Here is a 461,373-nt window from a genome sequence, read left to right on the forward strand (position 1 = left end):
GCGAGAAACCCGGGTACCGACCTGGCCGATTTTCACGTCGCCGATTTCGGTCCAGGCGTTGCCTACCAGTTCACCGGCCACGAAGCGTTTGAACCATGTGTCCTGGGCACTGCCGGCATGGGCGTTGAGACGATCCTCGACAAAGGCGAAATGACCGCGCAAAGCCTGGGGCAGGTTGGAATCGGCTTCGGCGAGCTCGATCAGCAGTTGCAACAACTGCGGCAACGAAGCACCGGCGCCGCCATGTTCGACGGGCACGCGCACGGCACCGAAGCCTGCTTCCTTCAGCCATTTGACTTGCTCATAGGGCAGGCTGCGGGACTGTTCACGCGCCAGCGCGCCGGCCTGGATACGCGCGAAGATCGGCCGGAAGCGCTCGGCCAAGGCCTCGTAGTCGGTGCCGGTGGAAAGGCGATGGGGCAGATGTTGTTGCTGTGCGGTCATGGCGAAGTTCCTTCTGATGACGAGAGGGGCGGGCAGGAAGAACCTGCCGCTGCAGCACCGGTATTGCACGCTCCATGCCCAACACCGAAAGCCCGTGGAGCCGGGGGATTGAGGCCGCTATTCGAGTGAAGGCGCTGTCGTCCTGCGGGCAATGTGTTGCCTGGCTGTGGGCCTGCCAACAGTTGCACTCGTAAGCCGTGACGCCCTTGGTGTTGGCCTGGCAACAGCGGATCAATAACCTGTCTGCCGGGTGACAGTGAAGGGGATGCGGTTTTTCTGATAATGCATTGATTATAAAAGAAAAAAGTCGTTGGCACGGTTGCTGCTCAATGCCTTGTGCAGATTCATTTCAACAAGCCGTGGAGTACATACAATGAGCCAGGACACGATCAAGTTTGCCTACTGGGTACCTAACGTCAGCGGCGGGCTGGTGGTCAGCAAGATCGCGCAGCGTACCGACTGGGGGATCGACTACAACCGCAAGCTGGCCCAGATCGCCGAGGCGGCCGGATTCGACTACGCCTTGACGCAGGTGCGTTTTACCGCCGGCTATGGCGCCGAGTACCAGCACGAGTCGGTGGCCTTCAGTCACGCTTTGCTAGCTTCCACCACGCGTCTGAAAGTCATCGCGGCGGTGTTGCCGGGGCCATGGACGCCTTCGGTGCTGGCCAAGCAGATCGCGACCATCGATCAACTGACCGGCGGCCGCGTCGCGATCAACGTGGTGTCCGGCTGGTTCAAGGGCGAGTTCACCGCCATTGGCGAGCCATGGCTCGAGCACGATGAGCGCTATCGTCGTTCCGAAGAGTTCATCACGACGCTCAAGGGCATCTGGACCACCGACAACTTCACGTTTCGCGGTGACTTCTACCGCTTCCATGACTACACCCTCAAGCCGAAACCCTTGCAGCAGCACCCGGAAATCTTCCAGGGCGGCAGCTCCCGTGCGGCGCGGGACATGGCGGCGCGGGTGTCCGACTGGTACTTCACCAATGGCAACACCGTGGAGGGCGTCAAAGCCCAGATCGATGACATTCAGGCCAAAGCGGCCGCCAACAACCACAAGGTCAAGGTCGGGATAAACGCCTTTGTCATTGCGCGCGACACCGAAGAAGAGGCGCATGCGGTGCTTGCGCAAATCATCGATCAGGCCGATCCGGAGGCGGTGAATGCCTTTGGTGACGCGGCGAAACAGGCCGGCAAATCCAGCCCGGAAGGTGAAGGTAACTGGGCCAAGTCCAGTTTCGAAGACTTGGTGCAGTACAACGATGGCTTCAAGACCAACCTGATCGGCACGCCGCGGCAGATCGCTGAGCGCATCGTCGCGCTCAAGGCCGTGGGTGTCGACCTGGTACTGGCGGGCTTCCTGCACTTTCAGGAAGAGGTCGAGTATTTCGGTCGTAGGGTCCTGCCGCTGGTGCGCGAGTTGGAACAGCGCAAGGTTGCGAGAACAGCGGCGGTTGCGTAGACGCGGCGACATGGCGCGCGAGGGCTCTATCCTCAAGGGCTGATGCAGGATCAGGTTGAAAGATTGACCACTTGGCCGTTCAGCGTGCTCAACATTGGACGGCGCTTGTTGACCACCAATTCGCCGATCCTGATCAGCGCCGTGCGTGTGACATTGCGACTCAGGCCGAGCAGGGCGGCGGTGTGGACCTGATTGCAATGCGCATATCGGTAGGCGGCGCGCAGCAGGGCCGTTTCGACCTTCTCATGTAAATTGCCGTGCTCTTGCTCAAGCAGCTTTTCAAAGGCTTTCTGCAAGAGCGTCTCGGCATTTTGAGGGGGGCTATCCGCGGGTGTGCTCTGGCGGTCGATGCGGAAGTTGGACAGGTGCAGGTCCTGGACGCCAATCAGCGATCTGCGGCAAATCAGCAGCGTGTGATGGATGACATTTTCCAGCTCGCGGATGTTGCCCGGCCAGGAGTAATCGAGCAGTTTACGTTGTGCCTGCGCATCCAGCGCGACCTCGCCGTAACCCAGCTTGCGACTGTATTCGGCGATGAAGTGGTGTATCAACGGCAGGATGTCACCGGGGCGCTCGCGCAGCGGTTTGAGAACAAGGCTGACCACATTGAGGCGGTAGTAGAGGTCCTCGCGAAAGTGGCCGGCGTTGATGGCTTTTTCCAGTTGCACGTTGGTGGCCGCCAGTACGCGCACATTGATCTTGATACTCTTGCGTGACCCCAGGCGGACCACTTCACGCTCCTGCAAGACCCTGAGCAGCTTGACCTGGATCGGCAGAGGCAGGTCACCGATTTCATCCAGGAACAAGGTGCCGCCGTCCGCTTCTTCGAACCAGCCGGCCTTTGCGGTCAACGCGCCGGTGAAGGCGCCTTTTTCGTGCCCGAACAGCTCGGCTTCCACCAGCGTCTCGGAGAACGCCCCACAGTTGACCGCAACGAACGCCTTGTCCCGGCGGGCGCTGAGATTATGGATGTGCCGGGCGACCAACTCCTTGCCCGTACCGGTCTGGCCGATGATCAGCACACTGGCATCGCTGGGGGCCACTTGTTGCAAATGAGCCAGCAGGGCCTGGGAGCTCGGGTCTTCAAAGACCTGGGCCGTGGCACGAATCGACGTGGCCAGGGCTGGGGAAGGTGGAAGCGTGAGAAGTTGCATGGACGGTGACTCGTTAATGAGATCGCAGATCGGAGTGCCGGGACTCACACACCATGTTGGTCAAAGACTTAGGGGGAATCTAAATGATCTAAAAAATGTTAAATAAATAATTTTTTGTTATTTGCTTAAGGCTTAGCCTTCATTGAACCCGATGCAGGCTGACCCGACGCCATCGCGAGCAGGCTCGCTCCCACAGTGGGTTTTCGGTGGATGCAGGATTTGTGTACCACCCCGGACCCAGTGGGAGCCTGGCTTGCCCGCGATAGCGGTGGCCCAATCAACATGGAAGCAGGCAGGTCCGACGTCTTCGCGAGACGTTTGCGTCCACCGCGGAGTTTCTCCAGCAACCGAAGGTGGATTGCGCCAGTTGCCTGGTCCTCGATGTGCGACTGCAGGGAGCAGTGGCCTGGACTTCCAGCGCTGGTTGGCGGAGTCGGATTCGAATATTCCCATCATCTTCATCACCGGCCATGGCGACATCGAAATGTCGGTCAAGGCCATGGAAGCCGGTGCCGTGGATTTCCTGGCCAAACCCTTCCGCGAACAGGATCTGCTGGATGCGGTGACCGCCGCACTCCAGGCAGACACCCAGCGTCGCGAAATCCGGCGGAAATCTGCCGACCTGCGTGCCCACTACCAGACCCTGACCGCCCGCGAAAAAGAGGTGATGGCTTTTGCGGTCAAGGGCTTGATGAACAAGCAGATCGCCGGGCAGATGAACCTGAGCGAAATCACCGTGAAAATCCACCGCGCTCATGCGATGAAGAAAATGCACGCCAAATCTTTCGCCGACCTGGTTCGAATGGCCGAGTCGCTGGGCGCCGGGCCGAGTCGCTGAACCCTCTCGAATACCCCCCAATCCCTGTGGGAGCGAGCCTGCTCGCGATAGCGGAGTGTCTGTCACGCAGATGTTGAACATGACGCCGCCATCGCGAGCAGGCTCGCTCCCACAGGGTTCGGTGTCCTCCCTGGGGAGGATCATGGAATGGCATGGAAGGTAAAATGAAGCGCCTATAAAAAGTTTTATTGACTAAAAAATATCATCGGGTAATTATTCCCCTGCATCTGCTGTCACGCAGAGTCATTTCCAGGGGCAACCCGATGAATCAGAACACCGTGCCTTCACTGGCCTGTCTTTATGTCGAGACGCATGAGTCGTCATCCGGCACACGCTTTACCTCTTCGCTCATGCAAGGCTTTCCGGCCGAACCCCATCGTCGCGTCACTTGGCACAACTGGATGCGTCCGCCCTTCAATCGATGGGGCTTCCGCAATCTGGCGCGCCTGCGGCCTTCTATCGATGTGCAGGCGGGGGCAGGGCCGGTCAGCGTCTTGAAGCAGGCGCCACTCGCACTGGATGAGCTGCACTTCAACAGCGAGTGCGGCTTGAGCATCAGTGTGTTCGAGCACCTGGTGGCCAGCCAGACCGACGCATTCCTGGTCATGCAGGGCGACACCGTGCTGTTCGAGCGCTACTTCAACGGTCAGGCGCCCCAGGACCGACACGTGATGTTTTCGGTGACCAAATCGCTGATCGGCACCCTCGGTGAACAGCTGGTCAGTGACGGTGTGCTGGATCCAGCGCTGCCCGCCGCCCACTACGTGCCGGAATTCGAAGGCAGTGCATACGCCGACGCGACCGTGCGCCAGTTGTTCGACATGGCCGTGGGCATCCACTACAGCGAAGTGTACGAAGACCCGGACTCGGAGAGTTCCCAGTACGGCTATGCCTGCGGTTTCCAACCGGCACCCGCGCAGTACGCCCAGTTCGAGTCGCTGTACCAATTCCTGCCGTCGCTCCGCAAGCAAGGCGAGCACGGCGGTTTCTTTCACTACGTCACGGCCACCACCGAGGCCTTGGCCTGGGTCATGGAGCGCGCCAGCGGCAAGGCCTGCCATCGCTTGCTGGAAGAGATCTGGAGCCAGTTGGGGTGCGAGCGCGACGGCTACTTCATGGCCGACCCCTGGGGGCGTAGCGTGGCCGGTGCCGGTTTCAACGCCACCTTGCGCGACATGGCGCGCTTTGGTCGCCTGTTGGCCAATGACGGTTGTCACGACGGGCGCCAGTTGCTGTCGCCCGAAACGGTCGCGCGCATCGTCGCCGGCGCCGACCCGGCGATCTACGCCACATCCCCCGACTTTGAGGCCTGGACCCCGGGCGCTTCCTACCGCAGCCAGTGGTACGTCTTCAACGACCACAGCCAGGCGCTCATGGCCGGTGGCATCCATGGCCAGTACCTGTTCGTCGACAAGCCATCCGGCGTGGTGATCGTCAAGCAATCGTCCCTGAACGAGGCCGTCAGCCCGTTCGATGGGGACAGCGTGCGCATGTTGCGCGCCATTGCGGCGCACCTCGGCGACTGACCACGCATCCCGATTACAAGAATCACGTTCCATTCACCTGGCCTCGCCAGGTGTTGGCGACGTTCTGCGCCGCCATTCACTGCCCTGTAACAACAATAAATCACACAGGAGCTTCACATGGTTTCCACGACGCGTTTCTCTCGAACGCTCTTAGCGCTCGGGTTACCCCTGAGCGCCCAGGTCGCACTGGCGGGCTACACCTTCGAGGATGGCAACCTCAAGGGTGAGGTCAACGTCACCGCCGGTGGTGCAGCCATTTTCACCCGCAACGTCAACTTCGGCGCTGGCCGTGTCGACATGCGCAGCCGCAAGAATGGCGGCAGTAAAATCGATTGGCAGGAGTTCTACGTCAAGCCGGGCGTCAAACTGGAGTACGCCTTGCAGCCGGACTTCAGCCTGCTGGCCGGTGGCTCGCTGGTCGGGGCGACGACCTTCGGCGATGGCGATGCCGGCGGCTTCACCCGCAGTTCCGATGGCGAGGTGGCCACCGAAGAACTCTACGGTGGGTTCCGGGCCGGGGAGTGGACGTTCACCGCCGGCCGCCAGAACTACATGATCGGCACCGGCTTCATCGTCATGGACGGTAACCTGGATCAGCTCAAGGACGGCGCCTACTGGCTCGCACCCAGGAGCGCTTTCAAGGATTCGGCGGTGCTGGCCTGGGATCACGGCGCCTTGAAAACCCAGGCGTTCACCTTGCGCACCGACGATGACCTGGGTGACTTCCGGATGACCGGGGCCAACCTCGATTACAACCTCGACGATCAAGTGACGCTCGGGCCATGGCCATGAAGCTCAACGCCCTCGGCCCCAAAGGCGCCACGCCGCTGCGCCGGGACGGCATGCAGGTGTATAACCTGCGGGCGCTCAATGCCAAGGTCCCGGGCTTGCCGGCCTTGACCCTCAACGCCGAGTACGCGTTGGAACGCGGCAACGGCGAAGGCGTCGAGTATGATGCCAAGGCCTGGTATGGCCAGGCGGACTATGCCTTCGATACCTTGCCGCTGACGCCGGTCGTGGGTTACCGCTACGCGAGTTTTTCCGGCGATGACAACCTGACGGACAACCGCCAGGAATCCTGGGATCCGCTCAGCAAGGGCTATGTCGATTGGGGCACCTGGCTGGTAGGAGATGTTGTCGGCAACTACCTGCTGTTCAACAGCAACGAAAAGGTTCAGCAGTTCTCGATCAAGACCCACCTCAACGAAACCCTCAACCTGGGGCCATCCACTACCAGTTCTGGCTGGACGAAAAGAACTACATGGGCACGGCCGTCAGTGACCGGCGTTTTGCCGACGAAAGTGTTGTCTTCCTGGATTGGGCGCCGTCGAAGGCGTTGGTTTCTTCGCTGTCCTATAACTGGGTCAAGCCGATGGCCGCGGCCAAGCAGGTGTTCGGCAACGACCGGAAATTCAGCGCGCTGGAATTATCGTTCACCTATCGCTATTGATGCCGCGAGCCTTCGCGGCCGCGCTGGAGTGTTTTGCCATGAACAAGTCTTTGCGTAACACGGTGTTGGGTGCTCTCGTTTCGTTACTGGCCAGCGGTGCATGCATGGCTGAGGAGCGGACGGTGCGAATCTATAACTGGATCGAGTACCTGCCGCCGGAAATCCTCAAGAGTTTTCAGGAAGAGACCGGAATCCGCCCGATCTATGACGTGTTCGACAGTGTCGAGACCCTGGAGTCCAAGCTGCTGACTGGCAACTCCGGGTATGACGTGGTGTACCCGGGCAGTTCCAACGTCAGTCACTTGATCGCCGCCGGCGCCGTCCAGCCCCTGGACCGCAGCCAACTGCCAAGCTGGCAGCAACTGGACCCGGAGTTCATGAAAGGCCTGGAAGCCGTGGGTGACCCGGGCAACCGCTATGCGGCGCCATACCTGTGGGGCACCACGCTGATTGGCTATAACGTCGACAAGGTTCGGCAGGCGCTGGGAGCCGATGTGCCGATAGACACCTGGGACATCATCTTCAAGGAAGAAAACCTGGCCAAACTGGCGAGTTGCGGGGTCGGTTTTCTCGATGCCGCCAACGAGATCGTGCCCATCGCCTTGCATTACAAGGGATTGGACCCCAACAGCCAGAAACGTGAGGACTACCCGCAGGCGCAGGCGGCGATGGTCAAGATCCGGCCGTTCATCTCCTACTTCAATTCGTCACGCTACGGCATGGACCTGGCCAATGGCGACGTCTGCATCGCCGTAGGCTGGTCGGGCGGCGTGGCGCTCGCCAAGCGTCTGGCCGATGCCGCTGGCAAGGGTGTCAAAGTGGCAATGGCGCTGCCCAAGGAAGGTGCACCGATGTGGTCGGACGTGATGATGATTCCCACCAACGCTCCCCATACCCAGGAGGCACATGCGTTCATCAACTACATCATGCGGGCCGACGTCATCGCCCGTATCAGCAATAAGATCGGTTACCCCAACCCGAACAAGGACGCCACCGCGCTGGTGAACCCCGAGATCCGTGACAACCCCGCGATGTACATCCCGGACGACGCACGCAAGACGCTGTTCGCCCTGGAGCCCGTGCCGGCGGCAATCGAGCGGATCCGCACACGGACCTGGACGGCGATCAAGACCAACCGCTGATCCGGGCTATACGAACTGTGGGAGCGAGCTTGCTCGCGAAGGCGGTTGATCAGTCGACTCTGCAGTGGCTGATCCACCGCCATCGCGAGCAGGCTCGCTGCCACATTGGTTTTTCAGTGAACACACATTCTGCGTCCGACGCCGATCCCCTGTGGGAGCGGGCTTGCTCGCGAAGGCGGTTGATCAGCCGACTCTGCAGTGGCTGATCCACCGCCATCGCGAGCAGGCTCGCTCCCACATTGGTTTTTCAGTGAACGCACATTCTGCGTCCGACGCCAATCCCCCTGTGGGAGCGAGCTTGCTCGCGAAGGCGGTTGATCAGTCGACTCTGCAGTGGCTGATCCACCGCCATCGCGAGCAGGCTCGCTGCCACATTGGTTTTTCAGTGAACACACATTCTGCGTCCGACGCCGATCCCCTGTGGGAGCGGGCTTGCTCGCGAAGGCGGTTGATCAGTCGACTCAGCAGTGACTGATCCACCGCCATCGCGAGCAGGCTCGCTCCCACATTGGTTTTTCAGTGAACACACATTCTGCGTCTGGCGCCGATCCCCTGTGGGAGCGAGCCTGCTCGCGATGGCGATCTGTCAGTGTCTTCCTTCAGGCACGCATGCCCTGGAACAGTAGCGCGGTAATCCGCTTGACCTGGGCGGAGTGCGCCTCGATATCCGGTTGTTTCTGGTTGACCAGCCTGAACAGCTGCAAGTGTGAATAGTCGTTCAGCAGAAAGGCGGCCAGCTCGACGTCGAGGTCGGCGCGCAGCTTGCCGGCCTGCTGCAGTTCCTTGATCAAGCCGCTGATTTCAGCCCTGAGCGCATCGTTCATGGCGCGATAACCATCCGGCAGCCCGCCGTCGCCGCCAAACAGAATCAAGGGCAGCAATTCACGCCAGAGGCTGGGGTGCATGACTTCCAGCGCGTAGCCCGTCAGCAGCCGTTCCAGGTAACACAGCGCCTCGACCGGATCCTCTATTTCAGGGACCTGCAACCGAGTGTCCTTGAGCGCGCGCTGGTCGGCCTCGTGGAGGATTTCCAGGATGATCTCCTGCTTGTTGCCGAAGTACTTGAACACGGTAGGGGCTGACACGCCGGCCTGGCCAGCGATCTGCTCGATGGTGGTGTTCTGGAAGCCCTGGCGCTCGAACAGTTCGATCGCTGCCTTGCTGATGGCTTGGCGTCGTTCGGCTTTTTGACGTTCACGCAGTCCGCTCACGGGAGGTCCTTTGTCACTGGAAAAGAGGGCATACAGTGCCCGGGATTCATGCAAAATACTTAACTCGATAAAATATTTAAAGCGTTTATTTAGATACTGGCTTTTTAGTGCGAACGCTCTGCAATGCCCCTTGGATGAAGAGTGCATGGCTAAATGCTACGTAATTTATGACGAGATCAGGCACAAAAGGAGCGCTTACAGATAATTCAGCGAGCAAGTGAGACGGGTAACGTGGCGCACCGTTTCTTCGTAGCGTCTGTTCCTCGGTACGTTCAATGTCGATTAAAAAGAGAACAAGAAAATGACCAGCCCCAGTTTCAAGGATTCGAACGGCCATCTGGCACAGGGCTTCAAGCCTCGTCACGTCACCATGCTATCCATTGCCGGAATCATCGGTGCAGGCTTGTTCGTGGGTTCGGGGCATGCCATTGCGGCAGCGGGCCCGGCGGTGCTGCTGGCTTATCTGTTCTCCGGCCTGTTGGTAGTACTGGTCATGCGCATGCTTGGTGAAATGGCGGTGGCCCGCCCGGACACCGGCTCGTTCTCCACCTATGCCGACCAGGCCATCGGGCGCTGGGCCGGCTTCACCATCGGTTGGCTGTACTGGTGGTTCTGGGTACTGGTGATTCCCATTGAGGCACTGGCCGCCGGGCATGTGTTGAACCAGTGGTTTCCGTCTGTTGATGCCTGGCTGTTTGCTTCGGTATCGATCGTTGCCCTGGCCGTGACGAACCTGTTCAGCGTCTCCAAGTACGGCGAGTTCGAGTTCTGGTTCGCGATGGCCAAGGTCGTCGCGATCATTGGTTTCATTTCCCTGGGATTCGCGGTCCTGATGGGCTGGATTCCCGAGCGGGAAGCCAGCGGCCTGAGCCGCCTGATGGACGAACATGGCGGTTTCGCCCCCAACGGTTTGTCGGCGGTGGTCGGGGCCTTCATCACCATCATGTTCAGCTTCATCGGGACGGAGGCGGTGACGATTGCGGCGGCTGAATCCGATAACCCCGCGCAGAACATTGCCAAGGCGACGCGTTCGGTGATCTGGCGCATTGGCGTGTTCTATCTGTTGTCGATCTTCGTGGTCATCTCCGTGGTGCCATGGAACGATCCGCAGTTGGCTTCGGTGGGCTCCTACCAACGAGCGCTGGAACTGATGAACATTCCCCATGCCAAGTTCCTGGTGGATGCCGTGGTACTGATCGCGGTGGCCAGTTGCATGAACTCCTCGATCTACATCGCCTCGCGCATGCTCTATTCGCTGGGGCGGCGCGGTGATGCGCCAAAGGCCCTGAAGGTGACGTCGGGGGACGGCGTCCCGCGCACAGCGGTGATTGCCAGTACCGTGTTGGGCGCGGGTATCACGCTGTTCAGCTACTTCATGCCCGCCGGGCTGTTCCAGTTCCTGCTCGCCAGTTCCGGCGCCATCGCGTTGCTGGTGTACCTGGCGATTGCCATTTCCCAACTGCGCATGCGCCGGTTGCTGCGTCAGCAGAACGTCGAGCTGACCTTTCGCATGTGGCTGTTTCCCTGGCTGACCTGGTTGGTCATCGTGTTCATCTGCGCGGCGCTGGCGGTGATGATGGTGACGCCGGAGCACCGTAGTGAAGTCAGTTCGACCCTTGGCCTGGCGCTGATCATTTCCTTTATCGGACTGGTCACGTCGCGGCAGCAGCCGCAGGGGGAGAGGGCGGCTTCCCTGGGATAGCCCCAGGGAAAGCTAGATGAAACACTTGTGGCGAGGGGAATCTGTGGCGAGGGGATTTATCCCCGCTGGGCTGCGCAGCAGCCCTCATGCAGAGCATTCATTTGCCGGCGATTTTAAATTGTCTGGTTTGGGGCTGCTTCGCAGCCCAGCGGGGATAAATCCCCTCGCCACAAGAGGCGTTCCATTCCTGATCTGTTTCACCCCTGAAACACCCTTCTGAAACCAGGCTCTCCGCCTGTCACCCTGCCTGCAAACCCTTTCTGCCGATCTGGCACTAACCCGTTCGAGCGTTGTCATTAATTGGCGCCTTGGCGGCGTCACGTCAGCTGTATCGATGGGCTTCTCGAAACGCCTTCGGGCAAAAAAACTCGCGATGGATTGCGTCCTGGACCGACTATATTTTTGCGGGTTGCCATTCTATGGGGCTGCTTCTCGATCCTCGTCACGACATCGATGCTGCGTTATTGAGCTATCGCCGGGTGTTCTGGTCCCTGGCGCTGTTCAGCGGCGTAATCAATCTATTGGTGCTGGTGCCGTCGCTCTACATGATGCAGGTATACGACCGGGTCCTGACCAGTCGCAACGAAACCACTCTGTTCATGCTGACGCTGATCGCCCTGGGGCTGTTCATGTTCAGCGCGTTGATCGAGTGGGTGCGCGGCGAGGTGATGATTCGCATGAGCGCCGGGCTGGACGAGGCCTTGGGCGAGCGGATTTTCGATGCCGCTTTTGCCCGCAGCCTGCGCGAGCACAACGCCAACCCGGCGCAGGTGCTCAGCGATCTGGCGACACTACGGCAGTTGATTACCGGGCAGGGGCTGATCGCTTTGCTCGATGCGCCGTGGCTGCCGATCTTCCTATTGGTGGCATTCATTTTTCATCACTGGTTCGGGGTGTTGACCCTGGTACTCGCCCTGGTGCTGGTCGGCCTGGCGCTGTGGGGCGAACTGGCGACCCGCACGCGCCTGGGCGAAGCCAACCGCCTGGGCGTGCAATCGGCAGCCTACGTCAACAGCACGCTGCACAACGCCGAAGTCATTCAGGCGCTGGGCATGCTCGGGCCGTTGCGCCAACGTTGGAGCCTGCTGCAGCAGCGCATCATTGCTGCCCAGGCCCATGCCAGTGATCGCGGTGCCCGTATCAGCTCGATGACACGGTTTGTACGCATTTCGGGCCAGTCGCTGTCGTTGGGGCTGGGGGCGTTGCTGGTACTGGAAGGCCAGTTATCGGCGGGCATGATGATCGCCATGTCGCTCCTGCTGGGGCGGGCGCTGGCACCCGTGGAGATCGCCATCGGTTCGTGGAAGCAATTCAATGCCGGGCGCCAGAGCTATCAGCGCCTGAGCCTGCTCCTTGCCCAGCATCCCCGTGATCGCCTGCGCATGCCTTTGCCGCCGCCCACCGGTGCGGTGCGCCTGGAGCAGCTGTACGTCGGCCCACCCGGCGCTTCACAGCCGATTCTGCGGGGGATCAATTTCCATCTGGACAAAGGGGAGGTGCTCGCGGTCGTGGGCCCCAGCGCCAGTGGCAAGTCTACCCTCGCCAGGGCGTTGGTCGGTGTATGGCCCCCCCTGGGCGGATCGGTGCGCCTGGACAACGCCGAGATCAGCCAGTGGTCCCATGATGCCCTGGGCCCCCACCTTGGGTATCTGCCCCAGGACATCGAGTTGTTCGACGGCAGCGTGGCCGACAACATCGCCCGCTTCGGCGAGCAGGATGCCGACAAGATCATCGCCGCCAGCCGTCACGCCGGCATCCACGAAATGATCCTGAGGTTTCCCAAGGGCTATGACACGCCGCTGGGTCCCGGAGGGCTCGGTTTGTCCGGCGGACAGAAGCAACGCCTCGGCCTGGCCCGCGCGCTCTATGGGCGCCCGGCGCTGATCGTGCTCGATGAACCCAATTCCAACCTCGATGAAGCCGGTGAGCTGGCCCTGGTGCAGGCCATCGCCGTGCTCAAGGCCGCCGGCAGCACGGTGGTGCTGATTACCCACCGGCCCAGTGTGCTGGCGATGGTCGATCACATCCTTGTGCTCAAGGACGGAACCCAACAGGCATTCGGTCCCCGCGACCGGGTACTCAAGGCGCTGATGCCGGGGCCGCGAGCGGCTGCGGTGAGGGAGGCTGGCGAAGATGCATGATCTGACTCCAAGTCCACACGCGTATAGCGAGCCGGGGAGGAGCCTGCGCAGCGTCAGCCCGTTGCCTGGCGCCAGTACCGATGCCGGCGGTGCGGCGCGCTATGGTGTGGGTTTCCTGGTGCTGGCGTTGGGCGGCGCATTGCTCTGGGCCTGCCTGGCGCCGCTGGACCAAGGTGTTGTCGGCAGCGGCACCGTGGTGGTGGCGGGGGAGCGCAAGGCGGTGCAGTCGCTGGTGGGAGGCGTGGTGGAAAAGCTGCTGGTCAGCGATGGCGATCGCGTCAGCCAGGGGCAGTTGCTGGTGCAGCTCAATACCGTGCAGGCGCAATCGCAGCTGGACGTGACCCTGGGCAAGTTGCTCAACGACCGCAGCATCGAGGCCCGCCTGATTGCCGAGCGTCTGGGCAGCACCGAGATCCAGTGGCCGGAGGACCTGCTGGCCCGTGCTGACGAGCCACGGGTCAAGGCTGCCATGGCATTGCAGAGCCAGTTGTTCCAGAGCCGTCGTGCCGAGTTGGGCAGCCGCTTGCAGATCATCGAGCACGAAGTGGCGGCGCTGGAGCAGCAACTGCTCGGCTACGAGGGAGTCAAGCGCAACTACGACGAGCAGATGCGCTTCCAGCGCCAGGAGTTGGAGGGATTGCGGGACCTGGCGCGTGAAGGTTATGTCCCGCGCAACAAACTTTTCGAGGCCGAGCGCAACGCCGCTCAACTGGCCGGTCAGATTGCTTCCGGGATCGGCGATGTCGGCAGAACCCGTCAGTCGATCAACGAAAGTCGGCTCAAGGCCTTGCAGGCGCAGCAGGAGTTCCGCCGCGATGCCGAGACCCAACTCAGCGAAGTGTCCGCCGAGGCAGCGGGTTACGTGGATCAGATCCGCGCCTTGCAATTCGAAGTCGATAACGGCGCCATCCGCGCGCCGACGTCCGGGCAGGTCATGGACGTGAACATTCACACCGTCGGTGGCGTCGTCCAGGCCAGTCAGACCCTGATGCAAGTGGTCCCGCTGGATGCGCCGATGGCGATCACGGCGCGGTTCGAGCCGCTGATGGCCAACAAGCTGCGGCCGGGGCTGCCGGTGCACGTGCATTTCACGGCGCTGCAGCGGGTGGATACACCGACGGTCACGGGCACGGTCAGTACGGTGTCGGCGGATCAGTTGATCAATGAGCAGACGCACCAGCCGTACTTCTCCGCCAAGGTCGAAATTCCCGCCGACACTGTTGCCTCGCTGCAGGCCGCCGGCTTGTGGGTACGTCCCGGCATGTTGGCGGATGTCACGGTGGTAACCGGCGAACGGACCTTGATGAATTACCTGATGAAACCTTTACGCGAACGCTTGCTGGCTGCCTTCAAGGAGGAATGAGCATGACTGACCGGCGCCTCTATCGCTCCCGCGTCCTGCTGAGTCTGTATACCGGTTGGGTGGCGATCAGCCCCGCATGGGCTGCCGAGGGTGGCCTGAGCCTGACCGCCGCGTACGATGCCTCACGCCTGAATGATCCGACCCTGCAATCGGCCACCCATGCCTTCGATGCTTCCCGGAACGAAGAGGCCATTGGTCGCGGTGGCTTGTATCCGCAGGTATCCCTGACGTCGCGCTACGGTTACGGCGGACGTACCGACGGCGGCGACGACAGGAACTACGTCAACAGCAACGACTACCAGGCGAACAGCGTCACCCTCGCGGCGCAGCAACCACTTTATGACAAGGCTCGCTGGGCGGCCTATCAGGAGGGCAAGGCTCGCGGGCAATTGGGCAGCCAGCAGTTCGATGTCGCCGGCCAGGCCTTGTTCGACCGGGTTGCCAAAGGGTATTTCGACGTGGCCCGGGCCGAGAACGAAATCAAGTTGATCGCCCAACAAAAGGCGGCCATCAATGGGTTGGTCATCCAGAGCAAGAAGCTTTACCAGGGCGGCCAGGGGGCGATCACCGACATCGACGAGGCCCAGGCGCGGCTCGATCTGGTCGAGGCCCAGGAAACGGAGGCCCAGGCCCGCCGGGTGGCAGCATTGCGAGCCCTGTCCGGCCGGGCCAGCGTGCCCATCGACGACATCCAGCCGATGCGCGAGGAACTGCCCCCCGGCAGTCCGATTCCGTCGGAACAGGACCTGGGTTACTGGACGGCCATCGCCCGTGACGCCAGCCCCGAGCTGGCGGCCCGTCTGGCGGCGGTGAAAGTGGCCGAGGCCCAGGCCGACAGCCAGCGTGCCGGGCACTATCCGAGCCTGTCGCTGACCACTCAGTTGACCCGCCGCGAAACCCGTCAATATCAGGAGCTCGATCCGCGCCAGGACACCTATTACGTGGGGGTGCAACTGGATATCCCGTTGTATCGCGGCGGTGCGGTGCGTGCTTCGGTGGCCAAGGCCGAAGCGCAACTGGCCGGTGCCCAGTCGGACTATGACGTGCAGCGTCAACAGTTGGCCGAGAACATCGAAACCGATTACCTCGGCGTGGTGGCCGGGTTCGCCAAGAGCAAGGCGATGCAGCGCGCGGTGGAGTCCAACCAGCGCGCGCTGACATCGACGGAGAAAGGCTTCCAGGGCGGCGTGCGCTCCACGGTGGACATCCTCGATGCCCAGCAGCGGGTGTTCCAGGCCCGTCGGGATCTGCTCAATACCAAGCTCGACATGCTGCAAAGCTATGTCAGCCTGCACACCCACACCGGCCAGATGAACCGCGCGGTGCTGGAGCAGGTGCAGCGGTTGTTCTGATGTTCCGGGTGGGCAGGTTTGTCGAAGGTGCCTGGGTTGCCGTCATCGCGAGCAGGCTCGCTCCCACAAGGGTTCCGGGGTGGCCGCGAGACTCATGCCCACCGCCAATCCCCTGTGGGAGCGAGCCTGCTCGCGATGACGATCTGCCGGTCAGCACCGCTTCCGGACTTGATAGCCCAAGGCCAACCCGGACATTGAGCTATGATGCACACTTTCCCAGCGACCGACCGATTCCCATGACTGCCGTAACCGACACCCTGCTGTACGCCCTCGACACCTGCGACATGCTGATCATCGACGGGCTGCACGCATTCGATTTTTCCCTCGACGAGCAGGACCAGTTGCACGTCGAGTGCATGAACGGCCGCACCCTCGCGCATTGGCGCTTTACGCCTGCGCAGATGCAGGCCGCGACATTCGACCCGGCGTCGAAACACTGGATCATTTCCAGCGATTCGGGCGACCACCACCTGGAGTGCGTGGAAGCGACCAGCGGCCACGACGATGAGGATGACGAACATGAAGATGCGTAGCCTCTGGCCATTGTTGATGGCCGGCAGCGTGGGCGCCATGGGCATGCAGGCCAACGCCGATGAGCACTACCAATTGCTGGTGGGTTCCTACACGGCGGGCCAGAGCCAGGGCGTCTACCGGCTGCAGTTCGACAGCCGTACCGGCCAGCTCGGTGCCAAGCCGTTGCAGGTGATCAAGACGGACAACCCTTCGTGGCTGACCCTTTCCCCCGACATGAGCCGCCTGTTCGTGGTCAACGAAAACGGGCCAGGGCAGAAGGATCCGGTGGGCAAGGTCAGCAGTTACGCCATCGACCCGGCTACCCACGCCCTGAGCCTGATCAATCAGGTGCAATCCCTGGGCAATGAGCCGACCCATTCCAGCCTCAGCGGCGATGGCCGGCATCTGCTGGTCAGCAACTATTCGGTGGTGGAAGATCCGGGCGGTACGCTTGCGGTATTGCCCGTGGGGACCGACGGCAAGTTGTCGCCTGTGGTGCAGTTGAGCAGTCACCAGCCGAGCCGGGTCAACCCCGAGCGGCAGATGTCGGCCCATGTGCATTCGGCGGTGTCATCGCCCGACGGCAAGTACGTGTTCGCCAACGACCTAGGGGCGGACAAGGTGTTCGTCTACCACTACGACCCCAAGGCCAATCCCGAGCTGCCGCTGACCGCCGCCGCCCCGGCATTCGTGCAACTGCCCCCCGGCAGCGGACCGCGTCACCTGCTGTTCAGCGCCGACGGCAAGCACGCCTGGCTGACCCTGGAAATGACCGCGCAAGTGGCGGTGTTCGATTACCAGGACGGTCGCCTGGTCCAGCGCCAACTGGTTGACCTGGCGGCGGGCAAGCCTCAGCCGGCGAGGGCGGCTGCGGCATTGCACGCCTCGAAGGACGGCAAGTTCCTGTACGTCAGCAACCGTGGCACCAGCAACGAAGTGCTGGTATTTGCCATCGATCCGGCGGCCGGCACGCTGAAAGAACTGCAACGCCGCTCCGTGGAAGGCGACCATCCGCGGGAATTCAGCCTCGATCCGAGCGGGAAGTTCCTGTTGGTTGCCAACCAGAAGAGCAATCAGATCGTGGTGTTCGAACGTGATCCAAAGACCGGCCTGCTGGGTAAATCGGTACAGAAACTGCCGATGGATGCGCCGAGCGATGTGAAGTTCATCCAGCGTCAATAGGTCGCAGGCCCCGTTTTTCGGGGCCTGCGCGTTTATATCAACGGGAGTGATATTCGCTAGCATTGCAAAGCATTTCTAGACGAGACGCCTCGGCGCGTAAGTTTGCTTCACGGCCCAACCGGGCAAGCCAGCCAACTGAATCCGAGGAATACCGCCATGAACTTGAACCTCTTCTCCATCATCGCCGCTTCCGCCATCTCTGCCACCGTGGCACTGCCGGCCAATGCCAGCATCGAGATCAGCGACAAGAAGAATCGTACCCAGAGCTACACCGAGAAATACCTGCAACAGAGCGCCAACTTCTACGCCGCCCTGGATCACAAGACCCAGCACTGAGCGCGCCGGAACGACTGAAGCCTGCGATCTTTTCGTCTCGACAGGGAGAGAAAAGATCGCAGGCTTCGTCATTTTCATCAGGCGCTTCAGCGTGTTCTGAAAATCCCACTGTAATATCACATAGCCATGTGTTTAAATTTGACGCTGAAAAATTGACTCCTTTCTTCCATAAGGATCGACACCATGGCGATGCGTCTGGCAATGATGCTGCTGTTTCTCTATTCCACCCCGATCGTCTCGGCTGCCCAGCCGGTCCCCGACGAGCCGGAAGCGGCGCGTGAGCGACTGCTGAGTTTGCTTCAAGACTGATCAGGTGAATCAGTCAAGCCACAGTTCCTGTGGGAGCGAGCCTGCTCGCGATAGCGGCGCTACAGTCAACATTGATGCAGGCTGACCCACCGCTATCGCGAGCAGGCTCGCTCCCACAAGGTCCACAGGTGTTCAACCGCCTTACTTGACCTCCACCGTACTCAACCCATTCCCCTGACGCTGGACCCGAATCTGCACGGGGATCCGTTCGTGCATTTCCTGCACATGGGAGATCACCGCGACCTTGCGGCCCTGAGCCTGCAAGCCGTCGAGGGCGTCCATCGCCAGTTGCAGGGACTCGGGGTCGAGGCTGCCAAAGCCCTCGTCGATGAACAGCGACTCGATCCTCAGGGTACTGGACGCCATCGAGGCCAGGCCCAGCGCCAGGGCGAGGGAGACCAGGAAGGTTTCACCACCAGACAATGAATGCACCGAACGCAGTTCATCGCCCATTTCCGTATCCAGCACCAGGAGCCCGAGCATGCTGCCGCCGCGCTTGAGCCGGTAGCGCCGCACCAGTTGTCGCAACTGGACGTTGGCGTGGTGCACCAGCAAATCGAGGTTGTAGGCCTGGGCCAGTTTGCGGAAGCGATCGCCGGTGGCCGAACCGATCAGTGCATCCAACCGGGCCCAGCGTTGGTACTCGGCATAGGCCTGCTCGATTTGCAGGGCCAGAGCCTGGTTGGCGCTTTGCCGGCGTTGGTCTTCTGCCTGTTCGGCACGCAGTTCGGCACAGTGTTGTTCGCTGGCGGAAAATTGCTGTTGCAGTTGGGTGAGGGCATCGGCCAGTTGTTCAGGCGACAGGTTGCCATTGTGCTGGGCCTGATGACTGTGCAGGCGCTTTTCCCGTTCGGTCAGCAGTACGCGGGCCTGTTCGATGGCTTTTTCGCTATTGAGCAATCGCTGGCGCAACTGGCCGACCTGTTGCTCATCGAGAGCGAGCAGGGCTTCAAGGGAGGCGTCGTCCAGTTCGGGATGGGAAGTGCGCCATTGGGCGATACCGGCGGCCAGTGCCTGATGTTCAGCTTCCAGGGACTGTGCCTGCTCTTGTCGGGCTTTGAGTTCGGCGGCCAGTTGCACCAGGCTGTTGCGTAACTCGTGCAATTGCTGATTGGCCGTTGCCTCGGCAGTGCGCGCCTGTTCCAGGGCCTGGTCGAGTTGTTGCTGCCACTGTTCGGCGCTGCGGTGTTCGCCGAGTAATTGCGTGAGGGTCTGCTGGCAAGCCTGTTGTTGTTCGGTCAGGCCCTTGAGTTGTTGTTGCGCCGACTCCAGTTGCTGGGCGCGAGTCTGTTGGCGGTCCTGCTCCTTTTCCAGGGTCTGCTGACGCTGGAGCTGTTCGCTGAGCTCGTCGCGCTGCTGTTCCAGTTGTTCCAGGCGCTGGGCAATCTGCTGGTCGAGCTGCATGAATGTCGCGGCCGGCTCGGTGCGCAGGGCTTGCAAGGTGTCGGCCGGCAACAGGCTGCTGAAGTGGCTCAGTTCGTCGTCCAGGCGTCGGCGATCCCGGTCCAGTTCTTGTTGCTGATTGCTCAAGTGCAGTGACGCCTGTTGGCTCGCCGTTTCAGCATTGCGCAGGTGCTGGGTCAGGCGGGCTGCGTCCTGCTGCAGGGTCATTAGGGCGGTTTGTCGCTGCTCGTCCTGGGTGATGCGCTGGTGCAGTTGGGTGTTTTGCTGGATCAGCCAGGCATCGCGCTTGACAGTGTCCTGCGCCAGCAGTTGCGCGGACAGTAGATGGGCTTCCAGGCTGGGGGCCAGGTCCTGTTGCTGGGCTGCCAGTTGTTCCTGTTGCTGTTTCAGCTCCTTGAGCTGGGCCATGACACCGCTGTACTGCGCACGTAGATCGATGACTTTTTCATTGAGCAGGTCGACGGTTTTGCGGGCGCTGGCCTCTTCGTGTTCATCGTGGCGGCCGAGGCTTTGCAGCAGTGCTTCAGGCTGATGATAGGGATGCTCGACGCTGCCGCACACCGGGCAAGGCTGGTCGTCCTGTAGCTGTGCACGCAATTGCTCGACGCTTTCGCTGCGGGCCAGCCGTTGGCGCGCCAGCAGTTCGCGGGTTACGGTCAGGGTCTGTTCGGCAACCGCCAGCTCGGCCTTGGCTTCGCCGCCTTCGCGCACCAGTCGGTCGCGCTCCTGCAACGCCTGCTGCTGGCGTTGTTCAAGCTCGGCGCCACGTTTGTCCAGCGCTTGCTGGCTGGACCACAACCGCGTGAGGTCCTCGAAGGCCCGTTGTTGCTTGCGATTATCTTGCAGCAGAGTGCCGAGCAGTTGGATCTGTTCGGCCACGGCTTCGGGTTCGGCGCCGGCTTCCTTGTAAAGCACCTCAAGCTCTTGCCGACGGGCCACCAGTTCCTCGGCGGCGCGGGTGGCATTGTGTTCCAGCACAGCGAGTTCGGCCTGGCCCTTGTTCAGGCGATTACCGATCAGCATCAACTGTTGGAGGCGATCACGGTAGGCGTTCCAGGCATCGCTCAGTGGCGCGAGGTGGGTGCTCTGCTCAAGCTCGCCGGCGATGCGTTGCAAGCGCGCGGCCACTTGGTTTTGCTGTTCGAGCAGGGTGTCGATCGTACGCTGGCCATCCGTGCAGGCCAGTTGTGCCTGCGTCTGGCGCTCGGCGGCCTGATTGGCCTCCTTGATCAGGCGGGCGAGGGTGTTCTGTTCCTCAAAGGCCTGGCGCAGCAACGGCGCGTTGTCCGTGCTTTGTTGACGGGCTGCGGCCAGCGCCTGTTGTGCTGCGGCCAGGCTTTTTTCCAGTTGCGCCTGCTGTTCATTCAGGTCGATCTGCTGCTGGTCGAGCTGTTGGATCTGGACCGTCAGCGGCGCCAGGAGCCGGATCAGTTCCGACTGGCGAATGAACTGATGACGCTGGGGAGCCAGTTGCTCCAGACGGGTCAGCTTCAGGCGCTCGTCCGCCAGTGCGTTCCAGTCGGCCTCGGCTTGCTGCAGTTGTTCGGCGGCGCTGGCGTGCTCTTCCTGCAACTGTCGCAGGTCCTTGAGCCAGGTGTGTTGCAACTCCAGTTGCTTGAGTTGTGCCTGTTGGGTCTTGAGCTGTTGCTGGGCTTCGTCGAAGCGCGCGTCCAACTCGGCCCGGGCCTCGGGGGACAGCGGCGTGACGCCGGTGGCCTGGTCCTGCAACTGCTTGTGGCTTTCCTTGGCCTGCTTGGCCTTGTCGAATGCGCGGCGGCCGAGGCGGGTATACAGGGCGGTGTCGGTGAGTTTTTCCAGCAGTTCGCTGCGGTCGTTGTCGTCGGCCTTGAGGAATGCGCTGAACTCACTCTGGGCCAATAACACGGCGCGGGTGAACTGTTCGAAGTTCAGGCCCAACGCAGCTTCGAGCTGAGCCTTGTACTCGCCTTTCTGACTCGCCAACAACTGGTCGTTGTCCAGGTCCCGCAGGCTCTGGCGACTGGCCTGTAACTTGCCACCGGCCTTTTCCCGGGCGCGATTGGCTTCCCAGCGGGCGCGATAACGGCGCCCGTCTATGCCGCGGAAATCCACTTCCGCGTAACCATCGCCGGTGCCGCGGCGCAGCAACGTGCGGGGGTCACCGGTGGCGATTTCACCGTCGGCGTCCGGCACCTTGGCATCGCGCCCGGTGTTGTTGAGGCGCGGCACGGCACCGAACAACGCCAGGCACAGGGCATCGAGCAAGGTGCTTTTGCCGGCGCCGGTAGGGCCGGTTATGGCGAACAGGCCGGCGCTGGCCAGGGGCTCGGCGGTGAAGTCGATGTCGAAAGGACCGGCCAGGGAGGCGAGGTTCTTGAGGCGGATCGCGAGGATCTTCATGGTTGCTCGCTCTCCATCTGGACGTCTTGCAGCAGCACGGCAAAATCCTTGAGGGTCTGCTCATCCACTTCGTCGCCATAGGTGTCCTGCCAGGCCCGGCTGAACAGTTCCTGTGGGCTCAGTTGATCCAGCTCGATCAAGGCCGCGTCGTCATCGGCACTCGCAGCACTGCCGTGGCCCGCGTATTCGGCGGCGATCCGCACCAGCCGCACCGCCTTGCCTTGCAGCGCGGTTTCCACCTGATTGCGCAGGTCCGGCTGGGGTTCGTCGAGGCGCACCCGGACTTCCAGCCAGGGTTGCCGCTGGACGTCGGCCAGCAGGTCGACGTCCGGCAGGTCCTTGAGTTGCCCGAGGATCTCGGCCAGTGGTGCCGGGCCCAGGCGTTGCAGGTTGACGGCCCGGGGAATCAGTCGCGGCTCGACCTTGACCAGGGTGTCGCCGTCCAGGGTGACGTCGAGGATCTGATGCGGGTAGCCGATTTCCGAGAACGACAGCGGAATCGGCGAGCCGCTGTAGCGGATGCGTTCCTCGCCGTTGACCTTCTGCGGTTTGTGCAGGTGGCCGAGGGCGACGTAGCTGATGCTCGGGCCGAAGAGACTGGCGGGCAGGGCTTCGGCATTACCGATGATCAGGCTGCGCTCCGAGTCCTCGGACACCGAACCGCCGGCCATGTGCGCATGGCTGACGGCGATCAGCGCCTGGCCCTTCTTGCGCTTGCCGTTGGCGGCGGCGATCAGCCATTCGTGGACCTGGCCGATGCCCCGCAGGTAGTCATCGCCCAGTTGCGCGCCAGTCACTTCGGCGGGGCGCAGAAACGGCAGGGCGAGGCACCACGCCTTGATCTTGCCCTTGGCATCGGGCAAGGGCAGCAGCAGGCGTTCGACGTCCAGTTGCCCGTCGTCCAGCCACAACACCCGGCCGAGGGCGTGGGTACGCAGCCGTCGCATCAGTGGCGCGGGCAGCTCGATCCTCGAGCCGGAATCGTGGTTGCCGGCGATCATCACGATGGTCAGGTCGGGGTGCTGTTCATGGGCGCTGACGATGAAGTCGTACAGCCGCTCCTGGGCTTTGACCGGCGGGTTGACCGTGTCGAAAATATCGCCGGCGATCAGCAGGACATCGGGTTTTTCGCTGGCCAACTGGCGCAGCAGCCATTCGAGGAAGCACGCGTGTTCGAAATCGCGCTCCTGGCCATGCAGGCTTTGCCCCAGGTGCCAGTCGGAGGTGTGGAACAGACGCAAGGCAAACTCCAGAAAACAGGTGATGGCCGCGGGTGAAGACGGCGGCTGGAAAGATGCAGAGTTTACTGGGAAGAACCGACCTTGTGGCGAGGGGATAAATCCCCTCGCCACAAGGGCCGGTGTTTATTTCGGGTAGAGCGGTGGCAACCCACTGTCACCCAACGGGTCCTGGGAGCGCTCGGCGGCGGGAATGGCCCGAATGGCGCGCCACAGGTCTTCGCCTTGCCAGTGCTGGCCGGTCTCGCTGTAGAGTGCGCCGTTGAGGCCATCCAGGGCGTCGGACAGCGGCACGAAGCGCGCGGCCATATCGGCCAGGGTTTCCGGCTGCTGGCGGGCCCAGGCGTCGAGTGCCTGGCGGGTGGCGTGGGGGTCGTTGGCCAGGCAGGTACGCTTGAGGTCGTCCAGCAGGGTGCGTGGGCTCGGTCCGGCCTGGGCCGCGCGCAGGATCGCCGGCTGCGAGCGCGCGCGCCACCAGAGACCAAAACCGAGCAGCGTCGTGCAGGCCAGGAGAAACGAGCTCAGTTGCCAGTACCACAAGGTTTCGTTGTCGACAGTGGTCACGATCTGCGGCGTGCCCGTTGGTGTATCCACCATCAGGCTCGGGTTGTTTGCCACTTGCAGGGTTCGCGCCGGGAGGCTGGTGCGGTCCAGGTGATTTTCCAGGGTGTTCCACCAGATCACTTCAACGGGCGGCAGCTCGATGGTGCCGCTGCGGTTCGGCACCAGTGCCTCGCGGTCTTCACGGCTGCCCACCAGCCCGCGTTCGCTGCTGCGGCTGCTCAGCACCGGCTGGTCGGGATAGCGCCGCAGGCCGTTGATTTCCGTGGCCGGCAGGGGGGGAGTTGGGCGCTGGCCAGGCCTTCGGCTTCAAGGGTCAGGCTGCGGGTCAGGGAATCACCGACCTGGCTGTGGGTCGGTTCCGGGCTCCAGCTCTCGCTCAAGGACAGGCTGCGCGCCGGCAGCCATGGCACATTGGCCGGGTAGCTGGCCGGCTTGGGGTCGACGGTCAGCCGCAGTTGTGTCGAGCTGACGCGCATCAACTGGCCGGGCTTCGGCCCCGACGGCGCCGAGTCCTGGGTCACGGGCTCGACCAGGGTGGCGCTGAACGTCTGGGCCGGGATCGTCAGTTCGCCGCTGCGTTGCGGATAGATGCCGTAACGCAGTTCGATCACGCCGTGGCGCACGTCGTTGATGACTTTTTCATAGGTGCGGGACTCGCCCAACTGTTCGGCGCGTGCATCGGGAATGTGCAAGGGCGTCAGGCTGCTGTCGTCGTACAGCGACACCGAATGGTAGATGCGCAGGGTCAGGATCGCCTGGGCCTGTACATACACGTGACTCTGGTCGAGGCTGGCCTCGATGAATATCGGTGCCAGGGTTCCGGCCGCGTTGCGGGTCTCGCTTTCGATCACTTGCAGGGTGATCGGCTGGCTGGACACTTCGCCCAGATGCACGGCGGGAATCACCACGGTTCCGCTCTGGCGTGGCAACAGGGTCACGATCCAGCGCGTGGTTGCGCGGTTTTCGCCGTCCAGGGTGGTCAACTGGTTGACCTGGCGGGTGCCGCGCACATCGAACAGCGACTGCAGCGGGCTCAGGTCAGGCTTGCCGAACAGCGTGGCATCGGTGGATTCCAGGGTCAGCTCTACCGTTTCCCCGGAGTTCAGGCGGCTGCGATCCACGCTGGCCGTCAACTGCGCTGCCTGGGCGGCGCCGATCCAGAACAGCAAGACAAGGAACTGGGCGGTGAAGCGGATCATTGGGTTTTTCCCTGGGCCTGATGGCTTTGCTGTTCATACCAGAATTTTCGCCTGAGCAGCTCGCCCGGATTATCCGGGATCTGGCGCAGCCATTGCTCCAGCGCTTGATGCTGTTCTTCTTCGTTGCGCTGGCCGGCGGCGGGACGCAACGGTGGGGTGGTGGTCTGCTCGTCGGGCAACTCGCTGCCCGGTACGTCCTGTTCGCCCACCGCAGGCTTGTGGGGCGCCTGGGTTTCATCCTGCGCCGTGGTTGTCTCGGCAGCGGGCGATTCGGTTTCCGAAGGTTGGGATGGCGTACCGGCGTTCGGCGATTGCTCGGCGGGGCCCGGCTCTTCGCTTTCGGCTGGCTTGGATTCATCCGGTGGCGGTGTCTGTTCCTTCAACAGGCTTTCCACCAGGGCTTTGTTGGTTTGCGCCGGGCGCAGGTCCGGTTGCAACTCCAGGGCCTGTTCATACGCATCCAGCGCGGCCTCCAATTCGCCACTCTTGGCCAACGCGTTACCCCGATTGTAATGCGCGCGGGCGTCGTTGCCTTCGGCAAAGCGTCGGGCGGCCTCGCCATAGGCGCCGGCTTCGTACAGGGCCACCCCTTGCCACTGGCTGTCTTCGAAGTGCTCGGCGGCCTCGGCCGGGCGCTTCTGTTTGAGCAGATGCTGGCCCTGCTGGTCGGGGCGTAACCACAGGTCCTGGAATTCGAAGGCATGGCCGGTCTGCGGCAAGGCGAACAGCAGCGGCAAGCAGAACAGCCAGCCTCGACGCCCGGCACAGGCGGCCAGCAGCAACAGTGGCAGGAGCAACCAATAACCCTGATCGGCCCAGGTGTCCAGGCGCAGGGTCTGGCCGTCGCTGCGCAGATGGCGCGGGCCGGCCAGCAGTCCAAGGCCTTTCAGGTCGCTATCGTCCAGGCGTGCCGGGCGGTAACGGCCGTCCAGTTCGTTGGCGAAGGATTTGAGGCTTGGGCTGTCCAGGCGCGGCAGCAGGATCGCACCTTGGTCATCCTTGAGGTAGCTGCCATCGCTCTGGGCTATCGGAGCGCCTTCCCGGGTACCGATGCCCAGCATCAACAAGCGCGTGGCGGAGCCGTCGAGCACCTGGTGAATGCCTTGGCGTTCCTGCTCGTTCAACGACGAACCGATCCACAGGATCCGACCATGGCCCAGCCCGCCCTGGTCCAGCAGAGCCATGGCCTTGTTGATCGCCAGGTCGGCGCGATGGCCGCTTTGCGGCATGATCGACGGCGCCAGGGCTTCGAGCAGGTTGGTGCTGGTGGACAGGTCGTCGGACAGCGGCACCAGGGTATGGGCGCTGCCGGCATAGACAATGATCGCCGTCTGCGCATCGCTGCGGTTATGCAGCAGGTCCAGCAGCTTGCGCCGAGACTGCTCCAGGCGGGTAGGTGGAACGTCGGTGGCGAGCATTTCCGGCGTCAGTTCCAGCACCACCACCAGCGGGTCGGCGGGTTTCTGGCTGGTCTGTTCGACCCGCGCCCAGCTTGGCCCCAGCAATGCCAGCACCATCAGCAACCAACCCAGGCCCAGAGCGATCCAGGGCAGTCGGCTTTCCCGGCCGCTGCCGCCACTGAGTAGCACGGCATGGAACGCCGGGGGCAGGATCATCTGCCAGCGGCCCACCCGTTTCTGCCGATGCCACAGTTGCCAGAGCAACCAGCCCAGCAGGGGCAGCAGCAACACGAAAGCGGGGCGCAGCCAGTGCGGCCAGAGCGCGATCATCGGCGCCTCCGCAAACGCAGGCGCTTGAGGCGTTGGCGCCATTCGGCGTGGTGGGCCGGTTGGAACAGCGGCTGGTTGAACAGGCGTTGCAACGGGTTGTCCGGCCAGCGTTCCCGGGCCACCAGCAACACGCTCAACAACAGCGCAACGGCCAGCGGCCACTGATAGAGCGCCTGGGCGGGACGGGCCTGGGTCGGTTGCTGGGTCACCGGTTCGAGTTGGTCGAGGGTGTTCTTGATCGCCAACAGTTGCTCTCCGTCCTGGGCGCGAAAGTAGCGGCCGCCGGTGGCGTGGGCGATGTCCTTGAGTGTCGGCTCGTCGAGGTCCAGGCTCGGATTGACGCCGAGAAAACCCGCGGTGCCGCTTTGCTCCGGATCGGCACCGATGCCGATGGGATAAATTTTCACGCCTTCATCGGCGGCCAGCCGGGCGGCGGTCAACGGGTCGATCTCGCCCCCGTTGTTGGCGCCATCGGTGACCAGGATCAGCACGCGGCTGTGAGCCGGGCGCTGGCGCAGGCGTTTGAGGGCCAGGCCGATGGCGTCGCCGATGGCGGTGTTCTTGCCGGCGATGCCGATGCGCGCTTCGTCGAGCCAGCGCCGTACCGTGTGGCGGTCGAACGTGAGCGGGGCCTGCAGATAGGCCTGGCTGCCGAACAGGATCAGGCCGACCCGGTCGCCTTCGCGGCTTTCGAGAAAATCCCCGAGCATGTGCTGGACCAGCGTCAGGCGGCTGACTTCTTCGTCCTTCCACTGCATGTCGGGGAAGTCCATGGAACCCGAGACATCCACCGCCACCAGCAGGTCACGGCCGCTGGCGGCAATCGGCAGCGGCTCTCCCAGCCATTGCGGGCGAGCGGCGGCAATCAGCAACAGCAGCCAGAGCAGGATGAAGGGCGCCTGCTGACGCCAGCTCGGCAAACTGGTCCGGGCCCGACGTCCGACGAGGCCTTCCAGGTCTTCGAGGAAGCTGACCTTGAGCATCGACTCGCCGCTGTCGGCCGCCGGCAGCACCAGGCGCATCAGCCAGGGCAGCGGCAACAGGGCAAAAATCCACGGCCAGGCGAACTCAAACATGCTTTCGAATCCAGATTTCAACGGCTTGGGTCAGGCCGGCGATAGCCTTGTCATCCAGCTTGCATTCGGGTTTGTAGGCGCCTTCGACCAACACCATCCAGCGGGTCAGGCCGGCCGCCGGGCAGCGGTTATCCAGGAAGGCCAACCACTTTCGTCCATTGAGGGTGTGGCTCTGGCTGTAGGGATAGTGGTTGCGGCACAGGCGCTTGAGCAGTCCGTTGAGTTGTTGCAGCCAGGCACCGGCCGGTGCGCCGTCATAGGGTTTGGGCAGCAGCGCCAGTTCGGCCAGGGCGGCCAGGCGCACCGGGTCCAGGGGCTGCTCGGTGCGGGCGGTGGTGCGCTTGACGGGAAGGAACCGGCGCAGGTGCCATAGGCCCAGGCCCAGCAGCGGCAGCAACAAAAGCAGTAGCCACCAGCCGGGCGCGGGGGGCCAGAACCCGACGGGAGGGGGCGCTATCAGCGGCTGCAACTGATCGAGGCTGCTCATCGGCTTTTCCCCGTTCGGCCGGGATTCAGGTATTCGCGCAGTTGTTCGACCATGTCGCCCTGGGTGCTGAGGGGCAGCATAAGGATTCGCAACTTCTGCGCCAGCCACTCCCAGCGCGCCTGGCGTGCCTCGGCCTGGGCCCGATAGGCCTGGCGCAGTTCGACGTTCAACGTGTCGAGTTCCAGCTGCGCGCCGCGCTGGGCGAAACGCAGCAACCCGGCAGCGGGGAGGGCGTGGTCCAGCGGGTCCGACAGCGGCAGCAGCAACAGGTCGCAGTGACGGGACAGCAGGCTCAGTTGCTGCTCGGCGCTGTCGGACAGCGCACGTTCGTCGCAGATCACGATGACCAGGCTGCCGGGGCGCAGTACCTCGCGGGCCCGGCGCAGGGCAACACCGAATGAATCGCGGTCCGGCTCGCTTTCGGTGTGCAGCGACTGATTGACCCGCACCAGGCGGTTGAGCAGTTGCAACAGGCTCTGCTTGCTGCGCCGTGGCTTGACCTCGTAATGGGTGTTGTTGCCGAACACCAGCCCGCCGACCCGGTCGTTATGCCCCAGCGCGGCCCAGCCGATGAGGCTGGCGGCCTGGGCGGCAAGCACGGATTTGAACACCTGCCCCGAACCGAAGAACAGGCGATGGCTCTGCTCGATCATGATGAAGATCGGCCGTTCCCGCTCTTCATGGAACAGTTTGGTGTGGGGCTCCTGGGTCCGGGCAGTGACGCGCCAGTCGATGGTGCGCACGTCGTCGCCGGCCTGGTAGACCCGCACCTGGTCGAAGTCCACCCCGCGCCCGCGCAGCTTGGAGTGGTGCAGGCCGATCAGCGGGCTGCGCTGGCCCGGCGTCGAGAACAATTGCACTTCGCGCACGCGATGGCGCATCTCGATCAGCTCCGAAAGGCTGACGCGGATGCCCGGTGCAGGCGCGAGTGGGTTATTCATGACTCATGCTCAAGCGACAGCGACGACGTCGAGAATCCGCTGCACGACCCGGTCCTGATCAATGCCCGCGGCTTCCGCTTCGAACGACAGGATGATGCGATGGCGCAGCACGTCGAACAGCACGGCCTGGATGTCCTCCGGGCTGACGAAGTCCCGTCCGGCCAGCCAGGCGTGGGCGCGGGCGCAGCGGTCCAGGGCAATCGAGCCCCGTGGACTGGCGCCGTAGGCGATCCATTCGGCCAACTCCGGGTCGAACTTGGCCGGGGTGCGGGTCGCCATGACCAGCTGTACCAGGTATTCCTCCACGGCGTCGGCCATGTAGAGGCCGAGGATTTCCTTGCGGGCAGAGAAGATCGCCTGTTGGCTCACCCGACGCTCCGGCGTGGTTTCGCCGTGCAACGCTTCGCCCCGGGCCTGTTGCAGGATGCGGCGTTCCACGGCGGCATCCGGGAAACCGATCTTGACGTGCATCAGGAACCGGTCGAGCTGGGCTTCGGGCAGCGGATAGGTGCCTTCCTGCTCAATCGGGTTCTGCGTGGCCATGACCAGGAACAGCGGTGACAGCTCATAGGTGCTGCGCCCGACACTGACCTGCCGTTCGGCCATCGCTTCGAGCAAGGCCGACTGGACCTTGGCCGGGGCACGGTTGATTTCGTCCGCCAGCACCAGGTTGTGGAAGATCGGTCCCTGCTGGAACACGAAGCTGCCGGTTTCCGGACGGTAGATTTCCGTGCCGGTGATGTCGGCGGGCAGCAGGTCGGGGGTGAACTGGATGCGGTGGAACTGCGCCTCGACGCCTTCGGCCAACTCCTTGATGGCCTTGGTCTTGGCCAGGCCCGGCGCGCCCTCTACCAACATGTGGCCGTCGGCGAGCAAGGCGATGAGCAGGCGCTCGATGAGTTTTTCCTGGCCGAGGATCTGCGTTGAAAGAAAGGTTCGCAGCGCAAGCAGCGCTTCACGATGTTCCATCGGTGACGGTTCCTGGAAAGGGTGGCCCAGGGCGTTCGGATAACGCCGGGGCTGGGGGCGTTACTTTAATGCATGGCGGGGGGTGGCGACTAACGGGATTTTGATCGGGTGTTCACAATTGTGATCGGCTCGTAGTCATCGCGCCAGCGAGCGTGCTTGAGATGACGACCGTTCATCCCGCGTCTTTGCCAGCGGGTCTTGCGTCTTGATGGGCTGGCTCGCGCCTAAGAAGGGGCGGGACGGGGTTAATGCCAGTCAGTTAAGCCACAGCCCTGTGGGAGCAAAGCTTGCTCGCGATTGCGGTAAGTCGGTCAGCAGCAATGTTGACTGATCTGTCATTATCGCGAGCAAGCTTTGCTCCCACAGGTTTTGCGCCGTTTGATCCTTAACTGGCTGGTATTAGGGATGGGGCCGGTTTTTTGGTGGTTCCCGAACCCTGTCGGCGCAAGTCTGTTGGCGATGATCGTGATGCCGGTGGCAAACGACTCAACCTTTCCAGGCTTCCCGGTTCACCAGGTTCATCGGTCGCTCTCCCGCCAGTGCCGCCAGCAGGTTGTCCACCGCGCAGCGCGCCATGGCCTCTCGGGTCTCGTGGGTAGCCGAACCCATATGCGGGGTGGCCACCACGTTGTCCATGTGCAGAAGCGGCGAGTCCGGGTCCAAGGGTTCGCGTTCGAACACGTCCAGACCCGCGCCACGGATCTGGCCGTTGCGCAGGGCGTCGATCAGCGCCGCTTCGTCCACCACCTTGCCCCGGGAGATATTGATGAACAGGGTCTCGGGGCGCATCTGCGCAAATGCTCGTGCATCGATCAGGCCTTGGGTCTCGGCCGTCAACGGCAGGGTCAGGCAAACGAAGTCGGCTTGGCGCAACAGCGTTTCCAACGAACAGTAGCGGGCATTGAATCGCTGCTCGACGGCAGGTTTGGGCGAGTGGCTGTGGTAGAGCACCGGCATGCCGAAGCCGAAGTGGCCGCGCTGTGCCAAGGCCTCACCGATACGGCCCATGCCGATGATGCCCAGGGTCTTGCCGTGGACATCGGTGCCGAAATGCCGGGGGCCGATGCTTTGTTGCCAGCCGCCTGCGCGAACCAGGTTGGCCAGTTCCACCACGCGGCGGGCCGTCGCCAGGATCAGCGCGAACCCGGTGTCGGCCGTGGTCTCGGTCAGCACGTCCGGGGTATTGCTCAGCAGGATCCGGCGTTCGGTCAGGTAGTCGATGTCATAGTTGTCGACCCCCACCGAGACGCTGGCGATGGCTTGCAGGTTCGGCGCCAGGTCCAGTAGTGATGCATCCAGCTTGAGGCTCGCGCCCAAGAGGCCATGGGCGCCGGGCAGGGCATCGCGCAGGTGCGCCAGGCCCTGGGCATCCAGGCGGTCGATGAGGGTGACGTCGGCCTGGGCTTGCAAACGGGCCATCAGTGACGCCGACAGCGCCTTGTACAACACCACGTGCTTTTTCATGAGCGGGTCTCGATTCAGGAATGGGCGGGCGCCGGGTGCGGCGTCGCGGAATGAGGGGTGGCGCGGTCGCTGGCGCCGGGTTTGAGGGCAAGGGTCAGCACCACTGACAGCAGCAGCGCGCCACTCATCAGCAGGAAGGACATGCCCGGGGAGCCGGTGGAGCCATTGAGGTAGCCCACCAGGTACGAACCACCGAAGGAGCCCAGCGCGCCCATGCTGTTGATCAGCGCCATGGCGCCGCCGGCGACGTTGGCCGGCAGGATTTCCGGAACGATGGCAAAAAATGGCCCGTAAGGCGCGTACATGCAGGCGCCGGCGATCACCAGCAGGCTGTAGGACCACCAGAAATGTTCAGGCCCCAGCAGGTACGAGGCGTAGAACGCGATGGAAGCCACCAGCAGCGGCGGCCAGACGAAGCGCTTGCGCTTCTGTGCCTTGTCCGAGGCCCAGGACACGCCGAGCATGGCGACGACGGCCGCCAGGTACGGCAACGACGACAGCCACCCGGCCTCGACCATGCTCATTTGCAGGCCGGCCTTGAGGATGGACGGCAACCACAGGACGAACCCGTAGACCCCGATGCTCCAGCAGAAGAACTGCAACGCCAGGATGATGACCTTGGGCGAGCGGAAGGCCTCGGCGTAGTTCTTCACTGCCTTGATGCCGACTTGTTCGGCTGCCAGCACGCTTTCCAGGTCCTGCTTTTCCTGAGCGCTGAGCCACTTGGCCTCGGACGGACGATCGTCCGCCAGGCGCCACCAGATGAAGGCCCAGAGAACCGCCGGCAGTCCTTCGATGATGAACATCCAGCGCCAGTCGAATTGCTGCACCAGGTAACCCGACACCACCGACATCCACAACATGGTCACCGGGTTGCCGAGGATCAGGAAGGTATTGGCGCGCGAGCGTTCGGCCCGGGTGAACCAGTGGCACAGGTACACCAGCATGGCCGGCATCACGGCGGCTTCGACCACGCCGAGCATGAAACGGATCACGATCAGCCAGTAGGCGTTGGACACCACGCCGGTCAACGTCGCCAGTGAGCCCCAGAGGATCAGGCTGACGAAGATCAGTTTCTTCACGCTGTGTTTCTGCGCGTAGATCGCTCCCGGCACCTGGAAGAAAAAGTAGCCGAGGAAAAACAGCGCGCCGAGCAGTGACGACAGCCCCGGGGTAATCATCAAGTCCTTGGCCATGCCGGAGGCTGCGGCGAATCCATAATTGGCTCGGTCCAGGTAGGCCAGGCTGTAGGTGATGAATACGATGGGCATGATGTACCACCAACGGCGGGTGGCGAGGTTGAGCGTTTGCATGTCGTTGACTCCTGAGCTTGTTGTTTTTGTTGCAGCAGGTGTATTTGCGGTGTACTTCAGGCCTTGATCGCGAGCAGGCTCGCTCCCACGGATTTAACGGCAACCCATGTGAGAGAGGGCCTGCTCGCGAATGGCGCCCTCAAACTCGGCCGATAACTCGGTTCGGGTCGGCAACCCCTCCATGTCTCCTCGGTTCTGCACCGCGCGACTGCCAATCCAGTTGGCGCGCTGTACGGCCTCGGTGATATCGCGGTGTTCCAGCAGCGCGCTGATCAGGCCGACGGCGAACCCGTCCCCGGCGCCTACCGTGTCCACCACCCGGGCCACCGGCACGCCAGTCACGAAGCCCTGGGCCTGCGGCGTGCGGTAATAGGCGCCTTGTGCGCCGAGCTTGATCACCACGGCGTTGGCGCCTTGGTCCAGGTAGAAGGCGGCGATGTCGGCCGGGTCGTCGAAACCGGTCAGCAACCGGCCTTCCCCGAGCCCGGGCAAGACCCAGTGGGCGAGGGCGGCGAGGCGATTGACTTCGCGGATCATCAACGACTCGCTGGACCACAGGCTGGGTCGCAGGTTGGGGTCGAAGGACAGGCTGCGGCCGGCCTCGCGCATGCGGGTCATCAACTCAAAGGACATCTCGCGGGCCGTCACCGACAGCGCCGGCACAATCCCGGTGGCATGCAGGTGTCGGGCGCCCAGCAGCGACGGAGCGATGGCGTCGATCGACAAGTGGCTGGCCGCCGAGCCGCGGCGGAAATATTCCACCTGCGGGTCGCCGCCATCGTCGTTACGGGATTTGAACTGGAACCCGGTAGGGTGCGTTGGATCGACCGCCACATGACGACAATCCAGGCCTTCCTGCTCCAGCGTCTGCACGACAAAGCGTCCCAGGGAGTCGGCGCCGACCCGGCTCAGCCACGCCACGTTGAAGCCCAGTCGCGCCAGGCCGATGGCTACGTTGCTGTCGGCCCCGGCGATACGTTTACTGAAATGGTTGACGTTGGCCAGGTCGCCGCAGCTGTCGGCCACCAGCATTGCCATGGTTTCGCCGAATGACAAGACATCGAACTCAGACATGGGCGGGCTCCCGGTGTGCTTGCCCGAGGCCAGCCAGGATGGTGACGTGTTCAGTGGTCAATTGCAGCAGGTCATCGCCTTGGAGCGGGTACTCGGCGGCGCGCATCACGCCGGCGGGCATCTGCTTGAACAGCTGTTCCCACAGATGCAGATCAGCCTGCGCCGGCGGCACCGCAATCAGTTTGCCGTCGTCGCGACGGGCCACAGCCTTGCAATGCACATACCTCACATGGCGTCCGAGCAGCCGGGCCGCTTGGGTCGCCGATTGGTCCTGCCACTGCCAGTTGCCAATGTCGAAGGTCATGCCAATGGGCAACTCTTGTCGCTCAGTGGCGGCGAAGAACCGTTGGAAAGGTTCGATCCGGCCGCCCTGCAACGTCTGGTCGTTCTCTACCAGCAACTGCACCGGGCTGACGGCGAGCATGTTCGCCAGGACGGCCAGGTCATGGGACGCGGTGAAATGCCCGAGCGAGACTTTCAGCCATTTCGAACCGAACGCCTCGGCACGCTGCAAGGCCAGCGACAGGGCGGGATTGGGCTGGACGCAGTCGGCAAGCCACAGTTCGAGGGGCGATGAAAAAATACTTTGCAGGCCTTGGGCCTGGGCGCTGGCCGCCAGCTCGGCGGGCTGCTCGTGGGTAAGCAGTTCTTCGCGCCATTCGATCCGCGAGGCACCGGCGGCAGCCAATAGCAGGGTGAAACGGCCTTGACCTTGCTGCCGCACCAAGTCGGCGCCGTAGCTGGACAGGCTGATGGAAACGGGTGGTTTATTCATTGTTCTACACCTCTGAAACCGGTTTCAGTTTTGTTCAAAAAAAGGGGAGCGCTTGGGGCAATGCCAGTCAGTTAAGGATCAAACGGTGCAGAATCTGTGGGAGCAAAGCTTGCTGGCGATAGTGGCAGGCCGGTCAACATTGTTGCTGACTGACTTACCGCTATCGCGAGCAAGCTTTGCTCCCACGGGCTTAACTGACTGGCATTAAAGGCTTGGGGGGCCCTTCGTGAGCAGGCCATCATTGATCCAACCCCCGGGTCGACCCACGCTCAATCAGCTGCGCCGCAAAATCCAGGGTCTGCACCGGCCCGTTGTCGCCGCGCAAGCGCTTGAGCAGGCACTCGAAAGCTCGGGCGCCGATCTCCGCGGTCGGTTGGGCCAGGGCGGTGATGCCGCTGCCCACCAACGGGTACCAGTCCAGATCATCGAGGGCGATCAGGCCCACGTCGTCGAACAGCTGGCAGCCCAGTTCGCGCAATACTTGGGTGGCGGCCAGGGCGGCAATGCCGTTGGCGCAGAACAGCGCCTTGGGGCCAGGGCCCGGCTGGGCGAGGAAGGTCTTGATCCGGGTCGTCAGTTGATCGCGGATTTCCACCACGGCGCCGGCCAGGGCCGGGCGTCGTTCGATCTCCGACTTGAAGCTGTCGACCCGCTCGATCCGTGAACTGGTGCCGTCGAACGGTTCAGTCACCAGCAGCAGGTCGCGGTAGCCGCGCTGTTCGAGATGATCGAGCGCCATCTTCACCGCTGCGGGGTTGTCCAGGCCGACCAAGTCGCTTTCGAGCCGATCGACCTTGCGATCCACCAGCACCAGGGGCATCTCGCTGCGCAGTTCAAGCAGTTCGTCCCGGTGATGACCCAGGGTGTTCACGATCAGCCCTTCGATGTTGTAGGCACGCAACAGGGCCAGATGCTGACGTTCCTGTTCATCGTCGCGGTCGGTGTTGCACACCACCAGGCTGTAGCCGTGGCGGCGGCAGGCGGTTTCCACACCGTGCATCACGGCAATCGAATAGGGGTTGCGGATATCGGCCACCAGCATGCCGATCAGGCGGGTACGGCCGCGCTTGAGGCCTCGGGCCATCTGGTTGGGGCGATAGCCCAGCTCGCTGATCGCCTGCTCGATGCGCCGGGCGATGGCCTCGGAGAGCAGGGCGCGGTCCTCGCCGATGAACCGCGAGACGCTGGCCTTGGAAACCCCGGCGCGTTCGGCGACATCGAGCATGGTCACGCGGCTGCGCTGGGCGGCGGAGAAAGAATTCACGGATTGAAACCTGCTTATTGGATTTATTAGCGGCTCTGAAACCGGTTTCAGGAAACCTCAGAACCCGGTGGGTCGTCAAGGGCGTTGTGCGGGAGGGGCGACCGACGGTGGATGTCGATCAGGGGGCAGGTGGCTGGACCGCCGCTATCGCGAGCAGGCTCGCTCCCACAGTGAGGACGAGGTGTTCTCGGGAATAGCGGCCGCCACAGGTCCCTGGTGAGAGCGGGCTTGCTCGCGATAGCGGTGGATCAGTGGCGATGAGGTTGGCTGACACACCGTCTTCGCGGGCAAGCCCGCTCCCACAGGGTTGTGAGGTGGCATCGGAATAGTGGCCGCCACAGGTCCCTTGTGGGAGCGAGCCTGCTCGCGATAGCGGCCGCGCTGACGCTGAAATCAATTCTGTCTGACGTAGGTCCCTACACCCCTGAGGATGTTCTGCAACGTCAGTTCGACCTCCGCCAAGTCGGCTTCATCGGTGTCATGGCTGATTTCCAGCACATCGTCGCCATTGAGCGCATCGGCATCGGCCGCAGCGATTTCGATTTTCAGCAATGTCGGGCTGAGGGTGACTTTCACGCCGTCCAGGGTCGACGGCTCGCCATCGAGGGCGATTTCCAGTTCGTCTTCGTCGGGGTAGCGGGTCATCAGGAACATTTCGCCCTGGGCGCTGTGGCAGCAAAGCATGGCCATGTTGTCTTCTTCGTCATCGCACGGGTTGGCGATCAGAAGGGCGGTGGTCATTTGCATCGGGACGGCTCCTGGCTCGATGAGCCTTGCGGGTGCGAAGAAGCGAAGTTTGCCAGCCTGGGGGATTTACTGCGACCACAGCCGTCATCTGTACACGATTTCACATCGCGGGGTGCCGATTGTTCCCCAGGCTGCTAGGGTTGTTCGATGCATACGCTAGCCGATGTCCGAATATGTCGCAGCGCTGCAAGCAGGGGCCTTATCGCACTCGTTAAGCTGCGCAACGGATGCGCACTTGCACGGGCATTTCCTGTAGATGCCCGTGACATGGAAATGGAATGTGACCTGCGGGTCTTGTCCAGCTTCACCCACCTGTCGTCCTGTTTCCTCTGCCCGAGAATCAGGAACAGGATGGCCGGCAGCCCGAAAGGGGCTGCATGACGCTTCCATCAATAACAAGCCCAAGCGGAGTACCACAGATGGCGTTCTTCACCGCAGCCAGCAAAGCCGACTTCCAGCATCAACTGCAAGCGGTACTGGCGCAGCACATCAGTGAACAGGCACTGCCACAAGTGGCGCTGTTTGCTGAACAATTCTTCGGCATCATTTCCCTCGATGAACTTACCCAGCGCCGGTTGTCCGACCTCGCCGGCTGCACCTTGTCCGCCTGGCGCCTGCTTGAGCGCTTCGACCACGCGCAATCGCAGGTTCGCGTCTACAACCCCGATTACGAACGCCACGGCTGGCAGTCGACCCATACGGCCGTGGAAGTGTTGCACCACGACCTGCCGTTCCTGGTGGACTCGGTACGCACCGAGCTGAACCGCCGCGGCTACAGCATCCATACCCTGCAAACCACCGTGCTGAGCGTGCGTCGTGGCAGCAAGGGCGAGTTGCTGGAAATCCTGCCGAAGGGCACTCAGGGCGAGGGCGTCCTGCAAGAGTCGCTGATGTACCTGGAAATCGACCGCTGCGCCAACGCCGCCGAACTCAACGTCCTGAGCAAGGAACTCGAGCAGGTGCTGGGCGAAGTGCGCGTGGCCGTGGCCGACTTCGAGCCGATGAAGGACAAGGTCCAGGAGATCCTCACCAGCCTGGACAACAGCGCCTACACCATCGATGCCGACGAAAAAAGCGAGATCAAGACCTTCCTGGAGTGGCTGGTGGGCAACCACTTCACCTTCCTGGGCTATGAAGAGTTCGTGGTCCGTGACGATGCCGATGGCGGCCATATCGAGTACGACCCCGAGTCGTTCCTCGGCCTGACCAAGCTGCTGCGCGCCGGCCTGACCGCCGATGACTTGCGCATCGAGGACTACGCCGTCAACTACCTGCGCGAACCGACGCCGCTGTCGTTCGCCAAGGCCGCGCACCCGAGCCGTGTACACCGTCCGGCTTACCCGGATTATGTGTCGATCCGTGAAATCGACGCTGACGGCAAGGTCATCAAGGAATGCCGCTTCATGGGCCTGTACACCTCCTCGGTGTATGGCGAGAGTGTGCGCGTTATTCCGTACATTCGCCGCAAGGTCGCCGAAATCGAACGTCGTTCGGGCTTCCAGGCCAAGGCGCACCTGGGCAAGGAACTGGCCCAGGTGGTCGAAGTGCTGCCCCGCGACGATCTGTTCCAGACCCCGGTGGATGAGCTGTTCAGCACCGTGATGTCCATCGTGCAGATCCAGGAACGCAACAAGATCCGCGTGTTCCTGCGCAAAGATCCGTACGGCCGTTTCTGCTACTGCCTGGCCTACGTGCCGCGCGATATCTATTCCACCGAAGTGCGCCAGAAGATCCAGCAAGTGCTGATGGATCGCCTGAAGGCCTCGGACTGCGAATTCTGGACGTTCTTCTCCGAGTCGGTACTGGCCCGCGTGCAGTTGATCCTGCGAGTGGACCCGAAGAACCGCATCGACATCGACCCGCTGCTGCTGGAAAAAGAAGTGGTGCAGGCCTGCCGCAGCTGGCAGGACGACTACGCCAGCCTGGTCATCGAGAGCTTCGGCGAAGCCCAGGGCACCAACGTGCTCGCCGACTACCCGAAAGGCTTCCCGGCCGGCTACCGCGAGCGCTTTGCTGCGCATTCGGCGGTGGTCGACATGCAGCACCTGCTGAGCCTGAACGAAAAAAATCCGCTGGTCATGAGCTTCTACCAGCCGCTGGGCCAGGTGTCCGGCCAGCGTGAGCTGCACTGCAAGCTGTATCACGCCGACACGCCGCTGGCGCTGTCCGATGTGCTGCCGATCCTGGAAAACCTCGGCCTGCGCGTACTGGGTGAGTTCCCGTATCGCCTGCGCCATACCAATGGCCGCGAGTTCTGGATCCACGACTTCGCCTTCACCGCCGCCGAAGGGGTGAACCTCGACATTCAGCAGCTCAACGACACCTTGCAGGACGCCTTCGTCCACATCGTGAGCGGTGACGCCGAGAACGATGCGTTCAACCGCCTGGTGCTGACCGCCGGCCTGCCGTGGCGCGACGTGGCACTGCTGCGTGCCTACGCCCGCTATCTCAAGCAGATCCGCCTGGGCTTCGACCTGGGCTATATCGCCAGCACCCTGAACAACCATACCGACATCGCTCGCGAGCTGACCCGGTTGTTCAAGACCCGCTTCTACCTGGCCCGCAAGCTCACCGGCGAGGACCTGGAAGACAAGCAACTGCGTCTGGAGCAGGCGATCCTCACGGCACTGGACGACGTCCAGGTGCTCAACGAAGACCGCATCCTGCGTCGCTACCTGGACCTGATCAAGGCCACCCTGCGGACCAACTTCTACCAGACCGACGCCCACGGCCAGAACAAGTCCTACTTCAGCTTCAAGTTCAACCCGCACCTGATCCCGGAACTGCCGAAGCCGGTGCCCAAGTTCGAGATCTTCGTCTACTCGCCACGGGTTGAAGGCGTGCACCTGCGCTTCGGCAACGTTGCCCGTGGCGGCTTGCGCTGGTCCGACCGTGAAGAAGACTACCGCACCGAAGTCCTGGGCCTGGTAAAAGCCCAGCAAGTGAAGAACTCGGTGATCGTGCCGGTCGGCGCCAAGGGTGGTTTCCTGCCGCGTCGCCTGCCACTGGGCGGCAGCCGGGACGAGATCGCGGCCGAGGGCATCGCCTGCTACCGCATCTTCATCTCCGGTCTGTTGGACATCACCGACAACCTCAAGGATGGCGCCCTGGTACCGCCGGCCAACGTCGTGCGGCATGACGACGATGACCCGTACCTGGTGGTGGCTGCCGACAAAGGCACGGCGACTTTCTCCGACATCGCCAACGGCATTGCCATCGACTACGGCTTCTGGCTGGGCGACGCCTTCGCCTCCGGCGGTTCGGCTGGCTATGACCACAAGAAAATGGGCATCACCGCCAAGGGCGCGTGGGTCGGCGTGCAGCGCCACTTCCGCGAGCGCGGCATCAACGTCCAGGAAGACAGCATTACTGTGGTCGGCGTGGGCGACATGGCCGGCGACGTGTTCGGTAACGGTTTGTTGATGTCCGACAAGCTGCAACTGGTCGCGGCGTTCAACCACCTGCACATCTTCATCGACCCGAACCCGGAACCTGCCAGCAGCTTCGCCGAGCGCAAGCGCTTGTTCGACCTGCCGCGTTCGGCCTGGACCGACTACGACACCAGCATCATGTCCGAAGGCGGCGGCATCTTCTCGCGTAGCGCGAAGAGCATCGCCATCACCCCGCAGATGCAGGCACGCTTCGACATCAAAGCCGACAAGCTGACCCCGACCGAACTGCTGAACGCCTTGCTCAAGGCACCGGTAGACCTGTTGTGGAACGGCGGTATCGGCACCTACGTCAAGGCCAGCACCGAAAGCCACGCCGATGTCGGCGACAAGGCCAACGATGCGCTGCGCGTGAACGGTAACGAACTGCGCTGCAAGGTGGTGGGCGAGGGCGGCAACCTGGGCATGACCCAGTTGGGCCGTGTCGAGTTCGGCCTGCATGGCGGCGCCACCAACACCGACTTCATCGACAACGCGGGCGGCGTGGACTGCTCCGACCATGAAGTGAACATCAAGATCCTGCTCAACGAAGTGGTGCAGGCCGGCGACATGACCGACAAGCAACGTAACCAGTTGCTGGCGAGCATGACCGACGAAGTCGGTGGCCTGGTGTTGGGCAACAACTACAAGCAGACCCAGGCCCTGTCCCTGGCGGCCCGTCGCGCATTCGTGCGGATCGCCGAATACAAGCGCCTGATGAACGATCTGGAAGTGCGTGGCAAGCTGGACCGTGCAATCGAGTTCCTGCCGACCGAAGAACAGCTGGCTGAACGTGTCGCGGCGGGCCATGGTCTGACCCGTGCCGAGCTGTCGGTGCTGATCTCCTACAGCAAGATCGACCTCAAGGAAGCGCTGCTCAACTCCCTGGTACCAGACGACGACTACCTGACCCGTGACATGGAGACCGCGTTCCCGGCGACGCTGGTGAACAAGTTCTCCGAGGCCATGCGTCGCCATCGCCTGAAGCGTGAAATCGTCAGCACCCAGATCGCCAACGACCTGGTCAACCACATGGGCATCACCTTCGTTCAACGGCTCAAGGAGTCCACGGGCATGAGCCCGGCGAACGTGGCGGGCGCATATGTGATCGTGCGGGACATCTTCCACCTCCCACACTGGTTCCGTCAGATCGAAGCCCTGGACCACCAGGTGTCGGCCGACGTGCAACTGGAGTTGATGGATGAGTTGATGCGCCTGGGCCGTCGTGCGACCCGCTGGTTCCTGCGCAGCCGCCGTAACGAGCAGAACGCTGCTCGCGATGTGGCTCACTTCGGTCCGCACCTGGCGGCGTTGGGCCTCAAGCTCGACGAACTGCTGGAAGGCCCGACCCGCGAGGGCTGGCAGACCCGCTACCAGGCCTACGTGGCCGCCGGTGTGCCGGAGCTGCTGGCGCGCATGGTTGCAGGCACTACGCACCTGTACACCTTGCTGCCGATCATCGAGGCGTCCGACGTCACCGGTCAGAACGCCGCCGATGTGGCCAAGGCCTACTTCGCCGTGGGCAGCGCCCTGGACATCACCTGGTACCTGCAGCAGATCAGTGCCTTGCCGGTGGAAAACAACTGGCAGGCCCTGGCCCGCGAAGCGTTCCGCGATGACGTCGACTGGCAGCAACGGGCGATCACCATCTCGGTCCTGCAACAGGGCGACGGTAGCCAGGACGTGGAAACCCGTCTTGCGCTGTGGCTGGAGCAGCAGCAGGACATGGTCGAGCGCTGGCGTGCCATGCTGGTGGACATTCGTGCCGCCAGCGCCACCGATTACGCCATGTACGCAGTCGCCAACCGCGAACTGCTGGACCTGGCGTTGGCAGGTCAGGCGGTCGTAACGGCCAACTGATCCGGCGTTGAATGAAAAGCCCCGCATCGAGAGATGCGGGGCTTTTTATTGGGCGCGGTTCATGCGCAGCACCGATTTTCCTTGTGGGAGCGAGCCTGCTCGCGATGGCGTCGGATCAGTCGACGGCGATGTTGGCTGTGCCTCCGCTATCGCGAGCAGGCTCGCTCCCACAGAGGGGAAGTGTGTGGTGAACCGTCAGTTCTTCAGCGGAATCAACACCGCCTCCTTCTCACCCATCACCATGAAGACCAGCAGTTTCGCCGGCGCGGTCGCGCTGGCGTTTTTCGAGACCAGGTGCTCGGAACCCGCCGCCTCGTACCAGAACTCCCCGGCCTTGTAGGTGGTCGTCGGCTCGCCTTTGACCTGGGAGGTAATGGCACCTTCGAGCACATAGGCCATGGCCGTGCCTTCATGTTTGTGGGCGATGGATGACTGGCCTGGGGCGTAGTCAACGGTCAGCATCATGGCTTTTTTGCCCGGTAGGTTCTTCAGCATTTTCTCCTGCAACACCTGGACCTTTTCCGAAGGTGCGGCTTCGTGGGCGTAGACCTGGGCGACAGGCAGCAGGCTGAGGGCGGCGATCAGGCAGAGGGTTTTCATGGCAGTGGCCTTCGTGGGTTTGGAGTGGGTCCGCGCTGTTGCGGCGATGGATCCACCCTATGCCCGCTGGTGGGGCAAGCAAACCTCCAATCTTTCGGAAGGCCGGTAGACCAATTGGCCTACTACGGATTTGCAACTGACTGGACCGTAACCCTGTGGCGAGGGGATTTATCCCCGCCGGGCTGCGCAGCGGCCCCAAGATATTCGTGACGGCGCCTATCTGGCGAGTGCTGCGCACTCGAGCGGGGCGGTGCGACGTTTCGCTAAATCCCCTCGCCACATGGGGCACGGCCCAGGAGTGCGGGCAGCTCAGACAATCGGGAAACTATTGAAGTCCACGCTCCGGGCCAGGCGACTGTCGATCAGGCCGATAAAACCCTGCACTTCGGGGCAGTTGAAGTGGGCTTGCATGGCTGCTTCCGATTGCCAGCGGGCGCTGACGGTCCAGCGGTCGCCGTCCACCGGACACCGGTCGACCATGTAGGCGTCGCAACCGGGCTGGGTGCGCAGGGTTTCGACGATTTGCTGCAACTGTCGGCCCAGCTCTTCCGAGCGACCGGGGGTGGCTTGCACCTGGACGGTATTGATCACTTGGCGAGACATCGTTCAGGCTCCTGAATCAAGTCGGACGGGATGTTCACAATCAACGGTACCCGTGCAGGATAGGCCTGCATGGGCGAGGCTTAAACAGCCAATGGGCGGATAAGCAGGCAGTCCAATCGTTCAGGCGACCTGCTGAAGGATGTCCCGCAAGCGATCCAGGGCGATGTCGATGTCCAGGACTTCGATGGCACCAAAACCGAAGAACAGCCCTTGTCGCGGTGGTGCTTCGTTGAAAAAACCATCAAGGCGGTACAGCCCGACCTCGACTTTTTTCGCCAACTCGACCACCAGCGGCAGATCGATCGGTACTTTGCACAATACCGCCAGGTGGAAGCCGGCGGTGGTGGGCACGGCTTCGAACCAGGGCGACAGGTCACCGGCCATGCGCGCCAGGATCCGCTCGCGACGTCCGGCGTACAAGGTGTGGCAGCGACGAATGTGCTTGAGCAGGCAACCTTCGGCGATGAACTTGGCCAGCGCCCATTGGGGCAGGGTGGACGTGTGTTGGTCGGTGAGGCGCTTGGCCAGGATCACCGCTTCGAGAATCGCTGGCGGCAGGATGGCGTAGCCAAGCCGCAACTCCGGCAACAGGGTCTTTGAGAACGTCCCGACGTACGCCACGATGCCTCGTTCGTCCATGCTCTGCAGCGAGTCGGCAGGCCGGCCTTCATAGCGGAATTCGCTGTCGTAATCGTCTTCGATGATGATCGCGCCGAGCTCATAGGCCCGCGCCAGCAGGGCCTCGCGCCGTGCTTGGCTCAGGGGCATGCCCAGGGGGAACTGATGGGAAGGCGTGACGTAGATCAGCCGCGTGCCGTCCGGAATCAGGTCGACCCGCATGCCTTGCTCATCCACCGGGACCCCGACCACCGTGGCGCCGTGGGAGCCGAACAGCAGTCGCGCCGGTGGATACCCCGGGTCTTCCATCGCCACCAGGCTGCCGGGCCGGGTCAATACCCGTGAGATCAGGTCCAGGGCTTGTTGCGCGCCGTTGCACACCACCACATCATCGTCCTGGCAATTGACCCCCGGGAAAATGCGATGTGCCGGGCGATGGCATTGCGCAGTGCGGGCAGACCCTCGGGTTGGCTGTAGAGGCCCTTGGCATTGGCGATCTGGCGCAGGGCGTGGGCAGTGCAACGACGCCAATCGTCCAGGGGAAACTGCCCCTTGCCGGTGGCACCGCCGATGAAGTCGTAGCGTAATGCGCTTTCCGGCGTCGGATGGCGCAACAGGTCCGGCATGTTGCGCCAGGCCTCGACCACGTCGGCCCCGGCCAGCTCCCGATGGCTTTGCTTGCGCACGATCTTGGCTGGCCGCGCATTGACGTAGGTGCCTTTGCCGATGATGCCGGTGAGAAAGTTTTCGTAGGTCAGCTGGGCGTAGGTGTCGGAAACGGTCTTGCGCGAAACGCCCAACTGTTCGGCGAGCAGGCGGCTGGGGGGCAGTTGTGTGCCGGCAGTCAGGCGACCGCTTTCGATGGCGCTGCGCAACTGCTGGTACAACTGACTTGTCAGGTCCTTGCGGCCATTGATGACGACATGAAGTTCCATACCCGCGGGCTCCCGGACAATCGCCTGGCGGCAGCGTCAAAGCTGCAAGATTACCTGCATTGTGCGTCTGGATAGAAGTTGCGTGGAGAAAATCCGGCAGATTGGTCTGGCGTTGGATGGCCCTGGTTTTTTCGGCCAATTGGATCTGTCGCCGATGGCCTTCAGGTTCTACCGTGAAGGGATCACTGCCACGGAGCCCGTCATGAACCAGCGTCTGGATTACTACAGTGCGTCCCCAGGGGCGATGAAAGCGATGATTGGCCTGGAAGCGCTGACCAGCCGCCTGAGTATCGAAGCGGCGCTTCTGCACCTGATCAAGATCCGCGCTTCGCAACTCAACGGGTGTGCTTTCTGCACCGACATGCATTCGGTGGATGCACGACGTCTGGGTGAAACCGAACGGCGTCTGTTCGCAGTGGCTGTATGGCGCGATAGTTGCTTTTTTACTGACCGTGAGCGCGCCGCCCTGGCCTGGACCGAAGCGGTGACGCTGTTGGCCCAGAGCCAGGTACCCGACGATGTCTATGCCCAGGCCCGTACCTGCTTCAGTGAGGAGGAGCTGGTGGACCTGACAATGGCGATCAGCACCATCAACAGCTGGAATAGGCTGGCGGTGAGTTTTCGCCAGAGCCCTGTTGATTGAGTCAGGAAGTGGGGGGGGCTGGTCGGCCGCTTTCGCGAGCAGGCTCGCCCACAGGGAATCGGTGGTGGACACAGAACCTGAAGTTGCCCAAAAACAACTGTGGGAGCGAGGCTTGCACGCGATGCAGGCGCCTCGATCTACAGTAATACCGGGGCGATGCTATCGCGGGCAAGCCTTGCTCCCACAGGCTTGCCCACACAGGAGTGAGCGCTACAGGGTGATATCGGGACCGCAGTGAATAACACGGTCCCGGCGGGCGTCGCAGCGCTGAGTTTCGAGACGATCTAGGCGACTGCCGCGGCGTTGCGCTCGCGCAGCTCCTGCAAACGATCAGCCCCGCCCTCAGCGACACGATTCTCAAGCAAACGATCAGCCCCGCCCTCAGCGACACGATTCTCAAGCAAACGATCAGCCCCGCCCTCAGCGACACGATTCTCAAGCAAACGATCAGCCCCGCCCTCAGCGACACGATTCTCAAGCAAACGATCAGCCCCGCCCTCAGCGACACGATTCTCAAGCAAACGATCAGCCCCGCCCTCAGCGACACGATTCTCAAGCAAACGATCAGCCCCGCCCTCAGCGACGCGATTCTCAAGCAAACGGTCGGAGCCGCCTTCGGCCACACGGTTCTGAATCAGGTGATCGGAGCCGCCTTCGGCCAACTGATGCGCCGCGGCGCTGCTGTCTGTTGCCGAAGCGACATTCGACAGGCCGAAGCCGCTAACCAGTGCCAGTGCGATTACCAGGGACGAAGCTTTTGGGAAATTGAACATGGTGGTTCTCCTTGCGGTTAATGGATCAATTGCGCAGCAGCGAAGGGGTGCTGCTGTCCGGTGATCACAGTTAAACGCACGGATGTATCTGGGCAGTGTGTCGGAAGAAGGGGAAGTCGACAGTTACGTATCAATCGGCGGTTCATACACAGACTGATACAAACCCTTGGGACGTGGCGGAGTGGAGGCTCCGGATTAGCCGATAATCGCACCCTTTGTTATGCGCATTCGCTTGGGTTATTGACCGTACTAACCGGTTGGTACATTTTAGGCGCAGTACGTCTTGTCGGTACGAGCAAGACCCATAATAAAAACAGAGGAATACCCATGCGTAACTGTCTGCGGGCACCCGACGCCATCCCTTCGCCCCTTCGCTTCAATCTCGAAGCCATTCTCTTGATCTCCGATCCGGCCCTGTAGCAGGCCTATACGGCTGCGGCTGCGGCTCCATCGCGCCATGTGCCGGTATTCGACAAAACCTGAGAGGTCTTCAAGATGACCAAAGTCGTCGATCTGTATTTCAAGCTGCTGAAGCTGCTGATTGTCTTGTGCATGGTTGCGATGACCGTGCTGGTGTTCGGCAATGTGGTGCTGCGTTATGCCTTCAATTCCGGAATCAGTGTGTCCGAGGAGCTTTCACGCTGGTTCTTCGTCTGGATGATTTTTCTCGGAGCCTTGGTGGCGCTCAAGGATCGTGCGCACCTGGGGATGGACAGCCTGGTCAAGCGCTTGCCGCCTTTGGTCAGGCGCGCCTGTCTGGTCATCGGGCATTTGCTGATGCTGTACATCTGCTGGTTGATCTTCATGGGCAGTTGGCAGCAGGTGGTGATCAACCTGCACGTGGTCGCACCGGCCTCCGGCTTGTCGATGGCGGTGTTTTACGCTGCCGGCCTGGTGTTTGGCGCCAGCGCAGCCTTGATCCTGCTCTATGAGCTCTACCTGGCTTTGTCTGGCAAGCTCGGCGACGACGAATGGGTCGTGATCCAGGACCATGACGCCGTCGAGGCGATGACGCATAACCCCATCAAGAGTGATCGCCCATGACGCTGGTTATTTTTCTCGGCTCTTTGATAGGCAGCATGGCGCTGGGCATTCCCATTGCGTTTGCGTTGCTGGTGGTCAGCGTGGCGCTGATGTTTTACCTGGATCTGTTCGATGCGCAAATCATCGCCCAGAACCTGCTCAACGGCGCGGACAGCTTCCCGCTGATGGCCGTGCCGTTCTTCATGCTGGCCGGCGAGGTCATGAATGCCGGCGGCTTGTCCAAACGCATTGTCAACATCGCCATGGCGCTGGTGGGACACAAGCGCGGCGGTCTCGGTTACGTGGCGATTATCGCGTCCTGCCTGCTGGCGTCGCTCTCCGGCTCCGCCGTGGCCGATGCCGCGGCACTGGCGGCGTTGCTGGTGCCAATGATGGTGCTGGCCGGGCATAACCGGGGACGGTCGGCCGGCCTGATCGCGGCCGGTGGCATCATTGCACCGGTCATCCCGCCGAGTATCGGTTTTATTGTGTTTGGCGTGGCATCCGGGGTGTCGATATCCAAGCTGTTCCTGGCCGGCATCGTGCCTGGACTGATGCTTGGGGCTTCGCTGGCCTTGGCCTGGTGGTACATCTCGCGCAGTGAGCATGTCGAGACGCCGCCGAAGCGTTCCCGTGCCGAAGTGCTGCGTACATTGCTCGACGGCAGTTGGGCGATGGGTCTGCCACTGATCATCGTCCTGGGTCTCAAATTCGGCATCTTCACCCCCACTGAAGCCGCGGTGGTCGCGGCGGTCTATTCGTTGTTCGTGTCCCTGGTGATCTACCGGGAGATGAAAGTCAGCCAGCTATATGAAGTGATCCTGTCCTCGGCCAAGACCACCTCGGTGGTGATGTTACTGGTGGCGGCGGCCATGGTTTCGTCCTGGCTGGTGACCATCGCCGATCTCCCGGGCCAGTTGGCGGAATTGCTGTCACCGTTCATGGACAACCCGACCCTGCTGCTGATGGTGATGATGGTGCTGATCATCCTGGTGGGGACGGTGATGGACATGACCCCGACCATCCTCATCCTCACTCCGGTATTGATGCCTGCTGTCGTCCAGGCGGGTATCGACCCGGTGTACTTCGGCGTGCTGTTTCTGATCAACACGGCCATCGGCCTGATCACGCCGCCCGTGGGGACGGTGCTCAATGTGGTTTGCGGGGTGGCAAAGCTGGACTTCGAAGAAGTTGTCCGCGGCGTATGGCCGTTTCTGCTCGCGCAGCTTGTGGTGCTGTTCCTGTTGGTGATGTTCCCGCAATTGGTCCTTGGGCCGTTGAAATTCTTCACCGGGTGACACCGGTGTAAGCCTTTGGTAGCTCGACCTTAAAACAATAATGATTGGAGAGTGAAATGCAAAAACTGATGAAAGCCCTGGTGGCCGGGGCGTGTGCAACGGGGTTGTTGTTGGGCAGCATGGCGAGCCACGCGGAGGAGATCCGCGAACGCACCCTGCGATTCGCGTTCCAGAACGTCAAGGAGCATCCACAGGGCCAGGGTGCGCAGAAATTCGCTGACCTGCTCAGCGAAAAAAGTGGCGGCAAGATCAAGGTCCGTCTGTTCCCTGGCGGGACATTGGGCGGCGACGTGCAGACGGTCTCGGCCCTGCAGGGCGGCACGCTGGACATCACCGTGCTCAACTCCGGCATTCTGGCGGCCCAGGCCCCCGATTTTGCCATGCTCGACTTTCCTTTCCTGTTCAACAACGCCGAAGAAGCCCATGCAGTGATCGATGGCCCGGTCGGCCAGAAGCTCGCGGCGCAGTTGGACAGCAAAGGGCTGGTGGGCCTGGGCTATTGGGATCTCGGGTTTCGTAACCTGACCAATAGCAAGCACCCGGTGACCCGGCTTGAAGACATGCAGGGCTTGAAGATTCGCGTCATTCAGTCGCCGATCTATCTGGAAACCTTCTCCGCACTGGGGGCCAACCCTGTGCCGATGGCGTTTCCCGAGGTCTACACCGGCCTTGAGCAACACACCATCGACGGCCAGGAGAACCCCTTCACGGTGATCGAAGGCAACAAGTTCTACGAGGTGCAGAAGTATCTTTCGGTAACGGGCCATATCTTCAACCCGCAGTCGTTGATCATCAGCCAGAAAACCTGGAGTCGCCTCAACGACGATGAGAAAGCGATGATTCGCGAGGCCGCTACCGAGGCGCAGAAATTCCAGCGAGATGCCACCGCAGCGAGCATGGACAAGGCAAAAGCGACGCTGGCCGGCGCGATGACGGTCAACGAAGTCAGCCCAGCCGAGAAGGATCGCTTTCGCGAGCGGGTGCAGCCGGTGATTGATAAGTTCGCCAAGTCCCTGGATGCCAACCTGGTGAAAATGATGTACGACGAGATCGCCAAGGTACGGGCTGCGCAGTGAGTTGACACGCCGCCGTCGCGAGCGGTGAACCCGGGGTAGACAACGTTCTTCGGTCATCCTCGATTATTGTGGGAGCGAGCCTGCTCGCGATGGCGTCGGCACAGTCAATCTTGCTGTAACCGACACCTCCATCACGAGCCTGCTCGCTCCCTCAACGTTCAGCACATCAAGCGGTCATTGAGCGTCCGGAACCGCCAGCCATTGCCCAATGACTTTCTGGTAGCTGCCGTTCGCCTTGCTCAGGTGCAACCACTGATCGACATACATCTTCCACGTGGTGTCGTCCCGTGGCAGCAGGTAGGCCTTCTCGCCATATTGCAGGTAACGGCTCGGGTTGACGGCGCACAGGCCAGGCTTGAGTTTCTGCTGGTAGAGCGCTTCCGAGGCATCGGTAATCATCACGTCGGCTTTCTTGTCCAGCAGTTCCTGGAAGATGGTCACATTGTCATGAAGACTGAGCTGGCCCTTGGGCACGAAGGCACGGACGAAGGCTTCGTTGGTGCCGCCGGCCGGTTCCACCAGGCGCACCGAAGGCTGGTTGATCTGTTCGAGGGTCTGGTAGCGCGACTGGTCTTCGCAACGGACCAGCGGGATCTTGCCATCCACGTCCAGCGTGTTGCTGAAGTAGGCTTTCTTCTGGCGCTCGAGGGTCACCGAGATCCCGCCCATGCCGATGTCGCATTTGCCCGCGATCATATCCGGCATCAGGGTTTTCCAGGTGGTCTGTACCCATTGCACTTTGACGCCCAGGCTTGCTGCCAGGGAGCGCGCCATGTCGGTGTCGATGCCTTCGTATTCTCCGGTTTCAGTCTTGTAGGTGTAGGGCTTGTAGTCGCCGGTGGTGCACACCGTCAATTCACCCCGTTGCAGGACCAGGTCCAGATGCGAAGGCGCCGGCTCGGCCTGGGCGCCGCAGGACAGTGCCAGCAGGCCGCAGAATGTCATTGTGCTTGTTATATTTTTCATCGGGGCACACGTCTCGCAAGGGAAGGGGACAAGACGGGGCAGTGTAGTAAAAGTCTTCGCGGGCTGTCACGGGGGCGGGGCGCTGGCGACTCATCGCGCGGCCGCGTCGGGCAGTCGCTGGGGGCTTTCGTCGGTGCAGCGGTGCGCTTCGCTGTCTAGTGGGCAATGATCCCATGGTCGATCGCGTACTTCGCCAGGGCCGCGGGTTTGTCGATGTTGAGCTTGCGGCGGATGCTCAGGCGGTGGGTTTCGACGGTGCGCACGCTGATGTCCAGCTCGCGGGCCATCTCCTTGTTGTTCAGGCCCTGGACCATTTTGAGTAGCACCTGGCGCTCGCGGGGTGTCAGCTCGTCATCGGTGTTGGGAGCGGTGGCGAGCCGCTGGGCGATCTCTGCGCTGTAGAAGGTGCCGCCGCTGATGATGGCCTCGATGGCGGCGATGATTTCCCGTGAAGGCGCATTCTTGAGGACGTAGCCGCTGGCGCCGGAACGCACCGACTCGCTCACGTACTCATGGTTATCGTACATGCTCAAAACCAGGATCTTGAGGTTGGGGTACTGTTTGCCCAGCAACCGGGTCAATTCGAGCCCGTTCATGTCCTTGAGGCCGATGTCCATCAGCAGCAGGTCTGGCTGGCAGCGCCCGACCATCTCGATCGCCTGCGCGCCGTTCTCGGCTTCGCCCACCACATCCAGTTGGGGCATGACGGACAGCAAGGCCCGGATGCCATCGCGGACCAGGGAGTGATCGTCAACCAGCGCGACGCGGATCGCAGGGGGCAGGTTCATCGGCAGGTGCTCTCGGTATAAAGGGCGCGCATCAGCTTTCGGTGGCCGACAGGGCCATGGGCAACAGGACGTCCAATTCACTTCGACCCGGCGTCGACGTCAGTTCCAGTCGTCCGCCGAAATGCTCGACCCGTTCACGGATGTTACGCAGGCCGATGCCGGCATGGCCACGTTCGACTTGCGGGACATTGAAGCCCATTCCGTCATCCACCACCGTCAGGCGCAAGGATTGAGCGGAGCCAAACAAGGTGATAGCGACACGTTTCGCCCCAGCGTGGCGTTCGATATTGGTCAGGGCTTCCTGGGCAATGCGGAATAGCGAGACCGGGGCGCCATTCTCCAGCCGGCAATCGAACTCATTGCTTCGGTAGGATACCTCCAGGCCGCTGCGCTGTTCGAATTCGGCCGCGAGCTGGCCGATGGCGGCGGGCAGGCCCAGGGTGTCGAGCAGGGAAGAGCGCAAGTCGTGGGAGATGTTGCGGATTTCACCGATGGCTTCTCCCAGTCGATCCGTTGCGTTCTTGAGGATGCCCAGGCCGTTTTCCTGGCCGTTTTCGAGCACATGACTGGCCAGCTCGAACTGGAATTTGATCGACACCAGCAGCTGGCTGATGCCGTCGTGGAGCTCGCGGGATACCCGCGAGCGTTCCTCCTCCTGCAGGCTGACAATGCGCTGGTTCAGCCGCTGCAGTTTTTTGTCGGCCAGGCGATGTTCGCTCACGTTGAGGGTCATGCCGCCAGCGAAGACCAGCAGGACCGCCACCAGTGCGATGGCGGCAATGGCCTGCATGGTGGTGTGGATGCCTTGGGCGACTTCATCCCGTGCCTGCTGGGTGGCGCGCTCGACATCTTCCAGGTAGATCCCGGTGCCAAGCATCCAGCCCCACCGATCCAGCATCACCACGTAGGCCAATTTTTCGGTCACCTGGCCGGAGGACGGTTTGTTCCAGGCGTAGCGCTGGAAACCTTCGCCGGTCTCGGCGCTTTTGATCAATGCCTGGATGACAGGCAGGCCGTGAGGATCCTTCATGTCCCAGAGGTATTTGCCCACCAGCTCCGACTGGCGCGCGTGCATCAGGCTGCGGCCCTGGCGGTCATACACGAAGAAATAGCCGTTGATGCCGAAGCTGAGCTTGCGCAGTTCTTCGAGCACCTGCTGCTGTGCGTGTTCGTCGCCAAGGCCACCGTTGTACAGCGGAGCGATCAGGCTCTGCGCCATCTCGACGTAGTTCTTCAGCTCGGCGCGCTTGCTGGCCAGGATGCTGTCTTCGATCAGTTGTGCCTGTTGGTCGCCCAACTGGCGGTTGAGCGAGATCACCAGCGCGCAGATGACAGCAATCGCCAGGACCAGGGGCAGGATCCCGAGGGCGACGATTTTGTGTTTGAGCAGCATCTGTACTCCTGCCAGGGCCTGACGGGGGGAGGTGGATGGTCGGCATCATATGCCAAACATAAAGTCTGTGGGAGCGAGCCTGCTCGCGATGACGGTGTGTCAGATGACATTGATGCTGAATGATCCAACGCCATCGCGAGCAGGCTCGCTCCCACAGGGAGAAGTAGGCGGGGGCATCTACGTAGTACTACGGATTTATTTATTGACGATGTACAGGGATATTGGGCCCGCTCCGAATAGCCGGGGCATACTATAAAAACAATCGCCGCAGTCCACTGGACCTCGGCAGGAGACACGCAATGACAACCCGTCTGGTTAAACACCTTGCCTGGTTTGCCGTGGCTGTTCTGGGAGCCTGTGCGTTGAGTGTCGTGGCCTTGCGCCGCGGCGAACCCATCAACGCCCTCTGGATCGTCGTCGCAGCCGTGGCCATCTACCTGGTCGCCTACCGCTACTACAGCCTCTTCATCGCCAACAACGTGATGCAACTCGATGCGCGCCGGGCCACCCCTGCCGTGCTCAACAACGATGGCCTGGACTTCGTCCCGACCAACAAGCACATCCTCTTCGGTCACCACTTCGCCGCCATTGCCGGCGCGGGGCCGCTGGTCGGGCCGGTTCTGGCGGCGCAGATGGGCTACCTGCCCGGCACGCTCTGGCTGATCGCCGGCGTGGTGCTGGCGGGGGCCGTGCAGGACTTCATGATCCTGTTCCTGTCCACCCGTCGTAACGGTCGTTCCCTGGGCGACATGGTCCGCGAGGAAATGGGCCGCATCCCCGGCACCATCGCGCTGTTCGGCTGCTTCCTGATCATGATCATCATCCTCGCGGTGCTGGCGCTGATCGTGGTCAAGGCCCTGGCCGAGAGCCCTTGGGGGATTTTCACGGTGATGGCGACCATCCCGATCGCGATGTTCATGGGCGTCTACATGCGTTACATCCGCCCGGGCCGCATCGGTGAAATCTCGCTGATCGGCGTGCTGTTGCTGCTGGGCTCGATCTGGCTGGGCGGGCAGATCGCCGCCGACCCGGTCTGGGCCAAGGCCTTCAGCTTCACCGGGATCCAGATCACCTGGATGCTGATCGGCTACGGTTTCGTCGCGGCGGTGCTGCCGGTGTGGCTGATCCTGGCCCCGCGGGACTACCTGTCGACCTTCCTCAAGATCGGCACCATCGTCGCCCTGGCGATCGGTATCCTGATCACCATGCCCGAGCTGAAAATGCCGGCGCTGACCCAGTTCACCAACGGCCTGGGCCCGGTGTGGAAGGGCGGGCTGTTCCCGTTCCTGTTCATCACCATCGCCTGCGGCGCGGTCTCGGGCTTCCATGCGCTGATCTCCTCGGGCACCACGCCCAAGCTGCTGGACAACGAAACCAACGCCCGCTACATCGGCTACGGCGGCATGCTGATGGAGTCCTTCGTGGCGATCATGGCGATGGTCGCCGCGTCGGTGATCGAGCCGGGCGTGTACTTCGCCATGAACAGCCCGGCGGCGGTGGTCGGCGGTGACGTCGTGGCCGTGGCCCAGACCATCAGTGGCTGGGGCTTTGCCATCACCCCGGACGCGCTGCAGGCGGTTGCCCGGGACATTGGCGAAACCACCGTCCTGGCCCGTGCCGGCGGTGCGCCGACCCTGGCGGTCGGTATCGCGCAGATCCTGCACTCGGTGCTGCCGGGTGAGAACACCATGGCGTTCTGGTACCACTTCGCGATCCTGTTCGAAGCGTTGTTCATCCTCACCGCGGTAGACGCCGGCACCCGTGCCGGGCGGTTCATGCTGCAGGACCTGCTGGGCTCGTTCGTGCCCTCGCTCAAGCGCACCGAATCCTGGACCGCCAACCTGATCGCCACCGCCGGTTGCGTGGCCCTGTGGGGCTACCTGCTGTACCAGGGCGTGATCGATCCGCTGGGTGGCATCAACACCTTGTGGCCACTGTTCGGTATCTCCAACCAGATGCTGGCCGGTATCGCCCTGATGCTCGGCACCGTGGTGCTGATCAAGATGAAGCGCCAGCGCTACATCTGGGTCACGCTGCTACCGGCGGCCTGGCTGCTGATCTGCACCACCACGGCGGGCCTGATCAAGCTGTTCGACGCCAACCCGGCGATCGGCTTCCTGGCCCTGGCGCGCAAATACAACGACGCCCTGGCGGCCGGCCAGATCCTGGCCCCGGCCAAGAGCGTCGAGCAGATGCAGCACGTGGTCTTCAATGCCTACACCAACGCCACGCTGACGGTGCTGTTCCTGTTCGTGGTGCTCAGCATCCTGTTCTACGCGCTCAAGGTCGGTGTTGCCGCCTGGGGCACGAAAGAACGCACGGATAAAGAAGCGCCATTCCAGGCCCTGCCGGACGCCTGACACGAGGGTTGCAACGATGTTCAATGACTTGAGTCGCCTCGGTAAATACCTCGGTCAGGCCGCCCGCCTGATGGTCGGCATGCCCGACTACGACAACTACGTCGAGCACATGCAAACCAAGCACCCGGACAAACCGGTGATGGACTACGAGGCGTTCTTCCGCGAACGCCAAGAGGCCCGTTACGGTGGCAAGGGTGGGCCGAAGTGCTGTTGACCCGACGGCCCTGAGGTCATCCCCCTGTGGAAGCGAGCCTGTGGGAGCAAGGCTTGCCCGCGATAGCATCGCCTCGGTATCACTGTAGACCGAGGCGCCTGCATCGCGGGCAAGCCTTGCTCCCACAGTATTATTTGGCGGGCTTGGGATGTGTGCCTGTCACCGAGTCCCTGTGGGAGCGAGCCTGCTCGCGATGGCGTACTATCAGTCGATATCGATATTGGTTGATCCACCGCTATCGCGACCAAGGTCTGTTGCTGGCTCACGCTCACTCCGCCAGCAACACCGCCGCGTCGAACCCCACCCGCAGATTGCCCCAATGGCGGCCGCCGAAGAAGAACGGTACGTCGATCTCGGTCATGATTTCCCCGGTGTCGCGCAGGTAGGTCTGGAGCAGGAAGCGCTGGACGTTGCCCGCTGCGCGCAGGCCGATCGGGTCGTTGAAGATCCGTTTGTTGCGACACACCGGCAGGTCGACGGCGTGGTCGCCGGTGGGTGGCTTCGAGACCCAGCTGTTGTTCACCGGGCAGTAGCCCTTGGTGTCGACGATGAACGAGACCTTGCCGCCCGGTGTGCTGCGGGTGAGGGTGTCGCAGGCTTCCTGGCAGACCTGGGCAAAACGTTCGGTGTAGCCGGTCATGTACTGCTTGGGATCGGTGCCGGGGACCAGTTGGTAATTCTGGTCGAACAGGTTGAGACCCTCGCGTTGCAACGCCTCCAGGCGCACCTGGAGCGTGTCGCGGCACTGGCTGGCTCGGGTGATGGCGGCATCCAGCTTGCCGTGGCCGAGCACGAACCGGCCCAGCAGCGCTTGCACCCGTTCGGCGACACCGGACAGGTCACGGGTGGCGGTCGCCGAATGCTGCATGCGCTGATCGATCGACTGGCTGTCGGCGTGGATCTGGGTGACCCGTTCATTGATGCCGGTGTTGGCATCGGCGAACTGCTGGATATGATCGGCGATGTCGGCCAGCTTGCCGTTGGTGGATTCGAAATCGACGATCATGCTCTCGAAATGGCCGGAGGCACGCTCCACGACTTTTTGGGTTTCCCGGGCGCTGTGGCTGATCTGGGTGGTCTGTTCATGGGTGGAACCGACTTCTTCGAGCATGGCATCGATGTTGCGCGAGATGTCGTCCGTGGCCCGGCTGACGTTCTGCGCCAGGGTTCGCACTTCATCGGCCACCACGGCGAAACCCCGGCCGCTCTCGCCGGCACGGGCGGCTTCGATGGCGGCGTTGAGGGCCAGCAGGTTGGTCTGGGCAGAGATCTGCTGGATCAGCCCGACGATGGACTTGATGCTCGAAGAACGTTGGTTCAAGGCCCCCACCAGGGTGGCGAATTCATTGAGGCTGCCGGCGATTTCGCCGATGTTGCCGGTCACTTCCAGCAACTCGGCATAGGAATCGCGGGCCATGCTCAGGTTCTGCGCGGTGGTGCTGGAGATGCCCTGGGTCTGGCGCGAGACTTCTTCGATACGGTCCACGGCGGAGTTGCTCTGCTCCATCACTTCCTTGGCGAAGCGTGCCTGGTGGGTGGCGCTGTCGCTGGAGTCGCTGATGTTCTTGAGCGAGCGCGCCGACTCGACGGCGATGTGCACGGTGAGCGCCTGGACGTTACTGATGATTTCCCGTTGCTTGGCCAGGAAACGGTTGCAGGTGCTGGCCAGTACGCGAATTTCGTCATGGGTCACCAGCGGCAGGTCCCTGGACAAGTCGCCTTCGCCATTGGCGATCTCCTCCAGTGCCCGGGTCATGGCGGTGACAGGGCGTACGATGAGATGGCGAAAGTACCAGACCATGAAGCTGATCATGCCCAGCGTCAGGAGCGCACCGAACAGCAGGGCCTGGGTCAGGCTGTCGAGCCGGCCCTCGATCTGCCCCAGCAGGGCGGCGTCGAGCTGCGCGTTGCGCAACTGCGTCACAATGTCGGTACGGGCGCTAAGGGCCACCCAGTACAACAACCCGCTGACGACGACAAGCAGGAAAAGGCTTGAGAGTTTCTTGGTGAGCGTATCGAAAAATTGCATTTCGATGGACTCGTACAAAGCCTTCAACGTCTGCATGCCATAGCTCCTGGGCAAAAAAACCTCTCAATGGAATACATTCGACCGCGAGGGCCAAAGCTTTAGCGATTTTGGGCGTTTTGATATTACTGCGCTCGTTTGGTGTACAGCGCTTGTGGGAGCGAGCCTGTTCGCGATTTCTGTTTCATCGCAAGCCCCCTGTGGACCCAGGATGTATTCGAACTGTCCACGACGGACATCCAGGGCAGTCGCGACGTTCTGACCGCGCTGCGCTGAAACGAAAAATGCCCGGACCTGCGTCCGCAATACTGTTCACTTAATGAAGTGACTGAATCTGTGGCGAGGGGATAAATCCCCTTGCCACAATGAACCCGCAAGTCTTGAGTGAATAGCGTCAGGACCTGAGTCCGGGCATTTTCATTTAGAACCAATGCTGCATAAGTCGTAGAGTCTTGAGCCACGTCATGACTGACGCAGGCCCTGCGCGATGACGGCATAAAGTGGCTCCGCCATCGGTCTGAAATATCTCTTACCTGTAAAGTCTTACAGTGGTTATCCCTCGCTCAGAGAGGGATAAATAACACGCCCTTTCATGCCCGTCTGCATGAGAGGTATCAAGCTTTATTGTCGGCAGGCTATTGAGCCAGAGCCTGACAATATGAAGCTTGGCGAAGAAACGCTGCCAACAAACGCGCAGCGGTCGTCAGATACGGCTGGGATTTACCAGCGAGTTCAACTGAAGTGTTTAATGGTAGGAGGATTCATCATGATGTATCCCCTTAGAGTATGGGTTTGCAAAGACGATTTCGGAAGCGAGGTGCTGGACGAATACAATCATGGCGTTCACGAAGGAGTTGTTACGTTAATCAACAAAATTCGCAGCAGACATCCCGAGATAGACCCAGATCATCGGTACCATCTATATCCTCAACTCAAGGATGGCAGACCAGGGACAAGGCCGGCCAGTAACGCGCTCTCCGAAGACGGTATTACCTTTCTAGAGGATTGCGGCGTCGATCAGACTGATCAACTCTTTTATCGACCTTAGGTTTAACAAAAAATACATCGCCTCGTTCGATACAGCCATCATCCTTTGAATGTTCAGAAAAGGGTGATGGCTGTTTTTCAGTTAATCATCTACTCCGCACACGGTGACTGCTCGCGGTATGGGTATAGACTTCCCCATTTCAGAGCACTCAGTGCTTATCGCCCATCTCCTTGCTACCACTTGGCTTGCACACAGGGGTTAGCCGTGGCAACAAGGTCTTGAAAAGGATTTACTGGGAATCATTCTCAAAGTATATTCGCTCGCATTAACGTTCCCCTGTGAGTGCCGCGTCTTGAATCGTTCCACCCCTCCCGCGAATCGCAACGTCTTCATCAAGTGTGTATTGCCGACTTTGTCCTGCTGTTTCATCGCAAGCCCCCTGTGGGCCCAGGACGTACTCGAACTGCCCACCACGGACATCCAGGGCAGCCGTATCACTCAAGATGAGGGCTACACGGCGTCGCAAGCCAGTACGGCGAGCAAGAGCGATGTACCGATCAAGGAAGAGGCGCAATCGATCAATGTGGTGACCCAGCAGACGCTGGACGATTATCAGGTGCGCTCCCTGGGAGACGCGATGAAGTTCGTCAGCGGCGTTAGCCAGGGCAATACCTTGGGCGGTTCGCGGGACTCGCTGATCAAGCGTGGTTTCGGCACCAACGACGATGGCTCGATCCTGCGCGACGGCGTGCGTTCGAACCTGGGGCACAACTTCAGTGCCACCACCGAGCGGGTCGAAGTGCTCAAGGGCCCGGCCTCGATGCTGTACGGCGCGCTGGAGCCTGGCGGTTTGATCAACGTCATCAGCAAAAAGCCCGAATACACCCAAAGCACCACGCTAAGCGGCTCGGCCTATAGCGAAGGCGGCGGCACCATGGCGGTGGACACCACCGGGCCGCTGGGCGATACCGGGCTGGCGTATCGGCTGATTGCCGAGCGTGGTCATGAAGATTACTGGCGCAACTACGGCGTGAATGAAAGTACGCTGGTTGCGCCGTCCCTGGCCTGGACCGGTGAGCGGGCTTCGTTGAACCTGAGCTATGAGTACAACGAATATTCCAACCCGTTTGACCGTGGCACGGTGTTCACCAATGGGCATCCGGCTGATATCGATTATGACAAGCGTCTCGACGAGCGCTGGGCCAAGAGCGTGGGGATTCGCGAGACGGCGACGGCGCGTTTCGAGTATGAGCTGAGCGAGGCGTGGAAGACTCGCGTGACTTATGGCTGGAACAATGATCGGTACAGTCTTTCGATTGCGCAGCCGAGCCTGTCAAATACCGGTAAGTTTCAGCGTGCAGCCAATGGTGCGCACTACGACGATGAAACGCGTTACGCCAGTTGGGATTTCATGGGTAAGCAGGAGTTGTTCGGTCAGCGCCATGATCTGCTGATCGGTGTCGATAATCAGGTGTCCGATCAATACCGTGGCAAGACCTACCGTGGCACTGCACAGGGAGGGTTCGATATCACCGCGCCGGTTTATGGTGGTCTGGCAGAGCCAAGCAAGATAAATGCTGCGCAAAGCAACCTGAGTAACAAACTGACTTCCAGCTCCGTTTACCTGAAGGACAACTGGCACCTGGATGATCGCTGGATTCTGGTGTTTGGCGGACGCTACCAGCATTACGACCAGTTCAGTGAAACGGGAATGATCAAGCGAGTGCCTGTTCGCGACGATAACGGCGATGCCTTTGTTCCGTTTCTGGGATTGGTCTATAAAGCCGACGAAACCTTGTCCCTGTACGGGAATTACAGCCGTTCGTTCAAGCCCAACGATACCGTCGATGACAACCTCAGCACTTTCAAGCCGGAGGAAGGGCGCAGTTATGAAATCGGTGCCAAATATGATCCTCTGCCTGGGCTGAATATCAATCTCGCCTTGTTCGATATCGAAAAAAAGAATGTGGTAACCAACACGGTGGTCGGTGGGAAAACCATTGCAGAAGCCGCCGGCAAAGTCGGCTCCCAAGGCCTGGAGTTGGACGTCACCGGACGTCTCGCCGAACGCTGGGACCTGATTGGTACCTACGCCTATACCCATACGGAAATACTGGATGATCCGAAGAACGAAGGCCATCGCCTATCGGATGCGCCCAAGCACACCGCCAGCCTCTACCTGTCGCACCACTTGAACGTCCCGGCCGAATTCGGCGCCTGGCACGCCGGTGGCGGCGCTCGCTACGTCGGCGAGCGCGCGGCCAACAATGCCAACGATTTCTGGTTGAGCAGCTACACCGTCGCCGATGCCTTCCTGCGCTGGGAGTCGCCGGTATTCGGGTACAAGACGTCGCTGCAACTGAACGTGGACAACCTGTTCGACAAGCAGTACTACCCGTCCTCCACCGGCAGCCAATTGCAGGTTGCCGTCGGGGAACCGCGTACCGCGCGCCTGAGTGCCAGCGTGACCTTCTGATCCTTGAAACAGAAAATGCCCGGACCTTCAAGTCCGGGCATTTTCATGGAGCATCTTTTCCTTCAGGCCGCCTTCGCGAGCAGGCTCGCTCCCACAGGGAAGTTAGGGTGAATACAGAATAAGTGCACACCTGCGCCCCATGTGGGAGCGAGCCTGCTCGCGATAGCGGTCTGACTAGCCGGCACAATTACCGAAACGCCGGCACCACGTGCTTGATGAACAGTTCCAGGGATTTCTTCTTCTCCGCATGGGGCAGGCTGTTATCGCACCAGAAGCTGAACTCGTCGACGCCCAGTGCCTGGTAGTACTTGATGCGGGGAATGATTTCTTCCGGAGTACCGATCATGGCGGTCTTGTGCAGGCTATCCAGTTCGAATTCCGGGCGGCCGGCGAATTTCTCTTCCGGGCTTGGCGCCAGGAAGCCATTGACCGGGGTTTCCTTGTTACCGAACCAGGCGTCGAAAGTGCGGTAGAACTTCGCGATGGCCTTGGCTCCGACTTTCCAGCCGTCGGGGTTGTCCTCCGAGTGCACATGGGTGTGACGCAGCACCATCAATTGCGGGCGCGGTACATCGGGGTTGTTGTCCAGGGCTGCCTGGAATTTGTTCTTCAGGTCGAGGACTTCTTCGTCACCCTTCATCAACGGCGTCACCATGACGTTACAGCCGTTGGCGACGGCGAAGTTGTGCGAGTCCGGGTCGCGGGCAGCGATCCACATGGGCGGGTTCGGCTTCTGGATCGGCTTGGGCACGCTGGTGGAGGTCGGGAATTTCCAGATGTCGCCGTCATGGGCGTAGTCGCCTTGCCACAGTGCCCGTATCGCCGGAACCATTTCCCGCAGTGCCTGGCCGCCGGAGGCCGCTGGCATGCCGCCGGCCATGCGGTCGAATTCCACTTGGTAAGCGCCACGGGCCAGGCCGACTTCCATGCGGCCGTTGCTGATCACGTCCAGCAATGCACATTCACCGGCTGCCCGCAGCGGGTGCCAGAACGGCGCGATGATGGTGCCGGCGCCCAGGTGAATGGTGGTGGTCTTGGCCGCCAGGTAGGCCAGCAGCGGCATCGGGCTTGGCGAAATGGTGTATTCCATGGCGTGGTGTTCGCCGATCCAGACAGTGCTGAAGCCACCGGCCTCGGCCATCAGGGTCAGTTCGGTGAGGTCTTCGAACAACTGGCGATGGCTGACGCTTTCGTCCCAGCGCTCCATGTGTACGAACAGGGAAAATTTCATGGCGCTATCTCTTGATGATTGACGATCGGTTCAGGCGAGGACAGGCAGGGCGCCCATCTTTCCGTGGCAATAAACCAGCGGGCCTTGGGTGTGTTGCGGCACGATCAGGTTCTTCACGGCGCCGACCATGATGGCGTGGTCGCCGCCTTCGTATTCGCGCCACAGTTCGCATTCGATGATGGCGGTGGCGTTGCTCAGCAAGGGGTTGCCCAGTTCACTCAGGGTCCATTCGATGCCCTGAGCCTTGTCCTTGCCTTTGCGGGCGAAGGCATAGGCTTCGTTCTGTTGCCCGCCGGAGAGCAAATGGATGGCGAAGCGCTTGTTGCGGATCAGCACCGGGTAGGAATCGGAGCTGTAGTTGGGACAGAACAGCACCAGGGCCGGGTCCATCGACAACGAGCTGAAGGCGCTGGCGGTGAGGCCGACGATCTGCCCGTCGTCATCAAGGGTGGTGATGACCGTCACGCCGGACGGGAACGAACCCATGACTTGTTTGTAAACGTTGGCATCAATCATTTAACAGTCCTCGTACGCAGGCGGTAATGACTTCGTGTTCATCAATGAGCACCGGCGGCTTTGTTCAGGTCGCTCTCGGCCCATTGGGTGTAGACACACGCATCGGCAGCGGCCCAGCGCACCCGCACCGGGTCGCCAGCCTTGAGTGGCATGCCGGCGGCGGAAAGGGCCTTGACGGTCATGGCGGTGCCGCCGGACGTCACCACGCTGCAAGTCTGGCTTTCGCCGAGGAACAGCACCTCGACGACCTTGGCCGAGACTTCATTCCAGCCGGCTGCCAATGGCGCTTGGGCGGCCTGCTCGGTGCTCAGGGCCAAGGCCTTTTCCGGGCGTACCATCAGCAACACGTCCTGATCGGTTTGCAGGCCGGCGGTCAGGCGGATCGACAGCGACTGGCCTTCGAAGGTCGCCACCGCATTGCCCTGGGCCTTGAGCTTGAGGAAGTTGGAGTTGCCCAGGAATGACGCGACAAAGGCATTCGGCGGGTTCTGGTAGAGGTCGTAACCGGTACCCAGGCCGACGATCTTGCCGTGGCTGAAAATGGCGATGCGCTGGGACAGGCGCATGGCTTCTTCCTGGTCGTGGGTCACGTAGACGATGGTGATGCCCAGACGCCGGTGCAACTGGCGCAGTTCATCCTGCAGGTCTTCACGGAGCTTTTTGTCCAGGGCACCAAGGGGTTCGTCCATCAGCAGGATGCGTGGTTCATAGACCAGCGCCCGGGCGATGGCGACCCGTTGCTGCTGGCCGCCGGAGAGTTGCGAAGGGCGGCGATGGGCAAACTGCTCCAATTGCACCAGCTTGAGCATCGCGTCGACCCGCCGGTCGCGCTCGGCCGGCGCCAGTTTGCGGATCGCCAGCGGGAAGGCGATGTTGTCGCGCACTGACAAATGCGGGAACAGCGAGTAGCGCTGGAACACCATGCCAATGTCGCGCTTGTGCGGCGGGACGTTGACCAGGGATTTGCCGTCCACCAGGATCTCGCCGCTGCTGGGGGTTTCAAAGCCGGCCAGCATCGACAGGGTGGTGCTCTTGCCCGAGCCGCTGGAGCCGAGGAAGGTCAGGAACTCACCGTCCTGGATCTCCAGGGCGATATCGTCGACGGCGGCAAAGTCGCCGTAGTGCTTGTTCAGGTTGCGCAGGCTGACCAGGGTCTTGTTGTTCTGTTGTGCAGGGTCTTTGACGGCACTCATTGTGTTCTCCTAGGCGCTCAGGCGCTGATTTCATTGCGCCGGCGCAGGGCGGCGGCGATCACCATCACCAACACCGAGAGGCCGATCAGCAGCGTCGAAGCGACGGCGATCACAGGCGTCAGGTCCTGGCGCAGGGTGGTCCACATCTTTACAGGCAGGGTTTGCAGGGTCGGGCTGGCCATCATCACGCTCAGCACCACCTCGTCCCACGACACCAGGAACGCGAACAGGGCGCCGGCGATCATGCCCGGGCGGATGGCCGGGAAGGTGACCTTGAACACCGCTTGCAGTCGCGAGGCGCCGCAGATCACGGCGGCGTCTTCGATGGACTGGTCGAACAGCTTCAACGAGTTGATGATCGAGATGATGGTGAACGGCAACGCGACAATCACATGGCTGACCACGAACGCGAACATCGTGCCGGTGTAGCCCAGCTTGAGGAACAGCGCGTACACCGCCACGGCGATGATCACCAGCGGCACGATCATCGGCAGGGTGAACAGGCCATAGAACATTTCCCGTCCCGGAAACCGACCACGCACCAGGGCAAACGCGGTAGGCAGGCCCAGGGCTACGGCGCAGATTGTGGTCAGCACCGCGACCTTGAGGCTGGCCAGCGCGGCGCTCATCCAGTCGGGGTTGGAGAAGAACTGGCCGTACCATTTGAATGTCCAGCCCGGTGGCGGGAAGACCAGCCACTGGGATGAGCCAAACGACAGCAGCACGATGAATACGATCGGCAACAGCAGGAACAACCCGATCAATCCGGTTGTGAAGTACAGACCGAAGCGCATGCGCCGGCTCATGGCATTGGGAGTCAGGAGCATGACGATTTACCTCGCGTTACTGGCGCCAACCGGGGATTCCGGCTGGAGCTTCAGGTAGAAGTAGAACAGCACCAGCGTGATGACGATCAGCAACGCGGCACCGGCGCTCGCCAGGCCCCAATTGAGGAACGATTGCACCTGCTGGATGATGAATTCCGGCAGCATCATGTTCTGCGCACCGCCGAGCAGCGCCGGGGTGACGTAGTAACCCAGGGACATCACGAATACCATCAGGCCGCCGGAAAACAGCCCCGGCCGGCACAGTGGCAGGAACACCCGGAAGAAGTTGGTCCAGGGACTGGCACCGCAGATGGAGCCGGCCTGCAGGATCATCGGGTCGATGGCCTGCATGGTGGCCTGCAACGGCAGGACGATGAACGGGATCATGATGTAGCTCATGCCGATCACCACGCCGGTGAGGTTGTGCACCATCTCCAGCGGCTGGTCGATGATCCCCAGGGCCATCAGCGCCTTGTTGATCACCCCGGAGGCTTGCAACAGCACGAGCCAGGAATAGGTGCGGGCCAGCAGGCTGGTCCACATCGACAGCAGCACGATGTTCAGGATCCAGCGACCCCAGCCACGGGGCACCAGAGTGATGGCCCAGGCCAGGGGAAAGCCCAGCAGCAGGCTGAACAACGTCACCAGGCCGGCCACCGAAAAGGTGTTGAGCAGCACTCGGGTATAGGCCGAGTTGGCGAACAGTTGCTCGTAATTGCCCAGCCCGGGCACCGGCTCCAGCACGCCACGCAACAGCAGGCCGATCAGCGGCGCCAGGAAGAACAGGCCAAGGAACAGCAGGGCGGGAACCAGGTTACCGGCCCCGCGCCAGCGTTGGGCCAGCGACGGACCCGTCGCTGCCTTGGCGGATGCCACGCCGGCAGCGCCAGGGGCGCTCCCGGTGTGCTGGGTTGTCGTTGCCGACATTTTCATTTGACCAGCCATTCGTTCCACCGTGTCGCGATGTCCTGACCGTTCTTGGCCCAGTACGCGAAATCGAGCGTGATCTGATCCTTGGCGTAGGCGGTCGGCAGGTTGGGAGCGAGCACCGAATCCAGGCGCGCGACGCTATCGACGTTGACCGGCGCATAAGCGGTCAGGTTGGAGAAGTCGGCCTGGCCCTTGGCACTGCTGGAGTTGGCCAGGAACTTCATGGCGGCGGCCTTGTTCTTCGAGCCCTTCGGCACGACCAGGATGTCGGCCATGACCAGGTTCTGCTTCCAGCTCACGCCCACCGGCGCGCCGTCCTGTTGCAGTGCATAAATCCGGCCGTTCCAGAACTGACCGAGGCTGGCTTCACCGGATGCAAGCAGTTGCTGGGACTGGGCACCGCCGCCCCACCAGACGATGTCTTTCTTGATGGTGTCGAGTTTCTTGAAGGCGCGATCCAGGTCCAGGGGATAGAGCTTGTCTTGGGGAACGCCGTCAGCCAGCAGGGCCAGTTCCAATACGCCAGGGCTCGGCCATTTGTACAGGGCGCGTTTGCCAGGGTAGGTCTTGGTGTCGAACAGCGCGGACCAGTCCTGCGGTTTGCCGGCACCGAGCTTGCCCTCGTTGTAGCCGAGGACGAAGGAGAAGTAGAAAGAACCTACGCCGTGGTCGGAAACGAAGCGTGGATCGATCTTGTCGCGTTGGATGACCGAGAAGTCCAGGGGTTCGAGCAGGCCTTCGGCGGCGGCGCGCAAGGCAAAGTCAGCCTCGACGTCAACCACGTCCCACTGCACGTTGCCGCTCTCTACCATGGCCTTGAGTTTGCCGTAGTCGGTCGGGCCATCCTGGACCACGGTGATGCCGGTGCTCTTGCTGAACGGGTCGGCCCAGGCCTGTTTCTGTGCATCCTGGGTAGTGCCACCCCAGCTGACGAAGTTGACGCTTTCGGCGGCCATCGTCGACTGGCTGGTGATACCTAGCAAGCCAGCAAAAAGAATGGCAACTGCGCTTTTCTTCAACACCATTTTCACGCCCTCATTGTTGTGTTTATTGAGCGGGCTTGTGTGTGCCCGCTTATCGGGAGCTGTAGGTCCATCTGGCTTTGTAGGACCGGGCCAAGGGCCGGATGGCTGTGCTTTCCCTTCCGGGCGCACTTGGCTGAAACGTTCGGTCTATGGAATATCATATTATGGTATTCCAAACTTTCTGCAAGCATTTTGCCGTACCGGCTATCTGTCCAAGGCAGATTTTTCTTGTGATTTTTTCCGAGGCAGCCACCGACCCTGTGGGAGCGAGCCTGCTCGCGATAGCTGCCTGACATTCGGCTTTGCAGTGACTGAACAACCGCTATCGCGAGCAGGCTCGCTCCCACAGGGTTTTGGTGTTACTTCGGAGTTATCCGGTAAACGGAATGCTCTCCACCACCTCCAGGTCGTACCCCGTCAAACCGGCATACTTGAGCGGCGGCCCCAGGTGGCGCAGTTTGCCGACGCCCAGGTCCTGGAGGATCTGCGCCCCGGTCCCGACCTCCGAATAGATGCGTGATTGGGAGCGGCTGAACTGGCGTGGTGGCTGGGTGAGTTGCGGCACGCGCTCGAGCAGTGCCTGGGAGGATTCGTGGTTGGCCAGCACGACCACTACGCCGCAACCTTCTTCGGCGACCCGTTGCAGGGCCGCCCAGAGCGTCCAGTTGGACGGGCCGTTGTATTCGGCGCCCACCAGGTCCCGTAGCGGGTCGATGACATGGACCCGCACCAGGGTCGGCGCTTCCCGGCGAATGTTGCCCATGACCATCGCCATGTGTACGCCGCCCTCGATGCGGTCCTCAAAGGTGAACAGCCGGAAGGTGCCGTGCACGGTGGGCAGTTCCCGTTCACCGATGCGTACCACGGTGTGTTCGGTGCTCAGGCGATAATGGATCAGGTCGGCGATGGTGCCGATCTTGATCCCGTGTTTGCGGGCGAACACTTCGAGGTCCGGGCGGCGGGCCATGGTTCCGTCATCGTTCATCACTTCGACGATCACCGACGCCGGTGTGAATCCGGCCAGGCGCGCCAGGTCGCAACCGGCTTCGGTATGCCCGGCACGGGTCAGGACGCCACCTTCCCGGGCGCGCAACGGAAAGATATGCCCCGGCTGCACGATGTCGCTGGGACCGGCATCGGCGGCGACGGCCGCGGCCACGGTGCGCGCCCGGTCGGCGGCAGAAATGCCGGTGGTCACGCCGGTGGCGGCCTCGATGGACACGGTGAACGCTGTGCTGAACACGCTGCCATTGCTCGGCACCATCTGTTCCAGTCCCAGGCGCTGGCAGTGTTCGTCGGTCAAGGTCAGGCAGATCAACCCGCGAGCTTCCCGGGCCATGAAACTGATGGCTTGGGCGCTGCAGCAATCGGCGGCCAGCAGCAGGTCGCCTTCGTTTTCCCGGTCTTCGTCGTCCACCAGCAACACCATCTTGCCCTGGCGGTAGTCTTCGATGATTTCTTGAATACTGTTAAAGGCCATGTAGGGCTCTCTTGTTCGATGGGATGCATGATGGAAACCGCTTGTGGTATACCATAATACAAATTAACGCGAGAGGTCACTATGAAGGCGTACTGGATTGCTCATGTGGATGTCACCGACGCTGATCAATATAGCCAATACACCCAACGGGCTCCGGCGGCATTTGCCTTGTACGGCGGTCGGATGCTGGCCCGGGGCGGGCGTAGCGAGGCGATGGAAGGCAGGGCCACGCCGCAGCGTAGCGTGGTGATCGAATTCGATTCCTACGAGCAGGCGCTGGCCTGTTATCACTCGCCGCAATACCAGGAGGCCAAGCACCACCGCAAGGATGTGGCCCGGGCCGAAGTGATCATCGTCGAGGGTGTACCGACCCCGTAAGCGCGGGTGTTGGGTCACTCACTTGTGGGAGCGAGCCTGCTCGCGACAGCGGTGCTCCAGTCGCTGCAATGTCGAATGATAGGCCGCCATCGCGAGCAGGCTCGCTCCCACAATGGATTTTTGGTGTGCGCAGGGTTTGTGTACGGCATCGAACCCTGTGGGAGCGAGCCTGCTCGCGATAGCGGTGGCACATTCAACGCGGATGCAGGCAGGCCTGGCGTCTTCGCGGGCAAGCCCGCTCCCACAGTGGATTTGTGGTGTGTGCAGGGTCTGTGTACGGCATCGAACCCTGTGGGAGCGAGCCTGCTCGCGATAGCGGTGGCACATTCAACGCGGATGCAGGCAGGCCTGGCGTCTTCGCGAGCAAGCCCGCTCCCACAATGGATTTTTGGTGTGCGCAGGGTTTGTGTACGGCATTGAATCCTGTGGGAGCGAGCCTGCTCGCGATAGCGGTGGCACATTCAACGCGGATGCAGGCAGGCCTGGCGTCTTCGCGGGCAAGCCCGCTCTCACAAAGGGGTCAGCGGATGAAGTGGATCTTGCCGCTGTCGTCGTTGCCGATGTAGATGCCATAGACCCCGGCCTGGCGCTCCTCGATGTAACGTTCGAGGATCTGGCGGATGGCCGGGTAGTAGATGCTGTCCCAGGGAATGTCCTCCGGGGCGAAGAACTGGCAGGCGAGGGTTTCCGGGCCGAACTGGCCGGTGATCTCCAGCGCGATGGCACGGAAGATGATGTACACCTCGCTGATCTTCGGCACGCTGAAGATCGAGTAGGGCGAGACGATCTCCGCGCGTACGCCGGTTTCTTCCCAGACTTCCCGCAGCGCCGCCTGCTCGGTGGTTTCGTTGCCTTCCATGAATCCGGCCGGCAGGGTCCAGGTGCCTGGACGTGGGGGGATGGCGCGCTGGCACAACAGGTATTTATCGTCCTGCTCGATGATGCAGCCGGCAATGATCTTCGGGTTGACGTAGTGGATGTAGCCGCAGCCGCCACACATCAGCCGCTCATGGGTATCGCCCGCCGGCAGGCGTTGACTCAGGTCGCTGCCGCCACACTTTGGACAAAAGCTCGGGCTGAACATGTCAGTGTCCTATACGGGGTTCTTTCAGGGCGATGGGGGCCGTGATTTCTGGAATGGCGCCGGTCTCTTCCTGCTTGCGCTTGAGGTACTCCAGCGCAACCTTGGCCGCGGCTCGTACGTGGTCCACCGAAGCCTGGTGGGCGGCCAGCGGATCGCCACTCTTGATGGCCTCGACGATGCGTTCCATTTCCTGGTTGCTGGCGCCGCGGCGGTTTTCCTGGGACACCGAAGTGGCCCGCAGGTAGCTGATGCGCGCCTGCAACTGGCGCAGTTGGGTCGCGGCCACATGGTTGCCGGAGCCTTCGAGCAGCACGTCGTAGAAACCCTGCACCGAATCCAGCACCTGTTGCAGCTCGCCGTCCTTGAGGGCCTCGCGGTTTTCCTTCAGGGCCTTTTCGAGGGCTTTGATGTCCTTGGCGCTGGCGCGCAGGGTGAACAGCTGGACGATCAGCCCTTCGAGCACGCAACGCAGCTCATAGATGTCACCGGCATCGCTCAGGGTGATGATCGCTACCCGTGGGCCCTTGGCATCGGCGAACTCCACCAGGCCTTCGGACTCCAGGTGACGCAAGGCTTCGCGCACTGACGTGCGGCTCACGCCCAGGCGATCGCACAGATCGCGCTCGACCAGACGATCTCCCGGCAGGAGCTGGAAGTTCATGATGGCGCTACGCAGCTTATCCAGCACGATCTCGCGCAGGGTGACGGGGTTTCGATTGACCTTGAAGCTGTCGTCGAGTGGCAGGCGTTTCATGGGCGTTGCTCTTTAGGTGGCTGTCCATGCAAAAAGAGCACGTCGATCACCATGACGTGCTCTTTGCGAAAACAGCCAAGGTTAACTGGAGGCCTCGGCATCGGCTTCAGCGAAGGCTTCGCGGGCGAGCCGGAAACTGTCGACGGCCGCGGGTACGCCGCAATAAATACCGACCTGAAGCAGGATTTCGCGTATTTGTTCACGACTCAAGCCGTTGCGCAAGGCACCGCGTACATGCAGCTTGAGTTCGTGAGGTCGATTGAGGGCTGAAATCATGGCCAAGTTTATCATGCTGCGTTCCTTGAGCGACAAACCCTCACGGCCCCAGACGTGACCCCAACAGTATTCGGTGACCATCTCCTGCAATGGCCGGGTGAAGTCGTCGGCGTTTTCGATGGAGCGCTTCACATAGGCTTCGCCCAGCACCTGGGTGCGGATCTGTAGGCCTTTTTCATATTTCTCGTTGCTCATTTCGATTGTCTCCCGTGGGGCTTAGAGCCCGCCCATCAGGGTGTATTTGAGTTCAAGGTAGTCCTCGATGCCATACTTGGAGCCTTCGCGTCCCAGGCCCGACGTCTTGACGCCGCCGAACGGCGCCACCTCGGTTGAAATCAGCCCTTCGTTGATGCCGACCATGCCGTATTCCAACGCCTCGCTCATGCGCCAGGCCCGGCCCAGATCGCGGGTGTAGCAATAGGCGGCGAGCCCGGAATCGGTGTCGTTGGCCATCTGCACGGCCTGGGCCTCGTCGTCGAAGCGAAAGACCGCCGCCAGTGGGCCGAACGTTTCTTCCCAGGCGACTTTCATCTGCGTCGTGACGCCGACCAGTACTGTCGGCTGGAAGAACCCGTGCCCCAAGGCATGGCGCTCGCCGCCACAGATCAACCGGGCACCGTGGGCGAGGGCGTCCTGCACGTGGTCCTCGACCTTGGCGACGGCCCGCTCATTGATCAGCGGGCCCTGGCTGACGCCGGCCTCGAAACCGCTGCCGACCTTCAATTGCAACACGCGCTCGGACAGGCGTGTGACAAACGCATCATGAATGCCGTCCTGCACCAGGAAGCGATTGACACAGACGCAGGTCTGTCCGGCATTGCGGAACTTGGCGATCAGTGCACCCTCCACCGCGCGCTCCAGGTCGGCATCGTCGAAGACGATGAAGGGAGCGTTGCCGCCCAGTTCCAGCGAGACCTTCTTCAAGGTTGGCGCGCACTGGGCCATCAGCAATTTGCCAATGGCCGTGGAGCCGGTGAACGACAGCTTGCGTACCAACGGGCTGCCTGTCAGTTCACCGCCGATGGCCACAGCGTCGCCGGTCACCACGTTGAAGATCCCCGCTGGAATCCCGGCCTGTTCCGCCAGGGCCGCCATGGCCAAGGCCGAGAAGGGCGTTTCCGGTGCGGGCTTGACGATGCAGGGACAGCCTGCGGCCAGGGCGGGGCCGGCCTTGCGAGTGATCATCGCCGCCGGGAAGTTCCACGGGGTGATGGCCGCGACGACACCGATGGGCTCCTTGCTCACCACGATCCGGGCATCGCCTTTGTGGCTGGGGATGGTGTCGCCGTAGATACGTTTCGCTTCTTCGGCGAACCATTCGATGAAGCTGGCGGCGTAGAGGATTTCGCCCTTGGCTTCGGTCAATGGCTTGCCTTGTTCGAGGGTGAGGATTTCTGCCAGTGCATCGGCGTTTTCAAGCATCAGCCCGTGCCAACGCTTGAGGATCTGGCTGCGCTCCTTGGCGATCAGCCCGCGCCAGGCCGGCCAGGCCTTGTTGGCGGCGGCGATGGCCTGGCGGGCCTGTTCGGCGCCCAGGTTTGGCACCCGGCCGATCAACTCGCCAGTGGCCGGATTGAAGATCTCCTGGCAGGCGCCATCGGGTGCTTCCAGCCATTGGCCGTCGATGTAGGCCTGCTGGCGGAACAGTTGCGAGGCTGCTGGACTCATGCCGGCTCCTGAAATAAAGATGGAAAATGACGCCTGGCGCTACCTTGTGGCGAGGGGATTCATCCCCGCTGGGCTGCGCAGCAGCCCTAAAACAGACAGCTCCGTGCGTCATGTCAGTGAAGTTGCCTATATTGGGGCCGCTGCGCGCCCCAGCGGGGCGGTGCGACGTTTCGCTAAATCCCCTCGCCACAACGGTGTTCAGCTCAGGTTCTCCTTGCGCCGTTCAGGCCAGGGTGGGCAAGGCGCCCAACTTGCCCTTGTGGTAGATCATCGGCGTGACCGGCTGCTCGGGCAGGACCAGGTGCTTGACCGCGCCGACGATGATCGCGTGGTCGCCACCGTCGTATTCGCGCCACAGTTCGCACTCGATGATCGCCGTGGCCTTGGCGAGGATCGGGTTGCCAAGGTCGCTCAGGTGCCAGTCGATGCCCTTGGCCTTGTCCTTGCCTTTACCGGCGAAGGCGTAGGCTTCGGCAGTCTGGTCGGCGGACAGCAGGTGAATCGCGAACTGCTTGCTGTCCCGCAGGATCGGGTAGGTGTCGGAAGCGTAGTTGGGGCAGAACAGGACCAGCGCCGGGTCGATCGACAGTGCGCTGAACGCACTGGCGGTGATGCCGACGATGTTCCCTTCAGGGTCCAGGGTGGTGACCACCGTGACGCCGGAGGGGAACGAGCCCATGACTTCTTTGTAAATGCCGGGTTCGATCATGGCGGCAGTCTCCTAGCGCATCACGAAGGGGTCAGGCATCGGTGCCTGAGAAAGGTTGATCCACACCGTTTTCAGTTCGGTATAGGCCAGCACCGAATCGATGCCGCTTTCACGTCCGTAGCCGCTGTTCTTGAAGCCCCCGATGGGCGCCATGGCCGAGACAGCACGGTAGGTGTTGACCCAGATGATGCCCGAACGCACGTCCCGGGCCAGGCGATGAGCGCGGCCGAGGTCGCGGGTCCAGATACCGGCGGCGAGGCCGAACTGCGAGTCGTTGGCGATGGCCAGGGCTTCGGCTTCGTCCTTGAAACGAATCACCGAGGCCACCGGGCCGAAGACTTCTTCCTGCATGATCTTCATCGAATTGCGGTCGCATTCGAACAGGGTCGGTTCATAGAACCAGCCTTCGCCCAGGTTCTGCGGACGCTTGCCACCGAGGCGCAGCCGCGCACCCTCGGCAATGGCATCGGCCACCAGGCCTTCGACCACCGCCAGTTGCTGGGCGGTGGCCATCGGGCCCATTTCGCTGCTGTCGTCTTGCGGGCTGCCGATGCGGATGCGCTTGGCGCGCTCTTCCAGGCGCGAAACGAATTCGTCGTAGATGTCGTCCTGCACCAACAACCGCGAGCCGGACACGCAGCTCTGGCCCGACGCCGCGTAGATCCCGGCAATCGCACCGTTGACGGCGCTGTCGAGGTCAGCGTCGGCGAAGATGATGTTGGGCGACTTGCCCCCAGTTCCAGGGACAGCTTGGCAAAGTTTTCCGCGCTGCTGCGCACCACATGGCGAGCCGTGGCGGCGCCGCCGGTGAAGGCGATCTTGCGCACCAGCGGATGGCGGGTGAGGGCGGCGCCGGTGCTGGGACCGTAACCGGTCACGACGTTGACCACGCCTGCTGGAAAGCCGGCCTCCAGCGCAAGGCGCGCCAGCTCCAGGATGGTCGCCGAGGCGTGCTCGGACGGCTTGATCACGATGGTGTTGCCGGCCGCCAGTGCAGGGGCAAGCTTGATCGCGGTCAGGTACAGGGGGCTGTTCCAGGGAATGATTGCCGCCACCACGCCCATGGCTTCATGCACGGTGTAGGCAAACATGTCCGGCTTGTCGAGGGGCAGGGTGCCGCCTTCGAGTTTGTCGGCCAGGCCCGCGGTGTAGTGGAAAAACTCTGGCAGATAGCCGACCTGGCCGCGGGTTTCGCGGATCAGCTTGCCATTGTCGCGGCTTTCCAACTGAGCCAGTTGTTCCTTGTTCTCGGCGATCAGGTCACCGAGACGGCGCAGCAACTTGCCACGGGCGGTCGCGGTCAGGCCACGCCAGGCAGGGCTTTCGAACGCCATTTGCGCAGCCTGGACGGCGCGTTCGACATCGGCTTCGCCAGCATCGGGCAGTTCGGCCCAGGCTTGGGCCAGGGCCGGGTTCAGGCTTTCGAAGGTCTTGCCCGACAGCGCATCGACCCATTCACCGCCGATGCACATCTGGAAACGTGCGAGCGTCATGCGACGATCCCCTTTATTGGATGTTGTTGGGAGTACGCCTTGTCCAGGAACTCCAGCAGCAACTGGTTGACCAGGCGTGGTGATTCTACCGGCATCATATGCCGCTGTTCGGCGAGTACGGCAACGGCCGCACCGGGAATGCGCGCGGCCAGTTGTTCGGCCATTTCGGGGGTTGAACCCGGGTCCAGTTCGCCAGTGGCGATCAGCGTCGGTGCCTGGATGCTGCCCAGGTCATCGGCGCGGTACATGTCCTGGGTGGCGAACAGTTCGTAAGTGGTCAGGTAACCCTGGGGATCGTTCTTCGCCAAGGTCTGGCGCAGCGCAGCGATCTGTGCCGGGTTGGCCGCTTGATATTCGCGGCTGAACCAGCGCGACAGTGCCGCTTCGGCGTTGGCATCCGGACCATGCTCGGCCGCCTGGGCGGTACGGGCGATGACCCCGGCACGTTGCTCGGGGCTGCGGTTGAACACACTGTTGAGTACCACTAGGCCGTGCAGGCGTTGCGGGTAATGGAGGGCGAAAGCGCGCGCCACCAACCCGCCCATGGAGAAACCGATCACCGTGGCCTGGGGCAGTTGCAGGTGGTCGAGCAGTTCCAGCAACTGGTCGGCGTAGCCGAGCAGACCGGTGCCACTGGCGGGACGCGGGCTGGCGCCATGGCCAAGCATGTCATAGGCAATCACGCGGTACTTCGAGGCCAGGCCAACGACCTGGCCACCCCACATTTCTTTGTTCAGGCCGACGCCGTGGATCAAGACCACGGGCTGGCCTTGGCCGGTCGCCAGGTAACTGGTGCCTGCCGGGGTGAGTTCAGCGGTGGGCCGAATCATGGAGCGCTCCTGCATACCTTTTCTTGTTGTGGGGGCCGGGCTGGATCACTGCGCCTTTTCGGCGGCCAGTTCTTCCAGATCGATGTAGCGGTTGCCGATGCGTGGATGCAGACGACCGCCATCGGCGCAACCCAGCACCACGACGATTTCGTCGGCGCGCGGTGCGTCTTCGATTTGCATTTCCAGGGTGATGTAGTGCGAGCGCAGGCCTTCGTCGTCCTTGTGCATCATTGGGATCTGGATCGAGGTGCCAGGGCCGCCGCGCTTGTTGGTGAAGCTCAGGTAGCTCTTGGCCTTGACCGCTTCGCGGTAGTGGTTGCCGAAGCGCAAGGTATGGATCACGGCGGAAGCATGCTCGATTTCACCGTCGGCGCCGACGACGGCGGCCTTGCCGTAGGCTTCGATTTTCTCGGCGCCGCCGATGATGCCCACCAGGCGCTCGACCATCAGTGCACCAAGGTCGGAACAGTTGGCGCGGATTTCCGGCTTCAGGTCTTCGACGAAACCACGGCCCAGCCAAGGGTTTTTCATGACCACCGCCAGCCCGACCATGGTCACCGGCTTATCAGTGACCTTGCCACCTTCGATAAAGGTTTCTTCGACATAGCTGACGATCTTGCGAATTTCGAAACTCATGAGCTGCTCCGTAGACGGGTAAAAGGTGTCTGTGCGTATGATGGTATACCATAATACTGCTGGCGCAAGTACCTCCGTTGAGTTTGTTCGCGAGGAGACGACAGAAGGCCAGCCTTTGGGGCTAATGCCAGTCAGTTAAGGATCAAACGGCGCAACGCCTGTGGGAACAAAGCTTGCTCCCACGGGTTTGTGGCTTCACTGACTGGCATGCGAGGCCAGGCTCCGGTATCGCAAGTGAGTACAAATTTCCCCATTTCAGGGCAGCTGATGACAGTTACGTGATTCGTTGCACCGATTCGACTCGTTCCGCTACGCGCTGCCGCAAGCCGAAATAATCGTTTCAGCCCTAGAGCGGCTTTTCAGTCGCCAGAACGAAAATAAATTTCGCTTTAGCGTACGTTTACGCCGGTTTTTCCAGTTGTATGCGTATATACCGTGCGTAGGCACAGCCTTTGCTATGGTTCCTGGGGGGAGGCCATCGCACCGACGGCTTTATCAAGCGGAGACATTCATGGCGCGGATCTAACCGGCGGCGCACGTCATCCAGACGCAAAGGCCACAGCAGAGACGGATGTCTATCGAGGTGCTCAGAGAAAACAGGGCTCATTAACGCAAGGCAAGGCCGGACCATTGGAATGACGAAGTAATAAGAAATGCCGTGTAGAACGCGGCTGGGAGTTGGCTATGCCCCGAGCTTTTTTTGATGAAATGTATGATGCCAAGGGTGACTGCCGCCCGCATTACCAAGCCTTCGCACGTTGGCTGGCGGACACGCCGGGCGAACTGCTCGATCAGCGCCGACGCGAAGCCGACCTGCTGTTCCATCGAGCGGGGATCACCTTCACCCTGTACGGGGACGAGCAGGGCACCGAGCGGTTGATACCCTTCGACATCATTCCCCGCAGCATCAAGGCCAGTGAATGGCAAAAGGTCGAGCAGGGCTGCATACAGCGGGTCCAGGCGCTGAACATGTTCCTGGACGACATCTATCACCAACAGCGCATCCTCAAGGAAGGCATCATTCCCGCCGAGCAGGTGCTGGCCAACGAGGGTTACCAGATTGCGATGCAGGGCTTGAACCTGCATCGGGGCATTTACGCCCATATTGCCGGCGTCGACCTGGTTCGTGACGGTGACGGCAGTTACTACGTGCTGGAGGACAATCTGCGCACGCCCAGCGGTGTCAGCTACATGCTCGAAGACCGCAAGATGATGATGCGCCTGTTCCCCGAACTCTTCGCTGCCCAGCGTGTGGCGCCCATCGATCATTACCCGAACCTGCTGCTCGACACCCTCAAGAGCTCGAGTCCGCTGGATAACCCCACCGCGGTGGTCCTGACCCCCGGTCGCTTCAACAGTGCCTACTTCGAACATGCGTTCCTGGCTCGGGAAATGGGTGTGGAACTGGTGGAGGGCGCCGATCTGTTCGTGCGCGACGACCATGTCTACATGCGCACGACCGCTGGTCCCCAGCAGGTGGATGTGATCTACCGGCGTCTCGACGATGCCTATCTCGATCCGCTGTCGTTCAATCCCGATTCGATGTTGGGTGTGCCAGGCCTGATCGCCGTCTACCGTGCGGGCAATGTGGTGCTGGCGAACGCGGTCGGTACCGGCGTCGCCGATGACAAGTCGATCTACCCCTACGTCGATGAGATGATTCGTTTCTACCTCACCGAAGAACCGATCCTGAAGAATGTCCCTACCTGGCAATGCCGCAAGCCTCAGGAACTGTCCCATGTGCTGGCGAACCTGCCCGATCTGGTGGTCAAGGAAACCCAGGGCTCCGGCGGCTACGGCATGCTGGTGGGGCCGGCGGCCACCGCGGCGGAAATCGAAGACTTCCGTGCACGACTCAAGGCCCGTCCCGAGGCCTACATCGCTCAACCGACCCTGAGCCTGTCCACTTGCCCGACCTTTGTCGAAAGTGGCATCGCGCCGCGTCATATCGACCTGCGGCCGTTTGTGCTCTCGGGCAAGGAGACCCGCCTCGTGCCGGGTGGCCTGACCCGCGTGGCGCTTCGCGAGGGCTCGCTGGTGGTGAATTCGTCCCAGGGCGGTGGTACCAAGGACACTTGGGTAGTGGAGGATTAAGACATGCTTTCAAGAACCGCTTCGGACCTCTACTGGATGTCCCGCTACCTGGAGCGCGCCGAGAACCTGGCGCGCATGCTCGAAGTCAGTTACTCGCTGTCGCTGATGCCCCAGGCCGGGCGCAGCGACGGCCATGCCGAGCTGGCGATGTCGCTGCTGGCGGCCGGTACGCTGGACGACTACAACACCCGTTATGGCGAGCTCAACAGCGAACACATGCTGCATTTCTTCGCCCTGGATGACACCAACCCCGGCAGCATCTACAGCTGCCTGCGGGCGGCGCGGACCAATGCCCATGCGGTGCGTGGGCGCATCACCGCCGACATGTGGGAAAACATCAACGCCACCTGGCTGGAGATGCGCAACATCGCCAGCAATGGCCTGGGCCGCTACGGCATCAGTCATTTCTGCGAATGGGTCAAGGAGCGTTCGCATCTGTTTCGCGGGGCGACGTCGGGCACCATCATGCGCAACGATGCCTACTGTTTCATTCGCCTGGGGACGTTCATCGAGCGGGCGGACAACACCTTGCGCCTGTTGGATGCACGCTACGAAATGTTTGGCGAAGAGTCGGAAGAGGTCAGCGACAATTCGGCGCGCGGCTACTACCAGTGGAGTGCCTTGCTACGGGCGCTGTCGTCGTTCGAGGCGTTCAACGAGATCTACCGTAATGCGCCGAATGCCGAGCAGGTTTCGGAGATGTTGCTGCTGCGTGCCGACGTCCCGCGTTCGTTGCATGCCTGCATCGAGGAGCTCGATCAGATCCTCGCCAGCCTGCCAGGCCACAACGGCCGTCCGGCCCAGCGCCTGGCCGCGGAGCTGAATGCGCGCCTGCGTTATTCCGGGATCGACGAGATCCTGGCATCGGGCCTGCACCTTTGGCTGACCGACCTCATCGACCAGATCCGTCATCTGGGCCAGACCGTTCACGAGTCCTATCTGGAGGTCGTATGAAACTGTCCATACGCCACGACACCACCTACCGCTATGCCGATGAAGTCTGCACCAGCATCCAGTTCCTGCGTTTGACTCCGAGGGACAGCCAGCGCCAGCGCGTCCTGCAATGGCATCTGGAGTTACCTCGTCTGGTGCGCAGCCAGCTCGACCCCTACGGTAACATCCTGCACGTGATGACCATGGACGAGCCCCATGGCGCCTTGGTACTGACCGCTTATGGCGAAGTGGAAATCCATCAGGCGGTGGAGATGGAGCCGGACTCGCAGTCGCCGCTGCCGTTCCTGCGCACGAGCCGTCTGACCCAGGCGGATGACGCGCTCAGCGCCTTTGCCATGGAGCAATGTGCGGGGCGGCGCGATCGGGCTGCACTGGTCGATCTGATGGAGGGCCTCGCGGCGCGCATGCCCTATAGCCCGGGCACGACCGCTGTCAGCAGCACAGCCGCCGAGGCGTTTGCCGGCGGTGCGGGCGTCTGCCAGGATCATACCCATGCCTTCCTGGCCTGCGCGCGCAGCCTCGGTATTCCGGCGCGCTATGTCTCCGGTTATTTGTACACCGAAGATGAAACGCATCTGGCGAGCCATGCCTGGGCCGAAGCCTGGCTGGACAACGGGTGGTACAGCTTCGACGTGACCAACCGCCTGACCCGCCCCGACCGACACCTGAAGCTGGCGGTCGGCCTGGACTACCTCGACGCCTGCCCGGTACGCGGCATGCGCCGGGGCGGCGGGGCAGAGCAGATGCAGGCGCGGGTGCAGGTGAACTCGATGGTGCAGGTGCAACATCAATAAGCGAGACATTCGCTGAAACTGAAGGCCTCATCGTCGGATCGCTGCCCGGGGCAGGCTCCCTCCCACAATGGAAATGGCGTCGGGCGCAAATCCCGCGACCACCCAAATCCCCCGTGGGAGCGAGCCTGCTCGCGATGGCGGCTGCATTCCAACATCCCCGTCATCTGACCCACCGCTATCGCGAGCAGGCTCGCTCCCACAATGGGACTGGCGTCGGACGCAAATCCAGCGACCACCCGAATCCCCCGTGGGAGCGAGCCTGCTCGCGATGACGGCTGCACATCCAACATCTTCGTCATCTGACCCACCGCTATCGTGAGCAGGCTCGCTCCCACAATGGGACTGGCGTCGGGCGCAAATCCCGCGACCACCCGAATCCCCCGTGGGAGCGAGCCTGCTCGCGATGACGGCTGCACATCCAACATCTTCGTCATCTGACCCACCGCTATCGTGAGCAGGCTCGCTCCCACAATGGGACTGGCGTCGGGCGCAAATCCCGCGACCACCCAAATCCCCTGTGGGAGCGAGCCTGCTCGCGATGACGGCTGCACATCCAACATCTTCGTCATCTGACCCACCGCTATCGTGAGCAGGCTCGCTCCCACAATGGGACTGGCGTCGGACGCAAATCCCGCGACCACCCGAATCCCCTGTGGGGGCGAGCCTGCTCGCGATGGCGGCTGCACATCCAACATCTTCGTCATCTGAGCCACCGCTATCGCGAGCAGGCTCGCTCCCACAATGGGACTGGCGTCGGACGCAAATCCCGCGACCACCCAAATCCCCTGTGGGAGCGAGCCTGCTCGCGATGACGGCTGCACATCCAACATCTTCGTAATCTGACCCACCGCTATCGCGAGCAGGCTCGCTCCCACAGTTGGGCACAAATCCAGCGACCACCCGAACCCCTGTGGGAGCCGGGCTTGCCCGCGAAGGCGTTCGTACATTCGCTACCGGATGAACGGCGGTTTATAGTCGACGGCCATCTCGCGTTTCCAGGAAGGAGCCGTATGTCAGAGCCCACGATTACCATCGCCCGATTCACTGAAGCCCATCTCGACGCGGTCACCGCGCTTTACAGCGACCCGGCGGTGACCCGTCAGGTGCTACAGATGCCGTTCCAGTCCACCGAAGTGTGGCGCAAGCGTCTGGCGATGGATGATGAGCGCCATGTGAAACTGGTCGCGCTGCATCAGGGCACAGTCATTGGCAATCTGGGGCTGGAGCAGTACTCGCGCGTCCGCCGTGCCCACTGCGGGAGCCTTGGCATGGGCGTCGCCGTCGCCTGGCAGGGCAAGGGGGTGGGCTCGATGCTGCTGGCCGCCGCGTTGGAGGTGGCGGACAACTGGATGAACCTGCGGCGGGTGGAACTGACGGTATACGCCGACAACGAGGCCGCCGTCGGGCTGTACCGTAAATTCGGCTTCGAGACGGAAGGCCTGATGCGTGACTATGCGGTGCGTGACGGGCGCTGGGTCGACACCCTGGCCATGGCGCGGCTGCGTTGAACAGGTAGCAGCTGCTGGCGCACCGAAGTCGGGTGCGTGAGTACCTGCCGGTCAATCCAAGGCAAACGCCACCGCCGCCCGCGCATGCAGGTGGGTGGTGTCGAGCAGGGGCAGGGCGCTGTGCTCGGGTTTGATCAGCAGGCCGATTTCCGTGCAGCCCAGGATGATCGCCTGGGCGCCACGTAGGGTCAGGGACTCGATGACCTGCTGGTAGACCTGGCGTGATGCCGGGCTGATCACACCCACGCAGAGTTCGTCATAGATGATGCGGTGCACCGCCTGGCGCTCTTCTGCGTCGGGGACCAGCACGGTCAATCCTTGGGCACTTAGCCGATCCTTGAGGAAGTCCTGCTCCATGGTGAACGCCGTGCCCAACAGGCCGACCGTCACGGTTCCTCCGTCGAGGGCGGCCTGGCCGGTGGGGTCGGCGATGTGCAGGAATGGAATCGAAATGGCCGACTGGATCTGCGCCGCCACCTTGTGCATGGTGTTGGTACACAGCACCACGCACTCGGCACCGCCGGCCTGAAGGCGTCGCGCGGCATCCACCAGGATGGCGGCGGCATCGTCCCAGCGCCCGGCGTGCTGAGCCTGCTCCACCGGGCCGAAATCGACGCTGTGCATCAGCAGTTGTGCCGAGCGCAACGGCCCGAGCCGGTCCCGTACCTGCTGATTGATCAAGCGATAGTATTCGGCGCTGGATTCCCAGCTCATGCCGCCGATAAGGCCGATGGTGCGCATTGGATGTCCTCGGGCAGTGGCCTGTGTCGACGGGACCGGCCTGGCAGGAGTCTCCAATTGTTCAGGAGCGGATGCCAGAGGAACATCAACTGTAACGCTCATCTTTGCGTCAGGTGTCATGGTGTAGTGACTTTTCTCCGCTAGTCCAAGGCAAATCTGGCATGGCGACACCTGTCATACCGAATCACTGAACCAAGGCCTGCTCCTCTGCGGAGTAGCTGAAGGAGGCCTTGCCGCCGAGGCTGGCGGCCGGTGTCAGGCGAATGATCGGCACCACGATCTTTGGACTGGTGGAGTTATAGAAGTCACGTTGATTGTATTGGGCATCGGCCAATCCCTTGCTGTTTCCTGCGATATAGAAAAAGGCCAGGATCGGAAAAGTGTTGGGCCGTCCCGGAGTCCAGGTCTTGATAATGATCTCGTTATGATCGTTGAAGACCTGGGTCGCGTAGGCTGGAGTCTTAGCCGCCAGCAGCGCCCTGGACCGCAACGACTCCCTGAACGCAGGTGCGGCAAACGTATTGCGGTCATCGCTGACATCAAACCCGCATTGCTGAATGGGGTGCTGGGCATTGGGGTCGGGATAGGTCCATACATACACCCATTGCTCGGCGATCGTAACGTTATGGTACTGACACAGATTGCTGTGATAAGGATAAAAGGGGTGGGGGCCGCAAGGTGGGCTGCGTTGCTGGGTCCATCCATCCATGGGGTATGAACACATGTAAAACAGCTGGGCCTTGCCTGCTGGAGCCTCGAGGAAGGGGTACAGGATATAGCCGTTCTGGTAGTCCCAACCGAATGCGTTGCCCCCAAAGTTGGTGTCCGCTCTCATATAAGAAAAGGACACGGCGCCGTTCTGTAAGGAAATCGGACTGGGGTCCCAGACTTTATAGACATTGAGTGGGTCTTTTATGGTGAGCCGGAGGGTCACGCCCGAACAAAGGAATGCCGGTTGGGATTCGGTCTTGTTGCAGTTGGGGAAGTTGCGATTATACAGCGTGTCCAGGTAAGCGGCGGTGCCTGGTCCGTCGAGTATTTGAACACCATCAGCCATAGTGATTTCGGGCGGTTTTGTTGCAATTGGTGCACAACTGACCATCAGCGTGATCAGCAGCATGGCCATTAATCCACTTGATCTACGCATGATGAGTTCCTGGCTCCTGCGGCCAAGAACTCGTCTGTCGTCTCGGCGGCTGGCTTTATCAAACCTCTCTCGGACGGTATTGACTACTGTCAGGTCTGACAGGTGATGGGCATAAAACCCGCTACTCATCACTTGCAGGACGTCCATTCACAACCGGCGAAGAGGCGGTTTCCCCTCTGTAGGGCAAGTTACTTTCATGCCTGAGCGGGCGAAAGAACCGCCCATTGGCTATACCTGTAGTCCCGCCCTCGTCTCGTGTGGCTTACAGGAGTGCCAGCATGAAACTCGCGTCAATGATGGGTAGCGTATGCATCGTCTCGCTCACCTTGATGGGTTGTTCCAGCAACGTCACTCAGCCGGACGAATACTCCGGGTTCCTGGGGGATTACAGCCGGCTCAAGGAAGAAAAATCACCTTCGGGGGTCGCGGTGATGCGTTGGGTCGATCCGAAGATCGAGCCGGGCAAATACACCCATCTCTATATCGAACCGACGCAGCTGTACCCCAAGCCGCAGCCGACCGTGAAAATTCCCCAGGCCACTTTGTCCGGCATCACCGCGTATTACGACCAGGCGCTCAGGCGAGAGGCCGGCAAGTCCTTGCCCCTGGCGACCGGTCCGGGGCCGGGCGTATTGGTGATGCGTGCGGCCATCACCGCCGTGGGCAGCAAGACCGAGGGCCTGAAACCTTACGAGGTGGTTCCGATTGCACTGGTGGCGGCCGCCGTCAGTACCGCCAGCGGTATTCGTGACCAGGAAACCACGCTAGGCACCGAGGCGGTGTTCCTCGACGGCGGGGACAATGCGGTGATCGCCCAGGTGGTGCGCAAGGGCACGGGCAGGCCATTGTCCAACGACTCCCAGGTGATGAAACCCGATGACGTCAAGGGCGTCATCGACGGCTGGGCGGCGGATCTGCACCAGTCGTTCCTGAAGCTCAAGGACAAGTAGCGGTATTCAAGCGATGACTTTTTGTGTCTAACCATAGGTCGCGGCGGTATTTCATGGTTAACTCCGGCCTCGACCTTTTTCAAACATGTCAGAAGGAATCCGTTCATGGCTCAAGTCACCCTCAAAGGCAACCCGGTTCAAGTCAATGGCCAGTTGCCGCAAGCCGGTTCCAAGGCGCCAGCCTTTTCCCTGGTTGCCGGCAATCTGTCGGACGTTTCCCTGAAGGATTTCGCCGGCAAGCGCAAGGTCCTGAATATTTTCCCAAGCGTCGACACCCCGACATGCGCCACGTCCGTGCGTAAGTTCAATGCCCAGGCCAACGAGCTGAACAACACCGTCGTGCTGTGCATCTCCGCTGACCTGCCGTTCGCTCAGGCGCGTTTCTGCGGCGCCGAAGGCCTGGAGAATGTCCAGAACCTGTCCACCCTGCGCGGTGCCGAGTTCATCCAGAACTACGGCGTAGCCATCGCTGACGGTCCGCTGAAGGGTCTGACCGCCCGTGCCGTGGTCGTGCTGGACGAGAATGACACCGTACTGCACAGCGAATTGGTCAAGGAAATCGCCGAAGAACCAAACTACGACGCTGCACTCGCTGTCCTGAAATAAGGGCTCTGATCAGAGTATTTATTACAATTGTTAACGGCCTGGCTCTGCCCAGGCCGTTTTCATTTGTACTTCAAGCGTTTAGCCTGCAACCCGATACGTAAGCCCAAGGTAAATTGCCGGTAAAGGCGCTTTGCTAAATACCTGCCAGTGCTTATCGTTCAGCCTTCCATAAAAGATGCCCACGCGCCCAATGGTTGATCACTCCATGCAATCCTCTGTTCCCCGCAATTCCCGTCGCTGGCTGTTCAGCCTGTTCGTCGTATTGGTCGTCGCGGTGCTGGCCTGGAAATTCTGGCCGGCCGGCGCGGATCACAAGTCCGCTGCAGGACAGAAAACCGCCGCTGGACACATGGGGCGTTCGGGCGGCATGCGGCCCGGGTTCGGCGGTGCGACGGGGCCGATACCGGTTCGGGTGGCACCCGCCGTCACCGGGGATTTCCCGTTGTATTACAAGGCGTTGGGCACGGTCACGGCGCTCAATACGATCAACGTGCGCAGCCGGGTGGGCGGTGAGCTGGTCAAGATCGCCTTCGAAGAAGGGCAGATGGTGAAGGCGGGGGACCTGCTGGCCGAGATCGATTCGCGTCCCTACCAGAACGCCTTGCTGCAGGCCGAAGGTACGTTGCTGCAGAACCAGGCCCAGTTGAAAAACGCCCAGGTCGATCTCGAGCGGTACCGCGGCCTGTATGCCGAGGACAGCATCGCCAAGCAGACCCTCGACACCGCGGCTGCGCTGGTGGGGCAGTATCAAGGCACGGTCAAGACCAACCAGGCGGCGGTCAACGACGCCAGGCTCAACCTGGAGTTCACCAAGATACGTGCACCGATCTCCGGGCGCGTAGGCCTGCGGCAACTGGACATTGGCAACCTGGTGGCGGCCAACGACACCACGGCCCTGGCCGTCATCACCCAGACCCAACCCATCAATGTCGTGTTCACCCTGCCGGAAAACAACCTCGACACGGTGCTTGCCCGTTACCGCAGCGGCGCGAAGCTGCCTGTCGAAGCCTGGGACCGTGGCGATGTGAAACTCCAGGCCAGCGGCGTGCTGCAAAGCCTGGACAACCAGATCGACATCACCACCGGCACCCTGAAATTCAAGGCCCGCTACGATAATCGTGAGCAGTCGCTGTTCCCCAATCAGTTCGTCAACGTGCGCCTGTTGGCCGACACGCTCAAGGGGGTGATCCTGGCGCCGACCGCAGCCATTCAGTTCGGCACCAATGGCACCTTCGTCTACGCCCTGGAGGGCGACAAGAAGGTCACCATCAAGCAGCTCAAGGTCGGCGCCAGTGACGGCGAAAATACCGTGATCACGGAAGGACTGGCCGCCGGCGACCGGGTGGTGCTCGAAGGCACCGACCGTTTGAAGGAAGGCAGCGAGGTGGAAGTGGTCAACGACAGCCAGGATGTGCCCACCACGCCAACCGAACACTTGCAGGGCAAGCCTGCGGCAGCCCCGGCTGAACCCGCCGTGGCCGACAAGGCGAAAAAGGGCGGCGCATGAATCTCTCGCGGCTGTTCATCCTGCGCCCGGTCGCGACTACGCTGAGTATGCTGGCCATTGTCCTGGCTGGCCTGATCGCCTATCGGTTGCTGCCGGTGTCGGCGTTGCCCCAGGTCGACTACCCGACCATCCGTGTCATGACCCTGTACCCGGGCGCCAGCCCCGACGTGATGACCAGTGCCGTGACCGCGCCCCTGGAGCGGCAGTTCGGACAGATGCCGGGCCTGACGCAGATGGCGTCCACCAGCTCCGGTGGCGCTTCGGTGATTACCCTGCGCTTCAACCTCGAAATCAACATGGATGTTGCCGAACAACAGGTGCAGGCAGCGATCAATGCGGCCACCAACCTGTTGCCGACCGACCTGCCGGCGCCGCCGGTATATAACAAGGTCAACCCGGCCGACACCCCGGTCCTGACCCTGGCGATCACCTCCAAGACCATGCTGCTGCCCAAGCTCAACGATTTGGTGGACACCCGCATGGCGCAGAAGATCGCCCAGATCAGTGGGGTCGGCATGGTCACCATCGCTGGCGGGCAACGCCAGGCGGTGCGGATCAAGGTCAACCCCGAAGCCCTGGCGGCCAACGGTCTCAACTTGGCGGACGTGCGCACCCTGATCGGTGCTTCCAACGTCAACCAGCCCAAGGGCAACTTCGACGGCGCGACCCGGGTGTCGATGCTCGATGCCAACGATCAGTTGACCTCGCCCAAGGACTACGCCGAGCTGATCCTGGCCTACGCCAACGGCGCGCCGTTGCGGCTCAAGGACGTGGCGCAGATCGTCGATGGCGCCGAGAATGAGCGCCTTGCTGCCTGGGCCAACGAAAACCAGGCCGTGTTGCTGAACATCCAGCGCCAACCGGGGGCCAACGTCATTGAAGTGGTGGACCGGATCAAGGCACTGTTGCCGAGCATCACCGACAACCTGCCGGCCGGCCTGGACGTTACCGTGCTCACCGACCGCACCCAGACCATCCGCGCTTCGGTCACCGACGTGCAGCATGAACTGCTGATCGCCATCGCCCTGGTGGTCATGGTGACGTTCCTGTTCCTGCGCCGTTTCAGCGCCACCATCATCCCGTCGGTGGCCGTGCCGTTGTCGCTGATCGGTACGTTCGGCGTGATGTACCTGGCGGGGTTCTCCATCAACAACCTGACACTGATGGCCCTGACCATTGCCACCGGTTTCGTGGTGGACGATGCCATCGTCATGCTGGAGAACATCGCCCGTTATATCGAGGAGGGCGACAGCCCGCTGCAGGCCGCGCTCAAGGGCGCGAAGCAGATCGGCTTCACGCTGATTTCCCTGACGCTGTCGCTGATTGCGGTGTTGATCCCGCTGTTGTTCATGGCTGACGTAGTGGGGCGCTTGTTCCGTGAGTTCGCCATCACCCTGGCCGTGGCAATCCTGATTTCCCTGGTGGTGTCCCTGACCTTGACCCCGATGATGTGCGCACGCTTGCTCAAGCGTGAGCCGAGGGAGGATGAGCAGGGGCGTTTCTACCGTGCCAGCGGGGCGTGGATCGACTGGCTGATCGCCGCCTATGGTCGCAAGTTGCAATGGGTGCTCAGGCATCAGCCGCTGACCCTGCTGGTGGCGGTGGGCAGTCTCGTGCTCACGGTGGTGTTGTACCTGGCCGTGCCCAAGGGGTTCTTCCCGGTGCAGGACACCGGGGTGATCCAGGGCATTTCCGAGGCGCCGCAGTCGATTTCCTTCGCCGCCATGAGCGAGCGCCAGCAAGAACTGGCCAAGGTGATCCTCGCCGACCCAGCGGTGGAAAGCCTGTCTTCGTACATCGGCGTGGATGGCGACAACGCCACCCTCAACAGCGGCCGGCTGCTGATCAATCTCAAGCCCCACAGCAAGCGAGACGACAGCGCCAGCGAGATCATTGCCCGCTTGCAGCCGCAACTGGATCGCCTGGTGGGCATCCGCCTGTTCATGCAGCCGGTGCAGGACCTGACCATCGAAGACCGGGTCAGTCGTACCCAGTACCAGTTCAGCCTGTCGTCACCGGACGCCGAATTGCTCACCCTGTGGAGCGGGCGATTGGTAGAGGCGCTGGCTCGCCAGCCGGAGCTGACCGACGTTGCCAGCGACCTGCAGGACAAGGGGCTCCAGGTCTACCTGGTGATCGACCGTGACGCCGCATCACGCCTGGGCGTGTCGGTGTCGAACATCACCGATGCGCTGTATGACGCGTTTGGCCAACGGCAGATTTCCACCATCTATACCCAGGCCAGCCAGTACCGGGTGGTGTTGCAGGCCCAGTCCGGGGAGAAGATCGGCCCGCAGGCTCTGAATCAGATCTACGTCAAGACCACCGATGGTGGGCAGGTGCGCCTGTCGAGCCTGGCCCGGGTCGAGGAGCGTCAGGCCCAATTGGCGATTGCCCACATCGGCCAGTTCCCGGCGGTGATGATGTCGTTCAACCTTGCGCCGGGTGTGGCCCTCGGGCATGGGGTGGAGTTGATCGAGAAGGTCCAGCACGATATCGGCATGCCGGTGGGCGTGCAGACTGAGTTCCAGGGCGCGGCCCAGGCGTTCCAGGCCTCGTTGTCGAGCACCTTGCTGCTGATCCTGGCGGCGGTGGTGACCATGTACATCGTGCTGGGCGTGCTGTACGAGAGCTATATCCACCCGATCACGATCCTCTCGACCTTGCCCTCGGCGGCCATCGGTGCCTTGCTGGCGTTGATTCTCAGTGGCAACGACCTGGGCATGATCGCGATCATCGGCATTATCCTGTTGATCGGCATCGTCAAGAAGAACGCGATCATGATGATCGACTTCGCCCTCGATGCCGAGCGCAACCAAGGGATCGATCCGCAGACGGCGATCTATCAAGCCGCATTGCTGCGCTTCCGGCCAATCCTGATGACCACCCTGGCGGCCCTGTTCGGCGCGGTACCGCTGATGCTCGCCACCGGCTCCGGCGCGGAACTGCGCCAGCCCCTGGGGCTGGTCATGGTAGGCGGGTTGCTGGTGAGCCAGGTGCTGACGCTGTTCACGACGCCTGTTATCTACCTGTATTTCGATCGCCTCGGGCGGCGCTTTGCCCGGGTTGATGGGAAAGAGGTGCAGGCATGACGGCTTGTAGAACGATGACCACCATGCGCCCAGGGCAGAGGAGCTTTTTGTGGCGAGGGGATTTATCCCCGTCAGGCTGCGCAGCAGCCTCTTTTGTGAGCGCTGCGCACTCAAGCGGGGATAAATCCCCTCGCCACAAAAGCGCTCGCCGCTTGAAGCTTGCGGCTTGGAGCTATTGCCCATGAACCTCTCCGGGCCCTTCATCAAGCGCCCCGTCGCCACCATGCTGCTGAGCTTCGCCATCATGCTGCTTGGCGGTGTGTGCTTCGGCCTGCTGCCGGTTTCGCCGCTGCCGCAGATGGATTTCCCGGTGATCGTGGTCCAGGCCAACCTGCCGGGGGCCAGCCCGGAGGTGATGGCTTCGACGGTGGCGACGCCCCTCGAACGCTCCTTCGGCGCCATCGCCGGGGTCAATACCATGAGCAGCCGTTCCAGCCAGGGCTCGACCCGGGTGATCCTGCAATTCGACCTGGACCGCGATATCAACGGGGCGGCGCGCGAAGTGCAGGCGGCCATCAATGCCTCGCGTAACCTGCTGCCCAGCGGTATGCGCAGTATGCCGACCTATAAAAAGGTCAACCCGTCCCAGGCGCCGGTCATGGTGCTGTCGCTGACCTCGGACGTATTGGAGAAAGGCCAACTCTACGACCTGGCGTCCACCATTCTGTCCCAGAGCCTGTCCCAGGTTTCAGGTGTCGGCGAAGTGCAGATCGGCGGCAGTTCGCTGCCGGCGGTTCGCATCGAGCTGGAACCGCAGTTGCTCAACCAGTACGGCGTGGCGCTGGATGACGTGCGCAAGACCATCGCTAACAGTAACGTGCGCCGGCCCAAGGGTTCGGTCGAGGATGACCGGCGCATGTGGCAGGTCCAGGCCAACGACCAGTTGGAGAAGGCCAAGGACTACGAAACCCTGATCATCCGTTACCAGGACGGCTCGGTGCTGCGGCTCAAGGACGTGGCGAAGGTCGCCGACAGCGTCGAGGATCGCTACAACAGCGGTTTCTTCAACAACGATGCCGCAGTACTGCTGGTGATCAACCGCCAGGCCGGCGCCAACATCATCGAGACGGTCAATGAAATCAAGGCGCAACTGCCGGCGTTGCAGGCGGTGCTGCCGGCCAGCGTCAAGCTGAACCTGGCCATGGACCGTTCGCCGGTGATCAAGGCCACCCTGCACGAAGCGGAAATGACCCTGCTGATCGCTGTTGCCCTGGTGGTGCTGGTGGTGTTCCTGTTCCTCGGCAATTTCCGCGCCTCGCTGATTCCGACCCTGGCGGTACCGGTGTCGCTGGTGGGCACGTTCGCGGTGATGTACCTCTACGGTTTTTCCCTGAACAACCTGTCGTTGATGGCGTTGATCCTCGCCACCGGGTTGGTGGTGGATGACGCCATCGTCGTGCTGGAAAACATTTCCCGGCACATCGACGAAGGTGTGCCGCCGATGAAAGCCGCTTACCTCGGTGCCAAGGAGGTGGGCTTCACCCTGTTGTCGATGAACGCCTCGCTGGTGGCGGTGTTCCTGTCGATCCTGTTCATGGGGGGCATCATCGAGAGCCTGTTCCGCGAGTTTTCCATCACCCTGGCGGCGGCCATCGTGGTCTCGCTGGTGGTGTCCCTGACGCTTACGCCGATGCTCTGCTCGCGCTGGCTCAAGCCCCATGTGCCCGGGCAGGAAAACCGTTTGCAGCGCGAGAGCCGGCGTCTCAACGACTGGATGGTTCGCGGTTATGCCACCAGCCTGGACTGGGTGCTGCGTCATCGACGCCTGACCTTGCTCAGTCTGCTGGTGACCATCGGTGTCAACGTCGCCCTGTATGTGGTGGTGCCAAAAACCTTCATGCCGCAGCAGGACACGGGTCAGTTGATCGGTTTCGTGCGCGGCGACGACGGCCTGTCGTTCAACGTGATGCAGCCGAAGATGGAAATCTTCCGCCGTGCGGTGCTCAAGGACGACGCGGTGCAGAGCGTGGCGGGCTTCATTGGCGGCAACAACGGCACCAACAACGCGTTCATGCTGGTGCGCCTCAAGCCGATCAAGGAACGGAGCATTTCCGCGCAGAAAGTCATCGAGCGCTTGCGCAAGGAAATGCCCAAGGTCCCCGGCGCCCAACTGATGCTGATGGCCGACCAGGACCTGCAATTCGGTGGCGGCCGCGAGCAGACCACCTCGCAATACTCCTACATCCTGCAAAGCGCTGACCTGGCGTCCCTGCGTGAGTGGTACCCCAAGCTCGTGGCCGCTTTCCGGACCTTGCCGGAGTTGACTGCCATTGACGCCCGGGACGGTGGTGGGGCTCAGCAGGTAACACTGGTGGTGGACCGCGACCAGGCCAAGCGCCTGGGCATCGACATGAACATGGTCACCGCCGTGCTGAACAACGCCTACAGCCAGCGCCAGATTTCGACCATCTACGACAGCCTGAACCAGTATCAGGTGGTGATGGAGGTCAATCCCAAGTACGCCCGGGACCCGAATACCCTGGAGCAGGTGCAGGTGATCACCGCCGACGGCGCGCGGGTGCCGTTGTCGACCATCGCCCATTATGAGAACAGCCTGGAGGACGACCGGGTCAGCCATGAAGGCCAGTTCGCTTCCGAGAGCATTTCCTTCGACATGGCCGAAGGCGTGACGGTGGAGCAGGGCACGGCCGCCATCGAGCGGACCATCGCCAGACTCGGCATGCCCGAGGACGTGATCGTGAAAATGGCCGGCACCGCCGACGCCTTCGCGGCCACCCAGAAGAGTCAGCCGTTCATGATCCTCGGGGCATTGCTGGCGGTGTACCTGGTGTTGGGCGTGCTGTATGAAAGCTACATTCATCCGCTGACCATCCTGTCCACCTTGCCGTCGGCCGGGGTCGGCGCGCTGCTGTCGATCTACATGCTAGGTGGGGAATTCAGCCTGATTTCCCTGCTGGGGCTGTTCCTGCTGATTGGCGTGGTGAAGAAAAACGCGATCCTGATGATCGACCTGGCCTTGCAACTGGAGCGGGGTGGGCAGGCACCGTTGGAGTCGATCCGCAGCGCCTGTCTGTTGCGCTTGCGGCCGATCCTGATGACCACGCTGGCGGCCATCCTCGGTGCCGTGCCCCTGTTGATTGGCGGCGCCGAAGGTTCGGAGATGCGCCAGCCGCTGGGCCTGACCATCATCGGCGGGCTGGTGTTCAGCCAGGTCCTGACGCTTTACACCACTCCGGTGGTTTACCTCTATCTCGACAAGCTGCGCCATCGCTTCAACCGCTGGCGCGGCGTGCGCACCGATGCTGCCCTGGAAACTCCGCTATGAACGACCGTTCGTTTTTCAATCTTGTCGCGCCGCTGGCGACTGCCCGTGGCTCGCGGGCACTGAGCCTGGCGCTGTGCGTGGCCATGCTCAGTGCCTGTGCGATTGGCCCGGATTACCAGCGCCCGCAGGCCGCCGCGCCAGCGCAATACAAGGAAGCCCAGGGTTGGCGCCAGGCCAATCCGAGCGATGCCCTGGGCCGTGGTGCCTGGTGGGAGTTGTATGGGGACGCGCAGCTCAATGGCCTGGTGGAAAAACTCAATACGTCCAACCAGACCGTGGCCCAGGCCGAAGCCCAGTACCGCCAGGCCCAGGCCCTGGCGCGCAGTGCCCGGGGGGCGTTTTTTCCCTCGGTGGACCTGACCGTCGGCAAGAACCGCTCCAGCCAGGGCACGGGCAGCAGCAGTTCGAGCCTGAGCAGCTCGTCCAGTGGCATCCGCGACACCTACAGCGCCCAGGTCGGGGTCAGTTGGGAGGCTGATGTCTGGGGCAAACTGCGGCGCACCCTGGAGGCCGATGAGGCCAGTGCCCAGGCCAGTTTCGCCGACCTGGCCGCCATGCGTCTGAGCCAGCAATCGGAACTGGTGCAGAATTACCTGCAATTGCGGGTGATTGACCAACAGAAACGTCTGCTGCAGGCCACCCTGGAGAACTATCAGCGTTCGCTGAAGATGACCGAAAACCAGTACCGAGCCGGGGTGTCCGGCAAGGACGCAGTGGCCCAGGCGCAGAACCAGCTCAAGACCACCCAGGGCGACTTGATCGACCTGATCTGGCAGCGTGCTCAGTTCGAAAATGCCATCGCCGTGTTGATGGGCTTGCCTCCGGCTGAGTTCAACCTGGCGGAAACCCAGGACATTCCGTCGTTGCCGCAAGTCCCGGTGGCACTACCATCGCAGTTGCTCGAACGGCGGCCGGACATCGCCTCGGCGGAACGCTCGGTGATGGCCGCCAATGCCAACATCGGCGTGGCCAAGGCGGCCTATTACCCGGACCTGACCCTGAGCCTGAGTGGCGGCTACAGCAGCAGTACCTATGACAACTGGATCAGCGTACCGAATCGCTTCTGGTCGGTGGGGCCACAACTGGCCATGACGTTGTTCGACGGCGGCCAGCGTTCGGCGGAAGTCGACCGCAGTGTCGCGGCCTACGACCAGACCGTCGCCACCTACCGCCAGACCGTGCTCGACGGGTTTCGCGAGGTGGAAAACTACATGATCCAACTCAAGGTGCTGGAAGACGAAGCCCGCGTGCGCCAGGAAGCCCTCGACGCCGCGCGCGAATCCTTGCGCCTGACCCAGAACCAGTACAAAGCCGGACTGATCGCCTACCTCGACGTGGTGACCGTCCAGGCCACCGCCCTGAGCAACGAGCGCAGCGTGCTCAGCCTGCAGCAGAGCCGGTTGATCGCCAGCGTGCAGTTGATCGCGGCGTTGGGCGGGGGTGGGATGGGCAGGTGGAGGCGGACGAGTGATCGGAGGTCGCAGCAGGAGACAGTTCTGGAGAACAACTGTGGGAGCAAAGCTTGCTCGCGATAGCTGTGGACCAGCCTCCCGGGATGTTGAGGCTGCCGACCCCATCGCGAGCAAGCTTTGCTCCCACAGATTCAAGTCCATGGTCCAGTGACTGCCATCGTCTTCAATCATGCAAGCAAGTCCTGCTTTTGGCCGATGCACTGCCTACGACCTGTCTCAATGGCTTGTTATAGTTCAAGCCTCTTTTCAGCCGGTAAAGGATCACTGCCATGTCGCAATACCAAGCGTTCAACGTTGAACTTGCAGACAACATCGCCCATGTGCAGATCAACCGCCCGGACAAGATCAATGCAATGAACGCCGCGTTCTGGAGCGAGATCATCGAGATATTCCAGTGGATCGATGACACCGACGAAGTGCGGGCAGTGGTGCTGAGCGGTGCCGGCAAACATTTTTCCTCAGGGATAGACCTGATGATGCTGGCCGGCGTGGCCAACGAGCTGGGCAAGGATGTCGGCCGCAATGCCCGCCTGCTGCGACGCAAGATCTTGCAGCTGCAAGCCTCGTTCAACGCCGTGGACAACTGCCGCAAACCGGTACTCGCGGCGATCCAGGGTTATTGCCTGGGCGGTGCCATCGACCTGATCAGTGCCTGCGACATGCGTTACGCCGCCGAGGACGCCCAGTTCTCCATCAAGGAAATCGATATCGGCATGGCCGCCGATGTTGGCACATTGCAACGCTTGCCCCGGATCATCGGGGACGGCATGCTGCGTGAACTCGCTTATACGGGGCGCACGTTCGGTGCCGATGAAGCGCGGAGCATCGGCCTGGTCAATCGTGTCTACAGTGATACCGCCAGCCTGCTCGACGGCGTGATGGGCATCGCCCGGGAAATCGCCGCCAAGTCGCCGATTGCCATCGCCGGCACCAAGGAAATGATCAGCTACATGCGCGACCACCGCATCGACGACGGGCTGGAGTACGTCGCCACCTGGAACGCCGCCATGTTGCAATCGGCCGACTTGCGCGTGGCCATGGCCGCCCATATGAGCAAACAGAAACCCGAATTTCTGGATTGACTGACCATGATTTCACGCTGGACCACCGCAGTACGCGATACCGATCTTCCCGGCGGCTGGGCCGTGGCCCGCAGCCCGGAAGGCTTCCTGTTCGATGACAACGGCGCGCTGTTTCCCCGCGAATGGCTCAAGCGCCAGGACCTGTCGGTCCTTGCCGAGCATGGCATCGGCCACCTGGATGGCGAGCCGGTCTACCTGTTGGAACTGCACGCTTCCCAGGATATTCCCGGTTGCAACTGGAAAGGCCTGCGGGCCTTCATGCTCGAAGACGACCACACGCTGTTCAAGGTGCTGGGCTATGCGGCACAGATCGGCACCTGGGCTCGAGAACACCGTTTTTGTGGCAGTTGCGGCAAGCGAATGGGCCAGATTCCGCTGGAGCGGGCGATGTATTGCGATGTGTGCGACCTGCGGCACTACCCGCGGATTTCGCCGAGCATGATCGTGCTGATTACCCGCGGCGATGAAGTCCTGCTGGCCCGTTCGCCTCGCTTTGTCACCGGGGTCTATAGCACCCTGGCCGGGTTTGCCGAACCGGGCGAGTCGGCCGAGGATTGCCTGGTTCGCGAAGTGCGCGAGGAAGTCAGCATCGAAGTGAAGAACATCCAGTACATGGGCAGCCAATGCTGGCCGTTTCCGCACTCGATGATGCTGGGCTTCCACGCTGAATACGCCAGTGGCGACATTGTGTGCCAGGAAGATGAAATCGAGGACGCCCAGTGGTTCAACGTCCACGACTTGCCACCGTTGCCGGCTTCGCGCTCCATCGCGCGCTACCTGATCGATCTCTATGTGGCGCGGCGCTTAGGCCACGTTGAACCAGTGCTGCCAGGCTAGGCGCACGGTCAGACCCAGCACCACGGTGATGAACACGGGCCGGATGAACTTTGCGCCGCCACTGATGGCGGTGCGGGCGCCGAAGAACGCGCCAATCATCACCGAGAGGCCCATGCTCAGGCCGATGATCCAGTCCACTTGCCCCGAGAGCATAAACACCACCAGCGCCGCGATGTTGCTGACGAAGTTCATGCTGCGGGCCACGCCACTGGCCTTGACCAGGTCGATGGGGTAGAGCAGCAGGCTGCTGACGGTCCAGAACGCGCCCGTGCCGGGCCCGGCCACGCCATCATAGAAGCCCAGGGCGAACCCCTGAGGTGATTGCCACTTCTTTTTGATCGGCGCATCGCTGTCCAGCGGCGCCTTTGGCGTACCGCCGAACAACAGGTACAGGCCACAGGCGAAGACGATCACCGGCAGCATCTTGTTCAGCCATTCGGCAGGCAGGTAATGCGCGACGACGGCACCGCTCAAGGCGCCAACCAGCGTGCCGACCAATGCATGGGTCCACTGCTTCGGATCGAACAGCTTGCGCTTGTAGAACGTGAAGCTGGCCGTCGCCGAGCCGAAGGTCGCGCTGAGCTTGTTGGTCCCCAGGACCAGATGTGGCGGCAGGCCGGCGGTCAGCAGCGCCGGGGTGGTCAGCAGGCCGCCGCCTCCGGCGATGGCATCGATGAAGCCGGCCAGGAATGCGACAACGGCAAGAATGGCGAGGGTGGTGAGGTCAACGCTGAGTTCAAAAGGCATGGAAAAGGCTTATTCGGCAGGTCGCAGAAGGGCTGCGGGGAAGGCCGGTATGTTACCCATAATGGCTCTGGCCTGCGACTCCGGTATGAAATCGCCGTGGAACCCGTGGCGAGGGAGCCTGCTCCCAGGCCGGGTGGCCGCCCCCTCGTCATGGCCCAATCACTCCGGCCGAAACACTGCGCGCAAACAGTTTTCACGCTTGTCCTTGAACATCGCATAGCCCTCCACCGACTGCTCCAGCCCCATGGGATGGGTGAGCAGGTAGGAGGGGTCCAACTGACCGTTCTGGATGTACTCGAACAGTCGCGTCACATAACGCTGCCCTGGTTGCTGGCCCGAACGCAAGGTCAGGGACTTGTTGACGATGGCCCCCATCGGAAACTTGTCCAGCAGACCGCCGTATACCCCGACCACCGACACCGTGCCGCCCTTGCGACAGGCGCGGATCGACTGGCGCAGCACCGTTGCACGCTCGGTGTGCAGGCGCATCATTTGCTTGGTCTTGTCGTAATAATAATCGACCTCGGTGCCGTGGGCCTCCATACCCACGCAGTCGATGCAGCGATCCGGACCGCGGCCACCGGTCAACTCCAGCAAGGCCGCATGCACGTCGATGGTTTCGTAGTTGAGGGCAATCGCGCCGGCTTTCTCTTTGGCGAGGCGCAAGCGGTCGGGGAAGCGGTCGATGGCAATCACCCGCTCGGCCCCCAGCAGGTAGGCGCTGGAGATCGCCATCAACCCGACCCCACCGCAGCCCCAGACCGCCACGGTGTCACCCGGTTGGATATTGGCGTTATCGGCGGCGAAAAACCGGTAGGCACTGCATCGGAGACGAATACGGCTTGTTCGTCGCTGACCCCTTCGGGGACGGTGAACAGATTGACATCGGCGAATGGCACGCGGATATAAGTGGCGTGGCTGCCCGCAAAGCCGCCGAAGGCGTGACTGTAGCCGATAATGCCGCACGCTGGTTGGCCATAGGCGATGTCTGTGGCGCTGGGGTTGGGGTTGGAGTTGTCGCAGCAGGAAAAGTCCGCGCGCTGGCAATGCTCGCACTCGCCACAACCGAGGATCGACACGGTGACGACCCGGTCGCCTTTCTTGAACTGTGTGATGGCCGAGCCGGTTTCCACCACCTCGCCCATGAACTCATGGCCGATAATGTCGCCGGCTTGCATGGTCGGCACGTAGCCGCCCAGCAGGTGCAGATCCGAACCGCATACCGACGACAACGTCACCCGGACGATGGCGTCGCGGGGACTGAGAATGGACGGATCCTCGACGGTTTCGACTTGCAGCTTGTTGGGGCCTTGCCAGGTCAATGCGCGCATCAGGCAGTTCCTCCATTGAGAGGTGTGGGTGACGAATCGTTCGATGCGGGGGGAGTGGAGCTCGCCGGATGGATGAACAGGAAATCCTTCTCACCGTGGGGCCAGATTCTGTTGGTAATCACTTCACCGGTTTCCAATTGCTGCTTGATACTGCGCAGCAGATGCAGCAAGGCTTTGTCCGAGAACCTGGAAATGGCGGCGGCCAAGGCATAGCCGGCGGCCCCGAAGGAGGGCTGGCAGGCCACGATGATCTTGATCTGCGTGCCCCGGCCCGGCGGCGCATCGCTGAAGTGCATCTGGATATCGTGTTTGAACCGGGTGCCCGGTGCGGCCAACCAGTGCAGCTTGCGGCCTTCCTTGGGCTCACTCTGTTCGAGATCGCAATGCAAGGTCTTGTCCCTCGGCCCATGGGCTACCCAGCGGTAGGTACGCTCACCGGTCTGTTCGATGGTATCGACCCAAGGCACCAGGGCACCCAGGTTGGCCGGGTTGCGGCAGAAGGCAAAGACTTCCTCCCTGGGTTTGCCAACGGTGATGCTGCGGGAGATCACCTTGCTTGAGTCCCAGCCTCGATCCTGCTCGAAAGCCTGCTCGAACGGGCTGTGGGTCAGCGCTTGCTTGACCCGGCACGAGCCTGAGTAACCGCGCCAGGCCGCGCAAGCCCCCAGCAGGATTTGCGGCCAACCCCTGAATCCGCCCTGGCGCAACCCGTTGGCGATCAGCAAGGTCCCGGCCAGCAGCGATACCGCACGCTCCGGTGTACCGAGATTGGGTCGCGACGGACTAGGCACCGCAGCCCGGCTCGCTACCAGTGGTGGACGTTCAGTCATGATGGTGTTCCTTATCAATCCGAAGGCGACATAAGGAATGAGCTGGCGGGGCTGTGGTTGTTCCATCGACATCGCGGGTTTCCGATGAGGCGGATTTTCACCGGGTGCGGTTGACGATCACGGCACGGCTGCGGGGCCTCGCGAACGAGAGGGGAAAGTCTGGCCCGCCGGACGATTTTTTTTTGAAATCAAGGGGTTGTCAGCTTTGGCAAATGAGTACATAATTGCGCCCATCGAACGCGTTGGGGCGTAAAAAATCTCAATGTTTTCAAGGAGATAGCGCTGAGTTAGCGATTTCTTCCGATCAGGTTGGTACACGGTTGATGTGGTTTCATTGCATCAGGCGTTCTGAGGCCGAATAGCAAAATGGTTATGCAGTGGATTGCAAATCCACCTACGCCGGTTCGATTCCGACTTCGGCCTCCACTATAAAAAAGCTCTGTAGATCTATGATTTACAGAGCTTTTTTCTTTATGGAGCAAAGAAGCTTTTTGTCTTGAAAAGGACATGGGCAACCTTGCTTCGTCGGGGAGGGATGTATATATTTCGTCCCTCTGCTGCACTGGCCTCGATACTGTCGGATCCCTGATCCGCCGCTTCCACGGGGCTTGACCGCGCTACCGCCCGAATGGCGAAACTGGTAGACGCATGGGACTTAAAATCCCCCGCTCGTAAGGGCGTGCCGGTTCGATTCCGGCTTCGGGCACCATATAAAACAAAGGGTTGCATGAGATATCTCAAGCAACCCTTTTTGTTTGCGCTCAGTTTACCGGGTGGCGTCGAAGGTCCTCATAACCGTCGCCTGAATGCCTCCAGTATCTGCCGCGTGCCTTTCTTCATCTGCAATTGTGCAATGGTATCCAATGGTTGCCAGAGACAATCACTGATTTCGTTCCGTGGGCTGGCCGCCCCGGTATCGCTGACCGACGCTTCGAATACGTGGTGCAGCGTGTCCCCATCATTGATGCGCATCAGGTACAACAGGCTCTCGGCGTCCAGTCCGGTTTCTTCTGCTAGCTCCCTGAGCGCGGCGTCGGCGTGGCTTTCGCCACGCTCGACGGTGCCGCCCGGCAAGGTCCAACGGCTGTTGGATTTGCGCACCAGCAGGATATGGCGATTTTCTTCGCAGATGACGGTCGCTCGAATTTTCATGGGCAGTGCTTGTTCAGTGACTGTCATTAAAGTGAAATATAACTGAAACATTCGAGCCGTGTGTCATCGGCGACGCTAAACAACGATTCTCGGCTCATACTGGTATGACCGCAGCGTTTCGGGAAAGACTGAACTTCATTTGCGCCTTGATTCCTTGCTTGCCAGCGACCCTGGCACTAGACGCGTCGATGACCGGCCATCGCCAAAAATGAATCAGATCGGAAAAAAGGTATCCATGTTGGGTGGATGGCCGACCCCGGGCAGTGGGGAGAGAGGAAAGATGACCACTGTTGAAGATTTCAAAGTCAAATCCCATGAGCTTTTGGTGGAGCTCGACACGGCGACATCGGACATGATGACGCTCATTTGTGCCCATCAGATGACAGGCGCGGCTTGGGAGGAGGTCGTACGGCGCCAGCATGAAGCCTACGAACGATGGGTCGCCTATCTGAACGAGCGTTCATAGACCTGCCGATAGCAGATTCTTTGAACGGACCCGGAGTGCCTGTGCCTAATCACTCGTGGCCTGCACCGCTCATTCGTGCAGGCCACGAGACCGTCAAGAGGATTGGGCCATGTCTGAATCAGCCAGTTATTTCGGGATCGCTGTCGCGGTGCTTCTGTTGCTCGTGGATTTGTGGGCGATCGTCAGTGTGTTTCGGAGTGACAAGTCGACCGGAACCAAGGCGGGTTGGGCCTTGCTGTTGGTCATTCTGCCGGTGTTGGGTTTGATCATCTGGGGCGTGGCCGGGCCACGGGGCATCAAGGAAGGCCCGTCATCGCCGGAGCACAGCAAGGGCTAGGTTGTTCCAACGGCCGCGGGTCCTTCCACGGTCTTTTGCTCTTGATGCAAGACCCGCCGCCGCTGCCTTTCAATAACGAGGCGCAAAAAGATTGCGCGTTCCATCGGCGTTGCGGCCGGTAGAACTCAGGAGAAGCCTGGCTGACGCAAAGCGTTAGCGGAATTTGGGCAAGGGCCGTTCAATGGGCTTGAGGGATGACAGCGCGTGCTTGATCGATGGAACGTCTTTATCGATATCGTTCAGGCGATCCCGGATACGCATGGCGGTTGGATGGCCGCCATTGTGGTCGACCCAGTCGGCAATTTCCTTGCAGGCCGCGGTCAGGCGACTCTGGCGTGATTCCAGCAGGGTGAGCAGGGTGGTGATGGACTCTTTTTCGGACATGTCACACCTCCATTCAGGATTGATGAGGCAGCACGAAACCCGCCTCAGACGGGTCGTACTTGTCGTTTAAAGCGTAGTTGAGTTATTGCCGGTTTGCCGGGGAATCCGGCGCCCGACGAGTAGTCGGCGCGCCGAACGAATGAAGGTCATGGAATCAGCCTGACTCCTTGATCCAACTGGGCGCAACGCTCGCTCGCCAGCGCACGTCGGTGATGCCGTATTTTTCCGCAAGGGGTTTGGTGACCCGCTTGACCTTCTCCCTTCCGAACTTGGGTATGCGCCCGACACCCGCGTCGCAACTGGCCCAATGCCAAGCTTCGGAGTTATTCATCACTTCGGCTCGAATGATGAATGACTTGGGCTCGCCATGGAGCATGTAGTCGATGATGTAAAGCGATGGCCCGCCCATAAATCCTCCCTAATTAGTTCTATACGGATGGATGCGGAGGCGTTCGGAAAATTCAATCGGATTTCCAGACGGTCGAAATAGACCGGTCAGGCGCCAGGTCTGGTCAATGACAAGCGAGACGAAGCAGTGCTCACCGCCAGGAACCAAACCCGGTTAACCTTCTCCAAGGTGGGCTTCAAACATCATGCGCCAGGGAGCGGAGGCGTAGCAGTGCGGTATTACCTAAAGGCAGAACATGAAAAACATCGCCAGGGCGCTGGTCATTGCGGTCATCGCCAGCGGTTTGTCGGGGTGCATCGGCTCACCCATCGAATTGACTGCGCAAACCGAGCAACGTTTGCGTGAACAACCCCCGATCCGTTTCCTGCTGACGTTCGATGATGGCCCCAGCGCATCGTCCTTCTGGAACCCGAGCGTTGACGTGCTTGATGCCCTTGCACACAACCCGATACAGCCGGGGATCAAGGCCGTGTTCTTTGTCCAGACCCGTGCCCCCCGTGCTGGAGACAGCGATATTGGTCGATCGGTGATGCGGCGTGAGCAAAGCGAAGGCCACATACTGGGTTTTCATACGGCCACCCATTGGCACACCAATCATCGCTCCCTGAGCCCCGAGGAGCTGGAGCAGTCGCTCATCGACGGTGGGGCCGACATAGCCGCCATTACCGGTACGGCGCCAACCCTTGTCAGGCCGCCGTTCTGGAGTTATGACCGGCGCACATTCGCGGCCTACCAGCGACACGATATGCAGGTGCTGCTCACTGACCTGAGCGCCAACGACGGCAAGGTCTGGGGGATTACCTACAGTCCGCGACGGCGGATCAACCTGACCCGCCAGCTCTCCGAAGTGCGCGAGCGCATTGCTGCCGGCCAATTACCGGCAGTCGATGGCGTGATTCCGGTGGTGGTGACGTTTCACGATCTCAATCGCTATACCGCTCGACATGCCCGGGAATACCTGCAGATCCTGCTCGACAGCGCCAGGGCCACGGGCGTGAGGACCGACGCCAAGCCGTTCTATGACGATCGCCAGGCACTGGAGCGGGCGGCCATGGCGCGTACGGTCAAGGAAAGCGGCCAGCCGGTGCGCCTGCCCGGTCTGTGGGATTGGCTCTGGGACTCGGACTCGCACTGAAGGATGTGGCGACGTTCGGTCGGCACCCTGGCGAAACTGAGTGTAAGGTAGGCGATGCAACCCTTGTTTATACCGGAGGAGGTGACGATGAGTACCGCAATGCTGACGAAAATGCACATCAACGGTTATGACGTCCTCAGCGTAAACAGCGGCCCGTGGCGGGTCTGTACCCAGGCTGACCGGTTGGGTTCCTTCGCTTCGCGTGAAGAAGCGCTGGCCTACGCCGCGGCGTTGCCGGCCAGAAGAAACCGCGAGGAGCGGGCAACGAACGCCAAATAACCGCTAACCCTGTGGGAGCGGGCTTGCCCGCGAAGGCGGTGGCAGATCCAGCCTCGATGCAAACTGAGCCAACGCCATCGCGAGCAGGCTCGCTCCCACAAGTATTCCGAGTGATCACAGCAGCTGTAGTTGCCAGCAAGACCTGTGGGAGCGAGCCTGCTGGCGATGGCGTCGGCACGTCCGCCAACGATGTCGCCTTGCTCAGGGCTGTGCTAGTTCCAGCGGAATCTCCAGCGTGAAGAGGGCGCCTTGACCAGGTCCATCGCTGTGGACATGGAGGCGACCATTCATCTCGACCGCTGCCAAGGCGCAGCTGTGCAAACCGAACCCATGGCCATCCTTGCGCGTCGTGAACCCGTGGTTGAAGATGCGGGCCAGATTATCGGGGGCGATGCCTTCACCTCGATCCTTGACGCTGAGGCATAACGTTGTGCGGTCGACAATCCGTATGCCCAAGGTCATTTCCCGTGGTTCGGAAACATGGGACATCGCGAATTTTGCATTACTGATCAGATTGATCAGAACCAGCAGCAGCCTGTGTTTATCGCCCAGGATCGTGGGCGCGTCCTGATAGTCCTTGATGACCGTGACGTGGTGCCGGCTCAGTGCCCCCGAGTTCATGCGCAACGCATCTTCGAACAAGTCACTGACGTTGAGCGGCTCGATCAGTCGCGCCGCCCCGGCATAGGATTGTTGGGTGGTGACAATTTCCTTGATGTGGTCGACGCTCTTGGTCAATTGCGCCAGTTCATCGATCAGCAGTGCTTGCTCGGTGGCGATGGAATCGACCAGTTCGTTGAAATAGCGAGGAAGTAATTTGCCCTTTTCATCGAAGGTCATGAACTGGCCCAGGTCCTCGGCGTGTTCATTCATCATCTTGACCGCTTTTCCGAGCCCCAGTGTCTTGCTGTTTCTCAATTTACGAGTGACCAGCTCCGCGGAGATGTTCACGCTGTTAAGCACGTTTCCGACGTTGTGCAATACGTTCGTGGCAATCTCGGCCATGCCCGCCATCCGTGCCGCATCCACGAGTTCGCGCTCGGCTTCTCTCAATTCGCGGGTGCGCTCCTCGACCCGTTCCTCCAGTCGGTCGTTGGACGACTGCAACGCGTGGTTGATCAGGTTGATGACGGCATAGCTGCGCACCAGTCGTACGGCCAGGTAGATCATCAACAACGCCATGAGGGTGGCACATACGGCCAGGTAGATATGATATTGACGGTCTGTTGCGGCGGTCCGGCGCTGTGTCTCATTCAACAGTTCAGTGATGCTGTCCAGTTCTTGGGCCACCGGAATGACGTTGATGCGCTCAAGCAGATCATTGACGATCGGCTGTTCCTCGATAATCGACCGGACATGCTGCGTCAGTGTGATAAAGGGCGGCTGAGAGGAGGCCGGCAACTGACGGATATAATCTTCCAGCTCGCTTAACTGGCTCTCTACTTCCTTGGCTTTGTCTGCCGTGACATACGTGGCGTACTCCAGTGTCGTCAATGTCAGCTCAAGAACATTGGAGGCTGCTGTCAGACGCTCCGTCGCATTACCCGTCATCAACGCCTTGAGCTGTGCCTGAATGTCGTCTTCGGCCGCGGGCAGCGCATCCAGGGCGGTACGCAAGTTCGCGTTGTGCTGTTCGAACGCTTCTACCAGCAGGGTCTTGTTCTTGATCGCATCCACATAGCCCTGGCGCCTGGAGTTCCAAAGGGCGGCCAAGGGGCCGGCGTTGTTGAGCCGTTCCAGTTGCTCCCATCGGCTGCCTGCTTCCGCCGGTGGGGCCAGTGACAGATTGTTATTGACGCCGATCTTTTTCCTCAGAATCTTGACGTTCCAGTTGGCGTCGGATTGCTTGAGTTGCCGGATGAAGTCGCGGGACTCGAAATAGGTCGTGGTGTCGTAGGTATAGGACTTGATCAGAAAGAATATCAAGGCCGAGAAAACGGCCAGTGCGACGGCCAACAAGGCAGGCCACTTATATTTTTTGATAATCGTGGTCACGCTGTTCTCCTGTCCAGGGCGTTGCTCGACGGAGTCGCCGGGCTTCCGAGTCGGGCACGGTTTTCAGGGAATGGAACAATGAGCTGAGGCTGTATGGGTCGGATTGGCTGGCGCGCCGGTCTGGTTTTGCCTGGGTACACGTTGAGCTCCCTGCTAACGGTGAACTGCGGGTTCGTCACTCGGGCCAGTGTAGCGCTAACGGGAATGGGGCGAAGTTCCCTGCTGAGGGAACAGGCGCGGCCAGGGCAGGCCGCGCCGCAGAATTACTTGGTGTCGATGAAGGGCAGGGCGCCATTGGGCAGCACGGTAGTCGGCAAGACCCCGTTCCAGCGCTCGGCCTTGGTCAATTCCACCAGGTTCTGGTTGCTGGCCAGGGCCTGGGCCCGAGCCTTGATCGCTTCGGCTTCGGCTTTGCCACGCAATTCGGTGGCCAGTGCATCCGCCTTCGCCTGGGCGATCTGCGAGTCGGCTTCCGCCTGGGCCTGGGTCACGCGAATCTGTGCCTGGACCTGCTCGGTGGCGAGCTGCTGCTCGCGGGTCTTGACCTGGACTTCCGCCGCCATGCGCGCTTCGATCGCTTTCTCGTAGGCGTCACTGAAGTCGATATTTTCGACCTGGACGCTGTCGATGATCACGGGGCCGGTGATGGTGGATTTGATCGCGCTCGAAATATCGTTGACCAGTTGGACGCGGTTCTGCACAGCGGCCACCGCGTTGAACCTGCCGAACACGTTTTCCACCTGGGTCGGCACCTGCCGGCTGATCATCCGGTCGCGGATACCTTCGATGTCCTTGAACTGGCTGTAGACCTTCGCCACGTCCGCTGGCGCAATATGCCAGGACACCGATACCTTGAGTTGGGCGGACTGTTGATCTTTGCTGTAGGCCTGGAGGTCTTCATAGGAAGTGACCTGGCTTTGCACACTGATCAGCCGCACGGACTCGATGAAGGGGGTCTTGAACGACAATCCCGGCTCCACGACCCCGACCAGCGCGCCGTTGCGCAGCAGCACGCCGCGTTCGGTTTCGTCGACCGTGTACCAACTGCCAAAGAATACGCAGAGCAAGACGATGCCCATGATTGCCGCAACGAGGGAGCCAATGGTTTTTCTGGTCACTGTTCTTTCCTTTGAGTGAGGGCTGGGGGTTGCGATGTGCCGTATCCAGCACCGAAGTCGACAGCTGTTTTCTGAACGCCAGACACGAAAAAGCCCTGAATGATCAGGGCTTTAACGTACAAATATGGCGGAGGCGATGGGATTCGAACTCATGGACCTGTTACAGTCGACGGTTTTCAAGACCGTTGCCTTAAACCACTCGGCCACACCTCCGTATTGCGTTGCGGGCGCCATAATACCCGAATGAAACACACTGTCAAACTCTCTGCGTAGCTTGTTACAGGGCGTCTGTTATGATCCTTGCCACTGAATGTTTCAAACCGGAGGAGTGTCGCCATGCGCGAACAGGATTACGCAGTGAACAACAGCGTGCAGGCCGAGCAGCTAGAGGTTAGCCGTGTCCTGCGCAACACTTATGGCCTGCTGGCACTCACGCTGGCTTTCAGCGGTGTGATGGCCTACGTCGCCCAGCAGATGCATGTCGGCTACCCGAACGTGTTCGTGGTGCTGATCGGCTTCTATGGGCTTTTCTTCCTGACCAACAAACTTCGTGATTCGGGCTGGGGCCTGGTCTCGGCGTTCGCCCTGACCGGCTTCATGGGCTTCATACTCGGCCCGATCCTCAACCTTTACCTCAAGATGCAGGGCGGCGCTGAACTGGTCAGCTCGGCCTTTGCCATGACCGCACTGGTGTTCGGTGGGCTGTCGGCGTATGTGCTGATCACCCGCAAGGACATGAGCTTCCTGGGCGGTTTCCTCACTGCCGGGTTCTTTGTACTGGTGGGGGCGATGCTGGTCAGTTTCTTCTTCCAGATCAGCGGCCTGCAATTGGCGATCAGCGCCGGTGTCGTGCTGTTTTCCGCGCTGATGATCCTGTACCAGACGAGCGCCATCATTCATGGCGGCGAGCGTAACTACATCATGGCCACCATCAGCCTGTATGTATCCATCTACAACCTGTTCATCAGCCTGCTGCAGCTGTTTGGCCTGATGGGCCGTGACGATTGATTGCAATGTGCTACCCAGAAGCCCGCTTCGGCGGGCTTTTTTTCGCCCGCGATTTGTATTGTGGCCATTTGCCCCAAAAGTGCCGCTATGTGATGGCGACTTTGAATAAATGATCTACACCTATGGCAAGGAAGCGGTATTGCCAGGAAGGTCTGAAATGAATCGCTTGCCCTGCGAACTCTCGCATCAACCCCTGAAGCACCTTGTGTTCGGCGACCGGGCCAGGACCGACCGTGTCCGGCTTTGAGCCAAAGGAGGTCATTCACACCTTAGAAAGTGGACCGTGACAGGCTTGGCACCGTGCCGCCTGAAAACAGAAGGAGGTCCTGCGCATCGGTCAGGAAGCCGATGAGAGGGCACCTCCCTATAAGGAGATATTGTATGAACCATCCCCAAGGAAAAGTCGTTGCGTTTCTGATCCTGGCAGGCGCGATGTCCGTGACCTGCGTCCATGCCGGAACCTTCCCTGATTTTGGCTATGCCCCTCCCAAAAGTGATTATTCCGGAGAGCTTTTCCAGCTCAGCCAGAACTATCCCACCGTGGCGCCGGGCGCATCTTCGATGCCTGCGTTCTTCAAGCAGCTCCCCAAAACATTCTCCAACGACTTTGAAACCTGGCGCCCCTATATGAACGAGGCGAAGAAATACTGCCTGGAGGGCAATACCGGGATTGGCTGGAATGTGCAAAAAAACAAGGTTCGCCAGTGGTATCACATGCCTTGGCAGCATTACGGTCTCAATGGTCGTGAGGGTATCCACGGGCTTACCAAGGAGGCGCCGATCCAGCCCCAACAGTTGGCGAGTACGCAAACCGGCAGTGGGCAGACTTACGCGGTGGGCATCTACAACGACATCGGGGCGTACACCATTGGCCAGGTCTGGAAAGACCCGCAGAACCCCGATCCGAGCTACACCTCCAAACCCAAGGGCTTCGGCAACGGCACGGTCGTGTGCAAGGCGCTGTTTGCCGATATCGACGTCAGTACGGTGCCGTTCCTGGTCAATCCATTGCTCTGGAAGGCTTACACCGCCAAGACGTTCACTTCGACAAGCCGTGCGGTAACCAATGTTGCGCTGATACAGATGGACATCGCTGTGCGCGACACCCGGGTGAGCGAGACCGGCTGGCTCTTCGGCACTTTCCAATACAACGGTACCATTACCGGTAAAGCGAATTGGGACAACCTGGTGCCGGTGGGGATCATGTGGGGGAACGATCCCCAGGAGAACGGCCATGCGTTCACCAACCCGACGCCCACCGAAACCAAAATCAACCCGGCGTTGAAGCAGACCGCAATCAATGCCAATACCAAGGAACTGCCGCCGACTCATCTGGGCTGGAACGGGCGCCTCAATGGTCCGGTGGACAATCCCCAGGCGTCCTGCACGAGCTGCCACATGACCGCGGAATACCAGCAACGGGCGCCGATGAACCCAACGTTCCAGGCCAATCCGCCGCCAGTCGGCGGTGATGTCTGGATGCAATGGTTCCAGAATATTCCGGCCGGGCAGCCTTTCTCACCGGCTACACAAAGCACGGACTACAGCTTGCAATTGTCCGGAGCCCTGGCCAACTTCTATAACTGGAAGTGCAACCTCAGTGGGGTTTATGCGGACAAAAAGAATGCGTGCGACAAGGCACAGCCCCTCACGTTGATGAAAGAGAGCAATGTGCCCGAGGAGGAGGTGTACAAGGTACAACGCAGCCCGGAAGCGGAATAACGTAAGCCCGGCCTCGGTCCATCGCCGAGGCCGGATCCGGCTCAGGCCATCGGTGGCAGGCGCCGTTTGACCGGGGTCTTCTTGACGATGGCGGTATTGGTTTCGGCAAGGACATTGAGCTTGTCCAGTAAGCTATCCAGCTGTTCCATCGAGCGCACGTGCAGCCGGGCGATGAAGCAATCGTCGCCAGTCACCTTGTCACATTCGGTAAATTCGGCGATGGCCTGGATCTGCCGTTCCACTTCCTGCAACTGCCCCGGTAATGGGCGGATGCGGACAATGGCCTGAAGCTGGTAGCCGAAGCACTTCGGGTCAACCTCAACGGTATAGGCCCTCAGCACGCCGCGTTCCTCAAGCCGCCTCAGGCGCTCGGCCACGCTGGGCGAGGAGAGGCCGCTCAGGTTCGCCAGGGCTTTGAGCGAGCGCCGTGAATCTTCCATCAGCGCACTGATGAGAATCTGATCAATATCGTCCGTCATGTCGACTCCGTTAGGCGAATGCCTGAAGTTGCCTTGATAAAAAAGGTCGAACGGCAGTTTAGCCTTTTTCAGCCCATGGAGAAGCCGTTCACTGGCTTGGCATACTGTGCCCCACTTGCTGAAGGAGCCTGATGATGGACAAGACCTTACGTCGCGGTTCGCTGGAAATGACCGCCGCCATGCTGATTTCCGGAACCATAGGCTGGTTCGTGCTGGTTTCCGGCTTGCCGGTGCTGGATGTGGTGTTCTGGCGTTGCGTATTCGGCGCGGCCACCTTGTTGCTGATTTGCGCCGGTTTCGGTTTTTTACGCCGGGACATCCTGACCCGCACCACATTTCTGTTGGCGGTGCTCAGTGGGGTGGCAATCGTTGGCAACTGGGTGTTGCTGTTCGCCTCCTACTCACGGGCCTCGATCGCCATCGGCACTGCGGTGTACAACGTCCAACCGTTCATGCTGGTGGGGTTGGCTGCGCTGTTCCTGGGGGAGAAAATCACCGCACAAAAGCTGTTCTGGCTGATGGTGTCGTTTCTCGGAATGCTCGCAATTGTCAGCGCCCACGGTGAACAAGGGCAGGGCAGCGGTGAGTACCTGGTGGGCATCGCCCTGGCCCTGGGGGCGGCGTTGCTGTATGCCATTGCCGCGTTGATCATCAAGCGCTTGACCGGTACTCCACCGCACTTGATTGCGCTGGTGCAGGTCAGCACTGGTGTATTGCTGTTGGCTCCTTGGGCAAATTTCTCGGCGTTGCCGCAACAGCCCGAGGGCTGGGCCAGCCTCGTCACCCTCGGCATGGTCCATACCGGGGTCATGTATGTGTTGCTGTACAGCGCGATCCAACGCTTGCCGACCGCGATCACCGGCGCGCTGTCATTCATCTATCCAATCGCGGCGATCTTCGTCGACTGGTTCGCCTTCGGCCATCGCCTCGAACCGCTGCAATGGCTGGGTGTGGCGGCGATCCTGCTGGCGGCTGCCGGCATGCAGCAGGGCTGGGGCATCAAGGCGCGGCATCCAGCCCTGCAGTAACGCGGGTCAGAAGATGTAGTCGGTGGTCAGGAAGTTCGAGTCCCGCTCGCGGATGATGTCGCTGATCAGCGCCTTGTTGCTCTCCTGGAATTTGGTCGCCACCAGGGTGCGGATCGAAAAGGTCCGCAACGCATCGTGCACGGACAAGGTGCCCTCCGCCGAATTCTTCCGGCCGTTGAACGGGAAAGTATCCGGTCCGCGTTGGCACTGGGCATTGATGTTGATGCGCCCTACCTGGTTGGCGAACGTGTCCACCAGCTTGCCGACTTCAGCCGGATGAGTACCGAAGATGCTCAGTTGCTGGCCGAAGTCGGACTCCAATACGTAGTCGATTACGGTATTGAGATCGCGATACGGCACGATGGGCACGACCGGGCCGAACTGCTCTTCGTGATAGACCCGCATCGCGGTGTTTACCGGATAGAGCACGGCGGGGTAGAAGAATGAGCTGCGGGATTCGCCGCCGTGTGCATTGGTCACCGTCGCACCTTTGGCCACCGCATCGTCCACCAGGGAGCGTAGGTAATCGATCTTGCCGGCCTCGGGCAGTGGCGTCAGCGCCACGCCGTCCTCCCACGGCATGCCCGGCTTGAGCGTGGCGAGCTTGGCGTTGAATTTCTCGATGAATGCGGGTGCCACGTCCTCATGGACGAAGAGGATTTTCAACGCCGTGCAGCGCTGGCCGTTGAAGGACAGCGAGCCCGTCAGCGCTTCGCTGACGGCATTGTCGAGGTCGACGTCCGGCAGCACCAGTCCCGGGTTTTTCGCATCCAGCCCCAGGGCGGCGCGCAGGCGGTGCGGGCGCGGATGGAGCTTCTTCAGGTCACTCGCGGCCTTGTTGGTGCCGATGAAGGCAAAGATGTCGATCTTGCCGCTGGCCATCAACGCGCTGACGGTTTCCCGGCCGCTGCCGTAGATCACGTTGATCACACCCGCCGGGAAACTGTCGCGGAAGGCTTCCAGCAGCGGACGCACCAGCAGGACGCCGAGCTTGGCCGGCTTGAATACCACAGTGTTGCCCATGATCAAGGCGGGGATCAGGGTGGTGAAGGTCTCGTTCAGCGGATAGTTGTAGGGCCCCATGCACAGGGCCACGCCCAGGGGCACGCGCCGGATCTGCCCGAGGGTGTCCTGTTCCAGCTCGAAACGGCTGGAGCGCCGGTCGAGTTCCTTGAGGGCATTGATGGTGTCGACGATGTAGTCGCAGGTACGGTCGAACTCCTTCTGGGAATCCTTGAGGTTCTTGCCGATTTCCCACATCAGCAGCTTGACGACGGCCTCGCGCTGCTCACGCATGCGCGCCAGGAAGGTTTCCACGTGGCGGATGCGCTCGGCCACTCGCATCGTCGGCCACAGACCCTGGCCGCGGTCGTAAGCCCGGACGGCGGCGTCCAGGGCGGTGAGGGCGGTTTCGGCGTCCAGCAACGGCGTACTGCCGAGCACCACCTGTTCGTCGCCTTGTTCTGCGGCCAGGTACACCGGGCTGCGCACGACGGCCAGCGGTCCCGGCCAGGTCTCGAGGACACCATCGACCAGGTATTCACGCTGCTCGATCCGCTCTTCGAGGCGATAGGCCTGGGGGATATCGGCGGCACAGGGAAACAGATTGGCGATGAGGTTGGCTGTGGTCATGTCGTTACTCCATCAAAGAAATGAACCCTGGACGACTCACCGTCGTCTTCGCTTCCAGGGTTATACGCCTTAATGGGGGGAGTTTTTAAGTGGCAAGGGCCGGCAGCTGCGTTTTTGCCGACCCGGATGCGCAATGCTGCTCACTTGAGACTTGCGCAGTTCGGTGTCTCACCAACGCATCCGTACGCCCAGGCTGGCAATCACGCCATTGAGGTCGTTGTCGTCGACGTCGCTGCTGTAATCGGCGCTGACGTACAGGCTCACCACGGGCGTGACCCGGGCGACCAGGCCCAGGCCCAGCTCGACGGTGGAGGATTTTCGGCTGCTGCTGATCTTGTCGACCTTGTCCAGGGAAAGGGTGTCGGCGCTCTGGACGGTGTGCCACAGGTTGGTCCGCACGTAGGGTTCCACGCCGAGGCCGTTGACCTCGTAAGTGCCTTTGAGCCGTGCCCCCACACGTCCGCTCCAGGTACTCAGTGCACTGCTGTTGCCGTCCTCGGCGTTACCGGTGTAGAGGGTCACACGCTGGTTGATCAATTGCGCCTGGGGTTCGACCACCCAGTTGTCACTGATACCGATGGGAAAGCCGCCCTCGACCGACAACGTGACGGCGTTGCCTTCGGCCGCCTGGCGCTGGCCTTGTTCGGTTCGGCTGTAACCGTTGACCCGGCCGCCACTGGCGCTCAGGTCCACATGCCAGCCAGCGGGGCTGGTGAGGCTCCAGTAGGCGCCCAGGTTCGTTCCGTGCAGGTTCAGCGCATCTGTGCCCGGCTCGGCCATGGCCGGGCTGACCAGCACGCCGTCGACATTGGCGATGATCTGGCTTTGGCCACCGATCAGGCCCATGCGCTGGGTATGACCGTTGTCGTTGTGCAGCGTGAACAGTGCGGGACCCTTGTCGGATGCAGAGTCGGGATTGATGAGGGTGGCGTTCGGGTTGTCGGCGGGTGTTTGGCCATACCAGGGTTGCGAGGATTGCTCGACGGGCCAGGCCATGACCTCCATGGATGAGCACAGCAGTAACGAAGTCGACACGGTGTAAAAGGTGGTCGTGATTTCTTGTGGACGGAGGGAAGTTCTCATGGGGGTCTGCCTTGCAATCGCATGCGTCTCTCGCTTAGGGCGTCTCTCCTACCCCGAATGAGGGGCGACCGAATGGATTGAGGCAAGTCTCGGGCGGCCCGCCGCAACGGGTTCCCGAGACCTGCCCCTGACTGTATTTCCGGGGGTAGTACGGTGTAGTCAAGAAGACCGATGTCATCGCGTCAAGAAACTGTGCGATGAATGGCGATATGAAATCAGGTCAAATAAATGACTGATTCTTTTCGGTTATCCGTGCTTCTGATTGACGTCAAATCATCGTCGGATGAGGCGACTTAGCGTCACCAACTGACCCGCACACCGAGATTGCCCGCCACGCTGCGTTGCTGGTTACTGTCCAGGTTGTTGCTGTAGTCCGCGCTGGCATAAACGCTGACGGCCGGGGCCAGACTTACGATCACGCCGACGCCCAGATCGCCGGTGGAGGCGCGTTGTTGGGTCTTGACTCGCTCGGTGTTGTCGAACGTCACCGTGTCGGTGCCGGAAAAGGTGTGCCACAGATTCGCCCGCAGATACGGCTCGACGGGCATGCCACTGACTTGATAGCGACCCTTGAGTCGGGCGCCGAGACGGCCAGTCCAGGCACTGTCGGAATCGAATTCGACCCTGGAGATCCCGTCGTCCTGGGTGTCCAGGGAGATTTTCTGGTGGATGACCTGGACTTGGGGTTCCAAGACCCAGTCGGTGGCGACAGCGAATGGGTAGCCGGCCTCCGCGGAGAGGGTCAGCGCGTGTCCGCGATTGTCGATCTTGAGTCCGCGGTCGGAGCGGTTGTCGCCGTCCAGCCGGGTGCCCATCACGACCGCGTCGACGTAACCGCCGGTGGGATCGATGAGCGTCCAGTAGAGTCCGTAGCTGTCGCCGTCGAGTTCTATCTTGCCGGCGCGTCGGCCCTGGAAGCCCAGGTTGAAACCGTCGACGTGACCGTTCAGTTCGGTGTGGCCGACGAAGAAGCCGATGCGCTGGGTCTGGCCGCCGGACATCGACGAGCTGTACAGATCGTTGCCCACCTGGAAGCCTTTGATGGAACCGTCGAATCGAGGCGAAACCGTACCGGCCCAGCTCTGGTCCAGATCCTTGCCATAGACCCGTCCCCAACCCGCGCTGAACGCGCCGGTTTCGGTGAGCAGGCGCTGGTCGCCCTGGCGATCATGGAAGGTGCCCAAGGCCATCAGGGTCAGTTGCGCCGCGGCAGGAGGCAGCACCGACCAGGTGGGCACTTCCGGGCGATACAAGGGGATGGGCGCGGCGCCTGGCACTGCAGCCGGTAGCGCGGGCAAGTCCGGGCTGGGCGCCGCCACCGGTCCGGCGACCACGGTCGAGCGCAGGTACCAGTTGTTTTCATTGCCGTTCACGCCGCCCTTGAACAAGCGGTAATCGAAGGCGCCGGCCGACACCGCATTGGCCAACGAAAACGCGCCGCTGTTGCTGACCGCGCCGCCCTGGGCCTGGACCAGCTCGATGCCGTTTTGCGTGGTCAGCGCGCCCGCACCCCCCAGATTCGTGACGGTGATGGCGGTGGTCCCCGTGAGCGTTCCACCATTGACCACCAGCTTGTCGCTGGGAGAGTCATCGGCTCCCAGGACCGATTGCAGGCGTAGCTGGCCATTGTTACCGACGTAGTTACCCTGCACGGTGAGGGTGTCGTTGGTGCGGGTATTGTCCCGGGTGAGGTCCACCGTTCCGCCGTTGTTGAGCGTTGCCAACTGGCCGGCGGTGAAGGGTGTAACGCTGCCCCGGGTCGAGGTCAACACGCTGTTGCTGTCCAGGGTGAGGGTGCCCGTGGCGGAGGTGCTGTCGCCCAGCACCAGGGCGTCGTTCAGGTCCAGCCGCGAGCCTTGGGTAAGGTTGACGCTCTCCCAGTTGACGTAACGGGCTCCCGTGCTGGAAGTGCTGCCTTCAAGGGTCAGCGCGTCCTGGCCCAAACCGCCATTCAGGCTGGGGGTGATGGCGAGCGTTGTTTCATCGAGACCGCGCAGCAGTGCCGTGTCATTGCCGTCGCCCATCAGAATGGCAGAGTGGATCAGTCCGCCGCTCCACTGCAGTTGGTCATTGCCGGTGCTGGCTCGGACCTCGCCGATGATTTCGCCACCGCTGACAGTAATGCTGTCATTGCCGCCACTGACGCTGACGTTGCCGCCGATGCGTCCCGCAGAGAGGATGATGGTGTCCTGGCCGAAACCGGTCACCAGATTACCGATGATCTGGCCGCCTGACATGTCGAAGAGGTTGTCGTCGAGCTTCATATCGACCCGCCCGATCGTGCCACCGCTCATGTGGGCGATATCGCCGTCTTCGAACGCGTCGACAATGGTACCCCCGGACATCGTGAACGTGTCGAGGCCATCGCCCTGGGACAGGGACAGGATGCGGCCGCCGGTCATGAGAAAGTCGTCGGCCTCTGAACCTTGGCTCACGTCACCGTCAATTACGCCATTGGCGTGGATTTCGACGCGATCGACGCCTTCGTCAAACGTGACGTCGCCTTGAATGACGCCGCTGCCGTTGGCAGGCATCGTGAGGCTGTTGTTGCCCGAAAGGTCCGTCAGCCCGGGGCTGGTGCCGCTTTCGCAGACATAGGCGTCATTGCCTGCCGTTGGCGTCAGGGTACAAGCCGCCATGGTAGTGGGAACGGGGAACAGGAAGGGGGTCGATACCCAGAAGACATTGAACAACCGCTTGAAGCCATGATCGTGCGAGCTCATGTGCTATCCCTCTGCATCGGCATTCGGGGAACGCCGGTTTCAGCATCGGCTGCACAACAGCTGGCACACAGGGCCTGGCAACGCTCGCTGTATGGGATGGCACCGTAACAATGAAAGATCGGTGTCGCTACTGTCAGAACTTACAGGTGGCACGTTGTCATCAGCGATCCGTCGCGGGGTTCACAGATGCACTTCCACGGACAGCGGCAGGTGATCGCTCAAGTGCGTCCAGGGTTTGCTACCGAGGATTTTCGGGGCATGGCTGGTGGCATTGCGCAAGTAGATGCGGTCCAGGCGCAGCAGGGGGAAACGGGCCGGGTAGGTCCTGGCCGGACGGCCGTGGTGGTGTTCGAAGGCTTCGTGCAGATATCGACGTTGGGCGAGGGTGATGTTGCCGCGTAACTGCCAGTCGTTGAAGTCGCCAGCGATGATCACCGGGGCGTCCTCGGGCAGGGATTCGAGCAATTGGCAGAGCAGCTTGAGCTGCAATTGGCGGTGGCTTTCCAACAGGCTCAGATGCACACAAATGCCATGGACTTCGGCGTGCCCCGGCACGTCCAGCACGCAATGCAACAAGCCACGCCGCTCCGGGCCGGTGATGGAAACGTCGAGGTTGCGGAACTGGCGGATCGGGTACTTGGACAGCAGCGCATTGCCGTGATGGCCGTCGGGGTACACCGCGTTGCGGCCATAGGCGAAGTCGCTCCACATGCTGTCGGCAAGGAACTCGTATTGGGACGTCTGGGGCCAGTTGTCGTAGCGCGAGGCATGGCGGTCATGCTCGCCCAGGACTTCCTGCAGGAAAACCAGGTCCGCGCCGGTACTGCGCACCGCTTCACGGAGTTCCGGCAGGATGAAGCGGCGGTTGAGGGCGGTGAAACCCTTATGGGTATTGACCGTCAGAACCCGCAGCCGATGGACCGCCGCAGGCGTGTCCAATGGCACCGATTCGACAGCCCGCCAGTCGGGATCGCGAGTCACATTCACTCCTGAATCAGACGTACCTGTTCATGCGACTGATGAGGAGCATCGGCAGTTCCGGATATTTACTGTTTCAGCCAGCTTTCATGTTGATCCCATCACCGATTTCACGAGCAGGCTCGCTCCCACAGGGGATTTGTAGCGACACTGTATTGTGTGACCATCCGAAACCTATGTGGGAGCGAGCCTGCTCGCGAAGAGGCCCTACCTGACCCAACGCTTTCGTGGTGCTTCAGATGAACACGATCTCATACGGCAACCCCATGCGATCCAGGATAACCCGCGGCACCAGCGGGGCGATGCCGCTGGCGGGCTCGCCGTTTAGCTGGCTGGCGTAGGCGTGCATCGCGTGCCGTTTGCGGGCGGTGGTCCAGACGTCCAGGCGCAGTTTTCGCGCGCGGTGCCAGGGGATCTTGTTCTGCTCACGAACCGGCCAATGCCAGGCCCACACCGGCAGTTCGTTGAAGGTCGCCCCGACACTTTCGGCTGCCAGTGCTCCTGCACGGCCGACGGTCTCGTGATCGCTGTCGCCATCCTTGCGCCAGGTGCCGAACACCACGTCGCCAGGCCGCAGGTAATGTCCGATGAAGGCGGTCAGCTGTGCCTCATGTTCGGTCAGGGCCTTTTCCGGGAAGCCGCCGCGCACCCACTGCAAACCATGGGTCGGTATGCCCAGGCGATGCAGCGCGTCCACGCTTTCCTGGGGATGGGGGCGATAGATGCGCAGGCGTTCATCGGTCCACAACGGCGAAGAGGGATGGTTGAGGTCACCGTCGGTGACCGAAATCAGCAACATGGGATAGTCCAGGTTGCTGAGCAACTGGAGCAGTCCGCCACACGCACCGATCTCATCGCCAGGGTGCGGGGAGAGGATGACGGCACGGGCACCGGCGGGGATGAGCGTCTGGGTGCTGATGATGGGAATGTCGGCCAACTGCGGCGAGCTGTTCCAGATTTGCGGATGCTGCCGGCCTTGCAAGCGAGAGGCAAGTTTCATGAGGTACGTCCTTGTTGTATTCAATCTTTCAGCCACGCGTCGGGCCGACTGCCCGGGTGCGCCCCGAAGGGGCTGGCTGCGATCCGCAGTGCTCCGAATCCTGGAATACCGCCTGCGAAGTATTGACCATGACGCTCGATTCGTCGCGTCACTTGTGTATCTGAACTGCAATTTTTTATTCGAACTGGACTGTGCAAGCCCGGTGATGCGCCACCAGAGCCGCGTCCTTGCGGCTCCTGATGGTTTGTAACCTTTTATCACCTGTCCCGCTTTTCTTCTTCGCGCTGCAACTCGAACAACAGCAAGGAACGGCCCGTGACCGAGTATTCGGAGTCGAAATCAAACCGCTCCTGACCCCGCACCATGGGCTGGTTGGTGTCTACCATGCACGTCCAGAAGCTGCCTTCCGGCACTTCCGGCAGACGGAAATTGACGATGTCATGGTGCGCGTTGACCACCAGCAACAACGTCGCGTCACCGCCCTTGCGGCGGATGCCGGTCTCCTGGGCGCGACCGTCCATCAGCATTCCCAGGCAGCGACCGTGGCTGTCCTGCCACTGTTCGATGGTCATCTCACTACCGTCCGGTGCCAGCCAGGTCACGTCCTTGACGCCGATATCCTCGTTGTAGTTACCCACCAGGAACCGTCCACGGCGCAGGATCGGGTAGGCCAGGCGCAACTTGATCAGGCGCTTGACGAACTGCAGCAGTGCCGCGCCATCTTCGCTCAGGCCCCAGTTGACCCAGCCGATCTCGCTGTCCTGGCAATAGGCATTGTTGTTGCCATGCTGGGTGCGGGCGAACTCGTCCCCGGCGACGATCATCGGTGTGCCTTGGGCCAACAGCAGGGTCGCGAAGAAGTTGCGCATCTGCCGATGGCGCAGAGCATTGATCTGCGGATCGTCCGTCGGGCCTTCGACGCCGTGGTTCCAGGACAGGTTGTTGTTGCTGCCGTCCTGGTTGTTCTCATCGTTGGCTTCGTTGTGCTTGTCGTTGTAAGACACCAGGTCATTCAAGGTGAAGCCGTCATGGGCGGTGACGAAGTTCACCGAGGCATAGGGGCGGCGCCCACGCTGATTGAACATCTCGCCCGAGGCGGTCATGCGACTGGCGAAATCGGCAAGCTGGCCGTCGTCGCCTTTCCAGAACGCGCGCACGGTATCGCGAAACTTGTCGTTCCACTCGACCCAGCCCGGTGGGAAGCGTCCCACCTGATAACCACCGGGGCCACAGTCCCAGGGTTCGGCGATCATTTTCACCTGGCGCAGCACCGGGTCCTGGCGGCAGGCAACGAGAAAACTGTGGCGCTCGTCGAAACCGTCGTGATACCGGCCGAGGATGGTTGCAAGGTCGAAGCGGAACCCGTCGACGTGCATCTCCGAGGCCCAGTAGCGCAGGGAGTCGGTGACCATCTGCAGCACGCAAGGGTGGCTCAGGTCCAGGGTGTTGCCGGTGCCCGAGTCGTTGATGTAGTAGCGTTTGTCATCGGGCATCAGCCGGTAGTAGGAGGCGTTGTCAATGCCACGCATGGACAGGGTCGGGCCTTGCTCGTTGCCTTCGGCGGTGTGGTTGTAGACCACGTCGAGAATCACCTCCAGGTTGGCATCGTGCAGGTGCGCGACCATTTCCTTGAACTCGGCGATCTTGCCACTGGCCAGGTAGCGCGGGTCCGGGGCGAAGAACGCAATGCTGTTGTAGCCCCAGTAGTTGGTCATGCCCTTGTGCAACAGGTGCTGGTCGTTGACGAACGCATGGATGGGCAAGAGCTCGACCGACGACACGCCCAGCTTGCGAATGTGCTCAAGCACGTCATCGACCATCAGCCCGGCGAAGGTCCCGCGCAGATTTTCCGGTACGGCGGGGTGACGCATGCTGATACCGCGTACGTGGGTTTCGTAGAGGATGGTCTTGTCCCAGGGCACGCTGACGCGATGGTCGTGGCCCCAGGTGTGGGCAGGATCGATGACCTTGCACTTGGGCACGAATGGAGCGCTGTCGCGTTCATCGAAACTGAGGTCGCCATCGGGATGGCCGATGGTGTAGCCGAACAGCGCCTCGGACCATTTCAATTGGCCCACCAGTTGTTTGGCGTAAGGGTCGATCAGCAGTTTGTTGGGATTGAAGCGATGACCGTTTTCCGGATCGTAGGGACCGTAGACCCGGTAGCCGTAGATCAAGCCCGGGTGGGCATCGGGCAGATAGCCGTGGTAGATCTCGTCGGTGTACTCCGGCAACTCGATGCGTTCGAGTTCGACCTCGCCGGTGTCATCGAAAATACACAGTTCGACCTTGGTGGCGTTGGCTGAGAACAACGCGAAATTGACCCCCAGGCCATCCCAGGTCGCACCGAGCGGGAACGGCAGCCCTTCGCGAATCCGCGAGGCCTCGATAACAGGCGGCGGGGTGGTTTTCTTTGGACGGGTCATGGGTTGCTCCTGCAAAAGACAGACAGATACGGCAAAGCGAGTGGTTCAAGAAATTCATGGATTTCAGAGTGACTGGAACGGGTACAGCTCTTTCTGGTAAAGGACTTTGTGGCGAGGGGATTTATCCCCGCTGGGCTGCGCATCAGCCCCAAAAGCTTAGGGCCGCTTCGCGCCCCAGCGGGGCGGTACGACGTCTCGCTGAGTCCCCTCGCCACAGGGGTTGTGCCAGCCTGAGCCCGAGGGTCAAACCGCCGGTGGCTTGCGCGCCGCGCGTGGCTTCTTCTCAGCTGGCTTGCCAGCTGCTGGTGCCGCCGCAGCGGGTTTAGCCGCTGGTTTGGCCTTGGGCGTGGTGCTTTTTGGGGCAGCCTTGGCCGTGGTGCTCTTGGCTGCCACAGGCTTGATGCCGTTGGCCTTGCTGGCGGCGGGTTTGCCGGCGGCCTTGGCAGGCTTGCTCGGTGCCAGGGCCTCGGCTTCGGCCAATTTGCGCGCCATCTCCCAATGACGATCCTCCTGCCCGGCAGGTTTACCTTCGGACTCCCAGATCTGATAGGCGAATTCACGAATGCGTTTATCGTCGGTACTCATCGCAATGCTCCTGACATGACTCAAGATGGGATAAAGACGTTGACTGGGAAATCCCCCAGCGCGTTGCTGACCATCAACTCCCCTTGGGGTGTGACTGCTGCATGTTTAAAAAGTCCCTTCAGTTTTTCACCCTCTACGGCGAACGGTAACGAAACGCGCGTATCGCCCCAATTCGAAGCCGACACCCAGGGTTCGGTACCGTTTTCCAGCAGGCGGGCGGCATGGATCGGTACCACCACGATCGCCCGCTGTTGCTCGTGCTCACGCATGAAAGCCAGGACCCGGTTCGCGTGCTCGCCGGTCACGGGTAATGGCCGGTAGCTGCCCTGGCGGAACAGCTGCGGGTACTCGGCCCGCAAGGCCAGGGTCCTGGCGATCAGGGCCTGCTTCACCCGGCCATCGCGCCAGTCGCGTAGCAGTTCGGCAGGGGAGCTGCCGGCCTGCATGGCCTGACGGCGCGCGTCGAAGTCCACCGGGCGCCGGTTGTCCGGGTCCACCAGGCTGAAATCCCAGAACTCGGCGCCCTGGTACAAATCCGGAACGCCGGGTACGGTCATGCGCAGCAACGTCTGTGCCAGGCTGTTGAGGGCGCCCGCCGGAGCGATGGATTGGACCGCCTCGGCGATGGCACTGCGCAGTGGCAGCCCTTCATCGCACAGCAACAGCCGTTCGAGGAACATCTGGGTTGCCTGTTCATAGGCATCGTTGACCGCCGCCCAACTGCTTTGCAGCTTGGCTTCCCGCAACGCCTTGCGCTGCCACTGCCACAGGCGTTCGTTGTAGGTCGAGAGTGCCTGGTGATCGTTCAGATCGAGGTCCAGTGGCCAGCTCCCAAGCAACGCCTGGTACATGATCAGCTCATCGCCGGCCGAGGGTGCGGCGGGATCGCTGTGCAGCGACGGCGAGAGAATTCGCCATTGTTCGACGCACGCGGTGTACCACTCTGCGCGCTCGCTGAGCACCGCCAGCCGCGCCCGGGTGTCTTCGCCGCGCTTGTGGTCGTGGGTGGCGGTGGTGATCAGGTTGTCGGGAAAGTGTTCCAGGCGTTCAAGGCCAGCGTCATGAAACTCCTGCGGCGGGGCGCTGAAACGCTCGGTGTTGTAGCCCACGTCGTTGCGCGACAGCAGTACCGCCGAGCGATACAGGGCGGTGTCCTCCACGGCCTTGGCGGCAGCGGGTGAGGTCAGTTGCTGGAAGCGAACACAGGCATGGCGCAGCCGTTTGCGCTGGCTCCCTCGTGGGCGTTGCCGCCAGGACATCCCGCCGAGCCAGTCGGCCAGGCAATCGAGCACTGGCCAGTCGGCTTCGCTGAGAGTTTGCCTCGCGCCTTCCAGAGCCTTGCGGAAAAACACCTCGTCTTCGACGCTGCGGCCCAAAGGACTGATGTAGGTGCGGTACACCGGGAAGTGCACGATGAGCTCCTGCAACGCCCTGCGAATCGCGCCGAGGGTCAGGTCGCGGGTCATCACGTCGTCCCGGGCGACCTGTAGCAGGGCCTGGGCGACGCTTTCGAAGTCGCCGGCCAGGGAACCGTTGAGAACCTGCTGGCGAGCCAGGCGGGCTTCTTCGATGAAGTGCGCCGGCCGCTCGCTGTGGCGGCTCCAGAACTCGGCGAGGGGGCGGCGCCGCTCGGATCATGCTGCAGCAGTGAAACCTGGTTCATGAATTCGTAGCCGGTGCTGCCATCGATGTTCCAGTCCCGGCGCAGCGTCTCTCCATCGCCGAGGATTTTCTCGACGAAGATCGGCAAGTGTCGCGACGGTGACAGCGCATCGACACGCCTGCGCAATTTCCGACAGTAACCGCGAGGGTCGGCCAATCCGTCGATGTGGTCGATCCTCAGGCCATCCACCAACCCATTGCCGATCAATTCGAAAATCTTTGCGTGAGTCGCTTCGAACACCGCCGGGCGTTCGACCCGCAGGCCACCCAGCTCGTTGACATCGAAGAAACGTCGCCAGTTGATGTCATCCGCCGCCGTGCGCCAACTGGCGAGGCGATAGCTCTGGCGCTCCAGCAGTTGATGCAGGCGTTCGAAACCTTCGGATTCCTCGGAGTCGTAACCGCGCAGGTTGTCTTCGATGGCGGCCAGGATGCCGGCTTGCTTGGCCAGTTCGCTCAGTTCCTGCTGGAGCGGGCGGGCGAGGGTATGGGCGTCGGTCTGGTAGTTCAGTGTGGTGAACCGCTCCGCCAGAGCCTTGAGGGACTCGGCCTGTTCGGGTGGAAGGGTGTCGGCGGGTCTGAGCAGTTCGCCGTACTGCATCGGGCAGATGGGGAAGTGGTGCTCGTAATGTTCGACGTAGAAACGGCCCATGGCAGCGTCGAAACGCAGCTTCAGCGTACCTTCCTGCAACGCCACGCCGTAGTCGCTGCCCAGGAATGGCAACAGCAACTGGCCTTCCATCAGTGGATCGGGAGAGTGCCACTGGATATCGAAGAACTGGCCGTAGGGGCTCAGGCGTCCCCATTCCAGCAGATCCAGCCACCAGGGGTTGTCGTTACCGCCGACCGCCATGTGATTGGAGACGATGTCGAGGATCAGGCCCATCCGATGCTCGCGCAAGGCCGCTACCAGGCGCTTGAGCGCGGCTTCGCCACCCAGCTCGGGATTGACCAGGGTCGGATCGACTACGTCATAGCCATGCATCGAGCCGGCCCGAGCCTTGAGCAGGGGCGAGGCATACACGTGGCTGATGCCCAGCGAAGCAAAGTACGGCACCTGCGGGACCGCATCGTCCAAGGTGAAGCCTTTATGGAACTGCAGGCGCAAGGTTGCCCGCAGGGGTTGGGTCGACGTCTGGTTCATTGGTCACGCTCGTTCGCCTGAAGTCTCGCACAGGCGAGTATTTCCAGACGCCGTGCGGCGTCCGGGCCATCCAACAGCGCCTGACTCTCGCCAGGCAGGCGCCTGCGCCAATTGGGGTGAGTGTCGGTGGTGCCAGGCAAGTTGGCCTGCTCGTCGATGCCGAGGGCGTCTTCGAGCGGCAGCAGCACCAATGGCGCACGGGTATGGCCGAGGAAGCGCACGCTGGCGTCCAGCACTTGATCGGTTTCGCGATGTTCCTCGCGAAAGTTCTGCGGGTCTTGGTTCAACACGTCGCGCAGCCCCTCGCGTTCACGCTCGCGATGCCGACGCCAGTCCATTTCGGTATGGGAGTCGATCAGGTCCAGGCGGGCGTTCCAGTCGATGTCATGACCGTGCCACCAGCCATTGAGGGTCGGCAGGTCATGGGTGCTGGTGGTCGCCAGGGCATTGTCCGGCCAATCGAGAATGGGCTTGAAGCGGGTGTTGTCCTGTTCGAACAACAGCACCCGCATGCCGAGGATGGAGCGGGCGCTGAGCTTCTCCCGCAAGCCATCGGGCACGGTGCCGAGGTCTTCGCCGAGCACGATGGCCTGATGACGATGGGATTCGAGGGCCAACAGGCGCAGCAAGTCGTCCACCGGATAATAAAGGTAGGCGCCATCGCAGGGTGGCGCATCGTTGGGGATCACCCACAGCCGTTGCAGGCCCATGACATGATCGATTCGCAAGCCGCCGGCATGGGCAAAGTTGGCCCGCAGCATTTCAATGAAGGCGCGAAAGCCATTACGGACCAGGCCTTCCGGCGAAAACGCCGAGATGCCCCAGCCCTGACCGGAACGATTGAGGATGTCCGGTGGCGCCCCCACGGTCAGCGAGGCCAGCAGTTCATCCTGGCGGCTCCAGGCCTGGCTCCCGGCGCCGTCGGCACCCACCGCCAGGTCGGCGATCAGGCCGATGCCCATGCCGCTGGACCTGGCGGCGCTCTGGGCCCGTTCCAGGCACCGCGCAATCAACCATTGGCAAAAGGCGTAGTAGCCGATTTCGTCGGCGTTTTCCTCGGCGAAACGTGCCAGCGCCGAACTGCGCGGGTTGCGCCACTCTTCGGGCCATTGACGCCAATCGAGGCTTTCACCGCGGGCGGCGCGTTCCGCTTGCAGGGCTTCGAAGCGGCAGTGATTTTCCAGGGCCTCGCCGCTGGTGTGGCGGAAACTGCTGAAGTCTTCATGCAGTGGGTGTTCGCCCTGGCTGAAGCCGTCGTACAGGGCGCGCAGGATCTTCTGCTTGGCCTCGGCCGCCACCGGCCAGTCGACCAGGGGCTGTTCTTCCAGGTGGCGCAGTTGATTGACCAGGCCCGTCGCGTCGATGGCCGTGCGCAGGGCCCGTTCCCCCAGGATTGTGCCCGGCGCGGCATAGAGGCTGTTGAGGAACAGGCGGCTCGAGGGCGAGTACGGGCTATAGCGCCCGGTGTCGCTGCTGAACATCGCGTGTATCGGGCTGATCGCCAAGGCGTCGGCACCGCGTTCGCCGGCTACCCGTGCCAGTTCCTCCAGCGCCTGGGTGTCGCCGAAGCCACCGTCGCCAGGACGGCGCAGCGCGTACAGCTGTGCACTCAGGCCCCAGGCCCTGGGCGTCGGATCGTCGACGGCCTCGGCCACGCTGTAGCAGCGGGCGGGCGCCACGGCCAGGGTGAAATGCTGGTCCTGGATGCGGACCTGCTGATAGCCCACCGGGATCATCCCCGGTAGCTTCGCGTCGGCGTCGAGCTTCAGGTTCAGCGTCGCGCCGTCCTCGAGCTGGATTTCGCAGGGCATCGAGCCTTGGAAATAGCGGCTCAGGTCGACGTTGGCCCCGACATCGGCGGTGATCAACGGGGGTAGACGATGGTTCTGCTGATCTTCCTGCAATTGCAAAAGACTGGCGTCGATTTCCTGAGCACTGCCGGCCGGATGGCCCAGGCCCGTCAGGACCGAGCGCAATACCGCCGGCGAGACTTTCTGGGCTCGGCCATTGGCGTCGATCCAGTCCACCGCCAGGCCCGCGCGGCCGGCGAGGATTTCCAGTTGCGCATCGCTCATGGGCGCTCTCCAGTAATGTTGGGCAACGTTGCCGCTTGTGTCAGAGTGACCAGCGCGCTGTAGGGCGCAAGAGCACCCTGTTCCAACAGACCCATGGCTTGCTGTGGATGTTCGAAAAGAATGCGCGCCTCCTCTGGAGCGCTATGTTCAACCGGCTGCCCGCTGAGGTTCAGGTCGATGCGCAGCACGCTGCCGTCCTCCATCCGCCAGCGCGCACTGATCGCGCCGTGGCCCAGTACGTCGGCGCCCAACGCCTGGATGGCGGGCAGGCGCGGAACGATCTCTTCCCGGCGGATCTTCAGCAGATGGCGGTATAGCGCCTCGTTGGCTTGCTGCTCCGGTCGGCGGGACTCCAGGTTCGGTCGTGAGGCATCGAATGTGGCGGCTGCGTTGGGATCGGGAATGCGCTTGCGTTTCTCGGGGTCGGCGAAGGCACTGAAGGCCTTGAACTCGTTGCGCCGACCCTCTCGCACCAGTTCTGCAAGCTCACCATGGTGGCTGGTGAAGAACAGGAACGGCTGTTCGGCGAGTACTTCATCCCCCATGAACAGCAGCGGGATCATAGGACATAACAGCAACAGCACCGTCGCTGCCTGCAGGGCCTGGGGCGGGGCCAATTGGTGCAGGCGCTCGCCCAGGGCCCGGTTGCCGACCTGGTCATGATTCTGCAGGAACAACACGAAAGCGTTGGGGGGCAGATGACTGCTGGGTTCGCCCCGGGGCTCGCCATGGCGATTGATATGACCCTGGAACACGAAACCCTGGCTGAGGCAGCGCGCCAGTTTTTCCGTCGGCTGTTCGGCATAGTCGGCGTAATAGGCGTCGGTTTCCCCGGTGAGCAACACATGCAGGGCGTTATGGCCGTCGTCGTTCCACTGGGCGTCGTAACCCTGTTCGAGCAGGCTGGCCTGGTTGTGTTCGTTTTCCACGGTCAGCCAGACATGCCGCGCCGGGTCGACCTGCTGGCGCACCCTGGTGGCCAGTTCCTGGAGAAAATCCGGGTCTTCGATCGCGTGCACGGCGTCCAGGCGCAGGCCGTCGAAGCGGTATTCCAGCAGCCACATGAGCGCATTGTCGATGAAGAAATCCCGCACCTCGCGGCGCCGGAAATCGATCGCCGCGCCCCAGGGCGTGTGCTTGTCTTCGCGAAAGAAACCCTTGGCGTAGCGATGCAGGTAATTGCCATCGGGGCCGAAGTGGTTGTAGACCACGTCCAGAATCACCGCCAGCCCATGACCGTGGGCGCTGTCGATCAGGTGCTTGAGCTGTTCCGGCGTGCCATAAGAGGCCTGGGGGGCGTAGGGCAATACACCGTCGTAACCCCAATTGCGGTCACCGGGAAACTGGGCCAGTGGCATCAGTTCGATAGCGGTGACACCCAGTCCGGCCAAGCGGGCCAGTTGTTGCTCGACTCCCTCGAACCCACCAAGGGTGCCGACATGCAGTTCGTAGATCACTGCTTCGTACCAGGGGCGGCCGGACCATTGGCTGTGTCGCCATTGGTAAGCGTGGGGATCGACCACCACGCTGGGTTGGTCGATATCTCCGGCCTGGGCGCGCGACGCCGGGTCGGGTACCTCCAGTTCACCGTCGATGTTGTAGCGATAGCGGGTGCCAGCGGGGCAGCGGGTCTGGATCATGAACCAGCCGTTGGCTTGGGGCAGCAGCGGTATTGAATCGCCAGTGTCGAGTTCGACACTGACGTAAAACGCATCCGGGGCCCACAGGGCGAAACGAGTGTGCTCGGCATCAAGCATGATCGCGCCGTGGGTCCAGGTGTCAGGCGTCCTTGACGGCATCGATCACCTCATTGTCTGGCCGATTTACCCAGGGATTTAGCCACCAGTTGTTCGTAGAGCTCGGCGTAGGGTTCGACCGCCTTGCTCCAGTTGAAGGGTGCCGACATCGCCCGGCAGCGCATGGCATTGAGTAATTCGGGGAAGGCGAAGACCTTGAAGGCGCGGCTTAGTGCCTGCTTGTAGCTGTCCACGGTGGACTCGGCGAACAGGAAGCCGGTGACGCCGTCTTCAATGGTGTCGGCCAGGCCGCCGGTATTGCGCGCCACCGGCAGGGAGCCGAAACGCTGAGCATACATCTGGCTCAAGCCGCAGGGTTCATAGCGCGATGGCATCAGCAGGAAGTCGCTGCCGGCGAACATCCGTCGTGCGTCGGTTTCGTTGAAGCCGATGCGCACGCCTATCCGACCGGGGAAGCGTAGCGCCAGCTCACGCATGGCCTGTTCCTCTTCCGGTTCGCCACGGCCGATGATCGCGATCTGGCCGCCGGATTCGACGATGAATTCGGCTACGGCTTCGGTCAGGTCCAGGCCTTTCTGATACACCAGGCGGGACACTACGGCAAACAATGGGCCCTTGGACTCGTCGAGGCCGAACAGTTCGCGCACGTGGTCGGCGTTCACTGCCTTGCCCTCCCAGTCGCCGATGGCAAATTGGCGGAACAGATGCGTATCGGTGGCCGAGTCCCAGCTCTCGTCGATGCCGTTGGGGATCCCGCTGAGCAGGCCTTGTTGGGTCTTGGCCGCGAGAAAACCGTCGAGCCCGCAGCCGAACGCCGGGGTGGTGATTTCCTGGGCATAGGTGGCGCTGACCGTGGTGATGTGGCTGGAATAGGCCATGCCCGCCTTGAGAAACGACAGCTTGCCGTAGAACTCCATGCCTTCCTGCTGCAACGCGTGCTCGGGAATCCCCAGCTCAGGGCAGGAGGCCAGGCTCACCACGCCCTGGTACGCCAGGTTATGGATGGTGAACAGGGTCGGGGTGCGCTGCCCGCGCCAGTGCATGTAGGCGGGTGCCAGCCCAGCCGGCCAGTCATGGGCATGGACCAGGTCGGGGCACCAGTGGATCTGCGCCAGGTTGGCGGCGATGTCTGCCGCGGCCAGGCCCAGGCGTGCGAAGCGGATGTGATTGTCCGGCCAGTCGCGACCATTGTTGGCCCCGTAGGGCGAGCCTTCGCGGGCAAAGAGTTCGGGGCAGATCAGCACGTAGATCACCAGGCCGTCAGCCATGTCCATGCGCCCGATCTTGCAGGGTGGCAGCGCTGCATGGCCGCCCAGTTCGCCGATGATGTGGATCGGGTTGCCGCTGTTCATCACTTGCGGATAACCGGGGATCAGTACCCGGACATCATGCAGACCGGCCATCGCCCGGGGCAGTGCGGACGAGACGTCGCCCAGGCCACCGGTCTTCACCAGGTCGGCGATTTCCGAGGTGACGAACAAAACTTTCTTGCGGTTAGGGTTCTGGCGGACGACGGGGAGCAGTGCCTTGCCTCCGGTGGACAGCACCGGTGCCGTCGGCGATTCAGCCGCCGGCGGTAATTGTGAACGGACTTGTTGGGGTTCCAAGGCAGCACTGATCATAAGTATCTCCTGTATCTCGATCTGTTTCCGGCAAGCGCCAGAGCTGTTGTTTCAATGGCCGAATCCTGCGGCCAGGCGCACAAGCGCTACGCAAGGAGAGCAAAGCGCTGCCCAATGCGGCAAAGCGAATCAGGTAATGGGGCTGTGCAAGGACTGCACCAGCCGCTGTTGCCCTTCCTCTAACCTGACCCGTCGCCGTTGCGAAAAGTTTCGACTTTTTTTCCACTGGATGACCGGTCGGTTTTCCCCCCGGATTGGCAGTCTAGGTCAGAACCTAGAGCGGTGCGGTGCGCTTCGTCGATTTGTCGGACAATCACGTTTTTTGTCGGCAATGTCTTACATGACGAAGGGAGATACGCGCCGACGAAGTGCACTTACCTGAAACAAAAATGCGGTAGGGGGCAGGGGTGGTTTCATCTGCGTGCGCGATCGGGTGACGCGTTGCACCATTGAAGTGCGTGAGCGATAGAGGCGTTTTGATGGCTATATTGATCGAAGGCAGGTGCTGTTTCTGTGGGAGGGAATTAGCGGGGAATGGCGGTCTGCCATCTAGGTGTCGACTGCTGAACCGCTATCGCGAGCAGGCTCGCTCCCACAGTGGTTCTCCAGTGTTGGCAAGATCGGGGTCGCCCCAAATCTCCCGTGGGAGCGAGCCTGCTCGCGATAGCGATCTGTCGACTATGCGGGCGGGGTCAGCAAGCGGATCGGTGCTCCGGCGGCCCAGGCTTGCAGGTCCTCGATCATCTGCGAATAGAATTGCTGGTAGTTCTGTCGGCTGACGTAACCCACATGCGGCGTGGCCAGTACGTTACCCAGCGTCCGGAACGGGTGATCGGCGGGCAAGGGTTCTTGTGCGAATACATCCAGGGCGGCGCCGGCCAGGCGTTTGTGCCGGAGGGCATCGATCAGCGCGTGTTCATCGACAATCGGCCCTCGTGCGGTGTTGACCAGCAGCGCCTCGGGCTTCATCCAGCCCAGCGCCTGGGCGTCCACCAGGCCTCGGGTGCGTTCGCCGAGTACCAAGTGGATCGAGAGAATGTCCGCCTGCTCGAACAACTGTTGTTTGCTCACGTAGGTCACGCCCACCTCGGCGGCCTGTTCGGCGGTGAGGTTCTGGCTCCAGGCGATCACTCGCATGCCGAACACCTGGCCGAACTGTGCCACTCGCTTGCCGATACTGCCCAGGCCGAGGATGGCCAGGGTCTTGCCATACAGGTCGCCACCCAGGCCCTGTTGCCACAGGCCCGCGCGCAGGGCATTGGCTTCCTGGACGAGGTTTCGGCTCAAAGCCATCACCAATGCCCAGGTCAGTTCGGGAGCCGCGTGCTTGTAGCTTTCGGTGCCGCACACCTGGATGCCCAGCTCGGCAGCGGTCTTGAGGTCGAGGGCGGCATTGCGCATGCCGCCGGTGAGCAGCAGCTTGAGATTCGGCAGGCGACGCAGCAAGCCTTCGTCGAATGACGTGCGCTCGCGCATCACGCAAATCACGTCGAAGGGCGCCAGGCGTTCGGCGAGGGTATCGCGGTCGGCAGGGTAGTCATGGAGAAAAGTCACCTGGCCGATGCTGTCCAGGACCGACCAGTCCACTACGTCCCGCGCCACATCTTGCCAATCGTCGATGACCGCTATTTGCACCGCCATGGGGCACCTCGTCAGGGAATGGGTTTGTTCAGCCAGCTCAGCAACGCTTCATGGAAGCGGTCCGGCTCCTCCATCTGCGGAGCGTGCCCCAGAAGAGGGAACTCCACCAGGGTCGACCGAGGGATGAGTTGGGCGGCCTGCTTGCCCAATACCTCATAGCGACCCAGTTTGGCTTTCACCGCTGGTGGAGCGATGTCGCTGCCGATGGCCGTGGTATCGGCGGTGCCGATCAGCAGAAGGGTCGGCATCTTCAGGTCCTTGAATTCGTAGTAGACCGGCTGGGTGAAGATCATGTCGTAGATCAGCGCCGAGTTCCAGGCGACCTGGGTGTGTCCCGGTCCCTTGTTCAAGCCGGCGAGCATGTCTACCCAGCGTTCGAACTCCGGTTTCCAGCGGCCGCCGTAGTAAGTCGTGCGCTCGTAACTGCGAATACTGTCGGCGTTGAGCTTCAGCTCCCGTGCGTACCATTGATCGACGGTGCGGTAGGGCACGCCAAGAGCCTTCCAATCTTCCAGGCCGATGGGGTTGACCATGGCCAGGCGCTCCACCTGATCGGGAAACTGCAAGGCATAACGGGTGGCGAGCATGCCGCCGGTGGAGTGCCCCAGGACGATGGCTTTCTGTATGCCGAGAGCCTTGAGCAGGGCCTGGGTATTGGTGGCCAGTTGTTGGAAGCTGTACTGGTAGTGATCCGGTTTGCTGGACGTGCAAAAACCGATCTGGTCCGCTGCGATCACCCGGTAACCGGCCTCGCTGAGGGTCTTGATCGAGTCGCCCCAGGTGGCGGCGCAGAAGTTCTTGCCGTGCATCAGCACGATGCTGCGGCCATTGACCTTGCCCTGGGCCGGTACGTCCATGTAGCCCATCTGCAGGGATTTGCCCTGGGACTGGAAGGCGAAATGCTTGAGGGTATAGGGGTATTCGAAACCTTGGAGTTCCGGCCCATAGGCCGGCCCTTGCTGGTCGCTTTCGGCATGGGCGAGCAGCGGCAGGGCGGCGGTCAGGAACAGGCTGGGTAACCAGCGAAGAGTGGCGCGCGGCATGGTCGATCTCCTTGTGGCAGCCGGACGATCCTGGGGCGGCCCGGTTATGGCGACATTAACCACAGGCAATCGACAGGCCGGAATGTTCAACCTGGCCGGGGGAAATGCGCCATGACGCCGCCCAGCGATCCCCGTCAGTGAGCCGGATAGTCCGCCACCACGGTTTGCGTCCCGTCTTTTTTCAGGCCGATCACCTGGTAGGCATCGCTCATGCCGTCCATTTCCATGCCGGGTGAGCCCATGGGCATGCCGGGCGCGGCTACGCCGAGCAAGTCGTCCCGCTGGCTCAGCGCCCGTACCTGATCGGCAGGCACGTGGCCCTCGACGAATTTGCCATCGATCTCGGCGGTATGGCAGGAGCGCAGGTTCGGTGCCACGCCCAGGCGTTGCTTCACTGAACTCATGTCGGTTTCGACATGGTCGTTGACCTTGAAGCCGTTCTCTTGCAGATGAGCGATCCATTTCTTGCAGCAGCCGCAGTTGGCGTCGCGGTGCACATCGATGGTGGCAGGCGCGGCGGCCTGGGCCAGGGTGGTCACGAACAGGGCGCTCAGGGCGAGCAGGTGCAGGGGATTGGCCATGAAAGCGGTCTCGTGTGGAGCGGGTTGGCGGGAGGATACCAGAGTAGCGGCTACGAGCTGACAGGCCGCTGAGAGACAGATGACAGAATTGTCAGGTGGGGGGCATCAAGCTGAATGAAAAGGCCGCGGGACCTTATGGGCACTGGGTTTGCTCGCGATGGGGCAGGGACAGTCAAAATTGATGCAAGCTGTTTCGCCGCTATCGCGAGCAGGCTCGCTCCCACATTGGGTTCGGGGTGTACGCAGCACCTGCATACGCCGCCCACCCTGATTGCGGGTTGGTCACAACATCCGGTCACTACGTCAGCCCGTTGTGGGAGCGAGCCTGCTCGCGATGACGGTGGCACAGCCGACATCTCCGCAATCTGACCCACCGCTTTCGCGAGCAGGCTTGCTCCCACAAGGAGACCACGCTGGCCGGGGTTCGCCCGCGAGCAGCGTGGCCACAGTTCTCAGCGAAGTTTGAAGCGCCCCATGATGGCATTCACTCGGCTGTTGGCTTCCAGCAGTTGCCGGGTGTTGTTTTCGCTGGCCAATCCGCCTGCCACCAGTTCCTCCACCATATGGCGGATTTGCACCATGCTACGGTTGATCTCTTCGGTCACGGCGCTCTGTTGTTCGGCGGCGGTGGCGATCTGGGTACTCAGGCTGTTGATCTGACCGACGGAACCGGCCATTTCATCCAGGCCGGTGTTGACCCGGGAGGTCGCGTCGGCAGCCGACTGGCAACTGGCCTGGGTATTTTCCATTGCCGAAACCGACGAACTCACGCCTTGGGTCAGGCGGGTGAGCATTTCGTTGATTTCCGAGGTGCTGGCCTGGGTGCGCGCGGCGAGGGCTCGTACCTCGTCGGCCACCACTGCAAAACCACGGCCCTGTTCGCCGGCCCGGGCAGCTTCGATGGCGGCGTTGAGTGCCAGCAGGTTGGTCTGTCCGGCGATGGCACCAATCACGCCGAGAATCTCGGTGATACGCTGCGCATCCTGCTGCATGCTCTCGACCTTGCGGGTGGCGCTGGCGACTTCATCGATCAATGCCACCACGCTGTTGGAGGCCTCGCCCACCACGACGCGAGAGCGATCGGCATGTTCGTTGGCGCGCTGGGTGAATGCAGCCGTTTCGGCGGCGTTCTGGGCGACGCTTTCGGCCGTGGAGCTCATTTGATTAATGGCCGTCACGGTCTGATCGGTTTCAGAGGCGTGGCGCATCAGGATTTCGCTGGTATGGGCGGAAGTCCGTTGCAGGTTGTCCAGGCTCGATGCCATGGCGCCAGTGGCTTGGGTGACTTCGCCGATCATATCTTGCAGATAAACGATGAAGCGGTTGACCGAATGACCAATTGCTCCCAGCTCGTCCTCGGCACGGATGGTGATGCGTCGGGTCAGGTCGGCATCGCCGGTGGACAGCGCGTCGATGTTGCCCTTGAGTATCTTCATGCGGCCGGTCAGTTGGCGGATGGCGTACAACTGCATCAGCACCAACAGGATGACCATCGGGATTTGCAGCAGACTGAGGGTATTCAGTACGTCATCGCGCTGGGCGGTGATCAGGCGGGTTGGCAAGGCGGTGGCGAGGAACCAGGGCGTGCCTTCGATGGGGCGCATGAAGAACGTGCTGGCTTCGCCCTTGTTGTCGAACTCGACCCGCTGCAACGGTTGATCACGGTGAGCCAGGCCTGCCTTGACCTGAGCGGCAAAGGGCGAGGCGGCGGCCAGTTCGCTGACATTCTTGAGCACGATCGGACCGCTGATGCGCGAGCTGTTGCTGATGATCTTGCCGTCGCCTTCGACAATCAGCATCTCGGCGTTCAGGTCGGCTTCCTTGCGCGCCACCAGGTCATTGAAGAACCCCAGGGTCACGTCAATGGTGGAGACGCCATAAGGAACGCCGTTTTTCTGGATGGCCATGGCGCAGTTGGTGCGCGGTTCGGCGCTGGCGTCATCTTTATAGGCGGCGGCCCAGGCGCATTTGCCGGGCGGGGTGGCCATGCCGCCCTTGTGCCAGGGCTGCTCGTAATAGTTTGGTGCGGCGTCGCTGTTCCAGAACGTATTGACCACCAGCTTGCCAGAGCTATCGCGGTGCCAGAACGTGCTGAACTTGTTGCGTCCTTCGGCGCGCTGGTTGGGCAGCGGCCAGATCCCGCCACCGAAGACTTTCGGTTCGCCGTATTGGTCCACCAGACCTGGAAGTACCTTGTCGATGGCATCGCTGTCGAGCAACGGAATGGTCTGGGTGATGCTGCGTTGCTGGGCCTGTACTTTGTTCAGCTCGCCCTGGATCTGCTCCGCGACTTCGCCGATGCGGTTGAGCGCCACTTGCTCCTCGGTCTGGCGCAGCTTGGGCGCCACCAGATAACTGATGCCCACGACCGTCAGGATGGACAACACCAGGATGAATAGGACCAGGAACAGCGTGTAGCGAGCCTGAATAGTGCGGAATGAGGGCATTGGACAGTTCCTTGCTCGAAGGCGTCTTTCGGGGCGGTAGACTTATCTGTATCGGCCCCTCGCCATAGCGCTTGAATGTCGGACGCTTGGCGCGGGGTACCGTTCGTCGCCCGCCTCCCGTCACGCCGCCGAGCTGGACCGCGTGCCTCTCCAGGTCTGTGTATGGGCCTGCAGCTCATCGTGCAGTCGTTGCATCGGCCTGGCATGCAGGTCGAGCTGGCGAGCCAGCGCGCCACGGTGAAACAGCGCCTGCCAGTGCAGCTCGCCTTCGACGGGCACCATGCCGGTAAAAATGAAGCCGGCAGCCATCAACCGTCGATAATCCTCGGGGAACTGTCGACGCAGTCCGAGTCGTACCGAGATCGACCAGTGGGCCGGCAAGCGTTGCAGTTGCCTGGCCAGATGCCGGCTCATGTGACCAGCGACCACGTCGATACGCCCGGGTAGTGAGCTGATCTGCAGTGGCTGCATCGAGGCCGGTGCATCGTCGACGGTGGTGCCAAATTGCGCTGCCAAGGGAGTCATCAACCATTGGCACGAGGCAGGCCAGTGCACCTGCGGCAAAGGCCGCTGATGCTCGCCCATCATCTGGCAGCCGATCACAATCGTCTCGGCCTGGGCCGCGGCGAACGGCGAGGGCACGTAGTCGGGCATCAGCCCGACATCATGGAAACCGAGTCGTTGCGCCAATCGTTGGCTGTAGAGGTGGCTGGTGACCTGTTTGATGGACAGCCTGACGAGACCGAGGTCGTTACAGCGCTCCAGGAGTAGCCGGCCCAGGCGGGTAGCGATCTGGCTGCCTTGCCGTGCCGGGTCCACTGCCACCAGTGCCAGTTCCGCATCCTCCCGGTTCGCGACCGGTCGGCACAACGCCGCGTGGCCCACCACCCGGTCCTCCATCACGGCAACCATGGAAAACCAATGTCGATGCTGATTGTGCTGGCAGATCATGTGGGGCACGTAGACGTCTGGCGAAACGTAGTGATCGCCGTATACCCGGCGGAACAGTTCGCTGGTTCCGATGGCATCCGTGGGCCTGAATGTCCTGATGACCAAGGTACTCATCTGGCGTGCCTCGCTGCCATCGGGCCATAGAGCCGACGGTCGATGACCGGCAGGTGTTTACCGGAGCGCGGGTGGCGTTCCAGGTCCTGTGCCTGGCAGGCATGAACCTGCAGGTTGAGTTGATCAACGCCCGGATGTTGTTCGATCAAAGCGAGTTTCAGCGCCTGGGACAGTGACTCGCAGCGGTTAGATGGGTTGTCGGCCACCCATTTGAGCACCACACCATCATTGTTTTCGACGGACTCGATGATCAGTTGCCATTGAAGTTCGCCGCCAATGCTCTGGATGATTTCGCCAATGTGTTGCGGGAACAGCGACGCCACGCCGACCCGCACCCGCTGGCTCTGCGCGCTACGCCCCGCCAGTTCGAACTTGCGCCGTGGGGTGCCGACAGGCTCGCGCCAGCAGGCCCGATCACCCACTGGATAGCGCACCATCGGCATCAGGGACCGGGTGAAGTTGGTCACCACCAGGTTGCCGGGACGGCCACAGGCCTCGATGACCTCGCCGCTCACTTCATCGATGATTTCCACCCGAGTCTGCTCGTCGAAGACGCGGTGTTCGCCGAGCCCGCAATCAGGAGCACTGGCGCCGACCAATCCGGCGTCCACGCTGGCATAACCGATGGAGGCGAAGCGTGCCTGGGGAAAGGCTTGTCTCAACATCACAAGTTGGCGCTCGAACAGGTGCTCGCCGCCGAACAGCACGGTAGTGATACCGGACAGCGTTCGCCCCTGCCGGCTCAGATGACTGGCAATGGCCAGCAGGTGGGCCGGTACGCCCGCCAGCACATTGATGCGGTGTGCGGCGACGGCATCGGCCAGCACGTCGGGATCGATCGACCCGGTGAAGGGGAACTCGCTGATCGGGAGGTCAACCTGGCAGAGAGCACCGTGAATGAACAGGAAACTCGCATACAGGTCCCCCGAAAAGAACAGATTGGCGATTCGATCACCTGTTCCAAGCTGGGCGGCAAGGCTGCCTGCGAAACCCTCGAGCATTCGCTGCCATTCCCCATGGGTGTACACCGACAGCTTCCCCTGGCTGGTGGTGCCACCGGTTTTATAGATCAGTGCGTCCGTGACGGGCCCGGTCAATACCTCCCAGGTGTCCAGGTCATGACTGCCGCGCCAGTAATCGCTGGCGTCGACAATCGGCAGGTCCTCAAAAGCGCAGCCTTGCGCAGGTAAATGCGTCCAGTGTTTCTGGTAATACTTTGAATGCAGGCGAATATGGCCAAGCCATTGTTCAAATGGAAAGGAAGGGCTCATCAGGGGGGCTCTCGGGCTATGAAGTTCGCTGGATAAGGCGCGGGCGAAGGGCTATCAGCCGGGGCTTCTGTTATCAATCACTAGCGGGACTTTGCCGCTGTGTCTGTTCTGTTCGAAACATTCGGGCGTACAGCGTTGGACTTCCAGTACCAGCAATGCGGCATCGACGGATGCGCACAGTGGCGGCAGTGCCAGGACCTTGCGCCGTACCGTTTCGGCTTCGCCGTCGGCGCGGATCAGCATGCGCTCACAGCCGCTGCTGTCGTGATCGAGGATGACCTGAATGGCCACCTGGGCCAGTTCGGCAAGCGCCCGGGTATTGATGGATTCCGTGGCGACACGCAGCACGCGGCCGTGGCGCTGGCGTAACTCGAACCTGGGGGAGGCCAGGCCACAAGGGCAGGGGCCTGGCAACCAGCGTCCGCAATCGCCGACGTCGTAGCGCTGGAGAGGTTGCACCTGGCGCTGCCTGGAAGTGAACAGCAAGCGCCCGGTTTCCCCCGGCGTGACCGGAGCATCCCGCTCCAGGTCGATGATTTCCAGGTGCTGAATCTCGTCCATCAGGTGGAACACGCCATCATCGCTGGCGGCGCAGGCGTGGCCGAGAGGACCCGCATCCACGCTGCCGTACAGGGCCGAGCGAATGCTGCTGACGCCGCTGTCCAGGAACAATTGCCGGCTTGCTGGCCCCAGGTGCTCGCCGCCCAACAGGACCTTGCGCACAGCGCCGTAGCCTTGGAGGATTCGCCTTTGGCTGGAGAACAGACGGTGCAGTGTGCTCGGCATGCCGATCAGCGTGTTGATGCCATGGGCGACGATCATCCGGGCGATTTCGTCGAACGCCTTGTCTGTCGGCGCGCCCATGGGGTAATGCACGACACTCATCTGTTCGAGTATTTTCGAGAAACTGAAAAAGCCGCCGTAGAGGTTGCCTCCGTAGAACAGGTTCATCACGCGGTCGTGTGCGGGGTCCAGGCCGGCCGCACGCAGGCCGTCGGCGGCGGCACGCATGTGGCGATCGAAGTCGCGATAGCTGTAGCACGACAGCACGGGCTCGCTCGCCGCTGCTGCCGCCGGAACGGAAGAACAATTGCGCCTTGGGGTCAATGGGGAGGGCCATGAAGCCAGCCTTGTCCATGATCGGCGTTGAAGGATTCATTGATATCGGAGCTGGAGAGGTGTCCAGCGTGACACGATGACTCGCGACGTGGGGTTCAAGGCCGACCGATACCCGCCTGCTCAAGCGTTGCAGTGCGTAGACGCCGTCATGGGGCTCGCCATCATAGCCCTGCTGAATCTCACGGGTTGCCGAGATGCGCGATACGCCAGCGGCTATCAGGCGACGTGCCAGCCCCGGCGCCTGTTCCGGCTCGCAAATGAGGGCGCAGCTCTGCAAGACGTTCCGCCAAGGTAGCAGCGTCTCGGTCACCCGCACTTGGGGGACGGGCCGCAGCAGCAGCGTGCGAAACAGCGGCGACGGCGACAGGTCGCGATGATGTTCCCAGAGAACGCGCCAACCCTCACCGGCCCAGACCTGGCCTGCATGGCCGGCGAAGCTTTGGTCCAGTCGGGCGAGTGCCGTCCGGGTGGTGATCTCACAGGCTTCGGCCGTGGTGAGCGCCAGGGCCGGCCAGCGTCCGGCCCTTCGCTCGAATGCGGCGGCCAGGGCGTTACCCACTTGCTCCATGACGACGGGGTCGTCAGTGTCGACCAGCAGCCATTGTGGGCTGGAGCAGGCTTGCTGGTCGAGGCGGCAGATTTCATCTACCAGGCTATCCAATGCCTGGAGGCTGGCGGCGTGAGGCGTGAGATAGGCGAAGCTGATGCGATGCCCCCAGTCGATCCAGCGACAGCCGCTTGGGACCTGCTCGCGCAATGCCTTGAGTGCCGTCTCGCCGCCCCAGGCGCTGACACCTTGTGCCAGGGCGAAAAGACGCTGGCTGTCGTGGTGGGGAACCGGCAATACCGCCAGGTAATCGCAGAGCCGGCCACTGCTGTCGTACGCTAGAAAAGCCGCCAACAGGCGCGCCGTCAATTCCCCATCCCGTGTGCTCGGGCGTATCCAGTTGATATTGCCCGCCAGCAGACTTTCCAGGGCCGCGCAGAACGCCAGCAATGGTGCATTGCTCGGCGTGACATGCACCACCAGGCCCAAGGGCTGCCAGCTTTCAAAGGGCCCGTCGCTATAGTCGATACGCCGCAGTGAGCGAGGATCCGGTCCCAGCTCTCGCGCAAGTTTCAAGCTCAGGTGCTCGCGGCCGCAGAATGCGATCAGTGCCTGGCGTTGGTCCTCGTCGAGGAAGGCTTCCCGTCCAACGCGCAGTCCCTGAGCGAACGCCTCGGCGCAGTCGAGCACGCTGGCGCTCGTGGGCGCCCAGGCCAGTAGGGCGGGCAGTTGCGCTTGCAGGCGGTCGAGGGCCTGGTCGAGTGTCAGGCTCCCATTCAGTTGACCGTTGATGAGGTACATATCAATGCTCCTTGATCAGTTCAGCGGCAGCCATGGCGCAGCTTCGGCTGGCGCTGGTGCCGGCACGTCCATGCAGTTCGAACCACTGGGTGCTCGAACCGCATTCACAGTTGGCGGGGTGCAGGGTCGCCAGATCGCTCATCACCACGGCATGGGCGGGACTGGAGGAGATATAGGGCGAAACGAACGACAGCAATCCGGCCTCGCCGAACGGCTGCACGTCGAAGTTCGAGGGGTGACGGACAAAGACTTTCGAATAGACCGGCACATGAAACCGATGCTGGGCACATTCGATGTAGGGCACGGCGTGTTCGACGGCACCATAGCCGTCGCGGCAGCGATGGGCCTTGATGCCCAGTTGCCGGGTGATGCGTTCATAGACCTGATGGCGGGGCATTTCCCGGGCAGCCTGTTTCTTCCAGCCGCCGCCGAGGAACACCAGGGAATCAGGCGCGAGCGTCAGGTTTGGGACGCCGCTCTCGCGCATGCGTTCGAGTACGTGCCAAAGCAGCGCCGGAAAGCCGAAGATTCTCACCGGCAGGCCTTGCTCGGCGAATGCCTGCAGGGCACGGATGACGCCGAAAACGTCGAACTCATGGCCGTTGCCGGTACGTCGCAAGGCATAGGCAACGCTATTTGCCGGGGCGAAGCGACACAGGAACTGGTCGGTATAGGCTGTACCGAGGCGATTGTCCGGTTCGGGTTCATGGCTGAGCAACAGGTAGTTGCAGGGCGCGTCCGGTGTCGACCAACCGTAATGATCGAAGATGCGTGCCACCATCCCCTGGGCGGCCGCCATGCTGCGTTCGTCATAGCGCATGCGGCTTTTCTGGCCGCCGGTGCCGGAGGAGGTGAGCTCCAGGGCCTCCTCGCCCGTAGGGCTGACCAGCAAGCGTTGCTTGAAGTAGTTGGCGTAGATGGGCGGCAGGCGCGACCAGTCCGTCAGATGTTCCAGGTCCTCGACGGCGAGCCCGTTGGCGTTGAGCCAGTCTTCGTAGCCTGGGGTATGGTGGCTATGAAACAGGCTGATCTCGGCCATGGCCCGATCGAACAGCCCGGCGGGCATCGAGTCGGGGCTGTAGGGTTGGGACAATGCACACAGTGCATCGGCGTGGGGGAAATGAATCATCGGATAACTTTCCTAAGAGGCGGAGCAATTCAAACGTGTGCGACCGGTCGCGACTTGAACAGGCACAACGCAACAGGACAACTGAGCCCGGCGATACCGGCCATCAAGGCAAAGGATTCCAGGCTGTTGCCGGCGCCCAATAACGCCAGCAATGAACCGGCAACGCTCATCACGGCGATGGAGATCATCCCGACCATGGCCGAGACCAACCCTTTGCTGTCGTCGCTGGCAAACAACGCCAGTCGATACAGCGCCGCATTGCCCATGCCGAGGCCGAGGGCGTACAACGAAAGTCCGCTGACCAGCACAGGCAGGGAAAGGGCGAACCGACTGGCAATAACCAAGGCAACCAGGCCGGCGCACAGGGGCCAGAGGCTGCGACGAAGCACGCCGTCTACGCCGGCCCGTTCAACCCACGCGTTGAGCAGGAGATTGCCGAGGATCACGGCGGCGAACACCGGGATCTGCCACAGCCCATACACCAGTGGTGAAACCCCCTGTCCCTCTATCAGCAGCAGGGGCGACAGGCCGATCCAGGCGATCAGGGGCAGGCTCATGAGCCCCAGCGCAACGCTGGCCGCCATGAATCGGGGATGGCTCAGCAAGGCGCCATAGCGTTTGATCAGTGCAGCCAGTTCGAAAGGAACAGGTGGCGGCTGTTGGCTGCCTGGAGGAGCCGGCCTGGCGTGGTGCGGCATGAAGCCCCAGAGCGCCAGCCAACTCACTGTGCCGAGGCCGGCCAGCAGCAGAAACAGTTCGCGCCAGGACAACCATTGCAGCAGCAACCCACCCAGCAAGGGGCCCAGCAAGGGCGACAGGAGGGCCAGGTTGCCCAGCAGCGCCATGATTTTCACGGCATCCGACTCGTTGAACATGTCCTGTATGGCGGGGTAGCTGACGGCGATCACGAAGCCCAGGCCCATGCCCTGGATCAGGCGAAGGCCATTGAACCCCTGCATCTGGGTGACCTGGGTGGTCGCCGCACAAGCCAGCACGAACCCGGCGCAACCGGCCAGCATGAACGGCCGACGTCCATGGTGATCCGACAACGGCCCGATCAACCAAGGCAGCAGGACGCCACCCAGCAGGTAGAGGTTGAACGCGTAGGGAATCTGATCCGAAGCCGCTCCGAGTTCTTCGGTGACGGCGAGCATGGCGGGCATGATCAGGTCGCTGGCCATGTACGTTAATAATTCAAAGAGTGCGATAGCCAGGCAGAAACCTGTCAATCGTTTAGGCGAGAAAGTTGTCAGCAAGTTTTGCATTCCCAGCGTTTATTTTGAGTAAAGAGGTGTGCGCCTCTTATTCGAGAATACGTGGGGGGCGATAAGGCTTGAAAGACAGAGTTCCCCGGTGTTAACGAAGGAAATGCGCTTTACGGACGTAAGAAAATGTCCGCAGAAGCGGACATTTATTTCCTAATTAAGGCAGTAACTGACAGCTTGATTGGTAGGAGGGGTCGTAGCATGGGGAGGCTCGCTACAGACGCTTCACCAAGGACACGCCGCAAAGGCCCTAGCGGTGCTGGTCGAAACCCGGACCACCCGGATGTCCCGGTCCTTGCCCATGACCGTGGCCTGGGGGGAAAAAGAGGCAGCCGCTCAGCGTCAGGATCGATAACAGCGGCAGCAGCAGTGACATGCGACGAAACATAAATAATATCCTCATGATTGAACACCGTGCTTGCGCGTCAGCGCTCCTTCGGCGGTACCATGTGACCCCGTCGGCTGCCGCTTGTCCCTGAAATCGGGTAAGCACTTGGCAAGCGAGCGGATACAGAACGGATACATTCAGGAACTGGCAATGACTCATTCGCAACGTTTGAAATACTCGATTCTGATTATCCTCGTGGTCCTGGCGATCATGCTGGGACTGTCGTGGATGCAGAACAAAGGCATGATCAGCGAGCAGCTGTTTCAATACATCGCCATTGCCGTGGCGGTGATCGTGGTGGTGATCAACGGGGTGATGCGGCGCAAGGTCAAGCCCTGAGCGTCATTCCGTGGCCGCGAGCACGGCCATGGCCCTGACGTGCAGGCTGTAGCTCTTATCGGGGTTGAGCGTCACCACGCCTTCGCTGCACAGGCGCTTCAACACCTCGCGAACGCTGAGGAAGGACAAGGGAATGTCCAGCCCCAACAACTGGGTGTGCACGCCCCGCACGCCCAGGCAGCGGTTCTCCACCGTAGCGGTGAGCAATACGTCGATGATCTTGAGGCGAATGAGGCTGGTCCTGAGCCCGAAGCTCTTGAGCAGACGCCTGATGTGCTCATTACTGCCTCGTTCCGTCGATCTGACGGGTACGGTATTCGTGGTCGTCATCGGGACGCCGTTCGACCCCGGCTTATTCCCCGTAGGCAGTTGCGCGTTTTGCATGCAAAAGGTCCTTACCAGCCTGATCAGAAATAGTCACACGTGCTCCCTCAAGAGGAACGGCCAATCATGCGGGCCGTGATGTGAAAAATTCGCCGGGATGTCGTTAAACCCTTGTGATTGGTCGAGTACAGGCGATGTTTTTTTGCATCCGGTCGGGGGGCGAACCCGTTCATGAGGGCGGGTCGAGCTGGCGCCCCAACTCACAGATGAGCAGGGTCAGCGAGTCGGCGTTTCGAAGGATGACGTCGACGCGCTTGTCCGCCGAGCCAGGGTTCAGAAAGATATCTCGCGCCTCGTTCATGGTCCTGGCGCCGGTGACTTTGAGGACTTCCTTGGCGGTGGCCTTGAACTCGGGAAGCAACTCCAGGCTCTTGAGCGTACTGGCTGCGCTATCCCACCCCATGAACAACCTTGAACGTGGCGTGGTCAGCGAGAGCCCGTTGCGTTGCAGGTCGTTCTGGCTGTCATACCGGGCTCGTCCGTCATGCGTGACTTGCGAAATCAGGTCGAGGAATGGCAACAGAGCGTCCAGATAAACAATGTCATGTGTATCGATCAACTGATGGCTCAGTTCGTGGATGAGGGTGGCTCCCTGGGCATGAGCGTCGACATTGAAGGACTCGGGGACGATGATCTTGTACGGGTCCAGCCCTACGTCGAAGAAAAATTGGGTGAGGTAGATTTTCCCGCCTGCATTGGGTTCGAGCACGAATGCCGTCGCCGTGTCGTTGGCGTTCTTGAGATTGCCGATCACGATGCGTTTCTGGTTTTGCGCTTCCCAGGATGGATCGACCAATACCTGACATATCGGTGCAACAGCGGCATGTATCTTTGCGATCAAACGGGCATCGACCTGGTCTACGCCAAAAAAGGTCTTGAGGTAAGTCTCCCGCCGGGAGCCCTTTGAAACCTGCTGCCGGGCTTGATCGAGATTATGAAGCGCATTGAGGGAGTAATACCTGGCTGTCTCCAGCGCCTGCACAATGACGTTTGCATGGTGAGGGTATTTCCTGCGTATCTCAGCCATGCCTCGGGCTTCGATATTCAGTGTGTCTGAAGCCTTGTAGTCGCTGTACGCATTCGCGAGGGTCGACATCACCTTGCCGTAGCGAATGGTCTGTCGTTGCGGGTCAATGGCCCACTCCTGGCTTTCAGGCAATCTTTTGAGTATCGGCCCCTCTCCCTTGTCATGGACAACGCGCCAGACCTGATTGGCCTTCGCCACCTGAAAGACTTTGCCAACAACGCTGACATAGAGCTTGCCGGAGCCTGTGTCCTTGTAGGTCCCATCCGCGGGGTTCTTTTGCAGATCCTGGAGGCTTATGCCCGTGGTCTCGAAGGCCTGCAGGTTGGTACGGATCGGGGCGGTGGACGCGATATCCTTCCAACTGACCGGGGTCGCAGGGGCGTTTTGCGAGGCCGGGCCGAGGGGGGCGAGGAGCCCGAACGTATCCTCCCGATTCATGAAGCCGAGTGACACCATTTCCGCGGCACCGGCAATGAAATCATGCAGGCCGTTTTTCCAGTCATGCTGCTGCAACGCTTCGGAGGAAGACTTGAAGTCCTGATAGCTTTCCCACAATGTCTCGAAAAAAGTCAGTTTGCCCGGTAGCTGTCTGCCTACGAACCTGGCGCCGACGCTGAGCAGATGCCGCACGGTTTCCCAGTCGAACTGACGTTTCCTATCCGTTTGGGTGGTCAGAAAGTCCGATAACAGACGGGTATTGTCGTTGAACAATGTATCAATGAGGTTCGTCTGGACTGGATTCGAGGCCAGGGTAATTTCCGATAGCTGCCCGATGGTGGCGGTAAATAGGTTTTTGAATATGCTTTGCTGGTTGGCGGGCAGGCGACTGATCAACAGGTCCTGTAGTGGTCCTGGCCGGTTGAAGGCGGCCACGACACTCGCTTCGTCCTTGAACTCGGTGAAGCCCGGGCCCGTATGGTAGGGGGCGTACAGGACGTGGGGCGCTTTCGCATCGGTACCCGACCCGATCAGGTAAAGCCCCAGTGCCTTGATCGCGGCGGCGCCTTCGGTTTTGATCAGTTCCAATGGACGAATCAGCGCGCTGACACCTCTCACCGCTTGGCGAGCAAGGGCGTCCGGCATGTCCAGCACTTGGTGAATCAAATCGAAGGCTGAAGGGGAGAGGTACTGTTGCAGGCACCGTGCGTGAGCGTATTGCAGCAGCTGCCAGGGTAGTTGTTGGCGGAAGCGCTGCTTTCTCTGTTGAACGTCCGCCGTCGTGCCGGACAGCTTGTCCAGCACATGTTGTTTATACGAGGTGGCGACATCCAGTGACAGCAGCAGTTGCTTGACCGCCGTCTCGTTTAAGCTGTCAGGCAGCTTGCGTCTGGACGTCGAAGACACTTTGAATCCAGTTTTTTGAGTGACATCGATATGATTCAGGGCGAATTCGGTCAGGGAACTGGGCGGCCCCGCCAGTGCGAGGTTTGGTGTGATCTGGATGATCGCAGGGTCCAGGTCTTTTTCGGTGAAGCGCGCATCCAACAGCGCTTTCAGTTTTTTATGCATGTAGGCCTGCAAGGGTTCAATACCGTCCAGGTAGTCCTTGCCGTCGATCACGCTGTTTCGATATTGCTCAAGCAGATTGATATGCAGGCGCTGATCTTCAAGAGAAGCCATGCCGAGCCAGGCAGGCAGTTTCTGTTGCCACCTGTCCGCCTGGGCGATGCGTTTGGCACGGGTCAGATTGGTGGGGGCTCCCTTGTTCAGTAACGTTTCAAGGCTTTTAGCCAAGCCCGTTCCGGTCAATTGCCAGTTTCGGGTTTTCAAGGTCTTCAGATAGCCGTGTTCGATCTCGAACAACCTGATGAACGAATTCATCCGATTCAGCAATACGTTGTCTTCGATCAACTCAAAGGCCTCGAGCTGATAACGCCCGTGAGGCTTGCGTTGGGCGGGGGGCAGGTTGGCGAGCAAGCCAAAGCGCTTGCGGGAGTCGAGCAGGTGTCGGTTCAATTGTGTCGTGGCGACGTCGACGGAGGGGAAAACCTGCAAGCCGTCGGTCGGCGTCCAGAGGATTGCCAAGCCTGAATAGGGCGTGTCCAGCCCTCCGCGCTCGGTCAGGAAAAAACAATTGGCCAGGGGCAATGAGGCGGTGTTGCCCTGCGCGGTGTACGCAAGCCTCAGTGAATAGGCATCGGGCCGAAAGCCTTTGAGCCCTAAGCGCTGCTCGCGATTGGGATAATCGGCGTCGTAGGCAAAAACACAGTTAATGAGGTCATCAGCGGCAGGCGGCAATGTCCCGTCGAGCTTTCTAAGCTCGGCTTCGGCACGTATGCCGAGGGAAAAAACATTGCTGAGTTCAGGCAGCAGGCCCTTCAGTTGACTGTGCAGTGAGATTTCATTGGCAAGCGGCAGTTGGGCGAACAACGTGTTGAACGCTTCCTCGACGGTGGTATAGCTCTTGATCTTTCTCGTCAGTTGGTCGGCCATGAAATTGGACGGCCGCGAGTCGCCATAAAAAGCCGGCAGAGTGCCCCAATGTCCGTCGGTCCCATGCTCCAGCAGGTTCTTGTTGATCAAGGAACGAATATCCAGTGCCTTGTCGACCAGGGCGTGGATGTTCACGGTGCCCTGGCGGGACATCTCCAGTGCGTAGTGAAGGTTGCTGATCTGCTTGCCGATGATTGCATCCGCCAGGGATTCGAATACCGGCAACGTCACTGAGCGTCCTGAGACCTGTGGTTCGTCAAGGCGTAGAAAGCGGTTGCGCTCTTCCAGGCTCAACAGGCTATAGAGTGCCTCCTTGCGGGCAAGGCTTGTCGGTGTAGCCAGCAGCGCGTCCTTGAACCCCAGGTAATTGTCGACTTTCTGCAGGTCATGACTGGGCCTGTAGAGGTAATGATCCTTGCCACTGATCATCAGCGAGCCGGCAAGCTCCACATAGAGCGGCTCATACTCCCAGAGACGAATCGTTTCGATGAACAGCGGCGTCTCGTCCTGGCGTGATGGCCCGAACAATCGGAGCAGCTCCTGGCTTTGTGCGTCGCTCAGTTGCCGTTGCTCCCGTTTGCTCAGGACGGTGGCGCGCAGGGCGTCGCTGAGGACCCGCGACAGCAGCTCCCGGCGCGAGATATGGAATGGGCCGGTGGCGTCCCAATAGGCATTGATGCAATCGGTGAGCTTGGGAATCAGGTTTTTAGCCGTGACCCGTAGCAGGCTTTCCCACTGCTGCGCATTATGGGGCGATACCGCGATTTCCGGATGGATGAAATCGACGTCATGCCGGGCTGGCCGGCCCTGATGGTGGAAGTACACCAGGACCGCTTCGGACAGTGACACGTTGTTGGTCACCTTGCCCATGGTCGGATCACCCAGCCCCGCATCGGCGGTGATTGCGACACGGGTCTGTTGATGATCAAGGTTCGCCAGTACTTCATTCAATACCTGGTCGAGCATCGCGGTCAGCGAAGGCAGTTTGATCAGCTCATCCACCATGGTCAGCGCATTGAGGTTTTGAGCGTGCTCGATGGCGTCGACCTGGGCTTTGAAAACATCTCCATCCATGGTCTGCCGGGCCTGTTCGATAACGGTGCTGGCGTTCAGTTCGGCGCGTTGGGAAATGGACAGGAGTTGGAACAGATCGTCACGCTCCACAGGGGCGGCGAGCATTTGGTCGATCCGTGTTTCAAGTGCCTTCGGGGTGTCGAATTTCTCGATTCCCCCCTCGGCGTGTAGAGGAATGCAGGCTTGGGGGACGAGGTGCCGATCTCAGGCGGGGTTGTCAGCGTAAAGCAGCCGGCAAGCGGAATCGGAGCCTGCCCCTCGGTCTGGAGCAGTATGGTGTCGGCAGACATCGATGGCGTCTGCGCGGCACGCAGCGCGTGGCTGGGCAGGGCTGCGTGCCGAAGCCAGTCAAGGTCGGTTTGCGTCACCCCATGGGTTGCGCTCAATTCGTCCAGGCGGTTGGTGTCCAGGACGTCAGGGAATAGCAGTGGCGTGGTCTCACGGGGCATCGTTGCTTCTCGATCAAGGCGCCATGAGGCAGCCCATGCGTGGATGAAGCGGCAAGGCTAGAGAACGATGAACGGGGAAAGGTGGTACATAGTTACCGCACGCGAGGCTTCAAACCTGTCAGGCTGTGGCGTGCGCGGCATGCCTGCGGTGAAAAGATTGACAGTACGCGCCTGAAGCAGTGTTAATCCGAATTTGTTCCTCCCTCACTGTGGCTACCTCCAACAATCATTCTGGAGCTTCAGATGTCCGCGCTATCCGATCACGCCGGTTCCGCCCCCCTGTCCCTTGACGCCCTGGTGGGGTTGCTGGAGAAGATATTCCTGCGACATGGCACCTCGGCCGAGGTCGCTCGCACCCTGGCCGAAAACTGCGCCCGTGCGGAGCGCGACGGTGCCCATAGTCACGGTGTGTTCCGTATCCCTGGCTATGTCTCGACGCTGAACAGCGGTTGGGTCAACGGCCAGGCTGTGCCGGTGGTCGAGGACGTCGCATCGGGCTTCGTCCGGGTGGACGCCGGAAACGGTTTCGCCCAGCCGGCCCTCGCCGCTGCACGACCGTTATTGGTGGAGAAGGCGCGCAGCGCCGGTATCGCGGTGTTGGCTATCCGCAATTCCCATCACTTCGCCGCCCTCTGGCCGGATGTCGAGCCGTTTGCCTATGAAGGGTTGGTGGCGTTGAGCGTGGTCAACAGCATGACGTGCGTGGTGCCCCATGGCGCGGATCGCCCATTGTTCGGGACCAATCCCATTGCCTTCGCCGCGCCACGAGCTGGCGGCGAGCCGATTGTATTTGACTTGGCCACCAGCGCCATCGCCCATGGTGACGTACAGATTGCCGCGCGCAAGGGCGAGTCGTTACCGCCAGGCATGGGAGTGGATAGCCTCGGCCAACCGACCTGCGACCCAAAGGCGATTCTCCAAGGCGGCGCGCTCCTGCCGTTTGGCGGACACAAGGGGTCGGCATTGTCGATGATGGTCGAGCTGTTGGCGGCGGCCCTGACCGGCGGCAACTTCTCGTTCGAATTCGACTGGAACGACCATCCGGGGGCCAAGACGCCGTGGACCGGGCAGTTGCTGATCGTGATTGACCCAAGCAAGGCCGCCGGACAGAGCTTTGCCGAGCGCAGCCAGGAGCTGGTCCGGCAGATGCAGGGTGTGGGGTTGCGGCGGTTACCAGGAGATCGCCGGCATCGGGAGCGCAGTCATTCCGACCAGCATGGGATTGCGCTGGATGAGCAGACATTGCAACAGCTGCGGGAATTGGCGGGGATGTAATCCGAAGGCGAAGCAATTGTTGCCTGATAACAGTCGGTTTTAAGCCACAAGCCTTGGGGGGCAGCGCTTGCTCGCGATGGTGCCAGTCAGTCGAACTGTATTGGCTGGTCCGCCGCTATCGCGAGCAAGCTTTGCTCCCACGGGTTTGTTGCTTAACGCCTTCCGAGCAGCAAGCCCACCACCAGCCCGAAACCGGCGGAAATTGCCACGGTTTGCCACGGATGGCCGCCGATGTAGAGTTCGGTGGCGTCGACCATGGGGCGGGTACGTTCCCGTGCGCTGGCGACCGAATCCAAGGCCTGCTGCAGTTTCTGGGAGATCTGGCCCCGCAGGTTTTCGGCATCTTCACCGACCAGCGACTCGCTGCTCTTGAGCAGCTTCTCCGACTCTTCGATCAAGGCCTTCAGTTCACTGAACACTTGATCCTTGATTTGCTCTCCGTTCGCTTGCGCGGTGGGTCTACGAGCCATCGAGTTACTCCTTGTTGATGATTACCGTGAACAGTGGAGTGCTGCGCTTGTGCAAAAGTTGCAGTGACTGGCAGCGTCAGCACGATCAAATCCAAATGATGGTTAAGGCGTTTCCCTGCAAGGTGTAAGATGTCGCCTATTTACGCAACAGGTAATGTCCATGAGTTTCAATCTGGCTGACAAGCCGCTGGCCGAGCGCGCAGCGCTGGAAGATGAAAAATCCCGACTGTTCGAACTGTGGCAGAACAACCTGGGCAAGGCCAAGGGCGACGCCGCCCGGTTGTTTGGCGAGCGCTCCAAGCGCAAAGGCAAATGGGCCGAGTGGGTCCGTGCCGAGCTGGACGGCATGTCGCCCCCGGAATACGCCAACATGGTGCGCAGCGAGGTCAATCGCTTGATGGCCGCCAACAAGTAAACCTCACGCAAAGGTCGTGACGATGGCCTCGCGAACCTTGGCCACTGCCGGATCCATCTGAGTATGGGTTCGCCATCCCAGTTCGATGGGATAACGTGGCAAGGCGAGGGGGCAGGGCAATAACGCCAGGCCACCGAACGCTGCGATGGCCCGCGCCGCGTGCCCGGGAATGGTCGCCACGGCCCGGCTGCCCTTGAGCAAAAACGGCAATGCGGCGAAATGCGTGGTCGAGGCACACACCTTCCGGCTCATGCCGAGCCCGGCCAGTCCTTCGTCGGTGATGCCGATGAATCCACCCGATGACACCAGCAAATGTTCGCGGCCCACGAACGCCTCCAGGCTGAAGGTTTGCTGGTGCTCCTCCAGGCTGGCCGGATCGACCAGGCAGGCATAGTCGCCTTCGCCCAATACCAGGCGGCTGAGTAGCCGTTCCGTGAAGCCACCCGCCGTGATCGCCAAGTCGAAATTTCGCTCCATCAGGTTACGACCGACGATCTGGCTATGGGTCTGGCGAAAAATCAAGCGTAACCCCGGCGCTCGCCGCGCCACTTCCTCGATCAGGCGACGCCCATAGGCCAGCTCGAAGTCGTCGGACAGACCGACGATGACCGAGCGGCCGTCGTAATGACTGATATCCGGATCGATCATCGCCAGGCTCTGGCGGCACTTGTCCAGGGCCTCGCTGATCACGGGCTTCAGTTGATTGGCCCGCAGCGTCGGCGCCAGGCCACGACCGGTGCGCACGAACAGTTGATCGTCATACACATTTCGCAATCTGCGCAGCGCTGCACTGATGGCCGACTGGGTCACGCCCAGGCGCAGGGCGGCGCGGCTGGCACTGGATTCGTCGTGCAGGGCTTCGAAGGTCTTGAGCAGGTTGAGATCGAGGTTCTCGATATTCATAGCGTTCATATCGTTTAGCAATGTATGGGGCTTTATTCATGATCGGCCGGCGGCTGAGAATCAGCAACACCTGATGACCAAGGAGTTGAACACCCATGCCCAAATCCATCGTGGCTGCCCTGCAGATTGGTTCCTTGCCGAGTGGCAAGGACGAGACACTGGCGCAGATCCTTTCCTACGAAGACGCCATACGCCAGGCTGGTGCGAACCTGGTGGTCATGCCCGAAGCCCTGTTGGGGGCTATCCCAAGGGCGAAGGCTTTGGCACCCGGTTGGGCTACCGGCTGCCGGAGGGGCGTGAGGCATTCGCCCGCTACTTTGCCAATGCCATCGACGTACCGGGTGTCGAAACCGAGGCGTTGGCCGGGCTTTCTGCGCGCACGGGCGCCAGCCTGGTGCTGGGCGTCATCGAGCGCGCCGGCAGCACCCTGTATTGCACGGCGCTGTACTTCGAGCCTGATGCGGGGCTGGTGGCCAAGCATCGCAAGCTGATGCCCACCGGCACCGAGCGGCTGATCTGGGGTAAGGGCGATGGTTCGACGTTGCCGGTGATCGACAGCCAGGTCGGGCGGGTTGGCGCGGCGGTGTGCTGGGAAAACATGATGCCGCTGCTGCGCACCGCGATGTATGCCAAGGGGGTGGAGGTCTGGTGTGCGCCGACAGTGGATGAGCGGGAGATGTGGCAGGTGACCATGCGTCACATTGCCCATGAGGGACGATGCTTCGTGGTCAGTGCCTGCCAGGTCCAGGCCTCGCCTCAGGCGCTGGGCATCGATGTCGAGCACTGGCCGGCGGAACGTCCGTTGATCGCCGGCGGCAGTGTGATCATCGGGCCTATGGGGGATGTATTGGCCGGGCCGCTGAAAGACACGGCGGGATTATTGACCGCCGAAATCGACACCGATGACCTGGTGCGGGCGCGTTATGACTATGACGTGGTCGGTCATTACGCCAGGCCGGACGTGTTCGAACTGGTGGTGGATGAGCGGGCCCGCCCCGGGGTTCGGTTCACGGCGTGAATTACCAGGTCGTCGCGGACCTCGGCAAGTCGAGGGTTCCGCGGTCGACAAAACGCATGGTGCCGAACACTCCCCCGGAGAGTTTGCCCTTGAGCACATAGGGCAGGTTATCCAGACCCTGGGCCTGGCTCAGGCCCAGGGTCTGGCGCAGCACCGAAAAGGCCGAAATGCTCATGGGAACGCTCAATATCGCTTCGGAATACCGTGGAATGGAACCGCTCTGGTCGCTGACCCCGGTTGCCAGCGTGCGGTCGTTGACTTCCAGATCCAGCGCCACGCCGTTGTAGTCGATGGCGGTTTCGTTGGGGTTCTGCAGGCGCAGCTTCACAGCAAAACGCATCTCCAGGTCCTGGCTGGGCAAGGGGTCGATGCCAACCACGTTGATGTTCAGCGGGTCGCGGTGCGGGAAGAGGGCGCAGGCGCTGAGACTGAGCAGTGTCAGTAAAAGGAACAGGCCGGGGACTCTGCGCATGGGCGTACTCTCACGGTGAATTTCTGGTCACGATAACCCACAACCCCGAGGACAAGCGAAGAACCTTGTGGCGAGGGGATTTATCCCCTCGCCACAAAGTCCATCCAGTTCTCCATCCTGATGGGCGCTGGGCTCCTGACAGTTTCTGACAACAGCCTCTGCTAATCTGCAGCAACTTTTTCCTCCGGATCGTCCATCGTGTCCCGTACTTCTCGGCTGCTCACCTTGTTGCAAGTCTTGCGGGGCAAGCGCTGCCCGGCCACCGCCGCGACATTGGCGGCCGAGTTGAAGGTGTCCGAACGCACGCTGTACCGCGACATTGCCGAGCTGACCGCCCTTGGGGCGCCGATCCAGGGCGAGGCGGGCATCGGCTATGTTTTGCGCAGTGGCCTGTTCCTGCCGCCACTGATGTTCACCGCCGATGAGATCGAGGCCATTGTGCTGGGCCTGCGCTACGTGGATCAGCGCGGCGACGAGGTGCTGGGCAAAGCGGCCGCCGACGCCTTGGCGAAGGTCGCCGCGGTGCTGGCTCCCGATGTCCGGGACGCCTTGCGCAACCCCACGGTGTTGCCTGGTCCGCCCGGTTATGGGTATCCGCAGAATACGGTGGAACTGAACGTGTATCGCCAGGCCATCCGCACCCAGGCGAAGCTGCACATCGATTACGCCGACGTGAACAATACGCCGAGCCAGCGGCTGATCTGGCCCCTGGCCCTGGGTTTTTTCAACGAGGCGCGGGTGGTGGTGGCCTGGTGCGAGTTACGTGGCGCCTACCGGACCTTTCGCACCGACCGGATTGCGTCGGCCAGCGAGCGGGGTGAACGCTATCCCGGCAGGCGCAGCGACTTGCTGCGGGCCTGGATGAAGTCGATGAAACTGGACGACACCGGGCGCTTCACTCCTGACAAGAACTGACATGAGGCTGTTTTAGCATGATGCCAGATCGATAAAACAAGGAGCCTTACCATGTCCAATCCCGTCTCTTCCCTGGCCCCGGCCATCGCCGGCTACATCGCGGCCGCCAATGCCCGTGACAGCTCGGCGGTGACGCGTTTTTTTGCCGAGGATGCCAACGTGTTCGATGAGGGCCAGCACCGGGCCGGCACCCAGGCCATCGTCCAATGGATGGAAGACACTTCCCGCCGCTTCCAGCCACGGGTCGAAGTGCTCAACGTGCAGCAACGCACGGGCAAGGTGCTGGTTCACAACCTGATCTCGGGAACCTTCCCCGGCAGCCCACTGGAGTTGCGGTATACCTTCCGGCTCGATGAGCAGGGGAAGATCAGCCGACTGGATATCTCGATTTAAAAGGCGCGAGCTCCTGTGGCGAGGGGATAAATCCCCTCGCCACAGGAGCTCATGCTCGGTTCGTGTGATCGTTGATCGTTCGGCATGGCATACTCAGCCCCTTCCTCTTCCGGACCCTGGCCGCATGACTTTCGACTCCCCCTTGAGTGCCTGGCAGCACGCCATCGAACATCACGGTTTTGTCCAGGATGAGGCCCAGGAGTTGGCAATCATGACCTTGGAGCAATGCCACAAGGCATTGCACGAGGGACGCAAGTCGATCAAGGGGGTGTATCTCTGGGGCCCGGTGGGACGTGGCAAGACCTGGCTGATGGATCGCTTCCATGAAAGTCTTCAGGTTCCCGCCCGTCGCCAGCATTTCCATCACTTCATGGCCTGGGTGCACCAGCGTTCCTTCCAGCTCACGGGCACACCGGACCCATTGCAGGCCCTGGCCAGGGAACTGAGCCGGGAAGTGCGGGTACTGTGTTTCGATGAACTGTTCGTCACCGACATTGGTGATGCCATCATCCTCGGACGCCTGTTCCAGGTCATGTTCGAGCTGGGCATGGTGATGGTGAGCACTTCGAACCTGCCGCCCGAAGAACTCTATGCCAACGGCCACAACCGTGAGCGGTTCCTGCCGACCATCGCTGCGATCAAGCAGCATATGCAAGTCGTGCCGGTGAACGGCTGGCAGGATCATCGCCAGCACCCGGGTGCGCTGCAGCAGCGTTATTGGTTATGGGAAGCCGGGCGACCCGAGCCGTTGGGCGAGGTCTTCGAGCGCTTGAGTGCGGGGCAACAGTCCAGTGCTGATCCGGTGCCAGTCGGCCATCGTCTGCTGGAGCCGGTCAAGGCCAGCGGCACGGTGCTCTGGAGCCGCTACCGGGATCTGTGCGAGCAACCGTTCTCGGCCCTGGATTTCATGGGCCTGTGCGATCGCTACAAGGCCATCCTGCTCAGCGACGTGCCTTGCCTGAGTGCGGAGCAGCGGGAAGGGCGCATTGCCCGTGGTACGGAAGACGGCGTCGAGCGGGTCGAGGCGGGGGATCGCGAGCTGCCGCAATTGTCGGTCCACGATGACGGTGTGCGACGCTTCATCGCTCTGATCGACGAATGCTACGATCGCAAGGTGCCGCTCTACCTGTCGGCCCAGGTGCCCATGGATCAGTTGTATACCGAGGGCTATCTGCAATTCCCGTTTCGCCGTACTCTCAGTCGCCTCCAGGAAATGCAGATGCAACGTTTCGGTCAGCCCGCCTGACCTGTATCCGCCGACGGTTCCGATCCGTCGGTACTACCCGCCGTACCAGCGAAGAGAGATGTAAGGTCATGGAAGAAGCCAAGGGCGTTCTCGTACTGCAAGCCAGCTATACCAATCCTGTACACGCCGAAGCGATCTGTCACGTGCTCAATGGCTATGCAGAAGACCCCATGGGCGGCGGCCAGTCACTGTCGGCCGAAGTCCTGCTGCATCTGCCGGAGGAACTGGCCAAGCGTCCGCATGCGTTCAGCGTGCTGGCCTTCGTCAACGGCGAGCCGGCGGGGCTGGTCAATTGTTTCGAAGGTTTTTCGACCTTTGCCTGCCGGCCGCTGGTGAATATCCATGATGTCGCCGTCATGAAGGCGTTTCGCGGGATGGGCCTGAGCCAGAAGATGCTGCAGAAAGTCGAGGACATCGCTCGTCAGCGCGGTTGCTGCAAGATCACCCTGGAAGTGCTTGAAGGCAATGCCGTGGCCCAGGCCAGCTATTCGAAGTTCGGCTTTGCCGCCGGCATGTTCGACCCGGCCCACGGCCGCATGCTGTTCTGGACCAAGCCCCTGTAAAAATACTGACTGTATCGCACCCCCTGTGGGAGCGGGCTTGTTCGCGAAGGCGGTAGGTCAGCCAATGATTAGGTTGACTGACACGGCCCCTTCGCGAGCAAGCCCGCTCCCACACAAGTTGCGCGGTGCCTTGCGGTTACTGCTGAACCACCTTGGCCACCGGCGTCTTGGGCTGCATCAGGCTGAAGTCGATCAGCGCCTTGTGCTGGCGTTGATAGGGGTTGCCAATCAGCAGCGGTCGAGCCTGGAAGTCGGTGCTGACCAGGCTCTTGCTGCGGTCCAGTTCATCGAAGCTCAAGCCCGCCAGGTCTGCCCAGGTATGGATCAGCTGAGAGCTGCTGTACGGCCGTGACAGGTCGCCAGCAAAGCTCCAGTCATGGGTTTCGCGCCACTTGGGCGAAGCCCAGGCCATGAACGGAATGGTGTACATCGGCGCAGTGGGCTTGCCTTCGTTGCGGCCAAGGGTGCCATGACCCACTGAGTCGAATACGTCCTCACCATGGTCCGAGAGGTACAACAGAAAGCCGTTGGGGTCGCTCTTGGCGTAGTCCTTGATCAGGCTGGAAACCACGAAGTCGTTGTACAGCACCGCGTTGTCGTAACTGTTGTAGGTCGGTACCTGATCGTCGCGCAGGCCCGCCGGTACGCCCTGGCGGTCGGTGAACTTGTTGAAGGTCGGCGGATACCGGTACTGGTAGCTCATGTGGGTACCGAGCAGGTGCACCACGATCAGCTTGCGCGGCGCGGTATCGGCCAGGGCCTTGTTGAAAGGTGCAATCACGTCGCCATCATACTGCGCGGCGTTCTGGTTGCGGTTGTTGTTTAGATACACCTGCTCGTCGGCCTGTTGGGAGAACGTCGTGAGCATGGTGTTGCGCTTGGTCATGGTCTGCTGGTTGGTGATCCAGAAGGTCTTGTAGCCCGCCTGTTTCATCATGCTGACCAGCGAAGGGGTCGTCAGGTACAGGTCCGGATTCTGCTCGTCGGCGAATGTCAGTACCTGTTGCAGTGCTTCGATGGTGTACGGACGTGGCGTGATCACATTGTCGAAGACCGCCAGTTGATCCTTGAGTTTGTCCAGCTCCGGGGTGGTTTCCCTCGGGTAGCCATACAGGCTCATGCGTTGGCGGTTGGTGGACTCGCCGATGACCAACACCAGGGTCGCCGGTTGGTTGGCCATGGTGTCCTTGAGGTTACGCAGTGGCTCGATCTTGCTGGCGCTGTGCAACATGCCCTGCATGCTTGCCAACTGCTCGCCGTAACGACGGTATGCCACCAGCATTTGCCAAGGGACGGCCGGCTCGATGCGGTCTTCGAATTTTTCCAGGCCGCCGGCCAGGCTGCCAGCGCGCTGGGTTTGCTTGACCAGCGGGTAACCGACCACGGCGCCCAGAATCACAACCGCCGCGACCAGGGCCTGTCCGCGGGGCAGGTACACCGGACGCAGACGCGTCCAGAGGAAATAAGCCACTGCGGTATGCGCGAGGAACGCCGGCACCATCCACCAGGCAAAATACTGCGTCATGTACTCGCCGGCTTCAGCCACGTTCGACTCGAACATGATGAAGATGACGCTTTGGGAGAATTCCTGCTGATAGATGAAGAAGTAACCCAGGCTGGCCATGGAGCAGGCCCACAGCACTACACCGATCAGCGCGGCGAGCAGGCGGGTCCGAGCGGGGAAAAGCAGCATGGGTGCCAGCCACAGCGCACTCATGGTGAATGCCTGGCGGAACCCGGAGAAGCCGGAGGTATCGCTCAACAGGATAAGCAGTTGAGTAATACCGGAGAAATACCAGAAGAACAGGAACAGCCAGCCGAACCCGGCCCAATCGAAACCTTTCGCAGTCGTTTTGCTGCGTTTGAACAGACTCATCAAGCGCTCCAGCCTTTTTTATCTACACCGGCGAAGCTGTTGGCACCGGATGGTAGCCGCAGGCATGCGCCGAGCACCCTAAAGGCTGGGAGTATCCTGGGAACGTTGTGAAAACTTTGTGAGTTTTCGGTTATAGAACGGTAGCTTGGGTGCGAATGTACGTGTGGTGGGGGGGACTTAATCCCGCTGGTACAAGGATATTGTCGTAGGAGCTGCCGAGCGGAGCGAGGCTGCGATCTTTCCATCAATACTTGAATCTCAGCGAGATCAAGATCGAAAGATCGCAGGCTTCGCCAGTCCTACAGGGTGATTATCGAGCCAGGGCCTGGCCTTGATGGGACAATTGGGCATGCTGCAACTGCATGCGCAACTGGGTCACTTCATCGAGCAGCAGATCGCGTTCTTCCTTGAGAAGGCGCAATTCGTCGCGACGAATGGTCACGTAAAGGGTTTGGGGAGGACGTGCGGTAACGACTGGGTCCATTGCTCACCTCGCAAATGGCTACATCAACTATAGAGATGTCGCCAGCTTTTTTGGTCGACACTCTACTATCGGCGCCGATTCTGATTTCTTTTGCTCGTGAATGGAACTTTTTTATTTTTCATGGTCGTCGTGCCTTCGACCGGGTTTGAAGCGTTACCCCCTTGTGATCGCACGAATTAACCGGAAACTATGCAGCAAGGCTCTGGACTAACCTCCATTTGTCGCAGCCAAATCATATTGAAGCTAAACCTTTGACTTACCTTTATTTGTAGTAGGGAGCATCAGCACATGCAACTCGGGATTATTGGACTGGGCCGCATGGGCGGCAATATTGCGCGGCGCCTGATGCTCGATGGGCACACCACGGTGGTCTATGACCGCAACACCGCGTTCGTCGAAAATCTGGTCCAGGAAGGCGCCACGGGCGTGGCGGACCTGCCGGCACTGGTAGCCGGGCTGGAAAAACCGCGAGCGGTCTGGGTCATGCTGCCGGCCGGCGCGCCCACTGAAGACACCATCAACGCGCTCAGCGCGCTGCTGGAGCCAGGTGATGTGATCATCGATGGCGGTAATACGTACTACAAGGATGACATCCGTCGCGCCCAGACGCTGTCGGAAAAGGGCTTGAACTACATGGATGTGGGCACTTCCGGCGGCGTCTGGGGCCTGGAGCGCGGTTATTGCATGATGATCGGCGGCGATGCCGACGTGGTGACGCGCCTGGATCCGCTGTTCGCCAGCCTGGCACCGGGAATGGGCGATATTCCCCGCACCCGTGACCGCAAGTCCGACGACGATCGCGCCGAGCGCGGCTATATTCACGCCGGCCCGGCGGGCTCCGGGCATTTCGTGAAAATGATCCATAACGGCATCGAGTACGGCATGATGCAGGCCTTCGCCGAGGGCTTCGATATCCTCAAGACCAAGTCCAGCGAAAGCCTGCCGCCGGAGCAACGTTTCGACCTCAATCTGGCCGATATCGCCGAAGTCTGGCGGCGCGGAAGCGTGGTGTCGTCCTGGTTGCTCGACCTGACTGCGGATGCCCTGGCCAGCGATCCGAAGCTGGACGGCTTTTCCGGTGAAGTGGCCGACAGCGGCGAAGGGCGTTGGACCATCGAGGCGGCCATCGAGCAAGCGGTGCCGGTGCCGGTGCTCTCCAGTTCGCTGTTCGCCCGTTTCCGTTCCCGCCAGCAGAGCACTTATGGCGACAAAATGCTGTCGGCCATGCGCTTCGGCTTCGGCGGCCATGTGGAGACGCCGAAAAAATGACCTCGATCGGCAGGAAATCCAAGGCAGAACCCGCACCGCCGACCACGTTGTTCCTGTTCGGTGCCCATGGTGACCTGGTCAAGCGTCTGCTGATGCCGGCGTTGTACCACCTCAGCCGTGACGGGTTGCTAGGGGATGGACTGCAGATCATTGGCGTTGATCACAACGCCATCAGTGACCTGGACTTTGCCAGGAAACTCGAGGACTTCATCCGTCACGAAGCCGCGAGCAAGGGCGGCGATGCCGGCCGTGCGCTCGATCCGGTACTGTGGGCCCGCTTGGCCAAAGGCATCAGCTACGTCCAGGGCGACTTCCTCGACGACGGCACCTATGCAGCGCTGGCGGCGAAGATCGCTGCCAGCGGTACCGGCAATGCGGTGTTCTACCTGGCGACCGCGCCGCGCTTTTTCAGTGAGGTGGTCCGCCGCCTCGGTGCGGCCGGGTTGCTTGAGGAACAGGCTGACGCCTTTCGGCGGGTGGTGATCGAAAAGCCGTTCGGCTCGGATCTGCACACCGCCGAAGCGCTCAATGCCTGCTTGCTCAAGGTCATGAGCGAGAAGCAGATCTATCGGATCGACCATTATCTGGGCAAGGAAACGGTACAGAACATCCTGGTCAGCCGTTTCTCCAACAGTTTGTTCGAAGCGTTCTGGAACAATCATTACATCGACCACGTGCAAATCACCGCCGCCGAAACGGTCGGCGTGGAAACCCGTGGCAGTTTTTACGAGCATACCGGCGCCCTGCGGGACATGGTGCCCAACCATCTGTTCCAACTGCTGGCGATGGTGGCCATGGAGCCGCCGGCCGCCTTCGGTGCCGACGCGGTTCGAGGGGAGAAGGCCAAGGTGGTCGGCGCCATCCGACCCTGGTCGGTGGAACAGGCTCGCGCCAATTCGGTACGCGGCCAGTACATCGCCGGTGCAATCGATGGCACGCCGGTGAACGGCTATCGCCAGGAAGCCAACGTGGCGGCCGACAGCGGCACCGAAACATACGTCGCCCTGAAGGTCATGATCGACAACTGGCGGTGGGTGGGCGTGCCGTTTTATCTGCGTACCGGCAAGCGCATGAGTGTACGGGACACGGAAATCATCATTTGTTTCAAGCCGGCGCCGTACGCGCAGTTTCGCGATACGGAAGTCGAGGAATTGCAACCTACTTACCTGAAGATACAGATCCAGCCCAATGAAGGCATGTGGTTCGATCTGCTGGCCAAGCGGCCGGGACCGACGCTCGACATGGCGAATATAGAATTAGGCTTCGCCTACAAGGATTTCTTCGAAATGCAGCCATCCACGGGTTACGAAACCCTGATCTACGATTGCCTGACCGGCGATCAGACGTTGTTCCAGCGCGCCGACAACATCGAGAATGGCTGGCGTGCCGTCCAGCCGTTTCTCGATGCCTGGCAGCAGGACGCGACCGTCCAGCCCTACAAGGCCGGAGAGGATGGCCCGGCCGCCGCCGATGATTTGCTGACACGCGATGGTCGTGCCTGGCATGACCTCGGATGAGTGAGCCAGTGAAACATCCCATCCGATTACTGCTCAGCGACATGGACGGCACGTTGCTCCTGCCCGACCACAGTCTCAACCAGCGCACCATCGAAGCCGTTCGTGCCCTGCGCGAGGCCGGCGTGTTGTTCAGCCTGGCCACCGGACGGCCACCGCGGGCGATGTTGCAGCAGATCGAAGCCCTGGGTGTCGACTTGCCCACGGCGGCCTTCAACGGCGGTACGCTGGTTCATCCGGACGGCAGTTTCCTTGCCGTGCACTACCTGCCACCGGAGGCGGCGTTGACGACCCTGGCGCTGTACGCCGATCAGCCCGGCATCGAGGTCTGGGTGTTTGCCGATGGCCACTGGCTGGTGCGTGATGCCAACGGGCCGATGGTGCCGGTGGAAACCCGTGGCCTGGGCTACCCGCCAGTTGAGGTGGAGAGTTTCGAACCCTACCTGGAGCGCATCGACAAGATCGTCGCCACCAGCGCCAATACGGGTCTGCTGGTCGAGCTGGAGGCCCGCTTGCATCCGCTGCTCAAGGGGCAGGCTCAAGTGTCGCGTTCGCAACCGATCTACCTGGACGTTACGGCGATGCAGGCCAACAAGGGGGAGGCGTTGTCGACCCTGGCAGCATTCCTGGGCGTGCCGTTGGAGCAGACGGCGGCGATGGGGGACGGCGGCAATGATCCGGCGATGTTCCACCGTGCGGGCCTGTCGATTGCCATGGGGCAGGCAGAGGAGTCGATCAGGCGCCAGGCCGATGTGATTACCGCATCCGTTACCGAGGATGGCGCGGCGCTGGCGATCGAGCGCTACATCCTGCCTCGATAACTCACATGGAACCCTGTGGGAGCGAGCCTGCTCGCGAAAGCGGTGGGTCAGTCAGCATAGAGTCGACTGACGTGCCGCCTTCGCGAGCAGGCTCGCTCCCACACGCGTTTCGCACTGGGCTGTGAGATGTATGTCTACAACCAGTACGTCACCGCAAACCACCCCAAGCCACCCATGACCACAGTGTAGGGCAAGGCCATCCACACCATCCGGCCATAGGACAGGCGAATCAGCGGGGCGATGGCCGAGGTCAGCAGGAACAGGAAGGCGGCCTGGCCGTTAGGCGTGGCAACGCTGGGCAGGTTGGTGCCGGTATTGATGGCCACCGCCAGGGTTTCGAACTGTTCGCGGCTCATGTGACCGGAGACGAAGGCCTGCTTCACCTCGGTGATATAGATGGTTGCCACGAACACGTTGTCGCTGATCGCTGACAGCAGGCCATTGGCGATAAAGAGCATGCCTGGCTGCTGATCGGCGGGCAGGGCCAGGACCCATTGGATCAGCGGTGTGAACAACTGTTGATCGTGAATCACCGCCACCACTGCGAAAAACACCACCAGCAGCGAGGTGAACGGCATCGCGTCCTTGAACGCATTGCCCAGCCGGTGCTCATCGGTGATGCCGGTGAACGCTGTAATCAGCACGATGACCCCCAGGCCGATCAGGCCGACTTCTGCGACATGCAGGGCCAGGGCCACGATCAGGATCAGTGCGGCGATACCCTGGACAACCAGGGCCGCGCGTTGGCGTGAGTTGCGCTCGCGGTTGTCCTGCTCCGCGTAGTCGGCCAGTACGGCACGAACGTTATCCGGCAGCAGTGTGCCGTAACCGAACCAGCGCAGTTTTTCCAGTGCCATGCAAGTCACCAGCCCGGCCATCAGGACCGGCAGCGATACCGGCGCGACTTCCAGGAAGAACTCCACGAAATGCCAGTCCATTTCATGACCGATCAGCAGGTTCTGCGGCTCGCCCACCAGGGTGCATACCCCGCCCAGCGCGGTGCCGACGACGCCATGCATCAACAGGCTGCGCAAAAATGCCCGGAACTGATTCAGATCCTGATGGTGCAATGAAGCCAGGGCGTGGTCTTCATCGACGCTGGCGTCCTGGCGGGGATCATTTCCCGAGGCCACGCGGTGATAAACCGAGTAGAAACCCACCGCGGCGCTGATGATCACTGCCGTGACGGTCAGCGCATCGAGAAAGGCCGACAGAAACGCAGAGAGAAAGCAGAACATCAGGGCCAGCAGCGTCTTGGAGCGCACGCCCAGCAGTAGGCGGGAGAACAGGAAGAGCAGCAGGTCCTTCATGAAGTAGATCCCGGCCACCATGAACATCAGCAGCAGGATCACCGGGAAGTTGTGCAGCAACTCGTCGTACAGCGCCTTGGGAGTCGTCATGCCCAATGCCAGGGCTTCGATCAGCAACAGGCCACCGGGCATCAGTGGATAGCATTTGAGGGCCATGGCGAGGGTGAAGATGAACTCCACGACCAGCATCCAGCCTGCCACGACCGGACCGAGGGTCCACAGCACCAGGGCATTGACGATCAGGAAGGTGACGATGCACGCCTTGTACCAGCGTGGTGAGTGCCCAAGGAAGTTGTGGGCGAAAGCCTGAGTCATGGAACCGGACATCGGCTGCTCCTTTTATTTAGAAGCGCGCAACTTGCCGTAAGCAATGCGGAATATCAAGCGTAGGAATTCATACCGCTTCATTTACGGTCAAGGTTCTCCGGGTCAGGACCAATACCGGGTCACCACGGCTCGGTAGGTACCGTGGAGGGAGTGGCCTCCCACCAGGACTTTTCCGTTGGCCTGTATCGCGAGCGAGGTGGCGGTGTCCAGGCTGTAGCCGAGCCGGGTGCGAACCCAGCCTTTGCCATGGCCGAACTCCGTGTCAAGGTTGGCGTCCGGCAAATGCCGGGCCAGAACGAAGTCGGCGTCGATACCGCCGATGGTGGCTCCCGCGGTCACCAGTTTTCCATCGGGTTGAACCTGGGCGGCGGTCCACTGGCTGGCGTTGCGTCCGATCTCCAGGAGCTGGCACTGTCCCTGGTTCCAGTCATGATCCGGCCTGCCGTCCTTGTGCACTTTCAGGGACAGGCAATGCATGGGGTCGCGACTGCTGCCGAATGCCTGCAGGTCACCGTTCTGATGTTGAACGATCTGGTTGATCATCACGCTGCGTTCCTTGGCGGCGATGGACAGGAAGCCGTTCTCGCCGAAGCTGTCATCGAGTTTGCCGCTGGGGTCGTAACGGACCATCAAGCCCTGCTGGGGCAGATCGATGGCGCCGCCTACTACTATGTTGCCATCGGCCTGGAGCGAGAGGCAGCTCAACCAGGTGTTTTTCAACAGGCGCCGGACCATGACAAACCCGCCTCTATTGAATGAGGTGTCCGGCGCGCCGTCCGGCAGCAGCCGGATGAGGACGCCGACATGGTCGGAGGCTTGATAATGATGGTTGGCCAGTAACAGAATCCGGCCATCAGCCTGTACGCGCATGTCGCAGGCTTCGAGGCCCGGTATGCCCGGCGGTAGCCAGGGATCGCGCAGACCTTGGGAGAGATTGCCTTCGATCCGGATCACTCGTTGTCCGGTGTTGCCGAAACCGGGAACGGCGCGGCCTTGTTGGTCGAACAGTGCCAGGGCGGGGAGGGTGCGGTCAGCGCTTTCGTAATGCAGGCCGGATAACAGAATCTTTCCGTCGGGCAATTCGGTCACTTTGCCTGCCGTTGCTTCGAAGCCGGGCTCAAAAGAACCAATGACACAGCCATCGGTTCCAAAACCTGGGTCGGTTGAACCGTCGTGGTTAAGCCTTGTGAGCCCGAACCGGCTGCCGTGGGGTGTCTCGATTTTGGCCGCCATCAGAATTCTTCCGGTGTGGTCGAGGGCCAATCCGGTGGTCAGGCTGGAGGTGCTACCGGAAAAATGGACCCATGCCTTGCCGTTATTGGCAAAACCCGCATCCAGTTGACCGGCGTTGGCCGCCGCCATTGAACGCTCAGGCGCGAATTGATTGAGCATGCATGCCTCTCCTCGCACGTCGACCGGCCCGGAGGGGCGATGACTGCATGAGGGCAACATTCAATCCCTGAATGTGACAGTGCACAACTGTCAGACCTTGCACAAATAGCTGCGATTCGTGCCAGAGCAATGACTTTTCGACTCAGTACCAAGCCTGCTATCAATACAGGCTCGGACTGTATACGTAAAAGAGCGTGTTTATTCCGGCATGGACCAGGATTGCAACTTGTAACCTTCCTGGCTCAATTCGGCGCGGGCTTGTTTCAACAGGCTGGCCAGTTGGGCTGGGTCGGTATAGGCGCTGCTTGGAATCTGGGTGCGGCCAATATGGGTATTGGTGCGGTCAACGACGGTCAGGCTCAATTCGCCGTTACCATCCTGTGGGGCCCAGGCCACGCACTGGAAAGGTTTAAATGCGCGGTCGGCAATCAAAAGAGCTTCGTTGATACGGAGCGGGGCGTTCATGGCGTTCTCTCATAAAAGTGCCCAATCAGATGATGTGCCGTCGGTTGGGCGGACCGTGCGGCGGGTTACTTGTACTGATGTTCCGAACCGTGGGTCAGGTCACACAATCCCTGAATAAATTTCGATTTTCTTTCAGACCCGGCAAATAGGCTTTTGTTTGAAAGCGCCCTGAAAGATTTGCCATGCGGCAACTAACGAAACGCGCTCGCTTATAACCACTTTCAGGCGTTTTCAATAATCAATTGATACAAGGGTGTGTCAACTTCTTGCTACTGTTACATGCAGGTTCGCCAAACGACTGTTTCTAATCATATTTCTTATTTTTGGCGCCAAGGATCAGTCATGGTCGAAGCCAGTACGTCACGTCGTCTGCTCGTGGTTGATCCCTGCGATGATTGTCATCGCCTGCTTCCGGGTTTACGCAGCATTGGTTGGGAGGTGGAGAGCTGCTCTCTCGAACATGCCGGCGTCCGAACCTGCGACGTGGGCCTTTTGAGGTTGCAGCCTTTCCATCTGGAGCGCCCGGAAGCGGTCAAGGAGTTGATCAGCCGCAGCGGTACCGAGTGGATCGCCGTGCTCAATCAGGAAGTGCTGCGGCTCAAGAATGTGGGCGATTTTGTCTGCGAATGGTTTTTTGATTTCCATACATTGCCCTTCGATGTATCACGGGTCCAGGTGACACTGGGTCGGGCGTTTGGCATGGCGCGTCTGCGCGGGCAAGGTTCGGTTCACGTCCAACTTCCCGAGCATGAACTGCTGGGCGACAGCAGACCGATTCGAGAATTGCGCAAGTTGTTGAGCAAACTGGCGCCCACCGAGTCGCCGGTATTGATTCGCGGCGAGAGCGGTACCGGCAAGGAACTGGTCGCGCGCACCCTGCATTCGCAGTCCCTGCGTCGCAACAAGCCGTTCATTGCCATCAACTGTGGCGCCATCCCCGAACACCTGATCCAGTCCGAATTGTTTGGCCACGAAAAAGGCGCATTCACCGGTGCTCATCAGCGCAAGATCGGCCGCATCGAGGCGGCCCACGGCGGGACGCTGTTTCTGGATGAGATTGGTGACCTGCCGCTGGAGCTGCAAGCCAACCTGCTGCGATTCCTGCAGGAAAAACACATCGAACGGGTCGGTGGCAGCCAGCCGATTGCAGTCGATGTGCGGGTACTGGCGGCCACCCACGTGGATCTGGAAGCGGCCATCGAGCACCGGCTGTTTCGCGAAGACCTGTACTATCGCCTGAACGTGTTGCAAGTGGTGATGGCGCCGCTGCGTGAACGCCACGGCGACTTGTCGATGCTTGCCAGTCACTTTTCCCATCTCTATAGCCAGGAAACCGGTCGCCGGCCACGCAGCTTCAGCGAGGATGCGCTGGTGGCAATGGGCATGCATGACTGGCCGGGCAATGTCCGGGAACTGGCCAATCGTGTTCGTCGCGGCCTGGTACTGGCCGAGGGGCGGCAGATCGAAGCCCGGGATCTTGGCCTGTCCAGCCCCCATGGAATCGTGGCACCGATGGGCACCCTTGAAGATTACAAGACCCGTGCCGAGCGCCAGGCTCTAAGCGATGTGCTCAACCGTCACAGTGACAACCTGAGCGTTGCGGCCCGGGTGCTGGGCGTGTCCCGCCCAACGTTCTATCGCCTGCTGCACAAGCATCAGATCCGCTGAATCATCCTGAAGCAAGGTTGCAACCTGTGGGAGCGAGCCTGCTCGCGATGGCGGTAGCGCAGGCACCTCTTTCGTGACAAATCCACCGCTATCGCGAGCAGGCTCGCTCCCACAAGGTGCCCGTCCTGGGCTAGAAGTAATACGGAAACTTCAGGCTGAAGCTGAAATCCGGCGCATCGTCGGTCAGCCCGATGGACAGGTTGGGCACGATGGTCAGGTTGTCGGAGGCGGCGATGGTCATGCCGATGTTGAAGTAGCCGGCATTGGCATCACTGGAGACCACCGACTCCCAATCCCCACCGTCCTGCTTGAGCTTGCTTTTCTTCTGGATCAGGTCCGATACCGAGAACGACATGCTCATTTTCTCGTTCAACGCAAAGGCCAGCCCTGCGCCGATCTGGAAGCTGTCGCCGATCTGCACCTTGCCCGGTACTTTCTGGTTGACGGTAGAGCTGATGTCGTCGAACGACTCCTCGAAGTTGTGGGTGTAGGCCAGGGTGCCGAACAGCACGGCCGGGTCGAACGTCTTGACCAGGGAAAGCCCGGGGGTGATCGACCAGACGCCGTTGCCGGTGGGTAGATCTTCCGGTACGAACAGGTTGGTGTTGCTCGGGGACTGGCGCAGCTTGATGCCGAATGGATCCTTGCCGGTCGGGGCCTTGACGCGCAAGGTCACCACCGCGTCGGGGGTATTGATCGATTCGTCCATGAACTTGTAGGCGATGCCGAAATTGACATCGCCGATGGTGGGATCGCGGGTGACGGTTTCTTCGCTGGTGACACCCGCCGCCCCGTTATTGGCGCCGCCGGACTGATAGGTGGACTCCCGGTAGACCACCGGCACATTGAGGTCGAACTGCCAGCGATTGTCGAAGTTGTAGCGGCCGGTGAGATCCAGCGTCCAGGTGTCGGCCTTGATCCGGTCCAGGTTGATGTTGCCCAGGAAAATCGAATCCAGGGCCAGGAAGCCATTGAGAATCAGCTGTCGGGTGTCGTAGCGCGAATAGGTCACACCGGTCTCGAAGCTGAATTTGCCGCCACCAAAGAAGCCGCTGGCCTCGTCATAGAGGTTGGAGACGCTCTGGGCCGGTTGCGAGTCGTCGGCCAGGGATTGCCCGTAGCCGCTGCCGCCAGCCGTTGTCGCGCCGCTGCCTGCGACGTTCTGGTTGCCTTTCATGTCGGCAGGGGATTTGACCAGGCGCTTGGGCGGCGGGGCCGCGGGCTGGTCTTCCACCTGGCGCACCCGCTGTTCGAGGACCGCCAGGGCTTTCTGCTGGACCTCGTATCGTTGCTTGAGCTCGAGCAACTCCTGTTTCAATGCTTCGATGTCCGCATCCGGTGCCGCTTGCAGCAGGGTCGCCGGGAACAATGTGCTCAGACACATTACAGCGCGCAACGATACGGATCGATACATGAGAATGCCGTCCCTATTTGCCCAGTGGTCGAAAAGCAGCGTAGTTCAATACCCAAGGTTGCGTAGGCCGCGCAGCTGCGTCAGGTTGCAGTCCAGCGCCCCGGCACTGGGGCCATTGTTGTTCAGCACCACATTGAGCTGGGTCATGTTATTGACCAGGTTGCTGTTGCCCAGCAGGCGGGTATTTTGCAAAAGACCGCCCTGGGCCACTTGCTGCAGGGTGCTGCCCTGGTTGTGGTTGGCCTGGATTGCCATCTGTACACCGCTGCCGGTGGCTGTTACCGAGACACTGCCGGCGGCGTTACTACCGCTGATGGTCTGGCCACTGGTCAGCAACTGGCCTTGGGAGGGTGCGAGGGCAGGGGGTTGGTTGCTTTCTTTCACGTTGATGCTGACGTTGTTGTAGGCGGTATTGCCGTCGCCGGCAGCGCGTACGCTCTGGGTCACACCTTGGCTCGTCCCAAGACCTGCGCCACCGGTAATGTTGCCGCTGCCCTGTTCCGGAGCGCTGCCGTTGCCGGTCTGCTTGATGGTGGAGACGTAGAACTCGGGTTTGACGGTGGAGGCCTGGATCTGCATGGAGCTGGTGGCGCCGATCAGGTCGCCGCTGGCGTTGCGCCAGGTACTGCTCATGACGACGCCGAAGCTGATGACCCGTCCGGGCATGACATAACGCCCGCGCAGCTCGGCGAGCTCCTGATCCTTGATTTCGATAGGTTTGAATCCGGCATGGGCATAGCCCGACGCGGTCGCGGCCAGGCAGGCCAGCGACAGCCAGTGTGAAGTTCTCATGTACAGCTCCCGGAGCATCCTGCTCCTTTTGTATTCATCGTTGGCAGTTGGTCGGCGATTAAAAAAAGTCGCTCTGGATGAAACCGAAATCCATCAATTCCGCATCCTTGACCGGGTTGAACCCGTCCAGCTTGTTACGTGCCGTCAACGGCTGCGGAGGACTGCGTAGTGCGTTGGTCTTGTCGTAGCCTGGACCGACGATGGCGAAGACGATGCCGTTCCAACCTTTGACGAAATCGTCGTGGGCGTAGCGCTTGTGCCCCAGCACCGGGTCGCCGATGTAGACCCATTGCTTGTCGGCCCGCTGCAACACCACGAAGTGCTTGTAGCCACGTATTTCCATCAGGACCACCACCGGAATCGTCACGGCTTCGAGCTTCTCTGCCGGTATCCGATAGCCCCGGGCGCGCATACCGATGCTTTCCACATAGCGTTTCATGTCCAGCATGGAAAAACCCTGGGTACGCACGAGCTGCTGGTCGGCATTGACCAACATGCCCTTGATGACATGCTCTTCATCGACATCCAGCCAATAGGCCTGGCGCAGCACCGTGGCCAGTGCGGCGGCACCGCAGCTGAAATCGGTTTTCTGCTCGACGATGTCGCTGAATTTGCGCTCGCGCACGCTTTGTACCGGTTTGTAGACCAGCATGCCGCCGGGTAGGGCGGCGACCGGCATTTGCGCGGCTTCGGTGACACACGCCATGCAAAGCAGCAGGGAAAGGGCAGTCGCACGCATGATCGATACGCCTTGTGGGTACCTTGGAAAAGAAGCCCCGTTGCCGGGGCTTCATATCACACGTGGTTACATGCAGGCTTTGCAGCCTGCCGCGATGGACAGCGAGTTGCTCTGCTGGTTACCCACGCCCGCCGACACGTTGGCGCCGCCGTTACCGGAGAAGCCATTCATGGAGTTGTTCATGGTGGCGTTGTTGATCACAGGGTTTTTCCAGCCATCACGGGTCAACACTTGCTGGGTATTGCTGCCGGCCAGTTCGAAAGTGCCCACGGCGGAGAACTTGAACTTGTCGTCATCATGACCGCCGCCATAGCCGCCTTTGTTGTCCCAGCCGCCATGATTGTTGTCTTCGGCGGTACCGGTGCCTTTGGCTTTGAACGTGCCGGAGGCTTCATAGGTGCTGGTGAGGGTGTCGGTCTTGTAGGTCCGCACGCCTTTGTTGTCCACCACCAGGCCGGTGGAGGTCTGGTCGGCGGCGGCCGAGGCTTGCGCAACACGGCCACCCGATACGGCGATAGCGAGGTTGTTTTTCTGTTGGTTGAAGTTGCCGGCGGTCACGTTGATGCCGATGTTGCCGGAGCCGTTGTTGCCCGCGTTGGTGAGCGAGGCGTTGTTTTGAGTCGAGTTGTTTTTGACGTAGTTATTGTTATTGACTTGGGTGGCACTGGACATGGAGACCGCCGAACCGAAGATAAAGCTTTCGTCCGCAGTGGCCAGGGCGGCGGCGTTGTCTTGCTGGTTACCGTCACCGGCCGCGACGTTGGCGCCCATGTTACCGTTGCTGCCATTGAGCGAGTCCTTGGCTTCAGCGGTGTTTTTGGTGGCCTGGTTGGTCACCACGTTGCCGTCGCTGTTCTGCTCATCCAGCACCGTAGCCCCAGCACCGGCGCTGATGGAGAGCAGTTGATCCAGCGTCGGACCTTGATGGCCATGGTTGCCATGGTCGTGCCCGTTGCCGTGGTTGTTATCGTTTCCACCGGCCTGTGCGGCCATTGCCATGACAGCGGCGAGAGCGAAAACCAATGGTTTGAGTGCCATTGTTGGTTTCATGGTGTTTCTCCTTGCGTGTCGTTGGTTAAGTGTGTCGGTACTTTCTTATGGTTTTACTGCTCGGGTCAGTCAGCGACCCGGATGCTCAGGGTGTTGGCCATTCGGTTCCCCACCCCGGCACTCTGGTTCACCTGGATGACCCCTCGGCTGCCGGTGAAGGCCTGGTCGCTGGTAACGACCTGGCGACTGCCGGTTGGGGCGCCAGTTGCTCCTGAGTTCGGTAACAGCGCCACGTTCTGTTGAGAAAGCGCGCTGTCGTCAATGCTCTGCGGCTGGGCGCTGATGCCCACCCGCATGGCATTGGCCATCTGGTTGTTGGCTCCGGCGGACTGGTTGACGCCCAGCACACCGTTGCCATTGCTGAAAGAGCTGCCGCCAATGCGGGCGGTCGCGTTCATGGAAGAGTCGGCGGGGGTGTCCAGCCGTTGGCGGACATAGGTGGTGGCCTGTGCCTCGGTGCCGATGGCAATGGCCCGGGTGTTGGTTTGCTGGGTCCGATCGCCTGCCGCCTGGTTGACGTTGAAGTTGCCGGTATAACGACTGCCGGAGTCCTGCAAGTTGGCGCTGCTGACCACCGCCACGCCAGGGTCGGCCAATCCGGTGGATGAGCCGAGGAGGGCGAGCAGGAACAGGATCGGCCTCATGTCATTGACCCCCTGCCAGGCGACCCAGCGGGGCCAGGCCGGAGCTCAGCGAGCGGTTGATGGTGCCGGAGATCGCACCGCCGCTGCCGCCACCATGACCGGCGCCCATGCCAGGCATGCCGTTGGGGTTGGTCACGACATTCAGGCCTTGCACACCCGTGTTTGTATTGAGGGTTTTGCGGATCGACGAACCGCTGGCGACGCTGGCAAATTCGCCGTCGCTCAGTTCGGTGCTGGTGGTCGCTTGGCTGATTCGATCGGAAGGGTTGGCATTGACGGTGGTCGGGTAGGGATCCTTGCCACCGTTGCGACCGATATGGACGGGCTGTACGTCACGGTTGAGGACGATGACGCCGTTGCCCTCGGCCTGTACCGATAGGCTGAACATCGCGCCGGCGGCGCAGCCGATCAACAACAGGACGGTCAAACTTCTATCGAAAGTCCCCACGGTATCGATTCCTTCTTCGGTGGGCTGGCCCTGGTCCAGCGTTGCGAGGGGGAAGAGCAGATGTCGTGCCGGGTTCTTAAAAGTCTTTGGATTCAATGGGTTGGTCGTGATGGCACCACGGCTGGGGCGGGACCTGTTTCATAGTTGAGACAAGACACATGACGGTCAACAGGCCATCAGCTGTCCAGTGGCTCTGGATCCAGGCTTTTGAGGGGGTGTTTCAGCGCGTTGACAGTTGGGATGACAAACCGGTGAAACAGCTTTGGATCCGGGTTTGACGCGAGGGGGATGTTTCAAGAGTGGAACGGAGTGGCACTATGCCGGCACCTCATTCCGTGGGGATCTGCTCAGGCCTGGAGCAGATGGGTCACGGCTGCGAACACTTGGCTTTGGCGTTGCGCCCAGTCCCCTTCGATCATCTGAAAAGGTTGCTGGTGTCGGATCAACCAACCTTCGATGGCCGCGAAAAACTGCAAGCGTTGCGCCAGTTCTGGTTGGCAACGCAGGCCATCACCCGTCCATTCGACTTGCTCGGGGCTCAACAGCAGATGCAGGTCGTAGTGGCGCTCCAGCAAGGCTGGCTCCAGCCAGTCCGGGCAGTCGCCGAACAGGGTCTGGCTCCAGAGGATATTGCTCAACAGATGGGTATCGAGGATCAGCAGCGTCGGTTTTCGGGCCCTGGCTGTGTCTTCCCAGGCCAGTTGTCCGAGAGCGATATCGGTGATGTCATCCAGGCAAGTGTCGCGGGGGTGCTGCTCCATGAAGTGGCGGACGTATTCGTCCACCCGCAGGCCACCGAAGTGTTCCTGCAATCGCTCCGCCAGCCAGCTCTTGCCGGCAGACTCGGGCCCCGTCAGCACTACCACCTTCATGCGCGCAGGGCCGGGTCGGCGCGCCATTCCCGCCAGCCCTGCACGGCCAGCAAGGTGAACAGGGCGTAGAGCGCCGCGGTCAGGTACAGGCCCTTGTAGATGAACAGGCCAACGAAGATCACGTCCAGGGCAATCCACAAAGGCCAGCATTGCACGCGCTTCTGGGCCATCCACCACTGGGCCACGAGGCTGAAGCCGGTGAGCGCCGCGTCGAGCCAGGGCTGGGCGGCGTCGGTCCAGTGCGCCATGGCAGCGCCCAGCACCAGGCTGCCTGCCGCCCCAGCCGCCAGGCCAATCAGAACCGACGGGCCACCCAGGCGGGTGACCTGGCGTCCGTCATGCTGTTGGCCGGCGCGGGTCCATTGCCACCAGCCGTACAGTTGCAGCGCGGCGTAGACCACTTGCAACAGCATGTCCGAGTACAACTTCACGTCGTAGAAAATCCAGCTGTACAGCAACACCATGATCAGGCCGATCGGCCAGCACCAGGGGTTCTGCTTGACGGTCAACCAGACAGCGATCACGCCGAGGGCTGCGGCAAACAGTTCAAGCCCGGACATGGCGGTTCCTTGGGGAATGGAGAAGGGGGGCGATTGTAAACGTTATGGCGGGCGCAGCTCCAACATCAATGTTGGATGTGCCGACGCTATCGCGAGCAGGCTCGCTCCCACAGGGGGGAGCCGGGTTGATTGCAGGATCTGTGGCCGCCAGAAAGATCTGTGGGAGCGAGCTTGCTAGCGAAGGCGGTGTGCCTGTCACAGGGGTGTTGGATATGCTGCCGTCTTCGCAGGCAAGCCCGGCTCCCACAGGAGGCCGGGTTGATCGCGAGATCTATGGTCGCCAGCAGCCTCTGTGGGAGCGAGCCTGCTCGCGATGGCGGTGTGCCTGTCACAGGTGCGTTGCATGTGCTGCCGTCTTCGCAGGCAAGCCCGGCTCCCACAGGAGGCCGGGTTGATCGCGAGATCTATGGTCGCCAGCAGCCTCTGTGGGAGCGAGCCTGCTCGCGATGGCGGTGGGTCAGCTTTAGACCCGGAACTGCTTGAGCAGGCCGTTCAGCTGTTCGCTCAGTGCCTTGAGGCGCGTGCTTGCCAGGCTCGATTGTTCCGCCGCCAGGGCGGTGCTGTGGGACAGGCCGGCGGCCTGGGTGACGTTCTGGTTGATGTCCTCTACCACGTGGGCCTGTTGCAGGGTGGCACTGGCGATGGAGGCGTTCAGGCTGTTGAGATTGCGCAGGGCCTGACCGATGGCGTTGAGGCTGGCACCCGCCAGGCCGGCCTGTTCGATGGTCAGCTGCGAGGCGCGGCTGCTGTCGCTGATGACTTTCACCGCGGCTTCGGAGTGAGTTTGCAAGCGCTCGATCATCCCCTGGATCTCGGCGGTGGACTTCTGCGTGCGCTGGGCCAGCAACCTCACCTCATCAGCCACCACCGCAAACCCCCGGCCTTGCTCCCCGGCGCGAGCGGCTTCGATCGCGGCGTTGAGGGCCAGCAGGTTGGTCTGTTCGGCGATGGAACGGATGACCTCCAGCACGCTGCCGATCTGGGTGCTTTCGCTGGCCAGGGTACGAATCACTTCAACCGCTTGGTCGATGGTCTGGGAAAGACGGTCGATCTGCTGCAAGCTACCATCGATGTTGACTTGGCCCTGCTGGGCCTGGGACTCGGCGTCGCGCATTTCACTGGCGGCATGTTCGGCGTTCTTGGCCACATCCTGGACGCCATAGGTCACTTCGTTGATCGCCGTGGCCACCAACTCCATCTGCTGCGATTGCTGTTGGCTGCGCTCCTGGGCCTGGGCGGCGTCGCTGCCCAATTCGCTGGACGATTGCCCCAGGGCGCTGGCAGAAACCTGCAGCTGGCTCACCACCTCGCGCAGCTTGGTCGTGAACGCGTTGAAGTGGCGCGCCAGTTGGGTGACTTCATCCTGGCCATGGGTGTCGAGGGTGCGGGTCAGGTCGCTTTCACCGCTGGCAATGTTGGCCATCGCGTTCACCGTCTCTTGCAGGGGCCGCACGATGCTGCGCACGATCAGGGTCAACAGCAGGCTCATGATCAGTGCGATCGTCAGGCCCACCAGCGAGGCCTTGATCAGTTGGGCCAGGAACTCGGCCTGTACGTCATCCACGTATACGCCCGAACCGATGATCCAGCCCCAGGGTTCGAACAGTTTGACGTAGGACGTCTTGCCGACCGGTGCCTCGGCGCCCGGTTTCGGCCATAGATAGTTCACCATCCCGGCACCCTTGGCCTTGGCGATGATGACCATCTCGTTGAACAGTGCGAAACCGTTCGGGTCGCGGATCGCCGAGAGGTTCTGGCCCTCTAGCTTCGGGTTGGTCGGGTGCATGATCATGACCGGGGTCAGGTCATTGATCCAGAAATAGTCGGTTTCGTTATAGCGCAGGCCACGCACGGCACTGAGGGCCTGTTTCTGGGCGGCTTCGCGGGTCAGGGTGCCGGCGGTTTCCAGGCCATGGTAGTAGCTCAGCACGCCGCTGGCGGTCTGGACCACATGCTGGGTTTTCTGCACCTTGGCCTGATAGAGATCGCTGTGGATCTGTTTCAGCATCAGGGCACCCAGCGTGAATACCATCAAGATGGCCACGACGAGGATGAGCCACAAGCGTCGGCTGATCGACACATTGCGCAAGCTATTCATACGCTGTCACTCCAGTTTCTTGTTCTTGTCATCCACGGCCGGTGGATTGCCCCCTGGGCCATAACGCGTCGGCGTTATGAGGGCTTGTCTGATAGGATTTCGGCCTCGCGGCGCAAAACCTGAGCCTGCCTTTGATTTTTCATTGGTTTTTTGGGCTATGGCGCAGTTATCGTGCACCCGCTGCTCGTAAGGGCATGACTCTTGATTATCGATGAGGTCCTGCTGACAGGGCCTTTCTTGGGGGATGAATGGATTTGTGGACTGCCTTTCAGGCACTGATTCTTGGCATTGTAGAAGGTCTGACGGAATTCCTGCCGATTTCCAGCACGGGGCACCAGATCGTTGTCGCCGACTTGCTCGGGTTCGGTGGGGAACGGGCCATGGCGTTCAACATCATCATCCAGTTGGGGGCGATCCTGGCAGTGGTCTGGGAATTCCGGCGCAAGATCTTCGATGTTGTGTTGGGTTTGCCCACCCAACCCAGTGCCCGGCGGTTTACCGCCAACCTGTTGATCGCCTTCCTGCCAGCCGTGGTGCTGGGCGTGCTGTTTGCGGATCTGATCCACGAATACCTGTTCAACCCGATCACCGTGGCCGCCGCGCTGGTGGTGGGTGGTTTCATCATGCTGTGGGCCGAACAGCGCCAGCATGAAGTACACGCCGAAACGGTGGACGACATCACCTGGAAAGATGCAATCAAGGTCGGTCTGGCCCAGTGCCTGGCGATGATTCCCGGCACCTCCCGTTCCGGCTCGACCATCATCGGCGGGTTGCTGTTCGGCCTGTCGCGCAAGACCGCGACCGAGTTCTCCTTCTTCCTGGCCATGCCGACCATGGTCGGTGCGGCTGTCTACTCGGGCTACAAATACCGCGCGCTTTTCGTACCGGCGGACTTCCCGGTGTTTGCCATCGGTTTCGTCACCGCGTTCATCTTCGCCATGATCGCCGTCAAGGGGTTGCTGCGGTTCATCGCCAACCACAGCTATGCGGTGTTCGCCTGGTATCGGATCGTGTTCGGCTTGTTGATCCTGGCGACCTGGCAATTCGGTTGGGTCGACTGGACAAGCGCCCGGCCATGAACGATTCCGGCACGCGCAGGCACGCGGCCCGCAATAATGGGGGCCGCGTGCAGAACCTTCGGCTCAAGTTGATCGTATTGGCGCTGCTGTGCGCGCTGCCGCTGACGGGCTCGCTGTTGCTCGGGTTGCAGGAGGCATCATGGGTGCCTCTGACGGCCTATGGCGTTGTCAGCGTCGTGGCGTTCCTGCTGTACTGGAGCGACAAACGCAAGGCCCGTTCCGACGTCTGGCGTACCCCCGAGAACGTACTGCACGCCGTGGAGCTGGCTGGGGGTTGGCCTGGCGCGTTGCTGGCCCAGCAGGTCTTTCGGCACAAGACCCGAAAGGTGTCGTTTCAAGTGGTGTTCTGGTTCATCGTGCTGCTGCACCAGGTGTTCTGGGTCGACCAGTTGTTCCTGGGCGGCCATTTGCTGGCCTGGGGGTAATGTCACGGCAATAGCAAACCGACCTGCGTGCGCTTGGGCAACTTGCTGACCACGAGTTGGTGGGAGCGTCGTAGCAGGCCATGCAGTTCCTCGGCACCCAAGGGGTAGGGGGTGTGCATGATGATCCATTGCGCCCGCGCCAGATACGGGGCGGGATGGATGCCCGGTCGGTCGCAATGTCCCAGGAACAGGTCCTTGTCGACCTTGAACGCCAATGAATCGCTGCGCAGCCCCTGCAAGGCGAACATCTTGTTTCCGGCGATGGAAAACACCCGCACGCCGCCCCATTTGTAATCTTCCCTGGCGCCAGGCAAACCCAGGCAAAACCGCGCGACATCCTCTTCGCTCAAACTCATAACGTCCTTTCTCCACAAAGATTGAAGGCTTCCACCAGGTGGTCGAGCCATGCGCGTACCGCCGGCAACATGCCGCGTCGATGGGGATAGACCGCCTGCAGCCAGCCATCGGGCAGCGACCATCCCGGTAGCAATTCCACCAGTGTGCCGTCCTTCAACTCCTGCTCGCAATACATGCTCGGTAATAAGGTAAATCCCAGGCCGGCAAGGACGCAGGCGCGGCGGACAATGAAATCGTCGATGCCCAGGCGTGCTTCCAGGGCCAGTTCAGCGACCTGTCCGTCGGCACTGTGCAGGCGCAGATGTACCAGGCGATCGCTCTCGAGCGCCCCGAGCACCGGGACCTGTTTGAGGTCATCGGGTGTTTCGATCCGCCGCCCTTCGACGAACGTCGGGCTGGCGACCATGATCAACCGCGCCTGACGCAAGCGGCGGGTCATCAGCAACGGGTCTTCGTCACCCAGGTCACGCACCCGCAACGCTACGTCGATGCCCTCGCTCACCAGGTCAACGCGGCGATTGAGCAGGATCATCTCCAACTGGACCTGAGGATATTTTTCCAGGAAGTCGGCCACCACCCCGGCCAGTATTTCGTGGGCCAGCCCCACCGGGCTCGAAACCCGCAGCCGACCACGGGGCGCACTGGACATGCTCGCCACCGCTTCGTCGGCCATTTCCGCCTCCAACAACATGGCCTGGCAATGGCGCAGGTAGCGTTCGCCCACCGCTGTCAGTTTCAACTGGCGAGTGGTGCGTTGCAGCAGGCGGGCGCCGAGGCGGTCTTCCAGTTCGGCAATACGCCTGGACAGTCGCGACTTGGGGATGCCAAGGGTCCGTCCGGCTGCGGCGAAGCCACCGGCTTCGACGACTTTGGCGAAATAGTAGAGATCGTTGAGGTCTTGCATGTCGGGCTCGATTGTCCTGTCAGTAGAACGAACTATCGCATCATAGCGGGCTAATCGGCTATTGGTTTCATCGGTAGGATGGTCCCCATTCGATCGCCCGGTAGCGATCCTCATTGGAGAGCACTCATATGAAACTTCTGCACATTGATTCGAGCATCCTCGGCGACAACTCCGCTTCCCGCCAATTGAGCCGTGAGGTGGTCGAGGCCTGGAAAGCCGCCGAGCCGGACGTGGTGGTGACCTACCGCGACCTGGCCGCCGATGCAATCAGTCACTTTTCCGCCCAGACGCTGGTTGCGGCCGGCACCAGCGCCGAATTGCGTGACGCCGCGCAGCAGCACGAAGCCGACCTCAGCGCTGCCACGCTGGCTGAGTTCCTCGCGGCGGATGCAGTCGTGATCGCTGCGCCGATGTACAACTTCACCGTCCCAACCCAGCTCAAGGCCTGGATCGACCGCATTGCCGTGGCCGGGCAGACGTTCAGCTACACCGAAGCCGGCCCGCAAGGCCTGTGTGGCGGCAAGAAGCTGGTGATCGTTTCCACTTCCGGCGGCCTGCATGCCGGTCAGCCGAGCGGTGTGGGTCATGAAGACTACTTGAAGCTTCTGTTCGGTTTCCTCGGTATCACCGACATCGAAATCGTCCGTGCCGAGGGCCTGGCCTACGGTGATGACATGCGCAACAAGGCCATGAGCGAAGCCAAGGCGCAGATCGGCGAACAGTTCGCCGCCGCGTAAGGCTTGCACAGCGTCATCAAGCCCTGAAATCCCGGTGGGAGCGAGCCTGCTCGCGATAGCGATGTACCAGTCACCTCCATGCTGACTGACCCATCGCTTCGCGAGCAGGCTCGCTCCCACACTGGTTTTGGGTCGCTGTGAGATTTGCATTCAGCACGACTTTACTGTGGGAGCGAGCCTGCTCGCGATAACGGTGTACCAGTCACCTCCATGCCGACTGACCCACCGCTTTCGCGAGCAGGCTCGCTCCCACATTGGTTTTTCGGTGGCCGTGAGGTTTGCATCACCCCCTTTGCACATTGATGAATATCGAAACCTTCGTAAAACGCTGTATTCTGTTCATCGGGCTTTTGGCGCAGGTCGTGCAAGTCCAGGCAGCGAGCGACGGGGCCTTCCTGTCCGCTGGTGAAGGTGGATGATTCGATGACACGTCTTGGTGCAGGGATATTGCTTTGTCTGCTCGGCAGCCTGGTTACGGTGCAGGCTGCACCGGCGCTGCACCCCAATTGGAGTGCCGGTTTTCACGAGCTGAGCTTTCTCGATCCGCTGGATCACCAGCCGATGCACGCCATCGCCTTCTATCCGTCTAACGCCCGAGCGCAAACCAGCCAGCTGGGTGGCTATCAGATCGACGCTGCACCGGACGCCCAGATTGCCATCGGCCGCTTCCCGATGTTGATGCTGTCCCACGGCAACACGGGGACACCGCTGGCCCTGCATGACCTGGCCACTTCGCTGGCACGCAAGGGATTTGTCGTGGTCGCGGTGATCCACCCTGGCGACAATGCCCAGGACCATAGCCGCTTGGGTACTCTGAGCAACCTCTACGGACGGCCGATCCAGATTTCCGAGGCCATCACCGCGACGCTGAACGATCCGATGCTGTCGCCGTTCGTCAATGCCGGGCAGGTGGGGGTGATCGGCTATTCCGCCGGAGGGGAAACCGCCCTGATCCTGTCTGGCGCCACGCCCGATCTCAATCGCCTGCGCCGTTATTGCCAAGAGCGGCCGGACGACCGTGACGCCTGCAACACCCAGGGCGAGCTGATCGCCGACCGCGACGATCTGCAACCGATGGCCGACCCCAGGGTGCGGGCATTGCTGTTGATGGCACCGTTGAGCCTGAAGTTCGGTCGCCATACCTTGGCCGACGTCCATGTGCCGGTGCTGCTGTACAGCGGCGATGGCGACAAACTGGTGGCCTTCGACAAGAATGCCGCGGCACTGGCCCGTAAACTGCCCACCGCGCCGGATTTCAAGACCTTGGCCGGGGCAGGGCACTTTGTTTTCCTGGCACCCTGCACCGAGGAGCAGATTGCCACGATGCCGGCGCTGTGCACCGATGCCGATGGCGTCGACCGCAAGGACATCCACCGCACCATGATTTCCGAAGCCGGGCGCTTCTTCAGCCAGGCCCTGGGCAAGCCGAGCCGGGCCGGTATGCGCACCGCCGATCAGTAAGCGGTTTTTTCGGCGCGTCGACGCAGCAGCAGGGTCAAGCCCAGCCCGGTGATCGACAGCAAGGCGGCGCAGAAAAAGATCGACGAGTAGCCCAGGTTCAACGCCACCGCCCCCATCAATGGCCCGGCAATCGCCAAGGCCAGGTCGAAGAACACGGCATAGGCACTCAACCCCGCGCCACGGCTGGTGTTTGGCACTTGCTTGATGGCTTCCACCCCGAGTGCCGGATACACCAGCGACAGCCCGAAACCGGCCAGTCCCGCCCCCACCAAGGCGAACGCGGGGGAAGGCGCCAGCCAGAGCAGCACCAGCCCCAGGGTTTCGATGCTCATGCAGGCGATGGCCGAGTTGAAGCCACCGAAACGGGCAATGCTGGAAATGAACAGCAATCGCGAAAGAATGAAGCAGATGCCGAACACCGTCAGGCACCACGCTGCGCCGATCCAGCCACGGCTGACATAAAACAGGGTGATGAACGTGGTGAGCGTGCCGTAGCCGATCGAGGCGAGGCTAAGGCTGGCCCCGTATGGCGCAATGCGTCCGAACACGGCCCGGAAGGGCAGGCGTTCGCCACGGACCACCGGCACCGAAGGCTTGTTGCGGATCAACAACAGCGCCGCGCCGGCCAACAGTGACAGCGCGATGCCCAGGCTGCTGAAACCCAGGTTACCTACCATCACCACCCCCAGCGGGGCGCCGATGGCGATGGCGCCGTAGGAGGCAATGCCGTTCCAGGAGATCGCACGGGCCGTGTGCTCCACGCCGACCTGGCCCATGCACCAACTGATGGTGCCAACGCCAATCAAACCTTGGGCCACGCCGAGCAACAAGCGGCCGGCAATCAGGATCACCAGGCTCGGCAGCGGCAGACTTTGCAACAAGGTGGAAATCAACGTCAGCACACCGCTGAGCATAATGCCCGACAACCCGTAGACGATCGCCCGTTTGGTCCCGACGCTGTCCGACACCCGCCCGGCCATGGGGCGGCTGAGCAGGGTCGCCAGGTATTGCGAACCGATGGTCAGGCCAGCCACCACGGCACTGAAGCCCAATTGTTCATGGACATACCCTGGCAACACGGCAATCGGCAGGCCGATGCAAAGGAAGGCAATGAAGGTGTAGAAAACGATGGAAACGATCTGCAGGGTGATCGACAGGGAGCTGGGGGTGGCTTGCGGCGTAGACATGGGCTCGTTCGCGGGCGGCGGCAGAAGAGCTTCATCATGGCGCGGGGAGAGAAGAAAAGAAAGCTGGCTAACTAAATACGCGGATTGAAGATCACCGCAGATCCCCTTGTGGGAGCGAGCCTGCTCGCGATGGCGGTGCGTCAGTTGATCAAAATCCCGGCTGACACACCGCCATCGCGAGCAGGCTCGCTCCCACAGGTCTTGTGCCCTTGAAATGAAAAAAGCCCTGTCACATTGGACAGGGCTTTTCACTTGCGGCTTGCGGCTCAGAGCTGCTCTTAGAACATCACACCCTGGCTGCGCAGGTAGTCGTCATAAGTGCCGCTGAAGTCGACCACGCCATCAGCGCTCAGCTCGATGATACGGGTGGCCAGGGACGAGACGAACTCACGGTCGTGGCTGACGAAGATCAGCGTGCCCGGGTAGTTTTCCAGCGCCAGGTTCAGCGCTTCGATGGATTCCATGTCCAGGTGGTTGGTCGGTTCGTCCATCACCAGCACGTTCGGTTTCTGCAGGATCAGCTTGCCGAAGAGCATGCGGCCCTGTTCACCACCGGAGATGACCTTGACCGACTTGAGGATCTCGTCGTTGGAAAACAGCATGCGGCCCAAAGTGCCACGGATCATCTGTTCGCCCTGGGTCCACTGGCCCATCCAGTCGAACAGGCTGACATCGTCGGCGAAGTCGTGGGCATGGTCCTGGGCGTAGTAGCCCAGTTCCGCGCTCTCGGTCCACTTCACCGAGCCGGCGTCCGGCGCCAGCTCGCCCATCAGGGTACGCAGCAGGGTGGTCTTGCCGATACCGTTGGGGCCGATAATCGCCACGCGCTCGCCGGCTTCGACGGTGAAGCTGAAGTTCTTGAACAGGGTCTTGCCGTCGAAGCCCTTGGACATGCGCTCGATGGTCACTGCCTGGCGGTGCAGCTTCTTGTTCTGCTCGAAGCGGATGAACGGGCTCACGCGGCTCGATGGCTTGACCTCGGCGAGCTGGATCTTGTCGATCTGCTTGGCGCGGGAGGTCGCCTGCTTGGCTTTCGAGGCGTTGGCCGAGAAGCGGCTGACGAAGGTCTGCAGTTCGGCGATCTGGGCTTTTTTCTTGGCGTTGTCCGACAGCAACTGCTCGCGGGACTGGGTCGCTGCGATCATGTACTCGTCATAGTTGCCCGGGAACAGGCGCAGCTCGCCGTAGTCCAGGTCGGCCATGTGGGTGCAGACGCTGTTCAGGAAGTGCCGGTCGTGGGAAATGATGATCATGGTGCTGTTACGCGCCGTGAGAATGTTTTCCAGCCAGCGGATGGTGTTGATGTCCAGGTGGTTGGTCGGTTCGTCGAGCAACAGCACTTCCGGATCGGAGAACAGCGCCTGGGCGAGCAGTACCCGCAGTTTCCAGCCTGGCGCGACTTCGGTCATCGGGCCGAAATGCTGCTCCAGCGGAATGCCCAGGCCCAGCAACAGCTCACCAGCTCGGGATTCGGCGGTGTAACCGTCCATTTCGGCGAACTCGGTTTCCAGCTCGGCCACGGCCATGCCGTCTTCTTCGGTCATTTCCGGCAGCGAATAGATGCGATCGCGCTCAGCCTTGACCTTCCACAGCTCTTCGTGACCCATGATCACGGTGTCGATGACAGTGAATTGCTCGTAGGCGAACTGGTCCTGGCGCAGTTTACCCAGGCGCACGTTCGGCTCGAGCATGACCTGGCCGCCAGACGGTTCGAGGTCGCCGCCGAGGATCTTCATGAAGGTCGACTTGCCGCAACCGTTGGCGCCGATCAGGCCGTAGCGGTTGCCCGCGCCGAATTTGACAGAGACGTTTTCGAACAGCGGCTTGGCGCCGAACTGCATCGTGATGTTAGCTGTAGAGATCAAAGGTTTATCCTGCGGAACATTCAGAGTAGCTAAGGGTGCGGCAGTACCTGTTCAGTACCTGTCTGCGCCGATCCACAACCGTGCAAAGGCGGCGCGGTCACAGGCGCAAGGGTCCATCCGGCATAAGAGGACAGCAGCATACGAAGCGCCGAGCCCGAATGGATGTGCGCGAAACCGGTTCACGGTGTCGGCCAAAAGGGGGGCGCATAATATTTGGCGGCGATTGTACTGATCTGGCCGCGTTAACGATAGGGTATTGCCCGGGCAAGACAGTTTTTCACAAATGAGGATAACTTTCAGTTACAACATGTGACTAAAATGCCATCTCTCTTGATGCGTCTCTTTTGCCGCTTGGTTGGCCAGGGGACGCAACCCGTTCACTCCAGTGCGTGACGATTCCGTGAAACTCATCATTGCTGCGATCTACATCCTGTCCATCGGCTATGTACACCTGCGCGGACGCGTGCGGCACAAGCTCGGACGCCAGCTAAGCGACCATTCGTCTTTCCTGGCGCCTGTCAATTGCCTGCTTTACCTGTGTTCGAAGTTGCCCAACAAGCCGTACCTGAACCCGGCGGACTTCCCTGACCTGAGCCCCCTGCAGGCCCATTGGGAGGAAATCCGCGCCGAGGGCCAGAGCCTGTTGCAGGCGGGGGCGATCAAGCGCTCAAATCAATACGACGACGTGGGTTTCAATTCGTTCTTCAAGACCGGCTGGAAGCGCTTTTACCTGAAATGGTACGGCGACAGCCACCCCTCGGCCATGAAGTTGTGTCCACGCACCACTGAACTGGTGCAGAGCATCGGTTCGATCAAGGCGGCGATGTTTGCCGAGCTGCCGCCCGGTTCCAAACTGGTTCGGCACCGCGATCCGTACGCCGGGTCCTATCGGTATCACCTGGGCCTGGAAACCCCCAACGATGCCGGTTGCTATATCAATGTCGATGGCGAGCCTTACCATTGGCGCGATGGCGAGGCGGTGGTCTTCGACGAAACCTTCATTCATTACGCCGAAAACACCACTTCTCAGAACCGCATCATTTTGTTTTGCGACGTCGAGCGGCCAATGCGGTTCCGCTGGACAACGGCCTTCAATCGCTGGTTCAGCCGCACCGTGATGGCCGCTGCGGGTGCGCCTAACGATGCCGGCGACAAGACGGGTGGATTGAACCGGGCGTTCTCCAGGCTCTACAAGATTCGCTTGCAGGGCAAGGCCCTCAAGAAGCGCAACCGAAAGTTGTATTACCTCCAGAAGTGGGCGTTTTTTGGCGGCCTGCTGGCGGTGTTCATCTGGATCTGAAGTCTTGCCAGCTCCTACCAAGAGCATTTGTTCACTCCCCGGGTTTTTCTGCGTCCAGTTGTTCCCACATCCTGGCGGTGATCCGTTGGCGATGGCTGTAGCCTTCCCATGGATCGGCGCCCAGACCTCTGGCCCGTTCGAGGGCCGTCTGGATATCCCATTGCTGGGCATTGCGCAGGCCGTCGAGTTCAGCCCTGGCGATTGGCATCGATACCGGTAGGCCCGGCCGGGCGCGTACCGAGTAGGCAGCCACCGTGCTGGCGCCTCGGGCGTTGCGCAGGTAATCGACGAAAACCTTCCCGATCCGGTTCTTGGGTCCCATGGTTGCGGTGATCCGCTTCGGCATCTGCCGGGTCATGAATTGCGAGATGGCTTTCGCGAAGGCCTTGGTGACATCCCAGCTTTCGCTTCGCGCCAACGGAACGATGATGTGCATGCCTTTGCCGCCGCTGGTCTTGAGGAACGCCTGCAGGCCCAGCTCATCGAGCAAGGACAAGGTCATGCGAGTGGCCTCGAGCATGGCACTCCAGGGCAGCGACGGGTCAGGGTCCAGGTCCAGGACGAACAGGTCCGGCGTTTCGATCCGGTCGTGAGTGGCGGTCCAGGTGTGCAGTTCCACCGCGCCCATCTGCGCCGCACTGATGAGGGCCTGGAGACTGTCGATTTCCATCAGGGCGGCATGACCTGGGTCCAGTCCCGGATCCAGCTGCCGGATATGAGGAATTTCCAGGCGATCGGCGTGCTTCTGGAAGAACTGTTCTTCGCCGATTCCGTCGGGTGCCCGCAACAACGCGACGGGCCGCAGTTTCAGATGGGGCAGGAGCCACGGTGCGATGTCCGCGTAATACTGCGCCAGTTCGACTTTCTGCACGCCACTGAGGCTGTCGATGACGCGCTCTGGATGGGTGATCTTCACGCCGGCGACTTCCACGTCGTGCTCCTTGCCGCCGCGCTTGGGTTTCGACGTCCTGGTTTTTTTCGGCAGAGGGTGCTCGCGGACAATCTTTTCCGCCGGCATATCGTCGAGCATGTCCACGAAAGCGGCCTGGCGCACAAGGCCGCCGGCGGTCCATTCGGTGAACTCGATCTCACAGACCAGAGCAGGCTCTACCCACTGCACGCCACGCCCCTGTGTCGGCTTGACAGGTTTGGCCAGGGGCGAAGCATCACGCTCCTGGGCGGCAAGTTGCTCATGCAATCGTTTGATTTCATCCTGGCTGAACCCGCTGCTGACCCGCCCGGCATACACCCACCCCGCGGGGTCCTTGACTGCGAGCAACAAGGCTCCGAAGCCGTTGCGCCTGCCTTGAGGATGGGTGAACCCGACGATCACGAAAGTCTGGCGCAGCCGGCACTTCAGGTTGACCCAGTCGCTGCTGCGCCGTGACACGTAAGGGCTACCCTGGCGCTTACCGACTACACGGTCCAGGGAGAGGGCGCTGGCGCTTTCCAGAATCTCATCCTCGTTGGCGAAAAAGGCTTCGGAGAAGCGCAGTCGCTTGCCACCGTGATGCTTGAGCGCTTTTCTCAACGCCGCGCGCCGCTCTTCCACAGGCGTCTGTCGCAGGTCCTCGCCGTTGAGAAACGGTGCGTCGAACAACACGTAGACCATGTCTACGGTGCGGCCGATCTCGAAAGCATCTCGCAGGGCCGCCATGTCGGACTGGCCGGTTTCGTCGAGCAGCACCAGGTCACCGTCCAGCCAGCTGTCTCCCAGGTTCAGCTCGGCCAGGGCCTCGGCGTGCAACTTGAGGCGTTCGGTCCAGTCTTGATGATCGCGGCTGAACAGGCGGATTTCGCCTCCCTCGATGCGGGTCAGCAACCGATAGCCATCAAATTTGACTTCATAGCGCCATTCGCCCGACGGCGGTTGCTCCACAGGTGTTGCCAGTTGCGGCAACAGCCGTTCTGGCAGGCGCGTGTTCTGATGCGCCCGGATTCGTTGGGTGCGGCTGGTAGCGGTTTTCTTGGATGTACGGGCAGATTCACTCTCGGCCTTGGCCATGACAGGTTCCCTTGTATCGCTGGCGTCCGTGGTTTAGCCCCGGGAGGCTTTGGTGGCTTTTTTTGCGGGAGCGGATTTGGCCTTAGCAGGTTTTGCGGCGGCCTTTGTGGCAGGCTTGTCGGCGGTCTTGCCTTTGCCGCCCAGGCTGCGCTTGAGCAGTTCGGTGAGGTCGATGACGTCCGCGGTCTTGCGCTGTTCTTCGCCGGGGTCGGTCTCCACCGCTTCGAGCCGGCCTTCGTTGGCCTTCTTCTCCACCAGCTCCATGATCTTGTCCTGGAAACTGTCCCGATAGTTCTGGGGTTCCCAGTCGGCGCTCATGTCTTGCACCAGGCGCTTGGCCATTTCCAGCTCGCCTTTGACCAGGTTCGGCTTGGTAACCTCGTCGCCCAGTTCGAGGATGTCCAGCTCACGCACTTCCGCCGGCCAGCGCAACATCACCAGCACCAGGGCCGACTCCAGGGGCATCAGTGCCGCCAGGTGCTGGCGGGTATGCAATACGACGTGGGCCAGGGCCACCTTGTTGGTCTTGACCAGGGTTTCGCGAAGCAAGGCGTAGACTTTGCCGCCACGCTTGTCAGGGGCGAGGAAGTAGGGCGTGTCGATGTTCTGCAGTGGAATCTTTTCGCTGTCGACGAAGGAGAAAATATCGATGGTCTGGGTGGACTTGGGATGGGCGGAGCGGATTTCTTCTTCGCTGAGTAGCACGTACTGGCCTTTCTGGTACTCGACGCCCTTGACGATGTCTTCCTTGGTCACCTCTTTGCCTGTGACCTTGTTGACCCGCTTGTAGCCCACCGGGTCCATGCTGCGCTTGTCCAGCCAGTCGAAATCCACACCTTGGGACGACGTCGCCGAGACCAGTGCCACGGGAATGTGGACCAGCCCGAAACTGATTGCGCCTTTCCAGATTGCCCGTGCCATGGTGCGGTTTCCTTGCCGTGAAGGGTTCTCTCTGGTGACCTTCCGGCCTTTGAAAAAGTTTCCATGGCGCGCCGGCTGGCGGTGTGGCAGGGCGGCGCCTCTTCGATGAATACCCACCCGGAAGGTGCCCTGTGGGAGCAAGCCTGCTCGCGATGGCGGTGTGTCAGTCAACATAGCCATCGCGAGCAGGCTCGCTCCCACAGGATTGCTCTCAGAGAAGCCTCGTTACATCTTCAACCAGACATTTCGCTTAACAACCGTGAACCTGCGCGGTAGCGTGTTTTCGATATGCCTGAGCGATTTCCGCGAAGCAGGGAGGTACCGATGAACAGGCTAGTACTTGCGATCACCACGCTATTACTGAGCACCATCGTTCAGGCTGCTGCACCCGGCCAGGGCCCCATGGTCGTGGCTCAGAATCTGCCGGGCAACAACAACCCCTATAACAACCCCATACGTCGGGCCAATCCCAACAGCATGCAGGGCACCCAGCCCAACGTACCGACGATCCACAACAACCCGACGGTACCGGTACCCCGTCGACCGACCCTGGAAAATGGCGGTATCGGCAACGGCTACCCGCGTTCGGGGCCGCCGCCGGGTTCGCCCAGGCCCACCATCGAATCCGGTACGCCACCCAGAAACTCGAACGACAGCAATCGCTAGGTTCTGTACGAAAAGTCTTGAGACGAAGGTCAGGCAAGGCGAAAACAGCCGAGGAACGCCCGGGGTCGCGTCCGACTGTACTGGAGTACATGAGCATTCCGAGGCTGTTTTCAACGCAGCATGAACGAGTATCAAGGCTTTTCGTACAGAGCCTAGTCGTCTTGTTTCCATCACAGAAGGAAGTGTGCATGTTGCGTAAGACATTGCAGGCCGCGCTTTGCGCCAGTGCCGTCCTGATCCTTTCCGCGCCGGCCTGGGCCGCGCAAACCCAGGTACTGAAGAGCGAGGAGGGCAGCGTGGAGGTGACCACCGTGGTCAGAGGCTTGAAGCACCCCTGGTCCGTGGCGTTCCTGCCGGGGCAGCGGGGCATGCTGGTCACGGAGCGACCGGGCAATCTGCGCCTGCTGAGCCCCGAGGGGCGGCTCTCGGCGCCATTGAGCGGTGTACCTGAGGTGTGGGCCAACGGCCAGGGCGGCTTGCTGGACGTGGTGTTGTCACCTGACTTCAAGCAGGATCGCACCGTATACCTGTCCTACTCCGAGGCTGGCAAGGACGGCAAGGCCGGTACCGCCGTGGGACGCGGGCAGCTCTCCGAAGATTCGAAGCGCCTGGAGAACTTCGATGTGATTTTCCGTCAGCAGCCCAAGCTTTCCACGGGTAATCACTTCGGCTCGCGGCTGGTTTTCGATCGGGAGGGTTACCTGTTCATCACCTTGGGGAGAACAACGACCGCCCGACGGCCCAGGACCTGGACAAGCTGCAAGGCAAGGTCGTGCGCATCTACCCGGACGGCAAGGTGCCGGATGACAACCCCTTTGTCGGCCAGAAGAATGTCCGTCCCGAGATCTGGTCCTATGGCCTGCGCAATCCCCAAGGGGCTGCACTCAATCCCTGGAGCGGCACATTGTGGGAAAACGAGCATGGACCCAAGGGCGGCGATGAGCTGAATATCATCGAACGCGGCAAGAATTACGGCTGGCCGCTGGCGACCCATGGCATCAACTACTCCGGTGCGCCAATTCCCGAAGCCAAGGGCAAGGATGTAGAGGGTGCGCTTGGCCCGCACCATGTCTGGCAAGTTTCGCCGGGCCTCAGCGGCATGGCGTTCTATGACAACGAGCGTTTCAAGCCTTGGCAGCACAATGTCTTCATCGGTGCGTTGGTGTCCCGGAATCTGATTCGCTTGCAGATGGAAGGCGACCAGGTCGTGCACGAGGAGCGTCTGCTGGGCGAACTCCAGGAGCGGATCCGCGACGTGCGCCAGGGGCCGGATGGTTATCTGTATGTCCTAACTGATGAAGACGACGGTGCACTGTATAAAATCGGGCTTAAATGACCCGGGTCGAATCCTGTAGGCGCCCGGAAAAATGGAGGGAGCGAGCCTGCTCGCGATGGCAATGTATCAGTCGATAGAAATGTTGACTGACACACCCTCATCGCGAGCAGGCTCGCTCCCACAAGGTCCGGTTTCTCTGGTTCTTACGAAATCGGCCGCAGATAGACGCCGTTGCTCAGGTTCTGCTTGAGATGGTGGCTCGTGTCGTCAGCCAGCACTTCCGGCTGATCATTGATCAGCCCCTCAAGCACGCGTTGGACCACATCGTGCGGGGATGCCTTTGGAACGCCTTCGATGCCTCGTGTCATGTCGGTGTCCACGAATGCGACGTGCACGCCCACCACCAATGTGCCCTGGGCGGCCAGGTGCAGGCGCAGGCCGTTGGTCAGCGACCAGGCGGCCGCTTTACTGGCCGAATAGGTAACGGTGCCGGGGAGATTGACCCAGCTCAGGGCCGAGTGCATGTTGACGATGGCGCCGCCGCCGTTCGCTGCCAGGATCGGCGCAAAGGCCTGGCTGGTGGCCAGCGGGGCAATGGCATTGATCTCGAATTCATGGCGCAGGGTTTCCAGGCTGATGTTGCCTCGTTCCTGGCCTTCCATTCCGCTCACGCCTGCGTTGTTGATCAATAGCGTCAGGTCCGGCGCTTGAGCGACGGCCGCGGCGATGTCTTCGGGACGAGTGACGTCGAGTTTGATGGGAATCACGTTGGGTTGGGCGTCGATTGTCCCGGGGTCACGTGCTGCGGCGTAGACCTTGGCGGCACCGGCCGTCAGGAGTGCTTGCACGAAAGCCTTGCCCAAACCACGGTTGGCGCCGGTTACCAGCGCCACGCTGCCTTTGATTTGCATGTTGAATCTCCAGTTGTTGACGAAAAGGAACAAAGCGGCGCACGGGCGCCTTGGCGGTTTATCTGGCGAGACTGCCTCGCAGAATGAACAGGACCAGCGCAATCATGCAGGCCATGGCCTGGATGCCGCCCAGGGCCGTGACCGGCGCAAAGGGCAAGACCGAGGCCAGCCAGGTGCTCAGCGCGGCAGCGCCCATGGAGATGAAGCCGAACAGTGCGGAGGCCATTCCGGCCTCTTTGCCGAAAGGCCCCATGGTGATGGCGGTACCCAGCGGATTGGCGAGTCCCATGCCCCAGAGGAATGTCACCATCGAGAGGGCGTAGCGCCCAAGGCCTGGATCGGCAGGCCCCGCGAGAAGCAAGCCGCCGCCGGCCATGGCGCAGGCAATGCCCAGGAGGGTGACGATGCGGGGACCGTGGCGATGGGCGAGGCGGGGGGCCGCCATGCCGGCGCCGAACACGACGAATACCGTGGCAGCGAAATACAAGCCAGTCTGCAATGACGTCAGGCCGATCCCTTTCATCAAGATGGCAGGTGCCGCGGCGAACGAGGCAAACAGCCCGCTCATCAGGAGGCTCATTGAGACGGCTGGCAGGATGAACCGCTTATCCAGCGCCAACCGTCCATAGGCACGAATCACGCGCATGGCTGAGAGCGGCGCCCTGCGATCGGCTGGATGGGTTTCTCCCAGGCCACGAATGTAAAAGAGCGCGAGGACAACGGCGGCCAGTCCCACAAGGATGAAGATGGCGCGCCATCCGAGTACGGCCGATAGCACGCTGCCCGCCAGGGGGGAAAAACCAGGCGCAGCGGCGGTGGCGATCATGGTCAGGGACAAGGCACGGGCAAGAGCTTCTCCCTCGAACAGATCCCGCGCAATAGCCCGCGACAACACCGAGGCTGCGCAGACGCCCAGCGCCTGGACGACGCGTCCGGCGATCAGCACGTCAAGATCGGTGGCAAGCCCCCCGATAACGGTGCCGACCACGAATACCAGCAGTCCGCCTAGCACCAGTTTCTGGCGTCCATAGCGATCGGCCAATGGCCCGACGATGAGCTGGCCCAAGGCGAACGTGATGAAGAAGCTCGACAGCGTCAGGCCCAGTTCCCGCGCACTCACACCGAGGTCTTCACCAATGATCGGAAATGCCGGGAGAATGATGTTCGTGGAAAGTATGCCGATGGCCGCCAGGCCTGCCAGCAGGGCCACAATTCGTCCGGTCAGCGGCCTCAGGGTCTGTGTAGCCTCATTCGCGAGAGCGGTCGTCATGGCGTAGCACTCTTTCAGGTGGGTTGTGGCAGATCGGTCGTGGATGAAAAGCTGATCGATATTTTTGTCGTAATATATGATGCTTGTCATATTTATCGCCGAGCATGATGATCATCATGCAATTCGTCAAGCCAAACATTCAGGATTTGCCATGAGATATCCCCCAGGCCTGACCGCAGAGCGCTACCAGACAATCCTGGAAGAGGCCTCCCGACTCTTTCGCGCCAAGGGGATCGCCGGGGCAAGCATTGCTGAGGTGATGAAGGCTTCAGGCCTCACCCATGGTGCCTTCTATGCGCATTTCGATTCCAAGGATGCGCTGGCTTGCGCCAGTCTCGAACGTGCGATGGACCAGTTGGCGCTCAAGATCGAGGAAACCATCGCCGGCAGTGTTGCTCCGAAGGAGGCGGTCCTGGCCTTGTACCTCAGTGAGCGGCACCGTGATCATCCGGAAGCAGGCTGTGCAATGCCTGCGCTGGCTGTCGAGGTGGCGCGCGAGCCGGGGATGCGGCGCGCCTTCACCCGTCGGGTTGCCGGGATGATTGCCTCTTTCAGGTCCCGTCTGCCCTGGCAGCGTGGCCGCTCTCGTGAAGATCAGGCCATCAGCTTCCTCGCTACGATGGTGGGAGCAATGGTGCTGGCCCGGGCAGTCGACGATCAGTCATTGTCCGACCGGATCCTGCGTGCGGCACGGGAGCAGTTACTCGACGCCGACAGGGAGTACGGGAGCGCAGGGCGGGAGGAGGCGGCAATGTCCGTATCACCGGACGCGGCTGGAGCGCTTCGACCGCAGTCGCTATTGTCTAGCGTGCTAGATAATAACGCGCTACAGGACGCGGTGCCTGAGAATCAGTTGTCCTTTGCCTTGTACAGTGCTTCCAATCGCATGATTCGCCTGCACAAGCCCTTGCTGGATCCGCTGGGGCTGACGTTCCCGCAGTACCTGGTCATGCTGGAACTGTTCCATGATGCGCCCAGGAGTGTCGGTGAGCTGGGGGCCAGGCTCGCGATGGATACCGGGACGATCACGCCCTTGCTCAAGCGTCTGGAGGCGTCGGGCAAGGTGACTCGGACCCGCGACCGGGAGGATGAGCGTCGGGTACTGGTTGCCCTGACCGATGCCGGAGAAGCGCTGCGCGAGGCGCTCTGGGCGGTCACCGACAAGATTGGAACGACCTGCCAGGTCCCTGGCGAACGCCAGGAAGCACTTCGCGATACGTTGGGTGCGTTCGCGCGGCCCATTTGCGGTGACGGTGTCTCTGGCGATCAGGATGTTGGCTGACACACCGCTTTCGCGAGCAGGCTCGCTTCCACAGGCGATTTCAGACGGATGAACGATTCACCATTGACTTGCCAGCAGCGCCCGGCTAATTTCCAGCCATGACTTCTACCGTACTGCGCAGCCAGCCAAGCATTATTACCGCCATTCCTTATTTGGCGGGCTAGCTGACGGCAGCACCCAACCCGCCCTTGAGGCGGGTTTTTTCTTTCTGTCTCCTGGGCCCGATTCAAACCAGGAGACCGCCATGACCGCTTCCCGCCCCGAGCAAACGTTGCTGGAGCAATACGTTAAGAAGATCCTCGCCGCGCCGGTGTACGAACTGGCCGTGCGCACGCCGCTGCAAGCGGCGCCTGCGTTGTCCGAAACCCTGGGAAATCGGATCCTGCTCAAGCGTGAAGACCTGCAACCGACGTTTTCTTTCAAGATCCGGGGCGCCTACAACAAACTCGTGCAATTGACACCGGAGCAGAGGGCCCGTGGCGTCATCACCGCTTCGGCTGGTAACCATGCCCAGGGCGTTGCATTGGCGGCACGGGAGCTGGGGATCTCGGCCTGTATTGTCATGCCCGTGACCACGCCGCAGTTGAAAGTGCTTGGCGTCCGTCACCGGGGCGCCGAGGCGCTGCTGCATGGCGAGAGTTTTCCGTTTGCCCTGGAACATGCGCTGGATCTGGCCCGGCAGACCGGTAGAGAGTTCGTTTCACCGTTCGATGACCCGGATGTCATTGCCGGACAAGGCACGGTTGCCATGGAAATACTGCGCCAGCACGCCGGTGCGCTGGACGCCATCTTCGTCCCGGTTGGCGGTGGGGGATTGATTGCCGGGGTTGCGGCCTACGTTAAATACCTGCGTCCGGACGTTCGCATCATCGGTGTGGAGTCCCAGCATTCCGCTTGCCTGCAGGCGGCTCTGGCCGCCGGAGAGCGCGTCATCCTGCCGACCGTGGGCACCTTCGCCGACGGTGTCGCCGTGGCGCAGATCGGTGCCCACGGCTTCGATATCTGCCGCTTTTGCGTCGACGAGGTGGTGACCGTCAGTGACGACCAACTGTGCGCGGCGATCAAGGACATCTATGACGATACCCGTTCCATCACCGAGCCCTCCGGTGCCCTGGCCGTGGCGGGCATCAAACAGTACGTCGCTCGCACCGGTGCCCGTGGCCAGACGTTGATCGCCATCGACTCGGGGGCCAACATCAACTTTGACAGTTTGCGCCATGTGGCGGAGCGCGCCGGCGTCGAAGCGGTGTGACCCACGACCTGTCATCGCTTTTTTCAACTACCCGACGGATGCCCGGCTCCGCTTTAGCAAATTGGGTCTACTCTAGCTTTCGACAGCAATAAAGTGATTGCACTCTGTATGCAGTTTGCAAGAAGGAAATCGCTGTTTACTTGCATTTTGCACGAGCCTGCCGGCGCACCGGTACGCTAAATGGTTGATTTATATCAAACCAAAATGTGGCAAATGCAGGCATATTTTTTGCGGGATGGTTCAAGAGTTCGCTTCCCGAACTCATTGATCAGAACGCCAAGAAATGAACATACGGCACGGTATTCGTAGTTCAGTCCGCAGGGAAGAAACGGACGAAATACTGTCGTTGTAAACATAAATTGGCCGCCTCAACAGGAGAGAGTTGCCATGTTTTTATCTGCCCTCGAAATGCGCAATATCATTGAAAGCAGTTTGCTGCCCAAGCGTTCGCAATGCACTTTGTCACCCGACTTGACGATGACGATCAAGATTTTCGACGATCATGAAACCGATCGCGTAGCCTTGATCAAGTCCAACATCGATGCCAACAAACTCACGGGCTGTCGGGCGATCAACGACCTGATTGCCGAGTTGCGCACCGAACTCGACCACAACCACGGCAGCGGGAACTACTTTCATCAACAACACCACCGTATGACCGGGCGCTGATCGCGACCTTGTCTTGGTCATCTGACGCCTGGGTCCGGCCAATAACCGAACCCGGCGTCCAGTTGCAGTGTGAAGATGCCACTCAGTCTCCCTTCGTACAGGCATCCGCCAGTTTGCGATAGGAAACATCCCGGGTTTCTCCCATCTTGTCGATATACACCATTTGTGCGGTGATCACTTCGCAATAAGGTGTGGACGGTTCCGTCAGTGACAGCACCTTCTTGATCTCCAATGGCATGCCATAGCGATAAGGCATGGGCTGTGAGGTATTGTCGGCCTGAGCCAGACCGGTGATGCCGGCCAAGCCCAACAAGGACGCGGCGGCGAGTAACGCAGAAGTGTTCATGATCGGAATTCCGCAGCAGAGGGCCTCGACCTGATGCCCTGGCATCGAGGTCTGCCGCGCGGGGCCTTTGCGGGGAGGGCGCGGTCCGGGCCAGTGTCGGAGCGCAGGATTAAAAGGGGGTTAAGCCAGGTGCCTGGCTTTTGATGCTCCCAGGCTGCCGCAATGTTTGAACGAAGCGGCAGTCGCTGGGGCGAGTTGTCAGTTCAACTGCTGGCGATAGGGCAGGTCTGGCCCGGTCTTGCCGCAGGTCAGTGCGGCTGCACGCATGGCAAAGTCGAGCATGGCGCTGATCTGATCCCGGGTCAGCGTCAGTAGACCCTCGACTGAATCCAGTTGCTGTTCGATCAACCAGGTAATCAATGCGGCCTGGAAGGTATCCCCTGCGCCTACGGTGTCGGCGATTGTCACCGAGCAGGCCGGCACCGACCATGTTCCATGGCGACGGCTGAACACGGTTGCGCCCTGGCCGCCACGGGTCAGGAATACCAATTGGCAACGATGTTCCAGCCAGCCCTCGATCACCACCTGAGGATCCCGTTCGGGATAGAGCAGGCTCAAGTCTTCGTCGCTGACCTTGATCAGGTCGGCGTACTCCACCAGCGTCGCAATCCGTGAGCGCCACAGCTCGATGTCCGGCTGCGGGTTGAGTCGCACGTTCGGGTCCAGGCTGATCAGGCGCTTGCCGCTCTCCCGCTGCGCCAGCGCCAACAGGGTATCGCCAATCGGTTGCACCACCAGGCAAAACGAGCCGAAATGCAGGCCACTCACTTCAGGCCCCAGTTCGGGCAAGTGTTGCAGGCCCAGCTGTCGATCCGCGCAGCCTTCACCGCGAAAACTGTAGTGGGGCGAGCCGTTTGCCCCCACGGCGACCATCGCCAGGGTGGTCGGTGCGTCGAAGTCCCGCAGGTATTTTGCGCTGACACCTTCGTTGAGCAGGACCTGCTGCAAGCGCCGACCCAGGAAGTCGGTGGACAGCCCGGCAAACAGCGCCGATTCCACCCCCAGGCGACGCAGCCCTACCGCCACGTTGAACGGCGAACCGCCGGCGATGGCCTTGAAATTAACCTGCGAGGCCGGGCCGCCGCTTTCTTGATCACTGAAGAAATCAAACAGTGCTTCACCACACACCAGATACATGGATGTCTGCTCTCAAAGGGTTGCGACGTGTTGTCGATAAGTTTCATAGGCTTGTTGGGCGGCCGCGACATGTTCGGCGACCGGCCGAGTTTCGCTGGCCGGGTCGAGCTTGACGCAACGCTCGCAGAGTTCGGCCAGGCTGTGTTGCGATCCGGAATGGCACCACGCCGCCTGAATCGCCGCGCCCAAGGCTGCCGCTTCGCTCTGTTCGGTGCAGATGACCGTGGTGTTCATGATGTCGGCGACGATCTGCCGCCATACCGGGCTCTTCGAGCCGCCGCCGATCAGGCGGATGCTCCGTGCCTCGAGCCCTGTGGCGCGCAGCAGGTCCAGGCCATAGCGCAAGCCGAAGGTGGTGCCTTCGACCACGGCCCGGCACAGGTTGGCCCGATTCAGGTTGGTGGTGGTCAGGCCCAGCAGGCTGGCGGTGGCGTGGGGCAGGGCGGGAACGCGTTCACCGTTGAGGAACGGCAACATGCAGACTCCCTCGGCGCCGATCGGGGCCTGGGCCACCAGGGCGTTGAAGGTCTCGATGTCCAGCTCGAACAGTTCGCGCAGGGCGCTGGTGGCGTTGGTCAGGTTCATGGTGCAGATCAGCGGCAGCCAGCCACCACTGGATGAGCAGAAAGTCGCGACCGAGGCCTCGGGGCTGACCGCGGGCTCGCTGGCATAGGCATAGACCGTGCCGGATGAACCGAGGCTCATGGTGATCACGCCGGGCTGGATATTGCCGGTGCCGATGGCGCCCATCATGTTGTCGCCGCCGCCGCTCGCCACGATGGCCTCAGGGTTGATGCCCAGGCGCGCGGCAATGCCCGGCAGGATCCGCCCGACCGGCTGATGGGCCTCGATCAGTTCCGGCAACGCCGATTGCAACCGGCCGCTGGGGTCAATGTGTTGCAGCAGCTGCAGATCCCATTGACGGGTGCGTACGTTGAAATAGCCCGTGCCCGAGGCATCGCCGTATTCGCTGCAGTAACGGCCGGTGAGCCAGTGGTTCAGGAAGTCGTGGGGCAACAGGATGTGCGCGATGCGAGCAAAAATCTGCGGATGGTGTTCCCGGGTCCACAACAGCTTGGAAACCGTGTAGCCGGGAGCGATGACTACGCCGAGACGCTCCAGGGCACCGCTTTCACCGCCCAGGTACACTAGCAGATCATCGTTTTGCGGGGCGCTTTCGGTGTCGCACCAGAGCTTGGCCGGGCGCAGCACCTGATCCTGCTCGTCGAGCAACACCAGGCCATGTTGCTGGCCGGAGACGCCAATGCCAAGTATGGCCTCGCCGTCGACACCAGCGTCTGCCAAGGCCTGGTGAGTGGCTTGGATGAACGCATCGATCCATTGCCCGGTGTCTTGTTCACGCCGGCCATTCGCGCCACTGATCAGGGTGTGGGCCGCAGCGCCCTGGCCCAGGACCTGGCCGCTGTTCGCATCCAGGATCAAGGCCTTGGTGCCTTGGGTGCCGCAGTCGATGCCCAGGAACAACTGTTGACTTGCCATAGAAACCCTCATGTGCGTGACACTGAACCGTGACAGATCGTTCCCACGCTCTGCGTGGGAATGCCTCAACGGACGCTCCGCGTTCGGCTTGTGGGGCGCAGAGCGTCCCTGGCTACATTCCCACGCAGAGCGTGGGAACGATCAACCGCGTGCAGTTTAGTCTGCGTCGACCAGCACCCGCTCAAGTGTCCGGGTCACCCCATGCTCGCGCAAGCTGTTGCAGCACCATTCGAAGGCCGCGACGAACTCCGCCGAGCGCGGGATCGCTGTGCCGAAAATCTCCTCGACCTCCAGCATCCGTTGGGTCACCAGCGCATCGTCGGCCACCAGTGCCTGGCAGAATCCCGCCCGAGGGTCGGGAATCGTGTAGTTCACGCCGTTCTCGTCCACCCCTTTGAGGTACACGGCCCAGGCCGCGACCACCAGCGCCGCGCGCCGGGTTTCGCCGCCGTCGGCTATCAGGCGGTTGATGGTCGGCACGGTGAACTTCGGAAACTTCGACGAGCCGTCCGAGCATACCCGTTCCAACTGGTCGGCGATGGCCTGATTGGAAAAACGCTCCACCAGGGTGTTCTTGTAGTCGCCCAGGTCGATGCCCGGTACGGGGGCCAGTTGCGGCGTCACGTCGAGGTCCATGTAGGCACGGATATACCGCACGAACAACGGGTCGTTCATGGTTTCATGGACGAAGCGATAGCCCTTGAGGAACCCCAGGTAGGTCAGGGCCAGATGGCTGCCGTTGAGCAGTTTGATCTTCATTTCTTCGTAGGGAGAAACGTCATCGGTGAACTGCACGCCGACCTTTTCCCAGGCCGGGCGCCCGTTGACGAATTTGTCTTCCAGTACCCATTGCACGAACGGCTCGCAGACCACCGGCCAGGCATCGTCGATCCCGTGTTCGTCGTGCAACTGCAGGCGATGGGCGACACTGGTCATGGGGGTGATGCGGTCGACCATGGCGTTGGGAAAGCTCACGTTGTGGTCGATCCACTGCGCCAGTTCGGCGTCGTGCCGCGTGGCGAAGGCCAGCAGGGCCTTGCGGGTCACCGCGCCGTTGTGGGGCAGGTTATCGCAGGACATCAGGGTGAACGCCGATGTCCCGGCGGCACGGCGTTTGGCCAGCGCGGCGCAGAGGAAACCGAACACGGTGGTCGGCGCGTCCGGGTGGGCCAGGTCGTGCTGGATCTGCGGCAGATGGGCCATGAATTCGCCGTTGCTGTCGTCGATGCAATAGCCGCCCTCGGTAATCGTCAGCGAAACGATGCGGATCTGCGGATCCGCCAGTTTGTCGATCAGCACCTGGGCGCCGTCCTCGGCCAGCAACATGTCGTTGATGGCGCCAATCACGCGCACTTCGGTGTCGTCGTTGTCGCCCAGTTCGTACAGGGTGAACAGATAGTCCTGGCTGGCCAGGTCATCCCGGGCGCGGCGGTCTTCGGCCCGCAACCCGACGCCGCAGATGGCCCAGTCCAGATCGGCGCCGGTGTTCATCAGCGCATCGGTGTAGTACGCCTGGTGAGCCCGATGGAAGCCCCCGACGCCGATGTGGGCGATGCCCTGGCGGATATCGCCCAGGGGATAGGCGGGCAGGGCAACTTCCGGCTTGAGGTTATGCAGGTTTTGGCGGTTGAGTTTCATCGCGAGTCTCGGTAATCAGGCGGCGGCGCGCAGCGCACGGGTGACCGCTACGCCATCGGCATCGAATAAATGGCAGTGTTGAGCGTCCAGGTGCAGGTTCAACTGCTCGCCGAAACGGCTCGCCAGATCGCCGCGCACTCGCATGGTCAAGGCTTCACCGGACGTGGTGTTGACGTGGCAGAAGGTATCGCTGCCCAGTCGCTCACTCACGTCGGCGGTCACTTGCAGCGTGCATTCATCGGGTTGTGCCAGGTTCAGGTGTTCCGGACGGATGCCCAGGGTGACCGGGCTGCCGACGTTGAGGCTCGCGCCGTTCACCGGCAACTGGATGCGTGTGCCCGCATCCAGCTGAATTTCGCAACCCTGGCCGTTGAGCGCGCTGACCTTGCCCTTGAGAAAGCCCATTTTCGGCGTGCCGAGAAACCCGGCGACAAACAGATTGGCCGGCTGGTGGTACAGCTCCAGGGGCGAGCCGACCTGCTCGATGCGCCCGCTATTGAGCACCACCACCTTGTCGGCCAGGGTCATGGCTTCGACCTGATCGTGGGTCACGTAGATCATGGTTGCCTGCAGTTCCTTGTGCAGCCGGGCCAGTTCCAGGCGCATCTGCACCCGCAAGGCGGCGTCGAGGTTGGACAGCGGTTCGTCGAACAGGAAGATCTTCGGATTACGCACGATGGCCCGGCCGATTGCCACCCGCTGGCGCTGGCCGCCGGACAGCTGTTTGGGTTTGCGTTCGAGCATCGGTCCCAGTTCGAGGATACGCGCCGCTTCGTTGACCTTCTTCTCGACGTCGGCCTTGGGCACGCCCGCCAGATCCAGGGCGAAGGACATGTTCTTGCGCACGCTCATGTGGGGGTACAAGGCGTAGGTCTGGAACACCATCGCCAGGTCGCGCTTGGCCGGGCTGACTTCGGTGATGTCACGCCCGTCCAGCTCGATGGTGCCGTCGCTGACCTCTTCCAGGCCGGCGATCAGCCGCAGCAGGGTGGATTTGCCGCAGCCCGACGGGCCGACAAAGACCACGAACTCGCGGTCGTTCACTTCCAGGTCGATACCCTTGATGATGGAAAAGCCTTCGAAGCCTTTTTGCAGATTCTTGATTTTCAGGTTGGCCATGATGATGGGCCTCCACGTCTGATTAGGTGTAGGGCGCGTTACTTCACGGCGCCAAAGGACAAACCGCGGACCAATTGCTTCTGGCTGATCCAGCCGAAGATCAGGATCGGCGCGCAGGCCAGGGTCGAGACGGCGGACAATTTGGCCCAGAACAAACCTTCGGGGCTGGAGTAGGAAGCGATCAGAGCTGTCAGTGGTGCGGCTTTGGACGAGGTCAGGTTCAGCGACCAGAAGGCCTCGTTCCAGCACAGAATCAGTGACAGCAACACGGTAGAGGCCAGACCGCCCTTGGCAATCGGCAGCAGCACTCGAACCATCTCCTGCCACAGGGTGGCTCCGTCCAGGCGCGCGGCTTCGAGGATGTCGCGGGGAATGTCCTTGAAGTAGGTGTAAATCATCCAGACCACGATCGGCAGGTTGATCAGTGTGTAGATGATGATCAGCGCAGTGCGGGTGTCCAGCAGGCCAAAGCTCTTGGCCAGCAGGTAGATCGGCATCAGCACGCCCACCGGCGGCAGCATCTTGGTAGAGAGCATCCACAGCAAGGTGCGCTTGGTGCGTTGGGTTTCGTAGAACGCCATGGAGTAGGCCGCCGGTACCGCGATCAGCAGGCACAAAGCCGTGGCACTGAAGGACACCACCACGGAGTTCCAGGCGAAAGTGAAATAGTCGCTGCGTTCGTTGATGTGCAGGTAGTTCTCCAGCGTCGGCGTGAAAATGAACTGCGGCGGCGTGGCGAATGCATCGATTTCGGTCTTGAAGCTGGTCAGCACCATCCAGAAGATCGGGAAGAAGATCAGGATCGCAATGGCCCAGGCCAGCGTGCCCAGCAGCAGGCTTTGCAGCCGACGGGATTGTTGAAGTGTCATGGCGGCGGCCTCAGTTCTTGTCAGTGAGGTTTTTGCCGATCATCCGCACCAGGATGATGGCGGCGATATTGGCAATGACCACGGCTATCAGGCCACCGGCCGAAGCCATGCCGACGTCGAACTGCACCAGCGCCTGGTTGTAGATCAGGTAGGCGAGGTTGGTCGAGGCGTAGCCGGGGCCGCCGTTGGTGGTGGTGAAGATCTCGGCGAACACCGACAACAGGAAAATGGTCTCGATCATCACCACGACGGCAATCGGCCGCGCCAGATGCGGCAGGGTCAAGTGCCAGAAAATCGCGATCGGACCGGCGCCGTCCAGGCGGGCGGCTTCTTTCTGTTCCTGGTCGAGGGACTGCATGGCCGTCATCAGGATCAGGATCGCGAAGGGCAGCCACTGCCAACTGACAATGATGATGATCGACAGCAGCGGGTAGTGGGCCAGCCAGTCCACCGGCTGCGCGCCAAACAGTTTCCACACTGAAGCGAGGATCCCCGAGACCGGGTGGAAAATCAGGTTCTTCCAGATCAGTGCGCCCACGGTGGGCATGATGAAGAACGGCGAGATCAGCAGGACCCGGACGATGCCGCGGCCAAAGAACTCGCTGGCCTCCAGCAATGCACTGATCAGAACCCCGAACACGATACTGATGAGCAGCACACTGCCCACCAGCAACAAAGTATTGGTGGCACCGGGTATGAAGCCCGAATCAGTGAGGAAGTACGTGAAGTTCTCCAGCCCGACGAACTCGTTTTCACCGGGGTAGAGCAGGTTGTAGCGGATCATCGAGAAGTAGACGGTCATGCCCAGGGGCACGATCATCCACAACAGCAACAAGGCTACCGATGGACTGACCAGGAACCAGCCGGGGTTCGCCAGGCGGAGCTTGCGCGTCGGTGCGGCAATTTCGAGAGGCGCTTTGGCAGTTGTCGTTGAAGTATTCATGGCATTGAACCGTTTTGTGCGGGCGTATGAAGAACCCAAATGTGGGAGCAATTCCTTGTGGGAGCGAGCCTGCTCGCGATAGCGTCCGACCTTCGCCATCGAGGTGGCTGTCACACCGTCATCGCGAGCAGGCTCGCTCCCACACTGGATCTCCTACAGAAATGGATGCGGCGCAGTTACTTGGGATACCCGGCACGCTTCATCTCGCGCTCGGTGGTGGACTGCGCGGCGGTCAACGCCTGGTCCACGCTCTGCTGACCGGTCAGTGCGCCGGAGAAGAACTTGCCCACCTGGGTGCCGATGGCCTGGAACTCGGGAATGGTCACCAACTGGATACCGATATAAGGCACCGGCTTGAGGGTCGGCGCTTTCGGGTCGGCGACTTTCAGCGACTCCAGCGTGACCTTGGCGAACGGCGCGGCTTTCATGTAGTCGTCGCTGTAGGTCGAGGTGCGGGTGCCTGGCGGTACGTTGGCGATGCCATCGGTCTTGGCGACCAGTTGGCTGTATTCCTTGGAGGTCGCCCAACTGGTAAAGACCTTGGCGGCATCCTTGGCCTTGGAGCTGGTCGGGATTGCCAGTGACCAGGAGTACAACCAGGAGGTGCCTTTATCGGTTTTTTCGTGGGGTGCGAAGGTGAAGCCGACATGATCGGACACCTTGCTCTGGGTCTTGTCGGTCACGAACGAGCCGGCGACGCTGGCATCGACCCAGATCGCGCATTTGCCGCTGTTGAACAGGGCCAGGTTCTCGTTGAAGCCGTTGCTCGACGCACCTGGAGGGCCGGACTTCTTCATGTTGTCGACGTAGAAGGTCAGCGCGCCTTTCCACTCGGGACCATTGAATTGCGGTTGCCACTTCTCATCGAACCAGCGCGCCCCGTAGCCGTTGGCCAGGGTGGTGATCAGCGCCATGTTCTCGCCCCAACCGGCCTTGCCCCGCAGGCACAGGCCATATTGTTCCTTGCTCTTGTCGGTGAGTTTCTCGGCAAACTCACCGATCTGGGTCCAGGTCGGGTGTTCGGGCATGGTCAGCCCGGCGTCCTTGAACAAGTCGGTGCGGTAATAAGTGATCGAACTTTCGGCGTAGAACGGCAGGGCATACAGCGAACCCTTGACGGACAGGCCGTCACGCACGGAAGGGAAGACGTCGTCCAGGTCGTAGGAGGCTGGCAGATCTTTCATCGGTTCCAGCCAACCCTTGGCGCCCCAGAGTGCAGCTTCGTACATGCCAATGGTCAGCACATCGAACTGTCCACCCTGGGTGGCGATGTCGGTGGTCAGGCGTTGGCGCAGGACGTTTTCTTCGAGCACCACCCAGTTCAGCTTGATGTCCGGATGCTCCGACTCGAAGGTTTTCGAGAGCTTCTGCATGCGGATCATGTCGCTGTTGTTGACGGTGGCAATGGTGAGGGTCTGCGCGCCGAAACTGACGCTGCTGAGGGTCATGCAGGTGGAGACAAGCAGAGCTTTTACCGAAGGTTTCATCGCGCACTCCTTTTCCGTGCCGAAAGGCGGCGGAAGGACAGTTATTGTTTTTTGTCTTCCGGATGAAGGGAAGAATGTGCGCTGATTACAGCCTTCAATGGCCGGCGTGACAAATCATCCGTCGCACTGGTGCTGATACTTTTTTGCACTAGGCTTAGGTCGGCAGTGAAGGATGACCTGTGGCGAGGGGATTTATCCCCGCTGGGTCGCGAAGCGGCCCCTTGCGTTCTAATTGATACACCGCGGTGGCAGAGATATTTGGGGCCGCTTCGCAGCCCAGCGGGGATAAATCCCCTCGCCACAGGGGAGCAAAGTGTCAGCCCTGGTTCTGCTCGGTCAACCGCTGCACCGCCAGCCGCCGGTAATGGGAAGGGGTCATGCCCTTGAGCTGCTGGAAGCGCCGGTTGAAGTTCGAGATGTTATTGAAGCCCGACTCGAAACAGACATCCGTGACCGGTTTGTCACCGTCGGCCAGCAGTTCGCAGGATTTGCTGATGCGCAGGCGGTTGACGAATTCGATGAAGCAACGACCGGTGGCCTGTTTGAACACCCGGCTGAAGTAGGTGGGTTTCATGCCCAGGTGCTCGGCGACTTCCTCCAGGGGCAGTTCCCGGGCGTAATGGGCAAAAATGTAGTCCACGGCCCGGTTGGTACGGTCGATGCTGTGCTCATCGGTCATCTGCGAAGATGCGCCACCGGAGAGCACTTGATAGTCATCCGTGGTGGCCAGCAACTCCATCAGGATGAAGAAATACCCCAGGCGGCTCATGCCCTGGGAGTCGGCAATGCGCTGCATCAGGATCATTGCCTGGCGGATGGTGCGCTTGCAGCGGAACTCGATGCCGTAGCGGGCCCGTTCGAGCAACGGCGCGATGGTCTTGAGTTCGGCAAATACCTGGTGTCCGCTTTCGAACAACTCGTCGGTGAAATTCACCAGCATGTCGCGCTTGGGCACCACTTCGTCCTCGGCCACCTGGCTGATCCAGTTGTGGGGCAGGTTGGGGCCGGTGAGAAACAGGGTCTGCGGGTAGAAGTTGCCGATGTAATCGCCAATGAACACCTTGCCGGAACTGGCGACGATCAGGTGCAGCTCGTATTCCTTATGGAAATGCCAGCGCACCAATGGGCAAGGAAAGCCATGCTGGCGATAGATGATGGACAGTCCGTCATGGTCATCCATCAACTCGTAGGAAGGGTCGGTGACTCTTGCTGTTCGGGTCATGGGCCTGCACTTTTATTGTTATAGCCGTTGGATAATGCCCCCTTCGCCGAGCGGGTGCCACCCCGAATCATCTTCCGATGGTCGCCCGGCGCCATGCCATGACTGATGCTGGCACCTACGCCGGCGCGTTGTTGCGGTGCTTTTCTTCAATCCACTGGGACATGTATTGGGTGCTCTTGTGCTGGTGGTGGCGCAACATGCTGCCGGTGAAATTGTCACGACGTCGTTGCGCCAGGTTGGCACGGCACGCCTGGATACTTTCAATCAGCGCCGGGCCATGAATCTCTTTGCGATAACGCTCCGCCAGCAGCGTCAGCCCAGCATCCCGGGCCTGGTTCCAGCGAGCGGGGTCGCTGTACAACTGCACGGCGGCGCGGGCGATGTCTTCGGCGCTCTGTCTGATATCCCCAGGCCATGGCATCTCCCCCGACATGGCTTCGGCGCCGATGGGGGTCGTGACGCTTGGTGTGCCGCAGAGCATGGCCTCGATCAGCTTGCCCTTGATGCCGGCACCGAAACGTAGCGGCGCCAGGCAGATGCGGGCCGCCGACATCACCTGCAGGGCGTCCTCGGCCCAGTTCATGATATGGAATCCCTGGGCCGGATTGTGCAGCGCGGCAGCTTTCGGCGGTGTGTACGCGCCGTACAGGTGCAGTTGCGCGCCCGGCAGTTGCTGGCGGATCAGCGGCCAGATGGCGTTCTTCATCCAGAGCACGGCATCCCAGTTCGGCGCATGACGGAAGTTGCCGATACTCAAGAAATGCGCCCGTTCCTCGAATGGCGCCGGTGGCGTGGCCGGCAGATCAATCATCAATGGGCACCAGAGCAGGAGGTTGCGGGGCACCTTGAATTGTTCCACCAGCAGTTCGATCTCGACTTCGGACACCATCAGGTTCAGATCGCAGCGGTACAAGGCGGCGATCTCGCGCTTGGCCATATCGGTGTCGGCCATCAATTGGAAGGTTTCGGGCAGGTCGGGCGCGAAAAGATCGCTGAAATCCTGGGAGGTCTCATCAGCTTTCAAACGGTCCTTGAGGCGCTGGTGCCGGGCGTGGCGCAGGCTTTGCAAATCCGACGTTTCCAGCACACGCAAGGCGCCGGGGCAGTGTTTCTCGACCCGCCAGCCGAATTGCTCTTCCATCATGAACTGGTCGAACAGGACGATGTCCGGTGCCAGCTCGCTGACGAACACATCGAAACTGCTGTTATTGAGTTCGATGGGCGCTTCTCGGATGCCCAGTTCGATCAGGTCCGCGCGGTTCTCCCCGGGCCTCGCCGGGCTGCTGAACGTGATGTCCCAGCCTTGCCCGAGGAATGCCTCCAGTATCTGCATGATGTGCCCACCGGCGGCCGATGAACGCGGCTCGGGCCAGACATAACCGATGACCAGAACCTTGAGGGCGGTGGGATGAGGCATGAGCAGGCATTTCCTTGGGAGGGATCAGGCGCGGTCGGCGCGCGGGGCGCCGATAGTGACCAAGAATCCGCTTGGGCTCAAGAAAGAATGCTTCTGACCTTGTCGCGTAGCTGATCAATGGAAAAAGGCTTGCCGATCACCGCCATGCTTTCCGGCACGTCGACGCTTTCGGCATAGCCGCTGGCGAACAGGACCGGCAGCCCAGGCCGTACCAGGCGGGCCTGCTTGGCCAGCTCGCGGCCGTCCATCACCGGCAGGCCTATGTCCGTCATCATCAGCTCGATCGGCTGATCCAGGTTGCGCAGGTAGTCCAGCGCCTGCTCACAACCGTCCGCCTCGAGCACCCTGTATTCCAGTTCTTCCAGGACATCAACGATCAACATCCGGACGATGTCGTCGTCTTCGACTACCAGAACGGTGGTGGCGGTGACAGGGGCGGGGGTGGACATAGTCATTATTCTCAGAAGAAAAAATCGGGAAGGGCGAAAAGGGCCTCATGCATGAGTAAGTAGCGAGGCGACACAAGTTCCCGAGCCTGTACAAGAAAGGATCTATAGTACAAGAGCTGACAAGGATAGTCGCTTCCTTGCTACGGGATTGGCCGTTGTGGGAATTGTGCCTTTGACTTTGTCAGAAATGTGGATCCAGTCCGTGTCTTTCGGGCAAACTCCATGGTTTTCAACTGTTCGCCAAGGCCTTTTCCATGACTCCTTCGTCTTCGGTTGACGAGCAAAGCTTTCGCAAACTCCTGAGCCGTAATATCAGCCTGCCGCTGGGCATAGGCGCCCTCAGCGCGGTGTTTTTCATTGTGCTGATCACTTATCTGCTGTCGGTGATCCAGTGGGTCGGGCACAGCGATCGGGTGATCAGTAATGCCAATGAAGCCATCAAGCTGAGCGTGGACCTGGAGACCGGCATGCGCGGTTATCTCCTGAGTGGGGACGAGCACTTCCTCGACCCCTATGAGATCGCCAGGCCGCGTATTGCCGTCGCGCTTGAGACATTGCTGGAATTGACAGCCGACAACCCCATCCAGACCGAACGCTTGCGCAAGGTGCAAGCGCTCCAGACGGAGTGGGCCAATTACGCCCAGAGCATGATCGACCTGCAACGCAGCAGCGGCGATTATCGGGGAGCGGTGAAGGCCGGGCGCGGCAAGCGCCTGACGGATGAAATCCGCAAGACCTTTGAAGACATCGTCGACACCGAGCAGCAATTGCGTACGACGCGCAACGAAGAGGTGCGCTCCACCACGGTCTGGAGCATTACCCTCTATTTGCTGTTCGTTGCCGCCGTCAGCGGATTGCTGGCCTATGTCGGACGACGAGATCTGTTGAGCCTGTCCAACAGTTACGGCGCCAGCCTGCGGATACAGCAAGAGAGTGCCTTGCACCTGGAGAAACAGGCCTGGCTGCGCAATGGCCAGACCCAATTGGCCGAGCAGGTGCTGGGGCAACTGACCCTGAACCTGTTGGGGCGCAATATCCTGCAGTTCTGCGCCAAGTACCTCGACACCGTCGTTGCCGCGCTGTACGCGCGGGAGGAAAACGGTGTGCTCAAGCGGGTGGCCACCTACGGTCTTTCCCGGAGGACGACGAACAGCACCAAATGATTGTTGCCGGTGAAGGCATCGTCGGCCAGGCCGTGCAGCAGGGGCGTCTTATTCGTCTGGACCCTGTACCCGACGATTACCTGAAAGTCAGTTCGGGGCTGGGGCAGGGCTTGCCCAACAGCGTGGTGGTGGTGCCGACCAGCGATGACGACCGGATCAACGGCGTCATCGAACTGGGCTTCCTGCGGCCGTTGACCGAGCGTGACATCGAGTTGCTGGAACTGATTGCAGGTAATGTCGGCACCTCCATCGAAGCCGCCCGCTACCGGCAGCGCTTGCAGGAGGTACTGGCGGAAACCCAGCAATTGAACGAAGAACTGCAGGTCCAGCAGGAAGAGCTCAAGACCGCCAACGAAGAGCTAGAGGAGCAGTCGCGCATTCTCAAGGAGTCCCAGGTCCACCTGGAGGCCCAGCAGCAGGAACTGGAGCAGACCAACGAGCAACTGGCCGAGCAACGCGACGCCATGGACCAGAAGAACAACGAGCTGAACCTGGCCCAGCTCCAGCTGCAGGAACGCGCTGAAGAGTTGCAGCGTTCGAGCAAGTACAAGTCCGAGTTCCTCGCCAACATGTCCCACGAACTGCGCACGCCGCTCAACAGTTCGCTGATCCTGTCCAAGTTGTTGGCGGAGAATCCGCAGAATAATCTGAGCGAGGAGCAGGTCAAGTTTGCCGAATCGATCTACTCCGCCGGCAATGACCTGCTCAACCTGATCAACGACATCCTCGACATTTCCAAGGTCGAGGCCGGCAAGCTGGAGGTGCGTCCGGAAAACACGGGCGTGTCGCGCCTGGTGGAAGGTCTGCGCGACATGTTCAAGCCGCTGGCGGCCGACAAGGGCCTGGGCTTCGACGTCCAGGTGCTGCCCGACGCGCCAGCGATGCTGTACACCGACCGCCAGCGTCTGGAACAGGTACTCAAGAACCTGTTGTCCAACGCAGTGAAGTTCACCGAGCAAGGCACCGTGAGCCTGTCCGTGGCCGGCCAGCCGGGTTCAGGCATCGCCTTCATGGTGCGGGATTCGGGCATCGGTATTTCCCCCGATCAGCAGCAGAGCATCTTCGAGGCATTCCGCCAGGCTGATGGCACCACCAATCGCCGTTACGGCGGTACTGGCCTGGGGCTGTCGATCTCCCGGGACCTGGCGGCGTTGCTGGGCGGCTCGATCTCCGTGTCCAGCGCGCCGGGGCAGGGCAGTGTGTTCACCCTGGTGTTGCCTGAGCGTTATGTCGAGCCTGGGGATACACCGGTGGAGCCGCGGACCTTCACGCCAACGGCCACTGTGCCGGCCTCCATCACCGATGTGCCGGCCGCTACACCGGCACCCTTGGTTGCCCAGGTGGACCTTCCCATTGCCCGCTTCGCCGATGACCGGGACAAGGCGCCGTTCGACGGCCGTTGCATCCTGGTGATCGAAGACGAGCCCAAGTTCGCCCGGATCCTTTTCGACCTCGCCCATGAACTGGGTTACCAATGCCTGGTAGCCCACGGCGCCGACGAAGGCTTTGACCTGGCCTCGCAGCTGGGCCCCGACGCCATCCTGCTGGACATGCGCCTGCCTGATCATTCCGGGCTGACGGTGTTGCAACGGCTCAAGGAACGGGCCGAGACCCGGCATATCCCGGTGCACGTGATTTCTGTCGAAGACCGCGTCGAAGCCGCGATGCACATGGGCGCCATCGGCTATGCGGTCAAACCGACCACCCGCGAAGAGCTCAAGGATGTATTCGCCCGCCTGGAAGCGAAGCTGACCCAGAAGGTCAAGCGAGTGTTGCTGGTGGAGGACGACGACCTGCAGCGCGACAGCATTACCCGCCTGATCGGCGACGAGGACATCGAGATCACCGCCGTCGGCCTGGCCCAGCAGGCTTTGGATCTGCTGCGGACCAACGTCTACGATTGCATGGTCATCGATCTGAAACTGCCGGATATGCTGGGCAATGATCTGCTCAAGCGCATGTCCACCGAAGAGATCTGCTCATTCCCGCCAGTGATTGTCTACACCGGACGCAACCTGACCCGCGACGAAGAGGCCGAGCTGCGCAAGTATTCGCGCTCGATCATCATCAAGGGCGCCCGCTCGCCAGAACGTCTGCTGGACGAGGTGACACTCTTTTTGCACAAAGTCGAATCCCGGTTGTCCCATGAACGGCAGCGGATGCTCCAGACAGCCCGCAGCCGGGACAAAGTGTTCGAAGGCCGCAAGGTGCTGCTGGTGGACGACGATGTGCGCAACATCTTTGCACTGACCAGCGCCCTGGAGGCAAAAGGGGCGGTCGTGGTCATCGGCCGTAATGGCTACGAAGCGATCGAACGCCTCAATGAGGTGGAAGACATCGACCTGGTGCTGATGGACGTGATGATGCCGGAAATGGACGGTTTCGAAGCCACTGCGCGAATCCGCAAGGACCCGCGCTGGCGCAAGTTGCCTATCATCGCCGTGACGGCCAAGGCCATGAAGGATGATCAGGAGCGGTGCATCGCCGCCGGCTCCAACGACTACCTGGCCAAACCGATTGACCTCGATCGCCTGTTTTCGCTGATTCGCGTGTGGTTGCCGAATATGGAAAGAATTTAGTGGAAAGAGACACCGACATTGAACTGCGTTTGTTGATCGAGGCGATCTACCTCAAATACAGCTACGACTTCAGGGATTACTCCGGCGCCTCCATCAAGCGCCGGGTCCTCCATGCGCTGAGCCAGTTCGAGTGCCGAACCATCTCGGCACTCCAGGAGCGTGTGCTGCACGATCCGGGCATGTTCATGCAGTTGCTGCAGTTGCTGACGATTCCCGTCAGCGAGATGTTCCGCGACCCCTCGCACTTCCTGGCAATTCGCCAGGAAGTGGTGCCGCTGCTCAAGACCTACCCGTCGCTCAAAATCTGGATTGCGGGCTGCAGCACAGGGGAGGAGGTCTATTCCATGGCGATTCTGCTGCGTGAAGAGGGGCTGTTGGACCGCACGCTCATCTATGCGACCGACATCAACCCCAGATCGTTGGAGAAGGCCAAGCAGGGCATTTTTTCCCTGGAGAACGTGAGGGCCTATACCCAGAACTATCAGCAGGCCGGAGGACGGCGCTCGTTTGCTGATTACTACACCGCCGCCTACGATTATGCGATGTTCGACAAGACCCTGCGTGAGAATGTGACCTTTGCCGATCACAGCCTGGCGACGGACAGCGTCTTTTCAGAGACTCAATTAATTTCTTGTCGTAATGTATTGATATATTTCAATAAAAAACTGCAAGATCGCGCGTTCGGACTGTTTCATGAGTCCCTGTGTCACCGTGGTTTTCTTGTGCTGGGCAGCAAGGAGACGCTGGACTTCTCGGTGTTCGGCAAGCAATTCGAGCCGTTGGTCAAACAGGAACGGATCTATCGCAAGCTATGAGCCAGACAACGGACAGACCCGGACCCGCAATAGAAGCTATTGCCGTTGGTGTATCCGCCGGTGGTGTGGAGGCGCTGCTCAGGCTGTTCGGGCAACTGCGCAAGGGCTTCCGCTTGCCTGTCCTGGTAGTGCTGCATCTGCCCAACGAGCGCCACAGCCAGTTGGCACAAGTCCTTGGTCATCGCCTGGCGATACCGGTGGAAGAGGCTCGGGACAAACAGGATATTCAAGCCGGCACCCTGTATGTCGCCGCACCTGGCTACCATTTGTCGGTCGAGGCCGATCGCAGCCTGTCGTTGAGCCTGGAGGAGCCGGTGCACCATTCCCGGCCGTCCATCGACGTCCTGTTCGAATCGGCCGCCGACGTCTACGGCTCGAACCTGCTGGCGATCGTGCTGACCGGGGCCAACGACGATGGCGCCCGGGGCCTGGCCAGGGTCAAGGAACTGGGCGGAATCACCGTCGTCCAAGACCCCGCCGAAGCTCAGGTTTCGACCATGCCGGAAGCCGCGCTGGCCCTGCACGAGCCCGACCATATCCTCACTTTACAAGGCATCGGCCAATTGTTGGCCGGGCTGGAATGAACCACATGCCAAGAGATATTCAAGCCAAACTGCTGATCGTCGATGATCTGCCGGAGAATCTGTTGGCGCTGGAAGCCCTGATCAAGGGGACGACCGCAAGGTCTACAAGGCTCAGTCGGCCGACCAGGCGTTGTCCCTGCTGCTGCAACATGACTTTGCCCTGGCCATCATCGACGTACAGATGCCGGACATGAACGGCTTCGAGCTGGCCGAGCTGATGCGGGGCACGGAGAAGACCCGTAGCATTCCGATCATTTTTGTCAGCGCCGCCGGCCGGGAACGCAACTATGCCTTTACCGGTTATGAAAACGGTGCTGTGGACTTTCTGCACAAGCCACTGGACACCCATGCGGTCAAGAGCAAGGTCAATGTGTTCGTGGAACTCCATCGCCAGAAGAGGGCGGTGAAGGAACAGGTCGTCGCCCTGGAGCAGAGTCGCCGGGAACAGGAAGTGCTGCTTCAGCAGTTGCAGGCCACCCGCAGCGAACTGGAGCAGGCGGTGCGTATGCGTGACGACTTCATGTCGATCGTCGCCCATGAGGTGCGCACGCCCCTCAACGGCCTGATTCTCGAGACACAACTGCGCAAGATGCATCTGGCTCGGGACAACGCCGCCGCGTTCAGCCTGGACAAGGTCAAGGCTATGGTCGAGCGCGACGAGCGGCAGATCAAGAGCCTGATCCGACTGATCGAGGACATGCTGGATGTATCACGCATTCGTACCGGCAAGTTGTCCATCCGACCGACCCGTTTCAACCTCTCGGCCTTGGTGGAAAACCTCTTGCGCAATTTCCAACCGCAGATCGTGGCTGCCGAATGCGCGTTGAATTACACCGCCGAGCCTTCGGTTGAAGGGCTCTGGGATGAGTTTCGGATCGAGCAAGTGGTGTCGAACCTGCTGACCAACGCGTTGCGCTATGGGGGCAAGAGCCCGATCGATGTGCGCGTCTACAAGACGCCCGAGCACGCCTGTATCGAGGTCCAGGACCGCGGCATCGGTATCAGCGAGGAGAACCAGAAACGCATCTTCCAGCAGTTCGAGCGGGTGACCTCCAAGGCGGTCGCCTCCGGCTTGGGGTTGGGCTTGTTCATTTCCGAGCAGATCGTCACCGCCCATGGAGGGACCATCACGGTCAATAGCCGCATCAACGAAGGCGCGTTATTCCGTGTTTGCTTGCCCTTGCAGCTCTCCGTCCTTCCAAAAAACGTCGCATTGACGCAACCTCTGAATGACCCTACGGTCGTATCAGCAGCTATTGATCGAACGAAGGCTTCCCATGAGTGAAGATGCGCAAGATGTTGTACTGGTCGTCGAGGATGATCCGTCGATCATGATGGTATTGTCCACCTACCTGTCAGGGGTGGGGTACAGGGTGCTGCAGGCCGAAAATGGTGATAAGGCCTTCGAAATCCTGGCAAGCAAGCCCCACCTGGACATGATGATCACCGACTTCCGACTGCCGGGCGGTATTTCCGGGGTGCAGATCGCCGAACCCGCGGTCAAGCTGCGTCCTGAGCTGAAGGTGATCTTCATCAGCGGTTACGCCCAGGAAGTGCGCGACACCGACAGCCCCATCACCCGCCAGGCGCCGATCCTGGACAAGCCGTTCGACCTGGACGAATTGCAGGGCATCATGCGCTCGATGTTGTCCTGACGCTGTTGAGTTCACCCCGACCCTTGTGGGAGCGAGCCTGCTCGCGATGACGGCGGCACATTCAACATTTCTGCGGTAGTCATACCGCTATCGCGATCCGGCTCTCTCCCACACCGGGTCCTGCGGCGTATGCAGCTTCGTGTACGCCACAAAACCCTGTGGGAGCGAGCCTGCTCGCGATGACGATGGCGCATTCAACGTCTCTGAGGCAGACATACCGCATTCGCGAGCAGGCTGGCTCCCACATGGGATTCGATTCAAGCCCCGATCATTTCCCGGACCTTGGCCGTCAACAGGTCAAAGGTGAACGGTTTCGTGATCATCTGCATGCCCTGGTCAAGGAAGCCCCCGCGTACCGCCGCATGCTCGGCGTAGCCGGTGATGAACAGCACCCGCAAGTCCGGGCGGATCTGCCGGCCGACTTCCGCCAGTTGCCGGCCGTTCATGCCTGGTAATCCCACGTCGCTGATCAACAGATCGATGCGCTGGCCTGATTCGAGAATCGGCAACGCACCGTTGGCATCGCCGGCTTCGAGGAAGGCATAGCCCAGTTCGCCCAGTACCGAGCTGACCAGCACCCGGACTGCCGGATCGTCTTCGACGATCAGCACGGTCTCGCCGGCTTGCGCAGGAGCCGCGTGCTGGGGGTCGGCCAATGATTCGGGGATTGCCTCGCCCAGGAAGCGTGGCAGATAAAGATTGACGGTGGTGCCTTTGCCGACATCACTGTCGATTGCCACGTGGCCACGGGATTGCTTGCTGAATCCATAGATCATCGACAGGCCCAGCCCAGTGCCCTGGCCGATGGGCTTGGTGGTGAAAAATGGATCGAACGCGCGATTGACGACTGATTCGGGCATGCCACACCCACTGTCCTGCACACTCAGCACCACATAGTCGCCGGGCTCCAGGTTGGTGTACGCGTCGGTGAAACCGGCATCCAGATGTGTGTTGAACGTGCGCACCACCAGCATTCCGCCTTCCGGCATGGCATCCCGCGCGTTAAGTACCAGGTTGAGCAGGGCACTTTCCAGTTGGTTGGGATCGGCTTCGGCGATCCAGAGCTGCTCTTCCAGTTGCATGTCCAGCCGGATGCTCTCATTGAGGCTACGCTGCAACAGCTCCCCCATGGACAGCACCAGGGTGTTCATCTGCACGGCCTTGGAGTCCAGGGACTGGCGCCGGGAGAAAGCCAGCAAGCGATGGGTCAGGCCGGCTGCACGGTTGGCCGAGGTCACGCCCAGGTCGATCAGGCTGTCCAGGTCTTCGGTGCGGCCCCGTGCCAGGCGTCTGCGCAACAGTTCGAGGCTGCCGATGATCCCGGTCAGCATGTTGTTGAAGTCGTGGGCGATACCGCCAGTCAGCTGGCCCACCGCTTCCATTTTCTGCGATTGGCGCAGGGCTTCTTCATTGTGGCGCAACTGAGCGGTGCGCTCTTCTACCTGTTGTTCAAGGGTTTCAAGGGTATTCTGCAGGCGCAGCTCGCTCTTGCTGAGATCGATCAGGCGTTCCCGGGCCTCGTATTGCCTTCGTCGACCGCGCAAGGCGGTGGTGACCAGGCTGACCAGGGTCACCGGATGGAAAGGGCGCTCCAGGAACGTCACGTTGCCCAGTTGCATGCCGATACGCGCCGCCGGGTTCTGTTCCGGACCACCATGATGGGTCAGCAGGACGATGGGTAGGTCCGACCATGCCGGCTGTTGTTCAATCTGCTGGAACAATGTTTCCAGGTCGGGGCCCACCAAGGCTTCCGACGAGATCACCAAAAGGCCGGCGCCATGCTCGAGCTCGTTGCACAATTGCCCCAGATGGCGACAAATGAGGCCGGTGAACCCGGCTTCATTGAGGATCATCAGGGCGATCTGGCTGTCCCGTCCCAGCGGCGCGAGGATCAATGCCCGCTCCGACAGGGGCTCCACCAAAATCACTGGAGCTCATCCTTGAGCAGCGGGTGGTCCGCTCCCATATAGGTCGGTACCCCACGCAAGACACCCTGGAAGGCTTCGAGTGGTTCACCGATGGTCATGCCTTGCCCGCTGATGCGGTATTCGCGGATCGTCGATTCGTGGCTGCCGGTGCGTTTCTTGATGATGGAAATGGCTCGGCGGACCTTGCCCAGCGCCTCGAAATACCGCAATAGAATCACGGTATCGGCCAGATAAGTAATGTCCACCGGCGCCTGCATATCGCCTACCAGGCCATGTTGCGCGACGGTCATGAAGGTGGCCGCTCCCTTGCGATTGAGGTAGAGCAACAGCTCATGCATGTGCAGCACCAGAGCGTTTTCTTCCGGCATGGCGGCCTGGTAGCCGTTGATGCTGTCGATGACGACGGTCTTGATGTCACCTTCATCGACGCAGCGGCGTACCCGGTGGGAGAACTCACCGGGAGACAATTCGGCGGCGTCTACCTGTTCGATCAACAGGTTGCCGGTTTCTTGCAGCGCCTTCAGGTCGATGCCGATATTGTTCATGCGTTCGAACAGCAGGCCCAGCTCTTCGTCAAAAATGAACAGGGCAGCCTTTTCGCCCCGTTGCACGGCCGCTGCAGCGAAAATCATCGAAATCAGCGACTTCCCGGTACCTGCCGGCCCCAGGATCAAGGTGCTTGAACCGGTCTCGATACCGCCACCCAGCAGGGCATCCATTTCCGCGATGCCGCTGGACAGCTGTTGACGCAGGTATTGCCCGCGATGCTCGGCCGCCACCAGGCGCGGGAAGACGTGAAGACCGTCCCCCATGATGGTGAAGTCGTGGAAGCCGCCACGGTATTTTTGCCCGCGATACTTGACCACCCGGATCCGTCGCCGTTCGGCGCCATAATTGGGCGTCAACTCTTCGAGGCGAATCACCCCGTGGGCGACGCTGTGCACGGTCTTGTCCAGGGATTCGGTGGTCAGGTCATCGAGCAGCAGGACGGTGGCGTCGTAGCGCACGAAGTAGTGCTTGATCGCCAGGATCTGCCGGCGATAGCGCAGGGAGCTCTGCGCCAGCAGACGGATCTCCGACAGGCTGTCGAGTACGACCCGGGTCGGCTTGACCTGTTCGACCACCTCGAAGATCTGCCGGGTCGCTTCCCCCAGCTCCAGGTCCGAAGAATACAGCAGGCTTTGCTGATGCTCGGCATTGAGCAGGCTTTCAGGCGGCGTCAGTTCGAAAATGTGGATGTTGTCGTCCAGGGTCCACCCGTGGGAGGTCGCGCCTTGGCGCAATTCACGCTCGGTTTCCGACAGCGTGATGTACAACGAGCGTTCGCCGGCTTGAGCGCCGGCCAACAGGAAATGCAACGCGACTGTGGTCTTGCCGGTGCCGGGTTCCCCTTCCAAAAGGAACACGTGGCCGCGGGACAAGCCACCGGAGAGGATATTGTCCAGTCCTTCGATACCGGTGGCGGCTTTGGCGTCGATCAACTCGTTCAATGTAGACAAAAATAGCCCCCTCATGGCTAAGGAAGTAAAGCAGGTTGAAGTGTCTGAATACTTGACCTTTGGCGATGATGGCGGTTCCACTTCCTGTTACATAACCGGTGAAGTTGTATAACTTGCGATGTGGTCGAGGTCTTCTACAAGCCTTGCTGCAGCACCGGATCGTCAGGGTTCAGCTGTTCCAGTTTCGCCAGCAGGATCTGCACATTCTGCAACTGCCCGGTTTCCTTCCAGTAGTTGATCAGCAACACCCGGGCCTTGCGGTCGGCAGGGTAGCGCTGGACAATTTCCTGCAACTGTTTCTGCGCGGCTTCCAGCTCCTGCTCGGCATGCAGGGTGGTGGCCAGGTCATAACGGTAATAGCGATTGTCGGGCTCCAGTTCCACGGCTTTTGCCAAGCCGAGCACCGCGTATTCGCCCTGGCCATGTTGCAGCAACCACATGCCCAGCGCATGTTGCAGGTAAGCTGACTGCGGCTGGGTTTGCAACTGTCTTGCGAGTAATTGTCGTGCGGCTTCGCCCTGGCCCTGTTTGTCGAGTACTTCGATCTGCAAGACCACTGCTGGCAGGTTGTCCGGCTTCAGGCGCAGGGCTTGTTCCAGGGCTTGCTGGGCCTTTTTCAACTCGGCGTTGTGCAGGTGCAGGCGGGCGAGTTGATAGAAGGCGTCGGTGGTTTGCGGGCCGTCTTGAAGTTGCTGTTCCCAGGTGTCGATGGCCAGTTGCATGGCGCCGAAGTACAAGCCCAGGTCATCCGGCGACAGGCCCAGCAGGGCGTTCACGGCGGCAAATCGCACGCTGGAGTCGTCATCATCGAGCAGCGGCCCCAGCAGCAGGCTGCGTTGCGCCGTCGGCACCAGTCCGACAATGCTGCCGATGGCCGCCCGACGTACATCCGCCGATGCGTTGTGCAGGTCCGCATCCGCCAGTTTCAAGGCCTGGGGACTTGGGTAGTTGGGCAGTTCGGCGTGCAGCCACACACGCCGCTTGGGCGAGAGGTCCGGACGCCCCATTTGCTGGTAAAGCATGCGCGCGGCTCCCGGCTGTCCGTTACGGGCACTTTCCAGGGCTTCACTGTAACCACGCTTGATCGCTTCGGGGATTTGCGGCGTGGTGCTGCGTAGCCACGCCGCGACAACACCGATCAACAACAGGACACAGAGGCTGAGGAGCAGATAGCGACGGCGAGGCGTGGGCATGCAGGGAGTCCATTACCAAAAGCGTGAAATGTCGCAAGCTTCGGTCAGGTGGGGGCCTGAGTCAAACCCTGAGCCATGGATTGAACCTTGTGGAGCGGGTTTGCCCGCGATGGCGTCGGATCTATGAGGTTGATTCGTTCGTTGGCCTGTGAAAATGGTATGCCAGTCAGTGCGGGTTATGTCGAATTAATATGAACCGCTGTCAGACTTGACAGTGTTTGGTTACGCCGTCGTGTGCTCGAATGAATTTGCAAGACTAATGGTCTGTTATCGAGGGTCGTTGAGCCTCAGTTTCGTCAGCTGTTGCTGGCAAGTCTGGTCGGGACGACTTTAATAATTGGATTGGCAGGAGCTGACATGAAGAGCACAGCGAAAACCGATAAAAGTGTCGAGCATGCTTCAAAAAAGGGCGCGGGGTTTGCAGTCGCTACTTTAGAAAATCTGAGGTTCACTGATATCAGAGGGGAGTTTGAGCACGGAAACGTATATATGATATTTGCTCTGAATGATGGCGAGTTTGGCATAACTCAATTCATTGAGGTGTCTGTCATGCGCGACGGCCTTCAGAAAAAAGAGATTATTTTGCCATCGCCTTACGTTCGAAGCTGGATACGGTTTGGTGCTTCGCAGGGGGCAGCGACAGGAGGGAGAGTCGTATGCAAATGGGACGAGGCCAATTTGCACGCCGTCGGTGAGTTTGAATTGATTGCTCCATTCAACGGGACGAAGATCTTGAAGGGTACTTTCGACGTTACCGTCCCTGGTAACTCGTAGATCGATCTATAAGGTAGTGTTGCAAACCGAGCCAACACTCTTGGGACTTGCAAGGTGAGCCAATAATCTTCGGGCGCCATCAGCCAGACAAAAAAAGCCCCGCGTCCAAATGAACGCGGGGTAATGAATTGGTTGATTGCGGTCAACCAAAGGGGCTCGGTGTGAACGCTCGGTCAGTTGCTGGCGACGGTTTCCGGCTGCCAGCCACCGCCCAGGGCCTTGTAGATCGCGACGATGCCGCGGTACAGGTCAACTTCGGCCTGGGCCTGGGTGTCTTCGGCGGCGAGGCGTTCGCGCTGGGCGTCGAGCAGCACGAGGAAGTCCACGGTGCCTTCGCGGTAGCGGATTTCGGCCAGATCGGCAGCGGCACGGCTGGATTCGCTCTGGCGGATCAGCGAGATCAGCCGTTGCTGGCGTTTGCCGTAATCGCTGAAGGCGTTCTCCGACTCTTCCAGTGCCAGCAACACCTGCTGTTCGTAAGTTGCCAGGGCGCCATCGGCCTCGGCGTTGGCGCCGCGCAGGCGAGCCCGCACGCTGCCCAGGTCAAAGGCTGCCCAGGTAATGCTCGGGCCCAGCGCCCAGGCGTTGGCCGCCGACGAGCCGATCTGCGAACCACGCCCTGCGGTGAAACCAAGGAAGCCGCTGAGGCTGACCCGTGGAAACAGGTCGGCCTTGGCTACGCCAATGCGTGCGGTGGCCGCAGCCAACTGACGTTCGGCGCTGAGAATATCCGGCCGACGTTGCAGCAACTGCCCCGGGTCGCCGATCGGCAAGGCCTTGGCAATGGCCGGCAGGTCCTTGGGACTCAGGTCCACGCTCAGTTTGTCCGGACGTTCACCCAGCAGGGTGGCGATGCGGTTGCGCTGACGCACCTGCTCGGCCTGCAACTGCGGCACGCTGGCTTCTACGGAGGCCAGGCGGGCGTCGGCACGGACCACATCCAACTGATCGCCTACGCCGGCATCGCGCAGGCTTTCGGTGATCTTGCGCGACGCCTGTTGGTTCTGGAGGTTCGCCAGGGCGATTTTTTCCCGCAGTTGGGCGCCGCGCAGTTGACCGTAGGCATCCACCAGCTCGGCGATCATGGTCACCTGCAGTTGGTAGAGATCGGCCTCGGCCGCCTGCTGGTCGGCGTCGGTGGCTTCCAGGTTGCGCTGGATGCGCCCGAACAGATCCACTTCCCAGGCCATGTCCAGGCCCAGGTCGTAGCGCTCGGTATTGACCCGGTCGGTGGTCTGTCCCGGAATCTGGCCTTTGCCCAGGTTGCTGCTGGCGCGACTGGTGATGGTCGGCATGGCGTCATTGCTGGCGTCGTCGCGAATGGCTCGCGCCGCCCGCAGACGGGCGAAGGCGACGCGTAACTCGCGGTTGCCTTCCAGGGAACGGGTTACCAACGCATTGAGGGTCGGGTCATCGAACTGCTGCCACCAGACGCCTTCGAAACGGGCCCGGTCGAAGTTCTTCTGGCCGGCGGCGCCGTCGGTGGCGGTGGTGATATTCGCCGCCTCGGTTTGCGGTGCCTTGTAGTCCGGCCCCACGGCGCAGGCGCCCAGGGCCAGGACCAGCAAGCTCGGCACGAACACTTTCAAGCTCATTGTTGCCAAGCTCATTGTTGCGTCTCCAGTTTCAAAGCCCGGGCCGACTTGCGGGCCTCGCTGCGCTCGACGAAGTTACGGATCAGTACATAGAACACAGGGGTGAGCAGCAGACCGAAGAAGGTCACGCCCAGCATCCCCGAGAACACCGCGACACCCATGGCGTGGCGCATTTCCGCACCGGCACCGCTGGAGAACACCAGGGGCACCACGCCCATGATGAAGGCCACGGAGGTCATCAGGATTGGCCGCAGACGCAGGCGGCAGGCTTCCAGGACCGCTGCCAATGGGTTCATGCCCTCGAGCTGTTTATCCTTGGCGAACTCGACGATCAGAATCGCGTTCTTGCAGGCAAGCCCCACCAGTACGATCAGGCCGATCTGAGTAAAGATGTTGTTGTCGCCACCGGACAGGATTACCCCGGTAATGGCGGACAGCAGGGTCATCGGTACGATCAGGATCACTGCCAGCGGCAGGCTCCAGCTTTCGTACTGTGCCGCGAGTACCAGGAACGCCAGCAGTACGCAGAGCGGGAACACGAACAGCGCGGTGTTGCCCGACAGGATCTGCTGGTACGTCAGGTCGGTCCACTCGTAGGTCATGCCGTTGGGCAATTCGTCCTTGAGCAGTTTCTCGATGGCTTTCTCGGCCTGGCCGGAGCTGTAGCCCGGTGCGGCGGCACCGTTGATTTCAGCGGTAATGAAACCGTTGTAGTGCATCACGCGGTCTGGTCCCGAGGAGTCGCTGACCTTGATGAAGGTCGCCAGCGGGATCATCTCGCCACGGTTGTTGCGCACCTTGAGCTGGCCGATCTGGTCCGATTCGAGGCGGAATTGCTGCTCGGCCTGGACGTTGACCTGGTAGGTACGGCCGAAGCGGTTGAAGTCGTTGGCATACAGCGAACCCAGGTAGATCTGCAGGGTGTCGAAGATGTCGCTGACGGCCACGCCGTGGGTCTTGGCTTTTTCCCGGTCGATGGCGGCATCGACCTGGGGCACGTTCACGGTGTAGCTGGTGAACAGCCCGGCCAGTTCCGGCACGCTGCGGCTCTTGGTGATGATGTTCATGGTTTCCTTGTACAGCTCGTCGTAGCCCAGGTTGCCCCGGTCTTCGATCTGCAGGCGGAAACCACCGATTGTGCCCAGGCCCTGTACGGGCGGCGGCGGGAAGATCGCCATGTAGGCTTCCTGGATGCCCGCGAACTGGCCGTTCAAGGCGCCGGCGATGGCGCCGGCCGACTGGCTCGGGTCCTTGCGTTCATCAAACGGCTTGAGGGTCACGAACACGATGCCGGCGTTCGGACTGTTGGTGAAGCCGTTGATCGACAGTCCAGGGAACGCCACCGCGCTCTGGACGCCCGGTTGCTTGAGCGCCAGGTCGGACATGCGCTTGATCACGTCTTCGGTACGGTCCAGGCTCGCGGCATCCGGCAGTTGGGCGAAGGCCACCAGGTATTGCTTGTCCTGGCCGGGCACGAAGCCGGTCGGGGTGTTGGAGAAGCCGAAGAACGTCAACACCATCAGGCCTGCATAGACGAAGAGGGCGATGCCGCTGCTGCGGATCACGCGGCCTACGGCGCCCACGTAGCTGTGGCTGGCGCGGTCGAAGAAGCGGTTGAACGGACGGAACAGCCAGCTGCCCAGCAATGCATCGAGGAACTTGGAGAAACGGTCCTTGGGTGCGTCATGGCTCTTGAGCAGTACCGCGGCCAGGGCCGGCGACAGTGTCAGGGAGTTGAACGCCGAGATCACGGTGGAAATGGCAATGGTCAGGGCGAACTGCTTATAGAACTGCCCGGTCAAGCCGCTGATGAATGCTGCCGGAATGAAGACCGCGCAGAGCACCAGTGCAGTGGCGATGATCGGGCCGGTCACTTCGCCCATGGCACGCTTGGTCGCTTCCACCGGGGTGAGGCCCAGGCCGATGTTCCGCTCGACGTTTTCCACCACGACGATGGCGTCGTCCACCACGATACCGATGGCCAATACCAACCCGAAGAGCGAAAGCGCGTTCAACGAGAAGCCGAACAGGTGCATCACGGCGAACGTACCGATCAACGATACCGGCACGGCCACCAGCGGGATGATCGAGGCACGCCAGGTCTGCAGGAACAGGATCACCACCAGCACCACGAGGATCAGCGCTTCGAACAGGGTGTGGACCACCGCCTCGATGGAGCCGCGCACGAAGATCGTCGGGTCATAGACGATGCTGTAGTCCATTCCCGCCGGGAAGTTCTTCTTCAGTTCGTCCATCTTGGCATGGACGTCGTTGGAGATCTGGATGGCGTTGGAACCTGGACGCTGGAAGATCGGGATCGCCACCGCCGGCTGGTTGTCGAGCAACGAGCGCAGGGCGTACTGGCTGGAGCCCAGCTCCACGCGGGCAATGTCTTTCAGACGGGTGATTTCACCGTTGGCGCCGGAACGGATGATGATGTTCTCGAACTCTTCCTCATTCACCAGGCGACCCTGGGTATTGATCGAGAGCTGGAACGCCTGGGCATTCGGCGCCGGTGGCGCACCCAGGGCACCAGCCGCGACCTGACGGTTCTGCTCGCGAATGGCGGTGACCACGTCGGTGGCGGTCAGGTTGCGCGAAGCGGTCTTGTTCGGATCCAGCCAGACCCGCAGGGAGTAATCGCCCATACCGAACAGTTGCACATCACCCACGCCACCCAGGCGCGCCAGCTCATCCTTGATGTTGAGCAGGGCGTAGTTGGACAGGTAGAGCATGTCGTAGCGTTTGTCCGGCGAGGTCAAGTGCACGACCATGGTCAGGTCGGGCGACGCCTTGTCCACCGTGATGCCGATCCGGGTCACTTCTTCCGGGAGCTTGGGCTCGGTCCGGGTGACGCGGTTCTGCACCTGTACCTGGGCGTTGTCCAGGTCGGTGCCCAGGGCAAAGGTGATGGTCAGGGTGATCTTGCCGTCAGCGGTGGATTGCGAGGACATGTACAGCATGTTCTCGATGCCGGTGATGGCCTGTTCCAGGGGCGCGGCCACGGTTTCACCGATGACCTTGGGGTTGGCGCCCGGGAAGTTGGCCCGCACGACCACCGTAGGCGGAACGACTTCGGGGTATTCGCTGATCGGCAACTGGAACAGCGAGATGGCGCCGGCGATCAGGATCAGCAGCGAAAGTACCGCTGCGAAGATCGGCCGCGAAATGAAGAACTGGGAAAATTTCATCTTGAGTTCAGTTCCTTAACCGCGTGGGGTCGCAGCGGCCAGTTTTCCCGCCGCTGTGGACGTCGCCTTGGACGGCGCGACCTGGGGCAGGTTGCTGGCTTCGAGCGCTTTGCGTTGTTGAGCCAGGGCGGCGAGGGTTTGTTCGCTGGCCATCGGTACGACTTCAGGCGTGACCGGTGCCCCTGGGCGAGCCCGTTGCAGCCCCTTGACGATGATGGTGTCGTCCTTGCTCAGGCCGCTACGCACGATGCGCAGGCCTTCGATCTTCGGTCCAAGCTCAACGGGGCGATATGCAGGCTTGTTGTCGGCGTCCATCACCAGCACGAATTTTTTGCCCAGGTCGGTGCCCACGGCTTCATCGTTGATCAGCACGGCGGAGTAGGTGCCGCTGCCCACCAGCTTCAGCCGGGCGTACAGGCCGGGGGTGTAGGCCCCGTCCTTGTTGTCGAATACGGCGCGGCCGCGGATGGTGCCGGTCTGCGGGTTGACCTGGTTGTCGATGAAGTTCATCTGGCCCTGGTGCGGGTTGCCGTCCTCGTTGGACAGGCCCATGTAGACCGGCGTGGCCTGGCCGCGCTGGCCCTGGCGGGCGAGTTGGGTGTATTTGAGGAAGACACGCTCGTCGGCGTCGAAGTAGGCGTAGACCTTGTCGGTGGAAACCACACTGGTGAGCGCGGTGACGTCGGCGGTCACCAGGTTGCCGGCGGTGATTTCCGCGCGGCTGACGCGACCATTGATGGGCGACGTGACGCGGGTGAAGCTCAGGTTCAGTTTGGCCAGGTCCAGTTGTGCCTGGATCGCCGCGGCGGCGGCACGGGCTTCCTGGGCGGCGCTGGTACGCGAATCCGCCAGTTCGGCGGAAATGGCATTGCTCTGGCGCAGGCGTTCGCCACGCTGGGCTTCGTTCTCGCTGCGGGTGGCCGTGGCGCGGGCCTGGGCCAGTTGGGCTTCGAGACGGCGCACTTCAGCCTGGAAGGGGCGAGGGTCGATCTGGAACAGCAGGTCGCCTTTCTTGACCAGCGCACCTTCGGTGAAGGCGACTTCGTCGATCTGCCCGGAAACCCGTGGACGAATTTCGACGGTTTCCGGTGCTTCGAGGCGTCCGGTGAACTCATCCCATTCGTTGACTGGCTGTTCCAGTACCTTGGCCACACTGACTTTGGCGGCCGGCATGGACGCTGCCGTGTCAGGTGTCTTGCCACAGGCGCTTATCACCAGCACCGCCAACAGTGCGAGGGGAAAACGTAGTTTTGAAAGTGAATGGTCCATGGATAGCATCCGCCAAGTGTATTGAGATGGGCGGATAATGCGTGGCGGGATGCGAGGGAACGAATCGAATGAAGCAAAGGTAACTATCATTCGGAATGATATAAGCGCAGCCCACCCTCATCGTCGGTCATTGCGACAGATAACGGTCATGCACGCGGTCGATGGTACCGTCCTTGCGCAGCATTTCAACGGCCTCGCGCAAATCCTCCACCATCTTGGGAGAACACAGCTTCGAACAGGCCAGGTAGAGGTCGGCATGGCTGTTGACCGGGCTCATGAGCAGTTTGCGCTTGGACACCTTCGGCCAGATGTAACGGCTTTCCGGAACGCCGTTGAACCAGGCATCGATGCGCCCCATCAGGAGCATCTGGGCGGGGTTGTCGCCAATGGTCAGCGGATAGATCTGATCATCCCTGAATCCCTGGGCGCGCAGGATCTCTTCCTGGGCACTGCCCAGGCCGACGCCGATCTTCTGAAAGGTATCCTTGGCTTCGGCAAAATTGCGCACTTGTTGGTCGAGGCTGAAGAAAGCCCGCTCCATAGGCATGATGGGGGCGATCCAGGTGAAGTGGTCTTCACGGCTGGGGATGCGTGACAGCGGCGTGATCAAGTGATCTCGCTCCTCGCTGACATGTTTTTGCGCCCTGGCCCAGGGCAATACATGGATTTTCATCGCGTATCCCGCCTTGGCCATGGCTTGCACGGCGATATCCCCGACGATGCCATAACCCCTGGGGTCGTTGACGAATGTCAGCGGGGGAGCGTCCAGGATGTGCAGTTCAATCGGCCTGGGCTCTCCGTGGGCGGTGTGAACGAGCAGCAGCGACAGCAACAGGCAAAGCCGGGAAAGCGCTTCGGGGCGAACATTCAACACGCGTGTGATCCGGCTCATGATCGATACTTCAGGCATTGAAAAAAGGGGGCGGCATTCTACGTGTGACTGGCCTCGTGAAACAGCGTCCTGCAGGTTCTCCGATCGTTCGATGCGGCGTTTGCGAAGGTGAATCCGTCATGATCGTTTCGTTCGGACATTCTGCTGCTGTTGCCTTGATCTTATTGGTTGTCCTGAAGGTATAGATCATCTGGCCAGCGAAGGCCTTGCGTTCTTGGCGGATTATCTGCGCGGATTACAGTCGCCCTCCCTTCAGAACCAGGCGCCGCTGTCGATACAACGCAGGCAGCTCAAACCGCGCGGGCGCTTCAGAGGTATCTGCCAACACTCCTCAGGGCGCTCATGCGCCAGCGTTTATCCGATTTTTGCGGGTCGGCCCAACGACCTCAGGTAATGAACCATGTCAGCCCACCCCAGGACCGAGCTGGAAAGTGCCCTTGCCCTCTGCAAGGGCAGTTTTCTTTCCGTTGGTTTTTTCAGTTTCTTCGTCAATTTGCTGATGCTGGTTCCATCGTTCTACATGCTGCAGGTGTATGACCGCGCGGTAGGCAGCGCCAGCCTGTCCACACTGTTGATGCTGACCCTGATCATGTTGCTGTTGATGACTACGATGGGCGGCCTGGAGTGGGTGCGCTCGCGGATCATGGTGCGAGTCAGTACGCGCCTGGAGTCGTTGCTGGGCCGGCGTCTGTTCGACGCCAGTTTTAGACAGGCGCTCAATACCTGTGGCATGAGCGCGTCGGCCCAGCCGTTGAGCGATCTGAGCGCCTTGCGTCAGTTCCTGACCGGTAACGGCCTGTTTGCTTTTTTCGACGCGCCCTGGATTCCGATCTACCTGGGCGTCATGTTCATGTTCCATCCCTGGTACGGTTGGATGGGGGTATTGAGCGCGTTGTTGCTGGGGGCGTTGGCCTTCGTCAACGAAAAACTCACGCGCTCACCGTTGCAGGCCGCCAACCGCGAGCAGATGGCGGCTACCGCCTTCATAAACAAGAGCTTGCGCAATGCCGAAGTGGTCGAATCCATGGGCATGCTGGCAAGCCTGCGTGAGCATTGGAGCCGACGGGTTCATGAGGTCCTGGTCCTGCAAAGCCTGGCCAGTGATCGCGGTGCGACCGTTGCGGCGGTATCCAGGACGTTCCGCCAGATCGTCCAGTCCCTGGTGCTGGGCCTGGGGGCTTATTTGACCATCACCCACCAGATTTCGCCGGGGCTGATGATTGCCGGCTCCATTTTGCTGGGACGCGCCTTGGCCCCCATCGACCAACTGATTGGCGTGTGGAAAGGCTTTCTCGGCGCGCGCTCGCAATATGCCCGGCTCCACGAATTGCTGGTCAAGGTAGCCGCAGAGCCCGAACGCATGCCGTTGCCAGCGCCGGCGGGGGCGATTCGTGTCGAGGGGTTGTCGGTCGTAGCCCCCGACGCGCGCAAGCCGATCATTCGCGGCCTGGATTTCCAGGTGGCCGCGGGGGAAGTGGTCGGGATCATTGGCCCCAGCGGGGCCGGGAAGTCAACGCTGGCACGGGCGCTGCTGGGGATCTGGCCAAGCCAGGCCGGCACCGTGCGCCTGGACGATGCGGACATCAGCCAATGGCGTCGCGATGAACTGGGTCAGTACATCGGTTATCTGCCCCAGGACATCGAACTGTTCGAGGGCACCATCAGCCAGAATATCTCGCGCTTCGGCCCGACCAACGCGTCTGCGGTGGTCGCCGCCGCACGCATGGCCGGCGTTCATGAACTGGTGCTGCAATTGCCCGAGGGCTACGACACCGTGATCGGTGCCAATGGTGGCGGGTTGTCCGGCGGCCAGCGTCAACGTGTCGGCCTGGCCCGTGCCTTGTACGGCGAACCGCGCCTGGTGGTACTCGACGAACCCAACTCCAACCTGGATGACGCCGGCGAAAAAATGCTCGCCGAGGCCCTGCGCAAACTCAGGCAGAGTCGGGCCACGGTATTTGTCATTACCCATCGCTCCGGGGTGCTGGCCCAGGTGGACAAACTGCTGGTGCTCAATCAGGGCGAACTGAGTCTGTTCGGCCCACGGGACAAGGTCCTGGCCCGATTGCAGGGCGTTGCGTCCGCAGTTCCCCGGCCACCGTGATTCAATCGTAAGCAGCGGATAAAACCTTTCATGCAGAACAATCAGCTTTCATCCGCCCACGTGCCCGCGCTGCCGATCGATGATGTACCGGCACGGCGCATCGGCTACCTCATGTTGTTGGTGACTTTCGGCCTGTTCGGCGGCTGGGCCAGCCTGGCGCCGCTTGACAGTGCCGCACTGGCGCCGGGTGTGGTCACGGTCAAAAGCTACCGCAAGACCGTACAGCATCTTGAAGGCGGCATCGTGCGCGAACTGCGCGTTCATGACGGCGACCGGGTGAACGCCGGCGATGTGTTGCTGGTGCTTGACAACACCCAGGCACGCTCGGAAATGGAAGCCATGCGCAGCCAGTTGATCGCCGCGCTCGAGTTGCAGGCCCGACTGGAGGCTGAGCGGGACGCACTGCCCGAACCGGTAGCGGTGCCGACCCTGGACCCGGCTGATCCGCGAGTGCGTGAGGCTCGCGACAGCGAAGCACGGATCTTCCAGGCTCGACGCAATTCGTTGCAGGGTGAAGTCGGCCTGCAGGAAAAGACCATCGGACAAATCGAAGAACAGATTCGCGGGTTCAAGACCATCATCGCCAGCAAGCAGATGCTGGCGGCCTCCTACCAGGACGAGATTGTCGATTTGCGAGCGCTGCTTGCCGAAGGCTACGTGGACAAGCAGCGCCTGCGCGAGCAGGAGCGCAGTCTCTCTCGCCTGCAGACTGAAATAGCCGAGAGTCAGTCCCAGATCGCCCAGGCGCGGGTCAATATCGACGAGGCGACACTGAAGATTCTCCAACTGAAAAAGACCTTCGCCAGCGAAGTCGCCGGTCTGTTGGGGGATGCCCGAACCAAAGTGTACGAACTGCGCGAACGGCTGGCGACACTGCAGGATCGTGACCAGCGCACCGACATCCTCGCCCCCGAGTCGGGAATGGTGATGGGCATGACTGTCCACACCTTGGGGGCAGTGGTCAGTCCAGGTACGGCGCTGCTCGATATCGTTCCGGCCAACGAAGAGCTGATCGTCGAAGCCCAGGTTTCGCCAATGGATATCGATCGCATCGCAGTGGGCAAGTTGGCGAACATTCGTTTCAGTGCGTTCAAGAACAGGGCTACGCCGGTCGTCGAAGGACAACTGGTGCAAGTATCTGCTGATCGCCTGGTCAACAAGGATACCGGCACGCCGTATTACCTGGCCCGGGTGGCCATGACTGGCAAGGGACGTCAGGCGTTGGGCGGCCTGACTCTGGTGCCGGGCATGCCGGTCGAAGTGCTGATCAACACCGGTGAGCGGACGCTGTTGCAGTATCTGATGCAACCAGCGAGCAATGCCTTTGCCCGTTCGTTGATCGAGGACTGACATGAAGTCTCTGATCGCGATATGCCTGCTCGTCATGCCGCTTGGCGCGGTTGCCGACGATTCTTACATAGACCTGTGGCAGCTCCATCAGGAGGCGCAGGGGGCCGATCCGCGTATTCTGCGGGCGCAAGCCCGGATCCACAGCGGGGAGGGCAACGAGCGTGCGGCCCTTGGCCAACTGCTGCCACAGCTCAACGCCAGCGGCAGCGTCAATCGCGGTCGGCGTGACGATGACCTGAGCCGTATCCAGTACAATGGCAAGCGCATGGCCGTGGCGCTCAGCCAGGTGATCTACGACCCGCAGGTCTGGCGCAGTTACCAGAAGTACGTAGAACTGGCCCGACAGAGCGAATACGAATCCGACGACACCCAGGTACAGTCCAGCATCGACCTGTCCGAGCGCTACTTCGCCGTACTCGCGGCGGAGGATGAGCTGTCCCTGGTGCGCAGCGAGCTGGATGCGACCGAGCGCAACCTCAAGCGCGTCAACGCGCTGTATGCGCGGCAGATGGCGATGGTGACCGATACGCTTGACCTCGAGGCGCGAGTGGATGCGCTCAAGGCGGATGAGATCGAAGCCGGCAACAAGGTCCAGGTCAGTCGGGAAGCCATTTCCGAATTGGTGGGGCGCGATGTCCAGGAGCCTTTCAAGCGCATCGGCGACAATCCGGCTTTCAGTCTGCCGGCGCAGACCCCGGACTATTGGGTGCAGACAGCACTCGATAGCAACCCGGCACTGCACGCCCGCGAGCACAGTATCCGTGCCGCCGAGGCGGCTATCGGTGAGGCCAGGGCCGGCCATCTGCCCCGTCTGGGCCTGAACCTGACGGCGCAACGCAGCGATATCGGTTATGAGGGGGCAGTGACGCCGCGCTCGGACAACCTCGTCGCATCCCTTGATTTGCAGGTGCCGCTCTACAGCGGTGGATCCACCAGTGCTCGGGTATCGACGTCCGAAAGCGATAAGGAAGCCGCCCAGCAAGAGCTGGAGGCCTTGCGGCGCCAGGTGATCAAGGAGACACGCACCGCCTATCTCGGGATGTCGGCCGAACTCAGCCGCATCAAGGCCACGCGCCATGCGCTGGAGTCCGCTGAAAAGTCACGGATGGCCACGGAGAAGGCCTTCGGATATGGCGTCAAGAATGCCGTGGACGTACTGGACAGCATCAAGGAAGAGTTTCGCGCACGGCGTGACTTCTATCAGTCCCAGTATCGGTTCGTAACCAGCTTGCTGGTCCTGCAGCGCTGGAGCGGAAGGTTGGGGGATGGGGATATTCGCAAGGCCAATGACTGGCTTGTTGCGCCAAAAAAATAGCGTCAGAATTGATAGGGTGGTGGCAATGTGATATTAATGCCGCCATTTTCCAACACTATGATCACTTGTAGCGGCCGCATCCTAGGAAGGTCCGCAGATCTGCACACAGGAAGTTCGTATGCCAAGTCCCGCTGGTTTTACATTTGCTCTGCCGGCAAGTTTGACCGGAAATGCCCAAGTCGACAGCCTGATCTACGGCACTTACTGGATGGATACCAACGGCACGTTCTCCACGGCCTTGACATACAGTTTCATGACCACCGATTCATATTTCGCCAGCTCCTATAGCAACGTAAATGAATACACGTCTGGCTACGTCCTGTCTTCAGCGCAACAAAGCGCCATTGTCAGCGCCCTGGGCAAATGGAGTTCAGTGGCCGATATCAAGTTCACCCAGGTGAGCGAGTCTTCCACCAACGTCGGCGACTTGCGATTCGGTGGTTATGGGGACATGGACGACGGCACCGCCGCCTGGGGTTATTTCCCCGGCCTGAGCGCCAGCGCCGGTGACGTCTGGATCGGGCCGGCGACGAGCGACCCAAGCCCCGTTCAGGGCAGTTACGATTATCTGACTTTCGTGCATGAAATTGGCCACGCGCTGGGTCTCAAGCATCCGTTCACCCCAGGTCCTAGCAACCCCACGGTGCTTGCTGCCCAGTACGATGATGTCCGTTATACGGTCATGAGTTACCACAACTCGTACTCTTATGAGCCGACCACCCCCATGCTGCTGGATATTGCCGCCATCCAGAGTCTTTATGGTGCCAATACCCTTTGGCAGACCGGTAACAACACCTATAGCTGGGCGGTTGACCAGTCGGTATTCGAGACCATCTGGGACGCCGGTGGCAATGACACGATCGATGCCAGTAATCAGCTGTCGGCAGTGCGCATCAATCTGAATGAGGGGCAGTTCAGCAAGATCGGCCAGGCATTCCTGAACACAGACACCAATACCGCCTTTAATGAAGGGCTGGCGATAGCCTATGGCGCCAAGATCGAAAACGCTGTGGGCTCGGCCAATGACGATACCCTGATAGGTAATGCACTGGGTAACGTTCTGAATGGTCTTGCCGGTAAAGACACCCTGATCGGCGGCGCCGGCAACGACACCTATGTGGTCGACAACGTCGGTGACGTGATCAGCGAAGACAGCACCCTGGCCGGCGAGATTGACAGCGTGCGCTCTTCGGTGAGCTGGGGGCTGGGTGCCAACCTGGAAAACCTCACGCTGATCGGAAATGACAACATCAACGGCCTCGGTAACGCCCTTGCCAACGTACTGACCGGCAACGCGGGCAACAACGTGCTGGTCGGTGGCGCCGGAGCGGACACGCTGATCGGCGGCGCCGGCAACGACACCTATGTGGTCGACAACGTCGGTGACGTGATCAGCGAAGACAGCACCCTGGCCGGCGAGATCGACATCGTGCGCTCTTCGGTGAGCTGGGGGCTGGGTGCCAACCTGGAAAACCTCACGCTGATCGGAAATGACAACATCAACGGCCTCGGTAACGCCCTTGACAACGTACTGACCGGCAACGCGGGCAACAACGTGCTGGTTGGTGGCGCCGGGCAGGACACGCTGATTGGCGGTGCGGGGGATGACCTTTATGTCCTCGACAATATCAGCGACACGGTCACCGAGCTCGCCGACGAAGGCCATGACCTGGTACGCACGTCGGTCAGCTATACCCTGTCGGCCAATGTCGAGGATGGTCAACTGGTCGGCCTCTCGGCCATCAATATCACTGGCAACGCCTTGGACAACCGCCTCACCGGTAACGTGGAGGCCAACCTGCTGGATGGCGGTCTCGGAGCCGACATCCTGATCGGAGGCACCGGCAACGACACCTATGTAGTCGACAACGTCGGTGACGTGATCAGCGAAGACAGCACCCTGGCCGGCGAGATCGACACCGTGCGCTCTTCGGTGAGTTGGGGGCTGGGCGCCAATCTGGAAAACCTCACGCTGACCGGAAATGACAACCTCAACGGCCTCGGTAACGCCCTTGCCAACGTACTGACCGGCAATGCGGGCAACAACGTGCTGGTCGGTGGCGCCGGGGCGGACACGCTGATCGGCGGCACCGGCAACGACACCTATGTAGTCGACAACATCGGTGACGTGATCAGCGAAGACAGCACGCTGGCCGGCGAGATCGACATTGTGCGCTCTTCGGTGAGCTGGGGGCTGGGTGCCAACCTGGAAAACCTCACGCTGATCGGAAACGACAACATCAACGGCCTCGGTAATGCCCTTGCCAACGTACTGACCGGCAACGCGGGCAACAACGTGCTGGTCGGTGGCGCCGGAGCGGACACGCTGATCGGCGGCGCAGGCAACGACACCTATGTGGTCGACAACGTCGGTGACGTGATCAGCGAAGACAGCACCCTGGCCGACGAGATCGACACCGTGCGCTCTTCGGTGAGCTGGGGGCTGGGCGCCAACCTGGAAAACCTCACGCTGATCGGAAACGACAACATCAACGGCCTCGGTAACGCCCTTGCCAACGTACTGACCGGCAACGCGGGCAACAACGTGCTGGTCGGTGGCGCCGGAGCGGACACGCTGATCGGCGGCGCCGGCAACGACACCTATGTGGTCGACAACGTCGGTGACGTGATCAGCGAAGACAGCACCCTGGCCGGCGAGATTGACAGCGTGCGCTCTTCGGTGAGCTGGGGGCTGGGTGCCAACCTGGAAAACCTCACGCTGATCGGAAATGACAACATCAACGGCCTCGGTAACGCCCTTGCCAACGTACTGACCGGCAACGCGGGCAACAACGTGCTGGTCGGTGGCGCCGGGCAGGACACGCTGATTGGCGGTGCGGGGGATGACCTTTATGTCCTCGACAATATCAGCGACACGGTCACCGAGCTCGCCGACGAAGGCCATGACCTGGTACGCACGTCGGTCAGCTATACCCTGTCGGCCAATGTCGAGGATGGTCAACTGGTCGGCCTCTCGGCCATCAATATCACTGGCAACGCCTTGGACAACCGCCTCACCGGTAACGTGGAGGCCAACCTGCTGGATGGCGGTCTCGGAGCCGACACCCTGATCGGAGGCACCGGCAACGACACCTATGTGGTCGACAACGTCGGTGATGTGATCAGTGAAGACAGCACGCTGGCCGGCGAGATTGACAGCGTGCGCTCTTCGGTGAGCTGGGGGCTGGGTGCCAACCTGGAAAACCTCACGCTGATCGGAAATGACAACATCAACGGCCTCGGTAACGCCCTTGCCAACGTACTGACCGGCAACGCGGGCAACAACGTGCTGGTCGGTGGCGCCGGAGCGGACACGCTGATCGGCGGCGCCGGCAACGACACCTATGTGGTCGACAACGTCGGTGACGTGATCAGCGAAGACAGCACCCTGGCCGGCGAGATCGACATCGTGCGCTCTTCGGTGAGCTGGGGGCTGGGTGCCAACCTGGAAAACCTCACACTGATCGGAAATGACAACATCAACGGCCTCGGTAACGCCCTTGACAACGTACTGACCGGCAACGCGGGCAACAACGTGCTGGTCGGTGGCGCCGGGCAGGACACGCTGATTGGCGGTGCGGGGGATGACCTTTATGTCCTCGACAATATCGGCGACACGGTCACCGAGCTCGCCGACGAAGGCCATGACCTGGTACGCACGTCGGTCAGCTATACCCTGTCGGCCAATGTCGAGGATGGTCAACTGGTCGGCCTCTCCGCCATCAATCTCACTGGCAACGCGCTGGACAACAGCCTGATCGGCAACGGCGCCGCGAACGTGCTCAACGGCCTGGACGGCGCGGACATTCTGGATGGCGGCGCAGACAATGATCAGCTTGACGGCGGCGCGGGCAATGACGTGCTGATCGGTGGCATTGGCACTGACACCCTGACGGGGGGGACCGGAGCCGATAGCTTCATGTTCGGCGCGTTAAATGAGTTGGGTATCGGCAATGCTCGCGACATCATTCTGGATTTCAGTCAACTCCAAGGCGATAAGCTTGACCTGTCGAAGCTGGATGCCAATATCCTCGCTGCAGGAATCAACCAGTTCAGCTTCATCGATTCGGCTGACTTCAGCGGTGCAGGGCAATTGCGCTTCGTCGACCATGTGCTTTCCGGCAATATCGACGGCAATCTGGGAGCGGATTTCGAAATCCAACTGGTGGGTGTCAACACCTTCAGTGCCAGCGATCTGGTTGCTTGATCGGCCTCTGAGAACACCGATTCGTGGAAAGGGAGCTTGCTCCCGCTGGGGCCGCATAGCGGCCCTTTCTTTTGTGGGCGCTTTGCACTCAGGCGGCAGCAAGCTCCCTCGCGACTGTTTCCGAGCAAGTGAACAGTGCCGCGCTTATCAGGCGGCGTTTTCATATAGGTTCGAAAAATAATTCAGCCAGCCTGTCGATTTCTCCCACTGTCATTCGATTATCCATGGAACCGCTGCAACGGCGGCTTACTCAGCATCAGGAGATAAGACCATGCGATTTTTGGTGATCGTCAAAGCCAGCCCGGAATCGGAAGCCGGGGAAATGCCCAGTGAAGCGTTGCTGACCGCCATGGGTGCCTACAATGAAGAATTGGTCAAGGCCGGGGTAATGCTCGCGGGTGAAGGCCTGCACCCCAGTTCCAAGGGCGTGCGCGTACAGTTTTCCGGCAAGAACCGGACCGTTGTCGACGGCCCCTTTGCTGAAACCAAGGAGCTGATCGCCGGCTTCTGGATCTTCCAGGTCCAGTCGCTGCAGGAGGCCATTGACTGGGTCAAGCGTTGTCCAAACCCGATGGTCAGCGACAGCGAAATCGAAATCCGCCAGATCTTCGAAATGGAGGATTTCGGCGAGACCTTTACTCCCGACCTGCGCGAGCAGGAAGCACGCCTGCGGGCGCAGATGTCTGATCAATCGTAGAACCTGACACCAGGAGATCCGACCATGAGAATCATTCCTTACCTGACCTTCAACGGTAACTGCAAGGAAGCCTTCGCGCTGTACAAGGACGTGCTGGGCGGTGAGCAGTTTTCCATGACCTTTGCCGAAGCGCCTGAAGAAACGGGCATGCCCAAGGACAACAACTTGATCCTGCATACCTGCCTGACCGTCGGCGACTTCAGCCTGATGGCCTCCGATTGTCCGCCGGGCCAGCCTTACCGCAAGCCGCAGGGCGTTTCGGTGTCCCTCAATGTCGACAGCGTGGCCGAGGCCGAGCGACTGTTCAATGGCTTGAGTGCGGGGGGCAGCGTGCACATGCCGTTGGCAAAGACTTTCTGGGCGGAACGTTTCGCCATGTTCGAAGACCGTTTCGGGATTGCCTGGATGGTCAACTGCGAAGGTGCGAAGTAGGGGGGGCGAACGGGGCGTCGGTCTAGAGCGACGCCCTGATCACCAACGGGCAATCCACTGGCTGGGTGCCCGTGACCTCAAGCGTTTCGATCAGGTGCCGGGCGGCCTGACGGCCGATCTCGTAGTACGGCAGTTGCACCGTGGTCAGGGGCGGGATGAACAGTTCGGCGATGCCGATCATGTTGTCATAGCCGAGCACGGCCACGTCACCGGGAATCTTCAGGCCACGGCCCAACAGCAACTGATAGGCACAAAAAGCAATGCGGTCGTTGCCGCAGATCAGGATGTCGAACTCGGGGCGGCCGTCGACGATGTGCCGGTCAAGAATGGTGGCGGTTTCACCATAGGCATCGTGATCGGAAAGGTCGTATTGCAGCAGTGCTTCGGGAGGCAGCCCGAATGCCTGGCAGGCACGCTGCAGGCCGACCTGTCGCAGACCCCAGGCAAGGCTGCGTTTTGGCAGATTGATGCACAGCGGGCGCCGATAGCCCTGGCTCAAGGCGTGATGCACGGCGCGATGCTGGCCGGTCTCGTCATCGGGCACATAACTGACCAGACGACCGTCATCCTCCAGGCAGTTGGCGAGCACCAGCGGTTTGCTCTTCAGGCGCTCGGGAATGCTCACCTGGCGCAACCCCATGGCACTGAAGATCAACCCGTCGGGACGGTGCGAGAGCATCAGGTCGATGTCCTGGTCGGTGGGCGGGTTGTTCAACAGGTTGAGGATGAAGACGTTCCAGCCTGCCTGCTGCGCGGTCTGTTCGATGGACAGCAGCAGCTCGACCGCGAACGGCGTGGTCGCAGTGTCCAGGGCGAACACACCGATGGTCCGTGCCTGGAGGTTATCGCCACGCATTCTGCGTGCCGACAGGCTCGGTACGAACTGCAACTCATCAATGGCGCTCCGTACCCGCTGAAGGGTTTCGGCGCTCAGTTTTTCCGGATTGTTGAGCGCTCTGGAAACCGTCATCAGGGACACGCCGGCCAGCTGTGCAACGTCTTTCACTGAAGTCATGCGAAGTGGGGCCCGTCAGGTTGACGGGCAATCATGACACAGGGTCCGGGCTTCTCGCGACCGTTCATAGCCAGCCTGATCCCAGCGGCCATGCCCTGGGAATGGAGACGTGTCCGCCGTTCCCGCTGGCCAGCAACTTCACTCCCAGGCTGTCGGAGCGGGGATAGAGGCGGCTGCTGAGGCTGAAGCGTCCGCTCTGGTCAAACACCTCTATGGATGAACGATCAAGAAACACCCGCAACTCCAACTGCTCAAGTGACGGGTCTATCGGCACGCTGCGCTGACCGTCGACTTGCGCCCCCGAGCGACTGCGATCCAGTACCAGGCGTTGCAACGCCCCATCGTAGTAGAGCAGGGTTTGTTCAGCGCTTTCGTCATCAGTGCTGCAGCGCAAGGCGACGCCCAGGTGACCGTCGGTGCAGCCCAGCAGGTCCAGGTGCACCAGGAGCTCGAGCCGGTCGCCGCTGATGTGCGATAACCATTGAGTGCCCGGACCGGCCCACGGCGACGTGCCGAGAAGCAGCGCCTGGCGCAAGGCCGTCAGCTCCCGCGCCGGAAACACGCGCAAGCGATCGGCCTGCAACTCAAGCTCGCGAGGCAGGCCGAGCATGCCGCACCAGTGATGCGCCTGGCTCGGCATCGGGCTCTCCCACATGTCGAGCCACGCCCACACCAGGCGTCGCCCATCGGCGGCCTCCAGCGTTTGCGCGGCGTAGAAATCATGGCCATTATCCAGTTCGATAAAGGGCCCGCCGGTGAAGTGCCAATCGCTGTCGAGCCGGCCTACCCGGTAACCGGTCTGGTACTTGTTGAGACGTTCGTAACCCTGGGGATGCATGCCCTGGGGGGAATACAGCAGCACATCGCGTCCGCCCAGTCGAAACAGATCCGGGCATTCCCACATATAACCATCGCCTTCCTCGCCCTGGTCGACATAATCAAGGAACTCCCAGGCGTGCAGATCCGTCGAGCGGTACAGCGGCAGCAGTGGCGTGTCGCCCAGGCGGGCGCCGGCAATCAGGTACCAATGGTCATCCTGCTTCCAGACCTTGGGATCACGAAAGTGCATGATCGTATTCTCGGGTGGGCGCTCGATCACCGCGCCGTGCTTGACGAAGTGGATGCCGTCGGTACTGGTGGCCAGGCACTGGACTTGTCGGATCAGGCGTTCATCCCCCACATCCCCCAGCCACGCATGCCCGGTGTAGATCAGCGCCAGGGTGTCCCCGCACACCACCGCACTGCCGGAAAAGCAGCCGTCACGGTCGAAGTCGTCGCCTGGCGCTAGAGCGATGGGCAGATGCTGCCAATGAACCAGGTCGGCGCTCTTGGCGTGGCCCCAATACATTGGCCCCCATTTCGCTTCGAAGGGGTGGTGTTGATAGAACACATGGTATTCGCCGCGAAAGTACACCACTCCGTTAGGGTCGTTCATCCAGCCCGCCACAGGGGCAAGATGATAGTCGGGTCGGTAATCCTGGATGACGCGGGACAGGCCATCGCTCAGCGCCTGCTGTGCATGTTCAAGGGCCGGGGACAGGGTTGCAGGGGGCATAGGTGCGTTCATGGTATTCAAAGACAAGGTCATAGGGCGCCTGCGGGGGCCGGGCGCAGTGGCACGCCATCGGGCAGGGTTTCAAGGGCGTGACGCTTCAAGGCCACCCCGTCGGTATCGAACAGGTGCAGATTGTCGGTTTCCAGGCGCAGTTTGACCCGGTCGCCGACCTGCCAGCCTGCGTTCACCTCGCAACGACAGATCAGCGGCTCGTCCTGGCCGGTATCGACGTGCACATAGGTTTCGCTACCGAGGTATTCGACCCCGGTCACGACCACGCCAGCGGATCCTGGCGCGACTTCCAGCGTCACGTGTTCCGGGCGGATCCCCAGGCTCAGTTGGGTGTCCGCCGCGAGGCCGGAGCTGTCGAAGGGCAGGGATGCCTTGCCCAACACAAAGCTTTCCACCAGGCTGGTTTCCCCTGGCGCATGCAGAAACGCCGCAAGAAAATTCATCCTGGGCGAGCCCAGGAAACCGGCGACAAAGCGGCTGGCCGGGCGCTCGTAAAGTTCGCGCGGCGAGCCGACCTGCTCGATGCGACCACCGTTGAGCACGACAATTTTGTCGGCCAGGGTCATCGCCTCGACCTGATCGTGGGTGACGTAGATCACGGTCGAACCCAGCCGGGCGTGCAACCGGGCGATTTCGTTGCGCATCTGCACGCGCAGGGAGGCATCCAGGTTGGACAGCGGTTCGTCGAACAACAGGATGTCCGGTTCCCTCGCCATGGCCCTGCCCATGGCCACCCGCTGACGCTGTCCGCCCGACAACTCCTTTGGCTTGCGTTGCAGGAGCTTGTCCAGTTGCAGGATCTGCGCGGTTTTCAGCACGCGCTCGCGCAGGCTGGTCTTTTCGGTCTTGGCCAGTTTGAGCCCGAAACTGATGTTGTCGTAGACGGTCATGTGCGGGTACAGCGCATACGACTGGAAGACCATGCCAACGCCACGCTCACGGGGTTCCAGGTCGTTGACCCGGCGTCCGTCGATCAGCAGGTCACCGTCACAGATCGAGTCCAGTCCGGCGATCAGGCGTAGCAAGGTCGATTTTCCGCAACCGGACGGGCCGACGAACACCACGAACTCACCCGCCGCGATGTCCAGGCTGACGTCGCGCAGAATGCGCGCGCCGCCCAATTGTTTGTTCACGTTGTGCAGTTTCAATTTGCTCACGATAGGGTTCCTTGTCTTTATGGGGCCTCAGCCCTTCAACGCGCCAGCGGTGAGTCCGGAAACGATCCGGCGTTGGAAGATCAGCACCAGGATGACCAGTGGGACTGTGACCAGCACCGACGCCGCCATCAGCAACCCCCAAGGCAGTTCATGGGAGCTGCCGCCGGAAATCAGGGCGATGGCGACCGGGACCGTGCGTTGGGTGTCGGTCAGGGTGAACGTCAGGGCGAACAGGAATTCGTTCCAGGCTGCAATGAAGGCCAGCAGGCCGGTGGTGACCAGTGCCGGCCAGAGCAGCGGCAGCAGCACCCGGGTCAGCGTGACCCAGGGCGACGCACCGTCCATGATTGCCGCCTCTTCCAGCTCGTGGGGCAGTTGTCCCATGAAGGTCGTCAGCACCCAGACGGTGAAGGGCAAGGTGAAAATCGTGTAGCTCAGGATCAGCGCCCAGGACGTGTTGTAAAGGCCCAAGGCCCGGATCACCTCGAACAGCCCGGACAGCACGGCGACCTGAGGAAACATCGACACGCCCAGGACCAGCATCAACACTGTGCCTCGGCCACGAAACTTGACCCTGCCCAGCGCATAGGCAGCCGTCAGGCTGAGGAACAGCGCCAGCGCGACCACGCATAGCGAAACCACCAGCGAATTGCCGATGGCCCGCAGGAACGAGGCTTGCTGGAGTACTGCGGCATAGTTGGAAAAGTCGGGGTTGTCGATCCAGTAGCTCACCTGGAACAAGGCCGTGGATGACTTCAGCGACGTGACGATGGCGTAGTAGAAAGGGAAGACCGCATACAGCAGCAGGATCCCGATCAGGCACCAGAACCCGAGGCGCAACAGCGCTTTTTTCAGCAGTCGCCGATTCATGAGCGGACCTCCATCTGGCGGCGTCCGAGGTACAGATAGACGATGGCGATCACTGCCACGACCAGGAACAGCAGGCTCGAGGCGGCGCTGCCGTAACCGACGTCCTGGAATTCCACCAGGTGCTGGCGGGCGTAGACCGACATGCTCATGGTGCTCGATGAATTCGAGGTCAGCACATAGATGACATCGAACACCCGCAAGGCATCGAGAATGCGGAAGATCGCTGCCACCAGCAGCGCCGGCAGCAGCAATGGCAGGGTGACCCGCCAGAACACTTTTAACGGATGGATGCCATCGACCCGTGCGGCTTCGTAGCAATCGCCCGGCAACATCTGCAAGGCAGCCAGCATCAACAGCGTGACAAAAGGGACGGTCTTCCAGACGTCGACGATAATCACCGCCCACATCGACAGCTGCGCGTCTGCCGTCCAGGCCAGGGGCGCGTCAATCAGACCAAGGCCCAGCATCAGGTGATTGATGATGCCGAACTGGTCGTTGAGCATCCATGACCAGATCTTCGCCGAGACAATGGTCGGAATCGCCCAGGGAATCAGGATCAACGCCCGCACCAGGGCGCGCCCGGTGAACTTGATGTTGAGCAACAGTGCCACCAGCAGCCCCAGGACCATTTCCAGTCCCACCGACACCACGGTGAAATGCAGGGTGTTGCGCACCGCGTTCCACCACTGGGGATCCACCAGCACGCCGGACCAGCCGGAGCCGCTGTAGTACAGGTAATTGCTCAGGCCCACAAAGGTGCCGCCCGTGGTATCCGCGAGGCTGGCGTCGGTCAGGCTGAACCAGAACGTACGCAGCAGCGGCCAGGCCGCTACCAAGGTCAGGCACAGCAGCATCGGCGCCAGGAACAGCCAGGCGGCGCGTACTCGGCGGCGTTGTACCGGCGTTTCCCGGGCGGGCAGATGCTCGGCGCAGGGCGCGTGGACAGAAGAGACAGACATGGTGATTTCCTTCCTTGTGGCTTACCAGTTCCGGCGTTTGATGCGCGTGAGTTCGCTTTCCAGGTCGACCAGCGCCTGATCGACCGGCAACTCTCCAGCCAGGACTCCGTGGACTTGATCGAAGAACGCATTGGAGACCCGGGGATAGCGGGCGGCAGTGATGGCGGCGGGGCGCATGACCCCATCGTTCAGGATGTTGTGCAACTGGCTGTAATACGGCATGGCCGCGAGCAGCTCAGGGTCTTGGTAGAGCGACTCGATAACCGGGTTGTAGGCACCCACCAGCGCACGATGTCTCTGTTGTTGGGCGCTGGTCAGGTAACTCACCAGTTCCGCGGCGAGCTTGGGCCTGGCGCTGTAGCGCGATACCGCCAGGCCCCAGCCACCGAGGGTGGAAGCATGGCTGCCGGACGCGCCACCACGGGGCAGGGGTGCGATGCCGACCTTGTCCTTCACCGCACTGTCCGGACTTTGCACCAGGGCCCAGGCATACGGCCAGTTGCGCATGAACAGGGCATTGCCCGACTGGAATACCCCACGTCCTTCCTCTTCGGTGTAATTGAGCACGCCACGGGGAGAGATATCGCCTACCCAGCTTTTCGCCAGCGTCAGCGCAGCCCTTGAGGCCTGGTTATTGACCACGATGTCGCCTTGCGGATTGACCAGGCCGCCGTCCGGTTGACTGCTGATCCACTCCAGCGCGTTGCACGTCAGGCCCTCATAGGCACGCCCCTGGAAGACATAACCCCATGCATTGGCATTTCCGGCGTTGCGCTCTGCCTGTTGCACAGCCCTGGCGGTAGCGGTCATTTCCTCCCAGGTCTGGGGGACCTGCTTGTCGTACTTATCGAGCAAGTCCTTGCGGTAATACAACAGCCCCGAGTCGGTGAACCACGGCATCGTGACCAGCCGCCCGTTCACCGTGGCGTTATCCACCTGGGCCTGGAAGTAGCCTTGGGTCGCGTTGGCGGGGAGCACCTCGCGCAAATCCATCAAGTGGTTGGCCAGCATCCCCGGCCACACCATGTCGATCTGGATGATGTCGATGTCGCTGGACTGCGCACTGAGGATCTGCTGGTAGAACGACAACCGCTCGGTTGCCGAGTTTGGCGTGGAAACCACGTCGACGCTGTGGCCGGTCTGTTTCGACCAGGCCTCGACAGCCCCTTTGCACAGTTGCAACTCCGCACCCACCGCGCCGCAGGAGATCGTCAGATCGGCTGCGCTGGAAAGGCAGGGAAGCCCGGCAAAAGCGCTGAACAGCGCTGCTGGAAGGAGCGATTTGAGTCGTTTCATAAAGCCCTCTTTATTTTTGTTTTTATAAAAGTTAACGTTAACATCGCCAAATGTAGCAGCGTATTTGCGATGAGGCATCCTTTTTTTCGTGGAACGTGACAATTGGTCCTCCATGGAAAAAAGGTCGGTCGCAAGACAGAACAATAAAAACAAAACAGGGAAATCCACATGCAGAAAGCATCAAGCTGGCTCATTGCAGGCGTGCTCGGAACCTCGGCGGCGACTGTCCAGGCCGCGACGCTGGAAGAGCGCATGGCTGCCTTCGAAGCCCGCACCAGCGCAGCGGAAAAGCGTGCCGCCGCAGCCGAACAGCAGGCCCAGGCTCTCGCCAGGGAACTGCAGCAACTCAAGCTCACTCATCCTGGCTTGCAACCGACAGCCTCCGTTGCGAGCACTCCCGTGGCGCCCACCTTGGACGCGCGGTTGGCAAAACTTGAAGCCAATCAGCAGAACCTGGAAAAGGCGGGCAGCGGCGGGCACCTCTCCGACGGGTTCAGCTTCAAGGGCTACGCCCGCTCGGGATTGCTGATCAACGATGGGCTGGGGGAGGGCGCGGCGGTCCCTATACGACGCCGGCCGGTTCCGTGGGTGGCGCGGTCGGACGACTGGGCAACGAGGACGACACCTACATGCGCATCGACCTTTCGAAAGAGCTGTATGCGCAGAATGGCACCCGTTCCAAATTCACCGTTTCCATTGCCGATGGCGTGGAAAGTTCCAATGACTGGACCGCCGAAGAAAGCAACCTGAACGTGCGCCAGGTGTTTACCGAACTCGACCATCTCGCCGCGTTCAAGGGCAACCCGATGTTCGAGAAGGCCACCCTGTGGGCAGGCAAGCGATTCGACCGGGACAACTTCGATATCCATTGGCTGGATTCGGACGTCGTTTACCTGGCCGGTACCGGCGGTGGCATCTACGACGTGCAGATGAACAAGGACTGGCGCTCGAACTACTCGCTGATCGGGCGCAATTACGGGGACTTCAGTGAGGGAGGGGTCAATGCTGACGTGGAGAGCTATGTCCTGACCTCCAACCAGTTTTTCGCCAACGGAGAGTGGCAGTGGATGTTCAACGGCATCGGCTCGAAGAAAAATGACTTCAGCACCCGCACCAATGAAGCGGGCCTGGCCCCGGCGGATTCCGGCCTGCACAGCATGATCGCGAATCATCAGCGCACTTTTTTTGGCCGCGAAGGCTTCTTCAAGACGGCGCTGCTCTATGGGCAAGGCCTGGGCGCGGAGGTCAAGAACATCGGTGCGGACGGTGAGCTGATCGACGAAGCCCGGGCCCTGCGCCTGGCGCTTTACGGTGAAACCCCGATTGCGCCCGGCTGGCGCATTGGCCCTAGCTTGCTGGCCGAGCAGAGCAAGGACCGCTACGTCAAGGGAGATGACTACCGCTGGATGACCCTGAACGTGCGACTGGCCAACGAGATCAACAGCAATTTCGAGATGGCCTACGAGATGAGCTGGCAGACCATGGACCTCGATCCCAAGGGCTACAAGCAGCGTAACGCGGTGGACGGCAATTTTTGGAAATTCACCGTTGCACCAACATTCAAGCCGGACTTGGGCGACCTGCTCACCCGTCCTGAATTGCGGGTGTTCGCGAGCGTCATGAACTGGTCTTCGGATCTGGACCGCTACAGTGCTTCGGATTCGTTCGGCAAGACGGATTTCAACGCAGGTGGTGTCTGGCAGTACGGGATTCAGATGGAGACGTGGTTCTAGGACGTCATCGGGGCTGACCATGGGGCGTCGTTCTTGTGGCGAGGGAGCTTGCTCCCTGGTCACAAGAAATGGAGGCCTGCCAGTAGAGGCAGAGTCATCCCTATACCATGGCCTCGGCGACCCCCTGATCCTCACCCAGAAACCCACCGCTCTGATGCTGCCACAACCGCGCATAGGTGCCATTTTTCGCCAGCAGTTCGGCGTGGGTGCCTTGTTCGATGATGCGTCCCTCATCCATGACAATCAGCCGATCCATCGCCGCGATCGTGGACAGCCGGTGGGCAATGGCGATGACCGTCTTGCCCTGCATCATTTCATCGAGGCTTTCCTGGATGGCGACTTCGACTTCCGAGTCCAGGGCGCTGGTGGCCTCGTCAAGCAAGAGAATTGGCGCGTTCTTGAGCATCACCCGGGCGATGGCAATGCGTTGACGCTGGCCGCCGGATAGCTTGATGCCGCGCTCACCCACCAAGGTGTCATAGCCGGTGTGGCCTTGCCGATCGCTCAGTTGGCTGATGAACCCGTCGGCCTGGGCATTGGCCGCGGCGCTGCGGATCTGTGCTTCGGTCGCTTCCGGGCGGCCATAGGCGATGTTGTCGCGAATGGAGCGGTGGAGCAGGGAGGTGTCCTGGGTGACCATGCCGATGGCGCTGCGCAGGCTGTCCTGGGTGACGTGGGCGATGTTTTGCCCGTCGATGCGAATCTCGCCGCTGTCCACGTCGTAGAAACGCAGCAGCAGGTTGATCAGCGTGGATTTGCCGGCACCGGAACGTCCCACCAGGCCGATTTTTTCACCTGGGCGGATCGTCAGGCTAAGCCCATCGAGCACCTGGCGTTCACCGTTGTAGTTGAAGCTGACATTGTCGAACGTTACCGCGCCGCCGGAGGGCACCAGCACGCCCGCGTCCGGCGCATCCTGTACCTTGGGGCCACGGGTCAAGGTGTCCATGCCATCCTGCACGGTGCCAATGCTTTCGAACAGCGAAGTCATCTGCCACATGATCCAATGGGACATGCCATTGATACGCAACGCCATGGCCGTGATTGCGGCCACCGCACCCGTGCCGACCTCGCCCTGGTGCCAGAGCCACAAGGCGTAGCCGCCTGCACCAAGGATCAGGGCCACCACCAGCGTCTGATTGACGATCTCGAATTGGCTGACCAGGCGCATCTGGCGAAAGCCGGTTTGCTTGAAATCCTCCATCGCTGCGCGTGCGAAGTGCGCTTCTCGCTTGGAGTGCGAGAACAGCTTTACGGTGGTGATGTTGGTGTAGGCGTCCGAAATGCGCCCGGTCATCGACGATCGCGCATGGGCCTGTTCCTGGCCGACTTGCCCCAGGCGCGGCACGAAATACAGCATGGCCAGCCCGAATAGCACGATCCAGGCAATAAAAGGCAGCATCAGTTTCAAGGCGAAGCCACCGGCCAGCGCGATGATCGCGATGAAGTAGACGCCGATGCCGGGTGCGATTTCGATCACGGTGAACAAGACTTCGCGCACCGCCAAGGCCGTTTGCATGACCTTGGTCGTGACCCGGCCGGAGAACTCATCGGAAAAGAACGAAAGGCTTTGCCGTAGCATCAGGCGATGGAAATCCCAGCGCAGCCGCAACGGCAAATTGATCGCCAGAACCTGGTGCTGGACCATGGTCCGCAGCGCCACCAGCCCGATGCTGGTGATCAGGACGATGCCGATCCCCCACAGCACCCGGCTTTCCTGCCCTTGTGCTTCTCCGCCGGTCTGCCAGGTGGAGAGCAGGTCCACGACCTGCCCAAGAAAAGAAAACAACCAGGCCTCGTAGATCGACACACTGGCACTGAGTAGCGCAAACGCCAGGATATAGCCACGGGCGCCCCGGGTGCAGGCCCACAGGAACCGCGTCAGGCCAACCGGCGGAGGTGGTGCCTCGTCGGGCGGGAAGGGGTCGAGTCTTCGTTCAAACACACGAAGCATTGTGGTCTCCGAAAGGGCCGAGTCGAGAAGATATTCCCAGTTTACGTGTGCTTGGAGGGTTTTGCAGGGCAGGGGTTCGGTGCGATTGACGTGTTTGTTGCAAGTAACAGAGCACGGGGCGCATGAACCTGGCTGCGAGGGAGTGACGCTCCTGAAGCGTCAGCGAGTGGCGGTAGGCTTTCAGCAGGAAGCAATCTGAATCGAGACTATGCTCACCACTGCTGCAGGAAAATCTACGGGTTTCAAGTGTTGGCCGTCGAGGAAAGGAGTCCCTATGCATACAGTTTTTAATGCCCGATTCCATGATTGGCGCTTCGCCGCCTGCCTGACCGGACTGGTGCTGGTTGCCGCTCATTCAGCCCAAGCGGCCGACGACGGCATCGCCCGGGGCCCTACCGCAAGCCATAGCATTGCGTTCAGCAACTCCTACGCAGGCAGTGATTTTCGCAAGGTGATGGTGCGCAACTGGCAAGAGATGGCCGTCCAGGCGCAAAAGGATGGCTTGATCCGGGAGGCTCCGGTGGTCAGCGCCAATAACTCCGCGTCGGAACAGGCGGCCCATATCCAGGAGATGATCGTTAAGGGCGTCAACGCTATCGTCATCCTGGCTGCGTCCGACACGGCCCTCAACGGCGTGATCCGGGACGCCTGCAATGCCGGCATCGTGGTGGTCGTCATGGCCAGCCTGGTTACCGAGCGCTGCGTCTATACCGTGGACTACAACTGGTCCGCCATGGGGCGCGTGGAAATGGACTATATCGCCGGGCGCCTCAAGGGGAACGGAACGCTGCTGGAGATCCGCGGCATTGCCGGCGATGCCACCGATCAGAATATCAGTGACGGTATTCACAAGGCCGCCAGCGACTATCCAGGCCTGAAGTTTGCCAAGACGGTGTACGGGAACTGGACGGCTTCCGTCGCACGCAAGGAGGTGGCGCTGGCGCTGCCGTCGCTGCCCAGCATCGATGCCGTCGCGACCCAGGGTGGCGACGGCTATGGTGCTGCCATGGCGTTCAAGGCAGCAGGGCGCCCGTTACCGATCATCGTCATGGGCAACCGCCAGGACGAACTCGCCCTGTGGAAGCAGGAGCGCGACGCCAACGGCTACGAAACCATCTCGGTCTCTGCCTCTCCGAGTGTCTCTCAGGTGGGTTTCTGGGTGGCCCAGCAAATTCTGGCCGGCAAGCAGGTGCCGAAGTTCGTCGAGGTGCCGCTGGTACGCATCGAGGCGAAAGACCTGGACACCTGGCTCGCCACCATGCCAGTAGGCGGTGCCGCGAATCCTTCCTATAGCCAGGCGTCCGTTGCGGCAATGATCGACGCGGCCAGCAACAGTACAGCGTCACCGGCGCCTCAGCCGGACGTTACGAAGCCGTAGCGGCCCGCGAGGAGGCGAGACGTCATGCCGATATTCAAACCCGCCAGGGACAGACCCATTGCCGTCAGGATTGGCCTGGCGGTCGCCGCACTGGTGTTCCTGATGCTGGTGGTGTCGGTCGTGAACTTCTACGGCCTGCGAGGCATGGTACGTGCGGTGGACTCCGCCAGCCATTCCGCGGAAATTCTGGCCTCGGTCAACGGCGCCACCGGACGGGTGGAAAACTTCATCGCCACCCGGGACCAGGAAAGCCTGCTCCAGGCCGAAGGGATGGTGGCGACGGCGATTGCCGGACTCACCGCCATTCCGGTGGCAGAAGCGCAATCGCTCAAGGGCAGCCTGGAGCGGCTCGCCACTGCGATTACGGCCTTACGGGCGGCGACCCTGACCATGGATGGCGAAACGGAGAACATGACCGCCCACTATGGCCGGATGCGAGAGGCCACGACTCTCATCGAGCAGGGCGTCGCCGATGGATTGAAGGAGCTTGATGCCCGCGCCGATGACCACGGGGCGCGGGTGAGCAACATCGAAAGCGCCCACCGTATCCTGGATATCCTGCGCAACAGTGAAGGGATCATCATCGCCAGTGTGGCCAAGAGCCTGGTGTCCGGTGATAGCACGGCCGTTACCGCAGCGCGCAATGCCTGTGCGGCACTGCCGCCGGTGATCGAGCAATTGCGCGAGGTGATGGGGGCGCTGCAGGAGGGCGAGACGCTGGACCAGTTGGCGAAGGCGGTCGCGGCCGCCAGCCTGGCGGTCGAGCACCTTGACGAGGCACCCAAGCTTCGGGGAGCCGAGGCTTTGCGGCATCTCTCCACCGCCGGCGATCTGATCGAGGGCCTCGACGACATCTTGAGTGAAATGGACGAGCACCTTGGTCATGACGCAAACGACATTCAGGCGGCAACCGGTTTGCTGCACAATGCCGCCGCATTGTCCAAGCGCTTCGCCGAGCGTGTGGCCACCCTGGAGGCGCAGACATTGTCGTTTCGCCTGGCGCCGTCGGCCGAGGTCGCCGGCGCTGTCGGCGACATCCTGGACGAGCTTTCGCGTCTTGCTCGTGTGCTCCCTTCGTCTGTAGGGCTGCAAGCCGCGGCCAAGCCCCTGACAGTCAGTGATCAGATTGCCGGCTACCGGGCGGCATTCGCCAGGTTCCATCAGGCGAGCGTCGCCTTGAGCGACGCGCGCGACCAGGTGCGCAACGAGGCACGGAGCGCCGGCCTGTTGGTTGCGCGCTTCGCTGGCGAAGCGCGCTCCGACGCCCTGGTGCACAAGGATCGCGGCATGCTGGCGACAGTGGTGGCGGGTGCCGTCGCCATCTTGCTAGCCGGCGCCATCGCCTGGAGCACGTCGCGGTTTGTCGCGCAGCCCATCGTGGCCCTGGCCACCGTCATGCGCCGGCTTGCGGCCGGCGACCTGAACGCCGAGATCGCCAGCGCCGGACGCGGCGACGAGATCGGGATCATGACCCGCGCCGTACGGGTGTTCCAGGAGAATGCCCTGCGCATCCGCGTGCTGGAGGCCGAGGCAGAGGCCGAACGACAGCAAGTCCAGGCCTCTTTGGAAAGAATGGTCGCTGAACGGACCGACGCGCTGCACCAGCAGACCTCGATGCTCGAGGCGCAGGCCGTCGAACTCATTCAGGCGCGCAACCAGGCCGAGGCGGCGAATCAGGCAAAGAGCGATTTCGTTGCCACGGTCAGCCACGAACTGCGCACCCCCCTGACCCTCATTCTCGCCCCGCTGGAGCAGCTTTCGGCGGCGACCAGCCCGCCGGCGGACTGGCGCGTGCAAATCGACCGCGCCCAACGCAACGCGTTGCGCCTGATGAACCGGGTGAACGACATCCTCGATTTCTCCAAGGCTGAAGCGGGCAAGTTCGAGTTATGTCCGGCGCCCGTCGATTTGAACAAGGCGGTGGGTGTGATTGCCGAGGATGCCGCCATGGTCGCCAAGAGCAAAGGTTGCACCTTGACCTGCAGCATCGACCCTGCGCTCGGTACGGTGTTCGTGGACCCCCGGCACTTCGAAAAAATCCTGCTCAACCTGGTGAGCAATGCCATCAAGTTCACACCCTCTGGCGGCACCGTGCACCTGGCAGCAACTGCGCTTGATGGCGAGCGATTTGAACTCGCCGTGCACGACTCGGGTATTGGTATTGCGCCGGACAAACTGCCGTTGCTGTTCCAGCGTTTCTCCCAGATCGACAATTCCGCCACGCGCCAATACAGCGGCACAGGCATCGGCCTTGCTCTGGTCAAGGACCTGGCCGAACTGATGGGGGGTGAAGTCGGCGTCAACAGCGAGCTCGGACGGGGATCGTGCTTCTTTGTCCGGCTGCCACTGGGGACTGAGCAAAACGCCGTACTGACTGAAGCCAGCGATGGGCGCGAGCGATCGTCACCAGGCGCAGCAATCACCACCGAACAGCGTCACCTGCGGTTCGATGATGGCCGCCACGGCAGTCACGACGACTTAGCCACGGCACAAGGCGCAAACGACGAGCAGCACCCGGAACACGCCTCGCAATCCAGGGTGCTGGTGGTAGACGACAGCCCGGAAATGCTGAGTTACCTCAGCGAGCTTTTGCACGACGACTACATGGTCGCCACCGCAACTAATGGAGAGCAGGCGTGGGCACTCCTGCAGCAACGGCCAATCGATGTCATCCTCTCGGATGTGATGATGCCGGAGCTCGATGGCTTTGGCCTGACAGCCAGAATCAAGGCCAGTGCCGGTTTCGCCCATTTGCCCGTCATCCTGCTGACCGCCCGCGGCGGCAGCGAGGCGTGTGTCTCCGGGCTGGAGAGTGGCGCTGATGACTATATCGCCAAACCCTTCTCGCCGCTGGAACTCAAGGCTCGCGTTCGTGCGGCCTTGCGCATGAGTCACGTGCAAGCCGAACTGCAGGCAAAGTCCCGTCAGGCGGGTATGGCCGAAATCGCCACTGCCGTGCTGCACAACGTCGGCAACGTCCTCAACAGCGTGAACGTCTCGGCAGAGACGGTCAGCCGTCAGATGCGTGCCTCCAAAGCCCAGGGCCTGGGCAAGGTGGCTCAGCTGATAAACGAGCACGTCGATGACCTGAGCGATTTTCTCACCGGAGACCAAAAAGGAAAGATGCTCCCCGGCTACCTGCTCAAGCTGGCGGAGGTGGTGACGGCAGAGCAGCAGGGCATCATCGAAGAACTCGGACAACTCACCAAGGGGATTGACCACATCAAAACCGTTGTCGCTGCCCAGCAGTCCCATGCCATTGCCGTCAGTGTCGTGGAGGCGGTGCCAGTCCCAGAGTTGATTGACGATGCCTTGCGCATGAGTACCGGTTCACGGGCTCGCCAGGAGGTGACGGTGGTCAAGGACGTCAGCGACTTGCCCCTGCTGTTACTGGACCGGCACCGGGTGCTGCTGATTCTGGTGAACCTGATTCGCAATGCCAGGCAAGCACTGGAAGGCGTGAGCGATCGCAGCCCGTGCATCACGTTTGGCGCCTTTCTCGCTGATGGGCCGGTCCTGCGGATTACGGTGACCGACAACGGCAATGGGATTGGGCCAGAGCACCTGAAGCGTATCTTTACCCATGGGTTCACCACTCGCAAAGACGGTCACGGATTCGGCCTGCACAGCTGCGCGCTGGCGGCGCAGGAAATGGGCGGCAGCTTGACCGTGCACAGCGACGGCGCCGGACAGGGTGCAACCTTCATCCTCGATATCCCGCTTGAGGGCACTAACGCCAGTGAAGTATCCGAACCAAAGCGGGCGAACGAGTAGGGCGAAAAGGGTCTATCCATTCAGAACCAGCGACATGTCCGGGTATCTATCGCACATGAAATCGACAAAGGCGCGCACCTTGGGCGCAGCCAGGCGCCGGGAGGTATGCAGGATCCACAACGCTGGCTCCACACCTGATACGGTGCCCCATTGAACCAGCTCGCCACGCGCTAGCGGGCCCCATGCTATGGACTGTGGGATGAGTGCCGCGCCGCCACCGGCGATGGCTGCATCGCGGACCATCAGGAACGACGAAAAGCGCAGTTTCGGGATCGGCTCCAGAATCAGTTGTCCTCCGTCGAGATTCCACTGGGTGGGCTGAAAAGTCGTCGTGACGATGCCGGGCACGGATCTGATTGCGCCGGGCGCCGGCTTGGGGATTTCAGGTGCAGCCACGACCACCAGCCGGTCCTTGGCGAAACACCGTCCGACCAGATTGCTGTCCGGGCTCGGGTTGATCCGGATGGCGACGTCGAACTGTTCTTCCACAAGGTCCACTGCGCGGTCTTCCGCCGTGACTTCAATCTCGATTTCTGGGTAGGCCGCGCAGAACTCGGCGCCGATGCGCCCCATCGCAAGCTGGGAGAACAGGACCGGAGCGGCCACCCGCAGGTGCCCTCGGGGTGTCGAAACGCCTTCGCGTGCCGCCGTCATGGCTTCGCAGACTTCACTCAGCAGGCTCTCCGTTCGCGACATCAGACTCTCGCCGGCTTCGGTCAGCTTCAGACCACGGGCACTGCGCTCGATCAGCCTCACACCCAGTTGTTCTTCAAGATCGCTGATGCGTCGCGACAAGGTGGCTTTGGACATACCGCTCGCGCGGCTTGCCTTCCCCAGTCCCCCATTGGTTGCGACGAGGATGAAGTCGGTCAGTGAGTTCAGGTTCATGGTGTTCCATATATGAAACGAGGTGTCTGGATTTTGAGGTCTTCGTTTCTTGAGTGCAACGGAATACTTTCTCTTCGTCGTCATCTCAATGACCCGTCCAGATACTCACTGCAGGAGATTCAAAATGAGCATTCTCGTTGTTGGTGCCACTGGCACCGTTGGTTCACTCGTTGCCCAAGGCCTTGCCAGCGCGGGCGCCGAAGTCAAGGCGCTGGTGCGCCAAGCGGGCAAGCGCGATTTCCCCGCGGGTGTCACTGAAGTCGTCGCCGACCTCACCGACGTCGCTTCGATGCGCGCCGCGCTGGCGTCGGTGCGTACGCTGTTTCTGCTCAACGCCGTGACGCCCGATGAGGTGACCCAAGCGCTCATCACGCTGAACCTCGCTCGGGAGGCGGGCATCGAGCGCATCGTTTACCTGTCGGTGATTCATGCCGACACGTTCACCCAGGTTCCGCACTTCACCGGCAAGCATACGGTTGAACGCATGATCGAAAGCCTCGACATCCCCGCGACCATCCTGCGTCCGGCTTACTTCATGCAAAACGAAGGCATGGTCCTGCAGACGATTCAGAACTACTCGGTATACCCGATGCCGATCGGCTCGGCGGGCGTTTCGATGATCGATGCGCGTGACATCGCCGATGTGGCCGTTGCAGAGCTGCTGCGACGCGACAGAGCACCTTCTGCCCTGGATCGGGTGACGCTGGAGTTGGTCGGGCCCCAGGTCCTTACCGGAGCCTCCGTGGCGAGGATCTGGAGTTCGGCCCTGGGACGAGACATCGCCTACGGCGGTGATGATGTAGCGGCCTTTGAAGGGCAACTGGCTGCGTACGGCCCCAGCTGGTTGGCGTATGACATGCGCCTGATGATGGAGGGTATCCAGACGTTTGGCATGCAGGCGGCTGAAGGCACCGTGGAGCGGCTGCAAGCCCTCATTGGACATCCGCTGCGTACTTATGAAGCCTTCGTGCGCGAGGCGGTTGCCGGGGCATAGGTCGTTACAAAAAGAGGAGTGGTTTGCGTGGTTGAGTCGACGAGTAATGCGAGGGCAGCCTCACCAGAGAAGTAGCCGAGCGTCCAGGTAAACTGATGCCATCGCTGTAGGCGGATGGCATCAGTTGCTGCCTGCGGCTAACGTCATTCCGCCGGTGGTTTGTACCCTGCAAGCATTTTCAACACCTCATCATGTGAACCGCTCGCTTCAGCAAACCGTAATGGCTTGGCGCGCTCGACAATAAGTTCCCGTGGGGTCGGAGATATCTCGAGCAGTTCGAAGATCTCATCCAAAAACGCCTCCAGAGGCATTGCGTGCTCGTCGTTTTCCTGTCCCAGCAAAGTGGTACGTACCCCCGGCGGCGCAAGCTCGATCACCTCGACTGACGAATCTTCCAGTTGAACTCGAAGACTTTGGGTGAACGAATGAACTGCCGCTTTGGTCGCGCTGTAGGTCGGCGTGGCGGGTAGCGGTACAAAGGCCAATGCTGAGCTGACATTCACTATCGTGGCACTGGGTTGCTTGATCAGCTGGGGAGTCAATGCATACACCATGCGAATCGTGCCAAGCAGGTTCGTTGTCACGATATCTTCGGCAGTGGTCAGGCTTTCGCGATCAGTCAGATCCTCCCAGTGCATGATCCCAGCGTTGTTGATAAGGACGTTCAGGTTCGGATGGCTGATCGCAAGCGCTTCACTGTTGCGCTGGATGGATTGTGGATCGGAGACGTCCAGCAATACTGATTCAATGCCGGGATGTTCCGATACGATCTTGTCGAGCAGAGCCTTGCGACGCCCCGCGATAATGACTTTATTGTCCGCCTTGTGAAGCCTGAGCGCCAGACCGAGGCCGATGCCTGAGGTACTGCCGGTAACCAGAATCGTGTTGCCTGTGCTGTTCATAGTAAACTCCAGAAACGCCATTAAGCGGACAAGCGTCCACTTCAAAGACATTACCGGACACCTGTCCGCTTAGCAATGAAATAAAGTGAAGGAAATATCTGCTCATGACTGACGAGTTGGTAATGCGTTCTGATGCCAAGAGAAACCGTGAACGGATATTGGAGGTCGCTGTGCTGGAGCTGACTCGCGATCCTGCGGTTCCGTTGAGCACCATTGCAAAGAAGGCCGGGGTGGGACAGGGCACGTTCTACAGACACTTCGCTACCAGAGAGAAGCTGGTATTCGAGGTTTATCAATTCGAGATGCAACAGGTGGCATCGTTGGCAGAGCAACTCCTGGCGACAAAGACTCCCAAGGAGGCGCTCCGGGAGTGGATGGACTGCCTGGCTGAATATGCAATGACAAAAGCAGGGCTCGCTACTGCGATACAACAAGCTTCGTCTATTTACGAGTTCCCAGGGAAGTCGGGATACGCTCCAGTCCAAGAGGCTGCCGAGACGCTTTTGAGGGCAAATGAAAAGGCCGGCACGATTCGTAGCGGGATTACTAACGACGATTTTTTTCTAGCCATTGCCGGAATCTGGCAAATGGATTCCCAAAGCGAATGGCGCCCACGGCTCGCCAGATTGATGAACCTGGTGATGGATGGTCTGTGCGCGGGCAGCCCCGAGAGCCTGGAGAAAAACCCGTAGCCTAGGGCAGCCATAATGCCAGCGACGTTGTTGAGCACTCATGTCCCCGATTTTGTGACACCACGAGACTTGGGAAACACCACCGGTCATCGCCATTTTGAAGCGGAATGACCGGGGCGTTTCGCGGACTATTTTTCCGCCAGCAATGCCTTCCTCCCGGCCTTTTCGTGCTTCATCGCGGCGATTTCATGCTCGCAGGCTTCGACATCGAATGAGTTGTCCCACTTGGCAATGGCGATGGTGCCGATGCCATTGCCAATCAGGTTGGTCACGGCCCGCGCTTCGTTGAGGAACCGGTCGATGCCCAGGAGCAATACCAGGCCCACCAGGGGAATGGAGTGGATGGTCGTGAGCGTTGCGGCCAGCGTCACAAACCCCGCACCCGCCACGCCAGCCGAGCCTTTCGAGGTCAGTAGGAATACACCCAGCAGAATCATCTGATCCACGAAGGTCAATGGCGTGTTGGTTGCCTGGGCGATGAAGATGGCGGCCATGGTGAGATAGATGCAGGTGCCGTCAGCATTGAAGGTGTAGCCGGTAGGCAACACCATGCCCACCACCGATTTTTTGCAGCCAAGCTTTTCCAGCTTCACCATCATTCGTGGCAACACGGCTTCGGTTGAGCAGGTGCCAAGCGTGATGAGAATTTCATCCTTGAAATAGCGCAGGAACTGCATCAGAGGCATCCCCGACCATCGGGCCACTGCACCCAGGACGACCACGATGAAAATCAGGGTGGTGATGTAGAGCGCCAGCAACAACTGGCCCAGTGAAAGCAGGGTACCGATTCCATATTTGCCGATGGTGAACGCCATGCCGGCACCGGCACCGATCGGGGCCAGGCGCATGACCATTGCGACGACCTTGAACAGGCCCTGCAGGAACAGATCGATGGTGTTGATCAGCGGCTTGCTGGTTTCGCCCATTTGAACCAGGGCTACACCCATCAATACTGAAAGCAGGATGACCTGAAGCATGACGCCATTGGAGAATGCGCCCATGAAGGTCTGGGGGATGATATTGAGAAAAAACTCGATGATGCCGCCTTGCTCACTGGCGGCCTGGCTGTACTTGTTGATGGCACTGGCATCAAGCGCGTTGGCATTGATGTTCATCCCTACACCAGGCTTGACGATGTTGACCACGATCAGGCCGATGACTAGAGCGATGGTTGAAAGAATCTCGAAATAGATCAGCGCTTTTACGCCAATACGCCCGACCTCTTTGATACTGCCCATCTTCGCGATGCCTACGACGACCGTACCGAAAATAATCGGCGCCAAGAGCATCTTGATCAGTTTGATGAAGCCATCGGCAAAGGGCTGGAGCTTGGCACCGATATCAGGCACGAAGTAGCCGATTGCTGCACCGATTACGATGCCGATCAGCACTTGCACATACAGCTGGCCGTACCAGCGGGACTTGGAAGTTTCCACGGAAGCACCTCATTTTATTGTTGTGATGGGCATGTGGCGTGGCGTCGGTGGGTACGCCAGAGTGTCGCGGCCTCGTTCAACAAGGCCGCAGATCAGGGGGATCAGCCTTCGCCCAACTTGCGCATGACGGCATACAGGGCAGACTTGGCTTCGAAGCCAACCCCTGGAATGTCCGGCAGGCCTACGTAGCCATTCTCGACACGGATGCCGTCAGCGAAGCCGCCGAAAGGCTGAAATACATCAGGGTACGATTCGTTGCCGCCCAGGTGCAGGCCGGCGGCGATGTTCAGGGACATCTGATGACCGCCGTGAGGAACCACGCGGCGCGAAGACCAGCCCATTTCCTCCATCACCTTCAGGGTGCGCATGTACTCCACAAGCCCGTAGGACAGCGCGCAATCGAACTGCAGGTAGTCGCGATCAGGGCGCATGCCGCCATGGCGCAGAAGATTGCGGGCATCCTGGTGGGAGAACAGGTTCTCCCCGGTCGCCATTGGCAGTTCATAGTGATTGGCAAGCTCGGCCTGGAGCGCATAGTCCAGCGGATCGCCAACCTCTTCGTACCAGAAGAGGTTGTACTTCTTGATGGCTTCAGCGTACGCAATACCGGTCTGAAGATCGAAACGACCGTTGGCATCGACCGCCAGGCGACGACCATCGCCGACCACTTCAAGTACTGCTTCGATACGACGAATATCTTCGTCCAGCGGCACCGCGCCAATCTTCATCTTGACGACGTCGTAGCCACGGTCCAGATAGCTCTGCATTTCTGCCTTGAGTTTGGTTTGATCCTTGCCAGGGTAGTAGTAGCCGCCCGCTGCGTAGACCCAGACTTTGTCATCTGCCACGCCGCCACGGTAACGGTCGGCCAGCAGGCGATACAGCGGTTTGCCTTCAATCTTGGCGACGGCGTCCCATACCGCCATGTCGAGGGTGCCGACGGCGACCGAGCGCTCACCGTGTCCCCCTGGTTTTTCGTTGGTCATCAGGGTTTTCCAGATGGCAAACGGGTCCAGGTTGTTGTTTTCATGGTCGACGAGCGTATCGGGATCCGCTTCGGTGACACGTGCCAGGAAGCGATCACGCATCAGTGCGCCTTGACCATAGCGGCCGTTGGAGTTGAAGCCGTAGCCAATGACGGGCTTGCCGTCGCGAATCACATCCGTGATGACAGCGACGACCGAGCAGGTCATTTTGGAGAAGTCGATGTAGGCGTTGGCAATCGGAGAGGCAATGGAAACTGTTTGTTCACGGATGTCGACGATACGCATGACGGGTCCCTCTTGTTGTGTGTGAGGCCACGTTATGCTTTGCGACGTTACCCGCCCAATGCTATTAATGCCGCACCCTATGCACAGGAGGCATGGCCCCTTGGAACTCGTCTGGCTCGAAGATCTTTCAGCACTGGCGGAGTACGGCAGCTTTGTCCGCGCGGCTGAAGCACGCCATGTGACTCAGCCGGCCTTTAGTCGCAGAGTCCGTTCGCTGGAGAATTGGATGGGGGTGGAGTTGTTCGTGCGCACGCCACAAGGCGCCACCTTGACCGAGGCAGGCCGGCAGATTTTGCCCAGCGCTCAGGAAGCGGCCAGGCAGCTGTATCGAATGCGCAACGAGGCGCAAGAGGTCGCTGGCATGGCAGCCAGGTCGCTGCAATTCGCGGCCACTCACTCGCTGTCATTTACCTTTTTCCCCAAGTGGCTTCGAAGCTCAGAAAATGGCGCCCCAATTGAGGCCGTGAAGCTGCACTCAGACAGCATGGCTGCCTGTGAGCAGATGCTGATACATGGTCAGGTTCAGTTTCTGCTCTGCCATCGCCATCCGGACGTTCCGCCTTTACTGGCGCCTGACCAGTTCATCAGCAAGAAGGTCGGTGAGGACGTTCTCGTGCCTCTCGCGAGTGCTTCCACTCACTTCGGTACCTCGCCTGCGACGTTGCCATACCTCGCTTACACCCATGAGTCCGGACTGGGGCGCATCGTCGCCCACAGACTGCGTGGCAAGGAAGACTACCTTCACCTCAAGCCACTTTTCAGCAGTCATCTTGCAGCGGTACTCATGTCCATGGCCCTGGAAAGCAAAGGTGTGGCGTGGTTGCCCAAGAGCCTCACCGAGCAGGAAGTCCTGGATGGGCGCTTGGTCAGAGCGCTCGACGAAAGCTGGGATATCCCCCTGGAAATTCATCTGACCCGCCCAAAAGCAATGCTCAGCCAGGCTGCCGAAGAGTTCTGGGGAAAAGGCGGGTAGGGACCCCATGCGACATTCATAGAGCTTTATGACTTCAAGCGGTTGGAGCAGGTCGTGGGTGTCCTGTGCCCAAGCAGGTCGCGCAGGCGCTTGGATGCAGCTAGCTGTCCATCATCTCGGCCGCCTGCTGGGTCGCCTGGCTGGTTCGAGTGGCCAGCTTGCGCACTTCATCGGCGACCACCGCAAACCCGCGACCGGCTTCGCCTGCTCGCGCCGCCTCGATGGCGGCATTCAACGCCAATAGGTTGGTCTGGCTGGCAATGCCCTGGATGGTTGCAACAATCTGCGTCAACTTGGTGAGGGTTTCTTGCATCACCCGATGTTGTTGCGTCTGCGCTTCGCGCAGGGTGCTTTCTTCATGGTGGGCATGGATGTCAGTGATGGCGCCCACCACCCTTTGTGGGGAGCCGTCCCGTGCGCGGCGCGTTTGCCCACGGCCGCGAAACCAGCGGTAAGTGCCATTTTTGTGTCTGAGTCGATAGTCCACATCGAAGGGGGTCTTGCCGCTGCGGTCATCAACATGGGCAACGAATGCGCCGATGGCTCGTGCGCTATCGTCGGGATGCAAGCGTGAAGTCCAGCTTTCCAGCGTGTTGGGGAACTCCTCAACCGTGTTGTACCCCAGTAGTCGGCGCATTTGCGAGGACCACCAAATAGTATTTTTCGGATTCGCCGGGTCACCGGCCACCACCTCGATATCCCAAAGCCCGTCGTGCAGCATTTCCCGGGCAATGTCGAAGCGTGTGGCCGCCAGTTCGAGCGCTTCGTTATGCAGGTACTGTTCATGAATATCACGAACGACCCCTCCGATGGCGAGCGCTGCGCCTTGCGCATCGCGCCGCGAGGCACCGCTGATCCTGTACCAGCGATAGTCGCCAGATACCGACTTCATTCGCGCGTCCAGCGCAAAGGCCGTCTGCCCGCTACGATCGGCAAGGTGCCTGGCGAGCGCTGTCAGATGCGTTTGCCGGTCATCCGGATGCAACCGTTCGCTCCAATCGCCGAGCTGATCGATAGTTTGGGCGAAGTTCGACGCGGACCCCATCCACGTCATCGCAGATTCCGGCGCAGGTGCACCGGTTCCATCCAGTGTCAGCTCCCAGAACAGTTCACCTGCGCCCTGTGTGATGACTGCCCAGCGCGCCTCCCGTTCCCGCGACAGCCTGTCATGGCAGGCCAGGCGCTCTTCCAATTGATTGACGTCCAACGTCAGTGCGTGTGCCTGCTCCTTGAGGGTTCTCCGCTCTTGCAACAGTTGCTCGACGCTTGCCAGGATACGACGCAATAACGGGTTGTTGGACGACAGCGGCGTGCTCGCCTGGTCAGGCTGTTCCAGCCTGTCGGCGAGCGGCACCAATACCCAGCGAGTGGTTCGGCTGAAAAAAAGCATGGGATACCTCTACCTCGGTCAAATGGGATCAGCCTGAAAAGGATTGTGTTGGCGCCGATAAAGCCTGGGAGTCAAAAGCCGTCGCCCCCGGCAGGGTCTGCCAGACCAACGGGCCGGCGGCTATTTCCTGAACACTCAGCAGGCAGTCGTCGAGCTCGCGCTGCAAAAGATGGGTATCCAGATCCTGGCCGATAAAGACCAACTCCTGCCGGCAATCGCCGACAATCCTGTCCCACTTGGCGGTGATGCTCTGCAACCGATACTCATCCTGCGGCCATTGCGACTGCTCGATGAAGTTCCACCAGCGCCCGACATAGTCCCACTGGAATTGTCTGCCGCTTTGCACCAGCAGGCCGATTTCGAGGTGTCGGCTGGCGAGCCAGAAATAACCCTTGCTGCGCAACAGGCGTCCGTTACGCCAGGGGCGCTGTAGAAAATCGAGCAATCGCTGTGGGTGGAACGGGGCGCGCTCGCGGTACACCCAAGACGTTACGCCATAGGTGTCCGACTCGGAGGCCGGTGCGTCGCTGCCCTCCATTTGTTTCATCCAGCCAGGCGATAACGCCAGGCTGGGTAAGTCAAACAGATGGGTGCCGAGAATGTGTGATAACTCAACGCTACCGTGAACCATCGGCATGATCCGCGCGGTCGGATTGAGGCCGGCGAGGATGGCCTGCACGGCCTGGTAACCAGGCTTGTCGAACAGGTCCAGTTTATTGACGAGAATGACGTTGGCGTATTCCACCTGCTCGATCAGCAGATCCGCCAGATGGCGTGCAGGCATGCCCGCCTGTGCATCGTCGCGGGCCACGAGGTCCGGCGACTCGAGCAACGCCTGGAAGCGACTGCCATCGACCACCGTCACCAAGGTATCGAGCCGCGCCAGTTCGCTGAGGCTGAAGCCTTCTGCGTCAAGAAACGCGAACGTCTCGGCAACCGGCATCGGCTCAGAAATTCCCGTGGACTCAATGAGCAGGTAGTCGAAACGCTGCTGGCGTGCCAGGGCACTGATCTGCTCGAGCAAATCGGCGCGCAGCGTGCAGCAGATACAGCCATTGCTCATCTCGATCAACTCATCGCGGCCACGGTGCAGCGCCACGTCGCGCTGCACCTCTTCGGCATCGATGTTGACGTCGCTCATATCATTGACGATGACTGCCACCCTCAGGCCTTCGCGATTGCGCAGGATATGGTTGAGCAGGGTGGTTTTGCCGGCGCCGAGGAAGCCGGAAAGCACGGTCACCGGCAGTCGGCCCGCCTGGGCGCCGTCAATCATACGTTCACCGCTCGCGAGCTGGCGGCCTTGTCCAGGTAGCTTTCGAACAGGTCGACCACCACGAAACCGTCATCGGCTGCCTCTCCCCACAGGTCTTTCACGCGGAACTCGACGTGATAGGTTGGCTGATGCGCTGCGCTCAAGTCGCCATGACCAATCGCATCCGGGAACGGCCATTTTTCTGTTGTCCGGTGCAGAACCACGCCTTCCTTGCCGCGCACGTAGCCCGGCATGCGGATATGTCCGGCCACATGCTCGTCGCGCACGACGACCCGGTCGCCCACCTCAAAGGGTGGTCGACCGGTGATCGCCGGGCGACCTTGCGCATGCGCGGGATTCGCCAGCTTGAAGTGAGAGCCCAGCGCCTGGTCGAGCTCCGCCTGGGTGATGACGCCCGTTTCGACCAGCAGTGTGGCGGTAGCGATCACATAGCGTTCGTAGTACTGGGTGCCGACATGTTGGCGGACATCCAGGCGTTCGACGGCGTGGCGCACTTCGTCCACGCTGAACTTCTTCAAATGATCGACACCGATAAACATCAAACTGTAGGCCAGGTGCTCCCAGTCCTGCTTGAACACGGGTTGGTAGCTCAGGCTGTTGATGGTATGAGGGACTTTGCCAAAGCCTTGAAACCCGCCGAGATCGTGAAAGCCATCCATTGTGAATACCTCTGAAAAGTGAAAGAAACAAAGTGTCCGGGCTACGCTACTTGCGGTAGCGCCACGCCGATGAGGACATCCTTGGTGATCAATTTTCGAAGCGCTTCTTCATCCATGGACTCGCTCCCCTCCGGCCTCACAGGGAGCACCAGGTAGCGACTTTCGGCGCTGGTATCCCACACCTTGACGGTGACCTCGGCGGGTAGCTCCGTGCCCAGTTCCCGTAGGACGGTGCGCCCTTCGCGAACCAGTCGGGCACGGAATTCGAAGCCCTTGTACCACTCCGGCGGCAAGCCCAGGACGGGCCAATTGGTGCAGGAGCACAGACTGCACACAATCACGTTTTTCACACTGGGCGTGTCTTCCAGCGCAACAATGTACTCACCCTGCGGGCCGGTATAGCCAAATTGGGCGCACGCGGCGGTACCGTCCTTGAGCAGCAGTTCGCGGAACTGCGGGTCCACCCAGGCCTTGGCCACCACCCTGGCACCGTTCTCCGGACTCCATTCGTGTGCCATCAGTTGTGTCATGTGCTCGATGTAACCGTCGGGGATCAGGTCCTTCTGTTTGAGCACTTGCAGTAGCGCCTGTGCGCGCTCGCCCGGCGTGGATGTGTTTTTTTCATGTGTAGTCATCAGTGACTCCTCATCGTTGGACTTCAAGGCAGCTTGGCGGCTTATTCTTTTTGCGCTGCGTGGGACGTACCGGCTAATTGTTTTTCCAGTCAACCGCCGCCTCGAATGCCGCGGCAGCCTGGTAAATCGTGCCTTCGGCGTAGTGCTTTCCAACCAGCATCAGCCCGACAGGTAAACCTTCCACAAGACCGCAGGGAATCGACATGGCCGGATGGCCGGTGATGTCCTGGGCGGAGGCGTTGCCGATCATTTCCAGCGCTCGGGCCACGTACTCGGTGATCGAACAACCCGCCTTCGGGTGGGGCTGGGCAATGATCGGGACGGTAGGCATCACCAGCAGGTCATAGCGCGCCAATGCCGCGTCATAGGCGGAGCGTGCATGGCGCCTGAGGTTTTGCGCCTTGGCGTAAAAGCGACCGTTGTAACGCTCCAGACCGTATTGCCCGACAAACATGCACAGTTTGAGAGAGGCGGACAGGTCATTCGCCTGATCGCGCCATCCGGCTTGCTTGTCTAGCAACCCGAGGTCATACAGCCCTTGCCAGTTAAAGCCGGCCCCGTTGCCGTGCATCATCTGCATCGTCAGGCCCTCACAGCCGATGGGGTGCCACAACGAGCCGGCGATCTTGTGTTCAGGCACCGATACCTCTTCGACATGCGCGCCCAGCCGCGAAAACACCGCGATAGCATTGCGTACAGACGAGGCCACGCGCGGGTCCTGGTTGGGCAGTTCAAAACCTTCACGCAGGATGCCGATCTTCAGCCCGCTCACACCGCGTCCCAGGTAATCGCTGTAAGCGTCGATCTGGGGCGCGGCTTGTCGCGGATCGAGCCCGTCCGCTCCCGCCATGACCTCCAGCATCAGAGCGTTGTCCCGCACGTTTGCGGTGATAGGGCCGGCATGATCGATGGTCGCTTCGATGGCCATGATCCCGGTGTAAGGCACCAGTCCGTGGGTCGGCTTCATCCCGTAAGTGCCGCAGAATGCCGAAGGTATCCGGATTGACCCCCCCTGGTCGCCGCCGACTGCCAGGTCGACTTCGCCCGTGGCAACCAGCGCTGCGCTGCCGGAAGACGAGCCACCCGAGGCAAACCCATGGCGATAGGGGTTGTGTACCGGCGCAGGATCGGAGGTATGGCTACCACCGGAGAGGCAGTAATGTTCACAGGTGGCTTTGCCGAGGATCGTTGCTCCGGCGTCGAGCAAACGCGTCACCACGGTGGCATCGAATGACGGGACGAAATCCTCCAGCGGTGCGGCGCCGTTCATCATCGGGACACCGGCCAGAGAAATGTTGTCCTTGAGCGCGACGGTCTTGCCGGCAAGCTTGCCCGAACCGGCGCCCATCACCTCAGTCCTGTAGTACCAGGCGTTTAGCGGATTATCCGTGCTCGAAGGGCGATAACCAGCACTGCGCTCGTAACGCACTGAAGGGATGAAGTCTGGCAACTCATCGACGAGATCGTAGGCATCGAAACTGGATTGCATCAGCGCCAGGTATTCGCTGGCTTGCTCGGGTGTCAGCTGCATGTGCAAGCGGCTGGCGAGATCCTGCACGTGTTCGAGAGTCGGGCGGATGATGGCCATGGGGTGTCCTGTGTCCTGAGCCAACCCGTAGGGCTGGCAATGTCTGTTCAAACGTCATCTCGGGGATGCCCGGGCGCGGTGTGCACGATTGGCGAGCCGTGGCCGGGATTGGTATCAAGCTATCTCCACAGATTGAGCAGTGCTTGGCTGAGGAGGACAGTCGCTTGGTTGAGCGGGACTCGCTTGCCCCTGTTTTGTATAGCCAAACCACGGTAGCCGTCGGCGGCCAGAGCGAGCCCTGGCTGCCGTAGGCCTATGCCGAGCGCATTAGTCTTCGGATTCTGGCGTGGCCTGTTTCTGAGAGGATTTCCCAGGTTTTGGCCAGACAACCCCAACGCTTCTCATCCCTTTGGCGGGGTCCATTTCCGGGTGCGCGAGTACGACGTCTCGATAGGAGGGGCTCCCGATCACCGCCGGTTTGAACTTGATGAGGAAGTCATTGACCTCTTTACGAAGATCCGGGGCCAGGCCGTAGTCGTCGTAGCACGCCTCCAGACAATCGAGCACGGCCTGCCAGTGCACGTCGGTCAGCCCCATTCCGCGATGCGCGGTGACCATGTCTCTACCCCTGTATTTGGCGCTTCCACCCCAGTGCTCGGAAAGAAAGTCGACAAAATTGATGTGTTCCTTCTGGAACGTCGATTCCGACATATGAGCCCAGATGTGCCCAATGGCGGGGTGTCCCATGGTTTTTCTCAACACTGCGCCTGCGAACTGATAAATAGCGTCATAGCCGCCAAGACGGGTATAGAGGGAGGGTTGTTGTTCCGTGGTGGGTTGCTGGTCGGTCATTGTCTGGTTACTCCGTTTCGGGTGAGAGGCATCTCATTAGCTAACTTCGTGTTGGCACGATTGATACGGGATGCGAAGTCTTGCGACGGATCCGAGTTGAATTCGTCGTTGGGCACACGCTTGGTTGATAAGGACAATGGGGTAGTAGAGACGGGCGGGTCTAAAAGACCCTGACGTAGCGCAGGTTCATGCGAAAGTTTTCTTTGGGCCCGTTCTCCACCGCAAGGTCGCGTCCAAGTTGCACTTGGAACTGGTCCTTGGCGGTGAAAAACTTTCTGGCAGTGACGCGGAAGTTGGTGGTTTCCATCCTGTCGTCCTGGTTGACACCATCGATCTGGTTTTCCCCGCCCCAACTGTGGCCGAAGCCGATAGCCAGCGCAGAGGTCTCGTCGGGCATGTAGCGCCCCATCAACTGAGCGCCATAGGAAACGTCCTGCTCCCGGCGGGCGGAGCTGGCGCCGAAGTCGTTGTTGTCTGCGTACCAGATGGCGTCACCGACGAGGTCGATGGCCCACTTCTCAGTGAAGTGCTTGACGTAAGCGGCCTGGAGATCAACCTTCCAACGGTTCTCGCCAAGATTGAGCGCGTCGTCTTTGTCATAGTCGCCAGTTGGCACGTACAAGTAAGCAGTCGCACCGAGGGTGTCGTTGGCGTCGTTGAGACGGTACTTGAGCGGCGCAGTGAGAATGAGGTCGCCGATGCCGCTGGCGTCGCCTAAACCAGAGGCGTCACCACCGCCTGAGACATGACCGAAGGGCAACAGGAATTGAGGCTCGATGGTGAGTCGCTCGCTCAACTGATAGACGTGCAGTAGGCGCAAAATGCCGACATCGGAAGTCAGGTTGAAATCGGAACTGGTCTTGTGCCCCTGGGCATAGGCACTATCCGTGGTGGCGTGCTGGTAGTAAACCACGCCGATGGTCGCTCCCACGGGGAGCGGCTCGTAATCACCAGGATCCACCTCGAGCGCGTGGGAGGAAAGGCTGGGGAGGAGGGCTGCAAGCGACAGGTAGCGGAACTGTTTCATGATCGAAGATCCTTTTTTCGGGCAAAAAGAGCCCCGCTAGCGCCAATCAGGCGACGCGCAGGGCTAAAAGTGGAGTCAGCGATGGAGTCAGGTGGGCGACACTTGCGCGTCGCGTATCATCCCGGTCTGCGGGTGGCAGTTGATGTACTCGAACAGTTGCTGGCTACCGTCCGCTACCGAGACCTCGTGATACAGCCGCAGCTTCGAAAGGCCTCCGATTACTCGGAAAAACGTGGTGAAAATACGTAAATGAGTAGGGTGGGATTCTGCCCAGCGTTCCAGTTTGTCGAGCGATCGCCAGTGACCGATGTCATAGGCGATGTCGAGGAGATTGCCATCAAGGTCGACATTGCGTACGAAGCGGTTGCTATAGCAGCCCAGCGCCTGCCCCTCGTCACGCAGGAAGTTCATGCCGTCTTGCAGTGGCGGTAACATCTCGTTGAAATAGAGCGCGCGTTCCTCCTCGCCGGCTTCGACCCAGTCTTGTCCGGAGCGGATCAGCGTCAGGTTGTCGTGGCCTCGTACCACGACCCTGCCGCCCTTGGTGGGGTCGCCTGAAATGACGTGCAGTTCGCTGGTCGGCTGCATCCAGTCGGTCTGTGAGATAGCAAAGCGGTCGCGCGCCGAGCCCCAGTAGCCATGCTCCTCAATCTCGCCGCTGATGCCGTCCATGATCGCACCGACACCTGGCAAATCGTCCTTGAATGCATACAGCGTTTCGAACTGCTCGGCGCGCGGTGCGATGACTTCGCGGAAATAACCCAACCCCTCGCTCAGGCGCGCATCGTCGCCCCACCAATCGGCCACAGGCGCTGAAAGTAGCCATCGGTGATAGGCAGCGGGATCACGCCAGTAGCCCACGGCGATGAAGTTTCCGTAACCCTGATTGTCGAGGTGGTAGGTCAGGTCGTGATTCCCTGGGCCATCGGCGAGGGCAAAGCTTGCGTCAATGTAGCGCATGGCTTGCAGGGCGGCGGCGCGTTGCTCGTCACGAAATTGCACCCCGAGGTAAGCCATTACAACTTGCTTCACGTTTTCGTCAGCTCGCCCCACAAACATCGGGAAGGGTGGCTTGTAATCGTCATCAACACGACGGGACAAAGTCCGGGGACATTTGAGATGTTTATCGATTGCAGATTCCATGGGGGCTCCTTTATTTCCGTCTCAAACGGACGGTTCGCTGTTCTACATCCCAGTGGATGTTGTTGTTTTGCGGTGGGTACCACTCCATCGGCGTTGCAGCACCAAGATCCCGAGCTGCACCAGGTAAGTGGCAAACTCTTCGGGTGCCATGTCCCATCTCTGTAAAAACCAGGATGAGTCGGACAGTCGCTGCTGTTCTCGTGGTTGCATGAGACACCTCATCATTCGTGCTTGTAGGGACACGGCGTGGAGTAAAAATTATCGAGGGGGGATGAAACGTGCTTGGCTCGAATGGACAACCGTTTGGTTAAAAAGGACAGGTAAAAAAGGCCGGCATATCACCGCGCAGCAATGGTGCGGGGGGCTGAAATAAGGGGGCGAGGCGCCCTGAGAAGAGGCATGGGGAGTGATGGAAGGATCGGCCTATGTAAGCGCAGGCGGCTATCTTCCAAGGTGTCTGGCAGCGGGAATCAGGCGATGGAAATGGCCTGCTAATTGCTTTGCTCGCAAAAACGTTACCCCCGCTTTTGTTGTTGAATCGCCGCCGCGAGGTGAATGCAATGAACCAGACATGTCAGTATTCGACGCTTGCAGTTACGGCACCACAGCGGTTTGATTACTGGAAGGAGGTGGTTTGTCATCACTGCCTGGACGCCGACAGCAAACGGCTGGCGCAGAGCGATTTTGACGGGGCGCTGGAGGTGCATAGCATGGGCGCACTGGACATCTGCACGTTGTCCGCACCCTTGCACTATTGGGAGCGGTCCGCCCAACACCTGCGCAGCGATCCTAATGACGATTTGTGGCTGGGTTTTACCAGGAGCGGCTACGGTGAACTGGAACAGGCTGACCGACGGACGAAGCTGGCGGCGGAAAATCTGTTTCTTTATGACGCATCCCAACCATTCAGATTCAGCTTCGGTGGTACTGATAACCACCTTGTCCGCATTCCGCGACAACTGCTCAGTCAGCGCTTGCCTTCCATAGCAGATTGCACCGCTGTGGTTCTGGATGATCGCCGCCCAGGGGTGATTCCGTTACGCGAGATGTTACGTCAAGCCGCAAGTATGCCTTCAGGCTTCCATAACACAGGAATATCCAGTCGTTACTCCAGCACGTTGCTCGACCTTCTGGTGGTCAGCCTGGAGCTCCAAGATTTAAAGCAGACTCATGACGAGCTGGACCTGTACGGCCGGATCATGAATTACATCCACCAGTATCTGACCGAGGCGGACCTCTCGCTCGAACGTATTGCTCAAGCTCACCATGTCTCCACGCGCACGGTAACGCGTGCTTTCGCCCGTCATCAGAAGTCGCCGGTCGCGGAAATCTGGAAGGCACGATTGTTTGCCAGTCGCGACGCTATTGAGCGTGGTCAAGTCCGCAGCATTTCCCAGGCTGCGCTGGATTTCGGATTTTCCGACTTCTCTCATTTCAGCCACGCTTTTCGCAAGGCCTTTGGCGTTGCTCCCCATACTCTCCTGCGGCGAGAGTGAAATGGGTGGTTTTTAGTAGTATTGAAGTGGTACTCAAAGTTGAAATCATGTTTCTGGTCTTGGGTCTCGATAGGCTGGTTGGACCCAGAACCTACCTCTTCAATTGGCCGCCGGGGCCACTACAGCTTCTGCTCAGCGATTCAAATGGAGGGCTGTCTCTTTGTGACAGCCCTCCAGCGCAGGCCCCGTTAGAGCGGCTCAACCGAATTGACTTGCCGATTCAACTGCGCTTTCAGGCTTCCTCCTACGTGTTAGCTGATAAGCAATTGCCAGCCATATGAACCACCCCGGCATGACCAACAGGGCAACGCGGGTGTCAGGTCTTAATGCCAGCAGGCAGAGAACGAAGCCCAGAAAAGCCATTGAGAACCATGCCATTGGGACGCCGCCTGGCATCTTGTAAGCAGATTTGGCATGAAGCTCAGGACGCTTTTTGCGGTAGGCAATGTAAGACGCGAGAATGGTCGACCAAGTGAAGATCACCAGAATCGCAGACACGGTGGAAACGATGGTGAATGCCGTCATGACCTCCGGAACGATGAACAGCACGAGCACACCCAGCAGCATCAATAGTGTAGTGAAGGCCAGGCTCAGCAGAGGCACGCTGTTGCCCGATAGACGCCGAAAAATACCCGGAGCGTTGTCTTGACTCGCCAACCCGAACAGCATGCGGCTCGATGAAAATACGCCGCTGTTGGCCGATGAGGCCGCCGAGGTCAGGACCACGAAGTTGACGATACCGGCCGCTGCGGGGAACCCGGCGACGAGGAACAGTTCGACAAAAGGGCTTTTGACGGGGGAAACCTGTTGCCACGATGTCACGGCAATAATGCAGCTCAGCGCGAGGACGTAGAACAGGATGATCCGCAGCAGAATCGAGTTGATGGCTTTGGGCAGGGTCTTCTCCGGCGAGCGGGTTTCAGCGGCGGCGGTGCCGATCAACTCGGTGCCGGCGAAGGAGAAGATCGCCATTTGAAATCCGGCGAAGAAGCCAAGCAAGCCGTTAGGGAAAGCCGCCTGTTTGTCCACCAGGTGACTCAGGGATGCGGTGACGCCACTGGGGGAGACGAAGGAGCTGGCAATCAGCACGGTGCTGACGCCGATCAGGGTCACGACGGCAATGATCTTGATGATCGCGAACCAGAACTCCACCTCACCGAACAGCCTGACCGTGAGCACATTCAACGCGAACAGTGTCCCCAGCATGCCGACGGCGGGTATCCACGCCGGCACATCGGGGAACCAGTACTGGAAGAATCCGCCGACCACGACGGCGTCGCCGATCACCGCTACGCTCCAGCTCAGCCAGTACGACCAGCCGAGAAAGAACGCCGCGCGCGGGCCGAGGTAGGCGCCGGCGAAGTCGGCAAAGGTTTTGAAGTTGAGGTTGGACAGGAGCATTTCGCCCATGGCACGCATGACGAAAAACACGAACAGACCGATGATCATGTAGATGAGGATGATCGACGTCCCGGAGAGGGCGATGATCTTTCCGGAGCCCATGAACAGGCCGGTCCCGATGGCACCGCCCATGGCCATTAACTGGATGTGACGATTGCTGAGCGTGCGCTGCAGCGCGGGCTGTTCAAGCAGCCCGGAAGGGTTCGATTTCATTACAAAACCTCTTGATTTTATGTTTTTGAGTTTTGGCAGAAAGTAGGTGTCGAGCGTTCTTGTTAGAGAGGCAACGGCTAATCAAGACGATGCCTGGAGGTTGAATGCCCCCTCGCCAAGTGGCGAGGGCGGCTATTACCGATCAACTGACGGTGCGTAGACGCGAGGCTTTGGCCAGCGGCGGATCGAGGAGTTGGAAGAGATTTTTGATGTTGGCCGGCGTCGGGACCAGGTGGACGCGCTGGCCGATGTGCTGTGCCTGAGCCAGGTCGTTGAGATAGCGCAATGACGAAAAGTCTTCCAAGGCAAAGCCCACCGAATCAAACACCGTCACCTGCACATCGTTTTCGCGTCCGGCCACTTCGCCTTGCACAATCCGGAAAAATTCGATTACCGGGGAATCGGCTTCCAGTTGCTGAATGTCGCCTTCAATGCGGGTTTGCGGCTCGAACTCGACGATGACCCGGGCGTTGCGCAGGATGTCGGCGTGCAGTTCGGTTTTACCCGGGCAGTCACCACCGACCGCATTGATGTGCATGCCGGGCTCGATCATCTCGGGCGTCAGAATGGTTGCATAGGCTTTGTCGGCGGTGACTGTGGTGACGATGTCCGCGCCCTTGACCGCGTCCTTCACCGAACTGGCCAGAATCACTTCGATGTCCGGGAACGCCGCGAGGTTGTGCTTCAGTTTGAGGGACGCTTCTTGATCAATATCGAAAATACGGATTTCGTTGACGCCCAACATTTCATGAAAGGCCAGCGCCTGAAATTCACTTTGGGCACCGTTGCCGATCAGGGCCATCGAGGTCGCACCGGGGCGAGCCAGCGATTGCGCGACCAACGCGGAGGTGGCTGCGGTGCGTACGGCGGTGGTCAGGGTGAGTTCGCTGAGCAGGGTGGGATAGCCACTCTGCACATCCGCCAGAAGCCCGAAGGCCATGACCGTCAGTAAGTTCTGCTGGCCGTTGTTGGGGTGGCCGTTGACGTATTTGAACGAGTACTGCTGGCCATCGTCGGTCGGCATCAACTCGATCACGCCGTCTGTTGAGTGGTTGGCCGTGCGCGGTGATTTATCAAACTGCGCCCAGCGTGCGTAGTCGGCTTCGATGTAGCCCGCCATTTCGCGGATGGCGCGGCGGATACCGACTTGGGTGAACAGGCGTGCAGCATCATCGACATCTATGAAAAGTGTCATGTTCTTATTCTCCGATCCAGACATTGAAAGGCTGTAGAGCGCGGGTGGCTCAGCTGCGTTTGCTCTCGAAACCGTGCAGTACGTTGACGGCATTGATGCCGATTTCATCGACCATGTAACCGCCCTCCATCACGAACAGCGTCGGGCAGCCGACGCTCGCGATCAGTTCACCGATGCCAATGAAGTCATCACTTTCCAGCAGGAAGTGACTGATGGGATCGTCCTTGAACGTGTCGACTCCCAAGGAAATCACCAGCACTTCCGGCGAGAACTGCTGGAGTTTTTTGCAGGCGTGGAGCAGGGCGTTGCGGTAGCTCTCCCAGGTAGTGTTTTTTGGCAGGGGATAGTTGAGGTTGTAACCCTCGCCGACACCCGCGCCGACTTCGTGGCTGTAACCCGAGAAATACGGGTAGGACACCGCCGGTTCGCCGTGCAGCGACACGAACATGACGTCGCTGCGCTGATAAAAAATATTCTGCGTGCCGTTGCCGTGATGGAAGTCGACGTCCAGCACCGCGACACGTTTGGCGCCTTGGGTGATGGCCTGTTGCGCGGCAATGGCGGCGTTGTTGAGGTAACAATAACCGCCCATGTATTCGCGCGCGGCGTGATGGCCAGGCGGGCGGCACAGGGCGAAGGTACTGTCGTGGCCTTCATCGAGCAGGGCCAGGCCGGTGAGGGCGATATCGGCGCTGGTTTTCACGGCTTGCCAGGTCGTCGCGGTAATGGGTGAGCCGGCATCCATGGCATAGAAGCCGAGCTTGCCGTCGATGAACGTTGGCACCTCTTCGCCGGCCAGATCGCGCACCGGCCATACCAGTGGCAAGGCGTCGTGAGTGCGACCGGTTGCGCACCATTCGCTCCAGGCATTTTCCAGAAAACTGACGTAGCGCTCGCTGTGTGCGTTGACGTAACACGAGCGGTCAAAAGCGCGCGGTTCGATGATCTGACCAAGACCAACCTGTTTGACGCGGTTGTGCACCGTGTCGGCCCGACTCGGCTGTTCGAAAGACGGTTTGAGCACACCGTCTTTCAATTCGGTGCCGTGGTGCAACCGGTGGGAATCACTGAAAACTGTAAACATTCTGCGCATCCGTTAATGTAAGCCAGTGCAAATATTCTGTTCCGGCCGGGCTGCACTTTCTTTGCTTTGTTTTCGTGGTTCGGTGGATTATTCGGGCGTTTTTACTCAGGAGTGGCGTCATGCAGAAAAAAATATCCAAGCGCATCAGTCTCGATGAAACCGATCTGGCTATTCTTGAGTTGTTGCAGGAGGACGCGAACATTTCCAATGCCGAACTCAGTGAACGGCTGTCGTTGAGCCTTACTCCGTGCTGGCGGCGGCGCAAGCGAATGGAGGAGGCGGGTGTCATCAAGGGCTATCAAGCCAACCTTGATCGGCGAATGCTCGGGCTGGATATCATGGCATTCGTGCACATTCGCTTTTCCACCCATGCCGATCACGCTCCGGACGCCTTCGAGGCAGTGATTGCGCAATTGCCAGAGGTATTGGCCTGCCACAAGATCACCGGAGATGCCGACTACGTACTTCAAGTGTTGGCCGAGGATCTTGATAGCTATAGCGACTTTATCGAGCAAGTGCTGAGGCGCCAGGTCGGTATCGCATCTATTCAGTCGAGTCTGGCTTTGCGCGAAATCAAAGCGGGTAGCCGTATGGCCATACCCAAATTGAGCAAGGATTGAATATCGGATGTTCTGGGCTGAACAAGGCGCTAAAACCTTCCCGCCACGTCCGTCGTCATAAGCATCTGCTGGAAGCGCTCCAGAAAGACCGACTCGGCGCGGGTCATCTTTTGTTCGCGATTCCAGAGCAAATAGACGTTCACATCGCTGACGCCCTCCCAGGGCGGCAGGCGCCAGATTTCATCGGCTTGCACATCAGCGGCGACAATGTGTTCGGGCAGGCAGCCAATGCCATATCCGGCAGCGACCAAACGCAAGATTTCATCCAGGCTGGGCGAGGACGCAACAATGCGCCCGGTGAAACCTTGCTGATCCCTGAACACTGTGAGCGGCGATAAATTGCCGCCGATTTGGTCACTGGTGAAACTCACGAAATTTTCGCCTTGCAGGTCTGACAAGGTCAGGTTCTTGCGACCAAACAGCCGATGGCGCTTCCCACAGAAAAACGCATATCGCTGTTCCAGCATCACCCGCTGTTCGAGGCGGGGCTGTGGTGTTCGGCACAGGCTCAAACCGAAAGACGCGGTCTTTTGAAGCAGCGCGCTGATCACATCCGAGCTGCGCAGCACATCAACTTCCAGTTCCACTTGAGGAAACTCATTGTGGAATTGCGCCAGGAATTCATCGTAGGTGCGAGACTGGATACGGCTGATGGTCAGCAGCCTGATTTTACCCGTGACCAACTCGGCAGGCGCATCCAGCGCCGGGCCTAAACGGGAGATCGTGCCGTAAATCTCCGCAGCGATCTGCATGACTTCCTCGCCGGCCTTGGACAGCGTAATGCGAGGCCCGCGACGCACTACCAGCTCACTGGCAAGTTGCTCCTCCAGTCTTTTGAGCGCCTGACTGATTGCCGGTTGACTCAAGTGCAGACGGGCAGCGGCCCGGCTGATGCTGCCCTCCTGACCGATAACCAGGAAGGTGCGCAACAGGTTCCAGTCCAGACGATCATTGAGAAAACGCTTTGCTTCGGGGTCCCGCTGAAGACCAGACGATGAGAGAGTCATTATTGCTCAGGCTTATACTCAAGTATTTAGATTAGAAGCTTTTCCTAGCATAGGGCTTGGCGCACCATCCAGCAATGCACCGTGAGAGTGCGATTTTCATGCTCAAGCATGACTTATCTCCTGCCTATAACAATGATTCCCGGGAGCCTCAGATGACCAGCAAAACCTCCACGCCACGGCGTGCCGCAGCCGCCGCATTTATCGGCACCACCATCGAATTCTATGACTACTACATCTATGCCTTCGCTGCGGCATTGGTGTTGGGGCAACTGTTCTTTCCCAGTGAAAACCCGATGCTCAGCACCATGGCCGCGTTCGGCAGCTTCGCTGTGGGCTTCATCGCTCGGCCGTTCGCCGGGATGGTATTCGGCCATCTGGGTGACCGCCTGGGCCGCAAGAAAATGCTGCTGGTGACCATCGTGCTGATGGGCGTTGCGACGACCGGTATAGGCTTGCTGCCCACTTACGCCCAGGTAGGCATCTGGGCGCCCGTCGGCCTGGTGTTGCTACGGCTTCTGCAAGGTATTTCAGTCGGCGGCGAGTGGGGCGGCGCGGTACTCATGGCCAGCGAGCATGCGCCCAAGGGACGCAAAGTGTTTTTTGCTTCGTTCGCCCAATGGGGCAGCCCTGCTGGCCTGTTGCTGGCGCTGATTGCATTTCGCTTGATCAGTGAAATGGAACAGGAAGCCCTGATGAGTTGGGGCTGGCGCATTCCATTTCTGATGAGCGGCGTGCTGATGATAGTCGGTCTGGCGATTCGCTTCGGTGTGCCTGAATCGCCAGAGTTCGCCGAGGTCAAGGAGAGCGCCCAGACCTCTGACAGCCCGGTAATGGAAGTGCTGCGCACTGGCTGGAAGAACATTCTGTTCGCTGCACTGGCCGTCACCATCGGTTCGGGCGGTTTCTTCTTCACCAACACCTTCATGATCACCTACGTCACCCAGTATCAGGGCATCGCCAAAACCACGATCCTGGATTGCCTGTTTGTTGTCACCATCCTGCAGTTCCTTTCGCAACCCTGTTCGGCACTGCTGGCCGAGCGGCTGGGTGAAGGACGGTTCCTCAGGTGGGTGGCGTCGCTGTGTATCGTGGTGCCGTATCCGATGTTTTTGTTGGTACAGACCGGCAACCTCTTCTACATGACGACCGGCATTGCCCTGGCTGTGATCCTGCTGGCGGCGCTGTATGCAGTGATTGCCGGCTACATGGCTGAAGCGTTCCCGGCGCGGGTGCGGTATTCGGGTATTTCCATAGCCTATCAACTCGGGAGTGGCTTGACCGGAGGCCTGACACCGATGATAGGCACCTTCATCGCCGCTCAGTTCACGGGGCAATGGGTGCCTTTGGCGCTGTTCTTCAGCGTATTGGCCCTGATGTCGCTGACTGGGGTGTTGGGGCTGGCGCATCTGCGCAGCGTCAACACCAACCCGGTCAGCCTGTCCACCAGCCAAGGAGTTGCATGATGAGCAAACCCCTCGCCATGTCAGAGATCGAATGGCAATCGCGCTGCGAGTTGGCAGCGCTGTATCGCGTGATCGCTTACTACCGTATGACCGACCTGATCGACACTCACATCACCCTGCGTGTACCGGGGGCGGAGCGTTATTTTCTGATCAACCGTTACGGCGTGGCGTTTGAAAAAATGCGCGCCAGCGATCTGGTGTTGATCGATCTGGAAGGCAACTTGGTCGAAAGCAGCTACAACGGTGGCAAGGTCAACGCCGCCGGATTCGTCATCCACTCTGCCATCCATGAAGCGCGCCCGGACCTGCACTGCATCATCCACACCCACACCGCGAGCGGTATGGCAGTGGCGGCCCAGCGCGACGGCCTGCTGCCGCTGACCCAGCATGCCTTGAAGTTCTACGGCAACTTGGCTTATCACACGTACGAAGGCATCGCGTTATCGCTGGAGGAACGCGAGCGGCTGATCGCCGATCTGGGCTCACACAAAGCGATGATCCTGCGTAACCACGGCCTGCTCGCGGCCGGTGGCAGCGTGGCTGCGGCGTTCCACGAGATCTACTTCCTGGAGCGCGCCTGCCAGGCGCAGATCCAGGCGATGTCCGCCGGGGTGGCGCTGAACGTCCCGGACGAAGCCGTATGCCTCCACACTGCTGCGCAGTTCAGCCGTGACGGGATCGACGGGATCATTGATCTGGCCTGGCAGGCCGCGCTCAGTCTGATCGACGAGCAGCGCGCCGATTGGTGCAGTTGACCATGGCCAGTCTCGTGTTGTTGTGCCAGAACCCGGCGTTGACCGATTGGCTGGCCGGACTGTTCGCCAGCCATGCGCCGCACTTGCAGGTGCTGCGCCCTGAAGACCCAGGCGCACAGCAGGCCCAGATCGCGGTGTGCTGGTTCCCGCCAGCGGGCAGCCTCGGTGCCTTACCGAACTTGCGCCTGGTGTATTCGATTGGCTCGGGTGTCGATCATTTGGCCCAGGACCCTTCGCGTGACCCCGCGCTGCCGGTATGTCGGGTCGTCGACCCCGATCACACCCAGGGTATGAGCGAGTACGTGCACTGGGGTGTGCTGCACTTTCACCGCGGCTTCGACCAGGTCATAACCGGCAACGCCACGCAACGCTGGCAACGTCCGCTGCAGCGCCGTGCGCAAGGCTTCAAGGTCGGGGTGATGGGCCTCGGAGCGATCGGGGCACCGGTGGCCACGCGGCTGGCCGAGGCCGGCTACGACGTGCGCGGTTGGGCTCGCACGCCTCGGGTAATCGACGGTGTGAACACCTTCAGTGGAGCGTCCGCGCTGCAGGAGTTTCTTGCGGAGCTGGATGTGCTCGTCAACTTGCTGCCGCTGACCGCCGCCACACAAGGTGTACTGGGCTGCGAGGTGTTCCAGTACATGGCGCGAGGCAGCGCCTTGATCAATTGCGGACGCGGCCAGCACCTCAATCAGTTGGACCTGCAACAGGCCCTGGCCAGCGGGCAACTGCGTGGCGCCTTGCTTGATGTGTTTGAACAGGAACCGCTGCCTGCGGATTCGCCGCTATGGCACACCCCTGGGGTATGGGTGACACCGCACATGGCGTCTGCCGCCTCGGATCAATGCATCGCCCAGCAGGTCGCCGACAACGTCTCGCGGCTGACGGCGGGACTGGCACTGAAGAATCTGGTCGATCCCATACAGGGTTATTGAGCGGACAGAGAACTAATCACTGCGTTGCGTGCTGCGTTGTCGGCGCGAGGCGTGTGCATTCTGAATTGTCTTGGCATGAGGTCATCCATGAAAACATTTTTCCATCCGGCACAGCGTCTGCACCATCCACGCTCCTACCTGTCCCGTGGGCAAATGCGCGAGCCGCTAGAGATCCCCGCGCGTATCGACCCGCTGCTGACGGTGGTCAAGAAGCTCGGCTACCCGCTGCTGGAACCTGCCGACTCCGGTCTGGCGCCACTGGCCGCGGTGCACAGCCCGGCATATCTGGAATACCTGAGCAGCGCTTACCAGCAATGGCACGAGGTGCCTGAGGACTGGGGCGATGAGGTGATGTCGAACATTTTCATCCGCGAGGGCAATCCGCTGCGCGGAATCCTGGGCAAGACCGCCCGCTACCTGGCCGACGGCAGTTGCCCGATTGGCCAATACACCTGGCAGGCCGCTTACTGGTCAGCGCAAAGTGCGGTAGCCGCCGCCCAGGCGATTATCGAAGGCGATGACGCCGCATACGCACTGTGCCGTCCACCGGGACACCATGCCCGTGCCGAAGGCGCTGGCGGCTTCTGTTTTCTGAATAATGCGGCGATTGCTGCCCAGGTGTTGCGAGGCAACTTCGCCAAAGTCGCGGTGCTGGATACTGACATGCACCACGGTCAGGGTATCCAGGAGATTTTCTACGACCGCGATGACGTGCTCTACGTGTCGATCCATGGCGACCCCACCAACTTTTACCCGGTAGTGGCCGGCTTCGACGACGAAACCGGCGCTGGCCGAGGTAAGGGTTTCAACTTGAACTTGCCGATGGCCCACGGCTCCAGCGAGGCGGATTTCTTCGCCTGCATGGACCAGGCAGAGGCTGCCTTACGCGCCTTCGCCCCGGACGTACTGGTGCTGTCGCTAGGCTTTGATATCTACGAAAACGACCCGCAGTCCAAGGTCGCCGTTAGCGATGAAGGTTTCCGGATGCTGGGGCAGCGAATCAAGGCGCTGGGCCTGCCGTGCGTAGTGGTGCAGGAAGGCGGTTACGACATCGCCACTCTCGATGAAAACGCCGCGCGGTTCTTCAACGGCTTGACCGCTTCGCGCTGATAGTCATTCGCCCGGGCTGATTGACCCGCACGGTTTCCAGCTCGGGCTTGCCGAGCAATACCTAAAACAACAAGGGTTACTGCGACCCTGAATGCCGGGCGTTTCTTCTCCAGTAGTGATCGGGCGCAACCCTATCATTTAGCTTGCCCCCATTTTTGCCCCAACGCGCCCTGGGCTTGGGTAGAAGGCAAGCCTTCACCCAGAGTACGGTTCTGAACGGCTCTCAATAATTATCCCTGCCTGTTGGCGCTATGATAGATAAATCCATTAAGTTGTATTCAAAGCTAGAAATTGGGCGATAAGGCACAGGATTAGGGAATTAAGTTGCTTGATAGGGGGCGAGCGTTAATTCTATAATTTTGTGGATTAACCGGCAAAGAATGGGTTAGGTACATGCTATGTTGGATTTAAGCTTCAGCAAGCCGGGTGAGGTCGTCAAGCGCCTCTGCGATCGCTTGCGCACAGAGCGCTTGGCGCGGGACATGACACAAGCCGACTTGGCCGGACGTGCCGGCATCGGCACAAACACAGTCTCCAACCTTGAAGCCGGGCGCAATGTCGGATTCGAGAACGTCGTTCGGGTGGCAATGGCTCTTGGCCGAACCAAGGAACTTGAAGGCCTGTTCCTGCCAAAGCTGGACAGCATTGAAGATATTCGGCGTTACGAAAACAGCGCCAATCGTCTTCGTACAAAGAGGAAGCCCGGCAATGCTTGAGCAGGTGAACGTCTTCTACGAGGGCTGGGGCGAGAGATGGCAATGGGGCACGCTGGTCTCCACGACTGCCCTGACCGGGCGCCCGCTGATCGTGTTCGAGTACAGCAATGAAGCCAGGCAAAGGGGCTTGGAACTGTCCTCCTACACGCTCCCGTTGGAGGGGGCTCAATTGCGCCGAGATTTTCCAGATCACCAACTGTACTTGCCAGGGCCTGTTTACGACTCCTTGCCGGACGGGTGGGGTATGTTGCTGATGGACCGTATGTTCAGGCGCCGCGGGCTCACCACGGCGCGTATCGGCTCACTGGAACGGCTGGCCTACATCGGTTGCAATGCAATGGGGGCCATGACGTTTGAACCCGTGGTACCAGAAGGGCAGGCGTCTGAAGTCCATATCCCGCTGGAGCAGCTTGCCGCCGAAGTGCAGGAAGTACTCCATGGAGACGGTGGCGAGTTCCTGCAGACGTTGCTGCTGGTGGGCGGCTCGCCTCAAGGTGCGAGGCCTAAGGCCCTCGTCTATCGCGATCCCGAAACTGGCCGTTTTACCACTGCCGTGACGGCGGGTTTTGAAGCATGGCTGGTCAAGTTCCCGGCCAAAGAAGAGCATGCAGAGGTGTGCGCTGTCGAAATGGTCTACGCCGAATGCTTGCGCATGTGCGGTATCGAGACCCCTGACACGCAGTACTTCAGTCTGCCTGATGGGTTGGCGGCGTTTGCCAGCAAGCGATTTGACCGTCGCGATGGTCTGCGCGTACCCATGCAAAGCCTCGCGGCCTTCACGGGGGCAAATTACCGGTCTCCAGGGGTGTTGGACTACGTCAACTTCTTGCGGGCAACACAGATGTGTACCAACGATGTGCGAGAGATGGCGGTGGCCTTCGAACGTGCGGTCTTCAATGTAGCGTTCAACAACAGAGACGATCATCCCAAGAACTTTGCCTACATCATGTCGCAAGACGGTCAATGGAGATTGTCGCCAGCTTACGACGTGACCTTCTGCGAGGGGCCAAGTGGATATCACCAGATGGATGTGATGGGGGAAGCCCTGTCCATTTCTCGCACGCAAATGCTTCGGCTTGCCGAGGAAGCCGAGGTGCCACCGGACGTTGCCGGCAGAATGATTGACGGCATTTGCGATGTGGCGAGCCGGTTTGCAAGCATCGCCGAAAACCTATACCCACAGGTTATTACTCAAGACACCTTGCGCACGATCCAAGGCCGCATCGATCAGAACGTAGCTCGGTTACACCGTGGCCATGCGGGCAGCGGTTGCCATTGAAGATCGGGAGGAGCAGGCGCTCGCGCCGGGTGTGTGGGCTGCTGTTCTGCGAACGAATATGCCAAAGGCTTGAGGCACAAGGCTGGATAACCAGCGTCTTGGTGTCCGTTGTCACGGGACAGGCCCATTCTAAGGGTCTTGTTTGTACCTATCCCTGGGTCCTTTCATGATTGGACGGAGAACCTGAACAGGTGCTTTACGCGGGATCGGGCATGCCCAACGATTTCTTCAGCCACTGCGTGACTACCTTGAAAGCCGCATCGGAATTGCGTTCATAGATCAATCCGTGGCCGTTGCCGTGAATACCCAGTGCCGGTAGATCCAGGTGGTGAATGTTGGCACCGGCATTTCGCAGGAAAGGGACGATGCTGGATGCGTAAGAAGCAAACGCTGATGTCTCGCCGGTCACCAGCGCTACCGGAATGCCCTGCAATCCGGGAATTTTCAGGGTTGATGGTTCTGCTGTGCGGACTTGCTCTGCCGTCTTGCGAGGCGGATCAAAGGTCAAAGGGGCGGCGGTCAGTCCCCATTCGAGGCTGCCTATACCCGGCGTGTGGCCAAAGACCGGCCCCATAGGCTCTACCGCCACAATCCCTGCGATCAGGTCGGGTCGACGATCGGCGACCAACCAGCCACTGGGCCCGGAAGCAGAATGCGTAACGATGATGGCCTTACCGATTCTGTCGAGCAATTCGGCCAGTCGATCCGCGTCTAGAGCCTGCGAAGCTGCGAGGTCAGCCGGCATAGGACCATAGGCTGCAATGAAGGCGTCAAATGCTGCTTCGTCATCCGGCTCAAACGGCCACTGCGTTTCTCCGCCTCCCTCTGGAAAGTAGACTTCGCGGGCGCGCTCATAGGAAAATGCGGGCCCCATCGGCCCCATGATGTCGGGATGATAGGGCGATCGCCCGTGACCCGGTCGGTCGACGCGGAAGACTACAAAGCCCGCTTCGAGGAACCGCTGCGCCCAACCCGGGCGACCGTCGGGGGTATCCAGCCACTCGGTGCCCTGAAGCGTGCCACCGTGTACCAGCACCACGGGATAGGTTTGAGTGATGTGCTCGGGGGCTTCCCAGGCTACATACATTGGTCCCTTCTGGAAGCTTTTACCGTTCTGGGTAATGCGGGTTCCGGTCACCCAGAAGTTGCCACGCCGCGAGCGTTTTACCGGTGCGGTTCGCCAGGGTTGCGCGGCATGATCGGTTGACCTGCTAGCGGTCTGCATAGCGAAAGCCGACCAGTCCTTGTCGCCGTCCCCCCGGGCCACCGCCGAGGTCATTTTCGATCGCACAGCTTCCGCAGCAGCTAGTTCCAGGTCCTTGAGACGGCCCGCATCAATAGCCAGATTGATATCCTTGAGACCAAGAGACAGTTTGAAACCCGGTTCAAAACTGCGGTTGACGATGTTTTGCCCATAGCGTTGGTAACTAGGGCAGGCGAACAGGGTCTGGGTCATGAGGTTGATGAAAATCGAGGGGCTGAGTCCGTGGCGCTGAACGAGTTCGCTTGCTTCGCCCAGCGACTGGATGGCTTGCGTGATCATCATGTTGCCAGCGATTTTCGCGATACACGCGTGCTCAGGCTGATCGCCCAGGTACCAGGTCTTTTTCCCGAGCAGGTCAAACAGCGGTTGAGCCGTCAAGACAGCCGCCTGCGATCCGGCCGCCAGGATATTCAATTCGCCGTTGGCCGCCACGGCGGGCACACCGAAAACCGGTGCCGCGATCAACGCCATGCCGATCGCATCATGCACGTCCTGCAACTCCAACATGAGCGAAGGCGACAAGGTCGACATCACGACGTGCACGCAGGCCCTGTCCGCATTTTCCAGAGCTGCGCTGGACAGCAGCACTTCCCTGACGGCGGTGTCATCGGCCAGCAGGCTGATGACGACCTCTTGCTTGAATGCCAAGGCCGGCGATTCGAGAACGCTGATGCCTTCAAGTTCCATGATCGAAGCGTGACTGCGGTTCCATGCCGAGACGTGATGGCCAGCCCGGACGAGCCGTGGAATGATCGCTCTGCCCATGCTTCCCACACCGATAAAACCAATGTTCATTTACAGTCCCCGGTTGGTATTCGACGAAGGTGAATGCAGACAAGTATGTCGGGCGCGGGATTGCTACGGCACTGCCATTGCTGCACTCTCACTGTTCATTTTTGTACGGGGGCAGGGCATGGACTGGAGTGATGTGCGGGTCTTTCTCGCGATTGCCCGCGGTGGGTCATTGGGCGCTGCCGCCAAGCTGCTGGGTGTTAGCCATCCGACCGTGGGGCGGCGCTTGCAGGTGCTTGAGCAGTCCAGTGGCCAGCCCATTTTCCTGCGCACCACGCAGGGTCTGGTACTCACCGACAGCGGCGAGAAACTGCTCAGCCTGGCGCAGGAAATGGAGCAAAGTGCGTTGGCCATCGAAAGGCGACTGGCGGGCGACAGCGCACAGCCAGAAGGTGTGCTGCGCATTTCTTGCGCTGACTGGTTTGCCTGCTATGTGCTGGCCCCCGTCCTGAGTGAACTGGGGCGACGTTACCCTCTGATCGTGCCTGAGGTTATCGCTGGGCATCGATTGTTTGACCTGGCTCGTCGCGACGCCGATATCGCGTTTCGAATCGTCCCTTTCACCGAACCCGATATAGTTCACCGCAAGCTGATCTCCCTGAGCTACGGGTTATACACGGCCGTCGGAACTGCTGACCCCGAGCCACAGGGCGAAGGGGTTGGTTTGATCACCATGAGTGTTGCCCAGTCTCATTATCCCGATGTGCAGTGGCTGCAGCAGCGTTACCCTCTGGCGCGTACCGTGTTCACCAGTAGCAGCCGCACAGTCCAGGCGCAAATGTGCGCGCAGGGGCAGGGCGTTGCCGTATTGCCCCGCGCCCTGGGCGACCAATTGACGGCGCTGAGGCTGATTGATTCGCACGAGCCGCCACCGGGCCGCGACATATGGATGGGCTACCACCAGGACATGCGCCAGATGGACAGCCTTCGTGCGCTTGCCGACCTTGCCTCCATCATGATCGGCAATCAGGCAGACGGTTGACTCACTCTGCTGGGCGCATGGCCGCCGTTTGCAGCTCTGCAGCAGGTTGGCGCGCCAGGGTCAGGCTTAGTCCCGCGCCTACCGCCAGGCATGCTGCGATGCAGAGGATGGAGACGGTGAAGGCGTGGGTGATGGCAGACGCGTTGGTATCCGTGCCCAGAAGGGTGTAAAAAATGCCACCTATTATTGCCACGCTCAGTGATGTGCTGATTTGCAGGGTGGAGCTGGTAACGCCCGCAATCATGCCGGAATACATCGGTGCCACACGTCCTGTGATCATGCGCATGAGTGTCGGGAGTGCCAGCCCCTGTCCAAAGCCGATCAGAAAGAGGACGACGGCAAGGGGCCGCGCAGCGGGGCTGACGGACATCGGCGTGTGCGCCACGAGCCAGGCCAGGAGAATGAATCCCAACACTTCAAGCCCCATGCCGAGCGGATTGACGTACGCCCCCAGAAAACGCCTGAACTGAGGGGTGGAAAGCGGTCCCAGCAAAAATCCAGCGCCGAAAGGAAGGAAGATGAGGCCTGCATTGAGTGGGCTCGTGTGCAGCGCTCCCTGTAAATAAATGGAAAACAGCAGGAAGAACACGCCGATCGCGTAAAAGGTCAGCGCGACGAGCAAAGCCCGGCCCAGCCCGGGCGCGCGCAGTGCGGCAGGATCAAGCAACGGTACGCCTTGCGCTTGATGCAAACGGGCTTCGTAGCGCCAGAACAGCCAGGCCAGCAGCGGCACCGCTGCAAGCGACAGCCAGGCCCACAAAGGCCAGCCCGCTTCGCGCCCTTCGATCAGTGGAATGATCAGAGCCGCAAGCGTCACCATGGACAGTAGCGTTCCGCCCAGATCCAGCTTGCTGGCCTGTTGCGCGCGTGTTTCCTTGACCACAGGAATGGCGATCAGGATGACCAGCAACGCAATCGGTAAATTCACCAGAAATATCGCCCGCCAGCCCAAATCCATCAGGTTGAGCGATATCAATATTCCGCCAAGTGCCTGGCCGACTACCGATGCCAGACCAAAGACCGCGCCATACAGGCTCAGTGCCAAGGGCTTTTCGGAGTCGGGAAATATCGCCTGCACCGATGCGAGTGCCTGAGGCGCCATGATGGCTGCCGTCACGCCTTGCAGCGAGCGTCCGGCGATCAACACCCAGGGGGACTCGGCGACACCGCAGATCAGTGAGGCAATGGCAAAGCCAATCAGGCCAACGAAGAACATTCTCATGCGGCCAAAGATGTCTCCCAGTCGTCCGCCGGTAATCAGCGTCACGGCATAAAGCGCCGCATACGAGGAGATGATCAACTGTTCTGCGGAGGAAGCCGTGCCCAGGGATTGCTGAATTGAAGGCAGCGCTACATTGACGATGAAAAAATCCAGCGGCGGTAAAAATGCACCGACTAGCAAGATGGCAAACATCAACCAGCGCCGCGGTTCCGGGAGGGCGATTTCTTTCTGAGGCATAAGGTCTCCTTCCTGGAACCCTTCGGTTCCAGAATATTCTCGATTGCGGGTCATGCTCTGAATCAGCTGACTCCAATCTAAACGATCAAACCGTCCCTTACGCCTCACATAAATGAACGTCCAATGTTCATTTATGGCAGTGCCGCCCAGCCCCTGACTCCTCGCAAAATGGCAGCACTGTGGCTCCAATCGAGCCACACAACCGAGATTGAGGAGTCAGATATGTCAGGTAAATTCGCTGATCAGGTTGCCGTCGTCACCGGGGCGTCCACCGGGATCGGGTTTGCAATTGCACAGGGTTTGATTGCTGAGGGCGCCAAGCGCGTTTACCTCACCGGGCGCTCGGCAGCTACGCTGGAGGCGGCGGTGGCCAAGCTTGGCGATAGGGCGGTCGCGGTCATTTCCGATGTCGCCCGCCAGGCTGATCTAGACAAGCTCAAGGCGACGATTGAGGCGCGCAACGATCAACTGGACTCAGTGTTTGCCAACGCAGGTATTTGCGAAAAGAACCCGCTGGGCGAGACCACCGAGGCCGCCTATTTCAACATGTTCGACATCAACGTGAAGGGGGTCTTTTTTACCGTGCAGACATTGATGCCGTTGTTGAAAAATGGCGCTTCGATCGTGCTGACGGCCTCGATCTGTTCCAGCAATGGCATGGAAGGACTGAGCCTCTACAACGCATCCAAGGCTGCAGTGCGGTCCTTCGCCAGGACTTGGGCCAACGAACTCAAGGGGCGCAAAATTCGAGCGAATGTTCTGAGCCCTGGCTTCACCCGCACGCCTCTGATGGATAACGGCTTGAAGATGAGCGAAAGCGACATTGCCGCGCTGCGCCAACACGTCGAGCAGATCACTCCGCTGGGGTATATGGCCCAACCTGAAGAAATCGCCTCGTCAGCGCTGTTCCTTGCGTCTGCCGATGCGAAATATGTGAACGGTGTGGAGCTGATGGTCGATGGCGGCCTGTCGCAGATCTGAACACTTGTTGTACCGTAGCGCAGCCCTGACAAGGGCTGCCTTTGTCGCTTTTGCAAAGCCTCGGCAGGAAACCTCATCATGAACATTGAAGAACTGACTCTCCGACTGGATGCACTGGAAAGCCGCGTCGCTCTGGAGTCGCTGATCAGCGCTTACGCCAATGCCTTCGACCGCATCGACGTGTCGCTCCTGAGCGGTATCTGGCATGAAGAATCGACACTGGATCTTCCGGGTTTCGGCCAAGCCGGGAACCGTGAAGAAATCCTCGCGATGGCGCAAAACAGCTGGCGACAGATGCCACACATGCATCACTGGATGGCTAACCCGCTGATTGAAATCGAAGGTGACAGCGCGGCGGGTACGGTAGCTGCGGATTGCCTGTTTCATGACATTGAAAAAGGCCCGGTTCAAGTCAGCGGGCTGTACCACGACAGGTTTGAACGGCGGGACGGAAGATGGGCGTTCTTGTCACGTCGTTTTGAACTGCACTTCCTGACACCGTTGAAAGATTGGGTACCCGTAGCGGGCGATGAAAAGTACGCAGTGAGCCAACATCAGCGCCTGAGTACGCTTTCAAAGCGATGACATGATGTTCAGTAAGAGCCGCGAACGACAAGCGATGTCCGCTGATGTCGTTCAAGCTGCAGGGAATGACAGCGTAAAGCGGATAATCCCGGGCTTTGGCTGTTCGACACGCACGTGACCTCCATGCAGTTGCATGATTGCCACGACGATGGCGAGGCCAAGGCCGTAGGAGTCAGAGTTCTGGTGGCGAGACGCATCGCCGCGGTAAAAGCGGTCGAAGAGTTTGCCCAAGGTTTCGTCACTCAGCACAGGCCCCAGGTTCTCCACTTCAATGCGGGCTCCACCGGGAGTTTCCATCACCCGCATCTGGATCTCGGTGCCCTCGTAGGCATAGCGAACGGCGTTTGCCACCAGGTTGCTCAAGGCTCTGCGCAGCAGCAAAGGGTCTGCGAGCACGTTGCCATCGCCTGTTATCTGTACGGTCATTCGCCGCTCTTCAGCCAAGCCTTCAAAATATTCGGCAATGCGCTGTGATTCGTCATGGAGCGATAGTTGCTGGCGCTCCACCACCGCGTGCGACTCATCGGCGCGTGCAAGGAACAGAATGCTTTCGACGATGCGCGAGATCCGTTCGAGCTCTTCAAGGTTCGACGCGATCAGTGCCTGATAGTCGTCCTCGCTGCGGCGCTGGCGTAGCGCGACTTGGCAATGCCCCATGAGCGACCCCACCGGCGTGCGGATTTCATGGGCCAGGTCCGCGGAAAATTGCGTCAATCGCTGATAACCCTGAGCAAGGCGATCGAGCATCGCATTATAGGCGTCACTCAGTTGTTGCAGTTCAACCGGCGTATCGGCGCTGTCCATGCGGCTGTGGAGACGTTCGGGTGTTATGGCTGCCGCATGGGCGGCCATTTTTCGCAACGGGCGCAGCCCTCGACGCAGCACCAGGTAACCCAGCAACGCTGTCGCTAGAAAGGCAAGGGCAACGGCCAGGTAGATACGTTCGCGATACGCCGCGAGCATAGCCATTTCCTTGCCCATGAGGTGCGCTGCCGTCAGTCGGACTTCGCGCCCACCTGACGTGGTGACGATGGTGGCGGCGCGCAGCATTGTTCCCGAGTTGGTCACGCCGCTGCGCAGGTCACTGACGCTCAGCTTTGTATCCTGGCCGATCACGGGCAGTTCAGGCAACGTGACGTTGAGTGGATTTACCTGGATGACCGGTTGCTGTCCGGGTTCTTCAATGATGAATATGTCGTCTTCACTGTCGAGCATGTTCTTGAAAATCTGCGGGCTGTCGCGCAGTTTCTCGATGGCGAGTTCGTAGTGCAGCAGCTTACGAAAGTGCTCCAAACGGCCCATGACCGCATGATCGCTGTATATCAATACCGAGGCTTTCATCGTCTGATACAGATAGACGCCCGCACCGGCCACGGCCAGCATCGCTACCATGGAAAACGCCACGGTCGATCGCAGGGTCAGAGAGGGTGGACGTCGGGACCGCATGGCCTCACCTCGCAGACATAGCCGATACCGCGAATGGTATGGATCAGCTTGATCGGATAGGGCTGGTCGACCTTGTTGCGCAGACGCTTGACCGCTACGTCCACCACGTTGGTATCGCTGTCGAAATTCATGTCCCAGACTTCCGAAGCGATCTGTGTCCTTGACAGCACATCGCCTGCCCGGCGCAGAAACAGATGCAGCAGGGCGAACTCCTTGTTGGTCAGCACGATCACCTGCTGTTGGCGTGTAACGCGGCGCCGCACCAGATCCAGCTCCAAGTCTGCGAGGTGGAAATGGTCGGCTTCGCGCGCTACTCCGCGACGCAAAATGGTGCGGATGCGTAACAGCAGTTCGGTAAACGAAAAAGGTTTGACTAGGTAATCATCGGCGCCCAGTTCCAGGCCGCGAATGCGGTCATGCAATTGGTCGCGCGCGGTGAGGAACAGCACGGGTACGTCTTGTCTGGCGCGCAAGAGCTCAATGATCTGGAACCCGTCGATCCCGGGCAACATGACGTCCAGCACGATCAGGTCGTAGGTGGTATGCAAGGCCATGTGCAGGCCGTCGGCACCATGCTGGGTCCAGTCGACGTTGTAACCGGACTCGCCGAGCCCCTTTTTGAGGTACTCACCTGTTTTGGTGTCATCTTCGATCAGCAGGATATGCATCGTGAGGCGCGCTCGGGTCTCTTCATGACGGGATTCAGCCCGCGACATCGGTATATCGGCTGCGCAGTGTAACGAGATGAGCCGGCGCAGTTGGTTACATTTCTGTCATTCATTGGAAGGGGCTGGCGAATGACAAAAATGTCATTCGGCGGTCATCGTGACGTCCCGGTCTGCGGACGAGGATGGCGGCACATCAACCAATGAGGAATCGTCGCCATGCAACGCAAACACGCCCTATCTACCACGTTCGGTCTGTTGATGCTCAGTGCTGCCGTCATCGCCACCGCGGCCGACATGCCGGTAATCAAACCTCTGCGTGGCACGGTGGAAAGCGTCAGCAACAATACTCTGACATTCACTGTCCGCTCTGGCGCTCAGCAGACTATCGGACTGACAGACAAGACCGGTATCAACCGGGTATCGAAGGCCAATATCGACTCGATCAAATCCGACAGTTTCATTGGTTCTGCGGCCATCCCTCAGGCCAACGGAACATTGAAGGCGCTGGAGGTCACGGTATTCGACGCCAGCCTCAAGGGCAGCGGCGAAGGTCATTACGGTTGGCAGAACGCGGATGGCAGCACAGGCACCATGACCAACGGTACCGTGGGGAAACTGTCCAAGGCGGACGGCCGTACATTGACCGTCAACTACAAGGGCGGCGAGAAACAAATCGTCGTACCGGATGATGTGCCAATCGCCTACGTCGAGCCAGGCAAAGCCGATGAACTGGTCAAAGGTACGAAAATTGTCGTGTTCCCGGCAGCAGATGGAACCACCGCGCGCGGCATTGCGGTTGGCAAGGATGGCTTCCAACCGCCGATGTAATCACTTGAAAGGCTGCGCGCTGCCGTTTGGCAACGCTCCGCTACATGGATGGCTTCCAAGGGGAAACACGTGAGACAGAAAAAGCTTCATCCCTGGCCGGTTCGCCTCACCCACTGGCTCAACGCTGCCTGCATGGCCTGCATGTTCATGAGCGGTTGGGCCATTTACAACGCCTCGCCACTGTTCGGCTTCAGGTTTCCGTTGGCAGTGACCGTGGGCGGTTGGCTGGGTGGAGCGCTGGCATGGCATTTCGCATTCATGTGGCTGCTGCTGATCAACGGCGCCATTTATATGCTGTATGGGTTCGCCAGTGGGCATTTCAAACGTGAGTTGCTGCCCATAGGGCTTGCTGCGTTGAAGCATGACTTGACGGACGCTTTGCGCTTACGGCTGGTGCATGAAAAAGGCGTCTATAACGCAGTGCAGCGTCTGATGTACTGGATGGTGCTGGTGGCAGGCGCACTCGTCGTTATCTCGGGCGTGGCGATCTGGAAGCCCATTCAACTTCAAGCGTTGGTCGCGCTGCTGGGCGGCTATGACATTGCACGTTATGTACATTTCGGGGCGATGGCGGTGATTGCTGCATTCGTCGTGATTCATCTTGCGTTGGTAATGCTGGTGCCCAGGACCCTGCTGCCAATGATTACAGGTGGTGTGCGGTCTTTGGAAAACCGGGGAAAAAAGCCATGATTGAACGCAAAGAAAGAACTGTTCAGCGCATCAGGCTTGAACCTGCGCAACAGCTTGAGCTGGAAAATATCCAGCGCCGCCATTTCCTTCGTGCTGGTTTGACCGTGGGCGCGATGTCGATGCTGACCGGTTGCAACTTGCAGGACGGTGATCAGGTCGACAAGGTCCTTTGGGCCATGTCGCGCTGGAACGATCAGGTCCAGGCCTGGCTGTTCAGTGGACGGAAACTGGCCCCGACCTTCACAAGGGCGCAGATCACCACGCCATTCCCGTTCAACGCATTCTATGGTCAGGACGACATTCCAGAGGTGGACTCGGCAAGTTACTCGCTCGCCGTCTCCGGCCGGGTCAGGGACAAGGCACCCTGGACACTCGAAAGCTTACGCACGCTGCCGCAACGTAGCGATATCACCCGTTTGATCTGTGTTGAAGGCTGGAGCGCGATCGGGCAATGGGGAGGTGTACCGCTCAAAACCTTTCTGGAATACATCGGGGCCGACACCACAGCGAAATTTGTCGGTTTCAAATGTGCTGATCGTTACTACTCCAGTCTGGACATGCCAACAGCCTTACACCCACAAACACTGCTGGCACTGGATTACGCTGACATTGCATTGCCGCCCGAGTATGGCTATCCCCTCAGGGTTCGAGTACCCACCAAATTAGGCTTTAAAAACCCCAAGCATGTTGTCGAGATTGTCGTGAGCAACGACAACCCGGGCGGGTACTGGGAAGACCAGGGATATAACTGGTTCAGCGGGATCTGATAAGGCAGGTCGAAGTAGCGCAGTTCCGTCCTGCTAGTGCATGGCAACGCAGGAGCATCGGAGTGAGTAATGCCATCCGTTATTGTATGAGGTGCTCTTATGACCGCTATTTCTGCGGTACCGCCAGCTCCAACAGTGTTGCCGCCTTCAGAAAACAAAATACGAACTCCTACCAATGGCGCTGATTTCCGCTCGCTCATGCAGGCTCAGTCCAGGTCACATTCGCAGCAGCCGGATACACCAAGCGCACAGGTGTTATCAGACTCGCCCACGAACTTGTCACGCCGACAGGAGATGGAAGCAATGCTTCAAGTGTTGGCATGGCGCAGGCGTGCGGACAGCGCTCCGAGCAGACCAAGTCGATCAGTACCAGGTACGCGAGCCAGTGGCCTGGATAGGGGGGACTTCAACTTCCCCGTTCGAGGCGTTTTGGCTAGCAGTGAGGTTACCCAACAGCGTTGCCTGAATGAAGAGGATAGGCCGCTCTACTTGAAGTCCTTTGATGACCGGGCCACGTGTGCTTCTGGTGGCGAAGAAAGCGAAATATCCTCTGACGTTATCTGCGGAGGAGGGCTGAATGCATTCGCCATTGCAGTGGCTCTGTCCGCGATAACCCTCACTTGGATGCCGATTGAGATTGTGCGAGCGCCACTGCGATCCCCCAATATTCGGATTTCGCACCGTCGCAAACCCTCTCCAGCCTTGAGCCATCTTTTCGACCAGTCAGATTCAGAGGAAGGAGGGAAACAGACGGCTCTCGATAGCTCTTTCGCCGCTGGCTAGAATTTCTACGGGGATTGCAGCTTCGGCGATTACTGTGGACTTCTGATTATCCTATCCATTGAAGGAAGCAGGCGGCGGGTCAATTGTTCAGATTCCGCGTGTGACCCGGGTGGACGCCGCTCTGGCATATGGGTCAGCTTTCGTATCCGTTTATATATTGGATTCCACAATCATGACTGATCGTCAGATCATCGTTCCAGATAGCATGAGATTGCTCTGCGAGCATGCTGGTTATGCACCAGCTGTAAAGGTAGGAAAAACGCTCTATTGCGCTGGCCAGGTAGGCCGGACGCCCGAATTATCAGTTATCGAAGACCCTGAGCAGCAGTTTCTGGCAGCATGGGACAATCTCCGGCTTGTCTTGGAAGCCGGTGGCTGCACATTTGAAGATGTCGTCGAAATGACAACTTATCACGTCGATATGCACCTCCACATGCCAATTTTCAGACGCGTGAAAGATGAAGTCTTTCCTCGGAGTACTTGTGCATGGACATGCATAGGTGTCGCCGAGCTGGCTCGCCCCGGCCTTCTCGTGGAGATCAAATGCGTCGCCGTAGGGCGATAATTTTTCTCATAGACATGTGAATGTACAACGCTTGGAGAGGGGGCCCTCTAAGCGGCAGTAGATCTGAAATTTTCCTCGCCCGCTGCGCCGGCAGATGTGAGAACGTCCTTGCGTGGCGTTTGTGAACAGCAGCGGGAAAGGCAGAAATGATCAGCCGAACAGCCTGTCCGACGAAACCTAAAGACTCTCAGGGTCGCCAAAGAACATCTGAATCCGCGACCGCAGCCAGCGTTCCCCCGGGTCATTGTCCTGGGAACCACGCCAAGCCATGTGCAATTCAAAGCTGCGCACCGGGATCGGAGGGTCTTCTGCACGCACGCCGCCGGCGGCGGTCAGTGCATCGGCGGTGTAGTCGGGGACGGTGGCGATGATGTCCGTGCCTGCCAGCAGGGTGCTCAGCCCATTGAACTGCGGCACTGCCAGTACCACATGGCGCTTGCGGCCGAGTTTTTCCAACTCTTCATCGATGAAACCGCTCAGGTCGCCCGCGAAGGACACCAGGGCGTGGGGGCGTGCGCAGAATTCGTCCAGGGTCAGTTGCCCCGGTGCGGTGTCGGCCCGCAACACCTTGGGCGAGCTGCGGCGCAGCACCTTGCGCTTGGCGTTGGCCGGCAGGTCGTCGGTGTAGCTGACGCCGATGGAGATCTCCCCGGACGCCAGCAGGCTCGGCATCAGAATGTAGTTGACCCGGCGCACCACCAGCACGATGCCAGGGGCTTCGGCGCGCAGGCGCTTGAGCAGCATGGGCAGCAGGGCGAATTCGGCATCGTCCGACAGGCCGATGCGAAACACCGAGGTGCTGGTGGCCGGGTCGAATTCCGCCGCGCGGCTGACCGCCGTGGAAATCGAATCCAGGGCCGGGGAGAGCAGGGCGAAGATTTCGATCGCCCGGGCCGAGGGTTCCATGCTGCGCCCGGTACGCACGAACAGCGGGTCATCGAACAGGCTGCGCAGGCGCGACAGCGCGGCGCTGATGGCCGGCTGGCCGAGGAACAGTTTCTCGGCGGCGCGGGTCACGCTGCGTTCATGCATCAGTGTTTCGAATACGATCAACAGGTTCAGGTCGACACGACGCAGGTCATTGCGATTCATCTGGGGTCCTGGCAGATTCGGCGAGCTTGACGTGAGCGGCCATATGCGAACAATGACCGGCATGAATCTTACGGGGAAAGACTGGTACTCTGCACTGGCTAAATGAATTTTTGTAGGATTTGCCCCGCGGGGCTGATTGGTTTTCTTGCTGCGGAATCAATGACAGGCATGTCGACTATTAATAGCCACTGATGGTCTTGGGTACAAAGCCCGGATAGAGTTCATGGCATTAGAGGTTACTTTGACGAGGTTTGCGATGTCCCGCACGATCCGTTTTCACAAGTTTGGTGGTGCCGAGGTGCTCAAATGCGAAGAGCAGCCGGCGGCTCTCCCTGCGCCAGGAGAAGTGCAGGTCCGTGTCGAAGCGATCGGCATCAGTTGGCATGACACCCTGTGGCGCCAGAACCTGGCGCCGTCCCAGGCCCGCCTGCCTTCCGGCCTGGGCCATGAAATGGCCGGCGTGGTGACGGCCGTCGGCGACGGTGTCGACGATCTGGCCGTGGGCGACAAGGTCGCCAGCTTCCCCGCACAAAGCGCGAACGATTATCCGGTGTACGGTGAGATCATCGTGTTGCCGCGCACCGCGCTGACCCGATACCCGGACGTCTTGAGCCCGATCGAAGCCGCGGTGCACTACACGCCGCTGCTGGTCGCCTATTTTGCCTATGTTGACCTGGCGCGAGTCAAACCCGGGCAGTTCGCCCTGGTCACCGATGCCAGCCATTGCGCCGGCCCTTCCTTCGTACAGCTCGGCAAGGCGCTGGGTGTACGGGTGATCGCGGCCACCAAGACCGCTGACGAGCGAGAGTACCTGTTGTCCCTGGGTGCCGAGAAAGTCATCGTCACGGAAGAGCAGGACTTGCTGATGCAAATCAACAAGCTCACCGACAATCGTGGCGTCGACGTGGTGTTCGACGGCCTGGGCGGGCCGCAAATGTCGCTGCTCGGCGATGTCCTGGCCCCACGAGGCAGCCTGGTGTTGTATGGCCTGCAAGGGGGGAACCAGACACCGTTCCCGGCCTGCGCGGCGTTTCAGAAGAACATTCAGTTCTTCGTGCATTGCATCGGCAATTTCACCGGCAAGCCGGAACTGGGCATTATCCAGGACCAGGTGGCGGTGCAGCGGGCACTGCGCGATATCAATCAACTGACTGCCGACCGTGTCCTGCTGCCACTCAAGACCCGGGTCTTTCCGTTCGCCGAGTTTGTCGAGGCTCACCGTTACATGGACGAATGTCCTTGCCGTGAGCGCGTTGCCCTTCAGGTTGTTGATCCCGCCTGATTCCTGTCTTGCGCAAGAGTCATTGTCCCTGGCTCTTGCGCTGCCTCCGGCCTGATCGGGCCTCTTCTCTCCTTTTCTGCTTCAGCCCCTCGCACGACTTGCGAGGGTGTCCGGCTGCCTGTCCACAACGACTCCGTTTACCTTGCCGGCAACTGAACTGGTTTTTGCCCTCAATCTGTATCTTCTAATCATTATTGAAGTCCTGATAATTGAATGCTGGTTTTCAGCTCAAGGAAGAAGTCATGGCTCAATACATGTTTCCAGAAAGGCTTGATCCATCAATGTCTGTTCAAGATGCTTCAGGCGTTAATGGGGGCGGGGTCCTCTATCGATTATCGGGAAAACAGTATGAGGTAAGCGGTCAGTTAAAGTTCGGTAAGTTCTTTATTTCTCGTACTCATTGTCTGTGGGACGCTGTCGGAATTCTCCTAGGACGCGTCGAGACGGACGTCAGGCCCAATGAATTGGCGGCTTTCAGGCTTTGGCGACACGGACGGCGGTCGACGCCCCTTGTATGTATCAAATAGTTACGACGAGCAAAGCTCGGGCGTATTGCTAATACTCTTCGCAGTAGTGAAATAAGTCTTCCATCCGAACACGTCGCGCGATCACGTGGGTGGGGCGACACTGATATTTGAACTTCCAGGTAAATGGTTATGAGCGCAATTCATGAGCAGGCAATGATTCACGTGTATCAACAGATACTGCAGCGGCTGTTGGGTTTTTATTCTCGTGCGGAGCGTACGGCGTTGCAGCTCTTGATCCAGCGTTTGATCGTCGCCGCTGGTGGCATTGAGCGGATCGGTGAATACCGCGTACTGACGGTCCTGAACGGGAGCCGGGACAGCTTTTACGTGCTGACGGCGCTGAGAGCCGCGCAACTGAGCATCGCCGGCAGGAATCCCGTGACCTTCGACCTGCGTGTTGCCACGCCGCGGTTGAGCGAGACCACCCAGGCGACCCTGGAAAACATCCATCGTTGCTACAGCGCGCTGTTCGTCTATGACGATCCCCGTGTAGAGCTGCTGATGGCGGATAACCGCGAAGTGGTGCCGTTCAACCACAGGCAGCCATTGTCGGTGGCCGGGCACGAGTCCAACCGCATGGACATGCTGGTCCTGGGTCACCTTCGCTCGGTCGACAGCCCTTTGGAGATTGGTGATGACGGCTACCTGGCCATGGCGGAGTTCTACCGCCACATGGCGCGCTGGGAATCGGGAGTGGACTCCCTGGTCAGCAGCGATACGCCGCGCCAGCAGAGACAGTTCATGGCGGGCCTGCGACGAGCGACCCGCAAGATCGGCCTGGGTATCGAAACGACCACCACCTTTGACAACCTCTTTGCGCAGCTCGATACCCTGGGAGACGATCTCTATCGGCATTTCTATGGATCGCACCGCCTCGGCATGTGGAAACCCGAGGGCCATTTCGAGGCATGCCGGCGAGTAGGGCACATCGGCATCGATGACCTGATCGTCGATCGCTGCGAAGAAATGAACTGGCTGCTGTTCAGTGAGTTCCTGCGGGTGCGGACCGACGACCTTATCGCCTCGGCACCGGAAAACGAATACCTCAGTCCGCTGCTGTCGGCCCATTTGCATGGCCTGCAAGCGGCTTGCCTGCAGGGACGCAGTTACGAAGCGGGCTACGGAGACTATGTGCAGCGGGCAATCATGATCATGCACCGCAAGCAACTGCCGGAACACGTCTGCGAACAGGCTCGGGAGCTGTTCGGCCCGCCTTCGGCCATTGCGGAGCGCCGTGCCCAGGCCGCCGCCGAAGCGCAAACGACCCTGGGGCTCAACGAGGCGCAATTGGTGTGCATGCTGTTCGCACCCTTTGTCGAGAAGGGCGCGGGGCTGGAGCATTTCCTGCGTTGTTGTCACCCCGGCATGCTGGTGGCGATGCCGGACCTGCACAAGGCCATGCAGGGCGCGACAGTCGCCGATCAGGTGGCGCAATGGATGGTGGATGTCAGCGGCCTGTCGATCGACATGCTCGGCAAGCTCTATGGGGCGAGCATAGCGTTGCCGGAACACGAAACCACCCTGGGAATAGACCCCCAGCAGGCCATCGACAACGCCGATGCCGAAGCGCCCGGGCTGGGTGGCGATGGCCTGCGCGAAGGTTCGGGCAGATATTGAGGGGGGCGGTTTGACGGCTTCACCCACCCTGTATCCGGCCACCGCTTCTGGTGTTTCGCCGTGGTCGGTCGCGAGCCATCCAACGGGTCTGAAGCCATGAAGGGCTCACGGGAAACAGATTTCGCCTACCAGGCTGTCTATCGCTACCTGACGGCCCTGATCAGCGAGCTGGGAAGCGATTCCCGGGTTCGACTGCCGTCGCTACGGCAGCTGGCCGATCGTTTGAACGTGTCGATTTCCACTATCCAGTACGCCTATTCGCTGCTGGAAAAGGAAGGGCGGGTCTACTCGATTGCCAAGTCCGGTTATTACGCGCTGCCAGTGCCCAGCGTGGTCGCCTTGGGCGGCGGCGACGACCTGCTCGAGACGCTCTACGTCAATGCTCGGCGACCAGGCATGCTGGTGCTCAGCTCGGACGAACCGGCGTCGATGCAACCCCTGGACAGCCCGCTGTTGCTGCTCGAGCGCGAGCTGCTGCGCCAGTATCCGCGCGCCTCCCAGATGCCTTCGCAGCCCTGGGGCGAGCTGGAACTGCGCGCGGCCTTGGCGGCCCGTTACACCTCCTCGCCGGCGCGCTGTTGGAAGGCCGACGACGTGTACATTGGTGCCGATCTGCGGGGTGTGCTGGAGATCCTGATCGCCGTGCTGGGGCTCAGGGGCGCCACCGTACTGATCGAATCGCCTTGCGACTGGACGATTCTGCGCTTGCTGCAAGCCGCCGACGTCAAGGTGATCGAGCTGCCGTTGTTGGCGGACGGCGGCATCAGTCTCGAGCAACTGGAGCAGCTTCTACAGAACGAAACCGTGCGCCTGGTGGTGCTGTCTTCGGTGTTGAACATGCCCAGAGGGACGCGCATTCCCGAGGACAACCGCCAGGCTGTGGCGAGTTTGCTGGATCTGCACGGTACCTGGGTGCTGGAGAACGACAGCTACACGGACCTGGTCTTCGAAGCCGGGGTGGTGCCTTTTCGCGACCTGCTCGACCCTGACCGGCTGATCGTCTACTCCACTTTCGAGAAAACCATCGGTCCTGAAGCCCCCTATGGTTATGTGCTATCGCGTCAGTTGACCCTGCAACTGCAGCGGCATTTCCTGCTGCGCGCGTTTCGCCTGTCGCCCATCCGGCAGAAGGCCATCGCGCGTTTGTACAGTAACGGTCGGATCGACCAGCATCTGCTGGTGTTGCGGCGGCTGCTGCGTGAAAGCGCGACCTCGACAACACAACTGCTGCGAGAACGGCTGGGGGATAGCCTGCAATGGGTTGAAGCCCAGGGCGGCGCGACGATCTGGATTCGATCGTCGCGCCGGGTGGACCTGCGACAGGTTTTCCAGCGTTTGCTGGCCCAGCGCATCGTCATCGCCCCTGGTGAACTGTTCAGTATCCAAGGGCTTTATACCCAGCACTTGCGCGTGACGCATGCCTTGAGTGGTGCAACCGACCTGGACACTGCGCTCTGCGTGTTGGCCAACGCGTTGAGGCTTGAGCAATCGTAAGAGGGCCATGGATCGAACCCATCGCGCCACGGTCGAACTGTCAGTAAACTGCATCCCATTCCCCAAGCCACTCCATCCAGAGGTTTTGCATGACAGTCAGTCCATTTGCGGGCAAGCCGGCACCGGCAGAGTTGTTGACCGATATCCCGCGACTGGTGACGGCCTACTACACCGGCCGGCCCGATGCCTCGGTTGCAACCCAGCGTGTGGCTTTCGGCACCTCCGGTCACCGTGGCAGTTCCTTCGACCTGGGGTTCAACGAATGGCATGTACTGGCTATCAGTCAGGCCATTTGCATGTACCGTGAAGCCCAGGGCATTGATGGGCCCTTGTTCGTCGGTATCGATACCCATGCGCTCTCCACCCCTGCCGGTGCCAGTGCACTGGAGGTGCTCGCCGCCAACGGCGTGACCGTGATGATCGCCGAAGGCGATGAATACACTCCGACACCGGCGGTTTCCCACGCGATCATCTGCTACAACCGCGGACGCACCACGGGTCTGGCGGACGGCATCGTCATCACGCCGTCCCATAACCCGCCGCAGAGTGGCGGCTACAAGTACAACCCTACCAACGGTGGCCCGGCCGATACCCATATCACCAAGTGGATCGAAGCCAAGGCCAACGAGCTGCTGGCCAACCAACTGGCCGGCGTCAAGCGCATCAGCTACGAGCAGGCCCTGAAGGCCGAGACCACTCACCGTCACGACTACCTCAATACCTACGTAGCGGACCTGGTCAATGTCATCGATTTCGACGTCATCCGCGCCGCTGGGTTGCGTTTGGGCGTCGATCCGCTGGGCGGAGCAGGGGTACGCTACTGGCCGGCCATTGCCGAGCATTACCGCCTTGACCTGGACGTGGTGAACACCCAGGTGGATTCGACGTTCCGCTTCATGACAGTCGACTGGGACGGGCAGATCCGCATGGATCCTTCTTCCAGCCATGCCATGCAGGGGTTGATCGGCCTGAAGGAGCGCTTCGACGTGGCCTTCGCCTGTGACCCGGATCACGACCGCCATGGCATCGTGACACCCTCCGGAGGTCTGTTGGCGCCGAACAACTACCTGGCGGTGTCCATCGATTACCTGTTCCAGAACCGTCCGCATTGGCGCGCCGATGCCGGCGTCGGCAAGACGGTGGTCAGCAGCGGGCTGATCGATCGCGTGGCCAAGCGTCTGGGCCGTCGTCTCTATGAAGTGCCGGTAGGCTTCAAATGGTTCGCCGATGGACTGTTCGACGGCTCCCTGGGCTTCGGCGGCGAGGAAAGTGCCGGTGCTTCGTTCCTGCGCAAGGACGGTGGTGTGTGGAGTACCGACAAGGACGGCCTGATCCCGGCGTTGCTGGCGGCTGAAATGACCGCTCGCACCGGCCGCGACCCAAGCCAGGCCTACCGCGCCCTGACAGACGAACTGGGGGAGCCGTTCTCCGTACGCGTCGATGCGAAGGCGACTCCGCAGCAGAAGGCCCTGTTGAGCAAGCTCTCACCGGATCAGGTCGCGTCTACCCAGCTGGCCGGTGAGGCAATTCAGAGCATTCTCAGTCACGCGCCGGGGAACGATCAGGCCATCGGCGGCCTGAAGGTGATGACCGAAAACGGCTGGTTCGCAGCGCGTCCGTCCGGCACCGAGGATATCTACAAGATCTACGCCGAAAGCTTCCTTGGCGACGAGCACCTCAAGCAGTTGGTGAGTGAGGCGCAGACGCTGGTGGATGGCGCTATCAGCGGCAAGTGATGCATGTGTGGGAGCGAGCTTGCTCGCGATAGCGGTGGGTCAGTTACGTCGATGTTGAATGTGCCGACGTCATCGCGAGCAAGCTTGGCTCCCACAGGTTTTGCTGCGTACGTATAAAGGTCGTCTGCCACAGATACCCTGTGGGAGCGAGCCTGCTCGCGATAGCGGTGGTTCAGACCACAATCATGTCGATGCGACACCACTTTCACTTCATCGCCTAACCCCATGACTTCAAAGCTTTTGGGTGGCACTCCGTGGTAAATACAGACACCATAGGCCATGGTTCTGAACACCGGAGTCTCAAAGCGTGCCGCAACACTCTCCCGATCTGCCTCCCGAATTGCTTCCCTTGGCGCAAATGCCGCTGCTCAAACGTCTGGCTGCCCGCTTTTTCGGTCACGGCCTGACACGCCTGCGCGCCCAGCACAGGACTTCCTGGCTGCACGGCCAGGCCGATGGTTTTCGCAGCGGACATACCGCCGGTTTCGATTACGGCTTCAAAGAGGGCAAGGCCGAGGGCTTAGAAGAAGGGCGTCAGGTCCTGTTGATCCGCGACTTCCGCAATACGGAACACCCGGCTCCCAAGGTCGATGACCTGCTGTTTGACGACTGGCGCCTGCCCTTGACCCCCGAACTCAAGAAACGCGTAAAGGCAGATGTTGCCCGATTGCTGCCGGCCCATGCACAGCCCAGTGCAGCTCAATGGAAGATGATCTTCAGCGATACGCCTTCCACCTCGGTGGTTGCCGGCGCGGGTGCGGGCAAGTCCACGACCCTGGTGCTGCGCATCGTACTGCTATCCCAGTACCTGGGTTTCGAGCTGGATTCGATGACCGTGGTGACGTTCACCCGAGAGTCGCGCAAGGACTTCATCCAGAAGCTGGTCGAGGTGTTTGCCCTGTGGGGGCGAACGGTCAGCGCCAAGGACGCTCGCGACCTGGTACGGACCTTTCATTCGCGCATCTTGCCCATGGTGCGCAGTTTGCCGGGATTCGAGCGGCTCCAGGCCTTTGAAACCCTGAGCCATCGCACGGGGCCGGGCGATGACGACGCCGACGGCAACCCGTTCGACTTGCGCATCAACGAGGCTCAGCGCCAGCAGCTCAATGCCTGTTACCACCGCCTTTATCAACGCGACGAGCGCTTTCGGGAGCTGATCAAACCGCTGTCCCGGCACGCTTTTCAGCTCAAGGCGCTGGAGCGTGATCACCCCGACGTGCAGAAGCGCATAGCCGTGACCGAGCTGGCTGCCCAGCGCGACGAAGAACTGTGCGATGCCATCGAGGATTTGTGGTTTCGTGCCGGGGCGTGGCCCATCAAGGGCGTCGAGCCCAAGCGTCAGACGTTCGAGATCAACGGTTCGACATTCCATTGTCATGGTTACATTCCATCCCTCGACGCCTGGGTCATGCTGGGATTCGATTCGCGGGAGGATGCCCGACTCAGTCGTCCAGGCGCGCGGCTGAGTCTCCGTGCGGAATGGGCGGTAAAGCGTACCCTGTTTCAAGCTTTTTGCCGTAAGCCATTGATTTGGATTGAAAGCTACGAATCCTCCAAGCGTTTGCTAGCCTCATTGGCGGGAGATGCCAGCGCCGGGCCGGGCTTCGATTACAAGGTCAAGGGAGAGCTGAGTTCGGCGCCGCTGCTGGATTGTTTCGTCGCCGCTGCCGGTTTTATCGAGAACCTCGGCCTGGATGTCCCGGATGCCGTAGGGCGGATGTGTTTCGCCCAGGATGACCCTGATCGGTATTTTTTCGAGGCGTTGAGCCGCTATTGGCGGGCATTCGAAGACCATCTGCTCGACCAGTCGCCTCCCGTCATGACCTACAACCGCATGTTTGCGCTGTTCAGCGAGCACTCCCCGGAAAACTTCAAGTTATTGGGCGATGCGCTTCTCAGGCCTATGTCGCACCTGATGATCGATGAATTTCAGGACGTTTCCCCGCAGATCGTTTCCTGGCTTCGCGCAAGCCTGCGAGAAGTGCGCCGCCGAGGGCCTGCCATGCACGTGGGACGTGGCGCCCAACATTCTTCATTGCTGTGTGTCGGCGACGATTGGCAGTCGATCTATGGCTGGCGCGGCAGCTCACCGAGCTATTTCATGGGGTTCACCCAACAATTTCCGTCGCCGGCCAATACCCGAGTGATGCTCACCGACAACTACCGCAGTCATCAGCACATCATTGACGCGGCTGAGCATATTGTCCGTGCGGCGGCTGCGATTCCTGGCAAAAAGGCCAAGGCCGGCGGTAAATCCACATTACTGAGCCCGGTCAACGTGCTGGATCGGGACGATGAAGGTTTGGCCCAGCGGTTGGATGAGCACTATCGCAAGGGTGATTCGATATTAATGTTGTATCGAAAAAGCAGCGATAAGTTATTGATAGAAAAGTATATTCAGCCAACAGTTAATGTGGATTCTAGCTTGCCTTATGATGCGAGGCGCCTGAGGCAGATGACCTATCACAGCGCCAAGGGGCTCCAAGCCGATGCCGTGTTCCTGTTGGGCGACTGCCAGCATCTGACCCGTTCACCCTACAAGAATCAGGTCTATCGAATGGCTGGGCTGGGTCAGGACGGTGACGCCGAGCCGTACGACACGGCGCAAAGGGACGAGATCCTGCGCCTGGCCTACGTGGGCATCACCCGTGCGGTGCAGCATTGCTACTGGTACGTCGATGAGCCGGACAGCCAGGCCGCAAACGCGCCCAAGGCTTCGGACCGTATCGATAAAGGCAAACCGTTCTTCGCAGACCATCGCCGCGCCCGGGGTTGAGTGGGCTGGACCGGACTGGTGGTTGCCTGGAAGATCGCCATCGCGAGCAGGCTCGCTCCCACAAGGTCCCGGGGATGGCTTCAGTCAGTGTGTTCACCCAACCCCCTGTGGGAGCGAGCCTGCTCGCGATAGCGGCGGGACGGCTAGCCACATATTTAGAAACAGCGCCCACAAAAAAGCCCACGTAATGTGGGCTTTTTTGCTCAGGAGGCGAACCGCCTCAAACCAACCGGTGGTACGAAGGCTTCCAGCTCGGCTTCCACCGCTTCGATTATTCGTTCCACGTCAGGGGCGTTCATCACGGTCGCGCAGGGGATGCCCGCAATCGCGATCATGGTTTCACCGCTGGCGCGATCGAACAGCCGGGCGACCATGCTGCCCGGTGCATCCATACTGGCCTCGAAGCCCATTGGATGGAAATGCCAGCGCATCAGCTGGCAAGCGTTGGGAAACGTAACCTTGCTGAACGATCCTTTATTCATCTGTTGCCCACCTTCTTCATCAAGCGCTTCCGTTTGCTCTTGTCAGGAAGGAAGAGCCATCATGGCTCTACCAGTGAGAACTAAAAATAGCATTGGATAATGAAAGTCATGTGGCTTTTTTCAGTCCGTTTTGCGATTGGTTCACTTTTTTTGATCTGCATCATGAATTAAAGGTCAGGGCTCAGAATGCCATCACCCTTTGTCCGGCGCCGCCTGGGGATCCGTCAGCGGCTCTGGTGCGCGGTATTGCAGGGCGATGAGCAATGCCAAAATCACCATCGATAGGGCGACGACAAAGGTGAAATGCAGGCCATTTGCGACCTCCTCGGGGCTGGCGGCGGAAACGCCACTCGCCGGTAACGCTGAGGCGAATATCGCACCGAGCACCGCCGCGCCGGTAAAGAAGCCCAGGTTGCGCGACAGGTTGAGCAACCCGGCAATGACGCCGCGCTTCTGCGCAGGTATATCCGCCATCACGGCGGTGTTGTTGGCGGTCTGAAACAGCGCGTAGCCCAAGGTGGTGACCACGATGGCCATGATGTAGCCAGCCATGCCCAGCGCAGGTGGCACCAGTGTCAGCATCAAGCAGCCGAGTCCCATGGTCGCCAACCCGACGAGCCGCATGGGCCGCACGCCGAACCGATCCGTGAGGCGCCCGGCAGGCACGCCGGTCAACGCAGCAACGCAGGGACCCACGGCCAACACCAATCCTACCAATGCGGTCGGCAGTCCAAGGCTGATGGACAAGTAGAAAGGCCCTACCAGCAGCGTCGCCATCATGACCGTCGCGACCAACGCACTCGTTGCCAGGCCTGACACCAGCAGCCGGTCACGGAACAATGCCAGGGGGATCAACGGCGACGTTACCCGGCGCTGGGCCAGGACAAACAACCCGCCGCCAAGGATCGCCACCAGCAGCAAGGCGAGATTGAGGCCACCAAAATGACCGCGTCCCAGGGTCATGGCCAGTGCATAAGCGCCCAGCGCCGTCGCCAGCAGCACTGTGCCCGGGATATCGAAACCGGGTCTTGCGGCACTCGTCTGTGGGCGATGGGTGGGCAAGGAACGCCAGGCCAACAGCCACGTCAGGAGCCCGAGGGGTACGTTGATCAGGAAGATGGCGTGCCAGCCAAAGGCGCTGACCAGCGTACCGCCGAGCGAAGGACCAAGGGCGGTGCCCACCGCTGACAGCGTGGCCAGCAAGCCCATGGCGCGACCGGTTCGGTCCTTGTCGACCGTTTCACCGACCAGGGCCAGGGTCAGGGTCATCATGACCGCCGCTCCCAGGCCTTGCAGCGTCCGGCCTGCGATCAATAGCCCAAGGGAAGGGGCGAGTCCGCAGAGGACGGACGCCAGGGTGAACAGCAGAATCCCGGCCAATAGCAGTTGCCGGCGTCCCAGCAGATCACCCAGGCGCCCGACGCTGACAATCAGCGTGGAGATCGCCAGCAGATAAGCCAGCACCACCCATTGGACTGCCTGGAAAGAGGCGCCGAACGCTTCGGCCAAGGCGGGCAGGCCGACTGTGGCGACGCTGGTGCCCAGCGAGGCGAGCAAGGTTGCCAGGGCAAGGCTGGTCAACGCCCAGCGCGATGAGGAGGCTTGGGGAGCGCCGGGAATGTCCGGCGGTGTATGGACTGGTTTCATGCTGTTCTCCGGAGCGGTTCACAAAAACTGGACTGTCAGAACAATATGCCCGGGCATAACATGGCGGAAGACGCAGCATTTGCACTTTATAGCTGCATACGACGCCATCTATGAGCCCGAGGCCTGACCATGTCCATTCCCGACCTCAACCTGTTGATCACCCTTGACGTGCTGTTGGCGGAAGGCAGCGTTGCCCGAGCGGCCCAACGGCTGCGGCTCAGTCCTTCGGCGATGAGCCGGGCGTTGGCGCGATTGCGCGATACCACCGGTGACCCGCTGTTAGTGCGGGCCGGGCGAGGGCTGGTGGCCACGCCCCGTGCCTTGGAACTGCGCGAGCAGGTCAGTCAACTGGTGCAGGATGCCCAGACAGTACTGCGCCCGGTCGAGGCCCCGGACCTGCGGCGGTTGAATCGGACCTTTACGCTGCGCACCCGGGAAGGGTTCGTGGAAAACTTCGGGATCGACCTGATTACCCGCATCGGCGAGGAGGCACCCGGTGTCCGAATGCGCTTCGTGGACAAGGCTGACAAGAGCAGTACGGCACTGCGCGAGGGGACCGTGGACCTGGAAACCGCCGTCGTGGACAAGGACACCCGACCGGAGCTACGCACCCAGGCATTGTTTGTCGACCGACTTATCGGCGTGGTACGCCTGGGGCATCCGCTGAGCCAGGCCGAGGTTACCGCCGCTGCTTATGCCGAGGGCGGGCATATCGCTGTCGCCTTGCGCGACCTCGACCACGGCCCCATCGATCGGGCATTGGAGCCCTTGAACCTGACGCGAGAGATCATCACCACCGTCCCCGGCTTTTCCACGGCGTTGGGGCTCGCGCGGTCCAGTGACCTGATCGCCAGTGTGCCCGAACGCTATACCACCCGCCTGCGCGCCGGCCTGCACAGCTTTGCGCTGCCGTTCCCGGTGCCGATATTCACGATTGCCATGCTCTGGCATCCACGAATGGATGCCGATCCGGTACACCGCTGGCTGCGAGGTTGTTTGCGTGAGGTTTGCGCGCGCAACACTGGGGAGCAAATAGGCCACTAATTCATATTAATTAATAGCACTTCACTGGCACTTAGTTGCTGAAAGTGTGCTGCTCGACATAGGGCGATATTTAATATTTAAATAGGGTTTTGTCCGACAATTCTTGATCCTGAGGCTGTGCTGCCTGTATTAACGGGACGGGCGCCTAGTGCCCCGCGTGTCGTCAGAGTTGTTGTTCATATGCGTCGAAAAAATTGCTAGACGTTTGATTTCGAATTGTGTCAGTTTTCTTGCGTCCTCAATTGGGCGAGTGATAGGACGATCTCGCCAGAGATTGTCTGTCTGACAAAAACTGTTCCATTGCAAACAAGGAAGTGTGTTTATGTCGAAAGTCAAAACCAGCACTATTGATTCTGCCGAACAACTCCTCTGGGCACCGCAATCATTGGCCGCGCCCAGTAATGCATTCAACCAGATCAATAGTTTCAGCCATCATTACGACCGTGGCGGCAATCTCACCGTCAATGGCAAACCGTCGTACTCAGTGGACGAGGCGGCTACTCAATTGCTGCGCGACGGCGCGGCCTATCAGGACAAGGACGGCAGCGGCAAGATCGAGCTGACCTATACCTTTCTCACCTCCGCGTCCTCCAGCACCATGAACAAGCACGGAATCAGTGGTTTCAGCCAGTTCAGTGCCCAGCAGAAGGGCCAGGCTGCGTTGGCTATGCAATCCTGGGCGGACGTGGCCAACGTCACCTTTACCGAGAAGAGCAGCGGTGGCGACGGGCACATGACCTTCGGCAACTACAGCGGCGGCCAGGACGGCGCAGCGGCGTTCGCCTACCTGCCGGGCACCGGCGCCGGGTATGACGGGACATCCTGGTACCTGATCAATAGCAGCTATACCCAGAACAAGAACCCGGACCTGAACAACTATGGCCGGCAGACGCTGACCCACGAAATCGGCCACACCCTGGGCCTGGCGCACCCTGGCGACTACAACGCCGGCGAAGGCAGCCCGACCTACGATGACGCCACGTACGGCCAGGACACCCGTGGCTACAGCGTCATGAGCTACTGGAGCGAAAGCAATACCGACCAGAACTTCAGCAAGGGCGGAGTGGAAGCCTACTCTTCGGGCCCGTTGATGGACGACATCGCGGCGATCCAGAAGCTCTACGGTGCCAACATGAGCACCCGTACCGGTGACACCACCTACGGCTTCAATTCCAACGCCGGCCGCGACTTCCTCAGTGCGTCCTCCTCGTCGGACAAGGTGGTGTTCTCGGTATGGGATGCGGGCGGTCGCGATACCCTGGACTTCTCCGGTTTCACCCAGAACCAGAAAATAAACCTCAATGATGCCTCGTTCTCCGACGTTGGCGGCATGGTGGGCAACGTGTCCATCGCCCAGGGCGCCACCATCGAAAATGCCATCGGCGGCTCGGGCAGCGATCTGCTGATCGGCAACGAAGTGGCCAACGAGCTCAAGGGGGGAGCCGGCAATGACATCCTCTGGGGCGGCGGCGGTGCGGACAAGCTGTCGGGCGGTTCGGGTGCCGACACGTTCGTGTTCGCCGCGAGCTCCGACTCTCGGCCGGGTGCCACGGACCAGATCCTCGATTTCGTCAGCGGCCTGGACAAGATCGACCTGACCGGTATCACCAACGGTGCGGGCCTGCACTTCGTGAACGCGTTCACCGGCGCGGCGGGTGATGCGGTGCTGTCGACATCGGGTGGCAACAGCCTGCTGTCGGTGGACTTCTCCGGGCATGGCGTGGCCGATTTCCTGGTCAGTACCGTCGGCCAGGCAGCGATTTCGGACATCGTGGCCTGAACCACCCCGCAGGGGCTGGAGAAGCCTGCGATCTTCATTCGAGGCTCAAATGAGCAAAAAGATCGCAGGCTTCGCCAGCTCCTACGGGAGCTCCGTTGGAATGGACAAGATGGAAAAAAATTTTACGCCCTGTAGCTTCTCGGCAATCGCCTGGTTACTCGCTACGTTGATGCTGTTTTCTGGAGAAGTCGCCATGGCGCGCAGCCTGTTGTTAGCAGAACCCTCTCAATTGGCCGGTCAGTGGCGGGCCGTTTTGGCAGGCCCCCAGGACAATGCGCAAACCCAGGCATTGCAGGACAAGCCGTCGAATATCTGCATCATCGAACTCAAAGCGGACCAGACCGTGGGTGGGCAAACCGATTGCCTGGGCCATTGGCTCGGGGATGAGCCGGTTCATTGGTTTCCGGAACCCGATGGTCTTTCGCTGCTTGGCAAACAAGAGGCCAGAGTTCATCTGGGACTACGCCAAGGCCATTCTTATCAAGTCAATTTGAAGTCAGGACTGAGCGTTACGCTCGAGCGCAATATCCAAGAGAACGCTCGCTAACGTATGTGTACGGCCTGAGCCTGTTTACCAATAATCCGCGCGCTTGTTCTATCAGGCGTGCACTTTGGTGTGCTCAGGTTCAATTATTGAAAGATTGGCAAGTTCAAGTGTTTGCCAACTCTGTGGCGAAGCCAATAGCAGGGAAGAATGATGAAGAGGGCAAAGACCGCCACCGCGGTGCCGCTGTTCAAGGCACTGGGCGATTATAAAAACATCCTGCTCAGTGTCGGTTGTTTTACCGCGCTGATTAACGTCCTGATGCTTGCGCCTTCCATTTACATGCTTCAAGTGTATGACCGCGGATTGTCCTCGCAAAACGAAACCACTCTGGTGATGTTGTCGTTGATGGTGGTGGGGTTCTTTGTCTTCATCGGGCTGCTGGAGATGGTGCGCAGCTTCATCGTCATCCGCATCGGCAGCCAATTGGAAAGGCGTTTCAACCTCCAGGTCTACAAAGCGGCGTTCGAGCGCAACCTGCTGCAGGGCGAAGGCAACGCCGGGCAATCCCTGGGCGACTTGACCCATCTGCGCCAGTTCGTCACCGGGCCGGCGCTGTTCGCCTTCTTCGACGCCCCCTGGTTCCCGGTCTATCTGCTGGTGATCTATCTGTTCAACGTCTGGCTAGGCGTGTTCGCCAGCATCGGTACGCTGCTGCTCATCGGGCTGGCATGCCTGAACGAGGTCATGACCCGCAAGCCGTTGGGGCAGGCCAGCGGTTACTCGCAGCAGTCCAGTCAACTGGCCACCAGCCACTTGCACAACGCCGAATCGATCCAGGCCATGGGCATGCTCGACGCGCTGCGCAACCGCTGGTTTGCCGTGCACTCGCGCTTTCTCGGCTTGCAGAACCAGGCCAGCGACACCGGCGCGGTCATCAGCGCCTTCAGCAAGACCTTGCGCCTGTGCCTGCAATCGCTCGTGCTGGGTCTGGGGGCGCTGCTGGTGATCAAGGGCGACATGACCGCCGGGATGATGATTGCCGGCTCGATCCTGATGGGCCGGGTATTGAGCCCCATCGATCAATTGATTGCCGTGTGGAAGCAGTGGAGCGGCGCGAAGCTGGCCTATCGTCGTCTCGACGCACTGTTGCAGGCCTATCCGCCCGAGGACGATGGGATGCCGCTGCCGCCGCCCAAGGGCCAGGTGAGTTTCGAACAGGTCAGCGCCGGACCGCCGGGGCAACGCCAGGCGACCTTACATCAAGTCAGTTTCAGTCTCGGTGCCGGCGAGGTGCTGGGGGTCTTGGGCGCGTCGGGCTCCGGCAAATCCACCCTGGCCCGTGTGCTGGTGGGCGTGTGGCCGATCCTCGGTGGCGCGGTGCGCCTGGACGGCGCCGATATCCATCGCTGGAACCGTGACCAACTCGGCCCCTACATCGGCTATCTGCCCCAGGACATCGAGCTGTTCAGCGGCAGCATCGCCGAGAACATCGCCCGCTTTCGCGAGGCCGACCCACAGAAAGTCGTCGCTGCCGCGCAGCAGGCCGGTGTGCATGAGCTGATCCTGCGCATGCCCCAAGGCTACGACACGGTGTTGGGGGAGGACGGATGCGGATTGTCCGGCGGGCAGAAACAACGGGTTGCCCTGGCCCGGGCCCTGTACGACCGGCCGAGCCTGGTGGTGCTCGACGAGCCCAACTCCAACCTGGACACCGTCGGCGAGGCGGCGCTGGCCAGCGCCATCGCGCAGCTGAAAGCCCAGGGCAGCAGCGTCGTGCTGGTGACCCATCGCTCCTCGGCATTGGCTCAGGCCGACAAGTTGCTGGTGCTCAACGAAGGTCGGTTGCAAGCCTTCGGACCGAGCCAGGAAGTGCTGCGGGCGCTGTCCGGCCAATCGGACACTCCGCGAGACAAACCCCAGGCGACGCCCAACGGATTGAGCATGAGTCGTCAATACCAGGCCGCCAGCAAACCCGGCAACGCATGAGCAAGGATCGCGACATGAACCTCGAACACAGTCGACTCCACGAGCACCCCGAACGTGACGCCCGCTTCTTCATGCGCATGGGCTGGGCCCTGGCGATCCTTGGCGCGGGCAGCTTCTTTACCTGGGCGAGCCTGGCCCCGTTGGATCAGGGCATTCCCGTGCAGGGCACGGTGGTGGTTTCCGGCAAGCGCAAGGCCGTGCAATCGATGAGCAGCGGCATGGTCAGCCGGATCCTGGTGCGTGAAGGCGAAGCGGTCAAGCAAGGGCAACCGCTGTTTCGCCTCGACCAGACCCAGGCCTCGGCGGATGTGCAATCGCTGCAAGCCCAGTACCGGATGGCCTGGGCCAGCCTGGCGCGCTGGCAAAGCGAGCGGGACAACCTGGCACAAGTGAGTTTTCCGAGCGCGTTGAGCCAGGACCCGGACCCACGCCTGGCATTGGTGCTCGAAGGGCAGCGACAACTGTTCAGCAGTCGTCGCGAAGCCTTCGCTCGGGAGCAGGCCGCGTTGCGCGCCAGCATCGAAGGTGCCACCGCGCAGTTAGCGGGGATGCGCCGGGCCCGTGGCGACCTGACGGCCCAGGCCGAGTCCCTGCGCCAGCAACTGGGCAACCTGCAACCCCTGGCGGATAACGGCTATATCCCGCGCAACCGTCTGCTGGACTATCAACGGCAATTGTCCCAGGTGCAGCAGGAACTGGCGCAGAACAGCGGCGAAAGCGGTCGGGTGGAGCAGGGGATCATCGAGTCTCGGCTGAAGCTGCAGCAACACAGCGAGGAGTACCAGAAGGAAGTCCGCAGCCAATTGGCCGAGGCCCAGCTCAAGAGCGAAACCCTGCAACAGCAGCTCGCGTCGGCCGGGTTCGAGCTGCAACACAGCGAGATCCTCGCCACCGCCGATGGCATCGCCGTTAACCTGGGGGTGCACACCGAAGGCGCCGTGGTGCGCCAGGGCGACACCTTGCTGGAGATCGTGCCCCAGGGCACCCGGCTGGAGGTGGAAGGGCACCTGCCGGTGAACCTGATCGACAAGGTCGGTATCCATCTGCCAGTGGACATTCTGTTTACCGCCTTCAACCAGAGTCGCACACCAAGGGTTTCGGGGGAGGTCAGCCTGGTGTCCGCCGACCAGATGATCGATGAAAAAACCGGTACGCCGTACTACGTGCTGCGCAGCAGCGTTGGCGATGCGGCGCTGGAAAAACTCAATGGCCTGGTGATCAAGCCCGGGATGCCGGCGGAAATGTTCGTGCGCACCGGCGAGCGCTCGCTGCTCAACTACCTGTTCAAACCGCTGCTCGACCGGGCCGGCTCTGCGTTGACCGAGGAATAAGGATGTCCGCTGTATGAAGTGTTTCTACGGGTTGGCACTGCTGGCCGTTTCTACCTGCAACCCTGCCTGGGCCATGGGGCCGTTCGAATTCTACGAACAGGCCCTGCGCAACGACCCGGTCTACCTCGGGGCGATCAAGGAGCGCGACGCGGGCCTGGAGAATCGTGCCATTGGCCGCGCCGGGCTGTTGCCGCACCTGGGCTACAGCTACAACAAGGGCCGCAACCAGTCCAAGGTCACCTACCTCAATGACCGCGGTGCCAGCCAGCATGACGATCGCAACTACAGCAGTTACGGCTCCAGCCTGACCCTGCAACAGCCGCTGCTGGACTACGAGGCTTACGCGGCCTATCGCAAAGGGGTGGCGCAGGCGCTGTTCGCCGATGAGAATTTCCGCGGCAAGAGCCAGGAGTTGTTGGTGCGGGTGCTGAGCCATTACACCCAGGCACTGTTCGCCCAGGACCAGATCGACATTGCCCAGGCCAAGAAGAAGGCTTTCGAACAGCAGTTCCGCCAGAACGAGCATCTGTTCCGCCAGGGCGAAGGCACCCGTACCGATATCCTCGAGGCCGAGTCGCGCTACGAGCTGGCCACCGCCGAAGAAATCGAAGCGCACAACGAACAGGATGCCTCCCTGCGTGAGCTGGGTTCGCTGATCGGCGTGCCCACCCTGGCCATCGGCGACCTGGCGCCGTTGAACGAAAGCTTCCAGACCTTCGCCTTGCAGCCCGCCGGTTTCGATACCTGGCACGAACTGGCTGTGAGCAACAACCCCAACCTGGCCTCCCAGCGCCAGGCCGTGGACGTGGCGCGCTACGAGGTAGAGCGCAACCGCGCCGGGCATCTGCCCAAGGTCAGCGCCTACGCGACGATGCGCCAGAACGAGTCGGAAAGCGGCAACACCTACAACCAGCGCTACGACACCAACACCATTGGCCTGGAAGTCAGCGTGCCCTTGTATGCCGGTGGCGGGGTGTCAGCTTCGACCCGCCAGGCCAGCCGCACCATGGAACAGGCCGAATACGAGCTGGACGCCAAGACCCGGGAAACCCTGATCGAACTGCGCCGGCAGTTCAGCGCCTGCGTGTCGGGGGTGAACAAACTGCGGGCCTACCAGAAAGCCCTGGTCTCCGCCGAAGCGCTGGTGGTGTCGACTCGGCAAAGCATTCTTGGCGGCGAGCGGGTCAACCTTGACGCGCTCAACGCCGAGCAACAGCTCTACACCACCCGCCGCGACCTCGCCCAGGCCCGTTATGACTACCTCATGGCCTGGGTCAAATTGCATTACTACGCCGGCACGTTGGGGGAGCAGGACCTGGCGAAGGTGGATGAGGCGTTTGTCACCCGCTAAATCCCCTCGCCACAGGAGCCAGTGCCAGCCAGCTGAGCCACAGGGGCCTAAGCGACAAAGAGCGGCAAAAACCACAGGACTTTGCAACAACTAAGGATGGTTCATGAAAATCGATAACAAAAAGTACCCCGGAAAAACACGTAGCCTGTTCCTGCTCAAAACCTTGAATCAGGCCATGCTCTGCGCGGTGGCGACCCTGGGCACGGCCCAGGCGGCGCCTTATGTCGAGGGTGGCAGGTCCGGGGACCCGGACAGTTGGCGCAGCGCCGAATTCAACGCCGAGTGGGGGCTGGGTGCGATCAATGCGCAGCAGGCCTATGCCGCTGGCTATACCGGCAAGGGCGTCAAGCTGGGGATCTTCGACCAGCCGGTCTATGCCGCACATCCGGAATTTTCCGGCACCGACAAAGTCGTGACCCTGGTCACCAGCGGCATCCGCGAATACACCGACCCATACATTCCGGTGAAGGCCGGTGACCCATTCCGCTACGACGGCTCTCCCACGGTGGGCTCCGATGGCAAGCTGGGCTCCCATGGCACCCATGTCGGCGGGATCGCCGCCGGCAGCCGTGACGGCAGCCCGATGCACGGCGTGGCGTTCGATGCGCAGATCATCAGCGCCGACAACGGTGACCCCGGCCCCGAGGACGGCATCATCCTGGGCAACGACGGTGCTGTGTACAAGGCCGGTTGGGATGCGCTGATCGCCAGCGGCGCGCGGATCATCAACAACAGTTGGGGCATCGGCATCACCGACCGCTTCGACCAGGGCGGCCGGGACCCAGCCTTCCCGCACTTCACCGTGCAGGACGCGCAACTGCAGTTCGACCAGATCCAGCCGCTGCTGGGCACCCGGCCGGGCGGCGCCTACGAAGGCGCCATCGCCGCCGCTCGCAGTGGAATCGTGACCATTTTCGCCGCCGGCAACGACTACAACCTCAACAACCCCGACGCCATCGCGGGCCTGGCGTACTTCGTGCCGGACATCGCGCCGAACTGGCTCACGGTCGCTGCCCTTCAGATCAACCCCGATACCAGCAGCCCTGATCCATACACCATCAGCACCTTCTCGTCGCGCTGTGGCTATACCGCCAGTTTCTGCGTATCGGCGCCAGGCACCCGGGTCTATAGCGCCGTGATCGGCGGCACCAACGCCGATGACCTGACGGTCGGCTACGGCAACAAGAGCGGCACCTCCATGGCGGCGCCCCATGTCGCCGGCAGTGTGGCCGTGTTGATGGAGCGCTTCCCCTACATGACCGGCGCCCAGGTCGCCAGCGTGCTGCGTACCACGGCCACCGACATGGGCGCCCCTGGCGTCGATTCGCTGTACGGCTGGGGCATGATCAACCTGGGCAAGGCCATCGACGGTCCATCGATGCTGGTGACCGAGCAGGACATTCCGGTGGAGTTCCGCGTGGACGGCGCCTACGGCAGCGGGCAATTCGTGGCGGACCTGCCGGGCGTCGGCGCGATCGTCGATGCCGGCAAACCCACGGAACGGGTGTGCAGCGGAATCCAGTGCGGGCTGGATGTATGGCGCAACGACATAACCGGTCACGGTGGCCTGACCAAGGAAGGCATCGGCACCTTGGTACTCACCGGTGACAACACCTACAGCGGGCCGACCTTGGTCAACGAGGGACGCCTGGCAATCAACGGTTCATTGGCGTCGGCCGTGACCGTCAATGACGGCGGTGTGCTGGGCGGGAACGGACGCATTGCCAGCCTGACGGCCAACCAGGGCGGCAGCGTGGCGCCGGGCAATTCCATTGGCACGTTGCAGGTGGCCGGGGATGTGACCTTCCAACCAGGCTCGACCTACGCGGTGGAAGTATCGCCGACCTCCAGCGACCTGATCATTTCCGGCGGCAAGGCCACGGTCGACGGCGCGACAGTGTCGCTGTCCCTGGAAAACAGCCCGACGCTGCTGGCCGCCAGCGGAGTGACCAGTTTGTTGGGGCGCCAGCTCGACATCCTGCAGGCGGCCGACGGTATCGAAGGGCGTTTTGGCCAGGTACTGCCCAACTATGCGTTCCTGGGAGGAAACCTGGCGTACTCCGCCAGCGGTGTTCAACTGACGGTGGCGCGCAACGCGACGTCCTTCAGCAGCCTTGGCCTGACCCCCAACCAGCGTTCCGTAGCGTCTGCGGCGGAGCAGTTGGGCGCCGGCAACGCCCTCTACGAAACCTTGTTGCTGTCGTCCAGCACCGCCGTGGCGCAACAGGCGTTCCAGCAATTGTCCGGCGAGATCCATCCGGCCATCGGCACACTGTTGATCAACCACAGCCGTTACCTGCGAGACGCCGTGGGTGATCGCCTGCGCCAGGACGCACTGTACGACGCCAGTACGCCAACCGATGCCGACAGCAACCTCTGGGTCAAGGCACTCGGCGCCTGGGGCAAAAGCGATGGGGGGCATGACAACGCCAGCTCCAACAGCTCCATCGGCGGGCTGCTGATCGGTGGCGACGGCTTGATCGGCGAACGGACACGCCTGGGCTTCGTCACCGGATACAGCGACAGTTCATTGAGCATGGGGGATGGCACGCATTCGTCGGCCGATGCCGAGAGCTATCACCTGGGGGCTTACCTGGGGCATGAGGTCGACGCGCTGCGCCTGACCGTCGGTGGCGCCTACAGCTGGCATCGCATCGACGTCAAACGTGAGTTGCAGTGGGCCGAGGTCAGTGGCCGGGAGAAAACCAAGCGCGATGCCCGCACCGGCCAGCTCTTCACCGAAGCGGCGTATCGCCTCGACCTGCGACCCGTGGCCCTGGAACCGTTCGCCAACCTGGCCTACGTGCACCTGGACAGCGACAGTTTCCATGAGAAAGGCGACAGCGCAGCCCTGCACGGTGGCGACGACCGTCGCGATGCACTGCTGTCGACGCTGGGCATGCGGGCCAGCCATACCCTGGCGCTGTCGCAGACGCAGCAATTGCAACTCTCCGGGTCCCTTGGTTGGCAGCACAACTTGAGCAACACCCGTTCCGAACAGGACCTGGCGTTTGCCGGTAGCGCGGACACTTTCGCGGTGCAGAGCGTGTCCATGGACCGCAACGCGGCGGTGATCGGCGCTCGGGCCGGGCTCGCGGTGGCCAAGGATGTGCGCGTCAACCTGGACTACAACGGCCTGCTCGGTGCCCGGGATAAAAGCCATGGCGTGGGCCTGACGTTGGATTGGCAGTTTTGAGCCCGGGAGAAATGACCGGAAGACCGCTTCACTTTGCACCTATTCCAACAACAAAAAGAGAGGCAGCAACACTTGGGTATCTACGATTACAAGAACCTCGGCACCACCGAGTCCAAGGCATTGGTCAGCGATGCAATGGCGATCATGCTGTATTCCTACCATAACCTCGACAACGGCTTTGCCTCCGGGTACCAGCACAATGGTTTCGGCGCCGGTTTGCCGGCAACCCTGGTCACGGCGCTGCTGGGCGGCACCGACTCCCAAGGAGTGATTCCCGGCGTGCCGTGGAACCCCGACTCGGAAAAGCTTGCCCTCGAAGCGGTGCAAAAGGCCGGATGGACCCCCATCAGCGCCTCGCAACTGGGTTATACCGGCAAGGTGGATGGTCGCGGAACGTTTTTTGGCGAGAAAACCGGTTACACCACCGCGCAGGTGGAGATCCTTGGCAAGTACGACGCTGATGGACACCTGCAGGAAATCGGCGTGTCGTTTCGTGGCACCAGCGGCCCCCGGGAAAACCTGATCACCGACTCCATAGGTGATGTGATCAACGACCTGATGGCCGCCCTGGGTCCCAAGGACTATGCGAAAAACTACGCCGGTGAAGCCTTCGGCAACCTGCTCGGGGATGTCGCCAAGTTTGCCCAGGCCCACGGTTTGACGGGCAAGGACGTACTGGTCAGCGGTCACAGCCTGGGCGGCTTGGCGGTCAACAGCATGGCGGACTTGAGCGCGGGCAAGTGGTCGGGGTTCTACAACAGCGCCAACTACGTCGCCTATGCCTCACCGACCCAGAGTGGCACCGACAAAGTGCTGAACATCGGCTATGAAAACGACCCGGTCTTCCGGGCGCTGGACGGCTCGGCGTTCAATCTGTCGTCGGTGGGTGTGCACGATGCGCAGCGGGAATCGACCACTGACAACATTGTCAGCTTCAATGATCACTACGCTTCGACGGCCTGGAACGTGTTGCCATTTTCCATCCTCAACATCCCCACCTGGATTTCCCACCTGCCCACCGGCTACGGCGATGGCATGGGCCGGATCATGGGCTCGGCGTTCTACGACCTGACCGAAAAGGACTCCACCGTCATCGTCGCCAACCTGTCGGACCCGGCACGGGGCAATACCTGGGTGCAGGACCTCAATCGCAATGCCGAAGCCCACACCGGCAGCACCTTCATCATTGGCAGCGACCAGGCCGATCTGATCCAGGGCGGCCAGGGCAACGATTACCTGGAAGGCCGCGCCGGCAACGATACGTTCCGCGATGGCGGCGGCTATAACGTGATCCTGGGCGGGCAGGGCAACAACAGTTTGCACCTGCAGCAATCGGTGAAGGCTTTCAGTTTTGCCCATGATGGGGCCGGTACGTTGTACGTGCGTGATGCTCATGGCGGGATCAGCATCACCCGTGACATCGGTACGCTGGTCAGCCAGGAGCCCGGATCGCTCTGGGGAATGCTCAAGGATGAGGTCAGCCACAGCGTGACCGCCAACGGCCTGGTGGCCGGGGGCAACCTGACGGCGTATGCCTCATCGGTCAACGGCAGCGCGATTGACGACACCCTGGTGGCACGGGCGACCGGTGACTGGCTGTTCGGCCTGGGCGGTAACGACAGACTGGTGGGCGGTGCGGGGAACGACACCTTCGTCGGCGGTTCAGGCAATGATGTGATGCAATCGGGTGGCGGCAACGACACCTTCATCTTCAGCGGCGTGTTCGGCCAGGACCGGATCAGCGGCTACGACGGGGGAGACAAGTTGGTGTTCATTGGCGTACAGGGGGCCGGGGCGGGTTATGACTACAGCCAGCACCTGTCGCAGGTGGGTGCCGATACGTTGCTCACGGTGGGCGACAGTTCCGTGACCTTGGTGGGGGTAGGGGTGGGGCAGGTTGGAGACAACATCGTGGTTGCCTGATTCCCGTATCGAACCCTGACCTCTGTGGGAACTGAGCTTGCTCACGATAGCGGTGGATCTGCCTGCATTGATATCGAATGTGCCACCATCGCGAGCAGGCTCGCTCCCACATGGACCGGGGCTGACTTTGATTCCATGACCACCGCAGATCCCCTGTGGGAGCACAGCTTGCTCGCGATGGCGGCAGTACAGTCATCTTTAAGCGACTGGTTCACCGCTTTCGCGAGCAAGCCCGCTCCTACATTGTCCGGCGGTGACTGTGATTCCGTGATTACCGCAGATCCCCTGTGGGAGCGAGCCTGCTCGCGATGGCGGTAGTGCAGTCGCAAGTGATGCCAGCTATGCCATCGTCATCCCGGGTAAGTCCAAAGAGATTCAATCTTCCTTGCGAATCGTCGCCACGTCGTCGGCGCGCACCCGGACTTTCTTGCCGGCAATGTCTTCGAACTCGTAGAACCCGTCGGAAGTGCGGGTGTTAGGGGTGTCCTTGGTCAAATACTGGGTACCGTTCTGCAAGGTCACGACGGTCGGCGTCGAGCAACCGGCCAGCGCCAGGAGCGCTGCGGCAGCCAAGGGCAGGCCCAGGAATCTGATGTTCATATCCATACCTCTCGATCAAAAGGACGCAGCTGATCCGGCCGCGCCATCACTGTAATCAACCGCCATTGGTCCCGCTTACTGTAGGAAAGTTCATCGTCGACCACAGGATTTCACCTTTTAATCGAGGGGACCACTCATCCTTTGCAGTTGCCCGTGCTGTCCGTAACTGGTATCTGTACGCATAACCAGTACTCCAGCACCCGTGGCGCTTCTTTCCGTGACAGCCAACCCTCTCGACGATCCCTTTTACTACCTGAACAATTTCCAGCAGGTGCTTGCCTGGCTGACGCAACGCTATGCCGACGTGCTCAGCATCGAGGAGCAGCGGTTCATCGACGATTTCGCGTCCTTGCCACGCCCGTCCCAGGGGTTGCTGGTGCGCATGGTGATGCGCAAGGGGGTACGCTTTCGGCGCAGCAAATTGCAGTACCTGGAAATCGGCGACATTAGCGCGGCGGTCGAGCCGCTGCTGACCCTGGGCTGGGTGCAGGACCAACGGCCCCTGAACCTTGCCGAGTTGTTCGAGGTGTTGCTCAAACCGGAAATCATCCTGTGCCTGGGCCACCTGATCGAACGCCCCAAGGCGAAAAAGACCGAGTGGCTCCAGGCCTTGGATGACCGCCTGGACGAAACACGGCCATTCAATCAATGGTGCCCGCCACTGCAAGACCGGCTGTACAGCCTGACGATCATGGAAACCTGCGACCGGCTGCGGTTGATGTTCTTTGGCAACCTCTATCAGGACTGGTCAGAGTTCGTGCTGGCGGACCTGGGCATTTTCACCTACGAAACCGTGGCGTTCAGCGCCGAATCCCGCGGCTTGCGCAGTCGCGGGGACGTCGATGCCTGCCTGTTCCTGCACGAGTGCCAGCAGCGCTTCGAAACGGGCGAGCCGCCGGAGGACATCGTCGTTCAGGTCAACGCGCTGACCCTGGACAACCCATGGCTGGAGCGGCGCCGGGGCAAGTTGCTGTTCCAGATCGGCCAGCACGCCGAACGCATCGCCGATTTTGCCCTGGCCCTGTGCATCTATCGCGACTGCACCTACCCCGGCACACGGTTGCGGATGATCCGCGTGCTGGAGCGCATCGGCGAGTACGCCTTGGCCCTGGAGCTGGGGGAGGCGGCTGCGCTAGCGCCGGAAAATGCCGCTGAGACCCAGGCATTGCTCAGGGTCGTACCGCGTTTGCAGCGCAAATTGGGCGGACCGCCGGTGCCCCGTGCCGTGGCCCGGGAGGTGGAACGGCTGGACCTGCATCTGCCCCGAATCGATCCGGCCGTGTCGGTGGAGTATCACGTCCAGGCCCATTTGCACGACGAAACCGCCCCGGTGCATTACGTCGAGAACAGCCTGATCAATTCACTGTTCGGCCTGTTGTGCTGGCCGGCGATTTTCGCGCCTTTACCGGGGGCGTTTTTCCATCCGTTCCAGCGCGGCCCGGTGGACCTGCTCAACGAGGATTTCCCTGTGCGCCGTGCCGAGCTGTTCGCGACCTGCCTCGCGGAACTCGACGACGGACGCTATCGAGACACCATCGTCCGTCGCTATGCAGAGAAATGGGGCATCCAGTCGCCCTTCGTGTTCTGGGGCGCGATGTCTGAAGAACTGTTGCATCAGGCACTCGATTGCCTGCCCGCCGAACACCTCAAGCATTGGTTCAATCGCCTGCTGCTGGACATCAAGGCCAACCGTGCCGGCATGCCGGACCTGATCCAGTTCTGGCCGCAGCACAAGACGTATCGCATGATCGAAGTCAAAGGCCCCGGCGACCGCTTGCAGGACAATCAGTTGCGCTGGCTGGCGTTCTGTCACGAGCACCGGATGCCCGTCGCGGTCTGCCATGTGCAGTGGATGGAGCAGGGCGCATGACCCCGGAACCGGCCTACAGCATCGCCGTGCGGGCGTTATGTGAGTTCACTGCCAAGACCGGTGACCTGGATCTGCGCTTTACCCCGTCGCCCACGGCACTGGAAGGCATCGTTGGCCACCGCACCGTGGCGTCCCGGCGCAACGAGACGTATCAGGCCGAGATCAGCCTTGAAGGCCGTTACCGGAGCATGCGGGTCAAGGGGCGGGCCGACGGCTACGACCCGGTCCGCAATTGCGTCGAGGAGGTGAAGACCTATCGCGGCGACCTGTCCAGGCAACCGGCCAATCATCGCCAGCTGCACTGGGCCCAGGCGAAGATCTACGGCTGGCTGATGTGCCAGAAGCTGCAGTTGTCGCGCATCGACGTGGCGCTGGTGTATTTCGACATCGTCAGTGAGAAGGAAACCTGCCTGACGCAGGGCTTCGAGGCGACGCAGCTCGAGGCTTTCTTTGAACAGCAGTGTGCGTTGTTCCTGGCCTGGGCCGAACAGGAAATGGCTCACCGCCAGGCGCGCAATGCCGGCGCACAGGCGCTGGCCTTTCCCCATGCCGGCTTCAGGCCGGGGCAGCGGCACCTGGCCGAGTCGGTGTTCAAGGCTGTCAGCACCGGACGCTGCCTGATGGCCCAGGCGCCCACCGGCATCGGCAAGACCGTCGGTACGCTGTTTCCGATGCTAAAGGCCCTGACGCCGCAGCGACTGGACAAGGTGTTCTTTCTCACGGCCAAGACGCCGGGACGCAAGCTGGCGCTGGATGCCGCGCGGGTGATCACCCAAAGCGCACCGTCGATGCCGTTGCGGGTCCTGGAGATGATCGCCCGGGACAAAGCCTGTGAGCATCCGGACAAGGCGTGCCATGGCGAATCCTGTCCACTGGCCCGTGGCTTCTATGAACGCCTGCCCGGCGCCCGCGAGGCCGCCAGCAGGCTCACCTTGCTCGATCAGGCCGCGTTGCGCGAGATTGCGCTGGCCCATGAAGTGTGCCCGTACTACCTCAGCCAGGAAATGGCCCGTTGGGCCGACGTGGTCGTCGCCGACTACAACTATTATTTCGACTTCAGCGCCTTGCTGTTCGTCCTGGCCCAGGCCGATGGCCTGTCCGTCGCGACCCTGGTGGACGAGGCACATAACCTGGTGGAACGGGGGCGACAGATGTACAGCGCGACCCTCGACCAGTCCACGCTGGCCGCCGTGCGCAAAACCGCTCCCGAAGCCCTGAAGAAAGCCTTGCAGCGGGTCAATCGACAATGGAACGCCTTGCATGCGCCCCAGGTGGCGGCCTATCAGGCCTATGAAAAACCTCCGGAGAAACTGCTCCAGGCGCTGTCCCAGTGCACCACGGCCATCGGCGATTACCTCAATGACCATCCCCAGGGCCTGGACAGCGACTTGCAGGCGTTCTACTTCGAGGCCTTGCAGTTCGGTCGGGTGGCGGAATCGTTCAACGAGCATTTCCTGTTCGACATCCATAAGCGTGAACTCGGCCGTCAACGCAGCCTGTCCACCTTGTGCTTGCGCAACGTGGTGCCAGCCGGTTTCTTGCGGCCAAGACTCACGGCGGCCCGCAGCAGCGTGCTGTTCTCAGCCACCCTGAGCCCGCGGCACTACTACGCCGATCTGTTGGGCACGCCGGCGGACACGGTGTGGATCGATGTGGAGTCACCCTTCCATGCCGGGCAACTGGACGTTCAGGTGGTCAGTCGGATCTCTACCCGTTTTGCCCACCGCCAGGCTTCGCTGGAACCGATTGTCGGGTTGATGGCGCGCCAGTTCGGCGAGCGCCCCGGCAACTACCTGGCTTTTTTCAGCAGCTTCGATTACTTGCAGCAGGTGGCCGGGCTGTTCGCCGAGCGGCACCCGGACATTGCCACCTGGACCCAATCCCGGGGCATGGGCGAAGCGTCCCGACAGGCCTTTCTCGAACGGTTCATGGAACACAGCCAGGGCATCGGCTTCGCTGTGCTGGGCGGTGCGTTCGGCGAGGGCATCGACTTGCCGGGCTCGCGACTGATCGGCGCGTTCATTGCCACCCTGGGGCTGGCACAGTTGAATCCGGTCAACGAACAGATCAAACAGCGCATGGCCGCGATTTTCGGCGACGGCTACGACTACACCTACCTGTATCCCGGCTTGCAGAAAGTCGTCCAGGCCGCGGGCCGCGTCATCCGCACCCAACAGGACCGTGGGGTGGTGATGCTGATCGATGACCGGTTCGGCGAAGCCCGGGTGCAGCACTTATTGCCGGGTTGGTGGTCTGTCACTCAAGAACACAACAGCCCCCCTGTGGGAGCGGGCTTGCTCGCGAAAGCGTCGGTACAGCCAACACCAACATAGACTGACCCACCGCTTTCGCGAGCAAGCCCGCTCCCACAAGGGGATTTGCGTCGATTTCCATTTTTGTCCCTGCCGGTTAATAATTTCCGAGGCAGGACCTGCACCAAACTTCGCAAAGAATCTACACGGACGCCCCGGCCAAAAATGCTTGAGAACAATCAGAAGCCAGCCCGCATTAACGAGGAACAGCGTTTTCGGTTGCTGATCGACGCCGTGGTCGACTATGCCATCTACATGACCGACCCTGCGGGCATCATCACCAGTTGGAACTCCGGTGCGCGGCGCTTCAAGGGCTATGAGGAGTCCGAGATCCTCGGCCAGCATTTCTCCCGTTTCTACACCGACCAGGACCGCGCCGCCGGCCTGCCGCAACGGGCACTGGACACTGCGCTGCGCGAAGGCCGTTTCGAGGGCGAGGGCTGGCGGGTGCGCAAGGACGGGACGCTGTTCTGGTCCCACGTGGTCATCGACCCGATCATCGACAGCCAGACCGGCGCCTTGCTCGGTTTCGCCAAGATCACCCGCGACCTGACCGATCGCAAGATGGCCGAGGAGACCCTCAAGCAAAGCGAGCAGCAGTTTCGCCTGTTGGTACAGAGCGTCACCGACTACGCCATCTACATGCTCGACCTTGACGGTCAGGTGACCAACTGGAACCAGGGGGCGCAGCGGATCAAGGGCTATCTGCCGGCGGAGGCCATCGGCCAACATTTTTCGATGTTCTACACCCCCGAAGACCGTGAAAACGGCGAGCCACAACGGGCACTGAGTGTCGCCGCCAGCGTTGGACGCTTCGAGAAGAGGGGCTGGCGGGTGCGCAAGGACGGTACGCGGTTCATGGCCCACGTGGTCATCGATGCGATCCGCAGCGACACCGGCGCGCTGCTGGGGTTTGCCAAGATCACCCGCGACATCACCGACGCCACCCAGGCGCAGCAGGCCCTTGAGCAGGCCCGCGAAGCGCTGTTCCAGTCCCAGAAGCTGCAGGCCATCGGTCAGCTCACCGGCGGCATCGCCCATGACTTCAATAATCTGCTCACGGTGATCCTCGGCAACCTGGAGATCGTGCGCAAGCGCATGCCCAGCGACCCGAAACTCGCCCAATTGCTGGACAACGCGACCCAGGGCGCGCTGCGCGGTGTGTCGCTGACCCAGCGGATGCTGGCCTTTGCCCGCCGGCAGAAACTGACGTCCGAATCGGTCGAATTGGCGGCGTTGGTGCAGGGCATCAGCGGCCTGCTGCAAAGCTCCATGGGCCCGTCGATCCACATCCAGACCGGTTTCACCCCTGCGTTGTCGCCGGTCCTGGCGGACGTCAACCAGCTGGAACTGGCCATTCTCAATCTGGCAACCAACGCCCGGGATGCCATGCCCCATGGAGGGCGCATCCTGATTGCGGCCGATGAGCGACAGACCACTGGGGCACCGGACACGCCCTTGAAGCCCGGGCGGTACGTCTGCCTGTCGATCACCGATGAAGGCGAGGGGATGGATGAAGCGACGCTGGCCTCCGCCGTGGACCCGTTCTTCACCACCAAGGGGGTCGGCAAGGGCACCGGGTTGGGCTTGTCCATGGTGCATGGCCTGGCCGAACAGTTGGGCGGGCGATTGATCCTCAAGAGTCAGAAAGGAGTCGGCACCACCGCTGAGCTGTGGTTGCCGGTGGCTGACCACTCGGCCCCCGAGACGGTACCGGTCCAGGCGTCGACGCCGTTGTCGACCCAGGAGTTGCTGGTGCTGGTGGTCGATGACGACTCACTGGTGCTGACCAGCACCCGCCTGTTGATCGAAGACCTGGGGCACCGGGTGCTCTGCGCCCCGTCGGGGGCTCAGGCGCTGGAACTGTACGAGCGCAATCCTGACATCGACCTGGTCATCACCGACATGGCCATGCCGCAGATGGACGGGGCGCAACTGGCGAAATTGTTGCGAGACAGACAACCCACCTTGCCCGTCATTCTTGCCACCGGTTACGCCGAGCGGCTGGAGGGCTTCGCCACGCAGTTGCCGCGGCTGACCAAGCCGTTCAAGCAGATTGATTTGGTGCAGGCGATCGGGCAGACGATGAAATGAGTATGGCCTGTTGGTGATCCCCTTTAGTAGGAGAACCTGTGGGAGCAAGGCTTGCCCGCGATACATACACTGCGGTTTCTGAGAAGACCGCATCAGCTTCATCGCGGGCAAGCCTTGCTCCCACAGATACCCTTGTCACAGAAGCTTGCGTTCCCTGGCTATCCGGCATTTTTCCTGAATCCCCGCAGGTTCATCGCACACAAGCAGAACTGCAACACAATCAACGCATACGCGTCCGAATGCAGACCCCAGACGACCCACAGAATGTTGCTTGCCATGAAGCAACTGAAACCCCATACCCGTCGCCGGGGCTGGCGTGATCCGATCAGCCAGGCAGCGAGCACCGTCACCACCATCGCCGGCCACTGCACCCATCCAAGATAATCCACACAACTGCCCTCATATGCCGTCGATGATCTACAGACCCTGGCGGCGGGACGGCGTTTCGTTGGACCAGCGGTCCATTGGCTTGAACTTGCCTGGCGGCGCAGCCTTCTAACAGGTTCGAATCATCACCGAGGAATAGTCCGCGCAATGCCCCGAATCCTGACCAGCCAGACCCCGGAAGAAGAACTGACGGAACACCAGGCCAAGTTGTTCGGCTCTCCCAAGGAACGCTTGGATTTCTATCGTCGGGAGATCCAGTACGAAACCACCATCCTGGCGAATCGAACCGATGCATACCTGGCCGCGCAGTCGTTCCTGGTGATCGCCTTCGCCTCCTGCATGGCCAACCTGAACCCGGAATGGGGCAAGTTGTTCACCTTGATCGTGCCGCCATTCCTGGCGTTGCTGGGTTTCCTGAGTTCCCTGAATGCCTGGCCGGGTATTCGTGCGGCCTACGAGATCATCGATCATTGGCACTTCAAACAGAGTGAGTTGCTGCGCTCCGAACCGATGATGGGCCTGGTCTATGACGAGTCACCGCTGTTCAGCGAGCGGGAGTCGACCCACAAGGGTTATCGCAAGTCGCTGTTGTTCTCGGTGCGAACGCCTTGGATCTTCGCGGCGTTCTGGGTGCTGCTGGGGGTGTACTCGGTTTACATCCAGGTGAGCAACCCCGGGGCTTGAGGCCATCCGGGCCTAGTCGGATCGCTTGTGGCGCTCATACCAGGCCAGGGTTGGTTGGGTGCTCAAGCCATGGACCAGAATACTCAGGGCCACCACTGACAAGGTAAGGTTGATACACAGGTTCGCCACCTCGGGTGGCAAGTGATGGTTCAAGGCAAAGAACAAGTAGAACAGACTGCCTATGCCGCGTATGCCGAACCAGCCGATCAGCAACCGTTGCGAGCGGTCCAGCAAACGCCCCCAGGGCATCGCCAGCACGCACAATGGACGAATGACAGCGAACAGCAGAGCACCGATGGCCACGGCCCGCCAGTCCCAATGATTGGCCAGTACCACCCCGAGCAGGGTCACCAGGAACACTTCCATGGCGCGCTCCACCAGGCTGCCAAAAGCGAGCATGTCGCCCATCATCACACCAGCGGCTACCTGGCCGTCATCCAGGGACTCGGTGTCGCCCAGCACGGCTTGCCGAGGGGCGACGGTTTCGTGGCCCACCACCGGTTGCACCAGATGTTCGGCTGGCGGTGAGTCCTTGTCGGTGGAGGCCACCTCGGCCTGGCGCAACCCCAAGCCGGCGGCGAACACCGAGAGAAAACCGTAGCCCTGGACCGATTCGGCGGCGACATAGGCCAGGGCGATCAATGCCAGGGCCAGGTAGTCGTTGGGCGACAGCGTGCTGTCGGCATTTTTGATGCGCATCGACAAGGTCAGGCGGCCGATGCCGCGTCCCATCGCATAGCCAATCAGCAAGCCTGCCGGCACGGCCCACAGCACGTTGCGCAAGGTCCATTCGGTGAGGAAACCGCCATCGTCGTCGCCCAGCATCAGCAGGCCCAGGATCACGAACGGAAACGCCGTGCCATCGTTCAATCCGGCCTCGCCGGACAGCCCGAACCGCACCCGATCATCGTCCCGGGCATCGTTGACCTGCACCAGCGCCGCCAGCACCGGGTCGGTCGGGGCCAGCATCGCGCCGATCAGCAGCGACACCCCCCAACCGAGGCCGAACAGATAATGCAGCGCCAGGCACAGGCCGGCGATACTCAGGATCATCACTGGCCCGGCCAACCCATAGGCCACGCGCCACGTGCGGTCCTTGAAGGGTAGGCGCAACTTGAGGCCGCTGACGAATAGCGAGAACACCACGGCAATCTCAGTGAGGTGTTCCATCCAGGTCGTGGAGTCGCGAATGTCCAGCTTCAACAACCCCAGCCCCGTCGGACCGATAGCGACGCCCAGCGCCAGGCACATCGCCGACGTGGTGACCGGCATCCAGCGCAGGTAGGAAGAAGTCAGGGCCAGGGTCAGCAATACGGCACCGAGCACCGCAACCCACGCTGTGAAAATCATTGGTGCTCCTTGGATAACCGCAACGCTCAACTGTTGGCAGAGCCCTTGTGGCGAGGGGATTTAGCGAAACGTCGCACCGCCCCGCTGGGGCGCGGAGCGACCCTAAACCAGTCAACTCAAATCTGATTGGTGCACCGCAGTGGCAGGTTTTAGGACTGCTTCGCAGCCCAGCGGGGATAAATCCCCTCGCCACAAGGGTTAGCACTTACCCCACGTTCTTCCATTCGAGAGCTTGCATGAGGCCAGGGTTCCCATTACTGGCGCCCCCTCCCGTTTATCCGGCTGCGTTTCAATCCGAGGGAATTTTTCGCTCCGCTCAAGGCTCTGCACTGGAAGAGACGTGCTGATTCAGCGTCCTGCCAAGCACCCATGAGGCCCTTATGACTGCGCTGACAACCCTTCACCGACCCGCCACCGAGCGACCGTTTACAGATCCGTTTACTGCCGCCGGAAACATGCGCCAATGCTACGAGCGGTTGCTCCAGGGCCCGGACGATGCCGACCGGCAAGCCGTGGCCCGAGGCTTTCTCCAGTCATGCCTGGAAAAGGCCGCGGCGCTGCCCCAGGCAATGCCCGACGATCCCATGGCCCTGCAGGCCTGGGTCGAGCAGCACAGTGCCGGCGTGGCCCGGCAATACGGTGATTATCTGGAGCGGCGCAAGAATGGAGGGGCGCGGGAGTTTTTTACCAGCAAGGCCCACGCCTTGTACTTTCTACAGGCGGTCGCACCGACCAAGCTGGTGGACGGCGCCTGGTTGTATGGCGTGCTCAAACACTGGCACGACCACCGCTTTGAAGGACTACTGTGTACCTACCTGGAAGAGTTGGGCGACGGCGTCCCGGCGCAGAACCATGTGGTGATCTACCGCAAGCTGCTCGCCGAACACGGCCTGGCAGACGCCCCGGACATCGACGATGAGCGCTACCTGCAAGGTGCGGTGCAACTGGCGCTGGGGTACGCGGGCGATGAATACCTGCCGGAAGTCATCGGTTACAACCTGGGCTACGAGCAACTGCCCTTGCATCTGTTGATCAGCGCCTACGAGCTGAGCGAACTGGACATTGACCCGTATTACTTCACCCTCCACGTGACCATCGATAACGCCAGCACCGGTCACGCCTACAAAGCTGTGCAATCGCTGTTGCAACTGATGCCGATGGAAGCCGACCGCGACGCCTTCTGGCGGCGGGTGACCCTGGGGTATCGCCTCAATGACCTGGGGCAGGGCAGCCGGGCGATCATCGAGTTCTTCGACCTGTATCGCGAAGTCCTGGACATGCTCGAACGCAAACGCCCGTTCGGCCAGCACATGCATTCCGATTACTGCAAGTTCGAGGGCAAGACGGTCAACCAGTGGCTGGCGGTGCCGGGCCAATTGGAAGGTTTTCTCGACGCGCTGCAAGGCAAAGGCTGGATCCGGCGGCATGAAAACCCACAGAACAGTCGGTTCTGGACCCTGATCGAAGGGGCCGGCGCGGCGATGTTCGGGTGTTCAGCCCCTACGAAAAACAGCTGTTGCACGATTGGATCGCCGGCGACTGGCTGGACGAGGGCTCCCGTGCGGCGCCCCGGCGCAACCACGGTGCCGCCAGCGAGCCGCCAACGCCAGCGGAAGATCCCGATGTTCAAAGTCTGCAGCAGGCCCTGCGTGGCCAATCGCCCGACCAGCAGATGCAGACGTTGATGCCCTGGCTTTCGCCCCGTTGCCACAGCCATCCGGCCGGGTTACTGGCGACCCGTCGGTTCATCGAACTCAAATCCGTACTGCGCTAGGAGCCCTGCATGAATCAGGAAGACCGCCTGTCCGAACCCGACCTGGCGCTGCTGCAGCTGGGCCGTCGCCTGCAAGCCGACGGGTATCGCTTCATCACGCCAACGCCGTTGACCCACGAACGGGTCAACCAGCGGCCCGGCAACGAGCGTTCCAGGACGTTGCGCGACGTCTTCGGCTGGTCGCGACCATTTGCGCCGGGGCTGATTTCCGCCGATGAGCAGCGTCAGCTGCAAGAAGCCGAGGTGCTGGAGGAACGCCAGGGGCTGCTCCACAGCCGGGTGCGTTGGTCGAGCCTGGACGGGTTGCTGTTTGCCCATTCGGCATTTCCTACCCAGTCCAGTGATGCGGTGTTTTTCGGCCCGGACAGCTACCGCTTCGCGCAGCTGATCCACACCCATCTACAACAGAACTTCACGGCGGTGCATCGGGCCGTGGACATTGGCTGCGGCGCCGGTGTTGGAGCGATTGTGATTGCCCGGGCCCGTCGCGAGGCTCAGGTGCTGGCGCTGGACATCAACCCGCTGGCCCTGCGCCTGAGTGCGGTCAACGCCGCGTTGGCCGAAGTCGGCAACCTCGAGATCGCTCACAGCGACCTGCTGCAAGACGTGGACGGCCAGTTCGACCTGATCGTCGCCAACCCGCCGTACATGGCCGATCCTGCAGAGCGTGCCTATCGTGATGGTGGTGGCGTCCTCGGCGCCGGGCTGTCGTTGCGCATTGTCGAGCAGGCGTTGCCCCGCCTTACGCCGGGCGGCTCTCTGGTGCTCTACACCGGCGTGGCGATGGTCGATGGCCGTGACCCGTTCCTGGAGGCGTTGGGTGCGTGGCGCGACTCGCCGGAATTTGGCTGGACCTACAAGGAATTGGACCCGGACGTCTTTGGTGAAGAACTGCTGACACCGGGTTATCGGGACGTGGAAAGGATCGCCGTGGTGGCGTTGGTGGTAACCCGCATTGGCGCGGGATTCGGAGGGATTATCGATGAACAGGCGTCTGAAGTTCGGCATTGAAGAGGAGTATTTCATCACCGATCTGCAAACCCGCTGCATGCCCGAACAACCGTCTGAGGCCGCGGTGGCCGAATGCCGGATCGAGCTGGGCAAGCATTTCGCCCATGAAATGTTCCAGAGCCAGGTCGAGGTGGCGTCGCCCATCTTTCGCAGCCTGCCCGAAGCCGCCGATTACCTGACCGAGGTGCGCGCCGGACTGACCCGACGCTTGGCACCCCATGGCCTGGGGCTGATCAGCGCCGGCTCTCACCCGATGGCCACTCAGCGATTGCAGCCCACCGATGAACTGCACTTCCAGCAACTGTTCGATGATTACCAGCGGGTGGCCCGGCGCAGCGTGCTGTCGGGCCTGCATGTGCACGTCGAGGTCCCGGCCGACCGGGATCGGGTGCGGGTGATGAACGAGGTCTTGCCCTGGCTGCCGATGTTTCTCGCGTTGAGCGCTTCGTCACCGTTCTGGAACGGTGCGTATAGCGGCTTCAACAGCTACCGCCAGGTCGCCTGCGATGAGTGGCCGCGCATGGGCGTCCCGGAGTTTTTCGACGACGAGTCGGCGTTTGCCGAGTACGTCGATTTGCTCATGCGCACCGGCTCGATTCGCCAGGCCAGCGATTGTTGGTGGGTGATTCGACCTTCCTCGCATTTCCCCACTCTGGAAATGCGTATCTGCGATGCCTGTCCGCGGATCGACGACGTCCTGTGCCTGGTCTCGCTGTTTCGCCTGATGGTGGCCCATGCCATTGCCCAACCCAAGCCCGGGGCACGCTACAGCCAGACGTCCCAATGGATCCTCAAGGAAAATCGCTGGCGGGCCAAGCGCCACGGGATCCTCGCGGAGTTCATCATCGAGGGACAGGAGCAGCCGATGCTCATCGGTGAATGGCTGACCCTGGCCGAGCAGACCTTTGGTGAAACGGCCGCGACCCTCGGGGTGAGCGACGTGTTCAAGCAGGCGCGGCGGATCGTGCAAGAAGGCACCAGTGCCGACCGGCAAGTGGTGCTCTACGAGCAAGGGCTGCTGCTGGGGGATACGCCTGTGCAGGCCCTTGGCCGGGTCGTCGATCAACTGGTGTCGGAAACCGCCGGGCTGCCCGTGGCCGGTCCCACGCTACAGCAAGTCGCAGGTGGCCGATGACCAGCAAGAGCCTCGATGACTACAACCGCATGCGTGATTTCGCCGCCACCCCGGAGCCGGCGGCGAAGCGCTCACGCAAGTCGAAGAAAAGCGCCCACGCCTTGCAGTTCTGCATCCAGAAACACGACGCCTCGCGGCTACATTATGACTTTCGCCTGGAGCTGGACGGCGCGCTGAAGAGCTGGGCGGTACCCAAGGGACCGAGCCTGGACCCCAAGTCCAAGCGCCTTGCGGTGCATGTCGAAGACCATCCACTGGATTACGCGACGTTCGAAGGCAGCATTCCCGAAGGCCATTACGGCGCGGGCGATGTCATTGTCTGGGACCGGGGCGTGTGGATCCCCCAGGGCGATCCACATGAGGCCTACGAGAAAGGGCGGCTCAAGTTCGAGCTGCAAGGCGAGAAGCTGGCCGGCCTGTGGAACCTGGTGCGCACTCACATGCCGGGCAAGCAGGAACAGTGGTTCCTGATCAAGCACCAGGACGACGCAGCCCGGCCCGAAAGTGAATACGACGTGGTGCAGGCCGAGCCGGACAGCGTGCTCAGCGACCGCACCATCGTGCCCAAGCGCCGTGGCAAAGCCGCCGCTGCCAAAGCGGTGAAACAGCCGGATAAAGCCGCCAGGCCCAAACCCAAGTCATCGAAGAAAACCTCGACAACCACTCTCAGCGGCGCAGTAGCCGGACCGCTGCCCGAGACGCTCAAACCGGAGCTGGCAACCCTTGTGGAAAGCGCCCCCGACGGCGAATGGCTCTACGAAATCAAATTCGACGGCTATCGGGTCATGGCTCGCATCGAAAACGGTGATGTGCGCCTGATCACCCGCAACGGCCACGACTGGACCCACAAGTTGCCCAGCCAAGCCAAGGCGCTGGCCGGACTCGGGCTCGAGTCGGCCTGGCTCGATGGGGAAATGGTGGTGGCCAACGAACAGGGCGTGCCGGATTTCCAGGCCCTGCAAAATGCCTTCGACGCCGGCAGCAGTGGCAAGATCGCTTATTACCTGTTCGACCTGCCTTACCTCAACGGCATGGACTTGCGCAAAGTGCCGGTGGAGCAGCGCCGGGCTGCGCTGGCGGCGGTGCTGGAGCGTAACGAGGACCCGTTGCTGCGTTTCTCCGATGCTTTCGAGGAAACCCCGGAGGCGTTGCTCAACAGCGCCTGCCAGATGCAGATGGAAGGGCTGATCGGCAAGCGCGCGGGCAGTGCCTATGTGTCCCGGCGCAGCAGCGATTGGATCAAGCTCAAATGCAAGAACCGCCAGGAGTTCGTGGTGGTCGGCTTCAGCGAGCCCAAGAGCGCTCGCAGTGCTTTCGGCGCGTTGCTGCTGGGGTTGCATGACGCCGACAGCGGCGAACTGCGTTATGCCGGCAAGGTCGGCACCGGGTTCAACGAAACCACCCTCAAAAGCATTCACCAGCAATTGCTGCCCCTGGAGGCGAAAAAAGCGGCCGTGGCGAATCCGCCCACCGGCTACGAGGCCAAGGGCGTTCACTGGCTCAAGCCGACGTTACTGGCCGAAGTGGCGTATGCCGAGATGACCAAGGAGGGGTCCGTGCGCCACGCGGTATTCCATGGCTTGCGCAGCGACAAGCCGGCCAAGGAGATTACCCAGGAACGCCCGAAAGCCGTGGACGAGCCAGCAGAGGCCGCAAAAAAACTGGCCAAATCCGCTACCAAGACCAAGACCGCTCAGGCCCCGGCGATGGACGGCAAGGTTCGGATCACCCACCCCGACCGGATTATCGACGCCACCACCGGTACCACCAAGCTGCAACTGGCTGAGTACTACGCCAGCGTCTCTGAATTCATTCTGCCGGAACTGGCCGATCGCCCGGTGGCGTTGGTGCGGGCGCCGGACGGGATCGCCGGCGAGCTGTTCTTCCAGAAGAACCCCGAGCGCCTGGCGATTCCCGGCATTACCAGCCTGGACAAGGCACTGACCGGGCAGCCGGTGATGATCATCAACAATGCCGAGGCCCTGATCGGCGCGGTGCAGATGAGTACGGTGGAACTGCACACCTGGAATGCCACCGCCGTGGATCTGGACAAGCCGGATCGTTTCGTCCTCGACCTCGACCCGGACCCGGCACTGCCCTGGAAAAGCATGGTGGAAGCCACCCAGCTGACCTTGTCGGTGCTCGACGAACTCGGCCTCAAGGCGTTTCTCAAGACCAGTGGTGGCAAGGGCATTCATGTGGTGGTGCCGTTGACCCGCAAACTCGGCTGGGACGAGGTCAAGGGGTTCAGCCACGCCATTGTCAGCCATATGGCGAAGCTGCTGCCGGACCGCTTCTCTGCGGTATCCGGGCCGAAGAACCGGGTAGGGCGGATCTTCATCGACTACCTGCGCAACGGTCTGGGCGCCACCACCATCTGCGCCTACGCCGTCCGGACCCGTGAAGGGCTGCCAGTGTCGGTGCCGATCTTTCGGGAGGAAGTGGCGGAGCTCAAGGGGGCGAACCTGTGGAATGTGCACAACGTTCATGAGCGTCTGGCGGAAGTGGGGCACGAACCCTGGGCCGACCTGAGGAAAACCCGCCAGAGCATCACGGCCGACATGCGTCGGCGGATTGGGATGAAGAAAACGGATAAGTAATAGGGATTTTCAGTGGACTTCTGTGACGAGGGGATTTAGCGAAGCGTCGCACCGCCCCGCTGGGGCGCGAAGCGGCCCTAAGATTTTGGGGCCGCTGCGCAGCCCAGCGGGGATAAATCCCCTCGCCACAGAAGCATCCGCCGAAGGACCCCATCGGCTGATCAACCCACCGGAAACCGCAAGTATTCCGGCTGCAACACGTTGAACCACAGCAGGATCATCTCCACCAACATGGTCACCAGGACCAGCAACCCAACCCCCCAGACACTCGCCGAATACAACAGCCCCTGTTCCTTCTTGAGGCTCATGAACTTGGGCAGGCCGATAAACAGCAGGTAGCTCGAATAGGCCGAGGCCACCAGCAGCACGGCCACCGCCAGCCAACGGCTGGGGTAAAGCCCGGAAAGCCCGGCCAGGAAATACGGGGTGGCGGTATAAGCGGCAAAGCCGATGCACTGGTTGACGGTCGGGCGTACCTCGAAGGTGCGTGACATCCAGCGAATGAACAGGCCCATGAGCGCCACGCCGGCGACGATGGTCAGGTACAGCAGCACGCACAGTTGCAGTGCGCTGTGGGCCGTGAGGCGTACCGTTTCGTTTTCGGCCAGGCTCCAACCGGTCCAGGTGGTGCCGATGAACAGGCACGCCGCCGGGATCAGGGCCAGCAACAACAAGTGGCCGAGATAATGGCGCGGGTGGGCCTGTTCTTCTTCGCGGATGTCCTGCCAGGCGAACTCGGGATGCGTGAACAGTTTGACGAAAGGTGCGGACATGACGACCTCCTGATCGAGACAGCCTCAGCGTGAGGCCCTTATGGATTTTGAGGTGTGGGAATGAGTGGGGGTTTCATTTATTTGGCGGGGCCTGCCCCGGAGGCGATCAGAGGGAATGAATCCAAGCGGCAGGGGTCAACCCATCAGCATCCCAGAAGGACTCTGTACCATGACTGTCGCCCATTCCCTGGTTGATTACTTGCGAGCCCATGACTTGCGCCTGACCACGGCCGAATCCTGTACCGCTGGCCAGATCATCACGCTGCTGGCGGAGGTGCCGGGCAGCGGTTCGCTGATCGAAAGCGGTTACGTGGTGTATTCCCCCGAGGCGAAACAACGGCTGTTGGGCGTGAGCCCGCGCACCATCGATACCTTCAACCTCACCAGTCGCGAAGTGGCGCAGGAAATGGCCCTCGGCGCGTTGCACGATGCCAACGCCAATGTGGCGGTGGCCACCACCGGCATCCTCGGACCGGACGACATGGATGGCATTCCCGCCGGCACCGTGTGCTTCGCCTGGGCCTTCCAGATCAATGGCAAGCGGGCGCTGTTCAGCCGCCAGGAGCGTTTTTTCGGCACGCGTGGGCAGGTGCAGTTGTGGGCCGCCGAGCACGCGCTGCTGCAACTGCGGCACTTTCACCAGCGGGCACTGGCGGGTGAGTACCGATAGGGCATCTCTGTGGCGAGGGCGCTTGCTTCCTCGCCACAAGAAAATTCGCCACAAGGGAAGGGGAGGCTGCATGGGTTACAGGATCGGCTTGCCCCCGGTTATCCCATACCGTGACCCGGAGATGTAGCTGGACTCATCCGACGCCAGCAGCACATAGATCGGCGCCACTTCCACCGGTTGGCCCGGGCGCCCCAGGGGCGTCTGGGAACCGAAGTTCTGAACCTCTTCCTCAGGCATAGTCGCGACAATCAGCGGTGTCCAGATCGGCCCCGGCGCCACGCTGTTGACCCGGATGCCCTTGGGCCCGAGCATCTGCGCCAGACCGCCGGTGAAGTTGGCGATGGCACCCTTGGTGGTGGCATAGGCCAGCAGGGTCGGTTTGGGCATGTCGGAGTTGACCGAACTGGTGTTGATGATCGAACCACCGGCTTTCATGTGCGGCACAGCGGCCTGGCAGATCCTGAACATCGACGTGATGTTGATATCGAACGTGCGTACCCATTCCTCATCCGGAATGTCCTCCAGATGCTCGTGGGTCATCTGGAATGCGGCATTGTTGACCAGGACGTCGATGCGTCCGAAGCGCGCGACGGTCTCATCGACGACTTTGCGGCACTGGGCCTTGTCCGCCAGGTCGCCCGGCAACAACAGGCACTGGCGGCCAGCCTGCTCGACCCAGCGGGCGGTTTCCCGGGCGTCTTCGTGCTCATCCAGATAAGAAATGGCCACGTCCGCGCCTTCACGGGCAAACGCGATTGCCACGGCGCGACCAATGCCGCTGTCGGCACCGGTGATCAAGGCGATTTTGCTCGCCAGACGCCCGGAACCGGTGTAACTCTGTTCGCCACAATCGGGATACGGGTCCATTCTTCGCTGGGAGCCAGGCACCGGTTGGCTTTGTTTCGGGAAAGGCGGGGTAGGGTAGTCGACCATGTCGTTCTCCAGGCAAGGTGTGGATGCGATGGAGGGTGGACCGCGGTTTTTTCGGCAGAGTTCGGTTGGATCGTTCAGCCGGTCGATGAGCGTTGCGCAGGGCGTTTCGTCGACCAATAGTGACCCACAGCGAATGTTGGAGAACAGGAATTCTCCAATGGCCATAGGTCATGCAACAAGGAGATGGGATTGTTCAGTCATATACAGATCGGCGCGCGCGACTTGCCAAAGATGATCGCTTTCTATGATGCAGTCCTTGGTTGCCTGGGACTGGTGCGCATGGACAGCGAAAACGATTCTGGCCCGCCCGGAGAAGGCTGGCACCATCCGGGCAAGCGCTGGCCCCAGGTATTCGTGCAACAGCCCTTCAACGGCTTGCCCGCCACGTGGGGCAACGGCATGCAAGTCAGCTTCGCCGCCGACTCACCGCAAACCGTGCGCGCCGCCTGGGAACTGGCCATTGCCATGGGGGGCTTCGACGAAGGCCCGCCTGGCCCGAGGCCGCAGTACTCGGAAGGCTACTTTGGCGCCTATTGCCGGGATCCTGAGGGGAACAAGCTGTGTTTTGTATATGCGCCGGATCTGCATGAATAACCACTGATCCGACTGTGGCAAGAGGGATCTGTGCTTTGGGATGATTGTGGCTAACGGACTTTGTGGCGAGGGGATTTATCCCCGCTCGAGTGCGAAGCGCTCGCCCAGGGATTCTCTGTGCTGGAAAAGCGGGGGTTGCTACGCAACCCAACGGGGATAAATCCCCTCGCCACAGATAAATCCTTCTGCCACAGGTACATCCTTCTGCCACAGATAAATCTCATGCCACCTTATTCCAACAATCAGCGCCGAGCCTTGAGGCTCTTCTCCATTCGCGCAATCCCTTCTTCCAGCAGTGCCCGCGGACAGCCGAAGTTCAAGCGCACGAACTGCTGGGCATCGTCGCCAAAATCCAGCCCGGCGCTCAGCCCTACCTTGGCTTCATGGAGGAAGAAGGCCTGTGGATCGTCCAAGCCCAACCCCGAGCAATCCAGCCACGCCAGGTAGGTGCCCTGGGGCACGGTCATGGTGATGCCGGGCAGGCGGGTCTGCACCGCATTGACCAGGTAATCACGGTTGGCTTGCAGATACACTTTCAACGCTTCGAGCCACGGACCGGCCTCGCTGTAGGCCGCCCGGGTCGCTTCCAGCCCCAGGGCGTTGACGCTGTCCACCATACCGGCACGGGCGTTGTTGACCCGTTCGCGCACCTTGGCGTTCTGGATGATGGCGAACGAGGTTTTCAGCCCGGCGATGTTGTAGGCCTTGCTGGCGGACATCAGAGTGATGGTGCGCTCGGCGATTTCCGGGCTCAGGGTGGCGGTGGGAATGTGCACCCGGCCGTCGAAGCACAGCTCGGCATGGATCTCGTCGGAGATGATCCAGGCATCCTGCTCCAGGCAGGTGTCCGCCACGGCCTTGAGTTCTTCGCGACCGAACACCTTGCCCAGCGGATTGTGGGGATTGCTCAACAGCAGCGCGCCACCACCGTGCAAGGCCTCGCGCAATGCCGCCAGGGGCGTGTGGAATTCGCCGTTGACCGGATTGAAAGGCAACTCCACCTTGTTCAACTGCCAATGGCCCGGCGCATTGCGCAGCGGCGGGTAGTTGGGCACCTGCACCACGACATTCTGCTGTGGTTCTACCAGCCCATGCAGGGCCATGTTGAAACCCGGCTCCACACCCGGCAGGAACACGATCTGCTGGGGCTCGACCCGCCAGGCGTACTTGTTCCAGAGGTCAGTCACGATGGCCGCACGCAGGTTGTCCTGGGCCACGCTGTAGCCAAGCATCGGATGCTCTAAACGCTTGCGCAGCGCATCGATGACCACGGGCGGGGCGGCGAAGTCCATATCGGCCACCCACATCGGCAACACATCGGCCGGGTAGCGACTCCATTTGGTGCTGCCGGTACCGTGGCGCTCGAACACGGGGTCGAAATCGAAAGTCATGGCGGTTCCATCAGGTCAGGGAATTGGGATGACGGCCATGATAAAGCAAACATCCTGCAGGAAAAGATCGATGGCTTACTATCATTCCGTAGTGGCAATTGGCTACAGTTGCATTCCGACATGCCGATAGCGGTTGCGCGCGGCATCGCTCACGGAACCCATCAGGTACATGAAAAGGACATTCCCATGACATCGCCGGCGCGTTTCAACGACCACCACCGCAAAGCTGATCGCATCATGCTGGGGTTGCTCTGGCTCACGCTGCTGTACTCTCTGGGCCTGGCCTTCATGTATTCGACCTTCCTCCAGGCGCTGCTGGTGGGGGCGACGACCTGCCTGTTGACCACCGCGCTGTACCGTGGCCTGGGCGGTACGCGGCTCATGCGATGTGTCATCGCCGTGGCACTGATGGTCATGGCCGCCTTGCACATCAATCAGACGCATGGCGTCGTCGAATTCCATTTCGGGATTTTCGTCCTGCTGGCCGTGTTGACGTTCTACCGTGACTGGCTGCCCATTGTCGTGGCCGCCGCGACGATCGCTGTTCACCATCTTGGCTTCCACTGGCTGCAGCATCAGGGATTCCCGGTATTTGTCATGGCCGACCACGGCAGCTGGGGCATGGTCTTCGTCCATGCCTTCTATGTCGTGGTGGAGAGCGTGATCCTGATCTACCTGGCGAACCAGAGCCTGATGGACGCTACGGAAAACCAGGATGTACTGGACAAGGTACTTGCGGCCGCCGCGCAGCTCAGCAGCGACGCCGACAACCGGCGCAGCCAGGGCATCAAGGTGTCTTCGGGGAACGCTTCGATCATTTCCTGCGGCAGGTCACCCAACTGGTGGATGGCGTGGTACGCGATACCCGTAATCTTTCCGACCTTGGCCAGGATTTGTCCCAGGTCGGGCAGACCTTGGAAAGCGGCGCCCGGCACCAGTTGGATGAAGTAGCACAGATGAGCGGGGCGATCGGTCATCTGGTCCAGGCCATGGAGAACATTGCCGGCCACGTCGACCAGACCCTACAGCGCGCCGGGCAGGCCAACGAGCAGGTTACCCGGGGACGCAGCACAGTGGACCAGACCCGCGAGGAAATCGTCGAACTGGCCGCACGCATCAATCTGACCAACGAAACCGTGCGAGTCCTGGCCGATCAGGCGCAACAGATCGGCCAGGTGCTCGATGTGATCAACGGCATTGCCGAGCAAACCAACCTGCTGGCCCTGAACGCGGCCATCGAGGCCGCCCGGGCCGGTGAGCAGGGGCGAGGGTTTGCGGTGGTGGCCGATGAAGTGCGTAGCCTTTCACAGAAGACTTCGACATCCACCACGGAAATCCAGCAGATCATCGCTAAGCTGCAGCAAGGCAGCCGTCAGGCCGCTGTCGCCATGCAGGACAGCCGGGACGGCGTGGAGCGCTGTGTGTCCGCCAGCCAATTGGCTTCGCAACTCTTGCACGCCGTGGTGGAGGACATCGCGGTGATCAACCATTTCAACGACTTGATCGCCAGCACCACCCAAGAACAGTCCAAGGCGTCGTTGGGTCTCAACGAGCGCCTGCAAACCGTGCAGGCCGTGGCTGAGCGGAACGCCGACAACATCGGCATCCTGACGCGCAGCAGCCAATGCCTGCCACCGTTGGCGGAACGCTTGGCGGTGTTGGGGCAGGCGTTCCATGGGAAAGCCGGAGCCGCTTGATCGAGCTACTCAGTCACGTCAGTTGGAACGGCAACTGACGCAGCGGCTTGCCCGTCAGGCTCGCCAGCGCATTCGCAAAGGCTGGTGCCAACGCCGGCAGGCCGGGTTCACCCATGCCGGTGGGTGGATCGGCGCTGGGCACGATGTGAATCGAGAATTCCGGTGTATCGGTGATGCGTGGCACGCTGAAATCGGCGAAGTTGCTTTGCTGCACGAGGCCGTCTTTCAAAGTGACGGCACCGCCCGGCAGGCACATGGACAAGCCCATGAGAGCCGCACCCTGGACCTGCGCCTCGACGCTGCGCGGGTTGACGGCGAGGTTGCAGTGCACGCCCGCGGTCACCTGATGCAGCACCGGACGGCCGTTCTGTACCGAGGCCTGGACCACGTAGGCCACCACTGAGCTGAACGACTCGTGCACCGCCACCCCCCAGGCCCGGCTTTCGGGCAGTTGATCCTTGCCGTAACCACTTTTGTCCACTGCCAGTTGCAGCGCGGCGCGATGGCGTGGGCTTTGATCGGCAAACAACTTCATCCGATAGGCCACTGGATCCTGCCGGGTTGTCCGGGCAATCTCATCGATCAATGTTTCCATCACGAAGGCCGTATGCGTGGAGCCCACGCTGCGCCACCACAACACGGGAACGTTGAGCTTGGGATGATGCACCGTCAGGCGCATCGGCAGCGGATAAGGGTTGCGCAAACCTTCCGTGGCCGTAGGGTCGATGCCGTTCTGCACCCGGGCGCCGAACATCGTGTCGGCGAGGATCGATTGCCCGACCAGCACGTGATCCCAGGCCAGGACGTTGCCGTTGTCATCGAAACCGATCCGCGCGCGGTGCAAATGCATGGGGCGGTAGTAACCGCCCTTGATGTCGTCTTCACGACTCCACAGGGTGCGAATAGGCGCATCGAGCCCGGCGGTGCGGGCGGCCTTGGCGACTTCGCAGGCGAGCACGACGAAGTCGCCGGAAGGTACACCACGCCGGCCAAAGCCACCGCCTGCCGTCTGCACATTGACCTGGACTTGTTCGGGCTTGAGATTCAATACCCGTGCCGCCGCGACACCGTCGCCACCGGGGAACTGCGTACCGACCCATAGCTGGGCGCGGTCGCCGGAAACCTGGACGGTGCAGTTCAACGGTTCCATCGGCGCGTGAGCGAGGTAGGGGAACAGGAACTCGGCTTCCAACTGATGCGGGGCCTTGGCAAGCGGCGTCATGTCAGCATCGAAATGGAGGGGGCCGGGCCGGTTGGCCAGGTCCCGGTACTGCGCCAGTTGCTTTTCGCTGTCCACCTTCTCGACCGTGGAGGTATCCCATTGCAGCTTGAGTGCGTCGCGGCCGGTTTTCGCCTGCCAGTAGCCGTCCGCGACCACCGCCACACCTTCGGCCCCTCCGTCCAGCGGCACTCGCAGGACGGCTTTTACCCCTTGGGTGGCACGCGCCGCGCTGTCATCCAGCGAAGCGATACGGGCCCCGAATACAGGAGGGCGCGCCACTACGGCGGTGAGCTGCCCAGGCAGGTGCATGTCGATGCCGAAATCCTGCCGGCCGCTGCTCTTGGCCTTGGCATCGATGCGTGTGGTTGCCTGGCCAATGATGCGGAAGTCCTTGGGATCCTTGAGGGTGATTGTTTCAGGCACGGGCAACGCCATCGCCGCCTCGGCGAGTTCTCCATAGCTCGCTTTTCGGCCTCCAGGGCCGAACACCATGCCCGCCTGTGTACTCAGGCTCGCCGCATCCACATTCCAGCGCGCAGCCGCCGCCGCGAGCAACATGGCGCGAGCGCGAGCGCCCAATTCACGGTATTGGGTGTAGCTGTTCTTGATCGAGTTGGAGCCACCGGTGATGTGCATGCCGAAACTCGGGTCCTGATAAGCCGAGTCGTTGCTGCCGTTGCGGGTACGCACCAGGTTCCAGTCGGCATCGAGTTCTTCGGCCAGAATCATGGGCAGTCCGGTCTGCACCCCCTGGCCGAACTCCAGGCGATTGATGGTAACCGTTACTTCGCCGTTGGGCGCGATCTGCACGAACGCCGACGGTTGCTGGGTCGGCTTGAGCGCCTGCGCACCGTCGCCGGCTTGTTGTGCCAGGGCCAGGTGCGGGAATGCCCCCAAGGCCAGCCCGCCAATGCCGACGATTTTGAGAAAACTGCGCCGGGGGAGTGTGGTGAGACTGCCCATGTCGTCGTCGGTGAAGATCGATTGCAGGGTGCGGGGGAGTTCGTCAGGAAAAATGTCGTTCAGCATGGCGCACTCCGGTCAGGCGAGGGCTTTGGCGGCATCGGCCACGGCAGCACGGATACGGACATAGGTACCGCAGCGGCAGATGTTGCCGGCCATGGCCGAGTCGATTTCGGCGGCGGTGGGTTGCTTGCCCTTGGGTTGGGCCTTGAGGAAAGCGGTCGCACTCATGATCTGGCCGCTCTGGCAGTAGCCACACTGCGCGACGTCATGCTTGACCCAGGCCTCATGCACCGCCGTGCCGACCGGGTCGCTGCCGTCGGTAGCGGCTTCGATGGTGGTGATTTTCCTGCCTTCGGCGGCTGCGATCGGCGTCACGCAGGAGCGGATGGCCTGGCCGTCCAGGTGAACCGTGCATGCACCGCACAGGGCTGCGCCGCAGCCGAACTTTGTGCCGGTCATGCCCAACGTATCACGCAGTGTCCAAAGGATCGGGGTGCCAGGATCGACGTCGACCGTGTACTCACGGCCATTGATGTTGAGGGCGCTCATGGTGGGACTTGCTCCGCAAGGTTTGGCTCCGATCAACTATAGGAAGGAATCCCTCAGGCACATTGCACAATTCAGGCTGATGATTGCCCAATCCTGCGAATTGGCCTGTGGGCCTGTCCTCCTATCTTTCTGTTTGGATCGATCACTCTAAGGTACGTTGGCTCAACCCAACGTCGCTCGGCGCGGATACCTGCAGTCAGGAATGGACGGGCAGCACCAGGCCAAACGCCACGAAAAAACCGCCGCAGACCTTGTTGAACCGACGCCCGGCCAGAGCCAGCCATGGCCTGACCCGATACGCCGCCGTGGCCACGATGTACTCGACGATGAACTCCACGACGGCATAGGTCAGCGCGATAGCGGCGGTCTGGACGAGCAGGTTCCTGTGTGGATCAAGAAAGGGCGGGATAAACGCGGTGAACAGCAACAGCGCCTTGGGATTCGAGACCGCCGACAACAGGCCCTGTCGGAACAGTGACCACGGGCCGGATCCCGTCACGGCATCCACGTCCAGGGAAACAGGTGCCGACCGCCACAATCCCAGGCCCAGCCAGATGAGATAAAGCCCGCCGGCTATCTTCAGCACCATGAACCCGGTCACGGAGGCCTGGATCAGTGCGCCTAGCCCCAGGGCACACAACGAGAGCATCACGACGAAGCCCAACACACCGCCACTGATGGTGAAAAGCGTCTTGCGGTTGCCATGGATCGCGCCGTGGGTCAGGACCAGCAACGCGTTGGGCCCAGGCACCACCGCGATGCCGCAGCAGGTCACCAGGTAAAGCAGCCAGGTCTCGAAAGGCATGATGTTCTCCAGTCAAACGCAACGTCCGCCCCCCACATCCTGGGGATGAAAGCCGGTCAACGGAAGCGCATAATTCATGGCTTAGACATTCGATTATCGAATAGGGGTCGTGGACATGCCTTCCGGCGATTTGCAGATGGACTGGCTCAAGTGCTTTGTCGCGGTGGTGGACGCCGGTTCGCTTTCGGGCGCGGCCCTTGAGGTGCATCGGTCACAGTCCGCCGTGAGCATGCAGATGAAGAAACTGGAAGCGGCGCTTGGGCGGCAGTTGTTGAGTCGCGGCCCGCGGCATCTGCAGCTGACCCTCGATGGTCAGACCCTCCTGGGCTATGCGCGGCGCATGGTGGCGCTGCATGCCGAGACGCAGGCGGCTTTTCATGGCGAAGAGCTGACCGGGCGTATACGGCTGGGCGTTGCCGAGGATTACGCGGCCAAGTACCTGACGCCTGTGCTCAAGCGTTTCGCTCCCCGCTATGGGGGTGTTGAAATAGAATTGGATTGCGAACAGTCGACGACCTTGATTCCACGGGTGGTGAATGGGGACCTGGACCTGGCGCTGGTCTCCAGGGACTCCCCCCAGCGGGGTACATTTCTCTTCAAGGAACCCATGGTGTGGGTGGGGTCGCCTCAGTTCGAACTTTGGCGGCGCGACCCCATACCGATCGCGGTCTACGAAAGTGCCAGCCTGGCCCGGCGCAATGCAGTCAATTCGTTAACGCTGCAGGGCCGTCGGTATAAGGTGGTCTACAACAGTTCCAGCCTCGCTGGTCAAGTCGCGGCGGTGGAAGGTGGGATTGCCATCGCCGCCATCACTCAGTGCAGTGTCCCGGCCTCATTGCAAGTGCTCGGCAACGAACATGATCTGGGCGGCATAGAACCGATGGAGGTGTCGGTTTTTCGCAGTCGGGCCTCTCGCGGTTCGAAGGCTGTGAACAGCCTTCACGCCTTCATCATCGGTGCGTTGAGGAGCCAGCAGGCTACATAGCGCTACTCGTGCACCGTCACCCGATTGCGCCCGGTTTTCTTGGAGGTGTACAACGCCTCGTCCGCCCAGGCGATCAGGTCTGCATGGCTGTTCGATGGCTGGGTCAGGTCGGCCACCCCCAGGCTGATGGTGAAACGGATGACCTTGTCGCCGTACTGCACGTCCATTTCTTCGACGGCCTTGCGCAGACGCTCGGCAAACATCCGAGCACCGGCCTTGTCAGTGTCTGAGAGCACTACGCCGAACTCTTCGCCGCCATAGCGTCCGGCCACGTCGGAGTCACGCACGTGCTCGCGGACCAGGCTAGCGACCTGCTCGATGACCTTGTCGCCAGCCTGGTGGCCATAGGTGTCATTGACCCGCTTGAAGTGGTCGATGTCGAACATGACCAGGCTGGAGTTATTGCCATAGCGTTGATGCCGGGCATAGGTGGCCTTGAGGTTCTCTTCCCAATACCCACGGTTGTACAGGCCGGTCAGCCGATCGGTGCTGGACAACAGCTGTAGCTGTGCATTGGCGGCCTGGAGTTGATGCCGGTTGGTGGCGACATCGGTGACGTCATAGATCACCAGGCAAATATGGTTGATCTTGCTGTCGGGGGAGCGCAGGGGCAGCAGGGTGGTGTTCTGGAACATGAACGCTTCGTGGCCGGTGATCGGCTGATAGTTCTTGAACCGCACCAGGTAGGGACGCTGTTCCCAGACGGTGAAGGCAGGCGTGCCCAGGGCGGCGACGCTTTCCACCTTGCGGCTGAACCATTGCTGGTCGACTTCGGGAAACAGACTGAAGAAATGCTGGTTATGGGCATCCTTCGGCTGGACCCCGGAACGGTTCTCCATGAACGTGTTCCAGACCTGCACCCGATAGTCGCGGTCAAGCACCACCACGCCGACATCGATGCTCTGGACAATCGCCAGCAACCAGTGGAATTCGTTCAGATCAACAGGATTGTTCATGGCTCAGCTCATCAAGTAGGCGAGTTTGTGGGTCAACCGCTCGATTGAGTCTTCCGTGAACAGCAATAACAGGTCGAAGCGAATGTCGTGGCCTTCCAGGCTGTAGCTGATTTCCACGGCGAGGGTCTTTTTCCAGCGGGTCTGGTTGACCCGGATCAGCTCGTCGATCGCCGCATGCTGGCCGAGCACCTGCGGATGGCCTTGAGAGAACACCACATCGATCTGCTCGGCAATACTGCTCAGGCACGCGCCGATCAGTACGCTGGAAAGATCGAGCACCATTTCCAGGTCCGAATAATCGGCGCTCTGGCGCTGCATCAATTGCGCGATATCGGCGACTTCCGAGTCATGGAACATCAGCAGGGCTTCACCGGCGATGCCGCTACCGATAAAACCCTGGCAGATGGCTGTGAGCTGCTGGGAGCTGCCGGCGTCGGCGAGCGCCATGTGCAACTCGCCGACTTCGAGGACGTTCACGTTCGGGACCGGCAACTGCACGAAGACGCCCAGGACCTTGGCGATCAGGGCGGCGGCCCGGCCAATGGCAACGTTGACCGTCTCGCGGAATGCGTCGTGAAAATGGATGGCGGTGTTGCTTGTCGGACGATGCTGCAGCGGCGCCTGCGTGGCTTTCGTCAGCAGGCCCAGACGGCTGAGGGTCTGGCGCAATTCGTTTTCGTCGAAAGGCTTTTTCAGGAACGCCAGGGCGCCCAGTTCGCTGACGCGGCGCACCGCTTCTTCCTGGATGTCACCGGAAATCACGATGACTTGCGCTTTCAACCCTTCAGTGCGCAAGGCGCTCAACACCTGGTAGCCATCCATCTCCGGCATGGTCAGGTCGAGCAGTACCACTTGGCCCAGCCCCTTGCGTATGGCCTCCATGGCCTGGCGGCCGTTACTGGCCTCGGTAATGGATACCGACCAGTCCGCCGGCAATGCCCGTAACACTTGCTTACGGGCCATGTTGGAGTCATCACACACCACTAGGGGAATCTCTGACACAACCAGCCTCTCATCAGGGAAAGTACTAGGGCATCATGCCATAGGCTTACAAAGACCACCTAGTCATCAGGGTTATGAGCCTCGAAGAGCAAGAACGATGAGCTCGCCGGATTCTCAACGGTCTTTCCTTTGGAACAGGCGGTCTTTCTGGAAGTTCGATTCATCCGCAACGCTTTGGCCCGCAAACAAAAAGCCCGCACACTCATGACGAGGTGCGGGCTCTTGAGCGGCCGGAAGCTGCGATCAGAAACGCATGCCTTCGAACGGGTTCCAGCTTTGCTCGCCTTTGACTTCTTTCAGGTAGTACGCGTAATTGGTCATGATCGCGTACATCACCGAAAAGGCCGCGCTCATGCCCGAATCCAGCGCCCTTGGAGATTCTGTGCCCATGAGCGCAAAAATCACGCTCACTGCGATGCTGATCCCGATCATGATGCCGATCATGGCCAGGTTCTTCTTCCAGAGTCCCAGGACGAACAGGTAGATCGGGCCGAAGAAGAAGGCAATCACGTTGGCATTGATCAGCATCTTCTTCTTGAAGCCTGGTAGCGCCTTGAAGGCTTCCTTGTGTCGCGGATCGTTCGGTGCGCCATAGGTATCAAAGAAATTAAAGCGTTCCTGCCATTTGGCGCTGTATTTGCCAGTGCCTTGTACGTGTTCGGTGGTGCTCATGTTTACGGCTCCTTGATGGTCCATGCAGTGGTAAAACGTTCTTCCGCGAATTCCTGAGCGCTTTATAAGCGTTTATGCGGAAAAAAGCCCCTTCGGCGGAACAGGCGCCCGTTTGATCTGTGACGCGCATCACTCTCACTGTGCGTAGGACTACGAGGGCGTCATGACTCGCAGGAAATTCCGCTGTCCCATTGTCTGCCAGGCGATTTACGTCTAGTTTGCTGGCCGATCACAAATACAAAAAATCAGGAGTCCTAGATGCAACCGATTCGTCTCGGTCTGGTGGGCTACGGCAAGATTGCCCAGGATCAACATGTACCCGCCATCCACGCCAATCCGGCGTTTCAATTGGTGGCGGTCGCCACGCAGGGGCAGCCCTGTGCCGGGGTAGAGAATTTCAAGTCCCTGGGCGAGCTGCTCGCAAATGGCCCCCAGGTTGATGCGATTGCCTTTTGCACGCCGCCGCAGGGCCGATTCGCTCTGGTGGAGCAGGCGCTGGCCGCCGGCAAGCATGTCCTGGTGGAAAAGCCGCCATGCGCCACCCTCGGCGAAGCGATGGCATTGGTCAGCCAAGCTGGGGAGCTGGGCGTCAGCGCACTGTTTGCCTGGCATTCGCGCTACGCACCCGGGATCGAGGCGGCCCGGGACTGGCTGGCCACCCGCACCTTGCAAAGCGTGCAGATCGATTGGAAGGAAGACGTGCGCAAATGGCATCCCGGCCAGGCGTGGATCTGGCAACCGGGCGGCCTGGGCGTGTTCGACCCCGGCATCAATGCCTTGTCGATCGCGACCCATCTGTTGCCGCGGCCGCTGTTTGTCAAATCGGCACAGCTGCGGGTTCCCGATAACTGCCAATCGCCTATCGCCGCAAGCATCCAGATGTCGGATGCCCGCCACCTCGATATCCGCGCGGAGTTCGATTTCGACCACGGTCATGATGAACTCTGGAGCATCGAGATCCGCTGCACCGAGGGTACCTTGCGCCTGGATAACGGTGGTGCCCTGTTGAGCATCGATGGCGTGCGCCAGGCGGTTTCGGAGGAGGGTGAGTACGCGGCGGTGTATCGACATTTCCAACAGCTGATCGCCGACAAAGCCAGCGACCTGGACCTGCAACCGCTGCGGCTGGTGGCGGACAGCTTTTTTGTTGGCAGCCGGACGTTGGTTGAACCGTTCTACGATTGATCGCGCTGTAACAGGTAGACCGCTATCGCGAGCAGGCTCGCTGCCACAGGGTCCGTGGTGTACGCAAATATTGCGTACTCCATAGTTCCAATGTGGGAGCGAGCCTGCTCGCGATGCTTTTACACCAGGTAGTTCTTCAATTCCCGGGCGATGACCATCCGCTGGATCTCGCTCGACCCTTCATAGATCTGGGTAATCCGTGCATCGCGGTAGTAGCGCTCCACCGGATAGTCCTCCAGATAGCCGTAGCCGCCATGAATCTGCATCGCCGAAGAGCAGACCTTTTCGGCCATTTCCGAGGCAAACAGCTTCGCCTGGGAGGCTTCTGAGAGGCAGGGCTTGCCGGCGCTGCGCAAGCGGGCAGCATGGAGGATGAGCAGGCGGGCGGCATTCAGGCGGGTGTGCATGTCGGCCAACAGGTTGGCAATGCTCTGGTGCTCGATGATCGGTTTGTCGAACTGCACCCGATCCCGCGAGTAGGCCAGGGCCGCCTCGAATGCCGCCCGGGCGATGCCCAGGGCCTGGGCTGCTATGCCGATCCGGCCGCCTTCCAGGTTGGAGAGGGCGATCGCCAGGCCTTTGCCACGGGCACCCAGCAGGTTGGCCTCGGGAACGCTGCAGTTGTTCAAGGTGACGGCGCAGGTGTCCGAAGCGCGGATGCCCATCTTGTGCTCGGTACGATCGACGATGAAGCCCGGCGTATCGGTCGGCACCAGGAAGGCCGAGATGCCTTTCTTGCCCAGGTCCGGGTCCGTCACCGCGAACACAATCGCCAGTTTCGCCCGCTTGCCGTTACTGACGAACTGCTTGGCGCCATTGATTACCCACTGGCCGTCCCGCAGTTCGGCGCGGGTGCGCAGGTTGTGGGCCTCGGAACCCGCCTGGGGTTCGGTCAGGCAGAAGCAGCCAATGGCCTGTCCACTCGCCAGGTCGGCCAGCCAGGTCTGTTTCTGTTCATCGGTGCCGAAGTTGAGGACCGGCCCACAGCCCACCGAGTTGTGGATGCTCATCAGGGCGCCGGTGGCGCCATCACCCGCGGAGATTTCCTCCACTGCCAGGGCGTAGGCGACGTAATCGACGTAGGTACCCCCCCATTCCTCGGGTACCACCATGCCCAGCAGGCCCAGTTCACCCATCTTCGCCACCAGGCCATCGTCGATCCACCCGGCCTTTTCCCACGCCTGGGCATGGGGCGCGATTTCGCCACGGGCAAAGTCCCGGGCCATGTCGCGGATCATCACTTGTTCTTCAGTCAGTTCGAGGTCGTGCATGGACTCAGTTCCCGAGGTGATCAAGGCCGTCGAAGAAACTCGCCACCCGGTTCGCGTCCAGCGCGTCCAGGGTTGGCGGGTTCCAGCGTGGCTTCTTGTCTTTGTCGATCAGTAGGGCGCGCACGCCTTCGATCAGGTCGCCGCGCTCGAACCATTGCCGGTCCAGGTGCAGCTCCAGGGCAAAACAGTCTTCCAGGCTCAGGTGGCGACCACGTCGCAGCATCTCCAGCGTGACTGCCATGGCCAGGGGCGAACGGGTTTCCAGCAGCTCAGCGGTTTGCAGCGCCCACTCATGGCTGTTGGCGACGGTGACCTGGCGCAATTGCTCGACCATGCTCGGCACATCGGGCAGGGCGAAGAAGTGATCGATGGCCGGACGCAGGCTGTCCAGGGGCGGGGCCGCCAGTTGCTGCACGGCGATTTTCGCCAACAGGCTTTGCAGATCCTTGAGCGGCATGTCGCTCCATTCCAGGCGGTCGAGACGCTCGTCGAGTTGAGCGAGCTTGCGGCTTTCCAGGTACCAATCGGCCAGGCCGCAGTACAATGCGTCGGCCGCCTTTATCTGGACACCGCTGACCCCCAGGTAGATACCCAGTTCGCCAGGGATGCGCGGCAGGAAATAACTGCCGCCCACGTCCGGGAAGTAACCGATGCCGACCTCGGGCATGCCCAGGCGACTGCGCTCGGTCACCACTCGCAGGTCCGCGCCCTGTGCCAGGCCCATGCCGCCGCCCAGGACGAAACCGTCCATCAGGGCGAGAATCGGTTTGCGGTAATGGTGGATCGTCAGGTCGAGGGCGTACTCCTCGACGAAAAAGTCTTCGTGCAGCGTGTCGCCTTGCTTGTGGCTGTCGTAGAGCGAACGGATATCACCACCGGCACAGAACGCCTTGTCTCCGGCGCCGCGCAACACCACCGCATGGATCTGAGGATCGGCAAGCCAGGCATCGAGTTGCTGCTGCAAGCTGCGCACCATGGCCAGGGTAAGGGCATTGAGGCCGGCGGGGCGGTTCAGGGTCAGATGGCCGATGTGGTTGCGAACCTCGACCAACACCTCACAGGCCACGACTTCGACACTCCCTGTGGCTTGGGATGAAACCTGAGCAGTCATCGCTAACTCCCTGCTTTTATTGTCTTTATGAATTGTGTCGCGCGTATCCGGTCGGGATCGTAACAGTGCAAAATTGCCTCGCACAACCGGTATACGTGCAGGTCCTGTCTGCATATTTATAGCAGCCACAGGCTCACTCGCGACCCGACAGCACCTCCGTGATGCTGCGGCGCTTGGCATTTCGCTCGCTGGCGTGGATCAATTGTTCGAGATCTTCAGGGGTTACGTCGAAGAATGCTTCCATTTCCGCAAGAGCCAGCTTCAAGTCCTCGGCGGTGATGGCCTGGCGGTCCACGGGGGGATGGTCGGCGGGAATGACGGCCACCGGCTCGCTGGCCCGCTTCGGATAGCGCACCCGCGTCAGGTTGTTGTACGCCAGCGCACTGACGAGCAGGGTGGAACCTGCCAGCATGGCCGCGCCGAGGGCCTGCCAGTCGAGGGCGGCGACGGACGAGTCCGCCAGCACCAAGGTCGCCGCCAGGGCGCCGGCCGGTGGATGAATGCAGCGCAGCCAACACATCAATACCAGGGCCATGCCGGCTGCCAGGCAGGCGCTGCCCAATGTTCGCCCCAACACGTGGGCCACCAGCAGCCCCACGACCGAGGCACACAGGTAACCGCCGAAAATCGACCAGGGCTGGGCAAGGGCGCCCGAAGACACGGCGAACAGCAGCACGGCCGAAGCCCCAAGAGGGCCGATCAGGTGTTGCGCCACGTCGAGGCCATACACCTGGCCGCAGAGCCAGACACTGAACATGACCCCCAGGGCCATGCCGATGGCGGCGCGGCTCCATTCGGTGGGACGGGTATTGATAGCAGCGGGGAACCAGCGAGAAAGCATTGAGCACAAATCCAAAAAGCGAACAAAAAAAGGGGCTTACGGGAGAATCCCTGAAAGCCCTTTAAGTGCTCCAACAATTGGGGAAGGAACGCCGCACAGTGTGACGCCCAGCATCCTCGCTTACAAATTCATATTAATGCTGTTTGAGATCATTTATTTTGAAGTAACGGTGTGCTCCCAACGTGGGAGTGGGTTGGCTCGCGAAAGCGGTCTGTCTGTCACTTCAGATGTTGAATGTGTCGACGCCTTCGCGGGCAAGCCCGGCTTTCACAGGGTTAAGCGCTTCGGGGGATCGGGTACGGCGTGTGCGGTGCGATGGGCAAATCACATGACTGCCCGCGCCCCATCGGAAAATAGGTGAAGCCCCTGTCGGCCATGCGCTCCGGGTCATACAAATTGCGGCCATCGAACACCACTGGCGCCTTGAGCCGTTGCTGGATCAGCGCAAAGTCCGGTGCCTTGAAAGGCTGCCACTCGGTGCAGATGATCAGCGCGTCGGCGCCCGGCAAGACCGATTCCGGGGTGCCCATCAGCAGGAGTTTCGACTCGTTGGGGTAGAGCTGCTGGGTCTGCTGCATCGCCTCCGGATCGAACGCCCGGACCGTTGCGCCGGAGGCCCACAGCGATTCGAGGAGCACGCGGCTCGGCGCATCGCGCATGTCATCGGTGTTGGGCTTGAAAGCCAGCCCCCACAGGGCAAAGGTTTTTCCGCGCAGATCGCCGTTGTAGAACGCCTTGATCCGCTCGAACAGCTTGTGTTTCTGGCGCCCGTTGATGGCTTCCACCGCTTGCAGCAGGTCGCTGGCGCAATGGGCCTGCTCGGCGCTGTGGATCAGGGCGCGCATGTCCTTGGGAAAGCACGAGCCGCCGTAGCCGCAGCCCGGGTAGATAAAGTGATAGCCGATGCGTGAATCGGCACCGATGCCCAGGCGCACCGATTCGATGTCGGCCCCCAGGTGCTCCGCCAGTTCCGCGATCTGATTGATGAAGCTGATCTTGGTCGCGAGCATGGCATTGGCGGCGTATTTGGTCAGCTCGGCGCTGCGCAGGTCCATGAACAGGACCCGGTCGTGATTGCGATTGAACGGCGCATACAGGTCGCGCATGATTTCCCGGACCTCATCGCGCTCGCAGCCGACCACGATGCGATCCGGGCGGCGGCAATCGGCAACCGCCGAGCCTTCCTTGAGAAACTCCGGATTGGACGCGATATCGAATTGCAGCAGGCGACCGGCCTTGATCAGGCATTTGTCGATGTGTGCCCGCAGGGCGTCGCCGGTGCCCACCGGTACGGTGGACTTTTCCACCAACAGGACCGGTTGCTCGCGATAACGGGCGACAGCCTCACCGACCGCCATCACCTGGCACAGATCGGCCGCCCCATCCTCCCTGGACGGCGTACCGACCGCGATGAACAGCACCTGGCCGTGCTGTACGGCGAGCCGCTCATCGCTGGTGAAATGCAGCCTTCCAGCTTCAATCCCTTCACGCACCAATGGCGCCAGGCCCGGCTCGTAGATGCTGACCTGACCCTGACGCAGGCTTTCGACCTTCTGCTCGTCGATGTCCATGCAGATCACGTCGTGGCCCACTTCGGCCAGCACGGCGGCTTGCACCAACCCTACATAACCACTACCGAATACCGTTATTTTCATTTGGTGGGCCCCCTGGGCAATTCCCGGCATGCATGACCCGCGATCCGTAATGAACCGTGGCGTATGGGGCCAGAATAAGTCGGGAATATTGCAGTTCACTGACAGTTCGCAGTCACGCGGACGCTCAATGGCAGGCAGTAGCCGATCCATCCGGCGGCCAACAAGACCAGGTTCATGCCGTCACGCAACAACAGGCGACCCGCTGCTCGTCGCACCTGTGCGGCGCTGACCCTTCCACGTCGGATATCGAGGCGGGCGAAACCGTGGACATGGCGCAGGACATCGAATGCCAGGAGCGCCGATGCCACCAGGAACCAGAGCATGCGCTGCCAGTAAGGAACGCCCAACGCCCGCAACAGATCCGTGGTGACATGCTGGTGGGCCACTTCTTCGCGGCAATGCCAGCGCCACAGGCGCGTCTGCGAAGATTCGGTGGCCGAGAGCAGGCCGCCCTTGCGCAAGGCAATCCTGGATATCACCGCCGTCACATGCTCGAACGCGGCAGCCAGGGCCAGTTGCGCCTTGGGCGACACCTTCGACTGCACGTTCTCGAGGTCTTTTTCGATGTCGACTTCATACTTCCTGACCTCGAACCCTTGCTTTTCCAATTGCTGGTTGTAGAGCCGGTGCGCTCGTTGGTGGGCGCGCTCCTCAGCGACGAAACGGCGCGACTCGGCGGCCAGTGTCGAGGTCTGTTGCAGCTGTGAGGCGGCTGACTCCACCACCGAAATCACAAACTGTTCACCCGCGGGCAACAGCACTGAAAAAGCATCGAACAGATAGGTCTTGATCGGCGTGTCGTTCCAGAAGGGCTGGAAGGGCAAAGGCTCGTTCTGCTTTTGATTTTCCAAGGTTTACTTCCAGAGTCGCGGACCGAAACGCATCCAGGTGGCAAGAAAAGCACACAGCCCCACCGCGCTGCCTGGCCGGGTTTCAGCCAGCACCCTCGAGCGGGCGTGGGCATGGAACCAGCGGGTCGCCGGCGCCTCATGGTGCGTGCGATGCAGCGAGCGGTGCAGGATGAGCCAGGACACCCAGGTCGGCAGGTAAACGTCCGTCGTGATGTCCGCCGGGGCACGACGCGCCCCTTGGGCCGAGATCGCGACGCCATAGTGCTCGGCCTGGGTCAACCAGAAATCCAGCCAGGCAAACAGGCAATACGGGATCAGCCAGGCGCTCAGGACTTGGCGAGGCGCCTCGTGGATGCCCACTGCCAGCGCAGCAAGGAACAGGGCAAGCAGGGCGTTGTTCCGCCGCCAGCGCCAGACTTCGCGAGGCGGGACATAACGTCGGGAGATGGCATTGGTGGAGAGGGTCGTCCAGAGTTGCTCGACGGGGCCCAGCAGGCAGATCAGGCGCGTTCGCCATGACTGTTCATACATCAGCCCTTCAGGATCGTCGGCCTGACAGGTCTTGCGATGATGCTCCAGATGAAAGTAGCGGTAGCCGACGAAGTTGGCGCCGAACATCGCCGCTGCGAGCATTCCGACGGCATCGTTGAGGCGCGTGCCAACGAGAAATTGACGATGCACGCCCTGGTGTTTGATCTCCTGAACACCGATCATCAGGACCGCCTGCAGTATCACCAACGGCGCAAGCTCCAGCCATCCGAAAGCTTCGTTCCCTGCGAGCCAGGCGAGTGCAGCCGTATTCCCGATACACAGTGCCAGGAACAGATAGCTGGGCAAGTTGCTGCCGAGTCCTTGGAACAAGGGCTTCATAAACATACGAAGACCAGCTTTTTCATGCGTTGCAACCAAGGCAGCGGCACTCGCTTCCAGAGGAACGAAAGCCCCGAAAGCGGCACTTTGCCCCGGATTAACACGCCGACATCCAGCGACGGTTCGTGGGGAAAGTAGTTGTCCTTGATGGCGACTATCTGGCGAAAGCCTTTCTTGAAGTAGTAACGCAGCTGTGGATCCAGCGGCAGTCCTTGGCGTTGACTGCGCACGTACTGCGCGACCGTGATACCGGGGTTCTTCGAGCGCCAGTCCCGCAGGCCCGGGACGGGGGAGCCCAGGTAGATGTCCGACCATCCCTGCTTGAGTGCGTAGGGCCAGAAGAACTCGAAGATGGCGTTCGCGGCTTTCGAGTCGATGCTGCTCAGGCTGATGCCGAACAACGTGCCGGTCGCTGCAGACTCATCGCCGTGCTGTCGCCTGGCGCAGTCTTCCCACGTCGAGCAGCGGTGGATGAGGTCGTGCCGGGTGGGTTTCATGAACAACGAGGCCAACGCGGCCCCGGTATGGACGCAGAATGCACCGACACTCAAGGTGGGGAAGGCAGCAATTCGACTCGCCAGCATGACCGCGTCGGCGCGCTGGTCGTCGGTCCATTTCCTCTGCTCGAGTTCCAGCAGGGAAGGGAGATCGGCCGTTGTCAGGAACCGGACATCGATCTCATCGTCATGGGCTGGTTGCAGGTTTGCCGGCGCGGCGTTGACGGCTTCATTTCTTGTTTTTTTCAGGAGGGCTTGCATCAGGTAAGCGGCTCACCGATTGAGGGGGACTGGAGCAATCGGCGCACACGGTAGATCAGCGGTGTGAAGCTATGATGACGAGGTTGACTGATATACCGCTATCGCGAGCAGGCTCGCTCCCACAGGGGAACCGCGGCGTACACAAACTCCCAGCCTTACCACAATTAACTGTGGGAGCGAGCCTGCTCGCGATAGCGGTATATCAGTCACAACTTAATAAGAAGCCTACTGCGCCTCCAATCGGTACCCCGCAGGCAGAGCGGCGACGAACTCACCCACCACCTCCCGGGTCAGGCTGACGATGTCTTCCACCCGTTCCATGCCCGCGCCGGTACGCCAACTGGCAACGATGTCCATCACCGAGGGTAACGGCACGCCAGTCACCAAGGTCAATGTGCCTTGGGCCAATTCGCCCTGTACCAGCGCCGCCGGCATGGCGCCGATGCCGAAGCCGTCGCGAACCAGGCGGGTGATGGCCGAGGCCGAGTTCACGCAGTTGATGCGCGGTGACACGATGTTCGCCGAGTGCAAGAGATTGAGGATGTCCTGATGGGGCCGCGAGTTGCGTGAGAACGTCACGATGCGTTCCTGGGACAGGTCCTCCAGCGAGGCGTATTGCCGGTCATAGACAGAACCGGTGCGCACCACCCAATGCATCGGATAACGGGTCAGCAGGGCATTGCGCACGCTGTCCAGGCGTAGGATGTCGGTCTGGAAGATGACGTCCTGATAGCCTTTCTCCAGTTGGGAACACAGATTGCTCGCCGTGTCGGCCGATAATTCGATTTCCAGGGCCGGATAGCATTCCATCAGGCGCGTCACCAACGGGCTGAGCCAGGTGTGGATGACCGTGTCCATGGCGCCGATGCGGATCCGGCCGCGAACCTGGCGCGGATCCTGGATCACCGCCTTCATGCTTTGCATGGTGTCCATGATGCGCTCGGCGTATTCCAGCACCCGTTGCCCTTCGGAGGTCAGCGACACACCTTTGGAGTCGCGCACGAATAGCCGCACACCCATCTCGTCTTCCAGGGCCGCTATCCGGCTGGAGATGGAGGCCTGGGTGGTGAACAGTTTCTCTGCCGTGAGCCGGAAACTCTTCAGGCGAGCGACCCAGACGAAGGTTTCCAGAAACTTGATATTCACGTTGGCGGCTCTCCGGTACTGAGATTGGCAATGAGTGGATTACTGCGCTTGGACCGCCACATACTGGAGCACCGCTTCAAGCCCCGCGGTATCCGGCACGCTGTTCATGAGCGCGCGAACATCGCACCACGGATAGTCCAGCGCCGAGACCCACGCCATGACCGGCGCCAGATCGGCTGCCGGCAACGTCACCATGTGCTCGATGGTGATCGTCAGCCCCTCGGCCAGATTGGACTCAGGCTCGAACTGCCAGTCATACAGCCCACAACCGACCCTGACCTCGCCGCTGTGCTTGTCCGACATCGCCACCAGCCATGTGCACTGGAATGCCTTGGCATTCCCGGAAGGCGGGGCGCTCAGGCAAAACGTATAGACGTTTTCGAAGGTCTGGCCAAAGCGCCTGACCAGGACATCGCCAATGGCCTCGCGGCTTTCCACGTGCCCCGGAAAAGAAATCGAGCCGGTGCGCACGACCATGTCCAGCGTGGCATCGGTAGTGAAGGCCTGGTCCAGCAGGTGAGGGCGATTGCCGTCCTTGGCGTTGATGTACTGTTGGATCGATCGTTGAGCCGTGTTCATCGGGTGTCCATATCGGGTTGAAAGGTGCTGTTCTAATAAATAAGGTTCAAGCAACCCAATACCTGTGGGAGCGAGCCTGCTCGCGAAGGCGGTGGGTCAGGCAACTCGATACCGAGCTTGCCGCCGCTATCGCGAGCAGGCTCGCTCCCACAGGGTGTGTGGTTAACCGAGAAGTCTACAAAGCACTATTCCACAAATCCGTCACCAGCATGCAACCCGGTGCGTGGGTGATGCACAGCGGCGGACGGGAGGCCTGGACCACCGATTGCGGGGTTACGCCACAGGCCCAGAACACCGGGATCTCATCCGCCTCGACCGGCACGGCGTCGCCGTAATCGGGTCTGTCCAGGGATTGAATGCCAATCAGCGAAGGGTCGCCGATGTGTACCGGAGCGCCATGGACATTGGGCATGCGACCAGTGATCTGGATCGCCTGGATCGCGGCGGCGGCTTTCATCGGCCGCATAGTCACCACCATTTTGCCGGAGAGCCGGGCGGTGGGGCGAGTGTCGATGTTGGTGCGGAACATGGCGATGTTACGGCCCAGATCAATGTGTCGCAGCCGAATGCCGGCTTCCAGCAACGGTTGTTCGAAGGAGAAGGAACAGCCCAGGGCGAAGGCGACCATGTCGTCCTGCCACAGATGCTCGATGTCCAGCGGTTCTTCGCTCAACTCGCCGTCACGGAAAACCCGGTAGCGGGGCACTTCGTGGCGGATGTCGATGGGGTCGCCCAGGTTGCGAAAGTACGGGTCGCCGGGTTCGGTCACGTCCAATAGCGGGCAGGCCTGGCGATTGAGGGTGCAGTAGCGTAGGAACTCGTTGGCCCAATCGCCGGGGAGGATCACGATATTGGCTTGTACCCGTCCCTTGCCCAGGCCGCTGGTGTGCCCCTGATACTGGCCGGCTGCAATGCTCTGGCGCAGGGCGAGGGGGGCGTACTGTTGCAGTTGTTCAAATGACAGGGCGGGAAGGGACATCAGGGTTTCTCCTTGTGGTTTTCGGTCCTTTTTAGAAAACCCAGGCGATGACGTCCAACAAGGAATGTTGCTACCCCGCGACAAATAAAAGTTATTCGAGGGGCACCGGGCCGTTCAGACCGGGCGCTGCCACCATGCGTTGCGGACCCACATCCAGGGCGTATTGACCCACCACCTGGCGGCTCATCTGAACGATGCTCTCGATCAGCTCCAGCCCAACGCCCGCGCGCCAGGAAGCAACGACGTTCAACTGGGGCAGGGACGTGCCCGGCTCCAATTGGATCAGCTCACCGCTCGCCAGGGGTTTGGCCACCAACGCCGCGGGCAGAGCGCCGATACCGAAACCGTCACGAATCAACCGCGTCATGGCCGACACCGAGTTGACGCAACTGACCCGTGGCGCGTTGACCCCCTGGGCATACAGCAGGTTGAGTACATCCTGATGGGGGCGTGACTGCTTGACGAACGTGATGATGCGCTCACTCGCCATCTCGGCCAGCGACGCATAGGGCCGGGCATAGATCGAATGACTGGCGGCGATCCAGTGCATGGGGTAGTGCCCCAATTCGAGGTTGCGCACACTTTCGTGGCGGACCAGGTCGGTCTGGAAAGCGATGTCCAGGTAACCCTTCTGTAGCTGATCGCACAAATTGCGTGCAGCGTCGGCGGTGATTTCGATTTCCACCGCCGGAAAGGCCTGCATCAGCATCGACATCAGGGGACTCAGCCACGTGTGGATCACCGTATCCATCACGCCGATGCGCACCAGGCCTTGCTGTTCGTTGCCGGTGTCCAGGGACTGTTTCAGCGCACGCTGGACCTCGAGCATCTGCTCGGCGTAGTTGAGCACCTTGAAGCCTTCAGGCGTCAGCGACACCCCCGGGAGTCGCGGACGAACAGGCGCAGGCCCAACTCGTCCTCCAGCGATGCGATCCGGGCGGAAATCGCCGCCTGGGTGCTGAACATCTTTTCGGCGGTCAGGCTGAAGCTCTGCAGGCGTGCCACCCAGACGAAGGTTTCGAGGAACTTGAGGTTCATGACGGGTCTCTTGGTGCGTGTGGTTCTTATGATTGCAATTGTTACTCCAGATCAGGCCATCGAGCGCATCAATTTTTCTTATGTCCGACCGGGCTTTTTTCCCGTTTGACGCTTTCAGAGCGTGGCGCGAAGAATCCACGCCGACGACGCAGCTCACTGCGCCCGTGTCCGAACGACAACGTCTTCACACAAGAATAACGAGGCGCCCGCAGAGCCCCCCGAGAGGGTCCGCTCGCGCCGATAAAAGGAGCACGCATGCAGCATTTCAGATCCTCCCCCCGGATATACACCCCAATCGGTACGGTGCTTGGCTTGAGCCTGATCGGCGTGCCTGCCGCCCAGGCGGACTTCATCGCCGACAGCAAAGGCAGCCTGGAGGCGCGCAACTTCTACTTCAACCGCGACTTTCGCCAGGAAGGTTCGCGGGACAAGGCCGAGGAGTGGGCCCAGGGCTTCCTGTTGCGGATCGAATCGGGCTACACCGCCGGCACCGTCGGCTTCGGCCTGGATGCCTTGGGCATGGCCGGTTTCAAACTGGATTCGGGTGGCGGTACGGCGGGCACCAACCTGTTGCCGGCGGATTTGTCCGGAGGGTCGCAAGACCGCTACGGCGAACTGGGCCTGACCGCCAAGGTGCGGGTATCCAACAGCACCCTCAAGGCGGGAACGCTGCAGATCAAGGACCCGGTGGTGAGCTCCAACGATACGCGGCTGTTGCCGGCGACGTTCAAAGGTGGACTGTTGAACGTGCAGGAAATCGATCGATTGAAGCTGACCGGTGGGCAGTTCACCCAGATCAACGTCGTCGATTCCACCGATTATCAGGACATGACCGCCAACCGCATCGGCGGCACCAGTGACAAGTTCCAGTTTGCCGGGGCGGACTATCAGTTCCTGCCGAACCTCACGGCGCAGTACCGTTATGGAAAACTGCAGGATATCTACCAGCAGAACTACCTCGGGTTCGTCCACACCCTGGACCTGGGGGGCGGCCAGGCGCTCAAGAGCGACGTGCGCTATTCGCGCAGCACCGAGGACGGCAACTTCCGCAACATCGACAACCAGGCCTTCGGCGCGCTGTTTACTTACAGTCTGGGTGGGCACGCACTGGGCCTGGGTTACCAGCGCATGAGTGGCGACGATCCTTTCCCGTATATCAGCCGTAGCGACCCGTACCTGGTCAACTTCGTCCAGATCGGCGACTTCGCCAACGTCGACGAACGTTCCTGGCAAGCCCGCTATGACTACAACTTCGCCGCACTCGGTGTCCCTGGGTTGACGTTCATGACCCGCTACATTTCCGGTGATAACGTCCAACGTGCCACGCCGGGGGAGGGCAAGGAGTGGGAACGCAATACCGACATTGCCTATGTCGTGCAGGACGGGACATTGAAAGGACTTGGGTTCAAATGGCGCAACGCCTCGGTGCGCTCGAATTTTGGCAATGACCTGGATGAGAACCGGTTGATTGTCAGCTATACGATGGCGCTCTGGTAGCACTGGGAGTGCAGGGCGCTGTTCCAATGGACAGCGCCTATAACAAGTTAAAAAATATAATCAATTTTTCATGGGGTTGCGGTTTCGGCCACTGATCCAGTGTTCTCAGAAAACGCACCCGTCCGATTGAGTCATTGCGCGATGCAAGCCATTTTTTGCGATTTCCTCCCTGTTTGCTGGCTCAAATGCCACTCATCCGACTGCTGAAAATAAGGAAACTTATGGGTTTCCTTTGTTTTGTTTTTTGTCATACTCCACCTGCGAGTCGGCAGAGGTGCCTGCTTGTCCGGTATTAGTACTGGCTAATAACAATTCCACCAGCAGGAACCCACGCCATGAGTATTCTCGGTCACCACGCTACAGCGGCTCCCACCGAACAACTCGCTACCGCACTCGCACGCATGAAACAGGCCCACCTGGACGAAGGGCCCGCAAGCCTGGCGTTGCGCCGTGACCGTCTGGATCGGGCGATTGCCCTGCTGCTGGATAACCGTGAAGCCATCGTCGCGGCGGTGTCTGCGGACTTCGGCAACCGCAGCCGCGAACAGACTCTGCTGTCGGATATCGCCGGCTCGGTGGCGAGCCTCAAACATTGCCGCGAGCACCTGGCCGAGTGGATGCAATCGGAGACGCATCCGGCTCCGTTCCCCGGTTGCGAGGCGCGGGTCGACTATCAGCCGTTGGGTGTAGTGGGGGTGATCAGCCCGTGGAATTTTCCCATCGTGCTGGCCTTCGGGCCGCTGGCAAGCATTCTTGCTGCCGGCAACCGGGCGATGCTCAAGCCCTCGGAACTGACCCCGCGTACCTCGGCGTTGATCGACGAATTGATCGCCCGTTATTTCGACGAGCGCGAACTCTGCACGGTATTGGGCGATGCGCAGATCGGGGCGTTGTTCAGTGCGCAACCGTTCGATCATCTGATATTTACCGGCGGGACGTCAGTGGCCCGGCACATCATGCGTGCCGCCTCCGACAACCTGGTGCCGGTGACCCTGGAACTGGGTGGCAAGTCTCCGGTGTTGGTTTCCCGTAGCGCCGACCTGGCTACCGTGGTGCAGCGAGTATTAACGGTGAAGACCTTCAACGCCGGCCAGATCTGCCTGGCCCCGGACTATGTGCTGTTGCCGGAAGAGTTGCTGGAGGACTTCGTCGGCGAGGCCACTCGTTTTGTCAGCACTATGTACCCAACCCTGCGCGGCAACGCCGACTACACGTCGATCATCAACCCGCGCAATTTCGACCGTCTGCGGGGTTATCTCGCCGATGCCGAGGCCAAGGGTGCGCGACTGGTGGAGATCAACCCGGCGCAAGAAGACCTGAGCGACCGCGAGATCCGCAAGATCGCCCCGACCCTGGTGCTCGATCCCAGTGAGGACATGCAGGTACTGCGCGAGGAAATCTTCGGCCCGTTGTTGCCGATCAGAACCTATCGCGACTTCGCCACGGCCATCGACTACGTCAACGGGCAGCCTCGGCCGTTGGCGGCCTATTATTTCGGCGAGGATGCGAATGAACGCGAGCAGGTGCTGGCGCGCACGACGTCGGGCGGTGTGGTGATCAACGACGTGATGAGCCATGTGCTGTTCGAGGCGCTGCCCTTTGGCGGGGTCGGTCACTCGGGCATGGGGGCCTATCATGGCGTCTATGGTTTCCGTACCTTCAGCCATGCCAAGGCAGTGGTGGTGCAGAGCGCCATCGGTGAGTCCAACCTGGCGATGCGTGCTCCCTACGGCCCGATGATCCATGGCCTGCTCGACCATTTGCTGACGGCCAACTGAGGCCCCGGGAGGCTGACCATGAACCTGTTGCAAACGCTCAAGGCCAAGCTGCTGCGCGCCCTTGCCAAGCGCATGAAAGGCAAATTCATCTACGACGCGGCACGTTATCCGCTGCGCGCGGTAGAGGAACGGCACATCCCGACAGCCTGGGGGCCGGCGCGGGCGCTGTTCTACTGGCCCGATACGTCGCCTGGGGAACCTCTCCCGGTGTACCTGAACCTGCATGGCGGTGGATTCGTCGCTGGAGTGCCGGAGCACGACGACAGCTATTGCCGCCGTCTGGCTCACAACCTGGGTTGCCTGGTGGTCAATCTGGATTATGTCCTGGCGCCCGAGCATCCCTTTCCCGCAGGTTTGCGTCAGAGCTTCGAGGTGTTGGAGTGGCTGGCCGGGCAGGGTGCGACGCTGGGTATCGACCCACAGCGTATCGCTGTCGGAGGACACAGTGCCGGCGGCAATCTGGCTGCCGGGCTGGCCAATCTGGCGCGAGGACATGAGCGACTCAGGGTGGTGCACCAGGTCATCGATTATGCGGCGCTGGACGTCTCCCAGGCTCCTGAACTGAAGCATTCGACGATCGACAAGCCGCTGCTCGGTCCGGGCTTGATGCGCTTCTTTAACCAGTGTTATCTGAGCGACCCGACCCAGGCCCGCGATCCCCTCGTCTCGCCGTTGCTGGCGCCGGTCGAGGCATTACGGGGCCTGCCTGCCGCCACATTGATCACTGCCGAGTACGATATCCTGCGCGCCGAAGGCCAGGCTTATGGGGAGAAACTGCGTCAGGCCGGCGTTGCGGTGAACGAGAGAATGTTCCCAGGCTGCGATCATATGTTCACTCACCTGGGGCCGGATGCTTCTGCGGATGAGGCGTGGCAGTTCATCGAGGATGGGTTGCGCGGGGCTTTTGCGGGGGCGAGGGTGGAAGAGGCTGATAGCGCACTGGTTTAGAGTCTTTGATGACTCTTGTGGCGAGGGGATTTAGCGAAACGTCGCACCGCCCCGCTGGGCTGCGAAGCAGACCCAATACTGGCGACTCAATTAGCATGACACACCGAGCTGTCTGCTTGGGGCCGCTTCGCAGCCCAGCGGGGATGAATCCCCTCGCCACAGGGTACTATGTTGCTTGTTTGATTAACGCTAGCCAGGATCCGTCATGCCTGAAACCTCCCCACAGGCCGTCAAGCGCGGGCGGGGCCGTCCGCCACTGCGCAGTCGCGAGGAACAGATGAATCTGTTGCTCGATGCGGCGGCGCAGATACTCGGCAGTGGCAACTTCGCCAACGTCACCATGGACACCATCGCCCGCGCCACCGGCATCTCGAAGAAAACCCTCTACCAGCTGGTCACGAGCAAGGAAGCGCTGCTCTCGCAATTGGTGGCCCGGGACCTGTCGACGCTCGAGCTGTTGTTGGAAAGCGGTATCGACTGCGCCGAGGGTCTGCTCAGTGAACTGCGCATGTACCTGACCCTATGGGCGCGCCTGACCTTGTCGCCGTTGGCGCTAGGACTCTACTTGATGGCCGTGGAAGGACGTGAGACTGCACCGGACATCGCCAGGATCTGGTATCAGGAAGGCGCCGAGCGATGCCTGGGCCTGTTGCACAGTTGGTTGGACAAGGCAGCGGGCAAGGGGCTTCTTGTTCAGGAGGATGTCGAACCGGCGGTCGAACTGATCGATGCGTTGCTGATCTCGCAACCGCTCAAGCTGTTCACCCTCGGGGTCCAGCAGAGTTGGTCCGACGAGCAGATCGGCCAACGGGTGGACGTGGCCCTCGACATGTTTGGGCGTTGCTTCATCCAGCGTGGGCCAGTCCAATAACCTGTGGCGAGGGGATAAATCCCCTCGCCACAATGATTTCAATGGTGCCTTGAGCTTGCGTTATTCACCCCCTGAACGCCGCGACAGCCGATACGACAGTTGAGCTCGGGTCAGACCAAGCCGGCGCGCCGCCTCGGAGACATTGCCTTTCACCTCGGCCAGGCAATGGTCGATCATCGTTTCCTCGATCTCCTGCAGTGACAGCCGACTCAGGTCCTTGCCGCCGAACAAGGCCTGGATCGCCTCGTTGCCAGCATGGGCAGGCGCAGGGGTGGCCGGGTCATTCGGAGCGGCCGCCAGTTGGCCCCGGTTGCCAATGGAAAACATCGGCTGGGCCAGGCGTTCGCCACTGGTGAACAGGTGGGCCAGGTCGATGGCCCCGCCATCCGGCGCACTGATCACGCCGCGCTCCACCAGGTTCTGCAGCTCGCGGATGTTGCCCGGAAAGTCATAGGCGAGCAGGGTGTCGGCCGTGCGCGGGGTGAAGCCACTGATCTGGCGGCCATGATGGCGGGTGAAGCGGTGCAGAAAGTGAGTCATCAGCAACGGGATGTCTTCCTTGCGCTCGCGCAGGGGTGGCAGGTGGATCGGGAAGACATTCAGGCGGAAGAACAAGTCCTCGCGAAACTCGCCGCGTTGTGCGGCGGCGCGCAGGTCGACGTTGGTCGCGGCGACCACCCGCACATCGACCTTCAAGGTCCGGCTGCCGCCGACCCGCTCGATCTCACCTTCCTGCAAGGCCCGCAACAGTTTGCCTTGGGCGACCAGGCTGAGGGTGGCGATTTCGTCGAGGAACAGCGTACCGCCATCGGCTCGCTCGAAACGCCCGGCGCGGGACTGGGTGGCACCGGTGAAGGCGCCGCGCTCAACGCCAAACAGCTCCGATTCCATCAGGTTTTCCGGAATGGCGGCGCAGTTGATCGCGACAAAAGGCGCATCGTGTCGCGGACTGATGCGGTGCAGCATGCGTGCGAACATTTCCTTGCCTACGCCGGATTCTCCGGTGAACAGCACCGTCGCCTGGGTCGGGGCGACTCGGCGCAGCATGTGGCAGGCTGCGTTGAAGGCCGAGGAGATGCCGACCATGTCGCCGTCCTGGGTCGGTTGCGGATCGGTTTGCGGGTCGGGCGGCGATACGCCCTTGCCGCCGGGGCTGGGAGGTACGGTGCTACGCCCGCTGCTGCTGACGAAAGGTTCCGCTTTCAGGGCGGCCAGGTCTTCTTCGGCATCATCCCATTCTTCAGCGGGTTTACCGATCAGCCGGCAGATGCTGGAACCGGTGGAGCGGCATTCGACCTCGCGGTAAAGGATCAATCGACCGACCATCGCCGAGGTGTATCCGGTGGCATAGCCGGTCTGCATCCAGCACGCCGGCTCGGTGCCGATGCCGAACTGAGCGATGTGCTCGTCATCCTCGCTGGAGTGGTGCCAGAGGAATTCGCCGTAATAGGTGCCCAGGTTCATATCGAATTCGAAATGCACCGGCTCGACTTTAACCGCGCCTTCGATGGCGTGGATGATCGGGCCGGCGGCGAACAGCGCCAGGAAGTCGGCCTCGGGGAAGCGTTCCTTGATCAGTGCCGCGTCCCGCGCACCGCAGTGGTAGCCGGTGCGCAGCAGGATGCCACGGGCACGGGCCAGGCCCATGCTTTCAATCATCTCCCGACGAAGCGCGCCGACGCCGCTGCTGTGCATCAACAGCATGCGTGCGCCGTTGAGCCAGATGCGCCCGTCGCCCGGGCTGAACATCAGGCATTCGGTCAGATCCTGAAGCGTAGGGGCGGCGCCGGGCGGCAACTGCTCGCTGGCGCCGCGCACGTGTTTCTTTCGGACTCCGCCGGAGAGTTCGGCCAGGGAGATCAGCTTGTCTGCCATCGGAAATCCTTAATATGAGTAATCATAATCGGCATAGTGCAGCATGAAATTACTGAAATCATCACTTTTTTCGGCGCCCGATTTCCCCCGTCTCACGTCGATATTCACCAAGAATGTCTGTATGCCGCGAGCTTGAGCGGTTGCCCCGTTATTGCCGTTAGATGGCATATCGCTTGCTACAACTAGTTACCGAGCTTAACTAGTTCGGCAATAACAATATGACTTGGCTGCCCGCTTTCATGGGAGGCAGTACGAGCACGAATCGGGAAACCCGTATGAAGCTGACCAGCAAAAGGATCGTCGTGACCGGAGTCTCTTCGGGCATCGGCGCCGAGACAGCCCGAACCCTGCGTGCCCACGGGGCCATCGTGATCGGCATGGATCGCAACGAGCCCAACCTGAGCCTGGATGACTTTGTCCAGGCCGACCTCAGTCACCCCGAGGCCATCGATGCCGCCGTGCGCCGGTTGCCGGAACAGATCGACGGCTTGTGTAACATCGCCGGAGTGCCAGGAACGGCCGATCCGCAGCTGGTGGCCCAGGTCAATTACCTCGGCCTGCGTCACCTCTGCGCGGCGGCGCTGCCGCGGATCCGCGCCGGCGGCAGTATCGTCAACGTTGCCTCTATTCTCGGTGCGCAGTGGCCGCAGCGGTTGGAACTGCACAAGGCCCTGGCCTGCACCGAAAGTTTCTTCCAGGGACAAGCCTGGTTGGCCCAGCACCCGGTGCCCCAGGAGAGCTGCTACCAGTATTTCAAAGAAGCCCTGATCGTCTGGAACTACGTGCAGGCCCAGCCCTGGTTCCTGCAAACCTCGGTGCGCATGAACAGCGTGGCACCGGGCCCGGTGTTCACGCCCATCCTGGGTGATTTCGTCAGCATGCTCGGCCAGGAACGTGTCGAGGCCGATGCTCATCGCATGAAGCGTCCGGCCTATGCCGATGAGGTGGCGGCTGCCATCGCCTTCCTGAGTGCGGACGAGTCCCGCTGGATCAACGGCGTCAACCTGCCTGTGGATGGCGGCCTGGCGTCCACCTACATCTGAACGAGGAACCACCGCCTGCGCATTTGCGGGCCGCTCATTGCCGGTCGTTTTCCAGACAACACGTTTCCAAACAACAAGAACAATGAGGAACACCATGCACAACACTCGATGCTACCCGGGCTTCAAGCGTTCCACCTTGGCACTCTCGGTGTGCCTTGCCGGCCTGGCCTCACAGGCTCAGGCCGCACAGATCGATCTGGGCGACAGTGACTGGCGCCTGCGCTGGGACAACACCATCAAGTACAGCCAGGCCTGGCGCTTGCAGGGTGCTGACGACCACCTGACCAACGCCTCCACGGCGGGCGGCTTGTACCCTTCGATCCAGGGCCAGGGCGACAAGAACTTCAGTCGCGGCCTGGTCTCCAACCGGCTGGACCTGTTCAGTGAGATGGACCTGAGTCGGGAAAACTACGGGCTGCGTCTCAGCGGTGCGGCCTGGTACGACGATGTCTATAACAAGGACACCGACGACAGCGCGAATCCACACTTCCTCAGCGATACCCGCGAACTGCACGGGCGCGACGCCGAACTGCTGGACGCCTTCGTGTTTCTGCGCGGTGATGTCGGTGACGCGAGCCAGGGCACCGTGCGCCTGGGCCGCCACAGCCTGATCTATGGCGAGAGCCTGTTCTACGGCAGCAACGGCATCGCCGCCGCCCAAGGACCCACCGACGTCGTCAAGCTGCTCAGCGTACCGGGAACCCAATTCAAGGAAATCCTGCGCCCGGTCAATCAAGTGTCCGGCCAGTTGCAGATCAACCCGCAGTTGTCCGTCGGGGCCTACTACCAGTTCGAGTGGGAACGTTCCAACGTGCCCGGAGCAGGCAGCTACCTGAGCGATAACGACGGCATCGGCAAGGGGGCAGGGGACTGGACCGAGGTGTTTGGCAACACCACCGTCCATGCTTCCGATATCGAGGCCAAGAACTCGGGGCAGGGCGGCATGCAACTGCGTTTCAAGCCCGAAGGCACCGAACTGGAACTGGGTTTCTACGCCGCCCAGTATCACGACAAGACGCCAAGTGCGCTGTATGCCTACCTGGACGGTGCGGCGGCCGCCGCCACCGGGCTGCCGATCCTGAGTTCCTATCGCCAGGTCTACGCCGAAGACATCAAGACCGTCGGCGCCAGCTTCTCCACCGCATATGGCCCGTTCAACTTCGCTGGTGAAACCTCGGTGCGCTGGAACGCCCCCCTGGTCAGCAACCTGCAAGTGGTGACACCGGGCACCGCGGCGGACAACAACGGTGATGCGCTCTACGCCAGGGGCAAGACCGCGCACGTGAACCTGTCGACGATCTACCTGCTATCGCCCGGCGCGCTTTGGGACGGTGGTTCGGTACTGGCCGAACTGGCCTGGAACCGTACCCTCAGCGTGACAGACAACCCGGGGGCACTGGACCCCAACACCACCCGGGATGCCACCGCGCTGCGGGTGTTGGCCGAACCGGCTTACTTCCAGGTGGCCGACGGTCTCGACCTGAGCGTACCGGTGGGTTTCGGCGTGGGTCTCGACGGTCGCTCCTCGGCCGTCAGCAAGGGCGGTTTCGGCAACTCCCACGCCGGTGACTGGAGCGTAGGGCTCAAGGCCACTTACCTGCAGCGCTGGGACTTCGGCATCAACTACGTGAACTTCTTCGGCAAGGCTGCGGCAGGGCTGAACGAGGCGGGCAACTTCAGCTATGCGCAATCGCTGGCCGACCGTGACTTCGTCTCCATGTACGTGAAAACCACATTCTAATAAGAGGTTTCATCCCCTATGCAAAGCCAATTTTCCTTGCGTATGTCGGCCCTGGCCATTGCCTTGCTCAGTGCCGGCGCGGTGCAGGCGGCGGTTTCCCCTGATCAGGCCGCACGGCTCAATACGGAACTCACCCCCATGGGCGCCGAGCGCGCGGGCAACAAGGACGGCAGCATTCCGGCATGGACCGGGGGCTATACGACAGTGCCCGCAGGCTACAAGAACGGCGACAAACGTGCCGATCCCTTTGCCGCTGACAAGCCGCTGTACTCGGTCAGCGCGGCCAACATGGCGCAATATGCCGACCAGCTGTCCGACGGCGCCAAAGCCTTGCTGCAGAAGTACCCCGGTTATCGCCTGGACGTCTATCCGACTCACCGCAGCGCCGCTGCACCGCAATGGGTCTACGACAACACCCTGAAGAACGCGACCCGCGCCACTCTGGAAGTGGACTCGGAAAAAGTCAGCGGCGCCTATGGCGGGATTCCGTTCCCACTGCCACAGAACGGTGCCGAGGTGCTATGGAACTACCGGCTGTCCTGGCAAGGGGCTGACACCTTCTATTCACCGTTCGACACCTGGCTGATGACCGCCGGCGGCAAGAAGATCCAGGCCACCCGGGCACGTTTCTGGTATCAGAGCCCTTATTACTTCAAGGACGGCAGTCTTGAAACGTTCGGGGGCAAGTTCCTCATCGGTAAGCTGGCCACGGAGCTGCCATCGTCCAAGGCCGGCGAGGGCTTGATGACCCACTGGGACATGGACCCGGGCAAACGCGCTGCCTGGCAGTACCTGGTCGGCCAGCGTCGGGTACGGCGCGCACCGAACATCGCCTATGACACGCCGGACTTCGTCACCTCGGGTGTGGGTTTCTTCGACGAGGCCTTCATGATTTTCGGCCCGACCGACCGTCACGACCTCAAGCTGGTGGGCAAGAAAGAGCTGCTGGTGCCTTACAACAACAACCGTGCGGCCGCGGCGAAGAGCGACGATCTGGTCAAGCCGAACTTCCTCAACCCGGATCTGGTGCGCTGGGAGAAACACCGGGTCTGGGTGGTGAACGCCACGCTCAAGGACGGTAAGCGTCACGTGGTGCCAAAACGCACCTATTACGTCGACGAGGACTCCTGGCAAGTGCTGCTGGTGGACGGTTACGACGCCCAGGGCAAATTGGGTCGTACCAACTACTCGCTGACCCTGCTGGCCCCGGAAATGCCAGCGCTCACCGCGCAGATGTCGTGGGGCAGCTACAACCTGGAGACCGGTGCCTACTTCCTGAACTCCGCGGCCAACGACCTGGATGTCCAGTACCAGAGCTACCCGCGTCCGCCATCTTCGTTCTTCACGCCTGACGCCATGGCCAACGACAGTTCGCGTTAAGTCGTTGCCCGACGCGCCGGGGCCCTGGCATCGGCGCGTTGCGTTTGGATAACTCTTGAGTGGTGGTTGGAGCGGGATATGAACGGTAACTTTTCACTCGGGCGGGCGTTGTCGGCGATCCTGGCGCTGACGGTCTTGCTGATGTCGGGCTGGACAACGGCCAGCCCCCGGATTGCCTTGCTCGACCAGGCGGCACTGCAGAGTGCCAAGGCCACCCACGCCGCGTTGCTGGCGGTGACTCGCGCTGGCGAACGGTTGGTGGCGGTCGGCGAGCGCGGCATCGTCCTGCTCTCCGATGACTCCGGCCAGAGCTGGCGCCAGGCACGGGTGCCGGTCAGCGTCAGCCTGACGGCGGTGCAGTTCGTCGATGACGAGCAGGGCTGGGCCGTCGGCCACATGGGCGTGGTGCTGCACAGCACTGACGGTGGCGAAACCTGGGTCAAGCAGCTCGATGGCGTCGCTGCGGCACAGTTGGCGCTGGTTGCCGCGCAACAGGGCGGCGATGCCAAGCATGTCGAAGACGCCGAACGGTTGGTCGCGGACGGGCCGGACAAGCCGTTTCTCGACCTGTACTTCAGCGACCGTCGCAACGGCTATGTGGTCGGTGCCTATGGCCTGATCCTGCGTACCGTGGACGGTGGCGTGACCTGGAAACCGTGGATGCAGCAGGTGGACAACCCCGAGGGCCTCAACCTGTACGGCATTCGTGCAATGGGGGGCGAACTGTTCATCGTCGGCGAACGGGGTCTGTTATTGCGTTCCAGGGACAACGGCAGCAGCTTCCAGGCACTCGAATCACCCTATGACGGCAGTTTCTTCGGTCTGCAAGGCAGTGCCAGCGGCGAACTGATCGCCTTCGGCCTGCGCGGCAATGCCTTCTGGTCGGGTGACCAGGGGAGCAGTTGGCGGCGTATCGAAACCGGCCTGGAAGTGGCCTTCTCCGCCGGCACTCAACTGAAGGATGGGGCGCTGGTCCTGGCCAGCCAGGCCGGTGACCTGTTGCTCAGTTCCGGTCGAGGAAGCCGCTTGCGGCATCTTTCCGGCCTGGCCGGTACCTCGATCGCCGGTCTGGTGGCCGCCCCGGATGGCAGCTTGATCTGCGTCGGCCTGGGCGGGCTGACCCGCCTCGATCAAGCCCTTGTCTCGGCGCAACGCTGAACCTACTTGCCAGAGCGCTATTTGCACAGCCCATGCGGCCGTATTTGGAGTCCGATGTGAACGACCATAATTCCTCCCTCGAACAGCAAGTGGTGATGGCCCGCCTGGAGGATTTCGATCCGCGTTCCGGCAACCTCGGCGAGCGGGCGATCTTCAATCACCGGCCCTGGGTCATGCTGCTCTGCCTGCTGGTGACCCTGGTGCTGGGTTATCAGGCCAGCAAGATCGGTCTCAATGCCAGTTTCGAGAAGACCATCCCGACCTCTCATCCCTACGTGGCCAACTTCCTTGAACAGCGCAGCGAACTGAGCGGCCTCGGCAACTCGATCCGCGTCGCCGTGGCGGTCAAGGAGGGCACTATTTTCGACAAGGATTACCTCGATACCCTCGCCAAGCTCAACGACGAGATCTACTTGCTGCCCGGTGTCGACAAACCCTACATGAAGTCCTTGTGGACACCGACCACGCGCTGGACCGCCGTGACCGAAGACGGCCTGGATGGCGGTACGGTGATTCCGGATAGCTACGACGGCTCGCCGGCCAGCCTGGAAGAGGTGCGGACCAACGTCGCCCGTTCCGGCGAGATCGGTCAATTGGTGGCCGGCAACTTCCAGTCCAGTGTGATTTTCGTGCCGCTGCTGGAAATCAATCCGGCGACTGGCAAGGCACTGGATGCCGGTGAGTTTTCACGGCAACTGGAAGCCTTGCGCGACAAGTACCAGAACGAGCGTATCCAGATCCACATCACCGGTTTCACCAAGATCATTGGTGACCTGATCGCCGGGCTGGGGCAAGTCTTGCTGTTCTTCGCGGTTGCCGTGCTGGTGACCGTGGCAGTGCTCTATTGGTACACCCGCTGTGCGCGCAGCACGGCATTGGTGGTGCTCTGTTCCCTGGTGGCGGTGCTCTGGCAGATCGGCCTGCTCGCCACCCTTGGCTACGATCTGGATCCGTACTCGGCGCTGGTTCCGTTCCTGGTGTTCGCCATCGGCATGAGCCACGGCGCGCAGAAGATGAACGGGATCATGCAGGACATCGGCCGTGGCACCCACCGGGTCGTCGCGGCACGCTACACCTTCCGCCGTCTGTTCGCCGCCGGCATGACCGCGCTGCTCTGCGATGCGGTGGGTTTCGCCGTGCTGATCGTGATCAAGATCCAGGTGATCCAGGACTTGGCGATCACCGCCAGCATTGGCGTGGCGGTGCTGATCTTCACCAACCTGATCCTGCTGCCGATCCTGCTCAGCTACATCGGCGTCGGTGCCAAGGCCGCCGCCCGCAGCTTGCGGGCGGAAACCGCCGAGTTGACCGCGAACGTCAAGCACCCGCTGTGGAGTTTTCTCGACCTGTTTACCCGGCGTTCCTGGGCCATTGCCGCCTGCCTGTTCGGCCTGGCCCTGGCAGCAGGCGGGTTTGCCGTCAGCCTGCACCTGAAGATCGGCGATCTGGATCCCGGCGCGCCGGAGCTGCGTCCAGACTCGCGCTACAACCGTGATGCAGCGTTCATGACGCAAAACTACGCGGCCAGTTCGGACATCTTCGTGGTCATGGTGAAAACCCCGGAGGACCAGTGCACCCGCTATCCGACCCTGGCCGCGGTCGATTCGCTGGCCTGGCAACTGGAGCAGTTGCCCGGGGTGGAGTCCACCAACTCCATGGCCGCCATGAGTAAAGTCGCGGCCGCCGGGTACAACGAGGGCAACTTCAAGTGGTACGAGTTGATCCCCAACGACGGCGCCCTCGGCGCCGTGCAGACCCGGGCACCGCGAGAGCTGTTCAACCAGGGCTGCTCGCTGCTTTCGCTCTACGTGTACCTGGCCGACCACAAGGCCGACACCCTGGAGCGGGTGGTGCAGACCAGCGAAGCGTTCATCGCGCAACAGAAACTGCCGGAGGTGAAGTTCATGCTGGCCGCCGGCAGCGCCGGGATCGAGGCAGCGACCAACATCGTGGTGAAAAAAGCCATGCACGAGATGCTGTTCTGGGTCTACGGCGCGGTGATCCTGCTGTGCTGGGTGACCTTTCGCTCCTGGCGTGCGGTGCTGGCCGCGGTGCTGCCGCTGGTACTCACGTCGATTCTGTGCGAGGCGCTGATGGTCGGGCTGGGCATGGGCGTCAAGGTGGCCACCTTGCCGGTGATCGCCCTCGGTGTGGGCATCGGTGTCGACTACGCGCTCTACGTGTTGAGCATCATCCTGGCGCACATGCGTGCCGGTGCCTCGCTGTCGGAGGCGTATTACCGCGCCTTGTTGTTCACCGGCAAGGTGGTACTGCTGACCGGCATCACCCTGGCCATCGCGGTGGCGACCTGGGCCTGGTCACCGATCAAGTTTCAGGCCGACATGGGCATCCTGCTGGCGTTCATGTTCCTGGTAAACATGCTCGGCGCCTTGATCCTGTTGCCGGCGTTGGCTTACTTCCTGTTGCCGCAGAGGTTGTTCGCAAAAAAGCCTGAAGCCTGCGGCGCGTTGCAGGCGGTCGAGGAGGGCTGACGGGGCGGTTCAGCGAGTGTATTCACCGGTGCTATCGATCTGCTTCAGATATAAGGATAAGAATAATGCTGAAGAAAACTGCCCGCCTGCTTGCCGACTGTTCGGTGGGGCAGAAGCTGCTGCTCGGTTTCGGCCTGGTGTCCTTGCTCGCGGTGGCCGCCATCGCCCAGGGTTTGTATGCGACCGGCAGTTTGCTGGAGCACGGCCGGCAGGTCGATGCCATGGTGGAGATCAATCGCCTGACCTTGCAGCTACGCAGTGCCGAGAAAACCTACGCACTGGATCCCGACCCTCTAGCGATGCGCCAGGTTCGGGACCTGATCCAGGCGCTGGGCGCTCAACTCCAGAAGGCGAAGGCCGGCGCATCGAGCGAGGATGTGCCGTTACTGACCGCCATGCAGCAATCCGTCGATGGCTATGAGGGCCAGTTCGCACATTTCATCGATCACCAGCGCCTGGCGGCAGATGCGTTGCGCCATATGCAGGAGCAGGCGGAACAGGCCCGCCTGCAGTTCGAGGCTGTCGAACTGGATATGTACGACCAGGTACGCGGCGTATTGAACAGCGGCCAGGCCTCGGAAGGCGATCCTCTGAGCCTCGCGGAACAGGCCTCGGCGTTGCAGCGAAAACTGCTGGTCACCCGCAACAGGGAGTTTCTCTATGTGGAGGAGGGTGCAGCGCAGGCGCTCCAAGGCTGGACCGAGTCAGTGGAGGAAATGAGCGACGCGCTGGAACTGCTCCAGGGCCGGGTGGATGAGAACTCCGAAGCGTCCCTGGCGGCGGCTCGGGCGGCGCTGGTCGAATATCGCAAGGCATTCCAGCGCTATCGGGATAGCCGGGCGCTGAGCAAGCAGACCGCCGGGCAGATGGACGCCCAGGCACAGACCGTGCTGAGCCAGGTCGAACAAGCCGCCGCCGATCGACAAAGGCAGATGGGCCAACGAGGTCGTTCGATGATGCGCCTGCAAGCGGTGGGCGCCCTGGTGATCGTCGTCCTGGCGTTGTTGGCATCGTTGGTTATTCGTCATCTGATCGTCGTGCCTCTGCGTGAAGCACTGCAGGTGGCCCGGCGTGTTGCCCGGGGCGACCTGAGTGATGCGGCCGAAGGCATGGCCATGCGTCGAGACGAGTTGGGCCAGTTGATGACCGCAGTGGGAGAGATGACCGCCAACCTGCGCCAGTTGGTGGCGCGTATCGGACTGAGTGTCGTGGGACTTGGGCAAACGACCCGGACCCTGAGTACATCCAGTGCCCAGAGCAGTGGGGCGGCCCAACGCCAGAGGGTCGAGACCGAACACGCCGCCACGGCCATGCAACAGATGACCGCCACGGTCGCACAAGTGGCCTGCAACGCCGAACAGGCCTCCCAGGCCGCCGGCGAGGCCGACCACCAGGCACGCAATGGTGAGCGGGTGGTGCAGCTGGCGAGCCAGCAGATCCATCGCCTGGCAGCGGAAATGGCACTTTCCGAGCAGGCCATCGAGTCCTTGCAACGGCAGGTCGAGACCATCGGCACGGTCGCCGACGTGATTGCCTCAATTGCTGAACAAACCAACCTGCTGGCACTCAATGCGGCCATCGAAGCGGCTCGGGCGGGAGAGCAGGGCCGTGGCTTTGCGGTGGTTGCCGATGAGGTGCGGGCGCTGGCACGGCGCACCCGGGACTCGACCAGCGAGATCGAGACCCTGATTGTCGGACTGCAGCATTTGTCGCAACACAGCGTTGGGCAGATCCAGGGCTGCGCACGTCTGATGGTAGAGACCGTGTCGCTGGCCGGTCAGGTGAGCACCGCCTTGGGCGGCATTACCGGAGCGGTGTCGCTGATCGAGCAGATGAACCAGCAGAACGCCGCCAGCGCCGAGCAGCAGAGCATCGTGGCCGAGGAGGTCAGCCGCAATGTCATGCAGGTCCGCAATGAGGCCGAACATTGTGTCGGAGTGAATCAGCAAGTGGTCCTGGCTTGCGGGGATCTGGCCGGGCTGGAGCACGAGCTGCGGGAGGCCGTCGCACAGTTCCGGACCTGAAGCCAGGTTGGTCAGGCTCTCGTCATCTCCTCAAAAAAACCTTTGGACATTTCGATGAATTGCTCGGCTGCCGGCGCCATTGTCTGGCCCTGGCGGGTGATCAAGCCGATCTGACGGGTAACGCCAGGATGGTCCACGGGGATTTTCACCAATCCCTCCCGACCTTCGTCCGCCGACTCCGGCAGCAGACTTGCGCCCAACCCCTGGCGCACCAGCGCCAGGACCGTCGACATGTAATTGGCTTCGAGGCCCGGCGACAATGGGAGGTTGGCGTCGGCGAACAGCTGCTCCACCAACTCTCGAACGCTGCTGTCGCGCCCAGTAAGAATGATCGGTTGCGCCGTCAACTCGCTTAGCTTGACCGTGCGTCGACGGGCCAGGGGATGGTCGGCTGGAATGAACAGGCACAACCGATCCTCCAGCACCGGTTGAAATTCCAACCCATGGCTCGTCCTTGCCCGCACCCCAAGGCCGAAATCCACCTCGCCGTCGCGCACCAACGTGTCGATCCGGCGCGCCACCACGTCCCGCAGGCGCACTTCGATCCCGGGAAACTGTTCACGGAACTGTTTCAACAGCGGCGGTAGCGCAGCCGCGCAGAGCGAGGGCAGGGCGGCAATGGTAACGACGCCCCGACGCAGCGCCGCCAGGTCCCGGGAGGCGCTGACGATGTTGTCCAGGTCCAGCAACAGTTTCTCCATGGGCAGCAGGTTGTTCTGTCCGGCACTGGTCAACGCCACATGACGTGGGCTGCGTTCGAGCAGCGGCACGCCGAGCCAATCTTCCAACTGTTGAATCTGCACGGTCAGGGCCGAAGGCGAGAGGTTCAGCATCGCAGCAGCCTTGGCGAAGTTGCCGGTTTGCGCCACGGCCAGGAAGGCGCGGATGTGCTGGATCGAGTTCTTCATTCTGTTTTTCCGAATATTGGCAGCCGAACATTTCAATTTACAAAGAATACCGGCAATTCCAATACTCGGTGAAAACAACAACAGCGCATTTCATCGCCACCGCGGACAGAAATGCCGAACAGGACCTACCTATGCTCGCCATACTCGGTGTCGTCACCATTCTCTGCCTGCTCATCTGCGTGATGAGTAAGCGCCTGTCCCCCCTGGTTGCACTGATCGCATTGCCGATCATCGCCGCACTGATCGGTGGTTTTGGCCTGCAAACCAGTGCGTTCATCATTACCGGCATCAAGAACGTCGCCCCCGTGGTCGGGATGTTCGTGTTCGCGATTCTGTTCTTTGGCGTCATGACCGACGCCGGCATGCTTGACCCGATCATTGACCGCATCTTGAAACGCGTCGGCACCCGTCCGACGCGCATCGTCGTGGGTACCGCGCTGCTGGCACTGCTGGTGCACCTGGACGGTTCCGGCGCCGTGACCTTCCTGGTGACCATTCCGGCCATGCTGCCGTTGTATACGCGCCTGGGCATGGATAAACGCATCCTGGCTTGTGTCACGGCGATGGCGGCCGGGGTCAACTTCCTGCCATGGACCGGCCCGGTCCTGCGTTCATCGGCGGCCTTGCACGTGCCGGTGGCCGACTTGTTCCAGCCGCTGATTCCGGTGCAAGTCGTCGGTCTGGCATTCGTCTTTGCTTGCGCCTGGTTCCTCGGTCGTCGCGAAGAGAAACGCCTGGGGTTGGGTGCCGGGGCAGGGGTGGAGGTGGTACCTCAACGGGTACTGTCCGAGACCGAAGTCGCCTTGCGCAAGCCAGGGCTGTTCTGGCTCAACCTGATACTGACCGTGGGGGTGATGGGCGTGATGATTGCCGGTGTGGTCGATCCGGTGGTGATGTTCATGCTCGGCACGGTATTGGCGTTGTGCATCAATTACCCCAACGTCGATGCCCAACGGGCACGCATCGACGCCCATGCGAAAACCGCCCTGACGATGGCGAGCATTCTCCTGGCCGCCGGGGTCTTCACCGGCATCATGCAGGGCAGCGGCATGCTGAAGGCCATGGCCGAGGTGGCGGTGGCACAGATTCCCGCCGGGCACGGCAAGCTGATTCCGATGGTCGTGGGGTTCATCTCCATGCCGCTGAGCCTGCTGTTCGATCCCGACTCCTTCTATTTTGGCGTGATGCCGGTGGTGGCCGAAGTCGGCCGTGCCCTGGGTGTCGATCCGTTGCAAGTGGCCCAGGCATCGCTGCTGGGTGTCCACACCACCGGGTTCCCGGTCAGCCCATTGACCCCGGCGACCTTCTTGTTGGTGGGGTTGTGCAAGATCGAACTGGCCGATCATCAACGTTTCACCATTCCTTTTCTGTTCGCCGCCTCGGTGCTGATGACGGTGACGGCGCTGCTCATTGGAGTCTTTTGAATGAAAAGCTTACGCATCGGCTCAGGTGCCGGTTACTCAGGTGATCGCATCGAACCGGCGATTGAACTGGCCGAGCACGGCGAGCTGGATTATCTGGTGTTCGAATGCCTGGCCGAACGCACCATCGCCCTGGCACAACAAGCGCGACTGCTCGATCCGCAGGCGGGCTTCGATCCGCTGTTGAGCGAGCGCATGCGTCGGGTACTGCCCTTTATCGGTCGCGGGACCGATGGCCGGCGCCGCCGCTTGCGCGTCATCACCAACATGGGCGCGGCCAACCCATTGGGCGCAGCGCGGGAAGTGCGGCGCATTGCCGGGCAGCTTGGTTTGTCTGGCCTCAAAGTGATCGCCGTAACGGGTGACGATGTGCTGGCGACACTGCTCGGCGATCCGACGCAAACACTGGACAACGGCATCACCCTGGCCTCATTGGGCGAACGCCTGATTTCGGCCAACGCGTACCTGGGCGTGGACGGCATCATCGAGGCCTTGCAGGCGGATGCTGACGTGGTCATTACTGGGCGAGTGGCGGATCCGTCGCTGTTCCTCGCGCCACAGATGTTCGAGTTCGGCTGGGCCGCGGACGATTGGCCACGATTAGGGCGCGGCACCTTGGTCGGCCATCTGCTCGAATGCGCAGGCCAGATCAGTGGAGGCTACTTTGCCGATCCTGGGTTCAAGGATGTACCGGACCTGGCGAGACTGGGATTTCCCCTCGCCGAAGTGGACGCGACGGGCCATGCAGTGATCAGCAAAGTCCCAGGCTCAGGCGGACGCATCGATACCGCGACCTGCACCGAACAGATGATCTATGAAGTGCACGACCCCGCCGCATACCTCACGCCAGACGTCAGCGCGGACTTTTCCGAGGTGTCGTTTACGCTCCAGGGACCGAATCAGGTACAGGTCCAGGACGCCGATGGCCGGGAGCGCCCCTCATCGCTGAAAGTATCAGTGGGTTATCTCGACGGCTGGATCGGCGAAGGCCAGATGTCCTATGGCGGCCCAGGGGCCTTGGCGCGTGGCCGGTTGGCGCGGGAGGTCGTGCTGGAACGTTTGAAACTGACAGGCGTGGCCTATGAAGAAATCCGCGCCGAGTTGATCGGCGTCGATGCCTTGCACGGCCCTGAGCTGGGTTCCCGACTGGACGGCGAGCCTTGGGAAGTGCGCCTGCGGGTCGCGGCCCGTTGCACCGATCGCGCCGAGGCCGTGCGGATTGGCAACGAAGTGGAAACCCTCTACACCAACGGTCCTTACGGCGGCGGCGGAGCGAGTAAATCGGTGCGCCAAGTGGTGGCGGTGGCGTCGCTGTTGCTGCCACGGGACGCTGTCAGCGTGCAGATTCATTTGGAGGACGTGTAGTGACTCGTCTTAAATTGCGTGACCTGGCCCATTCCCGTACGGGAGATAAAGGCGATACATCCAATATCTCCGTGATTACGTTCCACGCCGAAGATTATCCACGCCTGTGCGAATGGCTGACGGTAGAGCGGGTGACCGAGCATTTTGCTGAACTGCTGCCCCCCCATGGACCGGCGATACGGCGCTATGAACTCCCTCGGGTGTGCGCGCTCAACTTCGTCTTGCCCGGTGTCTTGCGCGGTGGTGTCACCCGTTCGTTGGCACTCGATGCCCATGGGAAGGCGTTGGGGGCGGCGCTGCTCGACCTGGATATGCCGAGCGATTGAGCCGGGTTTCAAGGCTGTCGCTTGGCGTCGGTCGAGACCACGCTGTCCAAGGTATTCGCGCCGGGTACCTTGCTCGGCCCCCACGACCGCTCGCTGCGACATTTGAACTTCACGCCCTTGCGGGGCGTTATGTCCCTGGCTTTCTCCATACACAACTCTTTAGTGACATAGGTCGGCTCCGTTTTGCGCACGTCCACGCAGCCTTCGTCGCCCCTGCAGAGTGTCATAACCATAATGTATACGGTCATCATCCTGATGTTGCTCCCATAGAAGCAATGCAATTGATGTGTCCTGCAAAAGCCCGGGAGGGCTTAAGCGAGTAGCAGTGACAAGCGGATGATGATCCTTCCTTCGAACCTCCAGCAATGGCGTATTGATGCCTTCCGTCGGGAAAACGTCACTTTTTCAAATATTGATGATTAGAGCGAAATGGACGCCATTATGTTGGCGTTTTTTCATTGGTCAGTGGTTAATTGCTATGGAGAATCTACAGGCATGCCTGGCAATCTCGCGACCGGATAACCACTTGTATCCGAACGAGAAGTCCAGGCAATTCGACGATCCGGGGGCAGGGTAGAAGGGCTGAAGGAGCCCGTTGCCGCGAGCAGTCAGCCAGCGCTAGTGGCCTGTACGCGGCATGAACGAGTATCAAGGCTTTTCGTACAGAGCCTAGGGCGCCTCAAAATTCTCATAGGCCAGGGAGATAGTATCGTTCCTTGGATAACTGACATACACCATCTCGCCATAATTGCTGGCGACCAGTACGTACGGCCACTTGCCGTTGGCCTTGCGTAGTTGCTCATACAAGGGAAGAAAGAAATCCTTGGTCTGACCCTGAGGGTCGTACGGGACTTCACCCAGAAAGATCGGATAGCGTCCACCGTTGCATAGCTGAACCCGCTCCAGCTTGATGCCGTTTTTCTCCAGCACGGTTCGCGCTGGATGCTGCCAAGTGCTGAGATCGACATCCTGGCAGTCGCTGGCGTTCTGGGTGTAGAGCTCGGTGTCCTTGAGGGCTGGGTACGCCATGGCCTGGCTGGTCAGGAGGAATAGAGCCAGGGGTAAGAGACGCTGCATGATGATGGTCCGAATAAAGGGAAAACGATTGTAAGTGCTTTTCTAGTTCCAAGGCTTCGCGGACTATTTCGTTGAGCCTTGGAGACCTACGTGCAGCAGACTTGCACGGGCTTCCTCGCAGAACAAGAGCCAGGCCCGTAGCGTGTGAGCTGAGTCTCAAGGGATCGACAGGCACCCGTGTTTGTCTTGATCCAAATCCTGTAAGCGCTGGAGCGAGGTACGCTCATATCCACGGTAATATCTTGTTACGCATAATGTATATTATGTTAAATGAAGTGTCTGAACACACTGTGAGCTACCTTCAGTCAGACGCGTCTGAATCCAATGATGTCGATGCAGGTATTTGCCATGCGGGCTTTTTGTCATCCTGACTGTCGAAAATACGCCGCGCCTTGCGGAAATCCTCAACGTTCTCGACAACCCAAGTCCAGATAGGTGACATGCGGATCAACAGTCCCATACCCAGCGGCGTCAGCTCATACTCGACACGTGGCGGAATCTCACCGAACTCCCGCCGAACCACTAGGCCATCCCGCTCCATGGAACGTAGCGTCTTGGTTAACATCCGCTGAGTCACCCCTGCCATCTGCCTTTTTATTTCGGCATGGCGCATCGTGCCGTACACCCCCAGAGCATGCAGAATACCTAACGACCAGCGGCTGCCTGCATGAGCAAGCACTTCTCGTCTGACGCCATCATCGTCTTCTCTAAGCGTCCGGCAAATTGTTTCTGCCTGGCTGAGAGCCTCCTGATCGGTCATTTCTTTCTCTGGTATCACAGGTGTGCCTTCTTACGGACGTTGCCTAATCGTGCAAGCATTTGTTCATCTTACAGGCAACAGGTCTCAGGAGAAATCATGACCGAAGTGACCCAGTTTTCCCCCCAATCCATTCTCGTTCTAGGCGCCGGTGAGCTTGGGCTGCCGGTTCTGCGCAATCTTGCGCGAGTAGCAAAGCGCGCGCCCGGCTCCACAATCAGCGTCCTGCTCAGGGATTCGACCATCAACACTCAAGTGCCCGAGAAAAAGGTCGAAATCGATGAGCTTCGGGGCCTCGGCATCCAGATGGTGGCCGCAGACCTCGTGAATGACTCAATCGATCAGCTGGCTGAAGTATTTGCACGTTTCGATACCGTAATAGGCTGTGCAGGGATGGTTGCAGGCCGGGAAACTCCAATGAAGCTGGCTACCGCTGCTCTGAGGTCCGGTGTGAAGCGTTACTTCCCGTGGCAGTTTGGTGTCGACTTCGAGGTAATCGGTCGGGGCAGTCCTCAGGATCTGTTCGATGCTCAGCTTGATGTTCGCGAATTGCTTCGTGCCCAGGATAAAACTGAATGGGTAATCATCTCGACGGGTATGTTCACCAGCTTTCTGTTCGAACCAGTATTCGAGGTGGTTGACTTCGAAAACGATACCGTGAACGCGCTAGGCAGTCTTGAGACCAGCGTGACGCTCACGACTCCAGACGACATTGGTGCGTTGACAGCGGAAATTGTTTTCTTCGAACCTCGCTTCCGCGATCAGATTGTGTATCTCTCGGGAGACACAGTGACATATGGAGAGCTTGCGAGCCTCCTCGAACGTGTACTGGGCCGCCCGTTCAAACGTAACGTGTGGACTGTTCCGTACTTGCTCCAAGAATTGGAGAAAGACCCAACGCATCACATCAAGAAGTACCGCGCTGTGTTCGCCCAGGGCAGAGGCGTGGCTTGGCCTAAAGCAGGCACTTTCAACGCGCAGCAGTCGATTCAAGTCACGACCGCTGAGGAGTGGGCCCGTGCAAATCTGGCAACCTCATCAGCACAAGGGCAGTAGCTGAACGAACGTTCTCGCGCTGGGAGTTGGCCTGCTCAAAAGCTCCTCAGTCTGATAATGGGCGCTGATGACCGAAGCTAAGGCGCGGGTACGTGCCTGGTCATGTTCGTGGCGGCTATCGCAATTGGAACCATCGACGTATTCAACTGAGGGCCCTCCTCAACTGCGCAGCGCACAGGTGGACAAGCTCATCTGTGCTTGAAGTGATCAGCTTCGCTAACGAAGCCATATTGCGACCTGGCCTTTCACTCCAAATAACGCGCCTGCCCGGACAAACATCAAAAGGTAATACCGCGCTCAGCCCAGCACCGGGATCACTCGCGAGGGCTTGACCGATTTGAACGAAAAACTTGAATAAATCTCTTTGACCGCCGGCAAGGTTTGCAGCACCTCTCGCGCAAACTCGCCGAAAGACTCCAGGTCTTTGGCCACCACTTCCAGTAGAAAATCGTAGCGTCCGGAAACGTTGTGACAGGCGACGATCTCCGGGATTTCCAATAGGCGCTGTTCGAAGGATCGAGCCATTTCCTGACTGTGGGACTCCATCATCACGCTAACAAATGCGGTGACGCCGTAGCCGAGTGCCTTGGGCGAAAGAATCGCCTGGTAGCCGGTAATCACTGCGTTCTCTTCAAGAATTTTCACCCGGCGCCAACACGGCGAAGTGGTCAGCGCCACATGTTCGGCCAGTTCGGCGATGGTCAGCCGGGCGTTGCCTTGCAGGGCCGCGAGTAAGGCCTTGTCGGTACGATCCAGCTCGCTGGGCATGTCTTGCCTCCAAATTTTGTTTTCCGGAGCCTTTATTCCAATTTACGGGTTATTTCTGAGTCAATTTGGAATTTTTCTTGTTGAAATTGAGCATAGCATTGTAGGAAATACAGGAGCGTCCAACATGAACAATAAAAACAATGAACTGGGCTTTTCCACCCGCGCCATCCATCACGGCTATAAGCCGCTGGACAACAACGGCGCACTGATCCCGCCGATCTACCTGACCTCCACGTTCGCCTTCCCTACCGCCGAGTACGGCGCCGGTTGTTTCGCCGGCGAAGAATCCGGGCATTTTTACACGCGGATCTCCAACCCCACATTGGCTCTGTTGGAGTCACGCATGGCGGCTTTGGAAAACGGCGAGGCGGCGGTGGCCTTCAGCTCCGGCATGGGAGCCATTGCCGCGACCTTTTGGACCCTGCTGCGCCCCGGTGACGAGATCATTCTCAACCGTACGTTGTACGGTTGCACCTTCGCCCTGCTGCACCACGGTATCGGCGAGTTTGGCGTCAAGGTGCGCCATGTTGACATGTCCAACCTGGCCGAACTGCGCGATGCTATCAGTCCTTCGACGCGCATGATCTATTTCGAATCCCCAGCCAATCCGAACATGCAGTTGGTCGACATCTGCGCGGTGGCTAAGATTGCCCATCATCATCGGAATGTCACCTTGGTGGTCGATAACACCTACTGCACTCCATACCTGCAACGCCCCTTGGAAATGGGTGCGGATGTAGTGGTGCATTCGGCCACCAAGTACCTCAGTGGCCATGGCGATATCACGGCCGGCATCGTGGTTACCAGTCATCCACTGGCGGACTGCATTCGCCTGCAAGGCCTCAAGGACCTGACCGGTGCGGTAATGTCGCCTCAGGACGCTTTTCTGCTGATGCGCGGGCTCAAGACCCTGTCACTGCGCATGGAACGCCATTGTAGCAACGCCCAGGTGATCGCCGAGTATTTACATGCGCACCCGGCCGTCGAATGGGTCACTTACCCCGGCCTGCCCTCCTTTGCTCAGTACGACCTGGCGTCGAGGCAAATGAAGTTGCCCGGGGGCATGATCGCCTTCGAACTCAAGGGCGGCCTGACCACCGGCCGGCGTTTCATGAACGCACTGGAGTTGTTCGCCCGCGCGGTCAGCCTGGGAGACGCCGAGTCCCTGGCCCAGCATCCAGCCAGCATGACCCATTCCACCTACACGCCTGAAGAGCGTGCGCACCACGGGATTTCCGAGGGGCTGGTGCGTTTATCGGTGGGCCTTGAAGACATCGCGGACCTGCTGGCCGACATCAGCCAAGCGCTGGATGCCTGTGCTCAAGGAGGTTGAACATGTCCACCGCTTATCCCCTCAACGATGGCGAGCTCAGCGCGCAAGACCAGGATCTCCAGGAAGCCCGGAAAATGTCCTTATTTAACGAACCTAAGGCACCCGAACCCAGTCTTGATTTGCAATTGTTGAATGGGTTCGACACTCTCCTGCTCGCCGATTTTCTTGATGACCGTCAGCCCGCAGTAAGACTCGTCTCGGTTGAAGATCGGAAGAATGCCTGCCTTGGGCTCGGTCCAAGAGCCCGAAGTCAAGGTATAGGTGGCTCCATTCTGCGGTTTGAATGAGAACGGGATCTTGCAAGCGCTGCTGCCTGCGACTTGCCAGTAAGTCAGTATCAGCTCTTTGTCTACGGCAACCCGTGATTCGATATAGTCCCCGTTGGAGGGCAGAACCGTATAACCGGCATAACATCCGTTGTCGCTGAAGGTCATGGCATCCAGCCTCGCCCCTCCTCCGGCCTTGAGGCGAACGGTTGCAGCGGGATCGCTGGGTCCGGGAACGACATATTGCTTACCCTGTAAAAACGAAGTGCAACCGCTGATCAGCAATGCGCTGGCCACCAAGATATACCGACCAGATTTTTGATTGACGTACATCCATTTCTCCCTGGTTCCATTGGGTGCCCTAGTCGTTTCAGAGACTTGGACTATCGAAAGCGGTCTGATAGTAGTGGATTCTGTGCGGTGCCGAGCGGGTTTGGATGTCTCGGCACCCGAACCTATTTCACCTGCATGTACTGACTGAAATTGTTGATGTGATCATCCAAATTATCCTCAAGCATCATCCGGAACTGATCGCAGAAATATTTCAACAATGCTTCCCGCGCATCGGCCATTTCGGCACCAGACTTGAAGTTTTGCGCGCTCGCCCACGCGTTGAAACGCGTAGTGCCGAACATCATGGATGCGCTGACCCCACCGAGATTTCCATAGGTTTTGAGCTGTTCGTTTGACAGCTCGATATGGGCGTCCGCACGGTCGTAGAAGGCTTGGTCGCTGGCGTCAGCCATGATGAGGTCTCGGTAATCAATAAAGGATGCCATTGGAGCATATATCGCTCAACCCGTCGCTTCTTACGAACGCATCAGCGGCTCGATACCGATCCACTTCTTGACCGGGGATAACACAACTCAAGCTGCGGAATTTCCACCTTATGGTTCTCGACCTCCAACGTTCCCAGGTTGATCTTCCACCTGGAGTTCGCATTGAAGGCGCCGGTCTTGAAAATCACATAGACAGACCCTTGATGATTGTCGTTAGTGATCTTGGGGATGCGTCGCCGTACTTCATCGCTATTGATGTTATAGGGCGACTGGCGGGAGTACTTTTCATCTTCGGGTGGGTAATCGTACGTCAACGAACCCAGGCGGATTTCGGGCCTTGCGCCAAGCCGGGATCCATCCTCAAACGTTATATAAGCCGGTCGGCTATCTTAGCTGATTGGGGTATCTAAGGTTTCGGAACTGAACAGACCCTGGCTGCCTTTCTCGAATGCAATCAGTTGTACATAAAACTCAGGCTGGGGGAACTTCTCGCCGGGATACTTCACCGAGTACAGCTGCTCAAACGGCTCATCGGACCATTGCGCGTCGTAGTCGTACAAATAGGTGCGCAAAACGATAGTCCTTTCAGAATCCGGATTTGTCTCCTAGGGCAACTCCGCGCTTGAAGATCTCTAACGTCTTCGGCCCGATGCCATTAAAGCTGAGCAACCATCGCTCAAACTCAGCTGACTTCATTGACCCACTCTGCAAAGCATTCATCCGACATTCCAGTCCGGCATCCAGCCCCACACCAAGCTCGTGCAGTCGCCGCGCCGTGGATTCATCGTATCGTGCGTAGCCCGCTTGCCCGAGGAGCCTGACAAGATCTCGATGTGAGCATCGGGCGAGCTTTGCAGGTGTATCCAGGCCATATCGATCGACCAGGTTCCGGTACGCCTCAACGGCGACAGAGGAACGAATCCTTTTACCGATCAGAAAACTGGCGAGCAGCCACCGATACACTCCGTGGCTGCTCGGGTCGTCGATCTCGATACCCAGGTCGGCAGCGGAGATGGGAGTCACCCCTTGGTTCGCCTGGGGTCAGCGGAACGCGGATAGGTGCGTTCTTCCTCAATGGAACCATCGGCTTTGTGAATCTTCACCGAGGCGGTTTTGCCATCAAAGAAATCTGTCAGAGCGCTCATCAACTCCTGCTTAGTGGCCGCTTTTTTAGAGGCACGCTCTGCGCCGGCCTTCTTCAGTTCCCAACCATCCGCAGAAGGGCTCAGGTGATAGTTGTCCATTGCCTTGCTCCTCACATTTAAATGGATTCTGCTTCGTCCTGAATATCTTCCTCCGCCTCGGCTGCATCAGTGGCGTCGGCATCGTTCAAGGGCGGTGAAGTGGGCTTTTCCGGATCGTTTATGTAGGGCACGCCGCTAGGGCCGTGCTCTTCAAGTCCTTCAGTCTTAGGCTGCATGTCAGTCCTCCTTCTTCTTTCCGATAGTGATTGGAGGACAGGCGCTGCGAGGCGTTCAATGCTTTACGAGTTTGCGTTAGCTTTAGCCCGACTACCTGAGATTGAATGAGCAAGGCTCGATCGACACGCTTCGATAAGCTCACGAAAAGCTATGCCGCATGGTTTCACTGGCTTATTCATGCAATGTTTGCGATATCTCTTTTCTTACAGAGCCCAGGTAAGACTGGGCACTGGAAATTGCATATGATGTATTTTTATCCGCTTCAGTTTCCCCTTGCCTTCCTTAAAAAGAAGGCGGAAATGCAAAGCGCAAACAAACCAACGCCACCGAGAATCCAAACACTACCTTTCTTACCTTTAGCCAGCCTTTCCTCGGACATTGCTCTACTGATGATCTCTTTACCCTCCACCACCAGAACGACTAATTTTCGCTGCCCCAACGCTGGCAAAAATTTTTGCTCATACCAGAAAACACGGGCACGCTTCCCTAACAAGTCCGAACTTGTCTGCTTCGTTATGCACGTAGGATAACCTCCTAAATTTGAAGCGCAGGTAAACCGATACACATTCTCACCATCGATGATTTTTGTGATGGCTTTACCCTTAAACCTCTCTTCTGAAAGGACACCAGACGACTCGTTTAATATATCCGGAATGTATGATATGGACTGATGCCACAAAACAACAATTACATACACCAAATAACCAGCGAAACTAAAGATGGCAAAATTTCTGTAGGCAAGCCTAGATCGATAGGAAATGTTAGTGCCCATTGCTTTCACCAAGAAATAATTGTGTCGATTGCCTTGGGTAGCAGTCCGGCGCTGTGTCGACGCCTTCATCAAAAATCGCATCCATAGGTATACGACTCGTCTCTGCCTCTGCCTCTGCCTCTGCCTCTGACGAAGAGACACTAATGCGAGCGTAGACCAGGAAATTATATGTAGGCCACCGATCCCAGCTTGGTTCAGGCCGACGGTTACCCACCTCACTGAGTCGTACCCACTCAGAATTAACAACGTTTAACTCACCAGCCAGAGCCCCGCGGCCAATAATCAGGCCCTCGTCACCGAACTGGCTACAGCATGCATACCGCAAACCAAGCACTGAACACCCAGAGCCTTTGCAGCAATAAAGCTCGCGCGCAACCATGGCCACGCCCCAAGCTCTGGTTATCCATGTTGCTAATCGGCACCTGCGGCACCGCCCTGGCTGCCGAGCCATCGGCGCAAGGCTTTATGGACGGCTCAACCCTGGATGTGCTGAGCCGCAATTTCTTCCTGCAGAATGACTACCGATCCCCTTCCCCGGCGAACAAAAACTATAAGCAGGAGTGGGCCCAAGGTTTCATCGCCTCATTTGCCTCCGGCTTTACCCCTGGCACCGTCGGGTTTGGTGTCGACGCCCATGGTTTTCTCGGTGTGAAGCTGGATGGCGGCAAGGGGCATTCCGGAACGGGTTTGCTGCCGCTGGATTCGGATGGCCGCAGTGAGAGCGACTTCTCCAGTGCCGGTGGCGCGTTGAAACTGCGCGCGTCTCGGACCACCTTGGCCTACGGTGAGATGACCGTGGAAACCCCGGTGTTCGACACCGCCGACAAACGCTTACAACCGGAATACGCCACGGGGTTTCTGCTCGACAGACGGGAGTTCGACGACGTGCATTTGCAGGCCGGGCGCTTCACCGCGTTCAAGAATCAGGATGCCTCGACCCACAGAGGGGACTTCACCGGTTATGGAGTGAGCACCGAAACCGGTGACATCAGTTTCCTCGGTGCCCAATTGTTCGAGGACCAGCCGTTGGGCGGTGCTCTGTACGCGTCCGAGCTGAGCGACACCTGGCGTCAGTACTACGCCAACCTGCATCTGAAGCAATCCGGGTTCTTTCTGGACGGCAACCTTTACCACACCCAGGATTACGCTGACGCCGAGGCCGGCGCGATTGATAACACCGCCTATAGCCTGTCTGGCAAATACACCGTCGGCGCCCAGGGCTTCACCCTGGCTTATCAGAAGATCCATGGCGACACGCCCTTCGACTTTGTGGGCGGCGACTCGATCTACCTCGCCAACTCCATCAAATACGCCGACTTCAACGGTGCAGGCGAACGTTCGTGGCAGGCGCGCTACGACCTGGATCTGGGAGCCTTCGGCGTCCCGGGATTGAAATTCATGACCCGCTACGTCACCGGCCGCGGCATCGATGGCACCCATGCCCCCCAAGGTGGGGCGTACAACCCATTTGACCCGGATGCCGGCCAGTTCGTCCCGCAACAAGGGGACGGAGGACGCCATTGGGAACGGGATATCGATCTGCACTACACCGTGCAATCGGGACCGGCCAAGGATTTGTCCGTGCAGGTGTCCCAGGTGACCCATCGGGCCAATAGCGCCGAGGGTGGGGATGACATCGACCGGGTTTATATCGTGATCGAATACCCCCTCAAGCTGGGACGCTTTTAACCGGTTCGCCTCTCGGTGACGTTGAATATCGGCCGGTGTTCTCTGGTGTCGGCGGCATGCAGCTTCATGATCGGAACCAGGGAGCCAAACGGCTCAACCCTGTCCATCAGCATCCGGGAGAGACGCTGATGAGCGAATTTCCAAGCTGACGAGCCTTCATCACGGCTCTGCGGATTTCCTGCGATCTGATCCATGCTTCATCTCCTAGGTCGTTTCGAAGGCTTGGCGTGCCCGGCGAGTTGTTTCTTCTCTACCCCTGAGGAGGCATCGCTCCCCTCCTCCGGGCCTGATTCACCGCTCTCAACCCGCCGAAGTTGCTCATTCTCTTTCTGAAGCGACGCGATCAGCGCCGTGGTTTCCTGCTCACGCAGATCGGCTACAGCGGCGGCCTTGTGGAGCGCCTTTACCTCTTCACGCAGAGCCGAGATCTGTTCCATGAGGTGTTCAGTCAGCCCAGCGGTCTTGGCCTCGCCCTGGCGTAGTGCCTCAATTTGAGTGTTGAGCGACTGAACCAAGGCTTCCTGCGTGTGCAGGGCCTTGGTTTGCTGCCGGGCTTCACCGAGCAGGCGTTCATTGTCGCGATTGAGCCGCGTCAGGTCGTCCTGTTTTACGGCGATAGTCTCTCGCAGTTTGCGTTGCTCAACCTGCATTTCGTGCAGTTGAGACTCGTGCCTGCGTTGATCCTGATTACGCTGCTCCTTCGCCGCCTCTCGATAATGTTCGAGCGCCCCACGGGCTTGGACGTGCTTTTCCTCCAGGGATTGGAGGTGCTTGTCCTTTTCAGCAACCAAGGATTCCAGGTCGGTACAGCGCTGGCTGAGTCGTGCGTTACGCGTCAGCTCAGCCTGGAGCGAGGACTGGGTGGTTGCGAGCTCAGCGCTCTGCGTCTCTATCGCCGCCTGTTGGGTAGCCAGTTGACGTTGAGCGGTGGCCAGTTCCGATCTGAGTTCGCTGATCTGGTTTTCCAGCGCAGTCCGCTGCTGTTCAAAAGCTGCAGTGGCCTGGGAGATGACTTCCTGGCCCTCCTCCATCAGCTGATCCAGCAGCGTCTGCACCATGCCATTGAGCGTTTCACCCATGCGCTCACGTGAGGTAACGGGCTCTGAATTGGAGGGTTCAAGCTCTTTCAGGTAACGAGAAATCGTCGTCTTGGACCCCGTATTTCCAAGCTCTACGCGCACGGCGTCGATGCTGGGGTTGGCCCCCCTGGCCAGCAGCGCCTGACGTGCCTTCTGCACTACAGCTTTGTTGATCCCGCCTCGAGCCATGGGGCCTCCTACGATTTCGTACTGTGTTACATGTCATGTAAATACATATTGAATTAAGCGAACCTTACACCCTTTGATCTTGATTTTCTACAAGCCCATAATGGAGCTTTATGGCTTCTTGAACCGTCGCTGCGTCCGGAACACCTCCCCGCGGCGTATGCAGGCAAAAACGCTCCGATTTTGAAGGCGGCAGACGATGGAAAAGGCAGATCGGTACCTGAGCGCCGGCACCCGGGAGAACACGCGAAAAAGCTACCGGGCGGCGATCGAGCACTTTGAGGTCACGTGGGGCGGATACCTGCCCACGACCGGCACAGGTGTGGTTCGGTACCTCGCGGAGTACGCCGACAAGCTCTCCATCAACACGCTGAAGCAGCGTCTGGCGGCCCTGGCCCAGTGGCACATCACCCAGGGCTTCCCTGACCCGACCAAGACGCCTGATGTCCGCCAAATGATCAAAGGCATCAGGGTCGTGCACCCTGCACAGGTCAGACAGGCCGCCCCGCTGCTGCTGAAGCACCTGGAGCAAGCAGTCGCCTGGCTTGAAGGGCAAGCAACTGCCGCGCTTGAACGCGGAGACTACAAGTCGCTGGTGCGTCACCGTCGTTCGGTGGCGATTATCTTGATTGGGTTCTGGCGTGGTTTTCGGGGCGATGAGTTGACCAGGCTGACGGTAGAGAACACGAAAGCCATAAGCGGTGAAGGGATTACCTTTTTCCTGCCCTACACCAAGGGCGACCGTCAGCATGAAGGAGCGACCTTCCAGACGCCGGCGCTCGTCATGCTCTGTCCCGTTGAGGCCTATATCAACTGGATAACAGTGGCCGGAATCGCAAGTGGCCCGGTGTTCCAGCGAATTGATCGTTGGGGCAACCTGTCAGGCAAAGCCATGCAACCGCATAGCTTGATTCCCGTGTTGCGCCGCATTTTCAAAGAGGCAGGATTGCCAGCGGAGTTGTACAGCAGTCACTCGATGCGGCGCGGATTTGCGACCTGGGCGTCTGCGAACGGTTGGGACATCAAGGGATTGATGGGATATGTCGGCTGGAAGGACATGAAGTCCGCGTTGCGCTATGTGGATGCCAGCGTGTCCTTCGGCGGAATGGCTTTGCGCGCCGCCCAACAAACGCCCGTCCAGGAGAGCAAAAGGATTTCCGGTGATCCCCCAAGCACTGACCAACCCGGCAGGCTTCAAACCCTCTTTTCGCCGTGAAAGCGCGTCAAGGCGTTCCCCGCCTAAAACGCTATTGCTTCTTGAATAAAAGCAGGACTAGAGCGATTGCGGCAAGCAATGCGCCCATGAGGAACGTGCTGCCTGATCCAATGCTTTGCCATAGCCAGCCCGCAAGAACGCTGGCGATCAGCATGCATACACCGCTGACCAGATTGAAAATGCCGAAGGCCGTACCCTTGAGTTCTCCTGGGGCTTTATCGGCCACCAGAGAGGCGAGAATGCCTTGGCTGAATCCCATATGAACCCCCATAACACGACGCCCAGCAGCATCGTGATGACAGAACTGGACTGAGCAAGAACCAGATCCGCCAAGACAAGTAGTCCCATACCCACACAGAGCAGTTTCGTGCGACTGATACGATCGGATAGCCAACCGGCAGGGTAAGCGGACAACGCATAGAAAAGCGCCATGACTACCATCACCAGCGGAACCCAGGTCGCTGACAAGCCCAACTGTTGCGCCCGCAATACCAGAAACGCTTCACTGAACCGGGCAAGCGTAAACACCCCGCCCACGACAACCACCCACCAATACCCAGCGGAGAAGTCGTGAAGGACGCGCCAATGTATTGGAGATCGAAATCTGTGTTCCCGGGAGGCGTGAACGGGTTCTTTTACTCCGGTGACAATGAGCGCCACCGCTATAGCTGCCGGAATGACTGCAACCCACAGTACAAGCTGTATATCCGCGAGCCACAGCATCAACAAGATGGCCAGAGCGGGGCCAAGAACGGCCCCTACGGTATCCATCGATTGGCGTAACCCAAAGCAGGCTCCACGGATCTCTGGTGGCGAGACATCTGCCACGAGGGCATCTCGCGGCGCACCACGAATACCTTTTCCGATTCGATCCAGAAAGCGTGCAGTGAAGACCACTTCAACCGAGTGCGCCAAAGGAAAAAGCGGCTTGGTCAGGGCCGCCAAACCATACCCAAGCAACAGAAGCCCCTTGCGCCTGCCTATGAAATCGCTGATGGCGCCAGAGAATATCTTGACGAGCATGGCGGTCGACTCGGCGATCCCCTCGATTATCCCGACAGTCAATGCGCTCGCACCCAGTGTGGTGACCAAAAACACGGGCACCAAGCTGTGTACAAGCTCGGACGATAGATCCATGAACAGGCTGACAAAACCCAAAGCCCAGATCGTGCGCGGAATACGAAGACGCTCAACGTTGATGTGTGGACTTTCGCTACTCATCTTGTCTTTCCGCACTCATCGGTGAAAGCAACTTAGCAGTGCTTACATTATTCGTCTTGAGACAAAATCAATGAAGCTGCCGTTGTCTCTGTAGTTCCCGCTTGAGCCAGGTGCCAGCAGGCTGTGCGCCTTCTGGGCATCGCACCTCATAGTCGCGGCCACTCATACTGCTTTGCGTGGCAGCAAGATCGATGAAGTCTTCTGCACTGTTCACCTTGTTCTTGTCCTCAAGGTAATTCAGCTTTTTCTCCAGATGCGCGCGCGCCTGAGGACCTGGGAACTCTTCTCCGTTACGCACAAATCGGCATTCACTGTGCTCGACAAAGTCCAGCAAGCCTTTTATCTCCTGGGTGGCTTGAGGCGGGGTTTGAGCCTGGGCATTGGTTACGATTGCGACAAGGCAAATTCCCGTTGCCATCATCCACATCCGCATGATTCTTCCTCGTATTGGCACTGTTGCGATTCGCTCTTCGACGGCAGAGGGCAAGACGCCCGGTTTTGGTAGAAATAGAGCCGGCGCCAGGTGTGTAGCCCCTCACAAACTCATCCCGATTGCTCGACCCCGCGGATATTGAGGTACTCAGGCGCGACGGCCTCCTTGAGCATACACTGCACAAACCGTGCGGGGCTTGTCATTTCTGATTCGGCTGCCAGTCGTCCGGCACCCGTGACTTCTACCGAGCCCGGGCCGCTATCCCCCAACTTGCGTGGATCCGCGCTGCCAGGCCCGCTGCATTAACTCAATGACATCCTCATCACTGGTCTGGGGGAAACTCGAGTACCAGTAACCCACGGACATCATCCGCTCAGGCATCAGCGGGCAAATCACTTCATTGACGATGCAGCGCAGGGTTTCCACCGTATCTGGCGGCGCCACCGGCACCGCCACGACGATACGCGCCGGGGCCTGCAGCTGCACCGCGTGGATGGCGGCGATCATCGAGGCCCCCGTGGCCAGGCCGTCATCGATCAGGATGACCACCTGGTCTTTGAGTGGCACCGGCGGCCGCGTCCCCCGGTACACCTGCTCGCGGCGCAATAGCTCGCGGGTTTCCCGTGCGACCACGGCGTCATAACTGTCTTGATCTATCGAATGCGCCCGCAGCATCTCTTCATTGCGAATGCGTATCCCGCCACTGGCGATGGCGCCCATGGCGAATTCCGGCTGGGAGGGAACGCCGAGCTTGCGCACCACCAGGAGGTCCAGCCGCACCTGCAGAGCGGTCGCCACCTCATAGGCCACCGGAACGCCGCCACGGGGCAAGGCCAGGACGATGACGTCGGGGCGCCGTGCATATTTAAGCAACGGCTCCACCAGGCTTTGACCGGCCGCAGACCGATCCTCCCAGAGGGTTTGCAGAGAAGGACTATGGGTCATAGCTCACCTCATCAGGCGCTGACGCCTGCGGTTTGATGACATCGGACTGGCCGTCAGGGCGCGGTTGTGTTCGGGTCCAGCCGGTCGCGATGGTCCTGGAGATTGGGACTGCAGAATGCAAACTGGTTTATCCCAACGCCTGGCGCCAATCCGAGCATAGGAGCCGCTGTTGGGCGGGTCCTGATCCAGATCAGAAAAATCAGAAACAAGAAATAGCGGAACATCCATCTCGCGAATCGCCTGAGGCAAGCCCTGGAAGGCGCGTTCCTATGGCATACCGCGAGCGCGGTTCAAACGTTGGTGGCGGTAGAAGAGCCGCTTCGCTCCTTCAGCCGCCGCCATATACACCCCGCTGATTGCCAGCACCGTTAGCAGGATCGGCAAGGGCAAGGGTACCAGGCCAAACCACGGCGCTATCGGGCTGTAAGGCAGCCCGACGGCCAACGCACCGATGGCCGCGGCACTCGACAGCAACAGCGTCGCCGGCCGGCTGTGGTAGAACGGGCGGTAGGTGCGCACGATGAAAATCGTCAATAGTTGGGTCAACAGCGACTCGACGAACCAGCCACTGCGGAAGACTTCGGGACCCTTTTCCGCCAACAGGTACAGCGCCGCGAAGGTGAATACATCGAACAGTGAGCTGACCAGTCCGAACACCACCATGAAGTTGCGGATTTCACTGATGTTCCAGCGATGAGGGGTGTTTTCCCATTCGCGATCGACGTTGTCGCTGGCGATACCCATGGAGGGGATGTCAGAGAGGAAGTTGTTGAGCAAAATCTGCTTGGCCAGCATCGGCAGGAAGGGCAAGACCAGTGATGCGAGAGCCATGCTGATCATGTTGCCGAAATTCGCACTGGAGACGATGGAAATGTACTTCAGGGTATTGGCAAAGGTATGCCGGCCCTCCTCGATACCTTCGCGCAACACGTCGAGGTTGTGCTCCAGCAGCACGAAGTCGGCGGCCTGTTTGGCCACATCGGCGGCGTTATCCACGGAAATACCGATATCGGCCACCTGCAGCGCCGGAGCATCATTGATGCCGTCCCCCATATAACCGACGACGTGCCCGGTCTTTTGCAGGGCGCGGATGATGCGCTCTTTCTGGTTGGGGTCGACTTCGGTGAAGAGCGTCGTCAGCGGCGCCAAGTGCATCAATGCCTCGTCTTTCATGGCACCTAGTTCGGCACCGGTGATGATCCGCTCCACCGGCAGGCCCACGGCCTGGCCGACATGCCGGGCGACCAGATGGCTGTCGCCGCTGATGATCTTCACCTGCACGCCGAGGCGGCCAAGGCTGGCAATGGTGTCTTTGACACCCGGCTCCGGCGGATCGAAGAACAGGAGAAAACCGCGAAAGGTCATGTCCTTTTCTTCGTCCCGACCATAGTGCGAAAGGTCCGGCAAGACACGCGTGGCCAAGCCCAGAACCCTGAACCCCTGCTCACTCCAGTCGGCGAAACGCTGCGTGATCGCGGCCCGCTCGTTCGCGGTCAGCGCCAGCAATTGTTCGCCGCGGCGCACATGGGTGCAGACCTCAAGCACGTTATCCAGCGCCCCTTTGGTCACCATCAGCCTGGCGGCCTCCGGTGCATTCGCGACCACCACGCTCAAGCGCTTGCGGACGAAGTCATACGGTACTTCATCGAGTTTGCTCGCCCCGGGACAGGGCGCCAGGGTTTTACCAGCCAGGGTGATCGCATCGTCCATTGCGTTGCGCATGCCGGTCTGCAGGCTGGCATTGAATACCGCCAACTGCAGGACAGTGGCGTCGACATTGCCCTCTGCGTCCATGGCGCCGTCCAGCACGACGACACCTCGGGTCAGCGTACCGGTCTTGTCGGTACACAGGATGTCCATCGCCCCCAGGTTTTCGATGGCATTGAGGTGACGCACGATGACGCCCTTGCCCGCCATGCGTTGTGCGCCTTTGGCCAGGGTGATACTCAGGATCGCCGGCAGCAGCTCCGGCGACAGCCCGATGGACAGCGCGATGGCAAACAACAAGGTATCGAGGGCGGGACGATGCAACAGGATATTGATGCCGAACACCACAATCGTGATCACCAGCATCACCCGCAGCAGCAACCCGCCAAAGCGTCGCAGGCCGCGCTCGAACTCGGTCTCGGGCGGGCGCAGCGTCAGGGTCTTGGCAATGCGCCCGATTTCACTGTCCGAGGCGTAGCGGGTGACCAGCACCTCGGCGGTCCCGCTGCGCACCGAGGTGCCCATGAATACACAGTTGTGCCGTTGGCCGAGGGTGGCCTCAGGTGTGCAATCGCCCGGTAATTTCTCTACCGGGAAGGTTTCGCCAGTAAGCAGACCCTCGCCGATGAAGCAATCGAGGGCCTGCAGAATCCGGCCATCGGCTGCGATCAGGCTGCCGGCGCTGAGCAACAGGATATCCCCCGGCACCACCTCGCTTGCGGCAATATCCAGGGGCTTGCCGTCGCGACGTACCGTGGCGCGCAGTGCGATCTTGCTGCGCAATTGCTCCACCGCCGTGCTCGCGCGATTTTCATACCAGGCGCTGAGTACCGCGCTGATGAGCACAATGCAGCCGACAATCGCCGCATCCAGCCAGTCCCCCACCGACACGGCCACCAGCGTGCCCACAATCAGGATCAGCACCAGAGGTGTGCGCATTTGCTCCAGCACCAGCCTGCCCAGACCGCGCGGGCGGTCCTTGGGCCGGGCCGGCGCGCTACGCATGCGCGCACGGGCCTCGGCCTGGCTCAACCCTTGCGGGCTGCTGTGGACGTTGCTGAATACCTGGTTCAGCGCCGGGCTCCAGTAATCGGTGGCAGCCAAGCGCTCCGGTTGCCTGGCGGTGGAGCGCCATTCGCGATGGGCCAGCCAAAGGCCGGGCAGCATCGGTAACCAGAAGGTCAACCCGCGAAACAACAAGGTGGCGGAAAGTGCCACTGCAACGTTCACTCCGACCCAATGCAACGTCACCACCGCCGCCGCTTCGAAGGCGCCGAGCCCACCGGGCACTATGCCGATACTGCGCAGCACACTGGCCAGCATAAAGCCGGCAAACAACCCCAACGGCGGTGCCGAGACACCCAGCGCCCGGACCAGAACCCACAATGTCGCGCTATCCAGCACAATGATCATCAGCTCCAAGAGGGTAATGCGCCAGAGCAGACCCGGGCTGCGAGCCAGGTCTTTGTCCGCGCCAGTGAGCAATGAAACGACTCTGGCGACAATCGAAAAGCGCTGTCCCGGCAGATGCGCTACCCATCGCGGGTTGCCCGTCAGTCGAGGCATGACGACTGCCAGCAGCAGGCTTACGCTGACGAACAGCAGGCACGCCGTCATGACCGTCGGTGTGGCATGGCCCTGGAGGATCACCACCGGCAATGCCACGCCGACTGACACTGCATACGCCAGAAAATACCCGGACAAGTCCAGCACCAGGCTTGCCAGTACCAGCGGTTTTGCGAACCCGAGGCGGACAAAGGAGGCCACGACCGCGAAGGCTCCGCTGATGCCCGAGGACGGTAGCGCTTGATCGACAAACAGCTTCATCACACTGAGTCTGCCCGCGTCCCAGAGTGAAAGCGGTTGTGCCCCGGCCTTGAGCACGACTCGAAAGACCTGGCCTTGAGCGATATACGTCAGCCCCTGCAGAACCAGTGCGGCGACCAGCCATAACGGCTCTGCCCGGGCCAGCAAGCGTGTGAACGATTCGACGTCGGTGAATCGCAGAGCCACACCGACCACGGCCGCAAACATCGCGGCGCCCAGCAGCCAGCTTAGCCACAGCGCGGAGCGGCTATAGGGTGGGTCTTCTTCACACACAGGCGAATCAATGACACCTGGAGTGGGCGATTTGACAGGCATGCCGTGCCCCTGAACGAATCAGCAGAGTGCCTGATTCTGGCGCGGTACGGATGGCTGCGTTTGACCCAGGTCAACCCGCGAACGGCAGCGGTACGGATGTGCGGGTGGAGCATATGTCGCTGAATGCCACGGCCTTTGCGGGTCCGCATCGCGCTTTCTGACTTTGATCAATACGCCGGCGCCACCGAACCCTCAATGTGATCCCGGTCGTTGTTCGACCTCACTGTGCGCTGGAGTCCACCATGCTAGCTAATCAACACACTGCTGCTCTCATTGCCGAGATGGATAAAGCACCGCCCGCAGAACACTGGCTGGAGAAGCTGAGCGACGGAATCCATGTGCTCATTCGTCCGCTGTCGACCGACGATCATGCGCGCCTGCTGCTTTTTTTCCAGCGTTTGTCTCCACTGTCGTTGCGTTTGCGCTTTCTGGGGGCGGTGAACCATGTCGATGGGCACGCCATCGATACACTGCTGAGCGAGTCCGAGACGTTCAGCCAAGGTTACCTGGCACTGATCCACCATGAGGGCGAGTTGCAGGTCATCGGCGTCAGCCACTACAGGCGTGCCGCGGATAATCCCGAGCACTGCGGTTGCGCTGTCGCCGTTGCCGAACCCTGGCTACGCAAGGGCCTGGGCCGTTTATTGCTGGGGCATCTGATAGATGCAGCCAGGCGCAAGGGGTATCGCAAAATGTGCTCGACGAACCTGTCGACCGATTACCCGGTTCATGGGTTGTACAAGCAATTTGGCTTTACCTCGGCCTACCTGGATCGGGACTTCGATCGCATTGTTCACCAACTGGAGCTCTAATCGGGTAAGTTGCCCGACCTTTCATCGGTGTTCCAGATGGTAGCGCGCTTGCACCAGGCGCGCGATCCGAGCCAAGGCATCCTGGGACGCCACCGAGGCGTCGGTTTCCAGCAGATGGGTTTCGTTGGCCAGCACGTCATCGCGGATCACCTCGCGAAACCAGTTGGAAAAGTCTCCGGCCTGGCGGTGTTGGCAGAAGGCGCCATCGTCCAGGCGCGCCAGCGAAGATAAAAACTCGGCCAGGTTCGAAGCGCGTTGGTCGAGGCTTGGAAAGTAGAACGCATGCCAGTCCCCCACATCCCCCGCCGCATATTTGCCACTGTGGCGATGATGTTTCTGCTGGGGCTGCTGCGGGGTCATCTGCACCACTTCGTTACCTTTGCGCAGCTCCCAGAGACAGCAATATTCAGGCGCTGAGGTGCGCGGTGCAAAATCCGGGCTGCTGCGCTGCGTGTGCTGGGCAAAGCGTTGGACCAGCTCCCGGGCGGTGCTGCCCAGCGTCACCAGTACGTCAACCACCTCCAGCACGGACGGACAGACCTGCTCGAAATCCAGCGCCACGATGACTGCCCCCATGTTGGCCAGGAACCCCGCAGGCCAGGCAGCACAGTGGGGCAACATGTAGTGAGCCTCGTCCACCACCAGCCAGTAGGGTCGACCCGAGGTGCTGCGTAGCTGCTGGATAAAAGGCAGCAATTCGCCGAACAGCTGGACCCGGGCCGGCGGGTCCAGGGCCAAGGTGCTTACCACGACGTTGAGCCGTGCCAGCAACAGGTGATGCAATGACTCTTCGGTGGTCGGCGGAACGGTCAGTCCTCCCACCGTTACCGCACCGTCCAGGGACAGGTAATCGCCTTCGGGATCAATGATGCAGAATCCCTGACGCGCCTCGACCATGCGCTCAGTCAGCCAGGTCACATAGCTCGACTTGCCGGAGCCGGAATTGCCGATGACCAGCATCACCGACTCCGGCGCCAGCCAGACCTTGCGCGCATCGGCGGTCTGCCCCAGTTCCATGCCGATACGCTCGACCGGAACCAGCGCCGCGTCCTTTTCCAGGAGCATGTCGATCAATTCGCAGACTCCTTGCCCGTGATCATTGCGCAGGCAAATATCTGCCTGGGCCTTGATCGATTCAATGGCGTTGTTCACCGCCGCCGCACAGCCGCAGATCGCCAGAAACGCGTGGTCATTTTCGGCATCGCCCACACCGACCACGTTCAATTCACAGATCCCCAGTCTCAGCAACGCCGCGCTCAGGCCCGAGGCCTTGTTCACTCCCGACGGCAAGACCATGACCGCATCTTTGTTGAAGGTCATCTGCAACTCGAGGCCCAGTTCGCGTATCGAGGTGATCACCGCGCCCTCGAACGGATGCCAGGTGGCGATGACCGACCTGCCAACGGATAAAGGCGAAACGCCTTTTTCCCGCAGGCGCTGCACCAGTTCAGTCGAGGCAGAATCGGCGATGAGCTCCTCTGTGTCGGTGCGCGGGTCGTACAAGAGCGCTCCGTTTTCCGCGACCACCAGGTCGAACAGATCCAAACGGTCAAAATGATGCTTGAGCGCTTGCAGCTCCCTGCCGGTAATCAACAACAGCTTGCGACCGCTGTCCCTGAGGGTGGCCAGCGCTGTACAGACTTGCGCCGGAACATTGCCGCTCTCGGCAATCGTGCCGTCATAGTCCACCGCCAAGGCTAGGAAATGCATGATTGCTCCATGACGGGTTCGGTGGTGCAGGCCCCGTCAACCGATACTCGATGAGGTTGAGATCTTGCCGTTCATTCCGTGCAGCGGCTCGGTGGGCAAAGGCATCTTGTGCGAGTGCGCTTTGAACCAGCCCCCGCACGTTGCTCTTTTTCCGCGGACAGCGATTGATAAAAATCAACTACCCGTGCCATCGAAAACCCCGCGCGTCCATCGCTATCGGCGGTTTCAGTCAAGCCAGGGCAAGGGCTTGACGATCATCAAACTGCATGAAGTACGGTTCAGCACGCTCTCGGCAGTGCTGCCCATCATCCGGTCGGGCCCGTCGCGATAGGCCGTGCCCAGCACGACCACGTCGAACGCATTCTGCCGTGCGAACAGGCTGATCACTTTGTGAGGAATACCTGTCAATACATGCTGGTGCGCCCAGTCGATGCCGTAGCGTTCGGCGAGGGCGTCGAACGCTTCTGCCTGGACGTCATTGACCGCGTCGCTCAAAGTGTTCTCCAGGCTCAGGGTCGGCACACTCATTGGGGGATCGCCCATCACCGACCAGTTGCTGACATTCAACAGATGCAATTGTGCGTCGCAGGCTCGTGCCAATGTCGACGCGAATTCGAGCACGCGTTCGTTGAGCCCGTAGGTCAGTTCCTCCAGATGTGACAGGTCCACGGCGGCGAGTACTTTCAGCGGTTTTGGATGCCGGGCGTTGGTGACCAGGTGCAGGCAGGCCGTACAGTCGCGTAACAACAGCCAATCCAGGGGTTGATGGAAGGTCCGGTCAAGGGCCGAGACATGCTGAGCGTCCTTGACCACCAGGTCAGCGCGAAAATCGTTCACATACGCCAGCACATGCGCCGGGCTGGGTTTTGCCCACACCACTTCATAGTGGATCTCCAGCCCCGCGCGCCGATGAAAGCGAACTTGCTGCTCCAGCCAATGGCGATGGATCTGCAGATAGCCTTCCCTGGCCTGGGCCATCGCGTCATGGTCGAACAGCCCGGCCAATGCCAGCGGCTTCACATAGTCAAACGCCACGATATGCAACAACGCGCCAGTGGCACAGGCCAGCGCGTGGGCCCGGTCAAAGGCCGGAGTGCGAGTCATCTCCGAAGGTGCAATCAATAGAATACGTTTGAATGTCGACATTAGAGACCTCGGCCTACGGGCATGATTGCAGCACGACTTCCTGCCGAGCAGCGCGTGACTGCAAACCATCGTTCAAGTATCCGGTGTTGCCCGGCGTGCACTCTGATCTTTGTCAACTAATGTCAGGCCCTTGCCCAATGGCCAAGTCACTCGTGCCTTGTTGATATACCTCAATGACTTTCCGTGGTTTGGGTGTAGAAACCAGTCACTGGCCAATCTTCGCCCGTCATAACACCCAGCGGCTGCATTCGCCGTACGCACCTACTTGTGAGTCGAGGTCATGAAAAAGAACCACCAATGGAATCTGTCCTACTTTCTGGCCGCGTTTGTCGTGTTCGCAGCTGCACAGTTTCTGTGGGCAGAACATCGGGTGGTGCAAAACATCCCCTACAGTCAGTTCCTGCAACTGCTGAACGAGCAGAAAGTCAGCGACTTGCAGGTCGAGAAAGACCAGATCCGCGGCAAGCTGCAAGTGCCGATCGACGGTCACACGTTGTTCTCGACCGTGCGGGTCGACCCCGCGCTGGCCGAGAACCTGACGCAATCGGGGGCCAGCTTCACCGGGGTCAATGACAATGGCTTCTTGAGCGGCCTGCTGGGCTGGCTGTTGCCCTTTATCCTAATCATGGTGGTCTGGCATTTCCTGTTCCGCGGCGTCGCGGAAAAACAGGGCCTGGGCGGGCTGATGAACATCGGCAAATCCCGGGCCAAAGTGTTTGTTCAACGAGACACCGGCGTCACCTTCGCTGATGTCGCCGGCATCGATGAAGCCAAGGCCGAATTGGTGGAGATCGTTTCGTTCCTCAAGGACAAGGCCAAGTACGCACGGCTGGGAGCGCATATTCCCAAAGGCACGCTGCTGGTCGGCCCGCCGGGCACCGGCAAGACCCTGGTGGCCAAAGCCATCGCAGGCGAAGCCGGGGTGCCGTTCTTCTCGATCTCGGGCTCGGAGTTCGTCGAAATGTTCGTCGGCGTCGGAGCTGCGCGGGTCCATGATCTGTTCGAACAAGCGCGCGAGGCCGCGCCTTGCATCATCTTTATCGATGAACTGGACGCCCTGGGCAAGATGCGCGGCGTCGGCGTATTGGGCGGCAATGACGAAAAAGAACAGACCCTCAACCAGCTTCTGGCGGAGCTGGACGGCTTCGACCCCCGCGAGGGCGTGGTGCTGCTGGCCGCCACCAACCGCCCGGAAATTCTCGACCCGGCACTGCTGCGCGCCGGTCGGATCGACCGTCAGGTCTTGATCGATCGTCCGGATCGCAAGGGGCGTCAGGCGATTCTCAGCGTGCACCTGCAAAAAATCGCCGTGGACCCGGCCCTCGACAGTGCGCGCATTGCCGAGATCACCACCGGTTTCACCGGCGCCGACCTGGCAAACCTGGTCAATGAAGCGGCGATAGTCGCGACCCGTCGCGGTGCCGACACGGTCAGCCTGGACGATTTCACGGCAGCCGTAGAGCGTCTGGTCGCCGGCCTCGAACGCAAGAGCAGCGTGCTGCGCCCCGAAGAACGCCAGGTGGTGGCGTACCACGAAATGGGCCACGCCCTGGCGGCGACTCACCTGCCAGCCATGGACCCGGTGCACAAAGTCTCCATCGTGCCGCGTACTATTGGTTCCCTGGGCTACACCCTGCAGCGTCCAACGGAAGACCACTTCCTGATCAGTTGCCAGATGCTCAAGGATCGTATCGTCGTGCTGATGGCAGGCCGCGCCGCCGAATGCCTGATCTATGGCCAGACCTCCACCGGGGCCGCCGACGACCTGGCCCGCGCGACTGATATCGCCCGGCAGTTGGTGACCCGCTTCGGCATGAGCGCCGAGCTGGGACAGTCGGTGCTGGAGCGACAAAGCCTGAGCTACCTGGGCGAGCAGATGCAGGCCACGGGGCAGGAAGATTATTCGGAACAGACCGCCAGGGAGGTCGACCTGTGTATACGCGCCCTGCTCGACGAAGCCTACGCACGGGCCAAGACCTTGCTCCAGGCGCATCGCTCCGACCTGGAAACCGGCGCACGCCTGTTGATGGTAAAGGAAAGCCTGACCCCGGCGGACTTCCCCGCGCTGTTGCCACTCAAGCTGGTCGCGGTTGCCGCGAGTTGGGCGTCGTCCTGAGAACAACCCGCCGAGGCTCGCCATGCTGACCATTACGCTGATCAATATGCTGGTAGTGATCACCGCCGTGGTCATTCATTACGAATGCCTGTTGCGCATGAACGACTGGCTGCCACGGCTGAAGGTCTGGAGCCGCTTCAGGATGGTCATAGGCGTATTGGGCGCTCTGCTGGCGCACGCGATCGAAGTCTGGTGCTTCGCCCTGGCGTACTACCTGATGACCCGCGATGGCGAGTGGGGCAGCCTGTCCGGCCAGTTCAATGGCTCTTTCATGGACTGCGTGTACTTTTCCTTCACGACCTATACCACCATCGGTTTCGGTGACATCAGTCCCGTGGGCAACATCAAGTACCTGACCGGCCTGCAAGCACTGACTGGTCTGGTGCTGATCACCTGGACGGCGTCCTTTCTGTTTCTCGAAATGCAGAAGTACTGGAAGAGAAAGTAGCGCCTTGCACCAGCCACCTCAGGACTCGGAGGGCCGTGCTCCAGCTCCCCGCACATCTGGAGATAATGACTTACGCGCTGATTTTTCAAGCAGTTGCCAGCAACAGTGCCAGCAGTGCGTGATTCAACCATATCTGAAGCCAGGTGGGCCGCACGCTCACGACCCGAGAAAGGCTTCAATATGCTTGGCGATGGCATCCGGCTGTTCAGGAAACGCGGCATGGCCCATGTGGTCGATTTCAATCAGCGTGACCCGATCCGGAAACTCAGCCTTGAATTCCCATGCATTCTCGGGAAGCGCCGCAACATCCTGTTTGCCCCGCAGCAAAAGGATCGGGACTCTGCCTCCGGCGGCCCACCAATCCTTTTGCTGTGGTCATGGCCGGCAATCTTCTGGACATTGGCCCTCGTCGGGGCCATGCACTACGGGAGCGGCATTTTCAGTGCAGCATTGGTCAGTTGGTTAGCGGATGGAACACCGAAGGGCATGGCGTTGGTGATGGGCGGGGCTGGCATCGGCTGTCTGGCGGCAGCACTGTGGTCCAAGAGCGTTCGCACGGAAAGGTCCTAACCCCATCGTCGTGTTCGTCGCAGTGAACCTTATCCGCCCCGACGCGGCGGCCGCTCTAGGCTGCGGAACCGCGTTCATCTGATCGCGTTATGACATCGTACAACCTTTAAAAATTAGCTTCCCATCTTCGAAAGCGCTGCTATGTTACGCGCTCGGATTGAACGTCCGGGCGCCGCCAGTGGCTTGCCTCGCTCCCCTCTGCAGACAGGAGGGAGAGGCCCGTCGACCAGGCCCGTGCGCCGTTCGTTCTCAAGGACAATCGGTTCGCGAAAGTCGCCGCCTCCGCTGCGTGTCGACCGGGATCGCAACCATTCACAGGGAAGTGTCATGGTCGAAGCGCAATGCTATTCATTGAGTTCCACCCAACAGTCCGTCTGGCTCGATCAACAGCTGTCGCCCGATACCCCCTCCTACAACATCGGTGTCACCGTGGAAATCCACGGCGCGGTGGACCTCGCCCTGTTCACCGCCGCGCTGCGGGCCGTGGTGGCCCAACATGACGCGTTGCGGTTGGTTTTCAGCGAGCATGCCGGGCACGTGACGCAACGGGTTGACGACACCGTGCAGGGTGCACTGGCCTACTACGACTGGCGCGCCGAACCCCTGGCCCGCGACGGCGCCCTGGCCCACATCACGCAGCTCAATCGTACCCCGTTCACCCTTTACGACCAGCCGTTGTGGAGCATGGAGTGGTTCCAGCTGTCGGACACCCATGCATTGTGGAACAGCCGTTATCACCACCTGATCTGCGACGGCACCTCGGTGGGCCTGATCGGCCAGGCTGTGAGCGCGGCCTATAACCAGTTGCTGCAAGGCCAGCCGCCTATCCTTGACGCCGAGTTGGCACAGGGCTATCGCGATTTCGTGGCCCGGGACCAAGCGTTCCTCGACTCGACGCGCTACGCCAAGGCCCGTGATTACTGGCTCGAACAATTTCCGGCACTGCCGGCGCCGTTGTTCCAGCAGGCCCGAGCCAACGTCGGCGAGCCGGTGCCCAGTGCCCAGGCGATCTGGACCCTGGGTGGCGAGCGCCTTGAGCGGTTGAGCCAATGGGCGAAAACCCAGGGGGCCACGCTGAGCCACAGCCTCAGTGCCCTGTTGGCCTATTATTTCAGCCGAATGACCGACCAACGCGAACAGCTGGTCATCGGCCTGCCCGTGCACAACCGCAGCAACCCGCTGCAAAAACGGACGGCCGGGATGTTTTCCTCGGTCCTGCCACTAGCGGTGCAGGTCGACCCGACGCTGAGCTTTGCCCACGCCGTTCAGCAGGTGGCCAGCCAGACGCTGCGCAGCTATCGGCACCAACGCTACCCGTTGCAAACCCTGCATCGCGAATTGCGCGCCCGCGCCGGTCATCCCGGCCATTTGTTCGAGGTGATGCTGTCAGTCGAACGATACCCGGGGGACGTGCACCTGGGGCCGGCACGCTGCGCGCTGCGCACTTGGCACAACGGTCACGAGCGCTACCCGTTGGCCATTTACCTGCGTCATTACGAGGAGAAAACCGAGCCGCTCCTGGAGTTCAACTACGACCCACGGTTGTTCAGCGCCGACGACATGGCCGCGCACCTGCGGCGCCTTCAACATCTGACCGAACAGCTGCTGGCCGCCCCCGACCGGCCGCTGGCCGAGGCCTCGCTGCTGGACGCCGCCGAACAGCAGCAAGTGCTCCATGGGTTCAATGCCAGCGTTCGTGACTATCCGGCCGACGAAGCTCTGCACAGCCTGTTCGAAGCGCAGGTACGACGGCGTCCCGATGCTACGGCACTGCTCGATGGCGAACAGTCGTTGAGCTACCGCCAGCTAGACCACCGCGCCGAGCGCCTGTCCGGGCATCTGGCGGCGTGCGGTATCAACGCTGGTGATCATGTGGCGCTGGCTTTGCCCCGCGGCACGGCGTTGATCGTGACGGTGCTGGCCATCCTCAAGCGTGGCGCCGCCTATGTGCCCATCGACCGGGATGCTCCCCTGGCCCATCAAGCGCGGGTACTGGCCGATTGTGGCAGTGACTGGCTGCTGGTCGAAGGTGACGACAGGCCGGTGGTGCAAGGCGTGCAACTGATCGATGTCGGCGGATCATTCGAAGATGCGCCGAACCCGCCGCTGACCCGTGCCGGTGCTGTCGCCTACGTCATGTACACCTCCGGTTCGACGGGCGTGCCCAAGGGCGTGCAGATACCCCACCGCGCCGTCACCCGGCTGGTGCGCAACAACGGTTTTGCCGACTTCACCGCCCAGGATCGGATCGCCTTGGCCGCCAATCCAGCCTTCGACGCCAGCACCTTGGAAATCTGGGGCGCTCTGCTCAACGGCGGCTGCCTGGTGGTCTGCCCGCGCCAGACCGTGCTCGACGCCGAGCGCTTGAATGAACACCTGCTGCGCCACGAAGTCAGCGTGCTGTGGCTCACCGCCGGGTTGTTCCATCAGTTCGCCGACGTTTTGGCCCCGGCCTTCGCCGCCTTGCGCTTGCTGATGGTGGGTGGTGATGTGCTCGACCCGCGCTGCATCGAACGGGTGCTACGGCGCTCCCCTCCGGGGCAGTTGCTCAATGGCTATGGCCCCACCGAAAGCACCACCTTCGCCACCACCCACCGCATCACCCTCGAAGATGCGCTGGCGGGCGACATTCCCATCGGCCGTCCCATCGGCAACACCCAGATCTACGTCCTCGACGAGCAGCGCCAGCCGCTGCCCATCGGCGTCGCTGGCGAGCTGTACATCGGTGGCGACGGACTGGCCCTCGGTTACCTGAACCAGGCGCAATTGAGCGAAGAGCGCTTCGTCGCCAACCCTTTCGCCCCCGGTACGCGGCTGTACCGCACCGGTGATCTGGTGCGCTGGCGGGCCGATGGAGTGCTGATGTTCCTTGGACGCAACGACTTGCAGGTCAAGGTCCGCGGCTTCCGCATCGAGCTGGGGGAAATCGAAGCACAGCTCAAGGCTCTGCCTGGCATCACCGAAGCGGTGGTGCGGGTCGACGCCCAACAACGCCTGCTGGCCTATTTCAGCGCGACCCAGGCTCAACAGCCCAACGAGCTACGGGCCCGCTTGGCCGCGGTACTGCCCGACTACATGCTGCCGGCGGCCTTTGTGCAGGTGGAGGCTTTTAGCCTGACCGCCAACGGCAAGCTGGACCGCCGCGCGCTGCCCGAGGCCAATGAAGACCACTTCGCCTTGCAGCGCTACGAAGCCCCCCAGGGGCCGGTGGAAAGTCGCCTCGCCGAGCTCTGGGCGCAAACCCTCGGCGTGCCGCGGGTGGGCCGCCAGGATAATTTCTTTGCCCTCGGCGGCCACTCGCTGATGGCCGTGCAACTGGTCGAGCAATTGCGGGCCGAAGGTTGGCACCTCGACATCGGGACTTTGTTCACCGCGGCGGACCTTCACCATCTGGCCTTGCTGCTCGAACACCCGGTGAGCCCAGCCGAGCCCCACGCGCCCACCATCGCCTCGGGCATCGACCCGGACTGCCCGCGCATCACCCCGGACATGCTACCCCTGCTCAGCCTGCCGCAAGCGCAGATCGACTCGGTTGTCGCGGCTGTCGAGGGTGGCACGGCCAACGTCCAGGACATCTACCCGCTTGCACCTCTGCAAGAAGGCTTGCTGTTCCAGCACCTGTTGCAACCGGATGACGACGCCTACCTGCTGCGCGCGACCCTGGCCTTCGACAGCCACGAGCGACTGCAAGGCTTCGTCGCGGCGTTCGACCAAGTGATCGCCCGCCACGACGTTCTGCGCAGCGCGGTACTCTGGGAAGGCCTGGACGAGCCGGTGCAGGTGGTCTGGCGCAGCGCGAGCCTGCCGGTGCAACAGCTCGCCGACGGTGAACGGTTCAGCGACCAATCGATGGACATCCGACGCGCGCCCCTGGCGCAGGCCTTCGTGCGCTTCGACAGCGCGACACAGCACTGGCAACTGCAACTGGTCCATCATCACCTGGCCATCGACCACGCCACCCTGGGGTCGCTGTTCGCCGAGGTTCGTGCGCTGATGCTCGACCCCCATTGCCATCTGCCCCCGAGCGTGCCGTTTCGCCAGTTCGTCGCCCAAGCGCGCCTGCCCCATCGCCAGGCCAGCGCCGAGGCTTATTTCCAGCGACTGCTTGGCGACCTCGCCGAGCCGACCCTGCCCTACGGGCTGCACGATGTACAAGGTTCGGGCCGCGATAATCGGGAGTCCCAGCGCGTCCTGGAGCCTGGCCTGGACTGGCGTTTGCGACGGTTGGCCAAGACCTGGGAGGTCGGCGTTGCCAGCCTGTTCCACCTGGCCTGGGCCCTGTTGATCGGCAAGTCCAGCGGCCGCGACGAGGTGGTGTTCGGCACCGTGCTGTTCGGCCGTTTCAGCGCCGGCGAACAAGCCGAGCGGGCGCTGGGCATGTTCATCAATACCTTGCCGCTGCGCATCGACCTCGATGCGCCACTGCACACGGCGCTGCAGCAGACCCACGGCCGGCTGATCGAATTGCTGGCCCACGAACACGCGCCCCTGGCGCTGGCGCAACGGTGCAGCGCCCTGCCCGCCCAGACGCCGCTGTTTTCGGCGCTGCTGAACTTTCGTCACAGTCAGGCTCAACGCAGCGCACAACCGGCGTTCGCGCTGCCGGGTGCGCAGTGGCTGGGCAGCGAGGAGCGCAGCAACTACCCGTTCAGCCTGTCCGTGGACGACCTTGGCGACGGCTTCGTCCTGACCGGGCAGATTCATCATTCGGTGAACGCCGAGGTCGTGCTGGCGCACATGGTTCAGGCCCTCGAAACGCTGGCACAGAGCCTCGAATCAACGCCGGCGATACGCGCTTGCACCTTGGACACATTGCCCAGCGCCGAGCGCGAGCAGGTACTGAACGAGTTCAACGCCACCCACCGGGCGCACCCACGCGACACCCTCCTGCATGAACCCTTCGAGCAGCAGGCGGCGCTGCATCCCGACCGAGTGGCGGCGCAAATCGACAGTACCGAGGAGACATCACTCACCTACGCGCAACTCAATGGCCGCGCCAACCAACTGGCCCATGCCCTGCTGGCCGCTGGCGTGTGCCCCGATGACCGGGTGGCGATCTGCCTCGAACGCGGGCCCCTGCTGCTGGTGGCCATGCTCGCCACCCTGAAGGCCGGCGCAGCCTACGTGCCGCTGGATCCTGCCTACCCGACGGCGCGCCTGCTGCACATGCTCGAAGACAGTGCGCCGCGCCTGGTGCTCACCAGCCAGGCCGCGCACGGGCGCCTGCCGACGTCCCCAGACGCAGCCCATTGGCAGCTGGATTCGCCGCCGCTGGCGGACGGACTCGACACCCTGTCCCTGGACAACCCAAAGATCCCGAACCTGACCCCGGCGCACCTGGCCTACGTGATCTACACCTCCGGCTCCACGGGCCTGCCCAAAGGCGTGATGATCGAGCACCGCAATGCCTGCAATCTGCTGCACTGGGCGCTGGACAATTTCCAGGTCGAGGAGATGCAACTGAGCCTGTTCGCCACCTCGATCAACTTCGACCTGGCGGTGTTCGAATGCTTCGTGCCACTGGCCGCCGGCGCGACCCTGCAACTGGTGGCCAACGCCCTCTCGCTGGTGGCGCAACCGCGGGCCGTGACGCTGGTCAACAGCGTGCCCTCGGCGGTGGAACAACTGCTGCGGATCGATGCCATCCCCGACACCGTCCGCGTCATCAACCTGGCCGGTGAACCGCTCAAGGCTGCGCTGGTGGAACAGTTGTTCAGCCGCAGCGCGGCGCGCCGGGTGTGCAACCTCTACGGCCCGACCGAAACCACCACCTACTCCACCTGGCTGTCGATGCGCCGCGAAGACGGCTACCTGGCCGACATTGGCCGTCCCCTGGATAACACCCGAATCTACTTGTTGGACCCACACCGCCAACCGGTGCCACTGGGCGTGGCCGGGGAGATCTACATCGGCGGTGCCGGTGTCGCGCGGGGCTATCTGAACCGCAGCGAACTGACCACCGAACGCTTCCTGCCCGATCCATTCGTCGATGATGCTGCGGCGCGCATGTACCGCACCGGCGACCTGGGGCGCTGGCGGGCCGACGGGCACCTGGAGTACCTGGGGCGCAACGACTTCCAGGTCAAGGTGCGCGGTTTCCGCATTGAACTGGGGGAAATCGAGGCCCAGTTGCTCGGCCTGCCGGGCGTGCGCGAAGCGGTGGTGGTGGCGCAACCCGCGCCGGCCGGCGACCCGCGACTGGTCGCCTACCTGGTGGCCGAGGATGCCCACGGGCCAATTCCCGACACGGCGGCTGTACGCGCCCATCTGGAACAACACTTGCCGGACTACATGTTGCCCGGCGCCTGCATTGTCCTGGAGCGCCTGCCACTGACGCCCAACGGCAAACTCGACCGCCAGGCTCTGCCGATGCCCGGCACCACCCTCGTCGAGGGCATCAGGCAGCCACCTCGCGGTGACACTGAACAACGTCTGGCGGCGATCTGGGCACAGGTGCTAGGCCAGTCGGAGATCGGTCGCGAGGATGATTTTTTCAGCCTTGGCGGGCACTCGCTGCTCGCGGTGCAACTGCTCGAACAACTGCGTCGCAATGGTTGGAACCTGGACATCCGCAGCGTCTTCGAGCGCTCGACCCTCGCCGCTCAGGCCCGGCGCCTGGAAGCACTCGAGCGTAGCGCCGCGCCTGAGGCCAGCGTCAGCGCCATCGCGCCCTCCTGTTCGCGCATCACCCCTGAGATGCTCGACCTGGTGGCGTTGTCCCAAGCGCGTATCGACCAGATCGCCGCACAGATGCCCGGCGGTGCTGCCAACATCCAGGACATCTACCCGCTGGGCCCGTTGCAGGCAGGCATGCTCTATCACCATCGGGCCCAGCAAGACGGCGATCGCTACGTGCTACGCAGCTTGCTGGCGTTTACCGACGAGGCCTGCCTGCAACGGTTCTGTGCCGCGCTGGAACAGGTCATTGCCCGGCATGACGCGCTGCGTACCCTGGTGCTCTGGGAGGATCTGGACGAGCCATTGCAAGTGGTTCTGCGGCACGTCGCCTTTACGCCCCGACGCCTGGTGCTCGACGGCGAGGATATCGCCGCCCGCTTGCACGCCAGCGCCGACCCGCGTCATTTTCGTCTCGACCTGCGCCAGGCGCCGCTGATCGAAGCCCGCGTGGCCTATGACGCGGTCCATGACCGTTGGCTGCTGTTGTTGCTGCATCATCATGTGGTGGTGGATCACACCTCCCTGGAGTTGATGGTCGAGGAAATTGCCCTGATCGAAGGCGGTCGTCGGGCAGAACTGCCCGCGCCCACCAGCCCCCGTGGCCTGGTGGCCCAGGCACGGCGTCCGGAGGTGGTGGACGCTGCGTGCAAGTTCTTCAGCGAGCAGTTGGGCGACCTGGACGAGCCGACCTTGCCTTTCGACGTCGACTTGCGCGCCGATCCGCGCTGGCAAGCCCTGGAGCACCGGCAGGCGTTGACCCCGGACCTGGCGCGCCGGCTGCGCCAGCAGGCCCATGCCCACGGCGTGAGCGTTGCAGGTATCTGCCACCTGGCGTGGGCATTGGTGCTGGGGCGCCTCAGCGGCCGCGACGATGTGGTGTTCGGCACAGTGCTGTTCGGACGCTTGCAAGCTGGCGCCCATGCGGACCGGACCCTGGGTCTGTTCATCAACACGCTGCCGTTGCGCGTGCACCTGCAAGACAGTACCAACGCTGCGCTGCACAGGGTTCAGGATGCCTTGAACGGTCTGCTCTGCCACGAACAGACCCCGCTGGCGCTGGCCCAGCGATGCAGCGCGGTGCCGGCGGGCACAGCCCTGTTCAGTGCGCTGTTCAACTACCGCTACAGCCATGCCGGGCAAGCGAACATCCCCCAGGCGATGCCGGGAATGACCCTGCTGCACAGTGAAGAACGCACCCATTACCCCTTCAACCTGGCGATGGACGACCTGGGCGAAGGTTTTCAGCTCACGGCCCAGACCCACCCCGAACACGCACCAGAGCGGCTCGTGGAGTTCATGTTACAAGCCCTCGATTCGCTGGTAGAGGCCTTGGCACAGGCAGGCGACATGCCGGTCCAGCAATTGTGCGTGCTCCCCCCGCAGGAAGAGGCGCATCTGGACCGCTTCAACCCGCCGCCCACGGCTGCGCCCGAAGGTACGCTGACGCAGCGGTTTGCCGAACAGGTCGCGGCAACGCCGGACGCCTTGGCAGTGATCGACGAGCATCAGTCCCTGACGTTTCGTGAGCTCGACCGACAAGCCAGTCGCCTGGCCCATCACCTGCTGGACCAAGGGCTGCGGCGCGGTCAGTTCGTCGCTGTCTGCCTGGAGCGCCAGGCGCATGCGGCGGTCGCCCTGCTGGCGGTGTGGAAAGCCGGCTGTGCCTATGTGCCGATGGACCCCGACTACCCGGCCAGCCGCCTGGCCTATCTGCTGGATGACAGTGCCCCCGCGGCGCTGATCACCCAGGAGCAGGTGCGCGACCGGCTGCCCGCCTTTACGGGCGGACCGTTGATCAGCCTCGACGCCCCTGGAGTAGCTGACTGGCGGCACGCTCCAGCAGCGGCAGAAACCGCGCCAGGCCCGCAGCCGGCTGACCTGGCGTACATGATCTACACCTCTGGATCCACCGGGCAACCCAAAGGGGTCATGGTCGAGCACCGCTCGGTGCTCAATCTGTGGGCCGGCCTGCGCCAGCGTCTGGACGACCTGCCCGCCAACAGCCGCTGCTCTCTCAATGCGTCGATGGCTTTCGATGCCTCGGTGCAGCAGCTTTGCCAATGGCTCAGTGGTCACTGCCTGGTGCTGATCCCCAAACGCATACGACTGGATGCCGGGGCGCTGTTGGATTATCTGCACCACCAGCAAGTCACCCTGTTTGATTGCACACCGAGCCAGTTGCAAGCGCTGCTTAAGTACCGGCAGGCCCAAGTCCAGCCACAGCCGTTGCCGCTATGCATCCTGCTGGGTGGCGAGGCGGTGCCCGCTGAACTGTGGGCACAACTGGCCAACGAAGCCGGCGCGCGGGTGCTGAACGTCTACGGGCCCACCGAGTGCACAGTCGACACCACCAGCGCCTGGCTCGATCAACACGCGCTGCCGAGCCTCGGAAAACCGCTGCCCAATACCCGGGTGCAAGTGCTCGACGCCCACGGTCGGCGCGTCCCGCAGGGGGTGGTTGGAGAGATTCATATCGGCGGCCAGGGGGTGGCGCGTGGTTACTGGCGGCGTGAGGCGCTCACCGGCGAACGTTTCCTCATCGACCCGTTTACCCACGCACCCGATGCTCGTCTGTATCGCACCGGCGACCTGGGCCGCTGGGAGTCGGATGGCAGCCTCAGTTACCTGGGACGCACCGACTTCCAGGTGAAGATCCACGGGCATCGCATCGAACTGGGTGAAATCGAAAGCCACTTGCTGGCGCTGCCCGGGGTGCGCCAGGCCGTGGTGGTGGGCCGTCCCGATCGCCACGGCGTGGACCGGCTGATCGCTTACTTGCAGGGCGACACACCGCCGACTCCAGGCCTGGCCCGCACCGCGCTGAGCGAACATTTGCCCGACTACATGCTGCCCAGTGCCTATGTGCGCCTGGACCGGCTGCCGCTGACCGCCAACGGCAAGCTCGACCGCAACGCGCTGCCCGAGCCGGACGCCCAGGCGTTCGTGCAGACGCCCTATGAAGCGCCCCAGGGCGAAATCGAGATCGTCCTGGCCGCCCTCTGGTGCGAGCTGCTGAGTGTCGAGCGGGTCAGCCGCCACGACAATTTCTTCGCCCTGGGCGGCCATTCGCTGATCGCCATGGGGTTGGTCGAGCGCCTGCGCCAGCACAACCTGCGGGCCGACATCAGCCAACTGTTCACCGCGCCGACCCTCGCCGGTCTGGCGGCGGTCACCACTCCATTGAAGGAACTGCTCCTGTGACTGCGGATCAATTGCTGGCCTTGCTCAAACACCGTGGCGTCACCCTGTCCCTGCGCGGCGATCAACTGTCGGTAGTGGCCGACGACGAAGTCCTGGCCGACCAGGCACTGATCGCACTGCTGCGCAGCCACAAACCCGCGCTGATCGAAGCACTGCGCCAGCCCGCGACCCCGGTGGACCGGACTAGCGGACTGCCCGTGGGTACCACCGACATCACCCCGGCGATGCTCGACCTGTGTCAGCTCGATCAGGCGCAAATCGAAAGCATCGTTGCCGGCGTCCCGGGTGGCGCGGCCAATATCCAGGATATCTATCCCCTGGTGCCGTTGCAGGCCGGCATTCTGTTTCACCATCTTCTGCAGACGCATGGCGATACCTATTTGCTCCACGTGTTGCTGGCCTTCGACGATGAGGCCTGCCTGCTGCGCTTCATGGAAGCCCTGAACCAGGCCATCGCCCGTCACGACATCCTGCGCACCGCGCTGGCCTGGGAAGGCCTCGACGAACCGGTGCAGGTGGTCTGGCGCCAGGCTCCACTGATCCTGGAGCCATTCACCACCGACCAGGCCGATGTCGAAGCCGCGCTGCGAATCCATACCGATCCGCGTCGGCAACGCCTGGACCTGCGCCAGGCGCCACTGATGCGCGCAGTCGCCGCCGAGGACCCGGCCGGCGGGCGCTGGCTGTTGCAACTGCTGCACCATCATGCGGTCATGGACCACACCTCCCTGGAGCGGCTGGTGGGGGAAGTCGCGGCGATCCAGCAAGGGTGCGTGGACCAATTACAGGCGCCACAGCCGTTTCGCGATTTCGTCATGCGCGCCCGCCAGGGCTTGAGCGAGGCACAACACACGGCTTTTTTCAGCGAACTGCTGGGCGATATCGACGAGCCTACAGCACCGTGCGGCCTGCTCAATGTACGGGGGGATGGTAGCCAGGTGCAGACGTTGGAGGCGCCGCTGCCGGTCGCGTTGAGTCGGCGCATCCGCGAGCTGTCGCGGCGCCTGCACGTCAGCAGCGCGAGCCTGTTCCACCTGGCCTGGGCGATGGTGCTGGGCAAGACCAGCGGTCGCGACGACGTGGTGTTCGGCACGGTGATGTTCGGGCGGTTATCGGGCGCCGCCGAGGCCGCCACGGCCATGGGCCTGTTCATCAATACCCTGCCGCTGCGGGTGCGCCTGGCCGTCCCCGTGGAACAGGCGCTGCAGCAAACCCACACCCTGCTCAGCCGACTGATCGCCCACGAACACGCGCCCCTGGCCCTGGCCCAACGCTGCAGCGCCCTGCCCAATGGCACCGCGCTGTTCTCGGCGCTGCTCAATTACCGCCACAGCGCAGGCAACGACCAGGCCCCGGCGCTCGCTGGCATGCGCGTGCTCGGCGGCGAGGAACGCACCAATTACCCGTTCAACCTCTCGGTGGACGACCTCGGCGAGGGTTTCTCGTTGAGCCTGCAGATCGATTCCCAGGTCGGCGCCACGCCGGTGCTCGGCTGGCTTGGCAGTGCTCTGGAAAACCTGCTGGACGCCCTCGAACGGCAGCCCGACACACTGGCTTGCCACCTTTCGGTATTGCCCGAGGCGGAACGCGAGCGACTGCTGCAGACCTTCAACGCCACGGCCCGCGAACGGCCCGCCGAGGACTTGCTGCATCGGGCCCTGGAACAGCAGGCCGAGCGTCAGCCCGAGGCCATCGCCGCACGTTTCGACGCTGCTGGCGGGGTCGCGCCGTTGACCTATGGGCAACTCAACAGCCAGGCCAATCGCTTGGCCCACCTGTTGGTGCAAACCGGGGTTCGCCCCGACAGTCGCGTAGCGATTTGTCTTGAGCGTGGTCCGCACCTACTGGTAGCCCTGCTGGGCATTCTCAAGGCTGGGGCGGCCTATGTTCCGCTGGACCCGGCCTACCCCCGCGAACGCCTGGCGCACATGCTCGACGACAGCACCCCGCGGGCGTTGCTGACCGTCGCTGCACTGCAATCGAACATGGCTGCCAGCGAAGGCTGCACGCTGCTGTGCCTGGACGATCCGCAGACCCAGGCGCGCCTCGCCGAACAACCTGCCGACAACCCGGACCCCGTCCAGCTGGGCCTGGGCGGGCATCACCTGGCCTACGTGATCTACACCTCCGGCTCCACCGGCACCCCCAAGGGCGTGATGATCGAGCACCGCAACGCCTGCAACCTGTTGCACTGGGCATTGCAGGCCTTCGACGCCGCCAGCCTGCGCGACAGCCTGTTCGCCACGTCGATCAACTTCGACCTGGCGGTCTTCGAATACTTCGTGCCGCTGGCCGCCGGCGCGACCCTGCATGTGGCCAGCAATGCCCTGGCGCTGCTCGACTGCCCCGTGCCGGTGACGCTGATCAACAGTGTGCCTTCGGCGCTCGATGCGCTGGTCGGTGCCCAGGCAATTCCACTGTCGACTCAGGTGGTCAACCTGGCGGGCGAACCCCTCAAGCAAGGACTGGTGGAGCAAATTTTCGCCAACAGTGCCGTACAGCGGCTGTGCAACCTGTACGGCCCATCGGAAACCACCACCTATTCGACGTGGGTGTCCATGGACCGTGACCAGGGTTTCGTGCCGGGCATCGGCCGGCCGTTGGACAATACCCGGGTGTACCTGCTCGACGCCCATCGTCAGTTGGTGCCCTTGGGGGTCACCGGCGAAATCTACATCGGTGGCGCCGGGGTGGCGCGTGGTTACCTGAATCGACCGGCGTTGACCGAGGAGCGTTTCGTCCAGGACCCGTTCGCCAGCGAAGCCGGTGCGCGAATGTACCGCACCGGCGACCTCGGTCGATGGACGCCCGACGGACAGTTGTTGTACCTGGGCCGCAACGATTTCCAGGTCAAGGTGCGTGGCTATCGCATCGAGTTGGGCGAAATCGAAAGCACCCTGAGCCGGGTGCCGGGCGTGCAGCACGCGGTGGTCATTGCCCGCCAGGACGTGCCAGGCGACCCGCGCCTGGTAGCGTACTGGGTGATGCAGCCCGAGTCCCCGGTGAGCGAGGCGCAATTGCGCGATGCCCTGGCCGCGGCGCTGCCCGAATACATGCAACCCAGTGCTTATGTGACCTTGCCGGCGCTGCCCCTGACCCCCAATGGCAAACTCGATCGCAGTGCCTTGCCGGCCCCGGATCAGGTTGTCGACGGCCACTTCGAGGCGCCCCAGGGCCCATTGGAAACCCAACTGGCGGCGATCTGGGGCCGGCTGCTGGGCTTGGCGCAGGTCAGCCGCCAGGCGCATTTCTTCCAATCCGGGGGGCATTCGCTGCTGGCCGTGCAACTGGTTTCCCAACTGCGCCAACAGCTGCGGATCGAGCTGCCCCTGGCCAGCGTCTTCGAGCACCCGATCTTGCAACAACAGGCGCGAGCCATCGAAGCCTTGGCCGCGTCGGGCCACCTTGGCACTGCGCGGATCCCGGTCGGTGCCCGGCTGGCGCCACTGCCGCTGTCGTTCGCCCAGCAACGCCTGTGGTTCATCGCCCACCTGGATGCCCAGGCCAGTGCTGCCTACCACATGGCCGGCGGTCTGCGCCTGCGCGGCGAACTGCACGAGCCGGCGTTGCGCGCCGCGCTGTCGCGCATCGTCGAGCGGCATGAAGCCCTGCGCACCCGGTTCGTGACCGAAGGCGGCGAGCCCTACCAAGTCATCGACCCGCCAGCGGATTTCTCCCTGCGCAGCGTCGACCTGCGGGACCAGCCACCCGCGGTGTTTCAGGCTCACTGCGTCGAAGCCGCCGAAGCACCTTTCGACTTGGCACGTGGTCCGCTGATCCGTGGCTGTCTATTGCGCCTGGCCGACCAGGAGCATGTGCTGCTGGTGACCTTGCATCATATCGTCGGCGACGCCTGGTCGCTGGGCGTGCTCACCCGTGAGCTGAGCGAACTCTACCGAGCGTTCATCCAGGACCGCACCGATCCCCTGCCGCCACTGGCCATCCAGTACCCCGACTACGCGCTGTGGCAGCGCTCTCCCCGTCAGGTCCAACGGGTCACCGAACAATTGGCCTACTGGCGCGTGCAACTCGCCGATGCCCCGCCGTTGCTGCAATTGGCGCTGGACCGGCCGCGCCCGGCGCAGCAGGATTTCACCGGTGCCAGTCTCGACGTGAGCATGGAGGCCGCATTGGTGCAGGCCCTCAGGCAACTTAGCGAGCGCCATGGCAACACCCTGTTCATGACCGTGCTGGCTGCCTGGTCGGTGGTCCTGGCACGCCTGTCCGGGCAGGACGACGTGGTGATTGGCTCGGTGCTGGCCAACCGCACCCGCGCCGAAATCGAGCCGCTGATCGGCTTCTTCGTCAACACCCAGGCTCTGCGCGTGCGGTTTGCCGATGTCGAACGAGTGGACCAGCTACTGGGCCAAGTGCGGCGCACCGCCCTGGACGCCCAGGCGCACCAGGACGTCGCCTTCGAGCAGTTGGTGGAGGCTCTGAATCCGCCGCGTTCGCTGGCCCACAGCCCGATCTTCCAAGTCATGTTCGCCTGGCAGAACGCGCCGCAGCCGAGCCTGGAACTGGGCACCCTGGAACTCACGCCGCTGGCCACCGCCGAAGACAGCGCCAAGTTCGACTTGACCCTGAACCTGCACGAACGCGACGGCATGATCGCCGGCCGCCTGACCTATGCCACCGCCCTGTTCGACGCGGCCACCGTGCAACGTCATTGGCAGGCGCTGTGCACCACCCTGCAAGCCATGGTCAACGATGACCAGCAGACGCTCGATGGGCTGTCGATCCTCGGTGAAGACGAACGCTATCAGGTGTTGCACGGTTTCAATGACACGGCCCACGACTACCCCGCCGACGAGCCGTTGCACAGCCTCTTCGAGGCCCAGGCTCGCCGCCGGCCCGACGCCCCGGCGATCCAGGACGACGCCGGCTCCATGAGTTACCGCCAGCTCGACCAGCGCGCCGAGCAACTGGCTCACTGGCTGGCCGCCCAGGGCATTGACGAAGGTGCCCGGGTGGCGCTGTGCCTGGAGCGTGGCCCGCGCCTGATCACGGCAATTCTGGCAATCCTGAAAAATGGTGCGACCTACGTGCCCATCGACACCGCTACTCCGGCGCAGCGCCAGCGCGCCCTGCTCGAGGATTGCGGCAGCGCCTGGTTGCTCGTTGACGAATGGCCGGCCACGCCGCTGGACGCTGCCATGGCGTGCCGGGTGCTGGTGCCGTGGGACTCGGACCTGTCCCTGGACGATGACGCGCCCCAGCGTCAGGTCAACGCGGCGCCGGCAAATGCCCCTGCCTACATCATGTACACCTCCGGTTCCACTGGCGTGCCCAAAGGCGTGCAAGTGCCGCACCGGGCCGTCATCCGACTGGTGCGCAACAACGGCTTTGCCGACTTCACCGCCCAGGACCGCATCGCACTGGCCGCCAACCCGGCCTTCGATGCCAGCACCCTCGAAATCTGGGGCGCCCTGCTCAACGGCGGCTGCCTGGTGGTCTGCCCGCGCCAGACCGTGCTCGACGCCGAGCGCTTGAATGAACACCTATTGCGCCACGAAGTCAGCGTGCTGTGGCTCACCGCCGGGTTGTTCCATCAGTTCGCCGACGCCCTCGCCCCGGCCTTCGCCGCCCTGCGCTTGTTGATGGTGGGCGGTGATGTGCTCGATCCGCGCTGCATCGAACGGGTGCTGCGCCGATCGCCCCCCGGACAATTGCTCAATGGCTATGGCCCCACCGAAAGCACCACCTTCGCCACCACCCATCGCATCACCCTTGAGGATGCACTGGCGGGCGACATTCCCATCGGTCGGCCCATCGGCAATACCCAGGTCTACGTCCTCGACGAGCAGCGCCAGCCGCTGCCCATCGGCGTCGCTGGCGAGCTGTACATCGGTGGCGACGGACTGGCCCTCGGTTACCTGAACCAGGCGCAATTGAGCGAAGAGCGCTTCGTCACCAACCCTTTCGCCCCGGTACGCGGCTGTACCGCACCGGTGATCTGGTGCGCTGGCGGGCCGACGGCGTGCTGATGTTCCTCGGACGTAACGACTTGCAGGTCAAGGTTCGCGGCTTTCGCATCGAGCTGGGGGAAATCGAAGCGCAGCTCAAGGCTCTGCCCGGCATCACCGAAGCGGTGGTGCGGGTCGACGCTCAGCAGCGCTTATTGGCCTATTTCAGTGCGACCCAGGCTCAACAGCCCGATGAGCTACGGGCCCGGTTGGCCGCGGTATTGCCCGACTATATGCTGCCGGCGGCCTTTGTGCACGTGGAGGCTTTTAGCCTGACCGCCAACGGCAAGCTGGACCGCCGCGCGCTGCCCGAGCCGAGTGAAAATCACTTCGCCCTGCAGCGCTACGAAGCACCGCAAGGCCCCGTAGAACATCGTCTCGCCGAGCTGTGGGCGCAAACCCTCGGCGTGCCGCGGGTGGGACGCCAGGACAACTTCTTTGCCCTGGGCGGGCATTCGCTGCTGGCGGTGCAGTTGGTCGAGCAGCTGCGGGTGGACGGTTGGGCCATCGATGTACGGACGCTGTTCGGCGCCCCTACGGTCGGCGCACTCGCGGCGATCCTGGCTGAACACGGCGAAACGCCGGCAGCCCCCCTTGACGTATCAGCCAGTTCCTTGCCAGCGGGCTGTACCCGGATCACCCCGGACCTGCTGCCCTTGGTGGACCTGACCCAGGCACAGATCGATCGGATCGTTGCCAATGTTGAAGGGGGCGCGGCCAACGTACAGGACATCTACCCCTTGGCCCCGTTGCAGGAAGGCCTGTTCTTTCATTATCTCTTGCAGGATCAGGGCGACACCTACCTGCTGCACACCACCCTGGCGTTTGACCAGGAGACCGGCCTGGACGCGTTCTGCGAAGCCTTGCAACGGGTCATCGCGCGTCACGACATCCTGCGCACCGCCCTGGCCTGGGAAGACCTGGACCAACCGGTGCAGGTGGTCTGGCGCACCGCGCCGCTGCCGGTCGAGGTCCTGCGTATCACCCAGGACGATGCGCTGGCGCAGTTGCAAGCCCATACCGACTCCCGCCAGCGACGCCTGGACATTCGCCAGGCGCCGTTGCTGCGGGTGGTCAAGGCATTCGACGCCGCGCAGCAGCGCTGGCTGTTGCAGGTCTTGCACCATCACCTGGTACTGGACCACACCACCCTGGAGCGCATGGTCGAAGAAATCGTCCTGATTCAACAGGGCCAGGACAGCGCACTGGGGGAACCGGTGCCGTTCCGCCGCTTCGTCGCGCACGCTCGGCGGAGCCAGGACCGCGTCCGACAGCAGGCGTTTTTCCAATCGATGCTGGCCGACGTCAGCGAGCCCACGGCCCCGTTCGGCCTGCTCGACGTGCAGAATACCGGCGCCCTTGATGAGGAACGCGCCCTTCTTGAACCGGCGCTGGCAACTGCCCTGCGCCAGGCCGCGCGTCGGCACCGGGTGGGGGTGGCCAGCCTCTTTCACCTGGCCATGGCGCTGGTGTTGGGCAAGGCCACCGGCCGCGCCGATGTGGTGTTCGGCACGGTGTTGCTGGGGCGACTGCAAGGGGTGCAAGGTGCCGACCAGGCATTGGGTGTGTTCATCAATACCCTGCCGCTGCGCATCGGTTTTGCACAGCGTTCGGTGGTCGACAGCCTGCAACACACCCATCAGGCGTTGTCGGCGCTACTCGAACATGAGCACACGCCATTGGCCTTGGCCCAGCGTTGCAGCGGCGTGCCGTCCGGTTCGCCGCTGTTTTGCGCCTTGCTTAATTTCCGCTACAGCCTGGAAGACACCCCGCACCAGCAGGTGGAGGGTATGCGCGTGCTCAGCACCGCCGAGCGCACCAACTATCCCTTCACCTTTTCCGTGGACGACCTGGGCCAGGGCTTCAGCCTGACCGCGCAAGTCGCCGGCACGGTGGGCGCGCAACGGGCCTGGAGCTTCATGCACTGCGCCCTGGTGAGCCTTGTCGAAGCCTTGGATAGCGACCCGCAGCGGCTTGCCCGCTGCCTCGACGTACTGCCGGCGCAAGAACGCCAGCAACTGGCGCGGTTCAACGCCACCCAGCGGGCCCAACCCGAGCGCGCCCTGCTGCACGCGCGCGTCGAAGCCCAGGCGCGTCTTACGCCTGCGGCCGTGGCGGTACGTTGCAAGGGTCGTGAGCTGACCTATGCCCAACTGGAGCGCCAAACCAATCTACTGGCTCGGCATCTGCAGGCACTCGGCGTCGGCCCCGACCAGCGGGTCGGCATCCATTTGCGCCGCAGCCCCGAACTGATCGTCGCGCTTTTCGCCGTGCTCAAGGCCGGCGGTGCGTATGTTCCGCTAGACCCGGCGTACCCGGCCCAGCGCCTGGCCTACATGCTCGAAGACAGCGCCCCGGTGGCAATCCTGACGATGGGCGATGCGCCGCTGACGCTGCCCCTCGCCAGCGATTGCCAGCGCCTGAACGTCGACGAGGTGCTGCGCGGCAACGACGCACCACAGGGCGTCGCGCCGTTGGGCGCGGGGCTTGAGCCCCATCACCTGGCCTACATAATTTACACGTCCGGTTCCACCGGGCAGCCCAAGGGCGCGATGATCGAGCACCGCAACGCGCGTAACTTCCTTGACTGGGCGCTGCGCAGCTTCAGTGCGCAAACCCTTGAGCGCAGCCTGTTCAGCACCTCGATCAACTTCGACCTGTCGGTGTTCGAGTCCTTCGCACCGCTGTCCTGTGGCGGCACCCTGGAACTGGTGGACGACGCCCTCGCCTTGCTCGATCAGCGCCCGGACCTGAGCCTGCTCAACACCGTGCCGTCGGCGCTCGACGCGCTGCTGCGCGCCGATGCCCTGGCGGCTTCGCTGGCGTGCGTCAACCTGGCCGGCGAGGCGTTGCCTCGGGCACTGGTGGAGCGGTTGTTCGCCGATAGCGCGGTGCGCCAGGTCAACAACCTCTACGGCCCGACCGAAACCACGGTCTATTCGACCTGGGTGTCGATGGACCGTGACCGTGGGTTCCTGCCGCACATCGGCCGGCCCATCGACAACACCCAGGTGCATGTCCTCGACGAGGCCCTGCAGCCATTGCCGGTGGGCGTGCCGGGCGAGCTGTACATCGGCGGTGCCGGCGTCGGGCGGGGTTACCATCGTCGCCCGGAACTGACCCAGGAGCGCTTCCTGGCCGACCCGTTCAGCAGCGACCCGACGGCGCGGCTGTACCGCACGGGCGACCTGGGTTTCTGGGATGCCGAGGGTCAACTCCACTACCTGGGACGCAACGACTTCCAGGTCAAGATCCGTGGCTTCCGCATCGAACTGGGGGAAATCGAAGCGGCTTTGCTGACATTGCCCCAGGTCAGCTCGGCGGCGGTGCTGGCACTGGCGCGCGAGGGTCGCGAGCCGGCGTTGGTGGCCTACGCCGTGGCGGCCGCCGATCATGGACCGCTGGTCGCGCCGGCCCTGCGCGATGCCCTGGCCGAGGTTTTGCCGAGGCACATGGTACCGGCCCTGATCGTACCGCTGGACAGCCTGCCGCTGACGCCAAACGGCAAACTCGACCGCGCGGCCTTGCCGCCCCCCGGCGAAGACGCTTGGAGTACCCAAGCCTACGAGGCACCGCGTGGCGAACAGGAATGCCTCATGGCCGAAATCTGGTGCGACCTCTTGGGCGTGGCCCGGGTGGGTCGACACGATGATTTCTTCGAGCTGGGTGGGCATTCGCTGCTGGCCGTGCAATGGGTTTCGCGGGTGCGCCAGCGCCTGGGCCTGGAACTGCCCCTGGCCGCCCTGTACGCGCACCCGAGCGTGGCCGGACTGGCACCGCTGCTGGCCAACGCGACATGCAGTGTCCTGACCGGCATTCCCGTGTTGCCGCAGGCAGCAGCGCGGCCCTTGTCATTCGCCCAACAGCGGCTCTGGTTCATCGCACGGTTGGATGCCCAGGCCAGCGCCGCCTATCACATCAGCGGTGCCCTGCAATTGGATGGAGAGTTGGACGAAAACGCCCTGCGCAGTGCCCTGACGCGTATCGTCGAGCGCCACGCGGTGCTACGCACGCGGTTCATCGAGCAGGACGGCGAAGTCCATCAGGTCATAGACCCCACGCCACGCTGGGATTATGAACGGGTGGAGCTGGCCGAAGCCGCCGACTTGCAGCCCGCCATGGCCCTAGAAGCCGCTCGGCCCTTCGATCTGAGCGAGGGTCCGCTGCTGCGGGTGTGGTTGGCGCGCCAGCGTGTCCATCGCCACGTACTGCACGTGACCTTGCACCACATCATTGCTGACGGGTGGTCCATCGGCGTGCTGATCGACGAGCTCTCGGTTCTGTACAAAGCTTTCCACGGCAACGCACCCGACTCGCTCGCGCCCCTGGCCATTCAATACGCCGACTACGCCGCCTGGCAACGTGAATGGTTGGCCGGGGAGCGTGGCGCCAGGCAGTTGGCCTATTGGCTCGAACACCTGCGCGAGGCCCCGGAACGGGTCGACCTGCCCACCGACCGCCCGCGGCCGCCGCGCCAGGATTTCGCCGGTGCGCGCCTGGAGGTGGCCCTGGATGAGTCCACCGCTTCGGCGCTCAAGGCGCTGGGGCGGCGCCACGGCACGTCGTTGTACATGACGCTGTTGGCGGCCTGGTCCGTGGTGGTGGCGCGCCTGTCCGGCCAGACGCGAGTGGTGATCGGCACCCCGGTGGCCAACCGCACGCGCAGCGAAGTGGAGCCGCTGATCGGCTTTTTCGTCAACACCCAGGCATTGTGTGTGGACTTGAGCGGCGCACCGGAAGTCGGCCAGTTGCTGGCCCAGGTCCGCGAGCATGCCTTGCAGGCCCAAGCCCACCAGGACGTCCCGTTCGAGCATGTGGTCGAGGCGCTCAACCCGCCGCGCTCTCTGGCTCATACGCCGGTGTTTCAGCTGATGTTCGCCTGGCAGAACGCGCCTCGCAGCAGCCTGGACCTCGACGGCTTGAGCCTCACGCCCCTGGCCGGCGAGCAGGCCACCGCGCCGTTCGATCTTTCCCTGGAACTCTACGAAGCCGAGGGACGGATCGTCGGCGGGCTCAACTACGCCACCGCCCTGTACGACTGCGCCAGCATCAGCCGGCATTGGTCCTATCTGGTCCAGGTGCTGCGTCAGTTCATCGCCGACGATCGCCAGGCGGTCACGCACCTGGCACTGGTCGACGCCGACGAACGCCAGCGCCTGCTGCACCAGCTCAACCCGGCGCCGACGCCATTTCCTGAAGCGGGCTGGGTGCACCGCCCCTTCGAACGTCAAGCGCTGCTGCAGCCTGACGCCATTGCCGTCGAACTGCATGGGCGCGGCTTGAGCTATGGGGAACTGGACCGCCAGGCCAACCACTTGGCCTGGGCAATGATCGACCAGGGTGCAGGGCCCGGCCAACGCGTGGCCATCCACCTGCCCCGTAGCCTGGAAATGGTGCTGGCCCTGGTTGCCACGCTCAAGACCGGGGCGGCCTACGTGCCGCTCGACCCCAGCCAGCCGATTGCCCGTCGGCAAGGCATCCTCGACGATTGCCAGCCCTGCCTGCTGCTGTGGGATGTCGAGCGCGTCGAGGCCTTGCAGACTGGCGAGGGCTGCCGCACGTTGTCCGTCCGCCTCTCGGCCACCGCGACACCAGCCCCCGCCGCACCACCGCTGGGGCAACCGAACCCGGACGATCTGGCGTACGTCATGTACACCTCCGGCTCTACCGGCCTGCCCAAGGGTGTCGCCATGGGGCATCTGGCTCTGAGCAACCTGTTGACCTGGCAGGCTGGCCAGGCGCTGCCCGGTGCCGCGCGCACCCTGCAATTCGCCGCGCTGGGCTTCGACGTGGCCTTCCAGGAAGTGTTCTCCACCCTGGGCAGCGGCGGTACGCTGGTGCTGCTGGAAGAGACCCGGCGCCTGGACCTCGCCGCCCTGCCGCAGTGGCTCTGCGAGACCCGCATCGAGCGCCTGTTCCTGCCGTACATTGCCCTGGCGGCACTGGCCGAGCGCTGGAGCGAAGCGCCGCTGGCATTGCCGGCGCTGCGCGATGTGATCGTTGCCGGCGAAGCCTTGCGCATCACCGCGGCGCTGCGCGCGTTTTTCCTCCGGCATCCCCAGGCGCACCTGCATAACCACTACGGTCCGACCGAAACCCATGTGGTCTGTGCCCATACCTTGGGCGATGATCCCGAGCAATGGGCCGACGTACCGGTGATCGGTCGGCCGATTGCCAACACCCAGGTGTGCCTGCTGGACGCACATGGCCAGTGGGTGCCCCAAGGGGCCGTGGGTGAGCTGCATGTGAAGGGCCTGGCCCTGGCCCAAGGCTACCTGAATCGACCGGACCTGACCGCCGAGCGCTTCATTGAATACCCCTTAGACCCACGCTCCGAAGCACGCCTGTACAAAACCGGCGACCTGGCGCGCTGGACCGCCGAGGGGACCTTGCAATACCTGGGACGCAACGACTCGCAGGTCAAGATCCGCGGTTATCGGGTCGAGCTGGCCGAGGTGGAGAGTCGCCTCGATCAAGTGCCCGGCATTCGCGAGTCGGTGGTCGTCGTGCAACCGGGCGAACATGGGGAGCCCCGCCTGGTGGCCTATTTCAGCGCCGCCCAAGCGCTGTCACCATTGGCGTTGCGCAGCCAGTTGAGCGAACGCCTGCCGGAGTACATGTTGCCAGGTGCCTTCGTGCAACTGGCGAGCCTGCCGCTGACCGGCAATGGCAAGGTCGATCGCCTGCGCCTGCCGGTCCCAACGCCCGAGTCATTCGCCCAGACGCCTTACAGCGCGCCGCGAGGCGAGTTGGAAGCCAGTCTGGCGGCGATCTGGAGTGAACTGCTTGGCGTCGAGTCGATTGGCCGGGAGGATGACTTTTTCGCCCTCGGCGGGCATTCGCTGCTGGCGTTGCGTTTGCTCGCCCAGGTCCGCCATCGGTTGGGTCTGGAAGTGCCGCTTTCGGCGGTCTTCGCCCAGCCGCGCCTGCACGCCTTGGCCACGCTGCTTGGCGGCTCCGTCCACAACCGCCAGGAACCGTTGCCGGAGGCTGATCGCAGTCAACCGCTACCGCTGTCGTTCGCCCAGCAAAACCTGTGGTTGATCCAGCAGCTCAATCCGGATTCGACAGCGGCCTTCAACATGCCGGCCGGTTTGCGCTTGCGTGGCCAATTGAATGAAAACGCCCTGCGTCGGGCCCTTGACCGCATCGTGGCGCGCCATGAAAGCCTGCGCACGCGCTTCGTCAGCCTGGCCGGACATGCGCGACAGGTGATCGACCCGCCCGCTGCCTTGCCGCTGGTCAGCCTGGACCTGAGTACCGCCGGCGCGACGGATTGGCAGGTCGATTGCGCCGAAGAAGCCGACCGGCCCTTCGACCTCACCTGTCAATGGCCGGTCCGTGCCCGCCTGCTGCGCCTGAGCACTGATGACCACATCCTGCTGGTAACCGTGCACCATCTGGTCTCGGACGGCTGGTCCATGGGGGTGCTCACCGACGAATTCTCCCGCCTCTACCAGGCCTTCAGCCAGGGCCGGGACGATCCATTGCCGGCGCTGGCGCGCCAGTACGGCGACTACACCCTGTGGCAACGCCACTGGCTGCAAGGCGATGAACTGCAGCGCCAGCGTGCCTACTGGACTGCACACCTGGGCGCCGCACCGAGCTGCGTCACCCTACCCACCGACCGGCCACGTCCGCCGCGGCTGGATTACGCGGGGGCCAGCTTGCCAGTGCATATCGACGCGGAACTGACCCGGGGTCTCAAAACCTTGAGCCAGCGCCATGGCGTCACCTTGTACATGACCTTGCTGGCCGCCTGGTCCGTGGTGGTCAGTCGCCTCTCGGGCCAAGCCCAGGTGGTCATCGGCTCACCCGTCGCCAACCGTGCCCGGGTCGAGCTGGAACCGTTGATCGGCTTCTTCGTCAACTTCCAGGCCCTGTGCATCGACCTGGACGAAGGGCCGCGGGTCGACGCGCTGCTGGCCCAGGTCAGGGCGCTCGCCCTCGCCGCCCAGGACCATCAGGACTTGCCCTTCGAGCAGGTCATCGAAGCCCTCAACCCACCGCGGTCGCAGGCCCATAACGCAGTGTTCCAATTGATGCTGGCCTGGCAGAACGCGCCCCGTGGGGAGCTTGACCTGGGCAACGGCTTGCAGCTGGAAAGCGTGGGCGCACCCGTGACCACGGCCAAGTTCGACCTGGCGCTGGACGTCCATGAGGCCGACGGCGTGATCCAGGGCGGTTTCAATTACGCCACTGCGCTATTCGATGCTGCTACCGTGACGCGCCATTGGCATGCGCTGTTGGCGGTGCTGCGGGCCATGGTCGCCGACGATCGACAGACCGTGACCAGCATCGACTTGCTCAGCCGGACCGAACGCCAAAAGTTGCTCGACGGTTTCAACCCGGTCGTCCGCGTAGAGCCGGCGACGGGCGAACGCCTGCACCAGCGTTTCGAGGCCCAGGCGGCGCGCCGAGGCGATGCCATTGCACTCCAATACGGCACGCAGACCCTCAGTTATCGGGCGCTCAACCAGCGCGCCAACCGCCTGGCTCATCGCCTGCGGGAGCTGGGTGTCGGCCCGGACATCCGTGTGGCGATCCACGCCGAGCGCGGCTTGGACATGCTCATTGGCATCCTGGCCAGTCTCAAGGCCGGCGGCGCCTATGTGCCGCTGGACCCGGTCTATCCCGCACAACGCTTGAACTTCATCCTTGGCGACAGCAGCCCCCGGGTGGTGCTGACCCTCGGGGCACTACCGCCAGCGCTGCAGGTGCCTGCCGCCTGCACGGTGCTGTCACTGGACCCGCACCGCGGCAACTGGAGCGAGCAGCCCGGGACAGACCTGCCCGCCGATCCCCAGGCCAGCGATGCCGACCTGGCATACATCATCTACACCTCCGGTTCCACCGGCGTGCCCAAGGGCGTGATGATTGAACACAGCGCGGTACTGCGACTGTTCAGTGCTACCGAAGGCTGGTTCGGCTTCAACGAACGGGACGTCTGGACGCTGTTCCATTCGTTCGCGTTCGACTTCTCGGTCTGGGAAATCTGGGGCGCGCTGCTGCATGGCGGCCGGCTGGTGGTGGTGCCGTACTTGACCTCACGCAGTCCGCAGGGCTTCTACGACCTGTTGGTAGACGCTGGCGTCACGGTCCTCAACCAGACCCCTAGCGCCTTCTATGCCTGGATGAAGCAGACCCGCGCCGAGCCCCATCGCCTGCGCTGCATCGTGTTCGGTGGGGAAGCACTCGACGGCGCCGCGCTGCGGCCCTGGTTCGCGCGGCCGGACAGTCACCGTACACAACTGGTGAATATGTACGGCATCACCGAGACCACGGTGCACGTCACCTATCAACCGATTGAAGCCGCCGACTGCGACGCCGACACCGGACTGGTGCCCATCGGCCGGCCGATCCCGGACCTGCGGATCTATTTGCTCGATGAGCATGGCGAGCTGGTGCCCCAAGGCGTGGTCGGCGAGATCCACGTTGCCGGGCCCGGCCTTGCCCGGGGTTACCTGAACCGACCGGCCCTGGATGCCGAACGCTTCCAGCCAGCGCGGTTCGCCGGAAGTCGCGGCGAGCGGCTCTACAAGACCGGCGACCTGGCCCGCTGGACCGCCGACGGCCGGTTGCAGTACCTGGGCCGTAACGACCAGCAGGTCAAAGTGCGCGGCTTTCGCATCGAGCTGGGGGAAATCGAAGCGCGCCTGGCGGCGCTGGACGGCGTGCGCTCAGCCGTGGTGCTGGCGCGCCAGGACGAGCCGGGTGATCCGCGCCTGGTCGCTTACCTGCTGGCCAAGCCGGGTGGCGACCTGGCACCGGGTGCGCTGCGCGCGGCCCTGGCCGAACAGCTGCCAGCGCACATGCTGCCCGGCGCCTATGTCCAGTTGCAAGAATGGCCGCTGACTGCCAACGGCAAACTTGATCGACGTGCCTTACCAGCGCCAGACCACCAGGCTCTGCAACAACGCCCCTACACACCGCCCCGCGGCGCCACGGAAACCCGTCTGGCGCAACTGTGGTCGCAATTGCTGGGAGTCGAGCAGGTCGGCCGCGAAGACAACTTCTTTGCCCTCGGCGGGCATTCATTGCTGTTGGTGCAACTGCTCGACGGTCTACGCGCGCAAGGCCTGGACGTCACCGTTGGGGCGCTTTTCAACGCCGAGGACCTGGAGGCACTGGCCAGTCAGGTGGTGACGCGGGACGCCGCTGGCCCCCAGGGCCTGCTATGTATTCGTCCGGGCAGCGGCCGCCAGCCGCCGCTGTTCTTCATCCACGAAGGCACCGGCGAAGCGCTGCCCTATGAACGGTTGGCCCGCCACCTGGACCCGGAGCTTGGTCTCTACGCCGTGCAGGCCGCAGCCGAGCTGGAAGACGGTGTCGACAACCCGACCCTCGCCAAGCGCTACATCACGCTGTTGCGCGCTGTTCAGCCCGACGGTCCTTATCGGCTGGCGGGCTGGTCGGCCGGCGGTGTGCTGGCCTATGAAATGGCGCGGCAACTGCTGGGCGAGGACGAGCAGGTGGCGTTCCTCGGGCTGATCGACAGCAGCCAGCCAGGGGCGCTGCGGGCGCCGGTGTTGCCCTTCAGCCTCGGCGAAAGCGATCTGCGCGAGCAGTTGCTTGGCTATCTGGCCACCCAGCAGGTCGATGAGGACCAGCAGGTGCCATGGCACAGCGGCCTGGACCTCGACGCCGTGCTCGCCACGGCGCGCACCCGCGGTTGGTTGCCGCCCGCCTTCAATCGCCCGGCACTGATCCGCCGGGCGCGCTTGAACCTGACCTTGCGCAACGCCATGGTTCGCTACCGGCCGGCGCCACTGGGCTTGCCGGTGCATCTGTTCAGTGCGGTTTTGGCGCGTCCCGAGTTGATCGGCACCCGCGACCTGGGCGCCGACTGGCGAGCGCTGCTGGGCCCGGACTTGGTGGAACAGCGGGTCGCCGGCGATCACTGGTCGATCATGCGCGATCCGACGCATCTGCAAGGCCTGGCGGCTGCCCTGGAGCGGGCACTGGCACAGAGCGAGGCGCATCCGCTTCAATCTGCCGCCAGCCGTGCCAGCCTGACGTTGCAAACCGGCTCGCCCACTGCGCCCTGCTTGTTCATGGTGCCGGGCGCAGGCGCCAACGTGAGCAGTTTCGTGCCTTTGGTGCGCCAGCTGGATGCACGGTTGACGGTGATCGGGCTGCAAGCCCGTGGCCTCGATGGCCGTAGCGAACCCCATAGGTCGGTGCAAGCGGCGGCCCGCGCCTACGTGCGGGAAATCCGAGCCCAGGTGCCACAGGGTCCCTACTACCTGCTGGGACATTCGTTCGGCGGCTGGCTGGCCTTTGAAATCGCCCGCCAGTTGCAGGCGAGCGGTGCGCAGGTGGCACCGCTGTTGCTGATCGACAGCCGTGTACCGGGCAAGCGCATGGCCCGCGATGCCCGCGAGGCCTTGGGGCGTTACGTGGCGTTGCTGGAACTCGACGCCGGATGCAGCCTGGAGCTTGATCTGGACACCCTGGCGAATCAGGAGCCGGAAGAACAATGCGCTACGTTGCTGGAGCGCATGCAGGCTGTCGGCTTGATGCCGGCACAGGCCAGAGCCACGTCACTGCTCGGCCCGCTGCGGGTGTTCCAGGCCAACCTGGCGACCGACTACCAGCCGACACCAGCCTACCCGGGCCCCGTCGTACTGCTGCAAGCCGAGCATGGCCGCCGACCACCACCGCCAGTCGAACAGCACTGGAGTGCCGTTGCCCTGGACTGCCAACAGTGCGTGATCGCCGACTGCGACCACCTGTCGATCCTCAAGGCACGATCGGCCCCCACCCTGGCCGCTCACCTACGCCACCATTGGCCCGCGCTGGAGGCGCCGTTATCCCATGAAGATTGATGCAGGCTCAGATACATCGTTTCCCCGCAACACGCGCGCGACTGCTCGCGAAGCGGGCACTGAGTCGCCGTTTATGTCGACTGACCCATCGCCATCGCGAGCAGGCTCGCTCCCACAAGCGGCGCGGGAGATTCGCCCCTGGCTGTGGGCCTGGCTCGGCCAGGTCGCGTCAACCCTGGGATCGGCCCTGGCGGCTTTCAGCCTGGGCATCTGGTTGTTGCAGCAACACGCCAGCGTCACCGACTACGCCTGGGTCATCGCCCTGTCGGCGTTGCCCGGCCTGCTTCTGGCACCGCTGGCCGGCTGGCTGGTGGACCGTTGCGAGGCACGGGCGATTTTGCTCGGTGTCGAATGCTGCAGCGGCCTCGCCGCGCTGGTGCTGTGGTGGCTGTTCGACCAAGGCGCGTTGGATCACAGCCAGGTGTATGCCTTCGCCGCGGTCAACTCCAGTGCCCAGGTGCTGCGCATGCTGGTCTGCCAGGCGGCGATCCCGCGCTTGCTGCACAGCCCTCGCGCCATCGGACGGGCCAACGGCTTGATGCAACTGATGGTCGGCTTGCCGCAACTGCTCGCGCCGACCCTGGCGGCACTACTGCTGGGTGCTGTCGGTGTTTCCGGGGTGCTGTGGCTGGATGTGGGCGCGGTGCTGTTTTCTGCGGGCATCCTGATATGGCTGGCGGTAGTCGCTTCGGCGCTGCGCATCAGTGGCACGGGCCGCGTCGCGTCCACCGACGGCGTGCCGACTGCACTGGCGGTGCTGCGCGCCCGCCCGGCGCTGTGGGCATTGTTGGCCTACCTGGCGTTGGAACACCTGATGCTCGGCCTGGCCTCGGCGCTGATGTCACCTCTGGTGATGGAGCGCCATTCGGTGCTGGTGCTGGGCACTGTGATGACCTGTGGCGGCCTGGGCATGCTCGCCGGCTCGTTGTGGGTGGTGGCCAGGCCACCGGCGCGGCTGATCCGTACCGTATTGCTCGCGGACCTGTTGCTGGGGGCCAGCGTGCTGGGTATTGGCATCAGTGACTCGCCGGTGCTGCTGTACGCAGCGGCTTTCGTCGCGTTTGGCTGCTTCTCGCTGAGCACCAGCAGCGACCAGAGCTTCTGGCAACGCAGCCTGCCTGCCGAAGTGCTGGGGCGCGTCCTGTCGACGCGGCAGATGGTTTGCCTGCTGGCAATGCCGATTGGTGCACTGGGCGCCGGGACCCTGGCGGACGGTTGGGCGATCCCGCTGTTGAGCGCTCCCGGTGATTGGCAGGACGCGCTCGCCCCGCTGCTGGGCAGCGGCAAGATCGGCGGCTTGAGTTTGCTGTTTGCCATCGCCGGGCTTTTGTATGTGCTACTGGCCTGTCTCGGTCTGCTCATCACGCCGCTACGGCGGCTGGCACCAGGATGGACGCCTGCGCTTGCGCCGTTTGCGCCCGACGCGGGACCTTGTTGAATCTGCCAACCCTGGCCTCGCAAGGAAACGGCATGATCGAACCGGTGTGCTTTACGATATATTCGAAAATACGTATATTCGATTTTCCATATGTAAAAAGGTTGTGACCGCCCCGATCAAAGTCCTGTTCGAACCTGGTCAGCATCGTGCCCCATTGGGGCATCGGTGCGCGTAACGATCAACCGGAGCAGTGCCTGGGTGGTGTCGCCTCAGGAGTTTATATGCAGGATTCACTGCCGAACGTACAGGCCGATCTCATCGACATTCCCACCCTGGAGCAACTGACGCCACGCACGCCCTCAGTTCACAAGCCTCGAATCCTCCTTCTCTATGGATCGACACGAGAGCGTTCCTTCAGCCGGTTGGTGACTCAGGAAGCCGCAAGCCTTCTGGATGAGTTTGGCGCCGAAACTCGAATCTTCGATCCATCCGGCCTACCCCTACCGGATGATGCGCCCGACAGCCACCCCAAAGTCCTGGAACTGCGCGAACTGATGCAATGGTCGGAAGGCCAGGTTTGGTGCTCTCCTGAGCGGCACGGCTCCATGAGTGCGGTATTCAAGGCACAGATTGACTGGGTGCCTTTGGCGATGGGGGCTGTGCGCCCTACGCAGGGGAAGACGTTGGCAGTGATGCAAGTGTGTGGTGGTTCGCAATCTTTCAACGTGGTCAATCAGTTACGGGTACTCGGTCGTTGGATGCGCATGTTCACCATCCCGAATCAGTCCTCGGTGCCGAAGGCCTTTACCGAGTTCGATGATGCAGGCCGCATGAAACCGTCCTCGTACTACGACCGCCTGGTTGACGTAATGGAAGAGCTGATGAAGTTCACATTGCTGTTGCGAGACCGCCAGGACTACCTGGTCGATCGTTATTCGGAGCGCAAGGAATCCGCGGTGGAACTCTCCAAGCGAGTCAACCAGCGATCTATTTGAAGTCTCGGCTGATAATACTTATATGGGTCACCTGCACAATGCGCCCGTTAATGACTCTCTCTGGCAAAATGCTTAGTCAGTTCAAGCAATGTCGCCCGTAGCTCCGGCGGACGTACGGGCTTTGCCAGAACCGAGATATTCATGTTGTGCAACGCGTGACGGATTCTTTCAATTTCATGGCCCGTCATGATCATTGCCGGAACTTCCCAACCACGCTGCTCGCGAATCGCCGCTATACACTCGGAGCCCGAGATCTTCGTCCCCAAATCGAAGTCCGCGATGATGATGTCGCAGTCGCTGGTCACGTTCACTCCATCACCGTGGGTCTCGACCTCACAGCCCCATTTTTCCAACAGCGCGGACGTTGCCATCAACACGTTGGGATCATCCTCTACCAGGCACACCCGCAAACCCTGTAAGCGGCTATGCGTAGGTGCAGCGCGGTTCGGCTCCACCCTTGGCGCGACCCTTTCCAATCCTGTGATCGTGGCACGAGTCCCTTTACCGAGCCTTGAATCCAGCTGAATATCCAGCTTGAGCAAGTGGCTGATACGCTTGACGATCGACAATCCCAACCCCAGGCCTTCAACGTCCTTGTCACGTACGTGACGCACCCGATAGAACTCTTTGAATACCTCAGGCAGATGCTCGCTGGCTATGCCCCGTCCTTTGTCGTAGATGACGATGGACAGCCCCCGGTCTTTGGGCCTTACGCCAATCAATACCGGTTGGCCTGGCGCATATTTGAGCGTGTTGGAAACCAGATTCTGCACCATAGTCGCTAACAGGCCGGCATTGGCATTGACCCAATGCTGACAGGGTCGCAAGCGCAATTCGACACCTGCCCAACGGGCGGCTTCAGTGTTTTGCTTGACCACGTCTTGAAGCAACGCACCCAAGTGTACGGATTCGGACTTCGGCTCGAGCTGCCCGTTGTCGAGCGTGTAGATATCCAGGATCGAACGGAACAGTTGTGACACGGTATGCAGTGAGCGATCGATGTTATCGACCAGGCGCAGCTCCTCCAGGCCCAGCTTGGCGTCACGCAGGCAAGCGGTGAACAGACCGATGGAATGGATTGGTTGGCGCAAGTCATGGCTGGCTTGGGCGAGGAACCGGGACTTCTCATGATTAGCGGCAATGGCCTCTTCCGAAGCAATCCGGGTGCGGGTCAACAGGATGTGCGCGTAGGCGGGAACCACGATGGTGGTGACGATCAGCATAAGAAACATATAGGGCTGTCCGCGCCAGAACGGCGTGAACAGGAAAATCAAGACCAGCATGCCAAGGGCTATCAGCGTCGCCGCTGCCAGGTAGCGCGAACCGAAGCGCATGCCATTGCCCAACGTAACCCAAAGCAAAGCAGCGTACACCGGCAATGCCCCTTCCCCACCCACGTTCAGGGCAAACGCAATCCCCGAGTAGTCGTGGGCCATTGCAAACAGCCGACGCCAGAAAAAGTGTCCCGGCCAGCGCTTGATCGCCATGCGCAGCGGGATCGCAACACTGATGAAAAAAGCCATGTACCACATGATAGGGGTATACGTGGCGAAATCACTGGAGGGCAGGCAGGCCACCACGATGATATAGAGCGAGGCACAGGTGCTGACCGTCAACCGTAATGTCGCCTGGTCAAGCTCACTGTTCTTTTCCGTCATTGTCACGGGAATATTCCATTATGAAGAGTTGTTTCAAGGTTGAAACCCAAAGTTCCTGTTTAGGTTACGATGCATGGACTTTAAGGTCAGGAGGATCTTGGGCCATGACATGCAGAGTCATTGTGGCGGATGACCATCCGTTGTTTCGCGAGGGTATGCTCAGGACCATAGAAAGACTTCTACCTGCGGCGCACATCGAACAGGCTGGCAATCTGGATGAAGTGCTGACACTGGCGCGAACTGGCGTGGAGGTGGATTCACTGATTCTTGACCTGCGCTTTCCAGGTATCAAATCGTTACAGGTCATCGGCCAGTTACGCGCCGAGTTCAAGCGCACCTCAATCATTATCGTCTCGATGGTAGAAGACATGGATGTCATTTCCCAGGTAATGGCCTTGGGTGCGGACGGTTTCATCGGCAAGAATGTCGATCCGACCAGCATTGCCGAAGCCATCATGGCGATTCGCGAGGGTGAAGTGGTCGTCAAGTACCAATCGGAAAACTCGGTCGTGGACGATGTGGTCGCCCAGCTCACTGCGAGACAGCGGCAAGTGCTCGGCCTGATCGCTGCGGGCAAGACCAACAAGGAAATAGCCAAGGAGCTGGGCATTTCGCCGTTCACCGTACGCATCCATGTCTCCAGCTTGCTCAAAGCCTTGAATGTTCCCACCCGCGCGGCCGCGGCCGCGCAGTTCGCCAACTTTCCAACCAGTGGGGGCTGGTCAGCAAAAACTTAAGATTAGGTTCTGTACGAAAAGCCTTGATACTCGTTCATGCTGCCTTGAAAACAGCCTCAGAATGCTCATGTACTCCAGTACAGTCGGACGCGACCCCGGGCGTTCCTCGGCTGTTTTCGCCTTGCCTGACCTTCGTCTCAAGACTTTTCGTACAGAACCTAGGAAGCAGGTTCGCCGTAACTACAGCGAACGAGTTATCGACCCTGTATGCGATCCTCGCCATAGCACACGTGTACTATAGCGTCGATCCGCCCTCCCGCCCTAAGCTGTAAAGGCTCGATAAAGAGTCTTTACAACAGCCTCATGCAATATAACAAACACGCCGTGCGTCGTTTGGCATAACTGCGCACGATGCAAAAAACATGATGAGCGAATCCCGTTGACAAACATCAACGCGGAGTAAGCGCGAGCTCGACTAACCACCTGGCCAGTTGAAATGGAAGGGCCGGCAATTACTAAGGTAAGTATTATGTCTCTCAACTACGGAAGAGCCCTTAAAAACGGAATAGCACTGTGCTTGCTGGCCGGCGCCCTCAGCGGTTGCACGAATACGGGCGACCTGATGAACTCCTTGAATCCGGGCGCTAAAAAATATGACACCGTTTACTTGAAACAAACGATCATTCCAGGCAAAACAACCAAAAGCCAAATCAGCCAAATGTTCGGCGCACCCGCCAGTGAAGAGCTGAACTCGACGAGTACAAACAACGAGTCGAACTGGACCTATGACAAGCGCGAAGAGGGCTTGGACAAATACATGAAACTGGCTCACAAATATGTCTCGACCGAGACCAGCCTGAAAATGTATGACGCCTCCGCGCAAGCCTCGAAGGCACAAGGCGTTGCTAACGATGTGAGCAGCGTAACCGGCACGAGAACAGGCCAAAGCCAGACTCAAGGCACCGTCCTGACGATTTATTTCGAGGACGACGTTGTGAAGTATTACCGGATCTATTAATGGATAACACTCGTTGAGTTTCTTCCCGAAAAAGGGACGCTTCGATGCTTGTATCCAATAAGATGCGGACCACGGGTGCTGGCATTTGTCAGCACCCTGATGACAGGGTGTGATACCCCATACGTTGGCTACGGTTGCCAGCGCGATATCAATACTCGGTCGCCTGACTAACGCACGGGGCCAATGGTCTGGCGACCCGCAAAACGCGCAGCGGCCACCGCTCTGTTGGGCACGTTTAGCACACGTATCAGCGAAGAAACATGGATCCGCACTGTGAAGGGAGAAATTTCAAGCGCCGCGGCGATCTGTTTGTTGGTCTTGCCTTGAGCAATCAGTTGCCAGACCTCCCTCTGCCTGAGGGTTAACCTGCTCATGTCGTCATCCAAATCCGGCGGCATAGGATCCGAAGACTCGTATTTGACCAGTACCTCGCCACTTCGAATGCTCGAAATGGCCTTGCCAACTTCCTCTGAAGAAAGGCTCTTGCCGACAAACCCGTTTACACCTGCACTCATGACTTGCTCGACAGTTTCACCGTCATCAACTGTCGACACGACGACTACTTTGACGTGCTTTATTTCCTGACGCAATTGTGCCAAGTCTCCAACTGAACTTAGCCCAGGAAGACGCATGTCAAGAATTAATGCATCAAGGGAGCGTCCATCGACTATCAGGGCTCGTACTTCTTCAAGGCTCCCGGCTTGTTCGATCAACGCGCCAGGTATTAAGCGTTCCAACAATACCGTCATCCCTTCGCGAAACAGCGGATGCTCGTCTGCGACGATAATTCGGCAGCTCATATCACAAAACACACGACGTCCATTCGAGTAAAAACACCATCCGATGATGTCCGACTCACACGACTTAGGATATAGAACACCTGACCTAGCACATTTGTACTATGAGCTTCTGCACTGCCGTCCGGAACGGACTTGGACGGCCCTCGGAGCTTCATATTATTGATGATGGCCTTGCATTCTACGGGTTAAGACTTCACCGCGCCCCTCTCTCTTCAAAAAAAACTCCCCCGATTTAATCATTATCCTAGCCCTGCCAGACGCAGTCCCTGCATGAAAAAAATGACACATTCAAGGGTCAATTTTGAAAAAAATAATAGTGTCCGCCCGCATGGTTTTCTTTGCTTCCGCTGAGGCGGCTCAAGAGCCCGAAGGCGCATTCAACCGTAGCTGCGCGATGTGTCACAGCGGCCAACTCCCGGCCTCTCCCAAGAAAGGCAATCCATCCGGATGTCGAAGTAACTTAGCCGAGCTGTACGGCGCAAAGCGCGCCTCACATGAAAGCTCGTCAAGTATGTGCCTACGTGATACCTCCTAGCAGAAACACCGATTGGTTGGGAGGCGAATGTTCGCCTTATCTTCTATTTACACATCTAAAAACAAGGCTGCAGCGCTAAGTTCAGCCTGAAAAAACCGCCTTCGATGTGTAGCAAGTTAAAAACAATTTCCCCTTATCAGACGCGAGCGTCCTCATGATCAAGATCCTAGCCGCTGTACGCCGAAAACCCGGAATGACCCATGCTGAGTTTTTGGCATACATCGAGCACGAGCATGGAAAAATCGCCAGAGCCAAACCGTTGGGGGTCAAACGATATGTGCAGAATCATGTCATCGACTCTGCTTTCGGCACCGACGCCGACATCGCCTACACGCAAAACTTCCACAGAGATTCGGTCACCGAATTATTTTTTGACGACATGTCAGGTCTGATTCGCACCTTCAGTGATCCCTATACCCAACAAACCACCGGACCTGATGCAGAAAATTTCGCTGATCTTTCCCAACAAGTCGCCCAATTGATGGACGAAGCGGATACCTCCGCGGACGGTACCGGCCCCCTTCAATGGAAGGCGATGATCTTCATCAAGAAGAACCCGGCAATGACGCTGGATTCTTTTTTCACCGCCTGGGATCTGGCCCACGACGCCATTGCCGGCCAGCTTCCTGACTTCCAACATGCTCTAGGCCGGCATGTCCGTTCCAAGTATCTTCCCGAGGGTGACAGGGTAACGGCTTACTTCGGCCCCAACGTAGCGGTCTATGAAGGCGTTTCCAGCATGTGGTTTGCAAACGAAGCAGATCTTGCAATCTTTCGTCAGTATCAGAGGGCGCTGTTCCAACGGCTTTCTGATGAAGGGGTCGCAACGTCGTCCGAATCGTTTTTCGTGTACGTCAAAGAGGTCGTCATCCTGGATCGCTAAGCTCTGTGTGAAAAGTCTTGAAACGAAGGTCAGGCAAGGCGAAAACAGCCGAGGAACGGCCGCGGTCGCGCTCGACTTTACGGGTTGTAAATCAGCATTCCGAGGCTGTTTTCAACGCAGCATCACCGAGTATCAAGGCTTTTCATACAGAGCTCAGGACAAGACCTCAGCAGGACACGCGCCGTTGGTGGGTATCCGGGCCGTCGGCCTGGTTACCACCACCGCCGTGGCAATAGCCCGACCGTCCTGCTCCAGCCGAAGGCTTGCGATCCCTCAGATCGGCTCAGCCAACGTCGCCATGGAGTCGCCCATGATCTGGGCATGTTCCTGTTTGTCGCCGCCGCCTTTTTCTATTTCGCACAACCGTGCGGAATTCTCGACCACCAATTGGCAACGCTCCCAACGTCGTGCTTCGAACCGACACAAGGCCGCCTGTAGATCTCTCGCGGCAAGCAGTTCTTCGGCGAGCACGATGGCACTCTCGATGCCAATGCCGGCCCCGGAAGCCAGATGAGGTGTGGTGGCATGCACCGTGTCCCCTATCATCACGATGCGGCCTTTATGCCATGGCAGGGGTACCAACAGATTGGCCAGCGGACGGTAATCGATATTGGCGCCCGGCTCGTACAGTTGCGGCACAAGCGTCCGCAGGATCGGCGCAGGGAACTCACCCAGCAGGCGGGCCATTTCGCTTGCCCAGTTCGCCGGATCGATCCACTCGGAAAACTCCCGGTTTTCCATGAGGAACATATACATGTGCGTGGCGGAAATCGGATTGACGCCGACCTTGGTACGTCCCAGCCAGTGACTGGGGCGGACAATCTCCGACGGCCGCTTGAGCACTGCACGCCAGACACTCTGGTGAAGGGGTTTAGGCGATGGCGCCTCTGAAAAAAACTCTTTTCGCATCCGCGAATGCACGCCGTCGGCGGCGATGACCAGGTCATAGCGTCCATGGGTCCCGTCGGTGAACGTCACCTCGACACCATCCCCATGCTCGACGATGCTGTCGAACGTCATGCCAAGGCGCACGTGAGTGCCTACTTCCCGTGTTTTATCGGCAAAAATCCGCGCGAGTACTGGACGCAGGATGCCGCCGCCACAGGGGATCTGCTTATGGCTGACGGGGGCTCGAAGCGCCAACTGCACGATCAGGTCGCCAGCCGGTGAAAACACATCGAAATCGGTGGACAGATACCCTTCCTCGGCCACCCGTTCAAGGATGCCGACAGTATCAAGCGCTCTTAACGTAGGACCGCTCAGCGTAATGCCCGCTCCGAGGGGGCACCATAACGGATCTATCTCGACCAGATCCACATCGACGCCCTGACGGGCAAGCTGGATAGCCGCTGTCATACCGGAAAAACCGCCTCCGACAACCAGGACTTTATTGACTGCTGCAATCATCACGCTCTCCTAATTATTCTTATTTCTATCGGGCTGACATTGCATTGCGCACCGAAGCGTTCAGCGACACTATCGACCGAGGGCTGAAACTCATGAAATTCCGGCTCCCAGGCCGGATCAAGGAAGAGCCTATCGAATTGGATATCCGCGCTGAAATCGCATTCCACAATCCGAGGTATCGCTGGCGGCGATGGCTGCCGCAGATGAGGCTGCGGAATTTCTCGGGGCCTGCCCTTGCGGCAGAACCGAGCATTGTCAGCCCGCACGGGACAGTTCGCCCACGCAGAAAAATACAGGAGGCCGATGAGGTACGGCTCCTGTAACCGCCCTCCACCGCCCCCCGGCTACTTCAGTTTCAGATGCTTTCCAGGCCATCCCAGCAGAGATATTTCACCTCAAGGAACTCGTCGATCCCAAGGTGGGATCCTTCTCGCCCCAAACCGCTCTGCTTGACCCCACCGAAGGGGGCGACTTCATTGGATATCAGACCGCAGTTGATCCCGACCATGCCGGATTCAATGCGCGCTGCGGTGCGCCAGATACGTGTCGCATCACGGCTGTACAAGTAGGCGGCGAGACCATACTCGCTGTCGTTGGCCATCGTGATCGCTTCGTCCTCCGTCTCGAAACGCAACAGCGGCATGACCGGGCCGAAAATCTCCTCCCGGGCCATCCGCATCCCATGGGTCACGTCGGCAAGTACCGTGGGCTGGAAGAACCCCCGCCGATTGCATGACGACTACCGCCAGACAACAACCGGGCTCCCTGCGCCAGGGCGTCATCGACAAGCGCTTGGGATTTCTGCACCGCGGCCTCATCGATCATCGGGCCTACCTGCACGCCGGCCTCGAGACCGTTGCCCACCTTGAGCCGTGCCACACGTTCGACAATACGCTCGGCCAGCGCGTCATATACCCCAGCCTGTACCAACACCCGGTTCGCACCGATACAGGACTGACCGCTGTTGCGAAACTTGGCGTGTATGACCCCGTCGGCAGCAGCATCAAGATCAGCGTCATCGAAGACAATGAAGGGAGCGTTGCCGCCCAGTTCCATCGAGCATTTCTTGACGGTTTGCGCCGCTTGCGCCAACAGCAGCCGGCCCACTTCAGTAGAGCCCGTAAACGTGAGCTTGCGCACCAACGGGTTAGCCGTAAGTTCGCCCGCGATTGCTCGGGTGTCGTTACCGGTGATCACGCTCAAGACACCTGTCGGCACCCCGGCGCGCTGGGCCAGTTCGGCGAGCGCGAGGGCTGTCATTGGTGTCTGGCTTGCCGGTTTGATGACCATCGTGCAACCCGCCGCGAGCGCTGGAGCCGCCTTGCGGGTAATCATGGCCGCAGGGAAGTTCCATGGCGTAATGGCGGCGCAGACCCCGATTGGCTCGCGCAATGCGATGATACGCTGGGTGTCTTTCACACCGGGGATCAGGTCGCCACGCACCCGCGTGGCCTCCTCCGAAAACCATCGCACGAAGGAGGCGGCGTAATCGACTTCACCACGGGCCTCGTCCAGTGGCTTGCCCTCCTCCAAAGTGATCAGCGTGGCGATGTCCTCGCGATGTTCAACCATTAACTCATACCAGCGACGCAACACCTCGCCACGACGTTTGGCCGTCAAGCGACGCCACGGACCAAAGGCCTCATGGGCGGCATCGATAGCACGTCGCACTTCGGTTTCGCGGCAGCACGGCAACTCGATGAGTACGGTTTGATCGACCGGATTACGCAGCGTGTACCGACCGTGCGGCGTTTCGTTCAGCCATTCGCCACCGATATAGGCACCGGTACGCCATAGCGTGGGATCTTTCAGTAAATGATGCACGTTGGAATCCTCATGCTCAGCAAGGGTGACGCCCGATCATGAAGGCGCTATCGGGATCCGAAGTCACTGGCAGGCCTGCGGCAACCAGTCCTTGGCGCAGAGATTTCATGAGGCGATCCGGCACGCGCATCGCCGGCGCCCGAAGCGGGCCACCATTGAACCCGGCAAGCCAGTCCTGGTATTTCCACATCGTACGATTGAGCACCCCGGTGCCGCCCGCATAGGTTTGAGCGGCGGCGCCGTTGGCACTCCGCGCAGGATTGACCTTCCAGTACAGCTCCATCGCCTCCTCGAACCGCCCCGTACGTGCCAGCTCGAACGCCTTGGGGTAGTAGTCGCTCATCCAGGCGGTGTTGCTGGTGCCGGAAAACTGCAGCTTCATCAGGCTCATCAAGGGAATGGCATCGCCTTCGATCGGGCAACTGATCACCACCTGATCGCGGAAGTGGTAATACATTTCGCAGATGCCTGCCGGCAGCGGGAACCCTTGCTCCGACTTGATGGCCGCGATGTTCGGACAATCGGTCAACAGGCGACGCACCAGCGCCAGCGACATGCCCGCCGGATGCACGCGCTCAAACCCCCAGAGCGGAATCGGGAACAGCATGACCGCCAGGTTCGTCGCATCACAGAACGACTTGGTGTAGTCGTAGATTTCCTGCTCGCTGGTCGGCCAGAACTGTGGAGGATAGGAGAGCAGGACGATGTCTGCGCCGGCTTTCTCGGCGAGCTTCACCGCCTCGATGTTTTCGGCAAGGGTGCCAAATGCCGCGTGGAAGAACAGAATCAGGTCTTTCCCCGACTCCCGGGCCCAGGCGGTAAACTGGGCGTTTTCCTGGGCAGAGATAGTCAACTCGCTGCACAGCAATGTGCTGCTGTAGCCGAGTCCGACCGTATGTTCGATGTCGTGGCGTATGCCGCGTTCATTGAGGCGCTTCAGGTCGGCGCTGAAGCTGGGGATGGTGACTGCCGAGCAGCCAATCAGGTTTTCACGGGCCCAGGTACGGGCATCGGCTTTTTTATAGGTGGCCATGATGATTTCCTTCGAACAGTGGAGGGTTTATTTCGAGACAGGAACAATGCTGGCGGGCAGCGCGATACCGAGGCCTTGTTGCTTGGCGCGCTCGTACAGCGCTTGTGCAATGACGACATCCTGCAGCGCCGAGCCCACCGACTTGTAGAGGACGATGTCGCTTGCATTTCGACGCGGCGTGACACCACCTGCGACCAGATCCGCCAACGCGACCAGTTTGTCGGCGATATAAATGCCAGCGCTGATAGCAGCAATGGCGTCACCGGTATCGTGAAGCACCTCCTGCGGCATATCAGCGATGATGCAGGCGGCTCGATCCATCGTGACCGGGTCAACCTCCCGTTGCTCAGGCAAGGTGGAGCCCAATGAAACCACCGTTGCACCCGCAGGCAGCCATTCCCCCAGCAATACGGGAGATTCGTCACGACTGCGCGCGGCACAGATCACCACATCGCAGTCCTGCACCGCTTCCGGTGCTGTGCTGACCGCCTGGATATCCAGCACAGACTTGAAGCTTTCAGCAAACCGCTCACGGCTCGCGGGTGTCGGACTGAACACTCGTACTCGCGCCACTTCCCGCACGGATTTAAGGCAGTCAAGCGCACCGCGCGCCTCGAACCCCGCCCCAATCATGCCGACCCGCAGGGCCCGCCGGGGCGCTAGCAGATCCACCGCCAGTGCGGCGGTAGCAGCGGTGCGCAACCCAGTCACCCGGTTGCCATCGATCAACGCACTGAGGGCCATGGTTTGCTGGTTGAACAGTGCGATCAGATAACTGGCGCAACGGGCACGCATGGACGCCGCGATCAATTTGCAGCCCATATGGCCGCCCGCGGGAGGCACGGCCGTCAAACTGCGTAGCCAGATCCCGTCGCCCCGAGCCATGGAGCGAGGCGGCACCATGGCGTCGGAGGCGGGACAGGCATACGCTTCGGCGAGCGCAGCAACGGCTGCACTCCAGTCACAGAGCGAGGCAACATCGGCATCGCTGAGAAAGAGTGTCGGGGCAATTACTGGGGGCACTGGGGAGTCATGCATCTTGCTAACCTCGCAATCGGGTATCAGCCATTGATTGACTGACACCCTACGAGGCGTCCACCACGCCGAATACTGCTAGGAATCGAAAGCAGCTATCGCTCAAATCGATGGCATGGCCAGATTGCAGATTAACCGACGTACCTCGCGGGAGGCACGGGTCACAGGACGGCGAGGAGATTCGGCAAGCACGACAAAACGCTCAAGAACGGGAGCGACAATGCGTGAGGACATCAATCGTTGATCCAGCGAACCCGGTAGCACCGAGGCAATCGCATAGCCTCCGCCCGCCGCGACGACTTCATATTGGAGCTGGACGGAGTCGGCCTCCACCGCGATGTGCAGTTCCATGGCCTGCTCGACCGCCAGGTGATCGAGCCTGGCCCTGAGTAAATGCGGGCGCCCTGGCACCACCAATGGCAATCCGGATAGCTGTTTGAGTGCGATATCCCGATGGGCGAAGATTGGATCGGTCGCGGGGCCTACCAAATGCAGGGGAAGCCTGGCCAGCAGATACGCCTCGCCGATGCTTGCTTCATTCTCGCGCAGCACCAACGCCATATCGAGACGACCGTCATGCAACTGCTCTTCGAGTTGAGCGCTCGCGCCCTCGATCAGGTGCAACCGCACTCCCGGCATCTGTGCCTGTACGGCCGCAAAAAGTGTACCGGCAAACCGACGTACCGCAGAGGGCAGGATGCCGACAACCACCTCGCCCACCGGCTTTCCACGCCGGTTGCGGATATCGTCGGCAAGGCTCTCGGCGTCCGCGAGAAGACCCGATACGCAAGGCAGCAATTGCTCGCCGAATTCAGTCAGGACCACCCCACGTCCAGTACGGTGAAACAGCCGCTCACCGCATTGTGTTTCGAGCTGGGCAATACCTCGACTTACCATGGACTGAGGTGTATCCAGCAGGACAGCCGCCTTACTGAGACTTCCAGCCGCCGCGACGCGTATGAACAAAGTCCATCGAGGATCGACAATCGTCAACCCGGTGGCCGCAGGTTGTGCGGCGGGGCCGAGTATCGAGGCAGCCCGAAGATTCTTATCGTTGAGCATGTCGTCCCCCTGTTCTTCGTGCAGGCTCACTCCTCGAAGATCGCTACGGCGCGGACGAAACCGGCCGAGGCGTGCCTGATCTTGTAGGGAAAACAGGACACCTGGAAACCGTGGGCAGGCAGACACTCAAGGTTGGCCAGTTTCTCCATCTGGCCGTAGCCGATGTCGCGCCCGGCCTTGTGTCCTTCCCAGATAATCGAGGCGTCTCCCGTGGCAGCGAAGCGCTCACGTGTGTATTTGAATGGTGCATCCCAGCTCCAGGCATCAGTGCCAACCACTCGCACACCACGTTCCAGCAAATACAACGTGGCCTCGCGACCAATGCCCACCCCGGCATCCAGATAGCCCGGTTGCCCAAACAACGCACCGGCGCGAGTGTTGACCAGGACGATGTCCAGTGGCTGCAGGTCATGACCGATGCGTACTAACTCAGCCTGCACTTGCGCGGCACTCACCACATGGCCATCCGGCAGATGACGAAAATCGAGTTTCACGCCGGGCTGCAGGCACCACTCCAACGGCAGCTCGTCGATACCGAAAGCCGGCTTACCGCCGTCAGTGGTCGAAGCGTAATGCCACGGAGCGTCCATATGCGTGCCGCTGTGAGTGGTGATCTGCAAACGTTCCGCGGCCCAGGACTCATCGCCAGGCAGTTGCGCCTTGGACAGGCCGGGGAACATCGCGGCCATCTCCGGCCAGCCCTGCTGATGATCCATGTAGTCGATCTTAGGCAGCAACGGCGGCGGGTCGGTGTATGGGTTGTTGTCCAGGGTAACGGACAGGTCTACCAGACGGCGTTTAGTCGATTGCATTTTCGGTCACTCCAGTCATCACTCGCCCACGCGCACGACGCGCCGAGGCAGCGGTATTCAAACTGTTGCGTATCAGGGCACTGGCTGAGCCGTCATGACGAAAGCCAAGGGCGCGGGCCTGAGGGGTTTTCATCGCCGGAAACTGCCCAAACAATGCTTGCAGTCCGGCATCCGGCGCGAAGCGGATCAGTGCGCGGCGCTCCTGGCCGTAGGCAGCGGCCAGGGCATCGATGACCTGGGCAATGGACAGGTGCAGCAGCGGCAACTGCCAGACCCGCGAATCACCAAGCTCTCCTGCCTGCAACTCAGCGGCACGTAACAGGTTATCCACGCAACACTTCACGGACATCCACCAGGCTTGTGCCTGCGGCGATACCGGACAGCAGTACGACTGACCTTCGGCGAAAGCGTGCAACAGATCGCTCATGAACGCCGAACGCAGTCCGTTGGGTTCACGTGGACGGGCGACAATGCCAGGCAAGCGAACGGCACGACCGTCCACCTCGCCTCGTCGGGCCAGATCGCTGAGCGCCATCTCCACCATCAACCTGTGTGTGCCGTAACTCAACTGCGGGCGCGGTACGGCACGCTCATCGAGGCGCCCTGGCAGATCGCCGCCGTATACCGCCACGCTGCTGGCATACACCAGCACTGGCGGGCCAGGCTGATCGCGCAATTGGTCAAGCAACTCCAGGCTCGCCAACAGGTTGACCTGATAGCCCAGGGAGTAATGCTCTTCGGCCGCCCCGCCCGGGATGCTGACCAGATGAAAAACCACGTCGATACCATCGGCCAGCGCCCGACGTAACAGCGCGGCGTCGGTGACACTACCGTAATGTCGGCGCAAGCGCTGGTCCTCGGCAAACCCTACCAGCGCCTTGTCCAGCAGTATCACGGTGCTGATGGGGCGACCGCGTAGCTCACCGCTTTCGAGCAATCGCGTCACCAGCGCCCGCCCGATAAAACCATTGGCCCCGGTAATCATCACGCGCATGGCAGGTCTCCGCGCACGACACGTTGCTCTATCGCGCCGAAGACCGACTGCCCTTGCTGATCGAAGACCTCCATGCGCACGCGATCACCAAAGCGCATGAACGGCGTCTGTGGCGCGCCTTGCTCAATCATTTCAACGGCACGACGCTCGGCGATACAAGCAGCGCCAACACTGGGGTCGGAATTGGAAACGGTACCGGAACCTATCAGGCAGCCGGCCCGGAGGCGTCGGGTCAGCGCCGCATGAGCAATCAGCTGATGAAAGCCAAAATGCATGGCTCCGCCATGGGCATGACCAAACCATTGGCCGTTCCATTCCACTCGCAGTGGCAGGTGTACACGTCCGTCACGCCAGGCCTCGCCCAGCTCGTCGGGGGTAATCGCCACCGGGGCGAAACTGGAGGAGGACTTGGCTTGGATAAAACCAAAGCCGGTCCTCATTTCACGGGGAGCGAGCGCTCGCAGGCTGACATCGTTGACTTGCAGGATGAGTCGGATATGGCTTGCGGCTTCTTCTGCCGAACAGCCCATGGGCACGTCATCGACCAACACCGCATACTCACCTTCGAAGTCGATGCCGTGGGCTTCACTGGGTAGCACGATGTCGTCGTGGGGCCCCAGGAAATCGTCGCCGCAGCCCTGATACATCAGCGGCGTGTGTTCGACGCCTTCAATCGGATCGAGCGAAAAGGCCTTTTGCATTCGCTCCCCATGACTGAGGAATGACGACGCATCCAACCACTGCCAGGCTCGCGGTAACGGCGCCGCAGCGAGCTGTGGATCGAAGGCAAAGGCAGCCGCCAGCGCGCCTTCGTTCAAGGCGTCATAACGGGTGCGCAACGCGGTCTCGACGCTTGGCCAATGATCAATGGCCTCTTGCAGCGTCGCGGCAATATCACTGGCATCCACTGCCCAGGCCAAGTCGCGCGAGACCACCAGCAAGCGGCCGTCGCGGCTGTGATTCTTCAAGGTGCTGAGCTTCATACGTGTTCTCCTTGCAGCTCAGGGGCGAAGCGGCCATCGAGCAGGACGAACAGCATCCGCGCCATTTGCTCGGTACGATTGCTCCAAGCGTGATTAGTGCCTCGTTGCACGACGATGTCACCGCGCTTGAGATGCACCTCCTCGCCATCCAATACCAGCCAGACCTCACCCTCCGTGACCACGCCGTAATCAAGCGTTTCAGTACGGTGCATCAGCTTGTGTCTCGAATCAGCCTGCCCTGTACCCGCATGGGCCTGGCCGATTTCAGCGAAGGCAGCTGCGGCAGCCTCGGCACTGACCTGGTTCTGCACGCTGTCAGGCGGGATGTCCACCACGCGAATGACGCTGCCCTGTGGTACAGGACTCAATTGCAGCGGCTTGTCGGTGGGGTCGTCGCCGTTATCCAGCACGGCCGGGCTGGCGCCGCTGTTCCAGATCTCATGAAAGACCGTGCCGGGTACCGCCTTGAGCGGGAAACTATTGGGCGTTGGTCCGCTGAGTGCGACCACCGCCAGGCCCTGGGCATCGTGCCCGGTGACCACACGTTTGAAACCTGGAAGTTGCTGCATGTTCGACTCCTCAATCAGTCTGCCGACCGGCTTGGCGAAAAATGGCGCCGCAACGGACATAGATGGATTCATGAAAAACCTAAAGATCCAAAACCAGTCGCGCGCTCCTGGCCCGTGAGCAGCAAGGCGTGAACTGGTCATTACGGGCCCTCTCGGCATCGGTCAGGAACATGTCGCGATGCTCCGGCTCACCCTCCAGTACACGCGTCAGGCAGGTCCCACAGATGCCCTGTTCGCAGGACAGGGGAATGTCGATACCGGCCTCCAGCAGCACCTGGGCCACGCTGCGATCGGCAGGCACCTGCAGGCATTGCCCGGTGCTGGCCAGCTGCACCTCAAAGCCACCCACCTCATGGGCAGGTACAACGGCGGTGGCAAAGTATTCACGATGCAATTGCGCCTCGGTCCAGCCCTGCGCGCGCGCCGTGCCAAGTACGTGCTCCATGAAGCCATTGGGGCCACAGACATACAGGTGACAGTCGTCGGCCGGTGCGGACAAAACCCGTGCGGCGTCGAGACGCTGCGCCTCCTCGCCATCGTCCACGTGGATATGTACGCGATCGGCGAAGGTCGAGTGTCGGATGTATTCGACAAAGGCCATTCGCTCAGTCGAGCGAGCACAGTAATGGAGCTCGAAAGCAGCGCCGATCTGGGCCAGGCGCTCAGCCATGCAAAGTATTGGCGTAATGCCGATACCGCCGGCGAACAGCAGGCTATACCCTGCCCCATGCGCCAGCGGGAACAGGTTGCGTGGCTCGCTGATGTGCAGCCGGCTGCCTTCCTGCACTTGCTCGTGCATGGCCTTCGAACCGCCACGAGACACGGGATCGAGCAGCACACCCAGCCGATAGCGGTGACGCTCTTCGGGGTGATTGCACAGCGAGTACTGGCGCACCAAGCCGTTGGGCAGGTGCACGTCGATGTGCGAGCCGGCACTGAACGCTGGCAGCGGACGGTGATCAACCGTGGCCAGCTCGAAGCTGTAGATGTCCTCGGCTTCGCGATGCTTGTGGGTCACAATGACGTCGATCATCACTGGGTAACCACCGATTGTTCAGCGGTCGCCCGCTCAGACTCGATCAAACGACGCAGGACACGTCGGCAACGCACGGCGCCTGCATCGACCGGTAGCAGAACAGGATTAAGGCCGAGCAATTCAACCTCGCCGACCTGGCGTTGCTGCGCCTCGACCATGGGTTTGTCTTCTCCGGCGAAAATGCCGATCAGCATGTCCTGAACAAACGCATTCAACTGCACATTGTCTTGCTCGAAACTGCGAGTATTCGCGAAGAAATAATGGGTATTGCTTGCGTCCTGGGGTGTCATCAGATGCAGGTTCCATGTCACGGGCCCTTCTTCCCTGGGACGCCCCGGCGCAGTGGCGCCACTGCCCAGCAGCATCAGGCCAGGGGCGTGCCAGATGACTTCAGCCCAGACATCCGCCCGGGTTGGGTCCTCAAGATGCGCGCCGAAAGCCGGCGGAGGTACATCGTCAGGTGCCCACCAACTGATGCGCACGCGATCATCGGCCAGTTCCTCAACGCTGGCACGCACCCGTGACAACGCCCCGCCACCGAGCGTATCGGGGTGCAGGAAATCAACGTGACTCAGGTCCATGATGTTGTCGGACAGCAGTTCGTAGTGCGCACGGGTTGGTAAATACCCATGCCCCTTGGCGTGGGTTGGGGCTCGCTCGAGGAAAGAAAAATCAGGGATCAGCGCATCGTCGGCCCGGGTCGGATCGCCAGGCCACACCCAGATCGCCCCATGGCGCTCAACGACCGCGAACGTGCGCACGCAGGCGGCCTTGGGGATGTTCCCGTCGCCATGGGGATTGTGCGTACATTGACCACTGCCATCGAAATGCAAGCCATGGTATGGACACTGAACGCTGTCGCCGACAATCTTGCCCATATGCAGCGGGGCAAAACGGTGCGGGCAGCGGTCGGCGAGGGCCTGAATCGCACCCTGGCTATCGCGGAAGAACACGATGGGTTGCTCGACGATGGTTCTTCCAAGCAGGCCACCTTGCGCCAGCTCGTCTGCCCATCCAGCGATGTACCAGGTGTTAAGCAAATAAGTCACGGTGTTCTCCTCGTTGTTCTTATCTTCATGAAACGTCGAATGCGCAGGTCAGCGATTTGTGTCTGCGGCAACCGCAACGGAAAGAGCAGAGCCACGGCCCCGCAACCGTATGCAGGCCAGGGCTACCAAGAGCTGGACGCCTGCGACGATGCCCAGGGCGGTCGGCAACGCACCGCTCACCGCGCCGGTGATAGCCAACACGGCCAGTGGGCTGATGAACTCGCCGGCGAAGAATGCCGCCGTGAAGCCGCCGGCGGCGCGGCCGCGTTGATGGAAGTCGACCTGAGCCATGATCCAAGTGATCAAGGTCGGCATCATCAGACCGATGCCCAAGCCATTGATCAGGACGGCGACCACCACCAACCCATGGCTACCGGCCGCCGCTATCAGTGCGCCGCCGATACCGGCCGTGGCGAAAGCCAGGAGCATTTTTCGATGCGCCGGAACACCGTTGAGCAAACGAAAACCCAAGGCTCCGGCGAGTACCCCAAGTTGATTCGCCCCCATGGTCAAGCCGATCTGCTGCGAGCCGTCGATATGCAGCAAATTGAGCAGGAAGCCGACTTGTACCGGCACGATGAACAGGCTCAGGCCCGCCAGAAACGCCAGACCATACAACGGCGCCAGGACACGCCAGGGAAACGCCTTTCTCGCCGCTGTTGCCGCTGCTACTTCACGCGCGCGCGGCTCCCATAGCAGCCAGGCCATCAACGGTAGAAGCACCAGCCCTAATCCATACAAGGCAAAAGGTGTACGCCAGCCGTGCTCGCCGAGCACGCCACCGACGGCAATGAAAATCGTCGCCGCCAGCGAGGTGGCGACCATTTGCAGGGCGAACATGCGCTCCCGCCGCGCACCGCTGTAGTAGTCACCCATCATCGTGGTACAGCAGGTCATGATCGCCGCCTCGGCCAACCCGATACCGGCCCGGCTGATTACGATGGCCGGTAGTGACTCCAACCAGAAAGGCAACACTCCGCAGAGGGTGTAGAGAAGCATGGCGCCGATCAACAACGGCTTGCGCCCGAGCCGGTCGGCGATGACTCCGGCGACAGGCGCCAACAGGGCAATCATCAGCGCCGGTAACGTCAAGGCCACGGGCACCAGCACCGCCACGCCCGGTGTCTCGGCGAAATGCGCCTGCATGCGTGGCAACACAGGCGCCAGCAGCACCGCCCCCAGTACCGGCAAGCAACTGCCGAGCAGCAGTAACAACGACTGCGACAAACCCGCCTGACGTTCAACGTTCATCATGCACCTGCGCAGGTTGGGCCGCGGAAAACGCCATGCCGAAGGCGCTCAGACCGGCGATGAAGTCAAGCCAGAGAGGCTGTTGGAATAAATAAAGGCGAGGCATGGCAATGTCCTTTTTTGTTATGGCGCGACTGGATTAGCCGCTGTCTGATCGTGATCGGAAGCCGTCTTGCTCGGCGAACGCGGCACCCTGCCCGCCTCCGCCACGGGGGGAAACAGCGGCACATTCATCGAGCGACTGGTCTCATCCAAGAGGTCAGGTGCGGCCTGTCCCTTGCTCGCCCGCTTACTCGGCAACAGGAAGTGAGCCAGGGCCGGCAGCAGTACCAACGCCCCGACCATGTTCCAGACGAACATGAAGGCCAGCAGTACGCCCATGTCGGCCTGGAACTTGATCGGCGAAAGCATCCAGGTGGCCACGCCGATCGCCAGGGTCACACCAGTCAGCATCACCACCTTGCCGGTGGACAGCAGTGCCCGGTAATACGACTCCGACAGGCTCGCGCCCTGGCGCATGTGCCCGAGCAGGATGCTCATCACGTACAACGCATAGTCGACGCCGATGCCCACGCCAAGGGCGATCACCGGCAGGGTCGCGACCTTGACGCCGATGTTCAGCCAGACCATCAGTGCTTCACAGAGGATCGAGGTAAGCATCAGCGGAATCACCGCGCAGATCGTGGCGCGCCAGGATCGGAAGGTGATCAGGCACAGCAGGATCACCGCGCCGTAGACCCAGAACAGCATTTCGCGGTTGGCTTGCCTGACGACAATGTTGGTCGCCGCCTCGATCCCGGCATTGCCAGCAGCCAGGAGGAACTGGACGTCGTTGGTATTGTTCGCCACGGCGAATTGTTCGACGTGATCCACCAGGCTGCTCAGGGTTTGCGCCTTGTGGTCGGAGAGGTAGACGTAGAGCGTCAGCAGGCTGCAGTCTTCGTTGTACAGGCCGCGTGGCGCCCCGGCGGTTACCATGTTGAGCATCGCCTGGTTATTCTGCAGTTCGTACCACTTCGGGCTGCCTTCGCTCAGTCCGACCAGCATCCGGCGATTGAGCAGCGCCAGGGAATTGGTCGAATCCACGCCTGGCAAGGTGCGTAGTTGCCAATCGAGGGCGTCGACCTTGCTCAGGATGTCGTAGCGCGAGCAGGCGCTGGCCGGGGTCCTGACCATGACCGCGAACAGATCGCTGCTGGCGCCGTAGTGTTGGGTCAGAAACCCGTCATCCTGGTTGTAGCGCGAGTCAGCCCGCAACTCGGGGGCGCCGGCGTCGAGATCACCGACTTTCAATTGCAGGCTGACCACGAAGCCAACGGTCGCCAGTGTCAGGCTCAAGACGATGCACAAGGCGGCCCAACGACGTTGCGTGAACAAATCGAGGAAGCGCCAGAACCCATGGCGGCTCTGCCCGGCTTGTTCGGCATGCTCGCTCTTCAGACTCAACCGAGCCGCGCGGCGGCTGACACCCACATAGGAAAGCAGCACCGGTAGCAGGATCAGATTGGTGAAGATCAGCACGGCCACACCGATGCTGGCAATCATCGCCAAGTCCTGAATCACCTGGATCTTGATGATCATCAGCACCGCGAAGCCAACCGCATCACAGAGCAGTGCGGTGAGGCCGGCCAGAAACAAACGGCGGAAGGTAAAGCGCGCCGCAACCACACGGTGCATGCCACGCCCGATGTCCTGCATGATGCCGTTCATCTTCTGTGCGCCATGGCTCATGCCAATGGCAAACACCAGGAACGGCACCAGCACCGAATAGGGGTCCAGTTGATAGCCCAGCAACGGCAGCAGGCCGAGTTGCCAGACCACCGCCACCAGCGAGCAGAACACCACCAGCAAGGTGCTGCGTATGCAACGGGTGTACCAGTAGAGCACCACCGCGGTGATCAGGATGGCCACGGCAAAGAACATCAGGATCTGCCGCAGGCCGGCGATCAGGTCACCGACTTTCTTGGCGAAACCGGTGATGCGAATGTCGATGCTGTCGCTCTGGTATTGACTGCGCAGCGACTCCAGCTGTTGCGACAGCCTGGTGTAGTCCAACGGCTGACCATCGGGGGTGCGCTGTAGCAGTGGTACGTGGATGATGCTCGAGGCCTGGTCGAAAGCCACCAACTGACCGATCTCGTTGGACAGCAGCACATTGCGCCGCAATGCCGCGAGGCTGGCGGCCCCACCATCGTAGTTGTCCGGAATCACCGGACCGCCATCCAGGCCCGCTTCGGTCACCGCCACCCAGCGCGTGGCCGGCGTCCACAATGACTTCATGTACGCACGGTCGACACCGGGCAGCAGATAGATCGTGTCGCTCAACGCCTGCAAAGTCTTGAGGTAAGCGCTGTCGTAAATGTCGCCCCGCTTGTTGACCACGGCGATGCGCACCGCGTTACCCAGACCGCTCAGTTCCTGTTGGTGTTCCAGGTAGTTGGCGATGTAGGGATGTTGGGTGGGGATCATTTTTTCGAAGCTGGCGTTCAGCTCGACACGGCTGGACTGCCAACCGAGCACCAGCGTGGTCGCCAGGCACAACAGCAACACCCACAGACGATGGTTGAATAGGGCTCGCTCGAGTACCGAGCCGGAGCGCGGATCAAAGTCATCGAAGGCATTCGCAGGAGACGGGGTGAAATGGCTAGGGGACGTCATGACCTCACTCCGAAGCGGCAGTGGATGGCTGCGCAATACGCTGCAGCCCAGTGAAACCGGCGACAATCAGGCTGCCATCGGCCGCCTCGACCAGGCTTGAAACAGGCCGCCCCAAGGGCTTGCCCAGTGGCAGCAGCGCCGCCCCGATCTGCTCGGAATTGCGAAACAGCACACCGCTCTGGTTCACCAACAGCACCTGGCCGTCGGCACGGCGGGTGGCGTCGTTGAAGGAAATCGGCATGGGGACTGACAGGCGTTGGAAGCTGTCGCCCCCATCGTTGGAGATAAAGGCGTTGCCCCTCAGGCCGCCCACCAACAGGGCACCATCAGCGCGGCTCTGCAAGGTGAAGAAACTGCCTTCGTAAGGGCTTTGCAGCTGATTGAACGAAACCGCACTGTCATCCGAGCGCGCCAGGTAACCCTGCTCGCCAGCCAGGAACCAGCGTGCCCCCTGGTGACTGATGGCGTACAGATGCATCCCGTTCGGGTTGGCGATGTGTCCCATCCGTGACTTCCAGGTGGCGCCACCGTCGGCAGTCCATAGCGCCAGTCCGTAGGCCCCCACGATCAGGCCGTGCTGTGCATCGATGAATTCGAGCGCCAGAAAGGGTTTGTCCGCGCCCTCGGCAACAAGACGTTCGGCACTTTGCACACGTAGCAATGCGTCATCCGGATTGGCAGCGGTGGCCTGGTCGGCCTTGGCTGCCTCCAGTTCGAGCTGCGCCGCGCGTGCACCGTCCAGTTGCAACGTCCAGTGCTCGCCCCCATCACGCGTAGCCAATACCACCCCGGCATGGCCGACGGCCCAGCCATTTTGTGCATCGACGAACTGCACCGCCGTCAGGCTGACCGATACCGGCACGGAGGCCTGGCGCCAGCGCAGCCCATTGTCGTCGGAAAGCAGCACCAGGCCCCGCTCGCCTACGGCCACCAGGCGTGTACCGGCCCGCGCCAGATCGATCAATACGCTTTTCTGTGCAGCCGGCACCACCATGGCCGGGGTGTTCAGCGGTGCGCCCACGGTATTTGACCCGGCCAGGCACTCGCTCATGGCAAAGGGTAAATACAAGGCCAAGAGCAAGAAGCCCGCCTGACTGATTCTGTTCATAGCCACCTCGGAATAACACTCACACCCCAAGGGCAGACCGACAGGCCTACCCTTCACGCTCAGCCCGGATTTAACGCACGCCACGTCCAGCCATCGCCGCAGGCGAGAACTCCGAGACCTTGTAGCGATCAACCGCGTGATACTGCTCTGGCAATCCGGCGTAGAGGTTCTGAACGAACCACGCACCGGAGGTCAGGTCATAGAATCCGGCAGACAGCTGCACCAGGCCTGGCAGGTCGGGCAATACGGAAGGCAGCGACCAGAGGGTCTTGGCCAGTTGGCCGCTGGCATCCCAACGGTCGCCGAGCAGGGCTTGCCAGGTGTCTTCGTCGAGGTAGTAACGGCCCTTGGGCAACTGGTGGCGCTTGCCAGCAGCCAAGGTTGACTCGACCACCCAGACACGATGCAACTCCCAACGAACGTAATCCGGGTTCAGATGGTGCTTGCCTAACAGGTCCTGTGGCTGGGCAGCGTTCTGCGCCTTGTTGGTGTTGTAGGGAACGTACATCTCCTGCTTGCCCACCAGTTTCCAGTCGAACCGGTCCGTTCGACCTCCCCACACGCTCAGCTCATCGAAGGACATAACCCCGGCGGTGGACGGCGTAGGTGTATCGCAGCAGGCGTTGGGCAGCGTGCGCACCCGACGCTGGCCACTCAGATAGACATGGGCCTGGGATTTATCGCCGTTGATGTTCTCACGCCCCAGGATCTGCTCGCCGGCACGAATCGCCGGGCCGAGATTGACAAAGTGCACAAGCCAGTAATCGCCCGAGTAGTTCTCAGGACCGCCCTCCTCGAAGTAGTAGGGCATTTCCTGGGTCAACAGACCGTCACTCGTCATCACCTGATTGCCATCGGCAGTCATCAGGTAGTGACGAAAATGCGCCGCCACCGAGGTACCGCGCCAGTTCAGCAGGTGGTTCCAGATGGCTTCGGTACCGTTCTGCGGAATCGGAAACGGGATCCCGCCATAGGCACCGTCGGGGATCAGGCCGGCGCTGCTGTTCACCAGTTTCGCGCGGGTCGCATTCTTGAACGTGTTGTCATAGACCCACTGCGGCGCGGCCGCCGTACGCCGGGTCGGATAGACATCGATGCGATAAGTGTCCGGGAAACGTTTGAACAGTTCCTTGGTACCGTCGCTGAGCTTGTCGGCGTACTTGGTCAGGTTCTGCGCGGTAATGCTGTACAAGGGTTTGTCCGCCGCAAACGGATCGCCGCGCTTGCCGCCCGGAACATAGGCCGGATCAACCTTGGTGTAGCCACCGTCCCAGGCCGGGATGCTGCCATCGGCATTGCCGGCTTTCTCGGCACCGAAGGGGGTCAGGGTCTTGCCCAGCGCGGCCGCCTGTTCGGCGCTGGCGGCCAAGGCCATCGGCGCGGCAGCGGCCAGCAGGGTTAAGCACAAGGCCTTTAGAGTGAACTGAATGGTCATGCGCAAATCCTCTTAGAACGTGGTCTTGACGGAGAAAGCCAGGTAGTCCCGGTCCTTCAACGACTGCTTGTAGTTGAACTGATTGGCGGCGTTGAGACTGGTGTCCTCGGGACCGTAGAAGTGGGTATAAGTCAGTCCCACGGTCACTTGGTCCAGATAGGTGGCAGAGACGCCAATGTTCATGTCCCCTCCTCTGTCAGGACCAAACCCACTGATCACGGCCGACTTGCCCATGGGGAAATAGCTGATGCCCAGCGGCACGCTGATATCCACGCCAGGGAAGAACTGGCGATAGGTCGGCGTGTAGACCAGTTTCAGGCCCAGGGCGTCGTCGGTGGCGTTAGGGTCAAGAGCTGCGCGGTTCCTGGTCACGGCCAGCAGGCGGTTCCAGGCCACCTCCCCTACCAGGCTGGCTTCATTGGCGACAAAGGAAGGACCCAGGGACGCCAAGACGTTGAGGTTGACGTGGGCCGTCCGGCCAACGGCATAGAGGGCGTCATCGTTGTTGTCCGCCTCGACGCCCGGCAGGACGGTCTGGGCGTTGGACACCAACGGCATGTTCCAACGCATCGATGCCTCGCCGGCAAAGCTGTACTCGTCGACGGAGGTCGCGAAACTGGCTCCCAGGACACGGATATCTTCCGGGTAAACCCAGGAGTATTCGCCGACTTGCCCGGTGCTGAAGTTCGGCCCGGTGGCATTCGGCTTCAAGTACAGCGTTGGGGTTTTCTCGTGATACTGGAGCGCATACAGACCGTAATCCGTCGTCCCAGTGTTGTATTTGAGCTGCAGGCCGCCCTGGCCGGAGTTCCTGGCCTTCTTGTCCTTGCCATGGAAAAACGCGGCCGGGCTATTGGCATTACCGCCAAGAAAATCGGGGAACGGCCCGCCAGTGATCAGCCGCTCATTACCGTCACCAATGGTATCGCTGGTGGAGAAATAGCTGCCGGCGCCCGGCAAGCGAGTGGCCTCCCACTCCAGCTGGTAGAAGGCGCCCAATGACACATCATCAGTGAGTTGGTAGGTGGTCGAGAGTTGGTTGACCGGCCGGGTGATTTCCTTGAACTGGGTGTTGGGTACCGATTGCGCCTTGACCACGTCCACCGGTGCCATGGCACCGGC

At 61.1% G+C, this 461,373-nt stretch carries 338 protein-coding genes, 3 tRNA genes and 29 pseudogenes (2 of these 370 only partly in view); 160 read left to right on the forward strand and 210 right to left on the reverse strand.

What is annotated here, in order from left to right; translation table 11 throughout:
* Positions 1-444 carry the beginning of an acyl-CoA dehydrogenase family protein gene (locus PCOSP_RS13770; RefSeq protein WP_464711735.1) on the reverse strand. It extends 819 nt beyond the left edge of the window, so only the first 444 of its 1,263 coding nucleotides appear in the window; it begins with the start codon at positions 442-444; its stop codon lies off the left edge, out of view.
* 373 nt (positions 445-817) lie between these two features.
* On the opposite strand from PCOSP_RS13770, the gene sfnG reads away from it, so the two are divergent.
* Positions 818-1,912 carry a dimethylsulfone monooxygenase SfnG gene (gene sfnG / locus PCOSP_RS13775; protein WP_464711737.1) on the forward strand — a complete coding sequence of 365 codons (1,095 nt, stop codon included), beginning with the start codon at positions 818-820 and terminating at the stop codon, positions 1,910-1,912.
* A 50-nt stretch (positions 1,913-1,962) separates the two neighbouring features.
* Here sfnG and PCOSP_RS13780 read toward each other — a convergent pair whose 3' ends face one another.
* Positions 1,963-3,066, reverse strand: a complete 1,104-nt coding sequence (locus PCOSP_RS13780) for a sigma-54 interaction domain-containing protein (RefSeq protein ID WP_464711739.1) — start codon at positions 3,064-3,066, stop codon at positions 1,963-1,965.
* A gap of 311 nt (positions 3,067-3,377) precedes the next feature.
* Between PCOSP_RS13780 and PCOSP_RS13785 the strand changes: the two are divergent.
* From PCOSP_RS13785 to PCOSP_RS13800, 4 genes and pseudogenes are all read left to right on the forward strand, one after another.
* Positions 3,378-3,904, forward strand: a pseudogene (locus tag PCOSP_RS13785) (response regulator transcription factor); the annotation flags it as partial.
* 263 nt (positions 3,905-4,167) lie between these two features.
* Positions 4,168-5,430, forward strand: coding sequence for a serine hydrolase domain-containing protein (locus PCOSP_RS13790; protein ID WP_139649951.1), 1,263 nt, complete (start codon positions 4,168-4,170; stop codon positions 5,428-5,430).
* Between the two features lie 117 nt (positions 5,431-5,547).
* Positions 5,548-6,880, forward strand: a pseudogene (locus PCOSP_RS13795) (alginate export family protein).
* A 38-nt stretch (positions 6,881-6,918) separates the two neighbouring features.
* Positions 6,919-8,022, forward strand: a complete 1,104-nt coding sequence (locus tag PCOSP_RS13800) for a polyamine ABC transporter substrate-binding protein (protein WP_139649946.1) — start codon at positions 6,919-6,921, stop codon at positions 8,020-8,022.
* A gap of 599 nt (positions 8,023-8,621) precedes the next feature.
* Here PCOSP_RS13800 and PCOSP_RS13805 read toward each other — a convergent pair.
* Entirely contained in the window at positions 8,622-9,233 is a 612-nt protein-coding gene (locus PCOSP_RS13805) for a TetR/AcrR family transcriptional regulator (protein WP_464711741.1), read from the reverse strand.
* A gap of 301 nt (positions 9,234-9,534) precedes the next feature.
* Here PCOSP_RS13805 and gabP point away from each other — a divergent pair, with 301 nt between their 5' ends.
* The 8 genes from gabP to PCOSP_RS13845 all read left to right on the forward strand — a co-directional run bounded on the left by gabP (position 9,535) and on the right by PCOSP_RS13845 (position 18,131).
* Complete coding sequence (gene gabP / locus PCOSP_RS13810; protein WP_139649944.1) at positions 9,535-10,935, forward strand: GABA permease; 1,401 nt, start codon at positions 9,535-9,537, stop codon at positions 10,933-10,935.
* Between the two features lie 419 nt (positions 10,936-11,354).
* Positions 11,355-13,076, forward strand: a complete 1,722-nt coding sequence (locus tag PCOSP_RS13815; protein ID WP_139649943.1) for a type I secretion system permease/ATPase — start codon at positions 11,355-11,357, stop codon at positions 13,074-13,076.
* The gene (locus PCOSP_RS13820) at positions 13,069-14,439 is read left to right on the forward strand and encodes an HlyD family type I secretion periplasmic adaptor subunit (RefSeq protein ID WP_175362825.1); all 1,371 of its coding nucleotides are present in this window, start codon (positions 13,069-13,071) and stop codon (positions 14,437-14,439) included. Before PCOSP_RS13815 ends, PCOSP_RS13820 begins: the two co-directional genes overlap by 8 nt.
* 2 nt (positions 14,440-14,441) lie before the next feature.
* On the forward strand, positions 14,442-15,791 hold the full coding sequence (locus PCOSP_RS13825; RefSeq protein WP_139649939.1) for a TolC family outer membrane protein: 1,350 nt from the start codon (positions 14,442-14,444) through the stop codon (positions 15,789-15,791).
* A 236-nt stretch (positions 15,792-16,027) separates the two neighbouring features.
* On the forward strand, positions 16,028-16,324 hold the full coding sequence (locus PCOSP_RS13830; protein WP_464711745.1) for a DUF5629 family protein: 297 nt from the start codon (positions 16,028-16,030) through the stop codon (positions 16,322-16,324).
* Positions 16,311-17,486, forward strand: a complete 1,176-nt coding sequence (locus PCOSP_RS13835) for a lactonase family protein (protein ID WP_175386658.1) — start codon at positions 16,311-16,313, stop codon at positions 17,484-17,486. Before PCOSP_RS13830 ends, PCOSP_RS13835 begins: the two co-directional genes overlap by 14 nt.
* Positions 17,487-17,642: 156 nt before the next feature.
* Entirely contained in the window at positions 17,643-17,822 is a 180-nt protein-coding gene (locus tag PCOSP_RS13840; RefSeq protein ID WP_024779691.1) for a hypothetical protein, read from the forward strand.
* A gap of 183 nt (positions 17,823-18,005) precedes the next feature.
* Positions 18,006-18,131 (forward strand): hypothetical protein, encoded by a 126-nt coding sequence (locus PCOSP_RS13845; protein WP_257225734.1) that lies wholly within the window; start codon positions 18,006-18,008, stop codon positions 18,129-18,131.
* A gap of 141 nt (positions 18,132-18,272) precedes the next feature.
* On the opposite strand, the gene PCOSP_RS13850 is transcribed toward PCOSP_RS13845, so the two are convergent.
* The 14 genes and pseudogenes from PCOSP_RS13850 to PCOSP_RS13915 all read right to left on the reverse strand — a co-directional run bounded on the left by PCOSP_RS13850 (position 18,273) and on the right by PCOSP_RS13915 (position 36,755).
* On the reverse strand, positions 18,273-21,914 hold the full coding sequence (locus PCOSP_RS13850; protein ID WP_464711747.1) for an AAA family ATPase: 3,642 nt from the start codon (positions 21,912-21,914) through the stop codon (positions 18,273-18,275).
* Positions 21,911-23,155 (reverse strand): exonuclease SbcCD subunit D C-terminal domain-containing protein, encoded by a 1,245-nt coding sequence (locus PCOSP_RS13855; RefSeq protein WP_139649929.1) that lies wholly within the window; start codon positions 23,153-23,155, stop codon positions 21,911-21,913. The genes PCOSP_RS13850 and PCOSP_RS13855 overlap by 4 nt, the downstream gene beginning before the upstream one ends.
* Positions 23,156-23,278: 123 nt before the next feature.
* A pseudogene (locus tag PCOSP_RS13860) lies at positions 23,279-24,915 on the reverse strand (BatD family protein).
* Positions 24,912-26,645: a VWA domain-containing protein gene (locus tag PCOSP_RS13865; RefSeq protein ID WP_464711749.1), complete on the reverse strand. Its 1,734-nt coding sequence runs from the start codon at positions 26,643-26,645 to the stop codon at positions 24,912-24,914. The pseudogene PCOSP_RS13860 and the gene PCOSP_RS13865 overlap by 4 nt, the downstream one beginning before the upstream one ends.
* Complete coding sequence (locus PCOSP_RS13870; protein ID WP_139649922.1) at positions 26,642-27,721, reverse strand: vWA domain-containing protein; 1,080 nt, start codon at positions 27,719-27,721, stop codon at positions 26,642-26,644. Before PCOSP_RS13870 ends, PCOSP_RS13865 begins: the two co-directional genes overlap by 4 nt.
* Positions 27,714-28,208 (reverse strand): DUF4381 domain-containing protein, encoded by a 495-nt coding sequence (locus PCOSP_RS13875; protein WP_464711751.1) that lies wholly within the window; start codon positions 28,206-28,208, stop codon positions 27,714-27,716. The genes PCOSP_RS13870 and PCOSP_RS13875 overlap by 8 nt, the downstream gene beginning before the upstream one ends.
* The gene (locus tag PCOSP_RS13880) at positions 28,205-29,149 is read right to left on the reverse strand and encodes a DUF58 domain-containing protein (protein ID WP_139649920.1); all 945 of its coding nucleotides are present in this window, start codon (positions 29,147-29,149) and stop codon (positions 28,205-28,207) included. The genes PCOSP_RS13875 and PCOSP_RS13880 overlap by 4 nt, the downstream gene beginning before the upstream one ends.
* A gap of 9 nt (positions 29,150-29,158) precedes the next feature.
* Positions 29,159-30,118 (reverse strand): AAA family ATPase, encoded by a 960-nt coding sequence (locus PCOSP_RS13885; protein WP_024779683.1) that lies wholly within the window; start codon positions 30,116-30,118, stop codon positions 29,159-29,161.
* 486 nt (positions 30,119-30,604) lie between these two features.
* Positions 30,605-31,582, reverse strand: a complete 978-nt coding sequence (locus PCOSP_RS13890; RefSeq protein WP_139649918.1) for a 2-hydroxyacid dehydrogenase — start codon at positions 31,580-31,582, stop codon at positions 30,605-30,607.
* Between the two features lie 14 nt (positions 31,583-31,596).
* Positions 31,597-32,895: an MFS transporter gene (locus tag PCOSP_RS13895; protein WP_139649917.1), complete on the reverse strand. Its 1,299-nt coding sequence runs from the start codon at positions 32,893-32,895 to the stop codon at positions 31,597-31,599.
* Positions 32,896-32,988: 93 nt separating this feature from the next.
* Complete coding sequence (locus PCOSP_RS13900) at positions 32,989-33,969, reverse strand: sugar kinase (protein ID WP_464711754.1); 981 nt, start codon at positions 33,967-33,969, stop codon at positions 32,989-32,991.
* On the reverse strand, positions 33,962-34,744 hold the full coding sequence (locus tag PCOSP_RS13905) for a sugar phosphate isomerase/epimerase family protein (protein ID WP_464711755.1): 783 nt from the start codon (positions 34,742-34,744) through the stop codon (positions 33,962-33,964). Before PCOSP_RS13905 ends, PCOSP_RS13900 begins: the two co-directional genes overlap by 8 nt.
* Positions 34,745-34,982: 238 nt before the next feature.
* The gene (locus tag PCOSP_RS13910) at positions 34,983-36,008 is read right to left on the reverse strand and encodes a LacI family DNA-binding transcriptional regulator (protein WP_139649912.1); all 1,026 of its coding nucleotides are present in this window, start codon (positions 36,006-36,008) and stop codon (positions 34,983-34,985) included.
* Between the two features lie 393 nt (positions 36,009-36,401).
* Positions 36,402-36,755, reverse strand: coding sequence for a hypothetical protein (locus PCOSP_RS13915; protein ID WP_139649910.1), 354 nt, complete (start codon positions 36,753-36,755; stop codon positions 36,402-36,404).
* A 419-nt stretch (positions 36,756-37,174) separates the two neighbouring features.
* On the opposite strand from PCOSP_RS13915, the gene PCOSP_RS13920 reads away from it, so the two are divergent.
* On the forward strand, positions 37,175-42,043 hold the full coding sequence (locus tag PCOSP_RS13920) for an NAD-glutamate dehydrogenase (protein ID WP_139649907.1): 4,869 nt from the start codon (positions 37,175-37,177) through the stop codon (positions 42,041-42,043).
* A 195-nt stretch (positions 42,044-42,238) separates the two neighbouring features.
* Here PCOSP_RS13920 and PCOSP_RS13925 read toward each other — a convergent pair whose 3' ends face one another.
* The 3 genes and pseudogenes from PCOSP_RS13925 to pdxR form a co-directional block, all read right to left on the reverse strand.
* On the reverse strand, positions 42,239-42,643 hold the full coding sequence (locus PCOSP_RS13925; protein WP_464711758.1) for a cupin domain-containing protein: 405 nt from the start codon (positions 42,641-42,643) through the stop codon (positions 42,239-42,241).
* A 309-nt stretch (positions 42,644-42,952) separates the two neighbouring features.
* On the reverse strand, positions 42,953-43,246 hold the full coding sequence (locus PCOSP_RS13930; protein ID WP_139649903.1) for an antibiotic biosynthesis monooxygenase family protein: 294 nt from the start codon (positions 43,244-43,246) through the stop codon (positions 42,953-42,955).
* Positions 43,247-43,366: 120 nt separating this feature from the next.
* A pseudogene (gene pdxR / locus PCOSP_RS13935) lies at positions 43,367-44,799 on the reverse strand (MocR-like pyridoxine biosynthesis transcription factor PdxR).
* A 202-nt stretch (positions 44,800-45,001) separates the two neighbouring features.
* On the opposite strand from pdxR, the gene PCOSP_RS13940 reads away from it, so the two are divergent.
* The gene (locus tag PCOSP_RS13940) at positions 45,002-45,442 is read left to right on the forward strand and encodes a carboxymuconolactone decarboxylase family protein (protein WP_139649899.1); all 441 of its coding nucleotides are present in this window, start codon (positions 45,002-45,004) and stop codon (positions 45,440-45,442) included.
* A gap of 284 nt (positions 45,443-45,726) precedes the next feature.
* Here PCOSP_RS13940 and PCOSP_RS13945 read toward each other — a convergent pair whose 3' ends face one another.
* Positions 45,727-46,215, reverse strand: coding sequence for a phage infection protein (locus PCOSP_RS13945; protein WP_464711760.1), 489 nt, complete (start codon positions 46,213-46,215; stop codon positions 45,727-45,729).
* Positions 46,216-46,710: 495 nt separating this feature from the next.
* Between PCOSP_RS13945 and PCOSP_RS13950 the strand changes: the two genes are divergently transcribed.
* Genes PCOSP_RS13950 through PCOSP_RS13960 form a run of 3 tightly spaced genes read left to right on the forward strand, consistent with a single transcriptional unit; the run spans position 46,711 to position 49,612 of the window.
* Positions 46,711-47,259 carry a TRAP transporter small permease gene (locus tag PCOSP_RS13950; RefSeq protein ID WP_139649895.1) on the forward strand — a complete coding sequence of 183 codons (549 nt, stop codon included), beginning with the start codon at positions 46,711-46,713 and terminating at the stop codon, positions 47,257-47,259.
* Positions 47,256-48,536: a TRAP transporter large permease subunit gene (locus PCOSP_RS13955; RefSeq protein WP_139649892.1), complete on the forward strand. Its 1,281-nt coding sequence runs from the start codon at positions 47,256-47,258 to the stop codon at positions 48,534-48,536. Before PCOSP_RS13950 ends, PCOSP_RS13955 begins: the two co-directional genes overlap by 4 nt.
* 56 nt (positions 48,537-48,592) lie before the next feature.
* A complete protein-coding gene (locus PCOSP_RS13960; RefSeq protein WP_139649890.1) occupies positions 48,593-49,612 on the forward strand; it encodes a TRAP transporter substrate-binding protein in 1,020 nt (339 codons plus the stop codon).
* A 174-nt stretch (positions 49,613-49,786) separates the two neighbouring features.
* On the opposite strand, the gene PCOSP_RS13965 is transcribed toward PCOSP_RS13960, so the two are convergent.
* The 3 genes from PCOSP_RS13965 to PCOSP_RS13975 all read right to left on the reverse strand — a co-directional run bounded on the left by PCOSP_RS13965 (position 49,787) and on the right by PCOSP_RS13975 (position 52,759).
* Positions 49,787-50,578 (reverse strand): transporter substrate-binding domain-containing protein, encoded by a 792-nt coding sequence (locus tag PCOSP_RS13965; protein ID WP_139649888.1) that lies wholly within the window; start codon positions 50,576-50,578, stop codon positions 49,787-49,789.
* A 155-nt stretch (positions 50,579-50,733) separates the two neighbouring features.
* The gene (locus tag PCOSP_RS13970; protein ID WP_139649886.1) at positions 50,734-51,366 is read right to left on the reverse strand and encodes a response regulator; all 633 of its coding nucleotides are present in this window, start codon (positions 51,364-51,366) and stop codon (positions 50,734-50,736) included.
* Positions 51,367-51,397: 31 nt separating this feature from the next.
* Positions 51,398-52,759 (reverse strand): cache domain-containing protein, encoded by a 1,362-nt coding sequence (locus PCOSP_RS13975; protein ID WP_175364078.1) that lies wholly within the window; start codon positions 52,757-52,759, stop codon positions 51,398-51,400.
* A gap of 299 nt (positions 52,760-53,058) precedes the next feature.
* Here PCOSP_RS13975 and PCOSP_RS13980 point away from each other — a divergent pair, with 299 nt between their 5' ends.
* Both PCOSP_RS13980 and PCOSP_RS13985 read left to right on the forward strand, forming a co-directional pair.
* Complete coding sequence (locus PCOSP_RS13980; RefSeq protein ID WP_464711764.1) at positions 53,059-55,119, forward strand: carbon starvation CstA family protein; 2,061 nt, start codon at positions 53,059-53,061, stop codon at positions 55,117-55,119.
* 16 nt (positions 55,120-55,135) lie between these two features.
* Positions 55,136-55,333 (forward strand): YbdD/YjiX family protein, encoded by a 198-nt coding sequence (locus PCOSP_RS13985; RefSeq protein ID WP_008371622.1) that lies wholly within the window; start codon positions 55,136-55,138, stop codon positions 55,331-55,333.
* Positions 55,334-55,601: 268 nt separating this feature from the next.
* On the opposite strand, the gene PCOSP_RS13990 is transcribed toward PCOSP_RS13985, so the two are convergent.
* Positions 55,602-57,398, reverse strand: a complete 1,797-nt coding sequence (locus PCOSP_RS13990) for a methyl-accepting chemotaxis protein (RefSeq protein WP_464711766.1) — start codon at positions 57,396-57,398, stop codon at positions 55,602-55,604.
* Positions 57,399-58,699: 1,301 nt separating this feature from the next.
* On the opposite strand from PCOSP_RS13990, the gene PCOSP_RS13995 reads away from it, so the two are divergent.
* The gene (locus PCOSP_RS13995) at positions 58,700-60,823 is read left to right on the forward strand and encodes a TonB-dependent siderophore receptor (protein WP_464711768.1); all 2,124 of its coding nucleotides are present in this window, start codon (positions 58,700-58,702) and stop codon (positions 60,821-60,823) included.
* Between the two features lie 187 nt (positions 60,824-61,010).
* Here PCOSP_RS13995 and PCOSP_RS14000 read toward each other — a convergent pair whose 3' ends face one another.
* From PCOSP_RS14000 to ribBA, 7 genes are all read right to left on the reverse strand, one after another.
* The gene (locus PCOSP_RS14000; protein ID WP_464711770.1) at positions 61,011-62,054 is read right to left on the reverse strand and encodes an LLM class flavin-dependent oxidoreductase; all 1,044 of its coding nucleotides are present in this window, start codon (positions 62,052-62,054) and stop codon (positions 61,011-61,013) included.
* Between the two features lie 30 nt (positions 62,055-62,084).
* Positions 62,085-62,570 (reverse strand): flavin reductase family protein, encoded by a 486-nt coding sequence (locus PCOSP_RS14005; protein ID WP_024780828.1) that lies wholly within the window; start codon positions 62,568-62,570, stop codon positions 62,085-62,087.
* Between the two features lie 41 nt (positions 62,571-62,611).
* A complete protein-coding gene (locus PCOSP_RS14010) occupies positions 62,612-63,763 on the reverse strand; it encodes an ABC transporter ATP-binding protein (RefSeq protein ID WP_139645286.1) in 1,152 nt (383 codons plus the stop codon).
* 17 nt (positions 63,764-63,780) lie between these two features.
* Positions 63,781-64,590 carry an ABC transporter permease gene (locus PCOSP_RS14015; protein ID WP_464711772.1) on the reverse strand — a complete coding sequence of 270 codons (810 nt, stop codon included), beginning with the start codon at positions 64,588-64,590 and terminating at the stop codon, positions 63,781-63,783.
* A 6-nt stretch (positions 64,591-64,596) separates the two neighbouring features.
* On the reverse strand, positions 64,597-65,523 hold the full coding sequence (locus PCOSP_RS14020) for an ABC transporter permease (RefSeq protein ID WP_139645702.1): 927 nt from the start codon (positions 65,521-65,523) through the stop codon (positions 64,597-64,599).
* A complete protein-coding gene (locus PCOSP_RS14025; RefSeq protein ID WP_175362525.1) occupies positions 65,520-66,545 on the reverse strand; it encodes an ABC transporter substrate-binding protein in 1,026 nt (341 codons plus the stop codon). Before PCOSP_RS14025 ends, PCOSP_RS14020 begins: the two co-directional genes overlap by 4 nt.
* Before the next feature lie 370 nt (positions 66,546-66,915).
* Positions 66,916-68,025 carry a bifunctional 3,4-dihydroxy-2-butanone-4-phosphate synthase/GTP cyclohydrolase II gene (ribBA, locus tag PCOSP_RS14030; RefSeq protein ID WP_139645292.1) on the reverse strand — a complete coding sequence of 370 codons (1,110 nt, stop codon included), beginning with the start codon at positions 68,023-68,025 and terminating at the stop codon, positions 66,916-66,918.
* Positions 68,026-68,106: 81 nt separating this feature from the next.
* Between ribBA and PCOSP_RS14035 the strand changes: the two genes are divergently transcribed.
* On the forward strand, positions 68,107-68,403 hold the full coding sequence (locus tag PCOSP_RS14035; protein ID WP_139645294.1) for a DUF1330 domain-containing protein: 297 nt from the start codon (positions 68,107-68,109) through the stop codon (positions 68,401-68,403).
* A 520-nt stretch (positions 68,404-68,923) separates the two neighbouring features.
* Here PCOSP_RS14035 and PCOSP_RS14040 read toward each other — a convergent pair.
* From PCOSP_RS14040 to PCOSP_RS14075, 8 genes and pseudogenes are all read right to left on the reverse strand, one after another.
* Positions 68,924-69,487, reverse strand: coding sequence for an NUDIX hydrolase (locus PCOSP_RS14040; RefSeq protein ID WP_464711775.1), 564 nt, complete (start codon positions 69,485-69,487; stop codon positions 68,924-68,926).
* A 1-nt stretch (position 69,488) separates the two neighbouring features.
* Complete coding sequence (locus PCOSP_RS14045; RefSeq protein ID WP_139645296.1) at positions 69,489-70,241, reverse strand: GntR family transcriptional regulator; 753 nt, start codon at positions 70,239-70,241, stop codon at positions 69,489-69,491.
* An 81-nt stretch (positions 70,242-70,322) separates the two neighbouring features.
* Positions 70,323-70,712, reverse strand: coding sequence for a carboxymuconolactone decarboxylase family protein (locus PCOSP_RS14050; protein WP_139645298.1), 390 nt, complete (start codon positions 70,710-70,712; stop codon positions 70,323-70,325).
* Between the two features lie 21 nt (positions 70,713-70,733).
* Entirely contained in the window at positions 70,734-72,185 is a 1,452-nt protein-coding gene (locus tag PCOSP_RS14055) for an NAD-dependent succinate-semialdehyde dehydrogenase (protein WP_464711777.1), read from the reverse strand.
* Between the two features lie 223 nt (positions 72,186-72,408).
* Positions 72,409-72,894, reverse strand: coding sequence for a flavin reductase family protein (locus PCOSP_RS14060; protein WP_464711778.1), 486 nt, complete (start codon positions 72,892-72,894; stop codon positions 72,409-72,411).
* A 12-nt stretch (positions 72,895-72,906) separates the two neighbouring features.
* Positions 72,907-74,387 (reverse strand): annotated as a pseudogene (locus PCOSP_RS14065) (aldehyde dehydrogenase).
* A complete protein-coding gene (locus PCOSP_RS14070; protein ID WP_139645305.1) occupies positions 74,384-75,217 on the reverse strand; it encodes an alpha/beta fold hydrolase in 834 nt (277 codons plus the stop codon). The pseudogene PCOSP_RS14065 and the gene PCOSP_RS14070 overlap by 4 nt, the downstream one beginning before the upstream one ends.
* Before the next feature lie 45 nt (positions 75,218-75,262).
* The gene (locus PCOSP_RS14075; protein WP_041022990.1) at positions 75,263-75,853 is read right to left on the reverse strand and encodes an amino acid synthesis family protein; all 591 of its coding nucleotides are present in this window, start codon (positions 75,851-75,853) and stop codon (positions 75,263-75,265) included.
* Between the two features lie 684 nt (positions 75,854-76,537).
* On the opposite strand from PCOSP_RS14075, the gene PCOSP_RS14080 reads away from it, so the two are divergent.
* The 4 genes from PCOSP_RS14080 to PCOSP_RS14095 all read left to right on the forward strand — a co-directional run bounded on the left by PCOSP_RS14080 (position 76,538) and on the right by PCOSP_RS14095 (position 81,203).
* Positions 76,538-77,947, forward strand: coding sequence for a circularly permuted type 2 ATP-grasp protein (locus tag PCOSP_RS14080; protein WP_139645306.1), 1,410 nt, complete (start codon positions 76,538-76,540; stop codon positions 77,945-77,947).
* A gap of 3 nt (positions 77,948-77,950) precedes the next feature.
* A complete protein-coding gene (locus PCOSP_RS14085) occupies positions 77,951-78,901 on the forward strand; it encodes an alpha-E domain-containing protein (protein WP_139645308.1) in 951 nt (316 codons plus the stop codon).
* Complete coding sequence (locus PCOSP_RS14090) at positions 78,898-79,695, forward strand: transglutaminase family protein (protein ID WP_139645310.1); 798 nt, start codon at positions 78,898-78,900, stop codon at positions 79,693-79,695. Before PCOSP_RS14085 ends, PCOSP_RS14090 begins: the two co-directional genes overlap by 4 nt.
* Positions 79,696-80,705: 1,010 nt before the next feature.
* Positions 80,706-81,203: a GNAT family N-acetyltransferase gene (locus PCOSP_RS14095; protein ID WP_175362530.1), complete on the forward strand. Its 498-nt coding sequence runs from the start codon at positions 80,706-80,708 to the stop codon at positions 81,201-81,203.
* Positions 81,204-81,254: 51 nt separating this feature from the next.
* Here the strand turns inward: PCOSP_RS14095 and PCOSP_RS14100 are convergent, their stop codons facing one another.
* On the reverse strand, positions 81,255-81,944 hold the full coding sequence (locus PCOSP_RS14100; RefSeq protein WP_464711780.1) for an aspartate/glutamate racemase family protein: 690 nt from the start codon (positions 81,942-81,944) through the stop codon (positions 81,255-81,257).
* A gap of 184 nt (positions 81,945-82,128) precedes the next feature.
* The gene (locus PCOSP_RS14105; protein ID WP_241802240.1) at positions 82,129-83,064 is read right to left on the reverse strand and encodes a halovibrin HvnC; all 936 of its coding nucleotides are present in this window, start codon (positions 83,062-83,064) and stop codon (positions 82,129-82,131) included.
* 305 nt (positions 83,065-83,369) lie between these two features.
* Here PCOSP_RS14105 and PCOSP_RS14110 point away from each other — a divergent pair, with 305 nt between their 5' ends.
* The 8 genes and pseudogenes from PCOSP_RS14110 to nudC all read left to right on the forward strand — a co-directional run bounded on the left by PCOSP_RS14110 (position 83,370) and on the right by nudC (position 95,923).
* A complete protein-coding gene (locus PCOSP_RS14110) occupies positions 83,370-84,041 on the forward strand; it encodes a DUF3313 domain-containing protein (protein WP_464711781.1) in 672 nt (223 codons plus the stop codon).
* Between the two features lie 105 nt (positions 84,042-84,146).
* Positions 84,147-84,647 (forward strand): thiol peroxidase, encoded by a 501-nt coding sequence (gene tpx / locus PCOSP_RS14115; RefSeq protein ID WP_024779993.1) that lies wholly within the window; start codon positions 84,147-84,149, stop codon positions 84,645-84,647.
* A 190-nt stretch (positions 84,648-84,837) separates the two neighbouring features.
* On the forward strand, positions 84,838-86,154 hold the full coding sequence (locus tag PCOSP_RS14120; protein ID WP_464711783.1) for an MdtA/MuxA family multidrug efflux RND transporter periplasmic adaptor subunit: 1,317 nt from the start codon (positions 84,838-84,840) through the stop codon (positions 86,152-86,154).
* The gene (locus tag PCOSP_RS14125) at positions 86,151-89,246 is read left to right on the forward strand and encodes an MdtB/MuxB family multidrug efflux RND transporter permease subunit (RefSeq protein ID WP_175386120.1); all 3,096 of its coding nucleotides are present in this window, start codon (positions 86,151-86,153) and stop codon (positions 89,244-89,246) included. Before PCOSP_RS14120 ends, PCOSP_RS14125 begins: the two co-directional genes overlap by 4 nt.
* Positions 89,247-89,427: 181 nt before the next feature.
* Entirely contained in the window at positions 89,428-92,532 is a 3,105-nt protein-coding gene (locus tag PCOSP_RS14130) for an efflux RND transporter permease subunit (RefSeq protein ID WP_175362534.1), read from the forward strand.
* A pseudogene (locus PCOSP_RS14135) lies at positions 92,529-94,003 on the forward strand (efflux transporter outer membrane subunit). Before PCOSP_RS14130 ends, PCOSP_RS14135 begins: the two are co-directional and overlap by 4 nt.
* A 270-nt stretch (positions 94,004-94,273) precedes the next feature.
* Positions 94,274-95,086, forward strand: a complete 813-nt coding sequence (locus tag PCOSP_RS14140; protein WP_464711785.1) for a crotonase/enoyl-CoA hydratase family protein — start codon at positions 94,274-94,276, stop codon at positions 95,084-95,086.
* A 6-nt stretch (positions 95,087-95,092) separates the two neighbouring features.
* Positions 95,093-95,923 (forward strand): NAD(+) diphosphatase, encoded by an 831-nt coding sequence (gene nudC, locus PCOSP_RS14145; RefSeq protein WP_175362537.1) that lies wholly within the window; start codon positions 95,093-95,095, stop codon positions 95,921-95,923.
* On the opposite strand, the gene PCOSP_RS14150 is transcribed toward nudC, so the two are convergent.
* From PCOSP_RS14150 to PCOSP_RS14160, 3 genes and pseudogenes are all read right to left on the reverse strand, one after another.
* Positions 95,891-96,670 carry a TSUP family transporter gene (locus PCOSP_RS14150; protein WP_139645333.1) on the reverse strand — a complete coding sequence of 260 codons (780 nt, stop codon included), beginning with the start codon at positions 96,668-96,670 and terminating at the stop codon, positions 95,891-95,893. The genes nudC and PCOSP_RS14150 overlap by 33 nt on opposite strands.
* 159 nt (positions 96,671-96,829) lie before the next feature.
* A pseudogene (locus PCOSP_RS14155) lies at positions 96,830-98,001 on the reverse strand (zinc-dependent alcohol dehydrogenase).
* A complete protein-coding gene (locus tag PCOSP_RS14160) occupies positions 98,001-98,831 on the reverse strand; it encodes an SRPBCC family protein (RefSeq protein WP_464711787.1) in 831 nt (276 codons plus the stop codon). Before PCOSP_RS14160 ends, PCOSP_RS14155 begins: the two are co-directional and overlap by 1 nt.
* A gap of 352 nt (positions 98,832-99,183) precedes the next feature.
* Here PCOSP_RS14160 and PCOSP_RS14165 point away from each other — a divergent pair.
* Positions 99,184-99,257 (forward strand) — tRNA-Cys (locus PCOSP_RS14165).
* 196 nt (positions 99,258-99,453) lie between these two features.
* Positions 99,454-99,540, forward strand: a tRNA-Leu gene (locus tag PCOSP_RS14170).
* Between the two features lie 80 nt (positions 99,541-99,620).
* Here PCOSP_RS14170 and PCOSP_RS14175 read toward each other — a convergent pair.
* The gene (locus PCOSP_RS14175) at positions 99,621-99,983 is read right to left on the reverse strand and encodes an NUDIX hydrolase (protein ID WP_139645338.1); all 363 of its coding nucleotides are present in this window, start codon (positions 99,981-99,983) and stop codon (positions 99,621-99,623) included.
* A gap of 280 nt (positions 99,984-100,263) precedes the next feature.
* Between PCOSP_RS14175 and PCOSP_RS14180 the strand changes: the two genes are divergently transcribed.
* Together PCOSP_RS14180 and PCOSP_RS14185 are read left to right on the forward strand one after the other, a co-directional pair.
* Positions 100,264-100,449 carry a hypothetical protein gene (locus tag PCOSP_RS14180; RefSeq protein WP_139645340.1) on the forward strand — a complete coding sequence of 62 codons (186 nt, stop codon included), beginning with the start codon at positions 100,264-100,266 and terminating at the stop codon, positions 100,447-100,449.
* Positions 100,450-100,558: 109 nt separating this feature from the next.
* Entirely contained in the window at positions 100,559-100,786 is a 228-nt protein-coding gene (locus PCOSP_RS14185; protein WP_139645342.1) for a PLD nuclease N-terminal domain-containing protein, read from the forward strand.
* Positions 100,787-100,939: 153 nt separating this feature from the next.
* On the opposite strand, the gene PCOSP_RS14190 is transcribed toward PCOSP_RS14185, so the two are convergent.
* Complete coding sequence (locus PCOSP_RS14190) at positions 100,940-101,170, reverse strand: hypothetical protein (protein WP_139645344.1); 231 nt, start codon at positions 101,168-101,170, stop codon at positions 100,940-100,942.
* 154 nt (positions 101,171-101,324) lie between these two features.
* On the reverse strand, positions 101,325-101,579 hold the full coding sequence (locus tag PCOSP_RS14195; protein WP_041022040.1) for a DUF6555 family protein: 255 nt from the start codon (positions 101,577-101,579) through the stop codon (positions 101,325-101,327).
* A gap of 235 nt (positions 101,580-101,814) precedes the next feature.
* Here PCOSP_RS14195 and PCOSP_RS14200 point away from each other — a divergent pair, with 235 nt between their 5' ends.
* Positions 101,815-102,714 (forward strand): polysaccharide deacetylase family protein, encoded by a 900-nt coding sequence (locus tag PCOSP_RS14200; protein ID WP_139645346.1) that lies wholly within the window; start codon positions 101,815-101,817, stop codon positions 102,712-102,714.
* A gap of 87 nt (positions 102,715-102,801) precedes the next feature.
* Positions 102,802-102,993, forward strand: coding sequence for a DUF2188 domain-containing protein (locus tag PCOSP_RS14205; protein ID WP_175362585.1), 192 nt, complete (start codon positions 102,802-102,804; stop codon positions 102,991-102,993).
* 201 nt (positions 102,994-103,194) lie between these two features.
* On the opposite strand, the gene PCOSP_RS14210 is transcribed toward PCOSP_RS14205, so the two are convergent.
* From PCOSP_RS14210 to PCOSP_RS14220, 3 genes are all read right to left on the reverse strand, one after another.
* On the reverse strand, positions 103,195-104,988 hold the full coding sequence (locus tag PCOSP_RS14210) for a DAHL domain-containing protein (protein ID WP_139645350.1): 1,794 nt from the start codon (positions 104,986-104,988) through the stop codon (positions 103,195-103,197).
* A gap of 263 nt (positions 104,989-105,251) precedes the next feature.
* Entirely contained in the window at positions 105,252-106,106 is an 855-nt protein-coding gene (locus tag PCOSP_RS14215) for a prohibitin family protein (RefSeq protein WP_139645352.1), read from the reverse strand.
* Positions 106,107-106,231: 125 nt separating this feature from the next.
* Positions 106,232-106,319: transfer RNA gene (locus PCOSP_RS14220), tRNA-Ser, on the reverse strand.
* Positions 106,320-106,442: 123 nt separating this feature from the next.
* Here PCOSP_RS14220 and PCOSP_RS14225 point away from each other — a divergent pair.
* Together PCOSP_RS14225 and PCOSP_RS14230 are read left to right on the forward strand one after the other, a co-directional pair.
* The gene (locus PCOSP_RS14225) at positions 106,443-107,114 is read left to right on the forward strand and encodes a Bax inhibitor-1/YccA family protein (protein WP_139645354.1); all 672 of its coding nucleotides are present in this window, start codon (positions 106,443-106,445) and stop codon (positions 107,112-107,114) included.
* A gap of 381 nt (positions 107,115-107,495) precedes the next feature.
* Complete coding sequence (locus PCOSP_RS14230) at positions 107,496-108,836, forward strand: hypothetical protein (RefSeq protein ID WP_464711791.1); 1,341 nt, start codon at positions 107,496-107,498, stop codon at positions 108,834-108,836.
* Positions 108,837-108,877: 41 nt separating this feature from the next.
* Here the strand turns inward: PCOSP_RS14230 and PCOSP_RS14235 are convergent, their stop codons facing one another.
* Positions 108,878-109,315: an Lrp/AsnC family transcriptional regulator gene (locus tag PCOSP_RS14235; RefSeq protein WP_139645358.1), complete on the reverse strand. Its 438-nt coding sequence runs from the start codon at positions 109,313-109,315 to the stop codon at positions 108,878-108,880.
* A gap of 134 nt (positions 109,316-109,449) precedes the next feature.
* Between PCOSP_RS14235 and PCOSP_RS14240 the strand changes: the two genes are divergently transcribed.
* Positions 109,450-110,343: a DMT family transporter gene (locus PCOSP_RS14240; RefSeq protein WP_175386125.1), complete on the forward strand. Its 894-nt coding sequence runs from the start codon at positions 109,450-109,452 to the stop codon at positions 110,341-110,343.
* A gap of 6 nt (positions 110,344-110,349) precedes the next feature.
* Here the strand turns inward: PCOSP_RS14240 and PCOSP_RS14245 are convergent, their stop codons facing one another.
* The 20 genes and pseudogenes from PCOSP_RS14245 to PCOSP_RS14340 all read right to left on the reverse strand — a co-directional run bounded on the left by PCOSP_RS14245 (position 110,350) and on the right by PCOSP_RS14340 (position 141,939).
* Positions 110,350-111,975, reverse strand: a complete 1,626-nt coding sequence (locus PCOSP_RS14245; RefSeq protein WP_464711792.1) for an NADP-dependent glyceraldehyde-3-phosphate dehydrogenase — start codon at positions 111,973-111,975, stop codon at positions 110,350-110,352.
* A gap of 168 nt (positions 111,976-112,143) precedes the next feature.
* A complete protein-coding gene (locus PCOSP_RS14250; protein WP_464711794.1) occupies positions 112,144-113,058 on the reverse strand; it encodes an autotransporter domain-containing protein in 915 nt (304 codons plus the stop codon).
* A 299-nt stretch (positions 113,059-113,357) separates the two neighbouring features.
* Entirely contained in the window at positions 113,358-115,781 is a 2,424-nt protein-coding gene (locus tag PCOSP_RS14255) for an autotransporter family protein (RefSeq protein WP_464711796.1), read from the reverse strand.
* 180 nt (positions 115,782-115,961) lie between these two features.
* Complete coding sequence (locus PCOSP_RS14260; RefSeq protein ID WP_139645369.1) at positions 115,962-116,762, reverse strand: endonuclease/exonuclease/phosphatase family protein; 801 nt, start codon at positions 116,760-116,762, stop codon at positions 115,962-115,964.
* A gap of 232 nt (positions 116,763-116,994) precedes the next feature.
* On the reverse strand, positions 116,995-117,759 hold the full coding sequence (locus tag PCOSP_RS14265) for a PIG-L deacetylase family protein (RefSeq protein WP_175386131.1): 765 nt from the start codon (positions 117,757-117,759) through the stop codon (positions 116,995-116,997).
* A 257-nt stretch (positions 117,760-118,016) separates the two neighbouring features.
* Entirely contained in the window at positions 118,017-120,185 is a 2,169-nt protein-coding gene (gene glgX, locus PCOSP_RS14270) for a glycogen debranching protein GlgX (RefSeq protein WP_464711797.1), read from the reverse strand.
* A 243-nt stretch (positions 120,186-120,428) separates the two neighbouring features.
* On the reverse strand, positions 120,429-120,770 hold the full coding sequence (locus PCOSP_RS14275; protein WP_175362593.1) for a DUF2934 domain-containing protein: 342 nt from the start codon (positions 120,768-120,770) through the stop codon (positions 120,429-120,431).
* 20 nt (positions 120,771-120,790) lie between these two features.
* Positions 120,791-123,576 (reverse strand): annotated as a pseudogene (locus PCOSP_RS14280) (malto-oligosyltrehalose synthase).
* Positions 123,573-125,651, reverse strand: a complete 2,079-nt coding sequence (gene malQ / locus PCOSP_RS14285) for a 4-alpha-glucanotransferase (protein WP_139645382.1) — start codon at positions 125,649-125,651, stop codon at positions 123,573-123,575. The pseudogene PCOSP_RS14280 and the gene malQ overlap by 4 nt, the downstream one beginning before the upstream one ends.
* Positions 125,648-127,450: a malto-oligosyltrehalose trehalohydrolase gene (gene treZ, locus PCOSP_RS14290; RefSeq protein WP_464711799.1), complete on the reverse strand. Its 1,803-nt coding sequence runs from the start codon at positions 127,448-127,450 to the stop codon at positions 125,648-125,650. Before treZ ends, malQ begins: the two co-directional genes overlap by 4 nt.
* Positions 127,451-127,458: 8 nt before the next feature.
* Positions 127,459-129,030: a glycogen synthase GlgA gene (glgA, locus tag PCOSP_RS14295; protein WP_139645386.1), complete on the reverse strand. Its 1,572-nt coding sequence runs from the start codon at positions 129,028-129,030 to the stop codon at positions 127,459-127,461.
* A gap of 678 nt (positions 129,031-129,708) precedes the next feature.
* On the reverse strand, positions 129,709-130,671 hold the full coding sequence (locus tag PCOSP_RS14300; protein ID WP_464711801.1) for a D-2-hydroxyacid dehydrogenase family protein: 963 nt from the start codon (positions 130,669-130,671) through the stop codon (positions 129,709-129,711).
* An 11-nt stretch (positions 130,672-130,682) separates the two neighbouring features.
* Complete coding sequence (locus PCOSP_RS14305) at positions 130,683-131,714, reverse strand: alpha/beta fold hydrolase (RefSeq protein WP_464711803.1); 1,032 nt, start codon at positions 131,712-131,714, stop codon at positions 130,683-130,685.
* A 134-nt stretch (positions 131,715-131,848) separates the two neighbouring features.
* The gene (locus tag PCOSP_RS14310) at positions 131,849-132,295 is read right to left on the reverse strand and encodes a DUF411 domain-containing protein (RefSeq protein ID WP_139645392.1); all 447 of its coding nucleotides are present in this window, start codon (positions 132,293-132,295) and stop codon (positions 131,849-131,851) included.
* Positions 132,296-132,747: 452 nt separating this feature from the next.
* Entirely contained in the window at positions 132,748-134,742 is a 1,995-nt protein-coding gene (locus tag PCOSP_RS14315) for a methyl-accepting chemotaxis protein (protein ID WP_139645395.1), read from the reverse strand.
* A gap of 120 nt (positions 134,743-134,862) precedes the next feature.
* The gene (locus PCOSP_RS14320; protein ID WP_464711804.1) at positions 134,863-135,807 is read right to left on the reverse strand and encodes a GNAT family N-acetyltransferase; all 945 of its coding nucleotides are present in this window, start codon (positions 135,805-135,807) and stop codon (positions 134,863-134,865) included.
* Positions 135,804-137,078 (reverse strand): phenylacetate--CoA ligase family protein, encoded by a 1,275-nt coding sequence (locus PCOSP_RS14325; RefSeq protein ID WP_139645399.1) that lies wholly within the window; start codon positions 137,076-137,078, stop codon positions 135,804-135,806. The genes PCOSP_RS14320 and PCOSP_RS14325 overlap by 4 nt, the downstream gene beginning before the upstream one ends.
* A 54-nt stretch (positions 137,079-137,132) precedes the next feature.
* Positions 137,133-139,545: pseudogene (locus tag PCOSP_RS14330) on the reverse strand (acyl-CoA reductase).
* 1 nt (position 139,546) lies between these two features.
* Complete coding sequence (locus PCOSP_RS14335; RefSeq protein WP_464711805.1) at positions 139,547-140,674, reverse strand: LuxE/PaaK family acyltransferase; 1,128 nt, start codon at positions 140,672-140,674, stop codon at positions 139,547-139,549.
* Positions 140,675-140,703: 29 nt separating this feature from the next.
* The gene (locus tag PCOSP_RS14340) at positions 140,704-141,939 is read right to left on the reverse strand and encodes an MFS transporter (protein ID WP_464711806.1); all 1,236 of its coding nucleotides are present in this window, start codon (positions 141,937-141,939) and stop codon (positions 140,704-140,706) included.
* 538 nt (positions 141,940-142,477) lie between these two features.
* On the opposite strand from PCOSP_RS14340, the gene PCOSP_RS14345 reads away from it, so the two are divergent.
* Complete coding sequence (locus PCOSP_RS14345) at positions 142,478-142,666, forward strand: hypothetical protein (protein ID WP_047698563.1); 189 nt, start codon at positions 142,478-142,480, stop codon at positions 142,664-142,666.
* A 3-nt stretch (positions 142,667-142,669) separates the two neighbouring features.
* On the opposite strand, the gene PCOSP_RS14350 is transcribed toward PCOSP_RS14345, so the two are convergent.
* Both PCOSP_RS14350 and PCOSP_RS14355 read right to left on the reverse strand, forming a co-directional pair.
* Positions 142,670-143,050 carry a fe2+ zn2+ uptake regulation protein gene (locus PCOSP_RS14350; RefSeq protein ID WP_464711807.1) on the reverse strand — a complete coding sequence of 127 codons (381 nt, stop codon included), beginning with the start codon at positions 143,048-143,050 and terminating at the stop codon, positions 142,670-142,672.
* A 169-nt stretch (positions 143,051-143,219) separates the two neighbouring features.
* Positions 143,220-147,689, reverse strand: a complete 4,470-nt coding sequence (locus tag PCOSP_RS14355) for a dermonecrotic toxin domain-containing protein (RefSeq protein ID WP_464711808.1) — start codon at positions 147,687-147,689, stop codon at positions 143,220-143,222.
* A 587-nt stretch (positions 147,690-148,276) separates the two neighbouring features.
* On the opposite strand from PCOSP_RS14355, the gene PCOSP_RS14360 reads away from it, so the two are divergent.
* Complete coding sequence (locus PCOSP_RS14360) at positions 148,277-149,308, forward strand: Ldh family oxidoreductase (RefSeq protein ID WP_139645409.1); 1,032 nt, start codon at positions 148,277-148,279, stop codon at positions 149,306-149,308.
* A 152-nt stretch (positions 149,309-149,460) separates the two neighbouring features.
* Here PCOSP_RS14360 and PCOSP_RS14365 read toward each other — a convergent pair whose 3' ends face one another.
* Positions 149,461-149,778, reverse strand: a complete 318-nt coding sequence (locus PCOSP_RS14365; RefSeq protein ID WP_139645411.1) for an ElaB/YgaM/YqjD family protein — start codon at positions 149,776-149,778, stop codon at positions 149,461-149,463.
* Between the two features lie 160 nt (positions 149,779-149,938).
* Between PCOSP_RS14365 and PCOSP_RS14370 the strand changes: the two genes are divergently transcribed.
* On the forward strand, positions 149,939-150,193 hold the full coding sequence (locus tag PCOSP_RS14370) for a hypothetical protein (protein WP_003181187.1): 255 nt from the start codon (positions 149,939-149,941) through the stop codon (positions 150,191-150,193).
* Positions 150,194-150,196: 3 nt separating this feature from the next.
* Here the strand turns inward: PCOSP_RS14370 and PCOSP_RS14375 are convergent, their stop codons facing one another.
* Positions 150,197-151,105, reverse strand: a complete 909-nt coding sequence (locus tag PCOSP_RS14375; protein WP_464711812.1) for a LysR substrate-binding domain-containing protein — start codon at positions 151,103-151,105, stop codon at positions 150,197-150,199.
* 86 nt (positions 151,106-151,191) lie between these two features.
* Here PCOSP_RS14375 and PCOSP_RS14380 point away from each other — a divergent pair.
* Positions 151,192-152,114 (forward strand): annotated as a pseudogene (locus PCOSP_RS14380) (carbon-nitrogen hydrolase family protein).
* Between the two features lies 1 nt (position 152,115).
* Here PCOSP_RS14380 and PCOSP_RS14385 read toward each other — a convergent pair.
* A complete protein-coding gene (locus tag PCOSP_RS14385) occupies positions 152,116-152,586 on the reverse strand; it encodes an LEA/WHy family protein (protein ID WP_464711814.1) in 471 nt (156 codons plus the stop codon).
* Positions 152,587-152,784: 198 nt separating this feature from the next.
* Here PCOSP_RS14385 and PCOSP_RS14390 point away from each other — a divergent pair, with 198 nt between their 5' ends.
* The 4 genes from PCOSP_RS14390 to PCOSP_RS14405 all read left to right on the forward strand — a co-directional run bounded on the left by PCOSP_RS14390 (position 152,785) and on the right by PCOSP_RS14405 (position 155,703).
* Entirely contained in the window at positions 152,785-153,501 is a 717-nt protein-coding gene (locus PCOSP_RS14390; RefSeq protein WP_139645419.1) for a helix-turn-helix transcriptional regulator, read from the forward strand.
* A 51-nt stretch (positions 153,502-153,552) separates the two neighbouring features.
* Positions 153,553-153,894, forward strand: coding sequence for a nuclear transport factor 2 family protein (locus PCOSP_RS14395; protein ID WP_175362608.1), 342 nt, complete (start codon positions 153,553-153,555; stop codon positions 153,892-153,894).
* Between the two features lie 124 nt (positions 153,895-154,018).
* Complete coding sequence (zapE, locus tag PCOSP_RS14400; protein ID WP_464711817.1) at positions 154,019-155,140, forward strand: cell division protein ZapE; 1,122 nt, start codon at positions 154,019-154,021, stop codon at positions 155,138-155,140.
* 68 nt (positions 155,141-155,208) lie between these two features.
* Entirely contained in the window at positions 155,209-155,703 is a 495-nt protein-coding gene (locus PCOSP_RS14405; RefSeq protein WP_464711819.1) for a GNAT family N-acetyltransferase, read from the forward strand.
* A gap of 136 nt (positions 155,704-155,839) precedes the next feature.
* Here the strand turns inward: PCOSP_RS14405 and PCOSP_RS14410 are convergent, their stop codons facing one another.
* Together PCOSP_RS14410 and PCOSP_RS14415 are read right to left on the reverse strand one after the other, a co-directional pair.
* Positions 155,840-157,579 carry a phosphoethanolamine transferase CptA gene (locus PCOSP_RS14410; RefSeq protein WP_464711821.1) on the reverse strand — a complete coding sequence of 580 codons (1,740 nt, stop codon included), beginning with the start codon at positions 157,577-157,579 and terminating at the stop codon, positions 155,840-155,842.
* A gap of 310 nt (positions 157,580-157,889) precedes the next feature.
* On the reverse strand, positions 157,890-158,063 hold the full coding sequence (locus PCOSP_RS14415) for a DUF6026 family protein (RefSeq protein WP_162843604.1): 174 nt from the start codon (positions 158,061-158,063) through the stop codon (positions 157,890-157,892).
* A 264-nt stretch (positions 158,064-158,327) separates the two neighbouring features.
* Here PCOSP_RS14415 and gnd point away from each other — a divergent pair, with 264 nt between their 5' ends.
* The 3 genes from gnd to PCOSP_RS14430 are packed head-to-tail and all read left to right on the forward strand — an operon-like array spanning position 158,328 to position 161,667.
* Complete coding sequence (gene gnd / locus PCOSP_RS14420; RefSeq protein WP_464711936.1) at positions 158,328-159,332, forward strand: phosphogluconate dehydrogenase (NAD(+)-dependent, decarboxylating); 1,005 nt, start codon at positions 158,328-158,330, stop codon at positions 159,330-159,332.
* Positions 159,329-160,849, forward strand: a complete 1,521-nt coding sequence (gene zwf, locus PCOSP_RS14425; protein ID WP_175362612.1) for a glucose-6-phosphate dehydrogenase — start codon at positions 159,329-159,331, stop codon at positions 160,847-160,849. The genes gnd and zwf overlap by 4 nt, the downstream gene beginning before the upstream one ends.
* Entirely contained in the window at positions 160,846-161,667 is an 822-nt protein-coding gene (locus tag PCOSP_RS14430) for an HAD family hydrolase (protein WP_139645432.1), read from the forward strand. The genes zwf and PCOSP_RS14430 overlap by 4 nt, the downstream gene beginning before the upstream one ends.
* 134 nt (positions 161,668-161,801) lie before the next feature.
* Here the strand turns inward: PCOSP_RS14430 and nhaB are convergent, their stop codons facing one another.
* The 3 genes from nhaB to PCOSP_RS14445 form a co-directional block, all read right to left on the reverse strand.
* Positions 161,802-163,304, reverse strand: a complete 1,503-nt coding sequence (nhaB, locus tag PCOSP_RS14435) for a sodium/proton antiporter NhaB (protein ID WP_464711824.1) — start codon at positions 163,302-163,304, stop codon at positions 161,802-161,804.
* Between the two features lie 102 nt (positions 163,305-163,406).
* Positions 163,407-164,696, reverse strand: coding sequence for a hypothetical protein (locus PCOSP_RS14440; RefSeq protein WP_464711826.1), 1,290 nt, complete (start codon positions 164,694-164,696; stop codon positions 163,407-163,409).
* Between the two features lie 198 nt (positions 164,697-164,894).
* Entirely contained in the window at positions 164,895-165,161 is a 267-nt protein-coding gene (locus tag PCOSP_RS14445; protein WP_139645439.1) for a hypothetical protein, read from the reverse strand.
* Positions 165,162-165,503: 342 nt separating this feature from the next.
* Here PCOSP_RS14445 and PCOSP_RS14450 point away from each other — a divergent pair, with 342 nt between their 5' ends.
* Positions 165,504-166,829, forward strand: a complete 1,326-nt coding sequence (locus tag PCOSP_RS14450; RefSeq protein ID WP_139645441.1) for a sigma-54 dependent transcriptional regulator — start codon at positions 165,504-165,506, stop codon at positions 166,827-166,829.
* Between the two features lie 130 nt (positions 166,830-166,959).
* Here the strand turns inward: PCOSP_RS14450 and PCOSP_RS14455 are convergent, their stop codons facing one another.
* From PCOSP_RS14455 to PCOSP_RS14495, 9 genes are all read right to left on the reverse strand, one after another.
* A complete protein-coding gene (locus tag PCOSP_RS14455; RefSeq protein ID WP_175362616.1) occupies positions 166,960-168,243 on the reverse strand; it encodes a hypothetical protein in 1,284 nt (427 codons plus the stop codon).
* A 45-nt stretch (positions 168,244-168,288) separates the two neighbouring features.
* Positions 168,289-169,035, reverse strand: a complete 747-nt coding sequence (locus tag PCOSP_RS14460; protein ID WP_139645446.1) for a hypothetical protein — start codon at positions 169,033-169,035, stop codon at positions 168,289-168,291.
* 58 nt (positions 169,036-169,093) lie between these two features.
* Positions 169,094-169,774 carry a C39 family peptidase gene (locus PCOSP_RS14465; RefSeq protein ID WP_139645447.1) on the reverse strand — a complete coding sequence of 227 codons (681 nt, stop codon included), beginning with the start codon at positions 169,772-169,774 and terminating at the stop codon, positions 169,094-169,096.
* 66 nt (positions 169,775-169,840) lie between these two features.
* Positions 169,841-170,824, reverse strand: a complete 984-nt coding sequence (locus PCOSP_RS14470) for a heme utilization protein (protein ID WP_139645449.1) — start codon at positions 170,822-170,824, stop codon at positions 169,841-169,843.
* Between the two features lie 65 nt (positions 170,825-170,889).
* Entirely contained in the window at positions 170,890-171,468 is a 579-nt protein-coding gene (locus PCOSP_RS14475) for an adhesin (RefSeq protein ID WP_464711830.1), read from the reverse strand.
* Position 171,469: 1 nt separating this feature from the next.
* A complete protein-coding gene (locus tag PCOSP_RS14480) occupies positions 171,470-171,916 on the reverse strand; it encodes a hypothetical protein (RefSeq protein WP_464711832.1) in 447 nt (148 codons plus the stop codon).
* Between the two features lie 347 nt (positions 171,917-172,263).
* Positions 172,264-172,788, reverse strand: coding sequence for an AAA family ATPase (locus PCOSP_RS14485; protein ID WP_464711834.1), 525 nt, complete (start codon positions 172,786-172,788; stop codon positions 172,264-172,266).
* Positions 172,785-173,348 carry a nicotinamide riboside transporter PnuC gene (gene pnuC / locus PCOSP_RS14490; protein WP_139645457.1) on the reverse strand — a complete coding sequence of 188 codons (564 nt, stop codon included), beginning with the start codon at positions 173,346-173,348 and terminating at the stop codon, positions 172,785-172,787. The genes PCOSP_RS14485 and pnuC overlap by 4 nt, the downstream gene beginning before the upstream one ends.
* Positions 173,349-173,811: 463 nt before the next feature.
* Positions 173,812-175,446, reverse strand: coding sequence for a methyl-accepting chemotaxis protein (locus PCOSP_RS14495; RefSeq protein ID WP_139645458.1), 1,635 nt, complete (start codon positions 175,444-175,446; stop codon positions 173,812-173,814).
* Positions 175,447-175,694: 248 nt separating this feature from the next.
* Between PCOSP_RS14495 and PCOSP_RS14500 the strand changes: the two genes are divergently transcribed.
* Complete coding sequence (locus PCOSP_RS14500) at positions 175,695-176,525, forward strand: undecaprenyl-diphosphate phosphatase (protein WP_139645460.1); 831 nt, start codon at positions 175,695-175,697, stop codon at positions 176,523-176,525.
* Positions 176,522-176,950: a DUF1294 domain-containing protein gene (locus tag PCOSP_RS14505; protein ID WP_464711837.1), complete on the forward strand. Its 429-nt coding sequence runs from the start codon at positions 176,522-176,524 to the stop codon at positions 176,948-176,950. Before PCOSP_RS14500 ends, PCOSP_RS14505 begins: the two co-directional genes overlap by 4 nt.
* 2 nt (positions 176,951-176,952) lie before the next feature.
* Here PCOSP_RS14505 and PCOSP_RS14510 read toward each other — a convergent pair whose 3' ends face one another.
* Positions 176,953-177,306 carry an MmcQ/YjbR family DNA-binding protein gene (locus PCOSP_RS14510; RefSeq protein ID WP_055126865.1) on the reverse strand — a complete coding sequence of 118 codons (354 nt, stop codon included), beginning with the start codon at positions 177,304-177,306 and terminating at the stop codon, positions 176,953-176,955.
* Positions 177,303-178,211, reverse strand: a complete 909-nt coding sequence (locus PCOSP_RS14515; RefSeq protein WP_464711839.1) for a LysR substrate-binding domain-containing protein — start codon at positions 178,209-178,211, stop codon at positions 177,303-177,305. The genes PCOSP_RS14510 and PCOSP_RS14515 overlap by 4 nt, the downstream gene beginning before the upstream one ends.
* 128 nt (positions 178,212-178,339) lie before the next feature.
* Between PCOSP_RS14515 and PCOSP_RS14520 the strand changes: the two genes are divergently transcribed.
* Positions 178,340-178,948: an FMN-dependent NADH-azoreductase gene (locus tag PCOSP_RS14520; RefSeq protein WP_175362625.1), complete on the forward strand. Its 609-nt coding sequence runs from the start codon at positions 178,340-178,342 to the stop codon at positions 178,946-178,948.
* A gap of 423 nt (positions 178,949-179,371) precedes the next feature.
* The gene (locus PCOSP_RS14525; protein WP_139645472.1) at positions 179,372-180,409 is read left to right on the forward strand and encodes an alpha/beta hydrolase family protein; all 1,038 of its coding nucleotides are present in this window, start codon (positions 179,372-179,374) and stop codon (positions 180,407-180,409) included.
* Here PCOSP_RS14525 and PCOSP_RS14530 read toward each other — a convergent pair.
* Positions 180,403-181,596, reverse strand: a complete 1,194-nt coding sequence (locus PCOSP_RS14530) for an MFS transporter (protein WP_464711841.1) — start codon at positions 181,594-181,596, stop codon at positions 180,403-180,405. The genes PCOSP_RS14525 and PCOSP_RS14530 overlap by 7 nt on opposite strands.
* Positions 181,597-181,874: 278 nt before the next feature.
* Positions 181,875-183,461, reverse strand: coding sequence for an ABC-F family ATPase (locus PCOSP_RS14535; RefSeq protein WP_024781069.1), 1,587 nt, complete (start codon positions 183,459-183,461; stop codon positions 181,875-181,877).
* A 400-nt stretch (positions 183,462-183,861) separates the two neighbouring features.
* Between PCOSP_RS14535 and lpxO the strand changes: the two genes are divergently transcribed.
* A complete protein-coding gene (gene lpxO, locus PCOSP_RS14540; RefSeq protein WP_464711843.1) occupies positions 183,862-184,761 on the forward strand; it encodes a lipid A hydroxylase LpxO in 900 nt (299 codons plus the stop codon).
* A 31-nt stretch (positions 184,762-184,792) separates the two neighbouring features.
* Here lpxO and ligD (PCOSP_RS14545) read toward each other — a convergent pair whose 3' ends face one another.
* Together ligD (PCOSP_RS14545) and ku are read right to left on the reverse strand one after the other, a co-directional pair.
* Positions 184,793-186,766, reverse strand: coding sequence for a DNA ligase D (ligD, locus tag PCOSP_RS14545; protein ID WP_464711844.1), 1,974 nt, complete (start codon positions 186,764-186,766; stop codon positions 184,793-184,795).
* Positions 186,767-186,799: 33 nt separating this feature from the next.
* The gene (ku, locus tag PCOSP_RS14550) at positions 186,800-187,687 is read right to left on the reverse strand and encodes a non-homologous end joining protein Ku (RefSeq protein WP_139645480.1); all 888 of its coding nucleotides are present in this window, start codon (positions 187,685-187,687) and stop codon (positions 186,800-186,802) included.
* 324 nt (positions 187,688-188,011) lie between these two features.
* Here ku and PCOSP_RS14555 point away from each other — a divergent pair, with 324 nt between their 5' ends.
* Positions 188,012-188,353, forward strand: coding sequence for a hypothetical protein (locus PCOSP_RS14555; protein ID WP_464711846.1), 342 nt, complete (start codon positions 188,012-188,014; stop codon positions 188,351-188,353).
* Between the two features lie 188 nt (positions 188,354-188,541).
* A pseudogene (locus PCOSP_RS14560) lies at positions 188,542-189,689 on the forward strand (PQQ-dependent sugar dehydrogenase).
* 143 nt (positions 189,690-189,832) lie between these two features.
* Here PCOSP_RS14560 and PCOSP_RS14565 read toward each other — a convergent pair.
* Positions 189,833-190,540 (reverse strand): SDR family oxidoreductase, encoded by a 708-nt coding sequence (locus PCOSP_RS14565; RefSeq protein WP_139645487.1) that lies wholly within the window; start codon positions 190,538-190,540, stop codon positions 189,833-189,835.
* Positions 190,541-190,598: 58 nt separating this feature from the next.
* Positions 190,599-191,810: a multidrug effflux MFS transporter gene (locus PCOSP_RS14570; RefSeq protein ID WP_464711848.1), complete on the reverse strand. Its 1,212-nt coding sequence runs from the start codon at positions 191,808-191,810 to the stop codon at positions 190,599-190,601.
* A gap of 151 nt (positions 191,811-191,961) precedes the next feature.
* On the opposite strand from PCOSP_RS14570, the gene PCOSP_RS14575 reads away from it, so the two are divergent.
* The 3 genes and pseudogenes from PCOSP_RS14575 (at position 191,962) to PCOSP_RS14585 (ending at position 195,013) form a co-directional block, all read left to right on the forward strand.
* Entirely contained in the window at positions 191,962-193,092 is a 1,131-nt protein-coding gene (locus PCOSP_RS14575; protein WP_464708767.1) for a transcriptional regulator, SarA/Rot family, read from the forward strand.
* 244 nt (positions 193,093-193,336) lie between these two features.
* A pseudogene (gene ilvA / locus PCOSP_RS14580) lies at positions 193,337-194,326 on the forward strand (threonine ammonia-lyase, biosynthetic); the annotation flags it as partial.
* Between the two features lie 405 nt (positions 194,327-194,731).
* A complete protein-coding gene (locus tag PCOSP_RS14585; protein ID WP_175362633.1) occupies positions 194,732-195,013 on the forward strand; it encodes a DUF1652 domain-containing protein in 282 nt (93 codons plus the stop codon).
* A gap of 82 nt (positions 195,014-195,095) precedes the next feature.
* On the opposite strand, the gene PCOSP_RS14590 is transcribed toward PCOSP_RS14585, so the two are convergent.
* The 11 genes from PCOSP_RS14590 to PCOSP_RS14640 form a co-directional block, all read right to left on the reverse strand.
* Positions 195,096-195,359 (reverse strand): DUF2790 domain-containing protein, encoded by a 264-nt coding sequence (locus PCOSP_RS14590; protein ID WP_139645496.1) that lies wholly within the window; start codon positions 195,357-195,359, stop codon positions 195,096-195,098.
* Between the two features lie 198 nt (positions 195,360-195,557).
* Positions 195,558-196,496, reverse strand: a complete 939-nt coding sequence (locus tag PCOSP_RS14595; RefSeq protein ID WP_464708769.1) for a carbohydrate kinase family protein — start codon at positions 196,494-196,496, stop codon at positions 195,558-195,560.
* Between the two features lie 12 nt (positions 196,497-196,508).
* Positions 196,509-197,996, reverse strand: coding sequence for a xylulokinase (gene xylB, locus PCOSP_RS14600; protein ID WP_139645500.1), 1,488 nt, complete (start codon positions 197,994-197,996; stop codon positions 196,509-196,511).
* A 156-nt stretch (positions 197,997-198,152) separates the two neighbouring features.
* Complete coding sequence (locus tag PCOSP_RS14605; RefSeq protein ID WP_464708771.1) at positions 198,153-199,634, reverse strand: mannitol dehydrogenase family protein; 1,482 nt, start codon at positions 199,632-199,634, stop codon at positions 198,153-198,155.
* Between the two features lie 15 nt (positions 199,635-199,649).
* Positions 199,650-200,753 carry an ABC transporter ATP-binding protein gene (locus PCOSP_RS14610; RefSeq protein WP_139645504.1) on the reverse strand — a complete coding sequence of 368 codons (1,104 nt, stop codon included), beginning with the start codon at positions 200,751-200,753 and terminating at the stop codon, positions 199,650-199,652.
* A gap of 38 nt (positions 200,754-200,791) precedes the next feature.
* Complete coding sequence (locus PCOSP_RS14615) at positions 200,792-201,622, reverse strand: carbohydrate ABC transporter permease (RefSeq protein WP_139645506.1); 831 nt, start codon at positions 201,620-201,622, stop codon at positions 200,792-200,794.
* Between the two features lie 10 nt (positions 201,623-201,632).
* A complete protein-coding gene (locus tag PCOSP_RS14620; RefSeq protein ID WP_139645508.1) occupies positions 201,633-202,565 on the reverse strand; it encodes a carbohydrate ABC transporter permease in 933 nt (310 codons plus the stop codon).
* Positions 202,566-202,741: 176 nt separating this feature from the next.
* The gene (locus PCOSP_RS14625) at positions 202,742-204,052 is read right to left on the reverse strand and encodes an ABC transporter substrate-binding protein (RefSeq protein WP_464708773.1); all 1,311 of its coding nucleotides are present in this window, start codon (positions 204,050-204,052) and stop codon (positions 202,742-202,744) included.
* 316 nt (positions 204,053-204,368) lie between these two features.
* Positions 204,369-205,274, reverse strand: a complete 906-nt coding sequence (locus PCOSP_RS14630; protein WP_139645512.1) for an AraC family transcriptional regulator — start codon at positions 205,272-205,274, stop codon at positions 204,369-204,371.
* Positions 205,275-205,389: 115 nt separating this feature from the next.
* Positions 205,390-206,691: a glycosyltransferase gene (locus PCOSP_RS14635; RefSeq protein ID WP_464708775.1), complete on the reverse strand. Its 1,302-nt coding sequence runs from the start codon at positions 206,689-206,691 to the stop codon at positions 205,390-205,392.
* A 77-nt stretch (positions 206,692-206,768) separates the two neighbouring features.
* Positions 206,769-207,140, reverse strand: a complete 372-nt coding sequence (locus tag PCOSP_RS14640; RefSeq protein WP_464708777.1) for a response regulator — start codon at positions 207,138-207,140, stop codon at positions 206,769-206,771.
* A 254-nt stretch (positions 207,141-207,394) separates the two neighbouring features.
* Between PCOSP_RS14640 and PCOSP_RS14645 the strand changes: the two genes are divergently transcribed.
* The 6 genes and pseudogenes from PCOSP_RS14645 (at position 207,395) to PCOSP_RS14670 (ending at position 213,936) form a co-directional block, all read left to right on the forward strand.
* Entirely contained in the window at positions 207,395-208,303 is a 909-nt protein-coding gene (locus tag PCOSP_RS14645; RefSeq protein WP_464708779.1) for a CHASE3 domain-containing protein, read from the forward strand.
* Positions 208,300-210,882 (forward strand): response regulator, encoded by a 2,583-nt coding sequence (locus PCOSP_RS14650; protein WP_464708781.1) that lies wholly within the window; start codon positions 208,300-208,302, stop codon positions 210,880-210,882. The genes PCOSP_RS14645 and PCOSP_RS14650 overlap by 4 nt, the downstream gene beginning before the upstream one ends.
* Positions 210,882-211,697: a CheR family methyltransferase gene (locus tag PCOSP_RS14655; RefSeq protein ID WP_139645706.1), complete on the forward strand. Its 816-nt coding sequence runs from the start codon at positions 210,882-210,884 to the stop codon at positions 211,695-211,697. Before PCOSP_RS14650 ends, PCOSP_RS14655 begins: the two co-directional genes overlap by 1 nt.
* Complete coding sequence (locus PCOSP_RS14660) at positions 211,694-212,281, forward strand: chemotaxis protein CheB (protein WP_139645520.1); 588 nt, start codon at positions 211,694-211,696, stop codon at positions 212,279-212,281. The genes PCOSP_RS14655 and PCOSP_RS14660 overlap by 4 nt, the downstream gene beginning before the upstream one ends.
* A gap of 5 nt (positions 212,282-212,286) precedes the next feature.
* A pseudogene (locus tag PCOSP_RS14665) lies at positions 212,287-213,566 on the forward strand (hybrid sensor histidine kinase/response regulator).
* Complete coding sequence (locus PCOSP_RS14670) at positions 213,559-213,936, forward strand: response regulator (RefSeq protein ID WP_139645524.1); 378 nt, start codon at positions 213,559-213,561, stop codon at positions 213,934-213,936. Before PCOSP_RS14665 ends, PCOSP_RS14670 begins: the two are co-directional and overlap by 8 nt.
* A 257-nt stretch (positions 213,937-214,193) precedes the next feature.
* On the opposite strand, the gene PCOSP_RS14675 is transcribed toward PCOSP_RS14670, so the two are convergent.
* From PCOSP_RS14675 to PCOSP_RS14685, 3 genes are all read right to left on the reverse strand, one after another.
* Positions 214,194-215,864 carry a response regulator gene (locus PCOSP_RS14675; RefSeq protein WP_464708782.1) on the reverse strand — a complete coding sequence of 557 codons (1,671 nt, stop codon included), beginning with the start codon at positions 215,862-215,864 and terminating at the stop codon, positions 214,194-214,196.
* Entirely contained in the window at positions 215,861-217,363 is a 1,503-nt protein-coding gene (locus PCOSP_RS14680; RefSeq protein ID WP_464708784.1) for an ATPase domain-containing protein, read from the reverse strand. Before PCOSP_RS14680 ends, PCOSP_RS14675 begins: the two co-directional genes overlap by 4 nt.
* A 134-nt stretch (positions 217,364-217,497) precedes the next feature.
* A complete protein-coding gene (locus PCOSP_RS14685) occupies positions 217,498-218,556 on the reverse strand; it encodes a tetratricopeptide repeat protein (RefSeq protein ID WP_139645529.1) in 1,059 nt (352 codons plus the stop codon).
* A gap of 357 nt (positions 218,557-218,913) precedes the next feature.
* Here PCOSP_RS14685 and PCOSP_RS14690 point away from each other — a divergent pair, with 357 nt between their 5' ends.
* Entirely contained in the window at positions 218,914-219,330 is a 417-nt protein-coding gene (locus PCOSP_RS14690; RefSeq protein ID WP_175386791.1) for an eS1 family ribosomal protein, read from the forward strand.
* Positions 219,331-219,503: 173 nt separating this feature from the next.
* Here PCOSP_RS14690 and PCOSP_RS14695 read toward each other — a convergent pair whose 3' ends face one another.
* The 4 genes from PCOSP_RS14695 to PCOSP_RS14710 all read right to left on the reverse strand — a co-directional run bounded on the left by PCOSP_RS14695 (position 219,504) and on the right by PCOSP_RS14710 (position 226,277).
* Positions 219,504-220,925 carry an efflux transporter outer membrane subunit gene (locus PCOSP_RS14695; protein ID WP_041023237.1) on the reverse strand — a complete coding sequence of 474 codons (1,422 nt, stop codon included), beginning with the start codon at positions 220,923-220,925 and terminating at the stop codon, positions 219,504-219,506.
* 11 nt (positions 220,926-220,936) lie between these two features.
* Complete coding sequence (locus tag PCOSP_RS14700; RefSeq protein WP_139645532.1) at positions 220,937-224,116, reverse strand: efflux RND transporter permease subunit; 3,180 nt, start codon at positions 224,114-224,116, stop codon at positions 220,937-220,939.
* Between the two features lie 15 nt (positions 224,117-224,131).
* Entirely contained in the window at positions 224,132-225,385 is a 1,254-nt protein-coding gene (gene mexE / locus PCOSP_RS14705; RefSeq protein WP_047703215.1) for a multidrug efflux RND transporter periplasmic adaptor subunit MexE, read from the reverse strand.
* A gap of 127 nt (positions 225,386-225,512) precedes the next feature.
* Positions 225,513-226,277 carry a substrate-binding periplasmic protein gene (locus tag PCOSP_RS14710; protein ID WP_464708786.1) on the reverse strand — a complete coding sequence of 255 codons (765 nt, stop codon included), beginning with the start codon at positions 226,275-226,277 and terminating at the stop codon, positions 225,513-225,515.
* A gap of 400 nt (positions 226,278-226,677) precedes the next feature.
* Between PCOSP_RS14710 and PCOSP_RS14715 the strand changes: the two genes are divergently transcribed.
* The 6 genes from PCOSP_RS14715 to PCOSP_RS14740 all read left to right on the forward strand — a co-directional run bounded on the left by PCOSP_RS14715 (position 226,678) and on the right by PCOSP_RS14740 (position 236,382).
* Complete coding sequence (locus PCOSP_RS14715; protein WP_464708787.1) at positions 226,678-228,381, forward strand: type I secretion system permease/ATPase; 1,704 nt, start codon at positions 226,678-226,680, stop codon at positions 228,379-228,381.
* 30 nt (positions 228,382-228,411) lie between these two features.
* Entirely contained in the window at positions 228,412-229,731 is a 1,320-nt protein-coding gene (locus tag PCOSP_RS14720) for an HlyD family type I secretion periplasmic adaptor subunit (protein WP_464708788.1), read from the forward strand.
* Position 229,732: 1 nt separating this feature from the next.
* Positions 229,733-231,046: a TolC family outer membrane protein gene (locus PCOSP_RS14725; RefSeq protein ID WP_464708789.1), complete on the forward strand. Its 1,314-nt coding sequence runs from the start codon at positions 229,733-229,735 to the stop codon at positions 231,044-231,046.
* 118 nt (positions 231,047-231,164) lie between these two features.
* A complete protein-coding gene (locus PCOSP_RS14730; protein ID WP_464708791.1) occupies positions 231,165-235,253 on the forward strand; it encodes a M10 family metallopeptidase C-terminal domain-containing protein in 4,089 nt (1,362 codons plus the stop codon).
* Positions 235,254-235,524: 271 nt separating this feature from the next.
* Complete coding sequence (locus tag PCOSP_RS14735; protein WP_139645546.1) at positions 235,525-235,950, forward strand: YciI family protein; 426 nt, start codon at positions 235,525-235,527, stop codon at positions 235,948-235,950.
* Positions 235,951-235,974: 24 nt separating this feature from the next.
* A complete protein-coding gene (locus PCOSP_RS14740) occupies positions 235,975-236,382 on the forward strand; it encodes a VOC family protein (protein WP_139645548.1) in 408 nt (135 codons plus the stop codon).
* Positions 236,383-236,404: 22 nt separating this feature from the next.
* On the opposite strand, the gene PCOSP_RS14745 is transcribed toward PCOSP_RS14740, so the two are convergent.
* The 6 genes from PCOSP_RS14745 to PCOSP_RS14770 form a co-directional block, all read right to left on the reverse strand.
* Positions 236,405-237,397: a LacI family DNA-binding transcriptional regulator gene (locus PCOSP_RS14745; RefSeq protein WP_139645550.1), complete on the reverse strand. Its 993-nt coding sequence runs from the start codon at positions 237,395-237,397 to the stop codon at positions 236,405-236,407.
* Positions 237,398-237,461: 64 nt separating this feature from the next.
* Positions 237,462-238,985, reverse strand: coding sequence for a glycoside hydrolase family 32 protein (locus PCOSP_RS14750; RefSeq protein WP_464708794.1), 1,524 nt, complete (start codon positions 238,983-238,985; stop codon positions 237,462-237,464).
* Positions 238,982-240,121 carry an ABC transporter ATP-binding protein gene (locus PCOSP_RS14755; RefSeq protein WP_175363402.1) on the reverse strand — a complete coding sequence of 380 codons (1,140 nt, stop codon included), beginning with the start codon at positions 240,119-240,121 and terminating at the stop codon, positions 238,982-238,984. The genes PCOSP_RS14750 and PCOSP_RS14755 overlap by 4 nt, the downstream gene beginning before the upstream one ends.
* Positions 240,122-240,148: 27 nt before the next feature.
* Positions 240,149-240,991: a carbohydrate ABC transporter permease gene (locus tag PCOSP_RS14760; RefSeq protein ID WP_024778552.1), complete on the reverse strand. Its 843-nt coding sequence runs from the start codon at positions 240,989-240,991 to the stop codon at positions 240,149-240,151.
* Positions 240,988-241,950, reverse strand: a complete 963-nt coding sequence (locus PCOSP_RS14765) for a carbohydrate ABC transporter permease (protein WP_139645556.1) — start codon at positions 241,948-241,950, stop codon at positions 240,988-240,990. Before PCOSP_RS14765 ends, PCOSP_RS14760 begins: the two co-directional genes overlap by 4 nt.
* A 21-nt stretch (positions 241,951-241,971) precedes the next feature.
* The gene (locus PCOSP_RS14770) at positions 241,972-243,246 is read right to left on the reverse strand and encodes an ABC transporter substrate-binding protein (protein WP_464708796.1); all 1,275 of its coding nucleotides are present in this window, start codon (positions 243,244-243,246) and stop codon (positions 241,972-241,974) included.
* A gap of 168 nt (positions 243,247-243,414) precedes the next feature.
* Between PCOSP_RS14770 and PCOSP_RS14775 the strand changes: the two are divergent.
* Positions 243,415-244,979, forward strand: a pseudogene (locus PCOSP_RS14775) (carbohydrate porin).
* 100 nt (positions 244,980-245,079) lie between these two features.
* Here the strand turns inward: PCOSP_RS14775 and PCOSP_RS14780 are convergent.
* On the reverse strand, positions 245,080-246,933 hold the full coding sequence (locus tag PCOSP_RS14780) for an ABC transporter ATP-binding protein (RefSeq protein ID WP_175363397.1): 1,854 nt from the start codon (positions 246,931-246,933) through the stop codon (positions 245,080-245,082).
* Between the two features lie 274 nt (positions 246,934-247,207).
* On the opposite strand from PCOSP_RS14780, the gene PCOSP_RS14785 reads away from it, so the two are divergent.
* From PCOSP_RS14785 to PCOSP_RS14800, 4 genes and pseudogenes are all read left to right on the forward strand, one after another.
* On the forward strand, positions 247,208-248,311 hold the full coding sequence (locus PCOSP_RS14785) for a substrate-binding domain-containing protein (protein WP_464708798.1): 1,104 nt from the start codon (positions 247,208-247,210) through the stop codon (positions 248,309-248,311).
* Positions 248,312-249,598: 1,287 nt separating this feature from the next.
* Positions 249,599-250,651, forward strand: a pseudogene (locus PCOSP_RS14790) (sensor histidine kinase); the annotation flags it as partial.
* 210 nt (positions 250,652-250,861) lie between these two features.
* A pseudogene (locus tag PCOSP_RS14795) lies at positions 250,862-251,197 on the forward strand (response regulator transcription factor); the annotation flags it as partial.
* Between the two features lie 519 nt (positions 251,198-251,716).
* A pseudogene (locus PCOSP_RS14800) lies at positions 251,717-252,085 on the forward strand (ATP-binding protein); the annotation flags it as partial.
* A gap of 12 nt (positions 252,086-252,097) precedes the next feature.
* On the opposite strand, the gene PCOSP_RS14805 reads toward PCOSP_RS14800, so the two are convergent.
* Positions 252,098-252,973 carry a LysR family transcriptional regulator gene (locus tag PCOSP_RS14805; protein WP_464708800.1) on the reverse strand — a complete coding sequence of 292 codons (876 nt, stop codon included), beginning with the start codon at positions 252,971-252,973 and terminating at the stop codon, positions 252,098-252,100.
* Between the two features lie 124 nt (positions 252,974-253,097).
* Between PCOSP_RS14805 and PCOSP_RS14810 the strand changes: the two genes are divergently transcribed.
* Positions 253,098-253,967 (forward strand): NmrA/HSCARG family protein, encoded by an 870-nt coding sequence (locus tag PCOSP_RS14810; protein ID WP_464708802.1) that lies wholly within the window; start codon positions 253,098-253,100, stop codon positions 253,965-253,967.
* A gap of 143 nt (positions 253,968-254,110) precedes the next feature.
* Here PCOSP_RS14810 and PCOSP_RS14815 read toward each other — a convergent pair whose 3' ends face one another.
* A complete protein-coding gene (locus PCOSP_RS14815; RefSeq protein WP_464711938.1) occupies positions 254,111-254,869 on the reverse strand; it encodes an SDR family oxidoreductase in 759 nt (252 codons plus the stop codon).
* A gap of 104 nt (positions 254,870-254,973) precedes the next feature.
* Here PCOSP_RS14815 and PCOSP_RS14820 point away from each other — a divergent pair, with 104 nt between their 5' ends.
* Positions 254,974-255,561, forward strand: a complete 588-nt coding sequence (locus tag PCOSP_RS14820) for a TetR/AcrR family transcriptional regulator (RefSeq protein ID WP_464708804.1) — start codon at positions 254,974-254,976, stop codon at positions 255,559-255,561.
* Between the two features lie 128 nt (positions 255,562-255,689).
* Here PCOSP_RS14820 and dctA read toward each other — a convergent pair whose 3' ends face one another.
* Together dctA and PCOSP_RS14830 are read right to left on the reverse strand one after the other, a co-directional pair.
* Entirely contained in the window at positions 255,690-256,997 is a 1,308-nt protein-coding gene (gene dctA / locus PCOSP_RS14825; protein WP_464708806.1) for a C4-dicarboxylate transporter DctA, read from the reverse strand.
* Positions 256,998-257,098: 101 nt separating this feature from the next.
* Positions 257,099-258,268: a mandelate racemase/muconate lactonizing enzyme family protein gene (locus PCOSP_RS14830; protein WP_024778540.1), complete on the reverse strand. Its 1,170-nt coding sequence runs from the start codon at positions 258,266-258,268 to the stop codon at positions 257,099-257,101.
* A 100-nt stretch (positions 258,269-258,368) separates the two neighbouring features.
* Here PCOSP_RS14830 and PCOSP_RS14835 point away from each other — a divergent pair, with 100 nt between their 5' ends.
* The gene (locus PCOSP_RS14835) at positions 258,369-259,241 is read left to right on the forward strand and encodes a LysR family transcriptional regulator (protein WP_464708808.1); all 873 of its coding nucleotides are present in this window, start codon (positions 258,369-258,371) and stop codon (positions 259,239-259,241) included.
* Positions 259,242-259,350: 109 nt separating this feature from the next.
* Here PCOSP_RS14835 and PCOSP_RS14840 read toward each other — a convergent pair.
* From PCOSP_RS14840 to oxdA, 9 genes and pseudogenes are all read right to left on the reverse strand, one after another.
* Positions 259,351-259,635: pseudogene (locus PCOSP_RS14840) on the reverse strand (methyl-accepting chemotaxis protein); the annotation flags it as partial.
* Positions 259,621-260,631 (reverse strand): annotated as a pseudogene (locus PCOSP_RS14845) (PAS domain-containing protein); the annotation flags it as partial. The pseudogenes PCOSP_RS14840 and PCOSP_RS14845, both read right to left, overlap by 15 nt.
* Positions 260,632-260,659: 28 nt before the next feature.
* Complete coding sequence (locus PCOSP_RS14850) at positions 260,660-261,907, reverse strand: GTP-binding protein (RefSeq protein ID WP_464708810.1); 1,248 nt, start codon at positions 261,905-261,907, stop codon at positions 260,660-260,662.
* On the reverse strand, positions 261,904-262,566 hold the full coding sequence (nthB, locus tag PCOSP_RS14855; protein ID WP_175363385.1) for a nitrile hydratase subunit beta: 663 nt from the start codon (positions 262,564-262,566) through the stop codon (positions 261,904-261,906). The genes PCOSP_RS14850 and nthB overlap by 4 nt, the downstream gene beginning before the upstream one ends.
* A 41-nt stretch (positions 262,567-262,607) precedes the next feature.
* Entirely contained in the window at positions 262,608-263,201 is a 594-nt protein-coding gene (gene nthA, locus PCOSP_RS14860) for a nitrile hydratase subunit alpha (RefSeq protein ID WP_175363384.1), read from the reverse strand.
* 73 nt (positions 263,202-263,274) lie between these two features.
* Positions 263,275-264,789 (reverse strand): amidase, encoded by a 1,515-nt coding sequence (locus PCOSP_RS14865; RefSeq protein WP_464708812.1) that lies wholly within the window; start codon positions 264,787-264,789, stop codon positions 263,275-263,277.
* Between the two features lie 267 nt (positions 264,790-265,056).
* A complete protein-coding gene (locus PCOSP_RS14870) occupies positions 265,057-265,581 on the reverse strand; it encodes a group I truncated hemoglobin (RefSeq protein ID WP_464708814.1) in 525 nt (174 codons plus the stop codon).
* 160 nt (positions 265,582-265,741) lie between these two features.
* Positions 265,742-266,608: a transporter gene (locus PCOSP_RS14875; protein WP_464708816.1), complete on the reverse strand. Its 867-nt coding sequence runs from the start codon at positions 266,606-266,608 to the stop codon at positions 265,742-265,744.
* An 87-nt stretch (positions 266,609-266,695) separates the two neighbouring features.
* Positions 266,696-267,751 (reverse strand): aliphatic aldoxime dehydratase, encoded by a 1,056-nt coding sequence (gene oxdA / locus PCOSP_RS14880; protein WP_464708818.1) that lies wholly within the window; start codon positions 267,749-267,751, stop codon positions 266,696-266,698.
* 560 nt (positions 267,752-268,311) lie between these two features.
* Here oxdA and PCOSP_RS14885 point away from each other — a divergent pair.
* On the forward strand, positions 268,312-269,247 hold the full coding sequence (locus PCOSP_RS14885) for an AraC-like ligand-binding domain-containing protein (RefSeq protein ID WP_175363379.1): 936 nt from the start codon (positions 268,312-268,314) through the stop codon (positions 269,245-269,247).
* A 198-nt stretch (positions 269,248-269,445) separates the two neighbouring features.
* On the opposite strand, the gene PCOSP_RS14890 is transcribed toward PCOSP_RS14885, so the two are convergent.
* From PCOSP_RS14890 to PCOSP_RS14900, 3 genes are all read right to left on the reverse strand, one after another.
* The gene (locus tag PCOSP_RS14890; RefSeq protein ID WP_464708819.1) at positions 269,446-270,861 is read right to left on the reverse strand and encodes an amino acid permease; all 1,416 of its coding nucleotides are present in this window, start codon (positions 270,859-270,861) and stop codon (positions 269,446-269,448) included.
* A gap of 142 nt (positions 270,862-271,003) precedes the next feature.
* On the reverse strand, positions 271,004-272,056 hold the full coding sequence (locus PCOSP_RS14895; protein ID WP_464711940.1) for an ornithine cyclodeaminase: 1,053 nt from the start codon (positions 272,054-272,056) through the stop codon (positions 271,004-271,006).
* 49 nt (positions 272,057-272,105) lie between these two features.
* On the reverse strand, positions 272,106-273,140 hold the full coding sequence (locus PCOSP_RS14900) for a histone deacetylase family protein (protein WP_464708821.1): 1,035 nt from the start codon (positions 273,138-273,140) through the stop codon (positions 272,106-272,108).
* Positions 273,141-273,259: 119 nt separating this feature from the next.
* Between PCOSP_RS14900 and PCOSP_RS14905 the strand changes: the two genes are divergently transcribed.
* Positions 273,260-273,760, forward strand: coding sequence for an Lrp/AsnC family transcriptional regulator (locus tag PCOSP_RS14905; RefSeq protein ID WP_024778535.1), 501 nt, complete (start codon positions 273,260-273,262; stop codon positions 273,758-273,760).
* A gap of 29 nt (positions 273,761-273,789) precedes the next feature.
* Here the strand turns inward: PCOSP_RS14905 and PCOSP_RS14910 are convergent, their stop codons facing one another.
* Positions 273,790-274,767, reverse strand: a complete 978-nt coding sequence (locus PCOSP_RS14910; RefSeq protein ID WP_024778534.1) for a LysR family transcriptional regulator — start codon at positions 274,765-274,767, stop codon at positions 273,790-273,792.
* 152 nt (positions 274,768-274,919) lie between these two features.
* Between PCOSP_RS14910 and PCOSP_RS14915 the strand changes: the two genes are divergently transcribed.
* The 6 genes from PCOSP_RS14915 (at position 274,920) to PCOSP_RS14940 (ending at position 281,025) form a co-directional block, all read left to right on the forward strand.
* Positions 274,920-276,230 (forward strand): MFS transporter, encoded by a 1,311-nt coding sequence (locus PCOSP_RS14915; RefSeq protein ID WP_055136975.1) that lies wholly within the window; start codon positions 274,920-274,922, stop codon positions 276,228-276,230.
* Positions 276,230-276,985 (forward strand): class II aldolase/adducin family protein, encoded by a 756-nt coding sequence (locus tag PCOSP_RS14920; RefSeq protein ID WP_055136976.1) that lies wholly within the window; start codon positions 276,230-276,232, stop codon positions 276,983-276,985. The genes PCOSP_RS14915 and PCOSP_RS14920 overlap by 1 nt, the downstream gene beginning before the upstream one ends.
* 2 nt (positions 276,986-276,987) lie before the next feature.
* Positions 276,988-277,920, forward strand: a complete 933-nt coding sequence (locus PCOSP_RS14925; protein ID WP_265074969.1) for a 2-hydroxyacid dehydrogenase — start codon at positions 276,988-276,990, stop codon at positions 277,918-277,920.
* A gap of 87 nt (positions 277,921-278,007) precedes the next feature.
* Complete coding sequence (locus PCOSP_RS14930; RefSeq protein WP_464708823.1) at positions 278,008-279,030, forward strand: histone deacetylase family protein; 1,023 nt, start codon at positions 278,008-278,010, stop codon at positions 279,028-279,030.
* Positions 279,031-279,428: 398 nt separating this feature from the next.
* Positions 279,429-279,746 carry a helix-turn-helix domain-containing protein gene (locus tag PCOSP_RS14935; RefSeq protein WP_055136979.1) on the forward strand — a complete coding sequence of 106 codons (318 nt, stop codon included), beginning with the start codon at positions 279,429-279,431 and terminating at the stop codon, positions 279,744-279,746.
* The gene (locus PCOSP_RS14940) at positions 279,739-281,025 is read left to right on the forward strand and encodes a type II toxin-antitoxin system HipA family toxin (protein WP_464708825.1); all 1,287 of its coding nucleotides are present in this window, start codon (positions 279,739-279,741) and stop codon (positions 281,023-281,025) included. The genes PCOSP_RS14935 and PCOSP_RS14940 overlap by 8 nt, the downstream gene beginning before the upstream one ends.
* Before the next feature lie 196 nt (positions 281,026-281,221).
* On the opposite strand, the gene PCOSP_RS14945 is transcribed toward PCOSP_RS14940, so the two are convergent.
* Complete coding sequence (locus tag PCOSP_RS14945) at positions 281,222-283,084, reverse strand: NAD(P)-binding domain-containing protein (protein WP_464708826.1); 1,863 nt, start codon at positions 283,082-283,084, stop codon at positions 281,222-281,224.
* 118 nt (positions 283,085-283,202) lie between these two features.
* Here PCOSP_RS14945 and PCOSP_RS14950 point away from each other — a divergent pair, with 118 nt between their 5' ends.
* A complete protein-coding gene (locus PCOSP_RS14950; protein ID WP_464711942.1) occupies positions 283,203-284,063 on the forward strand; it encodes a LysR family transcriptional regulator in 861 nt (286 codons plus the stop codon).
* Between the two features lies 1 nt (position 284,064).
* Here the strand turns inward: PCOSP_RS14950 and PCOSP_RS14955 are convergent, their stop codons facing one another.
* Complete coding sequence (locus PCOSP_RS14955; RefSeq protein WP_175363375.1) at positions 284,065-285,522, reverse strand: MFS transporter; 1,458 nt, start codon at positions 285,520-285,522, stop codon at positions 284,065-284,067.
* Between the two features lie 222 nt (positions 285,523-285,744).
* On the opposite strand from PCOSP_RS14955, the gene PCOSP_RS14960 reads away from it, so the two are divergent.
* Both PCOSP_RS14960 and PCOSP_RS14965 read left to right on the forward strand, forming a co-directional pair.
* A complete protein-coding gene (locus PCOSP_RS14960; RefSeq protein ID WP_024778525.1) occupies positions 285,745-286,503 on the forward strand; it encodes an SDR family oxidoreductase in 759 nt (252 codons plus the stop codon).
* A 78-nt stretch (positions 286,504-286,581) separates the two neighbouring features.
* Entirely contained in the window at positions 286,582-287,088 is a 507-nt protein-coding gene (locus PCOSP_RS14965) for a nuclear transport factor 2 family protein (RefSeq protein WP_175384935.1), read from the forward strand.
* A gap of 51 nt (positions 287,089-287,139) precedes the next feature.
* On the opposite strand, the gene PCOSP_RS14970 is transcribed toward PCOSP_RS14965, so the two are convergent.
* Together PCOSP_RS14970 and PCOSP_RS14975 are read right to left on the reverse strand one after the other, a co-directional pair.
* Positions 287,140-288,534: a heavy metal sensor histidine kinase gene (locus PCOSP_RS14970; RefSeq protein WP_464708828.1), complete on the reverse strand. Its 1,395-nt coding sequence runs from the start codon at positions 288,532-288,534 to the stop codon at positions 287,140-287,142.
* On the reverse strand, positions 288,507-289,202 hold the full coding sequence (locus tag PCOSP_RS14975) for a heavy metal response regulator transcription factor (protein ID WP_464708830.1): 696 nt from the start codon (positions 289,200-289,202) through the stop codon (positions 288,507-288,509). The genes PCOSP_RS14970 and PCOSP_RS14975 overlap by 28 nt, the downstream gene beginning before the upstream one ends.
* Before the next feature lie 216 nt (positions 289,203-289,418).
* Between PCOSP_RS14975 and PCOSP_RS14980 the strand changes: the two genes are divergently transcribed.
* The 4 genes from PCOSP_RS14980 to PCOSP_RS14995 all read left to right on the forward strand — a co-directional run bounded on the left by PCOSP_RS14980 (position 289,419) and on the right by PCOSP_RS14995 (position 292,835).
* Positions 289,419-290,030 (forward strand): hypothetical protein, encoded by a 612-nt coding sequence (locus PCOSP_RS14980; RefSeq protein ID WP_175363373.1) that lies wholly within the window; start codon positions 289,419-289,421, stop codon positions 290,028-290,030.
* A gap of 48 nt (positions 290,031-290,078) precedes the next feature.
* Positions 290,079-290,720 (forward strand): cytochrome b/b6 domain-containing protein, encoded by a 642-nt coding sequence (locus PCOSP_RS14985; protein ID WP_464708832.1) that lies wholly within the window; start codon positions 290,079-290,081, stop codon positions 290,718-290,720.
* The gene (locus tag PCOSP_RS14990) at positions 290,717-291,487 is read left to right on the forward strand and encodes a molybdopterin-dependent oxidoreductase (RefSeq protein WP_464708833.1); all 771 of its coding nucleotides are present in this window, start codon (positions 290,717-290,719) and stop codon (positions 291,485-291,487) included. Before PCOSP_RS14985 ends, PCOSP_RS14990 begins: the two co-directional genes overlap by 4 nt.
* A gap of 955 nt (positions 291,488-292,442) precedes the next feature.
* Positions 292,443-292,835 (forward strand): RidA family protein, encoded by a 393-nt coding sequence (locus tag PCOSP_RS14995; protein WP_175384930.1) that lies wholly within the window; start codon positions 292,443-292,445, stop codon positions 292,833-292,835.
* Positions 292,836-293,012: 177 nt separating this feature from the next.
* Here the strand turns inward: PCOSP_RS14995 and PCOSP_RS15000 are convergent, their stop codons facing one another.
* Entirely contained in the window at positions 293,013-293,927 is a 915-nt protein-coding gene (locus PCOSP_RS15000; protein ID WP_139645616.1) for a LysR family transcriptional regulator, read from the reverse strand.
* A gap of 256 nt (positions 293,928-294,183) precedes the next feature.
* On the opposite strand from PCOSP_RS15000, the gene PCOSP_RS15005 reads away from it, so the two are divergent.
* The 5 genes from PCOSP_RS15005 to PCOSP_RS15025 all read left to right on the forward strand — a co-directional run bounded on the left by PCOSP_RS15005 (position 294,184) and on the right by PCOSP_RS15025 (position 303,359).
* Entirely contained in the window at positions 294,184-295,209 is a 1,026-nt protein-coding gene (locus tag PCOSP_RS15005; protein ID WP_139645618.1) for a zinc-dependent alcohol dehydrogenase family protein, read from the forward strand.
* 656 nt (positions 295,210-295,865) lie between these two features.
* Positions 295,866-297,353 carry a hypothetical protein gene (locus tag PCOSP_RS15010; RefSeq protein ID WP_464708835.1) on the forward strand — a complete coding sequence of 496 codons (1,488 nt, stop codon included), beginning with the start codon at positions 295,866-295,868 and terminating at the stop codon, positions 297,351-297,353.
* A gap of 96 nt (positions 297,354-297,449) precedes the next feature.
* A complete protein-coding gene (locus tag PCOSP_RS15015; protein ID WP_464708836.1) occupies positions 297,450-298,847 on the forward strand; it encodes an aminotransferase-like domain-containing protein in 1,398 nt (465 codons plus the stop codon).
* Positions 298,848-298,936: 89 nt separating this feature from the next.
* On the forward strand, positions 298,937-300,583 hold the full coding sequence (pgm, locus tag PCOSP_RS15020) for a phosphoglucomutase (alpha-D-glucose-1,6-bisphosphate-dependent) (RefSeq protein ID WP_464708838.1): 1,647 nt from the start codon (positions 298,937-298,939) through the stop codon (positions 300,581-300,583).
* A gap of 307 nt (positions 300,584-300,890) precedes the next feature.
* Positions 300,891-303,359, forward strand: a complete 2,469-nt coding sequence (locus tag PCOSP_RS15025) for a UvrD-helicase domain-containing protein (RefSeq protein WP_464708840.1) — start codon at positions 300,891-300,893, stop codon at positions 303,357-303,359.
* A 203-nt stretch (positions 303,360-303,562) separates the two neighbouring features.
* On the opposite strand, the gene PCOSP_RS15030 is transcribed toward PCOSP_RS15025, so the two are convergent.
* Positions 303,563-303,841: a DUF1652 domain-containing protein gene (locus PCOSP_RS15030; protein WP_003201764.1), complete on the reverse strand. Its 279-nt coding sequence runs from the start codon at positions 303,839-303,841 to the stop codon at positions 303,563-303,565.
* Positions 303,842-304,033: 192 nt separating this feature from the next.
* Complete coding sequence (locus PCOSP_RS15035; protein ID WP_464708842.1) at positions 304,034-305,488, reverse strand: MFS transporter; 1,455 nt, start codon at positions 305,486-305,488, stop codon at positions 304,034-304,036.
* A 129-nt stretch (positions 305,489-305,617) separates the two neighbouring features.
* On the opposite strand from PCOSP_RS15035, the gene PCOSP_RS15040 reads away from it, so the two are divergent.
* From PCOSP_RS15040 to PCOSP_RS15075, 8 genes are all read left to right on the forward strand, one after another.
* Entirely contained in the window at positions 305,618-306,532 is a 915-nt protein-coding gene (locus PCOSP_RS15040; protein ID WP_024778500.1) for a LysR family transcriptional regulator, read from the forward strand.
* A 322-nt stretch (positions 306,533-306,854) separates the two neighbouring features.
* Entirely contained in the window at positions 306,855-308,312 is a 1,458-nt protein-coding gene (locus PCOSP_RS15045; RefSeq protein WP_464708843.1) for a serralysin family metalloprotease, read from the forward strand.
* A gap of 109 nt (positions 308,313-308,421) precedes the next feature.
* A complete protein-coding gene (locus PCOSP_RS15050; protein WP_139645718.1) occupies positions 308,422-308,859 on the forward strand; it encodes an AprI/Inh family metalloprotease inhibitor in 438 nt (145 codons plus the stop codon).
* Positions 308,860-309,009: 150 nt separating this feature from the next.
* A complete protein-coding gene (locus tag PCOSP_RS15055) occupies positions 309,010-310,785 on the forward strand; it encodes a type I secretion system permease/ATPase (protein WP_175384793.1) in 1,776 nt (591 codons plus the stop codon).
* Positions 310,782-312,116 (forward strand): HlyD family type I secretion periplasmic adaptor subunit, encoded by a 1,335-nt coding sequence (locus tag PCOSP_RS15060; protein ID WP_139645634.1) that lies wholly within the window; start codon positions 310,782-310,784, stop codon positions 312,114-312,116. The genes PCOSP_RS15055 and PCOSP_RS15060 overlap by 4 nt, the downstream gene beginning before the upstream one ends.
* Before the next feature lie 13 nt (positions 312,117-312,129).
* Positions 312,130-313,467, forward strand: a complete 1,338-nt coding sequence (locus tag PCOSP_RS15065) for a TolC family outer membrane protein (RefSeq protein WP_139645636.1) — start codon at positions 312,130-312,132, stop codon at positions 313,465-313,467.
* A gap of 175 nt (positions 313,468-313,642) precedes the next feature.
* On the forward strand, positions 313,643-316,663 hold the full coding sequence (locus PCOSP_RS15070; protein WP_464711943.1) for an autotransporter domain-containing protein: 3,021 nt from the start codon (positions 313,643-313,645) through the stop codon (positions 316,661-316,663).
* Positions 316,664-316,735: 72 nt separating this feature from the next.
* Entirely contained in the window at positions 316,736-318,586 is a 1,851-nt protein-coding gene (locus tag PCOSP_RS15075; protein WP_464708845.1) for a polyurethane esterase, read from the forward strand.
* 375 nt (positions 318,587-318,961) lie between these two features.
* On the opposite strand, the gene PCOSP_RS15080 is transcribed toward PCOSP_RS15075, so the two are convergent.
* Complete coding sequence (locus tag PCOSP_RS15080) at positions 318,962-319,186, reverse strand: YgdI/YgdR family lipoprotein (protein WP_139645640.1); 225 nt, start codon at positions 319,184-319,186, stop codon at positions 318,962-318,964.
* A gap of 217 nt (positions 319,187-319,403) precedes the next feature.
* On the opposite strand from PCOSP_RS15080, the gene PCOSP_RS15085 reads away from it, so the two are divergent.
* The 4 genes from PCOSP_RS15085 (at position 319,404) to PCOSP_RS15100 (ending at position 326,533) form a co-directional block, all read left to right on the forward strand.
* Positions 319,404-321,056: a VRR-NUC domain-containing protein gene (locus PCOSP_RS15085; protein ID WP_464708847.1), complete on the forward strand. Its 1,653-nt coding sequence runs from the start codon at positions 319,404-319,406 to the stop codon at positions 321,054-321,056.
* Positions 321,053-323,389: an ATP-dependent DNA helicase gene (locus PCOSP_RS15090; protein WP_464708849.1), complete on the forward strand. Its 2,337-nt coding sequence runs from the start codon at positions 321,053-321,055 to the stop codon at positions 323,387-323,389. Before PCOSP_RS15085 ends, PCOSP_RS15090 begins: the two co-directional genes overlap by 4 nt.
* Before the next feature lie 144 nt (positions 323,390-323,533).
* Complete coding sequence (locus PCOSP_RS15095; RefSeq protein WP_139645646.1) at positions 323,534-325,462, forward strand: hybrid sensor histidine kinase/response regulator; 1,929 nt, start codon at positions 323,534-323,536, stop codon at positions 325,460-325,462.
* Positions 325,463-325,996: 534 nt separating this feature from the next.
* On the forward strand, positions 325,997-326,533 hold the full coding sequence (locus PCOSP_RS15100) for a hypothetical protein (protein WP_139645650.1): 537 nt from the start codon (positions 325,997-325,999) through the stop codon (positions 326,531-326,533).
* A gap of 12 nt (positions 326,534-326,545) precedes the next feature.
* On the opposite strand, the gene PCOSP_RS15105 is transcribed toward PCOSP_RS15100, so the two are convergent.
* Positions 326,546-327,883 carry a cation:proton antiporter gene (locus tag PCOSP_RS15105; protein ID WP_464708851.1) on the reverse strand — a complete coding sequence of 446 codons (1,338 nt, stop codon included), beginning with the start codon at positions 327,881-327,883 and terminating at the stop codon, positions 326,546-326,548.
* 380 nt (positions 327,884-328,263) lie between these two features.
* On the opposite strand from PCOSP_RS15105, the pseudogene PCOSP_RS15110 reads away from it, so the two are divergent.
* From PCOSP_RS15110 to ligD (PCOSP_RS15125), 4 genes and pseudogenes are all read left to right on the forward strand, one after another.
* Positions 328,264-329,657: pseudogene (locus tag PCOSP_RS15110) on the forward strand (iron-containing redox enzyme family protein).
* A 9-nt stretch (positions 329,658-329,666) separates the two neighbouring features.
* Complete coding sequence (locus tag PCOSP_RS15115; protein WP_175386032.1) at positions 329,667-330,668, forward strand: methyltransferase; 1,002 nt, start codon at positions 329,667-329,669, stop codon at positions 330,666-330,668.
* The gene (locus PCOSP_RS15120) at positions 330,640-331,803 is read left to right on the forward strand and encodes a carboxylate-amine ligase (protein ID WP_464708852.1); all 1,164 of its coding nucleotides are present in this window, start codon (positions 330,640-330,642) and stop codon (positions 331,801-331,803) included. The genes PCOSP_RS15115 and PCOSP_RS15120 overlap by 29 nt, the downstream gene beginning before the upstream one ends.
* Positions 331,800-334,403: a DNA ligase D gene (gene ligD, locus PCOSP_RS15125; RefSeq protein ID WP_464708854.1), complete on the forward strand. Its 2,604-nt coding sequence runs from the start codon at positions 331,800-331,802 to the stop codon at positions 334,401-334,403. The genes PCOSP_RS15120 and ligD (PCOSP_RS15125) overlap by 4 nt, the downstream gene beginning before the upstream one ends.
* A gap of 161 nt (positions 334,404-334,564) precedes the next feature.
* Here ligD (PCOSP_RS15125) and PCOSP_RS15130 read toward each other — a convergent pair whose 3' ends face one another.
* The gene (locus tag PCOSP_RS15130; RefSeq protein WP_175386034.1) at positions 334,565-335,176 is read right to left on the reverse strand and encodes a Yip1 family protein; all 612 of its coding nucleotides are present in this window, start codon (positions 335,174-335,176) and stop codon (positions 334,565-334,567) included.
* Between the two features lie 169 nt (positions 335,177-335,345).
* Between PCOSP_RS15130 and PCOSP_RS15135 the strand changes: the two genes are divergently transcribed.
* Positions 335,346-335,846: a CinA family protein gene (locus PCOSP_RS15135; RefSeq protein ID WP_175363347.1), complete on the forward strand. Its 501-nt coding sequence runs from the start codon at positions 335,346-335,348 to the stop codon at positions 335,844-335,846.
* A gap of 75 nt (positions 335,847-335,921) precedes the next feature.
* On the opposite strand, the gene PCOSP_RS15140 is transcribed toward PCOSP_RS15135, so the two are convergent.
* Positions 335,922-336,779: an SDR family oxidoreductase gene (locus tag PCOSP_RS15140; protein WP_139645666.1), complete on the reverse strand. Its 858-nt coding sequence runs from the start codon at positions 336,777-336,779 to the stop codon at positions 335,922-335,924.
* 189 nt (positions 336,780-336,968) lie between these two features.
* Between PCOSP_RS15140 and PCOSP_RS15145 the strand changes: the two genes are divergently transcribed.
* Positions 336,969-337,373 (forward strand): VOC family protein, encoded by a 405-nt coding sequence (locus PCOSP_RS15145; RefSeq protein ID WP_464708856.1) that lies wholly within the window; start codon positions 336,969-336,971, stop codon positions 337,371-337,373.
* A 242-nt stretch (positions 337,374-337,615) separates the two neighbouring features.
* Here the strand turns inward: PCOSP_RS15145 and PCOSP_RS15150 are convergent, their stop codons facing one another.
* Entirely contained in the window at positions 337,616-338,764 is a 1,149-nt protein-coding gene (locus PCOSP_RS15150) for a MalY/PatB family protein (RefSeq protein WP_175363344.1), read from the reverse strand.
* Between the two features lie 186 nt (positions 338,765-338,950).
* Here PCOSP_RS15150 and PCOSP_RS15155 point away from each other — a divergent pair, with 186 nt between their 5' ends.
* Positions 338,951-339,715, forward strand: a complete 765-nt coding sequence (locus PCOSP_RS15155) for a hypothetical protein (RefSeq protein ID WP_464708857.1) — start codon at positions 338,951-338,953, stop codon at positions 339,713-339,715.
* Between the two features lie 38 nt (positions 339,716-339,753).
* Positions 339,754-340,461, forward strand: a complete 708-nt coding sequence (locus PCOSP_RS15160; RefSeq protein ID WP_373682480.1) for a methyl-accepting chemotaxis protein — start codon at positions 339,754-339,756, stop codon at positions 340,459-340,461.
* 13 nt (positions 340,462-340,474) lie between these two features.
* Here PCOSP_RS15160 and PCOSP_RS15165 read toward each other — a convergent pair whose 3' ends face one another.
* From PCOSP_RS15165 to PCOSP_RS15175, 3 genes are all read right to left on the reverse strand, one after another.
* Positions 340,475-342,712 (reverse strand): xanthine dehydrogenase family protein molybdopterin-binding subunit, encoded by a 2,238-nt coding sequence (locus PCOSP_RS15165; protein WP_464708858.1) that lies wholly within the window; start codon positions 342,710-342,712, stop codon positions 340,475-340,477.
* Between the two features lie 12 nt (positions 342,713-342,724).
* Complete coding sequence (locus PCOSP_RS15170; protein ID WP_139645676.1) at positions 342,725-343,198, reverse strand: (2Fe-2S)-binding protein; 474 nt, start codon at positions 343,196-343,198, stop codon at positions 342,725-342,727.
* A gap of 196 nt (positions 343,199-343,394) precedes the next feature.
* Entirely contained in the window at positions 343,395-344,003 is a 609-nt protein-coding gene (locus PCOSP_RS15175) for a LysE family translocator (protein ID WP_464708860.1), read from the reverse strand.
* Between the two features lie 115 nt (positions 344,004-344,118).
* Here PCOSP_RS15175 and PCOSP_RS15180 point away from each other — a divergent pair, with 115 nt between their 5' ends.
* On the forward strand, positions 344,119-344,988 hold the full coding sequence (locus PCOSP_RS15180; protein ID WP_139645680.1) for a LysR family transcriptional regulator: 870 nt from the start codon (positions 344,119-344,121) through the stop codon (positions 344,986-344,988).
* 2 nt (positions 344,989-344,990) lie between these two features.
* On the opposite strand, the gene PCOSP_RS15185 is transcribed toward PCOSP_RS15180, so the two are convergent.
* The 3 genes from PCOSP_RS15185 to PCOSP_RS15195 form a co-directional block, all read right to left on the reverse strand.
* Complete coding sequence (locus PCOSP_RS15185) at positions 344,991-345,944, reverse strand: sensor domain-containing diguanylate cyclase (protein ID WP_175386038.1); 954 nt, start codon at positions 345,942-345,944, stop codon at positions 344,991-344,993.
* Between the two features lie 3 nt (positions 345,945-345,947).
* The gene (locus PCOSP_RS15190) at positions 345,948-346,946 is read right to left on the reverse strand and encodes a response regulator (protein ID WP_139645684.1); all 999 of its coding nucleotides are present in this window, start codon (positions 346,944-346,946) and stop codon (positions 345,948-345,950) included.
* A 243-nt stretch (positions 346,947-347,189) separates the two neighbouring features.
* The gene (locus PCOSP_RS15195) at positions 347,190-347,618 is read right to left on the reverse strand and encodes a DUF2628 domain-containing protein (protein WP_139645685.1); all 429 of its coding nucleotides are present in this window, start codon (positions 347,616-347,618) and stop codon (positions 347,190-347,192) included.
* A 258-nt stretch (positions 347,619-347,876) separates the two neighbouring features.
* Between PCOSP_RS15195 and PCOSP_RS15200 the strand changes: the two genes are divergently transcribed.
* Positions 347,877-348,803, forward strand: coding sequence for a Gfo/Idh/MocA family protein (locus PCOSP_RS15200; protein WP_464708861.1), 927 nt, complete (start codon positions 347,877-347,879; stop codon positions 348,801-348,803).
* Between the two features lie 119 nt (positions 348,804-348,922).
* Here the strand turns inward: PCOSP_RS15200 and PCOSP_RS15205 are convergent, their stop codons facing one another.
* The 11 genes and pseudogenes from PCOSP_RS15205 to PCOSP_RS15255 form a co-directional block, all read right to left on the reverse strand.
* Entirely contained in the window at positions 348,923-350,074 is a 1,152-nt protein-coding gene (locus tag PCOSP_RS15205; RefSeq protein WP_139645689.1) for an acyl-CoA dehydrogenase family protein, read from the reverse strand.
* Between the two features lie 4 nt (positions 350,075-350,078).
* The gene (locus tag PCOSP_RS15210; protein WP_464708863.1) at positions 350,079-351,185 is read right to left on the reverse strand and encodes an enoyl-CoA hydratase/isomerase family protein; all 1,107 of its coding nucleotides are present in this window, start codon (positions 351,183-351,185) and stop codon (positions 350,079-350,081) included.
* 133 nt (positions 351,186-351,318) lie between these two features.
* Positions 351,319-352,026 carry an HPP family protein gene (locus PCOSP_RS15215; RefSeq protein ID WP_139645693.1) on the reverse strand — a complete coding sequence of 236 codons (708 nt, stop codon included), beginning with the start codon at positions 352,024-352,026 and terminating at the stop codon, positions 351,319-351,321.
* 275 nt (positions 352,027-352,301) lie between these two features.
* Positions 352,302-353,681, reverse strand: a complete 1,380-nt coding sequence (locus tag PCOSP_RS15220) for a UDP-glucose dehydrogenase family protein (protein ID WP_139645697.1) — start codon at positions 353,679-353,681, stop codon at positions 352,302-352,304.
* 95 nt (positions 353,682-353,776) lie between these two features.
* Complete coding sequence (locus PCOSP_RS15225) at positions 353,777-354,532, reverse strand: metal-dependent hydrolase (protein WP_464708865.1); 756 nt, start codon at positions 354,530-354,532, stop codon at positions 353,777-353,779.
* 3 nt (positions 354,533-354,535) lie between these two features.
* A complete protein-coding gene (locus PCOSP_RS15230) occupies positions 354,536-355,408 on the reverse strand; it encodes a fatty acid desaturase family protein (RefSeq protein ID WP_464708867.1) in 873 nt (290 codons plus the stop codon).
* A complete protein-coding gene (locus tag PCOSP_RS15235; protein WP_464708869.1) occupies positions 355,399-356,160 on the reverse strand; it encodes a hypothetical protein in 762 nt (253 codons plus the stop codon). The genes PCOSP_RS15230 and PCOSP_RS15235 overlap by 10 nt, the downstream gene beginning before the upstream one ends.
* 225 nt (positions 356,161-356,385) lie before the next feature.
* On the reverse strand, positions 356,386-357,306 hold the full coding sequence (locus PCOSP_RS15240) for a LysR family transcriptional regulator (protein WP_175386044.1): 921 nt from the start codon (positions 357,304-357,306) through the stop codon (positions 356,386-356,388).
* Between the two features lie 39 nt (positions 357,307-357,345).
* Positions 357,346-357,885 carry a hypothetical protein gene (locus PCOSP_RS15245; protein WP_175386045.1) on the reverse strand — a complete coding sequence of 180 codons (540 nt, stop codon included), beginning with the start codon at positions 357,883-357,885 and terminating at the stop codon, positions 357,346-357,348.
* 175 nt (positions 357,886-358,060) lie between these two features.
* Complete coding sequence (locus PCOSP_RS15250; protein WP_175386046.1) at positions 358,061-358,864, reverse strand: putative hydro-lyase; 804 nt, start codon at positions 358,862-358,864, stop codon at positions 358,061-358,063.
* A 91-nt stretch (positions 358,865-358,955) separates the two neighbouring features.
* Positions 358,956-359,902 (reverse strand): annotated as a pseudogene (locus tag PCOSP_RS15255) (LysR family transcriptional regulator).
* 255 nt (positions 359,903-360,157) lie between these two features.
* On the opposite strand from PCOSP_RS15255, the gene PCOSP_RS15260 reads away from it, so the two are divergent.
* From PCOSP_RS15260 to PCOSP_RS15275, 4 genes are all read left to right on the forward strand, one after another.
* The gene (locus tag PCOSP_RS15260; protein ID WP_464708871.1) at positions 360,158-361,399 is read left to right on the forward strand and encodes an OprD family porin; all 1,242 of its coding nucleotides are present in this window, start codon (positions 360,158-360,160) and stop codon (positions 361,397-361,399) included.
* A gap of 335 nt (positions 361,400-361,734) precedes the next feature.
* The gene (locus PCOSP_RS15265) at positions 361,735-363,177 is read left to right on the forward strand and encodes a coniferyl aldehyde dehydrogenase (RefSeq protein ID WP_464708872.1); all 1,443 of its coding nucleotides are present in this window, start codon (positions 361,735-361,737) and stop codon (positions 363,175-363,177) included.
* An 18-nt stretch (positions 363,178-363,195) separates the two neighbouring features.
* Positions 363,196-364,125 carry an alpha/beta hydrolase gene (locus PCOSP_RS15270; protein WP_175363935.1) on the forward strand — a complete coding sequence of 310 codons (930 nt, stop codon included), beginning with the start codon at positions 363,196-363,198 and terminating at the stop codon, positions 364,123-364,125.
* 205 nt (positions 364,126-364,330) lie between these two features.
* On the forward strand, positions 364,331-364,996 hold the full coding sequence (locus tag PCOSP_RS15275) for a TetR/AcrR family transcriptional regulator (RefSeq protein WP_139650044.1): 666 nt from the start codon (positions 364,331-364,333) through the stop codon (positions 364,994-364,996).
* A gap of 60 nt (positions 364,997-365,056) precedes the next feature.
* On the opposite strand, the gene PCOSP_RS15280 is transcribed toward PCOSP_RS15275, so the two are convergent.
* Positions 365,057-366,871 (reverse strand): sigma-54-dependent Fis family transcriptional regulator, encoded by a 1,815-nt coding sequence (locus PCOSP_RS15280; RefSeq protein ID WP_175386050.1) that lies wholly within the window; start codon positions 366,869-366,871, stop codon positions 365,057-365,059.
* 275 nt (positions 366,872-367,146) lie between these two features.
* Between PCOSP_RS15280 and PCOSP_RS15285 the strand changes: the two genes are divergently transcribed.
* From PCOSP_RS15285 to PCOSP_RS15315, 7 genes and pseudogenes are all read left to right on the forward strand, one after another.
* Positions 367,147-367,914 (forward strand): coniferyl-alcohol dehydrogenase, encoded by a 768-nt coding sequence (locus tag PCOSP_RS15285; RefSeq protein ID WP_464708874.1) that lies wholly within the window; start codon positions 367,147-367,149, stop codon positions 367,912-367,914.
* 94 nt (positions 367,915-368,008) lie between these two features.
* Positions 368,009-369,655: a DUF1302 domain-containing protein gene (locus PCOSP_RS15290; RefSeq protein ID WP_139650050.1), complete on the forward strand. Its 1,647-nt coding sequence runs from the start codon at positions 368,009-368,011 to the stop codon at positions 369,653-369,655.
* A 42-nt stretch (positions 369,656-369,697) separates the two neighbouring features.
* Positions 369,698-371,035 carry a DUF1329 domain-containing protein gene (locus PCOSP_RS15295; protein WP_373682526.1) on the forward strand — a complete coding sequence of 446 codons (1,338 nt, stop codon included), beginning with the start codon at positions 369,698-369,700 and terminating at the stop codon, positions 371,033-371,035.
* Positions 371,036-371,113: 78 nt separating this feature from the next.
* Positions 371,114-372,193 carry a WD40/YVTN/BNR-like repeat-containing protein gene (locus PCOSP_RS15300; RefSeq protein ID WP_464708876.1) on the forward strand — a complete coding sequence of 360 codons (1,080 nt, stop codon included), beginning with the start codon at positions 371,114-371,116 and terminating at the stop codon, positions 372,191-372,193.
* 95 nt (positions 372,194-372,288) lie between these two features.
* Positions 372,289-374,685 carry an efflux RND transporter permease subunit gene (locus PCOSP_RS15305; protein WP_464711945.1) on the forward strand — a complete coding sequence of 799 codons (2,397 nt, stop codon included), beginning with the start codon at positions 372,289-372,291 and terminating at the stop codon, positions 374,683-374,685.
* A 65-nt stretch (positions 374,686-374,750) separates the two neighbouring features.
* A pseudogene (locus PCOSP_RS15310) lies at positions 374,751-375,854 on the forward strand (methyl-accepting chemotaxis protein); the annotation flags it as partial.
* Positions 375,846-376,709 carry a methyl-accepting chemotaxis protein gene (locus PCOSP_RS15315; protein WP_434007078.1) on the forward strand — a complete coding sequence of 288 codons (864 nt, stop codon included), beginning with the start codon at positions 375,846-375,848 and terminating at the stop codon, positions 376,707-376,709. The pseudogene PCOSP_RS15310 and the gene PCOSP_RS15315, both read left to right, overlap by 9 nt.
* An 11-nt stretch (positions 376,710-376,720) precedes the next feature.
* Here PCOSP_RS15315 and PCOSP_RS15320 read toward each other — a convergent pair whose 3' ends face one another.
* Positions 376,721-377,617, reverse strand: a complete 897-nt coding sequence (locus PCOSP_RS15320) for a LysR family transcriptional regulator (protein WP_464708877.1) — start codon at positions 377,615-377,617, stop codon at positions 376,721-376,723.
* Positions 377,618-377,748: 131 nt separating this feature from the next.
* On the opposite strand from PCOSP_RS15320, the gene PCOSP_RS15325 reads away from it, so the two are divergent.
* Genes PCOSP_RS15325 through PCOSP_RS15335 form a run of 3 tightly spaced genes read left to right on the forward strand, consistent with a single transcriptional unit; the run spans position 377,749 to position 380,729 of the window.
* A complete protein-coding gene (locus PCOSP_RS15325; protein ID WP_464708878.1) occupies positions 377,749-379,041 on the forward strand; it encodes a CitMHS family transporter in 1,293 nt (430 codons plus the stop codon).
* Positions 379,042-380,403 carry an acyclic terpene utilization AtuA family protein gene (locus PCOSP_RS15330; protein WP_464708880.1) on the forward strand — a complete coding sequence of 454 codons (1,362 nt, stop codon included), beginning with the start codon at positions 379,042-379,044 and terminating at the stop codon, positions 380,401-380,403.
* Positions 380,403-380,729 carry an AtuA-related protein gene (locus PCOSP_RS15335; RefSeq protein ID WP_464708881.1) on the forward strand — a complete coding sequence of 109 codons (327 nt, stop codon included), beginning with the start codon at positions 380,403-380,405 and terminating at the stop codon, positions 380,727-380,729. The genes PCOSP_RS15330 and PCOSP_RS15335 overlap by 1 nt, the downstream gene beginning before the upstream one ends.
* A 669-nt stretch (positions 380,730-381,398) precedes the next feature.
* On the opposite strand, the gene PCOSP_RS15340 is transcribed toward PCOSP_RS15335, so the two are convergent.
* Both PCOSP_RS15340 and PCOSP_RS15345 read right to left on the reverse strand, forming a co-directional pair.
* Positions 381,399-381,806 carry a hypothetical protein gene (locus tag PCOSP_RS15340; RefSeq protein ID WP_139650064.1) on the reverse strand — a complete coding sequence of 136 codons (408 nt, stop codon included), beginning with the start codon at positions 381,804-381,806 and terminating at the stop codon, positions 381,399-381,401.
* A gap of 301 nt (positions 381,807-382,107) precedes the next feature.
* Entirely contained in the window at positions 382,108-382,566 is a 459-nt protein-coding gene (locus PCOSP_RS15345) for a winged helix-turn-helix transcriptional regulator (protein ID WP_464708883.1), read from the reverse strand.
* Positions 382,567-382,662: 96 nt separating this feature from the next.
* Between PCOSP_RS15345 and PCOSP_RS15350 the strand changes: the two genes are divergently transcribed.
* On the forward strand, positions 382,663-383,619 hold the full coding sequence (locus tag PCOSP_RS15350; RefSeq protein ID WP_464708884.1) for an aromatic alcohol reductase: 957 nt from the start codon (positions 382,663-382,665) through the stop codon (positions 383,617-383,619).
* Positions 383,620-383,916: 297 nt separating this feature from the next.
* On the opposite strand, the gene PCOSP_RS15355 is transcribed toward PCOSP_RS15350, so the two are convergent.
* Positions 383,917-384,387: an Lrp/AsnC family transcriptional regulator gene (locus PCOSP_RS15355; RefSeq protein WP_041022790.1), complete on the reverse strand. Its 471-nt coding sequence runs from the start codon at positions 384,385-384,387 to the stop codon at positions 383,917-383,919.
* Between the two features lie 124 nt (positions 384,388-384,511).
* Between PCOSP_RS15355 and PCOSP_RS15360 the strand changes: the two genes are divergently transcribed.
* Positions 384,512-385,720 (forward strand): methionine gamma-lyase, encoded by a 1,209-nt coding sequence (locus PCOSP_RS15360; protein WP_464708886.1) that lies wholly within the window; start codon positions 384,512-384,514, stop codon positions 385,718-385,720.
* 80 nt (positions 385,721-385,800) lie between these two features.
* Here PCOSP_RS15360 and PCOSP_RS15365 read toward each other — a convergent pair whose 3' ends face one another.
* The 7 genes from PCOSP_RS15365 to PCOSP_RS15395 all read right to left on the reverse strand — a co-directional run bounded on the left by PCOSP_RS15365 (position 385,801) and on the right by PCOSP_RS15395 (position 388,958).
* A complete protein-coding gene (locus PCOSP_RS15365) occupies positions 385,801-386,319 on the reverse strand; it encodes a hypothetical protein (RefSeq protein WP_464708887.1) in 519 nt (172 codons plus the stop codon).
* A 122-nt stretch (positions 386,320-386,441) separates the two neighbouring features.
* A complete protein-coding gene (locus PCOSP_RS15370) occupies positions 386,442-386,732 on the reverse strand; it encodes a DUF3144 domain-containing protein (protein WP_464708888.1) in 291 nt (96 codons plus the stop codon).
* Between the two features lie 422 nt (positions 386,733-387,154).
* A complete protein-coding gene (locus tag PCOSP_RS15375) occupies positions 387,155-387,337 on the reverse strand; it encodes a hypothetical protein (RefSeq protein WP_464708889.1) in 183 nt (60 codons plus the stop codon).
* A 13-nt stretch (positions 387,338-387,350) separates the two neighbouring features.
* Complete coding sequence (locus PCOSP_RS15380; RefSeq protein WP_464708890.1) at positions 387,351-387,788, reverse strand: HhH-GDP family DNA glycosylase; 438 nt, start codon at positions 387,786-387,788, stop codon at positions 387,351-387,353.
* Complete coding sequence (locus tag PCOSP_RS15385) at positions 387,785-388,009, reverse strand: DUF2188 domain-containing protein (protein WP_464708892.1); 225 nt, start codon at positions 388,007-388,009, stop codon at positions 387,785-387,787. Before PCOSP_RS15385 ends, PCOSP_RS15380 begins: the two co-directional genes overlap by 4 nt.
* 17 nt (positions 388,010-388,026) lie before the next feature.
* Positions 388,027-388,185 carry a hypothetical protein gene (locus PCOSP_RS15390; RefSeq protein ID WP_162843603.1) on the reverse strand — a complete coding sequence of 53 codons (159 nt, stop codon included), beginning with the start codon at positions 388,183-388,185 and terminating at the stop codon, positions 388,027-388,029.
* Positions 388,186-388,448: 263 nt separating this feature from the next.
* The gene (locus PCOSP_RS15395) at positions 388,449-388,958 is read right to left on the reverse strand and encodes a hypothetical protein (RefSeq protein ID WP_464708893.1); all 510 of its coding nucleotides are present in this window, start codon (positions 388,956-388,958) and stop codon (positions 388,449-388,451) included.
* Positions 388,959-389,363: 405 nt separating this feature from the next.
* Here PCOSP_RS15395 and PCOSP_RS15400 point away from each other — a divergent pair, with 405 nt between their 5' ends.
* Entirely contained in the window at positions 389,364-390,647 is a 1,284-nt protein-coding gene (locus tag PCOSP_RS15400; RefSeq protein WP_464708894.1) for an OprD family porin, read from the forward strand.
* Here PCOSP_RS15400 and PCOSP_RS15405 read toward each other — a convergent pair.
* Both PCOSP_RS15405 and PCOSP_RS15410 read right to left on the reverse strand, forming a co-directional pair.
* A complete protein-coding gene (locus PCOSP_RS15405) occupies positions 390,644-390,841 on the reverse strand; it encodes a hypothetical protein (protein WP_464708896.1) in 198 nt (65 codons plus the stop codon). The genes PCOSP_RS15400 and PCOSP_RS15405 overlap by 4 nt on opposite strands.
* Before the next feature lie 3 nt (positions 390,842-390,844).
* Positions 390,845-391,915: a DNA-binding protein gene (locus tag PCOSP_RS15410; RefSeq protein WP_464708897.1), complete on the reverse strand. Its 1,071-nt coding sequence runs from the start codon at positions 391,913-391,915 to the stop codon at positions 390,845-390,847.
* 196 nt (positions 391,916-392,111) lie between these two features.
* Here PCOSP_RS15410 and PCOSP_RS15415 point away from each other — a divergent pair, with 196 nt between their 5' ends.
* Complete coding sequence (locus tag PCOSP_RS15415) at positions 392,112-393,128, forward strand: tyrosine-type recombinase/integrase (protein ID WP_464708898.1); 1,017 nt, start codon at positions 392,112-392,114, stop codon at positions 393,126-393,128.
* Positions 393,129-393,159: 31 nt separating this feature from the next.
* Here the strand turns inward: PCOSP_RS15415 and PCOSP_RS15420 are convergent, their stop codons facing one another.
* From PCOSP_RS15420 to mgtA, 5 genes and pseudogenes are all read right to left on the reverse strand, one after another.
* Complete coding sequence (locus PCOSP_RS15420) at positions 393,160-393,522, reverse strand: MFS transporter (RefSeq protein ID WP_464711947.1); 363 nt, start codon at positions 393,520-393,522, stop codon at positions 393,160-393,162.
* Positions 393,435-394,349: pseudogene (locus PCOSP_RS15425) on the reverse strand (MFS transporter); the annotation flags it as partial. The gene PCOSP_RS15420 and the pseudogene PCOSP_RS15425, both read right to left, overlap by 88 nt.
* A 67-nt stretch (positions 394,350-394,416) precedes the next feature.
* Positions 394,417-394,782, reverse strand: coding sequence for a YfeK family protein (locus PCOSP_RS15430; RefSeq protein ID WP_041022809.1), 366 nt, complete (start codon positions 394,780-394,782; stop codon positions 394,417-394,419).
* Positions 394,783-395,040: 258 nt separating this feature from the next.
* A complete protein-coding gene (locus tag PCOSP_RS15435; RefSeq protein ID WP_464708900.1) occupies positions 395,041-395,727 on the reverse strand; it encodes a phosphoribosyltransferase in 687 nt (228 codons plus the stop codon).
* Between the two features lie 267 nt (positions 395,728-395,994).
* On the reverse strand, positions 395,995-399,576 hold the full coding sequence (gene mgtA, locus PCOSP_RS15440; RefSeq protein WP_464708901.1) for a magnesium-translocating P-type ATPase: 3,582 nt from the start codon (positions 399,574-399,576) through the stop codon (positions 395,995-395,997).
* 242 nt (positions 399,577-399,818) lie between these two features.
* Between mgtA and PCOSP_RS15445 the strand changes: the two genes are divergently transcribed.
* Positions 399,819-400,388, forward strand: a complete 570-nt coding sequence (locus PCOSP_RS15445) for a GNAT family N-acetyltransferase (protein WP_464708902.1) — start codon at positions 399,819-399,821, stop codon at positions 400,386-400,388.
* Positions 400,389-400,409: 21 nt separating this feature from the next.
* On the opposite strand, the gene PCOSP_RS15450 is transcribed toward PCOSP_RS15445, so the two are convergent.
* Both PCOSP_RS15450 and PCOSP_RS15455 read right to left on the reverse strand, forming a co-directional pair.
* Positions 400,410-402,098, reverse strand: coding sequence for an HAD-IIB family hydrolase (locus tag PCOSP_RS15450; protein ID WP_464708903.1), 1,689 nt, complete (start codon positions 402,096-402,098; stop codon positions 400,410-400,412).
* 225 nt (positions 402,099-402,323) lie between these two features.
* Positions 402,324-403,244, reverse strand: a complete 921-nt coding sequence (locus PCOSP_RS15455) for a universal stress protein (protein ID WP_139642724.1) — start codon at positions 403,242-403,244, stop codon at positions 402,324-402,326.
* 280 nt (positions 403,245-403,524) lie between these two features.
* Between PCOSP_RS15455 and ftsH the strand changes: the two genes are divergently transcribed.
* Both ftsH and PCOSP_RS15465 read left to right on the forward strand, forming a co-directional pair.
* Complete coding sequence (ftsH, locus tag PCOSP_RS15460) at positions 403,525-405,360, forward strand: ATP-dependent zinc metalloprotease FtsH (RefSeq protein ID WP_464708905.1); 1,836 nt, start codon at positions 403,525-403,527, stop codon at positions 405,358-405,360.
* Positions 405,361-405,382: 22 nt separating this feature from the next.
* Positions 405,383-405,808: a potassium channel family protein gene (locus PCOSP_RS15465; protein ID WP_464708906.1), complete on the forward strand. Its 426-nt coding sequence runs from the start codon at positions 405,383-405,385 to the stop codon at positions 405,806-405,808.
* 156 nt (positions 405,809-405,964) lie between these two features.
* Here the strand turns inward: PCOSP_RS15465 and PCOSP_RS15470 are convergent, their stop codons facing one another.
* A complete protein-coding gene (locus tag PCOSP_RS15470; protein WP_464708907.1) occupies positions 405,965-406,135 on the reverse strand; it encodes an alpha/beta fold hydrolase in 171 nt (56 codons plus the stop codon).
* Between the two features lie 570 nt (positions 406,136-406,705).
* Here PCOSP_RS15470 and PCOSP_RS15475 point away from each other — a divergent pair.
* The 8 genes and pseudogenes from PCOSP_RS15475 to arsH all read left to right on the forward strand — a co-directional run bounded on the left by PCOSP_RS15475 (position 406,706) and on the right by arsH (position 436,424).
* On the forward strand, positions 406,706-416,257 hold the full coding sequence (locus PCOSP_RS15475; RefSeq protein WP_464708908.1) for a non-ribosomal peptide synthetase: 9,552 nt from the start codon (positions 406,706-406,708) through the stop codon (positions 416,255-416,257).
* Positions 416,254-421,011, forward strand: a pseudogene (locus PCOSP_RS15480) (amino acid adenylation domain-containing protein); the annotation flags it as partial. The gene PCOSP_RS15475 and the pseudogene PCOSP_RS15480, both read left to right, overlap by 4 nt.
* 135 nt (positions 421,012-421,146) lie before the next feature.
* Positions 421,147-422,244 (forward strand): annotated as a pseudogene (locus PCOSP_RS15485) (amino acid adenylation domain-containing protein); the annotation flags it as partial.
* Positions 422,244-430,547, forward strand: a pseudogene (locus tag PCOSP_RS15490) (amino acid adenylation domain-containing protein); the annotation flags it as partial. The pseudogenes PCOSP_RS15485 and PCOSP_RS15490, both read left to right, overlap by 1 nt.
* A 126-nt stretch (positions 430,548-430,673) precedes the next feature.
* A pseudogene (locus PCOSP_RS15495) lies at positions 430,674-432,080 on the forward strand (amino acid adenylation domain-containing protein); the annotation flags it as partial.
* Positions 432,081-432,188: 108 nt separating this feature from the next.
* Positions 432,189-434,051 (forward strand): annotated as a pseudogene (locus PCOSP_RS15500) (thioesterase domain-containing protein); the annotation flags it as partial.
* 73 nt (positions 434,052-434,124) lie between these two features.
* On the forward strand, positions 434,125-435,489 hold the full coding sequence (locus PCOSP_RS15505) for an MFS transporter (RefSeq protein ID WP_175362660.1): 1,365 nt from the start codon (positions 434,125-434,127) through the stop codon (positions 435,487-435,489).
* A gap of 221 nt (positions 435,490-435,710) precedes the next feature.
* Complete coding sequence (gene arsH / locus PCOSP_RS15510) at positions 435,711-436,424, forward strand: arsenical resistance protein ArsH (RefSeq protein WP_139642744.1); 714 nt, start codon at positions 435,711-435,713, stop codon at positions 436,422-436,424.
* Positions 436,425-436,471: 47 nt separating this feature from the next.
* On the opposite strand, the gene PCOSP_RS15515 is transcribed toward arsH, so the two are convergent.
* Complete coding sequence (locus tag PCOSP_RS15515) at positions 436,472-438,082, reverse strand: ATP-binding response regulator (RefSeq protein ID WP_175385072.1); 1,611 nt, start codon at positions 438,080-438,082, stop codon at positions 436,472-436,474.
* A 104-nt stretch (positions 438,083-438,186) separates the two neighbouring features.
* Here PCOSP_RS15515 and PCOSP_RS15520 point away from each other — a divergent pair, with 104 nt between their 5' ends.
* Both PCOSP_RS15520 and PCOSP_RS15525 read left to right on the forward strand, forming a co-directional pair.
* Positions 438,187-438,819 (forward strand): response regulator, encoded by a 633-nt coding sequence (locus tag PCOSP_RS15520; protein WP_139642747.1) that lies wholly within the window; start codon positions 438,187-438,189, stop codon positions 438,817-438,819.
* 469 nt (positions 438,820-439,288) lie between these two features.
* Positions 439,289-439,777, forward strand: a complete 489-nt coding sequence (locus PCOSP_RS15525) for a hypothetical protein (RefSeq protein ID WP_139642750.1) — start codon at positions 439,289-439,291, stop codon at positions 439,775-439,777.
* 167 nt (positions 439,778-439,944) lie between these two features.
* On the opposite strand, the gene PCOSP_RS15530 is transcribed toward PCOSP_RS15525, so the two are convergent.
* On the reverse strand, positions 439,945-440,577 hold the full coding sequence (locus PCOSP_RS15530; protein WP_139642753.1) for a response regulator transcription factor: 633 nt from the start codon (positions 440,575-440,577) through the stop codon (positions 439,945-439,947).
* 689 nt (positions 440,578-441,266) lie between these two features.
* Here PCOSP_RS15530 and PCOSP_RS15535 point away from each other — a divergent pair.
* A complete protein-coding gene (locus PCOSP_RS15535; RefSeq protein ID WP_464708910.1) occupies positions 441,267-441,995 on the forward strand; it encodes an EthD domain-containing protein in 729 nt (242 codons plus the stop codon).
* 273 nt (positions 441,996-442,268) lie between these two features.
* On the opposite strand, the gene PCOSP_RS15540 is transcribed toward PCOSP_RS15535, so the two are convergent.
* The 16 genes and pseudogenes from PCOSP_RS15540 to PCOSP_RS15615 form a co-directional block, all read right to left on the reverse strand.
* Positions 442,269-443,402: an FAD-dependent oxidoreductase gene (locus PCOSP_RS15540; protein WP_464708911.1), complete on the reverse strand. Its 1,134-nt coding sequence runs from the start codon at positions 443,400-443,402 to the stop codon at positions 442,269-442,271.
* A gap of 355 nt (positions 443,403-443,757) precedes the next feature.
* A pseudogene (locus PCOSP_RS15545) lies at positions 443,758-445,226 on the reverse strand (NAD-dependent succinate-semialdehyde dehydrogenase).
* 16 nt (positions 445,227-445,242) lie between these two features.
* A complete protein-coding gene (locus PCOSP_RS15550; protein WP_464708912.1) occupies positions 445,243-446,259 on the reverse strand; it encodes a dihydrodipicolinate synthase family protein in 1,017 nt (338 codons plus the stop codon).
* A 27-nt stretch (positions 446,260-446,286) separates the two neighbouring features.
* Positions 446,287-447,342 carry an ornithine cyclodeaminase family protein gene (locus PCOSP_RS15555; protein WP_464708913.1) on the reverse strand — a complete coding sequence of 352 codons (1,056 nt, stop codon included), beginning with the start codon at positions 447,340-447,342 and terminating at the stop codon, positions 446,287-446,289.
* A gap of 54 nt (positions 447,343-447,396) precedes the next feature.
* Positions 447,397-448,356 carry a LysR family transcriptional regulator gene (locus PCOSP_RS15560; RefSeq protein WP_241801811.1) on the reverse strand — a complete coding sequence of 320 codons (960 nt, stop codon included), beginning with the start codon at positions 448,354-448,356 and terminating at the stop codon, positions 447,397-447,399.
* A 26-nt stretch (positions 448,357-448,382) separates the two neighbouring features.
* The gene (locus PCOSP_RS15565; RefSeq protein WP_464708914.1) at positions 448,383-449,168 is read right to left on the reverse strand and encodes a cyclase family protein; all 786 of its coding nucleotides are present in this window, start codon (positions 449,166-449,168) and stop codon (positions 448,383-448,385) included.
* On the reverse strand, positions 449,155-450,162 hold the full coding sequence (locus PCOSP_RS15570; RefSeq protein ID WP_464708915.1) for an NAD-dependent epimerase/dehydratase family protein: 1,008 nt from the start codon (positions 450,160-450,162) through the stop codon (positions 449,155-449,157). Before PCOSP_RS15570 ends, PCOSP_RS15565 begins: the two co-directional genes overlap by 14 nt.
* A complete protein-coding gene (locus PCOSP_RS15575) occupies positions 450,153-451,145 on the reverse strand; it encodes a fumarylacetoacetate hydrolase family protein (RefSeq protein ID WP_464708916.1) in 993 nt (330 codons plus the stop codon). Before PCOSP_RS15575 ends, PCOSP_RS15570 begins: the two co-directional genes overlap by 10 nt.
* On the reverse strand, positions 451,142-451,714 hold the full coding sequence (locus PCOSP_RS15580; RefSeq protein ID WP_139642782.1) for a cupin domain-containing protein: 573 nt from the start codon (positions 451,712-451,714) through the stop codon (positions 451,142-451,144). Before PCOSP_RS15580 ends, PCOSP_RS15575 begins: the two co-directional genes overlap by 4 nt.
* Positions 451,715-451,793: 79 nt before the next feature.
* On the reverse strand, positions 451,794-452,747 hold the full coding sequence (locus PCOSP_RS15585) for a PDR/VanB family oxidoreductase (RefSeq protein WP_139642785.1): 954 nt from the start codon (positions 452,745-452,747) through the stop codon (positions 451,794-451,796).
* Positions 452,747-453,799, reverse strand: a complete 1,053-nt coding sequence (locus PCOSP_RS15590; RefSeq protein ID WP_464708917.1) for a Rieske 2Fe-2S domain-containing protein — start codon at positions 453,797-453,799, stop codon at positions 452,747-452,749. Before PCOSP_RS15590 ends, PCOSP_RS15585 begins: the two co-directional genes overlap by 1 nt.
* A 48-nt stretch (positions 453,800-453,847) precedes the next feature.
* Complete coding sequence (locus tag PCOSP_RS15595) at positions 453,848-455,050, reverse strand: MFS transporter (RefSeq protein ID WP_139642791.1); 1,203 nt, start codon at positions 455,048-455,050, stop codon at positions 453,848-453,850.
* A 123-nt stretch (positions 455,051-455,173) separates the two neighbouring features.
* Positions 455,174-457,708: an efflux RND transporter permease subunit gene (locus PCOSP_RS15600; RefSeq protein ID WP_139642793.1), complete on the reverse strand. Its 2,535-nt coding sequence runs from the start codon at positions 457,706-457,708 to the stop codon at positions 455,174-455,176.
* Between the two features lie 4 nt (positions 457,709-457,712).
* Positions 457,713-458,816, reverse strand: a complete 1,104-nt coding sequence (locus PCOSP_RS15605; RefSeq protein ID WP_139642796.1) for a WD40/YVTN/BNR-like repeat-containing protein — start codon at positions 458,814-458,816, stop codon at positions 457,713-457,715.
* Positions 458,817-458,886: 70 nt separating this feature from the next.
* Positions 458,887-460,251 (reverse strand): DUF1329 domain-containing protein, encoded by a 1,365-nt coding sequence (locus tag PCOSP_RS15610; protein ID WP_139642797.1) that lies wholly within the window; start codon positions 460,249-460,251, stop codon positions 458,887-458,889.
* Between the two features lie 12 nt (positions 460,252-460,263).
* Positions 460,264-461,373, reverse strand: partial view of a DUF1302 domain-containing protein gene (locus PCOSP_RS15615; RefSeq protein ID WP_464708918.1) — the 3' portion only. The gene runs 570 nt beyond the window's last position; the window shows 1,110 of its 1,680 coding nt (coding positions 571-1,680); the start codon falls outside the window, past its right edge — the gene reads right to left on this strand; its stop codon occupies positions 460,264-460,266.

This window comes from Pseudomonas sp. MAFF 730105, from assembly GCF_055380705.1.

What these genes read in the sequence shown, in the direction of transcription:
- PCOSP_RS14235 (WP_139645358.1), bottom strand. Translation starts at nt 109,315, where the DNA reads ATGACGGACGATATTGATCAGATTCTCATCAGTGCGCTGATGGAAGAT.
- PCOSP_RS14410 (WP_464711821.1), bottom strand. Translation starts at nt 157,579, where the DNA reads ATGAGTCTGTTCAAACGCAGCAAAACGACTGCGAAAGGTTTCGATTGG.
- nthA (WP_175363384.1), bottom strand. Translation starts at nt 263,201, where the DNA reads ATGACTACACATGAAAAAAACACATCCACGCCGGGCGAGCGCGCACAG.
- PCOSP_RS14310 (WP_139645392.1), bottom strand. Translation starts at nt 132,295, where the DNA reads ATGGCCAATCCCCTGCACCTGCTCGCCCTGAGCGCCCTGTTCGTGACC.
- ribBA (WP_139645292.1), bottom strand. Translation starts at nt 68,025, where the DNA reads ATGGCCTTTAACAGTATTCAAGAAATCATCGAAGACTACCGCCAGGGC.
- PCOSP_RS15200 (WP_464708861.1), top strand. Translation starts at nt 347,877, where the DNA reads ATGCAACCGATTCGTCTCGGTCTGGTGGGCTACGGCAAGATTGCCCAG.
- PCOSP_RS14450 (WP_139645441.1), top strand. Translation starts at nt 165,504, where the DNA reads ATGGTCGAAGCCAGTACGTCACGTCGTCTGCTCGTGGTTGATCCCTGC.
- PCOSP_RS14965 (WP_175384935.1), top strand. Translation starts at nt 286,582, where the DNA reads ATGAACATTGAAGAACTGACTCTCCGACTGGATGCACTGGAAAGCCGC.
- PCOSP_RS14000 (WP_464711770.1), bottom strand. Translation starts at nt 62,054, where the DNA reads ATGAAATTTTCCCTGTTCGTACACATGGAGCGCTGGGACGAAAGCGTC.
- PCOSP_RS15095 (WP_139645646.1), top strand. Translation starts at nt 323,534, where the DNA reads ATGCTTGAGAACAATCAGAAGCCAGCCCGCATTAACGAGGAACAGCGT.
- PCOSP_RS14075 (WP_041022990.1), bottom strand. Translation starts at nt 75,853, where the DNA reads ATGAGTTTCGAAATTCGCAAGATCGTCAGCTATGTCGAAGAAACCTTT.
- PCOSP_RS14635 (WP_464708775.1), bottom strand. Translation starts at nt 206,691, where the DNA reads ATGCCTCATCCCACCGCCCTCAAGGTTCTGGTCATCGGTTATGTCTGG.
- PCOSP_RS14885 (WP_175363379.1), top strand. Translation starts at nt 268,312, where the DNA reads ATGAACCAGACATGTCAGTATTCGACGCTTGCAGTTACGGCACCACAG.
- PCOSP_RS15400 (WP_464708894.1), top strand. Translation starts at nt 389,364, where the DNA reads ATGTTGCTAATCGGCACCTGCGGCACCGCCCTGGCTGCCGAGCCATCG.
- PCOSP_RS15465 (WP_464708906.1), top strand. Translation starts at nt 405,383, where the DNA reads ATGCTGACCATTACGCTGATCAATATGCTGGTAGTGATCACCGCCGTG.
- PCOSP_RS14120 (WP_464711783.1), top strand. Translation starts at nt 84,838, where the DNA reads ATGGTTGATCACTCCATGCAATCCTCTGTTCCCCGCAATTCCCGTCGC.
- PCOSP_RS13885 (WP_024779683.1), bottom strand. Translation starts at nt 30,118, where the DNA reads ATGGAACATCGTGAAGCGCTGCTTGCGCTGCGAACCTTTCTTTCAACG.
- PCOSP_RS15370 (WP_464708888.1), bottom strand. Translation starts at nt 386,732, where the DNA reads ATGGCTGACGCCAGCGACCAAGCCTTCTACGACCGTGCGGACGCCCAT.
- PCOSP_RS14850 (WP_464708810.1), bottom strand. Translation starts at nt 261,907, where the DNA reads ATGATTGACGGCGCCCAGGCGGGCCGACTGCCGGTGACCGTGCTTTCC.
- PCOSP_RS15185 (WP_175386038.1), bottom strand. Translation starts at nt 345,944, where the DNA reads ATGAACAATCCTGTTGATCTGAACGAATTCCACTGGTTGCTGGCGATT.
- PCOSP_RS15320 (WP_464708877.1), bottom strand. Translation starts at nt 377,617, where the DNA reads ATGAAGAACTCGATCCAGCACATCCGCGCCTTCCTGGCCGTGGCGCAA.
- PCOSP_RS14505 (WP_464711837.1), top strand. Translation starts at nt 176,522, where the DNA reads ATGAACGATTCCGGCACGCGCAGGCACGCGGCCCGCAATAATGGGGGC.
- PCOSP_RS13965 (WP_139649888.1), bottom strand. Translation starts at nt 50,578, where the DNA reads ATGAAAAATATAACAAGCACAATGACATTCTGCGGCCTGCTGGCACTG.
- PCOSP_RS15300 (WP_464708876.1), top strand. Translation starts at nt 371,114, where the DNA reads ATGAACGGTAACTTTTCACTCGGGCGGGCGTTGTCGGCGATCCTGGCG.
- PCOSP_RS14980 (WP_175363373.1), top strand. Translation starts at nt 289,419, where the DNA reads ATGCAACGCAAACACGCCCTATCTACCACGTTCGGTCTGTTGATGCTC.
- xylB (WP_139645500.1), bottom strand. Translation starts at nt 197,996, where the DNA reads ATGGCAAGTCAACAGTTGTTCCTGGGCATCGACTGCGGCACCCAAGGC.
- PCOSP_RS14375 (WP_464711812.1), bottom strand. Translation starts at nt 151,105, where the DNA reads ATGAACGCTATGAATATCGAGAACCTCGATCTCAACCTGCTCAAGACC.
- PCOSP_RS14750 (WP_464708794.1), bottom strand. Translation starts at nt 238,985, where the DNA reads ATGACCTTGTCTTTGAATACCATGAACGCACCTATGCCCCCTGCAACC.
- PCOSP_RS14095 (WP_175362530.1), top strand. Translation starts at nt 80,706, where the DNA reads ATGTCAGAGCCCACGATTACCATCGCCCGATTCACTGAAGCCCATCTC.
- PCOSP_RS14110 (WP_464711781.1), top strand. Translation starts at nt 83,370, where the DNA reads ATGAAACTCGCGTCAATGATGGGTAGCGTATGCATCGTCTCGCTCACC.
- PCOSP_RS15360 (WP_464708886.1), top strand. Translation starts at nt 384,512, where the DNA reads ATGAACAATAAAAACAATGAACTGGGCTTTTCCACCCGCGCCATCCAT.
- PCOSP_RS14940 (WP_464708825.1), top strand. Translation starts at nt 279,739, where the DNA reads ATGCTTGAGCAGGTGAACGTCTTCTACGAGGGCTGGGGCGAGAGATGG.
- PCOSP_RS15395 (WP_464708893.1), bottom strand. Translation starts at nt 388,958, where the DNA reads ATGGGCACTAACATTTCCTATCGATCTAGGCTTGCCTACAGAAATTTT.
- PCOSP_RS15165 (WP_464708858.1), bottom strand. Translation starts at nt 342,712, where the DNA reads ATGCTGAACGACATTTTTCCTGACGAACTCCCCCGCACCCTGCAATCG.
- malQ (WP_139645382.1), bottom strand. Translation starts at nt 125,651, where the DNA reads ATGAGCGATGCGCAACTGGAAATCCTCGCCGGCCGCGCGGGCCTGGCG.
- PCOSP_RS15215 (WP_139645693.1), bottom strand. Translation starts at nt 352,026, where the DNA reads ATGCTTTCTCGCTGGTTCCCCGCTGCTATCAATACCCGTCCCACCGAA.
- PCOSP_RS14740 (WP_139645548.1), top strand. Translation starts at nt 235,975, where the DNA reads ATGAGAATCATTCCTTACCTGACCTTCAACGGTAACTGCAAGGAAGCC.
- PCOSP_RS14945 (WP_464708826.1), bottom strand. Translation starts at nt 283,084, where the DNA reads ATGAACATTGGTTTTATCGGTGTGGGAAGCATGGGCAGAGCGATCATT.
- PCOSP_RS14035 (WP_139645294.1), top strand. Translation starts at nt 68,107, where the DNA reads ATGAAGGCGTACTGGATTGCTCATGTGGATGTCACCGACGCTGATCAA.
- PCOSP_RS15285 (WP_464708874.1), top strand. Translation starts at nt 367,147, where the DNA reads ATGAAGCTGACCAGCAAAAGGATCGTCGTGACCGGAGTCTCTTCGGGC.
- PCOSP_RS14570 (WP_464711848.1), bottom strand. Translation starts at nt 191,810, where the DNA reads ATGACGACCGCTCTCGCGAATGAGGCTACACAGACCCTGAGGCCGCTG.
- PCOSP_RS15605 (WP_139642796.1), bottom strand. Translation starts at nt 458,816, where the DNA reads ATGAACAGAATCAGTCAGGCGGGCTTCTTGCTCTTGGCCTTGTATTTA.
- PCOSP_RS14230 (WP_464711791.1), top strand. Translation starts at nt 107,496, where the DNA reads ATGAACCATCCCCAAGGAAAAGTCGTTGCGTTTCTGATCCTGGCAGGC.
- PCOSP_RS14300 (WP_464711801.1), bottom strand. Translation starts at nt 130,671, where the DNA reads ATGGCGGTGCAAATAGCGGTCATCGACGATTGGCAAGATGTGGCGCGG.
- PCOSP_RS15090 (WP_464708849.1), top strand. Translation starts at nt 321,053, where the DNA reads ATGACCCCGGAACCGGCCTACAGCATCGCCGTGCGGGCGTTATGTGAG.
- PCOSP_RS14960 (WP_024778525.1), top strand. Translation starts at nt 285,745, where the DNA reads ATGTCAGGTAAATTCGCTGATCAGGTTGCCGTCGTCACCGGGGCGTCC.
- PCOSP_RS14915 (WP_055136975.1), top strand. Translation starts at nt 274,920, where the DNA reads ATGACCAGCAAAACCTCCACGCCACGGCGTGCCGCAGCCGCCGCATTT.
- sfnG (WP_464711737.1), top strand. Translation starts at nt 818, where the DNA reads ATGAGCCAGGACACGATCAAGTTTGCCTACTGGGTACCTAACGTCAGC.
- PCOSP_RS13830 (WP_464711745.1), top strand. Translation starts at nt 16,028, where the DNA reads ATGACTGCCGTAACCGACACCCTGCTGTACGCCCTCGACACCTGCGAC.
- PCOSP_RS14080 (WP_139645306.1), top strand. Translation starts at nt 76,538, where the DNA reads ATGCCCCGAGCTTTTTTTGATGAAATGTATGATGCCAAGGGTGACTGC.
- PCOSP_RS14975 (WP_464708830.1), bottom strand. Translation starts at nt 289,202, where the DNA reads ATGCATATCCTGCTGATCGAAGATGACACCAAAACAGGTGAGTACCTC.
- gabP (WP_139649944.1), top strand. Translation starts at nt 9,535, where the DNA reads ATGACCAGCCCCAGTTTCAAGGATTCGAACGGCCATCTGGCACAGGGC.
- PCOSP_RS13865 (WP_464711749.1), bottom strand. Translation starts at nt 26,645, where the DNA reads ATGATCGCGCTCTGGCCGCACTGGCTGCGCCCCGCTTTCGTGTTGCTG.
- PCOSP_RS15315 (WP_434007078.1), top strand. Translation starts at nt 375,846, where the DNA reads ATGACCGCCAACCTGCGCCAGTTGGTGGCGCGTATCGGACTGAGTGTC.
- PCOSP_RS13990 (WP_464711766.1), bottom strand. Translation starts at nt 57,398, where the DNA reads ATGCAGACGTTGAAGGCTTTGTACGAGTCCATCGAAATGCAATTTTTC.
- PCOSP_RS15155 (WP_464708857.1), top strand. Translation starts at nt 338,951, where the DNA reads ATGACATCGCCGGCGCGTTTCAACGACCACCACCGCAAAGCTGATCGC.
- PCOSP_RS14385 (WP_464711814.1), bottom strand. Translation starts at nt 152,586, where the DNA reads ATGCGCAGAGTCCCCGGCCTGTTCCTTTTACTGACACTGCTCAGTCTC.
- PCOSP_RS14510 (WP_055126865.1), bottom strand. Translation starts at nt 177,306, where the DNA reads ATGAGTTTGAGCGAAGAGGATGTCGCGCGGTTTTGCCTGGGTTTGCCT.
- PCOSP_RS14745 (WP_139645550.1), bottom strand. Translation starts at nt 237,397, where the DNA reads ATGACTTCAGTGAAAGACGTTGCACAGCTGGCCGGCGTGTCCCTGATG.
- PCOSP_RS13905 (WP_464711755.1), bottom strand. Translation starts at nt 34,744, where the DNA reads ATGAATAAACCACCCGTTTCCATCAGCCTGTCCAGCTACGGCGCCGAC.
- PCOSP_RS13800 (WP_139649946.1), top strand. Translation starts at nt 6,919, where the DNA reads ATGAACAAGTCTTTGCGTAACACGGTGTTGGGTGCTCTCGTTTCGTTA.
- PCOSP_RS14070 (WP_139645305.1), bottom strand. Translation starts at nt 75,217, where the DNA reads ATGATTCGGCCCACCGCTGAACTCACCCCGGCAGGCACCAGTTACCTG.
- PCOSP_RS14920 (WP_055136976.1), top strand. Translation starts at nt 276,230, where the DNA reads ATGAGCAAACCCCTCGCCATGTCAGAGATCGAATGGCAATCGCGCTGC.
- glgA (WP_139645386.1), bottom strand. Translation starts at nt 129,030, where the DNA reads ATGATCAGTGCTGCCTTGGAACCCCAACAAGTCCGTTCACAATTACCG.
- PCOSP_RS14985 (WP_464708832.1), top strand. Translation starts at nt 290,079, where the DNA reads ATGGCTTCCAAGGGGAAACACGTGAGACAGAAAAAGCTTCATCCCTGG.
- PCOSP_RS14870 (WP_464708814.1), bottom strand. Translation starts at nt 265,581, where the DNA reads ATGACCGACCAGCAACCCACCACGGAACAACAACCCTCCCTCTATACC.
- PCOSP_RS14585 (WP_175362633.1), top strand. Translation starts at nt 194,732, where the DNA reads ATGTTTTTATCTGCCCTCGAAATGCGCAATATCATTGAAAGCAGTTTG.
- PCOSP_RS15305 (WP_464711945.1), top strand. Translation starts at nt 372,289, where the DNA reads ATGGCCCGCCTGGAGGATTTCGATCCGCGTTCCGGCAACCTCGGCGAG.
- PCOSP_RS14715 (WP_464708787.1), top strand. Translation starts at nt 226,678, where the DNA reads ATGTCAGCCCACCCCAGGACCGAGCTGGAAAGTGCCCTTGCCCTCTGC.
- PCOSP_RS15295 (WP_373682526.1), top strand. Translation starts at nt 369,698, where the DNA reads ATGTCGGCCCTGGCCATTGCCTTGCTCAGTGCCGGCGCGGTGCAGGCG.
- PCOSP_RS14605 (WP_464708771.1), bottom strand. Translation starts at nt 199,634, where the DNA reads ATGAAACTCAACCGCCAAAACCTGCATAACCTCAAGCCGGAAGTTGCC.
- PCOSP_RS14925 (WP_265074969.1), top strand. Translation starts at nt 276,988, where the DNA reads ATGGCCAGTCTCGTGTTGTTGTGCCAGAACCCGGCGTTGACCGATTGG.
- PCOSP_RS14335 (WP_464711805.1), bottom strand. Translation starts at nt 140,674, where the DNA reads ATGATTCATTTCCCCCACGCCGATGCACTGTGTGCATTGTCCCAACCC.
- PCOSP_RS15035 (WP_464708842.1), bottom strand. Translation starts at nt 305,488, where the DNA reads ATGAAACCAGTCCATACACCGCCGGACATTCCCGGCGCTCCCCAAGCC.
- PCOSP_RS14205 (WP_175362585.1), top strand. Translation starts at nt 102,802, where the DNA reads ATGAGTACCGCAATGCTGACGAAAATGCACATCAACGGTTATGACGTC.
- PCOSP_RS14615 (WP_139645506.1), bottom strand. Translation starts at nt 201,622, where the DNA reads ATGACACTTCAACAATCCCGTCGGCTGCAAAGCCTGCTGCTGGGCACG.
- PCOSP_RS14125 (WP_175386120.1), top strand. Translation starts at nt 86,151, where the DNA reads ATGAATCTCTCGCGGCTGTTCATCCTGCGCCCGGTCGCGACTACGCTG.
- PCOSP_RS15120 (WP_464708852.1), top strand. Translation starts at nt 330,640, where the DNA reads ATGAACAGGCGTCTGAAGTTCGGCATTGAAGAGGAGTATTTCATCACC.
- PCOSP_RS15275 (WP_139650044.1), top strand. Translation starts at nt 364,331, where the DNA reads ATGCCTGAAACCTCCCCACAGGCCGTCAAGCGCGGGCGGGGCCGTCCG.
- PCOSP_RS15140 (WP_139645666.1), bottom strand. Translation starts at nt 336,779, where the DNA reads ATGGTCGACTACCCTACCCCGCCTTTCCCGAAACAAAGCCAACCGGTG.
- PCOSP_RS15170 (WP_139645676.1), bottom strand. Translation starts at nt 343,198, where the DNA reads ATGAGCGCCCTCAACATCAATGGCCGTGAGTACACGGTCGACGTCGAT.
- PCOSP_RS15270 (WP_175363935.1), top strand. Translation starts at nt 363,196, where the DNA reads ATGAACCTGTTGCAAACGCTCAAGGCCAAGCTGCTGCGCGCCCTTGCC.
- PCOSP_RS15600 (WP_139642793.1), bottom strand. Translation starts at nt 457,708, where the DNA reads ATGACGTCCCCTAGCCATTTCACCCCGTCTCCTGCGAATGCCTTCGAT.
- PCOSP_RS14345 (WP_047698563.1), top strand. Translation starts at nt 142,478, where the DNA reads ATGACTCATTCGCAACGTTTGAAATACTCGATTCTGATTATCCTCGTG.
- nhaB (WP_464711824.1), bottom strand. Translation starts at nt 163,304, where the DNA reads ATGTCCGGTTCCATGACTCAGGCTTTCGCCCACAACTTCCTTGGGCAC.
- PCOSP_RS15525 (WP_139642750.1), top strand. Translation starts at nt 439,289, where the DNA reads ATGTCTCTCAACTACGGAAGAGCCCTTAAAAACGGAATAGCACTGTGC.
- PCOSP_RS14770 (WP_464708796.1), bottom strand. Translation starts at nt 243,246, where the DNA reads ATGAAACGACTCAAATCGCTCCTTCCAGCAGCGCTGTTCAGCGCTTTT.
- PCOSP_RS15355 (WP_041022790.1), bottom strand. Translation starts at nt 384,387, where the DNA reads ATGCCCAGCGAGCTGGATCGTACCGACAAGGCCTTACTCGCGGCCCTG.
- arsH (WP_139642744.1), top strand. Translation starts at nt 435,711, where the DNA reads ATGCAGGATTCACTGCCGAACGTACAGGCCGATCTCATCGACATTCCC.
- PCOSP_RS14625 (WP_464708773.1), bottom strand. Translation starts at nt 204,052, where the DNA reads ATGAAACCTTCGGTAAAAGCTCTGCTTGTCTCCACCTGCATGACCCTC.
- PCOSP_RS15040 (WP_024778500.1), top strand. Translation starts at nt 305,618, where the DNA reads ATGTCCATTCCCGACCTCAACCTGTTGATCACCCTTGACGTGCTGTTG.
- PCOSP_RS14495 (WP_139645458.1), bottom strand. Translation starts at nt 175,446, where the DNA reads ATGAATAGCTTGCGCAATGTGTCGATCAGCCGACGCTTGTGGCTCATC.
- PCOSP_RS13880 (WP_139649920.1), bottom strand. Translation starts at nt 29,149, where the DNA reads ATGAATAACCCACTCGCGCCTGCACCGGGCATCCGCGTCAGCCTTTCG.
- PCOSP_RS15415 (WP_464708898.1), top strand. Translation starts at nt 392,112, where the DNA reads ATGGAAAAGGCAGATCGGTACCTGAGCGCCGGCACCCGGGAGAACACG.
- PCOSP_RS14865 (WP_464708812.1), bottom strand. Translation starts at nt 264,789, where the DNA reads ATGGCCATCATCCGCCCGACTCTCGAACACGTGCAGGATCTCGCCAGC.
- PCOSP_RS15100 (WP_139645650.1), top strand. Translation starts at nt 325,997, where the DNA reads ATGCCCCGAATCCTGACCAGCCAGACCCCGGAAGAAGAACTGACGGAA.
- PCOSP_RS14060 (WP_464711778.1), bottom strand. Translation starts at nt 72,894, where the DNA reads ATGATCGAACCCGGCATTTACAAAGAAGTCATGGGCTCGTTCCCCTCC.
- PCOSP_RS15235 (WP_464708869.1), bottom strand. Translation starts at nt 356,160, where the DNA reads ATGCAAGCCCTCCTGAAAAAAACAAGAAATGAAGCCGTCAACGCCGCG.
- PCOSP_RS15105 (WP_464708851.1), bottom strand. Translation starts at nt 327,883, where the DNA reads ATGATTTTCACAGCGTGGGTTGCGGTGCTCGGTGCCGTATTGCTGACC.
- ku (WP_139645480.1), bottom strand. Translation starts at nt 187,687, where the DNA reads ATGGCACGGGCAATCTGGAAAGGCGCAATCAGTTTCGGGCTGGTCCAC.
- PCOSP_RS14010 (WP_139645286.1), bottom strand. Translation starts at nt 63,763, where the DNA reads ATGAGTGCCGTCAAAGACCCTGCACAACAGAACAACAAGACCCTGGTC.
- PCOSP_RS14405 (WP_464711819.1), top strand. Translation starts at nt 155,209, where the DNA reads ATGGAAGAAGCCAAGGGCGTTCTCGTACTGCAAGCCAGCTATACCAAT.
- PCOSP_RS15520 (WP_139642747.1), top strand. Translation starts at nt 438,187, where the DNA reads ATGACATGCAGAGTCATTGTGGCGGATGACCATCCGTTGTTTCGCGAG.
- PCOSP_RS15410 (WP_464708897.1), bottom strand. Translation starts at nt 391,915, where the DNA reads ATGGCTCGAGGCGGGATCAACAAAGCTGTAGTGCAGAAGGCACGTCAG.
- PCOSP_RS15180 (WP_139645680.1), top strand. Translation starts at nt 344,119, where the DNA reads ATGCCTTCCGGCGATTTGCAGATGGACTGGCTCAAGTGCTTTGTCGCG.
- PCOSP_RS15475 (WP_464708908.1), top strand. Translation starts at nt 406,706, where the DNA reads ATGGTCGAAGCGCAATGCTATTCATTGAGTTCCACCCAACAGTCCGTC.
- PCOSP_RS13940 (WP_139649899.1), top strand. Translation starts at nt 45,002, where the DNA reads ATGAACCAGCGTCTGGATTACTACAGTGCGTCCCCAGGGGCGATGAAA.
- PCOSP_RS13975 (WP_175364078.1), bottom strand. Translation starts at nt 52,759, where the DNA reads ATGCTGCTCAAACACAAAATCGTCGCCCTCGGGATCCTGCCCCTGGTC.
- PCOSP_RS15210 (WP_464708863.1), bottom strand. Translation starts at nt 351,185, where the DNA reads ATGACTGCTCAGGTTTCATCCCAAGCCACAGGGAGTGTCGAAGTCGTG.
- PCOSP_RS15160 (WP_373682480.1), top strand. Translation starts at nt 339,754, where the DNA reads ATGGAGAACATTGCCGGCCACGTCGACCAGACCCTACAGCGCGCCGGG.
- PCOSP_RS14720 (WP_464708788.1), top strand. Translation starts at nt 228,412, where the DNA reads ATGCAGAACAATCAGCTTTCATCCGCCCACGTGCCCGCGCTGCCGATC.
- PCOSP_RS15405 (WP_464708896.1), bottom strand. Translation starts at nt 390,841, where the DNA reads ATGGATCAGATCGCAGGAAATCCGCAGAGCCGTGATGAAGGCTCGTCA.
- PCOSP_RS14820 (WP_464708804.1), top strand. Translation starts at nt 254,974, where the DNA reads ATGACTGACGAGTTGGTAATGCGTTCTGATGCCAAGAGAAACCGTGAA.
- PCOSP_RS14730 (WP_464708791.1), top strand. Translation starts at nt 231,165, where the DNA reads ATGCCAAGTCCCGCTGGTTTTACATTTGCTCTGCCGGCAAGTTTGACC.
- pgm (WP_464708838.1), top strand. Translation starts at nt 298,937, where the DNA reads ATGACAGTCAGTCCATTTGCGGGCAAGCCGGCACCGGCAGAGTTGTTG.
- PCOSP_RS14360 (WP_139645409.1), top strand. Translation starts at nt 148,277, where the DNA reads ATGTCCGCGCTATCCGATCACGCCGGTTCCGCCCCCCTGTCCCTTGAC.
- PCOSP_RS15055 (WP_175384793.1), top strand. Translation starts at nt 309,010, where the DNA reads ATGAAGAGGGCAAAGACCGCCACCGCGGTGCCGCTGTTCAAGGCACTG.
- zapE (WP_464711817.1), top strand. Translation starts at nt 154,019, where the DNA reads ATGACTTTCGACTCCCCCTTGAGTGCCTGGCAGCACGCCATCGAACAT.
- PCOSP_RS14765 (WP_139645556.1), bottom strand. Translation starts at nt 241,950, where the DNA reads ATGTCTGTCTCTTCTGTCCACGCGCCCTGCGCCGAGCATCTGCCCGCC.
- PCOSP_RS14370 (WP_003181187.1), top strand. Translation starts at nt 149,939, where the DNA reads ATGAGTTTCAATCTGGCTGACAAGCCGCTGGCCGAGCGCGCAGCGCTG.
- nudC (WP_175362537.1), top strand. Translation starts at nt 95,093, where the DNA reads ATGATTTCACGCTGGACCACCGCAGTACGCGATACCGATCTTCCCGGC.
- PCOSP_RS13930 (WP_139649903.1), bottom strand. Translation starts at nt 43,246, where the DNA reads ATGTCTCGCCAAGTGATCAATACCGTCCAGGTGCAAGCCACCCCCGGT.
- PCOSP_RS14445 (WP_139645439.1), bottom strand. Translation starts at nt 165,161, where the DNA reads ATGAACGCCCCGCTCCGTATCAACGAAGCTCTTTTGATTGCCGACCGC.
- PCOSP_RS15230 (WP_464708867.1), bottom strand. Translation starts at nt 355,408, where the DNA reads ATGTTTATGAAGCCCTTGTTCCAAGGACTCGGCAGCAACTTGCCCAGC.
- PCOSP_RS14555 (WP_464711846.1), top strand. Translation starts at nt 188,012, where the DNA reads ATGAACAGGCTAGTACTTGCGATCACCACGCTATTACTGAGCACCATC.
- PCOSP_RS13895 (WP_139649917.1), bottom strand. Translation starts at nt 32,895, where the DNA reads ATGCAAACGCTCAACCTCGCCACCCGCCGTTGGTGGTACATCATGCCC.
- PCOSP_RS14735 (WP_139645546.1), top strand. Translation starts at nt 235,525, where the DNA reads ATGCGATTTTTGGTGATCGTCAAAGCCAGCCCGGAATCGGAAGCCGGG.
- PCOSP_RS14810 (WP_464708802.1), top strand. Translation starts at nt 253,098, where the DNA reads ATGAGCATTCTCGTTGTTGGTGCCACTGGCACCGTTGGTTCACTCGTT.
- PCOSP_RS14640 (WP_464708777.1), bottom strand. Translation starts at nt 207,140, where the DNA reads ATGTCCACCCCCGCCCCTGTCACCGCCACCACCGTTCTGGTAGTCGAA.
- PCOSP_RS15585 (WP_139642785.1), bottom strand. Translation starts at nt 452,747, where the DNA reads ATGATCGACGTCATTGTGACCCACAAGCATCGCGAAGCCGAGGACATC.
- PCOSP_RS14515 (WP_464711839.1), bottom strand. Translation starts at nt 178,211, where the DNA reads ATGCAAGACCTCAACGATCTCTACTATTTCGCCAAAGTCGTCGAAGCC.
- PCOSP_RS15330 (WP_464708880.1), top strand. Translation starts at nt 379,042, where the DNA reads ATGAAAAGCTTACGCATCGGCTCAGGTGCCGGTTACTCAGGTGATCGC.
- PCOSP_RS14305 (WP_464711803.1), bottom strand. Translation starts at nt 131,714, where the DNA reads ATGCCGCGCGCCACTCTTCGCTGGTTACCCAGCCTGTTCCTGACCGCC.
- PCOSP_RS15050 (WP_139645718.1), top strand. Translation starts at nt 308,422, where the DNA reads ATGGAAAAAAATTTTACGCCCTGTAGCTTCTCGGCAATCGCCTGGTTA.
- PCOSP_RS13820 (WP_175362825.1), top strand. Translation starts at nt 13,069, where the DNA reads ATGCATGATCTGACTCCAAGTCCACACGCGTATAGCGAGCCGGGGAGG.
- PCOSP_RS14935 (WP_055136979.1), top strand. Translation starts at nt 279,429, where the DNA reads ATGTTGGATTTAAGCTTCAGCAAGCCGGGTGAGGTCGTCAAGCGCCTC.
- PCOSP_RS15430 (WP_041022809.1), bottom strand. Translation starts at nt 394,782, where the DNA reads ATGCGGATGTGGATGATGGCAACGGGAATTTGCCTTGTCGCAATCGTA.
- PCOSP_RS14700 (WP_139645532.1), bottom strand. Translation starts at nt 224,116, where the DNA reads ATGAAATTTTCCCAGTTCTTCATTTCGCGGCCGATCTTCGCAGCGGTA.
- PCOSP_RS13840 (WP_024779691.1), top strand. Translation starts at nt 17,643, where the DNA reads ATGAACTTGAACCTCTTCTCCATCATCGCCGCTTCCGCCATCTCTGCC.
- PCOSP_RS14320 (WP_464711804.1), bottom strand. Translation starts at nt 135,807, where the DNA reads ATGAGTACCTTGGTCATCAGGACATTCAGGCCCACGGATGCCATCGGA.
- PCOSP_RS15280 (WP_175386050.1), bottom strand. Translation starts at nt 366,871, where the DNA reads ATGGCAGACAAGCTGATCTCCCTGGCCGAACTCTCCGGCGGAGTCCGA.
- PCOSP_RS15455 (WP_139642724.1), bottom strand. Translation starts at nt 403,244, where the DNA reads ATGTCGACATTCAAACGTATTCTATTGATTGCACCTTCGGAGATGACT.
- PCOSP_RS14055 (WP_464711777.1), bottom strand. Translation starts at nt 72,185, where the DNA reads ATGAGTCCAGCAGCCTCGCAACTGTTCCGCCAGCAGGCCTACATCGAC.
- PCOSP_RS13890 (WP_139649918.1), bottom strand. Translation starts at nt 31,582, where the DNA reads ATGAAAAAGCACGTGGTGTTGTACAAGGCGCTGTCGGCGTCACTGATG.
- PCOSP_RS15150 (WP_175363344.1), bottom strand. Translation starts at nt 338,764, where the DNA reads ATGACTTTCGATTTCGACCCCGTGTTCGAGCGCCACGGTACCGGCAGC.
- PCOSP_RS15450 (WP_464708903.1), bottom strand. Translation starts at nt 402,098, where the DNA reads ATGCATTTCCTAGCCTTGGCGGTGGACTATGACGGCACGATTGCCGAG.
- PCOSP_RS15010 (WP_464708835.1), top strand. Translation starts at nt 295,866, where the DNA reads ATGAGCGCAATTCATGAGCAGGCAATGATTCACGTGTATCAACAGATA.
- PCOSP_RS14340 (WP_464711806.1), bottom strand. Translation starts at nt 141,939, where the DNA reads ATGCAAAACTTGCTGACAACTTTCTCGCCTAAACGATTGACAGGTTTC.
- PCOSP_RS15445 (WP_464708902.1), top strand. Translation starts at nt 399,819, where the DNA reads ATGCTAGCTAATCAACACACTGCTGCTCTCATTGCCGAGATGGATAAA.
- PCOSP_RS15515 (WP_175385072.1), bottom strand. Translation starts at nt 438,082, where the DNA reads ATGACGGAAAAGAACAGTGAGCTTGACCAGGCGACATTACGGTTGACG.
- PCOSP_RS14365 (WP_139645411.1), bottom strand. Translation starts at nt 149,778, where the DNA reads ATGGCTCGTAGACCCACCGCGCAAGCGAACGGAGAGCAAATCAAGGAT.
- PCOSP_RS14660 (WP_139645520.1), top strand. Translation starts at nt 211,694, where the DNA reads ATGAGCCAGACAACGGACAGACCCGGACCCGCAATAGAAGCTATTGCC.
- PCOSP_RS15530 (WP_139642753.1), bottom strand. Translation starts at nt 440,577, where the DNA reads ATGAGCTGCCGAATTATCGTCGCAGACGAGCATCCGCTGTTTCGCGAA.
- PCOSP_RS15540 (WP_464708911.1), bottom strand. Translation starts at nt 443,402, where the DNA reads ATGATTGCAGCAGTCAATAAAGTCCTGGTTGTCGGAGGCGGTTTTTCC.
- tpx (WP_024779993.1), top strand. Translation starts at nt 84,147, where the DNA reads ATGGCTCAAGTCACCCTCAAAGGCAACCCGGTTCAAGTCAATGGCCAG.
- PCOSP_RS15060 (WP_139645634.1), top strand. Translation starts at nt 310,782, where the DNA reads ATGAGCAAGGATCGCGACATGAACCTCGAACACAGTCGACTCCACGAG.
- PCOSP_RS14200 (WP_139645346.1), top strand. Translation starts at nt 101,815, where the DNA reads ATGAAAAACATCGCCAGGGCGCTGGTCATTGCGGTCATCGCCAGCGGT.
- PCOSP_RS13920 (WP_139649907.1), top strand. Translation starts at nt 37,175, where the DNA reads ATGGCGTTCTTCACCGCAGCCAGCAAAGCCGACTTCCAGCATCAACTG.
- PCOSP_RS14930 (WP_464708823.1), top strand. Translation starts at nt 278,008, where the DNA reads ATGAAAACATTTTTCCATCCGGCACAGCGTCTGCACCATCCACGCTCC.
- PCOSP_RS15175 (WP_464708860.1), bottom strand. Translation starts at nt 344,003, where the DNA reads ATGCCTTTCGAGACCTGGCTGCTTTACCTGGTGACCTGCTGCGGCATC.
- PCOSP_RS15580 (WP_139642782.1), bottom strand. Translation starts at nt 451,714, where the DNA reads ATGCAGCAACTTCCAGGTTTCAAACGTGTGGTCACCGGGCACGATGCC.
- PCOSP_RS14240 (WP_175386125.1), top strand. Translation starts at nt 109,450, where the DNA reads ATGGACAAGACCTTACGTCGCGGTTCGCTGGAAATGACCGCCGCCATG.
- PCOSP_RS14725 (WP_464708789.1), top strand. Translation starts at nt 229,733, where the DNA reads ATGAAGTCTCTGATCGCGATATGCCTGCTCGTCATGCCGCTTGGCGCG.
- PCOSP_RS15260 (WP_464708871.1), top strand. Translation starts at nt 360,158, where the DNA reads ATGCAGCATTTCAGATCCTCCCCCCGGATATACACCCCAATCGGTACG.
- PCOSP_RS14020 (WP_139645702.1), bottom strand. Translation starts at nt 65,523, where the DNA reads ATGAAAATGTCGGCAACGACAACCCAGCACACCGGGAGCGCCCCTGGC.
- PCOSP_RS14245 (WP_464711792.1), bottom strand. Translation starts at nt 111,975, where the DNA reads ATGACCACAGCCAACCTCATCGCCAATCTGTTTCCCTGTGCCGCCGAT.
- PCOSP_RS14395 (WP_175362608.1), top strand. Translation starts at nt 153,553, where the DNA reads ATGTCCAATCCCGTCTCTTCCCTGGCCCCGGCCATCGCCGGCTACATC.
- PCOSP_RS14130 (WP_175362534.1), top strand. Translation starts at nt 89,428, where the DNA reads ATGAACCTCTCCGGGCCCTTCATCAAGCGCCCCGTCGCCACCATGCTG.
- PCOSP_RS14590 (WP_139645496.1), bottom strand. Translation starts at nt 195,359, where the DNA reads ATGAACACTTCTGCGTTACTCGCCGCCGCGTCCTTGTTGGGCTTGGCC.
- PCOSP_RS14780 (WP_175363397.1), bottom strand. Translation starts at nt 246,933, where the DNA reads ATGCTTCGTGTGTTTGAACGAAGACTCGACCCCTTCCCGCCCGACGAG.
- PCOSP_RS14025 (WP_175362525.1), bottom strand. Translation starts at nt 66,545, where the DNA reads ATGGTGTTGAAGAAAAGCGCAGTTGCCATTCTTTTTGCTGGCTTGCTA.
- PCOSP_RS14670 (WP_139645524.1), top strand. Translation starts at nt 213,559, where the DNA reads ATGAGTGAAGATGCGCAAGATGTTGTACTGGTCGTCGAGGATGATCCG.
- PCOSP_RS15245 (WP_175386045.1), bottom strand. Translation starts at nt 357,885, where the DNA reads ATGAACACGGCTCAACGATCGATCCAACAGTACATCAACGCCAAGGAC.
- PCOSP_RS14255 (WP_464711796.1), bottom strand. Translation starts at nt 115,781, where the DNA reads ATGAGCTCGCACGATCATGGCTTCAAGCGGTTGTTCAATGTCTTCTGG.
- PCOSP_RS14695 (WP_041023237.1), bottom strand. Translation starts at nt 220,925, where the DNA reads ATGAGCTTGAAAGTGTTCGTGCCGAGCTTGCTGGTCCTGGCCCTGGGC.
- PCOSP_RS13945 (WP_464711760.1), bottom strand. Translation starts at nt 46,215, where the DNA reads ATGTTCAATTTCCCAAAAGCTTCGTCCCTGGTAATCGCACTGGCACTG.
- PCOSP_RS14265 (WP_175386131.1), bottom strand. Translation starts at nt 117,759, where the DNA reads ATGAAACTTGCCTCTCGCTTGCAAGGCCGGCAGCATCCGCAAATCTGG.
- PCOSP_RS15565 (WP_464708914.1), bottom strand. Translation starts at nt 449,168, where the DNA reads ATGCAATCGACTAAACGCCGTCTGGTAGACCTGTCCGTTACCCTGGAC.
- PCOSP_RS14455 (WP_175362616.1), bottom strand. Translation starts at nt 168,243, where the DNA reads ATGTATCGATCCGTATCGTTGCGCGCTGTAATGTGTCTGAGCACATTG.
- PCOSP_RS14185 (WP_139645342.1), top strand. Translation starts at nt 100,559, where the DNA reads ATGTCTGAATCAGCCAGTTATTTCGGGATCGCTGTCGCGGTGCTTCTG.
- oxdA (WP_464708818.1), bottom strand. Translation starts at nt 267,751, where the DNA reads ATGGAATCTGCAATCGATAAACATCTCAAATGTCCCCGGACTTTGTCC.
- PCOSP_RS14830 (WP_024778540.1), bottom strand. Translation starts at nt 258,268, where the DNA reads ATGCGTATCGTCGACATCCGTGAACAAACAGTTTCCATTGCCTCTCCG.
- PCOSP_RS13870 (WP_139649922.1), bottom strand. Translation starts at nt 27,721, where the DNA reads ATGTTTGAGTTCGCCTGGCCGTGGATTTTTGCCCTGTTGCCGCTGCCC.
- PCOSP_RS13900 (WP_464711754.1), bottom strand. Translation starts at nt 33,969, where the DNA reads ATGTCTGAGTTCGATGTCTTGTCATTCGGCGAAACCATGGCAATGCTG.
- PCOSP_RS15610 (WP_139642797.1), bottom strand. Translation starts at nt 460,251, where the DNA reads ATGACCATTCAGTTCACTCTAAAGGCCTTGTGCTTAACCCTGCTGGCC.
- PCOSP_RS14970 (WP_464708828.1), bottom strand. Translation starts at nt 288,534, where the DNA reads ATGCGGTCCCGACGTCCACCCTCTCTGACCCTGCGATCGACCGTGGCG.
- PCOSP_RS15550 (WP_464708912.1), bottom strand. Translation starts at nt 446,259, where the DNA reads ATGGCCACCTATAAAAAAGCCGATGCCCGTACCTGGGCCCGTGAAAAC.
- PCOSP_RS15000 (WP_139645616.1), bottom strand. Translation starts at nt 293,927, where the DNA reads ATGAATCGCAATGACCTGCGTCGTGTCGACCTGAACCTGTTGATCGTA.
- PCOSP_RS14355 (WP_464711808.1), bottom strand. Translation starts at nt 147,689, where the DNA reads ATGCTCGCCGCCCCTGTGGAGCGTGACGATCTGTTCCAACTCCTGTCC.
- PCOSP_RS15130 (WP_175386034.1), bottom strand. Translation starts at nt 335,176, where the DNA reads ATGTCCGCACCTTTCGTCAAACTGTTCACGCATCCCGAGTTCGCCTGG.
- PCOSP_RS15340 (WP_139650064.1), bottom strand. Translation starts at nt 381,806, where the DNA reads ATGCAGCGTCTCTTACCCCTGGCTCTATTCCTCCTGACCAGCCAGGCC.
- PCOSP_RS14690 (WP_175386791.1), top strand. Translation starts at nt 218,914, where the DNA reads ATGAAGAGCACAGCGAAAACCGATAAAAGTGTCGAGCATGCTTCAAAA.
- PCOSP_RS14440 (WP_464711826.1), bottom strand. Translation starts at nt 164,696, where the DNA reads ATGCTCAATCAATTCGCGCCTGAGCGTTCAATGGCGGCGGCCAACGCC.
- ligD (WP_464708854.1), top strand. Translation starts at nt 331,800, where the DNA reads ATGACCAGCAAGAGCCTCGATGACTACAACCGCATGCGTGATTTCGCC.
- PCOSP_RS13825 (WP_139649939.1), top strand. Translation starts at nt 14,442, where the DNA reads ATGACTGACCGGCGCCTCTATCGCTCCCGCGTCCTGCTGAGTCTGTAT.
- PCOSP_RS14895 (WP_464711940.1), bottom strand. Translation starts at nt 272,056, where the DNA reads ATGACACTTTTCATAGATGTCGATGATGCTGCACGCCTGTTCACCCAA.
- PCOSP_RS14910 (WP_024778534.1), bottom strand. Translation starts at nt 274,767, where the DNA reads ATGACTCTCTCATCGTCTGGTCTTCAGCGGGACCCCGAAGCAAAGCGT.
- PCOSP_RS14250 (WP_464711794.1), bottom strand. Translation starts at nt 113,058, where the DNA reads ATGAGAACTTCCCTCCGTCCACAAGAAATCACGACCACCTTTTACACC.
- PCOSP_RS13985 (WP_008371622.1), top strand. Translation starts at nt 55,136, where the DNA reads ATGTTCAATGACTTGAGTCGCCTCGGTAAATACCTCGGTCAGGCCGCC.
- PCOSP_RS14085 (WP_139645308.1), top strand. Translation starts at nt 77,951, where the DNA reads ATGCTTTCAAGAACCGCTTCGGACCTCTACTGGATGTCCCGCTACCTG.
- PCOSP_RS14685 (WP_139645529.1), bottom strand. Translation starts at nt 218,556, where the DNA reads ATGCCCACGCCTCGCCGTCGCTATCTGCTCCTCAGCCTCTGTGTCCTG.
- PCOSP_RS14470 (WP_139645449.1), bottom strand. Translation starts at nt 170,824, where the DNA reads ATGAAACCAACAATGGCACTCAAACCATTGGTTTTCGCTCTCGCCGCT.
- PCOSP_RS15015 (WP_464708836.1), top strand. Translation starts at nt 297,450, where the DNA reads ATGAAGGGCTCACGGGAAACAGATTTCGCCTACCAGGCTGTCTATCGC.
- PCOSP_RS15135 (WP_175363347.1), top strand. Translation starts at nt 335,346, where the DNA reads ATGACTGTCGCCCATTCCCTGGTTGATTACTTGCGAGCCCATGACTTG.
- PCOSP_RS14595 (WP_464708769.1), bottom strand. Translation starts at nt 196,496, where the DNA reads ATGTATCTGGTGTGTGGTGAAGCACTGTTTGATTTCTTCAGTGATCAA.
- PCOSP_RS14180 (WP_139645340.1), top strand. Translation starts at nt 100,264, where the DNA reads ATGACCACTGTTGAAGATTTCAAAGTCAAATCCCATGAGCTTTTGGTG.
- PCOSP_RS14150 (WP_139645333.1), bottom strand. Translation starts at nt 96,670, where the DNA reads ATGCCTTTTGAACTCAGCGTTGACCTCACCACCCTCGCCATTCTTGCC.
- PCOSP_RS14650 (WP_464708781.1), top strand. Translation starts at nt 208,300, where the DNA reads ATGATTGTTGCCGGTGAAGGCATCGTCGGCCAGGCCGTGCAGCAGGGG.
- PCOSP_RS13950 (WP_139649895.1), top strand. Translation starts at nt 46,711, where the DNA reads ATGACCAAAGTCGTCGATCTGTATTTCAAGCTGCTGAAGCTGCTGATT.
- PCOSP_RS14500 (WP_139645460.1), top strand. Translation starts at nt 175,695, where the DNA reads ATGGATTTGTGGACTGCCTTTCAGGCACTGATTCTTGGCATTGTAGAA.
- PCOSP_RS14900 (WP_464708821.1), bottom strand. Translation starts at nt 273,140, where the DNA reads ATGTTTACAGTTTTCAGTGATTCCCACCGGTTGCACCACGGCACCGAA.
- PCOSP_RS15030 (WP_003201764.1), bottom strand. Translation starts at nt 303,841, where the DNA reads ATGAATAAAGGATCGTTCAGCAAGGTTACGTTTCCCAACGCTTGCCAG.
- PCOSP_RS14530 (WP_464711841.1), bottom strand. Translation starts at nt 181,596, where the DNA reads ATGTCTACGCCGCAAGCCACCCCCAGCTCCCTGTCGATCACCCTGCAG.
- PCOSP_RS14050 (WP_139645298.1), bottom strand. Translation starts at nt 70,712, where the DNA reads ATGAGCAACGAGAAATATGAAAAAGGCCTACAGATCCGCACCCAGGTG.
- ftsH (WP_464708905.1), top strand. Translation starts at nt 403,525, where the DNA reads ATGAAAAAGAACCACCAATGGAATCTGTCCTACTTTCTGGCCGCGTTT.
- PCOSP_RS15385 (WP_464708892.1), bottom strand. Translation starts at nt 388,009, where the DNA reads ATGGACAACTATCACCTGAGCCCTTCTGCGGATGGTTGGGAACTGAAG.
- PCOSP_RS15570 (WP_464708915.1), bottom strand. Translation starts at nt 450,162, where the DNA reads ATGCGCGTGATGATTACCGGGGCCAATGGTTTTATCGGGCGGGCGCTG.
- PCOSP_RS14575 (WP_464708767.1), top strand. Translation starts at nt 191,962, where the DNA reads ATGAGATATCCCCCAGGCCTGACCGCAGAGCGCTACCAGACAATCCTG.
- PCOSP_RS13845 (WP_257225734.1), top strand. Translation starts at nt 18,006, where the DNA reads ATGGCGATGCGTCTGGCAATGATGCTGCTGTTTCTCTATTCCACCCCG.
- mexE (WP_047703215.1), bottom strand. Translation starts at nt 225,385, where the DNA reads ATGGACCATTCACTTTCAAAACTACGTTTTCCCCTCGCACTGTTGGCG.
- PCOSP_RS13960 (WP_139649890.1), top strand. Translation starts at nt 48,593, where the DNA reads ATGCAAAAACTGATGAAAGCCCTGGTGGCCGGGGCGTGTGCAACGGGG.
- PCOSP_RS14460 (WP_139645446.1), bottom strand. Translation starts at nt 169,035, where the DNA reads ATGAGAACTTCACACTGGCTGTCGCTGGCCTGCCTGGCCGCGACCGCG.
- treZ (WP_464711799.1), bottom strand. Translation starts at nt 127,450, where the DNA reads ATGCCGTCAAGGACGCCTGACACCTGGACCCACGGCGCGATCATGCTT.
- PCOSP_RS14190 (WP_139645344.1), bottom strand. Translation starts at nt 101,170, where the DNA reads ATGTCCGAAAAAGAGTCCATCACCACCCTGCTCACCCTGCTGGAATCA.
- PCOSP_RS14620 (WP_139645508.1), bottom strand. Translation starts at nt 202,565, where the DNA reads ATGAATACTTCAACGACAACTGCCAAAGCGCCTCTCGAAATTGCCGCA.
- glgX (WP_464711797.1), bottom strand. Translation starts at nt 120,185, where the DNA reads ATGACCCGTCCAAAGAAAACCACCCCGCCGCCTGTTATCGAGGCCTCG.
- PCOSP_RS14160 (WP_464711787.1), bottom strand. Translation starts at nt 98,831, where the DNA reads ATGACTGAACGTCCACCACTGGTAGCGAGCCGGGCTGCGGTGCCTAGT.
- PCOSP_RS15505 (WP_175362660.1), top strand. Translation starts at nt 434,125, where the DNA reads ATGTCGACTGACCCATCGCCATCGCGAGCAGGCTCGCTCCCACAAGCG.
- PCOSP_RS14710 (WP_464708786.1), bottom strand. Translation starts at nt 226,277, where the DNA reads ATGAGCCGGATCACACGCGTGTTGAATGTTCGCCCCGAAGCGCTTTCC.
- PCOSP_RS15365 (WP_464708887.1), bottom strand. Translation starts at nt 386,319, where the DNA reads ATGTACGTCAATCAAAAATCTGGTCGGTATATCTTGGTGGCCAGCGCA.
- PCOSP_RS14995 (WP_175384930.1), top strand. Translation starts at nt 292,443, where the DNA reads ATGACTGATCGTCAGATCATCGTTCCAGATAGCATGAGATTGCTCTGC.
- PCOSP_RS15070 (WP_464711943.1), top strand. Translation starts at nt 313,643, where the DNA reads ATGCTCTGCGCGGTGGCGACCCTGGGCACGGCCCAGGCGGCGCCTTAT.
- PCOSP_RS13835 (WP_175386658.1), top strand. Translation starts at nt 16,311, where the DNA reads ATGAAGATGCGTAGCCTCTGGCCATTGTTGATGGCCGGCAGCGTGGGC.
- PCOSP_RS15390 (WP_162843603.1), bottom strand. Translation starts at nt 388,185, where the DNA reads ATGCAGCCTAAGACTGAAGGACTTGAAGAGCACGGCCCTAGCGGCGTG.
- PCOSP_RS15250 (WP_175386046.1), bottom strand. Translation starts at nt 358,864, where the DNA reads ATGTCCCTTCCCGCCCTGTCATTTGAACAACTGCAACAGTACGCCCCC.
- PCOSP_RS14950 (WP_464711942.1), top strand. Translation starts at nt 283,203, where the DNA reads ATGGACTGGAGTGATGTGCGGGTCTTTCTCGCGATTGCCCGCGGTGGG.
- PCOSP_RS14760 (WP_024778552.1), bottom strand. Translation starts at nt 240,991, where the DNA reads ATGAATCGGCGACTGCTGAAAAAAGCGCTGTTGCGCCTCGGGTTCTGG.
- PCOSP_RS14955 (WP_175363375.1), bottom strand. Translation starts at nt 285,522, where the DNA reads ATGCCTCAGAAAGAAATCGCCCTCCCGGAACCGCGGCGCTGGTTGATG.
- mgtA (WP_464708901.1), bottom strand. Translation starts at nt 399,576, where the DNA reads ATGCCTGTCAAATCGCCCACTCCAGGTGTCATTGATTCGCCTGTGTGT.
- PCOSP_RS14430 (WP_139645432.1), top strand. Translation starts at nt 160,846, where the DNA reads ATGAGTGAGCCAGTGAAACATCCCATCCGATTACTGCTCAGCGACATG.
- PCOSP_RS13955 (WP_139649892.1), top strand. Translation starts at nt 47,256, where the DNA reads ATGACGCTGGTTATTTTTCTCGGCTCTTTGATAGGCAGCATGGCGCTG.
- PCOSP_RS14875 (WP_464708816.1), bottom strand. Translation starts at nt 266,608, where the DNA reads ATGAAACAGTTCCGCTACCTGTCGCTTGCAGCCCTCCTCCCCAGCCTT.
- PCOSP_RS14415 (WP_162843604.1), bottom strand. Translation starts at nt 158,063, where the DNA reads ATGGACCCAGTCGTTACCGCACGTCCTCCCCAAACCCTTTACGTGACC.
- PCOSP_RS15325 (WP_464708878.1), top strand. Translation starts at nt 377,749, where the DNA reads ATGCTCGCCATACTCGGTGTCGTCACCATTCTCTGCCTGCTCATCTGC.
- PCOSP_RS14100 (WP_464711780.1), bottom strand. Translation starts at nt 81,944, where the DNA reads ATGCGCACCATCGGCCTTATCGGCGGCATGAGCTGGGAATCCAGCGCC.
- PCOSP_RS14630 (WP_139645512.1), bottom strand. Translation starts at nt 205,274, where the DNA reads ATGACCCGAACAGCAAGAGTCACCGACCCTTCCTACGAGTTGATGGAT.
- PCOSP_RS14175 (WP_139645338.1), bottom strand. Translation starts at nt 99,983, where the DNA reads ATGAAAATTCGAGCGACCGTCATCTGCGAAGAAAATCGCCATATCCTG.
- PCOSP_RS14040 (WP_464711775.1), bottom strand. Translation starts at nt 69,487, where the DNA reads ATGTTCAGCCCGAGCTTTTGTCCAAAGTGTGGCGGCAGCGACCTGAGT.
- PCOSP_RS13915 (WP_139649910.1), bottom strand. Translation starts at nt 36,755, where the DNA reads ATGCAAATGACCACCGCCCTTCTGATCGCCAACCCGTGCGATGACGAA.
- PCOSP_RS14275 (WP_175362593.1), bottom strand. Translation starts at nt 120,770, where the DNA reads ATGAGTACCGACGATAAACGCATTCGTGAATTCGCCTATCAGATCTGG.
- PCOSP_RS14045 (WP_139645296.1), bottom strand. Translation starts at nt 70,241, where the DNA reads ATGAAACGCCTGCCACTCGACGACAGCTTCAAGGTCAATCGAAACCCC.
- PCOSP_RS13780 (WP_464711739.1), bottom strand. Translation starts at nt 3,066, where the DNA reads ATGCAACTTCTCACGCTTCCACCTTCCCCAGCCCTGGCCACGTCGATT.
- PCOSP_RS15595 (WP_139642791.1), bottom strand. Translation starts at nt 455,050, where the DNA reads ATGAACGTTGAACGTCAGGCGGGTTTGTCGCAGTCGTTGTTACTGCTG.
- PCOSP_RS13925 (WP_464711758.1), bottom strand. Translation starts at nt 42,643, where the DNA reads ATGAAAACCCTCTGCCTGATCGCCGCCCTCAGCCTGCTGCCTGTCGCC.
- PCOSP_RS15205 (WP_139645689.1), bottom strand. Translation starts at nt 350,074, where the DNA reads ATGCACGACCTCGAACTGACTGAAGAACAAGTGATGATCCGCGACATG.
- PCOSP_RS14225 (WP_139645354.1), top strand. Translation starts at nt 106,443, where the DNA reads ATGCGCGAACAGGATTACGCAGTGAACAACAGCGTGCAGGCCGAGCAG.
- PCOSP_RS14520 (WP_175362625.1), top strand. Translation starts at nt 178,340, where the DNA reads ATGAAACTTCTGCACATTGATTCGAGCATCCTCGGCGACAACTCCGCT.
- PCOSP_RS14785 (WP_464708798.1), top strand. Translation starts at nt 247,208, where the DNA reads ATGCATACAGTTTTTAATGCCCGATTCCATGATTGGCGCTTCGCCGCC.
- PCOSP_RS14525 (WP_139645472.1), top strand. Translation starts at nt 179,372, where the DNA reads ATGACACGTCTTGGTGCAGGGATATTGCTTTGTCTGCTCGGCAGCCTG.
- PCOSP_RS15560 (WP_241801811.1), bottom strand. Translation starts at nt 448,356, where the DNA reads ATGCTCAACGATAAGAATCTTCGGGCTGCCTCGATACTCGGCCCCGCC.
- PCOSP_RS14350 (WP_464711807.1), bottom strand. Translation starts at nt 143,050, where the DNA reads ATGCAAAACGCGCAACTGCCTACGGGGAATAAGCCGGGGTCGAACGGC.
- nthB (WP_175363385.1), bottom strand. Translation starts at nt 262,566, where the DNA reads ATGGATGGCTTTCACGATCTCGGCGGGTTTCAAGGCTTTGGCAAAGTC.
- PCOSP_RS15575 (WP_464708916.1), bottom strand. Translation starts at nt 451,145, where the DNA reads ATGAAGCTCAGCACCTTGAAGAATCACAGCCGCGACGGCCGCTTGCTG.
- PCOSP_RS14805 (WP_464708800.1), bottom strand. Translation starts at nt 252,973, where the DNA reads ATGAACCTGAACTCACTGACCGACTTCATCCTCGTCGCAACCAATGGG.
- PCOSP_RS13790 (WP_139649951.1), top strand. Translation starts at nt 4,168, where the DNA reads ATGAATCAGAACACCGTGCCTTCACTGGCCTGTCTTTATGTCGAGACG.
- PCOSP_RS15195 (WP_139645685.1), bottom strand. Translation starts at nt 347,618, where the DNA reads ATGAGCACCACCGAACACGTACAAGGCACTGGCAAATACAGCGCCAAA.
- PCOSP_RS13875 (WP_464711751.1), bottom strand. Translation starts at nt 28,208, where the DNA reads ATGAGCAGCCTCGATCAGTTGCAGCCGCTGATAGCGCCCCCTCCCGTC.
- PCOSP_RS14565 (WP_139645487.1), bottom strand. Translation starts at nt 190,540, where the DNA reads ATGCAAATCAAAGGCAGCGTGGCGCTGGTAACCGGCGCCAACCGTGGT.
- PCOSP_RS15220 (WP_139645697.1), bottom strand. Translation starts at nt 353,681, where the DNA reads ATGAAAATAACGGTATTCGGTAGTGGTTATGTAGGGTTGGTGCAAGCC.
- PCOSP_RS14465 (WP_139645447.1), bottom strand. Translation starts at nt 169,774, where the DNA reads ATGCGTGCGACTGCCCTTTCCCTGCTGCTTTGCATGGCGTGTGTCACC.
- PCOSP_RS14905 (WP_024778535.1), top strand. Translation starts at nt 273,260, where the DNA reads ATGCAGAAAAAAATATCCAAGCGCATCAGTCTCGATGAAACCGATCTG.
- PCOSP_RS15065 (WP_139645636.1), top strand. Translation starts at nt 312,130, where the DNA reads ATGAAGTGTTTCTACGGGTTGGCACTGCTGGCCGTTTCTACCTGCAAC.
- PCOSP_RS15350 (WP_464708884.1), top strand. Translation starts at nt 382,663, where the DNA reads ATGACCGAAGTGACCCAGTTTTCCCCCCAATCCATTCTCGTTCTAGGC.
- pnuC (WP_139645457.1), bottom strand. Translation starts at nt 173,348, where the DNA reads ATGTCCGGGCTTGAACTGTTTGCCGCAGCCCTCGGCGTGATCGCTGTC.
- PCOSP_RS13815 (WP_139649943.1), top strand. Translation starts at nt 11,355, where the DNA reads ATGGGGCTGCTTCTCGATCCTCGTCACGACATCGATGCTGCGTTATTG.
- PCOSP_RS14815 (WP_464711938.1), bottom strand. Translation starts at nt 254,869, where the DNA reads ATGAACAGCACAGGCAACACGATTCTGGTTACCGGCAGTACCTCAGGC.
- PCOSP_RS14475 (WP_464711830.1), bottom strand. Translation starts at nt 171,468, where the DNA reads ATGAGGCCGATCCTGTTCCTGCTCGCCCTCCTCGGCTCATCCACCGGA.
- PCOSP_RS14315 (WP_139645395.1), bottom strand. Translation starts at nt 134,742, where the DNA reads ATGCCCTCATTCCGCACTATTCAGGCTCGCTACACGCTGTTCCTGGTC.
- PCOSP_RS15080 (WP_139645640.1), bottom strand. Translation starts at nt 319,186, where the DNA reads ATGAACATCAGATTCCTGGGCCTGCCCTTGGCTGCCGCAGCGCTCCTG.
- ligD (WP_464711844.1), bottom strand. Translation starts at nt 186,766, where the DNA reads ATGGCCAAGGCCGAGAGTGAATCTGCCCGTACATCCAAGAAAACCGCT.
- PCOSP_RS14890 (WP_464708819.1), bottom strand. Translation starts at nt 270,861, where the DNA reads ATGAAATCGAACCCTTCCGGGCTGCTTGAACAGCCCGCGCTGCAGCGC.
- PCOSP_RS15115 (WP_175386032.1), top strand. Translation starts at nt 329,667, where the DNA reads ATGAATCAGGAAGACCGCCTGTCCGAACCCGACCTGGCGCTGCTGCAG.
- PCOSP_RS15045 (WP_464708843.1), top strand. Translation starts at nt 306,855, where the DNA reads ATGTCGAAAGTCAAAACCAGCACTATTGATTCTGCCGAACAACTCCTC.
- PCOSP_RS15265 (WP_464708872.1), top strand. Translation starts at nt 361,735, where the DNA reads ATGAGTATTCTCGGTCACCACGCTACAGCGGCTCCCACCGAACAACTC.
- PCOSP_RS13850 (WP_464711747.1), bottom strand. Translation starts at nt 21,914, where the DNA reads ATGAAGATCCTCGCGATCCGCCTCAAGAACCTCGCCTCCCTGGCCGGT.
- PCOSP_RS15535 (WP_464708910.1), top strand. Translation starts at nt 441,267, where the DNA reads ATGATCAAGATCCTAGCCGCTGTACGCCGAAAACCCGGAATGACCCAT.
- zwf (WP_175362612.1), top strand. Translation starts at nt 159,329, where the DNA reads ATGACCTCGATCGGCAGGAAATCCAAGGCAGAACCCGCACCGCCGACC.
- PCOSP_RS15435 (WP_464708900.1), bottom strand. Translation starts at nt 395,727, where the DNA reads ATGACCCATAGTCCTTCTCTGCAAACCCTCTGGGAGGATCGGTCTGCG.
- PCOSP_RS14325 (WP_139645399.1), bottom strand. Translation starts at nt 137,078, where the DNA reads ATGAGCCCTTCCTTTCCATTTGAACAATGGCTTGGCCATATTCGCCTG.
- PCOSP_RS14485 (WP_464711834.1), bottom strand. Translation starts at nt 172,788, where the DNA reads ATGAAGGTGGTAGTGCTGACGGGGCCCGAGTCTGCCGGCAAGAGCTGG.
- PCOSP_RS15005 (WP_139645618.1), top strand. Translation starts at nt 294,184, where the DNA reads ATGTCCCGCACGATCCGTTTTCACAAGTTTGGTGGTGCCGAGGTGCTC.
- PCOSP_RS13970 (WP_139649886.1), bottom strand. Translation starts at nt 51,366, where the DNA reads ATGAACCTGCCCCCTGCGATCCGCGTCGCGCTGGTTGACGATCACTCC.
- PCOSP_RS15290 (WP_139650050.1), top strand. Translation starts at nt 368,009, where the DNA reads ATGCACAACACTCGATGCTACCCGGGCTTCAAGCGTTCCACCTTGGCA.
- PCOSP_RS14015 (WP_464711772.1), bottom strand. Translation starts at nt 64,590, where the DNA reads ATGCTCCTGACTCCCAATGCCATGAGCCGGCGCATGCGCTTCGGTCTG.
- PCOSP_RS14645 (WP_464708779.1), top strand. Translation starts at nt 207,395, where the DNA reads ATGACTCCTTCGTCTTCGGTTGACGAGCAAAGCTTTCGCAAACTCCTG.
- PCOSP_RS14610 (WP_139645504.1), bottom strand. Translation starts at nt 200,753, where the DNA reads ATGGCCAACCTGAAAATCAAGAATCTGCAAAAAGGCTTCGAAGGCTTT.
- PCOSP_RS14090 (WP_139645310.1), top strand. Translation starts at nt 78,898, where the DNA reads ATGAAACTGTCCATACGCCACGACACCACCTACCGCTATGCCGATGAA.
- PCOSP_RS15345 (WP_464708883.1), bottom strand. Translation starts at nt 382,566, where the DNA reads ATGACCGATCAGGAGGCTCTCAGCCAGGCAGAAACAATTTGCCGGACG.
- PCOSP_RS14105 (WP_241802240.1), bottom strand. Translation starts at nt 83,064, where the DNA reads ATGCTGCTGATCACGCTGATGGTCAGTTGTGCACCAATTGCAACAAAA.
- PCOSP_RS14990 (WP_464708833.1), top strand. Translation starts at nt 290,717, where the DNA reads ATGATTGAACGCAAAGAAAGAACTGTTCAGCGCATCAGGCTTGAACCT.
- PCOSP_RS14195 (WP_041022040.1), bottom strand. Translation starts at nt 101,579, where the DNA reads ATGGGCGGGCCATCGCTTTACATCATCGACTACATGCTCCATGGCGAG.
- PCOSP_RS14140 (WP_464711785.1), top strand. Translation starts at nt 94,274, where the DNA reads ATGTCGCAATACCAAGCGTTCAACGTTGAACTTGCAGACAACATCGCC.
- PCOSP_RS14005 (WP_024780828.1), bottom strand. Translation starts at nt 62,570, where the DNA reads ATGATTGATGCCAACGTTTACAAACAAGTCATGGGTTCGTTCCCGTCC.
- PCOSP_RS13980 (WP_464711764.1), top strand. Translation starts at nt 53,059, where the DNA reads ATGACAACCCGTCTGGTTAAACACCTTGCCTGGTTTGCCGTGGCTGTT.